371 protein-coding genes, 7 tRNA genes, 2 other RNA genes and 3 pseudogenes are annotated in these 387,154 nt (G+C 66.4%); 212 read left to right on the top strand and 171 right to left on the bottom strand.

The window, feature by feature from the left end; genetic code table 11:
• Window positions 1-124 precede the first annotated feature (124 nt).
• Complete coding sequence (locus NFE57_RS04015) at window positions 125-1,051, bottom strand: LysR family transcriptional regulator (RefSeq protein ID WP_252134271.1); 927 nt, start codon at window positions 1,049-1,051, stop codon at window positions 125-127.
• Between the two features lie 137 nt (window positions 1,052-1,188).
• Between NFE57_RS04015 and NFE57_RS04010 the strand changes: the two genes are divergently transcribed.
• Genes NFE57_RS04010 through NFE57_RS04000 form a run of 3 tightly spaced genes read left to right on the top strand, consistent with a single transcriptional unit; the run spans window position 1,189 to window position 5,355 of the window.
• Entirely contained in the window at window positions 1,189-2,355 is a 1,167-nt protein-coding gene (locus NFE57_RS04010) for an HlyD family secretion protein (protein WP_286207651.1), read from the top strand.
• A complete protein-coding gene (locus NFE57_RS04005; RefSeq protein ID WP_252134269.1) occupies window positions 2,352-3,884 on the top strand; it encodes a DHA2 family efflux MFS transporter permease subunit in 1,533 nt (510 codons plus the stop codon). Before NFE57_RS04010 ends, NFE57_RS04005 begins: the two co-directional genes overlap by 4 nt.
• A 13-nt stretch (window positions 3,885-3,897) precedes the next feature.
• Window positions 3,898-5,355, top strand: a complete 1,458-nt coding sequence (locus NFE57_RS04000) for an efflux transporter outer membrane subunit (protein WP_252134268.1) — start codon at window positions 3,898-3,900, stop codon at window positions 5,353-5,355.
• Window position 5,356: 1 nt separating this feature from the next.
• Here NFE57_RS04000 and alaS read toward each other — a convergent pair whose 3' ends face one another.
• The 8 genes from alaS to ffh form a co-directional block, all read right to left on the bottom strand.
• Complete coding sequence (gene alaS / locus NFE57_RS03995) at window positions 5,357-8,023, bottom strand: alanine--tRNA ligase (protein ID WP_252134267.1); 2,667 nt, start codon at window positions 8,021-8,023, stop codon at window positions 5,357-5,359.
• An 86-nt stretch (window positions 8,024-8,109) separates the two neighbouring features.
• The gene (locus tag NFE57_RS03990; protein ID WP_252134289.1) at window positions 8,110-9,381 is read right to left on the bottom strand and encodes a M24 family metallopeptidase; all 1,272 of its coding nucleotides are present in this window, start codon (window positions 9,379-9,381) and stop codon (window positions 8,110-8,112) included.
• Window positions 9,381-10,706 carry a dicarboxylate/amino acid:cation symporter gene (locus NFE57_RS03985; RefSeq protein WP_252134266.1) on the bottom strand — a complete coding sequence of 442 codons (1,326 nt, stop codon included), beginning with the start codon at window positions 10,704-10,706 and terminating at the stop codon, window positions 9,381-9,383. The genes NFE57_RS03990 and NFE57_RS03985 overlap by 1 nt, the downstream gene beginning before the upstream one ends.
• Before the next feature lie 103 nt (window positions 10,707-10,809).
• Window positions 10,810-11,445: a glutathione S-transferase family protein gene (locus NFE57_RS03980; protein ID WP_252134265.1), complete on the bottom strand. Its 636-nt coding sequence runs from the start codon at window positions 11,443-11,445 to the stop codon at window positions 10,810-10,812.
• A gap of 140 nt (window positions 11,446-11,585) precedes the next feature.
• The gene (recA, locus tag NFE57_RS03975; protein WP_286207623.1) at window positions 11,586-12,659 is read right to left on the bottom strand and encodes a recombinase RecA; all 1,074 of its coding nucleotides are present in this window, start codon (window positions 12,657-12,659) and stop codon (window positions 11,586-11,588) included.
• A 286-nt stretch (window positions 12,660-12,945) separates the two neighbouring features.
• Window positions 12,946-13,458 (bottom strand): ribosome maturation factor RimM, encoded by a 513-nt coding sequence (gene rimM, locus NFE57_RS03970; RefSeq protein WP_252134264.1) that lies wholly within the window; start codon window positions 13,456-13,458, stop codon window positions 12,946-12,948.
• A gap of 47 nt (window positions 13,459-13,505) precedes the next feature.
• Window positions 13,506-13,997 carry a 30S ribosomal protein S16 gene (gene rpsP / locus NFE57_RS03965; RefSeq protein WP_252134263.1) on the bottom strand — a complete coding sequence of 164 codons (492 nt, stop codon included), beginning with the start codon at window positions 13,995-13,997 and terminating at the stop codon, window positions 13,506-13,508.
• A gap of 97 nt (window positions 13,998-14,094) precedes the next feature.
• On the bottom strand, window positions 14,095-15,582 hold the full coding sequence (gene ffh, locus NFE57_RS03960) for a signal recognition particle protein (RefSeq protein ID WP_252134262.1): 1,488 nt from the start codon (window positions 15,580-15,582) through the stop codon (window positions 14,095-14,097).
• Window positions 15,583-15,820: 238 nt separating this feature from the next.
• Between ffh and NFE57_RS03955 the strand changes: the two genes are divergently transcribed.
• Entirely contained in the window at window positions 15,821-17,455 is a 1,635-nt protein-coding gene (locus tag NFE57_RS03955) for a putative bifunctional diguanylate cyclase/phosphodiesterase (RefSeq protein WP_252134261.1), read from the top strand.
• Here NFE57_RS03955 and NFE57_RS03950 read toward each other — a convergent pair.
• Window positions 17,430-18,008 (bottom strand): DUF924 family protein, encoded by a 579-nt coding sequence (locus NFE57_RS03950; RefSeq protein ID WP_252134260.1) that lies wholly within the window; start codon window positions 18,006-18,008, stop codon window positions 17,430-17,432. The two genes, NFE57_RS03955 and NFE57_RS03950, sit on opposite strands and share 26 nt — an antisense overlap.
• A 17-nt stretch (window positions 18,009-18,025) precedes the next feature.
• On the opposite strand from NFE57_RS03950, the gene mtaB reads away from it, so the two are divergent.
• The 3 genes from mtaB to NFE57_RS03935 all read left to right on the top strand — a co-directional run bounded on the left by mtaB (window position 18,026) and on the right by NFE57_RS03935 (window position 21,085).
• Entirely contained in the window at window positions 18,026-19,378 is a 1,353-nt protein-coding gene (gene mtaB / locus NFE57_RS03945) for a tRNA (N(6)-L-threonylcarbamoyladenosine(37)-C(2))-methylthiotransferase MtaB (RefSeq protein ID WP_252134259.1), read from the top strand.
• Window positions 19,375-20,310, top strand: a complete 936-nt coding sequence (gene ftsY, locus NFE57_RS03940; protein WP_252134258.1) for a signal recognition particle-docking protein FtsY — start codon at window positions 19,375-19,377, stop codon at window positions 20,308-20,310. The genes mtaB and ftsY overlap by 4 nt, the downstream gene beginning before the upstream one ends.
• Window positions 20,311-20,398: 88 nt before the next feature.
• The gene (locus NFE57_RS03935) at window positions 20,399-21,085 is read left to right on the top strand and encodes an inner membrane-spanning protein YciB (RefSeq protein ID WP_252134257.1); all 687 of its coding nucleotides are present in this window, start codon (window positions 20,399-20,401) and stop codon (window positions 21,083-21,085) included.
• Window positions 21,086-21,139: 54 nt separating this feature from the next.
• On the opposite strand, the gene NFE57_RS03930 is transcribed toward NFE57_RS03935, so the two are convergent.
• Together NFE57_RS03930 and pspF are read right to left on the bottom strand one after the other, a co-directional pair.
• A complete protein-coding gene (locus NFE57_RS03930) occupies window positions 21,140-21,745 on the bottom strand; it encodes a superoxide dismutase (protein WP_252134256.1) in 606 nt (201 codons plus the stop codon).
• A 125-nt stretch (window positions 21,746-21,870) separates the two neighbouring features.
• Window positions 21,871-22,905, bottom strand: a complete 1,035-nt coding sequence (gene pspF, locus NFE57_RS03925; RefSeq protein ID WP_252134255.1) for a phage shock protein operon transcriptional activator — start codon at window positions 22,903-22,905, stop codon at window positions 21,871-21,873.
• Between the two features lie 174 nt (window positions 22,906-23,079).
• Here pspF and NFE57_RS03920 point away from each other — a divergent pair, with 174 nt between their 5' ends.
• From NFE57_RS03920 to NFE57_RS03875, 10 genes are all read left to right on the top strand, one after another.
• Window positions 23,080-23,229, top strand: coding sequence for a hypothetical protein (locus NFE57_RS03920; RefSeq protein ID WP_252134254.1), 150 nt, complete (start codon window positions 23,080-23,082; stop codon window positions 23,227-23,229).
• Between the two features lie 68 nt (window positions 23,230-23,297).
• Window positions 23,298-23,966, top strand: a complete 669-nt coding sequence (gene pspA, locus NFE57_RS03915) for a phage shock protein PspA (RefSeq protein ID WP_252134253.1) — start codon at window positions 23,298-23,300, stop codon at window positions 23,964-23,966.
• A 4-nt stretch (window positions 23,967-23,970) separates the two neighbouring features.
• The gene (gene pspB / locus NFE57_RS03910; RefSeq protein WP_252134252.1) at window positions 23,971-24,246 is read left to right on the top strand and encodes an envelope stress response membrane protein PspB; all 276 of its coding nucleotides are present in this window, start codon (window positions 23,971-23,973) and stop codon (window positions 24,244-24,246) included.
• 1 nt (window position 24,247) lies between these two features.
• The gene (gene pspC, locus NFE57_RS03905) at window positions 24,248-24,625 is read left to right on the top strand and encodes an envelope stress response membrane protein PspC (RefSeq protein WP_252134251.1); all 378 of its coding nucleotides are present in this window, start codon (window positions 24,248-24,250) and stop codon (window positions 24,623-24,625) included.
• 30 nt (window positions 24,626-24,655) lie between these two features.
• Complete coding sequence (locus tag NFE57_RS03900; protein ID WP_252134287.1) at window positions 24,656-24,955, top strand: hypothetical protein; 300 nt, start codon at window positions 24,656-24,658, stop codon at window positions 24,953-24,955.
• 13 nt (window positions 24,956-24,968) lie between these two features.
• Window positions 24,969-25,289, top strand: a complete 321-nt coding sequence (locus tag NFE57_RS03895) for a hypothetical protein (RefSeq protein ID WP_252134250.1) — start codon at window positions 24,969-24,971, stop codon at window positions 25,287-25,289.
• Between the two features lie 12 nt (window positions 25,290-25,301).
• The gene (locus NFE57_RS03890) at window positions 25,302-25,583 is read left to right on the top strand and encodes a hypothetical protein (RefSeq protein WP_252134249.1); all 282 of its coding nucleotides are present in this window, start codon (window positions 25,302-25,304) and stop codon (window positions 25,581-25,583) included.
• Between the two features lie 30 nt (window positions 25,584-25,613).
• Window positions 25,614-25,880 (top strand): hypothetical protein, encoded by a 267-nt coding sequence (locus tag NFE57_RS03885; RefSeq protein WP_252134248.1) that lies wholly within the window; start codon window positions 25,614-25,616, stop codon window positions 25,878-25,880.
• The gene (locus NFE57_RS03880) at window positions 25,873-26,115 is read left to right on the top strand and encodes a hypothetical protein (protein ID WP_252134247.1); all 243 of its coding nucleotides are present in this window, start codon (window positions 25,873-25,875) and stop codon (window positions 26,113-26,115) included. The genes NFE57_RS03885 and NFE57_RS03880 overlap by 8 nt, the downstream gene beginning before the upstream one ends.
• 72 nt (window positions 26,116-26,187) lie before the next feature.
• A complete protein-coding gene (locus NFE57_RS03875; protein WP_252134246.1) occupies window positions 26,188-26,595 on the top strand; it encodes a SufE family protein in 408 nt (135 codons plus the stop codon).
• On the opposite strand, the gene NFE57_RS03870 is transcribed toward NFE57_RS03875, so the two are convergent.
• The 11 genes from NFE57_RS03870 to NFE57_RS03820 form a co-directional block, all read right to left on the bottom strand.
• Window positions 26,583-26,915, bottom strand: a complete 333-nt coding sequence (locus NFE57_RS03870; RefSeq protein WP_252134245.1) for a hypothetical protein — start codon at window positions 26,913-26,915, stop codon at window positions 26,583-26,585. The two genes, NFE57_RS03875 and NFE57_RS03870, sit on opposite strands and share 13 nt — an antisense overlap.
• Window positions 26,900-27,436 carry a J domain-containing protein gene (locus tag NFE57_RS03865; protein ID WP_252134244.1) on the bottom strand — a complete coding sequence of 179 codons (537 nt, stop codon included), beginning with the start codon at window positions 27,434-27,436 and terminating at the stop codon, window positions 26,900-26,902. The genes NFE57_RS03870 and NFE57_RS03865 overlap by 16 nt, the downstream gene beginning before the upstream one ends.
• A 53-nt stretch (window positions 27,437-27,489) precedes the next feature.
• An RNA gene (rnpB, locus tag NFE57_RS03860) (RNase P RNA component class A) lies at window positions 27,490-27,861 on the bottom strand.
• 72 nt (window positions 27,862-27,933) lie between these two features.
• Window positions 27,934-28,614: an N-acetylmuramoyl-L-alanine amidase gene (locus NFE57_RS03855; RefSeq protein ID WP_252134243.1), complete on the bottom strand. Its 681-nt coding sequence runs from the start codon at window positions 28,612-28,614 to the stop codon at window positions 27,934-27,936.
• 41 nt (window positions 28,615-28,655) lie between these two features.
• Window positions 28,656-29,528 carry a CheR family methyltransferase gene (locus NFE57_RS03850; RefSeq protein WP_252134242.1) on the bottom strand — a complete coding sequence of 291 codons (873 nt, stop codon included), beginning with the start codon at window positions 29,526-29,528 and terminating at the stop codon, window positions 28,656-28,658.
• Window positions 29,525-30,598, bottom strand: coding sequence for a chemotaxis-specific protein-glutamate methyltransferase CheB (gene cheB, locus NFE57_RS03845; RefSeq protein ID WP_252134241.1), 1,074 nt, complete (start codon window positions 30,596-30,598; stop codon window positions 29,525-29,527). The genes NFE57_RS03850 and cheB overlap by 4 nt, the downstream gene beginning before the upstream one ends.
• A gap of 13 nt (window positions 30,599-30,611) precedes the next feature.
• On the bottom strand, window positions 30,612-30,977 hold the full coding sequence (locus tag NFE57_RS03840; RefSeq protein ID WP_252134240.1) for a response regulator: 366 nt from the start codon (window positions 30,975-30,977) through the stop codon (window positions 30,612-30,614).
• A gap of 65 nt (window positions 30,978-31,042) precedes the next feature.
• Window positions 31,043-31,471 carry a chemotaxis protein CheW gene (locus NFE57_RS03835; protein ID WP_252134239.1) on the bottom strand — a complete coding sequence of 143 codons (429 nt, stop codon included), beginning with the start codon at window positions 31,469-31,471 and terminating at the stop codon, window positions 31,043-31,045.
• Window positions 31,468-33,804, bottom strand: coding sequence for a chemotaxis protein CheA (locus NFE57_RS03830; protein WP_252134238.1), 2,337 nt, complete (start codon window positions 33,802-33,804; stop codon window positions 31,468-31,470). The genes NFE57_RS03835 and NFE57_RS03830 overlap by 4 nt, the downstream gene beginning before the upstream one ends.
• Window positions 33,805-33,859: 55 nt before the next feature.
• Window positions 33,860-34,504, bottom strand: coding sequence for a histidine phosphotransferase family protein (locus NFE57_RS03825; RefSeq protein ID WP_252134237.1), 645 nt, complete (start codon window positions 34,502-34,504; stop codon window positions 33,860-33,862).
• On the bottom strand, window positions 34,501-34,968 hold the full coding sequence (locus NFE57_RS03820; protein WP_252134236.1) for a M67 family metallopeptidase: 468 nt from the start codon (window positions 34,966-34,968) through the stop codon (window positions 34,501-34,503). The genes NFE57_RS03825 and NFE57_RS03820 overlap by 4 nt, the downstream gene beginning before the upstream one ends.
• 17 nt (window positions 34,969-34,985) lie before the next feature.
• Here NFE57_RS03820 and NFE57_RS03815 point away from each other — a divergent pair, with 17 nt between their 5' ends.
• Genes NFE57_RS03815 through mtgA form a run of 3 tightly spaced genes read left to right on the top strand, consistent with a single transcriptional unit; the run spans window position 34,986 to window position 37,632 of the window.
• Window positions 34,986-35,936, top strand: a complete 951-nt coding sequence (locus NFE57_RS03815) for an RluA family pseudouridine synthase (RefSeq protein ID WP_252134235.1) — start codon at window positions 34,986-34,988, stop codon at window positions 35,934-35,936.
• A gap of 52 nt (window positions 35,937-35,988) precedes the next feature.
• Entirely contained in the window at window positions 35,989-36,891 is a 903-nt protein-coding gene (gene rpoH / locus NFE57_RS03810; RefSeq protein WP_252134234.1) for an RNA polymerase sigma factor RpoH, read from the top strand.
• 39 nt (window positions 36,892-36,930) lie between these two features.
• The gene (mtgA, locus tag NFE57_RS03805; RefSeq protein WP_252134233.1) at window positions 36,931-37,632 is read left to right on the top strand and encodes a monofunctional biosynthetic peptidoglycan transglycosylase; all 702 of its coding nucleotides are present in this window, start codon (window positions 36,931-36,933) and stop codon (window positions 37,630-37,632) included.
• A gap of 97 nt (window positions 37,633-37,729) precedes the next feature.
• On the opposite strand, the gene NFE57_RS03800 is transcribed toward mtgA, so the two are convergent.
• From NFE57_RS03800 to NFE57_RS03785, 4 genes are all read right to left on the bottom strand, one after another.
• Window positions 37,730-38,536 carry a transporter gene (locus tag NFE57_RS03800; protein WP_252134232.1) on the bottom strand — a complete coding sequence of 269 codons (807 nt, stop codon included), beginning with the start codon at window positions 38,534-38,536 and terminating at the stop codon, window positions 37,730-37,732.
• A 10-nt stretch (window positions 38,537-38,546) separates the two neighbouring features.
• Window positions 38,547-38,870 carry a YbaB/EbfC family nucleoid-associated protein gene (locus tag NFE57_RS03795; RefSeq protein ID WP_252134231.1) on the bottom strand — a complete coding sequence of 108 codons (324 nt, stop codon included), beginning with the start codon at window positions 38,868-38,870 and terminating at the stop codon, window positions 38,547-38,549.
• Window positions 38,870-40,534: a DNA polymerase III subunit gamma/tau gene (locus NFE57_RS03790; protein WP_252134230.1), complete on the bottom strand. Its 1,665-nt coding sequence runs from the start codon at window positions 40,532-40,534 to the stop codon at window positions 38,870-38,872. The genes NFE57_RS03795 and NFE57_RS03790 overlap by 1 nt, the downstream gene beginning before the upstream one ends.
• A gap of 270 nt (window positions 40,535-40,804) precedes the next feature.
• Window positions 40,805-41,449 (bottom strand): cation efflux transmembrane domain-containing protein, encoded by a 645-nt coding sequence (locus NFE57_RS03785; protein ID WP_252134229.1) that lies wholly within the window; start codon window positions 41,447-41,449, stop codon window positions 40,805-40,807.
• A gap of 68 nt (window positions 41,450-41,517) precedes the next feature.
• Here NFE57_RS03785 and NFE57_RS03780 point away from each other — a divergent pair, with 68 nt between their 5' ends.
• On the top strand, window positions 41,518-41,922 hold the full coding sequence (locus NFE57_RS03780; RefSeq protein ID WP_252134228.1) for a MerR family transcriptional regulator: 405 nt from the start codon (window positions 41,518-41,520) through the stop codon (window positions 41,920-41,922).
• A gap of 109 nt (window positions 41,923-42,031) precedes the next feature.
• On the opposite strand, the gene ffs is transcribed toward NFE57_RS03780, so the two are convergent.
• The 5 genes from ffs to NFE57_RS03755 form a co-directional block, all read right to left on the bottom strand.
• Window positions 42,032-42,127, bottom strand: an RNA gene (ffs, locus tag NFE57_RS03775) — signal recognition particle sRNA small type.
• Window positions 42,128-42,164: 37 nt separating this feature from the next.
• Window positions 42,165-43,037, bottom strand: coding sequence for a class A beta-lactamase (bla, locus tag NFE57_RS03770; protein WP_252134227.1), 873 nt, complete (start codon window positions 43,035-43,037; stop codon window positions 42,165-42,167).
• Window positions 43,037-43,372: a 2Fe-2S iron-sulfur cluster-binding protein gene (locus NFE57_RS03765; RefSeq protein WP_252134226.1), complete on the bottom strand. Its 336-nt coding sequence runs from the start codon at window positions 43,370-43,372 to the stop codon at window positions 43,037-43,039. Before NFE57_RS03765 ends, bla begins: the two co-directional genes overlap by 1 nt.
• Window positions 43,369-44,466: a cysteine desulfurase family protein gene (locus NFE57_RS03760; RefSeq protein WP_252134225.1), complete on the bottom strand. Its 1,098-nt coding sequence runs from the start codon at window positions 44,464-44,466 to the stop codon at window positions 43,369-43,371. Before NFE57_RS03760 ends, NFE57_RS03765 begins: the two co-directional genes overlap by 4 nt.
• On the bottom strand, window positions 44,463-45,536 hold the full coding sequence (locus NFE57_RS03755) for a cysteine desulfurase family protein (RefSeq protein WP_252134224.1): 1,074 nt from the start codon (window positions 45,534-45,536) through the stop codon (window positions 44,463-44,465). The genes NFE57_RS03760 and NFE57_RS03755 overlap by 4 nt, the downstream gene beginning before the upstream one ends.
• A gap of 89 nt (window positions 45,537-45,625) precedes the next feature.
• Here NFE57_RS03755 and NFE57_RS03750 point away from each other — a divergent pair, with 89 nt between their 5' ends.
• Window positions 45,626-46,282, top strand: a complete 657-nt coding sequence (locus NFE57_RS03750; RefSeq protein WP_252134223.1) for an alpha/beta hydrolase — start codon at window positions 45,626-45,628, stop codon at window positions 46,280-46,282.
• 327 nt (window positions 46,283-46,609) lie between these two features.
• Here the strand turns inward: NFE57_RS03750 and NFE57_RS03745 are convergent, their stop codons facing one another.
• Together NFE57_RS03745 and NFE57_RS03740 are read right to left on the bottom strand one after the other, a co-directional pair.
• Window positions 46,610-48,277 (bottom strand): FMN-binding glutamate synthase family protein, encoded by a 1,668-nt coding sequence (locus NFE57_RS03745; RefSeq protein WP_252134222.1) that lies wholly within the window; start codon window positions 48,275-48,277, stop codon window positions 46,610-46,612.
• 47 nt (window positions 48,278-48,324) lie between these two features.
• Window positions 48,325-48,939 (bottom strand): TetR/AcrR family transcriptional regulator, encoded by a 615-nt coding sequence (locus tag NFE57_RS03740; RefSeq protein WP_252134221.1) that lies wholly within the window; start codon window positions 48,937-48,939, stop codon window positions 48,325-48,327.
• A gap of 131 nt (window positions 48,940-49,070) precedes the next feature.
• Here NFE57_RS03740 and NFE57_RS03735 point away from each other — a divergent pair, with 131 nt between their 5' ends.
• Genes NFE57_RS03735 through NFE57_RS03725 form a run of 3 tightly spaced genes read left to right on the top strand, consistent with a single transcriptional unit; the run spans window position 49,071 to window position 54,849 of the window.
• A complete protein-coding gene (locus NFE57_RS03735; RefSeq protein ID WP_252134220.1) occupies window positions 49,071-50,249 on the top strand; it encodes an efflux RND transporter periplasmic adaptor subunit in 1,179 nt (392 codons plus the stop codon).
• A 12-nt stretch (window positions 50,250-50,261) separates the two neighbouring features.
• A complete protein-coding gene (locus NFE57_RS03730; protein WP_252134219.1) occupies window positions 50,262-53,438 on the top strand; it encodes a multidrug efflux RND transporter permease subunit in 3,177 nt (1,058 codons plus the stop codon).
• Complete coding sequence (locus NFE57_RS03725; RefSeq protein ID WP_252134218.1) at window positions 53,431-54,849, top strand: efflux transporter outer membrane subunit; 1,419 nt, start codon at window positions 53,431-53,433, stop codon at window positions 54,847-54,849. The genes NFE57_RS03730 and NFE57_RS03725 overlap by 8 nt, the downstream gene beginning before the upstream one ends.
• On the opposite strand, the gene NFE57_RS03720 is transcribed toward NFE57_RS03725, so the two are convergent.
• The 5 genes from NFE57_RS03720 to NFE57_RS03700 are packed head-to-tail and all read right to left on the bottom strand — an operon-like array spanning window position 54,846 to window position 59,127.
• Window positions 54,846-55,895, bottom strand: a complete 1,050-nt coding sequence (locus tag NFE57_RS03720; RefSeq protein WP_252134217.1) for an endonuclease/exonuclease/phosphatase family protein — start codon at window positions 55,893-55,895, stop codon at window positions 54,846-54,848. The genes NFE57_RS03725 and NFE57_RS03720 overlap by 4 nt on opposite strands.
• Window positions 55,896-55,928: 33 nt before the next feature.
• Window positions 55,929-57,161, bottom strand: a complete 1,233-nt coding sequence (locus NFE57_RS03715) for a glycosyltransferase family 4 protein (protein ID WP_252134216.1) — start codon at window positions 57,159-57,161, stop codon at window positions 55,929-55,931.
• Window positions 57,158-57,817 (bottom strand): DedA family protein, encoded by a 660-nt coding sequence (locus tag NFE57_RS03710; RefSeq protein ID WP_252134215.1) that lies wholly within the window; start codon window positions 57,815-57,817, stop codon window positions 57,158-57,160. The genes NFE57_RS03715 and NFE57_RS03710 overlap by 4 nt, the downstream gene beginning before the upstream one ends.
• A gap of 49 nt (window positions 57,818-57,866) precedes the next feature.
• Entirely contained in the window at window positions 57,867-58,601 is a 735-nt protein-coding gene (locus NFE57_RS03705) for an anti-sigma factor family protein (RefSeq protein ID WP_252134214.1), read from the bottom strand.
• On the bottom strand, window positions 58,591-59,127 hold the full coding sequence (locus tag NFE57_RS03700) for a sigma-70 family RNA polymerase sigma factor (RefSeq protein ID WP_252134213.1): 537 nt from the start codon (window positions 59,125-59,127) through the stop codon (window positions 58,591-58,593). The genes NFE57_RS03705 and NFE57_RS03700 overlap by 11 nt, the downstream gene beginning before the upstream one ends.
• Window positions 59,128-59,302: 175 nt before the next feature.
• Between NFE57_RS03700 and NFE57_RS03695 the strand changes: the two genes are divergently transcribed.
• The 9 genes from NFE57_RS03695 (at window position 59,303) to NFE57_RS03655 (ending at window position 70,077) form a co-directional block, all read left to right on the top strand.
• Window positions 59,303-59,608 carry a hypothetical protein gene (locus tag NFE57_RS03695; protein WP_252134212.1) on the top strand — a complete coding sequence of 102 codons (306 nt, stop codon included), beginning with the start codon at window positions 59,303-59,305 and terminating at the stop codon, window positions 59,606-59,608.
• Between the two features lie 88 nt (window positions 59,609-59,696).
• Window positions 59,697-59,786, top strand: coding sequence for a potassium-transporting ATPase subunit F (locus NFE57_RS03690; protein ID WP_252134211.1), 90 nt, complete (start codon window positions 59,697-59,699; stop codon window positions 59,784-59,786).
• Between the two features lie 11 nt (window positions 59,787-59,797).
• The gene (kdpA, locus tag NFE57_RS03685; RefSeq protein ID WP_252134210.1) at window positions 59,798-61,501 is read left to right on the top strand and encodes a potassium-transporting ATPase subunit KdpA; all 1,704 of its coding nucleotides are present in this window, start codon (window positions 59,798-59,800) and stop codon (window positions 61,499-61,501) included.
• Between the two features lie 10 nt (window positions 61,502-61,511).
• A complete protein-coding gene (kdpB, locus tag NFE57_RS03680; protein ID WP_252134209.1) occupies window positions 61,512-63,542 on the top strand; it encodes a potassium-transporting ATPase subunit KdpB in 2,031 nt (676 codons plus the stop codon).
• An 11-nt stretch (window positions 63,543-63,553) separates the two neighbouring features.
• A complete protein-coding gene (gene kdpC / locus NFE57_RS03675; protein WP_252134208.1) occupies window positions 63,554-64,150 on the top strand; it encodes a potassium-transporting ATPase subunit KdpC in 597 nt (198 codons plus the stop codon).
• The gene (locus NFE57_RS03670) at window positions 64,147-66,807 is read left to right on the top strand and encodes a DUF4118 domain-containing protein (RefSeq protein ID WP_252134207.1); all 2,661 of its coding nucleotides are present in this window, start codon (window positions 64,147-64,149) and stop codon (window positions 66,805-66,807) included. Before kdpC ends, NFE57_RS03670 begins: the two co-directional genes overlap by 4 nt.
• Window positions 66,804-67,487: a response regulator transcription factor gene (locus tag NFE57_RS03665; protein ID WP_252134206.1), complete on the top strand. Its 684-nt coding sequence runs from the start codon at window positions 66,804-66,806 to the stop codon at window positions 67,485-67,487. The genes NFE57_RS03670 and NFE57_RS03665 overlap by 4 nt, the downstream gene beginning before the upstream one ends.
• A gap of 122 nt (window positions 67,488-67,609) precedes the next feature.
• Window positions 67,610-68,158: a glycine zipper 2TM domain-containing protein gene (locus tag NFE57_RS03660; protein ID WP_252134205.1), complete on the top strand. Its 549-nt coding sequence runs from the start codon at window positions 67,610-67,612 to the stop codon at window positions 68,156-68,158.
• 134 nt (window positions 68,159-68,292) lie between these two features.
• Window positions 68,293-70,077: an SLC13 family permease gene (locus tag NFE57_RS03655; RefSeq protein WP_252134204.1), complete on the top strand. Its 1,785-nt coding sequence runs from the start codon at window positions 68,293-68,295 to the stop codon at window positions 70,075-70,077.
• Here NFE57_RS03655 and NFE57_RS03650 read toward each other — a convergent pair whose 3' ends face one another.
• Window positions 70,078-71,502, bottom strand: a complete 1,425-nt coding sequence (locus NFE57_RS03650; protein WP_252134286.1) for an aldehyde dehydrogenase family protein — start codon at window positions 71,500-71,502, stop codon at window positions 70,078-70,080.
• A 104-nt stretch (window positions 71,503-71,606) separates the two neighbouring features.
• Between NFE57_RS03650 and NFE57_RS03645 the strand changes: the two genes are divergently transcribed.
• Window positions 71,607-72,581, top strand: a complete 975-nt coding sequence (locus NFE57_RS03645; RefSeq protein ID WP_252134203.1) for a quinone oxidoreductase family protein — start codon at window positions 71,607-71,609, stop codon at window positions 72,579-72,581.
• 80 nt (window positions 72,582-72,661) lie between these two features.
• Window positions 72,662-74,020: a lipopolysaccharide biosynthesis protein gene (locus NFE57_RS03640; RefSeq protein ID WP_252134202.1), complete on the top strand. Its 1,359-nt coding sequence runs from the start codon at window positions 72,662-72,664 to the stop codon at window positions 74,018-74,020.
• On the opposite strand, the gene NFE57_RS03635 is transcribed toward NFE57_RS03640, so the two are convergent.
• From NFE57_RS03635 to NFE57_RS03605, 7 genes are all read right to left on the bottom strand, one after another.
• The gene (locus NFE57_RS03635) at window positions 73,999-74,781 is read right to left on the bottom strand and encodes a nucleotidyltransferase family protein (RefSeq protein WP_252134201.1); all 783 of its coding nucleotides are present in this window, start codon (window positions 74,779-74,781) and stop codon (window positions 73,999-74,001) included. The two genes, NFE57_RS03640 and NFE57_RS03635, sit on opposite strands and share 22 nt — an antisense overlap.
• Window positions 74,748-75,662 carry a hypothetical protein gene (locus NFE57_RS03630; protein WP_252134200.1) on the bottom strand — a complete coding sequence of 305 codons (915 nt, stop codon included), beginning with the start codon at window positions 75,660-75,662 and terminating at the stop codon, window positions 74,748-74,750. The genes NFE57_RS03635 and NFE57_RS03630 overlap by 34 nt, the downstream gene beginning before the upstream one ends.
• Entirely contained in the window at window positions 75,659-76,714 is a 1,056-nt protein-coding gene (locus NFE57_RS03625; protein ID WP_252134199.1) for a diacylglycerol/lipid kinase family protein, read from the bottom strand. Before NFE57_RS03625 ends, NFE57_RS03630 begins: the two co-directional genes overlap by 4 nt.
• Window positions 76,715-76,841: 127 nt before the next feature.
• Window positions 76,842-77,309 carry a DUF2141 domain-containing protein gene (locus NFE57_RS03620; protein ID WP_252134198.1) on the bottom strand — a complete coding sequence of 156 codons (468 nt, stop codon included), beginning with the start codon at window positions 77,307-77,309 and terminating at the stop codon, window positions 76,842-76,844.
• A gap of 207 nt (window positions 77,310-77,516) precedes the next feature.
• Window positions 77,517-78,647 carry a CDP-alcohol phosphatidyltransferase family protein gene (locus NFE57_RS03615; protein WP_252134197.1) on the bottom strand — a complete coding sequence of 377 codons (1,131 nt, stop codon included), beginning with the start codon at window positions 78,645-78,647 and terminating at the stop codon, window positions 77,517-77,519.
• The gene (locus tag NFE57_RS03610) at window positions 78,644-79,780 is read right to left on the bottom strand and encodes a CDP-glycerol glycerophosphotransferase family protein (RefSeq protein ID WP_252134196.1); all 1,137 of its coding nucleotides are present in this window, start codon (window positions 79,778-79,780) and stop codon (window positions 78,644-78,646) included. The genes NFE57_RS03615 and NFE57_RS03610 overlap by 4 nt, the downstream gene beginning before the upstream one ends.
• Window positions 79,777-80,502 (bottom strand): phosphocholine cytidylyltransferase family protein, encoded by a 726-nt coding sequence (locus NFE57_RS03605; protein WP_252134195.1) that lies wholly within the window; start codon window positions 80,500-80,502, stop codon window positions 79,777-79,779. The genes NFE57_RS03610 and NFE57_RS03605 overlap by 4 nt, the downstream gene beginning before the upstream one ends.
• Before the next feature lie 70 nt (window positions 80,503-80,572).
• Here NFE57_RS03605 and NFE57_RS03600 point away from each other — a divergent pair, with 70 nt between their 5' ends.
• From NFE57_RS03600 to NFE57_RS03550, 11 genes are all read left to right on the top strand, one after another.
• Window positions 80,573-81,277 (top strand): endonuclease/exonuclease/phosphatase family protein, encoded by a 705-nt coding sequence (locus NFE57_RS03600; RefSeq protein WP_252134194.1) that lies wholly within the window; start codon window positions 80,573-80,575, stop codon window positions 81,275-81,277.
• A 97-nt stretch (window positions 81,278-81,374) separates the two neighbouring features.
• Window positions 81,375-83,678, top strand: coding sequence for a patatin-like protein (locus NFE57_RS03595; RefSeq protein ID WP_252134193.1), 2,304 nt, complete (start codon window positions 81,375-81,377; stop codon window positions 83,676-83,678).
• Between the two features lie 86 nt (window positions 83,679-83,764).
• Window positions 83,765-84,121: a hypothetical protein gene (locus NFE57_RS03590; protein ID WP_252134192.1), complete on the top strand. Its 357-nt coding sequence runs from the start codon at window positions 83,765-83,767 to the stop codon at window positions 84,119-84,121.
• The gene (gene pyrF / locus NFE57_RS03585; RefSeq protein ID WP_252134191.1) at window positions 84,118-84,792 is read left to right on the top strand and encodes an orotidine-5'-phosphate decarboxylase; all 675 of its coding nucleotides are present in this window, start codon (window positions 84,118-84,120) and stop codon (window positions 84,790-84,792) included. Before NFE57_RS03590 ends, pyrF begins: the two co-directional genes overlap by 4 nt.
• A gap of 21 nt (window positions 84,793-84,813) precedes the next feature.
• Window positions 84,814-85,164 (top strand): GFA family protein, encoded by a 351-nt coding sequence (locus tag NFE57_RS03580; protein WP_252134190.1) that lies wholly within the window; start codon window positions 84,814-84,816, stop codon window positions 85,162-85,164.
• 55 nt (window positions 85,165-85,219) lie between these two features.
• Entirely contained in the window at window positions 85,220-85,849 is a 630-nt protein-coding gene (locus tag NFE57_RS03575) for a phosphoribosylanthranilate isomerase (RefSeq protein ID WP_252134189.1), read from the top strand.
• A 2-nt stretch (window positions 85,850-85,851) separates the two neighbouring features.
• Window positions 85,852-87,114, top strand: coding sequence for a tryptophan synthase subunit beta (gene trpB, locus NFE57_RS03570; RefSeq protein ID WP_252134188.1), 1,263 nt, complete (start codon window positions 85,852-85,854; stop codon window positions 87,112-87,114).
• Window positions 87,111-87,914, top strand: coding sequence for a tryptophan synthase subunit alpha (gene trpA, locus NFE57_RS03565; RefSeq protein ID WP_252134187.1), 804 nt, complete (start codon window positions 87,111-87,113; stop codon window positions 87,912-87,914). Before trpB ends, trpA begins: the two co-directional genes overlap by 4 nt.
• A 9-nt stretch (window positions 87,915-87,923) precedes the next feature.
• On the top strand, window positions 87,924-88,781 hold the full coding sequence (accD, locus tag NFE57_RS03560) for an acetyl-CoA carboxylase, carboxyltransferase subunit beta (protein WP_252134186.1): 858 nt from the start codon (window positions 87,924-87,926) through the stop codon (window positions 88,779-88,781).
• A 37-nt stretch (window positions 88,782-88,818) separates the two neighbouring features.
• Entirely contained in the window at window positions 88,819-90,141 is a 1,323-nt protein-coding gene (locus NFE57_RS03555; protein ID WP_252134185.1) for a bifunctional folylpolyglutamate synthase/dihydrofolate synthase, read from the top strand.
• A gap of 67 nt (window positions 90,142-90,208) precedes the next feature.
• Window positions 90,209-90,637 (top strand): DUF6628 family protein, encoded by a 429-nt coding sequence (locus NFE57_RS03550; protein WP_252134184.1) that lies wholly within the window; start codon window positions 90,209-90,211, stop codon window positions 90,635-90,637.
• Window positions 90,638-90,690: 53 nt separating this feature from the next.
• Here the strand turns inward: NFE57_RS03550 and NFE57_RS03545 are convergent, their stop codons facing one another.
• Entirely contained in the window at window positions 90,691-92,034 is a 1,344-nt protein-coding gene (locus NFE57_RS03545; protein ID WP_252134183.1) for an AmpG family muropeptide MFS transporter, read from the bottom strand.
• A 163-nt stretch (window positions 92,035-92,197) separates the two neighbouring features.
• On the bottom strand, window positions 92,198-92,632 hold the full coding sequence (locus NFE57_RS03540; protein WP_252134182.1) for a response regulator: 435 nt from the start codon (window positions 92,630-92,632) through the stop codon (window positions 92,198-92,200).
• 128 nt (window positions 92,633-92,760) lie between these two features.
• Here NFE57_RS03540 and NFE57_RS03535 point away from each other — a divergent pair, with 128 nt between their 5' ends.
• Complete coding sequence (locus tag NFE57_RS03535; RefSeq protein ID WP_252134181.1) at window positions 92,761-93,885, top strand: pseudouridine synthase; 1,125 nt, start codon at window positions 92,761-92,763, stop codon at window positions 93,883-93,885.
• Window positions 93,882-94,424, top strand: a complete 543-nt coding sequence (gene rsmD, locus NFE57_RS03530; RefSeq protein ID WP_252134180.1) for a 16S rRNA (guanine(966)-N(2))-methyltransferase RsmD — start codon at window positions 93,882-93,884, stop codon at window positions 94,422-94,424. The genes NFE57_RS03535 and rsmD overlap by 4 nt, the downstream gene beginning before the upstream one ends.
• Window positions 94,425-94,450: 26 nt before the next feature.
• Here rsmD and NFE57_RS03525 read toward each other — a convergent pair whose 3' ends face one another.
• The 5 genes from NFE57_RS03525 to NFE57_RS03505 all read right to left on the bottom strand — a co-directional run bounded on the left by NFE57_RS03525 (window position 94,451) and on the right by NFE57_RS03505 (window position 100,204).
• Window positions 94,451-95,014 (bottom strand): peptidylprolyl isomerase, encoded by a 564-nt coding sequence (locus tag NFE57_RS03525; protein WP_252134285.1) that lies wholly within the window; start codon window positions 95,012-95,014, stop codon window positions 94,451-94,453.
• Window positions 95,015-95,091: 77 nt separating this feature from the next.
• Window positions 95,092-96,549, bottom strand: a complete 1,458-nt coding sequence (gene gatB / locus NFE57_RS03520; RefSeq protein ID WP_252134179.1) for an Asp-tRNA(Asn)/Glu-tRNA(Gln) amidotransferase subunit GatB — start codon at window positions 96,547-96,549, stop codon at window positions 95,092-95,094.
• Between the two features lie 95 nt (window positions 96,550-96,644).
• A complete protein-coding gene (gene gatA / locus NFE57_RS03515) occupies window positions 96,645-98,129 on the bottom strand; it encodes an Asp-tRNA(Asn)/Glu-tRNA(Gln) amidotransferase subunit GatA (RefSeq protein ID WP_252134178.1) in 1,485 nt (494 codons plus the stop codon).
• Window positions 98,129-98,416: an Asp-tRNA(Asn)/Glu-tRNA(Gln) amidotransferase subunit GatC gene (gene gatC, locus NFE57_RS03510; protein ID WP_252134177.1), complete on the bottom strand. Its 288-nt coding sequence runs from the start codon at window positions 98,414-98,416 to the stop codon at window positions 98,129-98,131. Before gatC ends, gatA begins: the two co-directional genes overlap by 1 nt.
• Before the next feature lie 39 nt (window positions 98,417-98,455).
• Window positions 98,456-100,204: a DUF4153 domain-containing protein gene (locus tag NFE57_RS03505; protein WP_252134176.1), complete on the bottom strand. Its 1,749-nt coding sequence runs from the start codon at window positions 100,202-100,204 to the stop codon at window positions 98,456-98,458.
• A 124-nt stretch (window positions 100,205-100,328) separates the two neighbouring features.
• On the opposite strand from NFE57_RS03505, the gene NFE57_RS03500 reads away from it, so the two are divergent.
• From NFE57_RS03500 to NFE57_RS03475, 6 genes are all read left to right on the top strand, one after another.
• Complete coding sequence (locus NFE57_RS03500; RefSeq protein WP_252134175.1) at window positions 100,329-101,438, top strand: DUF3089 domain-containing protein; 1,110 nt, start codon at window positions 100,329-100,331, stop codon at window positions 101,436-101,438.
• Between the two features lie 151 nt (window positions 101,439-101,589).
• On the top strand, window positions 101,590-101,970 hold the full coding sequence (locus NFE57_RS03495) for a DUF4168 domain-containing protein (protein ID WP_252134174.1): 381 nt from the start codon (window positions 101,590-101,592) through the stop codon (window positions 101,968-101,970).
• Window positions 101,971-102,117: 147 nt separating this feature from the next.
• Window positions 102,118-102,594: a Holliday junction resolvase RuvX gene (gene ruvX / locus NFE57_RS03490; protein WP_252134173.1), complete on the top strand. Its 477-nt coding sequence runs from the start codon at window positions 102,118-102,120 to the stop codon at window positions 102,592-102,594.
• A 108-nt stretch (window positions 102,595-102,702) separates the two neighbouring features.
• On the top strand, window positions 102,703-103,383 hold the full coding sequence (locus NFE57_RS03485; RefSeq protein ID WP_252134172.1) for a L,D-transpeptidase family protein: 681 nt from the start codon (window positions 102,703-102,705) through the stop codon (window positions 103,381-103,383).
• A 184-nt stretch (window positions 103,384-103,567) separates the two neighbouring features.
• Window positions 103,568-104,557 carry an aspartate carbamoyltransferase catalytic subunit gene (locus NFE57_RS03480; protein ID WP_252134171.1) on the top strand — a complete coding sequence of 330 codons (990 nt, stop codon included), beginning with the start codon at window positions 103,568-103,570 and terminating at the stop codon, window positions 104,555-104,557.
• Window positions 104,554-105,780, top strand: a complete 1,227-nt coding sequence (locus NFE57_RS03475) for a dihydroorotase (protein ID WP_252134170.1) — start codon at window positions 104,554-104,556, stop codon at window positions 105,778-105,780. Before NFE57_RS03480 ends, NFE57_RS03475 begins: the two co-directional genes overlap by 4 nt.
• A 174-nt stretch (window positions 105,781-105,954) precedes the next feature.
• Here NFE57_RS03475 and NFE57_RS03470 read toward each other — a convergent pair whose 3' ends face one another.
• The 3 genes from NFE57_RS03470 to NFE57_RS03460 are packed head-to-tail and all read right to left on the bottom strand — an operon-like array spanning window position 105,955 to window position 108,628.
• Window positions 105,955-107,271 (bottom strand): SPOR domain-containing protein, encoded by a 1,317-nt coding sequence (locus NFE57_RS03470; protein WP_252134169.1) that lies wholly within the window; start codon window positions 107,269-107,271, stop codon window positions 105,955-105,957.
• Window positions 107,272-107,297: 26 nt separating this feature from the next.
• Window positions 107,298-107,912, bottom strand: coding sequence for a hypothetical protein (locus NFE57_RS03465; protein WP_252134168.1), 615 nt, complete (start codon window positions 107,910-107,912; stop codon window positions 107,298-107,300).
• 2 nt (window positions 107,913-107,914) lie between these two features.
• The gene (locus tag NFE57_RS03460) at window positions 107,915-108,628 is read right to left on the bottom strand and encodes an AAA family ATPase (protein ID WP_252134167.1); all 714 of its coding nucleotides are present in this window, start codon (window positions 108,626-108,628) and stop codon (window positions 107,915-107,917) included.
• Between the two features lie 516 nt (window positions 108,629-109,144).
• On the opposite strand from NFE57_RS03460, the gene NFE57_RS03455 reads away from it, so the two are divergent.
• Complete coding sequence (locus tag NFE57_RS03455; RefSeq protein ID WP_252134166.1) at window positions 109,145-110,218, top strand: SPOR domain-containing protein; 1,074 nt, start codon at window positions 109,145-109,147, stop codon at window positions 110,216-110,218.
• A 19-nt stretch (window positions 110,219-110,237) separates the two neighbouring features.
• On the opposite strand, the gene serB is transcribed toward NFE57_RS03455, so the two are convergent.
• Window positions 110,238-111,122, bottom strand: coding sequence for a phosphoserine phosphatase SerB (serB, locus tag NFE57_RS03450; RefSeq protein ID WP_382279479.1), 885 nt, complete (start codon window positions 111,120-111,122; stop codon window positions 110,238-110,240).
• Between serB and miaA the strand changes: the two genes are divergently transcribed.
• The 9 genes from miaA to NFE57_RS03405 all read left to right on the top strand — a co-directional run bounded on the left by miaA (window position 111,121) and on the right by NFE57_RS03405 (window position 122,182).
• Window positions 111,121-112,038, top strand: coding sequence for a tRNA (adenosine(37)-N6)-dimethylallyltransferase MiaA (miaA, locus tag NFE57_RS03445; RefSeq protein ID WP_252134164.1), 918 nt, complete (start codon window positions 111,121-111,123; stop codon window positions 112,036-112,038). The genes serB and miaA overlap by 2 nt on opposite strands.
• A 93-nt stretch (window positions 112,039-112,131) precedes the next feature.
• Window positions 112,132-113,880 carry a biosynthetic-type acetolactate synthase large subunit gene (gene ilvB, locus NFE57_RS03440; protein WP_252134163.1) on the top strand — a complete coding sequence of 583 codons (1,749 nt, stop codon included), beginning with the start codon at window positions 112,132-112,134 and terminating at the stop codon, window positions 113,878-113,880.
• An 86-nt stretch (window positions 113,881-113,966) separates the two neighbouring features.
• The gene (gene ilvN, locus NFE57_RS03435) at window positions 113,967-114,482 is read left to right on the top strand and encodes an acetolactate synthase small subunit (RefSeq protein WP_252134162.1); all 516 of its coding nucleotides are present in this window, start codon (window positions 113,967-113,969) and stop codon (window positions 114,480-114,482) included.
• 172 nt (window positions 114,483-114,654) lie between these two features.
• On the top strand, window positions 114,655-115,674 hold the full coding sequence (gene ilvC, locus NFE57_RS03430) for a ketol-acid reductoisomerase (RefSeq protein WP_252134161.1): 1,020 nt from the start codon (window positions 114,655-114,657) through the stop codon (window positions 115,672-115,674).
• A 166-nt stretch (window positions 115,675-115,840) separates the two neighbouring features.
• Window positions 115,841-116,455: a YceI family protein gene (locus NFE57_RS03425; protein WP_252134160.1), complete on the top strand. Its 615-nt coding sequence runs from the start codon at window positions 115,841-115,843 to the stop codon at window positions 116,453-116,455.
• Window positions 116,452-117,057, top strand: a complete 606-nt coding sequence (locus NFE57_RS03420) for a TMEM175 family protein (RefSeq protein WP_252134159.1) — start codon at window positions 116,452-116,454, stop codon at window positions 117,055-117,057. Before NFE57_RS03425 ends, NFE57_RS03420 begins: the two co-directional genes overlap by 4 nt.
• A gap of 205 nt (window positions 117,058-117,262) precedes the next feature.
• Complete coding sequence (leuA, locus tag NFE57_RS03415; protein ID WP_252134158.1) at window positions 117,263-118,921, top strand: 2-isopropylmalate synthase; 1,659 nt, start codon at window positions 117,263-117,265, stop codon at window positions 118,919-118,921.
• Window positions 118,922-119,060: 139 nt separating this feature from the next.
• The gene (gene gyrA, locus NFE57_RS03410) at window positions 119,061-121,841 is read left to right on the top strand and encodes a DNA gyrase subunit A (protein WP_252134157.1); all 2,781 of its coding nucleotides are present in this window, start codon (window positions 119,061-119,063) and stop codon (window positions 121,839-121,841) included.
• Window positions 121,838-122,182, top strand: a complete 345-nt coding sequence (locus NFE57_RS03405; protein ID WP_353653860.1) for a DUF952 domain-containing protein — start codon at window positions 121,838-121,840, stop codon at window positions 122,180-122,182. The genes gyrA and NFE57_RS03405 overlap by 4 nt, the downstream gene beginning before the upstream one ends.
• Here the strand turns inward: NFE57_RS03405 and NFE57_RS03400 are convergent.
• A complete protein-coding gene (locus NFE57_RS03400; protein ID WP_252134155.1) occupies window positions 122,165-122,809 on the bottom strand; it encodes a lysoplasmalogenase family protein in 645 nt (214 codons plus the stop codon). The two genes, NFE57_RS03405 and NFE57_RS03400, sit on opposite strands and share 18 nt — an antisense overlap.
• A 65-nt stretch (window positions 122,810-122,874) precedes the next feature.
• Between NFE57_RS03400 and trmFO the strand changes: the two genes are divergently transcribed.
• On the top strand, window positions 122,875-124,197 hold the full coding sequence (gene trmFO / locus NFE57_RS03395) for a methylenetetrahydrofolate--tRNA-(uracil(54)-C(5))-methyltransferase (FADH(2)-oxidizing) TrmFO (RefSeq protein WP_252134154.1): 1,323 nt from the start codon (window positions 122,875-122,877) through the stop codon (window positions 124,195-124,197).
• Here trmFO and NFE57_RS03390 read toward each other — a convergent pair whose 3' ends face one another.
• Together NFE57_RS03390 and NFE57_RS03385 are read right to left on the bottom strand one after the other, a co-directional pair.
• Window positions 124,198-124,641, bottom strand: a complete 444-nt coding sequence (locus NFE57_RS03390) for an EF-hand domain-containing protein (RefSeq protein ID WP_252134153.1) — start codon at window positions 124,639-124,641, stop codon at window positions 124,198-124,200.
• Between the two features lie 58 nt (window positions 124,642-124,699).
• Window positions 124,700-125,401, bottom strand: a complete 702-nt coding sequence (locus tag NFE57_RS03385; RefSeq protein WP_252134152.1) for a squalene/phytoene synthase family protein — start codon at window positions 125,399-125,401, stop codon at window positions 124,700-124,702.
• 122 nt (window positions 125,402-125,523) lie between these two features.
• Here NFE57_RS03385 and NFE57_RS03380 point away from each other — a divergent pair, with 122 nt between their 5' ends.
• From NFE57_RS03380 to NFE57_RS03370, 3 genes are read left to right on the top strand one after another with little or no spacing between them, the layout of a single operon-like run.
• Window positions 125,524-127,014 (top strand): TadE/TadG family type IV pilus assembly protein, encoded by a 1,491-nt coding sequence (locus tag NFE57_RS03380; protein ID WP_286207619.1) that lies wholly within the window; start codon window positions 125,524-125,526, stop codon window positions 127,012-127,014.
• Window positions 127,011-127,598 carry a TadE/TadG family type IV pilus assembly protein gene (locus tag NFE57_RS03375; protein ID WP_252134150.1) on the top strand — a complete coding sequence of 196 codons (588 nt, stop codon included), beginning with the start codon at window positions 127,011-127,013 and terminating at the stop codon, window positions 127,596-127,598. The genes NFE57_RS03380 and NFE57_RS03375 overlap by 4 nt, the downstream gene beginning before the upstream one ends.
• Entirely contained in the window at window positions 127,595-128,227 is a 633-nt protein-coding gene (locus tag NFE57_RS03370) for a TadE/TadG family type IV pilus assembly protein (protein ID WP_252134149.1), read from the top strand. The genes NFE57_RS03375 and NFE57_RS03370 overlap by 4 nt, the downstream gene beginning before the upstream one ends.
• Window positions 128,228-128,258: 31 nt before the next feature.
• Here NFE57_RS03370 and NFE57_RS03365 read toward each other — a convergent pair whose 3' ends face one another.
• The 4 genes from NFE57_RS03365 to eno all read right to left on the bottom strand — a co-directional run bounded on the left by NFE57_RS03365 (window position 128,259) and on the right by eno (window position 132,539).
• Entirely contained in the window at window positions 128,259-129,671 is a 1,413-nt protein-coding gene (locus NFE57_RS03365) for a pyruvate dehydrogenase complex E1 component subunit beta (RefSeq protein ID WP_252134148.1), read from the bottom strand.
• A gap of 1 nt (window position 129,672) precedes the next feature.
• Window positions 129,673-130,719 (bottom strand): pyruvate dehydrogenase (acetyl-transferring) E1 component subunit alpha, encoded by a 1,047-nt coding sequence (gene pdhA, locus NFE57_RS03360; protein WP_252134147.1) that lies wholly within the window; start codon window positions 130,717-130,719, stop codon window positions 129,673-129,675.
• A gap of 178 nt (window positions 130,720-130,897) precedes the next feature.
• Window positions 130,898-131,209 (bottom strand): FtsB family cell division protein, encoded by a 312-nt coding sequence (locus NFE57_RS03355; protein ID WP_252134146.1) that lies wholly within the window; start codon window positions 131,207-131,209, stop codon window positions 130,898-130,900.
• Between the two features lie 49 nt (window positions 131,210-131,258).
• Window positions 131,259-132,539 carry a phosphopyruvate hydratase gene (eno, locus tag NFE57_RS03350; protein WP_252134145.1) on the bottom strand — a complete coding sequence of 427 codons (1,281 nt, stop codon included), beginning with the start codon at window positions 132,537-132,539 and terminating at the stop codon, window positions 131,259-131,261.
• A gap of 146 nt (window positions 132,540-132,685) precedes the next feature.
• Between eno and NFE57_RS03345 the strand changes: the two genes are divergently transcribed.
• The 5 genes from NFE57_RS03345 to NFE57_RS03325 all read left to right on the top strand — a co-directional run bounded on the left by NFE57_RS03345 (window position 132,686) and on the right by NFE57_RS03325 (window position 134,636).
• Entirely contained in the window at window positions 132,686-133,180 is a 495-nt protein-coding gene (locus NFE57_RS03345; protein ID WP_252134144.1) for a hypothetical protein, read from the top strand.
• A gap of 2 nt (window positions 133,181-133,182) precedes the next feature.
• Window positions 133,183-133,563 carry a phage holin family protein gene (locus NFE57_RS03340; protein WP_252134143.1) on the top strand — a complete coding sequence of 127 codons (381 nt, stop codon included), beginning with the start codon at window positions 133,183-133,185 and terminating at the stop codon, window positions 133,561-133,563.
• A complete protein-coding gene (locus NFE57_RS03335; RefSeq protein WP_252134142.1) occupies window positions 133,563-133,862 on the top strand; it encodes a DUF3618 domain-containing protein in 300 nt (99 codons plus the stop codon). Before NFE57_RS03340 ends, NFE57_RS03335 begins: the two co-directional genes overlap by 1 nt.
• A gap of 42 nt (window positions 133,863-133,904) precedes the next feature.
• Window positions 133,905-134,348 carry a hypothetical protein gene (locus NFE57_RS03330; RefSeq protein WP_252134141.1) on the top strand — a complete coding sequence of 148 codons (444 nt, stop codon included), beginning with the start codon at window positions 133,905-133,907 and terminating at the stop codon, window positions 134,346-134,348.
• 69 nt (window positions 134,349-134,417) lie between these two features.
• The gene (locus NFE57_RS03325) at window positions 134,418-134,636 is read left to right on the top strand and encodes a DUF4170 domain-containing protein (RefSeq protein ID WP_252134140.1); all 219 of its coding nucleotides are present in this window, start codon (window positions 134,418-134,420) and stop codon (window positions 134,634-134,636) included.
• Window positions 134,637-134,759: 123 nt separating this feature from the next.
• On the opposite strand, the gene NFE57_RS03320 is transcribed toward NFE57_RS03325, so the two are convergent.
• From NFE57_RS03320 to carA, 4 genes are all read right to left on the bottom strand, one after another.
• Window positions 134,760-135,410: a rhomboid family intramembrane serine protease gene (locus NFE57_RS03320; protein WP_502802699.1), complete on the bottom strand. Its 651-nt coding sequence runs from the start codon at window positions 135,408-135,410 to the stop codon at window positions 134,760-134,762.
• Window positions 135,407-135,883 (bottom strand): transcription elongation factor GreA, encoded by a 477-nt coding sequence (gene greA / locus NFE57_RS03315; protein WP_252134138.1) that lies wholly within the window; start codon window positions 135,881-135,883, stop codon window positions 135,407-135,409. The genes NFE57_RS03320 and greA overlap by 4 nt, the downstream gene beginning before the upstream one ends.
• A gap of 83 nt (window positions 135,884-135,966) precedes the next feature.
• Window positions 135,967-139,299 carry a carbamoyl-phosphate synthase large subunit gene (gene carB, locus NFE57_RS03310; protein ID WP_252134137.1) on the bottom strand — a complete coding sequence of 1,111 codons (3,333 nt, stop codon included), beginning with the start codon at window positions 139,297-139,299 and terminating at the stop codon, window positions 135,967-135,969.
• A 68-nt stretch (window positions 139,300-139,367) separates the two neighbouring features.
• Window positions 139,368-140,540, bottom strand: coding sequence for a glutamine-hydrolyzing carbamoyl-phosphate synthase small subunit (carA, locus tag NFE57_RS03305; RefSeq protein ID WP_252134136.1), 1,173 nt, complete (start codon window positions 140,538-140,540; stop codon window positions 139,368-139,370).
• Between the two features lie 138 nt (window positions 140,541-140,678).
• Between carA and NFE57_RS03300 the strand changes: the two genes are divergently transcribed.
• From NFE57_RS03300 to NFE57_RS03250, 11 genes are all read left to right on the top strand, one after another.
• Window positions 140,679-141,131: a GatB/YqeY domain-containing protein gene (locus NFE57_RS03300; protein WP_252134135.1), complete on the top strand. Its 453-nt coding sequence runs from the start codon at window positions 140,679-140,681 to the stop codon at window positions 141,129-141,131.
• A gap of 91 nt (window positions 141,132-141,222) precedes the next feature.
• Window positions 141,223-141,594 (top strand): endonuclease domain-containing protein, encoded by a 372-nt coding sequence (locus NFE57_RS03295; RefSeq protein ID WP_252134134.1) that lies wholly within the window; start codon window positions 141,223-141,225, stop codon window positions 141,592-141,594.
• Window positions 141,591-143,459 (top strand): DNA primase, encoded by a 1,869-nt coding sequence (dnaG, locus tag NFE57_RS03290; RefSeq protein WP_252134133.1) that lies wholly within the window; start codon window positions 141,591-141,593, stop codon window positions 143,457-143,459. Before NFE57_RS03295 ends, dnaG begins: the two co-directional genes overlap by 4 nt.
• Before the next feature lie 9 nt (window positions 143,460-143,468).
• On the top strand, window positions 143,469-145,505 hold the full coding sequence (gene rpoD / locus NFE57_RS03285; protein WP_252134132.1) for an RNA polymerase sigma factor RpoD: 2,037 nt from the start codon (window positions 143,469-143,471) through the stop codon (window positions 145,503-145,505).
• A gap of 665 nt (window positions 145,506-146,170) precedes the next feature.
• On the top strand, window positions 146,171-147,103 hold the full coding sequence (locus tag NFE57_RS03280; protein WP_252134131.1) for a PAS domain-containing protein: 933 nt from the start codon (window positions 146,171-146,173) through the stop codon (window positions 147,101-147,103).
• Window positions 147,104-147,208: 105 nt separating this feature from the next.
• Window positions 147,209-147,874 carry a DUF6975 family protein gene (locus NFE57_RS03275; protein WP_252134130.1) on the top strand — a complete coding sequence of 222 codons (666 nt, stop codon included), beginning with the start codon at window positions 147,209-147,211 and terminating at the stop codon, window positions 147,872-147,874.
• Between the two features lie 91 nt (window positions 147,875-147,965).
• Window positions 147,966-148,817, top strand: a complete 852-nt coding sequence (locus NFE57_RS03270) for an AAA family ATPase (protein ID WP_252134129.1) — start codon at window positions 147,966-147,968, stop codon at window positions 148,815-148,817.
• Window positions 148,818-148,934: 117 nt separating this feature from the next.
• On the top strand, window positions 148,935-149,519 hold the full coding sequence (locus tag NFE57_RS03265) for a CHAP domain-containing protein (protein WP_252134128.1): 585 nt from the start codon (window positions 148,935-148,937) through the stop codon (window positions 149,517-149,519).
• A 386-nt stretch (window positions 149,520-149,905) separates the two neighbouring features.
• The gene (locus NFE57_RS03260) at window positions 149,906-150,418 is read left to right on the top strand and encodes a septal ring lytic transglycosylase RlpA family protein (RefSeq protein WP_252134127.1); all 513 of its coding nucleotides are present in this window, start codon (window positions 149,906-149,908) and stop codon (window positions 150,416-150,418) included.
• A gap of 126 nt (window positions 150,419-150,544) precedes the next feature.
• Window positions 150,545-151,723 carry a vWA domain-containing protein gene (locus tag NFE57_RS03255; RefSeq protein ID WP_252134126.1) on the top strand — a complete coding sequence of 393 codons (1,179 nt, stop codon included), beginning with the start codon at window positions 150,545-150,547 and terminating at the stop codon, window positions 151,721-151,723.
• 66 nt (window positions 151,724-151,789) lie between these two features.
• A complete protein-coding gene (locus NFE57_RS03250; protein WP_252134125.1) occupies window positions 151,790-152,152 on the top strand; it encodes a hypothetical protein in 363 nt (120 codons plus the stop codon).
• Between the two features lies 1 nt (window position 152,153).
• Here the strand turns inward: NFE57_RS03250 and NFE57_RS03245 are convergent, their stop codons facing one another.
• Both NFE57_RS03245 and NFE57_RS03240 read right to left on the bottom strand, forming a co-directional pair.
• Window positions 152,154-153,350, bottom strand: a complete 1,197-nt coding sequence (locus NFE57_RS03245) for an exo-beta-N-acetylmuramidase NamZ family protein (RefSeq protein ID WP_252134124.1) — start codon at window positions 153,348-153,350, stop codon at window positions 152,154-152,156.
• Window positions 153,347-153,874 (bottom strand): DOMON-like domain-containing protein, encoded by a 528-nt coding sequence (locus NFE57_RS03240; protein ID WP_252134123.1) that lies wholly within the window; start codon window positions 153,872-153,874, stop codon window positions 153,347-153,349. Before NFE57_RS03240 ends, NFE57_RS03245 begins: the two co-directional genes overlap by 4 nt.
• 52 nt (window positions 153,875-153,926) lie before the next feature.
• Between NFE57_RS03240 and rimO the strand changes: the two genes are divergently transcribed.
• From rimO to NFE57_RS03225, 3 genes are all read left to right on the top strand, one after another.
• A complete protein-coding gene (gene rimO / locus NFE57_RS03235) occupies window positions 153,927-155,270 on the top strand; it encodes a 30S ribosomal protein S12 methylthiotransferase RimO (protein ID WP_252134284.1) in 1,344 nt (447 codons plus the stop codon).
• 92 nt (window positions 155,271-155,362) lie between these two features.
• Window positions 155,363-156,157, top strand: coding sequence for an IclR family transcriptional regulator (locus tag NFE57_RS16730; protein ID WP_252134122.1), 795 nt, complete (start codon window positions 155,363-155,365; stop codon window positions 156,155-156,157).
• Between the two features lie 118 nt (window positions 156,158-156,275).
• Window positions 156,276-157,574, top strand: coding sequence for an L-fuconate dehydratase (locus tag NFE57_RS03225; protein ID WP_252134121.1), 1,299 nt, complete (start codon window positions 156,276-156,278; stop codon window positions 157,572-157,574).
• Between the two features lie 6 nt (window positions 157,575-157,580).
• Here the strand turns inward: NFE57_RS03225 and NFE57_RS03220 are convergent, their stop codons facing one another.
• Complete coding sequence (locus NFE57_RS03220) at window positions 157,581-159,179, bottom strand: tryptophan halogenase family protein (protein WP_252134120.1); 1,599 nt, start codon at window positions 159,177-159,179, stop codon at window positions 157,581-157,583.
• A gap of 234 nt (window positions 159,180-159,413) precedes the next feature.
• Between NFE57_RS03220 and NFE57_RS03215 the strand changes: the two genes are divergently transcribed.
• The 5 genes from NFE57_RS03215 to NFE57_RS03195 all read left to right on the top strand — a co-directional run bounded on the left by NFE57_RS03215 (window position 159,414) and on the right by NFE57_RS03195 (window position 166,974).
• Window positions 159,414-162,290, top strand: a complete 2,877-nt coding sequence (locus NFE57_RS03215) for a TonB-dependent receptor (protein ID WP_252134119.1) — start codon at window positions 159,414-159,416, stop codon at window positions 162,288-162,290.
• 156 nt (window positions 162,291-162,446) lie between these two features.
• The gene (locus NFE57_RS03210; RefSeq protein ID WP_252134118.1) at window positions 162,447-163,457 is read left to right on the top strand and encodes an aldo/keto reductase; all 1,011 of its coding nucleotides are present in this window, start codon (window positions 162,447-162,449) and stop codon (window positions 163,455-163,457) included.
• 141 nt (window positions 163,458-163,598) lie between these two features.
• Complete coding sequence (locus NFE57_RS03205; protein ID WP_252134117.1) at window positions 163,599-163,964, top strand: L-rhamnose mutarotase; 366 nt, start codon at window positions 163,599-163,601, stop codon at window positions 163,962-163,964.
• Window positions 163,965-164,095: 131 nt separating this feature from the next.
• Window positions 164,096-165,511 (top strand): glucuronate isomerase, encoded by a 1,416-nt coding sequence (uxaC, locus tag NFE57_RS03200; RefSeq protein ID WP_252134116.1) that lies wholly within the window; start codon window positions 164,096-164,098, stop codon window positions 165,509-165,511.
• A gap of 47 nt (window positions 165,512-165,558) precedes the next feature.
• Window positions 165,559-166,974, top strand: a complete 1,416-nt coding sequence (locus NFE57_RS03195) for a mannitol dehydrogenase family protein (RefSeq protein ID WP_252134283.1) — start codon at window positions 165,559-165,561, stop codon at window positions 166,972-166,974.
• 108 nt (window positions 166,975-167,082) lie between these two features.
• Here the strand turns inward: NFE57_RS03195 and manD are convergent, their stop codons facing one another.
• Complete coding sequence (manD, locus tag NFE57_RS03190) at window positions 167,083-168,312, bottom strand: D-mannonate dehydratase ManD (protein ID WP_252134115.1); 1,230 nt, start codon at window positions 168,310-168,312, stop codon at window positions 167,083-167,085.
• Window positions 168,313-168,491: 179 nt separating this feature from the next.
• Between manD and fucP the strand changes: the two genes are divergently transcribed.
• The gene (gene fucP / locus NFE57_RS03185) at window positions 168,492-169,826 is read left to right on the top strand and encodes an L-fucose:H+ symporter permease (protein WP_252134114.1); all 1,335 of its coding nucleotides are present in this window, start codon (window positions 168,492-168,494) and stop codon (window positions 169,824-169,826) included.
• A 109-nt stretch (window positions 169,827-169,935) separates the two neighbouring features.
• Here the strand turns inward: fucP and NFE57_RS03180 are convergent.
• A tRNA-Leu gene (locus NFE57_RS03180) sits at window positions 169,936-170,020 on the bottom strand.
• 45 nt (window positions 170,021-170,065) lie between these two features.
• A complete protein-coding gene (locus NFE57_RS03175; protein WP_252134113.1) occupies window positions 170,066-171,574 on the bottom strand; it encodes a YifB family Mg chelatase-like AAA ATPase in 1,509 nt (502 codons plus the stop codon).
• Window positions 171,575-171,701: 127 nt separating this feature from the next.
• On the opposite strand from NFE57_RS03175, the gene NFE57_RS03170 reads away from it, so the two are divergent.
• The 7 genes from NFE57_RS03170 to NFE57_RS03140 all read left to right on the top strand — a co-directional run bounded on the left by NFE57_RS03170 (window position 171,702) and on the right by NFE57_RS03140 (window position 175,938).
• Window positions 171,702-172,076, top strand: a complete 375-nt coding sequence (locus NFE57_RS03170; RefSeq protein WP_252134112.1) for a PGPGW domain-containing protein — start codon at window positions 171,702-171,704, stop codon at window positions 172,074-172,076.
• A gap of 87 nt (window positions 172,077-172,163) precedes the next feature.
• The gene (gene rpmH / locus NFE57_RS03165) at window positions 172,164-172,298 is read left to right on the top strand and encodes a 50S ribosomal protein L34 (RefSeq protein ID WP_252134111.1); all 135 of its coding nucleotides are present in this window, start codon (window positions 172,164-172,166) and stop codon (window positions 172,296-172,298) included.
• Window positions 172,299-172,303: 5 nt separating this feature from the next.
• A complete protein-coding gene (rnpA, locus tag NFE57_RS03160) occupies window positions 172,304-172,621 on the top strand; it encodes a ribonuclease P protein component (RefSeq protein WP_252134110.1) in 318 nt (105 codons plus the stop codon).
• Window positions 172,618-172,830, top strand: a complete 213-nt coding sequence (yidD, locus tag NFE57_RS03155) for a membrane protein insertion efficiency factor YidD (protein ID WP_252134109.1) — start codon at window positions 172,618-172,620, stop codon at window positions 172,828-172,830. The genes rnpA and yidD overlap by 4 nt, the downstream gene beginning before the upstream one ends.
• A 24-nt stretch (window positions 172,831-172,854) precedes the next feature.
• A complete protein-coding gene (gene yidC, locus NFE57_RS03150) occupies window positions 172,855-174,558 on the top strand; it encodes a membrane protein insertase YidC (protein WP_252134108.1) in 1,704 nt (567 codons plus the stop codon).
• On the top strand, window positions 174,558-175,196 hold the full coding sequence (yihA, locus tag NFE57_RS03145; RefSeq protein ID WP_252134107.1) for a ribosome biogenesis GTP-binding protein YihA/YsxC: 639 nt from the start codon (window positions 174,558-174,560) through the stop codon (window positions 175,194-175,196). The genes yidC and yihA overlap by 1 nt, the downstream gene beginning before the upstream one ends.
• A 76-nt stretch (window positions 175,197-175,272) precedes the next feature.
• The gene (locus tag NFE57_RS03140) at window positions 175,273-175,938 is read left to right on the top strand and encodes a glutathione S-transferase family protein (protein WP_252134282.1); all 666 of its coding nucleotides are present in this window, start codon (window positions 175,273-175,275) and stop codon (window positions 175,936-175,938) included.
• A gap of 90 nt (window positions 175,939-176,028) precedes the next feature.
• Here NFE57_RS03140 and NFE57_RS03135 read toward each other — a convergent pair whose 3' ends face one another.
• Window positions 176,029-176,475, bottom strand: a complete 447-nt coding sequence (locus NFE57_RS03135) for a cupin domain-containing protein (protein WP_252134106.1) — start codon at window positions 176,473-176,475, stop codon at window positions 176,029-176,031.
• A gap of 11 nt (window positions 176,476-176,486) precedes the next feature.
• Between NFE57_RS03135 and dapE the strand changes: the two genes are divergently transcribed.
• Window positions 176,487-177,629, top strand: coding sequence for a succinyl-diaminopimelate desuccinylase (gene dapE / locus NFE57_RS03130; protein ID WP_252134105.1), 1,143 nt, complete (start codon window positions 176,487-176,489; stop codon window positions 177,627-177,629).
• Here dapE and NFE57_RS03125 read toward each other — a convergent pair.
• The 4 genes from NFE57_RS03125 to NFE57_RS03110 all read right to left on the bottom strand — a co-directional run bounded on the left by NFE57_RS03125 (window position 177,616) and on the right by NFE57_RS03110 (window position 181,810).
• Window positions 177,616-179,268, bottom strand: a complete 1,653-nt coding sequence (locus NFE57_RS03125) for a putative bifunctional diguanylate cyclase/phosphodiesterase (protein WP_252134104.1) — start codon at window positions 179,266-179,268, stop codon at window positions 177,616-177,618. The genes dapE and NFE57_RS03125 overlap by 14 nt on opposite strands.
• A gap of 88 nt (window positions 179,269-179,356) precedes the next feature.
• Window positions 179,357-179,863 carry a Smr/MutS family protein gene (locus NFE57_RS03120; protein ID WP_252134281.1) on the bottom strand — a complete coding sequence of 169 codons (507 nt, stop codon included), beginning with the start codon at window positions 179,861-179,863 and terminating at the stop codon, window positions 179,357-179,359.
• Window positions 179,864-179,888: 25 nt separating this feature from the next.
• Entirely contained in the window at window positions 179,889-181,169 is a 1,281-nt protein-coding gene (gene mltA, locus NFE57_RS03115; protein WP_252134280.1) for a murein transglycosylase A, read from the bottom strand.
• Window positions 181,166-181,810 (bottom strand): Tim44/TimA family putative adaptor protein, encoded by a 645-nt coding sequence (locus NFE57_RS03110; protein ID WP_252134103.1) that lies wholly within the window; start codon window positions 181,808-181,810, stop codon window positions 181,166-181,168. Before NFE57_RS03110 ends, mltA begins: the two co-directional genes overlap by 4 nt.
• Before the next feature lie 171 nt (window positions 181,811-181,981).
• Between NFE57_RS03110 and secB the strand changes: the two genes are divergently transcribed.
• The 4 genes from secB to NFE57_RS03090 all read left to right on the top strand — a co-directional run bounded on the left by secB (window position 181,982) and on the right by NFE57_RS03090 (window position 185,878).
• Entirely contained in the window at window positions 181,982-182,509 is a 528-nt protein-coding gene (secB, locus tag NFE57_RS03105; RefSeq protein ID WP_252134102.1) for a protein-export chaperone SecB, read from the top strand.
• A gap of 33 nt (window positions 182,510-182,542) precedes the next feature.
• A complete protein-coding gene (murJ, locus tag NFE57_RS03100) occupies window positions 182,543-184,114 on the top strand; it encodes a murein biosynthesis integral membrane protein MurJ (RefSeq protein ID WP_252134101.1) in 1,572 nt (523 codons plus the stop codon).
• A gap of 19 nt (window positions 184,115-184,133) precedes the next feature.
• Entirely contained in the window at window positions 184,134-185,141 is a 1,008-nt protein-coding gene (trpS, locus tag NFE57_RS03095) for a tryptophan--tRNA ligase (protein WP_252134100.1), read from the top strand.
• Window positions 185,142-185,266: 125 nt separating this feature from the next.
• Window positions 185,267-185,878 carry a DUF4136 domain-containing protein gene (locus NFE57_RS03090; protein WP_252134099.1) on the top strand — a complete coding sequence of 204 codons (612 nt, stop codon included), beginning with the start codon at window positions 185,267-185,269 and terminating at the stop codon, window positions 185,876-185,878.
• Between the two features lie 90 nt (window positions 185,879-185,968).
• Here the strand turns inward: NFE57_RS03090 and dnaA are convergent, their stop codons facing one another.
• The 3 genes from dnaA to mutM all read right to left on the bottom strand — a co-directional run bounded on the left by dnaA (window position 185,969) and on the right by mutM (window position 189,072).
• Entirely contained in the window at window positions 185,969-187,333 is a 1,365-nt protein-coding gene (gene dnaA, locus NFE57_RS03085) for a chromosomal replication initiator protein DnaA (RefSeq protein ID WP_252134098.1), read from the bottom strand.
• Window positions 187,334-187,755: 422 nt separating this feature from the next.
• Window positions 187,756-188,019, bottom strand: a complete 264-nt coding sequence (rpsT, locus tag NFE57_RS03080) for a 30S ribosomal protein S20 (RefSeq protein ID WP_252134097.1) — start codon at window positions 188,017-188,019, stop codon at window positions 187,756-187,758.
• A gap of 240 nt (window positions 188,020-188,259) precedes the next feature.
• Window positions 188,260-189,072 carry a bifunctional DNA-formamidopyrimidine glycosylase/DNA-(apurinic or apyrimidinic site) lyase gene (gene mutM, locus NFE57_RS03075; protein ID WP_252134096.1) on the bottom strand — a complete coding sequence of 271 codons (813 nt, stop codon included), beginning with the start codon at window positions 189,070-189,072 and terminating at the stop codon, window positions 188,260-188,262.
• 164 nt (window positions 189,073-189,236) lie between these two features.
• Between mutM and NFE57_RS03070 the strand changes: the two genes are divergently transcribed.
• The 7 genes from NFE57_RS03070 to NFE57_RS03040 are packed head-to-tail and all read left to right on the top strand — an operon-like array spanning window position 189,237 to window position 195,449.
• Entirely contained in the window at window positions 189,237-189,968 is a 732-nt protein-coding gene (locus tag NFE57_RS03070) for a class I SAM-dependent methyltransferase (RefSeq protein WP_252134095.1), read from the top strand.
• Window positions 189,969-189,975: 7 nt separating this feature from the next.
• The gene (gene ubiB, locus NFE57_RS03065; RefSeq protein ID WP_252134094.1) at window positions 189,976-191,511 is read left to right on the top strand and encodes a 2-polyprenylphenol 6-hydroxylase; all 1,536 of its coding nucleotides are present in this window, start codon (window positions 189,976-189,978) and stop codon (window positions 191,509-191,511) included.
• Window positions 191,512-191,514: 3 nt separating this feature from the next.
• Window positions 191,515-192,624 carry a hypothetical protein gene (locus NFE57_RS03060; RefSeq protein WP_252134093.1) on the top strand — a complete coding sequence of 370 codons (1,110 nt, stop codon included), beginning with the start codon at window positions 191,515-191,517 and terminating at the stop codon, window positions 192,622-192,624.
• Window positions 192,621-193,826 (top strand): bifunctional phosphopantothenoylcysteine decarboxylase/phosphopantothenate--cysteine ligase CoaBC, encoded by a 1,206-nt coding sequence (coaBC, locus tag NFE57_RS03055; RefSeq protein ID WP_252134092.1) that lies wholly within the window; start codon window positions 192,621-192,623, stop codon window positions 193,824-193,826. Before NFE57_RS03060 ends, coaBC begins: the two co-directional genes overlap by 4 nt.
• A complete protein-coding gene (dut, locus tag NFE57_RS03050) occupies window positions 193,823-194,266 on the top strand; it encodes a dUTP diphosphatase (protein ID WP_252134091.1) in 444 nt (147 codons plus the stop codon). The genes coaBC and dut overlap by 4 nt, the downstream gene beginning before the upstream one ends.
• Window positions 194,263-194,697: a hypothetical protein gene (locus NFE57_RS03045; RefSeq protein WP_252134090.1), complete on the top strand. Its 435-nt coding sequence runs from the start codon at window positions 194,263-194,265 to the stop codon at window positions 194,695-194,697. The genes dut and NFE57_RS03045 overlap by 4 nt, the downstream gene beginning before the upstream one ends.
• Window positions 194,694-195,449 (top strand): HesA/MoeB/ThiF family protein, encoded by a 756-nt coding sequence (locus tag NFE57_RS03040; protein WP_252134089.1) that lies wholly within the window; start codon window positions 194,694-194,696, stop codon window positions 195,447-195,449. Before NFE57_RS03045 ends, NFE57_RS03040 begins: the two co-directional genes overlap by 4 nt.
• A gap of 17 nt (window positions 195,450-195,466) precedes the next feature.
• Here the strand turns inward: NFE57_RS03040 and NFE57_RS03035 are convergent, their stop codons facing one another.
• Both NFE57_RS03035 and galU read right to left on the bottom strand, forming a co-directional pair.
• Entirely contained in the window at window positions 195,467-196,456 is a 990-nt protein-coding gene (locus tag NFE57_RS03035; RefSeq protein ID WP_252134088.1) for a GDSL-type esterase/lipase family protein, read from the bottom strand.
• Window positions 196,345-197,220: a UTP--glucose-1-phosphate uridylyltransferase GalU gene (galU, locus tag NFE57_RS03030; RefSeq protein WP_252134087.1), complete on the bottom strand. Its 876-nt coding sequence runs from the start codon at window positions 197,218-197,220 to the stop codon at window positions 196,345-196,347. The genes NFE57_RS03035 and galU overlap by 112 nt, the downstream gene beginning before the upstream one ends.
• A 176-nt stretch (window positions 197,221-197,396) precedes the next feature.
• Between galU and wecB the strand changes: the two genes are divergently transcribed.
• From wecB to NFE57_RS03010, 4 genes are all read left to right on the top strand, one after another.
• Window positions 197,397-198,536, top strand: a complete 1,140-nt coding sequence (gene wecB, locus NFE57_RS03025; RefSeq protein WP_252134086.1) for a non-hydrolyzing UDP-N-acetylglucosamine 2-epimerase — start codon at window positions 197,397-197,399, stop codon at window positions 198,534-198,536.
• Complete coding sequence (gene wecC / locus NFE57_RS03020; protein ID WP_252134085.1) at window positions 198,520-199,818, top strand: UDP-N-acetyl-D-mannosamine dehydrogenase; 1,299 nt, start codon at window positions 198,520-198,522, stop codon at window positions 199,816-199,818. Before wecB ends, wecC begins: the two co-directional genes overlap by 17 nt.
• Before the next feature lie 73 nt (window positions 199,819-199,891).
• The gene (locus NFE57_RS03015; RefSeq protein ID WP_252134084.1) at window positions 199,892-200,665 is read left to right on the top strand and encodes a metallophosphoesterase family protein; all 774 of its coding nucleotides are present in this window, start codon (window positions 199,892-199,894) and stop codon (window positions 200,663-200,665) included.
• A 431-nt stretch (window positions 200,666-201,096) separates the two neighbouring features.
• The gene (locus NFE57_RS03010; RefSeq protein ID WP_252134083.1) at window positions 201,097-202,095 is read left to right on the top strand and encodes an NAD-dependent epimerase/dehydratase family protein; all 999 of its coding nucleotides are present in this window, start codon (window positions 201,097-201,099) and stop codon (window positions 202,093-202,095) included.
• Window positions 202,096-202,217: 122 nt separating this feature from the next.
• Here the strand turns inward: NFE57_RS03010 and rfbB (NFE57_RS03005) are convergent, their stop codons facing one another.
• On the bottom strand, window positions 202,218-203,285 hold the full coding sequence (rfbB, locus tag NFE57_RS03005; protein ID WP_252134082.1) for a dTDP-glucose 4,6-dehydratase: 1,068 nt from the start codon (window positions 203,283-203,285) through the stop codon (window positions 202,218-202,220).
• Window positions 203,285-204,160, bottom strand: a complete 876-nt coding sequence (gene rfbA, locus NFE57_RS03000; protein WP_252134081.1) for a glucose-1-phosphate thymidylyltransferase RfbA — start codon at window positions 204,158-204,160, stop codon at window positions 203,285-203,287. Before rfbA (NFE57_RS03000) ends, rfbB (NFE57_RS03005) begins: the two co-directional genes overlap by 1 nt.
• 73 nt (window positions 204,161-204,233) lie before the next feature.
• Here rfbA (NFE57_RS03000) and NFE57_RS02995 point away from each other — a divergent pair, with 73 nt between their 5' ends.
• From NFE57_RS02995 to purQ, 6 genes are all read left to right on the top strand, one after another.
• Entirely contained in the window at window positions 204,234-204,998 is a 765-nt protein-coding gene (locus NFE57_RS02995; protein ID WP_252134080.1) for a metallophosphoesterase family protein, read from the top strand.
• Between the two features lie 153 nt (window positions 204,999-205,151).
• Window positions 205,152-205,934: a phosphoribosylaminoimidazolesuccinocarboxamide synthase gene (gene purC / locus NFE57_RS02990; RefSeq protein ID WP_252134079.1), complete on the top strand. Its 783-nt coding sequence runs from the start codon at window positions 205,152-205,154 to the stop codon at window positions 205,932-205,934.
• Between the two features lie 80 nt (window positions 205,935-206,014).
• A complete protein-coding gene (locus NFE57_RS02985) occupies window positions 206,015-207,139 on the top strand; it encodes a transferrin-binding protein-like solute binding protein (protein WP_252134078.1) in 1,125 nt (374 codons plus the stop codon).
• Window positions 207,140-207,166: 27 nt separating this feature from the next.
• Window positions 207,167-208,525 (top strand): surface lipoprotein assembly modifier, encoded by a 1,359-nt coding sequence (locus tag NFE57_RS02980; protein WP_252134077.1) that lies wholly within the window; start codon window positions 207,167-207,169, stop codon window positions 208,523-208,525.
• Between the two features lie 122 nt (window positions 208,526-208,647).
• A complete protein-coding gene (gene purS, locus NFE57_RS02975) occupies window positions 208,648-208,878 on the top strand; it encodes a phosphoribosylformylglycinamidine synthase subunit PurS (RefSeq protein ID WP_252134076.1) in 231 nt (76 codons plus the stop codon).
• Window position 208,879: 1 nt separating this feature from the next.
• A complete protein-coding gene (gene purQ, locus NFE57_RS02970) occupies window positions 208,880-209,548 on the top strand; it encodes a phosphoribosylformylglycinamidine synthase subunit PurQ (RefSeq protein ID WP_252134075.1) in 669 nt (222 codons plus the stop codon).
• 64 nt (window positions 209,549-209,612) lie between these two features.
• On the opposite strand, the gene NFE57_RS02965 is transcribed toward purQ, so the two are convergent.
• Entirely contained in the window at window positions 209,613-210,359 is a 747-nt protein-coding gene (locus NFE57_RS02965; RefSeq protein ID WP_252134074.1) for a queuosine precursor transporter, read from the bottom strand.
• Window positions 210,360-210,417: 58 nt separating this feature from the next.
• Here NFE57_RS02965 and NFE57_RS02960 point away from each other — a divergent pair.
• The 3 genes from NFE57_RS02960 (at window position 210,418) to NFE57_RS02950 (ending at window position 213,467) form a co-directional block, all read left to right on the top strand.
• Window positions 210,418-210,494, top strand: a tRNA-Arg gene (locus tag NFE57_RS02960).
• Window positions 210,495-210,516: 22 nt separating this feature from the next.
• Complete coding sequence (locus NFE57_RS02955; protein ID WP_252134073.1) at window positions 210,517-212,001, top strand: glycerol-3-phosphate dehydrogenase; 1,485 nt, start codon at window positions 210,517-210,519, stop codon at window positions 211,999-212,001.
• Window positions 211,998-213,467 (top strand): glycerol kinase, encoded by a 1,470-nt coding sequence (locus NFE57_RS02950; protein ID WP_252134072.1) that lies wholly within the window; start codon window positions 211,998-212,000, stop codon window positions 213,465-213,467. The genes NFE57_RS02955 and NFE57_RS02950 overlap by 4 nt, the downstream gene beginning before the upstream one ends.
• 29 nt (window positions 213,468-213,496) lie before the next feature.
• On the opposite strand, the gene NFE57_RS02945 is transcribed toward NFE57_RS02950, so the two are convergent.
• Window positions 213,497-214,159, bottom strand: a complete 663-nt coding sequence (locus NFE57_RS02945; protein WP_252134071.1) for a spermidine synthase — start codon at window positions 214,157-214,159, stop codon at window positions 213,497-213,499.
• An 82-nt stretch (window positions 214,160-214,241) separates the two neighbouring features.
• Window positions 214,242-214,317 (bottom strand) — tRNA-Thr (locus tag NFE57_RS02940).
• Window positions 214,318-214,478: 161 nt separating this feature from the next.
• Here NFE57_RS02940 and NFE57_RS02935 point away from each other — a divergent pair.
• Both NFE57_RS02935 and NFE57_RS02930 read left to right on the top strand, forming a co-directional pair.
• The gene (locus NFE57_RS02935) at window positions 214,479-215,759 is read left to right on the top strand and encodes a PAS domain-containing protein (RefSeq protein WP_252134070.1); all 1,281 of its coding nucleotides are present in this window, start codon (window positions 214,479-214,481) and stop codon (window positions 215,757-215,759) included.
• A 102-nt stretch (window positions 215,760-215,861) separates the two neighbouring features.
• Window positions 215,862-220,502, top strand: coding sequence for an NAD-glutamate dehydrogenase (locus NFE57_RS02930; protein ID WP_252134069.1), 4,641 nt, complete (start codon window positions 215,862-215,864; stop codon window positions 220,500-220,502).
• Between the two features lie 42 nt (window positions 220,503-220,544).
• Here the strand turns inward: NFE57_RS02930 and NFE57_RS02925 are convergent, their stop codons facing one another.
• From NFE57_RS02925 to NFE57_RS02890, 8 genes are all read right to left on the bottom strand, one after another.
• Window positions 220,545-221,639, bottom strand: coding sequence for a PepSY-associated TM helix domain-containing protein (locus NFE57_RS02925; protein WP_252134068.1), 1,095 nt, complete (start codon window positions 221,637-221,639; stop codon window positions 220,545-220,547).
• A gap of 8 nt (window positions 221,640-221,647) precedes the next feature.
• A complete protein-coding gene (locus NFE57_RS02920) occupies window positions 221,648-222,331 on the bottom strand; it encodes a Fe2+-dependent dioxygenase (RefSeq protein WP_252134067.1) in 684 nt (227 codons plus the stop codon).
• Window positions 222,325-223,056, bottom strand: a complete 732-nt coding sequence (locus tag NFE57_RS02915; RefSeq protein WP_252134066.1) for a tetratricopeptide repeat protein — start codon at window positions 223,054-223,056, stop codon at window positions 222,325-222,327. The genes NFE57_RS02920 and NFE57_RS02915 overlap by 7 nt, the downstream gene beginning before the upstream one ends.
• An 11-nt stretch (window positions 223,057-223,067) precedes the next feature.
• A complete protein-coding gene (locus tag NFE57_RS02910) occupies window positions 223,068-225,536 on the bottom strand; it encodes a TonB-dependent receptor (RefSeq protein ID WP_252134065.1) in 2,469 nt (822 codons plus the stop codon).
• Window positions 225,537-225,605: 69 nt separating this feature from the next.
• A complete protein-coding gene (locus NFE57_RS02905; protein ID WP_252134064.1) occupies window positions 225,606-225,875 on the bottom strand; it encodes a ribbon-helix-helix domain-containing protein in 270 nt (89 codons plus the stop codon).
• A gap of 7 nt (window positions 225,876-225,882) precedes the next feature.
• Entirely contained in the window at window positions 225,883-227,709 is a 1,827-nt protein-coding gene (cobT, locus tag NFE57_RS02900) for a cobaltochelatase subunit CobT (protein WP_252134063.1), read from the bottom strand.
• Complete coding sequence (cobS, locus tag NFE57_RS02895; RefSeq protein WP_252134279.1) at window positions 227,710-228,714, bottom strand: cobaltochelatase subunit CobS; 1,005 nt, start codon at window positions 228,712-228,714, stop codon at window positions 227,710-227,712.
• 186 nt (window positions 228,715-228,900) lie between these two features.
• A complete protein-coding gene (locus NFE57_RS02890) occupies window positions 228,901-229,515 on the bottom strand; it encodes a winged helix-turn-helix transcriptional regulator (RefSeq protein ID WP_252134062.1) in 615 nt (204 codons plus the stop codon).
• 287 nt (window positions 229,516-229,802) lie between these two features.
• Between NFE57_RS02890 and NFE57_RS02885 the strand changes: the two genes are divergently transcribed.
• The 8 genes and pseudogenes from NFE57_RS02885 to NFE57_RS02850 all read left to right on the top strand — a co-directional run bounded on the left by NFE57_RS02885 (window position 229,803) and on the right by NFE57_RS02850 (window position 234,375).
• A complete protein-coding gene (locus NFE57_RS02885) occupies window positions 229,803-230,234 on the top strand; it encodes a VOC family protein (RefSeq protein WP_252134061.1) in 432 nt (143 codons plus the stop codon).
• Window positions 230,231-230,917: a glutathione S-transferase family protein gene (locus NFE57_RS02880; RefSeq protein WP_252134060.1), complete on the top strand. Its 687-nt coding sequence runs from the start codon at window positions 230,231-230,233 to the stop codon at window positions 230,915-230,917. The genes NFE57_RS02885 and NFE57_RS02880 overlap by 4 nt, the downstream gene beginning before the upstream one ends.
• Window positions 230,918-231,034: 117 nt before the next feature.
• A pseudogene (locus tag NFE57_RS16640) lies at window positions 231,035-231,334 on the top strand (DUF1428 domain-containing protein); the annotation flags it as partial.
• Window positions 231,335-231,352: 18 nt separating this feature from the next.
• Window positions 231,353-231,757 carry a DUF1428 domain-containing protein gene (locus tag NFE57_RS02870; RefSeq protein ID WP_252134278.1) on the top strand — a complete coding sequence of 135 codons (405 nt, stop codon included), beginning with the start codon at window positions 231,353-231,355 and terminating at the stop codon, window positions 231,755-231,757.
• A 13-nt stretch (window positions 231,758-231,770) separates the two neighbouring features.
• A complete protein-coding gene (locus NFE57_RS02865; RefSeq protein ID WP_252134059.1) occupies window positions 231,771-232,550 on the top strand; it encodes a VOC family protein in 780 nt (259 codons plus the stop codon).
• Window positions 232,551-232,563: 13 nt separating this feature from the next.
• The gene (locus NFE57_RS02860; protein ID WP_252134058.1) at window positions 232,564-233,064 is read left to right on the top strand and encodes a VOC family protein; all 501 of its coding nucleotides are present in this window, start codon (window positions 232,564-232,566) and stop codon (window positions 233,062-233,064) included.
• Complete coding sequence (locus tag NFE57_RS02855; protein ID WP_252134057.1) at window positions 233,057-233,719, top strand: dihydrofolate reductase family protein; 663 nt, start codon at window positions 233,057-233,059, stop codon at window positions 233,717-233,719. Before NFE57_RS02860 ends, NFE57_RS02855 begins: the two co-directional genes overlap by 8 nt.
• Window positions 233,719-234,375 (top strand): glutathione S-transferase family protein, encoded by a 657-nt coding sequence (locus NFE57_RS02850; protein WP_286207618.1) that lies wholly within the window; start codon window positions 233,719-233,721, stop codon window positions 234,373-234,375. Before NFE57_RS02855 ends, NFE57_RS02850 begins: the two co-directional genes overlap by 1 nt.
• 3 nt (window positions 234,376-234,378) lie before the next feature.
• Here NFE57_RS02850 and NFE57_RS02845 read toward each other — a convergent pair whose 3' ends face one another.
• The gene (locus tag NFE57_RS02845) at window positions 234,379-234,984 is read right to left on the bottom strand and encodes a J domain-containing protein (RefSeq protein WP_252134055.1); all 606 of its coding nucleotides are present in this window, start codon (window positions 234,982-234,984) and stop codon (window positions 234,379-234,381) included.
• Window positions 234,985-235,025: 41 nt separating this feature from the next.
• Between NFE57_RS02845 and NFE57_RS02840 the strand changes: the two genes are divergently transcribed.
• The 4 genes from NFE57_RS02840 to NFE57_RS02825 all read left to right on the top strand — a co-directional run bounded on the left by NFE57_RS02840 (window position 235,026) and on the right by NFE57_RS02825 (window position 237,936).
• The gene (locus NFE57_RS02840; RefSeq protein WP_252134054.1) at window positions 235,026-235,313 is read left to right on the top strand and encodes a BolA family protein; all 288 of its coding nucleotides are present in this window, start codon (window positions 235,026-235,028) and stop codon (window positions 235,311-235,313) included.
• On the top strand, window positions 235,314-236,021 hold the full coding sequence (locus NFE57_RS02835) for a glutathione S-transferase (RefSeq protein ID WP_252134053.1): 708 nt from the start codon (window positions 235,314-235,316) through the stop codon (window positions 236,019-236,021).
• 13 nt (window positions 236,022-236,034) lie between these two features.
• Window positions 236,035-236,937: a pirin family protein gene (locus NFE57_RS02830; RefSeq protein ID WP_252134052.1), complete on the top strand. Its 903-nt coding sequence runs from the start codon at window positions 236,035-236,037 to the stop codon at window positions 236,935-236,937.
• 102 nt (window positions 236,938-237,039) lie between these two features.
• Window positions 237,040-237,936, top strand: coding sequence for an alpha/beta fold hydrolase (locus NFE57_RS02825; RefSeq protein ID WP_252134051.1), 897 nt, complete (start codon window positions 237,040-237,042; stop codon window positions 237,934-237,936).
• Between the two features lie 130 nt (window positions 237,937-238,066).
• Here NFE57_RS02825 and NFE57_RS02820 read toward each other — a convergent pair whose 3' ends face one another.
• Window positions 238,067-238,468 carry an acyl-CoA thioesterase gene (locus tag NFE57_RS02820; RefSeq protein ID WP_252134050.1) on the bottom strand — a complete coding sequence of 134 codons (402 nt, stop codon included), beginning with the start codon at window positions 238,466-238,468 and terminating at the stop codon, window positions 238,067-238,069.
• An 89-nt stretch (window positions 238,469-238,557) separates the two neighbouring features.
• Complete coding sequence (locus NFE57_RS02815; protein WP_252134049.1) at window positions 238,558-239,661, bottom strand: DUF2332 domain-containing protein; 1,104 nt, start codon at window positions 239,659-239,661, stop codon at window positions 238,558-238,560.
• Between the two features lie 71 nt (window positions 239,662-239,732).
• On the opposite strand from NFE57_RS02815, the gene hisG reads away from it, so the two are divergent.
• The 6 genes from hisG to NFE57_RS02785 all read left to right on the top strand — a co-directional run bounded on the left by hisG (window position 239,733) and on the right by NFE57_RS02785 (window position 245,665).
• The gene (hisG, locus tag NFE57_RS02810) at window positions 239,733-240,392 is read left to right on the top strand and encodes an ATP phosphoribosyltransferase (RefSeq protein ID WP_252134048.1); all 660 of its coding nucleotides are present in this window, start codon (window positions 239,733-239,735) and stop codon (window positions 240,390-240,392) included.
• On the top strand, window positions 240,389-241,699 hold the full coding sequence (hisD, locus tag NFE57_RS02805; protein WP_252134047.1) for a histidinol dehydrogenase: 1,311 nt from the start codon (window positions 240,389-240,391) through the stop codon (window positions 241,697-241,699). Before hisG ends, hisD begins: the two co-directional genes overlap by 4 nt.
• Window positions 241,696-242,151 (top strand): transcription antitermination factor NusB, encoded by a 456-nt coding sequence (gene nusB, locus NFE57_RS02800; RefSeq protein WP_252134046.1) that lies wholly within the window; start codon window positions 241,696-241,698, stop codon window positions 242,149-242,151. The genes hisD and nusB overlap by 4 nt, the downstream gene beginning before the upstream one ends.
• Window positions 242,152-242,331, top strand: a complete 180-nt coding sequence (locus NFE57_RS02795) for a DUF4169 family protein (RefSeq protein ID WP_252134045.1) — start codon at window positions 242,152-242,154, stop codon at window positions 242,329-242,331. It abuts the gene before it with no gap.
• Between the two features lie 169 nt (window positions 242,332-242,500).
• On the top strand, window positions 242,501-243,394 hold the full coding sequence (gene thiL / locus NFE57_RS02790; RefSeq protein WP_252134044.1) for a thiamine-phosphate kinase: 894 nt from the start codon (window positions 242,501-242,503) through the stop codon (window positions 243,392-243,394).
• 114 nt (window positions 243,395-243,508) lie between these two features.
• Complete coding sequence (locus NFE57_RS02785) at window positions 243,509-245,665, top strand: sodium-translocating pyrophosphatase (protein WP_252134043.1); 2,157 nt, start codon at window positions 243,509-243,511, stop codon at window positions 245,663-245,665.
• A gap of 130 nt (window positions 245,666-245,795) precedes the next feature.
• Here NFE57_RS02785 and NFE57_RS02780 read toward each other — a convergent pair whose 3' ends face one another.
• Together NFE57_RS02780 and NFE57_RS02775 are read right to left on the bottom strand one after the other, a co-directional pair.
• A complete protein-coding gene (locus NFE57_RS02780; protein ID WP_252134042.1) occupies window positions 245,796-246,788 on the bottom strand; it encodes an inorganic phosphate transporter in 993 nt (330 codons plus the stop codon).
• 10 nt (window positions 246,789-246,798) lie between these two features.
• Window positions 246,799-247,914: a DUF47 family protein gene (locus tag NFE57_RS02775; protein WP_252134277.1), complete on the bottom strand. Its 1,116-nt coding sequence runs from the start codon at window positions 247,912-247,914 to the stop codon at window positions 246,799-246,801.
• 165 nt (window positions 247,915-248,079) lie between these two features.
• Between NFE57_RS02775 and infA the strand changes: the two genes are divergently transcribed.
• From infA to NFE57_RS02735, 8 genes are all read left to right on the top strand, one after another.
• The gene (infA, locus tag NFE57_RS02770) at window positions 248,080-248,298 is read left to right on the top strand and encodes a translation initiation factor IF-1 (protein ID WP_043152179.1); all 219 of its coding nucleotides are present in this window, start codon (window positions 248,080-248,082) and stop codon (window positions 248,296-248,298) included.
• Window positions 248,299-248,309: 11 nt separating this feature from the next.
• Window positions 248,310-248,879: a Maf family protein gene (locus tag NFE57_RS02765; RefSeq protein WP_252134041.1), complete on the top strand. Its 570-nt coding sequence runs from the start codon at window positions 248,310-248,312 to the stop codon at window positions 248,877-248,879.
• A complete protein-coding gene (locus NFE57_RS02760; RefSeq protein WP_252134040.1) occupies window positions 248,872-249,807 on the top strand; it encodes a ribonuclease in 936 nt (311 codons plus the stop codon). Before NFE57_RS02765 ends, NFE57_RS02760 begins: the two co-directional genes overlap by 8 nt.
• Window position 249,808: 1 nt before the next feature.
• Window positions 249,809-250,006: a DNA gyrase inhibitor YacG gene (locus NFE57_RS02755; RefSeq protein ID WP_252134039.1), complete on the top strand. Its 198-nt coding sequence runs from the start codon at window positions 249,809-249,811 to the stop codon at window positions 250,004-250,006.
• Window positions 250,007-250,037: 31 nt separating this feature from the next.
• A tRNA-Phe gene (locus tag NFE57_RS02750) sits at window positions 250,038-250,113 on the top strand.
• 316 nt (window positions 250,114-250,429) lie between these two features.
• Window positions 250,430-250,504 (top strand) — tRNA-Glu (locus NFE57_RS02745).
• Between the two features lie 258 nt (window positions 250,505-250,762).
• Window positions 250,763-251,623, top strand: a complete 861-nt coding sequence (locus NFE57_RS02740) for a UDP-2,3-diacylglucosamine diphosphatase (RefSeq protein ID WP_382279469.1) — start codon at window positions 250,763-250,765, stop codon at window positions 251,621-251,623.
• Window positions 251,623-252,669, top strand: a complete 1,047-nt coding sequence (locus tag NFE57_RS02735) for a glycosyltransferase family 4 protein (RefSeq protein ID WP_252134037.1) — start codon at window positions 251,623-251,625, stop codon at window positions 252,667-252,669. Before NFE57_RS02740 ends, NFE57_RS02735 begins: the two co-directional genes overlap by 1 nt.
• Window positions 252,670-252,775: 106 nt before the next feature.
• Here NFE57_RS02735 and NFE57_RS02730 read toward each other — a convergent pair whose 3' ends face one another.
• From NFE57_RS02730 to NFE57_RS02710, 5 genes are all read right to left on the bottom strand, one after another.
• The gene (locus tag NFE57_RS02730; protein WP_252134036.1) at window positions 252,776-254,149 is read right to left on the bottom strand and encodes a sensor histidine kinase; all 1,374 of its coding nucleotides are present in this window, start codon (window positions 254,147-254,149) and stop codon (window positions 252,776-252,778) included.
• Window positions 254,150-254,836: a winged helix-turn-helix domain-containing protein gene (locus tag NFE57_RS02725; protein WP_252134035.1), complete on the bottom strand. Its 687-nt coding sequence runs from the start codon at window positions 254,834-254,836 to the stop codon at window positions 254,150-254,152.
• Window positions 254,826-255,245: a PDZ domain-containing protein gene (locus NFE57_RS02720; RefSeq protein ID WP_252134034.1), complete on the bottom strand. Its 420-nt coding sequence runs from the start codon at window positions 255,243-255,245 to the stop codon at window positions 254,826-254,828. Before NFE57_RS02720 ends, NFE57_RS02725 begins: the two co-directional genes overlap by 11 nt.
• A complete protein-coding gene (locus NFE57_RS02715) occupies window positions 255,242-255,808 on the bottom strand; it encodes a DUF1003 domain-containing protein (RefSeq protein WP_252134033.1) in 567 nt (188 codons plus the stop codon). The genes NFE57_RS02720 and NFE57_RS02715 overlap by 4 nt, the downstream gene beginning before the upstream one ends.
• Window positions 255,809-255,889: 81 nt before the next feature.
• Entirely contained in the window at window positions 255,890-256,105 is a 216-nt protein-coding gene (locus NFE57_RS02710; RefSeq protein WP_252134032.1) for a hypothetical protein, read from the bottom strand.
• 241 nt (window positions 256,106-256,346) lie between these two features.
• Here NFE57_RS02710 and NFE57_RS02705 point away from each other — a divergent pair, with 241 nt between their 5' ends.
• From NFE57_RS02705 to NFE57_RS02680, 6 genes are all read left to right on the top strand, one after another.
• Window positions 256,347-257,813: an AcvB/VirJ family lysyl-phosphatidylglycerol hydrolase gene (locus NFE57_RS02705; protein ID WP_252134031.1), complete on the top strand. Its 1,467-nt coding sequence runs from the start codon at window positions 256,347-256,349 to the stop codon at window positions 257,811-257,813.
• Complete coding sequence (locus NFE57_RS02700) at window positions 257,810-258,565, top strand: AcvB/VirJ family lysyl-phosphatidylglycerol hydrolase (RefSeq protein WP_252134030.1); 756 nt, start codon at window positions 257,810-257,812, stop codon at window positions 258,563-258,565. Before NFE57_RS02705 ends, NFE57_RS02700 begins: the two co-directional genes overlap by 4 nt.
• Window positions 258,562-258,975 carry a DUF2147 domain-containing protein gene (locus NFE57_RS02695; RefSeq protein WP_252134029.1) on the top strand — a complete coding sequence of 138 codons (414 nt, stop codon included), beginning with the start codon at window positions 258,562-258,564 and terminating at the stop codon, window positions 258,973-258,975. The genes NFE57_RS02700 and NFE57_RS02695 overlap by 4 nt, the downstream gene beginning before the upstream one ends.
• A gap of 2 nt (window positions 258,976-258,977) precedes the next feature.
• Complete coding sequence (mprF, locus tag NFE57_RS02690) at window positions 258,978-261,581, top strand: bifunctional lysylphosphatidylglycerol flippase/synthetase MprF (protein ID WP_252134028.1); 2,604 nt, start codon at window positions 258,978-258,980, stop codon at window positions 261,579-261,581.
• A gap of 219 nt (window positions 261,582-261,800) precedes the next feature.
• Entirely contained in the window at window positions 261,801-263,570 is a 1,770-nt protein-coding gene (locus NFE57_RS02685; RefSeq protein WP_252134027.1) for a tetratricopeptide repeat protein, read from the top strand.
• Window positions 263,571-263,678: 108 nt separating this feature from the next.
• Window positions 263,679-264,347, top strand: a complete 669-nt coding sequence (locus tag NFE57_RS02680) for a 5'-methylthioadenosine/S-adenosylhomocysteine nucleosidase family protein (RefSeq protein ID WP_252134026.1) — start codon at window positions 263,679-263,681, stop codon at window positions 264,345-264,347.
• Window positions 264,348-264,496: 149 nt separating this feature from the next.
• Here the strand turns inward: NFE57_RS02680 and NFE57_RS02675 are convergent, their stop codons facing one another.
• From NFE57_RS02675 to NFE57_RS02660, 4 genes are all read right to left on the bottom strand, one after another.
• Window positions 264,497-265,063: a hypothetical protein gene (locus NFE57_RS02675; protein WP_252134025.1), complete on the bottom strand. Its 567-nt coding sequence runs from the start codon at window positions 265,061-265,063 to the stop codon at window positions 264,497-264,499.
• A 39-nt stretch (window positions 265,064-265,102) separates the two neighbouring features.
• On the bottom strand, window positions 265,103-265,393 hold the full coding sequence (locus tag NFE57_RS02670; RefSeq protein ID WP_252134024.1) for a hypothetical protein: 291 nt from the start codon (window positions 265,391-265,393) through the stop codon (window positions 265,103-265,105).
• A gap of 76 nt (window positions 265,394-265,469) precedes the next feature.
• A complete protein-coding gene (locus NFE57_RS02665; RefSeq protein WP_252134023.1) occupies window positions 265,470-266,426 on the bottom strand; it encodes a 2-hydroxyacid dehydrogenase in 957 nt (318 codons plus the stop codon).
• Window positions 266,427-266,500: 74 nt separating this feature from the next.
• A complete protein-coding gene (locus NFE57_RS02660; RefSeq protein WP_252134022.1) occupies window positions 266,501-267,373 on the bottom strand; it encodes a LysR substrate-binding domain-containing protein in 873 nt (290 codons plus the stop codon).
• Window positions 267,374-267,518: 145 nt separating this feature from the next.
• Between NFE57_RS02660 and NFE57_RS02655 the strand changes: the two genes are divergently transcribed.
• The 3 genes from NFE57_RS02655 to NFE57_RS02645 all read left to right on the top strand — a co-directional run bounded on the left by NFE57_RS02655 (window position 267,519) and on the right by NFE57_RS02645 (window position 271,862).
• The gene (locus NFE57_RS02655; protein WP_252134021.1) at window positions 267,519-268,991 is read left to right on the top strand and encodes a putative 2OG-Fe(II) oxygenase; all 1,473 of its coding nucleotides are present in this window, start codon (window positions 267,519-267,521) and stop codon (window positions 268,989-268,991) included.
• Window positions 268,992-269,087: 96 nt separating this feature from the next.
• On the top strand, window positions 269,088-270,269 hold the full coding sequence (locus NFE57_RS02650; protein WP_252134020.1) for an acyl-CoA dehydrogenase: 1,182 nt from the start codon (window positions 269,088-269,090) through the stop codon (window positions 270,267-270,269).
• A gap of 69 nt (window positions 270,270-270,338) precedes the next feature.
• Window positions 270,339-271,862, top strand: a complete 1,524-nt coding sequence (locus NFE57_RS02645; RefSeq protein WP_252134019.1) for a long-chain-fatty-acid--CoA ligase — start codon at window positions 270,339-270,341, stop codon at window positions 271,860-271,862.
• Here the strand turns inward: NFE57_RS02645 and NFE57_RS02640 are convergent.
• The 3 genes from NFE57_RS02640 to NFE57_RS02630 form a co-directional block, all read right to left on the bottom strand.
• On the bottom strand, window positions 271,817-273,403 hold the full coding sequence (locus NFE57_RS02640) for a spinster family MFS transporter (RefSeq protein WP_252134018.1): 1,587 nt from the start codon (window positions 273,401-273,403) through the stop codon (window positions 271,817-271,819). The two genes, NFE57_RS02645 and NFE57_RS02640, sit on opposite strands and share 46 nt — an antisense overlap.
• A 126-nt stretch (window positions 273,404-273,529) precedes the next feature.
• Window positions 273,530-274,702, bottom strand: a complete 1,173-nt coding sequence (locus tag NFE57_RS02635; RefSeq protein WP_252134017.1) for an acyl-CoA dehydrogenase family protein — start codon at window positions 274,700-274,702, stop codon at window positions 273,530-273,532.
• Window positions 274,703-275,024: 322 nt separating this feature from the next.
• A complete protein-coding gene (locus tag NFE57_RS02630) occupies window positions 275,025-277,817 on the bottom strand; it encodes a TonB-dependent receptor domain-containing protein (RefSeq protein WP_252134016.1) in 2,793 nt (930 codons plus the stop codon).
• Between the two features lie 292 nt (window positions 277,818-278,109).
• Here NFE57_RS02630 and NFE57_RS02625 point away from each other — a divergent pair, with 292 nt between their 5' ends.
• From NFE57_RS02625 to NFE57_RS02590, 8 genes are all read left to right on the top strand, one after another.
• The gene (locus tag NFE57_RS02625; protein WP_252134015.1) at window positions 278,110-279,309 is read left to right on the top strand and encodes a hypothetical protein; all 1,200 of its coding nucleotides are present in this window, start codon (window positions 278,110-278,112) and stop codon (window positions 279,307-279,309) included.
• On the top strand, window positions 279,246-279,998 hold the full coding sequence (locus NFE57_RS02620; RefSeq protein WP_353653859.1) for a nitroreductase: 753 nt from the start codon (window positions 279,246-279,248) through the stop codon (window positions 279,996-279,998). The genes NFE57_RS02625 and NFE57_RS02620 overlap by 64 nt, the downstream gene beginning before the upstream one ends.
• Window positions 279,999-280,197: 199 nt before the next feature.
• A complete protein-coding gene (locus tag NFE57_RS02615) occupies window positions 280,198-281,277 on the top strand; it encodes an ABC transporter ATP-binding protein (RefSeq protein ID WP_353653861.1) in 1,080 nt (359 codons plus the stop codon).
• A complete protein-coding gene (locus NFE57_RS02610; protein WP_252134012.1) occupies window positions 281,277-282,164 on the top strand; it encodes a carbohydrate ABC transporter permease in 888 nt (295 codons plus the stop codon). Before NFE57_RS02615 ends, NFE57_RS02610 begins: the two co-directional genes overlap by 1 nt.
• Window positions 282,164-282,988: a carbohydrate ABC transporter permease gene (locus NFE57_RS02605; protein WP_252134011.1), complete on the top strand. Its 825-nt coding sequence runs from the start codon at window positions 282,164-282,166 to the stop codon at window positions 282,986-282,988. The genes NFE57_RS02610 and NFE57_RS02605 overlap by 1 nt, the downstream gene beginning before the upstream one ends.
• On the top strand, window positions 282,985-284,295 hold the full coding sequence (locus tag NFE57_RS02600; RefSeq protein WP_252134010.1) for an extracellular solute-binding protein: 1,311 nt from the start codon (window positions 282,985-282,987) through the stop codon (window positions 284,293-284,295). Before NFE57_RS02605 ends, NFE57_RS02600 begins: the two co-directional genes overlap by 4 nt.
• Before the next feature lie 18 nt (window positions 284,296-284,313).
• On the top strand, window positions 284,314-285,822 hold the full coding sequence (gene arfA, locus NFE57_RS02595; protein WP_252134009.1) for an arabinosylfuranosidase ArfA: 1,509 nt from the start codon (window positions 284,314-284,316) through the stop codon (window positions 285,820-285,822).
• A 46-nt stretch (window positions 285,823-285,868) separates the two neighbouring features.
• Window positions 285,869-286,654, top strand: a complete 786-nt coding sequence (locus NFE57_RS02590; RefSeq protein WP_252134008.1) for a FadR/GntR family transcriptional regulator — start codon at window positions 285,869-285,871, stop codon at window positions 286,652-286,654.
• Between the two features lie 14 nt (window positions 286,655-286,668).
• Here the strand turns inward: NFE57_RS02590 and NFE57_RS02585 are convergent, their stop codons facing one another.
• Window positions 286,669-287,724: an arabinan endo-1,5-alpha-L-arabinosidase gene (locus tag NFE57_RS02585; RefSeq protein ID WP_252134007.1), complete on the bottom strand. Its 1,056-nt coding sequence runs from the start codon at window positions 287,722-287,724 to the stop codon at window positions 286,669-286,671.
• 10 nt (window positions 287,725-287,734) lie between these two features.
• Window positions 287,735-290,533: a TonB-dependent receptor gene (locus NFE57_RS02580; RefSeq protein ID WP_252134276.1), complete on the bottom strand. Its 2,799-nt coding sequence runs from the start codon at window positions 290,531-290,533 to the stop codon at window positions 287,735-287,737.
• Window positions 290,534-290,838: 305 nt separating this feature from the next.
• Here NFE57_RS02580 and NFE57_RS02575 point away from each other — a divergent pair, with 305 nt between their 5' ends.
• From NFE57_RS02575 to NFE57_RS02565, 3 genes are read left to right on the top strand one after another with little or no spacing between them, the layout of a single operon-like run.
• Window positions 290,839-292,386 carry an alpha-N-arabinofuranosidase gene (locus NFE57_RS02575; RefSeq protein WP_252134006.1) on the top strand — a complete coding sequence of 516 codons (1,548 nt, stop codon included), beginning with the start codon at window positions 290,839-290,841 and terminating at the stop codon, window positions 292,384-292,386.
• The gene (locus tag NFE57_RS02570) at window positions 292,386-294,716 is read left to right on the top strand and encodes a glycoside hydrolase family 127 protein (RefSeq protein ID WP_252134005.1); all 2,331 of its coding nucleotides are present in this window, start codon (window positions 292,386-292,388) and stop codon (window positions 294,714-294,716) included. Before NFE57_RS02575 ends, NFE57_RS02570 begins: the two co-directional genes overlap by 1 nt.
• Window positions 294,716-296,065 (top strand): glycoside hydrolase family 27 protein, encoded by a 1,350-nt coding sequence (locus NFE57_RS02565; protein ID WP_252134004.1) that lies wholly within the window; start codon window positions 294,716-294,718, stop codon window positions 296,063-296,065. The genes NFE57_RS02570 and NFE57_RS02565 overlap by 1 nt, the downstream gene beginning before the upstream one ends.
• A gap of 10 nt (window positions 296,066-296,075) precedes the next feature.
• On the opposite strand, the gene NFE57_RS02560 is transcribed toward NFE57_RS02565, so the two are convergent.
• The 6 genes from NFE57_RS02560 to NFE57_RS02535 all read right to left on the bottom strand — a co-directional run bounded on the left by NFE57_RS02560 (window position 296,076) and on the right by NFE57_RS02535 (window position 299,062).
• The gene (locus NFE57_RS02560) at window positions 296,076-296,609 is read right to left on the bottom strand and encodes a gamma carbonic anhydrase family protein (protein ID WP_252134003.1); all 534 of its coding nucleotides are present in this window, start codon (window positions 296,607-296,609) and stop codon (window positions 296,076-296,078) included.
• 83 nt (window positions 296,610-296,692) lie between these two features.
• A tRNA-Arg gene (locus tag NFE57_RS02555) sits at window positions 296,693-296,769 on the bottom strand.
• 34 nt (window positions 296,770-296,803) lie between these two features.
• Window positions 296,804-297,232: a DUF1178 family protein gene (locus NFE57_RS02550; protein ID WP_252134002.1), complete on the bottom strand. Its 429-nt coding sequence runs from the start codon at window positions 297,230-297,232 to the stop codon at window positions 296,804-296,806.
• Complete coding sequence (locus NFE57_RS02545; protein WP_252134001.1) at window positions 297,229-298,050, bottom strand: carbon-nitrogen hydrolase family protein; 822 nt, start codon at window positions 298,048-298,050, stop codon at window positions 297,229-297,231. Before NFE57_RS02545 ends, NFE57_RS02550 begins: the two co-directional genes overlap by 4 nt.
• A complete protein-coding gene (grxC, locus tag NFE57_RS02540) occupies window positions 298,047-298,304 on the bottom strand; it encodes a glutaredoxin 3 (protein ID WP_252134000.1) in 258 nt (85 codons plus the stop codon). The genes NFE57_RS02545 and grxC overlap by 4 nt, the downstream gene beginning before the upstream one ends.
• A 32-nt stretch (window positions 298,305-298,336) precedes the next feature.
• Window positions 298,337-299,062 (bottom strand): ComF family protein, encoded by a 726-nt coding sequence (locus tag NFE57_RS02535; RefSeq protein WP_252133999.1) that lies wholly within the window; start codon window positions 299,060-299,062, stop codon window positions 298,337-298,339.
• Window positions 299,063-299,086: 24 nt separating this feature from the next.
• Here NFE57_RS02535 and NFE57_RS02530 point away from each other — a divergent pair, with 24 nt between their 5' ends.
• Entirely contained in the window at window positions 299,087-299,959 is an 873-nt protein-coding gene (locus NFE57_RS02530; RefSeq protein ID WP_286207612.1) for a class I SAM-dependent methyltransferase, read from the top strand.
• 137 nt (window positions 299,960-300,096) lie between these two features.
• On the opposite strand, the gene NFE57_RS02525 is transcribed toward NFE57_RS02530, so the two are convergent.
• Window positions 300,097-300,513 carry a (deoxy)nucleoside triphosphate pyrophosphohydrolase gene (locus NFE57_RS02525; RefSeq protein WP_252133997.1) on the bottom strand — a complete coding sequence of 139 codons (417 nt, stop codon included), beginning with the start codon at window positions 300,511-300,513 and terminating at the stop codon, window positions 300,097-300,099.
• 23 nt (window positions 300,514-300,536) lie between these two features.
• Between NFE57_RS02525 and NFE57_RS02520 the strand changes: the two genes are divergently transcribed.
• Both NFE57_RS02520 and NFE57_RS02515 read left to right on the top strand, forming a co-directional pair.
• The gene (locus NFE57_RS02520) at window positions 300,537-300,749 is read left to right on the top strand and encodes a Flp family type IVb pilin (protein WP_252133996.1); all 213 of its coding nucleotides are present in this window, start codon (window positions 300,537-300,539) and stop codon (window positions 300,747-300,749) included.
• Window positions 300,750-300,866: 117 nt separating this feature from the next.
• Window positions 300,867-301,040 (top strand): Flp family type IVb pilin, encoded by a 174-nt coding sequence (locus NFE57_RS02515; RefSeq protein WP_252133995.1) that lies wholly within the window; start codon window positions 300,867-300,869, stop codon window positions 301,038-301,040.
• Window positions 301,041-301,110: 70 nt separating this feature from the next.
• On the opposite strand, the gene NFE57_RS02510 is transcribed toward NFE57_RS02515, so the two are convergent.
• From NFE57_RS02510 to NFE57_RS02495, 4 genes are read right to left on the bottom strand one after another with little or no spacing between them, the layout of a single operon-like run.
• A complete protein-coding gene (locus NFE57_RS02510; RefSeq protein ID WP_252133994.1) occupies window positions 301,111-302,058 on the bottom strand; it encodes an acetyl-CoA carboxylase carboxyltransferase subunit alpha in 948 nt (315 codons plus the stop codon).
• Between the two features lie 13 nt (window positions 302,059-302,071).
• The gene (locus tag NFE57_RS02505; RefSeq protein ID WP_353653858.1) at window positions 302,072-302,977 is read right to left on the bottom strand and encodes a tyrosine-type recombinase/integrase; all 906 of its coding nucleotides are present in this window, start codon (window positions 302,975-302,977) and stop codon (window positions 302,072-302,074) included.
• Window positions 302,974-304,791, bottom strand: coding sequence for a hypothetical protein (locus NFE57_RS02500; protein WP_252133993.1), 1,818 nt, complete (start codon window positions 304,789-304,791; stop codon window positions 302,974-302,976). The genes NFE57_RS02505 and NFE57_RS02500 overlap by 4 nt, the downstream gene beginning before the upstream one ends.
• Window positions 304,772-304,909 (bottom strand): hypothetical protein, encoded by a 138-nt coding sequence (locus NFE57_RS02495; RefSeq protein ID WP_252133992.1) that lies wholly within the window; start codon window positions 304,907-304,909, stop codon window positions 304,772-304,774. Before NFE57_RS02495 ends, NFE57_RS02500 begins: the two co-directional genes overlap by 20 nt.
• A gap of 97 nt (window positions 304,910-305,006) precedes the next feature.
• Between NFE57_RS02495 and NFE57_RS02490 the strand changes: the two genes are divergently transcribed.
• The 3 genes from NFE57_RS02490 to NFE57_RS16725 are packed head-to-tail and all read left to right on the top strand — an operon-like array spanning window position 305,007 to window position 308,312.
• On the top strand, window positions 305,007-305,546 hold the full coding sequence (locus NFE57_RS02490; protein WP_252133991.1) for a shikimate kinase: 540 nt from the start codon (window positions 305,007-305,009) through the stop codon (window positions 305,544-305,546).
• A complete protein-coding gene (aroB, locus tag NFE57_RS02485; RefSeq protein ID WP_252133990.1) occupies window positions 305,543-306,640 on the top strand; it encodes a 3-dehydroquinate synthase in 1,098 nt (365 codons plus the stop codon). The genes NFE57_RS02490 and aroB overlap by 4 nt, the downstream gene beginning before the upstream one ends.
• Window positions 306,633-308,312 carry a class I SAM-dependent methyltransferase gene (locus NFE57_RS16725; protein ID WP_252133989.1) on the top strand — a complete coding sequence of 560 codons (1,680 nt, stop codon included), beginning with the start codon at window positions 306,633-306,635 and terminating at the stop codon, window positions 308,310-308,312. Before aroB ends, NFE57_RS16725 begins: the two co-directional genes overlap by 8 nt.
• Here NFE57_RS16725 and NFE57_RS02475 read toward each other — a convergent pair.
• The 7 genes from NFE57_RS02475 to NFE57_RS02445 all read right to left on the bottom strand — a co-directional run bounded on the left by NFE57_RS02475 (window position 308,302) and on the right by NFE57_RS02445 (window position 315,738).
• The gene (locus NFE57_RS02475) at window positions 308,302-308,634 is read right to left on the bottom strand and encodes a DUF423 domain-containing protein (protein ID WP_252133988.1); all 333 of its coding nucleotides are present in this window, start codon (window positions 308,632-308,634) and stop codon (window positions 308,302-308,304) included. The genes NFE57_RS16725 and NFE57_RS02475 overlap by 11 nt on opposite strands.
• Entirely contained in the window at window positions 308,631-310,394 is a 1,764-nt protein-coding gene (locus tag NFE57_RS02470) for a cation:proton antiporter domain-containing protein (protein WP_252133987.1), read from the bottom strand. Before NFE57_RS02470 ends, NFE57_RS02475 begins: the two co-directional genes overlap by 4 nt.
• Complete coding sequence (locus NFE57_RS02465) at window positions 310,394-310,831, bottom strand: iron-sulfur cluster assembly scaffold protein (RefSeq protein WP_252133986.1); 438 nt, start codon at window positions 310,829-310,831, stop codon at window positions 310,394-310,396. Before NFE57_RS02465 ends, NFE57_RS02470 begins: the two co-directional genes overlap by 1 nt.
• 55 nt (window positions 310,832-310,886) lie before the next feature.
• The gene (locus NFE57_RS02460) at window positions 310,887-311,447 is read right to left on the bottom strand and encodes a CvpA family protein (RefSeq protein WP_252133985.1); all 561 of its coding nucleotides are present in this window, start codon (window positions 311,445-311,447) and stop codon (window positions 310,887-310,889) included.
• A 68-nt stretch (window positions 311,448-311,515) separates the two neighbouring features.
• A complete protein-coding gene (locus NFE57_RS02455; protein ID WP_252133984.1) occupies window positions 311,516-313,354 on the bottom strand; it encodes a hypothetical protein in 1,839 nt (612 codons plus the stop codon).
• An 89-nt stretch (window positions 313,355-313,443) separates the two neighbouring features.
• Complete coding sequence (gene radA, locus NFE57_RS02450; protein ID WP_252133983.1) at window positions 313,444-314,817, bottom strand: DNA repair protein RadA; 1,374 nt, start codon at window positions 314,815-314,817, stop codon at window positions 313,444-313,446.
• 207 nt (window positions 314,818-315,024) lie between these two features.
• Complete coding sequence (locus NFE57_RS02445; protein WP_286207611.1) at window positions 315,025-315,738, bottom strand: glutathione S-transferase N-terminal domain-containing protein; 714 nt, start codon at window positions 315,736-315,738, stop codon at window positions 315,025-315,027.
• Between the two features lie 171 nt (window positions 315,739-315,909).
• Here NFE57_RS02445 and NFE57_RS02440 point away from each other — a divergent pair, with 171 nt between their 5' ends.
• Entirely contained in the window at window positions 315,910-317,055 is a 1,146-nt protein-coding gene (locus NFE57_RS02440) for a glycosyltransferase family 4 protein (RefSeq protein ID WP_252134273.1), read from the top strand.
• 37 nt (window positions 317,056-317,092) lie between these two features.
• Here the strand turns inward: NFE57_RS02440 and NFE57_RS02435 are convergent, their stop codons facing one another.
• Window positions 317,093-317,377 (bottom strand): DUF2218 domain-containing protein, encoded by a 285-nt coding sequence (locus NFE57_RS02435; protein ID WP_252133982.1) that lies wholly within the window; start codon window positions 317,375-317,377, stop codon window positions 317,093-317,095.
• Window positions 317,374-317,958 carry a PadR family transcriptional regulator gene (locus NFE57_RS02430; RefSeq protein ID WP_382279304.1) on the bottom strand — a complete coding sequence of 195 codons (585 nt, stop codon included), beginning with the start codon at window positions 317,956-317,958 and terminating at the stop codon, window positions 317,374-317,376. Before NFE57_RS02430 ends, NFE57_RS02435 begins: the two co-directional genes overlap by 4 nt.
• Before the next feature lie 102 nt (window positions 317,959-318,060).
• Here NFE57_RS02430 and NFE57_RS02425 point away from each other — a divergent pair, with 102 nt between their 5' ends.
• The 4 genes from NFE57_RS02425 to NFE57_RS02410 all read left to right on the top strand — a co-directional run bounded on the left by NFE57_RS02425 (window position 318,061) and on the right by NFE57_RS02410 (window position 320,721).
• Window positions 318,061-319,377, top strand: a complete 1,317-nt coding sequence (locus NFE57_RS02425) for a replication-associated recombination protein A (RefSeq protein WP_252133980.1) — start codon at window positions 318,061-318,063, stop codon at window positions 319,375-319,377.
• The gene (locus tag NFE57_RS02420) at window positions 319,374-319,724 is read left to right on the top strand and encodes an MmcQ/YjbR family DNA-binding protein (RefSeq protein WP_252133979.1); all 351 of its coding nucleotides are present in this window, start codon (window positions 319,374-319,376) and stop codon (window positions 319,722-319,724) included. The genes NFE57_RS02425 and NFE57_RS02420 overlap by 4 nt, the downstream gene beginning before the upstream one ends.
• On the top strand, window positions 319,721-320,593 hold the full coding sequence (locus tag NFE57_RS02415; protein WP_252133978.1) for a hypothetical protein: 873 nt from the start codon (window positions 319,721-319,723) through the stop codon (window positions 320,591-320,593). The genes NFE57_RS02420 and NFE57_RS02415 overlap by 4 nt, the downstream gene beginning before the upstream one ends.
• A gap of 52 nt (window positions 320,594-320,645) precedes the next feature.
• Window positions 320,646-320,721 (top strand) — tRNA-Thr (locus NFE57_RS02410).
• Window positions 320,722-321,478: 757 nt separating this feature from the next.
• On the opposite strand, the gene NFE57_RS02405 is transcribed toward NFE57_RS02410, so the two are convergent.
• The 4 genes from NFE57_RS02405 to NFE57_RS02390 form a co-directional block, all read right to left on the bottom strand.
• On the bottom strand, window positions 321,479-322,912 hold the full coding sequence (locus tag NFE57_RS02405; protein WP_252133977.1) for an NAD-dependent succinate-semialdehyde dehydrogenase: 1,434 nt from the start codon (window positions 322,910-322,912) through the stop codon (window positions 321,479-321,481).
• An 81-nt stretch (window positions 322,913-322,993) separates the two neighbouring features.
• Window positions 322,994-325,849, bottom strand: coding sequence for a TonB-dependent receptor domain-containing protein (locus tag NFE57_RS02400; RefSeq protein ID WP_252133976.1), 2,856 nt, complete (start codon window positions 325,847-325,849; stop codon window positions 322,994-322,996).
• Between the two features lie 223 nt (window positions 325,850-326,072).
• Entirely contained in the window at window positions 326,073-327,362 is a 1,290-nt protein-coding gene (locus tag NFE57_RS02395) for an aspartate aminotransferase family protein (protein ID WP_252133975.1), read from the bottom strand.
• Window positions 327,359-328,357: a phosphotransferase gene (locus tag NFE57_RS02390; protein WP_252133974.1), complete on the bottom strand. Its 999-nt coding sequence runs from the start codon at window positions 328,355-328,357 to the stop codon at window positions 327,359-327,361. Before NFE57_RS02390 ends, NFE57_RS02395 begins: the two co-directional genes overlap by 4 nt.
• Before the next feature lie 312 nt (window positions 328,358-328,669).
• On the opposite strand from NFE57_RS02390, the gene NFE57_RS02385 reads away from it, so the two are divergent.
• The 3 genes and pseudogenes from NFE57_RS02385 to NFE57_RS02375 all read left to right on the top strand — a co-directional run.
• Entirely contained in the window at window positions 328,670-329,581 is a 912-nt protein-coding gene (locus tag NFE57_RS02385; RefSeq protein WP_252133973.1) for an ABC transporter permease, read from the top strand.
• The gene (locus NFE57_RS02380) at window positions 329,578-330,411 is read left to right on the top strand and encodes an ABC transporter permease (RefSeq protein WP_252133972.1); all 834 of its coding nucleotides are present in this window, start codon (window positions 329,578-329,580) and stop codon (window positions 330,409-330,411) included. Before NFE57_RS02385 ends, NFE57_RS02380 begins: the two co-directional genes overlap by 4 nt.
• A gap of 32 nt (window positions 330,412-330,443) precedes the next feature.
• Window positions 330,444-331,754, top strand: a pseudogene (locus NFE57_RS02375) (peptide ABC transporter substrate-binding protein); the annotation flags it as partial.
• A 262-nt stretch (window positions 331,755-332,016) separates the two neighbouring features.
• Here NFE57_RS02375 and NFE57_RS02370 read toward each other — a convergent pair.
• Window positions 332,017-333,660, bottom strand: coding sequence for a dipeptide ABC transporter ATP-binding protein (locus NFE57_RS02370; protein WP_252133970.1), 1,644 nt, complete (start codon window positions 333,658-333,660; stop codon window positions 332,017-332,019).
• A 184-nt stretch (window positions 333,661-333,844) separates the two neighbouring features.
• On the opposite strand from NFE57_RS02370, the gene NFE57_RS02365 reads away from it, so the two are divergent.
• A complete protein-coding gene (locus tag NFE57_RS02365; protein ID WP_252133969.1) occupies window positions 333,845-334,576 on the top strand; it encodes a GntR family transcriptional regulator in 732 nt (243 codons plus the stop codon).
• Between the two features lie 7 nt (window positions 334,577-334,583).
• Here the strand turns inward: NFE57_RS02365 and NFE57_RS02360 are convergent, their stop codons facing one another.
• From NFE57_RS02360 to NFE57_RS02305, 12 genes are all read right to left on the bottom strand, one after another.
• Entirely contained in the window at window positions 334,584-335,822 is a 1,239-nt protein-coding gene (locus tag NFE57_RS02360; protein WP_252133968.1) for a serine hydrolase domain-containing protein, read from the bottom strand.
• 131 nt (window positions 335,823-335,953) lie between these two features.
• Window positions 335,954-336,742 (bottom strand): enoyl-CoA hydratase/isomerase family protein, encoded by a 789-nt coding sequence (locus tag NFE57_RS02355; RefSeq protein WP_252133967.1) that lies wholly within the window; start codon window positions 336,740-336,742, stop codon window positions 335,954-335,956.
• Window positions 336,739-337,896, bottom strand: coding sequence for an acyl-CoA dehydrogenase family protein (locus NFE57_RS02350; protein WP_252133966.1), 1,158 nt, complete (start codon window positions 337,894-337,896; stop codon window positions 336,739-336,741). Before NFE57_RS02350 ends, NFE57_RS02355 begins: the two co-directional genes overlap by 4 nt.
• Window positions 337,893-339,035: an acyl-CoA dehydrogenase family protein gene (locus NFE57_RS02345; RefSeq protein ID WP_252133965.1), complete on the bottom strand. Its 1,143-nt coding sequence runs from the start codon at window positions 339,033-339,035 to the stop codon at window positions 337,893-337,895. The genes NFE57_RS02350 and NFE57_RS02345 overlap by 4 nt, the downstream gene beginning before the upstream one ends.
• Before the next feature lie 65 nt (window positions 339,036-339,100).
• The gene (locus NFE57_RS02340) at window positions 339,101-341,395 is read right to left on the bottom strand and encodes a TonB-dependent receptor (protein ID WP_252133964.1); all 2,295 of its coding nucleotides are present in this window, start codon (window positions 341,393-341,395) and stop codon (window positions 339,101-339,103) included.
• Between the two features lie 98 nt (window positions 341,396-341,493).
• A complete protein-coding gene (locus tag NFE57_RS02335; protein WP_252133963.1) occupies window positions 341,494-342,384 on the bottom strand; it encodes an enoyl-CoA hydratase in 891 nt (296 codons plus the stop codon).
• Window positions 342,381-342,803, bottom strand: coding sequence for a hypothetical protein (locus NFE57_RS02330; RefSeq protein WP_252133962.1), 423 nt, complete (start codon window positions 342,801-342,803; stop codon window positions 342,381-342,383). The genes NFE57_RS02335 and NFE57_RS02330 overlap by 4 nt, the downstream gene beginning before the upstream one ends.
• 11 nt (window positions 342,804-342,814) lie before the next feature.
• Complete coding sequence (locus NFE57_RS02325) at window positions 342,815-343,711, bottom strand: phytanoyl-CoA dioxygenase family protein (protein WP_252133961.1); 897 nt, start codon at window positions 343,709-343,711, stop codon at window positions 342,815-342,817.
• Window positions 343,712-343,760: 49 nt separating this feature from the next.
• Window positions 343,761-344,198 carry a nuclear transport factor 2 family protein gene (locus tag NFE57_RS02320; protein WP_252133960.1) on the bottom strand — a complete coding sequence of 146 codons (438 nt, stop codon included), beginning with the start codon at window positions 344,196-344,198 and terminating at the stop codon, window positions 343,761-343,763.
• An 11-nt stretch (window positions 344,199-344,209) separates the two neighbouring features.
• Window positions 344,210-345,832 carry a long-chain-fatty-acid--CoA ligase gene (locus NFE57_RS02315; RefSeq protein ID WP_252133959.1) on the bottom strand — a complete coding sequence of 541 codons (1,623 nt, stop codon included), beginning with the start codon at window positions 345,830-345,832 and terminating at the stop codon, window positions 344,210-344,212.
• Window positions 345,829-347,496, bottom strand: a complete 1,668-nt coding sequence (locus tag NFE57_RS02310; protein WP_252133958.1) for a long-chain-fatty-acid--CoA ligase — start codon at window positions 347,494-347,496, stop codon at window positions 345,829-345,831. Before NFE57_RS02310 ends, NFE57_RS02315 begins: the two co-directional genes overlap by 4 nt.
• Before the next feature lie 8 nt (window positions 347,497-347,504).
• Window positions 347,505-348,065: an RNA polymerase sigma factor gene (locus NFE57_RS02305; protein ID WP_252133957.1), complete on the bottom strand. Its 561-nt coding sequence runs from the start codon at window positions 348,063-348,065 to the stop codon at window positions 347,505-347,507.
• Window positions 348,066-348,227: 162 nt separating this feature from the next.
• Between NFE57_RS02305 and NFE57_RS02300 the strand changes: the two genes are divergently transcribed.
• Entirely contained in the window at window positions 348,228-348,863 is a 636-nt protein-coding gene (locus NFE57_RS02300) for a TetR/AcrR family transcriptional regulator (RefSeq protein WP_252133956.1), read from the top strand.
• On the opposite strand, the gene NFE57_RS02295 is transcribed toward NFE57_RS02300, so the two are convergent.
• Genes NFE57_RS02295 through NFE57_RS02285 form a run of 3 tightly spaced genes read right to left on the bottom strand, consistent with a single transcriptional unit; the run spans window position 348,817 to window position 352,825 of the window.
• A complete protein-coding gene (locus NFE57_RS02295; RefSeq protein ID WP_252133955.1) occupies window positions 348,817-349,962 on the bottom strand; it encodes a C45 family autoproteolytic acyltransferase/hydrolase in 1,146 nt (381 codons plus the stop codon). The two genes, NFE57_RS02300 and NFE57_RS02295, sit on opposite strands and share 47 nt — an antisense overlap.
• Window positions 349,959-351,392, bottom strand: coding sequence for an amidase (locus NFE57_RS02290; protein WP_252133954.1), 1,434 nt, complete (start codon window positions 351,390-351,392; stop codon window positions 349,959-349,961). Before NFE57_RS02290 ends, NFE57_RS02295 begins: the two co-directional genes overlap by 4 nt.
• On the bottom strand, window positions 351,389-352,825 hold the full coding sequence (locus NFE57_RS02285) for an MFS transporter (RefSeq protein ID WP_252133953.1): 1,437 nt from the start codon (window positions 352,823-352,825) through the stop codon (window positions 351,389-351,391). The genes NFE57_RS02290 and NFE57_RS02285 overlap by 4 nt, the downstream gene beginning before the upstream one ends.
• A gap of 394 nt (window positions 352,826-353,219) precedes the next feature.
• On the opposite strand from NFE57_RS02285, the gene NFE57_RS02280 reads away from it, so the two are divergent.
• The 9 genes and pseudogenes from NFE57_RS02280 to NFE57_RS02240 all read left to right on the top strand — a co-directional run bounded on the left by NFE57_RS02280 (window position 353,220) and on the right by NFE57_RS02240 (window position 361,471).
• Window positions 353,220-354,044 carry a GntR family transcriptional regulator gene (locus tag NFE57_RS02280; protein WP_252133952.1) on the top strand — a complete coding sequence of 275 codons (825 nt, stop codon included), beginning with the start codon at window positions 353,220-353,222 and terminating at the stop codon, window positions 354,042-354,044.
• Between the two features lie 29 nt (window positions 354,045-354,073).
• Window positions 354,074-355,261: a lipid-transfer protein gene (locus NFE57_RS02275; RefSeq protein ID WP_252133951.1), complete on the top strand. Its 1,188-nt coding sequence runs from the start codon at window positions 354,074-354,076 to the stop codon at window positions 355,259-355,261.
• A complete protein-coding gene (locus NFE57_RS02270) occupies window positions 355,258-355,740 on the top strand; it encodes an FAS1-like dehydratase domain-containing protein (protein ID WP_252133950.1) in 483 nt (160 codons plus the stop codon). Before NFE57_RS02275 ends, NFE57_RS02270 begins: the two co-directional genes overlap by 4 nt.
• Complete coding sequence (locus NFE57_RS02265) at window positions 355,724-356,104, top strand: MaoC/PaaZ C-terminal domain-containing protein (protein ID WP_252133949.1); 381 nt, start codon at window positions 355,724-355,726, stop codon at window positions 356,102-356,104. Before NFE57_RS02270 ends, NFE57_RS02265 begins: the two co-directional genes overlap by 17 nt.
• Complete coding sequence (locus NFE57_RS02260) at window positions 356,104-356,928, top strand: SDR family NAD(P)-dependent oxidoreductase (protein ID WP_252133948.1); 825 nt, start codon at window positions 356,104-356,106, stop codon at window positions 356,926-356,928. Before NFE57_RS02265 ends, NFE57_RS02260 begins: the two co-directional genes overlap by 1 nt.
• Window positions 356,929-356,957: 29 nt before the next feature.
• A complete protein-coding gene (locus NFE57_RS02255) occupies window positions 356,958-357,716 on the top strand; it encodes an enoyl-CoA hydratase/isomerase family protein (protein ID WP_252133947.1) in 759 nt (252 codons plus the stop codon).
• Window positions 357,713-359,350, top strand: a complete 1,638-nt coding sequence (locus NFE57_RS02250; RefSeq protein ID WP_252133946.1) for an AMP-binding protein — start codon at window positions 357,713-357,715, stop codon at window positions 359,348-359,350. The genes NFE57_RS02255 and NFE57_RS02250 overlap by 4 nt, the downstream gene beginning before the upstream one ends.
• Window positions 359,351-359,416: 66 nt before the next feature.
• Window positions 359,417-359,981 (top strand): annotated as a pseudogene (locus NFE57_RS02245) (transposase family protein); the annotation flags it as partial.
• 374 nt (window positions 359,982-360,355) lie between these two features.
• Entirely contained in the window at window positions 360,356-361,471 is a 1,116-nt protein-coding gene (locus NFE57_RS02240) for an MFS transporter (protein WP_252133945.1), read from the top strand.
• A 208-nt stretch (window positions 361,472-361,679) separates the two neighbouring features.
• Here the strand turns inward: NFE57_RS02240 and NFE57_RS02235 are convergent, their stop codons facing one another.
• Entirely contained in the window at window positions 361,680-363,026 is a 1,347-nt protein-coding gene (locus tag NFE57_RS02235; RefSeq protein ID WP_252133944.1) for an MFS transporter, read from the bottom strand.
• 390 nt (window positions 363,027-363,416) lie between these two features.
• Between NFE57_RS02235 and NFE57_RS02230 the strand changes: the two genes are divergently transcribed.
• Window positions 363,417-364,436 (top strand): tellurite resistance/C4-dicarboxylate transporter family protein, encoded by a 1,020-nt coding sequence (locus NFE57_RS02230; RefSeq protein ID WP_252133943.1) that lies wholly within the window; start codon window positions 363,417-363,419, stop codon window positions 364,434-364,436.
• Here the strand turns inward: NFE57_RS02230 and NFE57_RS02225 are convergent.
• Window positions 364,366-364,926, bottom strand: a complete 561-nt coding sequence (locus tag NFE57_RS02225; RefSeq protein WP_252133942.1) for an RrF2 family transcriptional regulator — start codon at window positions 364,924-364,926, stop codon at window positions 364,366-364,368. The genes NFE57_RS02230 and NFE57_RS02225 overlap by 71 nt on opposite strands.
• Before the next feature lie 238 nt (window positions 364,927-365,164).
• Between NFE57_RS02225 and NFE57_RS02220 the strand changes: the two genes are divergently transcribed.
• The 6 genes from NFE57_RS02220 (at window position 365,165) to NFE57_RS02195 (ending at window position 368,667) form a co-directional block, all read left to right on the top strand.
• Window positions 365,165-366,490: a hypothetical protein gene (locus NFE57_RS02220; protein ID WP_252133941.1), complete on the top strand. Its 1,326-nt coding sequence runs from the start codon at window positions 365,165-365,167 to the stop codon at window positions 366,488-366,490.
• 13 nt (window positions 366,491-366,503) lie between these two features.
• Window positions 366,504-367,040: a DUF2249 domain-containing protein gene (locus NFE57_RS02215; protein WP_252133940.1), complete on the top strand. Its 537-nt coding sequence runs from the start codon at window positions 366,504-366,506 to the stop codon at window positions 367,038-367,040.
• Window positions 367,037-367,363, top strand: a complete 327-nt coding sequence (locus tag NFE57_RS02210; RefSeq protein ID WP_252133939.1) for a metal-sulfur cluster assembly factor — start codon at window positions 367,037-367,039, stop codon at window positions 367,361-367,363. Before NFE57_RS02215 ends, NFE57_RS02210 begins: the two co-directional genes overlap by 4 nt.
• A gap of 183 nt (window positions 367,364-367,546) precedes the next feature.
• Complete coding sequence (locus NFE57_RS02205) at window positions 367,547-367,801, top strand: DUF2249 domain-containing protein (RefSeq protein WP_252133938.1); 255 nt, start codon at window positions 367,547-367,549, stop codon at window positions 367,799-367,801.
• 78 nt (window positions 367,802-367,879) lie between these two features.
• Window positions 367,880-368,128, top strand: a complete 249-nt coding sequence (locus NFE57_RS02200) for a hypothetical protein (protein ID WP_252133937.1) — start codon at window positions 367,880-367,882, stop codon at window positions 368,126-368,128.
• Between the two features lie 74 nt (window positions 368,129-368,202).
• Entirely contained in the window at window positions 368,203-368,667 is a 465-nt protein-coding gene (locus NFE57_RS02195; protein ID WP_252133936.1) for a c-type cytochrome, read from the top strand.
• A 229-nt stretch (window positions 368,668-368,896) separates the two neighbouring features.
• Here the strand turns inward: NFE57_RS02195 and NFE57_RS02190 are convergent, their stop codons facing one another.
• Window positions 368,897-369,376 carry a nucleoside deaminase gene (locus tag NFE57_RS02190; protein WP_252133935.1) on the bottom strand — a complete coding sequence of 160 codons (480 nt, stop codon included), beginning with the start codon at window positions 369,374-369,376 and terminating at the stop codon, window positions 368,897-368,899.
• A 106-nt stretch (window positions 369,377-369,482) separates the two neighbouring features.
• On the opposite strand from NFE57_RS02190, the gene NFE57_RS02185 reads away from it, so the two are divergent.
• Window positions 369,483-370,628, top strand: a complete 1,146-nt coding sequence (locus NFE57_RS02185) for an aminotransferase class I/II-fold pyridoxal phosphate-dependent enzyme (protein ID WP_252133934.1) — start codon at window positions 369,483-369,485, stop codon at window positions 370,626-370,628.
• A gap of 96 nt (window positions 370,629-370,724) precedes the next feature.
• On the opposite strand, the gene NFE57_RS02180 is transcribed toward NFE57_RS02185, so the two are convergent.
• On the bottom strand, window positions 370,725-371,501 hold the full coding sequence (locus NFE57_RS02180) for a 3-keto-disaccharide hydrolase (RefSeq protein ID WP_252133933.1): 777 nt from the start codon (window positions 371,499-371,501) through the stop codon (window positions 370,725-370,727).
• On the opposite strand from NFE57_RS02180, the gene NFE57_RS02175 reads away from it, so the two are divergent.
• From NFE57_RS02175 to NFE57_RS02165, 3 genes are all read left to right on the top strand, one after another.
• On the top strand, window positions 371,488-371,718 hold the full coding sequence (locus NFE57_RS02175; RefSeq protein WP_252133932.1) for a hypothetical protein: 231 nt from the start codon (window positions 371,488-371,490) through the stop codon (window positions 371,716-371,718). The genes NFE57_RS02180 and NFE57_RS02175 overlap by 14 nt on opposite strands.
• Window positions 371,719-371,742: 24 nt before the next feature.
• Complete coding sequence (locus tag NFE57_RS02170; RefSeq protein WP_252133931.1) at window positions 371,743-374,382, top strand: glycosyl hydrolase 115 family protein; 2,640 nt, start codon at window positions 371,743-371,745, stop codon at window positions 374,380-374,382.
• 172 nt (window positions 374,383-374,554) lie between these two features.
• Window positions 374,555-375,520, top strand: coding sequence for a phytanoyl-CoA dioxygenase family protein (locus tag NFE57_RS02165; protein ID WP_252133930.1), 966 nt, complete (start codon window positions 374,555-374,557; stop codon window positions 375,518-375,520).
• On the opposite strand, the gene rfbB (NFE57_RS02160) is transcribed toward NFE57_RS02165, so the two are convergent.
• The 9 genes from rfbB (NFE57_RS02160) to NFE57_RS02120 all read right to left on the bottom strand — a co-directional run bounded on the left by rfbB (NFE57_RS02160) (window position 375,459) and on the right by NFE57_RS02120 (window position 384,178).
• Window positions 375,459-376,598, bottom strand: a complete 1,140-nt coding sequence (gene rfbB, locus NFE57_RS02160; protein ID WP_252133929.1) for a dTDP-glucose 4,6-dehydratase — start codon at window positions 376,596-376,598, stop codon at window positions 375,459-375,461. The genes NFE57_RS02165 and rfbB (NFE57_RS02160) overlap by 62 nt on opposite strands.
• The gene (gene rfbD / locus NFE57_RS02155) at window positions 376,595-377,503 is read right to left on the bottom strand and encodes a dTDP-4-dehydrorhamnose reductase (protein ID WP_252133928.1); all 909 of its coding nucleotides are present in this window, start codon (window positions 377,501-377,503) and stop codon (window positions 376,595-376,597) included. Before rfbD ends, rfbB (NFE57_RS02160) begins: the two co-directional genes overlap by 4 nt.
• Window positions 377,493-378,629 carry a DegT/DnrJ/EryC1/StrS family aminotransferase gene (locus tag NFE57_RS02150; RefSeq protein WP_353653857.1) on the bottom strand — a complete coding sequence of 379 codons (1,137 nt, stop codon included), beginning with the start codon at window positions 378,627-378,629 and terminating at the stop codon, window positions 377,493-377,495. Before NFE57_RS02150 ends, rfbD begins: the two co-directional genes overlap by 11 nt.
• Window positions 378,626-379,171: a dTDP-4-dehydrorhamnose 3,5-epimerase gene (gene rfbC, locus NFE57_RS02145; protein WP_252133927.1), complete on the bottom strand. Its 546-nt coding sequence runs from the start codon at window positions 379,169-379,171 to the stop codon at window positions 378,626-378,628. Before rfbC ends, NFE57_RS02150 begins: the two co-directional genes overlap by 4 nt.
• On the bottom strand, window positions 379,168-380,085 hold the full coding sequence (gene rfbA / locus NFE57_RS02140; protein WP_252133926.1) for a glucose-1-phosphate thymidylyltransferase RfbA: 918 nt from the start codon (window positions 380,083-380,085) through the stop codon (window positions 379,168-379,170). Before rfbA (NFE57_RS02140) ends, rfbC begins: the two co-directional genes overlap by 4 nt.
• Window positions 380,082-380,858 carry a CpsD/CapB family tyrosine-protein kinase gene (locus NFE57_RS02135; RefSeq protein WP_252133925.1) on the bottom strand — a complete coding sequence of 259 codons (777 nt, stop codon included), beginning with the start codon at window positions 380,856-380,858 and terminating at the stop codon, window positions 380,082-380,084. The genes rfbA (NFE57_RS02140) and NFE57_RS02135 overlap by 4 nt, the downstream gene beginning before the upstream one ends.
• Window positions 380,855-382,336, bottom strand: coding sequence for a GumC family protein (locus NFE57_RS02130; protein ID WP_252133924.1), 1,482 nt, complete (start codon window positions 382,334-382,336; stop codon window positions 380,855-380,857). The genes NFE57_RS02135 and NFE57_RS02130 overlap by 4 nt, the downstream gene beginning before the upstream one ends.
• The gene (locus tag NFE57_RS02125) at window positions 382,333-383,481 is read right to left on the bottom strand and encodes a hypothetical protein (RefSeq protein WP_252133923.1); all 1,149 of its coding nucleotides are present in this window, start codon (window positions 383,479-383,481) and stop codon (window positions 382,333-382,335) included. Before NFE57_RS02125 ends, NFE57_RS02130 begins: the two co-directional genes overlap by 4 nt.
• 61 nt (window positions 383,482-383,542) lie before the next feature.
• Complete coding sequence (locus NFE57_RS02120; RefSeq protein ID WP_252133922.1) at window positions 383,543-384,178, bottom strand: polysaccharide biosynthesis/export family protein; 636 nt, start codon at window positions 384,176-384,178, stop codon at window positions 383,543-383,545.
• Between the two features lie 296 nt (window positions 384,179-384,474).
• Between NFE57_RS02120 and NFE57_RS02115 the strand changes: the two genes are divergently transcribed.
• Both NFE57_RS02115 and NFE57_RS02110 read left to right on the top strand, forming a co-directional pair.
• Window positions 384,475-385,290, top strand: a complete 816-nt coding sequence (locus NFE57_RS02115; protein ID WP_252133921.1) for a WecB/TagA/CpsF family glycosyltransferase — start codon at window positions 384,475-384,477, stop codon at window positions 385,288-385,290.
• Window positions 385,291-385,332: 42 nt separating this feature from the next.
• Window positions 385,333-386,517 (top strand): hypothetical protein, encoded by a 1,185-nt coding sequence (locus NFE57_RS02110; RefSeq protein ID WP_252133920.1) that lies wholly within the window; start codon window positions 385,333-385,335, stop codon window positions 386,515-386,517.
• A 164-nt stretch (window positions 386,518-386,681) separates the two neighbouring features.
• Here NFE57_RS02110 and NFE57_RS02105 read toward each other — a convergent pair.
• The coding region (locus tag NFE57_RS02105) for an IS630 family transposase (RefSeq protein ID WP_252133919.1) at window positions 386,682-387,154 on the bottom strand (473 nt) is incomplete at its 5' end.

Here is a 387,154-nt window from a genome sequence, read left to right as displayed (position 1 = left end):
CTCACGCAGGTCCATCGAATAAGGTCGCGCCATGCTCGCTGGCCTCCATGCCCAGCCAGCATCTTGAATCACATCTATACGCCCTCGTGAATCCCCTATCGATTCAATCCCACGTCATCCCGCTCTAGATAAGCGCCGAAATCGTCTCGCGCAGCCAGCGAACACCGGCATCCTCCTCGAACTTGCTGTGCCACAAGGTCGTCAGCCCGATTTCGTCGCCGCTATCGGGAACGTCGAGAATCGCGACGCCGAGCCGGGCCCCATCCTGCTGTGCGAAGCGTTTGGGCACCAGCGCGATACAATCGGTGCGACCGACCACTGCCAGCGCCGTCCTTGCGTCGTAAACCGATATCGGGGGCTCCGTCGTCGTGCCGTTCGGTGGATCGTTGGTATCGATGATCGTCCGACGTTCGAGCCCCCCTTCCGAGGTCAGCAATCGCAGCGCTTCGAACGGTTTTCCTGTCGCGATCACCACGCGCGGTTGCTCGGCAAGGTCGGCGGGGGTCAATCTGCGGCCCACCAATGCGTTTCGGCCCGCCGCGATCCAGACGAGTTCCTCCTGGAACAATGGTTCTACGCGTAACCTTTTTGGAATTTTGGTGAAAGCGCCCAGCGCCACGTCGACTGCCCCCTCGTCGAGATCGACGAGCAGGTCACCGCCAAGCGGCTGGACGCGAAACGAAACGTGCGGTGCGACCTGCCGGGCATGCGCCAGCAGACGAGGAATGAGCAATGCACAGAAATACGATCCCGCCGCGATCGTAAAGCGCCGATGGGCGGTGCCCGGATCGAACGCGCTCGGGGACAACGCCGTACGCAATTGCGAAAGTCCCATGCGGACCCCCGGTGCGATCTCGATGGCGCGCGCGGTCGGCTGCAAGCCCCCCGGCGCGCGCACAAACAGCGGATCGCCCACCGATTGCCGTAACCGGCCAAGCGCATGACTAACCGCCGATTGCGTCAGCCCCAGCCGCGCGCCCGCCTTGGTGACGTTGCCGAGTTCGAACAGCGTATCGAAGACGCGGAGCAGGTTCAGATCGATTTCGCTCATGCATCGCCTTCATAATTTATGGGACGAATAATCATTAGCGCCAATTGTGCGGCGCACTAGATACTGTGCCGCCGCATAACGTAGCGCAGCCCCTCCATCCTTCGCAAAGCCTCAAAAAAGGAAACGTCGTGACAGAGATGTCGCCTTCCTTCGATCCGCCGCCCGCTGGCGCCACCGACCCAGAGACGCGGGGACATGACGTTGCCGGCGACGCACTCATCGCCGGTCGCGAAGAGGCGGACCCCGAACCTTCCGGCGGACGTCGGCGGGTGCGTACCGCGTTGCTCTTGCTCGGGCCGATCGTGCTGCTGCTGGCCGGGATCGCCTATTACCTCCATGGCGGCCGCTACGAGACGACCGACAATGCCTATCTGCAATCGGGCCAAGGTGCCGTCAGCCCCAACATTGCCGGTCGCGTGATCGCGGTTGAGGTGCGCAACAACCAGCATGTCAAACAGGGCGACATATTGTTCCGGATCGACCCCGCGCCCTATCAGGCCGCTGCCGACGAGGCCGAGGCGGCGCTTGCCGGCGCGCGCACCGGCGTTGCCTCGCTGCGCGCCAATTACCGGCAGGGGCAGGCCGAACTGACCGCCGCGCAAGACAAGTTACGCTATGCAGAACGCGAGGCCGCGCGTCAAAAGGCCTTGCTCGCCGAGGGCATTTCGTCGCAAAATCAGTACGATCAGGCGGTACTTGCCGCGCAGAACGCCCGTAGTGCGATCGTCAATGCCCGCCAGGCGAATGAGAGCGTGGCCGCACAACTGACCGGCAGTGTCACCGCCCCCGTCGATCGCCAGCCGGCGGTCGCCAAGGCCCAGGCCGTGCTCGAGCGCGCGCGGCTCAACCTTGGTTATACCGTCGTACGCGCCGCGCAGGACGGGATCGTCACCAAGGTCGATCAACTCCAGGTCGGCAATTATGTGAACGCGGGCCAGCCGGTCTTCACGCTGGTCGGCGACCGGGTGTGGGTTGAAGCCAATTTCAAGGAAAGCCAGCTCCATTACATGCGGCTGGGCCAGCCCGCGACGATCGAGATCGACGCTTTCCCTGGCCTCAAACTCAAAGGCCATCTGTCGAGCTTCAGCCCCGGCACCGGTAACAGCTTCTCGGTGCTCCCGGCCGAAAACGCGACCGGCAATTGGGTCAAGGTTGTCCAACGGCTTGCCGTCGAAATCACGATCGATAATCCCCCTGCCGAGGTACCGCTCCATGCGGGGCTCTCGGTCGAGGCGACGGTCGATACCGGGCACAAACGCCGCCTGTTCGGCACCAGTAAAGCCCCCGCGACGCCCGCTCGATGACTACCGCCGCCGTCTATCCCGACACCATGACGCGGCGGTTCATCACCGCCTCGGTGATGGCGGCGACGGTGATGAACTCGCTCGATTCGACGATCGCCAACGTCGCGCTGCCGCACATGCGCGGCAGCGTCTCGGCGTCGCCCGATCAGATCACCTGGGTGTTGACCTCGTACATCGTCGCCGCCGCGATCATGACGCCACTGACGGGCTGGCTCGCCGGCCGGTTCGGACGCAAGCGGCTGATGCAGATCTCGATCGTCGGCTTCACGATCGCATCGGGATTGTGCGGTATCGCCACCAATCTGAGCGAACTGGTGGGGTTCCGGTTGCTTCAGGGCATCTTTGGTGCCGCCCTGGTACCGATGAGCCAGGCGATCCTGCTCGACATCAACCCGCCCGAACGTCACGGGCCCGCAATGGCGATCTGGGGCATGGGCGCGATCCTCGGGCCGATCATCGGCCCCGCGCTCGGCGGCTGGCTGACCGACAATTTCACGTGGCGCTGGGTGTTCTACATCAACTTGCCGGTGGGTGTGCTCGCCTTTTTCGGCCTGTCACTGTTTCTGCACGAGACCAGAAGCGCCACCCGCGTGCGGCTCGACGCGTTCGGCTTCGCGATGCTCGCGCTCGGGATCGGCGCGTTGCAGCTGATGCTCGATCGCGGGCAGCAGCTCGACTGGTTCTCCTCGACCGAGATCATCGTCGAATGCGCGCTGATGGTGCTGTTTTTCTATCTGTTCGTCGTCCACACGCTGACGGCGAAGAACCCATTCGTCGATCTGGCGCTGTTCAGGGACAGGAATTTCCTGTTCGGCTCGCTGTTCGGCTTTTTCCTCGGGGTGATGATCTTCGCGGTGCTCGCGCTGCTTCCGCCGATGCTTGAGGAACTAATGGGCTATCCGGTATTGTTGACCGGCCTCGTCACCGCACCGCGCGGCATGGGGGCGATGATCTCGATGGTTCTCGTCGGCCAACTCATCAAACGCGTCGATTCGCGCATCCTGATCGGCGTCGGCATGGTGCTCGTTGCCTGGTCGACCTACATGATGGCGGGCTTTTCGCTCGATATGGACGAACGCCTCGTCATCCAGTCGGGTTTCATCCAGGGGCTGGGCACGGGTCTGGTGTTCGTGCCGCTGTCGACGATTGCCTTTGCGACGCTCGCGCCCCAATATCGCAACGAAGGCACCGCGATGTTCACGCTGATCCGGAATATCGGATCGTCGATCGGGATTTCGGTGTTGCAGGCGATGACGGTCCGCAACGCCGCCACCGTCCATTCGCGGCTGGTCGAAACGGTGCGGCCCGACAATCCCAACCTAGCTCAGGCGATGCCGGGCGTCGACTTCTCATCCGTCACAAGCCTCGCACGGCTCAATGGCGAGATCACGCGGCAGGCGGCGATGGTCTCCTATATCGATGCGTTCTACGCATTGTTCATCGTCATCATCCTGATTTCGCCGCTCATTTTCCTGATGCGGCCGCCGCGCAAACAGGCGGGCGAGCAACCCATCATGCACATGGACTGAACCGATGACCCGGATGTCGTTTCGCCCTCTCTTTGCCGCGCTTGCAGCCGGTTCGGTGCTCGCCGGCTGCGTGTCGGGGCCGGATTTCGAACGCCCCGCCGCGCCATCGACCACCAGCTATCGCTCGCCTGCCGATCCGGTTGCCATCCCGGCGCCCGGCCCCCTGGCCGATGCGGGCCAGGGCCCGGTGCAAAGCTGGTGGACGGCGTTCGGCTCGACCGATCTCGACGCGCTGGTGGCGCGGGCAATCGCCAACAACCACAGCCTCGCGGCGAGCAACGCGACGCTTCAGGCTGCGATCGAGAACGTCAACGTCGCCGCCGGCAAGCGGTTGCCGCAGGTCGATGCCAATGCACGGATCGAACGCCAGCAGCCCAACCTCGCGGCGTTCGGCTTCCAATCCGGGACCGGCAACCCCGAATTCAACCTCTATTCGGTCGGCGGCGGCGTGTCGTACGATCTCGACCTGTTCGGCGGCCGCAAGCGCGCGATCGAACAGGCGGCCGCGCGCGCCGACGCGCAGCGCCGCCAGACCGAGGCCGCTCACCTGTCGATCGCGGGCCGCGTCGTCAATCAGGTGCTGACGATCGCGGCGATCCGCGACCGGATCGACACCGCCGACGCGCTGCTCCGCGAAGACCAGCGCAACGTCGACCTCACCGAAAAGCGCCGCCAGGCAGGCGAAGGCACGCTGGTCGAGGTGCTCAACGCGCAAAGCCAATATGAGGCCGATCGCGGCGAGATCCCGCAACTCGGTCAGCAGCTCGCCGAAGCGCGCCATTTACTCGCGATCCTGGTGGGGGTGATGCCCGCCGACCTGGGGCCGACCGATTTCAACCTCGCCGATTTCACGCTGCCCGCCGATGTACCGGTGACCTTGCCGTCCGAACTCGTCCACAAGCGCCCCGACATCCTTCAGGCCGAGGCCGAATGGCACGCGGCAACCGCCGCGATCGGCGTCGCCACCGCACGGCTCTATCCCGACATCACGCTCGGCGTAACAGGCACGCAGGGCGCACCCCATTTAGGCGACGTGTTCAGCGGCGCGTTCCGGGGCTTCGATATCTTCGCCGGGCTGACGGCCCCGATCTTCCACGGCGGCACGCTCAATGCCCAAAAACGTGCGGCGGTCGATGAGGCCGAGGCTGCACAAGCACAATATCGGCAGACCGTGCTCGAGGCGTTCGGGCAGGTCGCCGATCTGCTTCAGGCGCTCGACAGCGACGCGCGCTCGGTCGCCAACCAGCGCCAGGCGATCGACGTGGCGCAACGCTCGTTGCACCTGTCGCGGCGCAGCTTCGAAGTCGGCAATTCGGGCGTCCTCCAGATCCTCGAAAGCGAGCGGCTGTACCAGCGCGCGAGGTCGGCGATGGTCGATGCCGAGGCGCGCCAGTATCTGAACGTCGCGCGGCTCTATGTCGCAACGGCGGGCGGCTGGACCGGCCCCGTCGTCGAGACCGCGGCGCAATAGCTCAGGCCGCGATCGCGCTTTCTTCCAGCGCCGCGCGCACCGCCGCGACCGCATCGTCGGCCTTGCTCCCATCGGGGCCGCCGCCCTGCGCCATATCGGGCCGACCGCCGCCGCCCTTGCCGCCGAGCGTGGCGACGGCGCGCTGCACCAGTTCGACCGCACTGACCTTGCCCGCGAGATCGTCGGTGATCCCGACGGCGACCGAAGCGCGACCGTCGTTGACCGCGACCAGCATCGCGACCCCCGAATCGAGCCGCGCCTTCATCTCGTCGACCGCGCCGCGCAACCCCTTGGGATCGAGCCCGTCGACGACCTGCGCAAGGAAGCCCGTGCCACCAACCTGCTCGGGACCAGCCGCCTGCGCAGCGCCACCGCCAAGCGCGAGCGCCTTCTTCGCCTCGGCAAGTTCGCGTTCCAGCCGCTTGCGGTCCTCGACCAGCGCCGCGACGCGCGCGGGCACCTCATCGGGCGACGCCTTGAGGACCGCCGCGGTTTCGCGCAATTTCTCGTCGCGCGCCTCGAACCAGCGCCGCGCACCATCGCCCGTCAGCGCTTCGATCCGGCGGACGCCCGACGATACCGCGCCTTCGCTGATGACCTTGAACAGCCCGATGTCGCCGGTCGCCGCGACATGCGTGCCCCCGCACAATTCGAGGCTGTAGATCGGGGCATTGTCGCCACCAGTGCGCCCCATCGAGACGACGCGCACCTCGTCGCCATATTTTTCGCCGAACAACGCCATCGCACCCTCGGCGATTGCCTCGTCGGGGGTCATCAGCCGCGTCTCGACCGGGTCGTTCTGGCGGATATAGGCGTTCACATCGCTTTCGATGTCGGCCAGCGCGGCTGCCTCCAACGCGGTCGGCTGCGAGAAATCGAACCGCAGTCGATCGGGCGCGACAAGGCTGCCCTTTTGCGCGACATGCGTGCCCAGATGCGCCCGCAGCGCCGCGTGCAGCAGGTGCGTCGCCGAATGGTTGGCGCGGATCGCGGCACGACGACCCGAATCGACCTCCATGCGCACCGAATCGCCAACCGCAATCGCGCCACCCTCAATCGTCGCATGGTGCGCCCAGAGCCGACCGAGATATTTCCTTGTGTCGGTAACAACAGCGCGCAACCCGCTATCGTTGCTTAATATTCCGGCATCGCCGACCTGGCCGCCGCTCTCGCCATAAAAGGGCGTCTGGTTGGTGACGATGTCGACCGTATCGCCCACACCGGCGCGATCGACTCGCGCGCCATCGCGGACGATCGCGATGATCTCGCCCTCGCCCTGTTCGGCGGTATAGCCGATGAATTCGGTGCCGCCCTTTTCCTCGACGAGATCGAACCAGAGTTCGTCCGAGGCCTTGTCGCCCGATCCCTTCCACGCCGCCCGCGCGGCGCGGCGCTGCTCGGCCATCGCGGCGTCGAAGCCTTCGCGATCGACCTGGAACGAGTGCGCGCGCAACGCATCCTCGGTCAGGTCGTAGGGGAATCCATAGGTGTCGTAGAGCTTGAACGCGGTCTCGCCCGACAGCGTCTCACCGGGTTTCATCCCCGCGGTCGCCTCGTCGAGCAGTTTCAGCCCCTTGTCGAGCGTCTGACGGAAACGTGTTTCTTCGAGCTGCAACGTCGCCTCGATCAGCGGCTGGGCGCGGATCAATTCGGGATAAGCGACGCCCATTTCGGCGACCAGCGCCGGCACCAGCCGGTGCATCAGCGGCTCCTTGGCGCCGAGCAGATGTGCGTGGCGCATCGCGCGGCGCATGATGCGGCGGAGCACATAGCCCCTGCCCTCGTTCGCGGGCAGCACGCCATCCGCGACCAGAAAGCCCGAACAGCGCAGATGATCGGCGATCACGCGGTGGCTCGCCTGCGTCGCGCCCGTGGTCGCGGTCTGCGTGAGCGCCCCCGATTCGGCGATCAGCGCCTTGAACGTGTCGGTATCGTAATTGTCGGTAACGCCCTGCATCACCGCGGCGACGCGCTCGAGCCCCATGCCGGTATCGATCGACGGCTTGGGCAGATTGCCCGTGATCTCGCCCGCTTCCTGCTCATATTGCATGAAGACGAGGTTCCAGATCTCGACGAAGCGATCGCCATCCTCGTCCGGGCTGCCGGGAGGGCCGCCGGGGATGTGCTCGCCATGATCGTAGAAAACCTCGGAACACGGGCCGCACGGACCATCCTCACCCATCGCCCAGAAATTATCCTTGGTCGCGATGCGGATGATGCGGTGTTCGGGAAGCCCCGAAATCTTCTTCCAGAGCTCGAACGCTTCGTCATCGGTATGGTAGACGGTCGCGGTCAATTTGTCGGGCGACAGACCCCAATCCTTGGTCAGCAGCGTCCACGCATGCGTGATCGCCTGTTCCTTGAAATAAGCGCCGAACGAGAAATTGCCCATCATCTCGAAGAAGGTGTGATGCCGCGCGGTATAGCCGACATTGTCGAGATCGTTGTGCTTGCCGCCCGCGCGCACGCATTTCTGCGCCGAGGTCGCGGTCGAAAACGGGCGTGTTTCCAAACCCGTAAAGACGTTCTTGAACGGGACCATGCCCGCGTTGACGAACATCAGCGTGGGATCGTTCTGCGGCACGAGCGGCGCGGAGGCCACCCGGGTGTGGCCGGTGCCCGCGAAGTAATCGAGGAACGAGCGGCGGATGTCGTTGGTAGAGGTCATGATGAGCGATCTAGGCGGAGTGACGGACGCGGGCAAGACGACACAAAGCGGGCGGCGCGCATTAGGCGCTGCCCGCGCGGGACCGGCTATCCCATCGGCCGGTCGATCGACGACGGCGGCTGCGAGAACCAGCGTGGCCCCGCCTCGGTCATGTAGAAGCAATCTTCCAGCCGCACGCCGAATTTACCGGGGAGGTAGAGACCCGGCTCATCCGAAAAACACATCCCCGGCGCGAGCTTTGTCGTCTCACCCCGGACCAGATTGACCGGTTCGTGCCCATCGAGGCCGATGCCGTGGCCGGTGCGGTGCGACAGCCCCGGGAGTTTGTAGCCGGGGCCGTAGCCGAGGCGTTCGTAATATTGGCGGACCGCGTCATCGACACTGCCCGCCGGCGCGCCGAGCTTGGCCGCCTCGAACGCGATCTGCTGGCCGTGGCGGACGCGATCCCAGACCTGTCGCTGCTCGGCGCTCGCGTTGCCGCCGTGCACCCAGGTGCGTGACACATCGGACTGATAGCCGTGGACCGTGCAGCCGCAATCCATCAGCACGATACGGCCCGTGTCGACCGTCTGCGGTTGTTTGGAGCCATGTGGATAGGCGGCCGATTCGCCGATTAGAGACATCGAGAATTCGGGGCTGCCGCCGAGCGCGCGCGTCGCGGCGCTCATCAGCGCGGAGACGTCCTGCTGGCGCATCCCCGTTTCGACGCGTGGATGAAGCCAGCGATAGGCGGCGATCGTCACGTCGGTCGCAACCTGCATCAGCGCCAGTTCGGCCGCGGTCTTGACCATCCGGCACCCGCGCACGACCGGGTTGGCCGACACCAGCCGCGCCTCGGGCAGCACCTTGCGCAGCCCATCGAACGCGAAGAAGCGTACGCTCTCCTCGATGGCGATCGGCTGGGCGGTGAGTTGGCGATCCTTGAGGAAGCCCGCCACGATCGCGAGTGGATCCTGATCCTCCTGCCACACGCGGATTTCGGCCGGCACCGCCAGCGTTTCGTGGACCGAGGGTTCCTCGAAGAAGGGCGTGACAATGCACAATGTGCCTTCTGCCGGCAGCACCGCGGCGGTCAGCCGTTCGCTGCGCCACCATTGGACGCCGGTGAAATAGACCATTGACGCCCCCGGCTCGAGCACCACCGCGCCGATGCCATTGGCCTTCATCAACGCCTGCGCGCGGGTGAGCCGCGCCGCGCGCTCGGCCGCGTCGATCGGTCGCGCGTTGCCGGTGATCGCCCGCAGCGCGGACAGATCGGGTTCAGCCGCGCGGAGGACGGCGGCGCCAAGCCGGTCCGTATGTGCGAGAAAGGGCATGACGGCGGCGGCCGTGATCACCGTGCGGCGGGACACGCGCATCACGCGGCGTCCTCCAGCACCACGCCATGACGATCGGTCTCGGGCTCCGCCGCCGCGACGATCGTGGCAAGGACGAGATCGCCGATGACGTTGAGCGTGGTCCGGCACATGTCGAGAAAACGATCGACGCCGAGGACGAGCCCGATCCCTGCAGGCGGCACCCCGACCATCCCGAGGATCAGCGCGACGACGGGCAGCGACCCTGCCGGGACGCCCGCAGTGCCGATCCCACCGAGAATGCACACCAGCATCACCATGAGCTGCTGCGCTATCGTCAATTCGACCCCGAAGAACTGGGCGAGGAACAGGACGGTGATGCCCTCGAACATCGCGGTGCCGTTCTGATTGGCGGTGGCGCCGATGGTGAGGACGAACCGCGCGACCTTGCGCGGCAGCTTGAGCTCGGTATCCGCGACGCGCAGCGAGGTGGGCAGCGTCGCGTTCGACGAAGCGGTCGAAAACGCCATCACCGAGGCTTCCTGCGTATCGCGGAAGAAAGCGAGCGGCGAGCGACGCGCCAGCACGATGAGCAACAACGGGAAGACGACGAACATCTGCACGCCCAGCGCAGCGATCACCACGCCGACGAACGCCGACAGCCGCACCAGCAAATCCCAGCCGAACAGCGCGGCGAGGTTGAACATGAAACAGAACACCGCCAGCGGCGCGAGACGGATGACGATGTTGATGAGCCGCATCGCGACCTCGAACACGCCCTCGATCGCGCGCTTGAGCGTCTGCACTTCGGGGCGGTCCTGCGTCAGCACGATGCCGATGCCGAAGAACAGGGCGAAGAACATCACCGCGAGAATGTCGTTCCCCGCCATCGCGCCGACGACGTTCGAGGGCACGATCGCCAGCACCGCCTCGAGCCCCGACGGGGTCTCGCCGGTGCGGGCGAGGATGGCGCTCGCGCCGGGACCGGCATCGGCGAGCATCGCCTGGGCGAGCACGGGATCGACGCCGTCACCGGGCCGCAGCAGATTGACCATGAGGAGGCTGATCGCCACCGCAATCGTCGAGACCACGACGGTGAGCCCCAGCGTGCGCAAACCTACCCGACGAAGCGAGCGAATTTCGCCCATCTCCGCGATCCCGACCACCAGCGCCGAGAACAGCAGCGGGATGACCAGCATGAACAGCAAGCGCAGGAACACCTGACCGATCGGTGCGGTGACATAGGTGGTGAGCGCATCCACCCAAGGCGCGTCGGCGGCGCTGATATGCACCGCGAGCCCGGCCAGCAGGCCGACCACGAACCCGATCAACATCTGATATTGCAGCGAAAGCCCACGCCGCTCGGTTGCCTGTTCGGCAGCGTCCATGCCTTCTCCTTCGCTCAATCCGGCCGGGCGCCCCCGCGCTTAGCCCTGTTTACACCACCTGAAGCGCATCGCGCGACCGGTCCCCCTAGCAGGCTTGCCCCGGTTACGCATAGGCATAGGGGCCACCCGCGGCGAGCGCGGCCTGATAGGCGGGGCGTGCGTGGATCGTCTCCAACCAGCGCAGCGTCGCCGGACGGCTGGCATCGAGCCCGGCGCGGCTGCGCGCGGCCTCGAGCGGGAAACTCATCATGATATCGGCGGCGGTGATGGCGTCGCCCGCGAACCACGGACGCGATGCGAGTTCGGCTTCGACATAGTCGAGATGGACATCGATCATCGGTTGGAAGCGCTTCTGCGCCACTTTGCCCATCACCGGCACCCGGCCAAGCACGAGTTTGACGAGCAGCGGCGGCATCAGCGAGCCTTCGGCATAATGGAGGAAATGGCGGTAGCGCAGCGCCGACTCGCGATGCGCAGGGGGGCCGAGGCGGCCATCGCCCTTCTCGACCAGATATTCGATAATCGCGCCGGTTTCGGCGACGACGCGGTTCTCGGCGTCGCCATCGACGATCACCGGCGACTTGCCGAGCGGATGGATGCGGGCGAGCGCCGGCGGGGCAAGCATCGTCTTGCGATCGCGTGCATAACGCTCGACCTGATAGGGGAGCCCGAGTTCTTCAAGCATCCACAGCACGCGCTGCGAGCGTGAATTTTCGAGATGATGGACGATGATCGTCACGGCATCGCTCTCCCTAAGTTGACAAAGTTGACGCCCGGAGGGGTGTACCGCCATCCCCGAAACGCTGAAAGGCTCGCCGTTGCGGGCGAGCCTTTCCATGTGTGCGACGCCGATACGCCGCGTGAAGATTATCGCGCCGATCAGAGATCGTCGTCGGCATCGGGGCCGGTCATCATCTCCTCGGCGACCTTGTCGGTGCGGGTGCGGATCGCCTTTTCGAGGCGGTCGGCCATTTCCGCATTCTCCTTGAGGAAGGTCTTGGCGTTCTCTCGCCCCTGACCGATGCGGACGCTGTCGTAGCTGAACCACGAGCCCGATTTCTCAACCAGCCCCGCCTTGACGCCGAGATCAAGGATCTCGCCGATCTTGGAAATGCCCTCGCCGTACATGATATCGAATTCGACCTGCTTGAACGGCGGCGCGACCTTGTTCTTGACGACCTTCACGCGCGTCGCGTTGCCGACGATATCGTCGCGATCCTTGATCTGGCCGGTGCGGCGGATATCGAGGCGGACCGACGCATAGAATTTGAGCGCGTTGCCGCCGGTGGTCGTCTCCGGATTGCCGTACATCACGCCGATCTTCATGCGCAGCTGGTTGATGAAGATCACCATGCAGCGCGACCGGCTGATCGAGCCCGTCAGCTTGCGCAGGCTCTGCGACATCAGCCGCGCTTGCAGGCCGACATGGCTGTCGCCCATCTCGCCTTCGATTTCGGCGCGCGGCACCAGCGCCGCGACCGAATCGACCACGAGCACGTCGATCGCGTTCGAGCGGACCAGCGTATCGACAATCTCGAGCGCCTGTTCGCCGGTATCGGGCTGCGACACGATCAGTTCGTCGATGTCGACGCCGAGTTTCTTGGCGTAACCCGGATCGAGCGCATGTTCGGCGTCGACGAACGCGGCGGTGCCACCGTTCTTCTGCGCCTCGGCGATGACATGGAGCGCAAGCGTCGTCTTGCCCGAGCTTTCGGGGCCGTAAATCTCGATCACACGGCCGCGCGGCAGGCCGCCGACGCCGAGCGCGATATCGAGCCCAAGGCTGCCGGTCGAGATCGACTCGACCTGCATCGCCTCTTTCTGCCCGAGCTTCATCGCCGAGCCCTTGCCGAAGGCGCGATCGATCTGCGCCAATGCGGCGTCGAGCGCCTTCTGCCTGTCCGAATTCGCTATTGCCATGCCGCTATCGATGACCTTCAAGTTCGCTGCCATTGGAAAGGCTCCCGTCGCTAAAGCAATCACGTGACGCGTTCAATGTGGAGCAGTGTGTATCGCATTTGTTCCAGTAGAACAAGAGTGGAACATAAGTTTTTCGCGGGGGCGCTTGCGGCATGGGAAACGAGCCATCCTCCTTGCGGCGTCGGGAAGAACGACGGCCCTTCGACAAGCTCAGGGCGAACGGTGGAGCGGATGATCTTCCAGAACCGGGGCGCCTGCGCGCGCGGCACGTTGGACCCCGGAACACGTCCGGGGTGACGGAATATTGGAACAGCGCCGGTTATTCGAGGAAAGCGGCCGGGACGATCGCGGTGGCGCCGATCTCGGCGACGGCGACGGGTACGAGCACGCGGCGGCCCGCGGCATCCTCGACATCGATCAGGTCGCCGGCACCGAAATTCTCGACCGCGACGACGCGGCCGGCAGGAGTGCCCGCATCGGTGACGACCGGCAGGCCGACCAGGTCGACATGATAATATTCACCCTCGCCGAGCGGCGGGAGCTCGGCGCGCAGGACGGTGAGCGCGGTGCCGCGCAGTTTTTCCGCGGCGGTACGATCGGGGATTTCGGCGAAGCGCGCGATCGCCCCCTTGGGGCCGACGCGCACCGATTTGAGCGTCAGCGCCCCGCCATTGAAGGCCCGATAGGGCTTCAGATCATCGGTGAAGAGTTTGAGCCGGACCTCGCCCGTCACGCCGTGCGCGCCGATGATGGCGGCCAGCGTGATCGGACGATCGCCGTCCCCGCCGTCGGGAGGGGACAGAGGAGAGCTGGTTGAGTGATGCGACGGCATATCGACACGCCCTCCCTGCCCCTCCCGCACGCGGGAGGGGGCTGACATCAGGCCTCGGCGGGCTTTTCTTCGGCCGCCGCTTCAGCCGCCGGGGTTTCCTCGGCGGCAGTCTCGACGACGTCGGCCTCGGCTGCGGCGGGGGCTTCCTCAACCGGCGCCGGCGCGGGGGCTGCCTTGGCTTCGGCTTCGGCTTCCTGCTGCGCCTTCAGCTTCTCGGCCCGCTCCTCGGCGCGCTCCTTGGCCTTTTCGCCGGGCTCGGCCTTCTTGGGGTTGTTGCGCGCCGCGCGCTCACGCACGCCGGCGGCATCGAGGAAGCGCGCGACGCGATCGGTCGGCTGCGCGCCAACGCTGAGCCAATGCTTGGCGCGATCGCCGTCGATCTGGACGCGCTTCTCGTCATCCTTGGCGAGGAGCGGGTTGTAATTGCCGATCCGCTCGATGAAGCGGCCATCACGCGGGCTGCGCGCGTCGGCGACGACGATGCGGTAATAGGGACGCTTCTTGGAGCCGCCGCGCGACAGACGAATGCTGAGTGCCATTGTCGTTACTTCCTTCTTTCGATCTTCGCTCCGGCACGCGCCGGAGGTTTTTTGATGGATATTTTGCCCTGACCGCCGGGATGGCCGCCGGAGCGCGTCACTTCTTCTTCATGAAATTCTCAAAGCCGGGGGGCACGTTGGGCATGTTCTTGGGACCGTTGGGAAGCCCCGGAAGCCCGGCATCCATCCCCTTCATCATGTCGCCCATCTGCGCGCCGCCGAGCTGGTTGCCGAGGCCGCCCATGCCGCCCTTGCCGAGCATCCCGAGCAGCCCCTTCATCCCGCCCATCTTGCGGATCTTCTTCATCGCCGAGGACATTTCCTGGTGCATCTTGAGGAGCTTGTTGACCTCCTGCACCGTCGTGCCCGACCCCTTGGCGATGCGGATCTTGCGCTTGGCGTTGATCAGCGCCGGCTTGTCGCGCTCCTGCTGGGTCATCGAGCCGATCATCGCATCCATGTGGATCAGGATCTTGTCGTCGACCGCGCCCGAGGCCATCGCGGCCTGCGCCTTCTTCATCCCCGGGATCATCCCCGCGAGCGCGCCCAGCCCGCCCATCCGGCGCATCTGCGCCAGCTGGCCGCGCAGGTCGTTCATATCGAACTGACCCTTGGCGAGCTTGTTCGCCATCCGCTCGGCATCTTCGGCCTGGATCGATTCCGCGGCCTTCTCGACGAGGCTGACGACGTCGCCCATGCCGAGGATACGGCTGGCGACGCGTTGCGGGTGGAATGCCTCGATCGCGTCAAGCTTCTCGCCCGTCCCGGCGAACTTGATCGGCTTGCCGGTGACCGCGCGCATCGACAGCGCCGCACCGCCGCGCGCATCGCCATCCATGCGGGTCAGGACGACACCGGTGAGCGGCACCTGCTCCGAGAAATTCTGCGCGACGTTGACCGCGTCCTGCCCGGTCAGCGAATCGACCACGAGCAGGATTTCAGCGGGATTGGAGACGTCGGCGATCGCCTTCATCTCGTCCATCAGCGCCTGATCGACGTGGAGGCGCCCGGCGGTGTCGAGGATCAGGACGTCATAGCCCTGGAGCTTCGCCGCCTGCATCGCGCGCTGCGCGATCTCGACCGGGCGCTGGCCCGCGACGATCGGGAGCGTCGCGACCTCGGTCTGCGTGCCCAGCGTGGCAAGCTGTTCCTGCGCGGCAGGGCGATTGACGTCGAGCGACGCCATCAGGACCTTCTTGCGGTCCTTGTCCTTGAGCCGTTTGGCGATCTTGGCCGACGTGGTGGTCTTGCCCGAGCCTTGCAGCCCGACCATCATCACCACCGCGGGCGGGGTGACGTCGAGCAGCAGTTCGGACTGATCCGACCCGAGCATTTCGGTGAGCGCGTCGGAGACGATCTTGACGACCTGCTGCCCCGGCGTGACCGAGCGCAGCACATTGTGGCCGATCGCCTTTTCGGTGACGTCGTCGACGAACTGCCGCGCGACCGGCAGCGCGACATCGGCCTCGAGCAGCGCGACGCGCACCTCGCGCATCGCGGCGCGCACGTCGGCCTCGGTCAGCGCGCCGCGGCCGCGCAACCGATCGAAAACACCGCCAAGCCTGTCGCTCAAGCTATCGAACATAACCACTCCAATCCGTGCCGCGAGAAAACGATGGCCACCAACGCAAAATACGCCGGCGGACGAAACCTCGTCGGCCGGCGTCGCCCACGCGGGACGGGTGCCTTCGCTCCTGTGCGGAACGTTCGGGGCGCCCGATAACGCAAAGCGGCCCCGCGCGCAACCGACCGATACGCCTTAACCCCTTCTATACGCGTGATGGGGGACAAGGACCATCGGGCGACAAGGGGAATGTCGGAATATGGCGATCGAGACGGTGGAGATCGAGTCGCCGGTGCAGCGGCCCGATCGCGATATCGTGACGCCGATCGTTACCGGTGCGGCCATTCTGCTGTTTCTGGGGGTCGGCGGTGCGGCTTTATCACGGATCGTGGCGGTCTATATCCACGATGCCGCCCCACCCGAACGCGCGCTGACGATTGCGTTGCTCCTCAATATCGCGCTGATCCTGTTCGGCTGGCGCCGCCACGCGTCGCTGTCAAAGGCACTGGGCATGCGCACCGCCGCCGAGGAGAGAGCGCGCGCGCTGGCCGCGAGCGATCCGTTGACGGGCTTTCTCAACCGCCGCTCGCTGACCGAACAGGGCGCGATGCTGCTCACCCAGGCCCGGCGTCGCCAGAAGGCACTGGCGCTGCTGCTGCTCGATCTCGATCATTTCAAGACCGTCAACGACATGCACGGCCATGCCACCGGCGACGCGTTGCTGCGCTGCGTTGCCGCCTGCATCGGCGACCTGCTGCCGCCCGGCGCGCTTGCCGCGCGCTTCGGCGGCGACGAATTCGCCTGCGCGATGCTGTTCGATCCCGACCATCCCGACACCGTCGACCGGATGGCCGAACGACTCGTTTCAAGGCTCGCCGAGCCGGTGACGGCCGACGGTGTGCATTTCCACGTCAGCGCGTCGCTGGGGATCGCCCGATCCGATTTCGACTGCGCCTCGATCGACGGCCTGCTGCGCAGCGCCGATATCGCGATGTACGCCGCCAAGAAAGCCGGGCGGAATCGCTTTGCCTGGTTCGATGCGTCGATGGAGCGTGAACTGCACGCCCGCAACGCGCTTGAGACCGGCCTGCGCGCGGCGATCCCGCGCAACGAGATCGTCCCCTATTTCGAACAACAGATCGATCTCGCCACCGGCCATCTCCATGGCTTCGAGGTGCTCGCGCGCTGGGAGCATCCGCACCGCGGGCTGATCGCGCCCAAGGACTTCATCCCGATCGCCGAGGAAACCGGGATGATCGCCGATCTGTCGCTGTCGGTGATGCGACAGGCGTTGATGGCGGCGCGCGACTGGGATCCGTCGCTCAGCCTGTCGGTCAATATTTCACCATGGCAATTGCGCGATCCCTGGCTTGCCCAGAAGATCATCAAGCTGCTCACCGAGACGAATTATCCCGCCGCGCGGCTCGAGGTCGAGATCACCGAAAGCGCGCTGTTCGAGAATCTCGCGCTCGCGCAATCGATCGTCGGCAGCCTCAAGAATCAGGGCATCGGCATCGCGCTCGACGATTTCGGCACCGGCTACAGCTCGCTCGCCCATCTACGCGCGCTGCCGTTCGACCGGATCAAGATCGACCGCAGCTTCGTCACCTCGATCAACGACAATGCCGAAAGCGCCGCGATCATCGGGGCGATCGCCCGGCTGGGCGAGAGCCTCCATCTGCCGATCACCGCCGAGGGAATCGAGGACAAGGCAATCGCAGAGCGCGTGCTCGCGCTGGGCTGCGCACGCGGCCAGGGCTGGCTCTACGGCCGGCCGCTCAACCGCACCAATGTCCGCAAACTCCTCGCCGAGCGCCGGCTGATCACGCCCGCGCTCGCCGTGCCGCCGGGGCCCAGCGACCCCGATATCACCACCCGGCGCCGGGCTGGCTGAGATAATCCTCCTCCCCCGGGGTCGAGACGCGGCCGAGCGCGGCGTTGCGCGCGGGGAAACGGCCGAAGCGATCAATCACCTCGGCATGATCCTTCGCGAAACCGAAGATATGATCGTCGTTCAGCGTCGCGAAAAAGGCGAGGCTCTCCTGCTGGGTCGCGGCGTCTTCGGCGTGCATCATCGGCAGGTAGAGGAACTGGCGTTCGGTGGCGGTCATGCCCGTATCCCAGCCCTGCGCGATCGCGTGCCGGGTCAGCGATAGCGCGAGCGGATCGGCGGCGAAGGCCTGTGCTTGCCCGCGATGGATGTTGCGCGAGAATTGATCGAGCACGATGACGGCCGCGAGCAAGCTGCGCGGATCGCCGCGCCAGCCGCTGGCATCGGTACGGACCAGCGTTTCGAGAAGCCCGGCGAAGCGCGCCTTGATCGTTGCATCGAGTGCGGCGTCCTTGGCGAACCGCTTCGCCGCGGGCACCTCGTCGAACCAGAAGGCGAGCACCGCCTCCGTCAATCCGTAGACTTCGTTCGGCTGCACCCCTAGATCGTCCGCCATGAAGGCCCTCCCCTGCCATGTCTGAGCCAGAAATCATCACCCTCGGGTGTCGGCTGAACATCGCGGAAAGCGAAACGATCCGCCAGCTTCTTGGCGACGACGACCTGATCGTGGTCAATTCGTGCGCGGTGACCAACGCCGCGATCAAGCAGACTCGCGCCGCGATCCGCAGCGCGCACCGCCGCAGGCCCGAGGCGAAAATCGCGGTAACCGGCTGCGCGGCGCAGATCGACCCCGCCAGCTTCGCGGCGATGCCCGAGGTGACACGCGTGATCGGCAATGCCGAGAAACTGACGGCGGACACGTGGGCCGCGTCGACGCCGGTCGTCGTCGGCGATATCATGCGGGTGCGCGAGACCGCGCCGCACCTCGCCGCGAGCTTTGCCGACCAGACCCGCTCCTTCGTCGAGGTGCAGAACGGCTGCGACCATCGCTGCACCTTCTGCGCGATCCCCTTTGGCCGCGGCAACAGCCGATCGGTACCCGCGGGCGCGGTAATCGACAGAATCGCGGCATTGGTCGACGCGGGGCATCGCGAGGTGGTGCTGACCGGCGTCGACCTGACCAGCTACGGCCCCGATCTGCCCGGCGCGCCGAGCCTTGGCCAGCTCGTCGAGCGCATCCTGCACCATGTGCCGCGGCTCGACCGGCTGCGGCTGTCGTCGCTCGATTCGATCGAAATCGACGACCGGCTGTTCGCGCTGGTGACGCAGGAGCAGCGGATCATGCCGCACCTGCACCTGTCGTTGCAGGCCGGCGACGACATGATCCTCAAGCGGATGAAGCGCCGCCACAGCCGCGCGCAATCGGTGGCGATCGTCGCGCGATTGAAGGCAGCGCGCCCCGAACTGGCGATCGGTGCCGATCTGATCGCGGGTTTCCCGACCGAGACCGAAGCGATGGCCGCCAACAGCCGCGCGCTGATCGACGATTGCGACATCGTCCATGCGCATATTTTCCCTTATTCGCCGCGCGCGGGCACGCCCGCCGCGCGGATGCCGCAGGTCGCGCCCGAAATCCGCAAGGCACGCGCGGCCGCGCTGCGGGCGACGGCCGAGGTACGGCGGCAGCGCTGGCTTGCAGGGCTGATCGGGACGACGCAGGACGTGCTGGTCGAACGGCCCGGCGATCGCGGCCATGCCGGGAATTTCGCCGAGGTGCGGCTTCGCGCCCCGTTCGCCCCGAGCTTGTCGGCGCCTGTCCTGAACGCCTGTCTTTCGCAGGCCATCGCAGGGGACCGTCCTTCTTGCGGTGACGCGCAGGACAAGAACGGTGCTTCGACAGGCTCAGCACGAACGGAAGCAGGAATGATCGTCACGGCAAGAATAACCGGCGTCGCGGACAACGCCTTGATCGGAACCATCGAATGACCACCAAGACATCCTGGCACGACAAGCTGCTGGGCGGCTTCAAACGCACGTCCGACCGGCTGGTGGGCAACCTCGCCGGGCTCGGGCTGGCGCGGCTCGACGAGGAAACGCTCGACGAGATCGAGGAAGCGCTGATCGCGTCCGATCTCGGCCCCGAGACCGCCGCGCGCATCCGCGGCCGGCTCGCCGAGGGCAGCTATGAGCGCGACATGGAGGAACTGGGCATTCGCCTCGTCGTTGCCGAGGAGGTCGAAAACGCGCTCGCCAAGGTCGCCAAGCCGATCGAGATCGAGGCCTTTCCGCGGCCGCAGGTGATCCTTGTCATCGGCGTCAACGGATCGGGCAAGACGACGACGATCGCGAAGCTCGCGCATCTGCTGACCGAGCAGGATTATTCGGTGATGCTGGTCGCCGGCGACACCTTCCGCGCCGCCGCGATCGGGCAGTTGAAAATATGGGCCGATCGGATCGGGGTGCCGATCGTCGCCGGCGAACAGGGCGGCGACGCGGCGGGGCTGGTGTACGAAGGTGTCAAGCGCGGCACCGCCGAGGGGATCGACGTGCTGATCGTCGACACCGCGGGGCGGCTCCAGAACAAGCGCGAGCTGATGGACGAGCTCTCCAAGGTGCGGCGCGTGCTCGGGCGGTTGAACCCGGCCGCCCCGCACGACGTGGTGCTCGTGCTCGACGCGACCACCGGCCAGAACGCGCTCAGCCAGATCGAGGTGTTCAAGGAAACCGCGGGCGTGACCGGGCTGGTGATGACCAAGCTCGACGGCACCGCGCGCGGCGGTGTGCTCGTGGCAGCGGCCGAGAAATTCGCGCTGCCAATCCACGCGATCGGCGTGGGCGAGGGCGTAGAGGATTTCCGGCCGTTCGACGCGCATGAGGTCGCACGGATCATCGCGGGCGTCGAAAGCGTGCGAAAATAATCGACCTTGGCTGCAACCCGAACCCGCGCGCTGCATTCCTGTCACCCCGGACATGTACCGGGGCCTCCACGAAAAAAAGAAGTGATTGATGGCTAAACCGACCCAAAGTGACGATTCTTCCGGCATGCGCATGGCGGTGGATTATGCCCCGCTGGTGGTGTTTTTCGTGGTCAATTTCCTCGTTCCCGCGGAGGTTGCGATGCGCATCGTCGCCGGGGCGACGCCGTTTCTCGACGGGGTCGACAAGCTCGGCGCGGTGGTGATCGCGCGGATCATTCTTGCGACTGCCTCGTTCGTGCTGGCGACGATCGCGGCGCTGATCGTCTCGAGGATCAAGCTCGGGCGGATTTCGCCGATGCTGTGGATTTCGGGCGTGCTCGTGCTCGTTTTCGGCGGGCTGACGATCTATTTCCACGATCCCAGGTTCATCCAGCTCAAGCCCACCATCCTCTACGCGATGTTCGCGGGTGTGCTGGGGTTCGGGCTGATGACGGGGCGGCCGCTGCTCGAAGCGCTGCTCGGCGCGGCCTATCCGGGGCTCAACGCGCTCGGCTGGCGCAAGCTGACCCGCAACTGGGCGGTGTTCTTCGTGGCGATGGCGCTGCTCAACGAAATCGTCTGGCGATCGACGAGTTGGGATTTCTGGGTGGGCTTCAAATTGTGGGGCGCATTGCCGCTGACGCTGCTGTTCGCGGTCGCCAATGTGCCGATGCTGATGCGCCACGGGCTGACGATCGCCGAGAAAGCGGTGACCGAGCTACCGCCCGAGGGGTAACGAAAAAGGCCCCGGTTTCCCGGGGCCTTCGTCGGTTCGCGAAAATGCGTCGGCTCAGGCGAGCGCGGACGCGTAATTCTTGGCGGCCTGATCCCAGTTCACGACATCCCACCACGCCTTGAGATAGGCGCCGCGATCGTTGCGATAGGTGAGGTAATATGCGTGTTCCCACACGTCGTTGCCGAGGATCGGCGTGCCCTTTTCGGCCACCGCATCCATCAGCGGATTATCCTGATTGGGGGTCGAGGTGATCTTGAGCTTGCCGGCCTTGTCGGCGATCAGCCAGGCCCAGCCCGAGCCGAACTGACCCGCGCCCTTGGCGTTGAATTCTTCCTTGAGCTTGTCGAGCCCGCCGAATTCGGCGATCGCATCGGCGAGCTTGCCCGAGGGGCTGCCGCCGTTTGCGGCCATGATCTTCCAGAAGAAATCATGGTTCCAATAGCCGCCGCCATTGTTGCGGACCTTGGCCGATACCTTGGACGCCTGGCCGAGAATTTCCTCGATCGACTTGCCCTCAAGCCCGCCTTCGGTGACGCCGGCGTTGAGGTTCGCGGTATAGGCCGCGTGGTGCTTGCCGTGGTGGAGCTTCATCGTCTCCTCGTTGATCGTCGGCGCCAGCGCGCTGTAATCGTACGGAAGCGGCGGCAGTTCGAAAGCCATGGCTTTTCTCCTTGTTATGATCGGGGGGTTGCTATGGGCAACGCCGGGACCCCAAAATGGGTCCGCGAGGGTCGTTACGCAACCGGCCCGTTGCTTTCTTTTGGGGGTGATCCGAAATTCGCCGATCAGCTTGCCCCGCCGAGCAGATCATGGCGACGCAGCGCGTGGCGGAGCTGATCGTAGGTCAGTCCCAATGCTTCGGCAGTCGCGCGCTGGTTGAAGCGGTTGTCCGCAAGCGCGCGCCTGAGCAACTGATGTTCGAAGCGCGACACGCGCGATTTGAAGTCCGACGGGCCTTCCTCGCATGCGGTGACGGGGTCTTCGTCCTCCGTCGCGGCCGGCTCGGCAGCAGGCGGCGCGGCGCGATCCCCAGCGGGCGCGGCCGGGCGATAGGGCGACACGAACGGATCGAATTCGATCGCCTCGATCGGGCCTTCGCGTTCCCAGCGATAGACCGCGCGTTCGATGACGTTGCGCAGTTCGCGGACATTGCCGGGCCAGCCATATTCGATCAGCGCGTCGGTCGCTTCGGCGCCGAATCCGGGCCAGTCCGCCCAGCCGATTTCAGAGGCCATGCGGCGCCCGAAATATTCGGCGAGCACCATCACGTCGCTCTTGCGCGCGCGCAGCGGCGGCAATGTCACGACCTCGAACGACAGCCGATCGAGCAGATCGGCGCGAAACGCATTCGCCGCGACCTTGGCAGGCAAATGTTCGTTGGTCGCGGCGACGATCCGCACGTCGACCCGGATCGGGCGCGACGAGCCGATCCGGGTGATCTCTCCATATTCGACCGCGCGCAGCAGCCGATCCTGCGCCGCCATCGACAGCGTGCCGAGTTCGTCGAGGAACAGCGTGCCGCCGTGCGCCTCCTCGAACCGCCCGACGCGCGCCTTGGTGGCGCCGGTGAAGGCGCCCGCCTCATGCCCGAACAATTCGGCCTCGATCAGCGTTTCGGGGAGCGCGGCGCAATTCATGATGACGAGCGGCTGATCCCAGCGCGGCGACAGGCGATGGAGACGCTCGGCGACAAGCTCCTTGCCGGTGCCGCGCTCGCCGATCACGAGCACCGGCCGATCGAGTGCGGCGGCACGGCTGGCGCGTTCGAGCGCGTCGAGAAAGGCCCCTGACTGGCCGATGACCTGGGTGGTTCGCTCCATGGCCAAGCATTGGCGCAATTCACCAAGGGTTGGCAAGATACAAAGTGTATGATGCACCTAAAGCAGCGCCGAAAAGAGCGATTTTTTGCCTGCCACGCATTTGGCACGCCGCATGCAGAGCACCCGACATCTCCGCCCAAGCGACGGACCCGACCTCAAGATCAGGAATTCGCCATGTTCAAGTTCGAGACCATCGCCCGCACTACCGCCACGATCGCGTGCACCCTCGTCTTCAGCGCCGCCTGCGTGCTGGGCGCGGTCGCCCCCGCCCACGTGACGGCCGCCCCGTCATCCGATAGCGTCGCCGTCGGCCCCCTCGCCTGACCCGACGCGCCGGGGTGGGACGCCCCCTGCCCCGCCCCGGCAGCCCATTGACCAAGGAGCATTACCACATGGGTATCTTCTCACGGACCCGAGACATCATTGCCGCCAACTTCACCGACCTGCTCGACAAGGCCGAAGACCCGGCCAAGATGATCCGCATGATCATCCTCGAGATGGAGGAAACGCTGGTCGAGGTTCGCGCGTCGGCCGCGCGCACCATCGCCGACCAGAAGGAGATGCGCCGGCATATCGCCAAGCTCGACAAGCTCCAGGAAAACTGGACCGAAAAAGCCGAGTTGGCGCTGTCCAAGGATCGCGAGGATCTCGCCAAGGCCGCGCTGATCGAACGCCAGAAGGCCGGCGACATGGCCGAACAGCTTCAGGACGAGATCAAGGTGCTCGACGATGCGCTGCGCGGGTCGGAAGAGGATATCGCCAAGCTCCAGACCAAGCTGCGCGAGGCGCGCAACCGGCAGAATTCGATCCTGACCCGGCTGGAGAGCGCCACCAACCGCGTGCGGATGCGCGAGGTCTATGCCGGGCCCAAGGCGCAGGACGCCTTTTCGCGCTTCGACGTGCTCGAACGCCGCGTCGACATGGCGGAAGGCCGCGCCGATGCCTTGTCGCTGGGCGGTCCGCAGAAAACGCTCGACGAAGAGATCGCCGAACTGCGCACGAACGAAAAGGTCGAAGCCGATCTCGCCGCGCTCAAGGCGCGCCTGAACAAGGAGGATTGAGCCGATGGACGATCTTCTGATGTGGATGGGCATCCTCGGCATCGTCGTGGGTCTGCCCTGGCTCCTCCTCCACTATATCACCAAGTGGAAGCAGGCGCCGACGCTGACCGGTGAGGACGAGAAGCTGCTCGACGACCTGCACTACACCGCCCGCCGGCTCGAGGACCGGCTCGCGACGATCGAACGGATCATCGCCGCCGACCATCCCGACTGGAAACCGCTCGATCCGCCCGCGCAGGAACGCCGGCTCGAGGATTACGACCTGATGAGGAGGAACTGAGATGTCAGACCGCCGCACCCAATTCTATCTCGACAAGCATAACGGCAAATGGCTGGGCGTGTGCGCGGGGATCGCGGATTATACCGGGCTCGACGTGACGCTGGTGCGGGTCGGCATGGTGCTGCTGACGCTCGCGACAAGCGGCTGGGCCTTCCTTGGTTATATCGCCGCCGCCTGGTTCGCGCCCAAGAAGCCGATCGAGCATTACACGTCGCCCGAGGATACCAAATTCTGGCAGGGCGTGCGGACCAATCCGCGCCGTTCGACCGCCGAAGTGCGCTCCAAATTCCGCGACATCGACCGCCGGCTCGCCGACATCGAGCTGATGTACACCAGCCGCAACACGCGCCTTGCCGACGAGATCGAGCAACTGCGCTGACCGACGGGCCAAGGGAGGATTACAATGGATATGGGTTGGATGGTGCCGGTGGGGATCGTGGCCGCAATCAGCGCCTCGCACGCCTTTCGCACCTGGGTTCGCGCCAAGCACGGCTACCCGCTCGAGGACGAAAACCGCAAGCGTGGCCGGTCGTATCGCGGCGAAAGCCCCGACGCCGAACGCAAGATCGAACTGCTGTCGACCGAGAACGAACGCCTGACCGGGCAGATCGGCCGGCTCGAGGAGCGGCTGCGGGTGCTCGAGCGGATCGCCACCGACCCGGCCGAACGCACCGCGCGCGAGATCGATTCGCTGCGCGACGCGAGCTGAAGGAATCGCCGACATGGATATCGCCGACATCATCATGCGCATCGCGCCGCTCATCGTCACCGTGGTGATCGTCGGGGTGGCCGGGCTGGTGCTCAACACCTGGATGCGGATCAAGAACGGTTACCCGCTCGATGGCGCCTGGGGACAGGCGGTCTATCCCAAGACCACCAACGAGACGACCGAGCGCGTCAAGCTGATCGGGCAGGAGAATGCGCAGCTTCGCGCCGAACTCGCCTCGGTCAAGGATCGGCTGGCGACCGTCGAACGCATCGTTACCGATAGCGGCCATCTGCTCGATCAGGAGATCGAGCGGCTGCGCGGCCCCGCGAACTGAGGAGAAGGCCCGATGGACAGCAATATGATCGCCTTCTTTGTGATCGTCGTCGGCCTTCCCGTGGTGCTGGGCATCGGCAGCGACATGTTCAAGCGCTGGTTGAAGCTCAAGGAACGTCAGATGGACATCCAGGGGGTGCAGACCGCCGAAAAGGCCGCGCAATATGCCGCGCATACCGAGCGGCTCGAACAACGCGTGCGCGTGCTCGAACGGATCATCACCGATCGCGGTATCGCCCTTGCCGACGAGATCGATCGGCTGCGCGACGATCGCCCGGTCGATCCCTTGAACTGACGCATAACAAGAACCGCAGGGAGACCTGACATGAACCCCTTTGAAATGGTCCTCGGCATCATCATCGTGGTGACCATCGGGAAGATCTTGCAGGCGCGTTTCGCAGCCGGCGGGGCCCCGCGCGGCAACGACGACAGCCAGGAAGCACGCCAGCTCCGCGATGAAGTCCGCATGCTCAAGGAGCGCCTTGCGGTGCTCGAGCGGCTCGCCACCGACGACAATTCGAGCGCACGCCTCGACCGCGAGATCGAGGCGCTGCGCGACCGCACCAGCGAAAGGACGCGTCATGATGACTGACAGCATTCTTTACATGACCCTTGCCGGCGCCGGCCTCGCCGCAATCGCGATGCTGGCCTATGCCGGATTGACCGGCTGGCGCGGCTGGCTCGACCTCAAGCATGAGGAACTGGCCGTCCGGCACGAGGCCGACGGCGACCGGGCCTTGCCCAACGCGAGCGCGCGGATCGAGATCGCCGACCTCAAGGAACGCATCCGCAAACTGGAGGCGATCGCGGCCGGGGTGGACCTTTGATGTCCGCCCTGCCAGCGCAGGCCGGCGCTATCGGGATTGTGAAAGTGGCGCGAAGCGCCTAGCTCGCGCGGCATGAGTCATCTCACCGCGCTGCAAGACGAATATGAATTCCTCGACGGCGACGATCGCTATCGCCTGCTGATCGACCTCGGCCGAACGCTGGCGCCGATGCCCGAGCCGCTCAAGACCGACGCGACCCTGGTGCGGGGCTGTTCGGCCTCGGTATGGGTCTATCCCACCGTCCGCGACGACGGGGCGCTGCATTTCATGGCCGACAGCAATGCCGCGATCACCAAGGGGATCATCGCGCTGGTGCTGCTGACGGTGCAGGATCAGCCGCCCGCCGATATCCTCGCGGCCGATATCGAGGGCGCGCTGGCGCCGTTCGATCTCAAGAACCAACTCAGTTCGAACCGGACGCAAGGGATCCCCAACATGATCGCGCTGATCCGCGCGACCGCGCGGCGCTACGCGGGCTGAACCGCGCCGGCGGCCAGGCCCAACTCGGCCGCCACGTCATCCAGGTTGCTGCCAGCGGGCACGATCCGCCAGCGGCCGGGATCACGCGTATCCACCACCGTCACCGCGCCATCGGGGCAGACATCGAGACAGCCGACCTCGACGATTCCAATCGCGGCCTTGCGCCCCTTTTTGAGGCCGAGCCGCTTGCGCAATCCTTTGGCGAGCGATTGCTTGCCCTTGCGGCCGAAGCCGCCGTCGAGTTTCTTCGAGCATTTGCGGCAGACGAGGATCGCGCCCTGCCAGTCCGATCGAACGCCGGCTTTCAGTCCGGACGCCATTCGCGGTTTTCCTCGGCAACGCGCAGCACGTCATACGCCGCCTGAATCGCCTGGAACCGCGTCGCGGCCTCGGCATCGCCGGGCTTGACGTCGGGATGGCAATCCTTGGCGAGGCGCCGCCATGCCGTCCGCACATCGGCGAAGGTCGCATCGGCGTCGAGTTCGAGCATGTCGAGCGCGCGCATTTCATCCCGCGATCGGCTGCCGTCGCCGGGGCCGCCCCAGCCATAATGTTTGGATTCGGCAAAGCCGCCTGCGTCGCGCCGTTCGTCGGCCTCGCGCGCCTTGGCTTCCTCGTCGCTCAGGCCCTCGAAATAATTCCAGTTGCGATTGTATTCCGCGGCGTGCTGCTCGCAGAAATACCAGCGATCCCTGGTGCTCGGCGATTTTGGCGCGGGCCGGTCGCCCGGTTTCTCGCAGCCGTGGCGATCGCAGATGCGCACACGCACGGCCTCACGCTCGGAGCCGTAGCCCCGCCAGCGGGGAAAGCCCCAATCGGTCGAGCGTCGCGCGGTAGACATTCTCGCCGACATAGGCCGCCGGCCGCGAAGCGCAAGCAAGGATCGGTCGAAGCGGTGTCAGAGGGCCTGTAAGCCGGGTTTTGTCCTCCTGCCGAAGCAGGATGGGCGACCATTCCTCTAGCCCCGAACTTGCGTTCGGGATCAAGCAACCAACCCGGACGCCGGGCCGGAACATGCCCATGTGGCGCCCCTATTCGGTCTTGCTCCCGGTGGGGTTTGCCCTGCCGCTGCCGTTACCGGCCGCGCGGTGCGCTCTTACCGCACCCTTTCACCCTTACCTGCCCCGAGGGGCATTGGCGGTTTGCTCTCTGTGGCACTTTCCCTGGGGTCACCCCCGCCGGGCGTTACCCGGCACCGTCATTTCCGTGGAGCCCGGACTTTCCTCGGTGCGCGCAAGCGCGCAACGCGGCCGCCCGGCCCTCTGACGTTTGTGCCCATAGCGCCTGCGCGGCGCCATTGGAAGCGGGCCGGGGCCGCTACAAATCCCCTGAGGGGAATCAATCCCCCTGCGGCTGGGGCAGCAGCAGGGCGAGCAGGATCATCCGGCATTCGGCATCGACTTCGCCGTCGACCAGTTCGGGGCGGAAGCGGCGCTGGAACGCCATGATCGCGGCCATCGGCTCGCTGGTGTCATACCCAAACCGTTCGAGCGCGATCAGAAAGCCCCCGCCGGTCCAGTGCGGGTCCATCAGGTTGCGCGTCGGGCGCGGCAGCGCGAGCCGGCGTCGAGCGAGTTCGTGCCAGGGGAACAACTCACCCGGATCGCGCTTGCGCGCGGGCGCGATATCAGAATGGCCGACGACATTGCCGCGCGTGATCGCATGGCGATCCTTGATCGCGGCGACGAGGCGGACCACCGAGGCGATCTGCGCCTCGGGAAACGGGCGATAGCCGAATTCGTGCCCCGGATTGACGATCTCGATCCCGACCGACGCCGAATTGACGTCGCTGACCCCGCGCCACCACGATTTGCCCGCATGCCACGCGCGATCGGCCTCGTCGACGAGGCGCAGCACGATGCCATCCTCGGCCACGACATAATGCGACGAGACCTTGGCCGCGGGATCGCGCAAGCGCGCAATCGCGGCCTCGCCGGTCTCCATGCCCGTATAATGGAGCACGATCATCGACACGGGCAGGTCGCGCGCGTCGAAATTGGGGGACGGCGCCTCGATCATCGCCGACGCTTGGCGCGACCGGGCCTGCTTGTAAAGCGCGCTCAGCCTGCCTGGACCAGCCGCACCGGCGTGCCAGTGCAACCGGTTGCCTCATAGAGCCCGCGGAAGGCGGGGCTCGGCCGGAACGCGTCGGTCTGACCGATCACCGTTTCGCCCGCGCCGAGCACCAGCAACCCGCCGGGGCGGATCACCTGTGCAAAGGCATCGAGGATCTGCCGCCGCAGCTCCGCCGCGAGATAGAGCAGGACGTTGCGGCACAGCACGATATCGAAACGACCGACCGGCGGCGCGTCATTGACGAGATTCTGACGACGAAACTGGACCTGGCGCAGCAACTCGGGCCTCGCGACCCAATCAGCGCCGTCGCGTTCGAACCATTGCATCATCCGCCTGACGGGCAGTCCACGCTGGATTTCGAATTGCGAATAGCGGCCGTCGCGCGCGCGCGCCAACGCGGCATCGGACACATCGGTCGCGAGGATGTCGGGCACGGCAAGCCCTTCGTCTTCGGCCTGTTCGTTGAACAGCATCGCGAGCGACAGCGGCTCCTGCCCGGTCGAACAGCCCGCCGACCAGATCCGCACCCGTCGGCCAGGATGCTCGCGCGCAAAGCCGGCGGCGGCATCGGCCACCATCTCGATGACCTGTAGATCGCGGAAGAACGAGCTTTCCTGGTTGAGCAGGGCATCCACGACCTCCCCCGCCAGTTCGGGCGACCGGCCGTTCAACATTTGGGTCACCAGCATGTCGATATTCTCCAGCCCGCGGGCGCGCAGCACGGGCTTGAGCGCGGTTTCGATTCGCCACGCCCGGCTGGCGTCGATCTGCTGGCCGGTGCGCGATTCGAGCAGCGCCGTGATGACGGCCATCGCCCGGCTCGACCGGATCGGCCCGGACGGGATCACAGCAGTCATGGCACTCTCCGCCGCGCGACGACGACCTGCCCGATCACGTCGGGCGGCAATATTGCTGAGGCGATCCCGGCATTGGCGACCGCGCCCGGCATGCCCCACACCACCGAACTCGCCTGATCCTGCGCGATGACGCAGCCGCCGGCGTCGACCACGGCACGGGCGCCCTGAGCGCCGTCACGCCCCATCCCGCTCAACACCACCGCCAGCGCACGCGCGCCGTAAACCTGCGCCACCGACGCGAACATCGGATCGACCGAGGGCATACACCCGCTTTGCACGGGCTGCCGATCGAGCCGGACAGCCGCCCCCGTGCCCGAACGGACCACCCGGATATGCGCGTCGCCCGGCGCCAGCAGCACGCGGCCGGGGGTGAGCCGCATATGCTCGGCGGCGACCGCACACGGCCTTCCCGCAAGCATCGCGATCTGCGCGGCGAAATAGGGCATGAACGAGGCCGGCAAATGCTGGGTGATCAGGATCGGCAGCGAAAAATCGGGCGGGATCGCGCGCAGCAACCGGCTGAGCGCGTGAATACCCCCGGTCGAAGCGCCGATCGCGACGACATCGAAATCATCTCCTTGCGCGAGCGGTAATGGCGATGGCGTCGGCGAGCTGGAATCGTTGGGCCGCGTGTGCACGAGGCGGCCGAGCTTGGCGGCAAGCAGATCGGCGAACGGGCCGAGTTGCGCACCGCTCTCGGGCTTTTCGAGCGTGTCCGCCGCACCCAGCGCGAGCGCCTGGATCGCCGCCGCGCCGCCATCGTGAGCGCTGGACGAGACCACCAGAACCTTGGCGCCCTTCCCCGCAGCGAGGATGTCGGGCAGCGCCGACAGACCGTCGGTGCCGGGCAGTTCGATATCGAGCAGCACGATCTCGACCTGATGATCGGCAAGAAAGGCCAGTGCCGCCCGCGCATCCGATACCGCGCCGACGACCGTGAAATGATCGCCACTGTCGATCATGCGGCCGATCACCGCGCGCGCAACGACCGAATCGTCGACGATCAGGAGCCGTGCGGGTGCGCCGCTGGCCGGAGTGGGTCGGGGTGCCTCGCGCGGCGGGGGCGACATGAGCGCTCGTCGATCAGGCCATGCCGACGATCTGGAGTTTGCTCTCGAGCGTCTCGCGATCGAACGGCTTCATCACATATTCGTCGGCCCCCGCCTCGATCGCGGCGCGGATATACGCCATGCCGTTCTCGGTGGTGCAGAAGACGACCTTGGGCCGCTGCGCAAACGCGCGCTCACGCAAGGCCCGCAGGAAATCCATCCCGCTCATCACCGGCATGTTCCAATCGAGCAGGATGACGTCGGGCGCGCTGGCGATGCAGGCGTCGAGCGCCTCGCGGCCATCGCCGGCTTCGGTGACCTCGAAATCAAGCGTTTCGAGGATGTGGCGAGCGACCTTTCGAATGACTTTCGAATCGTCGACCACGAGACAAGTTTTCATCTAACCGCACCCTGTTATAACCCCGGGGATCGATCTGTGCCCGAATTCCGTAATCTTACCGTTAATTAGGCCGCCGCAGCGAGGCCGGGCACCAGCGCACGCAAATCGATCGCCAGCACAGGCTCGCCCTGGACTTCGATCAGCCCGGTGGCGATGCTGCGCCAGCCGGCTTCGAGCGCAATGCCGCCGGTGAGCGGCTGGAGATCGTACACGGCGACATCCTCAACCCCCTCGACCAGCATCGCATAGGGGTGGCCGTCGATATGCGTGATGACCGCGCGGCGCGCGGCATCGCCCGGACACGGCAGCCCGAGCGCGACGCACGAATTGATGACGGTGACGACACGGCTGCGCAGCGCGGCCAGACCGCGCACACGGGCATCGGCACGCGGCACCGGGGTGACGATGCCGATATCGACCACCGATTCGACCTGATCGGCGCCGATCGCGACCGCGCGGCCACCGATCTCGGCGATGAGGAACAGCCCGTTCATGCGCGTGCCTCCAGGCGATGGCTGGCGAGCGCGCCAAGCAACGCGGTTCGATCGTAGCGGTAGATGCTGCGCGCATCGGCGCCGTCACGGGTGCGGCTGAGCCGGACCAGCGGCGCGGCGGCGTGATCGCCGATCGCATCGTCGTCCATCGCGAGCACCACGGCGGCGGTTTCACCCGGCTTGAGCGTGGCGGTGACACGGTAGCCAGCGCGTTCGAGCACCGGCCGCAGGAAGGTCGCCATCCACGCTGCCTCGCGCCCGGCGATAAGGCAAAGCGGCGCATCGCTGACGCCATCACCATCGATCTGGTCGGCGAACAGCCAGTGGATGTCGAGCATCTCGATCTGGTCGTCGTCGAACGCGATCACCCCGGCAATCGGGCCGGGCTCGCGCGCGATCGCCATATCGAGCGGTAGATCGGTGATATCGAGCGCCTCGGCGATCGCATAGCCGATCTCATGCTCGCCATCCTTCATGCGGATGACGTGGATCTCGCCGCGCCCCTCGAACGCTCCCTGCGCGGCGAGCGGGATCATCCCGCCATCGATCGACAGCCGCAATCGCCCGCCTTTGTGCTGGATCGCATCGGTCGCAATCGGTTCGACCCGGTCGATCGCGGCCAGCGGCACCGCGCGGCGCACGCCATCGAGATCAACGAACAGCAACGCGGGTTGCATCGTCTCGCCGGCAGGCTCCGCGTCCTCGACATCGTCATTCGCCGCAAGATCACGGGTGAAGACGAACCCCGCCGCATCGGCCAGCCCCGCGCAATCGAGCAACAGCATCGGCGTGCCGCTGTCGGGCAGCGTCAGCCCGGCATAGACGCCCGACGCCATGATCGCGGGCGGCGCGGGCTTGATGACCAGTTCCTCGTTATCGAGCAGGCTATCGACGGCGATCGCATAGCTACCGCCCGAAACCCCGACGATCATCAGCGTTTCGGGATCGGCATCGTCGGCACCGCCAAGGCCGAGCAGGTCGCCCAGCGCAAGCATCGGCAACCGCCGATCGCGCACGGTGGCGATCGCGGCGCCGCCCACCCGATCGATCCGCACCGCGCCGCCGACGCGCACGGTGACGATCTCTTCGATCGCCTGACGTGGCACCGCAAAACGCTGCGTCCCCACGCCGACGACGATCGTCGGGATGATCGACAGCGTCAGGGGGACGTGGATCGCGATCCGCAAGCCACGGCCCGGATTGTTGGCGAGTTCGATCCGGCCGCCGATCTGCTCGATATTGGCGCGGACCACGTCCATGCCGACGCCGCGCCCCGAAATCGCGGTCACCTGCTCTTTGGTGGTGAGACCGGGCTCGAACACGAGATCGAGCCGTTGGCGTTCGGTCAGTTCGCGCAGCTCGCGTTCGCTGCGCACGCCATTCTCGACGAGGCGGCGGACCAGCTGATCGGTGTCGATGCCGCGCCCGTCGTCAAGAAACTCGATGATGATCTGGTTGCCCGACTGGCGTGCCGATACGGTGAGCCGGCCGGTTTCGCGCTTGCCGGCGGCGCGGCGTTCGGCGGGCGTTTCGATGCCGTGATCGAGCGCGTTGCGGACGATATGACCCAGCGGATCACGGATCATCTCGATCATTTCGCGATCGAGCTCGACATCGCCGCCTTCGATTGAGAGCGAGACCGACTTGCCGAGCCCGGCGGCGGTATCGCGGACCATCCGCGGCAGCGCCGAGAACAAGGCGTCGATCTTCTGCATCCGGGTGCGCGTGACGGTCTCGCGCATCTCGGCAACGGTGAGCGACAGTCGTTCGAGCGACGCCTCGACCAGCGGATCGGGATCGACGTCCTCGCGCAGGCGGCGGGCGAGCTCGTTGCGCGCCAGCACCATATCCGACATCCCGCTCATCATCCGGTCGAGCAGATCGACCGACAGGCGGACGCTGCGCGTCGCGGCGCGGCGGATCGTCTGGTGCGGGGCGCCATCGGCGCCTGCCGGCGTGGCCTCGATCGAGCCGTCGAGCGCGGCGATCAGCAGGTCTTCGCCCGAATCGCCCAGCGCCTGTCCGCTATCGATCGCCTCGACGATCTCGCCGATCCGATCGACAATCGCGAGCACCGCGTTGACCAGCGCCCGATCGGGAACGCGCGCCCCCGACCGCACCGCCGCCAGCACGTCCTCGGCCGCATGGCTGAGCCGTGCAAGCCGGGGCAGATCGAGAAAACCGCAGCTTCCCTTGACGGTGTGGACGAAGCGGAAAATGGCATCGAGCCGGTCGCGATTGGCGGGATCGGCCTCCCACGCGACGATCTCGCCCGAGAGCGCTTCGAGCGTCTCGCGCGTTTCGGCAATGAATTCCTGTAGCAGATCGTCCATGAGGCCCCGCGCTTTGGCGGGGATCAGCTATGGTGCCGAACGGTTAAAGAGCGGTTTACCCAGCCATCGAGACGCCGAAGAGGAGCATTTCAGCGTCCGGATCGGACACCTGGATCGTACCGCCCGCCGCCGCCGCAAGCGATGCGGCGAGATAGGCCGCCGCCGCGCGCGGGGCATCGACGGGATTATCGAGCGTACCGACAAGCGCGGCGCGCAATTCGGGATCGAGCACGATCCGTGGCCCCTGCCCGCGCACCACGATCTCGACCTGGCCGTCGTCGCGCAGCTCGGCGCCGATATCGAGCTGGCCACCGCGCACCAGCGCATCGCCCGCGATCAGCGCGAGGTTGAGCAACACCTTGATCGCGGGCTTGGGCAGCGCTGCTTCCTCGACCAGCCAGCCGATCTCGAGCCGCTTGGCGTCGCCGAACAGCCCTTCGATCGCGGTCCGCGCTTCACGCGTGTCGATCGTCTCGCCGAAGCCGCCCGCCGCACCGAAGGCGAGCCGGAAGAATTTGAGCTTGTTGGCCGATGCGCGCGCGCTCTCGGCGAGCAGGTCGAGGCAGCGTGCGCGCATATCGGGATCATGCTCGTCAGCCAGCAGTTCGAGCCCGTTGTTGAGCGCACCCACCGGGCTGAGCAAATCGTGGCAGAGGCGGGAACACAGCAGACTGGCAAAATCGACCGGACTGATCGTCATCGGGTAAATCGCTCCCGAACCAAGGGGTTTTCGTCGCGACCTTGTGGCGGAGCGGGGCTCGACGCGCAAGGCGCCACCGCCAGCTCGACCGGATCGAATCCCCGTCCGTCGCGCCGCGCGCGCCAGGCCCGCACCGCACCGCCGCCGACGATCACCCACAAGGCGCCATCGGGGGCCGCCGCGGCGGCATCGCGCGCCGAAGGTTCGGCCGGACCACCCGGATGCGAATGATAGCAGCCCGCGATCGCCGGGCCACCGGCTCGTGCGGCGCGGTGCGCGGCGAGCAGGGCAGCGGGATCGATCTCGAAACTGTCGACGGGGTCGGCGGCGACGTTGCGGCACGCTTGCACGGCGTCGATCGCCTGCGGGGACCCGAACAACAGCCCGCACACTTCCAGCTTCGGCGAGGCCGCCGCCTCATCGATGATGCGCTGCAACAGCGCTCTTGAAATCCGTACCTCCATCGCCATCTCCCTAGGACATGGACGGGGGCGTTTCCATCATCGACGTAGCGATCGCCGAGACGGCCCAGGGCTGGCGGCTCGACCGCGCCTTGACCGAGGCGATCCCCAATCTTTCACGCGAGCGCGTCAAGGCGCTGATCTCCAGCGGCCAGGTGCTGGGCGCCGATGGGGTCGCGATGCGCGATCCGTCGCGCAAGGCGACCGCCGGCCAACGCTTTTCGATCACCGTGCCCGACCCAAAGCCCGCGCATAACGTGGCGCAGGCGATCGCGCTCGACGTGGTTTTCGAGGACGAGCATCTGATCGTGGTCGACAAGCCCGCCGGGCTCGTCGTCCATCCCGCCGCCGGCAATCTCGACGGCACGCTGGTCAACGCGTTGCTCCACCATTGCGCGGGCCAGTTGAGCGGGATCGGCGGGGTCGCCCGGCCGGGGATCGTCCACCGCATCGACAAGGACACCTCGGGGCTGATCGTCGCCGCCAAGCACGATCGCGCGCATGTCGGACTGGCGAAGCAGTTCGCGGCGCATTCGATCGACCGGCGCTATCAGGCGATCGTCGCCGGCCGTCCCAACCCGATGACCGGCACGATCGACGCGCCGCTCGCGCGGTCGCCCGCCAACCGCAAGAAGATGGCGATCGTCGCGGGCGGCAAGCGCGCGGTGACGCATTATCGCACGCTCAAGCTGCTGCGCGAGGCGGCGCTGGTCGAGTGCCGGCTCGAAACCGGGCGCACCCACCAGGTCCGCGTCCACATGGCCTCGATCGGGAACCCCTTGCTGGGTGACCCGGTTTATGGTAGAACAAAACCAGCTCATCGGGTCATTCTGGAAACGATGGGTTTCCGACGGCAAGCCTTGCACGCGGCGCATCTGGGGTTCATTCACCCCGTCGAAAGCCACGCTTTGTCCTTCGATAGCGAATTACCTGCAGACATGCAGGAACTGTTCACGTCACTTCTCGTATAGTTTTCATGCGACAGCGCAGCAGCGTTGGCGCCGGTTCAGGGAGACAATGATCATGGCCAGCGGCAGCAACGTCCCCGCGACGATCCCCGCACTCGGCGGCGAGGCGAGCCTCAACCGCTATCTCGCCGAGATCAAGAAATTTCCCATCCTGCAACCCGAGCAGGAATATATGCTCGCCAAGCGCTTTCAGGAGCATGGCGACACCGAGGCGGCGGCCCAGCTCGTCACCTCGCACCTGCGGCTCGTGGCCAAGATCGCGATGGGCTATCGCGGCTATGGCCTGCCCGTTTCCGAGCTGATCTCGGAAGGGAATATAGGGCTGATGCAGGGCGTGAAGAAATTCGAGCCCGATCGGGGTTTTCGCCTCGCCACTTATGCGATGTGGTGGATTCGCGCCTCGATCCAGGAATTCATCCTGCGCTCGTGGAGCCTCGTCAAAATGGGCACCACCGCCGCGCAGAAGAAGCTGTTCTTCAACCTGCGCCGGATGAAGGCCAAGCTCGACGCATTCGAGGACGGCGACTTGAAGCCCGAGGACGTCGCCAAGATCGCGCGCGATCTCGGCGTCACCGAGGACGAGGTGACGAGCATGAACCGCCGCATGGCGATGGGCGGGGATACCTCGCTCAACGTCCCCATGCGCGAGGACGGCGAAGGCCAGTGGCAGGATTGGCTCGCCGACGACAGCCCGTTGCAGGACCAGATCGTCGCCGATGCGCAAGAGGCCGATGTCCGCCACGAGATGCTCGTCTCGGCGATGGACAATCTCAACGATCGCGAGAAACACATTCTCACCGAGCGGCGGCTGACCGACGATCCCAAGACGCTCGAGGAACTGAGCCAGGTTTATGGCGTCAGCCGCGAACGTGTCCGCCAGATCGAGGTGCGCGCGTTCGAGAAGCTGCAAAAGGCGATGATGCGGCTTGCGGGCGAAAAGCGTCTGATCACGGTCTGAATCGTTTCGTCGACGGATCGAACACGCTACAGCGCGGGGATGGCGACATCCCCGCGTTTTTCGTTTCGGCGACTCTGCTGGCTGATCCTCAAGGTCGTGCTCTGGTTCGTCGTGATCTCGGTGGCGTGGGTGGCGCTGTATCGTTTCGTGCCGCCGCCAGTCACCTTCACGATGCTGGGCAATGCGCTCGACGGACGCGGCATCCACAAGGACTGGATGCCGTTATCTCAAATCGACCCCGACATGGCGCGCGCGGCGATCGCGGGGGAGGATTCGAAATTCTGTTCACATAACGGCTTCGACTTCACGGCGATCGAAACCGCCTATCGGCGCAACGCGAAGGGCGGGCGGATCCGGGGCGGCTCGACGATCAGCCAGCAGACCGCCAAGAATGCCTTCCTGATCCAGGGCGGCGGCTATCCGCGCAAGGCGCTGGAGGCGTGGTTCACGGTGCTGATCGAGACGATCTGGGGCAAGCGCCGGATCATGGAAGTCTATCTCAATATCGCCGAGACCGGGATCGGCACCTATGGCGTCAATGCGGGCGCGCAGCGCTATTTCGGGCACGACGCCTCGCGGCTGAGCACCACCGAGGCCGCGCGGATCGCGGCGGTGCTGCCGCTGCCCAAGAAGCGCGCGGCGATCGCGCCGACCGGGTTCACGCGCCGCCACGGCAATGCGATCGCGCGGCGCAGCGGCGTGGTGCGGCGCGATGCGCTGGATGCCTGCCTGCGGCGTTAGGAGCGCCGCACCGGCCCGCTCCCCCGCCCGGCCACCCATCCAGTCTGATCCTGTGGGTGGCCGCGTGGGGGAGCGGGCCGGTGCGGAACTCAAAATCCTAGAATCTCCGGGATAGCCCGACGTAGAGTTGAACGTCGTTTGATGCGTTGTTGAGGCCGAGGTTGGTGCCCATATCGACCTGAAGGTCGGGCGATGCCATCCAGCCGAGCGAGACGCCGGCCAGCGCCTCGGTGCTGTGACCCGCCGGATCGTTGTCGCGCACGACCGCGGCTTCCAGCGATGCACCCACCGCATCGCTCAGGGAGAAACCCAGCCCGACGACCCCGCCGTAAGCGAGGTGACGGCCGTTGCGGTCCTCGTCCACCGCCGCGGCGACCGACGGGGTCAGCGCGAACGAGATCGCACCACCGGGATCGAACGCCATCGGCGCCAGCAGGCCTACCCCCACGTCCCCCGCACCGATCGCGTCGCCGCCGGTCGGGAGCGTGACATAGGGCATGACCGCGAGGCTGGTGCCCGAGCCGTCGGGGTTGCGCAGGTTGCGACGGACCGCAATCGTGACGTCGCCGACCGAGCTTTCGTCCGCCGACAGCCCGCCGCTGCGGACATTCACATGCCCGAAGGCGGTCCAGCCGAGCTGGATCTCGGTGTGGTCGCCGGCGCCCCAGCGCAGCAGAACGTCGCCCGCCGCGACCGTATCGGTGCGGCTGCCGGCATCGCGGTCGCGCGTCCAATCGCCCAGACCCAATTCGAGCTGGAACCGGCCGGGATCGAGCGTGCACGCGGGCGTGCCGAGCCCGGGGCGGTCCGAACAGAAAGCGCGCGCGGGCTCGTCACCGGCCCGGGCCGGCGTGGCGATGGCCCCGCACAGGGCGATGGCGGCGAGCGTGACGCGACCGCGCATCGCGATCCGATCAGAACGGGAGCTTGAAGCCCGGCGGCAGCGGAATGCCCGAGGTCATCTTGGACATTTCCGCATTGGCCGCGAGATCGGCCTTGGTACGCGCGTCGTTGATCGCGGCGGCGATCAGATCCTCCAGCATCTGCTTTTCGGACGGCTGCATCAGCGAATCGTCGATCTGGAGGCCGATGATCCGGCCTTTGGCCGACGCCTTGACCTTGACCAGCCCGCCCCCGGCGGCACCCTCGACCTCGATCGTATCAAGGCTGTCCTGCGCCTTTTGCAGCTCGGCCTGGACGTTCTGGGCCATCGCCATCATCTCTTCGAGGCTCTTCATCACGCTTCACTCCGTCTATTCGTTTCCCATGCCGTCACCTCGGCTTCGGGGAAAGCATCGAGCGCGGCCTTTACCACCGGCGTCGCTTTCACCCAATCAAGCTCGTCGGCCTTTTGTTTCGCCTCGGCCTCGCGCACCGAGGGCGCGCCCGGCGCATCGTTGGTCGTCACCTTCCAGCGCTGCCCGGTGGCGCGCAGCAGCCCGGCGGTAAGATCGGCGACGAGATCGGCGGGCAAGGGCTTGGCCGAGCTGAGCACGATATCGGGCGGTTCGTAGGCCACCACGCGCGCCGAAATCTTGAGCTTTTCGGACAGCGCAATCTGGCCGTCGCCGTCGAGCAACGCGATCACGCCATCGAAATCGGCGGGCGGCGCGGGTGGTTCCTCTTCTGCCGCCGCGCTGGGCTCGGCGCCGGACGCAGATGCGGCCGCGGGCGTCGAGGCGGCGGTCGGGGCCAGCGGCCCCTCCCCCTTTTCCATCCGGCGTGCCAGCTCGCCCGGATCGGGCAGGCTCGACGCATGGATCACGCGCAACAGCGCCATTTCGGCCGCCTCGATCGGCAGCGACGCGCGAGCGACCTCGTCATGCCCCTTGAGCAGCAATTGCCAGAGCCGGTGGAGCGCGGGGAACGAGAGCTTGCTCCCCCATTCCTCATAGCCGTGGCGTTCTTCGGCGGGTTGCGCAGGATCGGGCGGCGTGCCGAGCTTGACCAGAGTGATCCCATGGACGGTTTCGAGCAACGCACGCAGCACCGCTTGCGGATCGACGCCGTAATCATATTGGCGCCGGAGCGCCGCGAGCGCGCCCGGCGCATCGGCGGCGAGTACGAGGCCCATCAACTCACGCATCGCACCGCGATCGGACAGGCCGAGCATCTGGCGGACCGCCTCCGCGCTGACCCCGCCGCCTTCCATCCCGGCGTGGGCGATCGCCTGATCGAGGATCGACAGCCCGTCGCGTGCCGAGCCTTCGGCAGCCCGCGCGATCAGCGCCAGCGCCTCGGGTTCGGCCTCGACGCCTTCCTGTTCGGCCACCCAGGCGAAATGCGCGCCGAGCTTGTCGGTCGAAATACGGCGCAGATCGAAGCGCTGGCAGCGCGACAGCACCGTCACCGGCACCTTGTTGACCTCGGTGGTGGCAAACAGGAATTTGACGTGTTCGGGCGGCTCCTCAAGCGTCTTCAACAGCGCGTTGAAGGCGTTTTTTGAGAGCATGTGGACTTCGTCGATGATGTAGATCTTGTAGCGCGCCGACACTGCCGAATAGCGCGAGGCATCGATGATCTCGCGGACGTCGTCGACCCCGGTGTGGCTTGCGGCGTCCATTTCGATCACGTCGATATGGCGCCCTTCGGCGATCGCACGGCACGGCTCGCACACACCGCACGGATCGATCGTGGGACCACCCTCGCCATCGGGGCCGATGCAGTTGAGCGCCTTGGCGATCAGCCGCGCGGTCGAGGTCTTGCCCACCCCGCGCACCCCGGTGAGCAGAAAGGCGTGCGCCAGCCGCCCGCGCTTGATCGCGTTGGCCAGCGTGGTGACCATCGCATCCTGCCCGATCAGCTCGGAAAAGGTCTGCGGGCGATATTTGCGCGCGAGCACGCGATAGGCCTGCGCCTTGGCAGGCTGGGGCGGTTCGCCGAGATCGAGGGAATCGGTCATCGGTTGCTATCTAGGCATGGGAGCGACGGATGTCGAAAGGCGTCTGCACTGGAGGGGGTAATCTGTTTCGGTGATACCGAAACAGCGGCGGTACCGGCCCGCTCCCATGACAGGGGAGCCAGACTCTAAGTTGACAAAGTTGACGCGCGGGAGGGGGTAGCGCCAAGGCGTGACCGGGGTGGACGAAATCGGCGCGATGGTCATGGTTTGTTCTATATCAGAACGCGACCGTGTAGGACAACGCTGTTCACGATTGGCTATCAGCGGCGGCTAGTCGATCAACTGAAAGACTGTCGACCGGGGCTGGCGCAGGTCGCGGCGGGCGTGGGCGATGATCTGCCACCCGCCGCTGACGCCGAGCCCGGCGAGGATCACCGCGACGATGATGTCAGGCCACGCCGTGCCGGTGCCGAACACCCCGAACGCGGCAGCGACCACCGCGATATTGCCGATCGCATCGTTGCGCGAGCAGATCCACACCGAGCGGCGGTTGGCGTCGCCTTCCCGGTGGCGCCACAGCATCAGCGCACAGACGAAATTGGCGACCAGCGCGAGCGTGCCGATCGCCCCCATCGTGTCGGCCTCGGGCAGCCCGCCCGCCACTATCATCCAGAGCGTGCTGGCGAGCACCACCGAGCCGAGCGCTACCAGCGACGCACCCTTGAGCAATGCCGCGCGGGCGCGCCAGTGCAGCGCGAGCCCGGCGACGCCGAGGCTGATCGCATAATTGGCGCTGTCGCCCAGAAAATCGAGCGCGTCGGCCTTGAGCGCGGCCGAACCGGCGGTGACGCCGGCGACGATTTCGACCCCGAACATCGCGGCGTTGATGCCGAGCGCGATCCACAGCACGCGGCGCCACGCTTTATCCTGCGCCGGAGCCGGCTCCTCGCATCCTCCGCAACATCCGCCTGCCATGGCCACCGCCCGTTTTTTGTCCGCGATGATCGGGCTATACGGGCTGTAGCAACTACAGGGTCAAGCGCATGGCGTTGACGATCGGCGATCTCGGCAAGGCGACCAACACCAAGGTCGAGACCATCCGCTATTACGAGCGGATCGGGCTGTTGCCCAAGCCGCCGCGCACGGCGGGAAACTATCGCGATTATGGGGCCGCCGCGCTGGCGCGGCTGTCGTTCGTCCGGCGCGCGCGCGATCTGGGGTTTTCGCTCGATGAGGTGCGGGCGTTGCTCGATCTGGCCGATGACCGGCGGTGCGATTGTGCCGGAATCGATAGCATCGCGCGGGCGCATCTGCGCGAGGTCGAGCGCAAGCTGGCCGATCTCGCCGCGCTGCGCCGCGAGCTGAAGGCAGTGATCGATTCGTGCCAGGGGGGAATCGTGGCGGATTGCCGGATTATCGAGGCGTTGGGGCCGAATGGGGGGCGGTGATGGTGGGATGGTTCCGCCGAGGCAGAGCCGCGTCGTCGGTCGGCGCCGGGGCGCCGCCGGCCGGGCAAGCCCCTGTTCGCGATTTAGCTGTGCTAAATCTTGGCGGTGGGCGGTGGGAGCCGGAACGACCCGGGGCGAAATCGTTGCGGCTGCTTCCTTCCGGACCTGACCGGGTTGGCGATGACCTCGTCCGCCCGACTCCCGCGCGCCATATGGGCGAGGTCGCGCGGCGGATCAAGCCGTTACGCGAGCACCGCCGCCACGACGCGCGCGACATCGGCGTGGACCGCGTTCGCCTGATCGGCGGAAAGCTTGGGCGCGTAGAGATAGGAGGCGATCAGGATCGGCGCGCGGCCCGGCGGCCAGGCGATCGCAATGTCGTTGACCGCGCCCTCCCCGCTGCGCCCGGTCTTGTCGCCGACGCGCCAGGCGGGCGGCAGGCCCGCGCGGAGCAGCGCGCCGCCGGTCTGGCCCGCGACCAGCCAGGCGATGAGTTGCGCGCGCGACGGTGGCGTCAGGACATTGCCGAGCAGCAGCGCGTGCATCAGCCCGATCATCGCTGTCGGCGTGGTCGTATCGTGGACCTCACCGGGGCCGACCAGATTGAGCGCGGTCTCGTAGCGATCGAGCCGCGACACCGGATCGCCCGCCGCGCGCATGAAGTGCGTCAGCGCCTCGGGGCCACCGATCCTGCGCAGCAGCAGATTGGCGGCGCTGTTGTCCGACCGCTCGACCGCGCCCGCGCAGGCATCGCCCACCGCGATCGCGCGCTCGGCGAGGTGCTCGCGCACCGCCGGGGCGTGTTCGAGCAGATCGGCGTCGGTGAACGGCAACCTGTCATCGAGCGCGAGGGCGCCGGTATCGACGCGCGCGAGGACCGCGGCGGCGAGCGGCATCTTGAAGGTCGAACACAAAGCGTAGCGCGAATCGGGATCGTGGCCGAGGCGGCGGCCGCTGCCGGTATCGAGCGCGGCGACGCCGAGTCGCCCGCCGGTTTTGGTCGCGATCGCCGCGAGATCGGGTGACGCCGCGACATCCTGCGGGGCCGTCGCACGGTGGCAACCGGCTGCGCCCAGCGCCATCAGGCCGCCGACGACGACGCGTCGATCGAGCATCAGCGCCACCGCATGTCGTGCGCGCCCGGCGGCATCTTTACCGTCAGGCTGTCGATCGCGTCGGTGAGCACGATCTGGCAGGCGAGCCGGCTGGTGCGCGTCGCGCCGATCGCGAGATCGAGCATGTCCTCCTCCTCCTCGCTCGGCGGCGGCAGCTTGTCGGCGTCCTCGGCGGCGACGATGACGTGGCAGGTCGAACACGCCATCTGCCCCTCGCACGTCCCCTCGAGCGGCTGGCCGTACGCCTGCGCGAGATCGAGCAGGCAATCGCCGGGCGATCCGCGCGCTTCCTCGATCCGGGTGCCGTCGGCGCTGACGAAGCGGACGCGCGTCATGCCGCCACCCGTTGCGCGGCGGCGGCGGCGATAATCCGGGTGAGCGCGGCGACCAGTTCGTCCTCCGTGGTGGTGCGGCCGAAGCCGAGGCGGATGCTCGACCGCGCCTCGGCATCGCTGAGGCCGATCGCGCGCAGCACATGGCTGGGGCGGCCCGAGCCGCTCGCGCAGGCCGAGCCGGCGGAGAAAGCGACGTCGCGCAGATCGGACAGCAGCCGGTTCACGTCGAGCCCGGCGTGACGCAGGTTGAGATTACCGTGGTAGCGCGGGGTGGCGGCGCCGTTGAGCCGCCATTGTTGGGCTGCCTCGAATTGGGCTGACGCTACCTCCCACAATCGTTCGACGTGCGCCGTGTCTTGGTCGGTCCGTGCTTTCATCAGCGCGGCGGCAGCGCCGAAACCCGCGCAGAGCGCCGGTGAGAGCGTGCCCGAGCGGCCGGGGGCCTCCTGCCCGCCGCCGTGGAGCAAGGGCTCGATCGCGACGCCGTCGCGAAGCCACAGCGCACCGATGCCCTTGGGGCCGTGGACCTTGTGGCCCGAGATCGCGACCAGATCGCACGTCTCGGGGATCGGCACCCGGCCGTAACCTTGCACGGCGTCGCACAGCATGAGCGCGCCGGCTGCGTGCGCCAGCGCGGCGAGATCGGCGATCGGCTGGATCACGCCGATTTCGTTATTGACCAGCATCGCCGCGACGAGGCCGGTGCTGGGCACAATCGCGGCGCGCGCGGCATCGCGATCGACCAGCCCGTCACCGCCCACCGGCAGGATCGTGACCCTGCGGCCACGCGCCTGCTCGGCGGCCACGGTATCGAGCACCGCGGCATGTTCGGTCGCGAGCGTGACGATCGGGCCGGTGCTGCCCTTGATCGCCCAGTTGAGCGCCTCGGTGGCGCCGCTGGTGAAGGCGAGTTGCCCACCCGGCGGCAGCAGCGCGGCGACCTGATCGCGCGCATGTTCGACCGCCGCTTTGGCCGCACGGCCCGCGCTGTGGGGCGAATGCGGGTTGGCGTGCTGCGTCTCCAGCCAGGGCAGCATCGCGGCCAGCGCCTCGGGCGCGAGCGGCGTGGTTGCCTGATAATCGAGATAGGTCACGCCGCGAAACTCCGTGTCTCGCGCGCGACCTGCCGCCAGGCGGCGATCATGCGGGCGACGTCTTCCTCGCTGGTGGTACGACCGAAGCTGATCCGGATGACCTCGCGCAGCGCGGGTTCGCGCCAGCCCATCGCACCGAGGACATGGCTCGGCTTCATGCTGCCGCTCGAGCACGCACTCCCCGCCGACACCGCGATCCCGGCCATATCGAGCCGGATCAACTGCGCCGCCGCCGCGGTGCCGCGCATCCGGTATGAGCCGATCGCGGGATGGCGCGGGGCGTTCTCGGCCAGCACCTCGCCGCCCGAGCGCCGGATCGCGTCGTCGAGCGTCGCGCGCAGCGCCGCCATGCGGGCAATATCCTCGGGTTCCTCGACCGCCGCCGCGAAGCCGAGCGCGCCGGGCAGATTCTCGGTGCCCGCGCGATAGCCGCGTTCCTGCCCGCCGGTGGGCGACAGCGTGCCGAGATCGCGCACCAGCAGCGCGCCCACCCCCGGTGGGCCCCCACGCTTGTGCGCCGAGACGACGATGAAATCGGCATGATCGATGGGCGCGGGATCGGCGCCCGCGGGCATTTGCGCGGCATCGACAAGCAGCAGGCCGCCCGCCGCGTGGATGAGTCGCGCCAGCTCGGCGATCGGCTGGCGCACCCCGGTTTCGCTATTGGCCCATTGGATCGCGACGATCGCGCGCGTCCCTTCGAGCGCGGCTTCGAGCGCGTCGGGGCGGACGAGGCCATCGCCATCGACGCCGATCATCACCGCCTCGCCCGCCGCGCGGATCGCCGAATCGTGCTCGACCGACGAGATCAGCCGGCGCGGCGCCAGCGCCCGGCCGAGCGCGATCGCCAGCGCCTCGGTGGCGCCGCTCGTCAGGATCAGATCGTGGCGCCAGCCATAGGCCTTAGCGATGCGGCGGCGCGCCTCTTCCAGCGCGGCGCGCGCGGCGCGGCCTTCGGCGTGCGGCGACGACGGATTGGCCCAGCGGGCAAAGCCTTGCGCAACGGCGGCACCAGCGGCCTCGGTCATCGGGGTGGTGGCAGCGTGATCCAGATACAGGCGATCGGCCAATCGAACTTCCAGCAAGATTGCGAAACGGGGTCCGTCGCCTATATAGCGGCGACGATCTCCCGCGCCACTGCGCCAAGCCAACGAGTATTATGCCCGAAGTTATCTTTCCCGGCCCCGAGGGGCGCCTCGAAGGCCGCTTTTCCCCCGGACCGCGCCCGCGCGCGCCGGTGGCGATGATCCTGCACCCGCATCCCACCGCGGGCGGCACGATGAACAACCGGATGGTCATCGAACTGTACAAGACCTTCCAGCGGCGCGGTTTCGCGACGCTGCGGTTCAATTTCCGCGGCGTCGGCAAGAGCCAGGGCACGTTCGACAACGGCATCGGCGAATTGTCGGATGCCGCCAGCGCGCTCGATTGGGTGCAGAGCTTCCACCCCGAAGCGCAGACCACCTGGATCGCGGGCGTCAGCTTCGGCGCGTGGATCGGGATGCAGCTTTTGATGCGCCGGCCCGAAATCCGCGGCTTCATCTCGGTGGCGCCGCCCGCCAATATGTACGATTTCACCTTCCTCGCGCCGTGCCCGTCCTCGGGCATCATCATCCAGGGCGAAGGCGACGAAGTCGTCACGCCGAGCGCGGTGCAGAAGCTGGTCGACAAGCTGCGCACGCAAAAGCACATCACGATCCACCACGACGTGATCCCGCGCGCGAACCATTTCTTCGAGCATGAGATGACCGAGCTGATGAGCTCGGTCGACAATTATCTCGACATGCGGCTGGACCCCAACTCGCCGATCAAGTGAGGCGCCCCGCAGCGGATCAGCAGGTGCTGATCCGCGCTCAGCGGCGAGCCCGGCCGGCGGCGCCCCGGCGAGGCGTCGGCGTACGTGATGGACATATAGTGCGACCCGCGAACCAGGCCGCGCAATGAACCGGCCGCCGATCGTTGAGCGCCTGCCCTGACCCAATCGACCGCCGGCACCATCTTCGTTTTCGATGAGCATCGTCCCTGGATTATCTTTTGCTTGCCGTGACTTTCGAGTCGACAGATGATTCCATCCGGCTCGAAATCATACCAGCCCGAACTTCGTGCCCGGCAGTCGTCAAATCACCCGGTTACCGGTTGGGGATCAACGAAACCCTGCCCCACCGGTTGAGCCGCGCGATGGGAGACGCCCTGAAGCGCGGGCCTGAAGCGCGGGCGCGGCGTCGAAACTGTCGGCACGCGCCATGCGCCACGCATAGCTGTAGAAATCATGGTCGCCGGCACCGGTCAGGAGTTCGCCCGGCTCCAGCAGCACATGCAATTGCGAGAAGAGCCGGATCTCGGTCTGGTTGACGCGGCGCACCAGGTGATGCGGCCCGAGATCGCGCGGATGTTCCAACCCGGCGGCGGCGAGCATCTCCGAAAGCGCCGCCAGCGTGTTGCGATGGAAATTGCGGACCCGTTCCGCCTTGTCGGGCACGACCAGCGCGCGCTGGCGCGACGCATCCTGCGTCGCCACCCCCGTCGGACAGCGGTTGGTGTTGCAGCTTAGCGACTGGATGCAGCCGAGCGCGAACATGAAACCGCGCGCGGCATTGGCCCAATCGGCGCCGATCGCGAGCACGCTGGCGATGTCGAACGCGCTGACCAGCTTGCCCGCGGCACCGATCCTGATGCCCTGCCTGAGCCCGGCGCCGACCAGCGTATTGTGCACGAACAACAGCCCCTCGCGCATCGGCACACCGAGATGATCGGTAAATTCGAGCGGCGCCGCGCCGGTGCCGCCTTCGGCGCCATCGACCACGATGAAATCGGGGCGGATTCCGGTTTCGATCATCGCCTTGGCGATCCCCATGAATTCCCACGGGTGCCCGATGCACAGCTTGAACCCGACCGGCTTGCCGCCCGACAGGTGCCGCAATTGCGCGATGAAGTGCATCATCTCGATCGGGGTCGAAAAGGCGGTGTGGCGTGAGGGCGAAACACAATCCATGCCGATCGGAACCCCGCGTGTCGCAGCGATTTCGGCGGTCACCTTGGCGCCGGGCAGGATGCCGCCATGACCCGGCTTGGCGCCCTGGCTGAGCTTGATCTCAATCATCCGGACCTGCGGCGCGGCGGCCTGCGCGGCGAACCGTTCGGGGTCGAAATCACCGGTCGGCGTGCGGCATCCGAAATAGCCGCTGCCCAATTCCCAGATCAGGTCGCCGCCATGTTCGCGATGATAGGCGCTGATCCCGCCCTCACCGGTATCGTGGGCAAAACCGCCCATCCGGGCACCCCGATTCAGCGCGCGAACGGCGTTCGCGCTCAGCGAGCCGAAACTCATCGCGGAGATGTTCAGAATCGACGCCGAATAGGGCGCAGCGCATTGATCCCCACCGATCTCGATGCGAAAACTCTCCGGGTCAGCCGCCGCGAACGCCCGGATCGAGGGACTGATGAACTCATAACCGTTATCGTAGACGTCAAGCTGCGTCCCGAACGCGCGCTCGCTGCTCTCGTTCTTGGCGCGCGCATAAACGAGCGACCGCTGGCTGCGCGAAAAAGGGGTCCGGTCGTGATCGCTTTCAAGCAGATACTGGCGGATTTCCGGTCGAATCCATTCGATCAGCCAGCGAATGTTGCCGATGATGGGGTAATTGCGGCGAACCGAATGGCGACGCTGGATCAGGTCATGGACGCCCAGCAGCGATAGCGCCGTGGCGACCACGAACAGTGGCCAGAGCCCGGGACGGGTAACGAGCAACAGGCCCGATGCGACGGCAAGGACAACACACAGCGCGAGAACGGTAAAACGGCTGATCCGCAAAATTTCTCTCCCAGCGGCGGCTCGGCAGCCCACGCTCGCCGACCGCTTTACGCGGCAATATGATAATGTTCGAGAAACGGCGCGAGGCGCCAATTCAGGGCGTCGGCATTGGTGTCGTCGGGCGCGATGCCGAGCAACGCCCGTACCGGCGCATCGCACAGGACGATCGCGAAATAGAGGTCCGCGGCGTCCTGCGGGCGATCGATCCGGGCCTTGCCCGCCGCCGTCCAGCGGCGGAATGCCTCCGCCAGCCGCGCCACGAACCGCAAATGCACATCCTGGTTGAAGCGCCGGCCGAATTCGGGATCGCTCAGGCTCTGGGCGATCACCAGGCGCATGAGCGCGAGCGAGCGCGGGGTGGTGGCAAAAGCGTAATAACGCAGCGCCAGTTCACGCAGCACCGCCCCCGGACGCGTCTCCGCGGCGTAAATATCCTCCACGCCCTTCAGACCTTCATTGCGCGCCCGATCGACCACGGCGTACAAGAGGCCGTGCTTGTTTCCGAACAAATCGTACACCGTTGCCAACGAACCGCCCGATCGCTGCACGATGGCATTGACGCTGACCCGCTCAAAACCCTGCTCGAGGAACAGCGATTCGGCCGCGTCCAGGATGGCCTGCCGCCTGTCTTCTCGTCGTGTCGTATCGCGTCGGTCGTTCATTTCGGTCCCCACCCCTCTCTCGGTCCCCTCTTGGTTGTTGACGAGTAATGTACGTTACACTACTGGCGTCGCGCAAGCCAGAGCGCGGATCTCGATCAGGGCCGCTGCCGCTAACATGGGATAAGACAGATATGCGTCGTTTTGCCACATTGAGAAATGCGGCGTGCGCCCTGGCCGGTGCAGCAATGCTGACACTGGCGGGCTGCGCGGGCGAAGCGCCCCCACCCCCGCCGCCGCCCGAGGTCGGGATCGTGACGATTCGCGCGCAGCCGGTGACCAACGTCATCACGCTGCCCGGTCGCGTGCAGGCGGTGCGCACCGCCGAGGTCCGCGCGCGCGTCGACGGCATCGTCCAGCGCCGGCTCTACGAAGAAGGCACCGACGTTCGCGCGGGGCAAGCGCTGTTCGCGATCGATCCGCGCGAATTGCGCGCGAGCTTCAACGCCGTTCAGGCCTCGTTGGCGCGGGCGCAGGCCAATGCCGCCAACGCCCAGCAGGATGTCGACCGCTATCGCCCGCTGCTGGTCGATAACGCGATCAGCAAGCAGGAATATGATACCGCGGTTGCACGGCTGCGCTCGGCCCAGGCCGACGTCGCGCAGGCGCGGGCGCAGGTGGAAAGCGCGCGGCTGAGCCTTAGCTACACCACGGTGACGGCGCCGATTTCCGGCCGAGCCGGTCGCGCGCAGGTCACCGAAGGCGCGCTGGTGAGCGCTGCCGGCGGCACCTCGCTGACGACGATCGAGCAGATCGATCCGATCTACGTCAATTTCTCGCAATCGAGCTCGGACCTGATGGCGATCCGGCGCGACATCGCCAGCGGCCGTCTCGACCTTCCGGGGCTGAACCGGATCGCGGTTCAGCTCGAACTCGAAAACGGCGACAGTTACGGCATCGAAGGCCATATCGATTTCCTCGATCTCGCGATCGACGAAGCGACCGGCACCGCCGCACTGCGCGCCGAATTCCCCAATCCGGCGCGGCTGCTGCTGCCCGGCCAGTTCGTTCGTGCGCACCTTCAGGCCGGCATCAAGGCCGACGGCATCGTCGTGCCGCAGCGCGCGGTGACCGTGGGGCCGCAGGGCGGCACCGTGATGGTCGTCGGCGCCAAGGATATCGTCGAGGTGCGGCAGATCCGGCTTGGCGACCTGCAGGGCAGCAATTGGGTCGTGCTCGATGGGCTGCGGCCCGGCGACCGCGTGATCGTCTCGGGCCTGCAGAAAGTGCAGCCGGGCCAGCCGGTCCGCATCGCTGCCGCCGCCAAGGCGGCCCCCAAGGCCGCGCCCAAGCAACAGCCCGCCGCGCGCTGAGGACATCCGATCATGAGCCCCCGCTTCTTCATCGACCGGCCGATCTTCGCCTGGGTCGTTGCCTTGTGCATCTCGCTGGCCGGCGTGCTGACGCTGCAGGCGCTGCCGATCGAGCAATATCCGACCGTCGCGCCGCCGTCGCTCACCATCCGCGCCACCTATCCGGGCGCCGATGCCGCGACGCTCGAACAGAACGTCACGCAGGTCATCGAGCAGGAACTCAACGGCATCGAGGGCCTGCTCTACATGTCGTCGACGAGCAATTCGAACGGCTCGGCGGAAATCACGGTCACCTTCAAGACCGGCACCGATATCGACAAGGCCCAGATGGACGTCCAGAATCGGCTGACGCTGGTCGAACAGCGCCTGCCCGAAGAGGTGCGGCGTCAGGGCATTCCGGTGCAGGAGGCCAATGCCGGCTTCCTGATGCTCGTCGCGATCGGATCGAAATCCGGTGAAACCGGGCAGTTCGAGCTGGGCAATTTCGCCAACGCGCGGATCGTCGACGAATTGCGGCGCGTCGAAGGCGTCGGCAACGTGCAGGTCTTCGCCTCGCCTTACGCGATGCGCGTGTGGCTCGATCCGCAAAAACTCGCCAATTATCGCCTGTCCGCGGCCGAGGCCCTCGCCGCCGTGCAGGAACAGAACAGCCAGAGCCCCGGTGGTCAGCTCGGCGACCTGCCGGTGGCCGGCGGTACCGAACTCAACGCGACGATCCTGACGCAGAGCCGGTTCACCAACCCCGAGCAATTCGCCAAGATCATCCTGCGCGCCAACCCCGACGGCTCGGCGGTCACGCTGGGCGATGTCGCGCGGGTCGAACTCGGTGCGCAGACCTATCTGTTCGATTCGGAACTCAACGGAAAGCCCGTCGCCGGCGTCGCGATCCAGATGACGCCGGGCGCCAATGCGCTCGCCACCGCGGAAGGCGTCAAGGCGCGGCTGACGCAGCTCGCCACCACCTTCCCGCAGGACGTGAGCTGGTCGGTTCCCTACGACACCACGCTGTTCATCGACGCCTCGATCTCGGCGGTCGTCAAGACGCTGATCGAGGCGATGGTGCTCGTCTTCCTCGTCATGTTCCTGTTCCTCCAGAACTGGCGCGCGACGCTGATCCCGTCGATCGTCGTGCCGATCGCGCTCGCCGGCGCGTGTCTCGGCCTGTGGCTGTTTGGCTTTTCGATCAACGTGCTGACACTATTCGCGATGGTGCTCGCGATCGGCATTCTCGTCGACGATGCGATCGTCGTGATCGAGAATGTCGAACGGATCATGGTCGAGGAGGGACTCTCGCCCTATCACGCGACCGTGAAGGCGATGCGCCAGATCACCTCCGCCATCGTCGGCATCACGCTCGTTCTGATGGCGGTGTTTGTGCCGATGGCCTTCTTCCCCGGCTCGACCGGCGCCATCTACAAGCAATTCTCGGTCACGCTGATCGTGTCGATCGGCTTTTCGGCGCTGCTCGCGCTGACGCTGACCCCAGCGCTCTGCGCGACCTTCCTCAAGCCGCACGTTCCCGAGGATGAGCGCCAGCCGAACTGGTTCACCCGCCACACCGGGCGCTTCTTCGGCGGGTTCAACAACTGGTTCGGGCGGACGACCAACCGTTATCAGGGGCTGGTCGGCGGGATGCTCTCCACCCCGCTGCGCTGGCTCGGCGTGTTCGCGGCGATGCTCGTGCTGACGATGATCCTCTTCACCCGCCTGCCCGGCGGTTTCCTGCCCGTGGAAGATCAGGGCACCGTCATCACCGCGATCCAGGCCCCGCCGGGCGCGACGCGGGCGCGGACCGAGGAAGCCATCGCGCAAGTGAAGGCCTTCTACCGTGAGGAGAATGTCGTCGAGAATGTGTTCGTCGTGCGCGGCTTCAGCTTCTTCGGTCAGGGGCAGGCCAACGCGATCTCGTTCACCACGCTGACGCCCTGGAAGCAGCGCCCCGGCGCCGAGAACAGCTCAATCACTTTGGTCGGCAAGGCGATGGGGACGTTCAGCCAGATCAAGGAAGCGATGGTCTTCGCGCTCAATCCCCCCGCGATCCAAGAACTCGGCACCGCCAGCGGCTTCACCTTCAAGCTCGAGGATGTCGGCGGCAACGGCACGGCGGCGTTGCTCGCCGCGCGCAACCAGTTGCTCGGTGCCGCCAGCCAGAGCGCCTTGCTCGTCGGCGTTCGCCCCGAAGCGCAGGAAGATGCCCCGCAGCTTCGCGTGATGATCGATCGGATCAAGGCGCGCGCGCTCGGCCTGTCGATCGGCGACGTCAACGGCACGCTCGCGATCGCGTTCGGCAGCGCTTACGCCAACGACTTCACCCACGACGGCCGTGTGCTGCGTGTCATGCTCCAGGCCGACGCGCCGCATCGCATGACACCGGCGGACGTGCTCGCGCTCAAGGTCCGCAACGCGGCGGGCGAGATGGTGCCGTTCGGCTCGTTCACCCAGGTCGAATGGACCTCGGGCCCGCAACAGCTCCAGCGCTACAACGGCTATCCGGCCACCACCATTTCCGGCATGGCCGCCCCCGGCCGCTCGACCGGCGAGGCGATGGCCGAAATGGAACGGCTCGCCGCCGATCTGCCCGCGGGCTTCGCCTATGAATGGACCGGCATCTCGTTCGAGGAGAAGCAGTCGGGCGGCCAGATCGGCATGTTGCTCGGGCTGTCGTTCCTCGTCGTCTTCCTGCTGCTGGCGGCGCTGTACGAAAGCTGGGCGATCCCGGTATCGGTGCTGCTCGTCGTGCCATTGGGCGTGCTCGGGTCGATCCTGTTCACGATGATGCGCGGGCTATCGGCCGACGTCTATTTCAACGTCGGACTGATCACCATCATCGGGCTTGCCGCCAAGAACGCGATCCTGATCGTCGAATTCGCGATCGAACAGGAAGCCGAGGGCAAATCGCCGCTCGATGCAACGCTCGAGGCCGTGAAGCTGCGCCTGCGCCCGATCATCATGACGTCGCTCGCCTTCATCGGCGGCATGGTGCCGCTGTTCGTCGCCAGCGGCGCCGGGGCGGCCAGCCGGATCGCGGTCGGCACCGGCGTTGTCGGCGGCATGCTTGCCGCAACGTTGCTCGGCATCTTCTTCATCCCCGTTTTCTACCTCTCGGTGCGGCGCTGGCTCAGCAGCAAGCGTCCACCCGCGCCCGGTGAAGAACGGCACCACGACGACCCGGAGCCCGTCCATGCGTAAGGCGTTCGTTCTCACCCTCGCCGGCCTGCTCGCGGGCTGCCAGATGGCGCCGCCGCATGTGCGCCCCGATCTGCCCACCGCGACCGGCTATCCCGCCGCCTTTGCCGGCGACGTGACGCTCGGCCAGCGCGCGGTCGACATCGGCTGGCGCGATTTCTTCGCCGACCAGCAACTCCAGCAACTCGTCGCAACCGCGCTGGAGCATAACCGCGATCTCGCGATCGCCGTCGCCCGGATCGAGGAAGCGCGCGGGCTCAACCGTATCACCGACGCCGATCGCCTGCCGACATTGGGCGCATCCGGCGATGTCACGCGCAGCCGCACCCCCGGCGGCGCCACCGGCATCCCCGGCGCCGGCTCGGTCACCGACACGCGTTATGCGATCGGCGTCGGCGTTACCGGGTTCGAGCTCGATTTCTGGGGCCGGGTGAAGAACCTCTCGGACGCCGCGCGGGCGCGATATCTGGAGACGATCCAGGCCCAGCGCGCCTTCCGCCTCGTCCTGATCCGCGACGTCGCCTCGGCCTATTTCGCGGCGCGCGAGGCCGACGAACGCATCGCGCTGGCCGAAGCGACGGTGCGCAGCCGCCAGGAAGGCCTGCGCATCGCGCGGCGGCGGCTCGAAGCCGGCGTCACCTCGGCGCTCGATTTCCGTCAGTCGGAATCGCTGCTGACGCAGGCCGAGACCGAATTGGCGGGGCTCCGGCTCGCCAAGGCGCAGAACGAAAACAGCCTTGCGGTGTTGACCGGCGGGTCGCTGCCGGCCGCGCTGCCGCCCGCGCTGCCGCTGGCCGAACAGAAAAGCGGCGCGGTGATCGCCGCCGGCCTGCCGTCCGAACTGATGGTCACCCGGCCCGACATTCTCGCCGCCGAGGAACGGCTGCGCGCCGCGCGGGCCAATATCGGGGCAGCGCGCGCCGCCTTCTTCCCCAGCATTTCGCTGACCGGCAACCTCGGTTTCGCTTCCACCGCGCTGGACAATCTGGTCGGCAACGACGGCTTGAGCTGGGGCTTCGGCCCGACCATCAGCCTGCCGATCTTCGACGGCGGCCGCCGCACCGGCAATCTCACCGTCGCCGAAGCGCGCGAGGATATCGCGATCGCCGATTATGAAGGCACGCTGCAACAGGCGTTCCGCGACGTCGCCAATGCGCTCGCGGGGCGGCGCTGGCTCGCCAATCAGGTGGCGTCGCAGATGCGCGAGACCGAGGCCCAGCGCCAGATCGCCTTCCTCGCCCGCACGCGATACCGCGAGGGGGTCGTCAATTATCTCGAAGTGCTCGATGCCGAGCGCAACCTGTTCGCCGCCGAACAGGCGCTGATCCGGGTCCGCCGCAGCGAACTCGACAATCTCGTCTCGCTCTACGTCGCCCTGGGCGGCGGGGCGCTGGAGACCAGCGCGACCGGTTAATCCCAGCTCAGCCGGTAGGTGACCAGAAACCCGTCATGATCGGAAAGACGCGGGCTGCCCGGCGATCCGTCGAACCGCGATTCGACCTTCACCGGGGTGACCGTCACGCTCGCCCCCGAATCGAACAATTGCAGATCCTGCGTATCCATCCACGGTTCGTCGCCGTCCCATGACATCCGCACATCGCAGGTCGCGGGCCGGTCGACACAATATTGATGGACGAGCGCCAGCGGCTGGCTTGCGCGGAAACGCAGGAAACGCAGTTGGTCGTGGCGCATGTTGAAGTCGCCGCCGAGGATCAGCGGGGTATCGTTGAGCGCGACCCCGTCGATAAAATCGCTCAGCACGTCGGTCTGAAGCTGATGCGCCGCGCTATGGCGCTTGCGTGAAACCCCCGAGGCCGCTTGCGAATTCATATGCGTGTTGAACAGGTCGATCGCCTCGGGCACGCCGGGGATATGAATGCGGGCGTGCAGCACCCCCTTGTTGCTCAGGCAATCGATCCCGGCGCAGCGACGCCCGCCGAAAGCCTCCGAGCCGCTGGCCACGATCGGATAGCGGCTGAGGATGGCGAGGCCGCTCGACGCCAGGTGAATGCCGATTTCGCCTTTGCCCCAGACAAAGGGCCCTCTCATCCGGCCCGTGCTGGGCCGCGCCGGTTTCTGCGTCCGCGACGGGCCGAAAACGGCGTTGGCGTAAGGCATATTTTCCACCGCGCGGGTGGCGGCGGGGCTGAACATTTCCTGGATCAGGACGATATCGGGCGCATGGCCCTGTGCCGCCATATCGCGGAGTATCGCGCTGATCCGGTGCAGCGACGGCGCCCGCCCCCTGCGCGCCGGCCAGGCCAGCCCCTCGATATTGAAGGTCAGCACCGTGAGGGTGGTGCTATGCCCGCCACCGTTCGTAGCGACGATCCTCGGCCCCGTTGCGCGATCGACAGGTGTCAGGCGAGGCTGCGGCAGCGCCGCGCAACCGGCGAGCAACACCGACAGGCCGAGCGCCATCGTCTGGAAAGCCCGCCGCGGGAAGCCTGTCACCGTCATGCGGCGCGCCTTACCGCTTTGCCGGTTGCCGCGCTACGCCACGTGTTCGCCTGAACGGGGCGGCGCGCGCAGGCTGGCGCGATAGGCGCTCAGCACGTCGCGCGACACATCATCCCAGGAAAAACGGTTCGCGGCCTCGCTCGCCGCTCCACCCAGGGCGCGGCGACATTCCGGAGACAGGATCAGCCGCTCCACCGCCGCGACATAGCCATCGACGTCGATGGGCGGCACGAGCAGGCCATTCTCGCCCGGATCGATCAACGAGCAGGCGCTGGGCACATCCGCGGCGACGATCGCCAGCCCGGCCGCCATCGCTTCGAGCGTGACGTTGCCGAACGCCTCGGTGATGCTGGGGTTGATCAGGATGTCCGCGCTGGCGACCGCGCGTCCCAATGCGGCACCAGACAGGTGGCCGAGAAAATCGGCGTCGGGCAGCCAGTGCGCGAACAGGTCCCGCGCCGGGCCGTCGCCCACGATCATCGGCCGCAGCCTGTGCCCGCGCGCGCGCGCCGCCTCGACGATCTCGGCAAAGATATCGAGCCCCTTCTCGCGAACGAGGCGGCCGAAGAACAGCACGACAATATCGTCATCGGCATAGCCGCGCCGCCGCCGCCATTCGGGATCGCGATTGGACGGGTGAAACACCGCCCTGTCCACGCCCCGCCCCCATGGACTGACGTGATCCAGCCCCTGCGCGCGAAACTCCGCCGCAATCGCCTGATTGGGCACCAATATCCGGTCGCTGGCCGCGTAGAATCGGCGCAGATACGCCTCGGCATAGGGCTTCAGAAAGCCCAGCCGATAATGTTCGAAATAGGTCTCGAAGCGCGTGTGCAGGCTGGTCACCACCGGCACCGCCAGCGTCCGCGCAAAACGCTGTGCCGCTCGTCCGAGCAAATCAGGCGCCGAGAGATGGACGATATCGGGCTGGAACCGCCTGATGTCGTGGCGGATCGCCTTGGGCAACCCCAGTGCCAGGCGATATTCCGGGCGTCCCGGAATCGCGATCGACGGCACCGACACCAGCGTTCCGGTCGCCGTGAAAGCGGGATTGGCGATCGTCGGCGAATAGACCCTCACCTGCGCGCCCGCCGTATCGGTCAGATAGCCCACCAACCGGTTGAGCGCCTGGTTGGCGCCATCGCGCACACAATTGTAATTGCCCGAAAACAGCGCGACGCGCAGTGGCGCTTCCGGCGCGCGAAGGGGTTGCGAGGGAGCAGGATCATGCTCGGCTCGGGCCCGCGTGGCGGCAAACACCGTCATTGCGCTTCAACGCGCGCCGGCTTGCGCACCGGCCTTTCGAGGCGCGCGGTCAGCATCCGAATCCCCGCCAGCGGGCCGACCAGACACAACAACACGATCACGCCGGCCGCCAGCGTCCACTGCCAGCCGGACAATTGATCGAGCCCGTCAATCTTGCGCGCGGTAAAATAGCCGGGCGCCAGCATGACCGGTACCCAGACCAGCGCCGAGACGACATTGGCCAGTTGGAAAGGCCGCTGCGGCATCCGCATCACCCCCGCGACCAGCGGAATGGTCGACCGGATCGGCCCCAGAAACCGCCCGACCAGCACCGACCAGAAACCGTATTTGCGGAAGAACAGCCGCGCGCGGGCCACCATCGCCCGATGCTTGCGCAGCGGCGAACGGTAATAGAGCCGCCGGCCCGACCATCGGCCGAGCGCATAGGACATGGCATCGCCCAGCACCGATCCGGCGACCGACCACAGCAACACCGGCAGCGGATCGATCAGCCCGCTGCCGATCAGCCCGCCGATCATCAGCATCAGCGCCGTCGCGGGCACGAACAGCCCGACGATCGCCAGCGATTCGCCAAAGGCAATCAGCCCGAGCACCGGCCCGGCCCACATCCGGTGGTTCTCCACGAAAGCGGCAAGATGCTGGAAGATCAGGTCCATGACGAACCCACGGCGATGTCGCCGGAAAAGCGCAAAACCGGAACCATGATCAGGCCAGTATATTGTCGGCGAGATCGTCGGCGGCGCGGTCGATCTCGGCTGCCGGCTCGGCGCCGACCAACGCATAGCCCACGCCATCGCGGTTCCAATAGGCGACGGCATCGTCGCCGCGCTGGATCGCGACCGGTTCCGTCGCCTCGTCGCGCCCGCTGCGCTGCGCGAACATCGAGACGACCCGCGCGGCATCGGTTCGGATCATGATCTGGAGCGCCGGGCCGGAATCGGCGGGAAACAATTGCACGTCGGTAATCTGCCACCCGTCGGGCAGAACCGGCATCCGGATATTGGTCGAGCGCATCACCTCATGGGCATCGAAATGCGCATTCTCGACCTGCGACGGCATCGCCGCGCGCATCAGCCCGATCCGGTGCGACATCACCGCATCGCCGACATAAGCGGGCACGTCGTCCTGCAACACCGATGGAATCAGAAACGCGGCAACAGCCGCCGCGCTCGCCAGGCCGACGACACCCCGCCATCGCCACCGGCGCCGCGCGATGCGCTGGCGCAACCGCTCGGCGCTCGTCACCATCGTCGGCCCCAACGGGCGATCGTCGTGCAGTGCAAGCCCCAGGGCGCTGCGCAGCCGCAGATCCGCCATCACACGGGCAGCCGCCGCACCGTCGCGCGCCAGATACTCCTCGACTGCCATACGGCGCACGGGTTCGAGTTCGTCGTCGATATAGGCGTGGATTTCCAGTTCGGACACCGCGTCAGACGTCATCCTTGCCTCCCACCACACGCAATGCGCGAACCGCCCCGCCCTCGGCGTCCGATTCGAGCGACCGCAACGCGGCGCGCGCGCGGCTGAGGCGCGACATCACCGTTCCCACCGGCACGTCGAGCACCGCCGCCGCATCGCGATAACTGAGCCCTTCGACGCTGATCAGATGCAGCGTCTCGCGCTGGGTCTCGGGCAATGCCTCGAACCGCGCGAGCACCTGCGCGAGATAGGCCTGATGTTCCTGCGCTGCCCGTTCGTGATCCGCCGCCAGCAGCGCAAGCCGCTCATGCCGCTCGTGGTCGGCCTTCGCGCGCCGGGTCGCGTCGAGAAAGCGGTTGCGGACGATCGCCAGCAGCCAGCCCTTCAGCGAGCCATCGGTGCGAAACGTCTCGGCGCGATCATAGGCCGAAAGCAACGCATCCTGGACGATATCGTCCGCCGCATCCACATCGCGGCTGAGCGCGCGCGCATAGCGCCGCATCGCCGGGATATGCTCGATCGGATTATGCTTGGTGCGAAACGCCATGGTCCTAATACGATGCAGCCCCGGCTTTTATTCCATCGACGCGAAATTTAATCGCAATTCGCCCCGCGATCCCCATGATCTTTATGGAATCCTTATGGAACACGGGAGTTTTCCCGTGGAACCTTAATCCCCTGCCGCGCCACATAACCTCCGTTACCGGCATGGGACATCGACCGTGTATGCCGCCTTACAGCGTCTCCGATCGGGGCAGCGATGGCTTGCGGCCGATCTCGCGATCCGCACGCTTGGCTGCGGCTTGCTCGGGTTGTGTGCGGCCGCGGTCTGGTGGCTCTACACCGCCGTCCAGCACGCGCCGTCGCAGCCGGCCGACCTGCGCGACCTCGCTGCGGCAATGCTCGCGGTCTTGTGCTGGGCAGGTGGGTGGGTCGCGCTCGCCGAAGGGCAAAAGCTGTTCCAGCTCGTCGAAATACCTGGCCGCGACGGCCAGATCGACCCGATCAACAAGGGGATTTCATTGTGACCGATGTGCTGTGGCTTGGCGCGCTCGCCGGCCTGTTCGTGCTGACGCTCGGCTATCTCCACTTGTGCGACAAAGCCTGAGCGGGCGCATGACACTCCACCTCCTGCTCGCCGGGTTCACCGTGCTCGCGCTCCTCATCTATCTCGTGGCCGTGCTGGTGCGGCCCGAACGTTTCTAGAAGGCGCCGCCATGACCGTTCAGGGCTGGGCGACGATCGCCCTGTTCATCGCCATCGTGATCGCGCTCGCCAGGCCGATGGGGCTGTGGCTGTTCGCGCTGTACGAGGGGCGGCGGACGCCGCTGTACCGCCTGCTCGGCCCGGTCGAGCGCGGTTTCTACCGCCTCGCCGGGGTCGATCCCGATCGCGAGCAGAGCTGGCGCGTTTACGCCGCGCACATGCTCGTGTTCCAGCTTGCCGGGCTGCTGTTCACCTATGCCATCCTGCGACTGCAGGCGGTGCTGCCGCTCGATCCGCGCGGCCTGCCAGCGGTGAGGGCCGACGGCGCGTTCAACACCGCGATCAGCTTCACCACCAACACCAACTGGCAATGGTATGCGGGCGAGGCCACGCTTTCCAACCTCAGCCAGATGCTGGGGCTCACGATCCATAATTTTCTGTCGGCCGCGACCGGGATCGCGATCGCCTTCGCGCTGTTCCGCGGTTTCGCGCGACGCGAGGCTAGCGGGATCGGCAATTTCTGGGCCGATATCACGCGCGTGACGCTCTACCTGCTGGTGCCGCTCTGCCTCGTTTATGCGCTGTTCCTGATCGCCAGTGGCGTCCCCCAGACCTTCGCCGCCGCGATCGACGCGACGACGCTGGAGGGCGCGAAGCAGACGATCGTGCTCGGCCCCGTCGCCGGACAGGAAGCGATCAAGCTGCTCGGCACCAATGGCGGCGGCTTCTTCAACGCCAATTCGGCGCACCCGTTCGAGAACCCTGGCGCGCTCACCAATATCGTGCAGATGGTGTCGATCCTCGTGATCGGTGCGGGGCTCACCTGGACGTTCGGCAAGGCGGTCGGCAACACGCGGCAAGGCTGGGCGATCCTTGCGGCGATGACGACGCTGCTGATCGCGGGCATCACCATCGTCTATTGGCAGGAAGCCGCGGGCAACCCGGTCCTCCACGGCCTCGGCCTCGCCGGCGGCAATATGGAGGGCAAGGAGGTCCGCTTCGGCATTGTTGCCAGCGCGATCTTTGCGGTGGTAACGACGGCGGCATCGTGCGGCGCGGTCAATGCGATGCACGACAGCTTCACCGCATTGGGCGGGATGATCCCGCTGTTCAACATGCAACTCGGCGAGATCGTCATCGGCGGCGTCGGTGCCGGGATCTACGGCTTCCTGCTGTTCGCCATCCTCGCGGTGTTCGTCGCCGGGCTGATGGTCGGGCGCACCCCCGAATATGTCGGCAAGAAGATCGAGGCGCGCGAGGTCAAGCTCGCGGTGCTGGCGATCGCGGTGCTGCCCTTGTCCATCCTCGGGCTGACGGCGCTGGCGTCGGTGCTGCCGCAGGGGCTGGCGGGGCCATTGAACAAGGGGCCGCACGGCTTTTCCGAGATCCTCTATGCGTTCAGTTCGGCGACCGGCAATAACGGCTCCGCCTTTGCCGGGCTCAGCGCAAGCACACCCTTTTACAACGGCCTGCTGGGCGTCGCGATGTGGATCGGGCGGTTCTTCGTGATCGTGCCGGTGCTGGCCATCGCCGGCTCACTCGCCGCCAAGAAGGTCGTCCCCGAAACCGCGGGCTCGTTCCCCACCACCGGGCCGCTGTGGGTCGGGCTGCTGATCGGGATCATCCTGATCCTCGGCGGGCTGACCTTCCTTCCCAGCCTCGCGCTCGGCCCCGTCGCCGATCACCTCGCGATGCTCAACGGCCAGCTTTTCTAAGGGCGCCGCCATGACGACCACCCCCGCGATCTTCTCCACCGACCTCGTCCTGCTCGCGATCCGCGATGCGGTCGGCAAGCTCGATCCGCGCCTGCTGGTGACAAACCCGGTGCTGTTCACCACCGCCGTCGTCGCGTTGCTGCTCACGGTGCTGCTGGTGCTCGGCGACGAAGGCGTGGCGCTCGGGTTTCAGATCCAGCTCATTATCTGGCTGTGGCTGACGGTGCTGTTCGGCACCTTCGCCGAGGCGCTCGCCGAGGGCCGGGGCCGTGCGCAGGCGGCGGCATTGCGCGCCACCAAGACCGACCTCACCGCCAAATTGTTGGCACCCAGGGGTGATGGGTTCGAAGTGATCGCGGCCGCGCGCCTCCAGAAGAACGCGATGGTTCTGGTCGAAGCCGGCGATCTGATCCCGGCCGACGGCGAGGTGATCGAGGGCGTCGCCTCGGTCAACGAAGCCGCGATCACCGGCGAAAGCGCACCCGTCATCCGTGAAGCGGGCGGCGATCGCTCGGCGGTGACCGCGGGCACGCGCGTGCTTTCCGATCGCCTCACGATCCGCGTCACGCAGGAACCCGGTCAGGGCTTTCTCGATCGCATGATCGCGCTGGTCGAAGGCGCCGAACGGCAAAAGACCCCCAATGAGATCGCGCTCACCATCCTGCTCGTCGGGCTGACGATCATCTTCCTGATCGTGGTCGCGACGATCCCCGGCTTTGCCGCTTATGCCGGGGGGACGATCCCGGTCAGCGAACTCGCCGCACTGCTCGTCACGCTGATCCCGACGACGATCGCGGCCTTGCTGTCGGCAATCGGCATCGCGGGGATGGACCGGCTGGTGCGCTTCAACGTCATGGCCAAATCAGGTCGCGCGGTGGAGGCGGCGGGCGATGTCGACATGCTGCTGCTCGACAAGACCGGCACGATCACTGTCGGCGACCGGCAGGCGAGTGCGTTTCACCCGCTCGCAGGCGTCGATCGCGATCGTCTTGCCAACGCCGCGCTGCGCGCCAGCCTCGCCGACGACACCCCCGAAGGCCGCTCGATCGTCGTGCTTGCCCAGCAGGCGCACGGCATTATCCCCCACAAGCTGCCCGACGATGCCGAGATCATCGCCTTCACCGCGCAGACCCGGCTGTCGGGGGTTCGGATCGGCGCGACGCTGATCCAGAAGGGCGCGGTCGACGCGGTGCTGCGCGCAAACCCGGCCAGTGTCGAGACGGCGACGGCCACCGAACTCCGCCGGATCGCCGATCAGATCGCGCGATCGGGGATGACCCCGCTCGCGGTGGCGCGCGACGGCCGGTTGCTCGGCGTCATCGCGCTCAAGGACGTGGTCAAACCCGGCGTGCGCGAGCGCTTCGCCGAGCTGCGCCGGATGGGCATCCGCACGGTGATGATCACCGGCGACAACCCGCTGACCGCCGCGTCGATCGCCGCCGAGGCCGGGGTCGACGATTTCCTTGCCGAGGCGACGCCCGAGGACAAACTCGCGCTGATCCGCCGCGAACAGCAGGGCGGCAGGCTGATCGCGATGTGCGGCGACGGCACCAACGACGCGCCCGCGCTCGCCCAGGCCGATGTCGGCGTGGCGATGAACACCGGCACGCAGGCCGCGCGCGAGGCGGGCAACATGGTCGATCTCGACAGCGACCCCACCAAGCTGATCGAGATCGTCGGGCTCGGCAAGCAATTGCTGATGACCCGCGGCGCGCTCACCACTTTCTCGATCGCCAACGATATCGCCAAATATTTCGCGATCATCCCGGCGATTTTCGTCATCCTCTATCCGGGCCTCGGGGTGCTCAATGTGATGGGGCTCGCCAGCCCGCGCTCGGCGATCCTGTCGGCGATCATCTTCAACGCGCTGATCATACCCTGCCTCGTGCCGCTCGCGCTCAGGGGGGTGCGCTATCGCCCGGTCGGCGCGGGGCGGCTGCTCGCACGCAACCTCTCGATCTACGGCCTCGGCGGTATTCTCGCGCCGTTCGTCGGCATCAAGCTGATCGATCTCGCCATCACCGGCCTCCATCTCGCCTGAGGAGCATGTATATGGCCACGCATCTCACCACCGCGCTGCGCCCCGCGATCGTCATGACGCTGCTGTTCGCCGCGTTGCTCGGGCTGGCGTACCCGGCATTGTTGACCGCGATCGGCCAAATCGCTTTCCCGGCGCAGGCCAATGGCAGCCTGATCCGCGACGGCGATCGCGTGATCGGATCGGCGCTGATCGGGCAGGTCTTCGCCGCGCCGCGCTATTTCCACGGCCGGCCGTCGGCGGCGGGCCAAGGCTATGACGCCGCCGCGTCGTCGGGATCGAACCTTGGCCCGACCAGCAAGGCGCTCGCCGAGCGCGTCGCTGCCGATCTCGCAAATCTACCGCACTCACCGCAAGCATCGGTTCCCGCCGATCTGGTGACGACTTCCGCCTCGGGGCTCGATCCGCACATCAGCCCCGAGGCGGCCTTGTTTCAGGTGAACCGTGTCGCGATGGCGCGTGGCCTTCCGGCCGGGCAGCTACGCACGCTGGTCAACGATCATGTCGAGCGGCGGCTGTTCGGCCTGCTCGGCGAACCGCGCGTCAACGTGCTGCTGCTCAATCGCGCGCTCGACAGCATGGCCTCGAAAGAGGCAAAAGCAACCGAGTGAGCGCCGCATCCGATCCCGATCCCGACGCCCTGCTGCGGGCCGCCGCGCAAGAGCATCGCGGCCGCCTGAAACTGTTCCTCGGCGCCGCCCCCGGTGTCGGCAAAACCTATGAAATGCTGCGTCAGGGCGCCGCGCGCCGCGACGCCGGGATCGATGTGGTGATCGGCGTGGTCGAAACCCACGGCCGTGCCGAAACCGAGGCGCTGACGCATGGCTTCACGGTCATCCCGCGCGCGCGGATCGCCTATCAGGGCCGCGACCTGGCCGAGATGGATCTCGACGCGATCCTCGCGCGGCAACCGCAACTCGTGCTGGTCGACGAACTGGCGCACACCAATGCGCCCGGCAGCCGCCACGACAAACGCTATCAGGATGTCGAGGAACTGCTGGCGGCGGGCATCCACGTCTATTCGACCGTCAACATCCAGCACCTCGAAAGCCTGAACGATGTCGTCGAGTCGTTCACCAAGGTCCGCGTACGCGAGACGCTGCCCGATCGCGTGCTCGAAAATGCCGATATCGAGGTGGTCGATATCCCGCCCGACGAACTGATCGAGCGGCTGCGCGACGGCAAGGTCTATATCCCGCACGAGGCGAGCCGAGCGCTCACCCACTTCTTTTCCAAATCGAACCTGTCGGCGCTGCGCGAACTGGCGTTGCGGCGGGCGGCGCAGACCGTCGATGCGCAGATGCTGGATTATCTGCGCGCGCACGCGCTCGCGGGCACCTGGGCGGGGGGCGAGCGGATCGTCGTCGCGGTGAGCGAACTGGCGGGCGGCGCGACGCTGGTGCGCGCGGCCAAGCGGCTCGCCGATGCGCTGGGTGCGCCATGGACCGCGGTGCATATCGAGACCCCGCGCGCCTTGCGCTTCGGCGACACCGATCGCGCGCGCGTCACCGCCGCGCTGCACCTCGCCAGCCAGCTCGGCGGGCAGGTCGCCTCGGTCGCGGCCGAAACCGTGATCGAGGGGCTCAAGAATTTCACCGTCGACGCCCGCGCGACCCAGCTTATCGTCGGCAAATCGACCCGCTCGCGCTGGTTCGAGCTGCGCCACGGCTCGGTGGTCGACCGACTGGTGCGCGACGTGCCCGGCGTCGCCGTCCATGTCCTGCCGCTGACCGAGGAGGCGCGATCGCATGGCGCCGACGCCACGCGCGTCGGGCGCGGCTGGGGCAAGCCGACAGGGTATCTCGTCGCGCTCGCGCTCACGCTGGGCGTCACCGCGATCGGCGCCGCGCTGTTTTCGACCGGCAACATCACCAATATCGGGCTGCTTTACCTGCTGCCCGTGATGTTCGTCGCGACGCGCTATGGCCTGCGCACCGGCGTCGTCACCGGGCTGGTCTCGTCGCTCACCTATAATTTCTTCTTCATCCCCCCGACCCGCACCTTCACGATCCAGGACCCGCAGAACATCCTGACGGTGCTGGTGCTGCTCGTCGTCGCCGTGGTCAGCAGCCAGTTCGCCGCGCGCGTGCGCGATCAGGCGCTGCTCGCGCAACGCAGCGCGGCGCAGAACAGCTCGCTTGCCGGCTTCGCGCGGCTGCTGACCGGGGTCAGCAAGCGCGACGCGCTCGGGCAAGTGCTCTGCGCAGAGTTGGGCCGCCTGCTCGACGCCAATGCGGTGTTCCTGCTCCCCGAGCAAAGCGAGCTGGCGCTGGTGGCCGCCTTCCCGCCCGAAGACGCGCTCGAGGCGATCGATCAGGCTGCCGCGCGCTGGACGTTCGAGAACAACAAACCCGCCGGGCGCGGATCGGAAACGCTGGCGGCGTCGCAATGGCTGTTCCATCCGCTCGCGGCGGGCGGGCGCGTGCTCGGCGTCGTCGGGCTCGCGCGGCCCGATGCCGAGGTGATCCGATCCGATCGGCTGCCGCTGCTGCTCAGCCTGCTCGATCAGGCCGCGCTCGCGCTCGAACGGATCGAACTCGAGGCCGAGATGGCGACGATCGTCCAGCTCAAGCAGCGCGACCAGCTTCGCGCGGCCCTGCTGTCGTCGGTCAGCCACGATCTGCGGACCCCGCTGACGACGATCCTCGGGATGCTTGCCGAGATCGCGCCCGCCTCGGATCGTCAGGCCGAGCAATTGGCAGACGCGCGCGCCGAAGCCGAGCGGCTCCACCGCTTCGTCGCCAATCTGCTCGATATGGTGCGGGTCGAGACCGGGACGCTGCATCAGTCGCTCGAACCGGTCGATCTGGTCGAGGCGGTCGGGGCGGCGGCGCACGATCTGCGCCGCGTCATCGCCGGCCACCCGATCGAACTCGACATCGCCCCCGACCTGCCCTTCGTCATGGTCGATCCGCAACTGTTCCACCATTGCCTGATCAACCTGCTCGAAAACGCGGCGAAATACGGCGACCCCAAGGGGCCGATCCGGATCACCGCGCGGCGCCGCCACGACGGGCTGGTGCTGAGCGTGATCGATCAGGGCCCCGGCCTGCCCGCGCATGAAACCGAACGCATCTTCGGCACCTTCGCGCGGATCGAGGGCAGCGATCGCACCGGCGGCACCGGGCTCGGCCTCGCCATCGTCAAGGATTTCGCCGAGGCGATGGGATTGAGCGTGAGCGCGGCGAACCGCGGCGATCGATCGGGCGCGAGCTTTTCGATCCGCTTCCCCGAAGACCGCATCCGCAAAAGCAGCGACAGCGCATGACGAAGGAACCGCGCCTGCTGATCGTCGATGACGAGCCCGCGATCCGCAAGCTGCTCGCCACCGCGCTGACGCGGGCGGGCTATCGCGTGATCGCGGCAGGCAACGCGCGCGAAGCGCTGAACGCGATCCAGATCGACAAGCCCGATGCCGCGCTGCTCGATCTCGGCCTGCCCGATCGCGACGGGCTCGAACTCGTGCCGTTGATCGCGCGCGCGGGAATTGCGGTGATCGTCGTCTCGGCGCGCGACGCCACCGAGCAAAAGGTGACCGCGCTCGATCTTGGCGCCGACGATTATGTCACCAAGCCGTTCGATACCGAGGAAGTGCTCGCGCGCGTCCGCACCGCGCTGCGCCACCGGCTCTCGGCCGCCACCGACGCCCCGGTCGTCCAGATCGGCGACGTTACGATCGATCTCGACGCGCGGCTGGTGCGCAAGGACGGCGTAGAAATCCACCTGACACCAAAGGAATTCGCTTTTCTCGCCGCGCTCGCCAGCCATCCCGGCCGGGTCGTCACCCACAGCCATCTGCTGCGCACGATCTGGGGCGCGGGGCATGAAAAAGACGTCGATTATCTGCGCGTGGCGGCACGTGGCGTCCGCAAGAAGCTCGAGGAAACCGCCACTCATCTGTCGATCATCCGCAACGAACCCGGCGTCGGCTATCGCCTGCGCCTGTAGCCGCCGGCGCTGCGTTGCCTTGCGCCGGTCACGGCCCGCGTCGATCCCCATGTCGTTCAGCCTCCGTTGTTACAGCCACGCCTATTCCCCCGGCAATCCCGCCTGCAAAAAAGGATAGCCCGATGTTCAAGCCGCTCCTTCTCGCTGCCGCCGCGATCGCGGCCACCACCGCGCTGCCCGCCGCGGCGCAATCGATCGAGGAACAGGCGCGCTTCGCCGAGGCGCAGTCGCGCTTTCAGGCCGAACTCGCGCAATTCCAGGCCGCGTTCGATCGCTATCGCGCCGCGCAGGAGCGTGATCGCAGCAATGGCTATTACGATCGCGGCGGCGCGCGCGTCCCCTACCCGTCCTACGACGACAATCGCGCCGACGCATATGATCGCAACGAAAACGGCTACGATCCCTCGCGTTACTACCGTTCGGGGCCGCAATATGGTGAGCGCGTGCTCGCCCCCGACGACCGCGTCTATGCCGGTGAGGACGGGCGTTATTATTGCAAACGCAACGACGGCACGACCGGGTTGATCGTCGGCGGTGCGGCCGGCGGCCTGTTCGGCAACGTCATCGACGGCGGCCATTCACGGATCGTCGGCACGCTCCTGGGCGGCGCGGCGGGGGCGCTGGCAGGCCGCGCGATCGACCAGAATAACCGTCAGGTGGTGTGCCGCTGACCGGGTGACAGGCCGCGCGGCGACGGCACAGCAAATCGCCGCGCCGCATCAGTCCCCGCTTGCGCGACGCGCGCGATGGAAACAGGGTGGCAATCGTTGGTTACGCCAGCACCCTTCTCCATCCGCGAGGCCGAATGACGCTGCCCCAGATCCTTTCCGTCGCCACGCTTGCAGCGATGATGGCGATGTTCATCTGGGGCCGATTCCGGTACGATGTGGTTGCGATCCTGGCGCTTCTCGCGGCGCTCGCGCTCGGCATCGTCTCGCCTGAAGAGGCGTTCACGGGCTTTTCCGACGATCTGGTCATCATCGTCGGTTCGGCGCTGGTGCTCTCCGGCGCGGTGCAGCGCTCGGGGGTGGTCGAAACCGCGCAGGGCTTCATCTCGCGCCGCGTGAAGCGCGTGAGCACGCAACTCGTCGTGCTCACCGCCTCGGTCGGGTTCGCGTCCGCGCTGGTCAAGAATGTCGGCGCGCTGGCGATGCTGATGCCCGCCGCGTTCCAGATGGCGAAGAAGAACAAAACCCCGCCCTCGGCCTTTCTGATGCCGATGTCGTTCGCGGCGCTGCTTGGCGGGCTGATGACGCTGGTCGGCACCTCGCCCAACATCATCGTCAGCCGCGTGCGCGAGGATATGATCGGCAAGCCCTTCGGCATGTTCGATTACACCCCCGTCGGGCTGTGCCTGCTGCTGATGGGGCTCGTCTTTCTGCGCTTCGGCTACCATCTGCTGCCCAAGGATCGGCGTGCGGCCCCGACGATGGGCGAGGCGCTCGACGTCCATGCCTATGTCACCGAGGCGACGCTGGCCGAGGGCTCGCCCGCGATCGACGAGACGATCGCCGCGTTCGTCAAACGCCACGATCACGACATCACCGTAACGAGCATTCTGCGCGCCGGGATGCGCAGCGTGCCGCTGGCCGATACCGTGCTGCGCGCGCGCGACACGCTCATCCTCGGCGGCGACCCCGACGTGCTCGAACGTGTCATCTCGCGCGACAAGCTCGCGCTGACCGGCCAGAACCGCGACAAAAAGAAGAAGAAGGACGACAAGAAGAGCAGCGAGATCCGCGTGATCGAGGCGGTGATCAACACCGAATCCTCGCTGATCGGCCAGTCCGCCGGGCGGCTTCGGTTACAGGAGCGCTACGGGATCAATCTGATCGCGGTGTCGCGGCGCGGCGAGCGGCTGGTGAAAAGCCTCGGCAATATCGTGCTGCGCGCGGGCGATGTCGTCGTCCTTCAGGGCGCGCTTGACGAAATGCCGGAAAAGCTCCGCGATCTGGGCGCGCTACCGCTCGCCGAGCGCACGCTGCGGCTGGGCAGCAAGCGCAAGGGGTTGCTCGCGGTGGTCATCCTCGGCGCGGCGATGGCCGCCACTGCCACCGGGCTGGTGCCGGTGGCGGTTGCGTTCTTCGCCGCTGCCGGGCTGGTCATCGCCACCGGCGCGCTGCCGGTGCGCGAGGCTTATGAGCACGTCGAATGGCCGATCCTGATCATGCTCGGCGCGCTGATCCCGGTGAGCGAAAGCCTGCGCACCACCGGCGCTTCCGACGTGATCGCGATCTGGCTGTCGCAAACCGCATCTGGGCTGCCGCCCTGGGGGGCGGTGGCGATGATCCTGACCGCAGCGATGGCGGTGACGCCGTTCCTCAACAACGCCGCCACCGTGCTCGTGATGGCGCCGATCGCGGCGGTGTTCGCCCGCGATCTGGGCTATCACCCCGATGCCTTCCTGATGGCGACCGCGGTCGGCGCGGGGTGCGATTTCCTCACCCCGATCGGGCACCAGTGCAACACGCTCGTCTGGGGGCCGGGCGGCTACAAATTCCAGGATTACGCCCGGCTCGGCGCGCCGCTGTCGCTGCTCGTCATCGTCTTCGGCACGCCGCTGATCATGTTCTTCTGGCCGGTGGTCTGATTATCCCAGATCCCCGATCACCGATTTGACCTCCATGAATTCGGCCAGCCCGTATTTGCCGTATTCACGCCCGTTGCCCGATTGCTTGTAGCCGCCGAACGGCAGGCTGGGATCGGGATTGCCCGCGTTGACATAGACCATCCCCGCGCGCAGCCGCGGCACGAACGCCTTCGCCTTGGCCGGATCGCCCGACACCACCGCCGACAGCCCGTAATTGGTGTCGTTGGCGATGCGGATCGCATCTTCATCATCCTCATAGGGGATGATCGTGACCACCGGCCCGAAAATCTCCTCGCGCGCGATTTTCATGTCGTTGCGGACGTTCGAGAACAGCGTCGGCTTGACGAAATAGCCCGTCGCGACGCCATCGGGGCGGCCGGGCCCGCCCGCCTCCAGCGTCGCGCCTTCGTCGATGCCGTCGGCGATCAGCCCTTGCACCTTGTCCCACTGCGCCTTGTTGACGAGCGGGCCGATATGGCGGCCTTCGGTCATCGGGTCGCCGGTTTGGGTCGCCTCCATCACCTGTCTGGCGATCGCGACCGCCGCGTCATGCTGGCTCTTGTGGACGAGCATTCGTGTCGGCGCGATGCAGCTCTGGCCCGAATTGATCAGCACCCCCATCAACCCGGCGGGGATCGCCTTGTCGAGCGGCGCACCTTCGAGGATCACGTTCGGCGCCTTGCCGCCCAGTTCCTGATGGACGCGCTTGACGGTATCGGCGGCGTTCTTCGCCACCTGTATCCCGGCGCGGGTCGAGCCCGTAAAGCTCACCATATCGATGCCGGGATGCGTGCTGAGCGCGGTGCCGACGCCGGGCCCGTCGCCCTGAATCAGGTTGAACACCCCCGCCGGCACGCCCGCCTTCGCCATCACCTCAGCGAAGATCGCGGCCGATCCCGGCGCTTCTTCGGACGGCTTGAGGATCATCGTGTTGCCCGCCGCGAGCGCGGGGGCAACCTTGGCGAGCACCTGGTTCATCGGCCAGTTCCACGGCGTGATCAGCGCGACGACGCCGATCGGCTCGTGCACCACCCGGTTGGCGCCGATCCGTTCCTCGAACCGGAACGCCTTGAGCGCCGCGATCGCCGCCATCAGATGGCCGATCCCCGAGCCGACCTGCGCGGTTGCCGCCATCGAGATCGGGCAGCCCATCTCCATCGCAATCGCCTCCGCGATGTCCTGGCTGCGGTTCTTATATTCGGCGATGATCGCCTCGAGCAGCGCCACCCGCTCATCGACGCTGGTCTGCGAAAAGCGCTCGAAAGCACGCCGCGCGGCAGCAACCGCTTTGTCGACATCGGCCGCCGTGCCGAAGGTGATTTCGGTGCACGGCTGTTCGGTGGCGGGGTTGATGACCTGATGCCGGGTGCCGCCATCGCTTTCCACCCAGGCGCCATCGATATACTGGTTGAGGTAGCGCTTCATCCCGGCCTCCGAATGTTCGAACATCCGGTATGTTGCGGCGGATGCCGATTCGTTGCAACCCGCAACGCATGATGGAATGCCCGAAGCGGCGAACAGGAGGTTATGTGGCACGCGTCGTCCGTATCGAACAAACCGGCGGCCCCGAGGTGATGCAATGGGTCGATGTGGATCTGCCCGATCCGGCGCCGGGCGAGGTACGGTTGCGCACCACCGCCGTGGGGCTCAACTTCATCGACATCTATCACCGCCGCGGCGACTATAAACTGCCGCTGCCCGCCGAACTCGGCTCGGAAAGCGTGGGGGTGGTCGAAGCCTTGGGACCGGGTGTCACCGGGCTGGCCGTGGGCGACCGTGTCGCCACCTTCGGCCCCGAACGCGGTGCCTATGCCACCCATCGCAACCTGCCCGCCGAGCATCTCTCGCGGCTTCCCGACACGGTCGATGATGCGAGCGCGGCCGCGCTGATGCTCAAGGGATCGACCGTCGAATTCCTGATCGAACGCTGCGCGAAGGTCGAAGCCGGCCAGACCGTGCTCGTCCACGCCGCCGCCGGTGGCGTCGGGCAACTCCTCGTCGGCTGGCTCAAGGCGATCGGCGCGACCGTGATCGGCACCGTGGGCAGTGCCGCCAAGGCTGCGCGCGCGCGCGAAGCGGGCGCGGATCATGTCTTGGATCGCAGCCAGGCCGATGTCGCGGCGCGCGTGCGCGAGATCACCGGCGGCACGGGCTGCCCCGTGATTTTCGACGGCGTCGGCAAGGCGACCTGGGCGCAGTCGCTCGATTGCGCCGCGCGGCGCGGCCTCATCGTCAGCTTCGGCAGCGCGAGCGGCCCGGTCGAAGGCGTCGCGCTGGGTATGCTGGCCGCCAAGGGCTCGCTGTTCGTGACGCGGCCGACGCTGTTCGATTACGTCGTGACGCGCGACGAACGCCAGCAGGTGATCGACCGGGTGTTCGCAATGCTCGCCAGCGGCGCGATCTCAGCGGGGATCGGCCAGACGCTGGCCCTTACCGACGTCGCCGAGGCGCACCGCCGGCTCGAAGCTGGCGCGACCGAGGGGGCCACGGTGCTGCTCCCCTGATGCCGCGCCGCTCGTTTCACCCCGTGCAGCGCCCGGCTCCCTTGCCGGGCGCGCGATAGCCCTTTAGTCGGCGCTCGCGCATGGAGAACGATCACTTGCCCCGCGGCTTTGCCCGCCTGCCCAAAGGGGTACGCGCCGCGGCGCGTAACCTGGGCTGGTTGCTCGCAAGCCGTGGCGTCCTCGCGATCCTGTCGCTGGTCTATCTCGGGGTTGCGACGCGGACGCTCGGCGCCGCCGATTTCGGCCGCTTCGCGCTGATCACCGGCGCCTCGCAGGCAATCGCGCTGCTCGTCGGCTTTCAGACCTGGCAGATCGTGGTCCGTTACGGTGTCGATCACATCAACGCCAACGACGAGGTCGGGCTGGCCGCGCTGCTGCGTGCGTGCGTGCGACTTGACGTGCTGAGCGCGCTGGTCGGCATCGCGCTGGCGATCCTGATCCTCGCGGTCTGGGGCGGCGATTTCGGCATCACCCCCGATCTGATGCGCGCCACGCTGATCTTCGCGGTGGTCCAGCTCATCACGATCCGATCGACCCCGCTCGGCGTATTGCGGCTGCGCGACCGCTTTTCGCTATCGGCACTCGCCGACAGCCTCACACCGCTGACGCGCTTCGTCGGCGCGGGGCTCGCGCTGGCACTGCTGCCGACGGTCGAGGGCTTCCTGCTCGCCTGGGCGGCGGCCGAACTGGTGACGGCAGGCGCCTATTGGATCATCCTCGCACGCACCGGCGATCTGCGGCTGCTCGTCAGGCGCCCGCCGCCCGGCTATCGGCTGCTCGCCGCCAATCCGGGGCTGGTGCGCTTCACGCTCAGCACCAACGCCAGTTCGTCGCTTAGTCTTTCGACCAAGCATGTACCGCTGCTGCTCGTCGGCGGCTATGTCGGCCCGGCGGCGGCAGGGGCGTTCCGGCTCGCGTTCCAGATCGCGCAGGCGCTCGCCAAATTGTCGCAATTGCTTGCCCGCGCAGCCTTTCCCGAGATCGTGCGCGCGGTGCGCTCGCCCGCCGCCGCGCGACTGCCACGCATCCTCGCCCGCCTGTTCTGGGCGTCGTCGGCCGCGGCGATCCTGATCCTTGCCATCGTCGCGGTGGCAGGCAAACCGATCCTCGTGCTGGTCGGCGGCAACAGCTTTTCGGACGCCGGGCCGCTGCTGCTCTGGCTGGCCGCGGCGGGCTGCGTCGATCTCGCGACGGTGAGCTTCGAGCCGGTGCTGATGGCGGTCCACCGCGCCGGCACCGCGATGGTCGCGCGTACCGCCGCGGTCGCGGTGCTGCTGGTGACGACGGTGATGCTGCTGCCGCGCATGGGCGAAGTCGGCGCCGGGATCGGCGTGCTGGCCGGGTCGCTCGCCGGCGCGGTGTTGCTCGGCGCGGCGGTGATCCACTACGCGCAAAGCACGCGCGCCGCCGCTAAGGGTCAGCCACCCGCAACGAGTTGACGCACGAGATCGAGATCGGCGGGCTTGTCGACATCGATCGCCGCCCGGCCGTCATGCGCGGCAACGACCCGCGCCGTCACGCCCGCGCGCTTGCCGAGATGCGCGATGGCGTCGGCCAGCGTCAGCCGCCGCGTCAGATAGCGGAACAGCAAGCCCGGCCCCAGCCGCCGCACGATCCGCCACGGTCGCTTGCGATCGGCCTCGACCTGTTGCCACAGTTCGATCGCCGCCGCCGCGCGCGAGGTGGCGAAGTGGAACAGATTGCACCCCGACCAGTCGCCATCGGCAAAGCGCAGATAGGTGCGCTGCGTCGCGGGCGCCGCCGCCTCGATCGCGTCGCGCCGCGCAAGCAGCACCGCGACATCGGCGTCGCCGGGCACTTCATCCAGAAACGCCCGCACCCATTCGGGGCGCAGCAGCGCGTGATCGGCGGTGGTGAGCAGCAGCGGCGTACCGAGCGCCGCCAGCCCCGCCGCCGCGCTCTGGCTCGGGCCGGGTGCGGCGGGGACGATCTCGGCTCCCAGCGCATGCGCTGCCGCAGTCACCGCGGGTGTCGAGGCCGAAACGCCGATCCGCCCCGCCCCCGCCGCACGCAGCGCGCCCACGACATGCGCGAGCATGGTTTCGCCCTCAATCTCGATCAGCGCCTTGTCGGCGACACCGGCATAGGTCGCGACCGGATCGGGCCCGCCACGCGACCCGGCCAGTATCAGCGCGTTGAAGCCGCTCACCGTGACCCGGCCGTCCGCCACACGCGCCACAGCACGCCCGGCGCGGCAAGGATCGGGTGACGTTCACGCCACGGCGTCAGCGCGATCGCAAGCCCGGTATGCCGCTCGATCTTCCACAAGGCGTAGCGCGTGGCGCCGTCGAAGGTGAACGCGGCCTTGAGCAGCCGCGCGAAATTGAGCGGCTTGCCCATCCGTCGCCGCGCCTTCCACGCCCGCCGCAGCGCGCGCGCGCGATCCGGCGCGAGCCGGGGCTCCAGACCGTCCCCGGCCGTTGCAAAAGCGATTCCTCCAGCTTCCCATGCCGCAGGCAGTAACGCATCGAAGCGTTTGGGATCGAACGCAAGTATCTGATCCTCGCGACCTTTCTTCTCGACCCGGAATTCGGTGCGGTAGGTCTCGGCGAACAGCGCCTTCCAGAACGCGCGCGGTATGCCCTCGGCCGGCCCCAGCATCGCCGCGAACCCTGCGGCGGTCATCGCTGCGGCGCCCACGGCGGTGCGCACGCGCGTTGCAATCGCCTCGTCGCGGACCCAGACCAGCGCCGAGGGCTGGACGAACCGCGTCCAGATCGTCGTGTCGAGCGCCTCGCCGCCGGCCGCGCGCTCGAAAATATCGAGCGGCATCGTCGCCACCTTGGCGCGGATCGTGGCCTCGCCCACCGCGATCTCGTGATAGCTGACCTCGGGCCACAGCCAGCGGTTCGCCAGCCGGCGTACCCGGCCCCCGCCCGCCTTTTCGGTCAACACGTAGAAATCGATCACGCCCGAAAGGTCGCCGGTCCGCAGCACCGAGCCGTAGAACAGCACCGCGACGCCGCCCATCGCCTCGGCCAGGCTGGCCGCGGCGGTGGAGACGGCGGGCGGGGTGTCGACGCCGAGCTCGCGCGCGACGAGGGCGCCCAGCGCCGTCACGGCACCGCAAAGTCGATCGGTGCGCCCGCACGGACGGTGAGATCGCCGCCCCGGTACAGTTCGCCGTCGAGGATGAATCCGCCTTCGAGCGACAGATCGAACGCACGCAGATCGGCGCGACGATAGCCCGCGCGATCGAGCGACCCTGATTCCGAGCCCGCCAACAGCGGCGGCACCGTCAGCACCATCCGCTTGGGCGGTGCATCGACCGCGAGCAGCTTCAGCCCCGCGCGCCGGCGGCCGAACGGCTTGAGGTACAGCGGCAAGCGTTCGAGCGTCGAGGCGAACAGCAGGTAGAACGATCGATCGGCATCGCGCCCGTCATCGGTCGTCAACCGCATCCGTTCGCCGATACGCCACGGATTGCGCGCCGTGCCGAACAAGGTCTGCGCGATGCCCAGCGCCAGCGACAGCCCGACCGCAAGCCCGTTGAACGCGCCGAAGCGATGCGTGCGCTGCGCCACCTTGGTTGCGCGCACGAAGGCACCCGCCCCGAACAGGAACCCGCGTACATCGGGCTGATCGGCGCCGTCGCGATAGATTTCGATCGGTGCCCGGCGGACGAACCGGCCGCGCGCCGCCGCCTGCACGGCATCCACCACCGTCCAGTCGAGCGGCACGCCGAGATCGAGCGCGAGTGCGTTGGTCTTGCCCGACGGCAAGACCGCGAGGCGTGGCATCCGGTCGCCAAAGGCCGCAGGTGCCGCGCTGATCACATCGCGCACTGTGCCGTCACCGCCATCGACGATCAGCAGATCGACGCCTTCGGCAGCAAAGCGTTCGAGCGTTTCGTTGAGCGCCGCCCAGCTCGCCGGGGTTTCGAAGCGCACGTCGCCGGGCAATTCGAGCACGCGGCGCGCGCGCGCGCGATTGCGGTGGCTCTTGGGGTTGCTGACCACGCCGACACGCGGCAACGGATACGTCCCCGGCGCCAGCGTGACCGGTGACGGCCGCGCCAGCACGAGCGGGCGTACCACGCGATCATCATGGCGCGTGCGCGCGATCAGAGCGCCGCCATCAAATCGCGCATAAGCGTGAGGTCCGTTGCTCAAGAATCAACCGCCTGTATCGTGATTGTCATGGTTCCCACCTACGTTACTGCGGGGACCATTGTTCCTTGGCGCAACAAATGGGCGGGAATGCGGCCATTGACAAGACCGGGCGCGGCCACGCGCCCGATCAGCGCGCGTAACGCATCCTGATCCGCATCGTCATATCGCCCGCGGGCACCGCGAAGCGCACCTTGGCGAACGACGGCAGCCCGAGCGTGGTCGGCGCGTCGTTCGAAAAGCCGAACCCCTCCTTGGGGGTGGTCAGCGTGCGGTTGAACGTCCGGTCGCCATTCTCGTCATGATAGATCGCCACCGCATAATGGCCGGGCGTGACCCAGAAACACGCCGAGGTCCGTGGGGCGACCGAGGCCGTGCGGACGCGGCCGGCTTTGCCGCCCTTGGCGAGGAAACGACGCTGGTCATCGCCGTAAAGCGTGAAGGCGACTTCGCCCGCCGCGCTGCGCACGCCCTCGGCCGTGACCGTCAGCTTGACCTTGCCCGCGCCGGCCACGCCATCGCATGCCTCCGCTGCGTGCGCGGGCGGTGCCGACAGCGCCGCTGCCGCGAGGCTTCCCAACAGGATCGACCGAACCACGTGCGCCAACCTCCTCGTACCGATGGCGCCACGCCATCGGCGTCAGTGTTCGATCTGAAATGCCGCCAAAGGCGGATTTCACATCGTTCGGTGCCGGCCCGCTCCCCCACCCGGCCACCCATAGGATACTGGCGTTGGGTGGCCGGGTGGGGGAGCGGGCCGGTGCCGCCTCGGAAATCGCTCTTTCGCGATTTCCCAAGCAAACGCTCAGGCGAGCCAGCTTCTGATCTCGTGCCCGCTCGCCTTTTCTTCCATCGCCTGAAAGAGCCGGACGAGGTGGACGATCAGCGAGATCAACGTCCAGCCCGCAACCGCGATGATCCCCCAATCGGGCCGGCCGATCACCAGCAGCGCGAACAGAATCACCATATTGGGATTGCGCCGCGCGGTAATCAGCCGGAACCAGCTGTCGAATCGGCGCCATACATGGATGTGCATCCCGAAACGCACGATGAACGCGCCTTCGATCAGCCGCTGCGCGACGTAGCCGAACAGCATCGTGCCGATCACGATCCAGAACATCGTATCGCTCAACGGCAGGCCATAGGCCGCGCAGCCCACCGCCCAGGCCCACCACCAGATCGGCGGATGGACCAGATCGACCCCGTGATCCCAGGCATTGCCCAGCGCCGACGAGGTGATCGTGCACCGCGCCAGCTTGCCGTCGACGGTATCGAGCACCATGAATGCAAGCCCGGTGGCAAGCCCGGTCCAGAACCAGCCGATCCAGAACGCGATCGTGGCAATGATGCACAACAGCGATCCGATCGCGGTGACCTGATTGGGCGACATGCCGAACCGCGCGGCAACCCGCGTCAGGTGGAACGCCCAGGTCGGCCACAGATATTTGGTGAGCAGATCGGTGACGCCCTTATAGGCTCCGTCATAGCTTGCGCGCTCGATCGCGGGCACCTTTTCGGGCACCAGCCGCTCGGCAAAGGGTCGCTCGCGCTTGCGCAGCGCTTCGTTGAAAATGCCCGCCTCGGCCTCGGCGGGCAGCAGGATCAGCCCACCCGCGGGCCGCAGCCGCTTGCGCGTCTGCATGGCGGCAATCACCGCCCGGCCCTGCGCATCGGTCGCGATATGCGCGAGCACGGGCACGCCGTCGCGCGTCACCACGGTGCCGGGTTTGTCGACCAGATGCGCCACCCAGGCGGGATCGAACACATAATCGAGATTGGCGAGCAGCACATTGCCCGGCGCCGCGCTGTCGAAGGCGAGCTTGTGCGCCACGGCGATACGCCGCAGCCGTTCGCGCGCGGTCATGCCCCAGAGAAGCGTTTCATTATCGCCGATCGGCAGAATCGCCGCGGCCGTCTGTGTGATTGCTGTCGTCATTGCGCGGCCCGATAGGACGGTTGAGCGAGCGCGTCGAGGATGACTCGGGCAGCGCGTGCTGCTGCTGCGCCGCTCACATCGCCAAGCTGCGCCTCGGCAAATGCCCTTTGCGCGGGCTCGAACCCGCCATGAAGCGCCGGCGCCTGCGCGAGCGCGGCATCGAGCGTGGCAACATCGGTCACCACCTCGCCCGCCGCCCACATCGCATAGGAAGGATCGCCCTGCCACGCGACGCCGAGCGGATCGAGGAACACGCACGGCCGCGGTTGCATCAGGAATTCGACGACCTGGCTCGACGTATCGCCCAGATACAGGTCCGCCGCCGCCGTATAACTGCCATCGACCATCGCGAAGCTGTCGAGATCGCAATGGACGCCGGGCTGCCCGGCGATTCGACTGGCGACCTCGCGCAGGTCGGACGCCTTTTCGAGCAGTCGCTGGTGCGGCGCGAAAATCAGATTGTAGCGACCGCTCGCGCGCACGGCCTCGATCGCGCGCGGCCCCCATTGCCACCAAGACGAGCGATGCTGCTGCCAATGCGGCGCGTAAAGAACGATCGGCCGATCGTCGGCGAACCATGTGCGTGCCGCCGTGCGATGGCGGAACCCTGCCTTGACGTAGCCGATCGGGACGATCGCGCCCGGATCGACCCCGTGTGCGGCCAGCGCCGCGCATTCGCCCGCGCTCGGCACCAGCGTCTTCCACGCCGCTTGCCGCCGCTTGTCGCCGCGCGTCATCATCGTGCCCGCGCCGTGGAGCGTGTTGATGAACTTCGGCCGCATCGGCAGCACCCGCGGCAGCCACAGGCTGGTCTGCTCGGCGCACACCACGATCGCGGCGCGGTTGAGCCGGGGCGCAAGCCGGAACAGCATCGGCAGTTTGGCGGGAAGCGGCGGGTTGCGGCCGTCGTCATACCCACGGAGCGTCCGGAAGCCCGGCGCACGGCGAATCCGCGCCGAGGTTATGCCCGCCGCCGCGATCCAGCCGCCGATCAACTGTTCGTGGAGCGAGGTCGATACCCACAGGTCGATCGGCACATCGGGCGCCGCCTCGGCCAGCGCCTCGACGATCGGGTAAAGGTGCGGGATGAGCAGCGTTTCGCCGAGAAAAAGGAAAGCGACGGGACGTATCACGCGGGGCGGCGCTCGCGGGTCCAGCGGGCGATGTCGGCGGGCCGGTCGATCTCCTGCCATGTCCCCGGATGGCGGATGATCGCATTGACCCCGGCGGTACCCGCCAGCCAGTCGACGATATCGTGATGGTAGGATTGCGTTCCGTCGGGCGCTGCGATCACCTCGTCGAGCGCGCGGCGATAGGCCACCGCATCCTCGGGTCGCGGCGCCAGCACGACGCCGAGCGAGCGGTGCGTGGCGTGCTCCATCGACAGCGTCTTGGCGACCGCGCGGACCCGGCCGTCGCACGCCTCGACCAGCATATCGTCCTGCTCATGCCCCTTGAGCGGCTCGACAAGCAGCCCCAGCCCCGCGCCCGCATCGCGAATCGCGCCGACGATCACCGATGGCTCGAACACCGTATCGCCGTTCATCAGCACGAACGGCGCGTCGAGATGATCGCGCGCGGCCCAGACGCTGCCGATGCTGCTCGCGACCCGCCAGAACGGATTGTAGACGAGAGCCACGGGCATCGGCGGCGGCGCCACATCGAGATGCGCCTGCACCCGTCGCGCGCGATAGCCGACGACGACCACCGCCTGCGTCACCCCGGCCTCGGCCAGCGCCGCGATCTGCCGATCGAGGATCGTCCGCCCCTCGACGTCGACCAGGCATTTGGGCATATCGCGCGTCAACGGCAGCAGGCGTGAGCCGTTGCCGGCGCTCAGGATGATTCCCTTCATGCGGGTTTCCTAGGGTCTGCGTGAAACTTCGGCAATCGGCGCCGCGTTACCTCGTTAGAATGAACTCGGAATGATCAAGGTCGCCAGCTACAACATGCGCAAGGGGATCGGCACCGATCGCCGCCGCCGCCCCGATCGCACGCTCGAGGTGCTGCGCGAGATCGACGCCGATATCATCTGCCTGCAAGAGGCCGATCGCCGGTTCGGCGGGCGCGGTCAGGTCATCATGCCGCATCTGCTCGAAGAGCATAGCCCCTGGAAGGCCGTGCCGTTCGGCGCGCGCGCGGCCTCGATGGGGTGGCATGGCAACGCGATCCTCGTGCGCAAGCACGCCGAGATCATCGATTGCGAACCGATCCATCTGCCCGCGCTCGAACCGCGCGGCGCGGTGATGGCGGATATCGCGCTCAACGGCGCAACGGTGCGCGTGATCGGGATGCATCTCGATCTTTCGGGGCTGTGGCGCCGCCGCCAGGCCGCCGCGATCCTCGCGCATATCGAGGTCAGCACCGATCATTACCCGACGGTGCTGATGGGCGATCTCAACGAATGGAGCGCGATGGCGGGCTGCCTGCGCGATTTCGGCCGCACCTATCACGTCGCCGAAACCGGCCCCAGTTTCCACGCCCGCCGCCCGATCGCGCGGCTCGACCGGATCATGGTGTCCGACGAATTGACCGTCGCGGCGGCCGGCGTCCACCTGAGCCCCGCCGCGCGCAAGGCATCGGATCACCTGCCGATCTGGGCGACGCTCGAAATGAACCGTTCGCCCTGAGCTTGTCGAAGGGCCGCTCTTCTTTCTACACCACAGCCGAAGGAAACACGGTGCGTCGACACGCTCGGCACGAACGGACGGGGATGTAGGCCAGCCAATGCGCGAAAAGGAAATTCGTCTCGCCCTCGTCTGTTACGGCGGGATCAGCCTTGCCGTTTACATGCACGGCATCACCAAGGAGATCTGGCGGGTCGCGCGCGCCAGCCGGGCGTTCATCGCCGGCGACACGGCCGGCGACGGCAGCCAGGGCGTCTATCGCGCGTTGCTCGAGGAAATCGAGGTCGAGCAGAAGCTGCGGCTGCGCGTCCTGATCGATATCGTCGCGGGCGCGAGCGCGGGCGGCATCAACGGCGTGTTCCTCGCGCAGGCGATCGCGACCGGGCAGAGCCTCGAACCGCTCACCGACCTGTGGTTCGAGAAAGCCGATGTCGAAGCGCTGATCGATCCCGAAGCCGCGCCCTCGTCGCGTTATTCGAAGATGTGGGCGCTGCCGCTGGCGTGGATGGCGGCACGCCGGACCGATCAGGATATCGAGGAACTGGTCGAATCGGGCGCGCGCGACGAAGTCCGCGCCAAGCTTTCGCATTTCGTCCGGTCGCGCTGGTTCGAACCGCCGTTCGGGGGCGCACGCTTCACCGGCATGTTGCTCGATGCGCTCGCGGCGATGAAAGCGGCCCCGGCCGGGCCGCGCCTCCTCCCCGATGGCCAGCCGCTCGATCTGTTCGTCACCGTCACCGATTTTCGCGGCCACCCCGAGCGGCTGCGGCTCAACTCGCCGCCCGAAGTGATCGAGACCGAGCATCGCCTCGTCTTTCCGTTCAGCGATCACGGCGAAGGTGGCGACGCCTTGGGCCATGCCGCCGAGCTTGCCTTTGCCGCGCGCGCGACCTCGAGCTTTCCGGGCGCCTTCCCGCCCTTCACCGTCGGCGAACTCGATGGCGTGCTCGCCGATCGCAACCTCGCCTGGCCCGGCCGCGCCGCCTTCCTGCGCCGCATGCTGCCGCGTCAGGCCGCCGCCAATGCGATCGACGAGGCCGCGCTGATCGACGGATCGGTGCTCGCCAACGCACCGTTCAAACCCGCGATCGATGCGCTGCGCGAACGCCCCGCACGGCGCCCGGTCGATCGCCGTTTCGTCTATATCGATCCCTCGCCGGGAACCAAATTTCACCTCGGCGACGGCGCGCGCACCAGCACGCCGGGCTTTTTCCAGACGATCCTCGGCGCGATCTCCGAATTGCCGCGCAAGCAGCCGATCCGCGACAATCTCGACGCGATCGCCGAGCGCTCGCGCCGGATCGAACAGATGCGCCGCGTCATCTCGGACATCGCCCCCGAGGTCGAAGGCGAGATCGAGGCGGTGTTCGGCCACACCCTGTTCCTCGATCGCCCCACCGCGGCGCGGCTCGCGGGCTGGCGCCGCCGCGCGCAAATCGCCGCGGGCAAGAAGGCCGGCTACAGCTATGCCGGTTACGGCCAGCTCAAGATATCCCGCGTCGTCGATGCGGTCGCGATGCTGCTCTATCAGGTCGGCGGCGAGATCGGCCCCGATCGCTGGCACCGCATCCACAGCCTTACCGAACAGGCGGTACGCGACCGTGGCTTCGGTGAGGCCGGCCCGACTTTCGTTGGCGGCGCGAGCGACGCGACCGTCGCATTCCTGCGCGATTTCGATCTCGGCTTCCGGATACGCCGGTTGCGGCTGCTCACCCGGCGGCTGAGCGATATCGAGGAGGCGCATGAAGAGGCCGTCATCACGCCGTTCCGCGACGCGCTGTACGAATCGCTTGCGGGTTATCTCGAACGCAAGCGCACCGATTTCCATCTCCGATTGCGCGGCGATGCCCGGCGGCTGCGCACCGATGCCGGCCCGCTGCTCGAGCGCCTCGCCGAATCGCTCGATCTGCGCCATCTCGACGACGCCACCGACGAGCGCCTCGCCACCGCGCTCGCGGCACTCCCCAAAAACGTGCGGCGACCGCTGCTGCTCACCTATCTCGGCTTTTCCTATTACGACGTCGCGACGCTGCCGTTGCTGCAAGGCGAAGGGCTCGACGAATTCGATCCGATCCAGGTCGATCGCATCGCCCCCGACGATGCCCGCTCGATCCGCGAGGGCGGTGCGGAAGCGACACTGAAAGGCATTCAGTTCAACAGTTTCGGAGCATTCTTCAGCCGCGCCTATCGCGAGAACGACTATCTGTGGGGGCGGCTCCACGGCGCCGAGCGGATGATCGACATCATCGTCTCGACACTGCCCGCAACCGCGCGGATGAAACCCGGCCGGGTGGCGGCGATCAAGCGCGCCGCGTTTCACGCGATCCTCGACGAGGAACAGGATCGGCTCGGCGCGGTCGGCGGCCTGATCGATGTGATCCGTGCCGAAGTCGGCCTGCCCTGAACCCCGATCGTCCCGAAGCTCTGGCCAAAACGTGTGCGCCGTAATAGGCTCCCCCGTTGGTTTGATGGCATGGAGGCCCGCCCCCGATGCAGTTTCTGAAGGGCCTGTTCTGGTTCCTCATCGCCGTGCTGGTCGCGGCGTTCGTGTTCGGCAACTGGAACGAGATCACCCACGTCCACCTCTGGAACGATCTGGTTGCCGATGTGAAGGTGCCGATCCTCGTCACGGTCTGCTTCCTCGCCGGGTTGCTGCCGACGCTGGTGTATCAGCACGCGATCCGCTGGCGGCTGCGGCAGCGGCTGGCGGCGGCCGAGCGGTCGCTGGCCGTGGTGCGTGAAACCGTCGCGGTGGCCGAACCGGCGCCGGCGCCCGAACCCGCCGCGCCCACCCCGCGCAGCGACGAGAACGACGCCCCCCCGCTCCTGACGCCGGGTGCCGCATGACGACGCGGGTTTATGTCGCGATCGACACGCCGTCGCTCGACAAGGCAAAAGAAATCGCCGCCCGCGTCCGCCACCATGTCGGCGGGATCAAGCTGGGGCTCGAATTTTTCATGGCGAACGGGCGCGCGGGCGTCCACGAAATGCACGAGATCGGGTTGCCGATCTTCCTCGATCTCAAGTTCCACGACATTCCGAACACCGTCGGCAAGGCGATTCAGGCGCTGCGCCCGCTCGAACCGGCGATCCTGACGGTGCACGCCTCGGGCGGCCGCGCGATGCTCGAAGATGCCAAGGCCGCCGCGCCGCTCGGCACCAAGGTGGTCGCGGTGACGACGCTGACCAGCCTCGACGCGCGCGATCTCAAGGCGATCGGCGTCGATCGCTCCCCGCGCGACCAGGTGCTGCGTCTGACCGAGCTGGCGATGACCTCGGGCATCGACGGCATCGTCTGTTCGGGCGCCGAAGTCGCCGAGGCGTATCAGGCCTGGCCCAAGGGTTTTTTCGTCGTGCCCGGCGTCCGCCCCGCCAATGGCGCGGTCGGCGACCAGAAGCGCGTCGTGACCCCGCGCGCCGCCTTCGATGCGGGGGCGTCGATCATCGTCGTCGGCCGCCCGATCACGCTGGCGGCCGATCCCGACCTCGCCGCGCGCGAGATCGGCGCGACGCTCTGAGGCGAAGGAGGAGGAGCACCGATGGCCTTCGAGGGTAGCTGCCATTGCGGCGCGGTGGTCTTCACCGTCACCGCCGACGCGCCACAGACCGCGCTGAGCTGCAATTGCTCGCATTGCCGCCGCAAGGGCTTCCTGCTCGCCTTCCTGCCCGCCGATGTCTTCAGCTTGACCGCGGGCGATGCGGTGCTGACCGACTATCGGTTCAACAAACACGCGATCCGCCACCGTTTCTGCAGCATCTGCGGTGCGCAGCCTTTTGCCGAGGGCAAAGGCCCCGACGGCAGCGAGGTCCGGGCGGTCAACCTGCGCTGCGTGCCGGGCATCGATCTCGATACGCTGACGATCCAGACGGTCGACGGGGCCAGTTTCTAACGGCGATCACGACCACCCCTATCGCCTTGCCGCCTCGCGCGCTAAGCGACCGGCCATGACCAGCGTCAAGATTTGCGGGCTGTCGACGCCGGAAACGCTCGCCGCCGCGATGACGGGCGGGGCGAGCCATGTCGGCTTCGTTTTTTTCCCCCCTTCCCCGCGCAACGTGACGCCCGAGCGCGCCGCTGCGCTGGCCGCAAAGGTGCCGGGCGCATTGGTCAAGGTCGGCGTGTTCGTCGATCCCGACGATGCGCTGCTCGATGCCGCCATCGCCGCCGGCCGGCTCGACGCGATCCAGCTTCACAAGACCGGCCCCCAGCGCGCCGCCGCGATCCGCGCGCGCGTTCGTCGCGAGATATGGGCCGCGATTCCAGTCAAGACGCGCGCCGATCTCGACGCCGGACGGGATTATGTCGAGGCCGCCGATCGCCTGCTCTACGACGCCAAGACCCCTGACAATGCGCCCCTGCCCGGCGGCATGGGATTGCGTTTCGACTGGGCGTTGCTCGACGGCATCCGCCATCCCCTGCCCTGGGCGCTGTCGGGCGGCCTTTCGCCCGATAATGTCGCCGACGCGATCGCCCGCACGGGCGCCACGCTGGTCGACGTTTCCTCGGGCGTCGAATCCGCGCCCGGCACCAAGGATGTGGACAAGATCGCCGCATTCCTTAAAGCCGCCAGCTAGCCATGACCGCAAATTCCATCCCCACCCAGCCCCCCGCGCGGGCGAACAGCCTGCGCCAGCAACCCGATTCGCGCGGGCATTTCGGCGATTTCGGCGGCCGCTATGTCGCCGAGACGCTGATGCCGCTGATCCTCGATCTCGAACGCGAATATCGTGCCGCCAAGGCCGATCCGGCGTTCAAGGCGCAGTTCGACGATCTGCTCGAACATTATGTGGGTCGCCCGAGCCCGCTTTATTACGCCGAGCGGCTGACCGAGACGCTGCGCAAGGATGCGCCCGCGGGGATGGGCGCCAAAATCTATTTCAAGCGCGAGGAACTGAACCACACCGGCGCGCACAAGATCAACAATTGCATCGGCCAGATCCTGCTCGCGATCCGGATGGGCAAGACGCGGATCATCGCCGAGACGGGCGCGGGCCAGCACGGCGTCGCCACCGCCACCGTGGCCGCGCGCTTCGGGCTGCCGTGCACGATCTTCATGGGCGCCAAGGATGTCGAGCGGCAGAAGCCCAACGTCTTCCGCATGAAGCTGCTCGGCGCCGAGGTCCGTCCGGTGACGGCCGGGGCGGAGACGCTCAAGGATGCGATGAACGAGGCGCTGCGCGATTGGGTCGCCAACGTCCACGACACCTTTTACATCATCGGCACCGCCGCCGGCCCGCACCCCTATCCCGAACTGGTCCGCGACTTTCAGAGCGTGATCGGCACCGAAACCCGCGCGCAGATCCTGAAGGCCGAAGGGCGCCTGCCCGATCTGCTGATCGCCGCGGTCGGCGGCGGCTCGAATGCGATCGGGCTGTTCCATCCGTTCCTCGACGACCCACAAGTCGCGATGCTGGGCATCGAGGCGGCAGGCTACGGGATCGGCACCGGCAAGCATGCCGCAAGCCTCAACGGCGGCGTCCCCGGCATCCTCCACGGCAACAAGACCTATCTCCTCCAGGACGAGGACGGCCAGATCGCGGAGGCACATTCGATTTCGGCCGGGCTCGATTATCCCGGCATCGGCCCCGAACATAGCTGGCTCCACGAGAGCGGCCGCGTCGATTATATTCCGATCACCGATAGCCAGGCGCTCGACGCGTTCCAGCTCTGCTGCCGCACCGAAGGCATCATTCCGGCGCTCGAAAGTTCGCACGCGTTGGCAGCATTACCCGCCAAGGCGCGTGAATATCGCGAGGATCAGATCATCGTCGTCAACGTCTCGGGTCGCGGCGACAAGGACATCTTCACCGTTGCCGAAGCACTGGGGACGGCGATATGAGCGCGCGCCTCACCGCCGCCTTCGCCCGCGCGGCCGCCGAGCACCGCGCGGCGCTGATCACCTTTCTGACGATCGGCGATCCCGATCCGGCGACCACCCCGGCGATCCTCGACGCGCTGGTGGCCGGCGGCGCCGACGTGATCGAATTCGGGATGCCCTTCACCGATCCGATGGCCGATGGCCCCGCGATCCAGGCCGCGAACCTGCGCAGCCTCGGCGCGGGCACGCGAACCGCCGACATCCTCGCGATCGCCAAGGATTTCCGCGCGCGTCACCCGCACGTGCCGCTGGTGCTGATGGGCTATGCCAACCCGATCCTGCGGCGCGGCGCCGAATGGTTCGCCGCCGCCTGCACCGATGCCGGGATCGACGGCGTGATCTGTGTCGACGTGCCACCCGAGGAAGACGACGCGCTGGGGCCGCAATTGCGCGCGGCGGGGATCGCGCCGATCCGCCTCGCCACCCCCACCACCGATGCCGCGCGCCTGCCCGCGGTACTCGATGGCGCGGGCGGGTTCCTCTATTACGTCTCGGTCGCCGGGATCACCGGGCTGCAACAAGCCGCGCAGACCTCGATCGCCGAGGCGGTGGGCCGGTTCAAGGCCGCCACCGACCTGCCCGTCGCGGTCGGCTTCGGCGTCCGCACCCCCGCACAGGCCGCCGACATCGCGCGCGTTGCCGACGGGGTGATCGTCGGATCGGCGATTATCGACATCGTCGCGCAACACGGCACGGATGCACCCGAGCCCGTTCGCGCCTATATCGCCTCCCTCGCCTCGGCGATCCGTGAGGCTAGGTAAGGAACACGCATGAGCTGGCTCACCCGCGTCCGTAACGCGCTCCCCTTTGTCCCCAAGGCGCAGACGCCCGAGAATTTGTGGCACAAGTGCAAGGGCTGCGGGCAGATGGTGTTCACCAAGGAATTGGAGGACAATCTCTACGTCTGCCCCAAATGCGATCATCACGAACGGATCGGGCCGACGCATCGCTTCGCCTATCTGTTCGATGAGGGCAGTTACAGCGAATTGCCCGCGCTCAAGGTGACCGAAGACCCGCTCAAGTTCCGCGATTCAAAGCGCTATGTCGATCGCCTCAAGGCCGCGCGCACCAGCACCGGGCGGCAGGATGCGCTGCTCAACGCGCGCGGCACGATCGAGGGTCACAAGGCCGTCGTCGGGGTCCAGGATTTCGCCTTCATGGGCGGATCGATGGGGCTTGCGGTCGGCGAGGCGTTCGTCGCCGGGGTCGAGGCCGCGATCGAAGATCGCTGCCCCTATGTCATCTTCACCGCCTCGGGCGGCGCGCGGATGCAGGAGGGCATTCTCAGCCTGATGCAGATGCCGCGCTCGACGGTCGCGATCCAGATGCTCCACGACGCGGGGCTGCCCTATATCGTCGTCCTCACCGATCCCACCTCGGGTGGCGTGATGGCGGCCTATGCGATGCTGGGCGACGTCCAGATCGCCGAGCCCAAAGCGACGCTCGCCTTTACCGGCCGCCGCGTGATCGAAAGCACGATCCGCGAAAAGCTGCCCGAGGACTTCCAGACCAGCGAATATTATCTCGAGCACGGGCTGATCGACATGGTGGTCCACCGCAAGGAGCTGAAGCACAAACTCGCCGCGGTGATCGATTATCTCTCCACCGGCGCGCGGCAGGCGGCATAAGATGGCCCTCCCCTCCCGCGTGCGGGAGGAAAAATGAATGCCCGATCACGCCATCTCCTCCAACCCGGCCGTCCAGCGCCAACTCGATCGGCTGTGGTCGCTCTCGCCCGGCGCCGATGTCCTCGGGCTCGACCGCATCACCCGGCTGCTCGATCGGCTGGGCAACCCGCAGCACGATCTACCACCCGTGCTTCATGTCGCGGGGACCAACGGCAAGGGCTCGACCTGCGCGTTCCTGCGCGGCGCGATCGAGGCGGCGGGGCTCACCGCGCACGTCTATTCGAGCCCGCATCTGGTGCGCTTCAACGAGCGGATTCGTGTCGCCGGCACGCTGATCGCGGATGCAACGCTGGCGGCCCTGCTCGAAGAGGTGCTCGATCACGCCGGCGGGCTCGATGCGAGCTTTTTCGAGGTCACCACCGCGGTGGCGTTCCTCGCCTTCGCGCGCACGCCGGCCGACGCCTGCATCGTCGAGGTCGGGCTCGGCGGGCGGCTCGATGCGACCAACATCCTCACCAACCCGCTCGTCACCGGCATCGCCCAACTCGGGATCGACCATCAGGCCTTTCTCGGCGACAGCGCCGAGGGAATCGCCGCCGAGAAAGCCGGGATCGCCAAAGCGGGCGTGCCGCTGGTGACGATGCATTATGCCGAGAGCGTGGCGCGCCGTATCGCCGAGGTCGCGGCGGCGGCCGGCGCACCGGTCAAGGCGCTGGGCGTCGATTGGTCCTTCGCCCTGCACGGCGATCGCCTGCGCTATCGCGACGCGCACGGCGCGGTCGAGACGTCGCTCCCCAACCTCCCCGGCCCGCACCAGCCCGGCAACCTTGCGCTGGCGATCGCGATGCTGCGTCACCAGACACGGCTCGCGATCCCCACCGCTGCGTTCGACGCCACCGCGCGCCGCACGCGATGGCCGGCGCGGATGCAGCAGCTCGCCGATGGGCCGCTGACCCGCCTGCTGCCGCCCGGCAGCGCCATATGGCTCGATGGCGGGCACAATCAGGCCGCGGGCGCCGCGGTTGCGACCGCGATCGCCGATCTGCGCGGCGATCGGCCGCTCCATCTGATATGCGGGATGCTCGCCAACAAGGATGCGACCGGCTTCCTTGCGCCGCTCGCACGGCAGGCGGTGTCGCTGACGGCGGTGCCGATCGCCGGCCACGCCGCGCACGCCCCCGAGGCACTCGCCGGCACCGCGGCGGCGCTGGGGCTCGAAACCGGCATTGCCGATACGGTCAGCGATGCGCTGCGGCAGATCGCAGCGCGGCACGATGCCCCTGCCCCGGCGGTCCTGATCGTCGGCTCGCTCTATCTCGCGGGCGAGGTGTTGGCCGCCAACGACGAACTGCCGGTCTGATTCTTATTTGCGATTGACTTGCAATAGCAGCTTTGGGAGCATGCGCGTCCGCATCGAGGAGTCGCGCATGACCACCAGCCACAGCATCGTCCACGCCCTTCCCCACCCGCTCCCGGAAGGGAACGACGCCCGGCTCGTGCTGTTCGCGATCCGGCGGCTGGGCGCGCACGGGCTCAACGATGCGTGCGCTGCGCACGGCTTCCTCACCGCGTTCGGCCAGAGCTTCCGTCGCCCGCTGGTGCTGATGCGCGCGTTCATGCTCGATGTGGCCCGCACCGCGACGCAGCCGATCGCGATCGCGCCCTGCTGCTGCGCGCGCGCCACCGCCTCCGAAGCGGCGTTGCTCGAAATTCTCGCCCGCGCCGGGAGCAGCCCCGAATCGGCGCGACTATTGCTCGTCGATCAACTCGGCACCCGCGCGGTGGATAGCGTGCTCGCGAGCGCCGCTGCGGTCGGCGCAGCGTTTGCCGATGCAGGGCGACCGATCGGCGGATAAGGGAGCGGGCCGGTGCCGCCGCTGTTTCAGAGAACCCGAAACAGCGCAGAACTTCAACCGCCCTCGGTGCGCGCGTCGCCCCCCTCGCTCTCGCCTTCGCCTTCGGTTCCCGCGCTCCCCATCGAGCGATCGACGAGGCCGCTGCGGGCCATCCACCAGAACAACAATATTCCCGGCAAGGCGGCGGCGGTCGTCAACAGATAGAAATCGACATAGCCCAGCGCCTCGACCAGCGATCCGGCGGTCGTCCCGGTCAGCACGCGCCCGACGATGCTCGCTGCCGCCGAGATCAGCGCATATTGCGCGGCGGTGAAGCGCAGATCGCACAGCGCCGAGAAATAGGCGACCACCGTCACCCCGCCGATCCCGCTTGCGAAATTCTCGAATCCCACCGCGGCGGCCATGCCCAGGTTGGTATGCCCCGCCATCGCCAGCGCCGCGAAGCTGAAATTGGACACGCCCATCAGCACCAGGCTGAGCAGCACCGAGCGCTTGAGCCCCAATTTGGCGTAGAGCACCCCGCCCACGAAAATCCCGACGAGGAACGCCCAGAAACCGACGCCGATATCGAACACCGCAATCTGATCGTTGGTATAACCGAGATCGTCGAACAGCAGCCGCAGCGTGAGATTGGCAAGCGTGTCGCCGATCTTGTGGATCAGGATGAACAGCAGCACCACCAGCGCGCCGGCGCGCTGGAAGAATTCGACGAACGGCCCCCAGATCGCCCGCAACGCCGCGCGCGCGCCGCGTCTGGCGATCTGCTGGCGCCGCTCGGGCTCGCCATAGAGCAAGGCGGTGAGCATCGCCGGCAGCGCGAACCCCGCGCACGCCAGATAGGCGATCTGCCACCCCACGCGCGCCGCAAGCACCAGTGCCAGCCCGCCCGCGAGCGCCGAACCGATCCGCCAGCCATATTGCACCATCCCCGAGCCGACCCCGAGTTGGTAGGGCTTGAGGATCTCGATCCGATAGGCATCGATCACGATATCGAAACTGGCGCCCGCAAAGCCGACCAGGATCGCGGCGATCACCACTGATTCGAGACCGTGCGCCGGATCGACCAGCGCCAGATTGGCCACCGCGGCGATCACCAGCGCGCCGATGACGAGCATCCACGACACCCGCTGCCCCAGCCGCCCGATCACCGGCAGCCGCACGCCATCGATGATCCACGCCCACAGCGGCTTGGCATTATAGACCAGGAAAGCGAGCGCGAAGGCGGTGATCGTCGCCTTGTCGATATCGGCCTGCTTCAACCGCGTGGTCAGCGTCGCGCCGATCATCGCATAGGGAAAGCCCGACGAGATACCGAGGAAGAACGAGGCGAGCGGCGCCTTTTCGATATAGGGCTTGACGCCCTCCAACCAGCTTCGCTTCCCGACGATCGTGTCCACGCGTTGCTCCCGCCAATAACGGCGCAGACCCTAGAGTGATTTCGAGCCAGATGGAATCATCTGGCGACCCGGAAATCGCGGCAAGCAGAAGATAATTCAGAGTCGATCCGGTTCTATGAGAACCGGACCGACTCTAGCGCCAAAATGCGCGGAGGAAAGGCGTTCAGGCCGCGGTTTCGAGAAACAGGTTGAAGCTTGGGGGCAATCGCCGGGGCTTCCGGCCGCGCAGCACATCCTCGATCGCGCAGATCGCCTGCAACAGGTCGCGCTGGGCATAGGGTTTGGCGAGGCATCCCGCTGCCACGCCGCGCGCCGCCGACGGGCAGTCGCCGGTGACGAACAGCGCGTGGATGCCGCGCGCATGCGCTGCTTCGGCAACCGCGATTCCGCTACCGTCGGGGAGCATGACATCGACCAGCACCAGGTCGATCGCGGCACCGCTGTTCACATGCGCGATCGCCGCCGTCACCGTGTCCACCGTCGCGGCGATGCCAAAGCCTTCGTCCGCCAGATAACGCTCGGTATCGAACGCCACCAGCGGCTCGTCCTCGACGATCAGCAAGCGACTGATCCGACGATCTTTTTTTGCGAACATCATCCTTTTCGCCTCTTACGCCGGCCTGCTCGCATGGCGATCCCGTTACGGCTGCATTCTCTAACGCCCGAACCGCCGACGCGGCGCAAAGTTTTTGAACGCGGGGCTCAAAAAGGATGTATGGCCGCGGCGTGTCACGCTCTCCTGCCCCCAAAGACCCGCAGCGCATCGCCAAGCTGCTCGCCCGTGCCGGCATCGCCTCGCGGCGCGAGATCGAGCGGATGATCGCCGATGGCCGCATTGCGATCCACGGCAAAACGCTCGATACGCCCGCGACACTCGTCGTCTCCCTCCACGGCATCACCGTCGACGGCAACCCCGTCGAGGCACCGCAGCCGACGCGGCTGTTCGTCTTTCACAAGCCCGCAGGCGTGCTCACCGCCGAGCGCGACCCGAAAGGACGGCCGACGATCTACGATCGCCTGCCGCGTGATCTGCCGCGCCTGATCCCGGTCGGGCGGCTCGATTACAATACCGAAGGGCTGCTGCTGCTCACCACCGACGGCGGGCTCAAGCGGCAACTCGAACTGCCGTCGACCGGCGTCGAACGCGCCTATCGCGCGCGCGCCTATGGCAACGTCAGCCAGGCCCAGCTCGAAGATCTGATCGAGGGTGTCGAGATCGACGGCATCCGCTACGGCGCGATCGACGCCAATCTGGAGCGCCGCACCGGCGCCAATGTGTGGATCGAACTGATCCTCAAGGAGGGCAAGAACCGCGAAGTACGCCGCGTGCTCGAACATCTCGGGCTCGAAGTCTCGCGGCTGATTCGCGTTCGCTACGGCCCGTTCGTGCTCGGCGACCTGCCGGTGGGCGGCATTGGCGAAGTGCGCCAGCACGATCTGGTCGCGTTCCGGCAAACGCTCACCAGGGGCACCAAAAGCGACGCCCCGGTCGAGGTCGCGGCGCTGAAGGCGCGCCACGCGCCCGCGCAACCGCCAGCGGAACCCGAGAGGGGCGATACGCACGCCCCTCCCCCCCGCGCCCGGAAGCCGGGCGGGTCATCGCCCCGCACCGGACCCGCCGAGACGATACGAGCGCGGGTACCACGCGAGCGCGTCGCATCCAACGCGCGGGGCGCGCCGCCGCAGGGCCGCGACCGCCCGACACGCGACGCCGAGGATCGCGGGCGCGGCACCAAGGCTGGCGCCACCGCGGCTCCCACGCCCAAGCCAAAACCCAAGCGCGGTGCAGGCTGGGCCAAACCCAAGATCAAGCCCGGCCCCAAACCGCGCGGCCGGCCCAAGCGCCCATGAGGGTCATTGCCGGTCAATGGCGCGGGCGGCCACTGGTCGCGCCGAAGGGCGACGCGACGCGCCCGACCGCCGATCGCACGCGCGAGGCATTATTCTCGATGCTCGCGAGCCGCCTCGGCAGTTTCGACGATCTGGCGGTGGCGGATCTGTTCGCGGGATCGGGCGCGCTCGGGCTCGAGGCGCTGTCGCGCGGCGCCGCCTCATGCCTGTTCGTCGAGCAGGATCGCGCTGCGCTCGACGCGTTGCGCGTCAATGTCGCCAGGCTCGGCGCCACGGGGGCCGATATCCGCGCGCAATCGGTGCTTGCGCTCGGGCCGGCCCGCGCGCCGCTCGATCTGGTGATGATGGACCCGCCCTACGCCACGGGTGCGGGCGCGGTCGCACTCGACAAGCTCGCCCGGCTCGGCTGGACGGGCCCCGCCACCTGGGTGAGTATCGAGACCGCACGCGACGAGGAAATCTCGGTCGCGGGCTTCACGATCGACGTCAGCCGCGTCCACGGCAAGGCGCGCATCACGCTCCTGCAACAGGATAGCTGAACGCGGCGGAAATCAGCCGACAATAGTCAGGGTTTCAGCCGCGTCGCGCTGATGACCTTGACCGGCGTCGCGGGTACCTCCCCCTTGAATGCCCCGCGCACCGTGGCGGCGGGATCGACGGGCGCGTCCATGATCCTTTCGACCACGTCCATCCCCTCGACGACATGGCCGAACGCGGCATAGCCCAGTTTGTCGCCGGGGGCAGCCGGATCGGCATCGAAGCCGGGGCGCTGATCGCCGACCATGATCGTGAATTCGCCGCGCGCCGAGCCCGGTTCGAGCCGCGCGATCGAGAGCGTACCGCTGACATGGTGCACCCCGGTTTCGCTGGTCGGCTCGTGCCGGATCGGCGGCAGGCTCAAAACGGGATCGCCATTGACGCCGAACTGCACGAAACCGAAGCGATCCTGCACTTTGACGGTACGATAGAAGGTCACCCCATCGAGCTTGTGCTGATCGACATAAGCGAGAAAATTGTTCGCAGTGATCGGCGCGCGCTCGGTATCGAGCGCGACGACGATGGGGCCTGCGCTGGTCTGGATCGCAACGCGCGGCAGATCGGCATCGGGTTCGGCCGCTGCCTCGGTCATCGGCGCCCGGCCGGGCGCCTCCTGCGCAACCGCCGGCGCAACCGCGAACAGCGCGATCGAGGCCAGCGCGAGCGGCGTCACCCCAGCGTCTTCTTGAGCAGTTCATTGACGACCTGCGGGTTCGCCTTGCCCTGCATCGCCTTCATCGTCTGGCCGACGAAGAAGCCAAAGAGCTTGTCCTTGCCGCCGCGATAATCGGCGACCTTGTCCGGGTTGGCGGCCATCACCTTGGCGATCTCGGCCTCGATCGCGCCGGTGTCGCTGGTCTGCTTGAGCCCGCGCTCCTCGACGATCTTGCTCGGATCGTCGCGGGTTTCGAGCATGATCTCGAACACCTGTTTGGCGAGGCTCCCCGACAGCGTACCATCGGCCACCAGACCGAGCAGTTCCGCTGCCTGCGAAGGGCTTACCGGGCTTTGCTCGATATCCTTGCCAAGCCGATTGAGCGCGCCGAACAGTTCGGACGCGACCCAGTTCGAGGCCTGCACCGGTGCCGCTCCGGCTTCCAGCAGCGCATCGAACCAGCGCGCGGTTTCGACCTCGGCGGTCAACACCCCGGCATTGTACGGCGTGATGCCTTGGCTCAAGTAGCGCGCGCGCTTGGCGCCGGGCAGTTCGGGCAGGCTCGCGCGGCATTCGTCGAGAAAGGCATCGTCGAGTTCGAGCGGCAGCAGATCGGGATCGGGGAAATAGCGATAATCGTGCGCATCTTCCTTCGATCGCATCGACCGGGTCGTGCCGGTATCGGGATCGTAGAGCCGCGTTTCCTGAACGATCCGCCCGCCCGCTTCGAGCACGTCGATCTGGCGGTTCGCCTCATGCTCGATCGCCGCCATCACGAAGCGCACCGAATTGACGTTCTTGGTCTCGGTCCGCGTGCCCAGTTCGTCGCCGGGTTTGCGCACCGAGACGTTGACGTCGGCGCGCATCGAGCCTTCTTCCATATTGCCGTCGCAACTGCCGACATAACGCAGAATCGATCGCAGCTTCCGCAGGTAAGCCCCTGCTTCCGCAGGCGACCGCATATCCGGCCGGCTGACGATCTCCATCAGCGCGACGCCCGAACGGTTGAGATCGACATAAGAGCGCGTCGGGTGCTGATCGTGCATCAGCTTGCCTGCATCCTGCTCGACATGGATGCGCTCGACGCCGATCGTCTTGGTCGCGTCATCGACCTCGATATCGATCGAACCTTCACCGACAAGCGGATGATAAAGCTGCGAAATCTGATAGCCCTGCGGTAGATCGGCGTAGAAATAGTTCTTGCGATCGAACCGTGACCATTTGTTGATCTGCGCATCAATCGCCATGCCGGTGCGCACCGCCTGACGGATGCACTCGCGATTGAGCACCGGCAGCATCCCCGGCATCGCCGCGTCGACCAGGCTGACCTGCGTATTGGGCTCCGCCCCGAACGCGGTCGACGCGCCCGAGAACAATTTGGCGTTCGAGGTTACCTGCGCATGAACTTCGAGGCCGATCACGACCTCCCATTCGCCCGTTGCGCCCTGGATGCGGTAGGTTGATTCAGTCATTTCTTACACCGTCATCCCAGCGAAGGCTGGGATCTTTCTCCAAATACCGCTTCCGCTGCCCGAGATTCCAGCCTTCGCTGGAATGACGTAGCGTCTTACCACCAGGCCTCCGGCCGCGCGGTGAAGCCTGCACGTTGCTCGATCGCCAGCCCGGCGTTGAGCACGCTCTGTTCGTCGAGCGGCTTGCCGATGATCTGGAGACCCAGCGGCAGCCCCGCGGCGTCGAGCCCGCCCGGCACGCTCATCGCGGGCAGCCCCGCGAGGCTCGACGGCACGGTGAAGACATCGTTCAGATACATCGCCAGCGGATCGGCATTCTTTTCGCCGAGCGCGAACGCCGCCGACGGCGCGGTCGGCGTCAGCAGCACGTCGCAACGCGCCCACACCGCCTCGAAATCGCGGGCGATCAACGTGCGGACCTTCTGCGCCTGCGTGTAATAGGCATCGTAATAACCCGCCGACAGCACATAGGTGCCGATCATGATGCGGCGCTTGACCTCGTCGCCGAACCCGGCGGCGCGCGTCGCAGCATACATTTCCTGAAGGTTCGCGCCCTCGGGCAGATCGCGCAGGCCGTAGCGCACGCCGTCATAGCGCGCGAGGTTGGACGACGCCTCGGCGGGGGCAATGATGTAATAAGCCGGCAACGCGTAGCGCGTGTGCGGCAGCGAGACCTCGACGATCTCGGCGCCCGCATCCTTCAGCCAGTCCACGCCCTGCTGCCACAAAGCCTCGATCTCGGCGGGCATGTTCTCGACCCGATATTCCTTGGGAATACCGACCTTCTTACCCTTGAAATCGCTGGACAATCCGGCTTCCCATTGGGGCACCTCGAGATCGAGCGAGGTCGCGTCGCGCGGATCGAACCCCGCCATCGCCTCCAGCATGATCGCGCAGTCGCGCACGTCGCGCGCCATCGGCCCGGCCTGATCGAGCGACGAGGCGAACGCCACCACCCCCCAGCGCGAGCAGCGGCCGTAGGTGGGCTTGATCCCGGCAATACCCGTGAAAGCGGCGGGCTGGCGGATCGAGCCCCCAGTATCGGTGCCGGTCGCCGCCGGGCAAAGCCGCGCCGCAATCGCCGCCGACGAACCGCCCGACGAGCCACCCGGCGCAAGCGGCGCATTGCCGCCGTCATTCCGGCGCCAGGGCGAGATCACATTGCCGAAGGCGCTGGTCTCGTTGGACGAGCCCATCGCGAACTGATCCATGTTGAGCTTGCCCAACATCCCCGCACCGGCATCCCACAGCTTCTGCGAGACCGCCGATTCATACGGCGGGGTGAAGCCTTCGAGGATGTGGCTCGCCGCGGTCGAGGCGACGCCCTTGGTGCAGAACAGGTCCTTCATCCCGATCGGCACGCCCGCGAGCGGCTTGGGTGCCTCGCCGGCGGCGCGTGCCTTGTCGGCGGCATCGGCGGCGGCGAGCGCGTGATCGGGGGTCTGGACAAGAAAGGCGTTGAGCGCGGCCGCCCCGGCGACGCGCGCGGAAAAGGCCTCGGCGACCTCGCGCGCGGAGAAGGTGCCCGCACGGACGCCGTCGCGGATGGCGGCGACGCCAAGATCGGTGACGTGGGTCATTATTCGATCACCTTGGGCACGGCGAAAAAGCCATGTTCGGCCTGCGGCGCGTTGGCGAGCACGGCATCGCGCACATCGCCGTCGGTAACGACATCGTCGCGCAGCCGCAGCGTGTTGGGGATGACGGCGGTCATCGGCTCGACCGAGGCCGTATCGACCTCGCCCAATTGCTCGATCCAGCCGAGGATGTTGCCCAGTTCGGGCGCCAGGCGCTCGGCTTCGGCGTCGGTGATCGCAATGCGTGCAAGGCTCGCGATCCGCTTTACGGTTGCAGTGTCTACGGACATGCGCGAGCGGCTAGCACCGCCCGCGCAGCCAGTGCAATGCTATTCGAACGCATCGCCCACCGGAACCTCGCCGACGAACGCCTGGCGGCGCGCGACCGGGCGGATCGACACGTCCCCGCGCGCGAGCGCGGCAGCGACCCCCGCGCGGTTGCCATCCGAGAGATCGCCGATCGCGCCCGCCGATTCGACCTTCCACTGATCGCCCTGTTTGACGAGATGCGCGATCGCACAATCGCTGCGCGCCACGATCTTCTTGTCGCCCTGCCCCGCGTCGATCGCGCATGTGCCGGAAATCGAAACCGCCTCGGTGTCACCGGGGTGCCAGAGGACGGTGCAAACGCGATCGCCCGAACCGCACGCATTCCAATCGGCCAGCCCTTCCTGCAACGCCGGCGGCAGCGCGACCGCATCGGGCAGGATGCGGAGCCGCTTCGCCAGCGTGCTCGCGCGCTCGACCGTGTTTTGCCGTTCGGCAAGTGCCCAGCGATCCTTGGCCGCAAGCGCTTTTTTCGCGGCCGCGGCGACCTGCGGTGTCGTTGATTTGGCCAGCTTTTGCGTCGCGCGTTTGCCGGGTTCACCGAAATCGAACGCCAGCGCGGCCCAATCGAACCTGTCGGGTGTCACCTTGCCCGCGTCGAGCCGCGCGACCTGATCGTGAACCGAGAGCGCGTTGAAACTCAGGATCGGCGTGGCAAGGAACAAGGCAATCCCCGCGACCGCGAAAGCGATCCTGAGGTTTGCCGGGCGCGCGCCCTCGGCCCAGCGCAACCGCCGCCGCGCGAGTGCGATCCAATAGGCCAGCCCCATCACGATCGCGACGGCGACGAACACCACTGCCCACAGCCGCTCGGGGGTGAGCCCATATTGCTCGATCCGCAGCCCGGTCGCGATCGCCGCGATAACCGCCAGCGGCAGGATCACTGCGCCGAGCACTGCCGCGCCCCAGCGCAGCGCCGGGTTGGTCGCTTCGTCCTCGACCCCGTCGCCGATCGCGGTGTTGGCCAGCACCCATGCGCCGAACGCGCAGACAAGCAGGATCGGTGTGGTCGCCTTGGTCGCTTCCCATAGCGCCCCCAACCCTGTGAAGGGCAGCGCGAGCAGGAACAGCAGCAACCCCGCCCCAAGCACCGGCGCAAGCACCGAGAGCACCGCCGTGACCACGCGCCGGAGCGTCCGCACCACATGCTCGCGCTCGCGGAAAAGGCCGAGCGCGCTACCAAAAGCGCCGCCGATCAGCAGCGCCATGAACCATTCCTTCCTGAGCAGATCGCTCAGCAAGGCGATCCCGATCAGCTCGAACAGGGCCGAGAGCAGAAAGGCGAGCGCAAGCGTGACCCCCACGAACGCCCAGGAGGCGCACCACAACACGATATTGGTCCAGACGTGCGCATGGACCTCGTGATAGGGAAACGCCGCTTGCCCCTGATCGCGCGCGGTCTGGAACAAGGGCGCGGCGATCGCGATCGCGACGAACAGGCTGGCATCGCTCCAGCCGCCCGCCCACCACACCCCGCCGCCGGGCGTCCCGCTCCACCACAGCACCAGCCCGGTCACCGCCGCAACGATCGCAGCGAAGATCACCGCCCACGCCAGCCGCACCCGCTCGGCGGTGAAGCCGAAACCGAGCGCACCGGTCGCGATCGCCGCCATCAACGCACGCTGCGCCGCACCGCCGCCATCACCGTTGCCGATCTGCTGGATCGCGAGGCAGGCAAGCGCGCCGACGACCGCAAGCAAAATAGGCCGCACCGGCCAGCGATTGTCGTTTTCCATCGGTTCGTCGTGCATCGCGCCCTCCTGCTTGCTAGAATTCGGTCATGTCTTCGCGACGATTGCAAGCGCCGCCGTGGTCGTGCAGGGGTTTCGCCCCGCTTCTGCCACCCCCATGCTGCGCCGCAGCAAGGATACCACCTTGGCCCGTAAATTCCTCTATCTGATAGCGATCCTGATCATGCTCGCCATCGCCGCCGCGTTCGCTTACCGTCTGTTTGGTGTGCAGATCATGCGCACCGCGATGGTGCCGACCGCCAAGTTCGAGCCACAGGAAAAGGCGACAGCATCGGTCTATGCCGATCCGGCGATGTGGTTCTCGCGACCGGGCAAGGCGGACGATCCCGCGCGCTGGGTGCCCGCCGGCTATCAACCGGGCGCCGCGCCGAATGCGGCGGTGTTCTACGTCCACCCGACCTCCTACCTCAACCGCGCGCGCTGGAACGCACCGCTCGACGATGCCGAGGCCAATGGTCGCGCCACCTTGTTCCTGCGCGGTCAGGCGACCGCATTCAACGCGGTCGGCGAGATCTGGGCGCCGCGCTATCGCCAGGCGACGTTCGGCGCGTTCCTGACCAGCGAGGCCGCCGCCGGGCAGGCGCTCGACCTTGCCTATGGGGACGTGCTCACCGCGTTCGACCAGTTCCTGAACGAAATCGGCCCCGATCGGCCGATCATCCTCGCCGGGCACAGCCAGGGCGCGCTGCACCTGACGCGCTTGCTCAAGGATCGGGTGGCGGCCACCCCGCTCGCCGCGCGTATCGTCGCGGCCTATGTCGTCGGCTGGCCGGTCTCGAAAACCGCCGATCTGCCCGCGCTCGGGCTGCCGCAATGCGAGGCCGCCGATCAGGCCGGCTGTATCCTCTCATGGCAGACCTTCGCCGAGCCCGCCGATCCCGCGCTGATTTTCGACACGTTCGACAAGACCGACGGCTATACCGGCGCCCCGCGTGCCGGCACCGATATGGTCTGCACCAACCCGATCACCGGCACGCCCGACTCCACGGCCCCCGCGAGCGCCAATCTGGGCACGCTGTTTCCCTCGGCCGATCTGCTCAACGCCGACATCGAACCCGGCATGATCTCGGCGACCTGCGAAGGTCGCGGCATTCTCTCGGTGGGGCCGCCGCCAAGTCTGGTTGGAAATTATGTGCTTCCGGGCAACAATTACCATGTGTTCGACTATTCGTTGTTCTGGGCAAATATCCGCACCGATGCCCAACGCCGCTTCGATTCGTACCAGAACGACTGATCGCCGGGATCACTCGCCTCGTCATCACTTGATTCATTCTATCCGTCATCTCCCACGATTCGGCTGCATTCCTGTTGATCGCGTGCAACACGCCCGCGATGTGAGCGTCATCGTTCCCGACACCATCCCAACCCCCGAGGGAGACTTGACGATGAAGACGCTTCTCAAGACGACGATGCTGGCCGGTGCCTGCCTGATGGCGGCGCCCGCGCTGGCGCAGACGAGTCCGGCCGATCCAGCCGCGCCGCAAAGCGATCCGGCGGCGCAGGCTCCGCAGGCATCGGCGTCCGCCGGTGCGGTGAGCGATGCCGAGGTCGATCAGTTCGCAAGCGCCGCGGTTGCGGTGCAGAAGATCGGCAGCGATGCAACCGTCGCCGAGGATGCCAAACAGGCCAAGATGGCCGAGGCCGTTCAGAGTTCGGGCCTGAAGCCCGAGCGCTTCAACGAGATCGCGCAGGCCTCGCAGGCCGATCCCGCACTTCAGGCGCGCATCCAGACCGCCGCACAGAGCAAGATCAAACCCGGGAGCTAAGGCCCCATTTGGGAAATGCGCCTTTGGGCGCCTCTGAAATCGTCCTTTCGCGATTTCCCAAATAGCATCTGACGCGCCGGCCGCCTCCCCCTCGCGGCCGGCGCGTTTCGTATCGACCGCATCCGCTGGCGCGCTATAGCGTCGCGGATGATCAGCACCGACCGCACCGATTTCCATAACGCCCTGCCCGCCGGCGGGCGCCTGATCGGGCTCGATGTCGGCACCAGGACGATCGGCACTGCGCTGTGCGACGCGGGCTGGAGCTTCGCGAGCCCCGCCGAGCTGATCCGCCGCACCAAATTCCAGAAAGACAAGGCCGCGCTAGTCGCCTTGATCGCCGCGCAGCAGGTGCGCGGGATCGTGATCGGGCTGCCGCTCAACCTCGACGGCAGCGAAAGCCCGCGCAGCCAATCGACGCGGGCGTTCGCGCGCAACCTCGCCGATCTCGATCTTCCGATCCTGCTATGGGACGAACGCTGGTCGACGCAGGCGGTCACGCGCACGCTGATCGAACAAGATGCTAGCCGCGCCAGGCGCGCCGAGCTGGTCGACAAGATGGCCGCCGCCTACATCCTGCAAGGCGCGATCGACGCGCTGGCGATGATCCGCCCCGCCGAACCCTAACACCCGCCACAGGCGTCCCGCTCTGGAACAGGCCGAATCGCGGGGTGGTCCCACAGCGCCCGCACGTCTATTCCTGACGTGAGTTTTGTGACGCAGGGGTAAGTTTCGATGGCCACGCGCACCGCCGCACAGCGCGCCCGTTCCTGGATCAGGGCCGCGCTCTATCTCGCTGCCTTGGTGGCGCTGCCGCTGCTCGCCACCCCTGCCAGCGCGACGCGCGCGACCGCCAAATTCCCGGTCAAGAGCGTACTCGGCCTCGATGCCCCGCTCGAACCGGGCGATTATGTGTGGGATGACGAGGGGGTCGCGCCCGGCAAGACCACGATCGTCGTCGATCTCGAAACCGCGCTGATCCATGTCTATCGCGCGGGCAACGAGATCGGCCGCTCGTCGATCATCTATGGCTTCGACGCCAAGCCGACGCCGCTCGGCGTGTACCCGATCCTCCAAAAGAGCCGCGATCACGTCTCGAACATCTACAAAGGCGCGCCGATGCCCTGGATGCTGCGGCTGACCTGGACCGGGATCGCGATCCACGGCAGCCGCAGAATCGCCGACGACATCGCCACCCATGGCTGCGTCGGCCTGCCCCACGGCTTCGCCAAGATCCTGTTCGACAACGCCAAGGTCGGCGACACGGTGATGGTGACCAACAGCTGGAGCGGCAACGACGACGCGATCCGCATGGCCGAGGCCGCCCAGCCGACGCCGCAGCCTGCGCCGGTGCTCGATTATGCGTTCCCGATCGATACCCCCGCCGACGACGCCGCGATGCTCTCGCGCAGCTAGGCATCGCGCCCACAATCGGAATCGCCACCTAAAGCCCGTTCGTGCTGAGCTTGTCGAAGCACCGTTCTTCTTCGCCCCGATCGCAGCAGCAAGAACGGCCCTTCGACAAGCTCGGGGCGAACGGTAGGTGGTCTACCTCCCACGCCTTGCGCGCCCGCTCGCCGCGCGCTACGCGATCACCTCAATGCCAGCCTCAGATCATTCGCCCGCCGCCCAGCTTCCTGGTGGCGCCGTCTTCCCGCACGGGAACCTCACCGGCATTTCGGGGCTCGAGCCGCACGAGATCGTCTTTCTGCTCGATGAGGCGGAAAAATGGGTCGACTGGAACCGCAGCCACGCCAAAAGCCAGCATCCGCTCGAAGGGCTGACCCAGATCAACGCGTTCTTCGAGAATTCGACGCGCACATTGCTGTCGTTCGAGATCGCGGGCAAACGGCTGGGCGCCGATGTGGTCAACATGCACGCCGCGCAAAGCTCGATCAAAAAGGGCGAAACGCTGATCGACACCGCGATGACATTGAACGCGATGCGCGCCGATGTGATCGTGATCCGCCACGCCAGTTCGGGCGCGGTGCAATTGATCGCGGACAAGGTCGATTGCCCGGTGCTCAACGCAGGGGACGGCGCGCACGAGCATCCGACCCAGGCACTGCTCGACGCGCTGACGATCCGGCGGCGGCGTGGCGGCATTGCCGGGCGGCGCGTGGTGATCTGCGGCGATCTGCTCCACAGCCGGGTTGCGCGCTCGAATATCCTCGCCTTGACCGCGCTTGCCGCCGAGGTCCGGGTGTGCGCGCCGACGACGCTGATGCCGCCCGCGATCGAACGGATGGGAGTGGCCGCGTTCACCGATTTCGATGCCGCGATTCGAGACGCCGATGTCGTGATGATGCTCCGGCTCCAGAACGAGCGCATGTCGGGTGCCTACATCCCGTCGTCGCGCGAATATCACCTGCGGTACGGGCTGACGCTCGATCGGCTGGCGCGCGCCAGACCCGACGCGCTGGTGATGCATCCGGGGCCGATGAACCGCGGCGTCGAGATCGCCTCGAACGTCGCCGACCATCCTGACCGGTCGGCGATCACCGAACAGGTCGAAATGGGAGTCGCGGTCCGCATGGCCTGCCTCGACGTGCTGACGCGCCGCGCGCGCGGCGTGGAGGGCTGGGCATGAAGCGCGCCTTCACCAATGCCCGCCTCGTCTGCCCCAACAACGGCGTGGCGCAGGGTACGCTGATCACCGAGGGCGACCGCATCGTCGCACGCGGGCAGACCGGCCTGCCGAGCGATGCCGAGGTGATCGATTGCGCCGGGCTTTGCATTGCGCCCGCAATCGTCGATCTCGGCGTGTTCGCGGTCGATCCTGCGGCGTTCCACGCGGGCGGCATCGCGCGGATCGGGCTGATGCCCGATCAATCGCCGGTGCTCGATGAGCCCGGCGCTGTCCAGCGCGCGGCGCTGATCGGCAAGCCGGGCTTGTGGATTCACCCGATCGCGGCGGCGACCAAGGGGCTCGCGGGCACCGATCTCGCCGAAATGGCGATCAACCAGCAGGCAGGCGCGAAAGCGGTCGCGACCGGGCGGCGCTGGATCGCCGATTCGGGCGTGATGCGCAAAGTGCTCGGCTATGCGCGCGATCTCGGGCTGGCGGTGGTATCGCACGCCGAGGATGGCGGGATGACGGGCAATGCCGTCGCGACCGCCGGCGAAGCGGCGACCCGGCTCGGGCTCGCCTCGGCGCCGTCGCTCGCCGAACCGCTGGCGATCGCGCGCGATCTGATGCTTGCCGAGGAAACCGGCGCGCGGCTCCATGTCCGGCAGGTGACGACCGCCGCGGGGTTCGACCTGATCCGCGCCGCCAAACGCCGCGGGGTGTTGGTGACGTGCGGGATCACGCCCGCGCACCTGCTGCTTTCCGACATCGCGATGACCGATTTTCGCAGCTTCGCACATCTCTCGCCGCCGCTCAGGAGCGAGGACGACCGGCAGGCCGCGCTTGCCGCGATCGCCGACGGGACGATCGACGTGCTCGGCTCGGGCCACGATCCGCGCGGCCCCGAGGAAAAGCGCCTGCCCTTCGCCGATGCCGCGCCGGGCGCCGCCGATGCGGAGCATCTGCTCGCGCTCGCGCTGACGCTGGTCCGCGATGAGCGGATCACGATCGATCGGTTGTTCGCGCTGCTATCGGCCAACCCGGCCAAGGTGCTCGGCGTCGAAGGCGGCAGCCTCAACGAAGGCGCCCCCGCCGATCTGGTCGCGTTCGATGCCGGCGCGCCGTGGCAGATCGCCACCGAGACGATGCACGCGCGGACCGGCAATACGCCGTTTGACGGTCTGCCCGTGCAGGGCAAGGTGCGCCGTCTGTTCAAGGGCGGCGCAGAGGTGTTCCGGGCGTAGACTTTGATCCACTCACGTGGATACGGCACCGGCCCGCTCCCCCACGGGTTCCCCACAAAGTATTACTTTGTGGGGTTACCCCCACCCCGCCTCCCAAGTCATTATGCTGCATGGGAGACGGGGTGGGGGAGCGGGCCGGTGCCGCAATCGGATTCAGCCTGGCCGAATCCGAATCTACCGCGCCGCGAGGCGGGTGTTGGAATTGACCCATTTGGCGGTCTGGTCGCCGGCATCTTGCCGGACGAAGCACTGCCCGCCTTTGGCCTTGTAGCGACGGCACAGATTATCGGCGTCGACGCGGGCAAAGCCCCCGACCGACAGCCGATAGAATTCACCGCCATTGCCGCTGAAATGCATCCCCTGCGGCGTCTGGCCCTGGAATGCCGGCAGCACGCGGCGGATGCGGTTCCAGCCATCGCGCGCGACCGCGGCATTCTCATAGGCGCCAAGCTGGACGAACCAATTGCCTGCCGCGAGCGTGAGCGGCGCAGCGACGCGCGGCGCGGCCCCCACCGCCGGTTTGGTGACGGCAGGACGTGCCACGCGTGCGGGCAGTGCCTGGACGATTTCGGTGCGCGGACCAAACACCACCGAGGCGCGGGGCGCGACATAGGATGAAACGCTCGGCGCGGCCATCGCAACCGTCGCGGCGGGCGCCAGCGCTGGTCCGGGGACGGTGCTGTCTCCGGCGGCGATCGCAGCGACGGGCGCCGCAACGGCCATCGCGACCGGCGCGACATCGGCATTGAGTGCGAGCGCGACCGGCTGCCCCTGATCGGCGCGCGGTTTGACTCCGAGCAGCGCGGCGACCTGATCAGACGCGCGATGCGGCGTCGCGAATGCCGCCCATTGCTCGATCCGGCTATCGACCTCGGCGGGCGACAGATCGACCATCGCGATCGAGCGCGCGGCCTGCCAATTGCCCGCGAGCGCAAAGGCAAGCGCGAGATTCTGGCGGGTCTTGGGCGTCGCATCGCGTTGCCGCGCGGCGGGCACCAACACCTCGAGCGCGGCCCTGGGGTCGCCGGCAAGCGCGAGCGCGAGCCCGCGATCGGCGGCGGGGATCACCCCGGCATGATCGTCGAGCGTCGCACGCGCACCGCTCCAGTCGCCCTCGGCGGTCTGGGCCAGCGCGAGGCTGAGCGCGGCCTTGCCATCGTTCGAATCGAGCGTGAGCGCATCGGTGAACGCCTGCCGTGCCGAGGTGAAGCGGCCATCGGCGAGATACGATTGACCGAGCAACACGCGATAGCTGACATCGCGTGGGGCAAGCGCCACCGCCTTTTCAGCATAATCGACGGCATCGGCGGCCTTGTTCCGGGCCAGCGCGCGGCTGGCCTTGTCGACCAGCTTGGCGATCTGGCGCGCATCGGCATCGGCATCGCGCGTGCTCGCCGACGCAACCCCGGCCTGATACCCGGCACAGCTGACCATCGTGCCGCCGAACAGCAGCGCCGAAGCACCGATGGTCAGCAAGATTTTGGTCGTCATCCCCTATCCCCTATTCGCTCGAACCGTCAGTCGCGGTGCGGCAATTGGCGCACCAGATCCTCGACCTCGGGCAGCGTATCGAGCAGTTGATCAAGCGCCTCGGTGACAAGCACCTGCGCCGAACGGTTGCACAAGGCGGTCGCGAGCCGCAGCCGCAGATGACGATCGGCATCGAGGCGCAGCGTAAACGCCACCTTGCCCGTTGCGTTGCGCCGCTTGCGGCCCTTGCCCTTGCCCGAGGTTTCGCGCCCGATCCGGGTCGCGGTGGCGACCGATACCGATTTGCGCGGCGTGCGGGCCGGGGCCGCGCGTTGCGGTGCCTCGGCAATCTCGGCGGCAACCGGTTCGGCCGGCACCACCGGCGCGGGCACACGCGTCTCGATTTCCTCGCGCAGCGCCTCGCGCTGGCGAAGCACCGCGGGCGTCGCGGCGACGCTATCCATCGGCGTCAGTTCGGGCCGGGGGCCGTGATGCGCCAGCGGCTCGTCGACCGGGCCCATATCGTTCCAGCCGAGATCCTCGAGCTGGTCGGCCATCGTGCCGAAACCCGACAGGCCCTGCGGGCGCATCGCGGGGCGCGCTTGCCCCTTGCGCGCGAGCAGGCCCGACGACAACGATGCGGTAGGCTTGAGTTGTGCCATGGTCAGCTCACCACCCGGCGGCCGAAGCCGCTCGCTAGAGGCCGCGGCGCAACGAAACCGTTGGCGCTGGGCGCGCTGAACACCGTGCGGCGGAAATTCTTTTCAAGCCGGTCGGAAACATAGCTCCAGAGCTGGATGATCTCCTGCGCCGACCGGCACTTCTGATCGACCTCCATCACCGTGCGGCCGTCGATCATCGAGGCGGCGAAATCGGTGCGGTGGTGGACGGTGACCGGCGCGACCGTGCCATGCTGCGACAAGGCGACCGCGGCTTCGGAGGTGATCCGCGCCTTGGGCGTCGCGCCGTTGACGACGAACAGCAGCGGCTTGCCCGCGCGCTCGCACAGATCGACGGTGGCGCCCACGGCGCGCAGATCGTGCGGGCTGGGGCGCGTCGGGATCACGATCAATTCGGCCACCGCGATCACGCTCTGGATCGCCATCGTGATCGCCGGCGGGGTATCGATCATCGCCAGCTTGAAGCCCTGCTGGCGCAACACCTCCAGATCGGCGGCGAGCCGCGCCACCGTGGTCTGGGCGAAGGCGGGGTAATCGGTATCGCGCTCGTTCCACCAATCCGAAAGCGATCCCTGCGGATCGATGTCGATGAGCACGACGGGGCCGGCACCGGCCAATTGCGCCTGTACCGCCAGATGCCCCGAAAGCGTGGTCTTTCCAGACCCGCCCTTCTGCGATGCCATTGCGAGAACCCGCATCAGCGTCCCCTGAAAAACCTGCTGTTCCAGCGTCTGCGAATGCCATGGGGAACGATAAGAAGCCGTTAACGGCGTGATTACGGGGCATTTGCGCGGCGCGACCATCGCCACCGCGGCCACCCGCCCCATCGCTTCTGTCGTGTCCCACGACGGCACAGCACGCCCCGGCTGGGGAGGTGACAGGTCGATCAACCGGGCTAAGGTCGGCGCGGCAAGGGGGGAGCCTTCGGGGGCGGCGGGCATCTCAGCCGGGGTCTGCCGCCCCCCTCCGGCCGACAGCACTGATAGGGGGAATGCTGCCAGTTCCCCCCGCTCTCGCGTGAGGCGACGATTGAACACCCCCGAAACGATCCGGTTCCCGCCAATCGAGGTTAATGCCGATAATAATCGTAGGGGCGATCCCGATCGCGGCATCCCGCGCACCGCCAACAGCCAGGCCGGCCGCGAGGAATGCATTGCACCAGCGCGATTTCCCGCCAATACCGGCGTCGCACCACCGCCCCGACAGGAGCCGACATGATCCGCCTTCTCGCGCCCGCTCTCGCCGGCATCACTGGCCTCGCGCTCGCCGCCGCCGCAACCGCCACCCCGCAAACCGCGGCGAGCGACAATCCGGTCAAGGCCGGGGTCGATGCCTGGAGCAGGGGTGACGACGTCGCCGCGGTCAAGGCGTGGCGCGGTGCCGCCGAACGGGGCGATGCCGATGCGCAATTCAACCTCGGCCAAGCCTATAAGCTCGGCCGCGGGGTCGCCGCCAATCCGGCCGAGGCCGAGAAATGGTATCGCAAGGCCGCCGAGCAGGGCCATTATCAGGCCGAGGAGAATTACGGGCTCGCGCTGTTCCAGAACGGCAAGCGCACCGAAGCCGCGCCGTGGCTCGAAAAGGCGGCGATGCGCGGCGCACCGCGCGCGCAGCTCGTTTACGGCACGATGCTGTTCAACGGCGACGGCGGCCAGGCCAAGGATTGGGTCCGCGCCTATGCGTTGATGACGCGCGCATCGGGCTCGGGGCTGCCGCAGGCCAGCGAGACGCTTGCGAAAATGGACGAATTCATCCCGCAGGATCAGCGCCAGAAGGGGCTTGAGCTCGCGCGGGCCTATCAGGTGCAGGCGCAACGCTCTGCCCTGCCGCCCGAGGTATTGGCGTCGGCCAGCGGCGCCAAGCCACCGATCCGCACCGTAGCACTGCCCCCCTCGACCGCGACGGCAGCAACCCCGACGCATCAGCCCGGCGCGCCTTATGCAATCCCCGGCAGCACGCCGTCGACGCCAGTCGCCGCCCCGTCGACGCCGGCGCCCGTCGCCGCCACGCCCAGGCCCGCACCGCCGCGTCCCGCCACGGCCGCCCCGCAGCCCACGGGCAAGTGGCGCATCCAGCTTGGCGCGTTCGGCAACGAGGCCAATGCGCGCCGTCTGTGGGGCAGCATCCAGCCGCGCGTGAGCACGCTCGGCAACCGTCAGGCTTATTACGTCAAGGCGGGATCGGTGGTGCGGTTGCAGGCCGGCCCGTTCGCCTCGTCACGCGAGGCGGCGAGCGCCTGCGCCGCGGTCAAGGCGCGCGGCAGCGATTGCCTGCCGGTAGCGCCCTGATTCCGGTTCAGCTCGTGGGTCAGCCGCGCTCCCAATTCTCGCTCGGCACGCCCTGCGCATAGAGCAAGGCGGTGAGATCGGTATGGTCGAGTCGCGCGGCCGCTTCGGCGGCGACCACCGGCTTGGCGCGATAGGCAACGCCGAGCCCGGCCTTGCGGATCATCGGCAGGTCGTTGGCGCCGTCACCGACCGCGAGCGTCTGGGCGAGCGGGATGCCCAGCGCGGCGACGCTGTCGAGCAGCGCCTTTTCCTTCGCCGCCGAATCGACGATCGGTTTGGCGACGGTGCCGGTCAGCTTGCCGTCGGCGATCCCGAGGTCGTTCGCGAGCGCGCGATCGAAGCCGATCGCCGCGCCGACGCGATCGGCGAAGTGCGAGAAGCCGCCCGACACGAGCAGCGTGGTCGCGCCCAGCTGGCTTTTCATCGTGCGCACCAATGTCGCCGCCCCCGGCGTCGCGCGAATGCGCTCGGCGAGGCATTTGTCGATCACCGACGCATCGAGCCCCTTCAAGCGCGCCACCCGCTCATCGAGCGCCTGCGCGAAATCGAGTTCGCCGCGCATCGCGCGCTCGGTCACCGCCGCGATCTCGTCCTTGATCCCCGCATAATCGGCGAGTTCGTCGAGGCATTCGACGGTGATCATCGTCGAATCCATATCGGCGATCAGCAGCTTCTTTTCGCGGTTCGCCATCGGCTGGACGATCACGTCGGTGCGCGGCAGTGCGCCGTCGAGCGACTTGCGCGCGGTCGACGGCCCGCCTTGAAAAACGATGTCGGCGGCGCGCCCCTCATCGATGCGCAACGATAGCTGCGGGCCGCAACCCGCTTGCGCCAGACGGTCGCATAGGCTGGAAAGGTCGCCGGTGCTGATGTCACCGGCAGTGATCAACGTGGCGATGTAAATGACGGCCTCCTGTCCCCAATTTGTGGCGCTCATCGCAGGCCCGACGGCGAGCGGCAAGTCCGCGCTCGCGATCGCGCTGGCGGAGCGCCATCGCGGCACCGTGATCAACGCCGATTCGGCGCAGGTATACGCCGATCTGCGCGTGTTGACCGCCCGCCCCTCGCGCGCGGAAGAGGCGCGCGTGCCGCACCGTCTGTTCGGTTATATCGACGGTGCCGACGCCTGCTCGGCGGCACGCTGGGCGGCCGATGCGACCGCCGCGATCGCCGAGGCGCACGAGTCGGGCCGGCTGCCGATCCTCGTCGGCGGCACCGGGCTTTATCTGCGCACCTTGCTCGACGGCATCGCGCCGGTGCCCGAAATCGACCCGCAGGTCCGCGCCGAAGTCCGCGCGATGCCGGTCGCCGCCGCGCACGCCGCGCTCACCCGCGCCGATCCCGCCGCCGCCGCGCGGCTGGCGCCCGCCGATACGACTCGAGTCGCCCGTGCGCTCGAAGTGGTGCGCGCAACCGGCAGGCCGCTCGCCGACTGGCAAGCGACGCGCCACGGCGGGATCGGCGATCGGATCACGCTCCGGCCGCTGATCTTGTTGCCCGACCGCGACTGGCTGTTCGCGCGCTGCGATGCGCGGTTCGCGGCGATGCTCGACGACGGCGCGGGCGACGAGGTACGGCGGCTGCTCGCACGGACCGACCTGCCCGCCGCCGCGCCGATCCGTCGCGCGATCGGTGTGCCCGAGGTGACGGCATGGCTCACCGGCGCGTGCGACCGCGATGCAGCAATCGCCGCCGGCGCCATGGCCACACGGCGCTACGCCAAGCGGCAATATACCTGGTTTCGCAACCAGCCCCCCGCCGCCTGGCCCCGCACCGACGAGACAGAAACAGATCGTCGATTGGCCATTGTTGAAATATAATTATATAAACTACGGGTTGACGAGCATTTTTATAACGGTTAGCAGCCATCGCGTTCGCATGCTATTGCGGTGCGGCAAGAAAGGATTCTGACGATGGCTGGCAAAAGCGGTGCCGATATTCTGATCGAGGCGTTGTGCGATCTCGGCGTCGAGGTGGTGTTTGGCTATCCGGGCGGCGCGGTGCTGCCGATCTATGACGCGCTGTTCCAGCAGAACAGGATTCGCCACATCCTCGTGCGCCACGAACAGGCGGCGGCGCACGCGGCGGAAGGCTATGCGCGCTCGACGGGCAAGCCCGGCGTGGTGCTCGTCACTTCTGGCCCCGGCGCCACCAACACGATCACCGGCATCACCGATGCGCTGATGGATTCGATCCCGATGGTGGTCATCACCGGGCAGGTCCCAACCTCATTGATCGGCACCGATGCTTTCCAGGAAGCCGATACGGTCGGTCTCACGCGCCACTGCACCAAGCACAATTATCTGGTGAAGGATCCCGCGCGACTGGGCGAGGTGATCCACGAAGCGTTCCATATCGCAACCTCGGGTCGTCCCGGCCCAGTCGTGATCGACATTCCCAAGGACGTTCAGGTCGCGACCGCGCGCTACGCCGCACCGGGCCCGATCCGGCACAAGACGTATCTTCCCCCCAGCGCGCCCGAGCCGGCGCTGATCGACGCGGCGGTCGAAATGCTTGCGGCCGCCGAACGTCCGATCTTCTACACCGGCGGCGGGATCATCAATTCGGGCCCGGCGGCCAGCGCGCTGCTGCGCGAACTGGCTGCGCTCACCGGCGCGCCCGTCACCTCGACGCTGATGGGGCTCGGCGCGTTGCCCGCCTCGTCGGATCAGTGGCTGGGCATGCTCGGCATGCACGGCACCTACGAAGCCAATATGGCGATGAACAAGGCCGATCTGATCATCGCTTTGGGCTCGCGCTTCGACGATCGCGTGACCGGACGGCTCGATGCCTTCGCGCCGCATTCGAAGAAGATCCACGTCGATATCGATCGCTCGTCGATCAACAAGAACGTGCGCGTCGATCTCCCGATCGTCGCCGATGTCGGCCAGACGATCGAGGCGATGCTGCGCGTCTGGAAAGACCGTGGCCACGCCACGCCCGATCTCGGCGAATGGTGGCGCCGGATCGACGGCTGGCGCGCGACCAAAAGCCTCGATTTCCCCGAGACCGACCCCAAGGCGATCATGCCGCAGCGCGCGATCCGCGCGCTGTACGAGGCAACCAGGGCGGCCGCGCCGATCATCTCCACCGAGGTCGGCCAGCATCAGATGTGGGCGGCGCAGCATTTCGGCTTCGAGGCGCCCAACAAATGGCTGACCTCGGGCGGGCTCGGCACGATGGGCTATGGCCTGCCCGCCGCGATCGGCGCGCAGCTCGGCAATCCGGGCCGGCTGGTGATCGACATCGCGGGCGAAGCCTCGATCCAGATGAACATCCAGGAGATGGCCACCGCCACGCAATACCGCCTGCCGGTCAAGGTGTTCATCCTCAACAACCAATATATGGGGATGGTCCGCCAGTGGCAGGAACTGACCTATTCGAGCCGCTATGCCGAAAGCTACAGCGATTCGCTGCCCGATTTCATCAAGCTCGCCGAGGCCTATGGCTGGAAGGGTATCCGCATCGAGACGCGCGACCAGCTCGATCAGGGGATTGCCGATATGCTCGCCCATGACGGGCCGGTTATCGTCGATTGCATGGTGGCGCAGCTCGCCAATTGCTTCCCGATGATCCCATCGGGGGCCGCGCATACCGACATGATCCTGCAGGCGCACGAAGTGTCGGGAACGATGGACGACGAAGCCAAGGCACTGGTGTAACGCATCCCGGCGACGGGCCGGGATCGGGCGCGGCAAGCATGTGCTCAGAACAGGGAGACCTCGGCGGGCGCCGGGGTAACGAACGAATGCATATCAAGGAAGAAGCCATCGAGCGGCACACGCTGGCCGTGATCGTCGATAACGAGCCGGGGATTCTGGCGCGGATCGCCGGGCTGTTCACGGCGCGCGGCTACAATATCGAGAGCCTGACGGTGACCGATATCTCCGAGGACGATCTCGTCAGCCGGATCACGATCGTCACCTCGGCCTCGCCCAATGTGATGGAACAGATCATCGCCCAGCTCGAGCGGCTGGTCCCGGTCCACAAGGTTGCCGATCTGACCGCGCTGGGTCCGCACGTCGAGCGCGAGCTGGCGCTGGTCAAGGTCGCAGGCACGGGCGATCATCGCATCGAGGCGCTGCGCCTTGCCGATGTCTACCGGGCACGCGTCATCGACGCCACGATCGAGAGCTTTGTTTTCGAGGTCACCGGCAGTAGCGACAAGCTCGACACGTTCGTCAACCTGATGCGCGAGGTCGGCCTGGTCGACGTCGCGCGCACCGGCATCGTCGCGATCTCGCGCGGGCCGAAGGGGACGTAACCGAATCTCCTCTCCTTGTCCGGGAGAGGAAGGGCCCGTCGCGTCAGCGGCGGGAGGGCGAGCGTGAGACCCTCCCCGTCCCCGCCACCCTCACCAACACCGGCGGGCCGGCACCGGCTCGCCCTCGACATTTCTCCCCGGCGGGAGAAGCAAGCAAGAGAAGGGAAGGAATATGCGCGTTTATTACGATCGGGATGCCGATCTCAATCTGATTTCCGATAAGAAGATCGCGATCGTCGGCTATGGCAGCCAGGGCCATGCCCATGCGCAGAATCTGCGCGATTCGGGCGTCAAGCAGGTCGCGATCGCGCTGCGCGAAGGCTCGGCCAGCGCCGGTAAGGCCGAGGCCGCGGGCTTCAAGGTGATGACCAATGCCGAGGCCGCCAAATGGGCGGACATCGTCATGATCCTCGCGCCCGACGAACATCAGGCCGCGATCTGGGACGCCGACATCAAGGGCAACATCCGCTCGGGCGCCGCGATCGCGTTTGCCCACGGGCTCAATGTCCATTTCGGGCTGATCGATCCCCCCGCCGACATCGACGTCATCATGATCGCCCCCAAGGGCCCCGGCCACACCGTGCGCAGCGAATATGTGCGCGGCGGCGGCGTGCCCTGCCTGATCGCGGTCGATCAGGATGCCAGCGGCAACGCGCATGACATCGCCTTGGCCTATGCCAGCGGCGTCGGCGGCGGTCGGTCGGGGATCATCGAGACCAATTTCCGCGAGGAATGCGAAACCGACCTGTTCGGTGAGCAGGCCGTACTCTGCGGTGGCCTTACCCACCTCATCCAGGCCGGCTTCGAAACGCTGACCGAGGCCGGTTACGCCCCCGAAATGGCGTATTTCGAGTGCCTCCACGAAGTGAAGCTGATCGTCGATCTGATGTATGAGGGCGGGATCGCCAACATGCGCTATTCGATCTCGAACACCGCCGAATATGGTGACATCAAGACCGGCCCGCGGATCATCACCGACGAGACCAAGGCCGAGATGAAGCGCGTCCTCGCCGACATTCAGGCCGGCCGCTTCGTCAAGGATTTCGTGCTCGACAACCGCGCCGGCCAGCCCGAACTCAAGGCCAGCCGCAAGACCGCCGCCGCGCACCCGATCGAGAAGGTCGGTGCCGAGCTGCGCGCGATGATGCCCTGGATCGGCGCCAACCAGTTGGTCGACAAGGCCAAGAACTGATCGGATCGGCGGTCGCCGCCGTTCCCGTCACATCGTGCCGCGGGCCGCGCGCTCGCGGCACGAGGCGCCAGCCTGCGCTGGCATGACACGTCCTTTCGCCATCCCCGCTTTCGCGGGGGTGGCGATTTGGCGTATGACGCCCCCGCAACAATCGGGAGTCGTGCTCATGCGCTTGGTATTCGCTTCGCTTCTCGCCGTCGCCGCCGTCCCCGTCCTCGCGCAGAATATGCCGACCGAGGCGCCCGGCGCGCCCGATCCGGCGCGCGTCGTCGCGGGCACCTACGATGTCGATGCCGATCACACGCAAGTGCTGTTCACCGTCACGCATCTCGGCTTCAGCACCTATACCGGCATGTTCATCGCACCGACCGGCACGCTGACGATCGATCCCAGAAATCCTTCGGCCGCGACCGTCGACATCACCTTCCCGATCGCCAAGGTGCGCACCACCGCCGCCGGGCTCGACGAGCATCTCCAGAATGCCGATTTCTTCGACGCCGCCAAATTCCCGACCGGCCATTTCGTCTCGACCAAGGTGACGATCGCCAACGAGACCGCGCAGATCGACGGCAATCTGACGCTCAAGGGCGTCACCCGGCCGGTCACGCTCGACGCGCAATTCGTCGGCGCGGGCAAGAGCCCGATGGGGCCGCCCAAGGTCAATGTCGGCTTTGCCGCGACGACCACGATCAAGCGCAGCGATTTCGGGATCAGCTACGGCATTCCGCTCGTCTCCGACGAAGTGTTGCTGACGATCAACGCGGCGTTCGTCCAACGGTGAGCGAGGCCGGCGAAGGCGCGCGCAGCGTCGGCCGGGTCGAGGCGTTTTCAGACGGCGTGGTCGCGATCATCATCACGATCATGGTGCTCGAACTCCACCCGCCGGTCGCACCCGAATTCGGCCGGCTGTGGACGCTGTGGCCGGTGTTTCTCGCCTACGCGCTGAGCTACGCCTATGTCGCGATCTACTGGGTCAATCACCATCGGCTGTTCGGCCATGCGACGCGCGTCACCAACGCGCTCGTCTGGTCCAACATGGCGCTGCTGTTCACGCTGTCGCTGGTCCCCTTTTCGACCTCGTATCTCGGTGAGCATCATTTCAGCCGCGCAGCGACATGGCTCTATCTCGCGACGATGCTGCTCCCCGCCTTTGCCTATGTCTGGCTGCAAACCGTGATCCGCCGCACCGGCAGTCAAAGCGCCGAGGCGAGCGCCTATCACCGCCGGACGACGCGCAAGGGCATGGCGGCGGCGGCCATCTATGTCGCCGGGGGCGTGCTGACCTTCGCCTCCCCCTGGTTCGGGATCGTCGCGGCAGTGATCGTCGCGATCTTCTGGTTCCTGCCGTTCAGCCCCGTCGATCGCCTGTTTGGCCGCGCGTGAAACTACAAATACTGGACAAGCCGGCCCGGCTGCGTCATTGGTCGCGCGATATGACGCTGACCGCGCTTCTTCTTCCGCTGCGACTTACCCGCCCTTAGGCGGAACGATCCGGCGCGTGCGCGCTCCCGCCTAAGGGCTGTTTGCTTTCGATACCGATCCGCCATGCGGCCCGGCGGCCGCGGGCGTCACCGTGACAGGACATCCCATGCTGAGCGACCCGAGCGTCAAATACCGGCCCTTCCCCCAGATCGATCTGCCCGATCGACAATGGCCGAACAACACCATCACCAAGCCGCCGCGCTGGCTGTCGACCGACATGCGCGACGGCAATCAGGCGCTGATCGATCCGATGGACGCCGAGAAGAAGCGCCGCTTCTTCGATCTGCTGGTCAAGGTCGGGCTCAAGGAGATCGAAGTCGGCTTCCCGAGCGCGGGCGCGACCGAGTTCGATTTCATTTCGGGCCTCGTCCAGTCAGGCAGCGTCCCCGACGACGTTATCGTCCAGGTGCTCACCCAGTCGCGCCGCGACCTGATCGAAACGACCTTCCAGAGCCTGGTCGGCGCCCCGCGCGCGATCGTTCATCTCTACAATGCGGTATCGCCGGCGTGGCGCAAGATCGTGTTCGGGATGAGCCGCGAGGAAGTGAAGCGGATCGCCGTCGAGGGCGTCAAGGTGCTGCGCGACGAAGCCGCGAAACAGCCGAACACCGACTGGCATTTCGAATACAGCCCCGAGACCTTCTCGACCGCCGAGCTCGATTTCTCGGTCGAGGTCTGCGAGGCGGTGATGGACGTGCTCCTGCCCACCCCCGAGCGGCCGCTGATCCTCAACCTGCCGGCGACGGTCGAATGCGCGACCCCCAACATCTATGCCGATCAGATCGAATGGTTCTGCCGCAACATCCGCAACCGCGACAGCGTGGTGATCTCGCTCCACCCGCATAACGATCGCGGCACCGGCGTCGCGGCGGCCGAACTGGGGCTGATGGCGGGCGCCGATCGCGTCGAGGGCTGCCTGCTGGGCAATGGCGAGCGCACCGGCAATTGCGATCTCGTGACGGTCGCGCTCAACATGTACACGCAAGGGCTCCACCCCGGCCTCGATTTCTCGAACATCGACGAGGTCGTCAACACGGTCAATTATTGCACCAACCTGCCGGTCCACCCGCGCACGCCCTATGCCGGCGATCTGGTGTTCACCGCGTTTTCGGGCAGCCATCAGGACGCGATCAAAAAGGGCTTTGCCGCGCAGGAAGCGCGCAACGATGAGTTTTGGGAAGTCCCCTATCTGCCGATCGACCCCAAGGATCTGGGCCGCGATTACGAGGCGGTGATTCGTGTCAATTCGCAGTCGGGCAAGGGCGGCGTCGCCTGGGTGATCGAGCAGGACAAAGGGCTGAAGCTCCCCAAGCGGCTCCAGGCCGCGTTCAGCCGCCACGTCCAGCAGCTCGCCGACGAATCGAGCCGCGAGCTCAACGCCGACGATATCTGGCAGTTGTTCAAGCGCACCTATTTGCCCGGCGACAAGGATCGCTTCGTGCTGGTCGATTACGAGGAAAGCGGCCCCACCGGCCAGCGCGCCTTCGTCGGCCGGATCGCGATCGACGGCGAGGAACGCTCGGTGAGCGGGCGCGGCAACGGCCTGATCTCAAGCGTCGTCATCGCGCTGCGCGATGCCTGCGGGGTCGCGCTCGAGGTTGCCGATTACAATGAACATGCGATCGGTCAGGGCTCGGAGGTCGCCGCGGCGGCCTATCTCGAATGCACCACGCCCGATGGCCGCACGGTGTTCGGCGTCGGCCGCGATACCGATATCGCCACTGCCTCGGTGCGTGCGGTTCTGAGCGCCGCCAACGCGCTCTGATCCGGCCCCGTCACCCCGGACCCGTTCCGGGGTGACGGGCGCTTCCCGCACGCGCGCGCGCCCATGCGCGCGTGACATTGGGCCCGCGAACGGCTAGACCGGAGTCCAACCGAAACACCATTTCCGAAAGCACCAAAACTTGACCGACGAGACCGTCCTCGGCGACCCTTCGGACATTACCCCCATTTCCATCGTCGAGGAGATGAAGACCTCCTACCTCGACTACGCGATGAGCGTGATCGTGGCGCGCGCGCTGCCCGACGTGCGCGACGGGTTGAAGCCGGTGCACCGGCGCATTCTATATTCGGCGAGCGAAAGCGGCTTCTATTACAACCGCCCCTATCGCAAATCGGCGCGCATCGTCGGTGACGTGATCGGTAAATATCACCCGCATGGCGATACCGCGATCTACGACGCTCTGGCGCGTCTGACGCAGGATTGGTCGATGCGGCTGCCGCTGATCGACGGCCAGGGCAATTTCGGCTCGATGGACCCCGATCCGCCCGCGGCGATGCGCTACACCGAGGCGCGTCTCGCCAAGGTCGCGAACGCGCTGCTGACCGATCTCGACAAGGATACGGTCGATTTCCAGCCCAATTACGACGGCAGCGAGAGCGAGCCGCAGGTGCTTCCGGCGGCGTTCCCCAACCTGCTCGTCAACGGCGCCGGCGGCATCGCGGTCGGCATGGCGACCAATATCCCGCCGCACAATCTGGGCGAGGTCATCACCGCGTGCCTCGCCTATATCGATAACGGCGCGATCACCGTCGACGAGCTAATGGAGATCGTGCCCGCGCCCGATTTCCCCACCGGCGCGCTGATCCTCGGCCGCGCGGGCGCGCGCTCGGCCTATCACACCGGCCGCGGCTCGATCATCGTCCGCTCGCGCCATGTCATCGAGGAAGGCCGCGCGGCCCGCGGCGAGGCCCGCCGCTCGATCGTGCTCACCGAAATCCCGTACCAGCAGGGCAAGAACGCGCTGGTCGAAAAGATCGCCGAGGCCGCCAAGGACAAAAGGATCGAGGGCGTCAGCGACATTCGCGACGAATCGAACCGCGAAGGCGTGCGGATCGTCATCGACCTCAAGCGCGACGCGACCCCCGAGGTCGTGCTCAACCAATTGTGGCGGCACACCCCCGCGCAGGGGTCGTTTCCGGCCAACATGCTCGCGATCCGCGGCGGCCGTCCCGAAACGCTCAACCTGCGCGACATCATCGAATCGTTCGTCAAGTTCCGCGAAGAGGTCATCACCCGGCGCGCCAAATTCGAACTGCTCAAGGCCCGCGAGCGCGCCCATATCCTGCTCGGCCTCGTCATCGCGGTCACCAATCTCGACGAAGTCGTCCGCATCATCCGCGGCTCGTCGAGCCCGGCCGCGGCGCGCGCCGCCTTGCTCGCGCGCGAATGGCCGATCGCCGAGATCGCGCCCTATATCCGGCTGGTCGAGGCGGTCGAAACCGAAATTGCCGGCGACACCTACAGGCTCTCCGAAATCCAGGTCCGCGCGATCCTCGATCTGCGCCTGCACCGCCTCACCGCGCTGGGCCGCGACGAGATCGGCGACGAATTGCAGCAGCTTGCCGAATCGATCGCCGAACTGCTCGACATCCTGTCGAACCGCGAGAAGCTCTACGGCGTGATGCGGGGCGAACTGGCCGCGATCCGCGACGAATTCGCCACCCCGCGCCGCTCGGAAATCACCGGCGCTGCCGACGGGATCGAAGACGAAGACCTGATCGAGCGCGAGGACATGGTCGTCACCGTGACGATGGAAGGCTATATCAAGCGCACCCCGCTCGATACCTTCCGCGCCCAGCGCCGCGGCGGCAAGGGCCGCGCCGGCATGGCGACCAAGGACGAGGACGTCGTCACCGAACTGTTCGTTACCAGCACGCACACACCCGTTCTCTTCTTCTCGACGCTGGGCAAGGTCTATCGCCTCAAGGTCTGGCGCCTGCCCGAAGGCGGCCCGACCACGCGCGGGCGGCCGCTCGTCAACCTGCTGCCGCTCGGCGAGGGCGAGACGATCTCGACCGTGCTGCCGCTGCCCGAGGACGAGGCCGAATGGGGCGCGCTCCACGTCATGTTCGCGACCGCCAAGGGCTCGGTGCGCCGCAACTCGATGGATGCGTTCACCAACGTGCCGTCGAACGGCAAGATCGCGATGAAGTTCGAAGGCGAGGATGAGGATGATCGCCTGATCGGCGTTGCCTTGCTCGGCGAGATCGACGACGTGCTGCTCGCCACGCGCGCGGGCAAGGCGATCCGTTTCCGCGGCGACGACGTCCGCGCCTTCCAGAGCCGCAACTCGACCGGGGTGCGCGGTATCCGGCTGGCGAAGGGCGACGAGGTCATCTCGCTGTCGATCCTCCATCGCGGCGGAATGCACGATCAGGACGAGCGCGAGGATTATCTGCGCTTCGCCCCCTGGAAGGCCGATCGCGAGGGCGCCCCCGAAATGGCGCCCGAGCGCTTCGCCGAACTGGCCGAACGCGAACAGTTCATCCTCACGGTGTGCGCCAACGGCTATGGCAAGCTGAGCTCGGCCTATGAATATCGCCGCACCGGCCGCGGCGGCCAGGGCATCACCAATATCGACAATATCCCGCGCAACGGCCTCGTCGTCGCGAGCTTCCCGGCGACGCGCGCCAACCAGCTCATGCTTGTCACCAATCAGGCCAAGCTGATCCGGATGCCGCTCGATTCCTTGCGCGTCATCGGCCGCGGCTCGGCGGGCGTGCGGCTGTTCGACGTCGCCGACGACGAACACGTGGTCTCCGCCGCGCGGCTCGACGAGAGCGAGGACGAAGAGGTCGAGGGCGACGCCGAGGCGATACTCGCCGATGCCGATGCCGCTACCGATACACCCCCCGCAGCGGGCGACGCCGACGAGGATATCGGGCCAGAGCAGGACGCGTGACGCCGTCGGTCGCTTACAAGATATTGACCGAGCCCCAGATGAAGGCGCTGGAAACCGGCGCCTTCACCGGGGCGCCGGTCGATCTGGCCGACGGTTATATCCACCTCTCGACCGCCGATCAGCTCGCCGGGACGATCGCGAAGCATTTCGCCGGCCAGCCCGACCTGTGGCTCGCCACGGTCGATCTCGACGCGCAGGATGCCCCGGTAAAATGGGAACCCTCGCGCGGCGGCGCGCTGTTCCCACACCTTTACGGCACGCTGCTGCTTGAAACCGTCGTCGCCTACGGCCCGCTCGCCTACGAGCCCGACGGCACGATCCGCCTACCCGTCGCGGGCTGAGCGCACGCTGAGCGCCCCCACCACGCCAATCGCGATCAACGCCTGCCCCGCGAAATAAAACGGCCACACCAGCACGGTCGGCACGAACGAGCCAGCCAGCGGCCCGAAGCGCGCGAAGATCAGCAGGTCCGACGCCACAAACAGCATCGCGCCGAGGCCGGTGCGATAGCGCGGGAAGCGGCTGGTCCATGCCATCGCGGCCATCAGGCCGAGGATCGCAGCATAGATCCCCACCGTCACCGCATCGCTGCCCCCGCCAACCAGCGCGACCGAAATCACCACCGTCGCGGGCGCGATCAGCCAGCCGAGTGCGCGCTGGCTCGGGGTGAGCGCCGTGCGCCGATGCCGCAGGTAGAGCCCGATCGCGACCAGATGCCCGGCGAGGAACGCCGCCGCCCCCGCGATCATCCCGGTCGCCTCGAGCAGCACGTCGCCTGCCGCACCCAAGGCCAGCACGATCGCGATCAGCCAGCCATCGAGATCGCGCGCCTCGCTCGCCGCCCATGCCGCGAGCAGGGCGACTCCGGCCCCTTTCCACGCGATCGTTGCCGGCCCTTGCCAGCCGAACCACGCGACGAGGCAATAGGAGCCCCCCGCCACCAGCGCCGCCCACAGCAATCCCCGCATCGATCCCCTCCCCCTCGTTTCCGCACAGCTTGTCTTGTCACCGCGACAATGCCAAGCGCCAACCCATGACCAGCTACGACGTTCACATCATCGGCGGCGGCCTCGCCGGGTCCGAAGCCGCTTGGCAGTTGGCCGAAGCAGGCTGGAAGGTCCGCCTCTCCGAAATGCGCGGTTCGGGCGAGATGACCCCCGCGCACCAGACCGACGGCCTCGCCGAACTGGTCTGTTCGAACAGCTTCCGGTCGGACGATGCGACCAGCAACGCGGTCGGGCTGCTCCACGCCGAAATGCGCGACCTGGGCTCGCTCATCATGCGCGAGGGCAGCGCGCATAAGGTACCCGCGGGCTCCGCGCTCGCGGTCGACCGCGATGGTTTTTCGGCTGGCGTCACCGCCGCACTGGCGGCCCATCCCAACATCTCGATTCATCGCGAGAAGATCGATGACCTGCCCGCCGAAGGCCTCGCGATCGTCGCCACCGGCCCACTCACCGCGCCGGGCCTCGCCGCCAGCATCGGCACCGCGACGGGCGCCGACAGCCTCGCCTTTTTCGATGCGATCGCGCCGATCGTCTATCGCGACAGCATCGACTTCGACGTCGCGTGGTTCCAGTCGCGGTGGAACAAAGGCGACGGCAAGGATTACATCAACTGCCCGCTCGACAAGGCACAGTATCTCGCGTTCCACCAGGGCCTGCTTGACGGCGAGAAGACCGAATTCCGCGAGTGGGAGAAGGACACGCCCTATTTCGAGGGCTGCATGCCGATCGAGGTGGCGGCGACGCGCGGGCTGGATACGCTGCGCTACGGCCCGATGAAGCCGGTCGGGCTCGACGATCCGCGCACCGGGCGCTGGCCCTATGCCGTCGTCCAGCTGCGGCAGGACAATGCCAGCGCCACGCTGTGGAACATCGTCGGCTTCCAGACCAAGCTCAAGCACGCCGAGCAGGTGCGACTGTTCCGGACGATTCCGGGGCTCGAAAATGCCGAATTCGCGCGGCTCGGCGGGCTGCATCGCAACACCTTCATCCGCTCGCCCGAATTACTCGACCCGACACTGCGGCTCAAATCGCGCCCCAACATCCGGTTCGCGGGGCAGATCACCGGCTGCGAGGGCTATGTCGAAAGCGCGGCGATCGGGCTGCTTGCGGGGCGTTTCGCCGCCGCCGAACTGGCCGGCCGCACGCTGGCGCCGCCGCCGCCCGCCACGGCGTTCGGCGCGCTGCTCGGCCACATCACCGGCGCCGCCGAGGCCGAGACCTACCAGCCGATGAACGTCAATTTCGGGCTGTTTCCGCCGATCGAAGGCCGCACCAAAAAGGCCGACCGCAAGAAGCTCTACACCGCACGCGCGCGCGAGGCACTCGCCGGGTGGATCGCGAATTTCTAATCAGCCGTCGTCTTCCTTACAGACGCACTTCGGCTTCGGCTTGGTTTTGGGGCGCGTGGTCGCGAACTCTGCGCGGGTGAGCGTGCCCGATTTGTCGGCATCGGCCTTGGCGAATTTCCGGCTGGTTGCGATCGCCCACTCGTCGAAGCTCAACCGCCCATCATGGTTGGTATCGAGCTTGGCAAAGGCCTTGCGCCGTGAGGCGAGCAGTTCCTCGCGCGTGATGCTGTCGTCATGATCCTTGTCGTACCGGTCGAAGCGCTTTTCCTCACGCGTCCGTTCGCTCGCCTCGGGGGCTGACTCGGGCAAGGGCGCGGCCATGGCGCGCGGTGCGGGTGGTGGCGGCGGGGGCAAGACCGGCGCGGTCGCCTGGCTCCCGAACACGAACAGACCTGCCGCGCCCAGCAGCAACACCGCGCCGCCGCCCGCCAGAATGCGCCACATCGCCGATCTCCCCCTTGATCGAACGATAGCGTAGCGCAGCGCCCGCCTCAGATCAAAATCAGCGCCCGGTGAGCCGGTGCCACAACAATCGCGCAACCCGGCGCGGCGCGCCCTTGGCCGGGCGCTCCCCCACCGGCGTCGCCAGATCGAGCCGCGCGAGATGCACCAGCGCGCCCAGCGTGCGCACAGCGCGCGGCCAGTCGGCCTCGGCAGCACCATCGAGCCGCACCTGCGCCAGCGCCCGCGCGCGCTCGATCAGCGCCGGATCGCTGACATGGAATGCGAGATCGGCGAGCGCCCACCCCTCGCCCGCCGGCGCGATCGCGGGCCGATCGACCCCCGATATCGTTGCCGTGAGCGTGAACAGCCGCCCGCCGCGTTCGGCCGCGTAGCGCACCAGCCCTGCCTCATCGAGATCAGGCTCGAGCAATTCTTCCCATCCCGCCACCAGTTCGGCGAGATCGGCCCCTGACACCCCCTCGCACAGCACCGTCGCCGCCAGCGCCGACAGCACCGGTTCGGCCGGCGGCGGGGCGCTGTCGAGCCGCGTCAACGCGTCGTACCACCAGGTCAGACGCATCTGGCCGAGCATCGGTTCGCTGGTCGTGCGCAAGACATCGGCAAGCGTCGCATCGAGCGCGAACAACGCGGTCAGCGCCGCGCGATGCGGCCGCAGGGCATAAGTGATTGCAAGCGCCTGTTCGGGATCGGAGATGGGGCCAGGGTCCGGAGTCGTCATCAGGCGGGGTTGGCGTTTCATGGCGCCGCTCGCAAGCCCCGTCCTGCCCGCGGCATTCCATTAACCATACCGTTTGATGAGGATTTATTGTTTCACCATGTAGGAGGGCCGCTGGATGGAACCGTTTAGCGGGGCAAATACGCATGGCCGGCTCGTGGGGAAGTGTGCGCCGACAAGCGCTGACGTTCTTGCGCGCACTTGTCGGAAACAATCGGGGAAACACGCTCGTCTTCGTGGCGGCGGCAATGATTCCCCTGATGGCGATCATTGGTGGCGGCGTTGATACAGCGCGCGGCTATCTGGCGAAGGAACGCCTTCAGCAGGCGTGCGACGCGGGCTCGCTCGCCGGGCGTCGCGCGATGTCCAATGGCGAATTGACCGCGCTGGTCAGGTCCGAGACCGCGAAATTCATCGATTTCAACTTCCCCCAGGAATCGTACAAGACGGCTGCTTTTACGCCCAATCTCAGCACCCCCGATCCCAGCACGCTGGCGATCAGCATCGATACGTCGCTGCCGACGACGATCATGGCGCTGTTCGGCTATCACCGGATTCCGCTGCACGTCGAATGCGAGGCGTCGCAGAATTTCATCAATACCGATGTGATGCTGGTGCTCGATACGACCGGGTCGATGGACGACAAGGTCAACGGCGTGAAGAAAATCGTCGCGCTGCGCGAGGCGGTGATGGCGCTCTACAATCAGCTCAAGCCGATCCAGACCCAGCTCGAAAGCCACCAGATGCGGCTGCGCTACGGCATCGTGCCCTATTCGAGCACGGTCAATGTCGGGAAGCTGCTGCCGACGAGCTATATCCGCACCAGCACGCCCTATCTGGTCGAATCGTGCAAGGGGAAGAATTGCTCTTATACCAACACGGTGCGCGACGTGAGCGCCTATGTCACCGGTTCGAGCAAGAGCCTGTGGGGCGGCTGTATCGAGGAACGCGCGACCGTCAGCACGATCACGGGCAGCTCGAACTATAGTGTGCCGGCCAACGCGCTCGATCTCAATCTCTCGCTCGTCCCCTCGGGCAATGCGTCGAGCACGTCCAAATGGCCTCCCTATCTGCCCGACCTTCAGGCCGGGAAATCGCAATCCGCCTGCCCCACCGAAGCGACGCGGCTCAAGACGTTCGCGACGGCCTCGGACATGCAGACAGCGGTCAACAAGCTCACCCCCGACGGCGGCACCTATCATGATATCGGCATGATCTGGGGCGGGCGCTTCCTCGCGCGTGACGGCATCTTCGCCGCCGACAACCCCGCAACCTACAATGGCATGCGGGTCAACCGGCACGTCATCTTCATGACCGACGGCATCCTCGATACCGGCGCCACGCTCTACAGCGCTTATGGGGTCGAACAATATCAAGGGCGCGTCTCGGGCGGCTACTCGACCAAAGCCGATCTCAATGCGCGCCACCGCAAACGCTTCCAGATCATGTGCAATGAGCTGAAAGGCCAGCCCGACGTGACCATCTGGGTGATCGGGTTCGACACCACGATGTCGAGCGAGTTGACCGAATGCGCGTCAAGCCCCGACAAAGCCGTCAGCACCACCAATCGCGACGAATTGATCGATCAGTTCACGCTGATCGGCAAGAATATCGGTGCGCTGAGGCTCAGCCAATGATCGCGCGCGCCGTGTTCCGGCATCTGCACCGCGATCGTCGCGGCGCAACGATCGTCGAGTTCGCGCTCGTCCTGCTGCCGCTGATGATGGTGATCATCGGCGGGTTCGATCTCGGCTATCGCATGTATATCTCGGCCGTCGCCCAGGGCGCGGTGCGCGACGCGGCCCGGCTGGGGACGACCGGCGCCACCGCCGGCACCGCCATCGACGCCCATGTCAAAAGCGTGTTGTCGAGCGTCGTCTCCCCGTCGGCGGTCACGATCACCAAGAAAAGCTATCTCAACTTCGCCAACGTCCGACAGCCCGAGCGTATCACCAGTGATCGGGCGCCCTTCGGCCGCAACGACGGCGAGGATTGCTTCGAGGACGCCAACGGCAACGGCGTATGGGATAGCGATGGCGGCAAGGAAGGTCTGGGCGGGTCGGACGATATCGTCTCCTACCATGTCCAGGTCGCCTACAAGCCGTTCTTCCCGGTCGAAAAGCTGCTCCATTGGGCAGGGCTCGAGACGATCGACGTGTTCACGGTGATGCGCAACCAGCCCTTTGCCACCCAGGCGGGCGCGCAGACGGTGTGCCCATGATCCGCAACCCTCGGCTCCTCCGCACGCTCGGCCAAACCCTGCCGCGCGACGTCTCGGGCGTCGCGCTGATCGAATTTGCGATCGGCCTGCCGTTCATCCTGCTGATCGCGTGTACGGGGATGGAAACCGCGAATTACGTGCTGGCTCATCTGCGCGTCAGCCAGATCGCCCTGACCACCGCCGACAATGCGGCGCGCGTCCGCATCCAGGTCGACGAATCGGATGTGAACCAGATGTTCGCGGGGGATCGCGAGATCGGCAGCGCCATCGGATTCGCGAACCAGGGCCGCGTGATCCTGTCGAGCCTGAGTCCCAACCCGGCCGCAACCGGGCAATGGATCAATTGGCAGCGCTGCTTCGGCGCGCTCAATGTCGCGTCGCGTTACGGTGCTGAAGGCAAGGGCAAGAACGACGCGTCGCTCCCCGCGATGGGCACGGGCGCCCATCGCATCGCCGCAGCGCCGGGTACCGCGGTGATGTTCGTCGAAGTCAATTACCGCTATCGGTCACTGTTTCCGGGCTCGCCGATCGCAGGCAAGATCATCCACTTCGAATCGGCGATGAACGTGCGCGAGCGGACCAACCAGACGATCTCGAACAACGCCGCCTCGGTGCGCGCCACCTGCTGACCGCCGGCCCCTGCCGACGGTCAGCGCGGCATCACCCCTTGTAGCAGACCTTCCGCACCGCCTGCACGACCTTGTCGCTATCGACCAGCATCAGCTTTTCGAGGTTGGCAGCATAAGGCATCGGTACGTCCTCGTTGGTCACGCGCAGCACCGGCGCATCGAGGTCGTCGAAACCGTCTTCCATGCAGATCGCCGAGATTTCGGACGCGATCGAGCAGGTCGGCCAGCCTTCCTCGACCACCACGACGCGATTGGTCTTGGCGAGGCTCTTGAGCACCGTCTGTTTGTCGAGCGGGCGCAGCGTGCGCAGATCGACCACTTCGGCGTCGATCCCCTCGCCCGCCAGCTTGTCGGCCGCCTCGAGCGCGATGCCGACGCCGATCGAATAGCTGACCAGCGTCACGTCCTTGCCTGCCCGCATGATCCGCGCCTTGCCGATCGGCAGCACGAAATCGTCGATCTTGGGCACTTCGAACGTGCGGCCATAGAGCAGTTCGTTCTCAAGGAACACGACCGGGTCTTCGCTGCGGATCGCGGCCTTGAGCAGGCCCTTGCTGTCCTGCGCGTCGTAGGGCGCGATCACGACCAGGCCGGGAACGCTGGCGTACCACGGCCCGAAATTCTGCGAATGCTGCGCGGCGACGCGGCTCGCCGCGCCGTTGGGCCCGCGGAACACCATCGGGCAGCGCATCTGGCCGCCCGACATGTAATTGGTCTTGCCCGCCGAGTTGATGACGTGGTCGATCGCCTGCATCGCGAAGTTGAAGGTCATGAACTCGACGATCGGCCTGAGGCCGCCCATCGCCGCGCCGGTGCCCAGCCCGGCAAAGCCGTATTCGGTGATCGGCGTATCGACGACGCGCTTGTCGCCAAACTCTTCGAGCAGGCCCTGCGTCACTTTGTACGCGCCCTGATATTGCGCGACTTCCTCGCCCATCACGAACACGCGCGGGTCGGCGCGCATTTCCTCGGCCATCGCGTCGCGCAGCGCTTCGCGAAGCGTCATCTTGACCATCTCGGTGCCCGCCGGAATCTCGGGGCTGTCGACCTCGGCATCGTGGCTGGCGGCGTCGTACATCTTGCGCGCGCCGGTCTCCACCTTGTGCGGGGTCGGGCTTGCGGGCGCGGCCGGTGCCGCGACGGCGGGCGCAGCAGCGGCGACAGCGGTCGCGGCAGGTGCCGGCACCGCGGTCGCATCCTCACCGTCCTCCGCAAGCATCGCGATCACCGCGCCGACCTTCACGCCGTCGGTCCCCTCGGGCACCAGGATCTTCGCGATCACGCCTTCGTCGACCGCCTCGAATTCCATCGTCGCCTTGTCGGTTTCGATCTCGGCCATGATGTCGCCGGATTTGACGCTGTCGCCTTCCTTGACGAGCCATTTGGCCAGCGAGCCCTCTTCCATCGTCGGCGACAGCGCGGGCATCTTGATCTCGATCGCCATCTCAGTAGGTCCCCACCAGCACGTCGGTATACAGTTCGGACGCCTCGGGCTCGGGCGCCTGTTCGGCGAAATCGGCGGCCTCGTTCACGATTTTGCGGATCTCCTGTTCGATCGACTTGATCTCGTCCTCGGTCACGCCGATCGCCTCAAGCTCGCGCTTGGCGTGTTCGATCGGATCGGATTTGTCGCGCACTGCCTGCACTTCGTCGCGGCTGCGATACTTTGCCGGATCGGACATCGAGTGCCCGCGATAGCGATAGGTCTTCATCTCGAGGATGATCGGCCCCTTGCCCGCACGCACCCAGGCGAGCGCTTCCTCGGCGGCGCCGCGCGCCGCGAGCACGTCCATCCCGTCGACCTGGATCCCCGGAATGCGGAAGCTTTCGCCGCGCCGATAGAGCTGGTCCTCGGCGCTGCTGCGATTGACGCTGGTGCCCATCGCATATTGGTTGTTCTCGATGACGAACACCACCGGCAGCTTCCACAGCTCGGCCATGTTGAAGGCCTCATAGACCTGGCCCTGGTTGGCCGCGCCGTCGCCGAAATAGGCAAGGCACACGCCGCCATCGTCATTATATTTGTGCGCGAACGCCAGCCCTGCGCCAAGCGGCACCTGCGCGCCGACGATGCCGTGCCCGCCATAGAATTTGTGATCGACGCTGAACATGTGCATCGACCCGCCCTTGCCCTTGGAAATCCCGGCGGCGCGGCCGGTCAGTTCGGCCATCACGTCCTTGGGCGGAATCCGGCACAGCAGCATATGGCCGTGGTCGCGATAGCCGGTAATCACCGAATCCTTTTCGGAAAGCGCCGATTGCAGCCCCACGGCAACCGCCTCCTGCCCGATATACAGGTGGCAAAAGCCGCCGATCAGGCCGAGACCATAGAGCTGACCCGCTTTTTCTTCGAAGCGGCGGATCAACAGCATGTCCTTGTAGAATTCGAGTAGCTGCTCCTTCGACGCCTCGAACCGTTTCGGCTCGTTGGGGCGTTCGCGATTGGACTTGAGCGGTTCTGCTTTGCGCTGGCGCGCGGGGGCTTTGGCCACGGGTAGTCGACCTCGTTTCCGTAGGGGAGATGGGGGTGCCTATAGGCCGGTTACGGCGCCGGGTGCAATCACCCGGACGCCTCGCCAGCCGATCGGCTGTTGTTAGATAAAAACGTCGTTGCGCAACAAATCGATCCGCCCTCGGCACGCTCCCCGTGGGGAGAGGAAGCCGCCGACCTCAATTCAGCGGAACGATGATTTCATCGGGGTGCACGACGTTGAGCTTCTTGCGCGCCAGTTCGTCCACCAGGTCGGGGTTGGCGTGGCGCGCATCGAGCAGGTCGACACGGTTGCGCAATTCGGCGCGTTGATGATCGAGCGCCTCATACGTCACCTTCTTGGCCGCAAGCTGGTGCTTATATTCGCCATACGCGAGCACCCCATTGGGGCCGAGCACCGCATAGCCGCCGAAGAACGCCATCACGACGAGCGCCAGCGCCGGCAACCAGGTCCGACGGAGCAGCACAGCGAAGGTCGAGCGTTTCTTCATGCGGACGATTCTGATCTATCGCGACTCGCGGATCAAGCTGAATATCAGCTCACCCCCGACGCAAGACCGAACGCCCCGCGTAGCGCGCCGCATCGCCCAGTTCCTCCTCGATGCGGATCAGTTGGTTGTATTTCGCAAGCCGATCGGAACGCGCGAGGCTGCCGGTCTTGATCTGCCCGCAATTGGTGGCAACCGCGAGGTCGGCGATCGTCGCATCCTCGGTTTCGCCCGAGCGGTGCGACATCACCGCGGTATAGGCGGCGCGCTGCGCCATCGACACCGCCTCGAGCGTCTCGGTCAGCGTGCCGATCTGGTTGACCTTGACCAGCAGCGAATTGGCGATGCCGCGTTCGATCCCCTGCGCCAGCCGCTTGGGGTTGGTCACGAACAGATCGTCGCCGACCAGCTGGCAGCGATCGCCGACCAGATCGGTCAGCGCCTTCCAGCCATCCCAATCGTCCTCGCCCATGCCGTCCTCGATCGAAAAGATCGGATAGCGATCGACCAGATCGGCGAGATAGGTGGCCATCTCGTCCGAGCCGAGCGTCTTGCCCTCGCCCGCGATCACATATTTGCCGTTCTTGTAGAATTCGGTCGCGGCGCAATCGAGCGCGAGCATCACGTCGTCGCCCGCCTTGTACCCGGCCTTCTCGATCGAGGTCATGATGAAGTCGAGCGCGTCGGTGGTGCTCGCAAGGTTGGGCGCGAAGCCGCCCTCGTCGCCCACCGCGGTCGCCAGCCCCTTGTCGGCGAGGCCCTTCTTCAGCGTGTGGAAAATCTCCGCGCCGCAGCGTACCGCCTCGGCGATCGAATCGGCGCCCACCGGCACGATCATGAATTCCTGGAAGTCGATTCCGTTGTCGGCATGTTCGCCGCCGTTGATGATGTTCATCATCGGCACCGGCAGCAGATGCGCCGCAACCCCGCCGACATAGCGATAGAGCGGCAGCCCGCGCGCGTCGGCCGCCGCCTTCGCCGCGGCCAGGCTGACCCCGAGGATCGCGTTGGCGCCGAGCCGCCCCTTGTTCTCGGTGCCGTCGAGATCGATCATCGCATGGTCGAGATCGGCCTGATCCTCGGCGTCCATCCCCAGCACCGCCTCGGCGATATCGGCATTGACCGCATCGACCGCGGCTTGCACGCCCTTGCCCAGCCAGCGGCTGGTGTCGCCGTCCCGCTTCTCGACCGCCTCATGCGCGCCCGTCGAGGCGCCCGAAGGCACCGCGGCACGGCCGAAACTGCCGTCTTCGAGGAGGATGTCGACCTCGACCGTCGGATTGCCGCGGCTATCGAGGATCTGACGAGCATGGATGTCGATGATTGCGGTCACGAAATGATCCTCCTAAATCGGGCGCGAGTATATCGGTCGGCGGCGGCGCTCTACCCGCTCGGGCCGCGCACGGCAATTCGGCGATGCAGCATGGAACGCTCCAGCGGCCGGGTTGTTGTCGTTGGACACAGGAAAGGGCTTTGCACATGGCCAAGAACGATACCAGCACACCGGACACGGCGGCTGCAGACAAGACCCCGAAGACCAAGACGAAAGCCGCCGCCAAGACGGTGAAGAAGGAGGCCGCCAAGGTGAAAGACAGCGCCGCCAGGACATTCAAGGACAATGCGGGCAAACTTTCCGGGCAGGCCGGCGAGAAGGCCCGCGATTATGCCGCGCAGGGCAAGGCCAAGGCATCGGGCGCGCTCGAGGAATTCTCGAAGCTGATGACCAATGCCGCGGGCTCGGTCGATGAAAAACTGGGCGCGCAATATGGCGATTACGCCCGTTCGGCCGCGCAATCGCTCTCAAGCTTCTCGCAGTCGCTCGATTCGAAGGACATCGACCAATTGCTCGACGAGGCTCGCAATTTCGTGCGCAAGAGCCCTGCAATCGCGATCGGCACTGCCGCGGCGGTCGGCTTCGTGCTCGCGCGGCTCGTCAAATCCGGGTTCGATACCGACACGGCCGACGACGCCTGAATATGGTTGAGGGGGGCGAGGCGCACGAACCGGCAACCACCGAGACACCGCCCGGCGACGAATCGCTGCGCACGCTGTTCCGCCGGCTGATCGTCGACGCGCGCAATTTCCTGCGCGCGGAGGTCGAGCGGCGGCGGGCGCAGGTGCTGCGCCGCGCGGTCGAATCGCGTTATGCGGTGATCATCGCCGCGAGCAGCCTGTTGCTCGCACAGGCGGCGGTCATCGCGCTGATGGTCGGATTGCTGTTCGTCCTCGCCGCACGGGTGGGCTTCGGTTGGGCCACGGTGATCGTGACGCTCGGCGGCCTGATCGTCGCCGGCATCATGGCGCGCGTGGCGCTGACGCTGCTCAGGCGCGCGATTTCAAGGGATGACGACGACTGATGCCCAGCCTGACCCGAGCCAGATTGATGCGCGCCGAGGCCCGCGCCGATGCGGCCCGCGACCGGCTGTCGGCCACGGTCGACGAGATCAAGGCCCGGCTGCACCCGTCGGCGCTCGCCGCAACAGCGCAGAACGAGCTCCGCGCGACCGCGATCGCGGTGGCACGCCAGGGCGCGGCGGTTACCCGCCGCCACCCGGCCAAAGCGGTCAGCGGCGCGTTGCTCGTCCTCGGGCTCGCGCTCGCGGCACCGATCGCCCGGCGGCGCCGCAGGAAACCCGAATCCACCGAACGAGTTTGAGTGTAGGAAGGGCGCGCCCCCCGCGCCGATAAGGATGACATCATGACCGAGCCGACCGATACCAAAACCACCCGCGACACGCTCGAACGGACCTATGAGCAGGCCCGCGACGCCGCCGGCGAGGCGTTGACCAAAACCCGCGACAAGGCACGTGAGGTCGCGCGCAAGGCCGGCGACGACATCGGCGATTTCCCGATGGCGGTGCTCGCCGGCGGGGCGGCGATCGGCGCGCTGTTGGGCTCGCTCATCCCCGCTACCTTACGCGAGCGCGAAATGCTGGGCAAAACCGGCAAGCGCCTCAATGCCGCCGCCATCGCCGCGGCCAAAGCCGCGCGCGACACAGGCAAGCAGGAACTCGATTCGCTCGGACTCAACAAGGATACCGCCGGGCGCGAGGCCAACCGGCTGATCGAGGGCGTCGTCAAAGCGGTGAGCAATGTCGGTTCGGCCGCCGCCGAGGCCGCAAAGCAAAAAGCCAAGAAGTAACGCGCTGGTTCAATTCAGGCGCGGGCACCGCTAGAGCGCGCGCAACATTCTGTCCCCGAGGATTTTACGATGAGCAAGCTCCACCTCGTCTTCGGCGGCCGCGTGACCGATCCGCGAACGCTCGATTTCGACGTGTCGACGATCGAGATCGTCGGCATCTATCCCGATTATGCCGCCGCCGAAAAAGCGTGGCGCGCAGCGGCGCAGCGCACGGTCGACGATGCCGAGATGAAGTTCGTGGTCACCCACCTCCACCGCCTGCTCGAACTCGAATTACCCAAGACCTGATCAGGCTAGCTCCTCCCCGGCACGGGGAGGGGGACCGCGCGCGAAGCGCGTGGTGGAGGGGATCGCCACAGACGCCGCCAGCGATCAGTACGCACCACACCACGGCGCACTTGTCTTGGGCGCTCAGGCCCCGCGGTACCGCCACAACAGCAGCGGCCGGGTAAGCGCCAGCCCGGCAAGGAAGCCCGCGATATGCGCGGCGATCGCGATCTGCGGCCCCCCGCCCAGCCCCGCCAGCCCGATCAGCAACTGCACCCCGATCCACGCCGCGGCAAGCCAGACGACGCGCACCGCGCCGGCCGGGATCGGGCCGATGGCGCGCACTTTCTGCTCGCTGAACAGCAGCGCATAGGCCGCGATGACCGCCGAGATCGCGCCGCTCGCGCCCACCATCGGCACCAGCGCGTGCGGTGCCTGAAGCCACTGCCCGCCCGCCGACACATAGGCGCCGACGCCATAGAGGATGATCAGCCCCTTGGTCCCCAGCCCGCGCTCGACCATCCGCCCGCAATAGACGAACATCACCATGTTGAGCAGCAGATGCGCATAGCCGCCATGGATCAGCGTCGCGGTCAGCGGCGTGATCCAGGCGGGAAGCGGGGTGAAGCCGCCGGGCGCGACCTCGACGCCCGAGACGAGCAGCGGGATGAACCCGCCGATCAACGCCGCGGGGCCCTCCATCTGCGCAAAGCTGATCAGCAGCGAGCAGAGGATGGTCGCGGCGGTGATCGCCGCGGTCGCGGGCGTCTCGGCGAAGAAGCGCCCGAGGTTCAGATGAATTCGACCTTGGAGACGAGGTAATATTTGTCGCCCGCGGGCACCGTCACCTCGATCTCGTCATCGACCTCGCGCCCGATCAGCGCCCGGCCGAGCGGCGAATTGTACGAGATGCGCCCGGTCTTGGCATCGGCCTCGGTCTGGCCGACGATCTGATAGGTCACCGGCTTGTCGGCCTCATCGAGCAGCGTCACGGTCGCACCGAACACGATGCGGTCGCCCGAAAGCTCCTTGGGGTCGATGATCTGCGCGCGCGCCAGCCGATCCTCGATATCGGCGATCGCTGCCTCGACCTGGCCCTGACGCTCCTTGGCGGCATGATATTCGGCATTCTCCGAAAGATCGCCATGCGCGCGCGCTTCCTCGATCGCATCGACGATCTGGGGGCGTTCGTCCTTCAGCCGCCGCAGGTCGGCGACGAGCTTCGCGTGCCCTTCTGCGAGCATCGGCATCTTTTCGACCGTAGCCATAAACTTCGTCCCTCGTCCAAATATCCCCGATCCAAGCGAACTGTCGGGTTCGCCCGCACGTCTCTTGGCACTTTTGGGGGAGTTCAGCTGTGCGACCGCAAATAATAGGATTGCAGCGGGCGCACTTCAAGGTTTCGCGTCGCCAGTGTGACGATTGCCTTGGCCGCTTCGACGCTTGCTGCCGCGGTGGTGAAATACGGAATCTTCTGCGCGACGCCCGCCACGCGGATCGGCTGCGAATCCTTCAGGCTCTGCCACCCCTCGGTGGTGTTGAAGATCATCGCGATGCCGCCATCCTTGATCCGGTCGACGATGTGCGGCCGGCCTTGCGCCACCTTGTTGACGCGTTCGACCGTCACCCCGCGCTCGATCAGATAATCGGCGGTGCCCCCGGTCGCGACGATCTTGAAACCATGATCGGCGAGCATCTTCACTGCGGGCACGATCTGCGGCTTGTCGCTGTCCTTGACGCTGACGAACAACGTCCCCGTCTCGGGCAGCACCATGCCTGCGCCAAGCTGCGACTTGCCGAACGCGGCGGTGAAATCGCGATCGATCCCCATCACTTCGCCGGTGGATTTCATTTCGGGTGACAAGACCGGATCGACCCCGGCAAAGCGGCCCCAGGGGAATACCGCTTCCTTCACCGCGACATGATTGATCCGCCAGTCGATCGACGGCAGGTCGGCCAGCTTTTCGCCCGCCATCACCCGCGCCGCGATCTTGGCGATCGGCACCCCGATCGCCTTGGCGACGAACGGCACCGTGCGGCTGGCGCGCGGATTGACTTCGATCAGATAGACCTCGCCGGCCTTGACCGCGAACTGGATGTTCATCAGCCCTTTGACCGAGAGCGCGCGGGCCAGCGCGTGCGTCTGGCGCTCGATCTCCGCGATGATCGCATCGGACAGGCTGTACGGCGGGATCGAGCACGCGCTGTCACCCGAATGGACGCCGGCTTCCTCGATATGCTGGAGCACGCCGGCAACCACGACATCGGTGCCGTCGGCAAGCGCGTCGACATCGACCTCGATCGCGTCGCGCAGATATTGATCGATCAGAACCGGTGCGTCGCCAGACACTTGCACCGCTGTCTGGATATATTCCTCGAGCTGCGCGCGGCCGTCGACGATCTCCATCGCCCGCCCGCCGAGCACATAGCTCGGGCGCATCAGCACCGGATAGCCGATCCGCTCGGCGACCGCGATCGCCTCGTCGCGGCTGCGCGCGATGCCATTGGCGGGCTGCTTGAGCCCGAGCTTGTTGACCAGCGCCGCGAAATGCTCGCGGTCCTCGGCCAGATCGATCGCCTCGGGCGAGGTGCCGAGGATCGGAATCCCGGCCTGCTCCAGCGCGCGCGCGAGGTTGAGCGGGGTCTGCCCGCCGAACTGGACGATCACGCCGACCAGTTCGCCGCTCGATTGCTCGACATGAAGGATCTCGAGCACGTCCTCGGCGGTCAGCGGCTCGAAATAGAGCCGGTCGGACGTGTCATAATCGGTGCTCACCGTCTCCGGGTTGCAATTGACCATGATCGTCTCATAGCCCGCATCCTCGAGCGCGAAGCACGCGTGGCAGCAGCAATAATCGAACTCGATCCCCTGCCCGATCCGGTTCGGCCCGCCCCCCAGGATGACGATCTTCTTGCGGTCGGACGGCAGCGCCTCATTCTCGGGCACCCCGAAGCTCGGCGCCTCGTAGGTCGAATACATATAGGGCGTCTTGGCCTCGAATTCGGCCGCGCAGGTATCGATCCGCTTGAACACGGGGCGCACGCCGAGCCGATGGCGCAGCGCGCGCACTTCGGCCTCGGTGACGCCGCCGGTCATCGCCTTGACGGCGTCGTGGATCAGCCCGCTACCGCGCGCGATACCGCGTTCGTTGCCCACCAGATTGGCTGATTTGAGCGCGAGATAGGCGAGCCTTTTGTCGCTGAACCCCATCGATTTCAGGCGCCGCATGCCCTCCGCATCCTGCGGCAGGCCGTGGCGGCCCACCGCGTCCTCGGCAGCAACGATCTCGGCGATCCGATCGAGGAACCACGGATCGTATTTGGCGATCGCGTGGATCTCGGCGACGGTGAAGCCTTCGCGCAATGCCTGCGCAGCGACCAGCAACCGATCGGGCGTCGGCCGGCCCAGCGCCGCCTCGATCTGCTCGCGCGGCGCACCGACCAGCGCATCGACCTGGTTGAAGCCCGACAGGCCGGTCTCCAGCCCGCGCAGCGCCTTCTGCAACGATTCGTGGATGTTGCGCCCGATTGCCATCACCTCGCCGACCGATTTCATCGCGGTCGACAGCAGCGGTTCTGCGCCCTTGAACTTCTCGAACGCGAAGCGCGGGATCTTGGTGACGACATAATCGATCGTCGGCTCGAACGAGGCCGGGGTCACCCCGGTGATGTCGTTCTCGATCTCGTCGAGCGTATAGCCCACCGCCAGCTTGGCCGCGACCTTGGCGATCGGGAACCCGGTCGCCTTCGATGCCAGCGCCGACGACCGCGACACGCGCGGGTTCATCTCGATCACGACCAGCCGCCCGTCCGCCGGATTGACCGCGAACTGGACGTTGGAACCGCCGGTCTCGACGCCGATCTCGCGCAGGCACGCGATGCTCGCGTTGCGCATGACCTGATATTCCTTGTCGGTCAGCGTCAGCGCCGGGGCGACGGTGATCGAATCGCCGGTATGCACGCCCATCGGGTCGATATTCTCGATCGAGCAGATGATGATGCAATTGTCCGCGCGGTCGCGGACCACCTCCATCTCATATTCCTTCCAGCCGAGCAGCGATTCCTCGATCAGCACCTCGGTCGTCGGCGAGGCGTCGAGCCCGCTTTTCACGATCTCCTCGAACTCGGACCGGTTATAGGCGACGCCGCCCCCTGTACCGCCCAGCGTGAACGACGGCCGGATGATCGCGGGCAGCCCGGTATGCTCGAGCGCGGCCAGCGCCTCCTCGACCGTATGCGCGATCGCCGAGCGCGCGCTTTCGAGCCCGATCCTGCTCATCGCCTCGCGGAACTTCAGCCGGTCCTCGGCCTTGTCGATCGCCTCGGCATCGGCGCCGATCATCTGGACGCCGTATTGCGCCAGCGTGCCGTCCTCGAACAGCGCGAGCGCGGTGTTGAGCGCGGTCTGCCCGCCCATCGTCGGCAGGATCGCGTCGGGGCGCTCCTTGGCGATGATCTTGGCGACCACCTCGGGCGTGATCGGCTCGACATAGGTCGCGTCGGCCAGATCGGGATCGGTCATGATCGTCGCCGGGTTGGAATTGACGAGGATGACGCGATAGCCCTCCTCCTTCAACGCCTTGATCGCCTGCGTGCCCGAATAATCGAACTCGCACGCCTGCCCGATGATGATCGGCCCCGCGCCGATGACGAGAATGGACGAAATGTCGGTACGTTTGGGCATCAGTGTTTCTCGTAATCAGTCAACTGCGGGATCGCATAAAGGGCGCAGATGAAGCGCATCGGAACCGGTCAACGCAGCATCCCAACGAACCGCTCGAACAGATAGAGGCTGTCCTGCGGCCCCGGGCTGGCCTCGGGGTGATATTGCACGCTGAACGCTTTGCGGTCGGTGAGTTCGAGCCCCGCGTTGCTGCCGTCGAACAGCGACACATGCGTTTCGCGCGCGGTCGCGGGCAGGCTGTCGCGGGCGACCGCGAAGCCGTGGTTCATGCTCGTGATCTCGACCACGCCGTCCGACAAGCGCTTGACTGGATGGTTGGCGCCGCGATGGCCCTGGAACATCTTGATCGTCCGCGCGCCCACCGTCAGCCCCAGCAATTGGTGGCCCAGGCAGATCCCGAACAGCGGCAGATCGGCATCGAGCAGCTTGCGGATCACCGGCACCGCATACTCGGCGGTCGCGGCGGGATCACCGGGGCCGTTCGACAGGAAGATGCCGTCGGGCTTGAGCGCCATGATCGCCTCGAAGCTCGCCGTCGCGGGCACCACGGTCACCTTGGCGCCGGCCTTGACGAGATTGCGGAAGATATTGCGCTTGCTGCCGTAATCGACCGCAACCACGTGCGGGCGGGCAGCCCCCCCGGCACCGTCGGCTGCCGCCTCGTAACCGAAGCCCAGCCGCCAGACGCCGCCGTCCCAATCGTAATCCGTCGCGGTCGACACACTCTTGGCGAGGTCCATCCCCTCAAGCCCCGGCCAGTTGCTCGCCATCGCGCGCAACGCGTCGAGGTCGAACCGCCCGTCGGCGGCATGCGCGATCACGCCGTTGGGCGCGCCGATGGTGCGCATCCGCCGCGTCAGCGCGCGGGTATCGATCCCCGAAAGCCCGATCTGCCCGTGCGCCTTCATCCAGCTGTCGAGCGGTTGGACGCTGCGGAAGTTGGACGGGCCGGTCACGTCCTCGCGGACGATCATGCCCAGCGCGTGCGGGCTGTCCGCCTCGATATCCTCGGCATTGGTGCCGACGTTGCCGATATGCGGGAAGGTGAAGGTGACGATCTGCCCGGCATAAGAGGGATCGGTCATCACCTCCTGATAGCCGGTCATCGCGGTATTGTAGCACACCTCGCCGACGGCCTGGCCTTCGGCGCCGAAGCCGCGCCCCCAGATCACGGTGCCATCGGCCAGAACCAACACCCCCGTTGCTCCGGTGGGCACAGGGCTTGGCTTGGCGTCGGCCATGGTGGCGGGCACTCCGATTACGAGGTTTTACGATGTCGCTAAGGCTCACCCGCTAAGCTCGGGGGGCTCCCGCGTCAATCTGTTAAAAAGCAGACGATGCCGCTAATCGAGCACTTTAACCCCTTCGAGGACCGGAACATGATTCGCGACGACATCAAGGCTGCGCTGGTCACCGCCATGAAAGGCGGCGACAAGGCAGTAACGGGGACGCTGCGCCTCGTGCAATCCGCGATCAAGAACCGCGACATCGAGGCGCGCACGCAGGCCCCGGTCGGTGATGACGATCTGCTCGTCACCGAAGTGCTGCAAAAAATGGTCAAGCAGCGCCGCGAATCGATCGAGATGTACGAGAAGGGCGGCCGCCCCGAACTCGCCGAGGCAGAGGCACGCGAAGTCGCGGTCATCGAGCGCTTCCTGCCCGCACAATTGGGCGAGGTCGAAACCAGGGCCGCGATCGAGGCGATCAAGGCCGAACTGGGGGCCACCGGCATGAAGGACATGGGCCGCGTGATGGCCGAACTGAAGGCCCGCCACGCGATGCAACTCGACATGGCCAAAGCCAGCGGCCTGGTCAAAGCCGCACTGAGCTGAAATGGTCAGGCGGCGCGACCTTCCTCCCCTCCCGCTCGCGGGAGGGGATCGAGGGGTGGGTGCCCGCTTTCGTCTGGGTAGGCCGACCGCCTTGGCGCGCGAATTGCGCAACAACACCAACGAGATCGAACGTCTGCTTTGGTCGCGATTGCGCCGCTCGCAGCTCGGCGGCCTGAAATTCAGCCGCCAGATGCCGATTGCCGGCTTCGTGGTCGATTTCATCTGCCGCAGCGCCCACCTTGTCATTGAACTTGATGGAAGTCAGCATGCGGAGGCGGCAGCCTATGATTCTAGGCGAACGCAGACGATCGAGGCGCAGGGCTATCGAGTGATTCGCTTCTGGAACAGCGATGTGTTGACGAACATGGATGGAGTGTTGGAGACTATTCTCGACGCTGCGCCCAGTGGCGCGCGCGCGCCCACCCCCCTCCCCCCTCCCGCAAGCGGGAGGGGGAGCAAGTGAGTCTCTCCCCTCAATTTCTCGACGAGCTTCGGGCCCGGACGTTGCTGTCCGCGCTGGTCGCCAGGTCGGTCAAGCTCCAGAAAGCGGGCCGCGAGTTCAAGGGCTGCTGCCCGTTCCACAACGAAAAGACGCCAAGCTTCTATATCAACGACGACAAGGCGTTTTATCATTGCTTCGGCTGCGGCGCGCATGGCGATGCGATCCGCTGGATGACCGACCAGCGCGGCCTGCCCTTCATCGACGCGGTCAAGGAACTCGCCGCCGCCGCCGGGATGGACATGCCCGCCCCCGATCCCCGCGCCGCCGAGCGTGACGAGCGCGCCAAGGGGCTGCACGAGGCGATGCAGGCCGCCGGCGACTGGTTCGAAACCCAGCTCGGCGGGCTCGATGGCGGCGAGACGCGATCGCTGCTCCAGAAACGCGGCATCACCGACGCCACACGCCGCGCCTTCGGGCTCGGCTTCGCTCCCGATTCGCGGGGCAAGCTCAAGACGGCACTGCGTGATTTCGGCGATCCATTGCTGGTCGAAGCAGGCCTGCAGATCGAGGTCGAGGGCAAGGCGCCCTATGATCGCTTCCGCGGTCGGCTGATGATCCCGATCCGCGATCCGCGCGGCCGCGTCATCGCGTTCGGCGGCCGGATCGTCGGTGAAGGCGAGCCCAAATATCTCAACTCGCCCGAAACCCCGCTGTTCGACAAGGGCCGCACGCTCTACAATCTCGATCGCGCCGCCCCCGCTGCCCGCAAAGCGGGCCGTGTGCTCGTGGTCGAAGGCTATATGGATGTGATCGCGCTCGCCCAGACCGGGATCGACGAGGCGGTGGCCCCGCTGGGCACCGCGCTCACCGAGGGCCAGCTCGAACGGCTGTGGCGGCTCGCCGATGTGCCGATCCTGTGCTTCGACGGCGATGCGGCCGGCCAAAAAGCCGCGATCCGCGCCGCCACCCGCGCGCTGCCGATGCTCGCGCCGGGGCGCAGCCTCGCCTTTGTGACCCTGCCCGAAGGGCTCGACCCCGACGATCTGGTCCGCCAGCGCGGGCGGGCGGCGTTCGAGGCGCTGCTCGACACCGCCGAACCCTTGGTCACGCGGCTTTGGCAGCACGAGCTTGCCGCCGAAACGCTCGACACGCCCGAACAACGCGCGGGGCTTCGCCAGCGCCTCACCGACCGCGCCGATACGATCGGCGACCGCAACGTCCGTCACGAATATCTGGCCGATTTCCGCCGCCGGTTCGACGAACAATTCGCAGCCCCGCCGCGCCGGTTCGGCGGCAACCGCCCGTTCGTGCCCGGCCAGCGCAAGAACGGCCGCTGGGTACCGCCCCCGATGCCCGTCACCCGCCAGGCAAAGGGCGTCCACGCCCAGGGTATCGATCCGATCCTGGCGCGCGCGGTGCTGGTCGGGCTGATCCGCCATCCCGCCGAGATCGCGCGGCATGTCGAGGTGCTCGGGTCGCTCAGGCTCGCGGGCGGCGCTCTCGGGCGCCTGTTCGAAGCGGTGGTCGAACTGGCGCTCGAAGATCAGGCGCTTGATAGCGCGAATCTGCTTACCATATTGGCCAAGTCCGGATTTGACTCGGTGGCCGGCGATCTGCTGAGGGCCGACACCCTGCCTTTCTCGTTCACGCAGAAGACAGGCGATGCGCTGCGCGCGTCGGCTGACCTGAATGAGGCGATCGCGGTGCTGGCAGCGGGGCCGGAGGTGGATCAGGCGCTGGCCGATGCCACCGCGGCGCTGAAGGCGGAAGGGACCGAGGAAGCCTTTGCGCGACAAAATGCGTTGGTACGGGAGAAAGCAGCGCTCCGGGAGCGGCTTGCAAATCTCGTTCTGGCGGACGAAGACGACGAAACTCTTGATGCTTGAGGGCAATTGATGGCGAAGACGAACACGGCGGACGCGACCGAAACCAACGAATCGAGTGACGCGCCGCTGATCGATCTCAACGATGCGTCGATCAAGAAGCTCTTCGCGCGGGCGAAGAAGCGCGGGTATCTGACCTATGACGAATTGAACGAGGCGCTGCCGCAGGACCAGATGTCCTCGGATCAGCTCGAAGACGTCATGGCGGCGATCAACGAGATGGGCATCAACATCGTCGAGAACGAGGAAGCCGGCGAAGACGGCGACCAGGAAAAGGCCGACGACGACGAGGTCGAGGCCGTCGATGCCGGCGACGGCTCGCCCACCCCGCCCGAAGCGCCCAAGAAGAAGGAAACGGTCGATCGCACCGACGATCCGGTGCGCATGTACCTGCGCGAGATGGGCGCGGTCGAACTGCTCAGCCGCGAAGGCGAGATCGCGATCGCCAAGCGCATCGAGGCGGGGCGCGACACGATGATCTTCGGGCTGTGCGAAAGCCCGATCACCTTCACCGCGATCATCGAATGGTCGAACGCGCTCAACGAAGGCGCGATGCAGCTCCGCGAGATCCTCGATCTCGATGCGATGCTGACCAAGGACCCGGCCCCCGAGGCCCTGTCCGACGACGAGGACGGCGACGATAACGGCGAGATTTCGGAAAAGACCGCCGGCCCCTCCTACAAGGAGGAGGACGATGTCGAGGAAGAATCGTCGGACGACGAAGAGGATTCGATGACCGAGCGGCGCACCAAGCGCCCGTCCGACGATGACGATGAGGACAACACGCTCAGCCTCGCGCAGATGGAGGAGACGCTCAAGCCGCAAGCGCTCGAGAAATTCGCCAACATCACCGCGATCTACAAGAAATTCTCGAAGATGGAGGGCGCGCGCCTCGACGCGATGGCCGCGGGCAGCGAGCTGTCGGCGTCCGACGAGCGCAAATATCAGAAGCTGCGCGAGGATCTGACCGCCGAGGTCGAGAGCGTCCAGTTCCACAACACCAAGATCGAATATCTGGTCGACCAGCTCTATTCGTACAACCGCCGGCTGACCGCGCTGGGCGGCCAGATGCTGCGGCTTGCCGAGCGCCACAAGGTGCCGCGCAAGGATTTCCTTGAACGCTATATTGGCAACGAACTCGACGAGCATTGGCTCGCCTCGGTCGTCGGCCTCGACAAGAAGTGGAAGGCGTTCGTCGAGAATGAAGGCGATGCGGTCGATCGCATCCGCACCGAGATCGCCGAGATCGCGCAGCAGACCGGCATGGCGCTCACCGAGTTCCGCCGCATCGTCAACATGGTGCAGAAGGGCGAGCGCGAGGCGCGGATCGCCAAGAAGGAAATGGTCGAGGCCAATCTGCGCCTCGTCATCTCGATCGCCAAGAAATACACCAACCGCGGCCTGCAATTCCTGGATCTGATCCAGGAGGGCAATATCGGGCTGATGAAGGCGGTCGATAAGTTCGAATATCGCCGCGGCTACAAGTTCAGCACCTATGCGACCTGGTGGATTCGTCAGGCGATCACGCGCTCGATCGCCGATCAGGCGCGCACGATCCGCATCCCGGTGCATATGATCGAGACGATCAACAAGCTGGTGCGCACCAGCCGCCAGTTCCTCCACGAGCAGGGCCGCGAGCCCACGCCCGAGGAAATGGCCGAACGGCTGTCGATGCCGCTCGAAAAGGTGCGCAAGGTGATGAAGATCGCCAAGGAACCGATCAGCCTCGAAACGCCGATCGGCGACGAGGAGGATTCGCATCTCGGCGATTTCATCGAGGACAAGAACGCGGTGATCCCGGTCGATGCCGCGATCCAGGCCAATCTCAAGGAAACCGTCACTCGCGTCCTCGCCAGCCTCACCCCGCGCGAGGAACGCGTGCTCAGGATGCGCTTCGGGATCGGCATGAACACCGATCACACGCTTGAGGAAGTCGGCCAGCAATTCTCGGTCACGCGCGAACGCATCCGCCAGATCGAGGCCAAGGCATTGCGCAAGCTCAAGCACCCGAGCCGCAGCCGCAAGATGCGCAGCTTCCTGGATCAGTAAGTATTGGAATGCGCCTTTAGGCGCATTGCCGCACCGGCCCGCTCCCCCGCGGGGTCCCCACAAAGTATTACTTTGTGGGGTTGCACCCCCACCCCACCTCCCATGCAAGTATAATGACTTGGGAGGTGGGGTGGGGGAGCGGGCCGGTGCGGCCTCGGAAAATCGCTCTTTCGCGATTTTCCCAAAAACCACTAAGCCCCGGCAGGGGTTTGGAACCCTGCCGGGGCAATCGCCCTTTCCCGGGTGGATGAAGCCGGAAACGAGCGCCCTGCAAGGCGGCCCGCGGGGACGGATGCCGCCTGCATCGTGGTTCGTCGAACCGGACTTTGAGATCAGGGCGCTCGATCGTTCGGCCCGGCTCGACGATGCCTTGTTATGGGGCGCGACTGGTTACGCCCACGCCAACCATCTTCTCCAGCCGAACACGCAAAATGCGCGCCACGAACGCTGGGATCGCGTGGCCTTTTTCGCGCAATTAACCGAAAGCGGTCACCACCCTGCGCACTTGGCGCGCGATTTGGTCCATTGTGGAGCAAATAGCGCGCGCGATTGCGTACCGAACCTCGATCGCCGCCGAACCGGAGACGCCTCCGCGCGCCCATCGGCACCGCGCGCCTTACGCCTTGGATTGCGCCGCAACCGGCGCGTTCCCGGGGGAAATCATCATGTCGATCGAAACCATGCGCGTGCTGCGATCCGCGGATCGCGTCTCGGCCTCGCAACTCGTTCGCCGCTTCGGCCATTGGCAGAATATCGCGAACGAACGGCCGGTGTTCGTTCTCCATCACGGCAATCCGCGCTGGGCGCTGATGTCGATGCCGCTGCTGTCGAGCCTTACCGACGAGGCCGACCGCGACGCGCGCGCCGCGCGCCTCGCCGCACTCCATGACATCACGCTCGATCATATGCGCAACATGATGATCGTGCTCGATTCGGGTCTGGTCATCACCGCGATCAACGCCGCCGCGCGGGCCCATTTCAGCGTCTCGGAGCAGGACGCGGTCGGCGGCCCGCTCGATGCGATCATGCCCGAAACCCGGCGCGCGCTGCTGGCCGATGCCGCGGCTCGGGTGCGCGATACCGGCGTCGGCGAATCCTTCGATTTCGAATCGGGGCTGTTCGTCAACCGGCGCCTGCGGGCACGGTTCGCGCCGTTCGATCACGGGGTCGTGCTGTTCCTCGAGGATATGTCGCTGGCCGACGATCTCGCGGCCGTCCGGACCAGCGCCGATGGCCTCGCCGCGTTGTGCGCGGCAAGCGGCCGGGTCGCCACCGGGCGCCTCACCGCGCGCGGCCTGATCGACGACGCCCCCGATTCGCTGGCGAAGATGGTGGGCGTGGGCCACGATCAACTCCACGGCATGCGGCTGACCAGCATCGTCGATGTCGCCGATCGCCCGGTGGTGAATGCAGCGATCGATCTGGTGTTCGAACACGCGCGCCAGACACAGATCGCCACGACATTGCTGCGCCACGGCGCCGAGCCGGTACCGGTCACGCTTGCCCTCGCGCGGACGGATACCCCGCACGGATCGCTGTCGGCGCGGTACATGATCGTCGATGGATCGCCCCCCGCGAACGCCCAGCCGACAGGGTAAATGCAGCGCTAACCGTGTCTTTACGCTGTTCGGTATAGATGTCGGGGCGATGAAGGGCCGGTGCCGGCCAATCGCTGACGACGGCACCGCTTCAGGAAGGATTCGATGACGGTGGAAACCGCCCAGTTCGCACGACCCAGCGCCCCGTGGCAGGCCGTGCCCGCGCTCGTCATGGCGGACGGCACCGCCGCGCATCCGGCGTATCGCGCGCTGTTGGCGCCCGCGGCACCACTGCGCGACGTGATCGATGCAGTCCACGCGATCTGCATGCTGCACGGGCGCCACCCCGGCGTCGTCGATTTCGCGCTTGCCCGCGATACGGACAAATCGGCCGAGGCCTGGCTCGTTGAGGCAGCACGGGCCTTCGAGACCGAGCGCGCCTGTCTGGTTCGCCTCGTCGCCGCCGCGGGCCCCCTGCCCTCGACGCCAGGCCAGGCCGAATCGGAAGCCGCGATCGTCGCGCAGGCGCACGCGCTCGATACGCTCGCGCAATCGGATCGCACCGGCTGCGCGATCGGCGCAGCGGTGGCGCTCGTACTCGATTGGGCGCCGATCCGCGATCTGCTCAACCGCGCCGCCCGCCGGTTCGGGATCGATATCACCGCGGACACGCTGCCGGCCGCGGTCGACACCACGACCTTGCTTGCCACCGCCTTCACCTCGCCCGCGGTCGAGCGGGCGATCCTGTTCGGCACCGAGCAGGTGCTGGCGCAGCATCGCGGGCTGTGGAGCCTGCTCGAATCGCGCGCCGTCGCCCGCAACCGAAGCTGACGCGCGCGGCCTGTGAACCGGCTGCGCTTGCCTGCCCCCCGATCCGCCCTCTATGCCCGAAGCGATTAATCGCAACGATCGGGACGGCCTTATGCAGCGCTTCGAGGGTACCAGCAGTTACGTCGCCACCGACGATCTCAAGGTCGCGGTCAACGCCGCCGTCACGCTGCGGCGGCCGCTGCTCGTCAAGGGCGAACCCGGCACCGGCAAGACCGTGCTCGCGCAGGAAATCGCCGCTGCGGTCGGCGCGCCGCTGATCGAATGGGGCATCAAATCGACCACCAAGGCGCAGCAGGGGCTGTACGATTATGACGCGGTGGCGCGGCTGCGCGACGGGCAACTCGGCGATCCGCGCGTCCACGACATCGCGAATTACATCCGCAAGGGCAAATTGTGGGAGGCGTTCACCGCGCCCACCGTCCCCGTGCTGCTGATCGACGAGATCGACAAGGCCGATATCGAATTTCCCAACGATCTCCTGCTCGAACTCGATCGGATGGAATTCCACGTCTACGAAACCGGGGAGACGGTCCGCGCCACCGAACGCCCGATCGTCGTCATCACCTCGAACAACGAAAAGGAACTGCCCGACGCGTTCCTCCGCCGCTGTTTCTTCCATTATATCAAATTCCCCGATCGCGAGACGATGCAGGCGATCATCGACGTGCATTTCCCGGGCATCCAGAAGCTGCTGGTCGGCAAGGCGCTCGATATTTTCTACGACCTGCGCGACGTCCCCGGGCTCAAGAAAAAGCCCTCGACCAGCGAGCTGCTCGACTGGCTCAAATTGCTTCTCCACGAGGATATGCCGCTCGATGTGCTCCAGAATCGCGATCCCACCAAGGCGATCCCCCCGCTCCACGGCGCGTTGCTCAAGAACGAAGCCGATGTGATGCTGTTCGAACGCCTCGCTTTCATGGCCCGCGGGCAAGCGGGGCGTTAGAGGCTGATTGGAAAATCGCGAAAGAGCGATTTTCTGAGGCCGCACCCTACAGTTAACTTTTAATTAACTACTTCCGCTCACCACTTTCACATGTGGTTGAGTCAGTATGTGTTTTCTATGCGTTTCCCCCCGATCCGCCTTCCGCTTCTGATCGCGCTCGCCATGGCGATCCCGACCCGCCCGGCCGGCGCGCAGTCGCTGCTCGATTATGTCGGCGAATGCGTGCCGTTCGCGCGTGCCGCCTCGGGCATCCAGATCTACGGCGATGCGTGGACATGGTGGGGCCAGGCCGAGGGCCGCTATCAGCGCGGCCACACCCCGCGCGTCGGCTCGGTGATCGTGTTCCCCAAATCGCCCAAATTGCGGCTCGGCCATGTCGCGGTCATCAGCCGGATCGTCGATTCGCGGGTCGCGCTTGTCACCCACGCCAATTGGTCGCGCGTCGACGGCAAACGCGGGCACGCCGAACAGGATGTCACGCTTTACGACGTCTCGAAGAACAACGACTGGAGCGAGGTGCGCGTCTGGTATCGCGGCATTGACGGGCTCGGCGGTTCCATCTACCCGGTCGCCGGCTTTATCTACCCCGCGCCGGCACGCAACGCGCCGGCTAATGTTCACCAGGCACGCGCCGCAACCGAGCTTACCGGCCGCAACCCCGATTTCGTCGCGGCACTGATCGACGCCTACGCGCGCAACTGATCTTCTTCATTCGCTGGGCTGGTCGAAGTGCTGTCCGCCTCCACGGACAGCAACCCCGGCAGGCAGTGCTTCGACCAGCCCAGCGCCACCCCTCTCCCCGCAAACCGCTTGGCACCGCCACCGGCGCTGTGGCACCCACCCACCGGACACAGCACGGCGCGGAGGGTAAAGAGGCAAATGCGGGACACGGCACCAACGACCACACCAGCAATCCCGGCGTGACGATCACCGCCCCGGCATCCTCCCGTCACCCCGGACTGATCCCGGGGTCCGGCGTCGCGCAAACGCCACCCCCTCGATTCCCGCGGCACGGCGGGGGCCGGGGTCTGTTCGGCATCGCCGATACGCATCCCCTCCCCCGCCTGCTCGCCCTCCTCGCGCTTGCCATGCTCGCCGCGTGCGCGGGCGGCTACCGTCCCGTCAGCGACACGCCGGTCAAGGTCGGCCGCCCCTATACGGTGCGCGGCATCACCTACACGCCCGCGCCCGATCCTGCCTACGATATGCTCGGTTACGCGAGCTGGTACGGCAGCGAATCGGGCAACATGACCGCCAATGGCGAGAAATTCCGCCCCAAGGGTGTCACCGCCGCGCACCCGACGCTGCCGCTGCCCACCTATGTCGAGGTCACCTCGCTCCAGACCGGGCGCACGATCCTCGTCCGCATCAACGATCGCGGCCCGTTCGCGCGCGGGCGGATCATCGATCTGAGCAAGGGCGCGGCCGAACAGCTCGGCATCCGCGCTGCGGGCACCGCGCCGGTGCGCGTGCGCCGCGTCGATCCGCCCGAGCGCGACAAGCAGCGCCTGCGCGAGGGCAAGCCCGCCGCCCCGCGCGCCGACGCGCCCGCCAGTTCGCTCGCCTTCTGGCGCGACCAGCTTCGCCGGTCGGGCTACTGATCCTGGCCTGTCCTACACGGCGCCAAAAGTGTAGGCCGAGCCAATCGTCGAGCGCGGGGGACGTGCCGGCGCGTGCTTACCCCCTCCGGCGCGTCAACTTTGTCAACTTCGGGAGCAGAAAGCGCCGTGTTCCTCAACTTTCTCGATGAGCTGCGCACGGCGGGCATTCCCGCCAGCCTCAAGGAGCATCTGCTGCTGCTCGAAGCGCTCGACCGCGATGTCGTCGGCCAGTCGCCCGAAGAATTTTATTACCTCGCCCGCGCCACCTATGTGAAGGACGAAGGGCTGCTCGATCGCTTCGATCAGGTGTTCGCGAAGGTCTTCAAGGGCATCGCCACCAGCTACGGCAGCGACACGCCCGAAATCCCCGCCGAGTGGCTGCGCGCGGTCGCCGAGAAATATCTGACGCCCGAGGAAATGGCGGCGATCGAATCGCTCGGCTCGTGGGACGAGATCATGGAGACGCTCAAGAAGCGCCTCGAGGAGCAGCAGGGCCGCCATCAGGGCGGCAACAAATGGATCGGCACCAGCGGCACCTCGCCTTATGGCAATTCGGGCTACAATCCCGAAGGCGTCCGCATCGGCGGCGAGAGCACGCACAAGCGCGCGCTCAAGGTCTGGGACCAGCGCGCGTTCCGCAACCTCGACAACATGCGCGAACTGGGCACGCGCAACATCAAGGTCGCGCTGCGTCGTCTGCGTCGTTTCGCGCGCGAAGGCGCCGCCGACGAACTCGATCTCGACGCCACGATCCAGGGCACCGCGCGGCAGGGCTGGCTCGACATCCGGATGCGGCCCGAACGGCACAATGCGGTCAAGCTGCTGCTGTTCCTCGATGTCGGCGGCTCGATGGACCCCTTCATCAAGCTCTGCGAGGAACTGTTCTCGGCCGCGACGAGCGAGTTCAAGAACCTCGAATTCTTCTACTTCCACAATTGCCCCTACGAAGGCGTGTGGAAAGACAACAAGCGCCGCTTCACCGAGCGCACGCCGACCGCGCAATTGCTCCACAAATTCGGCCATGATTATAAGCTCGTGTTCGTCGGCGATGCCTCGATGAGCCCGTATGAGATCACCCATCCGGGCGGCTCGGTCGAACATATGAACGAGGAATCGGGCGCGGTGTGGCTGCGTCGGCTCACCAACACCTATCCCTCGGCGGTCTGGCTCAACCCGGTGCCGCAGGCGCAATGGGGCTATTCGCAAAGCGTGCGGATCATCCGCGAGTTGATGAACGACCGCATGTATCCGCTCACGCTCACCGGGCTCGATGCGGCGATGCGCCAATTGACCCGCAAGGCCTGAACCGCGCGGTGCGGGAACATTGCGGGCCCGTTCCGGTTGTATCGACTCAGGTAGGAGAATTCCCCCATGTCCAACACCACAGACACACTCGAATCGAAAATCCGCAAGGCCGCCGACAGCGCCGGCAAGTCCGCGAAGTCCGCCGCGAAGAAGGTTTCGGCGACCGCGAAATCGCTCGCCAAATCGGCTTCGAAGACCGCCAGATCGGCCGAGAGCAAGGCCAAGGCCAATCCGGGCAAGACCGCCGCGGCGGTGGGTGCCGCCGTGCTCGCCGGCGCGGCCGCGGTCGCGGCCTCGTCACCCAAGGTCCGCGCCAAGGTAGCGGGCAAGAAAGCGCCCGCGAAATCGGCGGTCGCCAAAGCCCCCGCCGCCAAAAAGGCGCCCGCGAAAAAGCCCGCTGCCCGCAAGACGGCAGCGAAGAAGGCGTGATTCAGTAGAGCAGATACGGACGGCGCGCCTCGGCCCAGGCGGTTTCATCCGCCCCTGCCGCGCCGTCCAGATCGCCCGGTTCGGCCGCCGCGTCATCAACCCAGGCGCGCAATCCCGGCCCGCCGTTGATGACGTCGATCGCCAGCCTGTCGAGCACATATTCGTACGGAAAATCGCGCCACAGCGGATAATCGGGATCGAGCGCCCGGATCGCCTTGAACCCCAGCGCCTGCACCCGCCACGGCTTGAACGCGTGGTGGTCGTAAGCCGGCCCCTCGGCATGGATCTGCACGCCGTTGCAGAGCGCGCCGACATGCTTGTGAAAGGTCGGCTGGAACCAGATGTCCCGCAACCGGCAGCCATCGAGCCAATCGGGCGCCAACCGCACCATCTCGTCGATCACAGCGCGCGCATCCACATCGGGCGCGCCAAACAATTCGAGCGGCCGCGTCGTCCCCCGCCCTTCGGAAAGCGTCGTCCCTTCGAGCATCACCGTGCCCGCATAATCGCGCGCCATATTGAGGTTGGGCGCATTGGGGCTGGGGTTGATCCAGATCCGGTCGCTCGGCCACCCGAACCCCGGCCCCGCCTCGGGCGCCCACCCCTCCATCGCCACCACGCGATACTCGACATCGAGCCCGAAGTAATCGACGAACCACTGCCCGAGTTCGCCCATCGTCAGCCCGTGCCGCATCGGCATCGGCCCCGCACCGACGAAGCTCTCCCAACCGGGCAGCAGCGTCAGCCCCTCGACCGGGCGGCCGGCAGGATTGGGCCGGTCGAGCACCCACACGCTCTTGCCATGTTTGGCGCCGGCTTCGAGCATGTAGAGCAGTGTCGTGATGAAGGTGTAGATGCGGCAGCCGAGATCCTGAAGATCGATCAGCACCACGTCGAAACCGTCCATCCATTCGGGCTTGGGCCGCCGCACCTCGCCATAAAGGCTGAACACCGGCATCCCGTAGGTAGGATCGACGAAATCGGGCGATTCCATCATATTGTCTTGCAGATCGCCGCGCACGCCGTGTTGGGGTCCGAACACCGCGGTGATGTTCACCCCCGCCGCCATCAGCGCGTCGAGCGAATGCGTCAGATCGTCGGTCACCGACGCGGGGTGGGCAAGCAACGCAACGCGCTTGCCGTCAAGCGCCGCAAGCAAAGCGGAGTCGGCGAGCAGCCGATCGATACCGAACATCATGTACGTTCAGGTGCAGCGAGCCGGGCGACAAAGCAATCGGGATCGTGGAAATCGGGTGGGCCGTCGGGATGCGCGAGCGCCCAATAGGATGTATGCCCGCCCTCTTCCTCGATCACCGCGGTCAGCCCCATCAGCAGCGGCCCCGATGCCACACCGCCAAGATCGCACGCGACATCAACGCCGTCCGCGAACCGATCGATCTTCGGCGCCGCTGCACGCTCCAAATCACGCATCCCATCCCGGTGCGCATCGAACCGATAGGCAGCCCAGCACGTCGACGGTGAGAAATTGAACTCGACATAGCCCGCCTCGTCCGCCGGCTTCAGGAACAGCTCGAAGCAGGTCGTCCGCCACAGCGCGTCGGCGCGCTCGGGCGCCGTCGCGGCAGGCACGACGAGTTGCCCGGCACCGTCGACGCGATAACGCAACGCGATCCCGCCCCTGGTGCTGCGCAGTTCGGCGCGCACGCCGCGCACCCGCAGCGGCGGATGATCGGAGTGCGGAACCAGATCGAACGCTGCCATGCCGCGCACTCTAGGAAAGTTGCATCGGAAACGCTATGTGCGCGCACCTCTCATGGCAACGCAACTTCCTCTTCCGCCCAAGGTGGGCATGGTGTCGCTCGGCTGTCCGAAGAATCTCGTCGATTCCGAACGCATCCTCACCAAGCTGCGCGCCGACGGCTATCAGATGTCGCCCGATTACGCGGGGGCCGACGTCGTGCTCGTCAACACCTGCGGTTTCCTCGATTCGGCGAAAGAAGAAAGCCTCGAGGCGATCGGCGAGGCGATCGCGGAGAATGGCCGCGTCATCGTCACCGGCTGCATGGGCAAGGAAGCCGAGACGATCCGCGCGCGCTTCCCGCGCGTGCTCGCGGTCACCGGCGCGCATCAATATGAGGAAGTGGTCGGCGCGGTCCACGATGCCGCCCCGATGCCGCCGCACGCCTTCCTCAACCTCGTCCCCGAGGCCGGGCTCAAGCTCACCCCGCGCCACTATAGCTATCTGAAGATCTCGGAAGGCTGCAACCACCGCTGCTCGTTCTGCATCATTCCCAGCCTGCGCGGCGATCTCGTCTCACGCCGCCCCGATGCGATCCTGCGCGAGGCCGAGAAGCTGGTCGAGGCTGGGACCAAGGAACTGCTGGTCATCAGCCAGGACACCTCGGCCTACGGCGTCGACATCAAGCATTTCCCGCGCCCCTGGCATGGCGAAGACGTCCGCGCGCACATGACCGATCTGTCGCGCGAACTGGGCAAGATCGCGGCGCCAGTGAACGGGTGGGTACGGCTCCACTATGTTTACCCTTACCCCCATGTCGATCAGGTCATCCCGCTGATGGCCGAAGGACTGGTGCTCCCCTATCTCGATATCCCCTTCCAGCACGCCAGCCGGTCGGTGCTCAAGGCGATGCGCCGCCCCGCCAACGAGGCCAAGGTGCTCGAGCGGATCAAGGGCTGGCGCGCGATCTGCCCGGACATCGCGGTGCGCTCGACCTTCGTCGTCGGCTTCCCCGGCGAGACTGAGGATGATTTCCGTTACCTGATGGACTGGCTCGAGGAAGCGCAACTCGATCGCGTCGGCGCGTTCCGCTTCGAGCCCGTCGAGGGCGCGGCGGCCAACGCGCTCCCCGATCCGGTGCCCGAAGAGATCAAGGAAGAACGCTACGCCCGGCTGATGGAACTGACCGCGCGGATTTCGGCGGCCAAGCTCGCCGCCAAGATCGGCCGCACGCTCGATGTCATCATCGACGCCGTCGACGCGGAGAGCGGCGGCGCGACCGGCCGCTCGCAGGCCGATGCCCCCGAGATCGACGGCGAGGTCCAACTGCGCGACGCGGGTCACCTTTCGGTCGGCGACATCGTGCCGGTCACAATCGAGGATGCCGATGCGCACGATCTGTTCGGCGTTCCTGCCTGATCGCGCCGGTGCCCGCGCTACGCTGACATATACATACGCCGCGCGGAGTTGCTAAAGCTCGACCATCGTGTTGAGCTTGGGAGGAGACGCAGGTGGCGAAGAAGGACGACGAGGCCCCTGCCGCCGGTGGCCAGCGCTATCGCGCGCCCGCGCTCGACAAGGGGCTCGACATCCTCGAACTGCTCGCCAGCGAACCGTTGCCGATGACGCTGACGGCGATCGTCAATCGGCTCGAACGCTCGCATGGCGAACTGTTCCGCATGGTCCAGGTGCTCGAATATCGCGGCTATATCGAGCAGGACCGCACCAGCGACGGCTATCGGCTCACCGACCAACTGTTCTCGCTCGGGATGCAGCAGCCGCGCATCCAGAACCTCGTCGAGATCGCGCTGCCGTTCATGCGGCAATTGACGATCGAGGTCGAACAATCGTGCCATCTCGCGGTCCACACACGTGGCCAGATGGTGGTGATCGCGCGGATGGAATCGAGCGAGCAGCTCGGCTTTTCGGTCCGGGTCGGCTACCGCCGCGCGCTCCACGAATCGGCATCGGGCGCGGTGCTTTACGCCTTCCAGCCCGCCGATATCCAGGAACGCTGGGAAAAGCTGCTCGATCCTGCGCTGTCCAAAGCCACGCTGGAGGCATTCCGCGCCCATTGCCGCGCGATCGCCAAACGCCAGGTCGAACTGACCCCGAGCCAATTCGTCACCGGGATCACCGACATCTCCGCGCCGGTGATGCGCGGCGGCGCGGCGGCGGCGGCGCTGACGGTGCCCTATATCAAAAAAGTGCTCCCCTCGGCGACACCCGATCAGACAGCAGCAGCAGTCCGGATCGCGGCAAGCCGCATTTCGACGCAATTGACCGAAGGCGACAACCGGATTTGACATTCCGACGCTTGCACTGGCAATGCTTTGCACATATGAAAATCTACTCCATTGACAAAAGGGGGCGCACCGTGGCCAACCCGACCCGCCATTCGCCCGCCGTGACCGGGTGCGTGCGATGAAAATCACCCGGCTGCGGGTTCTCGACATCCGCTTCCCGACCTCGATGCAGCTCGACGGTTCGGACGCGATGAACCCCGATCCCGATTATTCGGCCGCGTATTGCATCCTTGAAACCGATCAGCCGGGGCTCACGGGCCACGGCCTCACCTTCACGATCGGGCGCGGCAACGACATCTGCTGTGCGGCGATCACCGCGCTGGCGCCGCTGGTCGAGGGGCTCGAACTCGATTGGATCGCGGAAGACGGCGCACGGTTCTGGCGGCATGTCACCGGTGACAGCCAGTTACGCTGGATCGGCCCCGAAAAAGGGGTGATCCACCTTGCGGCCGGCGCGGTCGTCAACGCGGTGTGGGATCTGCTCGCCAAGCGCGCGGGCAAGCCGCTGTGGCGCTTGATCGGCGAGATGTCGCCGCAAGAACTCGTGCGGCTGATCGACTTCCGCTATATGACCGATTGCATCACCCCCGACGAAGCGGTCGCCCTGCTCACCGAGCGCGCGCGCGGCAAGCCAGCCCGCGTCGCCGATCTCGAGGCCAACGGCTATCCCTGCTACACCACGTCGGCTGGCTGGCTCGGCTATTCGGACGTCAAGCTCGCGCGGCTGTGCCGTGAGGCGGTCGAAGCGGGGTTCGATCACATCAAGCTCAAGGTCGGGCTGTCGCTCGACGACGACATCCGCCGTGTCCGCCTCGCGCGCGACGTGATCGGGCCGGATCGCAAGCTGCTGATCGACGCCAACCAGATCTGGGAAGTCGATCAGGCGATCGCGCATGTCAACGCACTCGCCTTCGCACGGCCATGGTTCATCGAGGAGCCGACCAGCCCCGACGACGTCGCGGGGCACCGCCGCATCCGCGAGGGCGTCGCGCCGATCAAGGTCGCGACCGGCGAAATGTGCCAGAACCGCATCGTCTTCAAACAATTCATGGCCGAAGGCGCGATCGACGTGGTGCAACTCGACGCGTGCCGGCTCGGCGGCGTCAACGAGGTGCTCGCGGTGCTGCTGATGGCCGCGAAATATGATCTGCCCGTCTGCCCGCACGCCGGCGGCGTGGGCTTGTGCGAATATGTCCAGCACCTCGCGATGATCGACTATCTGTGCTTCGCGGGCACGAAGGAAGGCCGCGTCGCCGAATATATCGACCACCTCCACGAACATTTCGTCGCACCCTGCGTGGTCGAAAACGCCGCCTATCAGGTGCCGACGGCGCCGGGCTATTCGATCGAGATGAAGCCCGAAACGCTCGCCCGCTATGCCTGGCCGCGCTCGTCCGCGGAAGCGACCGCCCGGTAGGGGGCGCTAACGCTGGACGGTCGCCGGGCCGATGCTGCCGGCGCGGGTGGTGACCAGCCCGGCGAGGGCGTTGGGAGGGACGGCACGCATCACCGGCGCGTTGCCCTGGGTATCCTGCCCGGCGATATAGGCCCCATGCTCGGGCATCGCCGCGACCCCGCGTTCGATCGCGGCGCGAATTGCCGGCAGCCGCGCGAGCGTCGCTTGCGGTAGCGCATCGGCGAGCGGATCGTAGCGCTCGGGTGACAACCCCTGCCCTTCGAGCACCGCGACCCAGCTCGGCTCGCCGAACAACTCGTCATCGACTCGGAATACCCGTCCATGCCGCCGCCACATCGCCAACTTCTCGGCAAGCGTATCGGGGATCGGCATCGCCCGGCATGCATCCCAGAACGGCTGACCGACGCGCTGATTGACGTGATAATGCATGATGATGAAATCGCGCAGGCGCTCATGCTCGATCGTCGCCTGCCGATTGTAGAAATCGATGTCGGGCTGGTGGAAATCACGATCGGGAAACAGCGTCAGCAATTTTGCCAACCCCGACTGGACGAGATGGATACTGGTCGATTCGAGCGGCTCGATAAACCCCGAGGCGAGCCCCAGTGCGAGCACGTTGCGGTTCCAGAACTGCCGCCGGCGTCCGGTGGTGAAGCGCAATCGATTGGGTTCGCCCAGCGGTGCACCGTCAAGATTAGCGCGCAGGATCGCCTCGGCCTCGTCATCGTCCATATGTGCGCTCGAATAGACATGCCCGTTGCCGATCCGATGCTGGAGCGGGATGCGCCATTGCCAGCCTGCGCGGTGCGCCGAGCAGCGCGTGTACGGCGTCGGCTCGCCCGCCGTCTCGCAGGGGAGCGCAATCGCGCGATCGCACGGCAGCCAGTGCGTCCATGATTCATAGCCAGTCTTGAGCGCGCCCTCGATCAGCAGCCCACAAAAGCCCGAGCAATCGATGAAGAAATCGGCCTCGATCACTTCGCCACGTTCGAGCCGCACACCGCGCACGAACCCATTTTCGCGCATCAGCACCTCGACGATGCGCCCCTCGTGCCGCACGGTGCCCGCAGCCTCGGCAATTTCGCGCAGCATGACGGCATAACGCGCCGCATCGAACTGATAGGCATAAGCGATGTTCGACAGCGTGTTTTTCGGATCGGGCGACGGGCGGCAGAACTTACCCGCGAGCGCCGCCTTGCTCGGCAGGCTGTAATCGGTGAGCGCCCCGGCGGCCGCGGGATCGGCGGCGCGCGCGCGCAACCAATATTGGTGGAAGGGCAGCGCCCCGATATCCGCGCCATAGCGCCCGAAGGGGTGGAAATAACGTTCGCCCGGCTTCCCCCAGCCGACCAGATCGAGCCCGAGCTTGAAGGTTGCGTTGGTGCGGCGGATGAACTCGTTCTCGTCGATTCCCAACAGTTGGTTGAGGTGAAGCAGCGGCGGGATCGTGGCTTCGCCCACGCCGACGGTGCCGATTGCCGCCGATTCGATCACGGTAACGCTCACGTCCTGATCGGCGAGCGCGCGGCCGATGGTCGCTGCCGCCATCCAGCCCGCCGTGCCGCCGCCCACGATCACGATGCTGCGTATTGCCCGACCACTCATCCTCATTCTCCCCGCCTCCGCGTGTAGCGCGCACGTTTCGCAATGCCAATTTTCATATATGCTCTGTTTTTTTGTAGACGATGGAGGGCTGAAGTGATACCGCTATCTTCACGCCGTCGATGCGCGCCCGATAGAGGCCGTTCGGTCGAGCGCGACGCGAGGGGCCGACAGACGGTGCCCTCAGGCGAAGCGGCTTGCGCAATCGCGAGTCGCGGGGAGGGGAAGCAGATGGCGATGATCGACACGCGAATGGACAAGGCGATCTCGGCCCGGCGCGCGAGCTGGCTGATCGGCGCTTCGGCGCTTGCGTTCGGCCTCGCGGCCCCGGCTTTGGCGCAGACCACCGCGCCGACGGACCAACAGGCACCCCCGCCGCAGGACACGACGGTGGCGCAAGACGATGCCGACGACGCGATCGTCGTCACCGGGCTGCGGGCCTCGCTCGCCTCGGCACAGGCGATCAAGCAGAACAGCGGCCAGTTCGTCGATTCGATCACCGCGATCGATATCGGCAAACTCCCCGACAAGAACGTCGCCGAGGCACTCCAGCGCATCTCGGGGATCCAGATCACCCGCAACCGCGGCGAGGGATCGAGCATCGCGATCCGCGGGCTCACCCAAGTCCGCACCGAGGTCAACGGTCGCGACAGTTTCGGCGCAAGCGGCGGCCGCTCGCTGAGCTTCGAGGACGTGCCGTCCGAATTGCTCGCCGGCATCGATGTCTACAAGAATCCATCGGCGATCATGATCGAGGGCGGTGTCGGCGGCCTCGTCAATCTGCGCACGCGGATGCCGTTCGACCAGGCCGATGACAGATTGCTCGTGTCGGGCACGGTCGGGCTCAATTATTACGACCTGATCGACGACAGCCGCTTCAACGCCTCATTACTCGCGAGCAAGCGCTGGAAGACCGGCATCGGCGATATCGGCATCCTCGTGGACGTCTCGACCTTCGAGGGCGCCTTCCGGTCGGACGACATCACGATCGAGCCTTATTTCGATCGCAGCGACATTCCCGGTTCGGTGGGCACCGTCCGCTCGGTGCCCGATGGCGCGGGGATCGGTATCACCTTCGGCGAACGCAAGCGGCGCGGCTTCTATGGCGCGGTGCAATGGGCGCCCGCCGACGATCTCGAAATCTATGGTCAGGTCTTCCGCTCCGATTATCGGATCGAGACGCCCAACTACACCTCGTTCGTGACCTGCGGCACCGACGTCAATTGCGCCACCAATCAGATGCAGCCGGCCGGGCCGTTCAAGTTCGACGCGGATGGCAAATTCATCAGCGGCAGCTTTACGGGCTTTGGCGCAACCGCCAACAATGCCCAATTCACCAGCAACCGATCGATCACCACCGATTATTCGGCCGGGTTCAAATGGCGCGCGACCGATCGCCTCAAGATCAACGGCGATTTCCAATATATCGACGCAACCGCCGAAAATCGTAGCTTCACGGCGTTCCCGCAACGCGATGGTGGGGCGCTCTCGATCGACCTTTCGGGCAAGCTGCCCCAGATCCAGTTCGGTCCGGCGGGCGTCGACGACCCGGCGAATTATTACATCATCGCGCTGATGGATCACCTCGAGGATAGCAACGCGCACGAATATGCGGGCCGGCTCGATCTCGAATGGGATTTCGACGAATCGAGCGTGCTTCAGGATTTCACCGCGGGCGTGCGCTACACCGATCGCTCGGCGATCAACCGCTCAACGCCGTACAACTGGCAATTCCTGTCGGCGCCCTGGGGCGGCAGTCCGATCGCACCCGATGGCCTGCGGCTCACCAAATACGCGATCTCCAACCCGTTCGATTCGAGCTTTTTCTACGGCGACGGCACCGGCATCGTCGGCGCCGTGCCCTTCTTCAATTGGCCGACATTGCGCAATGGTGGTGAAACGTTCCTCAATCTGTCCAAGGCCGCAGGCCCGTCGTGCTGCGGCCCCTACCCGCGCACGTTGATCGATTACACCGGCAACGACATCAACACCCAGCACGAAAAGACCTACGCCGCCTACGCCATGATGCGCTTCGATTTCGCGCGATCCGGCGGCCTGCCACTCGACGGCAATATCGGCGTGCGTGTTGTCAAGACATCGAACGACGCAATCGGCCAGTATGTCCTTACCTATCGCACGCCGGCCGCGCCGACGACCGACATCAACGTCACCTCGCCGTTCAGCGGCAGTCAGGATTATACCGAGGTCCTGCCCAGCCTTAACCTGCGCTATCACCTTACCGACAGGCTGCAAGCGCGCTTCGCGGCATCACGCGGGCTCTCGCGCCCGCCCTTCTACGACATGCGGGCGATCTTCAACCTGACCGAGAACTACCGAACCCCGACCGCCTGCCCCCCCGGTGGCGATCCGGCCGACCCGGGATGCGCGCCAGAATTCGTCAACAATACCGGCGATGGCGGCAATCCGAGCCTCAAGCCGTTGACAGTCAGCCAGGCGGATATCGCGCTCGAATGGTATCCGAATTCGACGACGATGCTTTACGGCACCTTATTCTACAAAAGGGTCAAGAATTTTCAGGGCACCGCAGTCTACGACCAGAGCTTCGAGGTGCCGGGCAAGGGCGAACAGACTTTTCAAGTCACCGCGCAGGTCAACGGCGATGCCGGCACGATCAAGGGCTTCGAGCTTGGCGGCAACACCTTTTTCGGCTTCCTGCCCGAGCCGTTCGACGGGTTCGGCGTGCAGGCCAACCTGACCTATGTCGATTCGAAAGCGCCAAGCCTCGTTTCGTTCGATGCCAATGGTCGTCCGCTCCAGACCCCGCTTCAAGGCCTGTCACGGTGGAGCTACAATGTCGTCGGCTTCTACGAGAAATACGGCTTTACCGCGCGCGCGGCATGGAACTGGCGCAACGACTATCTCGATACGGTCAACGGCAACGGCACCGGCGCGGTGCCGATCTTTCGGCGCCCCTATGGCCAGCTCGACGCCAGCATTTCGTATGATTTCACACCCTTCTTCTCGGTCAGCCTCGACGGCGTCAACCTGACTCGCGAGATGAAGCAGAGCTATCAGGCGATCCCCAGCCATCCGCGCGATTATTTGCAGGAAGATCGCCGGATCGGCATCTCGCTACGCCTGCGCACACCATAAGGGGGGCGGCGGCGCCGGGCGGCTCGCCGTCAGGTGTCGCCGCGATCGGCGCGATACAGGGGGGTTGATCCGCCGCCTTGCCGCGCGCATCGCACGATGCACCTTGGCGGTGGGAGAAGCGAGCGTGCAACCGAGGGGGCCGTGGCAACGAACGCGATGACGACATTCGATCGGGCCACGCTGGGCGCGCTCGGTTTCGGTGCCGCGCCGCTCGGCAACCTCTACCGACCGCTCGCTGACGCTGCCGCACGCGCGACAGTCCGTGCCGCCTGGGATTCGGGCATCCGCTATTTCGACACCGCGCCGCATTACGGCTTCGGGCTGAGCGAGAAGCGGCTCGGCGCAGCGCTTGCCCAACTCGATCCCGGCGAACACGCGATCGTATCGACCAAGGTCGGTCGGCGGCTCGATCCGGTGCCCGACGCCGATCTTTCGCAACCGCGCCAGGGCTTCGTGTCGCCCGAGCCGGTCGAAAGCGTGTTCGATTACAGCTATGACGCTGTGATGCGCGGCTATGAGGCGAGCCGCACCCGGCTAGGCCGCGATCGGATCGACATCCTCTACGCGCACGATCTCGGCCGCGCGACCCATGGCGATGCGCACCCCCACCATTTCCGCACCTTCATCGAGGGCGGCTACAAGGCGATGCGCGCGCTGCGCGATGCCGGCGCGGTGCGGGCAATCGGGGTCGGCGTCAACGAAGTCGCGATTTGCGAACAACTCCTCGCGACCATCGATCTCGATCTCGTGCTGCTTGCCGGGCGCTATACGCTGCTCGATCAGGCCGCGCTCGACAAGCTGTTGCCGCTATGTGCGGGCCAATCGGTCGGGGTCGTGATCGGCGGCCCCTACAATTCGGGCATTCTTGCGCAGGGCGTGGCGAACAATGCCCCGGTCCATTACGATTATGCGCCCCCGCCCGCCGCGATTCTCAGCCGCGTCGCCGGCATCGAGGCACTCTGCGCGACGCACCACGTACCGATGGCGGTCGCCGCGCTGCGGTTTCCACTGGCGCATCCGCAGGTGGTGTCGGTGATCCCCGGCGCGGTCTCGCCCGACGAAGTCGCAGCGGGGGTGGCAGCGATGACGACCCCGATTCCCGCCGCCTTGTGGGCCGATCTCAAACGTGCAGGGCTGCTTCACCCCGACGCCCCGGTCGCTGGATAGCAAGAGGGCGCGCGCTCGAAGGAAGGAGCGCGGCAATGGCCGCCGCGCGGAAACCATCGCACGCGCGCTCTATCTGGCGAGCGCTTTTTCGTCCTATACCATTCGGCACGATCAACATCATCGACGGGGTTGGGCCACCGCATGACACAACGATATTGCCTGGCGCTCGATCTGGTCGACGATGCCGATCTGATCGCCGAATACGAACGCTGGCACCGTGCGGGCCAGACCCCGCCAGCGATCGTGCGATCGATCCGGGCGGCGGGGATCGAGAATATGGAGCTGTTTCGCGCGGGCAATCGCATGGTGATGGTGATCGACGCCGCCGACGATTTCTCGTTCGCCCGCAAAGCGGCGATGGACCTCGCCGACCCCGCGGTGGTCGCCTGGGAGGAGCAGATGGCGCGTTTCCAGCAGCCTGTGCCCGCAGCGGGCAAGGGTGAAAAATGGACCGCGATGACGCGGATTTTCCGTCTCACCGATCATCCCGGCGACGGCGCCGGATAAGCCACTTGTTTTGAGTGCATGCCCCCTCTTCACCGGGGGTCGCGCTTCCAAACCCGCACCGATCATCGTAGAACGCCGCGGCGCGCCCCGCGCCACTTTGCCTTCATTCCAACCGAGGCTTCGCCGACCGCATGACCCGTCTTTCGCTTCACCCTGACCGTCTGTTTCCCGCCGACACGACCACGCGGGCGATCGCGCGACGGCTCTTTGCGGAGGTCGAGCATCTGCCGATCATCTCGCCGCATGGGCATACCGATCCTGCCTGGTTCGCAACCGACGCGCCGTTCGAGGATGCAGCGAGCCTGTTGATCGTGCCCGATCATTATGTGTTCCGGATGCTCTACAGCCAGGGCGTCGCGTTGGAGGAACTGGGGGTACCGCGCGCCGATGGCGGCCGAACCGAGGCCGACCCGCGCACGATCTGGCGGCGCTTCGCCGATCATTATCACCTGTTCCGCGGCACGCCGTCGCGGATGTGGCTCGACTGGGTGTTCGCCAACATCTTCGGCCTGGAAGAGGTGTTGGCGCCCGCCAATGCCGACGCCGCGTTCGACGCGATCAACGCCGCGCTCGCGACCGACGATTTCCGCCCGCGCGCCTTGTTCGAGCGGTTCAATATCGAGGCGCTGGCGACCACCGAAGGCCCGCTCGATCCGCTCGACCATCACCGCGCGATCCGCGCCAGCGGCTGGGGTGGCCGCGTCATCACCACCTACCGCCCCGATCCGGTGCTCGACCCCGAGTTCGAGGGGTTCGCCGCCAATGTCGAGCGGCTGGGTGAACTCGCCCGCGAGGATGTCTCGACCTGGGCGGGCTATCTCAAGGCGCACCAGAACCGCCGCGCCTATTTCCGCGAGGTCGGCGGCGCGACCGCGACCGATCACGGCCACCCCAGCGCCGCCACCGCCGATCTCGACCGCGCCGATGCCGAGCGGCTTTACGAGCGGGTCCGTTCGGGCCACGCCACCGCCGCCGATGCCGAGCTGTTCCGCGCCCAGATGCTCACCGAGATGGCGCGGATGAGCCTCGACGACGGGATGACGCTCCAGATCCACCCCGGCGTCTATCGCAACCACAACCCGCAGGTCATGCGCCGGTTCGGCCGCGACAAGGGCGCCGATATCCCGGTCGCGACCGATTATGTCCACGCGCTCGCGCCCTTGCTCGGGCGCTACGGATCGGAAGCGGGGCTCACGATCATCCTCTTCACGCTCGACGAAGACAGCTATACGCGCGAACTGGCGCCGCTCGCGGGGCATTATCCCGCGCTCCGGATCGGCCCGCCCTGGTGGTTCAACGACAGCCCCGAGGGGATGCGCCGCTTCCGCGAGCGCGTCACCGAGACCGCGGGCTTCTACAACACCGTCGGTTTCAACGACGATACGCGCGCGTTCCTGTCGATCCCCGCGCGCCATGATGTCGCGCGGCGGATGGATTGCGCGTTCCTCGCCCGGCTGGTCGCCGAGCACCGCCTGCCCGAGGACGAGGCGCACGAGGTCGCGCACGCGCTGACCTACGATCTCGTCAAGAAAGCCTATCGCCTGTGAGCCAGCGTCTGAACACGGCCACCCTGCCCGCGCTTCCCGCCGGGGTAATGCGGCCACCATACGACCGCGCGAGCGTCGCGACGGGCGTGGTGCACCTCGGCATCGGCGCCTTCCACCGCGCGCATCAGGCGGCGGTGTTCGATGCCGCGTTGGCGGCGGGCGACCTGCGCTGGGGGATTACCGGCGTGTCGCTGCGCTCAGCCAGCGTGCGCGATCAGATGGCACCGCAGGACGGGCTCTATGCGCTGGTCGTGCGTGATTGCCCGACCGAGACGGTGCGGATCATGGGCGCGGTCGGCACTGTGCTGGTCGCGCCCGACGACCCCGAGGCGGTGGTCGCCGCGCTCGCCAGCGCGGACGTCCACCTCGTGACGCTGACGATCACCGAAAAGGGCTACAAGCTCGATCCCGCCACCGGGCGGTTGCTCGATGGCGACGCCGACGTGGCCGCCGATCTGGCGAGTCTCGATGCCCCGCGCACCGCGCCGGGGCTGCTGGTCGCCGGACTGGCGCGGCGCCGCGCGGCGGGGTTGGCGCCGTTCACCGCGATCAGTTGCGACAATCTGCCGCATAACGGCGGACGGCTCGAACAGGCGGTGCTGACGATGGCGCGCGTGCACGATGCAAGCCTTGCCGACTGGATCGCGGCGGAAGGCGCCTTCCCGCAGACGATGGTCGATCGCATCGTGCCCGCAACGACGCCCGAGGACGTGGCAGCGCTGGGTCAAACGCTCGGCGTCGAGGACCGCGCAATGGTCAAGACCGAGCCGTTCACCCAATGGGTGATCGAGGATCGCTTCGCCGGCCCGCGCCCCGATTTTGCCGCGCTTGGCGTCCAGCTGACGCAGGATGTCGCGCCGTGGGAGGAGGCCAAGCTGCGGCTGCTCAACGGCGCGCATTCGGGGATCGCCTATCTTGGCGGGCTCGCCGGGATCGATTATGTCCATGAGGTGGTTGCGACCGAACCGGGCCGCCACTTCGTCGAGACGCTGTGGGACGAGGCCGCGGCAACGCTGTCCCCGCCACCCGAACTCGATGTCGCAGCCTATCGCCGCGATCTGATGGCGCGCTTCGCCAACCCCGCGCTGATGCACCGCACCCGCCAGATCGCGATGGACGGCTCGCAGAAACTGCCGCAGCGGCTGCTGGCAACGCTCGCCGCCCGGCGCGGCCGCCCGTCACCCGCGCTCACCCTTGCAGTCGCCGCGTGGATGCGCTGGCAGGCGAGCGTCGACGATGCCGGGGTGGCGCATACGGTCAACGATCCGCTCGCCGCGCGGACCGCCGCGGCACTCGAGGGCACGACCTGCCCCGCCCAGCGAGTCGCCAGCTTGCTCGCGCTCGACGCGATCTTTCCGGCCGAGCTGGCGGCAGACCAAGCGTTCGCGGATGCGCTGACCGAGTGGCTGCACATTCTCGAACAGGAAGGTGCCCGCGCAGCGCTGGCGCGGATCACGCGTTAAGCGACATACCCCTTCCCTGTTACATCATGCCGGACCTGTCCCGGGATCCACTCCTTCACGAGCACGGTGCGTCGGAACCCGGAACACATCCGGGGCGGCGGATCTATCTCACCAGTTCCACAGCGTGCCATCCGCAAGCCGTGCGACGGGCAATTGCTTGGGGTTGTAGGGGTATTTCGCCGCCAGCGTCTCGTCGATGGTGACGCCGTGGCCCGGCGTTTCGCCCGCGATCAGATAGCCGTCGTCGAACCGGTAATCGTGCGGGAATACCGCGTCGGTCTCAGGCGTGTGGCGCATATATTCCTGGATGCCGAAATTGGGCACCCAGGTATCGAAATGGAGCGCCGCGCCCATGCACACCGGCGACAGATCGGTCGCGCCGTGGCAACCGGTGCGGACCTGATAGAGGCTCGCGAGGTCGGCGATCCGACGCAAATGCGTGATGCCACCGGCATGAACGACAGTGGTGCGGATATAATCGATCAACTGGTTCTGGATCAACTCGCGGCAATCCCAGATCGAGTTGAAAATCTCGCCCACCGCCAGCGGCGTCACCGTATGCTGGCGGATCAGCCTGAACGCTTCCTGATTCTCGGCCGGGGTCGAATCCTCCATCCAGAACAGATGGTACGGCTCGAGCGCCTTGCCCAGCCGCCCCGCCTCGATCGGCGTCAGCCGATGGTGAACGTCGTGGAGCAATTCGATCGCGTCGCCATAGACATCCCGCAGCCGCCCGAACAATTGGGGCGCGTGGTTGAGATAGGCGGTGGTCGACCATAAGGTCTCGGTCGGCAGCGTGCCGTCGGCGGGCTCGTAATAGAGATCGCCCTTGCCAACGCCATACGCGCCCTTCACCCCGGGGATGCCGCTCTGCGCGCGGATCGCGCGATAGCCCATCTCGCGATAGACCCCGACCTGATCGACCGTCGCCTCGATATCGGCGCCGTTGGCATGGCCGTAAACCAGCACGCCCTCACGCGAGCGTCCGCCCAGCAATTGGTACAGCGGCATCCCCGCCGCCTTGGCCTTGATATCCCACAAGGCGGTATCGACCGCGGCGATCGCGGTCATCGTCACCGGTCCGCGCCGCCAATAGGCACCGCGATAGAGGAACTGCCACATATCCTCGATCCGGTGCGCGTCGCGCCCGATCAGATTGGGGATGACGTGATCGTTAAGGTAGCTCGCAACCGCCAGTTCGCGACCGTTGAGCGTCGCGTCGCCGATCCCGGTGATGCCCTGATTGGTCTCGATCACCAGCGTCACGAAATTGCGCCCCGGGCACGTGACAACCACCCGCGCGCTGCGGATCGTGAGTTTCTCGCCGTTGCCGCTCATGGCTGCTCCATTCATTTCAACACCCTCTTCCATTCGTTCGTCGCGTCGTTACGATCGCCATATCGCGGTAGCGCTAACAAATAAACCACCGTGATGAGACATCAGCCAAGGCGTTGCAGCCCGTCGCCGCATATGCAATGGCGTGTCATATACAAAACGCGATGGCGTGGAGAGGACATATGGGGACGACCGCTGTGCCGATCGGTGCCGCCGCTGCCGAGCAGCCACCTGCCGGCCGGTTCATCACGCCGGGTTTCAAGCTGGGCTTCGTGCTCGTCACCAGCCTGTTCTTCCTCTGGGCGATCGCCAACAATTTCAACGATATCCTGATCCGCCATTTTCAGAAGGCACTCGATCTCAACCGTGCAGAGGCCGGATTGATCCAATTCGTCTTCTATCTCGGTTATTTCCTGATGGCGCTGCCCGCGGGGATGCTAATGCGCCGCTTCGGCTATCGCGCAGGCATTTTGTGCGGGCTGGGGCTCTACGCGCTGGGAGCGGTGTTGTTCTATCCGGCCGCCGAAATCCGGGTCTACGGCGTGTTTCTCGCCGCGTTGTTCGTGATCGCCTCAGGTGCGGCGTTCCTCGAAACCGCGGCCAACCCCTATATCGTCGCGTTCGGCGATCCCGCGCGCGCCGCGCAGCGGCTCAACCTCGCGCAATCGTTCAACGGCTTCGGTGGGTTCGTCGCGCCGATCATCGGCGGGATCTTTATCTTCTCGGGCGTCGAGCACAGCGCCGCCGATCTCGCCGCAATGTCCCCCGCCGAACTCACCGCCTATCGCGTCTCCGAGGCACAGATGGTGCAGATGCCGTATCTGACGCTCGCCGCAATCGTGATCTGCCTCGGGCTCGCGATCGCGCTCGTCCGGTTGCCGCGGATCACCCACGAGCGCGCGCCGACGGGCACGCTGTCGGGGCTGCGATCGGTGCTGCGCGAACCCGCGCTCGCCGGCGCGGTGATCGCGCAATTCTTCTATGTCGGCGCGCAGGTCGGCGTGTGGAGCTTCTTCATCGATTTCGTGAAGGAGTTGAGCCCGGCCACGCCCGAGCGCACCGCCGCCTTCCTGCTCTCGCTCAGCCTGGTCCTGTTCATGGCGGGGCGCTTCATCGGCACCGCGCTGATGCAGCGGATATCGGCCACCCGCCTGCTGCTCGTTTTCGCGACGATCGATAGCGTGCTGATCGCGATCGCCGCGTTCGCCCCCGGCATCGTCGCGGTGGCCGCGCTGACGCTGACGAGCTTCTTCATGTCGATCATGTTCCCCACGATCTTCTCGCTGGGGGTGAAGGATCTGGGCAATCGCGCGATGCTGGGTGCGCCGCTGATCATCATGGCGATCATCGGCGGGGCGCTGTTTCCGCCACTGATGGGGCTCGTCTCACAGGCCGTCGGCGGCGCCATCCAGCACACCATGCTGCTGCCCGGCCTGTGCTTCGTCGTGATCGCGCTCTACGCCCGGCGCACGCACCACGCCGAACAGGCGGTGCCGACCATCACGCCGCGCCCGTGAAGACGCGGGCGGGGCGCCCGCTGCCGGGCTACCGCCGCGCACACAAGCATCAGGCGACGCGACCGCAGCGCGGCAGGCCGCGACGCGCGCGGTAAGGTCGTTCCGGGAATGGTGCCCCTGGCCGGAGTCGAACCAGCATGCCTTGCGGCACTCGATTTTGAGTCGAGCGCGTCTACCAATTTCGCCACAGGGGCAGCGCGCCGCTCGCTAGACGATGCGCGCCCGCGCCGCAAGCGGCGTCAATTGCGCGGCGCCTGACGACGATAACTGAGCGCCTCGGCGATATGGAGCCGCCCTACCCCCTCGCTGCCCGCCAGATCGGCGATCGTGCGCGCGACACGCAGCACCCGTGTATACCCACGCGCCGAGAGCCGCATCGCCGCCGCCGCCTGCCCCAGTAATGCGCGCGCCGGATCGTCGGGGGTTGCGACCGCCGCCAGCAGATCGCCGTCGATCCCGGCGTTGGTGCGTGTCTCGGTGCCCTCATAGCGCCGTGCCTGTATCGCGCGCGCCGCAGCAACGCGCGCTGCGACCTCGGCCGATCCTTCGGCGGGCGGCGGCAGCACGAGATCGGCCGCGGTCACCGCCTGCACCTCGACGTGCAGATCGATCCGATCGAGCAGCGGCCCCGACACCTTGGCCTGATAATCCGCCGCGCACCGCGGCGCGCGCGAACACGCGAGCGAGGCGTCGCCCAGATGCCCGCAACGGCACGGGTTCATCGCCGCGACCAACTGGACCCGTGCCGGAAAGGTGACATGCGCATTGGCGCGCGCAACGCTGACCACGCCCGTTTCCAGCGGCTGGCGGAGCGAATCGAGCGCGGCACGCTGGAATTCGGGCAATTCGTCGAGGAACAGCACCCCCAGATGCGCCAGGCTGACCTCACCCGGCTTGACCTTCAGCCCGCCGCCGACCAGCGCCGCCATCGACGCCGAATGGTGCGGGCTGCGAAAGGGGCGCGTCCGGGTCAACCGCCCGCCCGCCAGCGTCCCCGCCACCGATTGCACCATCGACACTTCGAGCGCCTCGGCGGCGTCGAGCGGCGGCAGAATGCCGGGCAGGCAGCTCGCCATCAACGATTTGCCCGCCCCCGGCGGCCCGATCATCAACAGATTATGACCGCCCGCCGCCGCGATCTCGAGCGCGCGCTTGGCGGTTTCCTGCCCCTTCACCTGCTTGAGATCGGGGCCCGTACCGGGCGCCTCGGCCTCGCCGGGTTGCGGCGGAGAAAGCAGGCCATGACCCTTGAAATGGTTGAGCAGCGCCAGCAGGTCGGGTGCGGCGATCACCTCGATCGTCCCCGCCCACGCCGCCTCGGCGCCCTGGTTTGCGGGGCAGACCAGCCCCTTGCCTTCGGCCGAGGCGTGCAGCGCGGCAAGCAGAACGCCCGGCGATGAGGCAATCCTGCCATCGAGCCCGAGTTCGCCGACGACGACATAATCGGCCAGCGTCTCGGCATCGACGACCCCCATCGCGCCGAGCAAGCCGAGCGCGATCGGCAGGTCGAAATGCGAACCCTCCTTGGGCAGATCGGCGGGCGACAGATTGACGACGATCCGCTTGGGCGGCAGCGCGAGCCCCAGCGCCGCCACCGCACCACGCACCCGCTCGCGGCTTTCGGCGACAGCCTTGTCGGCGAGGCCGACGACGTGAAACGCGGGCAATCCGGCGATGAGTTGCACCTGCACCTCGACCGCGCGTGCCTCGAGCCCGAGATACGCCACTGTCGATACGATCGCGACCATGCCCTGCCCCCCAATGTCTTATCCATACCCTCTTTTCCGCGCGCGCCAACCGGAGCGGAACACCGCTGCTCCATTTCGATTCGAAACGGTTGCAGACCTTTCAACGCAACCCCAGATGGGCGCCGAGATGTCCGACCAGCCCGACGCCCCCCGGCGCACCCCTCATCCTGCGATCCGCATCGCGCTGCTCGTGGCCGGCACGCTGCTGATTCTGTCGACCCCGATCATCGGCCCGCTGCCGGGGCCCGGCGGGATTTTCGTTTTCATCGGCGGGTTGACCCTGGTGTTGCGCAACTCGCGCTGGGCGCGGCATCGTTTTGCGCGGCTCAAGCGACGCTGGCCCAGGCTGAGCGAAATGGCCGATCACGGGTTGCGGCGGCGCAGCTTTCATCGCCGCCGCGCGCGCGATATCGAACTGGGGCTGCGGGAACCCGAGCCGTCACTACGCGAGCGAATCAAACGCCGGTTCGTGGTACGCCGCAACGACAAGCGTTCGCGTTGACTCGGGTACGGCCTTTGCCTATGGGCTCGGGCCGTAAGGCCGTCCACGTGGCGGCCATTTTCAATTCTGAATTCCAAGGAATGATTGATGAAGCGCACCTTTCAGCCGAGCAACCTGGTGCGGGCACGCCGTCACGGCTTCCGCACGCGGATGGCAACCCCGGGCGGCCGCAAGGTAATCCGTGCGCGTCGCGCGCGCGGTCGCAAGAAGCTGTCCGCCTGAAGACGATGACTGTACGCCGCGATTTTCTCGCGGCGAATGCGGGCAAGCGCGCGCCGATGCCTGGCTTTGTGCTGTTGGCACGGCCGCGCGGCGACGACGATCCGACGATGCGGATCGGAATCACCGTCACCAAGAAGATCGGCAACGCGGTGATCCGCAATCGCATGAAGCGCCGTTTTCGGGCGCTCGCGCGTGAGGTGTTGCCCGAATATGGGCTCGCCGGCGCGGATCATGTACTGATCGGCCGGATGGGCGGCGTCGAGCGCGATTACGGGCGGCTACGCGCCGAATTCGCGAAAGCGCTCGCCAAGGTACGGGCGTGATCGCGAAGCTTCTCATTCTCCTGTGCCGGGCATGGCAGCTCGGCCCGTCGGCGATCATGCCGCCGACCTGCCGCTACCAACCGAGCTGTTCGGCCTATGCAATCGAGGCGCTTCGCCGCTATGGGGCGCTCAAAGGGGGGTGGCTCGCCGCGCGACGGATCGCGCGCTGTCATCCATGGGGCGGGTACGGCCCTGACCCGGTGCCTTGAATTCAGACGTAAGGACCACGCCTGGTGAGCCAAGACAATCGTAACCTCATCGTCTTCGCGATCATCGCGGTCGTCCTGCTGTTCGGTTGGCCGGTGCTTCAGCATCGGTTCTTTCCGAGCGCCAATCCCCCGGCAGCCCAGGTCGCGGATCATCAAAGCGGCGTTCTCCCGCCGCCTGCGGCCGGCCCCGCCGCCGATGCCCCGGCCACGGTACGCGACCGCCAGCAGGTGCTCGCCGAAACCCCCCGCGTGGCGATCGACACGCCCTCGCTGTCGGGCTCGATCAACCTCAAGGGGCCGCGCATCGACGATCTGATCCTCAAGGATTACAACCAGACGATCGCCAAGGATTCGGCGCCGATCCGGCTGCTGTCGCCCTCCGGGGCGGCCGATGCCTATTTCGCCAGCTTCGGCTGGCAGGCGCACGGGCTCACGCCGCCCGGCCCCGACACGATCTGGCAGGCCAGCGGCACCAAGCTGACGCCATCGACGCCGGTGACGCTGAGCGCGGTCAACGACGAAGGCCAGCGGTTCGATATCAAGATCGCGGTCGACGCGGATTACATGTTCACGGTCGCGCAGACGGTCTCCAATCGCGGCGCCAAGCCCGTCGACGTCGCCACCTATGCGCTCGTCAATCGCAAGGATATCTCGCAGGATCCCGATAGCTGGACCATCCATATCGGCCCGATGGCGGTGTATGGCGGCAGCGCGGATTACGACATCAATTTCAAGGATCTCGACAAGGAAGCCAAGCGGTTCGAGACGACCGGCGGGTGGCTCGGCTTTTCGGACAAATATTGGCTGACCGCGCTCGTTCCCGATCAGGGCCAGCCGTTTGCCGGCCAGTTCCGCGCGGGTGCCAACAAGGCCTATCAGGCCGATTACGCGCTCCAGCCCAGGACGATTCAACCCGGCCAGGCGATCACGCAGACCTCGCGTTTCTTCGCCGGCGCGAAGGAAGTCCGGTTGCTTGACGGCTACACCGACAACGCCGGCGTCGCGATGCTCGATTATGCGATCGACTGGGGCTGGTTCCGCGTCGTCGAAAAGCCGATCTTCTATTATCTCGACTGGCTGTTCCGATTGGTCGGCAATTTCGGCGTCGCGATCATTCTGCTGACGGTGACGATCCGCGGCCTGCTGTTCCCGATCGCGCAGCGCCAGTTCGCCTCGATGGCAGCGATGCGCGCGCTCCAGCCCAAGATGAAAGCGATCCAGGAGCGCTACAAGGACGACAAGCAGCGCCAGCAGCAGGAGATCATGCAGCTCTACAAGACCGAGAAGGTCAATCCGGTTGCGGGCTGCCTGCCGACGCTGCTTCAGGTGCCGGTATTCTATGCACTCTACAAGGTGCTGATGCTGACGATCGAAATGCGCCACCAGCCGTTCGTGCTGTGGATCAAGGATTTGTCGGCGCCCGATCCGCTGACGCCGATCAACCTGTTCGGGCTGCTGGCGTTTACCCCGCCCTCGTTCATCGCGATCGGCATCATCCCGATCCTGCTGGGCATCTCGATGTACTTCCAGTTCCGCCTCAACCCGGCGCCGATGGATGCGACGCAAAAGCAGATCTTCGCGCTGATGCCATGGGTGCTGATGTTCGTGATGGCACCGTTCGCGGTCGGCCTTCAGGTCTATTGGATCACCTCGAACATCCTGACGATCGCGCAGCAGCAATGGCTCTATTCGAAGCATCCCGCGCTCAAGCAGGCCGCAGCGAAATAATGGCCGCGTTTGACGACGCGGCGATCGAGCACGCACGCAAGGTTTTCGCGGGGCCGATCGCGTTCCTCAAGTCGGCGCCGACGCTGGAGTTCCTGCCCGGTGCCGACGTGCCCGAAGTCGCGTTCGCGGGCCGCTCGAACGTCGGAAAATCGTCGCTGCTGAACGCGTTGACCGGGCGCAAGGCGCTTGCGCGCACCTCGGTCACGCCGGGGCGCACCCAGGAACTCAACTTCTTCGACATCGGCACGCCGCTGGCATTTCGGCTGGTCGACATGCCCGGTTACGGGTTCGCCAAGGCGCCCAAGGACGTCGTCAAAAAGTGGCGTTTCCTGGTCAATGATTTCCTGCGCGGCCGCGCGGTGCTCAAGCGCACACTGGTGCTGATCGATTCGCGCCACGGCATCAAGGATGTCGATCGCGACGTGATGAAGATGCTCGACGACGCCGCGGTCAGCTATCGCGTCGTCCTGACCAAGGTCGACAAGATCAAGCCGACCGAACTCGAAAAGGTCGCGCGCGCGACCACCGAGGAAACGCGCAAACGCCCCGCCGCGCATCCCGACATCATCGCGACATCGAGCGAGACCGGGCTCGGCATCGCCGAACTGCGCGCCGCGGTGATCGAGGCGCTCGGCTAGCGTTCATTTCCCGTTTTCCGAAGCGGCACCGAAACAGATTATGGACAGCCGCGTAACGCTTGCTTACCCCGCTGGCATGAAGCTCATCATCGGCAACAAGGCCTATTCATCCTGGTCGCTGCGCGGCTGGCTGGCATGCAGGCAATCCGGCCTCCCGTTCGAGGAGGTCGTCGTACCGCTCTACGACGCCGACTGGAACCAGCGCCGCGAAGGCGCCGAATTCGGCCCCTCCTCGGGCAAGGTGCCGATCCTGTGGGATGGCGATGCGGTGGTGTGGGATAGCCTCGCGATCGTCGACTATCTCGCCGATAAGGCCGGCCGCGACATCTTCTGGCCGGCGGACAACGCCGCGCGCGCGATGGCGCGATCGATGGCTGCCGAGATGCATTCGAGCTTCACCGCGCTGCGCCGCAAACATTCGATGAATATCCGCCAGATCTTCGAAGCCCAGACCCCGGACGACGATGTGCTCGCCGACCTCCATCGGATCATGCAGATCTGGGCCGAGGCGCGTGCCCGCTTCGGCGGCGATGGAGCCTTTCTGTTCGGCGCTTTCGGCGCCGTCGACATCATGTTCGCGCCCGTGGTGACGCGGATCGTGACCTACCAACTCCCCGTTCCCCGCTTCGCGCCGGCGTATATGCACGCGGTGCTCGAACATCCGTTCATGCAGGATTGGATCGCCGCCGCGCAGGAAGAAGAATGGGTGATCGAGCAATTCGAGCAGCCATCGGCGGGGTAGCGTGATTTCGACCCACATGGAATTATCTGGCGACTCGGAAATCACGGCTAACAAAAGTTAATCCAGAGACGATCGGCGCTGGGTTCCCGTTTAGAACGCCGTACCATCCTTGCGACGAAAGCCCCGGCCTGGAAACAGATGCATGTCGATGTCGGGATAATGGCAATCGGTGTCGCCCGGCCGTCCGACCGCGACGAACACGCAATCGCGATCGCTGCGATTCTGGAGCACATGGCCGTTGCCGTCGGCCTTGGGAAACGCCGCGCAATCGCCCGCGTGCAGCACCGTCTCGCCGGCATTGTCGACCAGCACCGCCTCGCCCGCCATCATCACCACGAATTCGTCCTCGCCCTGATGCCAATGGCGTTGCGATGACCAGGCACCGGGTTTGAGCGTGACATGGCTCACCCCGAAATCGTCGAGCCCGGCAAGCGGTCCCAAACGACGATACCAACGTCCTTCGACCGCACGCGCATATTCGGGCGGATAGCCGGTCGCATTGCTCTGCGGGATTGTATCGAGATCGAGCTTGGGCAATGGAACCTCCCATGTCTGCCGCCAGTTTGCCCGATCCGATTGCGCTCACCAAGGCGCTGATCGCCCAAGACAGCGTGACGCCCGCACGCGGTGCCGTTTTCGACGTGCTCGAAGCCGCGCTCGCGCCGCTCGGTTTCGCGATCGAGCGCTTTGCTGCGGGCGAGGCCCCCGACGGGCCGGTCGAAAACCTGCTCGCGGTGCGCGGACAAGGCGGCACCCATCTTGCCTTTGCGGGCCATCTCGATGTGGTTCCTCCCGGCGCAGGATGGGCAAGCGACCCGTTCGCGGGCGAGGAACGCGGCGGGCTGCTTTACGGGCGCGGCGCGGTCGATATGAAGGGCGCGGTCGCGGCCTTCGTTGCGGCGGCGGCACAAGTGCCCGCCGACACCGGCACGCTCAGCCTGATCATCACCGGCGACGAGGAAGGCCCCGCGATCCACGGCACCCGCGCGCTGATCGAGCGGATGGCCGTACGCGATCTACGGCCCGATTTTTGTCTTGTCGGCGAGCCCACCTCGGTGACGCGGCTCGGCGACACGATCAAGGTCGGGCGGCGCGGCTCGGTCAACATCTGGATCGATGTTCCCGGCCAACAAGGGCATGTCGCCTATCCCCATCTCGCCGATAATCCGATTTCCCCGCTGATCGCGATCCTCGCCGAGATCGAGGGCATCGTGCTCGATGAGGGCACCGACTGGTTCCAGCCCTCGAACATCGAAATCACCGATCTCCACGTCGGCAACCCGGCGCATAACGTGATCCCCGGCAGCGCACAGGCACGGCTGAGCATCCGCTTCAACGATCGCCACCGCGGCGCCGACCTGGCCGCCCGCATCGCGGACATCGCGCACCGCCATGCCCCCGGTGCGATCGTAACACCGCTGATTTCGGGCGAAGCGTTCCTCACCCAGCCCGGCGCGCTGTCGGATGCGATCGGCGATGCGATCGAGGCCGCCACCGGCGCGCGCCCCGAGTTGTCGACCTCGGGCGGCACGTCGGATGCGCGTTTCCTGTCCAGACTCTGCCCGACGGTGGAATTCGGGTTGCTTAACGCGACGATGCACAAGCTCGACGAGGCCGTCGCGGTCGCCGATCTCCATCGGCTGACGGCAATCTACGCCGACATTGCACGCCGGTTGCTCAGCCGACGCTGATCGCGCGCTCGCCCGCGTGCACCCAGGCGACGAACGCGGTTTCGGGCATCGGCGGCGCGACCGCATAACCCTGGACGACATCACATCCCAGCACGCGCAACAGGTTGATCTGCGCGTCGCTTTCGACCGCCTCGGCGACTGCCTGACAGCCGAGCCCGTGGATCAGCCCGATCACCGCCTGTGCGATCGCGCGTGCCTCGGCATGTTCGACGACATGCTGGACGATCGAGCGATCGAGCTTGACCCGATCGATCGGCAGCATTTTGAGCCGCGCGAGATTTGAATAGCCGGTGCCGAAATCGTCGATCGCGACCAGCGCACCATCGGCGCGCAGCGCAGCGATCGCGGCGAGCACGTCGTCGCTGCAATGCATCGCCAGCGTCTCGGTGATCTCGAGTTCGAGCAACCGTGCCGGCGCTCCCGCCGCCAGCATCGCCTCACGCAGCCCACGGAAAAAGCTCGCATGATCGAGTTGGCGGCGGCTGACATTGATCGCCAGCCGCTGTTCGATCCCCATCCGACTCCAGCGCGCGATTGTCATCGCAACGGTATCGATCACCCATTGGCCGATCTCGACGATCATCCCGGTTTCTTCGGCACGCTCGATGAAGCTGCCCGGCAGCCGGAGCCCGTCGCTGGGATGGTTCCAGCGTATCAGCGCCTCCGCCGCGACGATCGCGCCATCGCTGAGCCGGACCTGCGGCTGATAGACCAGTGCGAACTGGTCACGCTCGATCGCGCTGCGCAAATCGATTTCAAGCTGGGCGCGGTCCGCCAACTGGCTCGCCAGCGCTTCGCTGAACTGTTCAACGCGGCCGCGCCCGCTTGCCTTGGCCTGATACATCGCGGCATCGGCGGCGCGCATCAACTCGGTGAGCGACGTGCCGTGCCGTGGCCTGAGCGCCACCCCCACCGATGCGCCGATCTCGATTTCCTGCCCGCCGATCTCGAACGGCTCGCCAAGCGCGAACAACACCGCGCGCCCGACGCGAGCAACCTCGGCGGCCGAGCCGATATCGGGCAGGAAGATCGTGAATTCGTCGCCGGCCAGTCGCCCGACGATAGCATGGTTTCCGCGCCCGGCGCGCGCCGCGACCGCACGCAACCGGTTGGCCACCATCCCGAGCAGCGAATCGCCGATCGCATGGCCGAGCGAATCGTTGACGGTTTTGAAGCGATCGAGATCGATGAACAGCAATGCAGCCACGCTGCCGGGCGCGAGGCCCGCCAGCGCGCGTTCGCAGCTCCTGCGGAAATTGATCCGATTGGGAAGCGCCGTCACCGGGTCGAACATCGCAAGCCGCTGCGCGCTTTCGAGATTTTCGCCAAGCTGGCGGAACAGACCGTCCATCGCGACCGCGAGTTCGGGTAACGTTTGCTCGATCTCGGCCGGCACCTCCTCATCCAGGTCGCCATTGGCCGCACGCGACAGACGGGCGGTCGCAACATCGACCGCCGACGCGACTCCCGCCAGCGCTCGCTCGACGCACGCCCAGCTCATCACCGCACAGATCACCGCCGGAATCAACGCGATTCCAGCGCTTTGCGCGTCGATTCGGCCGTGCGATGTCGCCACCAGCGCGAGGATGAACACCACCGCCCCCGCCGACAGAGCGAAAGCGACGGCGCGGCTTTTCAACGAAACGCCCTCGGTCCTCGTGATTCCCTGTCCCCTGCATGCACCCGCGCCCGATCTCCGGCGCGTATGTCGTCATGCGGCAAACAGGTTAAAAATTGGATGAAGCAGCGCGCCCACTTCGCCGCAGGATCAGATATAGCGCGCCCACTCCACCGTGACGCGGATGCGCGACCCGAACCGCGGCAATCGCGCGTGCATGGCGCGATGCGGCGAGCCAATCACCCACCGCCGCACGGATCGCACCGCGCACATGGGGCCGCTCGCTGCCGGTGCGCGGCGGGCGTCCGGTCACCAGCAACAGCACCCGGTCACCGCGCGCGATCGCTGCGCCCAATTGCGTGTCGAGCAATTCATAGGCCGCCTGCAGGCCGAGCCCGTGCAGATCGACAATCGAATCGGGAGCGACGACACCGTGTGCAAGCTTGCGATCCCAGCTGCCATCGAGCGTTTCGCCAGGGCCGGGCCGCGGCGGCGGCGGCGTTCGCGGCTTGGCAGCCGCGCGTACCGCAATCGGTCGGGCAGCGGCCGGCGAGTCGATCGGCGTGGCCACAGGCACCGGCAGCGACGCCCCGTGGAGCGGTCGCACGCTCGCCATCACCCGCGCCCACAGCGCGCGCTCGTCAGCGTCGAGCCGGCGCTCCAAGCCGCCCCTCCGCGGTCAGGCGTGCGATCGTGTCACGAGGAAGCAAGACGAAGGCGGTGCCGCGCGCGGACATCCCGCCCGCGATCGCGCGAGCCTCGTCGCCGGCGCCCCAGAAGGTATCGAACCGATTGCTACCCTTGATCGCGCCGCCGGTATCCTGCGCAACCCAGATGCCATTGGCGTCCACACGGTCCATCGACAGCAATACGGGGGCGCCCATCGGTACGAATTTGGGATCGACCGCAACCGTCCCCCCACCGGTCACCGGCAGTCCCATCGCACCTTCGGGTGGTCCCGAAAGCTCGCGGAAAAAGACGAAGCTCTTATTCTCGCGCATGATCGCGCGGCCTTCCTCAGGGCGCGCGCGCAGCCAGGCCATGATGCCCTGCATCGACGCCTCGCCGGGGGCCAGCAGCCCGCGATCCATCATCAATTTGCCAATGCCGGTATAGTCGCGCCCGTTCTGATCCTCATAGCCAAGCCGCATGATGCCGCCATCGGGGAGGCGCAAATTGCCCGAGCCCTGGATTTGGAGGAAGAATATCTCTACCGGGTCCGCCGCCCAGGCAATCACCGGCGCCGCACCCACCAGCGCCCCCTGCTCGATCGCGGTACGATCGTAGAACGGCACCAGATTCTTGCCATCGACGCGACCGCGCACGCGTTTGCCTTTGAGCGCGTCGGAAAACTGGCCAAGATCGACGTCGACCAGATTGGTGGGCCGGCCGTAGATCGGCACCTCATAGCCGCGTCGCTTCTCGCGCGCGCCGTGGATTTCGGGGATGTAATAACCGGTCGCAAAGGCCTTGCCGTCGCCGACCTGCACCGGCGCGAACCAGCGCACGAAAAAATCGTCAGCTCCCCCCTGCGGCACCGAGCCTGCCGCAGCACATGCCGCCTGCCAGTCGGCGCCACTGGTCAACCCGCTCGCGTCGGTACGGCGGACCAGCGACGGACAGGAAATACGGAACGCCGCGAGCGCGCGATCGGCCTGCGCGCGGTCGATCGGCAGCATCGTGAGCGCGGGGCCCGTAACGAGGCCGGCGGTGATCGCATTGGTTGCGCCCGCCACGGCGGCAACGGCGACCGGGGCGATCGGGGTGGAAGGCGTCGGCTGGCGGACCGGCACGTTGATTTCGGCGCGCGGCGGCGGCGATCCGGCGCTCGTCGGGCCGGCACCCTGCGGCACGATTCCGCCCGAACACGCCGCGACCAGCGCAGCGAGTGCCAATCCCCCCGCGCCGCGCCTCACGCTCAGGCCTCGTCGGTGTCGGAGAGTTTCCAGTTCGGGTCGTCGCTCTTGAGCGTCCGCGCGAAGGTCCAGATGTCGTGCGTTTCAACCGCATCGGTCAGCGTACCCGCGACGACATTGCCCTCCGCATCGCGCGTGATCGCGGCGATATCGGCATCGAAGCGCACCGTAATCTGCGCGTTACGGCCCTGAAGCACGGCGTTGGTGATGACTGCGCGTTCGATCGAGACGAGCCGGTTTTCGAGCGTATGCCCTGCCGCCTCGCGGGCAGCGATCGCCTCGCCGAACGCATTGGCGACATCGGATTCGGTCAGCCAGCCGAGCGCGTCGCGATCGCCCTTCCAGAATGCCTCGAGGATCATCCGGTACGCCGCTTGCGCACCCTCAAGGAATTGGGTCACGTCGAAACCGCCCTCGGCGGAGACGATCGCACGCAGCCCTGCCTCGGCCGGCGGTTCGACGACGCGGCCGGCGCTGTCACGCGGTTCGGGTGTCGCATCGATGGTACGCGGGGTCGCCGCCAGCGGCACACGCTCCTCGGCCGCACGCACCAACGGCTGCTCGTGCCCGGTGCGCTTGCCCAGAACCATATAGACGCGCAGCGCCAGAAACGCCGCGACCATCGCAAGAAGAACTACGTAGAACACTCTGCCTCCGGCATGTCGTCTTCCCTACATAGGCATAAGCGGGCGGCGGTTCAAACGCTGTCCACACCGCTGTGCCGTTGAACTGCGCGGATCGCGCTGCTAGGCGCGCACGCACGGTTTTATGCTGCGGCCTTCCGCAGCCAACGCTTCAAGTCAAAGGAAAGCACCATCATGGCGGAAATCACGGGCGCTCCGAACGAAGGTCTTCAGGCAAATGGCGCGGATACCGCACCCGCGGCAGGCATGATCTCGCAATATGTGAAGGATCTGTCGTTCGAAAACCCCAACGCGCCGGGTATTTTTCAGCGCCCGTCGGGATCGCAGCCGCAGATCGACGTGCAGTTCAACATCGGCGCCAACCAGATCGGCGACGAAGTGCATGAGGTGCTGCTCAAGCTCGAAGTGCGCGCCGAAGCCGATGGCCAGGTCGCGTTCGTGGTCGATCTTACCTATGCTGGGCTGTTCGGCCTCCGCAACGTGCCGCAGGAGCATATCCAGCCCTTCCTGCTCGGTGAGGCCCCGCGCATCCTGTTTCCCTTCGCGCGTCGCGTGCTGGCCGATGCGGTGCGCGATGGCGGGTTCCAGCCGCTGCTGCTCGAGCCGATCGACTTTACCGCGCTTTATCTCCAGCAGGCCGAGGCGCAGCGCGACCAGCCGGAGGGCAGCGACCCCGCTGGCGAGGAAGTCGGGCACGCCTGATGCCGCCGGCCGGGGCGCGCGGGAACGCATGAGATGAGCCTCCTGCGATCGCTGGGATCGGTCGGCGGGCTTACGCTCGTCAGCCGTGTCCTGGCGCTCGGCCGCGACACGCTCCAGGCCGCGTATGTCGGCGCGGGGTTCGCCTCGGACGCGTTCTTCGTCGCCTTCCGCCTGCCCAACATGTTCCGCGCGCTGTTCGCCGAGGGCGCGTTCGCGGCCGCCTTCATCCCGATGTTCAACCGCAAGGTGGGCGAGGAAGGCGATATCGCTGCGGGGCTGCGCTTCGCCGAACAGGCGCTGGCGGTGCTGTTCCCGCTGCTCGTCATCTTCACGCTGGTGATGCTCGCCGCCGCCTGGCCGGTCACCGCGGCGCTATCGGGCGGGTTCGCCGAACAGCAACCGAGCCACGCGCAATTCGCCTTCGCGGTCACGCTGTCGCGCTTCACCATCCCCTATCTGATGCTGATCAGCCTTGCCTCGCTGCTGGGCGGAATCCTCAATTCGATCGACAAATTCTGGGCCAATGCCGCCGCGCCGATCCTGCTCAACATCGCGATGATCGTCGCCTTGCTCTTTTTTCACGGCGACAATCCATACCAGACCGCGCTCGCCCAGGCGGTGTCGGTCTCGGTCGGCGGGGTGTTCCAGCTCGGCTGGCTGATGCTGGTCTGCCGCGCTGCGGGGGTAAGCCTCAAGCTGCGACGGCCCCGGCTGACACCCGAAATCAGGCAGTTGATGACGCTGATCATCCCCGCCGCTGCGGGCGCAGGCGCGGCACAGATCAACCTCGCGGTCTCGACCGCGCTGGCGGGCGGCCTGCTCGACGAAGGCGCGATCTCGGCGCTTTATTACGCTGATCGGCTCAACCAGCTTCCGCTCGGGCTGATCGGGATCGGGCTTGGCACGATCCTGTTGCCCACCGTCTCGCGCCTGCTCGGCAGTGGCCGCGAGAGTGAGGCGATGGTGACACAGAATCGCGGCATCGAACTGGCGCTTTTCCTCACGCTGCCCGCCACCGCCGCCTTCATCGCCGCGTCGGGCCCGATCGTGAGCGGGCTGTTCGAGCGCGGCCATTTCGACGCCGCCGATACCGTGGTGACAAGCTGGGCGCTTGCCGCTTTCTCGATCGGCCTGCCCTCTTACGTCCTCATCAAGGTGCTGACGCCCGGCTTCTATGCGCGCGCCGACACTCGCACCCCGGTGCGCTACGCGATCATCTCGATCGGGGTGAACATCGTCGCCAATTTGATCCTGATCCCCACGATCGGCACCGTCGGCCCGCCCCTCGCCACCGCGCTGGCATCGACGATCAATGTCTACATGCTGTACCGCACGCTCGGCAGCCGCGGGCATTTCATCGCCGACCCGCAACTCCGGCGACGGCTGCCCCGGCTTGTGCTGGCCGCGGCGTTGATGGGGATCGCGCTCTATTTCGGGCAGGCGCTGGTCGAGCCGTTCGCGCATGGCAGCCTGCTCAAAACATTGCCCGCGCTCGGCGTTTTCGTTCTCGCCGGTATTGCGATCTACGCCCTCGCGTGCTTCGTGACCGGCGCCTTCCGGCCGGCCGATCTCAAGGCTGTCCTCCGCCGCCGCCCGGCGGCGTAACACCTGTCAGGGAAACATCATGCGCGTCGTCTCGGGCATCCAGCCCACCGGAAACCTTCACCTCGGCAATTATCTCGGTGCGATCAAGCAATGGGTCGCGATGCAGGACGATGTCGCGAAGGCCGGCGGTGACTGTCTGTTCTTCCTCGCCGATCTCCACGCGCTGACGGTGGCGATCGATCCGAAGGATCTCGCCGCCAACACGATCGAGATGGCCGCCGCGCTGCTCGCGGCCGGGATCGATCCCGGCAAGGCGATCCTGTTCAACCAGGCGCGCGTCGCCGCACATGCCGAATTGTGCTGGATTCTTCAGGGAACGGCGCGGATGGGCTGGCTCAACCGGATGACGCAGTGGAAGGACAAGGCCGGCAAGAATCGCGACGGCCAGAGCGTCGGGCTGTTCACCTATCCGGTGCTGATGGCCGCCGACGTGCTGGTCTACAAGACCACGCACGTGCCGGTGGGTGAGGACCAGAAGCAGCATCTCGAACTCGCGCGCGATGTCGCGACCAAGTTCAACACCGATTTCGGGGTCGATCTGTTTCCGCTGCCCGAACCGTTGGTGTCGACCGCCGCACCGCGCATCATGAGCTTGCGCGACGGCAGCGCGAAAATGTCCAAATCCGATCCGTCCGAGGCGTCGCGCATCCATTTGACCGACAGCGACGATGCGATCGCGCAGAAATTCCGCAAGGCGCGCACCGATGCCGAGCCGTTGCCCGATACCTTCGCCGGCCTCGCCGAGCGCCCCGAGGCGAAGAACCTCGTCACGATCTACGCCGCGCTTTCGGGCAAGACCCCCGATGCGGTGGTCGCCGAATTCGCGGGGCAGGGTTTCGGCAGTTTCAAGCCGGCGCTCGCCGATCTCGCGATCGCGGCGCTGGGGCCGATCCGTGACCGGATGACGCAGTTACTCGACGATCGCGGCGAGGTCGGGCGCATCCTGATGGCCGGCGCAGAGCGCGCCGCGGCGATCGCCGCGCCGACGCTTGCCGAGGCGCAGGCGGCGGTGGGGCTTCAGATCTGAGCACCATTGCGCCGCCCCCGCGCCGATGAAGCGTGCCATTGACGCGTTCAACCGCTATTCATAGCGTATCGACCAATGTGGTGCCCGAAAGACGGACACACGATGCCCGCCGGAAGGTTTTGTAGATGATGAAAAAATCGCTGTTTTTCGCCGCCGGCGCCGCACTTCTCGCTCTTTCGGCCTGCGCCACGCCGTTCAACGCGCGCGTCTCGCGCTTCTCGCAGATGGAGGCCCCCGCGGGGCAGACCTTCGTCGTCCAGTCGCGCGATCCGCGGCTTCAGGGCGGGCTGGAGTTCAACCATTATGCGGGCTTCGTCGCCGCCAACATGGTCCGCGAAGGCTATCGCCCCGCGACCAGTGCGGCGACCGCCGACCTGATCGTCAACATGGCCTATAATGTCGATACCGGCCGTGAGAAGGTCGTCAGCGATCCCTTCCGCGGGGGCTACGGCTACGGTTTCGGCTCGCCCTGGCAGCGGCGCAGCTATTTCTACGGCTTCCACGATCCGTTCTTCGACAATAATGTGTCGAGCTACACGCTCTACACCAGCGAACTCGATCTCGATATCGAACGCAGGCTGACGGGCGAGCGCCTGTTCGAAGGCACCGCGCGCGCGCAATCGCGTACCGACCGGCTCCAGCAGATCGTGCCCAATCTGGTCGAAGCGATGTTCACCGGCTTCCCCGGCAATTCGGGCGAAACGATCAAGATCACGATTGCCCCCGAGCCGCGCTGACACCGCACCGCCGCACGACAAGAAAAGGGCCGGACGCTAACGCGGACGGCCCTTTTCTTTTGCGTTGCCTGGAACGACTGTCGCTCGCCGTCAGCCTTCGAGTTGGTGCATCAAATGGCGCACCGCGCCGTCGACGTCACGATCGGTATCGCGCAATTCCTCGATCCGGCGGACCGCATGGATCACCGTCGAATGGTCGCGCCCGCCGAATTTGCGGCCGATCTCGGGCAGCGAGCGCGTCGTCAGCCGCTTGGCAAGGTACATCGCGATCTGGCGCGGCCGCGCCACCACGCGCGCGCGCCGGGCCGAAATCAGCTCGAGCGGCTTCAATTCGAAATGCGTCGATACCGCGCGCTGGATCTCGTCGATCGTGATCCGGCGCTGGCTGCCGCGCAGCACATCGCCAAGCGTCGCCACCGCGAAATCGACATCGATCGTATCGCCGGTCAATTGCGCATAAGCGGCCACGCGGTTGAGCGCACCTTCGAGTTCGCGAATATTGGCGGTGATCCGCGTTGCGAGCAGCGCCCGTACCTCTTCGGGCACCAAGAGATCGGCGAGTTCCCCGCAGCGCCGATCGAGAATCGCGCGCCGGAGCGCCGGTTCGGGCGTCTTGATGTCGGCAACCAGCCCGCCCGCGAGCCGCGACAGGATGCGCGGCTCCACCCCGTCGAGCGCCTGCGGGCACCGATCGGCGGTGATGACGATGCGTTTGCCCGCTGCCATGATCTCGTTGATCGTGTGGAAAAACTCTTCCTGCGTCGAATCCTTGCCGGCGATGAACTGGAGATCGTCGATCAACAGCAGATCGGCGGCACGCAGCCGCGCCTTGAAGCTGAACGTGTCGCGCGCGCGCAATGCCTGTACGAACTCGAACATGAAGCGCTCGGCCGACATGCAGATCACCACCGCCTCGGGCACCGCCGCGAGATAGGCGTGACCGATCGCGTGCATCAGGTGGGTCTTGCCCTGCCCGGTGCCGCTATGCAGGAACAGCGGGCTGAAACGCGGTGCTCCCGGTTCGGCCAGCGCCTTGGCGGCGTTGAAGGCGACGCGATTCGACGTGTCGACGACGAATCGATCGAAAGTCAGCCGCGGATCGAGCAGCGGCGTCGGCGCGGTGCGAACCGCTACGGGAGCAGGCGCAACCGGCGCGGCAAGCACGGCGGGCTCGGCCACCGCGCGCGCGGTCTCGATCGAGACCTGGCGCACACCGGGCACCTGCGCACGGAATTCCTGGAACAGACGCTCGGCGTAATGACTGCGCACCCAATTGGTCATGAACGGCGAGGGCAGCCCCAACCGGACGATATCGGGTTCCGTCGACTCGATCAGCGTCATCGGCTTGAGCCACTGGTCGAACAACCGGGCACCCGCCGATTCGCGGAGGTGATTGCGGACGGTCTGCCATGCCCTGACAATCTCGTCGCGCCTTTCCCCCGCTTGCTGAATCACGTTCCACCCTTCTCGCTGTTGCGCGCGCTACGCCCCCACGGCGCTGGAAATTCAGGCACAACCCGCCCGCAGCCAGAATCACCCTCCGGCTGTATCGCGACGCTGTCCCTTAACCCGCGGCAATGACCATCGCCGCGGACGACTGGTGTAGGGACAGCCGCATGAGTCGATCAAGGCCTGGAACCGTCTCGGAACTGAAATAATCCGATTGACTCGCCCCTAGCCTCGGAAACGCGTCAAAAATATACTCAACGCCTTGAATTTAGTCAGTTATCCCATGAATCGCACCAGGCCATCGGGCGCGAATCGTGGTCTATCCTCGGTTTGCTGCCCGGGGGGCGGCGCGCGCTTCTGAAAACACGAAAAAGGCCCGCCGGTGCGGGCGCACCAACGGGCCTGTTATCGCCGAATCGGAGGGCGCGTCAGGCGAGCGCGGACAAGCGCTTGGTCAGACGCGAGAACTTGCGCGACGCGGTGTTCTTGTGGAGCACGCCCTTGGCGACGCCACGCTGCAACTCAGGCTGCGCCTGCGCAAGCGCGGCGGTCGCCGCATCCTTGTCGCCTGCTGCCAGCGCCGCTTCGACCTTCTTGACGAAGGTACGGATACGACCGACGCGGTTGGTATTGATCTCCGCGCGACGGTTGTTCCGCCGGATGCGCTTCTTCGCCTGTGGCGTGTTCGCCATGCCTGTCCTCGAATATGCTCAATGAAAAAGGGCGCTAGGAACCGGTCCCGCCGCCCTCGGAAGGACTGGCCCCTTACCGATTTGGGTACAGTCGGTCAACCTGAAACCGGGATTCCGCCATGCTGAATCCGTTTGCGGCACCGGCCCGCGCCCCCACCCCACCTCCCATTCAGTATACTGCCGTTGGGAGGTGGGGTGGGGGCGCGGGCCGGTGCCGCATCCACCTTAGTGGATCAAACTCTAACGCTGGCAGACCGGGCACCAGAAGGTCGATCGACCACCCTCGGTCCGGCGGTGTACCGGCGCCCCGCACGCACAAGGCTCTCCCTCACGGCCATAGACGCGCCATTGCTTGGAAAAATAGCCGAGTTCGCCATCGGGGCGGACATAATCGCGCAGGCTCGATCCGCCCGCCTCGATTGCGGCCGCCAACACCGCGCGAATCGCCTCGACCAGCACCGTCAGGCGCGCCCTCGAAACGCGTCCGGCGGCGCGCGACGGCGCGATCCCCGCCATGTGCAGCGCCTCGCAGACGTAGATATTGCCCAGCCCCGCGACGATCCGCTGATCGAGCAGCATCGCCTTGATCGACGCACGCCGCCCGGCAAGCGCCGCGTGCAGCCCGGCGGCGGTGAAATCGGGCCCGAGCGGCTCGGGGCCCATCACCGCGAACGGCGGGTACGAATCGAGCGCGTCGCTGGCCACCAAATCGAGCGAGCCGAACCGACGCGGGTCGTTGAGCGCGAGGCGGTGCCCGGCGGCGGTGTCGATCAGCACATGATCGTGCGCCAGCAGCTCGGCCGGGTCGACCCGCCAGCGCCCCGACATGCCGAGATGGAAGATCAGCGTATCGCCACGATCGGTATCGATCAGCCCGTATTTGGCGCGCCGCCCGAGTCGCGTCACGACGGCACCCGTCAGCCGCTGCCCAAGATCGACCGGGATCGCGTGCCGCAGATCAGCCCGCCGCGCCTGGACGCGGGCGATCCGCTGCCCATCGAGCACGGGCCGCAAGCCGCAGACGGTGGTTTCAACTTCGGGAAGTTCGGGCATTGATAATCCGTCAGGTGCCGCACCGGCCCGCTCCCCCACCCGGCCTCCCACGTGCAGCATACCGAATGGGAGGCGGGGTGGAGGAGCGGGCCGGTGCCGCGATCGATGAATAATCCAGCTAGGATGCGTTTGCCCCGCCCACAAGGCTTGGCTACACGCCGCACATGACCGATACCGTGTCCTTCGGCTACGAACAGGTAGCCCCCGAGGAGAAGACCGCCCGCGTCGGCGGCGTCTTCACCAGCGTCGCCCGCAGCTATGATCTGATGAACGACGCCATGTCGGGGGGGATGCACCGGCTGTGGAAGGACCGCTTCGTCCGCCGCGTGAAGCCGCGCGCCGGTGAGCAGATTCTCGATATGGCGGGCGGGACCGGCGACATCGCCTTCCGGCTCGCCAAATCGGGCGCCGCCATCACCGTCGCGGACATCAATCCCGCAATGCTCGAGGTCGGCATCGATCGCGCGCAGCACCGCGGGATCGACGGGCTGGTGTGGACCGAAGCCAATGCCGAGACGCTCCAGTTTCCCGATCGCTTCTTCGACGCCTATACGATCGCCTTCGGGATCAGGAACGTCACCGACATCCCCAAAGCGCTGGGCGAAGCGCACCGCGTGCTCAAGCGCGGCGGGCGCTTTTTCTGCCTCGAATTCTCGACCACCTTGTGGCCGGGGTTCGCGCAGATTTACGACGTCTATTCGCACAAGATCGTGCCCAAGGTCGGCAAATTGCTCGCGCATGACGAGGACAGCTATCGCTATCTGATCGAATCGATCCGCCGCTTCCCCGACATGCCGACCTTTGAGCGCATGATTGCCGATGCGGGGTTCGTGAACACCAAGGTCGAGCCGATGCTCGGCGGGCTCGTCGCGATCCATTCGGGCTGGCGGATCTGACGCGCTCGTGACCGCCCCGATCATCCATCTCTGGCGCCTCCTCAAATGGGGCCGCACCCTCGCGCGGCATGGCGCGCTCACCGGAATCGAGCGCGATCCCAACACGCCTGCGCCGGTGCGGCGGCTGGCGCGGATCGCACGGTTCGGTGCGCGCGTGCCCCGGGTGCCGCGCTATGCCGATGCGTTTCAGGCGATCGGCCCGGCCGCGATCAAGCTCGGCCAGACGCTCGCGACGCGCCCTGATCTGGTCGGTGAAGCCGCCGCGGCCGATCTGTTGCGGCTTCAGGATGCGCTGCCCCCTGTCCCCTTCGAGACGATCCGCGAGGCGATGGCGGCCAGCTTCGGCAAGCCGCTCGACATGCTGTTCGCCGAGATCGATCCGGTGCCGATCGGTGCTGCCTCGATCGCGCAGGTCCACCGCGCGACGACCACCGATGGCCGGCTGGTCGCGATCAAGGTGCTGCGGCCGGGGATCGAAAAGGAATTCGCACGCGATATCGAAACCTACGAATGGGCCGCCGCGCAACTCGAAGCGCAGGGCCGCGAACCCGCGCGGCTCCGCCCCCGGCTGGTGATCGAAACCTTCAAACGCTGGACGGCGCGCGAACTCGATCTGCGCCGCGAGGCCGCCTCGGCCTCCGAACTCGCGCAGATGATGGAGGCCGAGCCCGATTATCACGTGCCGGCGATCGACTGGCAGCGCACCTCGGGGCGCGTGCTGACGCTCGAATGGATCGACGGGATCAAGCTTTCCAACCGCGACGCGCTGATCGTGGCAGGCTACGATCCATCGGCACTCGCGGCCACGCTGATCCACGCATTCCTGCGGCAGGCGATCTCGGAAGGCTTCTTCCACGCCGACATGCATCAGGGGAATCTGTTCGCGCTCCCCGGCAACCGCATCGGCGCGATCGATTTCGGGATCATGGGCCGGATCGACCGGCGCGCGCGTGTCTGGCTCGCCGAAATTCTCTACGGGCTCATCACCGGCAATTACAAGCGCGTCGCCGAAATCCATTTCGAGGCGGGCTACGTCCCCTCGCACCACAATGTCGCCGAATTCGCGACGGCGCTGCGTGCGGTGGGTGAGCCGATGCGCGGACTCCCGGTCAAGGATATGTCGATCGGGATGATGCTCGACGGGCTGTTCAACATCACCCGCGATTTCGACATGCAGACCCAGCCGCACCTGCTCTTGCTGCAAAAGACGATGGTGATGGTCGAAGGCGTCGCCACCGCGCTCGATCCCGACATCAACCTGTGGGACACCGCCGCCCCGTTCGTGCGCGAATGGATCAGGACCGAACTGGGGCCCGAGGCGGCGATCGCCGATCGAATCGTCACCGATCTGCGCACGATCGCGCGACTTCCCGATCTCATCCGCTCGATCGAGGCACGTTACCCGCCCCCCGGCGGCGCGCCCCCTGCCCCGCCGCTACGCGAGATAGAGATCGTGCGAATCGGCGGTGGCTGGCGCTATGTTGCGGTCGCGCTGGTGACGGCGGCAATGAGCGTTGCGGCGACCTGGCTGCTGGTCCACTGATCGATGGCGCGCGCGCGGCCTCCGCTGTTTAGCGCGCGTCCGAGCCGCTTCGCCGGGCTCGACCGCCACAGCGCGCGGCTGTTGCTCGCGATCGCCGCCATCGTCGCCGCGATCGCCCTCGCGCTCTCGACCAGTTCGTCGCTGCCCGCGCCCAAACATATCGATTCTGGCCACCGCCAGACCGACGCCGCGCTCTATCGCGCGATCGTCGAGGGGGTACGCAACGGCGGCAATTATTATGACGTCGCCGCCGAAGCGCTGCGTGCAGGCAATTACCCGCTGCGCCCGTTCGTCGCCTTCCGGCTGCCGACGCTTGCGGTGGTCGAAGCCGCCTTGCCGCGCTTCGGCGATCTGTTGCTGTTGTTCGTGCTTGCGGCGATCACCGCCGCGGCCTGGCTGGCGCGGCTCCGCATCGCGCTGCCGCGCCCCGGCCCGCTCGCCGCGGCGATGATATTGATCGCCGGCGGGCTGATCGCCTTCGTCCAGCCCCCGCTCGTCGTCTTTCATGAAATCTGGGCCGGGTTGCTGATCGCCCTGGCGCTCGGGCTGCGGCGGCCAGGGCGCTGGCTCGACGCGGTCGCATTCGGGCTGATCGCCATGCTGGTGCGCGAAACCGCGTTGTTATTCGTGTTGGTGATGGGGGCCATGGCCTTGATCGAAGGCCGGATACGCGAGGCGTTTGGCTGGGCCGCGACGGTGATCGTGTTCGCCGTCGTCGTCGCCGTCCATATCCATGCGGTGGGGCTGGTGGTCCATCCGGGTGACCTCACCTCGCCGGGCTGGCAGGGGATGATGGGATTGGGCTTCGTGCTCGAATCGATCTCGGTATCGACCGCGCTGGCGGTGCTGCCGATCTGGCTGTCGGGCGCGCTGCTGCTCGTCGCGCTGATCGGCTGGGCGGGATGGGACGATCCGCTCGCGACCCGAACGCTGGCGACGCTGCTCGTCTATGCGCTGCTGATCGGGCTGTTCGCGCGGGCCGACAATTTCTACTGGGGGCTGATGATCGCGCCGACGGCGCTGATCGGCCTCGCCTTCGCGCCGGACGCCATCCGTGACATTATCGTGGCGGCGCGCGACACCCGGCGCATTACCGTAACGAGGATTCGATGAAGCGCATCCTGTTGATCGTCGGTGGCGGCATCGCCGCTTACAAGGCGTGTGAACTGATCCGTCTCGCGCGCAAGGCAGGTATTGCGGTCCGCTGCGTCCTCACTGACAGCGGCGCGCACTTCGTGACACCGATGACGCTCGCCGCACTCTCGGAAAATCAGGTTTTCACCAGCCTGTGGGATCTGAAGGACGAGGCCGAGATGGGGCATATCCAACTCAGCCGCGAGGCCGATCTGGTGGTGATCGCCCCTGCCACCGCCGATCTGATGGCGAAGATGGCCGCCGGCATCGCCGACGATCTCGCGACGACGCTGCTGCTCGCCACCGACACGCCGGTGCTCGCGGCGCCCGCGATGAACGTGCGGATGTGGCAGCACGCCGCAACCCGGCGCAACGTCGCGCAATTGCGGGCCGATGGCGTGACCGTGCTCGATCCCGATGAAGGGCCGATGGCGTGCGGCGAATACGGCCCCGGCCGCCTGCCCGAGCCCGCTACCATCTTCGCGGCGATCCAGCGTCAACTTGCCAGTGCGCCGCAGAAAGCTCGCGGTGCACGGCGTCTCACAGGCCGCCATATCCTCGTCACCGCGGGGCCGACGCACGAGCCGATCGATCCGGTGCGCTACATCGCCAATCGCTCGTCGGGGCGGCAGGGCTTCGCGATCGCCGGGGCGCTGGCCGCCGAAGGCGCGACGGTGACGCTGGTCGCGGGCCCGGTGGCGCTTGCCACCCCTGCGGGCGTCGATCGCGTCGATGTCGAAACCGCGCAGGAGATGGCGAACGCGGTGGCCAAGGCACTGCCCGCCGATGCCGCAGTGCTCGTCGCCGCGGTCGCCGACTGGCGCACCGATTCCGCCGCATCGCAAAAGATCAAGAAGGCGGGCGCCGCGCCGACGCTCCAGCTTACCGAGAACCCCGACATCCTGATGATGCTCGCCGCCAGCCCGCACCGCCCGCGGCTGCTGATCGGCTTTGCCGCCGAGACCGAGCGCGTCATCGAACACGCCACCGCCAAGCGCGCGCGCAAGGGCGCGGACTGGATCGTCGCCAACGACGTGTCGGGCGACGTAATGGGCGGCGAGGCCAACACGGTCCACATCATCCGCGCACAAGGCGTTGAAAGCTGGGAAAAACTCCCCAAATCCCACGTCGCGACCCGGCTCGCGACCCGTATCGCCGATACGCTTCAGGAGACTGCATGACCCCGATCCGTATCGCTATCCGGCGCCTGCCCCATGGCGTCGGCCTGCCGCCCCCGGCTTATGCCACTGACGGCGCGGCGGGGATGGATGTCGTCGCCGCCGAGGAGTTGGTGCTCGCCCCCGGCGCGCGCCACGCGGTCGCGACCGGGTTCGCGATGGCGATTCCCGTGGGCTATGAGGTGCAGGTGCGACCGCGCTCGGGGCTGGCACTCAAGCACGGGATCACCTGCCTCAACACCCCCGGCACGATCGACAGCGATTATCGCGGCGAGGTGAAAATCATCCTCGCCAATCTGGGCGACGCGCCCTTCCCGATCCGGCGCGGCGATCGCGTCGCGCAGTTGGTCCCTGCCCCCGTCCAGCGCGCGACGCTCGACGAGGTCGACACGCTCGACGATACCGCACGCGGCACCGGCGGATTCGGATCGACCGGGCGGTGATTCCGCTGCTCCTCCTCGCGCTTCCGGCAATGCTCGCTCCGCTCGATGGCGGCGGCGCTGCGCCTTTACAGGCGGCGCATACCGAGACGCGCCCGATCACGATCGATTGGGATTTGCTGCCGCCGCTCGCCTATCGCAATCTTCCTACGCTGACGCCCGCGATCCGTCGCTTCGTCGACGGCGAAGTGGCGGCGGGCCATTGCGTCCCGCCGCGCGATACTGCGGGCCGCTACACGATCACGCTCGACGTCGCGGTGCTTGTCGATGGTCGGGGACGGATTTTGCGGACCCTGCCGCGCGCGATCGATTGCCCGACGGTCGAGCAGTTCGGCGCCGGGCTCGCGCTCAGCTTCGCGCGTGAGAATTTGCTGCCGCGCACGCACGACGATGCGCGCTGGTTCCGCGCCACCTTCGTCTTTCCGCAACCATGACGCTCCGCGACGATCAACTCGCGCGCTACGCCCGTCACATCATTCTCAAGGAAATCGGCGGCGCGGGCCAGATGCGGCTGCACGCGGCGAGCGTCGCGTTGATCGGTGCGGGCGGAATTGGCAGCCCCGCGATCCAGTATCTCGCCGGTGCAGGCGTCGGCACACTGATCGTGATCGACGACGATGTGGTCGATCTGTCCAACCTCCAGCGTCAGACGCTCTACGCGACCGCCGATCAGGGTATAGCCAAGGCCACCGCCGCCGCCGCCGCGGTCGCCCGGCTCAATCCCGATGTGACGGTGATCGAGCGCCGCATACGGCTCGATTCCTCCAACGTCGCCGATCTGATCGCGGGCGCCGATGTCGTCATCGACGGCTCGGACAATTTCGCGACCCGCCTTGCCGTCGCCGACGCCGCTCTGGCGGCGCGTATCCCGCTCGTATCGGCGGCGATCGGCCAGTTCGAGGGCCAACTCGCCGTGTTTCGAGGCTGGGAGGCCGGCAAGCCCTGCTATCGCTGCCTCGTCGGCGACGATCCCGACCGCGCGGAGGCAAGCTGCGCCGAGCAGGGCGTGATGGGCGCGATGACCGGCATGATGGGCAGCCTCGCCGCGCTCGAGGCGCTCCGCGCGATCGTGCCCTTCGGCACCGACCCGGCAGGGATGCTGCTGATCGCCGACACGCTCGATTTTCGCTTCAGGACACTGCGGTTGCCGAAGGATCCGGGGTGCGCGGCCTGCGGACAGACCTGATCCGGCGTACCGACGCGTCAACGCCCCACTGATACGGACGAACGCACCGTCCGGCTTTTCAAGGCCCGATCGATGGCGGCCCGTGCCAGCGGCGTCATTATCTCAAAGCCCGAGCGATTGGGATGAAGGCCGTCGTTGGACAAGCCGTCCTTTATCCCCAATTGCCCGTCCTCAAGCGCATGATGGTAATCGACGAAGATCAGATCGTTGTTTTCCGCATAATCGCGCAGCCAGCGGTTGAGCCAGACGATATGCGGGCCAGGCGCCATATCCGGCGCGCCCTGAAAAAACGATGAGGGCGTCACCGAGCCCAGGATTACCGTAATCCCCCGCGCCCGCGCCAATTCGACCATCGATTCGATATTCGATCGGGTCAGCGTGGTCCCCGTCGAACGGGCGATATCGTTGATGCCGCCCATGATGTGGACAACGGCGGGGTCGAGATCGATCACATCGGCGCGGAAGCGCGCCAGCATCTGCGTGGTCGTTTGCCCCGAAACGCCGCGATCGAGCACGTCGCCGGTGAAAAGCGAGGGGATCGACGGTTGCCACGATTCGGTGATCGAATCGCCGATAAATATGACGCGATGGTCCGTGGCAGCCGCCAGCAAGCGATTCTCCCCGCGGTAACGGCATACGCCTTCGGGATCGACCTTCGACCAATGCATGTAACTGGCGCGGTCGCTTTCACTCGCGGGAGGAGTCTCCGCAATATGCGGCTTGGGCTCGACAATCAGCGCCATGCGCGCCGGACTGACTACGGGCATCGGCGGACATGGCATATCCTCCAGCGTCCAAGGCTGCGTTTTCGGCGCATTGTCCCGAGCATCGACCGTCGACGCCGCCATCGTTGCGAGCAGCGCTACCGATACGAACGTTGCGATGGCGATCTCGATCACCCCTTCGCGAACAATTTCTCGCCGAACGCCCGCACCTTGTCGCCGATCTCGGGATGCGCCAGCGCGAGTTCGAGATTGGCCTGGATATAGCCTGCCTTGTCGCCGCAATCGTAGCGTTTACCCGCGAAGGTGAAGGCGTGGAACGGCTGGGTGCCAATCATCTGCGCCATCGCGTCGGTAAGCTGGATCTCGCCGCCCGCACCCTTTTCCTGCGTCTCGAGAATGCGCATCACCTCGGGCTGGAGGATGTAGCGGCCGGGGATCATGATATTGGAAGGTGCGGTGCCCGCTTTGGGCTTCTCGACCAGCCCCTTCACCTCGACCAGCGCACCGTTGCGCGCACCCGGATCGATAATCCCGTATTTGTCGGTTTCGTCGTCGGGCACTTCGAGCCCGCACACGACATTGCCGCCAACCCGATTATACGCCTCGACCATCGCCTTCATGCAGCCGGGCTCGCCGATCATCAGTTCGTCGGCAAGGAAGATCGCGAACGGCTCGTCGCCAACGATGTCGCGCGCGCACCACACCGCATGGCCCAGCCCAAGCGGCTCCTGCTGGCGTACATAAGCGCACGCACCGGGGCTGAGCCGCGTCTGGCGCAGCATTTCGAGCGACTTGCCGCGCTCGGCCATCGTCGTCTCAAGCTCGAACGCGATGTCGAAATGATCTTCGATCGCGGTCTTGTTGCGGCCGGTGACAAAGATGAGTTGCTCGATCCCCGCCTCGATCGCCTCGTCGACCGCATATTGGATCAGCGGCCGATCGACCACGGGCAGCATTTCCTTGGGCGTCGCCTTGGTGGCGGGCAGGAAGCGCGTGCCCAGTCCCGCAACGGGAAACACGGCCTTGCGCAGCGGCTTGATCGGCATGGACAGACGCTCCTCGTTCGATGACGGCGCCGTAGCAGGCTATCGCGCGCCTCTCTACTCTCGCGTTGCGGTTAGAATCGGTTCCGAAAAACCCCGAAAGCCGATTGGATCATCCCCGCCATGCTTTCCCGGCCGTCTCTTAGCCCCCGATTAAGCAACGCCCGATAGGAGGAGGCATGGCACTCACATCTTCCCGCAAGGTCATGGTCGTGTTCGGGACGCGGCCCGAGGCAATCAAGCTGTTTCCGGTGGTCCGCGCGCTGGCGGCGACCCCCGGCATCACCGTGCGTACCTGCGTTACCGCGCAGCATCGCGGGTTGCTCGATCAGGTGCTCGACATCGCCGGGCTCACCCCTGACGTGGATCTCGACCTGATGGAGCCGGGTCAGTCGCTCGACCGGCTGACCGCACGGCTCCTGACCGGAATCGGCGACGTGCTCGACGCCGAAAAACCCGATCGCGTCATCGTTCAGGGCGATACCGCCACCGTCATGGCGGCCGCGCTCGCCGCTTATTACCGCCGCATCCCGGTCGGCCATGTCGAGGCGGGACTGCGTTCGGGCGACATCTACGCGCCCTGGCCCGAGGAAGTGAACCGCCGCATCGTCGCCCCGATCGCCGATCTCCATTTCGCCCCGACCGACACCGCAGCCGAGGCGCTGAAGCGCGAGAATATCGATCCGGGCATGATCCACGTCACCGGCAACACCGTGATCGACGCGCTCCACACCACCACCGCGCGGATCGCCGCCGATCCCACGCTTGCCGCCGCGCTCGATCCCATCGCGACGCGGTTCGCCGGCAAGCAACTGATCCTCGTCACCACCCACCGGCGCGAGAATTTCGGCGACGGGATGGAAGCGATCGCCCGCGCGATCGCCCGTATCGCCGAGCGGCCCGATGTCGCGATCCTGTTTCCGATGCACCCCAACCCCAATGTCGTGTCGGTGATGGACGGAATCCTGGGACAGCGAACCAATGTGGCTCGTATCGATCCGATCGATTATCCAAACTTCATCCGCGCGCTCGGTCTGGCGCATATCGTGCTCACCGATTCGGGCGGCGTGCAGGAAGAAGCGCCCGCGCTGGGCAAGCCCGTGCTGGTGATGCGCGACACCACCGAGCGCCCCGAAGGGGTCGCCGCGGGCACCGCCAGGCTGATCGGCTCGAACGAAGACCGCATCGTTTCCGAAATCTTCACCCTCCTCGACGACAACCATGCCTGGTCCGCCATGGCCCGCGCCCACAATCCGTTCGGCGACGGCCATGCGGCCGAACGAATTGCAAGGATCGTCGCGCATGATTTCGGAAACTAAGCTCAAGGTCGTCGTCCTCGGCCTTGGTTATATCGGCCTGCCCACTGCCGCGGTGATCGCGCGTACTGGCGCCAGCGTGCTGGGGATCGATGTTTCCGAGCACGTCGTCGAGACGGTCAATTCGGGCAAGGTGCATATCGAGGAGGTCGATCTCGACGGCCTCGTCTCGGGCGTGGTGACGCGCGGGCATTTGCGCGCCGCGACGCAGATCGAGCCCGCCGATGTGTTCGTGATCGCCGTCCCCACCCCGTTCGTCGACAATCACGCGCCCGATATCGGCTACGTCCTTCAGGCCGCGACCGCCATCGCCACGGTGCTCGCGCCCGGCAATGCGGTGATCCTCGAATCGACCTCGCCCGTCGGCACCACCGAGAAAGTCCGCGACCTGCTCGCCGAGCTTCGTCCCGATCTGAAGATTCCCGGCCGCACGAGCGACACCGCCGATGTCGCGATCGCTTATTGCCCCGAACGCGTGCTGCCCGGCCGCATCCTTGTCGAACTGATCGACAATGATCGCGTCATCGGCGGCATCACCCCGCGGTGCGCGCGCAAGGCGCTGGCTTTCTACCGTCGCTTCGTGCGCGGGGCGTGCATCACCACCTCGGCTCGCGCAGCCGAGATGACCAAGCTCACCGAAAACGCATTTCGCGACGTCAACATCGCGTTTGCCAACGAACTCAGCCTCGTCGCCGATCAGATGGGGGTCGATGTGTGGGAGGTAATCCGCCTCGCCAACCGCCACCCGCGCGTCAACATCCTGTCGCCCGGCCCCGGCGTGGGCGGGCATTGCATCGCGGTCGATCCGTGGTTCCTCGTCAGCGCTGCGCCCGAGCAAACCCCGCTGATCCGCACCGCGCGCGAGGTCAACGACGGCAAGGTCGCGCACGTCATCGATCGCGCCGCCGCGCTGATCGAGGCGCATCCGAGGCAGCCGGTCGCGTGCCTCGGGCTGGCCTTCAAGGCCAATATCGACGATTTCCGGGAAAGCCCCGCGGTCAAGGTCGCCGCAACGCTGGCGCGACGCTTCGGCGATCGTGTGCGTATCGTCGAACCCTATGCCTCGGGCCTGCCCGCCGCCTTTGCCGGCACGGCGGCGCGGCTGATCGATCTCGACGATGCGATCGAACACTGCCCGCTGATGATCGTGCTGGTCGATCATGAACTGTTCAAATCGGTGCCGCTCGACGAACGCGCCGACAAGCAGGTCTACGACACACGCGGCATCTGGCCCGACCAACCCCCGGCAACGGTCATTCATCAGGACATCCGGCTCGCGAGTTGAACCCGAAGCGCCGTTATGGCATGGGCTCGGCGCGTTCCAGCCCATTGGCGTGTAAGGCGTTTCCACCTTTCCGATGCTCAATCTGTTCAGAAAGCGTGCTGCTCCGGCGCCGCCCCCGCCCCACGCAATTCCCACCGGTCGCCGTGTCTATGCGGTGGGCGACATCCACGGCCGCCGCGACCTGCTCGACGATCTGATTGCCCGGATCGAGGCCGATGACGCGGAGCGCCGTACCGCGCGGACCGATTGGGTGTTCCTTGGCGACCTGGTGGATCGCGGCCCTGATTCGGCAGGCGTGATCGAACGCGTCATCCGTTTGTCGAACGAGCACCCGCACGTCCGCATGCTGCTCGGCAACCACGAAGAAGTGTTGCTCAAGGTGCTCGACGGCGATCGCGAGGCATTGCGCCTGTTCACCCGCATCGGCGGGCGCGAGACGATCCTGAGCTACGGCATCAGCGAACACGATTTCGATCATCTCGATTCGCCGGCACTGCTGGCGCGTATCCGCGATGCCGTGCCCGAACACCATGTCGCCTTCCTGCGCCAGGCCGAGGACGTGATCGAGATCGGCGATTATGCCTTCGTCCATGCCGGCGTCCGCCCTGGGATCGATCTCGCCGACCAGCGCCCTGCCGATCTGCGCTGGATCCGCAGCAGCTTCCTTCGGCACGAAGGCGATTTCGGCAAGCTGATCGTCCACGGCCATACCATCACCGAGGCACCCGAACACCTGCCCAACCGGATCGGCATCGATACCGGCGCCTTTTCGAGTGGGTGCCTTACGGCGCTGGGGCTTGAAGGTGAGGCGCGCTGGTTTCTCGCCACGCTACCGGCGGCGGCATAGCGATCGATTCAGCGTTGATCGTGCGGCCCGGACTTCGGGGGTGAGTCGCCATCCGACAGATGCCAACCGTCGAATTCGCGATACATCGGCAGCTTGCAGCCGACGCAGGTCGACCGCCAGACATTGCCGTCAAACCACGCAGCCCGACGATCGCGCCGATGCTTGCCAAAGCTGCACCGAACCATTTGCAATACGTTGGCCATCTACAATACCCTCGGCAGGCCAATCAGGACGCCGTGCATAGCGGAAATGGCATAAAATAACCACGCGCGAGTGTCAGCCGGGCGTACTTCCGGCTCGCTCTATCCGGCATAAGTCGACGCGATGTGGCACCGCCTTTCCCTTAGGGCACCTCCGAAAGTCGCAATCATACTGGAGGACGGGGCGGCTTGCCCGTAAGGCGAGCGGACGCGCGATGGAGGGATACAATAATGACGGTGCTGGTAACGGGCGTGGCGGGTTTCATCGGCGCAGCGGTGGCGGAGCGGCTGCTCGCGCGCGGCGACGCGGTGATCGGCATCGACGATTTCAACGATTATTACGATCCTGCGCTGAAGCGCGCGCGGATCGCGCGTGTCGCCGCACAGCGAGGCGACTTCACGCTACTCGAACAGGATTTCGCCGATTGGGAACAGCTTGAGGTGGCGCTGACCGGGCGCCCGATCGACCGCATCGTCCATTTGGGCGCGCAGGCAGGCGTGCGCTATTCGCTCGTCAATCCGCACGCTTATGCCCGCACCAACCTCACCGGCCACCTCAACCTGCTCGAAATCGCGCGCGCGCGCAACGTCGCCCATATGGTCTATGCTTCCTCGTCATCGGTTTATGGCGGCAATGAGGATTTCCCCTTCCGCATCGAGGATCGCGTCGACCACCCCGTCTCGCTTTATGCCGCGACCAAGAAAGCCGATGAACTGATGAGCGAGAGCTATGCGCATCTCTATCGCATCCCGCTCACCGGCTTGCGCTTCTTCACCGTTTATGGCCCGTGGGGCCGCCCCGATATGGCGGCATGGATCTTCACCTCGAAGATCCTGCGCGGCGAGCCGATCCCGGTGTTCAACAACGGCGCGATGCGGCGCGATTTTACCTATATCGACGATATCGTGGCGGGGGTGCTCGCGGCGCTCGACCGGCCGCCAGTGGATGACGGCGCGGTCAAGCCCGGCGGCAGCGTCAAGCCGCATGCGGTCTACAATATCGGCAACAACCAGCCCGAGGAACTCGGCCGCTTCATCGACGTGATCGAGCAGGCGTGCGGCCGTGCCGCGGTGCGCGACTATCAGCCGATGCAGGCGGGCGACGTGACCGCGACCGGCGCTGACATCACCGCGACGACGCGCGATTTCGGCTTCCTGCCGACGATCGGCATCGAACAGGGCATCCCGCGCTTCGTCGACTGGTACCGGCACTATACCGGGCAACGATAAGCCCCTCCCGACCCGTCACCCCGGACTTGTTCCGCGGTCCAACGTGCCTCGACCGTCGACTCTGGTGGAGAGTTGGATGCCGGAACGAGCCCGGCATGACGATGAGGGAGGACGCTGCGCCCCTACCCCGCCGCCGCAATTCCCAGCCGACCACCGGCATAATGGCCGTTGCGGATCGGCTCCCACCACCAGGGGTTGGCGAGATACCAGTCGACCGTTGCAGCGAGACCGCTCGCGAAGCTTTCGCGGGGGCGCCAGCCAAGGTCCCGCTCGATCTTCGTGGCGTCGATCGCATAGCGCCGATCATGCCCCGGCCGATCGGCAACGAAGCGAATCAGGTCACGCCGCGAGGCACCACCCGCCAATGGCACACGATCATCGAGCAGGTCGCAGATCGCCTCGACCACCGCGAGGTTGGTGCGTTCCTCATTCCCGCCGATATTGTAGCTCTCGCCGACCACGCCTGCGCGCATCACCAGATCCAGTGCGCGCGCATGATCCTCGACATGAAGCCAGTCGCGCACATTGGCGCCGGCGCCGTAGACCGGCAGTTCCTTGCCCTCGAGTGCGTTCAGGATGACGAGCGGGATCAGTTTTTCGGGGAAATGGTACGGCCCGTAATTGTTTGAACAGTTCGAGAGCACCACCGGCAACCCATAGGTCGCGTACCAGGCGCGGACGAAATGATCCGACGCGGCCTTCGATGCCGAATAAGGCGAGGACGGTGCATAAGGCGTATCCTCGGTGAACAGCCCGCCATCGAACGGCAGGTCGCCGAATACCTCGTCGGTCGAGACGTGGTGAAACCGGAAGGCGGCCTTGCGCTTTGCGTCCAGCGTGCGCCAATAATCGAGCGCCGCCGACAGCAGCCGGACGGTGCCGACGACATTGGTCTCGACGAACGCCGCGGGGCCGTCGATCGAGCGATCGACATGGCTTTCGGCGGCAAGATGCATGATCGCGTGCGGGTGCATCGCGCGCAGCAGATCGGCCACCAGCGTCGCATTGCCGATATCGCCCTCGACGAAATGATAAAGCGGCGAGCCCGCGATCGCGGTCAGCGACGCCGGATTGCCCGCATAGGTCAGCTTGTCGAGGTTGATGACGCGTGTATCACCGCGCCCGATCAAATGCCGGCACACCGCCGAGCCGATGAAGCCCGCGCCTCCGGTAACAAGCACCGTCCGCATCAGCGTGCTCCCTCGACACAGCGGCGCAAATAGGCCGCGTAATCGGTCTTTCCCATCATCGCGGCACGCGCGAGCAGATGGTCGGCATCGACATAGCCATTGTCGAACGCGATCTCCTCGGGGCACGCGATCTTGAAGCCCTGGCGCTGTTCGATCGTGCGCACGAACGAGCCCGCATCGTGCAGGCTGGTATGGGTACCGGTATCGAGCCACGCATAGCCGCGCCCCAACCGGCTGACGCTCAGATCGCCGCGGGCGAGATACGCATTGACGACATCGGTAATCTCCAGTTCGCCGCGCGCCGACGGCTTCACCCCGCGTGCAATCTCCGTCACGTCGGCGTCGAAGAAATAGAGCCCGGTGATTGCCCAGTCCGATTTGGGGGCCGCCGGCTTTTCCTCGACGCTGGTGACGCGCATCGTCTCGGGCTCGAACGCAACCACGCCGTAGCGCTCGGGATCGTCGACCCGATAGGCGAAGATCGTGGCACCGGCGGTTTGTGCCGCGGCCTCGCGCGCCTTGGTCGACAGGCCATCGCCGTAAAAGATATTGTCGCCGAGGATCAACGCGGCGGGGCCTCCATCAAGGAAATCGGCCCCGATCAGAAACGCCTCGGCAAGGCCGTTGGGCGCCGTCTGCTCGGCATAGGAAATATCGAGCCCGAACGCCGATCCATCGCCCAGCAGCGCCTCGAACATCGGCAGATCGCGCGGGGTGGAAATGATCAGCACCTCGCGGATGCCGCCCAGCATCAGCGTCGATAGCGGGTAATAGATCATCGGCTTGTCGAACACCGGCAGCAACTGCTTCGAGATCGACAAGGTCGCCGGATAGAGCCGTGTCCCGCTCCCTCCCGCGAGAATGATACCCTTCATATGCTCCCCTTTCGGTGCCGCTCTATCGCCAGACCTTGACCAACGAGTTAACCGCACCGCATTGATCGCGGTGATGCTGTTCGGAAGATTTGCCCGCGGCGCACCCGCAACCTTCGCGCTGCCGCCCGGCGAGCGCGCCTATGCGATCGGCGACGTCCATGGGCGGCTCGATCTGCTCGAGGATTTGCTTGGCAAGATCGACGCCGATGATGCGGCGCGCGGGCCAGCCAAGACGCACCTGATCCTGCTCGGCGACCTCGTCGATCGCGGCCCCGATGCAGCCGGGGTCATCCGCCTCGTCATGCGGCTCGCAGCAGCGAGCGACCGCGTACGCGTCATCAAGGGCAATCATGAGGAAGTGCTCGTCAAGGCCGCGCAGGGCAACGCACGCGCGGCGCGCGGGCTGCTCGAAATGGGCGGCTACGAAACGCTCGCGAGCTTCGGCATCGACGCCGAGACCGCCGATCACGGCACGCTCGACGATCTGACGGCATTGATCGCGGCGCGCATTCCCGCCGAGGTGATCGATTTTCTCGATCGTGCCGAAAACCTGGTGTTGATCGGCGATTATCTGTTCGTCCATGCCGGCATCCGCCCCGGCAAGCCGCTCGATCAGCAGCTCGGGGCCGATCTGCGCTGGATTCGCGAACCCTTCCTGTCGGCACGGCGCCGCGATCCGTGGATGGTCATTCACGGCCACACGCCCAGCGAGCGCGTCGACCACGGGCCCCAGCGCATCGGCATCGATACCGGCGCCTTCGCCTCCGGCGTGCTGACCGCGATCGGGATCGAAGGCAGCGAGCAGTGGTTCCTTCAGACCGGCACCCCCGACGCCTGACCGGGCGGCGGCGTACCGGCCGGAGACTGGCGACGCGATTGTGCCGCCGCCGCATTGCGCGCTGCGGCGCCTTCCGATATAGCCCCGCGCATCCCGCCCCGGCGCGCGCCCCCGTATTCGCGCTGCCGGGGCCGCTCATTTCAGGGGTATAAGATGGCACGCCGCCGCCAGATCTATGAAGGCAAAGCCAAGATCCTTTACGAAGGGCCCGAGCCCGGCACGTTGATCCAGTATTTCAAGGACGACGCCACCGCGTTCAACGCCCAGAAAAAGGGCACGATCAGCGGCAAGGGCGTGCTCAACAACCGTATTTCCGAGCACATCTTCACGCTGCTCGGCCATATCGGCATCCCGACTCACTTCATCCGCCGCCTCAACATGCGCGAGCAGCTGATTCGCCAGGTCGAGATCGTCCCGATCGAGGTCGTGGTGCGCAACGTCGTCGCGGGTTCGCTGTCGAAGCGGCTCGGGATCGAGGAAGGCACCGCGCTACCGCGCACGATCATCGAATATTATTACAAGGACGATGCGCTCGGCGATCCGATGATCACCGACGAGCATATCGCCTGCTTCGGCTGGGCGAGCCAGGAGGAGATGCACGACATCGCCGATCTGGCGATCCGCACCAACGATTTCCTGTGCGGCCTGTTCGCGGGCGTCGGCATCCGGCTGGTCGATTTCAAACTCGAATTCGGCCGCATCTGGGACAATGATTACGGGCGGATCATCCTCGCCGACGAGATCAGCCCCGACGGCTGCCGGCTCTGGGACATCGAATCGAACGAGAAGCTCGATAAGGATCGCTTCCGCCGCGATCTCGGCGGTGAAGTCGAGGCGTATCAGGAAGTCGCCCGCCGGCTTGGGCTGCTCCCCGAAGGCGCCGATGCCGGCGCGGTGCTCGATCTCGAAAAGCATCGCAAGCGTCGCGGCAAGTAAGCGCGGGCTCTTTAGCCGGCATTAACCCCTTTTCGCTATCCCCCGGCTCTAGTTTGGGGGATCACGAAAAGGAACGGTCCATGCGCGCCACGCTCGCATTGCTTTCGCTACCGCTGTTGTCGCTCGCTGCGTGCGGCGGCGGCGATGGCGTCAATTCGCTTGGTACGATCGCCCCGCCGGGCGGCGGCAGCGGAATCGGCTTCGGCGATACGCCCGTGGGTAACGAGCCCGCCCATTTCCTTGATGTATCGACCGAAAAGACCTTCGACGCGCTGGGCAGCTTCCAGTCGCTGGTGATCGACCCGACCACTCATGCAGAACTCTATCGCGGCAATGCCAGCAGCACGGCCGCGCCCAGCGGCACGATCAGCTATAATCCGCGCGATGGCATCTTTACCGTCGCGATCAGCGACACGCGCGCCGGCGTCTCGCGCGAGGTTCGTTTTCAGGATCCTGCGCACCGCACCGATTACGACCCCAACCTGAAGCCCGTTCTCGAAGCACCCGATCTTGCAGGGTTCAATTATCTCGCCGCCGCCGATGGATCGACCTTCTTCTATCAGCGTCCCGGCACGACCACCAAGGCCGTCACGCTCGCCGGTTTCGTCCATCTCGAAGCCGACAAAACGACGGGCGCCGTCACCACCTTTGAACACGGTGCGACCGTATTCGGCGATCCCACCTCGTATCTTCAGGTGCCGATCAAGGGCACCGGCCATTATGAGGGCGATTTCCTCGCGACGATGATCAACCAGGCATCGTTTGATACCGGCGGCAGCGCATCCGTCTTCCAGTGGCTCGTCGGATCGAGTTCGGTCGATGTCGATTTCGCCAAATCGACCGTGGGGCTCGGGCTCAGCGGCACCGTCGGCAAGGGCTATGTCGGCGATGTCGAGGTCAACGATCTCGCGCTCAACGTGCCGTCGGGCACGGCATTCAACGCCACCGGCAGCGCGACGATCGACACGCTCGCCGCCGGTTTCGTCGGCAAATTCACCACCGCCAGCTTCGGCGCGGGTGGCACCGCCATCCCGATCGATTTCACCTCGGTCAATCCCGGATCGAACTCGGCGGGCGCCAGTTCGATCGACGGGCGCTTCTACGGCAAGAACGCGACCGAACTCGGCGGCAACTTCCGCATCGTCGGCGGCATTCCCGATCAACGCATCGACATCCACGGCGCCTTCACCGGCGCCGCCAAGTAACCGCCGAATCCCAAGGAGGTACGCACGATGTGGGGACAAGCGGTCGCCGTGGCGACGGCGCTGCTGGCGGCTGTCGTCGCCACACCCACGGCGGCACAGACAACGCCCGAATGCGAGGACGGCACCTGCCGCATCCAATTGACCCCGCAGCAGCTTCAGGCGGCTGCCGAACGGCTCGTGCGCGCCCGCAAATTCGAGGAAGCCAAACCGCTGGTCGCCGCACTCCGCCAGGCGCCGGGCTTCACGATGCAGAGTCGCTTCCTGACCGGCTATATCGCCGCCGAGACGGGGCACCCCGACGAAGCCGCCGAACATTATCGTGCGATCCTCAACGACGATCCGGGCCAAACCGGTGTGCGGCTCGCACTCGCCAAGGCGATGCTTGCGCTCCACAAGCCCGGTGACGCCGATCGGCAGTTCAAGATCGCCGAGCAGGATCAGGATCTACCGCCTGAGGTGCTGCGCACGATCCGCACCGTGCGCGACACGATTCGCGCCCAGCGGCCGTGGCAGATCGATATCAGCGTCGGCCTCGCGCCCGATACCAACATCAATAACGCAACCAGTCTCGATACGATCAGGGTCAATCTTGGAAACGATTCGATCCCGCTCACGCTTGACGACCGCGCGCGCGCCAAATCGGGGATTGGGCAGACCGCACAGATTTCCGGGCGGTTGCGGCTTCCCGCGGCGAACCGGCTCTCGATCCTCGCCGATCTCGACGCCAACGGCACCAATTATGCCGGCGCCGATTACGATGATTACGTCGCCCAGCTCGCCGCCGGCGTCGAATATGCGCTGACACCGCAAACCCACGCGTCGATCGAGGCGGTGGGCGCGCACCGCTGGTATGGCGGCGACGCCGTCAGCCGCCAGATCGGCACCCGTCTGGGCCTCCAGACGACGCTCTCCCCCAGCCGTCGCGTCGGCGTGCAGCTCGATCTTCGCCGCACCGAGGCGCTGTTCGACGATCGTTACAGCGGCTGGCAGGGCGGCGTGTATGCCACGTACGAACAGGCGCTGGCGCCGACCCTGCTCGTTTCGGCGGGGCCGTTCGTGCGCCGCGACTGGCTCAACGACCGCGCCTATTCGAACACCGAGACGGGTGCCAATATCGGGATCGGCGGGGCGATGCCGCTCGGGATCAATTTCGGTCTGCGCGTAGGCGCCTCACGCGCGGTTTATGATGCACCGGTGGTCTTTTTCGACGTCAACCCGCGCCGGGACTGGCGGCTGGTCGCACGTGCAACGCTGGGCAATCGCAAGATCCGGCTGTTGGGTCTGTCGCCGCAAATCGGCTTTTCGTGGACGCGGATCGATTCGACGATCGGCTTCTACGATGCGACGCGTGGCCGGTTCGAGATCACACTCGCTCGCTATTTTTGAACGGGCCGTGCCGTCGGCTACGTGCGCTTGCCCCCCGACAAGGCAATGATGCTTGCGGTCCAGCGGCGGCGACGCCATAGGAGACACACATCCCTCAGCCGCCAGAATCGTCAGGTACCTGCATGAAATTCCGCATTGTCGTCACCCTCAAGAACGGCGTGCTCGATCCGCAGGGCAAGGCCATCCATCACGCGCTGACCGGGCTCGGCTTTGACGGCGTCAACGATGTTCGCGCCGGCCGCCTGATCGAACTCGATGTCGCCGACGGCACGTCGGACGACGCGATCGACGAGATGTGTCGCAAGCTGCTCGCCAACACCGTGATCGAGAATTACCGCGTGGAGCGCGCCTGACATGAAAACCGCGGTCATCGTCTTTCCGGGCTCCAATTGCGATCGCGACATGGCGGTCGCGCTCGAAAGCGTTACCGGCACCAAGCCCATGATGGTGTGGCACGGCGACACCGAATTGCCGCAGGGCCTGGGTGTGATCGCGCTCCCCGGCGGATTTTCCTACGGCGATTATCTGCGCTGCGGCGCGATCGCGGCGCGATCGCCGATCGTCCGCGCGGTGGTTGAGGCGGCCGAACGCGGCACCCCGGTGCTCGGTGTCTGCAACGGTTTTCAGGTGCTCACCGAAACCGGGCTGCTTCCCGGCGCGCTGATGCGCAACGAACGGCTCGATTTCGTCTGCCGCGATACACCGCTGACGGTCGTCAACGCGCAATCGGCGTTTACCTCGCGCTATGACGCGGACGAGACGATCACGATTCCGGTCGCGCACCATGACGGCAATTATTTCGCCGATGCCGACACGCTCGACCGGCTCGAAGGCGAAGGCCGGGTGGCGTTCCGCTACGCCACCGACATCAACGGCTCGGCGCGGCAGATCGCCGGCGTGCTCAACGCGGGCGGCAATGTGCTCGGCATGATGCCGCACCCCGAACGCCGGATCGAAGCCGCGCACGGCGGCGCCGACGGCCGCCGTCTGTTTGAGGGCCTGCTGGAGACGGTCGGCGCCTGAGCCGTCGCGCTATCGGCCCCCGTTCTTCTAAACTGATTTCTGTCCTTCGGGACGCGCCCGCCGATCACACGCGCGCGCGGAACGGGGTGAAATTGGTGTCGCGATCGTACACGTCGATCCCCTCACGCCGCTTGAGCCAGCCGATGACCACATAGGTCACCGGCGTCAGCACCACTTCCCAACCCACTTTGAGCAGCCACTGCGTAATGATCAGCGTCACCACCAAGCCGGGGGTGAAACCAACCGCGCCCAGGAAGGCCACCGGGTAGAAGATCAGGCTGTCGACCCCCTCGCCCGCGATCGTCGAACCGATCGTGCGCATCCACAGATGCTTGCCCGCGGTCCAGATCTTCATCCGCGCGAGTACGTAGGAATTGACGAACTCGCCCGCCCAGAAGGCAAGCATCGACGCGAAGACGATCCGCGGCACCTGCCCGAAGATGACTTCATAGGCCTGCTGATTGCCCCAGCTTTCCGCCGCGGGCAGCTTCACCACCACCCATGACATCAGTGCCATGAACGCCACCGCCACGAACCCCGCCCAGATCACGCGCCGCGCGCGGGCATAGCCATAGACCTCGGTCAGCACGTCGCCGATGACGTAGGAGATGGGGAAGAACAGGATACCCGCGCCGAACGGCCGATCACCCAGCCAGGGCAGCGAGATCACCGCCACTTTCCCCGCGCCGAGCACGTTCGACAGCAGCAGGATCGCAACGAACGCCGCCATCACATAATCGTAATAGCGCAGATGCGTGGCCGTCAGCGCATGCGCGTCGACCTCTTTCAGGATGGCGTCCCCCTCGTTCATGGCCCGCGTGTATGATCGCGGTTTCGCAACCGCGCAATCCGCGCTACGCGAAAACCGGGCGCCCGTAGCTCAGTTGGATAGAGCACGAGCCTTCTAAGCTTGTGGCCGCTGGTTCGAATCCAGCCGGGCGCGCCATCCTTTGCGGGGGAGGAAATGGATGCACGACCTCGCGGTGATCGGCGGCGGCGTCAACGGGTGCGGGATCGCGCGCGATGCCGCCGGGCGCGGCGCGCGGGTGCTGCTGCTCGAACGCGGCGACCTTGCCGGGGGCACCTCATCGGCATCGACCAAGCTGATCCACGGCGGGCTGCGCTATCTCGAACATTATGAGGTCGCACTCGTGCGCGAATCGCTTCGCGAACGGGAGGTTTTGTGGGGAATAGCACCGCACATCATCCATCCGATGCGCTTCGTGCTCCCCTATCGCACCGGGCTCAGGCCGCGCTGGATGCTGCGGCTCGGGCTGTTCGTCTACGACCATCTCGGCGCGCGTAAGGCATTGCCGCCGACCACGACGCTCGACCTCCGCAATCACCCTGCCGGGGCGCCGCTCAAACCCGCTTTCCGCCACGGCTATGCCTATTCGGATTGTGCCGTCGACGATGCACGGCTGGTTGTCCTCAATGCGCTCGACGCCGCTGAACGCGGTGCTCAGATCGAAACGCATACCGAGGTGACCCAAGTGGCGCGTGACGGCGGCAGTTGGCGGATCGCCGCGCGCGCCGCCGATGGCGCACGTCGCACCTTTCACGCCCGTGCGCTGGTCAACGCCGCCGGGCCGTTCGTGCTCGATCTGCTCAACGACGCGCACCAGCCGACCGAGCGGCGGATGCGCTTCGTTCGCGGCTCGCACATCGTCGTGCCCAAATTGTTCGACCACGGCTTCGCTTATTTCTTCCAGCTTCCCGACGGCCGCATTTTCTTCGCGATCCCCTATGAGCGCGATTTCACGCTGATCGGCACCACCGATCGCGATCAGGACAGCCCCGAGCGCCCGCCCGCCGCCAGTGCCGAGGAAATCCGCTATCTGTGCGACGCCGCCAACCAGTATTTCGCGCGCACCATCAGCCCCGACGATGTGGTGTGGAGCTATGCCGGGGTGCGACCGCTGGTCGATGACGGATCGGGCAAGCCCGAGGCCGCAACGCGCGGCTATCGGCTCGAACTCGACGGTGGCGACGGCGAACCGGTGCTGCTGTCGGTGTTCGGCGGCAAGATCACGACCTATCGCCACCTTGCCGCCGAGGCGGTCGATCTACTCGCCGGGCATCTCGATGCGATCGAGGGTGCGTGCTGGACCGGGATCACGCCCCTCCCCGGCGGCGATTTCCCCATCGACGGGCTGGGGGCGCTGACCGCGGAACTCACGCGTGCCTATCCCTTCCTCGCCCCTGATTGGGTCGAGCGGATCGCCCGAACCTATGGCACGCGCGCGCGGCGCTGGCTGGGCGACGCGCGGTCGCTCGACGATCTGGGGGTGCATTTCGGGCACGGGCTGACCGCCGCCGAGGTCGATTATCTGATCGCCGTCGAATGGGCGCGTACCGCAGAGGATGTGCTGTGGCGCCGCACCAAATTGGGGTTGCGGCTCGACCCTGTGCAGCAAACGGCGCTCGCCGATTATATGGAGGCGACAGCGTGACCGGAAAGCTGATCCTCGTCCTTGACGAAGGTACCACCTCGACCCGCGCGATCCTCTACGCGCCCGACGGCACGACGCACGGCATCGCCCAGCGCGAATTGACGCAATATTATCCCCGCCCCGGCTGGGTCGAACACGATGCCGACGAGATCTGGCGCGCAACGCTCGCCTGCGCCACCGAGATGGTCACCCCGGCGGGCGGCGCGGACCGGATCGCCGCGATCGGCATCACCAACCAGCGCGAAACCGTCGTCGCCTGGGACAAGCGCACCGGCACGCCGATCACCCGCGCGATCGTATGGCAGGATCGCCGCACCGCCGACCATTGCCGCGCGCTGGTCCAGGCCGGACACGAACCGTTGGTGCAGACGCGCACCGGGCTCGTCATCGATCCCTATTTCTCCGCCACCAAGATGCGCTGGATTCTCGACAACGTGCCCGAGGCGCGGGCGCTTGGCGACGCGCTCGCCTTCGGTACGATCGAGAGCTGGCTGGTGTGGAAACTGACCGGCGGCGCGCACCTCACCGATGCCAGCAACGCCAGCCGGACGCAGTTGATGGCGCTCGACGGCCATGGCTGGGACGACGAATTGTGCGCACTGATGGAGGTGCCGCGCAAGCACCTGCCCGCCATCGTCGACATGGCGGGCGACGTCGGCCGCTGCGATCCCGCGCTGTTGGGCGGCGCGATCCCGATCTGCGGGCTGGCAGGCGATCAGCAATCGGCAACGATCGGCCAGGGCTGCCTCGCGGTCGGCGATACCAAGGGGACGTTCGGCACCGGCGCGTTCGTACTCACCAACCTGGGCGACCAATTGCCGCGATCGCAGCATCGCCTGCTCGGCACGGTGCTGCTTCAACTGGCGGGCACGCGGCACTATGCCCTCGAAGGATCGGTGTTCGTCGCGGGCAGCCTCGTCAAATGGCTGCGCGATCAATTAGGCTGGATCGACCGCGCCGCCGATACCGAAGCGATCGCGCGCAACACCCCCGACAACGGCGGGGTCTATTTGCTCCCCGCGCTCGCCGGACTGGGGGCGCCGCACTGGCGGCCCGATGCCACCGGCGCGATCGTCGGGCTCACGCTCGGCACCACGCGCGATCAGATCGTGCGCGCGGCGATGGAATCGCTCGCACACCAATGCCTCGATCTGATGGAGGCGTTCGCGGCCGACGGCGCGGCGTGGCGATCACTACGGATCGACGGCGGGATGAGCGCGAACGACTGGATCGCGCAAGACCTCGCCGACATCCTCGCCCTCCCCGTCGCGCGTCCGGCGGACGTCGAGACGACCGCGCTGGGAGCGGCGATGCTTGCGGGAGTCGGCGCCGGGCTGTTCGCCTCGCTCGATGAAGCCAAGGGGATGCGCGCCGCCTATCAGCATTTCGTCCCCGAAATCGCCACGGTGGATCGCGAACGACGGCTCGCCGGATGGCACACGATGCTGGCGCGCGAACTGGGTTAAATCCATCGCTGTCCGGCAGCGGACCGCGGTCAGATGCTGGCGATCCAGATGACGTGCCGAGCCCCCTTGCCGCTGGCGCGCGCGCGGATGGCGACTTCCTCCACCCTGAAGCCAGCGCGGACGAGCGCGCGGGCGAACGCGGGATCGGGCGCTGCCGACCAGATCGTGAGCAATCCGCCCGGCCGGAGCGCAGCCTTCGCCACCGCCAGCCCGCCCGCTGAATAGAGGCGATCGTTGTCCGCACGCGTCAAACCATCGGGGCCATTGTCGACATCGAGCAGGATCGCATCGTAGTGCCGAGGCGACGCCGCGATCACCGCGCCGACATCGTCGAGCACGATCTCGACCCGCGGATCGTCGAGGCAGCCCGCGGCAATCTCCGTCATCGGGCCCCTGGCCCAGGCGATCACCGCCGGCACCAGTTCGGCCACCGCCACGTGCGCTTTCGGGCCCAGTTGCGCCAGCGCCGCGCGCAGCGTGAACCCCATGCCATAGCCGCCGATCAGCAGCCGCGCATCGGCACCCACACGATCGCACGCGAGCGTCGCCAACGCTTCTTCGGAGCCGCTCATGCGGCTGCTCATCAATTCCTCGCGCCCGAGCATGATGAACCAGTCACGCCCCCGCTGCACCAGCCGCATCTCTGCCCCACCGGGCACAATGGCCGTGTCGATCACGAGACGGGGAAGCATTCGGCGATCCTCGATAGCGCGACCAGGGTCGCGAACGCGGCGTCGGCAACGGCCGGAACGTCGGAACTTTGCCGGGAGGTAATGGTGCCGCCTACAGGACTCGAACCTGTGACCCCCGCATTACGAATGCGATGCTCTACCAGCTGAGCTAAGGCGGCTCACCGCCCGTGACGGGGCGGTTGGAAGGCGGCGCGAGTAACAGGTCATCGCAACAGTGGCAAGCCGGTTCATAACCGCGGCATGGCTTTACGCTTCGTTTACCACATAAGGGGCACAAGTGCATCCGTACGGCGAATATCTCGTCGTTTGAGGATGGCGCATGGATACGCTTCGCGGCCTGGACGATGATCGGACCGAGATCGGTCACGACGAAGACGGGAACGCCTCGGTCAACGACGTCGGCCACGAAATCGGCACCGATGAGCGCCGCATGCACGTGCGCGCGTACAATCATTGGGTGTCGCTGCTGGGCGGCCGCCCCTACCCCGCGATCGACGATCTCGATCCGACCAACATCTCCGATTTCGGCCCCAACAGCGTGTTGCTCGATTTCTCCGGGGGAATCGAGAACCCGGCGATTCGCTTTCTTGGTCGCGCGCTGCGAGATGAATGCGGGCTCGATTCCTCGATCACCAGCATCAGCGACGTGCCGAGCCGCTCGCTGCTCTCGCGGCTCACCGATCATTATCTTCAGATCATCGCCAACCGCGCACCCATCGGTTTCGAGGCCGAATTCGTCGGTACGCGTGGCAATCCCACGCGCTATCGCGGCATCCTGATGCCGTTTTCGTCCGACGAGGACACGATCGATTTCATCTACGGCGTCATCAACTGGAAAGAACTGGTCGACGCCGCAACGCAGAAAAAGCTCGACATCGAGGTCGATACATCGCTGCGCGCCGCGCCGCGCGTCACCCCGACCGCCCCGGCCTGGGCGGATGGTCCCCGTGCCGAGGGGACGACCGACGTCGAGACTGACGACACACATATCGCGCCGGACGCACCGACCGCCGGGCTCGCCGACCAGTTGCTGCTGGCGCAACAGACTGCCGCCGCGGCGCGTGCCGCCGACACGCGCACCCGCGCCGCGCTGTATCGCGCGCTCGGCCGCGCGCATGATTTCGCGCTGGCCGCGGCCGAAGATGAAGCCGCTTATGCCGCGCTGCTCGCCGAGGCGGGGATCAAGCCGCAGGCGCGGGCGCCGATGACGGCGATCGCCAAACTCGTCTTCGGCAGCGATTACGACAAGACGCGGCTTACCGAATTCGCGACCGTGCTCGCTTATGCCCGGCGCAATGCGATCGGCGCGGGCGCGCTCATCGCGCGGCTCGATCAGGCCGAAGGCGGGATCAAGGGCATCGTCCAGGCCGAGCGCGCTTTCCGTCGCCCGGTCAACACCCCCGACGCCACCAAACGCGCCGTCGCCAGGCTTGCCAAGCGCGCACCGATCGCCTCGGTTACGCTCGCCACCGAGGCGGCCACCGGCGACTATGTTTTGCTCCTTGCCCGCGCGAGCGGCCATGGAACCCTCGATATCGTCGCCAGCGTCGATGGATCGGATGCGCTGACCGAACGCGTCATTCGTCGCGCCGCGCACTGAAAATGTCGCGGTTAGCGGCAACAATCGCCGCTTTGTTGCGAACCCGACACATCCCCCTGAACCCCTCTTGAGATCGGGATTCGCGGGGCGCATAGATTGGCGATGACCACGACCACGCTCTCGTCACTGGCGGATAAACTGACGCGTCACCTCACCGATGGTGCGCTTCCCGCCGAACTCATCGCTTTCGGGAAAATTCAGCAGAAGGAGGCTGCCGCGTTCGTCGCGGCAACCGCCGAAACGCGCAGGCAGGGCAAGCCCCGGCTCGCGCTCGAGACGCTGCCCGGCGATGGCGCCAGCACGCGCCGGATGCGGCTGGCGATCATCAACGACGACATGCCCTTCCTGCTCGATTCGATCGCCGCGACGATCAACGCGCACGACGTGGCGATCGATCGCGTCATTCATCCGGTGGTCCGCGTCGAGCGCGGCAGCGACGGCAAGCTGCGCGCGGTCGGAACCGGCGGCACGCCCGAATCGATGATCTATATCGAGCTGCGCCGCGTCGATGCGCGCGCGCGCCGCGATCTGCTGACCGCGATCGAGCACAACCTTGCCGATGTCCGCGTCGCCGTGGGCGACTGGGAGCCGATGCAGGAAGCGATGCGTGCCGACAACGCCCGTATCAGCAGCGCGGCAGGCGGTGCCGAGGGTGCCGCGCTGCTCGACTGGTTCCTCGACCGCAATTTCACCTTGCTCGGCCACGAGACCTGGATGCGCGATGGCACCACGCACAATGTGCTGGGCATCGCGCGCAACCCGCAAGCCGCACCGATCCTTGCCGACGCATCGCGCGTGCTGGCGCTCGCCTGGTTCGAACAAAGTGCAGAGCCACTGCTGCTGCTCAAATCCAACCTGATCTCGACCGTCCACCGCTCGGTGCCGCTCGATCTGGCGGTGGTGCCGGTGATCGAGAACGGCAAGGTCGCCGGGCTGTCGATCCACGCCGGGCTATGGACCAGTGCCGCGCTCAACGCACCGCCGCAGGCTGTGCCGGTGCTGCGCGCACGGGTCACGGCCCTCGAGGCCAAGTTCGGGTTCGACCCCAAGGGCCATACCGGCAAGGCGCTGACCCACGCGCTGACGCAATTGCCGCACGATCTGGTCACCGCCTTCGCACCCGACGCACTGGAAACGCTCGCGCTCACCTCGATGTCGCTCGCCGATCGGCCGCGGCCGCGGTTGGTGGTGATCCCATCGACATTGGGGCGGCATCTGTTCGGTTTCGTCTGGATTCCACGCGACGATTTATCGACCGATCGCCGGGTCGCGATCGGCGAGATGCTGTCGGAGGCGGCCAACGCCGCGCTACTGAGTTGGTCGATAGCAATGGAGGACGGCGTCGTCGCACTGCTCCGCTACACGCTTGATATGCGCGACGACGGGCGCATGCCCGATGCCGACGCGCTCGATGCGCGGCTCGAAAAAATGGTGCGCGGCTGGGTGCCCGCGGTCGAAGCGGCGCTGACGCGCCATGTCGAGCCGGCGCGTGCGGCACGGCTCGCGCTGCGCCATGCAGCAACCTTCCCCGCCTCGTATCGCGACATGAACGATCCCGACGAAGCGGCCGAGGATATCCTGCGGCTCGCGGCGCTGCCCTCGCCCGAGACGCGTTCGGTACGCGTCTATCGCAGCCATGATGGCGCGCCCCGGCTCAAGGTCTATCGTCTCGGCGGTCCCGTCGAACTGTCCGACGCGGTGCCGGTGCTCGAAAATTTCGGCTTTCGCGTGATCGAAGAAGTTCCCGCCGCGCTCACCGACGAGCATCGCGGTTTCGTCCATGATTTCAGGATTTCCTCGGCGAGCGTCGCCGATGCCGATCTGTGCGCGGGCGACACCAGCATCCTCGAAGGCGCGATGGCAGCGGTACTCGAAGGCCATGCCGAGGACGATGCGTTCAACCGGCTGATCGTCGAAAACGGGATGAAGCCCGCCTCGGTGGTGCTGTTCCGCGCCTGGTTCCGCTATTTGCGGCAGGCGGGGCTGAGCTATGGTCTTGCCACCGTGGTCGATGCGTTGCGCCGCGCGCCCAACGTGGCATCGGCGCTGATCGAACAGTTCGAGGCCGCGCACGATCCCGACCGGAAGACCGATCGCGGCGCCGCGATCGACGCCGCGCACAAGGCGATCGATCGCGGGCTCGATGCGGTGTCGGCGATCGACGACGATCGCATCCTGCGCGCGTTGCGCGGCGTCGTCGTCGCCATGCTGCGCACCAACGCGTTCGCGCCATCGGGGGAAGAAGCGCTCGCCTTCAAGCTCGATTCGTCGCTGGTGCCGGGGCTGCCCGCGCCGGTGCCGTGGCGCGAAATCTTCGTCTATTCGCCGCGCATCGAGGGCATCCATCTGCGTGCCGGCCCCGTCGCGCGCGGCGGGCTGCGCTGGTCCGATCGGCGCGACGATTTCCGGACCGAGATTCTCGGGCTGATGAAGGCGCAGCGCGTCAAGAACGCGGTGATCGTGCCGACCGGCGCGAAAGGCGGTTTCTACCCCAAGCGCCTCCCCGCCCCCAGCGATCGTGATGCCTGGTTGGCCGAGGGCACCGAAAGCTATCGGATCTTCATTCGCGCGCTGCTCTCGATCACCGACAATATCGTCGAGGGCGATGTCGTGCATCCCGCGCATGTCGTCATCCATGACGGGGACGATCCCTATTTCGTCGTCGCCGCCGACAAGGGCACCGCCAAATTCTCCGACATCGCCAATGCGATCGCCGCCGAGCACAATTTTTGGCTGGGCGATGCCTTCGCCAGCGGCGGCAGCCATGGTTATGACCACAAGGGCATGGCGATCACCGCACGCGGCGGCTGGATTTCGGTCCAGCGCCACTTCGCCGAACGCGGCGTCGATGTGCAGGTCGACCCGATCTCGGTCGTCGGTTGTGGCGACATGTCGGGCGACGTGTTCGGGAACGGCATGTTGCTGTCGAAAGCGATCCGCCTCAACGCCGCGTTCGATCATCGTCACATCTTCCTCGATCCCGATCCCGATCCGGCGACGAGTTGGGCCGAGCGCAAGCGGCTGTTCGATCTGCCGCGATCGAGCTGGGGCGATTATGACAAGTCGCTGATCTCGAAGGGCGGCGGGGTTTTCTCGCGGCAGGACAAGGTGATCAAACTGTCGCCGCAGGTCCGCGCCCTGCTTGCCATCGAGGCGACCGAGCTTGAGCCCACCGCGCTGATCTCGGCGATCCTCAAGGCACCGGTCGATCTGATCTGGTTCGGCGGGATCGGCACCTATGTGAAGGCCGCCGCCGAGCCGCACATCGATGTTGGCGACCCCGCCAATGATCGGCTGCGCGTCAACGGCGAAGACGTGCGCGCCGCGGTGATCGGCGAAGGCGCCAACCTGGGCGTGACGCAGGCGGGACGGATCGCGTTCGCCGAGCGCGGTGGCCGGATCAACACCGACTTCATCGACAATTCGGCCGGGGTCGATTGCTCGGACAACGAGGTCAACATCAAGATCGCGCTCAATCGCGAGGTGATCGAAGGGCGGCTCGCGCTTCCCAAGCGCAACCAACTCCTCGCCGACATGACCGACGACGTGGCCCGACTGGTACTCGAGGATAACCGCCTGCAAACGCTGGCGCTGTCGATCATGGAAAATGACGGTGCGCTGTCGTTGCCGAGCTACGTCCGCGCGATCGAAATCTTCGAAACCGCCGGGCGGCTCGACCGCACGGTCGAAGGGTTGGCGTCGAACGACGACCTGCTGCGCCGCGCACAAGAGGGGCGCGGGCTCACCCGGCCCGAACTGGCGGTGCTGATCGCGACGGCCAAGCTCGCGCTTCAGGACGCGATCGAACGCGGCGAACTCGCCCGGTCGGACGAGCTGAAGCGCGACCTGCACGCCGCCTTCCCTCCGGCGATGCGCAAGAAATTCGCGACCGCGATCAACGCGCACCGGCTGCGCGCCGAAATCGTCGCGACCAAGCTTGCCAACCGCATCGTCAATCGACTCGGCGTACTCCATCCGCTCGAACTCGCCGAGGAGGAAGGCGCCTCGACGCTCGACATCGCGGCGATGTTCGTCGCGGCCGAGCGGCTGTTCGACCTCCCCGCCTTGTGGGCCGAAATCGAAACCGCCGAGATGCCGGAACGCGCGCGGATCGCGTTGTTCGACGAAGTTGCGGTCGCGGTGCGCTCGCAAATCGCGGACTTGCTGCGCATCTGCCCGCCCGGCTCACTGCCGCAGCCGATCGTCGATCGGATCAAACCCGGCATTGCGCAGCTCGGCCGCCAGACCAAATCGCTGCTGCTCGACGAGGTGAAGGCACAATCGAACCGGATCGTCGAGACGCTCGAAGCCGAAGGCGCGCCGCGCAAGCTCGTGCTCAAGGTGGTGCGGCTCTACGAACTCGACGGCGCGGTCGGGCTGGCCGATCTCGGCGAACAACTCCGTATCGACGAGGTCGTGCTCACGCGCGCCTTCACCAGCCTCGGGCACGAACTCGGGCTCGATTGGGCGCAGGCCAACGCCACAAGGATCACCTCGGGCGATCCGTGGGAACGGTTGCTGCTCGCGGGGCTTGCCCGCGACTTCCAGCAGATACGGCTCGAATTTCTCGGCCGCACCGAGGGGCTCGATCCGCAGAAGCTGGTCGATGACTGGCTGGTTGAGAACCGGGCACGGATCGATCAGTTCAAGCGGCTCGTCGCGCGTGCGAGACGGGCACCCAGCCCCAATGCCGCAATGCTCGCGCAGATCGCGGGCCAGGCGCGGGTGCTGCTCAGTCGATAACGGGGTCGGCCGGTTCATTATCCGGCCGACCCGTCAACGGTATCAGGCGATCGCGTTACGCTTGGCAGCAAGCCGGGCACGCCACGTGCGGGCACGCCACCACATGATGATGCCGGTCACCGCCAGCCCGGCTGGCAGCAAGCCGCCGAGGAAGATGATCACCTGCCACACCATGCCGGTACCGGTGCCGTCATGGATGCGCCGCATCCACCCCGCAACGCCCGATCCGCCACGTGGTCGCGGGGTCGAAACCTTCGCCACCGCGCCGCTCGCATCGTCGACGGCGACTTCCTTCGTCCCGATCATCACCGTCCAGCGCGCCTCGGAGCCAGTCGGCCAGCGCACGTCTCGTACTGCGCCCGGCACGCGCGCGCCGGCAACCGCGATCGCTTCAGCAAGGCTGCTTTGCGGATCGATCGCCGCCGGCGCCGCCGCGCGTCCCGGCGGACCGCTGCGCGGCTCCGCCCCTGTCAGCGCGCCGAAGAAGGCCGGGAAGGAAATCCACGCACCGGTCAACGACAGCACGAACAAGGGTATCGAAATCCAGAAGCCCGCCATGTGATGCAGATTGGTGTCCAGATTGGCATGGCGCCGCCAGCGCAAGCCCTTGCTCCACCGCCCCACCATCGGCCACCACAGCCAGATGCCCGTGAAGGCCGAGACCATCATGATGACGCCCACCCAGCCGACCAGCTTGCGGCCGAACCCGGGCACCATCAACGTGCCGTGGAGGACGTGGAGCACGCGCAGCACGCCGGTGTCGCTGCGCGCGGTATCGAGCACGGTCGCGGTCGGTGGATCGAGATAGATCATCTTGCGTACCGGCCGGCCACGCGGCGGGCCCTTGCTCGCCAGCGATGCCGTGACCATCACCGGCCCACTGCCTTCGGGCATGGTGATGCCGGTGATGCGTTCGCCCTCCGCGAGTACGTCCTGCGCTGCCGTGGCATAGCGTTCGGCGGGCAACATGGTCGCGCCGCTGGTCGCATAGCGCTGCGGATTGGCGATCCGGTCGGTCGCGCCCTTCCAGACCAGCGCCGAGCCGGTGAGGCAGATCGGGATGATCAGGATCGCGAGGATCAGGCCGATCCATTTGTGCACCTGAAACCAGGTGCGGCGCCATGCTGGTTTTTTCATTGGTCCCCTCAACATTCCGCCCAGCGGCGGAGAAGGTTGTGATAAACGCCGGTCAGCCGGATTACCGCCGGATCGCCCTGCCCCATCGCGGCGGCGGCGGCCTGCACACCGGAATCGAGCTCGAACAGCGTGCGCCGCGCGCCATCGTCGCGCACCATCGACTGAATCCAGAAGAACGCCGCGGTACGGCAGCCCCGCGTCACCGGCTCGACATGGTGCAGGCTCGACGCGGGATAGAGCACCATATGCCCCGCCGGCAGCTTGACGCGCTGCTCGCCGAACAGATCGTCAATCACCAGTTCGCCGCCGTCATAAGCGTCGGGGTCTTCGAGAAAGAGCGTCGCGGACAGATCGCTGCGGATACGAAAATCGCTGCCGCGCTTGATCCGCACCGCCCCGTCGACATGCGTGCCGAATGCCTCGCCGCCTTCATAGCGGTTGAACAGCGGCGGGAAGACCTTGAGCGGCAGCGCGGCCGCGACGAACAACGGCGTCGCCGCCAGCGCATCGAGGATCGCCGAGCCCGCACGCACCGCCGCGTCCGACCCTTCGGGGAGCTGGCGATTGCGCTTGGCGAGCGCCGATTGCGTGCCCGACGTGGCGTTGCCGTCGATCCAGTCGGCGCCATCGATCAGCGTGCGTATCTCGCGCACCTGCCCGACGGTCAGGACATCTGGAACAGCGATCAACATGCGGCCTTCCCCCGTCGCAGCATCAGCGGGCCATGCTCGGCAAAACCCGGCACATCGGATCGACGCAGCCATGCCTCGGCCTTGTCGAGGAACGCGGCCGTCGCGGTTTCGCCCGCCCGCGCGAGCCACACCAACGCCTCGTCGACCTCGCCCGCGATCCCAAGCATCCGCGCATGGTTGAAACAACCGCGAAAATCGCCACCCTCGGCCGCCCGCGCGTAGCATTCGGCCGCCTTGGCCATATCGCGTGCGACCACCCAGCCGTCTTCGTGGAAGCTGCCGACGAAATTGACCGCCTTGGCATTGCCCATCGCGGCAGCCTTTTCGAGCCAGCCGAACGCCGCCGCCTTATCCTCATCGACGCCTTCGCCCAACGCGAGCGCGGTGGCATAATTATACATGCCCCAATCGAGCCCCATCTCGGCGGCAATCCGAAAGCACGCCGCGGCGCGATCCTTCATGACCGGGGTGCCCCAGCCGAGATCGTAGCAGCGCCCGACCATGTTGATCGCCATCGCGTGATGTTGCGCCGCGGCCTTCAGGAACCAGTCGAGCGCCGCCTGCTGATCGAGCGCGACCTCGACGCCGTCGAGCAGCATCTGGCCGTAGATCGCCTGCGCCTCGGCGACCCCGGCCTCGGCCGCCGAGCGGATGAAGGCCGTACGGCCCTCGGGCGAACCCGAGAGCCGTTCGGCAATCTCCTCAGCGGTCAACGCATCGATCATTGCTGCTCGCATCAATAACGCAGGTTGAGCGTCGCGAACGCCGACCGGCCCGGCGCGATGCTGGCATAATGCGCGGTGAACGCCTGATTGAAATAGGTCTTGTTAGTCAGATTCTGCACATTGACGCTCAGATCGACCCCGTCGGTGAGCCTGATCCCGGCGCGGGCATCGAAGCGGACATAACCGGGCACCGAGCGCAGGATCGTCTTGGTGGCGGGCACCACGGTGACGTTGCCGGCGGCATCCTGTGTCGCCGAACGGTTGTCCTGATAACCGCCGAACACGCGACTCGTGTAGAAAGCGCCGCCGCCGATGCTGAACCGCCCGAATTCGACATCGGTCCACAAGGTCGCCGAATGCCTGGCGACGTTCGATACCTGACGACCGGTGCTGGTCGAGGGTACCAGCACGGTCTGGGCCGCCTGACCGCCGACAGCCGCCGCGGTGAGCGCGGTGAAACCGCCATTGGTGATGGTCGGATCGAGATAGGTATAGCCGCCGAACACCGACCAGCCGGGCAGGATCGTACCGTTGGCGGTGAATTCCACCCCGCGGATCCTGGTTTCGCCGATATATTCGACGAAGCCATCGGGGCCCGTGGTACGCGCATTGTCGGTCTCGGTCTGGAACGCCGCCAGCGCCAGCGCGAGGCGTCCGTCGAACAGATTGGCCTTGGCGCCGACTTCATAGCTCTTGTTCTTGGTGACCTTGATCGCGTCGGGGCTCAGCAGCGTCTCGCCACGCCCCGGCGTCAGCCCGTTGCTTTCCGATCCCTCGCCCAACAGGCTGTTGGGCGGCGTCGCCGAGGTGGCGTAGCTCGCATACAGGCTGGTGCTCGCGCTCGGCTTGAAGACGAGGCCCGCCTGCCAGTTGAACAGATTATCCGAACGCTCGATCGGCACCACCACGGCGCCAGCGCCCTTCTGCGTGGTTTTGAAATGATCGTACCGCACCCCGAGGTTGAGGATCAGCGCCTCGGCCAGCGTGATCGAATCGAACGCATAGACAGCCTTGGTGCTGGCCTCGTTCTGGATCTCGGTGCTGGTCGCCCCCTTCTCGATCGGCGCCGTTGCCGTGGACGTATCGCTGGCATAATTGACCCAGGGATCGTTGGGGTTCGGGTTGAACAGGCTCGTGCAGTTGAAGCGATCGAGCGCGGCCGTGGTGCAGCGCGGCGAACTGGTTGAACCGGTCGCCAGCACATAGGTGCCGCGGCGCGCCTTCTCCCACGACATCTCGGCACCGACGGCAAAGCTGTGCTTCACCCCGCCGGTGTCGGCGGTGCCGAACAGATCGGTCTGGTTGACCAGCGCATCGGCATAGCCGTGGCGCGTGTTCGCGCGGCGCCACACCATGCCGCCCGCGGTCGCCGGCGCGGCCGGGTTGGTGCCGAAGACATTGCCCTGCTGATCGTCGGGCTGGGTGTAGATATAGGCTTGGGCGTTGTGCGTGTAGCGGGCGGTGTTGCGCAGCGTGACGCCGCCGAAATCATGCTCGACACGCAACGTCGCCTGATGCGTCGTGGTGTCGCGGAAGTCGCGCGATTTCAGGCCGTAAAAGGCGCTGCGATCGACATGGCCGGTCGTGCCCGCGATCGTGGTGACATCGCCGATCGCCGGTTCGACGAAATTCTCGCCCAGCGGCGCGTTGGCGAGGTTGTAGAGGTACGGAATGCCGGTGTCAGGCAGTTCGTGGGTCTCGAGATAATAATAGCTCGCGGTCAGCTTGGTCGGGGTACCGATACCGACCGTTACCGACGGTGCGACGCCCCAGCGGCGCTGATAGAGCGCGTCGCGCCCGGCAACGTCCTGATCGTGCCACATGCCCTGGAGGCGTGCGGCAACGGTGTCCGACAGCTTGCCGTTCACGTCCACCGTGATGCGTTTGTAATCGTCGCTGCCATAGCTGAGCGCGGCGCGCGCGACATTATCGTTGATCGGCAGCTTCGAGACGATGTTGATCGAGCCGCCGGCCGAACCGCGCCCGCCCAGCGTCGAATCCGAACCGCGCACGATCTGGACCTGATCGATCGCGAACACCTCGCGGCTCTGCGCCGAGAAATCGCGCACGCCGTCGACGAAGGTCGATCCCTGGCTGTCGAAACCCCGGATGAAGGGACGGTCGCCGATCGGATTGCCGCCCTCGGCCGCGCCGAAGGTGATGCCGGGCACCGTGCGCAATGCGTCCTGAAGCGTCGTCGAGCCGGTCTGCTGGATCACGTCGTCGCTCAGCACGACCACCGAGCGTGGGGTGTTGACCGGCGTGGCAACGTCCTTCGCGCCGCGCTGGCGTTCGCCATTGACGAGGATGTCGTCGCGCGTCTGGCTGTCGGTGCGCACCTGCGGTTCGGCATCGCCATAAGCGTCGGCCGCATGATCGGCGGCATAAGCCGGCCCGCACGCAAACGCGCCGACACAGCTCAAGGCAATGAAGGTCGGCGTGGCGGTGGAGCGTGCGCGGGCAGTTGCTGACGACGTCACTTTTGGTGTCCCCTTTTCGATATATGTGATCGAGGGGCCTGCTATTGCGAGTCGGTCGCAGTGTCAACGCTATTGAGAACAATTCTCAATATTGAGCGAAAATAGCCAGGTGCGTAAGGCGCTGGCGAGGTTGGGCGGATCGTCGGCAACGATGCGCTGCGCATCGATCTCGGCGATCAGCGCGTTGAGCGGCAGCGCCCGCGCCGCCGCGGCCTGTTCGAGCGCGGCCCAGAAAAGCGGTTCGAGGCTGATCGAGGTCTGGTGCCCCGCGATGGTCACCGACCGCTTGACGGGGCCGCGAAACCCGCCGGGGGGCACCGCGATCGCCCGCGCCGTCATTCCCCTGTCATTCCTTGTCGAACAAGGCGGCGAGTTGCTCGATGATCGTACCGCCGAGTTGCTCGGCGTCCATGATCGTCACCGCGCGCGCGTAATAGCGTGTCACGTCGTGGCCGATCCCGATCGCGGTCAGCTCGACCGGCGAGCGCGTTTCGATCCAGCCGATCACCTGCCGCAGATGCTTTTCGAGATAGCTTCCCGAATTGACCGACAGCGTCGAATCGTCGACCGGCGCGCCGTCCGAGATCACCATCAGGATCTTGCGCTCCTCGGGCCGGGCGATCAGGCGGCTGTGCGCCCACAGCAGCGCCTCGCCGTCGATATTCTCCTTGAGCAGCCCCTCGCGCATCATCAGCCCCAGGCTGGTGCGCGCGCGCCGCCACGGCTCGTCGGCCTGTTTGTAGACGATGTGGCGCAGGTCGTTGAGGCGGCCGGGATGCGGCGGCCGTCCCGCCGCGAGCCACGCCTCGCGGCTTTGCCCGCCCTTCCATGCCCGCGTTGTAAAGCCGAGAATCTCGGTCTTGACCCCGCAGCGTTCGAGCGTGCGCGCCAGAATGTCGGCCGAAATCGCGGCAATCCCGATCGGTCGCCCGCGCATCGACCCCGAATTGTCGATCAGCAACGTCACCACCGTATCGCGAAATTCGGTATCGCGCTCGATCTTGTAGCTCAGCGATTGCGTCGGGTTGACGACGACACGCGCCAGCCGCGCGGCATCGAGCAGGCCTTCTTCCTGATCGAAATCCCATGCCCGCGATTGCTGCGCCATCAGCCGCCGCTGGAGCCGGTTGGCGAGCTTCGACACCGCCGATTGGAGATGCGCGAGTTGCTGGTCGAGATAGGCGCGCAGCCGCTGCAATTCCTCGGCATCGCACAATTCCGACGCGGCGATCACCTCGTCGAACCGCGTCGTCCACATCTTGTAGTCGAAGCTCGGCGCGAGATCGGAGAACGGCCGGTTGGGACGAACCGGGAGCATCCCTTCGTCGCCATCGTCGCCGGCCTCACCCTCGGCATCGTCGAGCGATTCTTCGTCGAAGCTGCTCTCGCCGTCCTGATCGTCCGCATCCTGCGGTTCGCCGCGGGCCTCGACATCGCCGTCGCCTTGCTCGCCGGCATCCTCGCCCTCGTCGCCCTCGTCGGCGCCTTCGTCTTCCTCGCCTTCGTCGTCGCTGCCGCCGTCATCCTCCTGGTCGGGCAGCACCTCGCCGTCGGTGAGGTCGAGGTCGCGCAACAACTTCTTCGAGAGATTGGCGAACGCGAGCTGATCGTCGATCGCAAGCCCCAACGCGTCGAGATCGGCGCCAACCCTGTCCTCGATCCAGTCGCGGATCAGCGCCATGCCGGGTGCTACCGACGCGGGCGCAGGCTGGCCGGTCAGCCGCTCGCGCACCATCAGCCCGAGCGCGGTCGACAGCGGCACTTCGTCGCGGGTCCGCGCGCGCGCGATCGGGTCCGACCGCAGCTTCAGCGCGAGTGCCGTCTCCAGATTGTCGGCGATGCCCTGATAGCCGCGCGAGCCCAGCGCCTCGACACGCGCATTCTCCACGGCGTCATACACCGCGCGCGCCACCGCCTCGGTCGGCGCGCTGCGCAGGTGCATCGCGCTGTCGTGGAGCCGCATCCGAAGCGCGAACTGATCGGCAAAGCCGCGCGCCTCGGCAACCTGATCGGGCGGCAGCGCACGCGCGGGCATCGGCACCTTGACGTGATGCCCGTGCTGCGACGGCGCGTCGGCGGTGAAGGCAAGCTCCAGTTCGGGCTCACCCGACAGTGCCCGTGCCGTGCCGCCAAGCACCGCCTTGAACCGATCGAGGGGCGTTTCGACGGCCATTTACGCCTTGCCGACAACGCTCTCGGGCAGGTCCTTGCCGAACACGCGCTGATAATATTCGGCAACCAGCGCGCGCTCGGCCTCATCGCATTTGTTGAGGAACGACAGCCGGAACGCGAAGCCGATATCGTTGAAGATCAGCGCGTTCTGCGCCCAGGTGATCACCGTGCGCGGGCTCATCACCGTCGAAATGTCGCCGTTGATGAAGCCCTTGCGCGTCAGATCGGCGACGCGGATCATCTTCTCGACCACTTCCTTGCCCTCGGGCTGGTCATATTCGCCCGATTTGGCGAGCACGATCTGCGCCTCGACCGCCGCCGGCAGATAATTGAGCGTGACGACGATGTTCCAGCGATCCATCTGACCCTGATTGATCTGCTGGGTGCCGTGATAGAGCCCGCTGGTATCGCCCAATCCCACCGTGTTGGCGGTCGAGAACAGCCGGAAATACGGGTTCGGGCGGATCACGCGATTCTGGTCGAGCAGCGTCAATTTGCCCTCGGTCTCCAGCACGCGCTGGATCACGAACATCACGTCGGGGCGGCCGGCATCATATTCGTCGAACACCAGCGCGGTCGGGGTCTGCAAAGCCCAGGGCAGCAGGCCTTCGCGGAATTCGGTGATCTGCTGGCCGTCCTTGAGCACGATCGCATCGCGGCCGACCAGATCGATGCGGCTGATATGCGCGTCGAGGTTGATGCGGATGCACGGCCAGTTGAGGCGCGCCGCCACCTGTTCGATATGCGTCGATTTGCCGGTGCCGTGATAGCCCTGCACCATCACCCGGCGGTTATGCGCGAAGCCCGCGAGGATCGCGAGCGTGGTATCGGGATCGAACACATAAGCGGGATCGAGATCGGGGACGCGCTCGTCCGCCTCGCTGAACGCGGGGCATTCCATGTCGCTGTCGATCCCGAACAGGTCGCGCACCTTGACCATCCTGTCGGGCGCATCGAGCACCGTGGTTTCGCGGCTGTCGGGCTGGGTGTTGGGGATATCGCTCATCATCGGCCTTTTCTTCCCGGCAATGGGCCGGGTCCAGCGTCGGCAGGGTCACGACGGGCCTGGCCGATTCCGCGCCAGCCTTAAGCCGAAGCGGCCGTCGGACTCAACCACCGAGCAGCGGCAATCGTTCGAATCGATCGCGGGGCGCGGCCGCGTGATCGGCAACCGAGGGGCAGGACGCCGCCTTCAGCCGTTGACGAAACGCGGCAGGCGAAAGCAATCGACGAACGCCTGCGCGACGGCGCGATCGCCCGTCACCGCGACCAGCCCTGCGGCCTCCGCCTCGCTCAGCGATTGCGGCCCGTAAAAGGTCGCGGCGAGCGGCGTGGGCTCGCCGGTGAACACCACCCCTGCCCCTGCCGGATCGGCACGCGCGATCACCAGCCCGCCATCGACGATCCGCGCGCGGAACGGCTCGCCGCCGACGCGAAACCCCAGATCGGGATCGAGTGCGCGCGCCTTCCCCGCATCCATCATCGTCTTCAGCGACAGCATGAAGGCGGCATTGCTGAGCGGCAGCGTGACATCATGCGCGGGCGATCCCGCCGCCCAGCGGCTGAGCGCGAAGATCGCGTCTTCGGCGGCATAGCCCCAGCGCGTCAGCTCATAGACCTGCACATTGGCGGGCGACGGCAGCGTGCGTTTGCGGACGATGCCGGCCTGTTCGAGCCCGTCGAGCCGCTGCGTCAACACATTGGCGCTCAAACCCACCAGCGCGGCGCGAATCTCGCCGAAGCGACGCGCCCCAAGCAGCAGTTCGCGCATTATAAGCAGCGACCAGCGCTCGCCGACGAGATCCATCGCCAGCGCGGTCCCGCACGCATCGCGATACCAGCGCCGGGCCTTGGTCAGATTTACGTTGGTTATTTTATGTAACCTCCTAGTTGCTTTTTATAACTAGACTGTGCATTACCGTCAAATAGCGAGTCGCACCGGCGCGGGACCGGGGAGATCGATATGAGCGATACAGCGCCCCTGCCGCCACCCGGAGCGCGCCAGTTCGCCCGCGCGATGGCGGTACCGCCGCCGACGGATATCCCGGCCTCGATCATTCGGACAAAAACTGAGCAGAATTTCAGGAGAGAACGATGCCGAAGATGATCTTCGTGAACCTGCCCGTCGCCGACGTCGCCAAGGCGACGGCCTTTTACGAGGCGATCGGGATGACCAAGGACCCGCGTTTTTCGAACGAACAGGCGTCGTCGATGCAATGGTCCGACGGAATCGTGTTCATGCTGCTCGACAAGGGCTTCTACGCGACCTTCACCGCCAAGCAGATCGCCGACACGCACCGGACGAGCGCGGCCTTGCTCTGCCTGTCGCAGGATAGCCGCGCGGCAGTCGACGCGATCGTCGCCAGGGCCGAAGCCGCCGGCGGCAAGGCCGATCCGGGGCCGACGCAGGATATGGGCTTCATGTACGGGCGCAGCTTCGAGGATCTCGACGGGCACCATTTCGAGCCGATGTTCATGGACGTCGAGGCGGCGATGGCGGTGATGCAGCCCGAGGCCGCGGCATGAACACGCCCATCGTCACCGCGCTCGATTGGGTTCCCGATGGTGCCAGGGGATTGGTGCGCGACCTGCGCGTCCGCTGGGCGCTCGAGGAGGTGGGCCAGCCCTATGATGTGCGCCTGCTTCGCTTCGGCACGCACAAGGAGGGGGCACACCGTGCACACCAGCCGTTCGGGCAGGTGCCGACCTATGAGGAGGACGGGCTCGTCCTGTTCGAATCGGGCGCGATCGTGCTCCATATCGCCGAGCGCCACCCCGGTCTGCTGCCCGATGATCCCCACGGCCGCGCCCGCGCGATCGAGTGGCTGTTCGCGGCGCTCAATTCGGTCGAGACGCCGATTACCGAACGCTTCCATGCCGCCGTCATCGAGTGCAACGAGCGTTGGGCCGACGCGCGACTGCCGATCGTCGACGATCGCGTCCGCGGGCGGCTTGCCGACCTTTCGCAGCGACTGGGCGGCGCCGACTGGCTCGACGGCGGTTTCAGCATCGGCGATCTGATGATGGTTTCGGTGCTGCGGCCGTTGCGGCGCTCGGGGATCGTCGACGAGTTCGCGAACCTTGGCGCTTATGTCGAGCGCGGCGAGGCACGGCCCGCCTTTCAGCGCGCGCTCCGGGCGCAACTGGCGGACTTCACCGGCCAGCCGCCGGCGGGCTTCGTCGAACCCGGAAGAAAGGCGGCGCAATGACCCGCTTCTTCCGCACCGCGGGCGGCATCGTGCTCGCCTTGATCGGTTTCGCGACGACGATCGCCGCGATCGTGCTCAGCCGGGGGGCGCCCTTCACCTGATCGTTCGAGGAGAGAGATGATGACCTATGTTCAGGGGTTCGTGATCCCCGCCGGCCAGAACAATCGGCAAGCCTATCACGACATGGCCGCCAAGGCGGCCCCCGTCTTCGCCGATTACGGCGCGCAGCGCATCGTCGAGGCCTGGGGCGACGATGTCCCCGACGGCAAGCAGACCGACATGAAACGCGCCGTGCAGGCCGAGCCCGACGAGCAGATCGTCTATTCATGGGTGTTCTGGCCCGACAAGGCGACCTGCGATGCCGCGTCCGCAAAGATGATGACCGACGAGCGCATGAAGCCCGACGGCACGCCGATCCCGTTCGACATGCAGCGGATGATCTATGCCGGTTTCGATACCGTGCTGGACATCGGCAGCGGCGGCGGCTTCGGCTATGTCGACGGCATGGTCGCGCCGGTGCCGACCAGTGCCAAGGACGATTATATCGCCCATGCCCGCATGGCCGCCGGGATCTTCAAGGAACTGGGGGCGACGCGGCTGGTCGAGAATTGGGGCACCGACGTGCCCGACGGCAAGGTCACCGATTTCAAGCGCGCGGTTGCCGCCACGCCTGAAGAAACGGTCGTTTTCTCGTGGATCGAATGGCCCGACAAGCCGACGCGCGACGCCGGGATGGCCGCGATGATGGACGATCCGCGGATGCGCGACACGCCGATGCCGTTCGACGGCAAGCGGATGATCTTCGGTGGCTTCGTGCCGATCCTCGATACCGACGCCTGAAGGGAGAAGCGCGATGACCAACCCCCATGGCACGCCGATCTGGTACGAACTGGCGACCGCCGACCCCGATGCGTCGAAGGCGTTTTACGACCATGTCATCGGCTGGACGATCGACGCCGTCCCCGCGATGCCCGGCATGGACTATCGCATGATCGACACCGCAGGGGGTGGTCACGTCGGCGGCGTGATGCGGCTCACCGATGAGATGGTCAAAGGCGGCGCAAAGCCCGGCTGGTTCTTCTATATCGGCGTCGATGATGTCGATGCGACGGTCGACAGGCTCAAGGCCGCCGGTGGCGGCGTCATCATGCCGCCATGGACGATCGACGGCGTCGGCCGGATGGCGCTCGTCACCGATCCGCAGGGCAATCCCTTCTACGTGATGCGCGGCGCCAGCGACGAGAACAGCAATGCGTTCGAGCGCACCGGCATGGGCAAGTGCAACTGGAACGAACTGACCACGACCGATCAGCAAGGTGCGCATGCCTTCTACGCGGATGTGTTCGGCTGGACCTATCCCGACAAGATGCCGATGGGCGAAATGGGCGATTACGTGTTCGTCGAGGCCGCGGGCACCACGATCGGCGCGACGATGACCGCCACTGAAGCCGGCCAGCCGACCGGATGGCGATTCTACTTCCGCACCCCCGATATCGACGCCGCCGCCGCCAGCGTCGGCGAGCAGGGCGGCACCGTCCTCACCGGGCCGATGGCGGTGCCGGGCGGCGACCGGATCATCGTCGCCACCGACACGCACGGCGTCGTGTTCGGCGCGGTCGGCCCCGGCAATTAAGGAAGGCGAGACAATGACCAAACCAGCGATGACGACGTGCCTGTGGTTCGACCATGGCGAGGCGCGCAACGCGGCAAAATTCTATGCCGCAACCTTTCCCGACAGCCATGTCGGCGCGGGCCACGCGTCGGCGGCCGATAATCCGTCGACCAGGAAAGGCGAGGAACTGACCGTCGAGTTTACACTGCTCGGCCAATCCTTCGTCGGCATCAACGGCGGGCCGATCTTCAAGCCCAACGAAGCGGTCAGCTTCATGGTGCTGACCGACGATCAGGCAACGACCGATCGCTATTGGGACGCGATCGTCGGCAACGGCGGCGCGGAAAGCATGTGCGGCTGGTGCAAGGACCGTTGGGGCTTTTCGTGGCAGATCACCCCGCGCGCGCTGCTTGAGGCCACAACCGATCCCGATCGCGCCGCTGCCAGGCGTGCGATGGAAGCGATGATGACGATGAAGAAGATCGATATCGCCAGGATCGAGGCCGCGCGCGCGGGCACGCTCGCCGATGCGTAGGATCGTCGGGGGCGCGTTCGTCTCGCTCGATGGCGTGATGCAGGGGCCGGGCGGCCCGGAAGAAGATACGCAGGGCGGCTTCGCCAGCGGCGGATGGATGGCCGCGCTGTTCGAGGAGGCGGTCGGCCATCAGGTGGACACGCTGTTCGCGCCGCCCTTCGATCTCCTGCTCGGCCGACGGACGTACGATATCTTCGCCGCGCATTGGCCGTTCATGCCCGCCGACGATCCGATCGCGGCCAGCTTCGCGACGATCGACAAATACGTCCTGACGCGGTCGGACGAGCGGCTCGAATGGGAGGGCAGCCACCGCCTTGCGGACGTGGATGCGCTCGCCGCGCTGAAGGCCGGGGATGGGCCCACACTCGTCATCCAGGGCAGTTCGACGCTCTACCCGCAATTGCTCCAGCGCGGGTTGCTCGACCGGCTGGTGCTGATGGTCGCCCCGGTCACGCTGGGGGCAGGCAAACGGTTGTTCGGCGACGGCACCCCGCCGGGCGCGTTCAGGCTGGTCGAACAGCGGCTGACCCCGGGCGGGGTCCTGATGTCGACCTATGAGCCCGATGGCGCGCTGAAGACCGATTCGTTCGAGATGGAAACCCCGAGCGCGCGGGAAATGGCCCGACGCGACAAGATGGAAGCGGGGCGCTGGTGATGCTCGACCTCTTCGGCCACCCCTTCTCGTCCTACACCTGGAAGGCGCTGATCGCGCTGTACGAAAACGGCACGCGCTTCACCTTTCGGATGATCGACCCCGACCATCCCGAAAATAGCGCAGAACTCGAACGGCGCTGGCCGCTCAAGTTGTTCCCGCTGCTCGTCGATGGCGATCGCCAGATCTTCGAGGCGACAAGCGTGATCGAGTATCTCCACCTCCATCACCCCGGCCCCGTCCGGCTGATCCCCGACGATGGTGATGTCGCGCTGCGCGTGCGCTGGCTCGATCGGGTGTTCGACAATTATGTGATGGGGTCGATGCAGGCGCCCGTCGCCGATGCCTTGCGCCCCGAGGGCCAGCGCGACGCTTACGGTGTCGACAAGGCGCGGGCACGGCTCGACACGATCTACGCCTGGCTCGACCGCGAACTCGGCGGCCGCGACTGGGCGGCGGGAGACGCGTTCAGCCTCGCCGATTGCGCCGCGGCGCCCTCCCTTTTCTATGCCGATTGGGTGCAGCCGATCCCCGCGTCCTGCGCCACCCTCAACGCGTATCGAACGCGGCTGCTCGCGCGGCCATCGGTGGCGCGCTGCGTCGACGAGGCCCGGCCCTATCGCGCGTTCTTCCCGCTCGGCGCCCCCGATCGGGATTGAACCCTATGGCGCCGGCGCGAAGGCAGGCGCGTTGCGCAGCCGCTGATACGCCTCGATCACCTCGCGCAGCGCGTGTTCGTGGGTGCGGTCACCGCCGTTGCGATCGGGGTGGTAGCGCTGGAGAAGCTCGGCATAGCGTTTGCGAAGCGCGGCGCGATCGGCGTCCACCGCCAGCCCCATGATGCGCATCGCCTTGCGGTCGCCGTCGGACAGGGCTCGGCCGTCGCGGCGTTCGGGCGCGACCTTGCGCTGGAAGCGTGCGCCGATCGCATCGAGCGGATCGGAAAAATCCGCCCAGCGCGGCGGCACATCGCCGCCCGCGCTGGCGAACGCCCGCGTCTCGCGCTCCCACCCCGAAAACGGGCGCTGCGCATCACTGATCTCTTCGGGGGTCATGCCGCTGAAAAAATTGTAGCGCGCGTTGAACTCGCGAACATGATCGAGGCAGAACCAGCGATAGCCGCGCGGCTGATCGGCCGGCCGCGAAACCGCGCCGGGCGCGCGAAACTCGCCGGGCTCGGTGCATCCCGGCTGTTCGCATCGCCGCCCATTATCCTCGACGCGGCCATGAAATCGCGTGTTGGGCTTATCTTTGGCTGGCCGTCGCAACGTCGCTCCCCGCTTTGGACAAAGCGGCCTATATAGGGGCTATGACCCGTGCTGCCACCGGCCCCGTCGCCGCCGAAATCGCGACCCGCCTCACCCACGCGCTCACCCCGACCAGGCTCGAGGTGATCAACGATAGCGCCGGGCATCGCGGCCATGCCGGCGATGACGGCTCGGGCGAATCGCACTTCACCGTGATCGTCGAATCGGCGGCCTTCGAGGGGCAATCGCGCGTCGCGCGACAGCGTTTGGTGAACAAGGCGCTGGGCGATCTGATGGACGCGCGTATCCACGCGCTCGCAATCCGGGCGCGGGCGCCGGGAGAGGCCTGAATGATCTATAAATTATGGTATTGGCCATCGGTGCAGGGGCGAGGCGAATTCATCCGCCTCGCGCTGGAGGCCGGGGACATTGCCTATCGCGATTGCGCGCGCGAACGCGGCGAGGACGCGCTGGTCGAGCGGATGAACAAGATCTACAGCCGCCGCCCGTTCGCCCCGCCGTTCCTCGAACTCGACGGTTTCGCGATCGCGCAGGTCGCCAATATCCTGCTCTATCTGGCGCAACGCCACGATCTCGCGCCATCGGCGATGGCCGACCTGCTCTGGCTCAACCAGATCCAGCTTACCATCGCCGATATGCTCACCGAGGTGCACAATGTGCATCATCCGGTCTCGCCCGGCGCTTATTATTACGAACAGAAGCAGGAAGCCGCGCGCGCCGCCACGCAATTCCGCGAGCGGCGGATGCCCAAATATCTCCAGCATTTCGAGGCTGCCGCCGGGGCCAATGACGGCGCGTGGATGATCGACGACCGCTGGACCTTCGTCGACACCTCGCTGTTCCAGTTGATCGAGGGACTGCGCTATATGTTCCCCAAACGCATGGCGACGCTCGAACCCGATCTGCCCGGGCTGGTACGCATCCACGATCAGGTGGCCGCGCTCCCGCGCATCCAGGCCTATCTTGCCAGCGACCGCCGGATCGCCTTCAACGATGACGATCTTTTTCGCCGCTACGCCGAACTCGACGGCGCCTGACGAGGAACCTCCCATGACAAACGACGATCTCGTGCTCCAGACGATCACCCCCGTCACCCACGATCTGGGCGGGTTCAAGGTCCACCGCACCTTGCCCACCAAAGACCGCACGATGGTGGGGCCGTTCCTGTTCTTCGATCAGATGGGGCCGGCGCATCTTTCGGTCGGGCAGGGCATCGACGTGCGGCCGCACCCGCATATCAACCTTGCCACGGTCACCTATCTGTTCGCGGGCGCGATCGACCATCGCGATTCGATCGGCACCTTCGCGACGATCGCGCCGGGTGCGGTCAATCTGATGACCGCGGGTTCGGGCATCGTCCATTCCGAGCGCTCGCCCAGCGCCGAACGCGCGATCGGCCCCGAATTGTCTGGCATCCAGACGTGGATTGCGCTGCCCGACGATCGCGAGGAAATGGCGCCCGCCTTCGAGCATGTCGAACGCGCCCACCTGCCGGTGGTCGAGGACAATTGCGTCAAGGCCCGCGTGGTGATGGGCAGCCTGTGGGGACGGCGGGCGCCGACCACGACCTACGCCGATACGATCTATGCCGATATCGTGCTGGCCGGCGGCGGATCGATCCCGATCGACGCGGTGACCGACGAGCGCGCGGTTTATGTCGCGTCGGGCGAGGCCACGCTCGACGGCCTGCCCCTCGATCCGATGACGCTCTACGTCCTGCGCCCCGGCGTCGCTGCCACATTGCGCTCGGAGACCGGCGCGCGGGTGATGCTGTGCGGTGGCGAGGCCTTCACAACCCCGCGCCATGTGTGGTGGAATTTCGTCTCGTCCTCGCGCGAGCGCATCAACGAAGCCAAGCGCGCGTGGAAAGCGGGCGAGTTCGCCAAGGTACCCGGCGACGACAAGGAATGGATTCCGATCCCCGAAGTCCCGATGACGGTGAGCTATCCATAATCCTCCCCTCCCGCTTGCGGGAGGGGGCGGGGGAGGGCATGTTTGTCGCGCGGTGAGCAGGGATAGGCCCTCCCCTAACCCCTCCCGCAAGCGGGAGGGGAAATGACCTTCGACCAACAGCGGATCGCACTCTCGAGCGGCGTCGACCTCGACGTCGTCACGGCGGGCAACCCCACCGCACCGCCGATCATCCTGCTCCACGGTTTTCCCGAATCGCACCGCACCTGGCGGCACCAGATCCCCGCGCTCGCCGCCGACCATTTCGTCATCGCCCCCGATCAGCGCGGCTATGCGGGCTCCTCCAAGCCCGAGGGCGTCGAGAAGTACACGCCCGACCGGATCGTCGCCGACGTGCTCGCGCTCGCCGATCATTTCGGGATCGACCGCTTCACGCTGGTCGGCCACGATTGGGGCGGCGCGGTCGCGTGGATGGCGGCGCTCCAGCACCCGAACCGCATCGTGCGGCTGATCATCGCCAACGCGCCGCATCCGTTTCTCTTCCAGAAATCGCTGTTCGACGATCCCGCACAGCGCGCGGCGAGCCAGTATATCCGCGCCTTCCGCAACCCCGGCATCGAACAGCATATCGATCAGATCGGGCTATCCGCCTTTTTCGATGGCAGCTTCGCGCCGCATACCGACGCCGCGAAGGTCGCTGCCGAAAAGCCCGTTTATCTACAACAATGGGGCCAGCCAGGGGCGATGACGGCGATGCTCAACTGGTATCGCGCCAGCGCGATCGACGTGCCCGAAACGGATGCCGCGGCCGAACGCCCCGCTTTCCTCGACGCGCCCTTCCCGCCGGTTACCCAGCCGACGCTGGTGATCTGGGGGATGCGCGACAAAGCGCTGCTGCCGTGCCAGCTCGACGGGCTGGGCGCGCTGGTGCCCGACCTGAAAGTGGTCGAGATCGATGCCGGTCATTTCGTGCCGTGGGAAGCCCCCGACGCCGTTACCGCGGCGATCCAGGACTGGCTGGCCAAGCGGGAGAATTTTTGATCCACTAACGTGGATAGCGGCCCCGGCCCGCTCCCCCGCCCCACCTCCCAACGGCAGTATATTGTCTGGGAGGTGGGGTGGAGGAGCGGGCCGGGGCCGCCCCTGTTTCACGGAATCGTGAAACAGGCGATCAGCGCGGCGTGAAGAAGCGCTCGATCACGTCTCTGGCGACGCGCGCGGGGCGGCGCGTATCGGCATCGATGCAGCACCAGCTCGATTTGACCTCGGCGAGCACGTCCTCGCCGCGCCGGATGATCGTTTCGTAGAACGCCCGCGCGCCCTGCACCTTCTGGAGCAGCACCGTCGCGATCACGTCGTCATCGAGGAAGGTCGGCTTGCGATAGGTGATCTCGTGCTTGAGCGCGACCCACAGATGCCCGGCCACCGCATCCGGCGGCGCGATCTTGCGCCAGTGGCTGATCACCGCTTCCTGCACCCATTTCAGGTAGCTCGCATTATTGACGTGCCCCATGAAATCGATGTCCGCGGGGTCGATACCGATCCGGTAATGAAATGCGGGCGCCTGTTCCATGGACCCCATATAGGCGCACCAGTACGTAACCGCCATTGATCGCCAGCAACATCGCGTGACGGCGCCATTTCTACGAGGGTGGATCGCTCCTAGATCACCACTTTCGCACTCTCGGGCAGGGCGATTGGCTGGCCGCCGCCGGCATGGTGGGGCGTCCCGTTCACCCACGCGCCATGGGCATGGGCGGTCGCCAGCACGGTGCGGAGGCCCGCGCCGGGCCAGCACGCCACGCTCACCACCTGCTCGGCCAAGGCGCGATCGGGCTCCATCGACACCCAGGCCAGCGGGCGTTCCGGCGTCGCGCGCGCGCCGGCCGCGCGCATCGCGGCCCGGATGCGCGCGGCGCTTGCCTCGGGCAGATATTGCCACACCACCGAATGCATCAGCACGCGGGTAACGCCCGCTGCCTGCGGCTCGGCGAGTCGGATGTCGAGCCACTCCGCCGCATCAGCCCGATCGAGCCGCACCGGCTGTTCGCGCAGCATCGCGATCGCGCGCCGCAGGCGATCGAGCCGTGCCGGCGCCTCCGCCCAGACATAAGCAGCAAGCCGCGCCGCGACCGCCGGATCGGTCGCATCGATCGGCGCGATATCGCTGCCGCGCGTCGCGACGATCTCGATCGGCACCGCCTCGGGTGGCGGCCCCCGCCATTCGGGCACGATCGTCACCGGCGACGATGGCGGGCCCAGCAGCACGCCGCCGAGATCGAAGCGATAGCGATCGATCATCAGATTGAGCCCCGCGCTCGACCCGATCTCGAGAATCTCGAGCTTTGGCCCGAACCGCCGCGCAACCTCGATCAACCCCACGATCAACGCGCCCGACCGTCCCGGCTCGTTGGTCTGCGGCGGCCCGTCGAGCCACGGCAGCAGCGCGTCGTCATGCTCGACCAGCACGCGCGCCAGCTCTGCCTCGATCGTCGCGACATCGCTGATCTCGCCCGCGAAGATCGCCGCCAGTGCAGCGTCCCTGCCCGCCAGCACCAGCGCATGAAGCCCACCGACCAGCCGGAGCGGCAACGCATCGCGCGTCGGCTCGCCTGGCCAGTCGAGCGCGCGAGCGCCGGTCCGGCTCGCGCGCGTCAGCCCGCGCGCCAGCACCGCACACAGCCGCGCGTAGATCGGCGCGGCCATCGCTGCGCAATAATGCTGCTGGATCAGGAAGGCGCCCCGGTTGTTCTGCTCGCTTGCCATCGCTGCCTCCCGCTGCGGCGGAGAAAGGTCCATTGCCCCTGTGCGCCTGCGCAAGTAAAGCCCCCTCGCCCATGGCCGATCCGATCATCATCGCCGTCCCCAAGGGACGCATCCTCGACGAGGCGCTGCCGCTGCTTGCGGCGGTGGGCATTGTGCCCGAAGCCGCCTTTTCCGACGACGCCAGCCGCGCGCTGCGCTTCGCCACCAACGACGCGGGAATCGAGCTGATTCGCGTGCGCGCCTTCGATGTCGCGACCTTTGTCGCGCACGGTGCCGCGCAGCTCGGCATCGTCGGCTCCGACGTGCTGATGGAGTTCGATTATCCCGAGCTCTACGCGCCGGTCGATCTCAGGATCGGCCATTGCCGCCTGTCGGTCGCCGAACCCGCCGACATGGCCGAGAAGGACGACCCGCGCGGCTGGAGCCATGTCCGCGTCGCGACCAAATATCCGCACGCCACGCGCACCTTTTTCGAGGCGCGCGGCGTGCAGGCCGAATGCGTCAAGCTGAACGGCGCGATGGAATTGGCGCCGACGCTGGGGCTTGCGCCGCGCATCGTCGATCTCGTGTCGTCGGGGCGCACGCTCAAGGAAAACGGGCTGGTCGAGGTCGAGACGATCGCTCAGGTCAGCAGCCGGTTGGTCGTCAGCCGCGCCGCCTTCAAGACGCGCGCGCGCGTGGTGCCGCTGGTCGATGCGTTCCGCCGCGCCGTCGAGCACGCGCAGGCATGATCCGGCTTTTCACCTCCGATCCGGGCTTCGCGCGCGATTTCGACGCGCTGGTCAACGCGCGGCGCGAAACCGACGCCGATGTCGCGCGCGACGTGCGCACGATCGTCGCCAGCGTGCGCGACGAAGGCGACGCCGCGGTGCGCGCGTTCACCGAGAAATTCGACCACCACGACCTCGCCACGACCGGCTGGCGGATCGAGCGATCGGCCTGCGTCGCGGCGCTCGCCGGGCTGGAGCCCGAATTGCGCGCCGCGCTCGAACTCGCGGCCGAGCGCATTGCCACCTATCACGCGCAGCAACGCCCGACCGACAGCGACACCACCGACGCCGCGGGGGTGCGCACCGGCGCGCGCTGGAGCCCGGTCGATGCCGCAGGGGTCTATGTTCCCGGCGGCCGCGCGGCCTATCCCTCGTCGGTGCTGATGAACGCGATCCCCGCCAAGGTCGCAGGAGTCGCGCGGCTGGTGATGGTGACCCCGACCCCCAAGGGCGAGATCAATCCGCTCGTCCTCGCCGCGGCCGAACTCGGCGGGGTCGACGAAATATGGCGGATCGGCGGCGCACAGGCGATCGCCGCGCTCGCGTACGGCACCGATCGGATCAAGCCGGTCGATGTCGTCACCGGCCCCGGCAACGCCTGGGTCGCCGAGGCCAAGCGCCAGCTTTACGGCGTGGTCGGGATCGATATGGTCGCCGGGCCGAGCGAGATCGTGGTCGTCGCCGACGGCAGGAACGATCCCGACTGGATCGCCGCCGATCTGCTCAGCCAGTCCGAGCACGACCCCACCAGCCAGTCGATCCTGTTCACCGACGATGCCGCGTTCGCGGCTGCCGTGGCCGAAGCGGTCGACCTCCAGATCGGCACGCTCGCCACCGCGCAGGTCGCGCGCGCGGCGTGGGACGCCAATGGCGCGATCATCGTGACGGCGAGCCTCGAAGAAGCGCTGCCGCTGGTCAACCGGCTCGCCCCCGAGCATCTCGAGCTCGCGGTCGACGATCCGCACGGCCTGTTCGATCGCGTCCGCCACGCGGGCTCGGTGTTCCTCGGCCGCCACACCCCCGAGGCGATCGGCGATTATGTCGCGGGGCCCAACCACGTTCTGCCCACAGGGCGACGCGCGCGTTTCTCGTCGGGGCTGTCGGTACTCGATTTCATGAAGCGGACGAGTTTCCTCGCGCTTGACCCGGCCTCGCTGGCTCGCGTAGGCCCCGCGGCGATCGCACTCGCGACCGCCGAGGGGTTGCCCGCGCATGCCCGTTCGGTGTCGATCCGCCTTTCGGGCGACGAACCGGAATTGAAACGATGAACCGTACCGCCGCCCGTTCGCGGGCCCGTGCCGCCGCGCGCCTCGCCGCTGTCCAGGCGCTCTACCAGCACGAGATGGAAGGCACCGCGGTCACCGTGCTGCTCCACGAATTCCATCATCACCGGCTCGGCGCCACGGTCGACGATGCCGAATATGTCGATGCCGACGTGCCCTTTTTCGACGACGTTGTCGGCGGCGTTGCCGCGCGCATGGGCGAGATCGACCGCCGCATCGCCGAGAAACTGGCCACCGGCTGGACGCTCGACCGGCTCGACAAGCCGATGAAGGCGATCCTGCGCGCCGGCGCCTACGAACTGATCGCGCGGCCCGACGTACCGACCAAGGCGGTGATCAGCGAATATCTCGACGTCGCCGATGCCTTTTACGACAAGCGCGAAAAGGGCTTCGTCAACGGCCTGCTCGACGCGCTCGCCAAAGACGTCCGCGCCTGAATGACGGCGGAGGTCATCAACCTGCGGCTGGCGCGCAAGGCCAGGACGCGGGCCGACCGCGAAGCCACCGCCGCCGCCAACCGCGCCGCCTTCGGCCGCACCAAGGCGGAAAAGGCCGCGGCACGGGCCGAGATCGATCGCCGCAACCGCGACCTCGAGGGCGCCAGGCGCGAGCCGTGAGCCCTCCCCGTCATGCCGGACTTGTTCCGGCATCCAATGCGCCGCAAGAACCGTCCGCTCAGGAGTCGCGGCACCTTGGAGCGTGGCACAAGTCCGGGGTAATGGTCGAACCAATTGAAGCGCGGCGCCGCCATGGCGTGCGGTTGGTCGAGCGGCTAGCCTTGGCGCAATGACCGAAGCCGACTTCCTCGCCGCCCTGCGCACCCTTCCGCTCCATCCCGGCGCGCTGGGGCTGCGCGACGATGTCGCGCGGCTGGGCGATCTCATCCTCACCACCGACACGATCGTCGAGGGCGTGCATTATCTCGCCGGCGACGCGCCCGCCGATGTGGCGTGGAAGCTGGTTGCGGTGAACCTCTCCGATCTCGCCGCCAAGGGCGCGGTGCCCGAAGGCGTGCTGCTCAATTACCCGCTGGGCGATGGCGGCTGGGACCGCGCCTTCCTCGCTGGGCTTGGCAACGCGCTCACGCATTTCGCTTCCCCGCTTCTCGGCGGCGACACTGTCTCGCGCCCCGCCGATGCCCCCCGCGTCATCACCCTGACCGCAATCGGGCGCGCGCAGACGCCCCCCGCACGCACCGACGCGCGGGAAGGCGACGCACTCTACGTCACCGGCACGATCGGCGATGCGGGTGCGGGGCTGCGGATCGCGCGCGGCGAACCCGGCCCGGCCGAACTCGCCAACCGATACCATCGCCCCACCCCCCGCCTCGCCGAGGGCAAGGCGCTGGCGCCACTGGTTCATGCGATGATGGATATCTCCGACGGTCTGTTGATCGATGCCGCGCGCATGGCCAATGCGAGCGGTCTCGGCATCACGATTGATCTCGGCGCGATCCCGCTGTCGGACGCCTATCGCGCCTTCGCGGGGGAGGATCGCGCCGCCCGCCTTGCTGCCGCAACAAGCGGGGATGATTACGAACTTCTGTTCGCCGCCCCCACCGACACCCGACTGACAGCCCCCGCAACCCGTATCGGCACGGTCACCGCGGGGGCGGGGCTGGCGCTCACCGATGGCGGTTTGCCCATTCCGCTGCCCACCACGCTTGGCTTCCAGCACTGAGGTGTAGCCGCCATCCGCGGCTTGCGCTCGACCGCTTGGCGCCTATACCTTCGCGTCGTCACGGGGGCAGCAAAATGCTTCCGGGCTTTTAGGAGCAGGGGAAAGGGTCAGCCAATGACGTTTGTCTATGCCGCCATTGCGTGCGGCTTGCTTGCCGTCGTCTACGGTTTCATCACAAGCCAGCAGGTGTTGCGCGCGTCCGCGGGCAACGAGAAGATGCAGGACATCGCCGCCGCCATCCAGGAAGGCGCCAAGGCCTATCTGGGCCGCCAATATACCACCATCGCCATCGTCGGAATCGTGGTCGCGATCATCATCGCGGTGACGCTCGGGCTCACCTCGACCGTCGGCTTCGTGATCGGCGCGGTGCTATCGGGCGTCGCGGGGTTTGTCGGCATGAACATCTCGGTGCGCGCCAACGTCCGTACCGCAGAAGCCGCGCGGACCAGCCTGCAAGGCGGGCTCACGCTTGCGTTCCGCTCGGGCGCCGTCACGGGGATGCTGGTGGCCGGGCTCGGCCTGCTCGCGATTGCGGGCTTTTTCTGGTATCTGACCGGCCCCGCCGGCCATGCCCCCAACGACCGGATCATCATCGAATCGCTGACCGCGCTCGCGTTCGGCGCCTCGCTCATTTCGATCTTCGCGCGCCTCGGCGGCGGTATCTTCACCAAGGCCGCCGATGTCGGCGCCGATCTGGTCGGCAAGGTCGAGGCGGGGATTCCCGAGGACGATCCCCGCAACCCCGCGGTGATTGCCGACAATGTCGGCGATAACGTCGGCGACTGCGCCGGCATGGCCGCCGATCTGTTCGAAACCTATGTGGTGACGCTGGGCGTCACGATGATCTCGATCGCGCTGCTCGTCCGCGCATCGGGCGCCGAGCTGCTCGGGCTGATGACGCTGCCGCTGGTCGTCGGCGGGGTGTGCATCATCGCCTCGGTCATCGGCACCTATGTGGTGCGGCTGGGCGGCGGCTCGATCATGGGCGCGCTCTACAAGGGCTTCTTCACCTCGGCGATCCTCTCGGCCGGGGCAATCTACGCCGCCACCAAATGGGTGCTCGGCGATCTGAACGCCGTCATCGGCGGCGAGGGCTTTCTCGATGGCCCGGCCGACGTGCTGACCGGCAGCGTCGCCACCGCCGCTTCCGTCTCGTCCGGCTTCACCGGCATGGATCTGTTCTGGTGCATGATGATCGGGCTGGTCGTGACCGGGCTGATCGTGTGGATCACCGAATATTACACCGGCACCAATTACCGCCCGGTGCGCAGCATCGCCAGGGCGTCGGAGACGGGCCACGGCACCAACGTCATCCAGGGTCTCGCGGTCAGCCTCGAATCGACCGCGCTGCCGACGCTGGTGATCGTCGTCGCGGTGATCGCGACCTATCAGTTCGCCGGCGTGATCGGCATCGCCTTCGCGGCGACCTCGATGCTCGCGCTGGCGGGCATGGTCGTGGCGCTCGACGCCTACGGCCCGGTCACCGACAATGCCGGCGGCATCGCCGAAATGGCGGGGCTGCCCGATGACGTGCGCGAGCGGACCGACGCGCTCGACGCGGTCGGCAACACCACCAAGGCGGTCACCAAGGGCTATGCGATCGGCTCCGCCGCGCTCGCCGCGCTGGTGCTGTTCGGCGCCTATACGAGCGACCTCGCGGTCCACTTCCCGGATCTTGCGGTCGATTTCTCGCTCAGCAATCCCTATGTCATCGTCGGGCTGCTGCTCGGCGCGATGCTGCCCTTCATCTTCGGGGCGTTCGGGATGACCGCGGTCGGCCGTGCGGCGGGCGCGGTGGTCGAGGAAGTGCGCGGGCAGTTCCGCGACAATCCCGGCATCATGCAGGGGACCAGCCGGCCCAATTACGGCCGCACCGTCGATCTCGTCACCAAGGCGGCGATCCGCGAGATGATCGTGCCCAGCCTGCTGCCGGTGCTGAGCCCGATCGTCGTCTATTTCCTCATCAATGTCGTGGCCGGCCAGGCCGCGGCGTTTGCGGCGGTGGGCGCGATGCTCCTCGGCGTGATCGTCTCGGGGCTGTTCGTCGCGATCTCGATGACCTCGGGCGGCGGCGCGTGGGACAATGCCAAGAAATATATCGAGGACGGCCATCACGGCGGCAAGGGCTCCGAAGCCCATAAGGCCGCGGTGACGGGCGATACCGTCGGCGATCCCTACAAGGATACCGCGGGGCCCGCGGTCAATCCGATGATCAAGATCACCAACATCGTCGCGCTGCTGCTGCTCGCGGCGCTCGCCGGCGGCGCCTGACCTAATCTTCCCCTCCCTGCAAGGGAGGGGATCGAGGGGTGGGTTTGCAAGGGCGAGGCTCGATGCCTCGTCCTTGCATCGCTCGCACCCACCCCCGGCCCCTCCCTTGCAGGGAGGGGAGAATTTTTTGTCAGAACAGCGATACGATCCAATAGGTCGCCGCCGAAATGGCCGCGGCGGCGGGCAGCGTCACCACCCAGGCGACGACGATGTTGCTCGCGACATTCCACCGCACCGCCGACAGCCGCCGCGAGGCGCCGACGCCGATGATCGCGCCGGTGATCGTGTGCGTGGTCGACACCGGCACCCCGAGCCAGGTTGCGCCGAACAGGGTGATCGCGCCCCCGGTTTCGGCACAGAAGCCCTGCGCGGGCGTCAGCCGCGTGATCTTCGATCCCATCGTGTGGACGATCCGCCACCCGCCCGCGAGCGTGCCGAGCGCCATCGCCGCCTGACAGGTAAGCACCACCCAAAGCGGAATATGGAATTCGTTGCCGAGCATCCCTTGCGAATAAAGCAGCACGGCGATGATCCCCATCGTCTTCTGCGCGTCGTTGCCGCCGTGCCCCAGCGAATAGAGCGCGGCCGAGACGAGCTGGAGCTTGCGATAGCGCTTGTCGACGCCGAGCGGGCTGAGCCTGAGGCTGGTCCACGCCACGCCCAGCACCAGCAGCATCGCCAGCACGAGGCCGAGCGCCGGCGAGCCGACGATCGCGAGCACCGTCTTGGTGACGCCGCCCCATTCGATCGTCGCCAGCCCCGCCTTGGACAGGCCCGCGCCCAGCAAGCCACCGATCAGCGCATGGCTCGACGACGACGGGATGCCGAGCAGCCAGGTGATGACGTTCCAGACGATCGCGCCCATCAGCGCGCTGAACACCACCTGCGCATTGACGATATCGGGATTGATGATCCCCGCGCCGATCGTGTTAGCGACGTGGAGCCCGAACACCAGAAAGGCGATGAAGTTGAAGAACGCTGCCCAGGCGACCGCCCAATGCGGCTGGAGCACGCGCGTCGCCACCACGGTCGCGATCGAATTGGCGGCGTCGTGCAGCCCGTTGAGAAAGTCAAACAGCAGCGCAACCGCGATCAGCGCGACCAGCAACGAAAAGGAAATCATCCCCCCGGCCTCAGGCGTGATCGATCACGAGGCCCTGGACCTCGTTGGCGATATCCTCGAACTTGTCGACGACCTTTTCCAGATGCCCGTAAATCTCACGCCCGACGATGAACGCCATCGGGTTGGTCTCGCCATGCGCCTTGAACAGCGCCTTCAGCCCCGCTTCGTGGATCTCGTCGGCATGGCCCTCGAGCTGGATCAACCGCGAGGTCAGTTCATCGAGCCGCTGTGCATTGGGGCTCAGCCGGCGCAGCAGCGGGATCGCCTCGGAGGTCACGCGCGCGGCCTCGACGATGATCCCCACCATGTCGCGCATCGGCGGCTCGAACCGGTCGAGCCCGTAGAGCGCGATCGATTTGGCGGTGCCGTTCATCTGGTCGATCGCATCGTCCATCGCGCCGATCAAGTCGATGATCGCGCTGCGATCGAACGGCGTCACGAACACGCGCCGCACATCGCCCAGCACTTCGCGCGTGATGTCGTCGGCCTGATGCTCGCGGCGGATGATCTCGGCGATCGAGCTGGGAATATCGCCACCATCGGCGAACAGTTCGGCCAGCGCCTCGCTGCCCGCGACCAATGTCACGGTATGCGCCTCGAACAGCTCGAAGAAGCGCCCTTGCTTGGGCATCATCGCGTGGAACCAGCGCAGCACCGGAATCTTCGCCCATACCTTGTCGGGAACCGCGGGCAGCACGCGCTCGCCGAGCGGCACGGGAGCGGGCGGCGCCTGGAAATTGAGGATCAGTTCCTTCAATTCGGGCTCGTCGACCGCGGCGGCCGCATCGGCCAGGTCGAACCAACTCGTCTCGCGCTCATCCTGCTCGGGCCATTCGGCGGCCTGTTCGCGGAACAGCAGCGGAAACACCGCGACGTTCATGCCCCGCGTCGTGCCGTCGGGGCGGCGCTTGGCGTAGCGATATTCGCCGAGCGCGGTCGGGCACGCGATGCCGGTGACCCCGGCTTCCTCGAACGCTTCGTGCGCCGCGGATTCGTGGAGCGCGATCCCCTTCACCGGGTTGCCCTTGGGCACGACCCAGCGACGCGTCTCGCGTGAGGTGATCAGCATCACGCGCGCGTCACCCGCGGCGTCGATCTGGTACGGCAGTGCAGCGACCTGGCGGATGAGGACTTTCTTTCGTTTTTATGACATGGAGTCTGAACGCGCTCGATAATGCGTCGCGGCGTCCAAGCCAACAGCCGAGATGATGCGCGCGCCGCTTTCCTTTTCGCTGCGCGCGCGCTATGGCGCCGCGTCTCCGGAATACACGCTCCAAATCAGAGGTTTTGTTTGGCCAAGGAAGAACTTCTCGAAATGCGCGGCCATGTGGTCGAGCTGCTGCCCAACGCGATGTTTCGCGTGCGGTTGGAAAATGACCATGAGATTCTGGGTCATACCGCCGGCAAGATGCGCAAGAACCGTATCCGCGTGCTCGTCGGCGACGAAGTGCTGGTCGAACTGACGCCCTACGACCTCACCAAGGGTCGCATCACCTACCGCTTCAAATAAGGCCCGGGCCCATGCGGCTCGTCCTCGCCTCCTCATCGCCGCGCCGCCGCGATCTGCTCGCGCGGCTCGGAATCGTGCCCGACGCGATTGTCGCTCCCGATATCGACGAAAGTCCGCGCGCGGGCGAATTGCCCCGCGCCTATGCGCTGCGACTCGCCATCGACAAAGCGCAGGCCGTGCCGCGCGCGCCGGGCGACGTGGTCCTTGGCGGCGACACCACGATCGCGCTCGGCCGCCGCATCCTGCCGCCGGCCGACGACGAGACGGTCCAGCGCCGCTTGCTCGGGCTGCTCTCGGGGCGGCGCCATCATTGTCTGTCGGCGGTCTGCGTGATCGATGCCGACGGCATCGTGCGCACCCGGCTGGTCGATACCGTGGTCGCGTTCAAACGCCTCTCCGATGCCGAGATCACGCGCTACGTCGCGTGCGGCGAAGGGCTGGGCAAAGCAGGCGGCTATGCGATCCAGGGCCGCGCCGAGGCGTTCGTGCGCTTCCTCTCGGGCAGCCATTCGGGCGTGATCGGGTTGCCGCTGTTCGAAACGCGCGCCTTGCTCGAAACCGCCGGCGTGCCGCTTGGCTGAGTGGCTCTACGAGGCCGGGATCGGCGAGGCGCGCGCCGCGCTCGTCGAAAATGGCGTGATCGTCGAAGCGCGGCTCGAACTCGAGGGCAATCTCCCGCTCGGCACGATCGCCGAGGCACGGCGGCGCGGCGATCATGTCGTGCTTGACGATGGCCGCGAAGCGATGCTCGATCGCGTGCCGCCACGGCTCAGCGAAGGGGCGGCGCTGCTGGTCGAGATCGTCCGCGAGGCGATCCCCGAACCCGGTCGCGCCAAACGCCCGCGCGCCATCCCCGCGGCGCCCGATGCGCGCCCTGCCCCCGGCCCCGATCTGCTCGCGCGCATCACCGCGACGAATATCCCGATCCGCCTTTTGCGCGCGCATGAAAGCGATGCGCTCGAGGCGGCGGGCTGGTCCGAACTGCTCGACGAAGCCGAGACCGGCGAGATCGGCTTCGGGCGCGGCGCGCTGCGCCTGTCGCCGACCCCGGCGATGACGCTGTTCGACGTCGATGGCGCGGCGCCACTGCTCGATCTGGCGATTGCCGGGGCGATCGCCAGCGCCAGGACGATTCGCCGCCTCGATATCGGCGGTTCGATCGGGATCGACCTGCCCACGCTCGGCGGCAAGGCCGAACGCCAGCGCGTCGCCGAAGCGATCGATGCCACGCTGCCCCAGCCGTTCGAGCGGACCGCGATGAACGGGTTCGGTTTCCTGCAGATCGTCCGCCCGCGACCGCGCGCCTCGCTGGTCGAGTTGCTCCGCGCCGATCCCGCCGGGGCGATTGCCCGCGCGGCGCTGCGCACGATCGAGCGGACACCACCGCCGGTGCCGCCCCGCCACATATTGCCCGCGCCGGCGCTTGCGTGGCTCGACGCGCGGCCCCATCTCGTGGCCGAGCTGGCGCGTCGCACCGGCGTGCCGATTCAATTCGCTTCCGGAAGCTGACATGGCATTGGCCGAAACCTGCCCCCTCTGCGGCAAACCCGCTGCCCCCGACCACAAACCGTTCTGCAGCCGTGGCTGCCGCGACCGCGACTTGCTGAAATGGCTTGGCGAAGGGTATCGCGTGCCCGGCGAGCCCGTCGATTTGGGCAGTATCGCAAATGCGCAACCGGGGCTGGACAGCGACGATAGCCCCGACTAAAGCCCGCTTTCCTCCGGCGCCCGTCGGATGTGCCCAGGTAGCTCAGTTGGTAGAGCATGCGACTGAAAATCGCAGTGTCGGCGGTTCGATCCCGTCCCTGGGCACCACTCTTCGCCACGATCACCCGCCAACGATGATGCGTCCCCGGTGCAGGGGCCAGCGCTGCGCCATGGGCCCAATGTCGCGATGGACCGAGACCCCGTCCGTGACCGGGTGCCGCCCGCATGATCGCCCGGCCCGGTCTGCTCATCTCGGCCGGCACGCCCGCGCCGAACACGTCATTTTACGCCGCGCCAGCGCCCTGATCGGGCGCGCGCGCCGCAACAATTATATGGCGCGCCAGACGGCTGATAGACAATTCCGGCACCAGAGACGCTTGACCGCCCGCTCCGCATTCCCTAACCGGCTGCCTTCGCCAGGCATGGCCCCTTCGTCTAGCGGTTAGGACGCGGCCCTTTCACGGCTGAAACACGGGTTCGATTCCCGTAGGGGTCACCAGGCGGCAGCTCTCTGCGGCGCATGACGAAGCCTATAGGCGCGTCGTGCTCCGGCAGAGCAGCAATTCCCTCCCAATCATCTGTTCGTCCGGGCCGCAGGCCACCATGGGAGCGGCCGGCACGAACGGCGCTCGCCCCCGGAACCGATGATTCGGCGGCGTCACCGATCTTCGCGGCGTCGAACTGTCATATTCCTCCTGTATCCGGCGGCAAACGGAGGGCTGAGGGCATGAGTTCGTTCCGACGCACACCCAACGGGATGGCCGACCGCCGGTTCAACGGCATTTCCAGACTACGCACATCCGCCAGCCCGTCGGGGCATCCGAGGCGGCGGTATCGCACGATCTGGATTTCCGACGTCCATCTGGGCACGCGGGGTTGCAACGACGCGCTCCTGATCGACTTCCTCGATCATGTCGACAGCGACACCATCTATCTGGTCGGCGACATCATCGACGGATGGCGGCTCAAGAAACGTTTCTACTGGCCCGAGCGGCACAATGCGATCGTCCGCCGGGTGCTGAAGCGCGCCAAGCGCGGCAGCCGGGTCGTCTACATTCCCGGCAATCACGACGAGATGTTCCGGCAGTTCGCAGGGATGAATTTCGGCGGCGTCGAAATCAGCAAAAATGCGATCCACATCACCGCCGACGGGCGGCGGCTGCTGGTGCTGCACGGCGACGAATTCGACGCGATCGTGCTGGGGCATCGCTGGCTCGCGCTGTTCGGCGACCTCGCTTATGCAGCATTGCTGCGGCTTAACGGCGTGGTCGCGGTTGTGCGGCGACGGCTCGGTTTGCCCTATTGGTCGCTGTCGAAACACGCCAAGAAGAAGGTGAAGAACGCCGTCGCCTTCATTTCGCGGTTCGAGGATGCGGTCGCGCATGAGGCGATGCGTCTCGGCAGCGACGGGGTCGTCTGCGGCCATATCCACACCGCCGAGGAACGCCGGTTCGGCGACATCGTCTATTATAACGACGGCGACTGGGTCGAAAGCTGCACCGCGCTGGTCGAGCATTTCGACGGCCGCATGGAAATCCTGCATTGGGCGGAGGAAGTGGCGGCGCGCACAGCCCCGCCCACGGCGCCCAACGCAATGCGCGTGCGCGAGGCGGCGTGATGAAGATCCTGATCGTCACCGACGCCTGGCTGCCGCAGGTCAACGGCGTGGTGCGCACGCTGAAGGCGCTGCGCGACGTGCTCGAAGCGCGCGGGCACGAGGTGCTGGTGGTGTCGCCCGATCGCTTTGCCTCGATCCCCTGCCCCAGCTACCCCGAAATCCGCCTTGCGTTGACCTCACCCGGCGCGATGGGCCGCCTGATGACGGCGTTCGACCCGCACGCGATCCACATCGCGACCGAAGGCCCGCTTGGCGTCGCCGCGCGGCGCTGGTGCGTGCGGCACGGCTTGCCCTTCACCTCTGCCTATCACACCCGGTTCCCCGAATATCTCACCCAGCGGACCAGATTGCCTCCGTCGCTATTCTGGCGCTACATCCGCTGGTTCCATCACCCCGCCAGCGCCGTACTGGCGAGCACGCCGACCGTCGCGCACCTGCTCCGCACGCAAGGGCTGCACCGGGTGCACCTTTGGGGGCGCGGCGTCGATGGCGATTGTTTTCACCCCGGCGCCGGCCCGTGCCCAGCCTTCGACGCGCTTCCCCGCCCGATCCAGCTCTATGTCGGACGCGTCGCGGTCGAGAAGAATATCGACGCCTTTCTGGACAGCACGCATCCCGGATCGAAGGTCGTGGTCGGCGATGGCCCGGCACGCGCATGGCTGATGCAGCATTATCCGACGGTCCATTTTCCGGGTGTCTTGCACGGGGCCGCGCTGGCCGCCGCTTATGCCGCGGCCGACGTCCTGGTTTTCCCGAGCATGACCGACACCTATGGCCTCGTCATGATCGAGGCGCTTGCATGCGGCACGCCCGTCGCTGCTTTTCCGGTGGCCGGGCCGCTCGACATCCTCGACGACAAGGTCGGCGCGACCGATCGCGACCTCACCCGTGCCATCGCGATCGCGCTCGGCCGGGATCGGCGCGTCTGTGCCGCTTATGGGCGCCGCTTCAGTTGGCAACGCAGCGCCGATCAGTTCGAAAACGGCTTGACCCTGCTGCGCCCCTGCCATCGGTCGGCCCAATATGGCATCGCCACCGCGGCCTGATATCCGCGCCTTCCGATCAACAACGACACCCGAAGCCGATCCCACCGCCTTCATCGCCGCTCACAGCGAAAATCCCACGCCCTGCAACTAGGGCCAGGCCTCATGTTCATGCCGCCTGCCCCAGCCTGATCACGACGCGCAACCCGGGCATATTGTCTTCCAATGCCACCGATCCCCCATGAAGCCGGGCGACCGCGGCGACCAGCGGGAGGCCCAGGCCCGAGCCGCTTTTCCGCCGCGCGGGATCGAGGCGGCCGAACCGCCGCAATGCCTCGGCGCGTTGGGCGATGGCGATGCCGGGGCCATCGTCGGCGACCACAAGCACCAGACCGCCGCCACCCTGCTCGGCGCGCAGCGCGATACGATGGCCGCCGGTCGCATATTTGAGCGCATTTTCGACCAGATTGCCGATCGCCTGGCTCATCAATTCGCGGTGGAGAACGGCGTGCAGCCCCGCGGGGGTATCGGTCGTGATCGTGAAGCCGTCATCCTCGGCCAGCGGGCCGTAAATCTCCGCAATGTCCGCCAGCAGCGCGCCAACATCGACAGTCGTCAGCCCTTCGCGCCCAACCCCGGCCTCGGTCCCGCTGATCAGCAGCGCCCGCGACAGCATCGACAGCAAGGTTTCGGCTTCGACGGCGACTTTCTCCAGGGCCGACAGCGCGGTGGCGTCGTCGGTACGTGCCATTGCCTGCTCGATTGCCGATTTGAGCCGCGTCACCGGCGACTTGAGGTCATGCGCCAGCCCGTCGGTGGTGATCCGCAATTCGAGGACGAGGGCATCGATTCGCTCAAGCATCGCATTGATCGCGCCGCCGAGCGCGTCGAACGCATCCCCACTGCCGTTGACGGGCACGCGGCGGGCCAGCGCGCCCTCGCCCACCGCCCTTGTGGTCGAAACGATCCGCTCGATATGGCGGGACAGCATCCGGCCGAGGATCAGGGCGCTGGCGAGCGCGAGCGACAGCCCGACCAGCAAGGCAATGATCATCGCCCGATTGTTGACCCGCGCCAGCCGGACGCTCGCGTTGATGGCGTGGCCGGTCAGCAGGCGCGTGCCATCGGGCAGGACGGTCGTCACCACGCCGACCCGTTCGGGGCGGTCGCTCCCCAGCCGGTAGAGATCGATCGTGCGCCATCGCGTCCGATCGGGGATGACCGGCGGCCAGGCGCCAAGATTGCCGGCGATCGGCGTGCCGTCGCGCCGCGCGAGCAGGATGACCGGTACATTCCCGTGGGCGGGCTGGACCCGGACATTGATGAGTTCGACGAGTTCCGCCCGTCCGTCGGCGTGGAACGCATCGAGCAGTTCGTCGCGAAGCTCGTCGGCAAGCGCCTTTTCTTCCCCGATCAGCGCGCGCTCGGTCGCCTGCTGAACGAACAGCAACACACCGCCCATCGCCGCCATCTGGAACAGGAAGGCCGCCAGAACGAAGCGGGCGATGTTGGAGCGCAGCGGTGTCAGCCAGCCGGCCGGCATTCAGGCGACGGTCCCGAGCCGATATCCGGCGCCCCGCACGGTGTGCAGCAAGGGCCGGTCGAGGCCGTTCTCAAGCTTTCGCCGCAGCCGGCTCACATGGACATCGATCACATTGGTGCCGGGATCGAAATGATAATCCCAGACCCCTTCCAGCAACATCGTCCGCGTCACCACTTCGTCGACGTGGCGCAGGAAATATTCGAGCAACCGGAATTCGCGCGGCTGCAACTCGACGGCTTTGTCGCCGCGCCGCACGGTGCGCGACAAGAGATCCATCGTCAGATCCGCGCAGGAAAGCGTGGTGACGACAGGGGCGCCCGCCCCGCGCTTGCGCAGTAGCAGACGGACACGCGCCAACAGTTCGGCGAAGGCGAACGGCTTGGCCAGATAATCGTCCGCGCCCCCGGTGAGACCGCCGACTCGGTCGTCAGGCGAACCAAGCGCCGACAGGATGATGACGGGCGTCTCGATATCGGCCGCGCGCAGCGCCTTGAGCACCGACATGCCGTCCATACCCGGCAGCATCCGATCGAGGATGACCGCATCATAGCCACCATCGCTCGCCAGAAACAGGCCGTCGCGGCCGTTTTCGGCACGATCGACCGTAAAGCCCGCCTCGGTCATGCCCTTGGCGATATAGGCCGCGGTCACCTCATCGTCTTCGACCAGAAGAAGCTTATGCCCCATGACGGGTTTTCCTGTCCCGGCGCAGTTGCACGCGATGCACATCGTGATGCCGCACCAGCCCGAGAACGACAGTCCGGCGCTCATCCTTATGCATATAACCAAGCGTCTGCGCCATCGTCCCCACCGGATGATCGTCGATGGCGACGATCCGGTCGCCCACCATGATCCCCGAGGTCATTGCTTCGCCGCCCGACCGCAGGCTCGTGACGACGAGGCCGTGGCCCCGCGCTGGCGTGGCTTCAACGGTCAAGCCGGGCAAGAGCGCCCTGGTCTCGATCGGCCCCGCCCAGGGCCCGAGCACCGAGCGCCCCGCCGGCGTCGCAACAAGCACGGCGCCAACGGCAAGCGGGGCGATTCCGATCAGCGCCAACAGCCCGGCACGGATGCGCTTCTTGCGCTTATTGTTCATGAGGACGGCGTGGCGCCGGGCGAGGCGGATCGTTCGAGCATTCCGACGATCCGCGACTGCCCTTGCAGTACCGCTTCCAGCCGTGCGGACACCGCCTGATCGAGTTTGTCGTGAAGGCGCAGCACCTCCAGTTCGGAGCGCAGATTGACCTCGTAATCGAGGCTCGCCGACAGCCTGTCCTTCGCCGCCTGGCGGTTCTGGCTCATCATGATGATCGGGGCCTGGATGGCGGCGAGCATCGAGAGCATCAGGTTGAGAAAAATGTAGGGATAGGCATCGAACGCCAGCCCCCAATGGCCGAGAACGTCGGTGTTGAGGACCATCCAGCCGAGCAGCACCAGCCCGAAGACGATGATGAAACCCCATGAACCGCCGACGGCGGCAACCTTGTCGGCCAGCCGTTCGCCGATCGACGCCTGCGCGTCGGCAACGTCGGCGGCATCCCGGCTGAGCGGGCTGTGGTTGCGGATGCTGGCCAGGACATTGCGTTCTTCGGGATCGAGCGCCAGCGCGTCCTTACCGAGCAGTCGGACGGCGAGATCCTGCATATCGCGATTGGCCATCGCCGTTACTCCCAGGCAAGATCCCAGTTTCCGGCGAAGTGCGGGGGCTCATGATCGTGAACCCCCGCAAGACGCGCGTCTTTATTTGGTGGCAGGCGCCTTGGTGGCGGGTGCCGCCTGTGTCGCTGCCGCATGATGGCGCATCCGGTGCGTCGTATGTTTGGCGGCCGGCGTGCAGTTCTTGGTCACCGTCTTGGAGCATTGCGGCAGCTTGCTGGCATGGGCCACCACGGGGGTGGCCTGCGCCATGGTCGCGCCGCCGAGCGCCAGAGCTGCCACGAGCAGAAGTGTCTTCATCGTCTTTCCTCCAGGAACGGGTGGATCGTCGGGTTTGGCAACCCACCGCGCACCGGAATCATGCGCCCGGCGATGGCGCGCGTCATGTTAAGCTTTGGTCATAAAGCGGTCATGCGCGGCGTGCGGCGTTCCCCCTATAAGTGCCGTCCGAATGAACGGATTTTAATCGAGGCGCCACCACACGGTGCCTCGCCGGGCGGTACAACAGGAGCCGGATGAAGACGCCGTCGGGGAGTTCGACATGCGGAGACTGACCCTGGGGTTGGGGACGATGGCGGCGACCGCCGCGCTGCTCGGCCTGGTCTGCAACCTCCAAACCCCCGCTTGCTCTGCTGCGCCCCACCCCATCGCACCTGCAAGCGTCGCGGGCCGCGTCACCCAAACGCCCCTCGGGCCTGCAACGACCTATCTGCCGAAGGGGCCGGTGCGCGGCGTCGCGGTCTTTCTGTCGGGCGACGGCGGCTGGAACCTCGGGGTCATCGACATGGCCAAAGCCCTGACGCAGCAGGGCGTGGTGGTGACGGGCCTGTCGACCCCCAAGCTCCTGAAGGCACTTGAGGCGGACAAGGCATCCTGCATCGATCCCAACGTCGCACTGACATCCCTCGCGCTCACCGTCGAACACGATCTCGGCCTGGCTCATTATCTCAAGCCGATCCTGGTCGGTTATTCCTCGGGGGCAACCGTGGCTTATGCCGCGCTGGTCCAGGCGCCGGGGGGAACCTATCGCGCCGCCGTCTCGCTGGGCTTCGGGTCCGACATCGGCGGAACCAAGCCGTGGTGCCGAGGGACTGCTCTCGCTGCGGCGCGCATCGACAAGCCCGAACGCGGCTGGAACTTCGCGCCCACCCCGCATCTCGGCGCGCCATGGATCGTCCTGCAGGGCACCGCCGATCAGGTCGTCAGCCCGGCGGCGACGCGCGCCTTCACCGCCGGCATTGCCGAGGCACGCCTGATCGAATTGCCCAAGGTCGGCCACGGCTTTTCGGTCGAGGCGCATTGGATGCCGCAATTCGTGGCGGCGTTCACGCCGTTGCTCGAGACACCGCCGCCGGCCGCCGCGTCCGAGCCCCCTCATACCGCGAGCGTCGGCGACCTGCCGTTGACCCTCGTTGCCGATCCGAAAGCGCCGCGCACCGATCTGATGGCGGTGCTCTATTCAGGAGACGGCGGCTGGGCAGGGCTCGATCGCGACGTCGCCGCGCACCTCGCGGCAGCGGGCGTTCCCGTGGTCGGCGTCGACAGCCTCGCCTATTTCTGGAACGCCCGGAACCCACTTGCCGCAGGCCAGGATCTCGGCAGGGTCGTCGAACATTTCAGCCGGCAATGGCAGCGCCCAAGGGTGCTGCTGCTTGGTTATTCCTTCGGCGCGGACACCCTGCCCTTCATCGTCGGCGCCTTGCCGCCCGCCTTGCGGCCGATGATCGCGCGCGTCAGCCTGCTGGGGCTGAGCCCGAGCGCCGATTTCCAGTTCCATCTCTACTCCTGGCTCGACGTCAAGGGTCAGAATGCCCTGCCGACCGTCCCCGCAGTCATTCGCCTCGCCGGCCTGCCCATCCAATGTATCCGCGGTGCGCAGGAACAGGACAGCGCGTGCCCGATCATTCCGCCGGGGATCGCATCCACGGCCGTCCTGCCCGGCGGCCATCATTTCGACGGCAACGCCGGCCTCGTCGTGGCCACCATCCTGCATGGGGTGAAGGCTTGAACCGGCTCAAAAAATGGCTGGTCGGCGGGATCGGTGCGGTCGCGCTCGCCTTGGGTTTTCTCGCCTATATCGGCTATCTCGGCGGTTCACCCTTCGTCACCATCCCCGCCACCGCGCAACCGGAACCAGCGATGGCCGGGCTGACGGCGGTCGTCCTTTCGGGCGACATGGGATTTCGAATCGGCATGGCGCCCCGGATCGCGCGGAAGCTCGCTGCCGATGGTATCCCGGTCGTCGGCGTCAATTCGCTCACCTTTTTCCGGCACAAGCGGACACCGCGCGAGGTCAGCGCCTTGATCGAGACCGCCGTGCGGCGCGCGCTGGCCCACCCGCATACCGACAAGATCGTCCTCATCGGCCAATCGTTCGGCGCCGACATGCTGCATGTCGGGCTGGCCGACATGCCCGCCTCCCTCCGCGCCAGGGTCCAGATGATCGCGCTGGTCGTACCGGGCGATACCGTGACGTGGCGCGCCTCACCTGCCGACCTGTTCAACTGGGGAGCGACCACGCCCGCCTTGCCGACGGCGCGAATGCTACACTGGGCGCCCGTCATCTGCATTTACGGCGCCGAGGAGAGCACCAGCCTTTGCCCGCGCCTCCACTTGCCCAACAGCCGTAGCATCACGCTGCCCGGCGGCCATCCGCTCCACCGCGATGTCGATACGCTCGCGCGCGTCATCGTGAAGGCGATCAAGGCGACGAGCGTATCGGGGCCCACCGATGGCGCCATCGCGAAAGTCGTTCGATGATCTGTTCGATGCGGCTGGTGTGGTCGATCGCACTTGCGGCGATGTCGCCCGTGGCCGCCAGTCGGCCGCCGGTTCCCGATCCACCGACCGGTCTGTGGATCAATCCGCACGGCAGCGTGAAGGTGATGACAGCCCCCTGCGCCGGGAAGCTATGCGGCTGGATCGTCTGGGCCAGTCCGCAGGCCACGATGGACGCGGCGGCCGTGGGCGCGCCGAAGTTGATTGGCCTGGAATTGCTGCGCGACTATCATCCGGCGGGTCCACATTTGTGGCGAGGAACGGTCTATGTCCCCGATATGGCGCGCAGCTTTGCCTCACGGATCACCCAGCTCGACGCAAACCGGATGAAGATCGACGGCTGCATCCTGGCCGGTCTCGTCTGCAAATCGCAGATCTGGCGGCGGGCATAGACATGGCAAACCAACGTCTCGCGCTTTTGAAGGCCGCCCAGCGCCATCCGGTCGCCATCAAGGTCACCGTTGCCGCGGTTCTGGCCACACTGGGCTTCCTCGCCTTGCATCGGCTGCTGATCGACGTCCATCCCCGCGCCGTCGCCGCCGCCTTTCACGCGCTCGGCGGGTTCCAGATCGCGGCGGCGACGCTGTTCACGGCGCTCAGCTACGCCCTCCTGACGCTCTATGACGTGATCGCGCTGCGCATCATCGGCAAGCCGCTCCCGTACCGCACCGCCGCGCTGGCCTCGTTCACCAGCTACACGCTCAGCCACAATTTCGGACTCGCGCTGCTGACGGGCGGGTCGGCGCGGTACCGGCTCTACAGCGCGGCGGGACTCGAGGCGGGCGACATCATGCGCATCATCACCGCCACGGGGATCGCTTTCTGGGCGGGCGTAACGGTGACAACCGCCGCGGCCCTCCTGCTCTACCCCGAGCCCTTCACGATCGGCGCGTTCACCCCGTCGCTGACGATGCAGCGCGCGGTGGGCGCCGTGATCGTGCTGCTGGTGGTGGCAGCAATTATGGCGCTGCGCGGCAAAACGCGCTCGTTCACGCTGTTCCGGTGGCGCTTGCCCCGCCCCACGCCTGGACAGGCGATCGCACAGATCGGGATTGCCACGCTCGATCTGGCGGCTGCCAGCGCGGCGCTCTTTGTCCTCGTGCCCGGCGTGAGCCTCCACGATTTCCCGCTTTTCTACCTCACCTATGCGCTTGCCATCATCGCTGCGTTGCTCAGCCATGTGCCGGGCGGTATCGGCGTGTTCGAAGCGGTGATCCTCGCCTCGCTGGCGCGTGGCGATCCGCCGGCCCTCGTCGCCGCGCTCATCATGTACCGGATCCTCTATTATCTGCTGCCGCTCGCGGTCGCGGCCGTCTTGCTGGTCATTCACGAACGCCGCCAACAGCGCCAGCCGCTCGCCAAGGCAGTGGATGCGGCGCAATTCGTCCTCCGGGGAGTCGCCCCCACCTTGCTGGCGGCGCTGGTGTTCGTCGGCGGCATCGTTCTTCTCGTGTCAGGCTCCCTACCCGCGATCCGGGCGCGCCTCCACATCCTACGCGATATCGTCCCACTACCCTTCGTCGAGGCATCGCATATCGCGGCGAGCCTCGTCGGCACCGCGCTGCTGCTGCTCGCGCCTGCCCTGTATCGCCGCCTGGACGGCGGTTTCATCCTGTGCCGCGCGCTCCTGCTCGCGGGCGCGATCTTCTCGCTCACCAAAGGCGTCGATGTCGAAGAGGCGATGGTCTTGCTGGGGATCGCCGCGCTCCTCCAACTCGCGCGGCCCGCTTTCTACCGGCGAACGGCGCTGACCTCGGGCATAGTAACCCCGCGATCGATCGTCATCGTCGCGCTTGCCGTCGCGCTGTCGATCTGGATCGGCTTTTTCGCCTTCAAGCATGTCGCCTATCAAAGCGATCTCTGGTGGCAATTCGCATGGAAAGGCGATGCCTCACGCTTCCTGAGGGCCAGTTTCGCCATCTCGGTCCTGCTGATCGCGGCGACGATCCTGCATCTGTTCGGCCACGCCAAACAACCGCCCGGCGATGCCGCCACGGATGACGAGGGCCCCGAGACGGCCCTGTCCTACAGCGTCAGGACCGATGCGATGCTCGCGCTGACAGGCGACAAACGATTTCTGCGCTCGGCCAACGACAAGGCCGTGCTGATGTATCAGGTACAGGGGCGAAGCTGGATCGTGATGGGCGACCCGATCGGGCCCGCCAGCGAATGGCCCGATCTGTTGTGGCAGATCAGGGAGCGCGCAGACGCCGCGCAGGGCCGGCTGCTGCTGTACCAGATTTCGATCAACGCCGTGCCGGTCGCGATCGATCTTGGCCTGCACCTCGTCAAATATGGCGAGGAAGCCCGCGTTCGTCTGGAAGATTTCACGATCGATGGCCCGGCGATGCGATCGCTGCGCCACGCCGCGCGGCGCGCAATCCGCGATGGCGCCACCTTCGAGATCGTCGCCGCCGCCAACGTGCCCGCCGTAACCGACGACCTGCGCGCGGTCTCGGATATCTGGCTACGGATGAAGGGCCATAGCGAGAAAGCCTTCAGCGTCGGGCGCTTCGATCCAGCCTATCTCGCGCGCTTCGATTGCGCACTGGTTCGGCAGCACGGCCGGCTGGTCGCCTTCGCCAATATCTGGGCGACCGCCAATCGTGAGGAGATTTCGGTCGATCTGATGCGGCACGGTGCCAATATTCCCTATGGGACGATGGACTTCCTGTTCGTCCATCTCATGCAATGGGCCAGGGAACAGGGCTATCGCTGGTTCAATCTCGGCCTCGCGCCACTCTCGGGCCTCGACGCGCGCCATCTGGCGCCGATGTGGGCGCGGGCTGGCACGGCGCTCTATCGCCACGGCGACGCCTTTTACGGTTTCGAGGGGCTGCGCGCCTATAAGGAGAAATTCGGCCCGGTCTGGGAACCGCGTTATATCGCCGGCCCCTATGGCGTCGGGCTCGCACGCGGTCTCATCGACCTGCAAACGCTGATCGGCGGCGGGGCGAACAGCGCAGCCAGGCGGGTTCGCCTCAAACTGGTGGCGTGAGCCGCCGGTCGAGCGCCTGCTCCCCCCATCGGCGTCGTTTTGGCCGTTTACGGCAAGCCGGCGGTCGTGATAATTTTCGGTCGGGTCGCTTAGAGTGATTTCGAGCCAGATGGAATCATCTGGCGACGCGGAAATCACGGCAAAAAAAGATCATCCAGAGTCGATCCGATTCGATTCGAACCGGATCGACTCTAAGCCTTTTGGGGGAGGGGATAGCGCATGGTGGCCGTAGTGAAATCCGCTGCGCTGGTCGGAATCGGCCTGTCGCTCGCAAGCGTTTCGATCGAGCCGCGCTTTTCGGCGGCCGCGCTGGCGGCGCTCGATCCCGGCCGTCTTGCACAAACGCTCTGTGCCGGCGGGCGCGCCGGATCGGCGCTGGCGTCGGCGCTGCTGATGGCCGCCACCGTCGCCGCCCCCACCAGCGATGCCGCGCCGATCCCGCTCTATCCCGACCTGACGCAATCGCCCTTTCCGGTGACGGCCGCCAATGCCGAAGCGCGCCGCTATTTCAGCCAGGGCCTGTTGTTTGCCTATGGCTTCAATCACGCCGGCGCGGTGCGATCGTTCCGCGAGGGCCAGCGGCGCGATCCGGAATGCGCGATGTGCTGGTGGGGCGAGGCGGTGGCGCTTGGCCCCAATATCAACGCGCCGATGGAGGAACGCGATCGCGACGCGGCGCTCGCCGCGATGGAGCAAGCGGTGGCGTTACGCGACCGGGCGTCGCCGATGGAACGCGCGTTGATCGACGCCGTGGCGCGGCGCTATTCGCGCGATCCGGCGGCCGACCGCGCCGCGCTCGATGCCGCTTATGCCGATGCGATGTTGGCGGCGGCGCGGCGCTTTCCGGCCGATGACGATGTGGCGGTGCTCGCGGCCGAGGCCGCGATGGACACGACTCCGTGGAATTATTGGGAGGCCGACAAGAAGACCCCGATCGGCCGCAGCGGCGACGCGATACGACTGGTCGAGGCGGTCCTCGCCCGCAATCCAGCGCATGTTCAGGCTGCGCATCTCGCCATTCATTTGCTCGAGGCGAGCGATCCGCAACGTGCCGAAGCCGCAGCGGATCGTCTGGCGACCCCGCTCGCGCCCAGCGCCGCGCATCTGGTCCATATGCCCGCGCATATCTTCTACGTCCGCGGTCGCTATGCCGATGCGATCCGCGTCAATGTGGCGGCGGCGCGCGCCGACGAGGCCTATATCCGCAGCGCGGGCGACAACGGCCTCGTCCGCTACGGCTATTATCCGCACAATATCCATCTGATCGTCACCTCGGCACAGATGGCGGGCGACATGAAGACGGCCATTCGGGAAGCGCAGCGCCTGCGCACCGTGCTCGATCCCGATACCTCCGCCAGAATCGCGTGGATCCAGGCAATCGACGCGGCGCCCTATCTGGCGATGGCGCAATTCGCCGCCCCCGATGCCATCCTTGCCCTGCCGCCGCCCGACGCGCGGCTGCCCTATGCCAGGGCAATGCGGCATTATGCGCGGGCGGTCGCTTATGCCGAGCGGCGGAACCGCGCGGCATTCGATGGCGAAATGGCGGCGATCGACACGCTCGCCAAATCCGACGCGTTTGCCGCGATGATCGACCAGGGCGTGCCGGCCCTCGATCTGCTCGCGCTTGCCCAAGCGGTTGCGCGCGGGCGCCTTGCCGCTGTGTCGGGGCGCCCCGAGGAAGCGATCGCTTTCTATCGCACCGCGATCGGGCTTGAGGACAAACTTCCGTATCAGGAGCCGCCCTATTGGTATTATCCGGTACGCCAATCGCTGGGGGCGGCGCTGTTTATGGCCGGGCGCCATGCCGAGGCCAGCCAGGCGTTCCGCGAGGCGCTGGTCCAATCGCCGCACAATGGCTGGGTGCTCTATGGCCTGGCCGAAAGCGAGGCAGCGCAGGGGCACCGGCTGGAAGCGGCAGCAGCGCGGCAGGCCTTCGCCAAAGCATGGGCCGGCGACAAGAGCTGGCTGCGCATGGAACGACTTTGAATACCGGCAGGCGATCGCCCGAAGCCGCAGGTCGCCGGTTGAAGACCGCTGCATAACGCTGCATCGACCTTGCCGCCCCACACGCAGCGGGCGGACAAGGAGGCAGGCATGAAACGGATCGGGATTGTGACGGGCGTGCAGGCAGAACTCGCCGCTCTGCTACCGGCGGTGCCGCGCACGATCATCGCCGGGCCGCCGCTTCCCATTGAGCGGGTCGAGCAGGGCGAGCGCACGCTCTTTCTTGCCTGTGCCGGCATCGGCAAGGTCGCCGCGGCGACGGCGGCGGCCACGCTCGTCCTCGGCCATGGTGTCGAGTTGCTGCTGGTGATCGGCACCGCCGGGAGCCTGGGTGCCGCGGGACGCGGCCCCTTCCTCATCACCGAGGCGGTGCAAGCCGATTTCGGGGCGATGCGCGATGAACGCCTGACCCACTATACCGCTGGCGATTGGCCCATTGGCCCCGCCAGCGTCGAGGCATTCCGTGCCGCTGACGTCCCCGACACGGGGATGGCGCGCGCGCGGATCGCCACCAGCGACCTGTTTGTCGAATGCGGCGCCCATGCCGCGCGGGTCCGCGATGCGCTCGGCGCGACGCTGGTCGACATGGAAACGGCCGCGGTGGCGCAAGCGGCGATGCTGCTCGGCGTGCCCTGGGCCGCGATCAAAGCCACGACGGACGAGGCCGACGGCGCCAGCGCCGGCGATTTCGCCGCCAATCTCGCGGCCAGCGCGCGCGCGGCCGCCCAGGCGACCGAGCGGCTGATCGCCTCGCTCTGATCCGGGCAACGCGCCCAGAGCGGGCGCGGTGATGGATCAGCGGCAAGCGATGCTGATCGACCCGCGCTTCGATCAGGAACCGAAAACCACGCGGAAAGCGCGCACCGGCACTCCCGTCTATTCCTATAGAATCGCGAGCGGACGGCCGCTCAGCGAGCCGGTCCGCAATCGGCCTCGAAGCTTGCATCCTGATCGAACGGCGCGCCCTGGTCGGTCGCCAGCGCGATGTTCGAGACACGGACATTCTGGCCGGAAACGACGACCGTGAACGGGCGGGTCACGTGCTGACCGCCGATGAGCTTGTGCTCAGCGGTTGCGAACGCCCGATCGACGCCAAGCCCGATGGCGAGTGCATTACCGGTCGAACTCAGCTCGACATAGACGGGCTTGCCGTCGGGGTCGGTTCCCGGGCCGGCAATTTCCACATCAGCCACCCCATCTGCAACATGGATGCCGCAGGTCGACGGCGTGAAGTCGTAGCGACCGGCCGCGGTGGTGACGACCCCGCTACGGCCTGCGCCGACCGATGCGGCGGTCACGGCAGCCGTTTCGATCGCCGCTGCGCTCGGGCTGTCGCCAGCGCCAGAACCGGCCGTGGTCGACGAACTGTCCCCGCAAGCAGACACGCTGAAAGCCATCAGCGCCAGACAGGCGCCGGTGGCGGCAATCTTGAAAACGGTAACGGCATTTCTCCCCGCAAGGGACCAGGCGGCCACGATGCTGCGGACAGCATAAGCAAAGGAAGACGGATAGGGCTAGCCCTGTTGGTCTTCGGGCGCCTCACCGTCATCGTCCATTTCACGGTCGGCGGCGTCCATGAAGTCGCGCGCGGCCTCGCGATCTTCGGGATCCTCGAAGGCATCCTCAAGATCCGGAGCGACGCCGAGCATGAACATCAAGCACCACAAGGCGAAGCGGCGGCCAGAATCCTTCTCGAGGCCGAATTGCGTCCGTAAGCGGTCGACACCGCTTGCGATTTGCTCGGGCGGGAGCGTGGCGATGTCATCGGTGCCGAAGAAGCCGGCGAGCAGTTGATCAAAATCCATGCCGCCCTGCTAGAGCAGGGAGACGACAACTACCATCCTCTCGGCCGCCGCCGCGCAAGTGACAGAGCGTCGGCCGTTAAAACCGCGTCTCGGCGACCGGGGTCAGAGCATCCCCCTGCTCGAACCACGCAACGAGATTATCGGCAACCAGCCCGCCCATCGCCGCCCGCGTGTGCTCGGAAGCCGATCCGATATGCGGCAGCAACACAACATTGGGCAGATCGAGCAGCGCCGGCGGCACGTGCGGTTCGTCATCATAGACGTCGAGCCCCGCGGCGAGGATCGTGCCATCGGCCAGCGCCGCGATCAGCGCCTGATCGTCCACCACGCTGCCGCGCGCAACGTTCACGAACACGCCATCGGGGCCAAGCGCCTTGAGCACCGCCGCATCGACAATGTGCCGTGTCGCGGCCCCGCCCGGCAGGATCGCGATCAGCGTGTCGCACGCCCCGGCGAGCGCCACTGGCGTCGGATACCACGGATAGGCGACACCCTCCTGCCGCGTGCGCCCATGATAGGCGATCGCCACCCCAAAGCCGTCGAGCCGCCGCGCAATCGCCTTGCCGATCCCGCCGAGCCCGAGAATGCCAATGCGCCGCCCGCGCAGCGTCGGCGAGAGCGCGAACGGGCCTTGAAGCCATCGCCCGTCGCGCAGGAACCGTTCGGCCTGCGGCATCTGCCGGATCGTGGCGAGCAACAGCCCGATCGTGAAATCGGCCACCTCCTCGTCGAGCACGCCCGGCGTATTGGTGACGACGATCCCGCGCGCCGCCGCGGCCGCCGCATCGACATTGTCATAGCCGACGCCGAAACTCGCCACGATCTCGAGCGCGGGGAGCCGCGCGAACAGGCTGTCATCGACCCGTCCGTAGAGCGTGCTGGTGGCGATGCCGCGGATCGTGGGGCCGTCCGATGCCAGAAACGCGTCGGGATCGGGCTGTTCCCACAGCCGATGGAGGTCGAAATGCGCGTCCAGCCCCGCGGTCACGGCGGGGTGCATCGGCGTCGTCATCAGGATAGCAGGGCGAATCATCGCCTATCGATAGACGGCCATCCGCCGCCACTCCACCCGCCACGGCACGGCACGGCCGCTGCACGCCCTATCCGTCACAAGGGGCCGGCATGGCTGAGCAGCCAATTGGTGAATTCCTGAACCTTGGGGTTGCTCTCGGATTCGCTCGGAAAGGTCAGCCAATAACTGCGCCCGCTCAGGATCGGTGCGCCGAACGGTGAAATCAGCCTTTTGCTCGCCAGTTCCTTGGCGATGTACAACGTCGGCAACACCGCGACCCCAAGCCCGAGCGAGGCGGCCTCGATCATCATGCTGTAATTTTCAAACCGCAGCCCCGCTTGCCCCACGGGCGCGCCATAATCCTCGAGCCATTTACTCCATAGCTCGGGCCGCGACGGCATGTAGAGCTTGTTGAACACCGCGCCCAACGCGGTGACCTCGTCATAGTGATCCTGCGTCACGACGGCGACGATCTCCTCGGTCACCAGCCGGTGCGCCCGCAGGTCCGACGGCCCGTCGGCCGAACATTCGATCGCCGCATCCACCCCCAGCCGCGCGAAATCGGATCGGCTCAGCCCGCGCACCAGATGCAGTTCGATGTCGTCATATTCGTGCGTGAAGCTGGCCAGCCGCGGCATCAGCCACCGCGATCCGAAGGTCGGCAACACGCCCAGCCGAAGCACCCGATCCATCGAACCGAAGGTGAGCAGCCGCGCGGTTTCGATCTCGAGTTCGTTGAGCACGCGCGAGACGGCTTCAAAGAAGAAATCGCCCGCTTCGTTGAGGATCAGTCGCTTCTTGTCGCGCACGAACAGCGGGCGCCGGGCAAAGCTTTCGAGATTGGCGATCTGGCGGCTGACCGCGCTCTGCGTGCGTCCCAATTCGTCGGCCGCCTTGGTGACATGGCCCAGGCGGGCGACGGCTTCAAATGCCTCGAGCGCGGGCAAGGTCGGTAGAATACGGCGCATGCCTCGAACTCCCGAAATCAGGAAGCCAGCTTATGATCTTGCTGAATAGGTACGCTATTGCACCGATCGTTCCGCTAACGCAAACCTGCGGCCCGCCCCGGCCATCGCGCCGTGGGTGATGGCATGAAGCGCATGTCGGGAGGCAATGATCCTTAATCTGGCGCTGGTGGAAAAGGCCGAAACGGCACTCGCAAAGGGCGATTTTGCTATGTTGCGCACCGCTGCCCAGGCGCTGATCGACGCCGCGCCCGATGCGCCGCGCGGGTGGCACTTGCTCGGGATCGCGCTGCGCCAGATGCACGAACTCGGCCCTGCAGCGGACGCGATCGACCGCGCCACTGCGCTGGCGCCGACCAGCGCCCCCTTGCTCCATTTGCGGGCGCTGCTCGAAGCCGAGCGCGGCGGCCCGTCCCTCCCTTTCTACACATTGGCCCGCGCGGCTGCGCCCGACGATCCCGAGATTGCACTGGGCGAAGCCGTCGCTTTGTGTGAGGCCGGCAATATCGACCAGGGCCTCGATACGCTCGACGCGATCAGCGCGACCCATCCGGCCTGGGTCAAAGCCCATGCCACGCTCGCCAAATTGCTGTGGGAAAGCGGTCGCGGCGCGGATCTCGCCGCACCGTTCCACCGGGCAATCCGTCACCGGCCCGACAACCCCGATCTCCACACCACATTGATCGCATTGTTGATGCAAGCCGGCCGCTACGGCGACGCCCTCAATGAAATCCACGCCGCCCGGCAGGCGTTCGGCGCCGCCGCATGGTTCGACGAGGCCGAAGCCGTCTGCGCGAGCGAAACCGGGCAGATCGCACGGGCAGATCGCGCGTTCGGGATCGCGGGCGATACACCGGGGGTCAACGCCGCCCGCGCGCGCCATGCGTTGCGCGCCGGCCGGTTCGACGAAGCGGCCGTGGCGGCGGAACAGGCCGTGGCGCACCCGCAAGGCAAAGCGGCATGGCCCTATCTGGCCGCGGCATGGCGGCTGCTCGATGACCCGCGATGGGCATGGCTCGAAGGCGATTCCCGGCTGTTCGGCGCGATCGATCTGGGGATCGCCCCGCGCGATCTCGAGGCCATCGCCGCGCTCGTCCGCTCGCTCCACACCGCCCGGCAGGCGCCGCTCGACCAGAGCCTCCGGCTGGGCACCCAGACCCCCGGCTCGATCCTCGATCGGCCCGAGCCCGAACTGCGCCTCCTCAGGGAAGCCGCGCGAGACGCGGTGCACGCCCATCTCGCGCAACTCCCGTCACCCGACCCACGCCACCCCGTGTTGCGCGAAGCCCGCGATGGCTTCCGCTTCGCCGGCTCATGGTCGTCGCTGCTCGAACCCCATGGCTATCACACCAGCCACATCCACCCCGCGGGCTGGTTCAGCTCGGCGCTCTACCTCGCGCTGCCGCCATCGACCGGAGACGGCGCGACCGGCTTCGACGGCTGGCTGCAATTCGGCGCGCCGCCCGCCGAACTGAATGTCGACCTGCCACCCTTCCGACGCGTGGAACCGCGTCCGGGGCTGCTCGCGCTGTTTCCCTCGATCACCTGGCACGGTACCGTGCCGTTCGCCACCGGCGAGCGGCTGACGATCGCGTTCGATGTCGTCTCCGCCGCGTCATGATCGCGGCGCATGATCTCCCGACCCAATACTCATGCGACGCAGGCCTGACGACGCCCTACCAATGAACCACTTTCTGGCAATTCTGGGCGTATTTCTGTGTCACATTCCGGCCTGTCATTCGATTGGAACGATCCGCTTCACCTCAGCGAACAGTTGAGCGAGGACGAACAGTCCATCGCCCGTTCGACGCGGGCTTATGCGCAAAACGACTTGATGCCGCGTATCCTGATGGCCAATCGCGAGGAACGGTTCGATCGCGAGATCATGACGGAAATGGGCGCCCTGGGACTACTCGGCGCGATGGTGCCCGAACGGTTCGGCGGCGCGGCGCTCGGCCATGTCGCTTATGGGTTGATCGCCCGCGAGATCGAGCGCGTCGATTCGGGCTATCGCTCGGCGATGAGTGTCCAGTCGTCACTGGTCATCCACCCGATCCTCGCTTTCGGCAGCGAGGCGCAAAAGCAGGCCTATGTTCCGAAACTGGCCAGCGGCGAACTGGTCGGCTGCTTCGGGCTCACCGAGCCCGACGGCGGGTCCGACCCCGGTGCGATGCGCACGCGCGCCGAGCGTGTCGCGAGCGGGTACGCCCTGAACGGCGGCAAGACCTGGATCACCAACGCCCCGATCGCCGATCTCGCGATCATCTGGGCCAAGCTCGACGGCGATATCCGCGGCTTCATCGTCGAACGCGGCACGCCCGGCTTCGACACGCCAAGGATCGAGGGCAAGATGAGCCTGCGCGCCTCGACCACAGGGATGATCGCGCTCACCGATTGCGTCGTCCCCGAAGACGCGATCCTGCCGGACGTGAAGGGCCTGAAGGGGCCGTTCTCGTGCCTCAACAAGGCACGCTACGGGATCGCGTGGGGATCGATGGGCGCGGCGGAATTCTGCTGGGAAGCCTCGCGGACCTACGCGCTCGACCGCAATATTTTCGGCAAGCCGCTCGCCGCGATGCAACTCGTCCAGAAGAAGCTCGCCGACATGCAGACCGAGATCGCGTTGGGTTTGCAGGCCACCCTGCGTCTCGGCCGTCTGCTCGATGAGGGCGCCTGGCTGCCCGAGGCGATCAGCATGTTGAAACGCAACAATTGCGGCAAGGCGCTCGACATCGCGCGGCTGGCACGCGACATTCACGGCGGCAACGGGATCGCCGACGACTATCACGTCATCCGGCACATGATGAACCTCGAAACGGTCAACACCTACGAAGGCACGCACGATATCCACGCCCTCATTCTGGGCCGCGCGCAGACCGGTCTGGCGGCCTTTGCCTAAGCCGGCGATGATCCCGGGGCCGAAACCGTGAACGAGGATGGGGCCACATCGAACCAAACGCTCGCGGCCATGGTGCGTGCGCAGGCGCGGGCGTGCGGCGACAAGATCGCGATCGTCCAGGACGCGCGACGGACCAGCTATGCCGGGCTCGACGCCCGTGCCGATGCGGTCGCGGCCGCCCTCGCCGCTGCCGGGATCGCCCCCGGCGAGCGCGTGGCGGTGCTCAGCCGCAATTGCGATCGTTTCTACGAACTGCTTGCTGGCGCCGCGAAAGCCGGCGTCTGCCTGCTGCCGCTCAACATCCGCCTTGCCGCCGACGAACTCGCCTACATCATCGGTGATGCCGAGCCGCGCTTGCTGTTCGTCGGCAGCGGGCTGGAGGCGCTGGCGGCGCGCGCGGTGCAAGGCTGCGCGACACCGCCGATACTGGTGTCGCTCGATGAGGATTATCCACGCTGGCACCAGCACACCGCGTCAGCCCCCACCCGCGTCGCGCAGCCCGATGATGATGTTTTGCAGCTCTACACCAGCGGCACCACCGGCCGCCCCAAAGGCGTCGTGCTCAGCAACCACAACCTCGCCGCGGTGTGGCGGATGAGCGCGGCGGTGCCGGGGTTCGATTATCAGGCCGACGATGTCGTCATGACGGTGATGCCGCAATTCCATGTCGCGGGAATCAACACCGGTCTCCTCACGCTCTATCACGGCGGCGAGATGGTGATCGCCTCGGATTTCGAGCCCGCCGCCTTGCTCGCGCTGATCGAGCGCCATCGCTGCACGCAGGCATTTCTGGTGCCGTCGATGATCACCATGCTGCTCGACCACGGTGGGCTGCGCGCCGAGCACGTCGCGAGCTTGCGCCAGATCGCTTATGGCGGCTCGGCGATCACCGGCGCGCTGCTCGACCGCGCCCGCGCGACGCTGGGCTGCGATGTCGCGCAACTATACGGGATGACCGAAACCACCGGCGCCGGCACCGTGCTCTCCCCCACCGAACACGATCGCGCGGAGAAAGCAGGCTCGTGCGGCCGCGCCTGGCCGGGGCTCAAGATCGTCGCGATCGACGACGCCGGGAATATATTGCCGCCGGGGCAGCGCGGCGAACTCGTCATCGCCGGGGAGACGGTGATGGAGCGCTATTGGCGCCAGCCGCAGGCCACCGCCGAGGCGTTGCACCCGACCGGCCTTTTGACCGGCGACGGCGGCTATATCGACGCCGAGGGCTTCGTCTTCATCGCCGACCGGATCAAGGACATGATTATCAGCGGCGGCGAGAATATCGCCCCATCGCAGGTCGAGGACGTGCTCGCGGGCTATCCCGGCGTGCGTGACGTCGCGGTGGTCGGGGTGCCGTCCGAGCGCTGGGGCGAAGCGGTCAAGGCCTTCATCGTGCCCGACCGCGATGCCGTGCTCGAACCCGCCGAAATGATCGCCTGGGCCCGCGCGCGCCTCGCCGCCTACAAACTCCCCAAGACGATCGAAATGATCGACGCGATCCCGCGCAACGCCTCGGGCAAGGTGCTGCGCCGACAGCTACGCGACCGGGATCAAGCGGCGGCCGATGCTTCGGGCCTTGGCTCGCCCGCCGCATAAGCGCGCTCGAACTTGGTCGCCTCGGCCTCTCCGGTACGGCGCGCGACGATCCACAGCAGCACCAGTGATACCGGCGAGATGATGAACAGGCTGTACATGCCTGTCGCCAGCGATCCGGTGACGGTCGCCACCTTGCCGACGAAATACGGCCCGAGCGCCAACCCGAGCATCGTCGCCCCCAGCAGATAGGTCGCGCCGATCGTGCCGCGCATCCTTGGCAGCACGAAATCCTGATAAGCGGTGATCGCCGACCCAAGCCATAGGCTGTTGAGCAGATACACGATCGCGCTCAGCACGCCGTAAAGCGCGAAACTATCGACCGCGAACATGATCGCCGCGAACGGCGCGGGCAGCACAACCGCGAGCATGCAGACATAAACCCGCCCGCGCACGTCGCGCGCTTTCCAGATGTCGGAAAGCCGCCCGCCGATAATCACCCCCGCCGCCGATGCGGCCGCCGCCGGAAGCCCGATGTAGAGCCCGGCGACATCCTTGGCCACGTCGAACGTCCGGATGCCGTAAGGGGCGACCCAGAACATATAGCCATAGGTGAAGAACGACAGGCTGCCGAAGCCCAGGATCGCGAGCAACACGGTCTTGCTGCCCCAGATCAGGCGATAGGTCGGCAGATCGGTGAATTTGAGCATCTGAATCCACGAGAACACCGCATAGATACCCACGCCATAGCCAACCCATTGCGCGATATCGCCGGTGCCTGCCGCCAACGCGTAGACCGCCAGCGCGACCATGCCGAGCACGATCAGGTTGATCCGCAACGCGCCGGGGAAACGCGCCACGCTCCACAAGGTGAGCGGCGGCAACACGGCCGCCATTTCAAGCGCAAACCGCCGCCACGCCCCCGGCCGTGCGGGATGCGTCGGCGTGCCGTCGCTCGCGCCGCGCATCGGCTCGCGGATCGTGAACATCCACACCGCCATCAACAGCCCCGGCAGGCCGACCGCGAGGAACGCGACCTGCCAGCCGGCGAAGCCGAACGGCGCCCCGCCGCCGGCATAGGCCTTGTTCCAGCTATCGGCGATCCACCCGCCCAGCGGCAGGCTGAGCCCCATCCCCAGATAGAGCCCCGCCGAATAGATCGAGATCGCCAGCGCCCGCCGGCGCTTCGAGAAATAATCGGCGAGCATCGAGAAGGCGGCCGGCGACGCCGCGGCCTCGCCGATGCCGACGCCGACGCGCGCAATCGCAAGCTGCGCGAAATTCCCCGCGAGCCCCGACAATGCCGTCATGCTCGACCAGGCCAGCAGCCCCAAAGCGATCAGCCGCCCGCGATACCAATCGTCGGCCAACCGCCCGAGCGGGATACCGAACAGCGCATAGAAGATCGCGAACGCAGTCCCGTAGAGAAAGCCGAGTTGCGCGTCGGTCAGCGCGAGGTCGGCCTTGATGTCCTCGGCGAGGATCGAGATGATCTGCCGGTCGATGAAATTGAGCGCGTAAACGAGAACGAGGACGCTCAGCGCATACCAGGCATAAGGCTGATCGGTTTGCGCGGCGTCGCCGGGCTCATGCTCATGCGCCAATCGTCATCCCCTCCAATGGCCGTTCGGTCGGCAAGGTCGCAAACCCCGCCCGAGAAATCTCACAAAAAGTTGGACTGGGTTCATGATCCTGCCGAATGGATCGATCGATGAGCCTCGCCCGCGCGCTCACCCGCGCAGATGGCGGCGTGCGATCACCACTTTCTGCACTTCGGACGCGCCCTCATAGATCCGCAGCGCGCGGATTTCGCGGTACAGGCTTTCCACCGGCTCGCCCTTGACCACGCCGAGCCCGCCAAACATCTGCACGGCCTTGTCGATCACCCCCTGCGCGGCCTCGGTCGCATGGAGTTTGGCGATCGCCGCCTCGCGACTGTTCTCGCGCCGCGCCACATCATGCGTCCATGCCGCGCGGTAGATGAGCAGCGCCGACGCATCGACCTCCGCCACCATTTCCGCCAGCCGCGACTGGGTGATCGGGTTCGACGCCAGCGACGCGCCGAACAGATGGCGCGATTGCGCCCGCCCGGTCGCCTCGTGCAGCGCCCGGCGCGAAAAGCCCAAGGCGGCGGCCCCCACCGTCGATCGGAAGATATCGAGTGTCGTCATCGCATTGGCGAAGCCACGCCCCGCCTCGCCGATCAGCGCATCTTGTTCGAGGACACAATCCTGAAAGCCGATCCGCGCCAGCGGATGCGGCGCAATCACCTCGATCCGCTCGACGATCTCGAGCCCCGGCGCGTCGGCATCGATGACGAAGGCCGAGACGCCCTTCGCCCCCGGCGCCTCTCCGGTGCGCGCGAACAGGACGTAGAAATCGGCGATGCCCCCGTTCGAGATGAAGGTCTTTTCGCCGTTGATGCGATACCGCCCCTCGCGCAGTTCGGCGCGGGTTTCCATATTGGCGACATCGGAGCCGCTATGCGCCTCGGTCATCGCGAAGGCGGCGATCTTGTCGCCGCGCACCACGGCGGGCAGATAAGCCTGCTTCTGGGCATCGCTGCCCGCAAGGCTGATCGTGCCCGAACCCAGCCCCTGCATCGCGAAGGCGAAATCCGCCAGTCCCGAATGGAAGGCGAGAATCTGGCGGATGATGCACAGCGAGCGGACGTCGAGTTCATCGAAGATACCGCCATAAGCGGCGGGCGCGACGTAACGAAGCCATCCTCCGGCCGCGAGCGCTGCCACCAGCCTGCGACACGCACCGTCGATATCGCGTTCGTCAGGCGAATGCGCCGCCAGTTCGGTGCGGCACCATTCCTCCAGTTCGACGGCGAGCCGGCGGTGGTGATCCTCGAAGAACGGCCATTCGAGATATGTCTGATCGACAAACCGCGCCACAGGGCCGGCCCTGGTCTCACGTCGGTCGGCGTCGTCTGGTTGACGGCCGCCGCGCCGCCGGTCCGACGGACCGGCATTCGAATTTTCATGCATCACTGATTGTACTCAAGAAGTGCCCGGCGCGCCCGTGAAGGGCGCGCCGCAGCCGAAACTTCACCGGGCCGGCAAGGCCGTGGTGCGATCGCGGGACGCGATCATGCGACTGGGATGGCCCGGACAAAGACCTTGCTCGCGACACGAATGCGCTGGAAAAGCAGCCGATGAACCCGGTGCTTCGGTCATAAATTTCCCTTTCCTCCACACCGGATACGCAAGGCGACGATCAGAACCGGAAGCGGAAGCCCGCGGTGGCATAGCGACCGATCGCGTCGTAAACCGAATAGTTGGACCAGCTCAGATGCGTGCCCGACACGCGTGGTGAGAGCGGCGGATCGCGATTGAACAGGTTGTTCACGGTCAGGAAGAATTCGTGCTGCTCGTCCGCCCCCACCCGGAAGCGCGCGGCAAGATCGGAATACCAGACCGCCGGGATGCTATTGTCGTTGATGTCGACGCCCTCGACGAAGGTGACGTCATATTTGCCCTTGTGGATGTAGCGTTGCTTCCAGCTCAACTCGAACGGGCCGGTCTTGTAACTCGCGGTGAGCGTCCCCTTCCACTCGGGGTTGTCCGAAAGGCCGACCTCCCCCGCCCGGTTGATCGAGATCGATCCCGGTGTCGTACGCGCGAACTGCCACTGGTAATTGGCCAGCGCCGACAGGCCGAGTTGCCCGCCTAGGAACGGAACGCGATAATCGATCTCGAAATCGATCCCGCTCAGCTTGAGCGCATCGAGGTTGAGGTTGGGAAGATCGATCCGGTAATTTGTCCCCGCAACGATGGTAATGTTGTCGCACGCGGTCTGATTGTTCCGCAGATAGCATTCGTCCATCGTTTCCTGCCGGCCAAGGCTGGCGATCGCGCCCTTGATATCGATATTGTAATAATCGACCGAGGCGCGGAAACCGCGGATGAAAGCGGGCTCCACCACCACACCCGCCGTCAGCGTATCGGCCTTTTCAGGGCTGAGGTTGGGATTGCCGCGCGTCAGCGTGACGACGTCGACCGTATCACCGGTGATCGGATGCCGGGCGGTGCCGATCCCCTGGCTGCCGCCGGTAAACAGTTCGGCGACGTTCGGCCCGCGAATGTCGCGTGACCGGGTGGCGCGGAAACGCAGGCCGGAGATCGGCATGTAATTGGCGCCGAGCTTCCACGTCACCACCGTGCCGCTGGTGCTGTAATCGGCAACGCGCACCGCGGCGTTGAGTTCGAGCAATTCGACCATCGGCGCGTGCCGGGCGATCGGCGCGGCGATTTCGAGGAAGCCCTCCTTGATATCGAACGATCCCGCCAGCGGCTGCGGATTGCCGACGATGAACGGGCCTACGCGCCCCACGAGTCCCGCAGGGCCCCCACGAATGCCGGTATAATCGACGATTTCCGCGGTATTGGCCGAGGTCGTCTGGCGGGCCGATTCGGAACGATATTCGACGCCCGCAGCCAGCGTGATCGGATCGGACCATAAGGCGAAAAGCGGGCGTTGGACGGTCAGCGCGACGACATCCTGCCGCAGGCTCAGGTTCCGCCATTCGTCGCCGACGATATAGGCCAGCGCCTCTGCCGAAGGGGCGCCCGCGCCAAATGGATTGAACGGCACGCAGCCGGGATCATAGCCCGACAAGGTCGAGCGGCAGACGATCTTGCCGCTGGTTGGATCTTCGACCGCGTCGATCGCCGCATAAAAGCGGCGATTATGGAGCACGTCGAAATTGGTGATCCGGATCTCGTTCTCGCCATGGGTATAATAACCGTCGATCGTCCAGGCGCCCGGCGTCGCGGTGAAGCCCGTCGCCACGCGCCACATTTCCTTCTCATTCTCGGCCCGGATCATGCTTTCGGAATGGATGCGGCCAAGCCGGAACGAGGCGATGCCGTCATTCACCATCCGATCGCGGATGACATCGGGCAGGAAGGCGTTGTTGGCGTAGATCGTGGGCGCGGCGGTGGCGTAGGTATAATTGTAATATTGGTCCCAATTGGACTTCGCCTTGCCGTAATTGCCCTCGATGAAGACGTTGAGATCGTCGTTCAGGTCGTAATCACTGCGCAGGAACGCGGTGAAACGCTCGGTGCCCGCCGAGATGTTGCGATCGTTGCGGATGCCGTCGCCCCCCAGCATGAAGCTCGCCGAACGGACGGTGCCGAATGCAAACGGTGCCGGCGTTCCATCGGGCAGGAACTGGGTGCCGGCGAGCGGCCCCGCGGTGATCAGGCCACCGAAGGTCGAATTGGACACCACCGCGCCGTCAGCGACGATCAGCCGCGCCGGACCGGGGCCGGAATTGGGCAGGATTCCCGATCCGCGCGCATTCCAGCGACGATCGCTTTCGTACGGGCCAATCCCCGAATTGGTATAATATTCGACGCTCGCGAGGATATGCCCGCGCCCCAGGCTCTTGCCTGCTGTCAGCGACGCCTTTTGCGATCCGGCATCGCCATATTGCGAAATGCCCGCCTGAATCGCCCCCTTCAGCCCTTCGAAGTCGGTATCGAGGACGAAGTTCACTACCCCTGCGACGGCATCGGACCCGTAAGCGGCGGAGGCGCCGCCGGTCACCACCTCGACCCGCGAGACAAGGCTCTGCGGCAAGGTGTTGATGTCGGTCGCGCCCTGATCGGTGCCCGCAACCACGCGCCGCCCGTTGAGCAACACGAGGTTCCGTTCAGCTCCAAGGTTACGCAGGTTGAGCAGGTTCGCGCCCGCCGCCCCGTTGGCGGAGACCCCGCCGGCCTGGGGAACGTCCGAACCACGGAATTGCGGAAGCTGGTTGAGCCCGTCGGCGAGCGTGCCGGGCGCGGCGGTGAGCAATTCGTCGGTGCTCTGGACCGTGACCGGGGTCGGCGCCGTGAAACCCGAGGTGATACGCGTGCCGGTGACCACGATCGCGTCGGCCCCGGTTGAACTGAGTTGCTCGGCCTGATCGGCATCCTGCGCGAACGCCGGCCCCGCGCTCAGCATCAGAGCAAGCGCGATCGCCGAGGGGCCCTCGTAAAAATTATGCTTCCGCCTCATGACATCCTCTCCCTCACCGCATTTTTTTTGAACCTTAGGGTCAGGTTTGGACGAAGCCTCACGATTAATCTGTATGAAATGATGACCTCGATGAATGATGATCCCCCGCCGTACGCGATCGGATCGCCGCGTTTCGGGCGGCACCTACGGTGACTCCGCTGCATGGGGCGTCCAGCCTGACGCTACGGCGAGGATCATTCGCTATCCGCATGGGTCGATGAGCATTATTCCTGAGGCGCCCGCCATTCCGGTGCTAGTCTTGAGGGAACGACACCAGGGAGAGGGCAACTTCATGACTTTCAAACATGGATTGGATCAGGCGGGATCGCGCGACATCGATCATGGCATCGGGCGGCGCGAATTCTTCAGGAATAGCGGCGCGGTCGGCCTTGCCGGCGCGACGCTCGGTGCCGGACTGATCCTGCCGATGGGCGCCGCGATCGCCCAGACGGGCACCGACTTTCCAAAACCCAAGGGCCTGCTCCCCGGCGGCCAATCCGATTCGCGTTTCCCGGTTTCGTTCGCCGCACCGGTGACCGAAGGGCTTCGGCTCGTGATGGAATATTTCACCGCGCTCAACCAGCGCGATGTCGCCGGGATCGCCAAGACGCTGCACTTCCCGTTCGCGATTTACGAACAGATCGAACCGCTCGTCTATCAGAGCGAAGCCGAGTTCTTGCGCACTCCGCCACCGACGCTGAACGCGACCGGCCGCGGCCCGACACAGATCTCCCCGAACTCATACGATCTGCTCGAATCGATCAACGTCCACCTCTACTGCCCGGTCGGCGGCGTGTTCTCGCTCGGGTTCACGCGCTACAAGCCCGAGGGCGACAAACTGTTCGATTGCGAGGGGATCTACACCGTCACCAACAACGACGGCCGCTGGGCGATCGAGATGGTATCGACGATCATTCACGAACGCGGCTACGAAGGCGATCCCCATCCCGATGCCGAAACCACCGCGCGGCTGGCCAGCGAAGGCTATCTCGCGGCGTTCGGCTATCGCGACGAAACGCTGCTCGACGATCGCAGCAAGGGCCGCGGGTCGTTCGAACAACGCTTGCCGGTGGGCACCCGCACGGCGAGCGTGGACTTCGGTTACGGGCCGCGCGACAGGACGCGCAATGCGCGCAACAATGAACCGATGAAGGGGTGGAAAACCGCGGGCGTCAAAAGCCGCCTGCGCGTGTCGAACGTGACGGCCGAGGTCGGCGAACAGGAAACCAACCTCAAGGAATTCGTCGCGCTCGCGGGCGGCACCGTCGGCGATTACGGCTATACGCGCATCAACGAGCACCGTCCGCTCGTGCTCCACGCAACGCATGACAAGGCACATGTGCTCGGCGGCTATACCCGCTTCACCACCGACAGCCGCTTCATCTCCGAAACGCGCAGCATCGGCATTCGCGTGCGCAAGGGCGGCCATTGGGGATCGTCGGGCGGCATCGGACAGGTGACGCACCACGACGCATCGAACTCCAAAGCCTGACGGCAGCATTGGACGAGCTCGATCTCTTTGAGGCGATCGCCCGGCGCAGGCGCGCGGTGCGGGGATTTCTCCCGCACCGCGCGGACCGCGCGCTGATCGAACGCGTCGTGGCGATCGCGACCACCACACCATCGAGTTGCAACACCCAGCCCTGGACGCTGCATATCGCATCCGGCGCGCCGCTCGACCGGCTTCGCGTGACGCTGACCGACGCCGTGGCGTCGGGCACCGCACCCGATTACGAGGTCACCGCCGCCGCCCGCTACGAAGGGCAATTCCGCGAGCGCCAGATCGATGCGGCGATCCGCCTGTTCGACACGCAAGGCGTCGATCGTCACGACAAGGCGGCCCGCTCGGCCTCGATGCTGCAAAACTTCAGCTTCTTCGGCGCGCCCCACGCCGCCTTCCTGTTCATGCCCGCCGACGGCGGCGTGCGCGAGGCGGCCGATTGCAGCAAATTCGCACAGACCTTCATGCTCGCGCTCGCCGCCGCGGGGCTCGGTTCGTGCCCTCAGGCCTCGCTCAGCGGTTACCCGTCGATCATTCGCAAAACGCTGAAGATCGAGGACGAGCCGGGCAAGCTCTTGCTCGGCATCTCGTTCGGCTATCCCGACGAGCAGGACCCCACGGCCCAGGCCCGTCCACCACGCGCCGCCCCCGGCGACGTGGCGCGCTTCCACACCGACTGAGCCCGTAAGCCGCAAAAACGCCGCCCTTCGTCTTTCCGGGCGCCCGCCCGCGCGGCGACGAAGCGGCGCCCCGCCGCCGCCCGATCCTCGACGTACCGGCCGAATTCGGCGTCGCCGCAAATCTGGCGGTTGACGTCCTTGCGCTCTGGCTTCATTACTCAGACAAATAAGCGCGGGGAGGATCGGTTTGTCAGGCGTCGTGCTGGACGGAGTGAGCAAGCGTTACGGCGCGACGACCGTGATCGATCGGCTGTCGCTGACGATCGGCGCGGGCGAGTTCGTCGTGTTTCTCGGCCCCTCGGGGTGCGGCAAATCCACCTTGCTCAGGATGATCGCGGGGCTCGAAAGCGTCGATGGCGGCGAGATCCGCATCGGCGAGCGCCGCGTCGATCGCCTGCCGCCGGGGGATCGCGGCGTCGCGATGGTGTTCCAGAATTACGCACTCTACCCGCATATGAGCGTGCGCGAGAATATGGCGTTCGGCCTCCGCAACGCGCGCGTGCCCGCCGACGAGATCGAGCGCCGCGTGGCAGCAGCCGCCGACGCGCTCGAAATCGCGACCCTGCTCGATCGCAAATCAACCCAGCTTTCGGGTGGCCAGCAGCAGCGCGTCGCGATCGCGCGCGCGATCGTCAAGCAGCCCGAACTATTCCTGCTCGACGAGCCGCTGTCGAACCTCGACGCCGCGCTTCGGATGCGCACCCGGCTCGAGATCGCACAGCTCCACCAGCGGCTCGGCACGACGATGATCTTCGTCACCCACGATCAGGTCGAGGCGATGACGCTCGCCGACCGGATCGTCGTGCTCAATCAGGGCGGGATCGAACAGGTCGGCAGCCCGATGGACATCTATCTGACCCCACGCACCGAATTCGTCGCGAGCTTCGTCGGATCGCCCAGGATCAACCTGCTGCCGGTTACGGTCGAGCCCGCCGGCGCCCGCGCCCGCGCGCGGCTGGCGAACGGCGCGACCGTCGACACCGCCGTCGCCACCGCCGACCTGCCCACGGGCACGATGACGCTGGGCCTGCGCCCCGAATGTATCCGTCCCGCCGCGCTCGACGGCGCCCCGCTCGCCGCGCGCGTCCAGGTGGTCGAGCGGCTCGGCGAGCGCACGCTGCTCCACGTCGCGCTCGATGACGGCACCCCGATCGTCGCCGAGGATGGCGGCTTGTCGGCGGTGCGACCGGGCGATCGGATCGGCCTCGCGGTCCAGCCCGATCGCGCGCATCTGTTCGATGCCGATGGCATCGGCCACCATCCGGCGCCGCGCGGCTGATGGCATCCTCCACGTCTCGGCCCCGCCGCACGACGGAGTGGACGAACCCGCTGTTCGTGCTGCCCTATCTGATCGTGTTCGTGGCGATGATCGTCGTGCCGCTGGCGTGGGGGATGTGGCTGTCGACCACCAAAAGCGATCTGTTCGGCACCGAAAGCTGGGTCGGGCTCACCAATTTCGTGCGGCTGTTCGGCGATCCGATCTTCCTCCAAACCGTCTGGAATACCTTCTATTTCGTGCTGCTGACGGTGCCGCTGCTCGCGGTGCTGGGGCTCGCGCTGGCGCTGGTCCTCAACCGGCAGGCACGCTGGGCGGCGGTGCTGCGGACGATCTTCTTCGCCTCGACGGTGCTGTCGGTAACGGTGGTGACGCTGGTGTGGCGGCTGGTGTTCCTGCCCGACAGCGGGCTGCTCTCGGTCATCACCCGTGCGCTGGGCGGCACGCCGATCGCGTTCCTCAACGACGAGACGCTGGCGATGCCCGCGATCGCGATCACCACGATCTGGTGGTGCATCGGCCTGCCGATGGTGCTGTTCCTCGCCGCGCTCCAGCAGGTGCCGAGGTCGCTGTACGAGGCCGCCGCGCTCGATAACGCCTCGCGCTGGACGACGCTGACGCGGATCACGCTGCCCGCGATCCGGCGCACCTTCGCGCTCGTCATCATCATCGAGGTGATCCTTCAGTTCCAGCTTTTCGGCCAGCCGCAATTGATGACGCTCGGCGGCCCCAACAACGCGACGCGCCCGATCGTGCTGTTCATCTACGAAACCGGCTGGCGGCAATGGGAACTGGGCTATGCCTCGGCCGCAGCCCAGGTGCTGTTCGCGATGATCCTGATCGCGGCGATGGTGCAATATTGGCTGTCCTCGCGGCGGGAGGCCCGCTGATGCGCTTCGGCCGCACCCACCCGCTCGCGCTCACGCTGATCGTCATCGCCGCGGTGCTGATGATGGTGCCGCTGTTCTGGGTACTCGCGCTGTCGTTCAAGGCCAATGCGGCGCTGATGATGGATACCAATTCGGTGTTCAGCCTGCCCTATACGCTCGCCAATTACCGCACGTTGTTCGGCGACGGGCAGGTGTTCCGCTGGATCGGCAACAGCCTGATCGTGTCGCTGGGCATGACGGCAGGCGTGCTGATCCTGTCGAGCCTCGCCGGCTATGGCTTCGCGCGGCTCGACTTTCCCGGGCGATCGGTGCTGTTCGTGATCGTGCTGCTCGGCCTCGCGGTGCCAGAGCAGGCGGTCATCATCGCGCGGCATCAGATGCTCAGCCTCGTCTCGATGCACAACACCTATGGCGCGCTGATCCTGCCCGGCCTGTCGGCGCCGTTCGGCGTGTTCCTGATGACGCAATATTTCCGCGCGATTCCCCGCGACATCGACGAGGCGGCGCTGCTCGACGGCGCCTCGCGCTTCAAGATATTCTGGAAAGTGCTGCTGCCGCTCACCATCCCCGCGCAGGCGACGCTCGGCATCTTCACCTTCCTGTCGGCGTGGAACGATTATTGGTGGCCGCTGATCTCGGCGACCAACAAGCAGATGTTCACGCTGACGGTGGGCATCGCCTCCACCCAGATGAATTTCGCGCAGACCGAAGGGCTCGGCTTCCTGATGGCGCAGGCGGTGCTGGCAGGCCTGCCGATCCTGATCGTCTATCTGTTCTTCCAGAAATATATCGTCCAGGCGGTCGCCGGAGCCGCGGGGCGATGAGGAGGTTCGCGCTCCTTGCGCTCGCACTGCTCGTCGCTGCGTGCGGTGGCGCGGCGCATGACGATCGCACCACACTCGTCATCCAGCGCTTCTTCGGTGCGTGCGAGGCCGACTATGGCCGCAATACCGACATCGCCGCCGCCGAGGGCGAATGCGGGATCATGACCTCGATCATCAACAAATTCGAGGCCGACAATCCCGATATCCGCGTGGTCGAGAATATCGTGTTCTGGCCGGGCTACGACCAGCTTACCGCGCAGCTCGCCGCCAATGACGCGCCCGATCTGGTGACGATGCACGGCTCGGTGATCGCCGATTATCAGGCGCGCGGCCTGCTCGATCCGGTGGGGGGCGATCTCGCATCGGTCGGGATCACGCCCGATCGCTTCACCGATGCCGCGCGCCGTGCGGTAACGATCGACGGCAAGGTCTGGGGACTGCCGCTCGATAGCTGGACGATGCTGTGGCACGTCAACACCAACCTGTTCCGCGAGACCGGGCTGATGCGGAACGGCCAACCGATACTGCCGCGCTCGCCCGAAGAACTGCTGGCGCAGGCCGAGCAGTTCAAGCGTCGCACCGGCAAGCCCTATCTGGTGCAGGCGACCGCCAACGAATATGCGAGCTATACGCGCAATTTCTACACCTTCGCGCTGCAACAGGGCGTGCCGCTGTTCACCGACGCGCGCCACGCCAATTTCCGCACCCCCGCCGCGCACCGCGCGCTCGAATTGTTCAAGCAAATCCGCAGCCGCGATCTCACCACGCAGAATCAGGATTACAGCGCGGCGGTGGCGAGCTTCCTGGGCGGCGGCGGCGGCGTGTTCCTCGTCGGCACGTGGATGGTGCAGGATTTCGACGCCGCGTCGCGCAACCCGGACAGCGCGCTCCACAACGGCTATGCGGTCTTTCCCTACCCCCAACTCTTCCAGCGCGACGTGACCTTCGCCGACGGCCATAATTGGGTGATGCCGCATAACCCGGCGCGCACCCCCGCCGAGCACGACGCCGCGCTGCGCTTCCTCAAATTCTTCGCCGCGCACGACCAGGATTGGGCGCGCACCGGCCATATGCCCGCGTTCGAGGCGGTGATCGAGAACCCCGCCTGGCGCGCGCTGCCGCACCGGGCGGCGCTGGCCGAGATCGCGCGCACCGCGACACCGCTCCCGAAGCAAATCCGCCGCCAGTTCCCGATCGAGACCGTCATCGGCCAGGAAGCCGCCGCCGCGATCGCGGGGAACAAGTCGATCGATCAGGCGCTCGCCGACATGGAGCGGCGCGTGAACGACATTCTCCAGCACATCTAACCCAGGGACGATCTCGCCATGCTCTCTTCTCATGTCATCGCCGACGCTGATTTCGTGATCGCGCCGGTCGCACGGCACGTTTTCGGCAGCTTCGTCGAGCATCTCGGCCGCTGCGTCTATGGCGGCATCTACGAGCCCGGCCATGCCACCGCCGACGCCAACGGCTTCCGCGGCGACGTGCTCGCGCTGATCCGCGAACTGGGCCCCACGATCGTGCGCTATCCGGGCGGCAATTTCCTCTCGGGCTATGATTGGGAGGATGGCGTCGGCCCCAAGGACCAGCGCCCCGTCCGCCTCGATCTCGCCTGGGGCTCGACCGAGACCAACCAGTTCGGCACCAACGAATTCATGGACTGGTGCAAGGCGGCCGACATCGAGCCGATGTTCGCGGTCAACCTCGGCACGCGCGGGGCCGCCGAGGCGCAGAACTTCCTCGAATATTGCAACCATCCCGGCGGCACGCATTACGCCGATCTGCGGCGGAGCCACGGCTATGAGGCACCGCACGACATCAAATTCTGGTGCCTCGGCAACGAGATGGACGGGCCCTGGCAAACCGGCGCCAAGACGGCGGAGGAATATGGCCGCATCGCCACCGAGACCGCCAAGATGATGCGCTGGACCTCGGACGGGCTCCAGCTCGCCGCGTGCGGTTCCTCGGCGCGCACGATGCCCACTTTCGGCGCGTGGGAATATGAGGTGCTCGATCATTGTTTCGAGCAGGTCGATTACATCTCGCTCCACCAATATTTCGAGAATCACGAACATGAGGTCGATCGCTTCCTGACCGCGATCGACGATCTCGAACATTTCATCACCGAGGTGACCGCCATCGCCGACGCGGTGGCCGCCAAGCGGCGATCCCCCAAACGGATCATGCTCTCGCTCGATGAATGGAACGTCTGGTATCGTGCGCGTTCGGGTGAGCAATTGCGCGGCGTGGGCTGGCCCGAGGCGCCGCCGCTGCTCGAGGAAATCTACAATATGGAGGATGCGCTTGTCGTCGGCGGCGCGCTGCTGACGATGATCAACCACGCCGATCGCGTGAAGGCGGCGTGCCTCGCGCAGCTCGTCAACGTGATCGCGCCGATCATGACCGAGACCGGCGGCCCGGCGTGGCGGCAGACGATCTTCCATCCCTTCGCGCAAGCCTCGCGCCACGCGCGCGGCAACGCGCTGCGCTTGAAGGTCGATACCGGCACCTTCGCCGCCGGCAACCAGCAGGCCGCCCCCTTGCTCGTCACCGCGGTGGTCCACGATCCCGACACCGGCGCCGCGACGCTGTTCGCGCTCAACCGCAGCGTCGACGAGGAAATGACCCTCACCGCCGAATTGCGCAACATGGGCACGCGGCGGCTTGCCAGCGCCGAAGAACTGCACCATCGCGATCTGGAGGCGACCAATACGAAGGACGCGCCCGATCGCGTCACCCCCGTCGCCCATCCCAAGGCCGCGCTCGCAGATGGCGTGTTAACGGCCACGCTCAAGCCGCTGTCATGGAACGTCTTTACGACAATCCCGGCATGACGCGGCCACTTTGTCTCCGGGGCCGTCCACGCTAAGAGGGAGTAATATGCCGTCGCGCCGCCGCACCACCACGATCATCGACACCCCCGAGGGGCGCAAGCTGTTGCGCATCCACGGCACGATCGCGCGCGACATCGGCATCCGCATCGTCTCGGGCCGGTTCCAGCCCGGCGAGGTGCTCGACGGCGAGGTCGAGGCGAGCGACCGGTTGCGCGTCTCGCGCACCGCTTATCGTGAGGCGGTGCGCATCCTCGCCGCCAAAGGCCTCGTCGAATCGCGCCCCAAGACGGGCACGCGCGTCAGCCCGCAGGCGAAATGGCATCTGCTCGATCCCGACGTGCTGTCCTGGATCTTCGAATTCGAGCCCGGCGACGATCTGCTCGCCAGCCTGTTCGAACTGCGCAAGATCGTCGAGCCCGAGGCCGCCGCGCTCGCCGCGCAGCGCCGTACCGAGGCGCAGGTCGCGACGATGGCCGAGTCGCTCGCGGGGATGACCGAACACACGCTCGCCTCGCCCGAAGGCCGCGCCGCCGACCAGCATTTCCACGCCGCGCTGCTCGAAGCGTCGGGCAACCCCTTTCTCGTCTCGCTCACCAGCGGCGTCGGCGCGGCGGTCGCGTGGACGACGGTGTTCAAGCAGCGCCACATGCCGCTCAGCCGCGATCCGATCCCCGATCACCGCCGCGTGTTCGACGCCGTCGCCGCGGGCAATCCCAAGGCCGCGCACAAGGCGATGGCGAACCTCGTCGATATGGCGTTCCTCGATACGACGCGCGCGCTGCCGGGCGCACAAGGCGAAAAGACGTTGCCACCGCCCTCCGGCTCGTCCTGAGCCGGTAACGCCGCTCACGCCACGCTGGGCCAGCCGGCGGCGTCCCAGTCAAGCGGATTGATCCGCAGCGTCGGCACACCGTCGTGCTGCGTATCGTAGGCGTGATAGACGATGTAATCACGTTCGCCGTCCTGCAGCACCGCGCAATGGCCGGGGCCGACGAACCGGTCGCCCGCGCTGCGATCGGCGCGCAGGATCACCGTGCCGCCGCCCTTGAGCATCGATCGCCCCTCGCGATCGACATAGGGGCCGGCAACCGCCTTGGAGCGCCCGACCACGGTATAGTAAGTGCTGTTCGCGCCCCGGCAGCAGAAATCGAACGATGCGAACAGATAATAGAAATCGCCGCGGCGGATGATGAAGGGCGCCTCGATCGCATCGGGCATCGGCCGCCGGGCGATCGTGCGGGGGGTGGCGCCGCGCGGCGGTTTGCCGGTCGCCGGGTCGAGCGGCACGATCTGGAGCCCGCCCCAGAAGCTGCCGAAGGAGAGCCACGCCCGCCCCTCGGCATCGACGATATGGTTGCCGTCGATCGCGTTGTAATCGTCGCCCGGCGCCGATCGCACCACCACGCCGTCGTCGCGCCACCCGAAGGCGGGATCGGCCCGATCGAGCGTCGGGGTGGATACCAGCGCGATCGCCGAGCGGTTCTTCCCGAAGGTCGAGAGCGAATAATAAAGGTGATAGCGCCCGTCGCTGTACGAGATGTCGGGCGCCCAGATGCCGCGCGTCCCCGGCACCTCGTCCTGCGCCCAGCCGGGCAAGTCGTCGAACACGCTGCCGTGCCCGGTCCAATTGACAAGATCGGTCGAGACGCGCCACGGCAGCACCCCCGTCTCCTGCCCCAGATGCCCGGTACAGAACAGGTGATAGGTATCGCCTTCGCGGATGATGCACGGATCGTGGACCGGGCTGATCGCCCCGGTCAGCCGGTCGGCAAAACCGCCGCCGCCCACCGAACCGCCCTTCCCATCATCCGGCCGCACGCCCGCCGCCGCGCATGCCCCGGCGGCGAGCGAGCCGAGGACGAAGCCCCGCCGCCCGATCGCCGCCGGATCGATTCCCGTCACGCCCACGCCCCTAGTTGAAGCTGTACCGGACGCCGAGCGCGAAGGTCCGCGACAGCAGGGTCGAGCCGAGATTGTCGGTCGCAAACCCACCCGCGTCGCCGAACCGGTAATAGCTCTGCTGCACCTCGTTGGTCAGGTTGGTGGCGTCGAAGGTGATGCCCAGCCGTTTGGTGAGATCGAGCGTCACCTGAAGGTCGAGGCTCTTTTCGGGCACGCGCCATACGCCGATCGGGTTGGCGAACAGCCGCGCCTCGTTGTTCGACAGGAAGTTCTTGCGCCACACGTAGGAAAGCCGCACCCCCACCGGCTTGCGATCATAGGCCAGCGTGACGTTGTACGACAGATCGGACACGCCGAAGAAGGGCGACACGTCCTGCCCGATCACATTGCCGTTGATATCGACCTGCGGGATGTTCTGGGTCGAATCGAGGATGGTCATGCTGCCCTGCACGCCCAGGCCGCGCAGGATGCCCGGCAGATAATCGGGGAAATAGAGCGCCCCCAGTTCGATCCCCTTGAGCACGCCGTTCGAGGCGTTCTGCGGTCGCGTGACGAGGAAGGTATCGGTGTTGAGTCCCGTCCCCGGCACCTGCACCAGCGAGGTGATCGGCACCACCAGCCCGTCGACCTCGCGCCGGAAGAAGGTGGTATAGATCGCGCTGTCGCGATCGAAATACCATTCGAGCGAGAGATCGTAATTGGTCGATTCGGTCGAGCGCAGATTGGGGTTGCCCGCCGAGCCCGAACCGTAGCCGACCTGCGTCAGATCGCCGGTCAGGTTGAAGTTGGAATTGAGATCGCCGAACGCCGGGCGCCTGAGCGTCTTGCCGTAATTGAACCGCAGCCGCAGCTTGTCGGTGACGTCGAAGATCGCGGTCGCGCTCGGCAGGAATTTCCAGGTGCCCGACGATCCCCTTGTCGTGACCAGCGAATAGCGATCGGTAAAGGTCACGTCGGTATCGACATCGGTATAGCGCAGCCCGGCCTGCAACCGCAGCGGCCGCCCGAAGATCGTCAGCTCGCCATCGGCCTGGATATAGGCCGACATCGTGATCTCGTTGATGTCGAACACCCGCGTCATCGTGAGCTGGTCGCTGAGCAGGATGCCGGGATCGACCGTCGAGCGATAGAGTTCGCGAATCTCGTCGGCATGGGCAAGGTTGTAATAGCCGTTCGCGACCACCCACGACGTCGGAACATCGGCGCGGCCGTTGAAGAACCCATGGCTCAAATATTGTGCGCCTTCGGGCAGCGAAGTGAACGGCACATTGAGCGCGGGCGCATCCTGCCCGCGCACCGAGGACGCAGCCTTGCGATTGTCGTAGCGGATGCCCGCCTTGACCTGCCGCAGGAAGCCGCCGTCGAAATCCTTCTTGCCGTCGAGCCGGAAGGTCCAGGCCGATCCGCTCGATTTGTCGGCATTGTCGTAAAGCTCGCCGACCGTCCACACGCTCGGATCGGCAAGCAGCGAATTATCCGAGAAATTGTATGACGGGTAACCGTTGCCGGTGTTGAAATCGACCATGATCTGCGGCGCGACGCGGGTGGTGCGCATCGCGAAGAATTGCGACTGGTTCTTGCTGTCCTGATACGAAAGATCGGCGGTGATCTGCGCGCTGTCGCCCACCTCCCATTGGCCGTTGAGCGCATAGACGAAACTGTCGGTCTTGCTCTTGGTGATGTCGCCGCTGTTGAACCCGAACACATCGCCGACGGTGCGCGTCTTGATGATGTTGGTGCCGGGATAAAGCGAAATCGTATCGGCCGGGTTGGGGCCGAGGCTGCCCCACCAGTCGACGAAGCTGAAGAACAGGTTGTTGAAGGTCGTCTGGCGGAACCCGGTCCAGAAGAATTCAGCCGTATAGACCGAACTCGAATTGGGCGACCATTGCAGCGCCGCGTTGACCGAGGGCCGCTTGCGATCGCCGCGCACGTCGGGACTGAACACCGCGTCGCGGGCGAGATAATAAGGCGTATCGATACCGTTGAGGACGAAGGTCGACCCTTCGGCGGTCGGAAGGCCGCGATCGAGCCCCGGCTGCCAGGCCCCGGTATCGGGAAAAACGCGCTGAAGCGGGGTAAAGCCCGTGCCCGCCGGTGGATTCTCGGTCACGAACGGCACCAGCGCGCCTGCGGTGATGCTCATGTCGCGATATTTGGTGCGGGCGTAGCTGCCGTTCACCATCAGGCCGATATCGCCGATCCCGGTTTCCCACCGGTCGCTGACGAGCAGGCTGACGTTCGGGTTCAGCGTATCCGATGTCTCGTTATAGATCCCGCGCGCGGAGGCGGAGAGCGCGAAGCCGTCGAAATCGAGCGGGCGGCGCGTCTGCACGTCGATCTGCCCGGCAAGCCCGGTCTCGATCTGGTCGGCCGCGCGCGTCTTGTAGACATCGATCCGCTTGACGAGCGTCGCGGCGATATCCTGAAGCGCGAACGAGCGCCCCGCCGCGGTGAAAATCTCACGGCCGTTCATCGTCGTCAGTGGATCGGGCAGGCCGCGGATCGACAGCGTTCCGGTTTCGCCGCCGCCACGGTTGGTCACCTGAACCCCGGACAGCCGCTGGAGCGCCTCGACGACGTTATTGTCGGGCAGCTTGCCGACGTCCTCGGCAACCACCGATTCGACCACTTGGGTCGAATCGCGTTTGACCTCGAGTGCCTGGATCATGCTGGCACGAACACCGGTGACGACGATCTCCCCGTCGTCATCTTGTCCGTTGTCGACGGCGGTCTGCGCGAACGCCGGGCTGGCAGCAGCCAGACCGATCAACGACGCCGAACACAGAATTGCGAGCTTCGCGGCCATTTTCACGTCCCCTCTCCCCCAATCCGAGCGGTTCGCCGGCCTCGTGCCGGTCTCCCGCCCGATTATTAACTCAGACAATTCATTAGGCTGATGACCGGTAGCGCGCAAGCGCCAGAACATATTTCTCAGACAAAAACCGACAGGTGTTGCCGGAAATCCACGACAGCGCTCCATACCGACGATTCCGGGAGCGCTATCATGGCCGGCACGAAGCGATTGACGTATCGTGCCAGCATTATATGTCTGAGTTAATAGAGCCGCTCGACACACGGGTGGACGAAAACCTTGTTTAGGGGAGCAGATCGATGAAGATGTGGACACGCGCCGCGCTGTTGGCCGCCGCGACAATGGTGGCGATGCCGGCGATGGCGCAGCAACCCGCGCAGGTTTCGGTCGCGATCGACCTCGATTCGCCCGGCGCCAGGATCGAGCCCGCGATCCAGGGCCAGTTCGCCGAGGATCTCGGCCGCGGACTTTACGACGGCATCTGGGTCGGCGTTGGTTCGAAAATCCCCAACACCAACGGCTATCGCAGCGACGTGATGGCCGCGCTCGAAAAGCTGCGTATCCCGGTCATCCGCTGGCCCGGCGGCTGCTTCGCCGATCAATATGACTGGCGCGACGGCATCGGCCCGCGCGAGAAGCGCCCGGTGCGGATCAACTATACCTGGGGCGGCGTCACCTACGACAACAGCTTCGGCACCAACGAATTCATGAACTATACCGAGCAGCTCGGCGCCGACGCGTATATCGCGGGCAACATGGGCTCGATGCCGCCGCGCGCCACCCAGCAGTGGATCGAATATATGACCGCCAGCGGCAATTCGACGATCGCGCAGGAACGGCGCGCCAACGGGCGCGACAAGCCGTGGACCAATCTCAAATATTTCGGCGTCGGCAACGAAACCTGGGGCTGCGGCGGCAACATGACGGCCGAACACGCCGCCAACGAGCATCGTCGCTATGCGACCTTCGTCTGGAAGCCGGTGGAAGCCAAGCCGATCATCAAGGTCGCCTCGGGCGCGAATGTCGACGATTACCACTGGACCGAGGTGTTCATGCGCGATGCCGGGCGCATGATGGATGCGCTCAGCCTGCATTATTACACTTTCCCCGGATCATGGGAGAACAAGGGCCCCGCCACCGGCTTCAACAAGGATGCCTGGGCGTCGACACTCGTCAACGCGCTACGGATGGACGAACTGGTCACCAAACATTCGGCGATCATGGACAAATACGATCCCGACAAGCGCGTCGCGCTCTATGTCGACGAATGGGGCACCTGGTACGATCAGGAACCCGGCTCGCACCCCGGCTTCCTCTACCAGCAGAACAGCCTGCGCGATGCCGAGGTCGCGGCGCTGACGCTCAACATCTTCCACCGCCATACCGATCGGGTGAAGCTCGCCGCGATCGCGCAGATGGTGAACGTCCTCCAGGCGATGATCCTGACCGAGGGCGATCGGATGCTGCTGACGCCGACCTATCATGTGTTCGACATGTACGTGCCGTTCCAGGGCGCGACACCCTACCCCGCCACGGTCGAAGGCCCGCGCTACAAGCAGGGCGACCATGATCTGCCGATGGTCGACGTCTCCGCCGCCAAGGGCACCGACGGCAAGCTGTATCTGTCGCTCGTCAACCTCGATCCCGATCGTCCCGCCCGCGTGACGACCCGACTCACCGGCACCGCCACGGGGCGCATCCTCACCGGTCCTGCGATCGACACGCACAACACGTTCGATGCGCCGAACACGATCCATCCGGTCGCCTATTCGGGCAAGAGCGCGGGCGGCAAGCTGGTGTTCGACCTGCCGGCCAAGTCGGTCGCGGTGGTCGCGGTCACCAAGTGATGCTGTCGCGGCGCGCTTTCCTGGCGTCGGCGAGCGTGATCGCGCTCGCCGGCCCGGTGGCGGCGCGCGCGGCGGTGGCGGGCCCGCGCATCCGCGTCGAGCCCGTCCCGCTCGACGCGGTGCGGCTCGGCCCCTCGCCGTTCCGCGACGCGGTCGAGAAGAATCACGACTTCCTGCTGTCGCTCGACCCCGACCGGCTGCTCCACAACTTCCGGGCAAGCGCCGGGCTGCCCACCAAGGCGCCGGTCTATGGCGGCTGGGAAGCGCGCGGCATCGCGGGCCATTCGCTCGGCCATTATCTCTCGGCCTGCTCGCTGATGCACGCCCAGACCGGCGATGCGGCGGTGCGCGATCGCATCACGTACATCGTCGCCGATCTCGCCGAATGCCAGCGCGCGCATGGCGACGGCTATATCGGCGGCACCACGGTCGAGCGCGACGGCAAGGTGGCCGACGGCAAGATCGTGTTCGAGGAAATCCGCCGCCACATCATCCGCACCGGCGGGTTCGACATCAACGGCGGCTGGGTGCCGCTCTACACCTGGCACAAGGTCCATGCCGGGCTGATCGACGCGTATCGGATCGGCCACGTCGAGGCGGCGCTGCCGGTGATGCTCGGCATGGCGGGCTATCTCGCGACGATCCTCGAGGGCCTCGACGATGCCGAGATGCAGAAATTGCTCGCGGCCGAATATGGCGGCTTGAACGAAAGCTACGCCGATACCTTCGCGATCACCGGCGATCCGCGCTGGCTCCGGCTCGCCGAGCGCCTCCACGATCGCAAGATCCTCGATCCGCTCGCCGCCGGGCGCGACCAGCTCGCCGGGCTCCACGCCAACACGCAGATTCCCAAGCTGATCGGCCTTGCCCGGCTCTACGAACTGACCGGCAATCGCGACCACCAGACCGCCGCGCGCTTCTTTCGCGATAGCGTAGTCCGCCACCACAGCTACGTCATCGGCGGTAATTCGGAGCGCGAGCATTTTGGCCCGCCCAACAAGATCGCCCCTTTCATCACCGAACGCACCTGTGAAGCGTGCAACAGCTACAACATGCTCAAGCTGACGCGGCATGTGTACGGCTGGAGCCCCGACGCCGCGCTGTTCGATTATTACGAGCGCGTCCACCTCAACCACATCCTTGCGCACCAGCACCCGGTCACCGGCATGTTCGCTTATTTCATGCCGCTCTCGGCGGGCGCGCGGCGTACCTGGTCGACCCGCGACGACAGTTTCTGGTGCTGCGTCGGCTCGGGGATGGAGAGCCATGCCAAGCACGGCGATTCGATCTACTGGCACGATGCGCGCACGCTCTACGTCAATTTGTTCATCGCCTCGACGCTCGATTGGGACGGCTGGAAACTCGATCTCGCGACGCGCTTCCCGTTCGAGGACAGGGTAACGCTCACCGTGGTGGCGCCCGGCAAGACCCGCGATCTCGCGCTCCGCCTCCCCGGCTGGGCCGCCTCCCCGAGCATCGCGATCAACGATACGCCCGTCGCAATCACGCGCCGCGATGGTTACGCTTTGCTCCGCCGCCGCTGGCGCGCGGGCGATCGGATCACGCTGACGCTGCCGATGACGCTCAAGGCCGAGCCGACCCCCGACGATCCCAACCTGGTCGCCTATACCCACGGCCCCGTCGTGCTCGCCGCCGATCTCGGCCCCGTCGACCAGCCTTTCGATCAGCTCCCGCCCACGCTCGTCGCTGCCGATGCGGGGGCCGCGCTGACGCCGGTGGACGCCGCCGCCCATCGGTTCCGCATGGCAGCCGCCCGGCCTCAAGCCACCACGCTCGTCCCCTTCTTCGCGCAATATGATCGCCGCACCGCGGTCTATTTCCCGATCTTCACCGCCGAGCGCTGGGCGACCGAGGAAGCCGCGTTCGTCGCCGCGCAGCGCGACGCCGCGGCGCTGGCGACGCGCACCGTCGATGTCATCCAGTTGGGCGAACAGCAGCCCGAACAGGATCACGGCTTCGCCACCAACCAGAGCGACCTGCTCTCATGGGGCGGCCGTGCCGGGCGGCAGGCATGGTGGGGCGTCGGCAATTATCTCGAATTCGATCTCGCCGTGCGCCCCGGCGCGATGGCGTTGCAGGCGCTCTATTGGGGCGAGGAAACCAACAAGGATTTCGTGATCCTGATCGACGGCATCAGAATCGCCGAAGAACGCCGCGCCGGGCCGCCGTCAAAGGCATTCGTCTCGCGCGATTACCCGATTCCGGCCGATCTCACGCGCGGCAAGGCCAGAGTCCGCGTCCGGTTCGAGACCCGCGGCACCGACGCGCCCGTCTATGAGGTCCGCATGATCGACACGGAAACACGCTGATGCCCGGCTGGACACGGCGCGCCACGCTCGCGGGGCTTGCCGCCGCCAGCGCGCTGCCACCCGCCTTCGCCCGCGCCGCCGCCGCGCGCGATTTCCACGACCTCGCGCCGCGCCCGCCGATGGGCTGGAACAGCTGGGACAGCTTCGCCGCGACGATCACCGAAGCACAGGCGCGCGCCAATGCCGCGATCATGGCGCAAAAGCTGCTGCCGGCGGGCTACGACATCTTCACGGTCGACATCCAATGGTACGAACCCGGCGCGACCGGGTTCGACTATCGGGTCGGCGTCGAACTGGCGATGGACGGCCACGGCCGCCTGCTCCCCGCCCCCAACCGCTTTCCGTCGGCAGCCGACGGCGCGGGTTTCCGCCCGCTTGCCGATATGGCGCACGCGCTGGGGCTGCGCTTCGGCATCCACCTGATGCGCGGCGTGCCCCGGCTCGCGGCCGACCGCGACCTGCCGATCGAGGGCACGGCCTATCGCTGCGGCGCCATCGCCGATCGCGTCAACATCTGCCCTTGGAATTCGGACATGTACGGCGTCGACATGAGCAAACCCGGCGCGCAGGATTATTACGACAGCGTGTTCAGGCTGATCGCGTCATGGGGCGTCGATTTCGTCAAGGTCGACGATATCAGCCGCCCCTATCACCGCAACCAGCCCGAGATCGAGGCCGTGCGCCGCGCGATCGACGCGTCGGGCCGCCCGATGGTGCTCAGCCTGTCGCCGGGCGAAACGCCGCTCTCGGCCGCCGATCATGTCGCGGGCCACGCCAATATGTGGCGGATCAGCGACGATTTCTGGGACGAATGGCCGCTGCTCCTCGCCCAGTTCGCGCGGCTCGCCAATTGGGCGCCGCACCGCCGCCCAGGTGCGTGGCCCGACGCCGATATGCTCCCGCTCGGGCTGCTCGCCCTGGGGGAGCGCCACACGCGCTTTTCGCCCGACGAACAGCGCACGATGATGACCCTGTGGGCGATCGCCCGCTCACCGCTGATCATGGGCGGCGATCTGCGCGCGCTCGATCCCGCCACGCTGGCGCTGCTCACCAACTCTGAGGTGATCGCGGTCAATCAGGCCAGCGACGGCGGCCGCCAGTTGTTCCGCGACGGCGATCGCGTCGGCTGGGCCGCGCGCGATCCCGGACCAGGCGACACCTATCTCGCGCTGTTCAACCTCGGCGATTCCCCTACGCAGGTTTCGACGCCACTCGCCGCGCTCGGGCTGGACGACGGCGCGGCGGTACGCGACCTGTGGGCCAGAGCGCCGCTCGGAGCGGCCCGGCACCAATTCGGCGCCACGCTGCCGCCCCATGGCGCGGGGCTTTACCGTCTCAGCGCCGCGTAAACCGCGTGGCTCAGGTATCGACCCGCCGCAGATTCTGCGCGAAATGCCGTTGGCGCGTCACATAATGCTGTGCCGAGGCCTTGAGCCCGGCGATCATCTCGGGCTTCAACTGGCGCACCGCGCGCGCGGGCGCGCCGACGATCAGGCTGCCGGCGGGGAAGCTCTTGCCCTCGGTCACCAGCGCGCCCGCGCCGATCAGGCAATCGTCGCCGATCGTCGCGCCGTTGAGAATCGTCGCGCCCATCCCCACCAGCACGCGATCGCCGATCGTGCAGCCGTGCAGGATCGCATGGTGGCCGATCGTGCAATCCTCGCCCAAAGTCAGCGGAAAGCCGGGGTCCGAATGGAGCATCGCCCCTTCCTGCACATTGGTGCGATCGCCGAGCACGATCGCGGTATTGTCCGCGCGAATGACCGCCCCGAACCAGATCCCGACCTCGCGCCCCACCTGCACATCGCCGATCAGATCCGCCGACGGCGCGACCCATCCCGACCTATCGGCGGGAAGCTGCGGCGCCTTGGCATCGATTTCATAAAGCGGCATCGGGACCCTCCTCGTGCGAGGCAATCGCGTATAGACGGCAAGTGACGCCGCAACCAATCGCCGACGCGCTTATTCCCGAAAACTGGTGCCCCCGAGAGGACTCGAACCTCTGGCCTGCGGTTTAGGAAACCGTCGCTCTATCCTGCTGAGCTACGGGGGCGCGGCGGGTTTGGTAGTCGCGCGCGCAGATGGGGTCAATTGCGCGCGCGCGGCGGCACGATCGGGAAAGGCAACGGCGCGACGGCGACCCCGTCCTCCGCCAGCGCCTTGGCCTCGGCCAGCGTCGCCTGGCCGTGGATCGTCGTCGTTTCTTCCTCGCCATCGTGCATCGCACGGGCGCGATTGGCGAACGACCGCCCCACCCATTCCGAGCCCTCGAGCGCCTTTTCCTGCGCGGCTGCCAGCGCGGCCAGCGCGGCCTTGACCGCGGCGGGCGGGGCGCCGCTATCGCGATTGCCCTTGGCGCCGACATTGGGCGCCATCACGGCCTTTTCCACGCCGTCATCGCCGCAGATCGGGCACGCCACCAGATCGCGCGCGCGCTGATCGTCATAATCGGCGGACGAGCCGAACCATGCCTCGAAAACGTGCCCGGCCGTACAGCGGAGATCATAAACGATCATGCCCGTGCCACCTCGGGAATCGCGCGACGGTGTGCCAGCACCGGGATGCGCGCCCGCACCGCCTCGATCGCACCCGGATCGACCTCGACCATGCCGAGCCCCGCCGCCTCGCCCATATCGAGCAGCACCTCGCCCCACGGATCGATCACCAGCGAATGGCCATAGGTCGCGCGACCGTCCGCATGGATGCCGGTCTGCGCGGCGGCGACGACATAGGCCGCCGATTCGATCGCCCGCGCGCGCAGCAGGATATGCCAATGCGCCGCCCCGGTCGGACGCGTGAACGCCGCCGGCACCGCGAGCACGCGCGCGCCGGCCGCGCTGAGCGCCTGAAACAGCGCGGGGAACCGCAGATCATAGCAAATCGACAGCCCGAGCGGCCCGGCCGGCGTATCGGCCACCACCGCCGTCTCGCCGCCCGCAAACGCCGCCGATTCGCGCCAGCTCTCGCCGGTCGGAAGGTCAACATCGAACAGATGGAGTTTGTCGTACCGCGCGCGGATCACGCCGCTGTCATCGATCACGAAGCCGCGATTGGCGAGCCGCCCGTCGTCGCGCCGGAGCGCGAGCGAGCCCAGATGCACCCACAGTCCGTGCCGCGCCGCCGCCTCACGCACCGCCGCGAGCACGCGATCGTCCGCTTCGGTCGCGATCTGCGCCGCGCCGCGCGCGCGATCGCGATCGAGCAGCCCCGACATTTCGGGGGTGAACAGCATCGCCGCGCCCGCGCCCGCCGCTTCCGCGATCGCCGCGACGATCGTCCGGGCATTGGCGGCGGGATCGATCCCGCTCGTCATCTGGAGCAGCGCGAGCTTCATCGGCCGAGCAATGCGTCAAGCCGCCCGGCACGCTCGGCCTCGGCGAGATCGTCCGAACCGCCGATATGCGCACCGTCGATGAAAATCTGCGGCACGGTCATCCGGCCACCCGCGCGCTCGATCATTTCGGCGCGCTTCGGCCCACCCATCGTGATGTCGGTTTCCTCATAGGCGACGCCCTTGTCGCCGAGCAGCCGCTTGGCGCGCGCGCAATAGCCGCAGAATGCCTTGGTGTAGATTTCGACCTTTGCCATAGCGTCCGAGGTGTGGCGCCGCCCGCCACTTGTCAATCGTGCGGCTCGCCAGCGAGCACGCGCGCCCAGCATAAAACCGTGATCCGCGCCGCCCCTGCCCTGCGCAGCACGCGCGTGCAGGCATCGGCAGTCGCACCGCTGGTATGCACATCGTCGATCAGGACGACACGCTTGCCGCGCAGCACCGCGGCTCCGCGTCGGCTGATCGCGAACGCCCCCGCCACCGTCCGCGCGCGATCGCGTGGCCCGAGCCCGCGCAGCGGCGGGGTCCGGCGACGGCGTACGAGCACGGTCGGATCGTGCGCGATCCCGCTCGATTTCGACAGCGCCGCGGCGATCAACGCCGCCTGATTGAAGCCGCGCGACCATATTCGCCAACGATGGAGCGGCACCGGCACGAGCAGATCGGCGTCGACCGGCAACAGCCGCGTCATCGGCCGCGCGACCGTCTCGGCAAGCGCGGCACGCCCGCCATATTTGAGCCGCAGCACAACCCGGCGCGCGATCGCACCATAAGCGACCGCGGCACGCGCCCCGTCATGCCGTGGCGGGCGCTCAAGGCACGGGCCGCAGCGCGCCTCCTCGCCGCGATCGAACGCGAACGGCTCGCCACACGAGGCGCACCACGGCGGACCGAGGAACCGGAGCTTGCCCCAGCAGGCCCCGCAAAAGCGGTGATCGGCCTCGGTAACCGCGCCGCAACCGGGGCATCGCGAGGGCAAGGCCCAGCGCATCCCCCCGCCGATTGCAGCTCTCATTGCCTTCACGAACCCCATACCCCCTTGTCGCCAAAGCCTTGCAGCGGCACAAGCGCCACCGTGGATGACCAATCCGACATTTTCGACCGTCACCGCCGCCGCCTGCGGCGCGATCGGGCCGCCCCGCATTTCGCCGCTTATGATTTCGTGCGCGCGCAGATGCTCGACGGCATTGCCGAGCGGCTCGCCTCGGTGAAGCGGCATTTCGACGATGTGCTGGAGATCGGCTGTTTCGATGGCGGCTTCACGCCCGCTCATGCCCGGCGGATCGTCCGCATCGATGCCGGCCACCGCTTCGCCGCCGCCGCCGGCGGTGTCCAGGCCGATGAGGATCATCTGCCGATCGCCGATGCGAGCGTCGATCTGGTGATCTCGGCGGGGGTGTTCGACACCGTCAACGACGTGCCCGGCGCGCTTACGCTGGCCCGGCGCGCGCTCCGGCCGGATGGCCTGTTCCTCGGCGCGTTTCTCGGCGGCGATAGCCTCTCGACACTGCGCGGCGTGTTGCTCGAGGCCGAAGCGGCCCGCCCGGCGGCGCGAACGCATCCACGCATCGACGTGCGCTCGGCGGGCGACCTGCTGGTCCGCGCAGGTTTCGCGCTCCCGGTGGCCGACACCGAGACGCTGACGGTGCGCTACCGCGACCTGTTCGGGCTGCTGCGCGACCTGCGCGGCATGGCGGCGACCAGCCTGCTGCCCGATCCGACCGCGCTCAGCCGTGACACGCTCGCGCGCGCCGCCGCGCTGTTTGCCGAGCGCGCCGATGCCGACGGCCGCACCGCCGAACGATTCGAGATCATCGCGCTGACCGGCTGGGCGCCCGCGCCGTCGCAACCCAAGCCCGCGCGGCGCGGCAGCGCCACCGCCTCGCTCGCCGCCGCGCTCAAGCCGCGCTGACCGGAGACCCCGTTTTGTCCGTTCGCCCTGAGCTCGTCGAAGGGTCGCGCTTTCTTTCGACGCCGGAGCAGAAGAAGAACGGTGCTTCGACAGGCTCAGCACGAACGGTTTGGGGGCTTGGGTTCAGGGGCGGCGCTCTACGCTCTGCGCGCCAGCGGATCGATCAGCGCCACGTCGACGGGCGGCATCGGCAAGGCGCGCAGTGCGTCGATCCCGCACCACCGCAGCGCGACCGCGTCGAGCGGCCGAGGCTCACCCGTCCACACCCGGCCCGCGAACAACAGCAGCACCAGCGATCGTCCAACCGCCTCGCCCGTCGCGAACGAAACCGGCGCCAGCGCCGCGGGGTCGAGCCCGATCCCCAGCTCCTCGCCAAGTTCGCGCGCCAGCGCCGCTTCGGGGCGCTCCCCCGGCTCGACCTTGCCCCCCGGAAACTCCCACAGCCCGGCGTGAGATTTGCCCGGCGGGCGCTGCTGCACCAGAACGCGCCCCTCCGCATCGATCAGCGCCGCGGCGACGACGAGCAGCGGCGGACCCAGCCCGGCTTTGTTCATTTGTTAACCCTCCCGTTCTAGGCATGGCGCTCGACGTCCTAGAGAACGGGGCCGCGATGCTGCGTTTCGCCTGCAAGCTCTACCGGAACCGCAAGGGCGGCGCCGCCATCGAATATGGCTTCATGTGCGCGCTCATCGTCCTGGCAATGATGGTCGCGCTCACCCAGTTGGCCGATGTCACCACGAATTTGTGGAACACGGTGGACAAGAACGTGGCGACCCACGGCAAGAGTTGATCGCCCCGGCCCGCGTTTAGAAATTGTCAATAACCTCCTCCTAAACCCTTCTGTGCTGGTCCGGATTTTCCGGTTCGGCCGGGTGACTGAACGTTTGGAACCATTGGAGATCGGATCATGAAGACGATTCGCAAGTTTTTCTCGGACAAGAAGGGCGCAACCGCCATCGAATACGGCCTGATCGCCGCGCTGATCGCGGTTGCCGCGATTGCTGCGATGACCGGCCTGGGCAAGCAGCTCGGCAACACCTTCAACGAAGTGCAGACCGCGATGGTCACGAACAACTCGTAACCGATCGCGTCGTCATTCGACACGTCCGGGGCGGCGGAGCGAAAGCTTTGCCGCCCTTTTCGTTGTGCTTTTAGAGTCGGCCGATCGCGAGGAATTTGGCGCGGCGATCGTCACGCAGCCCGCGCGCGTCCATCCCGACCAAGTCGCCCAGCGCGCCGTCGATCGCATCGCCCAGCGCACCGATCGCCGCCTGCGGCTCGCGATGCGCGCCCCCCAGCGGTTCGGGGACGATCGTATCGATCACGCCCAGGCTTTTGAGATCCTGCGCGGTCACCTTCATCGCCTCGGCCGCTTCGGCCGCCTTGTCGCTCGTCCGCCACAGGATCGAGGCGCAGCCTTCGGGCGAGATCACCGAATAGACCGCGTGTTCGAACATCAGCACGCGATTGCCCGTCGCCAGCGCGACCGCACCGCCCGATCCGCCCTCGCCAAGGATCGACGCGACCATCGGCACGCCCAGCGCGAGGCATTGCTCGGTCGCGCGCGCAATTGCCTCGGCCTGCCCGCGCTCCTCGGCCTGCACGCCGGGAAACGCGCCCGAGGTATCGACCAGCGTCACCACCGGCAGCCCGAACCGGTCGGCAAGCTGCATCAGGCGGATCGCCTTGCGATAGCCCTCGGGCTTGCCCATGCCGAAATTGTGCCGGAGCCGGCTCGCGGTATCGGCGCCCTTCTCATGGCCGATCACCATCACCTTGCGCCCGCGGAAGGTCGCGAAGCCGCCGAGGATCGCCTGATCGTCGCCAAATGCGCGGTCGCCCGCCAGCGGCAGGAAATCGTCGAACAGCCCTTCGATATAATGCCCGAAATGCGGCCGTTCGGGGTGCCGCGCGACCTGCGTCTTCTGCCACGGCGTCAGCCGGGCATAGGTGTCGCGCAACAGCTTGTCCGATTTGGTCTGGAGCCGCGCCACGTCGGCGCTGATATCCAGCGTACCGTCCTTGGCGGTCTCACGCAGTTCATCGATCCGGCCCTGAAGCTCGGCGATCGGTTTTTCGAAGTCGAGAAAGCTTGCCATCAGGAGGGCTCGGTTAAGCGTGCCAGCGGCTCGCGTCAACGAGCGGGTGGCGTTGGTTGACGAGGTCGACCAGCCGCCGGGCGTCGACATGCGTGTAGATTTCGGTGGTCGCGATGTCGGCATGGCCCAGCATCGCCTGCAACGCGCGCAGATCCGCGCCGCCTTCGAGCAGGTGCGTGGCGAAGGCGTGGCGCAGCACGTGCGGGCTGACGCGATCGGGCGGCACGCCGGCCTCGGCGGCAAGCGCCTTCATCAACTGATGCAGCCGGATGCGCGACAAATGTCCCTTGCCCGAGGGAAACAGCCACGGCCGGCCGGGTGCCACATGCTCGCGCCATGCCCCTACGGCAGCGCGTGCGCGATCGGAGATCGGCACCATCCGCTCGCGCTCGCCCTTGCCCTTGAGGATCAGGAACGGGCGATCGGGCGCGATCGCGTTGCGCGGCAGCGACACCAGTTCGGTCGCGCGCAGCCCCGAGCCATAGAGCAGTTCGACCAGCGCAGCGAGCCGGAGATCGTTCGCCCCCGGCCGATCGCACGCCAGCCGCGCCGCGATCCACGCGAACAGCCGATCGACATCGGCGTGCGACAGCGTCTTGGGGAGCGCCCGCGCGGTCCCCGGTCGCGGCAAGGCGCCCCCCGGATCGTCGCCGCGCATCCCTTCATCGGCCAGAAAGGCATAGAACCGCCTGAGCGCCGCCGATTTGCGCGCCACCGTCGAGCGCGCGAGCGGCGCCCAGCTATCGCCAAGCCGCGCGAGATCGGCGTCGCCCGCCGTGGCGAGCGCGCCGCCAAGCGCGATCGACGCCAGATCGAGATCGCTGCGATACGCCGCGAGCGTGTTGGCGGCCGCCCCGGCTTCGGCGGCCATCATCTCAAGGAAGCGCTCGATCAGCGCGCGGTCCCCGCCGCCGGTCACACCCGGCCGACCGCCTCGGCCGCGATCATCCGCGCATAGCCTTCGAGCCCCGTGGCGCGCAGCGATGCGACGATGTGATAAAGGTTTTCGGGCGGCACCCCGCGCCAGTCGCGGGCCTGCATCCCGATCGCCGCGAGCAGCATCACCGTCGCGGGCTGGTTTTGCGCCGCGGCGGCGTCGATCGCCCGGGTCCACGCATTGATCGCCCCGATCCGCAGATCGAGCGCCTTGGCCGCGCGCTCCGCATCATTGGCCGACATCCGCCCGAGCCCGGCGGCCCCGGCCAGAAACAGCCGCGCGCGGGTGTGCGACGGATCGTCGCGGTCGCGCACCGCATCGACATCGCCATAATCGATCCGCCCACCCGGCGCTGGATTGGCAAGCGCCAACATCGCCCAGCCGGCCGTGCCGCGCGCGACGTGCGGCTGCCAGCGCATTGCCGCGCGATCGAGCCCGGCGGTCAGCATCGAGGCGATGATCGTATCGGCCTCCGCGGTGTCGTTGGCGGGCGTCACATAACCCGCCGCGCGCGCGGTCATCACCAGCCGCCCATAGCGATCGAGCGGATTGTCGCCCGCATTCCAGAGCGCGCGCAACGCCGACAGGCGATCGGCGCGATCCTGATCGACATAAGCGCCGCGCAGGTCGCTCGCGACCGCCGTCGCGGCCGATCCGCTATCCTCGCCCGCGGCGATCGCGCCGAACAGATCGACCAATGCGACGTTCGACAGCACGCCGCGCGCCGCCGCCTGCTGCGCGGGCAGCGCCCGCGCGCTCGGGGCCAGCATCGGCGCGGTCGCGCGCCAGCCGGTCACCCACGGCGCGACCGTGGCGTACAGCGCGTCGGGAATCTCCTCCCCGGTCGCCATCGCCAGCCCATAGCGCCACGCGGTAAGCTGGTTGACCCCGGTCCACTCGATCGTCACCGCCCCCTGCCGCGAGGCGGCGCCGAGCACTTTCTGCGCGAGATGAAGGTCGATTCCCGTAGCGATGCGATTGCGCCGGATCGTCGCCATCGCCGCGTCGGCCTGCTCGGTCTGGCCACCGAGCGCGGCACACATCGCCCGCGCCAGCGCCCAGCCCGCCGTCCGATCGTCATAGCGATCGATCACCTCGCCGAGCGGACACAGCCCCGCCGGATCGCCCGTCGCCAGCGCGACCTGCATCGCCACCTGAAGCAGCTTGGGGGTATAATTTTCGGTGTCGACGTCCTGGATCAGCGACCGTGCGACCACGGGTTCCCCCAGCCGCAGCAACAGCCAGGCACGCTCGGCGGCAAAATCGGCACCGTTGACGTGCACGGGCGTATCGAGCCCCGAGGCGAGCGTGCGCCGCAACCCGATGTGCAGCCAACGCGACGGCAGCGGCGTATCGAGCCGCCGCATCAATTTCTGGAGGACGCGTCCATCGGCCTTGCCGAACGCATCGACGCGCAGCCCCCCGCCGGTGCTCGCCCCAACCCGCGCCAGCGAATGGCGCGCGAACGCGGGCAATGTGTAACGCGCGAGCACCGACGCCTGATCGGGGGTTTCGGTGGGGCTCGGCGATGGCGATGGCGATGGCGATGGCGCGGGCGTGGCCGTCGTGCCGGGGCGCTCGAGATCGGGCAGCACGAGCCGCGGCGAGGCGCTGGCGGCGGGCCGGGGCGTCGCGCGCGGGGTTGGTGTCGGGGTCGGGGCCGGCGCGGGCGTGGGGTCGCCAAAGCCCGGCGGCAGGATCGATTCGGGCTTGTCCTGGCTCAACGCCGGGATCGACGCTCCTGCCAGCAACAGCGCGATCGCGCCAAGCGCGACGTCAGCTCGACAGATTCTCAAGCGCCACGGCCTTTTCGACTTGAACCGGGGTCTGCTCGGTATCGCGACCGGCCAGAAAGAACAGCCCGCCAACGACGACGACCAGGATGAGCAGGAGAATCACTAGCGAACGAGACATGGCAACCCTTGTACGAAGCGAAAGATCGACGGCCAACGCGATTGAGCCGAACCGTCTTTTGCCCGAGCGAGGGGCACGCTGTATAGCCCCGGCCGCGATGATGCAAAGCCGGTCCCCCAAACACGCCTGGAAGGGCAAGCCCATCGTGCTCGTCGGTTTGATGGGCGCGGGCAAATCGACCGTGGGGCGTCGGCTCGCCGCGCGGCTTCACCTGCCCTTCGTCGATTCGGATACCGAAATCGAAACCGCCGCGGGGATGACGATTTCCGACATTTTCGAGCGATTCGACGAATCCTATTTCCGCGATGGCGAGCGGCGCGTGATCGCGCGGCTGGTCGATGGCACCCCCAAGGTGATCGCGACCGGCGGCGGCGCCTTCATCAATGACGAGACGCGCGCGCTGATCCTCGAATCGGCGCTGGCGATCTGGCTCGACGCCGATGTCGAGGTGCTGGTCGATCGCGTGGCACGCCGCGACACCCGCCCGCTGCTGCGCGGGTCCGATCCGCGCGCGGTGCTCGAAACGCTCGCGGCGACACGCAATCCGATCTATGCGCAGGCACATCTCCGCGTGCCCAGCCATCACGCGCCGCACGAAACCACCGTCAACGCGATTCTGGAAGCGCTCGGCCAATGACCATCAATGTCGCGCTCGGTGCGCGCAGTTACCCGATCCATATCGACCGCGGGCTGATCGGGCGCGCTGCCGATTACCTCGCCCCGCTCGCGCGCGGCCGGACGATGGCGATCGTTACCGACGAGCATGTCCGGCCGCACCTCGCGACGCTCCAGGCATCGCTGACCGCGGCCGGCGTGGCGAGCGAAGCGATCGTGCTCGCGCCGGGCGAAGCCACCAAGAGCTGGGGCCAGCTCGAGGCGCTGACCGATCGGCTGCTCGACCTCGGGGTCGAGCGCAACGATCATGTCGTCGCGCTCGGCGGTGGCGTGATCGGCGATCTGGTGGGCTTCACCTGCGCGATCCTCAAGCGCGGCTGCCATTTCGTCCAGATACCGACGACGCTGCTCGCGCAGGTCGATTCGTCGGTCGGCGGCAAGACCGCGATCAACGCGGCCGCGGGCAAGAATCTGATCGGCGCGTTCCACCAGCCCGCGATGGTGCTGATCGACCCCGACACGCTCGATACGCTGCCCCCGCGCGAAGCCCGCGCGGGCTATGCCGAGATCGTCAAATACGGGCTGATCGACGATGCCGCCTTCTTCGGCTGGTGCGAGACGAACGGCGCCCGGTTGCTCGCGGGCGATGCCGCAGCGCGCCAGCACGCGATCACGCATTCGGTGACCGCCAAGGCGCGAATCGTCGGCGAGGACGAGCATGAGACGCGCGGCCGCCGCGCGCTGCTCAACCTCGGCCACACCTTCGGCCACGCGCTCGAGGCCGAAACCGGCTATTCGAGCCGCCTGCTCCACGGCGAGGCGGTTGCCGCCGGCATGGCGCTCGCTTTCGCCTTCTCGGCCCAACAAGGGCTGTGTGCGCCCGAAGACGCCGCCCGCGTCGCCGCGCATCTGCGCAGCGTCGGCCTGCCCGACGGCCTCGCGGCCGCCGGTGTCGATGCGAGCGGCGCAACGCTGGTCGCGCATATGCTCCACGACAAGAAGATGGACGCGGGCACGCTGCCCTTCCTGCTCGCGCGCGGGATCGGGCAGACCTATCTCGACCATTCGGTCGATCTCGGCGCGGTCGCCGCCTTTCTTGATTCGGCGCGTGGCTGAGCCGCCGGGCGGCCGCACCGCGCCGCCCGAGTTCGCCGAAGCGCGCGCGCTCGCCCGCGCCGGCCACGCCGATGCGGCCGGGCGCTACCGCGCGTGCATCGCGCGCCATCCCGGCTTCCTACCCGCTTATGTCGAGCTTGCGGGCCTGCTCGCGCGCGACGATCCGGCGGCCGCGCGGCGCCTGCTGATGTCGGCTCTGGGGTTGGCGCGCGATGCCCCGGCCGCGCGACCGACGATCGCACGGATGCTCGCCACGCTGATCACGCCGCTATCGCCGGGCAGCTATGACGCGGACCTGGAGGCACATCTTCTCGCCTGCCTCGACGACCTCGCGCTCGATCCGCAGCCGCTCGCCAAAACCGCCGCCGAACTGCTCCTGCTCAAATATCCCACTGTCGATGCCGAGGCGGCCGCGCGCGATCCGCTGTGGCGCGCGTTCCTCGCGCGCTGCCGCAACACGCTGCCCGCGATGGAACCCCGGATCGCCGCGTTGCGCCGCCACGTCGTCGCGCAAAGCGATCCGGCGCTCGATCCCCTTGCCGCCGCGCTCGCCCTCCAGGGGTTCGCGACCGGCTATCTGCTGTCCGCCCTGGCAACGGCGGAGGCAGCGGCGCCGCAAAGCACGCGCGCAACGCTCCGCCGGGCGATGGATGCGCCGCTGATCGATCTCGATGCGCCGCCGCTTGCTGCCACGTCCCCGCTCGTCGCGACGCTCGTCAAGCGGACGCTGACCGATCTCGCCGAGGAACGCGCGCTTGCTGCGGCGATGCCGAGCCTCGGCGCCACCGCCCGCCCCGCTTCGCAGCAGGTGCGCACGCAATATGAATCGCATCCCTATCCGCGCTGGCACGCGCCGCCGCCGCCGCGCCCCACCGATGTCCGCGCGCACCTCGCCGGCTTGCCGGGGATCGACCGCGCTGCGCTGCCGCCCGCCCCGTTCGCGACGCTCGTCGCCGGATGCGGGACGGGATATGAGGCGATCGATCTGGCGCGGACGGACCCGTCGCTCGTCATCACGGGCGTCGACCTCAGCCGCGCCAGCCTCGCTTTCGCGCAGCGCAACGCGGCCAGCCTCGGCCTTGCCGCGATCACCTTCGCTCAGGGTGACCTGCTCGATCTGAGCCCCGAGAACGGCCGCTTCGATTTCATCACCGCGACCGGGGTGCTCCATCATCTCGCTGATCCGCTCGAAGGGGTACGGGCGCTCGCAGGCGTGCTTGCCCCCGGCGGCGTGATGCGGATCGCGCTCTACAGCCGCCGCGCCCGCGCGCTGGTCCGCGACGCGCACGCGCTGATCGAGGCGCAAGGCTGGCAGGGCGATGACGGCATCCGGGCCTTGCGCGCCCACATCCTGGCGCTGCCGCCCGAAGCACCGCTCGCACGCCTCACCGAAAGCGACGATTTCTGGAGCCTGAGCGGATGCCGCGATCTGCTGTTCCACGTCCTCGAACACCAGTTCGACCTGCCCGAGATCGCTTGGATGCTCGATGCAGCGGGCCTGAATCTGGCAGGAATCGACGCATCCCCCGAGGCGCGGCGCCTGTTCCACGAGCGATTCGGCGACCACGCCTCCCCCCTCGATCCGCAACGATGGGACACGCTCGAAGCCGATCACCCCGCGCTGTTCGCGGGCATGATCCCGCTATGGTGTCAGAAACCGCTCAGCCCCTGATCCCGACATAAGCGAGCCACAACCAGCCCGCGATCAGCAGCACACCGCCGATCGGCGTCACCGCCCCCAGCCAGCGCGGCAATCCGAACGCCATCGAATAGAGCGTCCCTGCGAAGATCAATCCCCCGGCAAGAAACAGCCACGCCGGTCCGCGCGCACCGAAATGGAGCGCGACCAGTGCCGCCACCGCATGGATCACCTGATACTCCCCACCGGTCTTGAGCCACGCCGCCGCCTCGCCGCTCGCGCCATGCGCGCCGAACGCGCCCGCCCCCACGGCAAGCGCCCCCGACAGCGCCGCCAGCACCACAATCGCGTTCATCCACAATCTCCATCGGCTATCGTTCGGTGCGTCGCCATCCGGTCGGCGGCGGCATGCATGTCGCCGGTCTCGACCTGACGCGTCAACCGGTCGCCGTCGCGCGCACGATAATCGGTTTCGCCATTGGCGATCGCTTCCTCGTCGAGCCCAAGCTCCTGAAGCGCGAGCCGCCCCATGCTGATCGCCGATTCGAACACCTCGCGCACCACGGCAGCCACCGGCGCCCCCTTGAGCTTGAGGAACGCGCGGCGATCATAAGCCCGGATCAGGATCCGCGCCTCGGGAAACGCCTTGTGGATCGCGTGCACCTGACCGGCATCGAGGCCATCGCCGTCGAGGCAGAAGGCAAGCAGTTCCGCATCCGCCGCGCCAGCCTGCCGCAACAGATCGATCCGCGTCCCATCGCCATAATAGACCTTGGCGCCGAACGACCCTGCCACTTCGATCATCTCGACATCCTGATCGATCAGCGTCACCGCGATATTCTGCCCGATCAGCATCTGCGCGACGGTCTGGCCGAAGCGGCCGTACCCGATCACGATCGCATTGGCGCCGTCCTGATTGGGGGTGTCGAACCCGTCGCCGCTGCGTTTCGGCTCGGCGCGCAACCGCGCGGTCGCCATCATCAGGAACGGTGTCGTCGCCATCGACAGCGTCACCACCGCCCCGAACAGGCTCGCCGCCTCCGGGGCGATCAGATACGCGCCCTGCGCCTGCGCGAACAGCACGAAGCCGAATTCGCCGCCCTGGCTCAGCAGCAGCCCGAACGCGAGCGCCTGCCGCCATCCCAGCCGGATGAGCATCCCGAGCCCGAAGATGATCGCCGCCTTGGTCGCGATCAGCGCCGCTGCCATCATCATGACGAACACCGGCCGCTCAGCGATCGCGGTGAGGTTGAGCATCATCCCGATCGACAGGAAGAACAGCCCGAGCAGGATCGATCGGAACGGCTCGACATCGGCCTCAAGCTCGTGCCGATACGGGCTGTCGGCGAGCATCACGCCCGCGACGAATGCACCGAGCGCGGTCGACAGCCCCAGCGCCTCCATCACCGCCGCGCTCGCGATCACCGTGAACAGCGCGGCGAAGATGAACATCTCGCGCTCGCCGAGATTGCCGATCAATCTGAACAGCGGCCGCAGCAGGAAACGCCCCGCGAGCACCAGGCCGGTGACCGCGAACACGGTATAGAGCGCGAGTTGCCAGCCCGGCGGCCCCAGTTGATCGGCGGGGTTACGCGACAGCGCGGCGATGATCGTGATCAGCGGCACGATCGACAGATCCTGGAACAGCAGGATCGAGAAGGCGCGCTCGCCGAACGGGGTGCGCAGCCTTCCAGCCGATTGCAGCATCGGCAGCACCTGCGCGGTCGACGACAGCGCCAGCGGCAGCCCGAGCGCGATCGACGCGGCAAGCGAGAAGCCGGTGAAGAAGAACACCACCCCTGTCAGCGCGAGCCCGCACAGCACCACCTGCAGCGTGCCGAGGCCGAAAATGTCGCGCCGCATCCGCCACAGCCGCGACGGGCTGAGTTCGAGCCCGACGATGAACAGCAGCAAGGTGATGCCGAGTTCGGCGATCCCCATCTTCGATTCGGCGCCGCCCACCAGCCCCAGCACTTGCGGCCCGACGACCGCACCCGCGATCAGAAAACCCAGCGTCGCGCCCAGCCCGAGCTTGCGGAACAGGAGCACGAAACCAAGCGCGAAACCGAGCAGCAACACCCCGTCTCGAAGGAGCGAGGTGGCGTGCTCCTCCATCAGCCGACCGCCGCTTGGGCGCGTGCTTCGGCCGCCGCATCGGCCACGGCTTCAAAGGCGAGCCGGATCGAAGGATGCCGCGCACTGTGCGCGAGCGCAGGTGCAAGAACGTCGAGCCCGGGCCAGTCGGGCACCGCGCCCTCGCCACGCAGCCACGCCGCCAGTTGATCGCGTGCGGCGGCGAGTTCCTCAGGGCTGCGACCGATCGCATGCGCCGCCATCAGCGCGGACGACGCCTGGCCCAGCGCGCAGGCCCGTACGAGCATCCCGATCGCCGTGACCCGGCCGTCCTCGCCCATGTCGACATCGACGGTCACCCGGCTGCCGCAGATCGGCGAGCGCTTTTCGGCCGATCCCATCGGCGCGGCGAGCCGCTCCTGATAAGGAATCGACACCGCAAGACGCAGGATATCCGTGTTGTAGAGCGGGGCGGTCATGACAGTGGATGTAAGCCCGAACAGTGCCGAACGCACCCCCTGTCACCCGCCATTGTCACCCCGCATTGTTCGCCGGCGTGCGATCATCCTGGTTATGCGAATCGAACACCGGCTCGCCATGCCGCCGGCGGTCGACGAAATCGGCGATGCTCGCACTCGTCACATTGAGCAGCGGATAGCTACGCGATTGCGTCAGCCAAATGGGCCGTTCAGCGGGGCCACCGCCGGTCGTATCGAGGACGAGCACCGCAAGCAGGAACAGCAGGCTCGCGAAGATCAACCCCTTGAGCGCGCCGAACCCGAAGCCCAGCGCGCGATCGACCGGCCCGATAATCGAATTGCGCGTCCGCCGCCCGATCGCATTGGCAACCATCCGGCCACCGAAATAGGTCGCCCCGGCGAGCAGCACGAAGGCGAGCAACGCCGCGCCGCCCACCGTCCCGATAACGGGCGCCAACAGCGCTGCCACCGGCGTATGGAACAGTTTCAGCACAAACACGATCGCGACCCAGGCGAACAGCGACAGCACTTCGGTGACGAAGCCGCGCATAAGCCCAAGCGCCGCGCTACCGCCGACGATCAGGAGCACAAGGATGTCGAGCGTGGTCAGGCCCATTCCGCGCTATCTCGCCGCAAAGCACGCCGCTGTCGAGTGGCATCTCGCGTCATCGCGGCCGCCGGGCCTCAGGACGCCGCTTCCGGCGTCGGGGCGAGCCGGATCGTCAGCCGGTCCATCACCGCGGCGAGCCCGCGTTCGAGAGACGCGATCCGCTCGGCCTGGTCGCGCTCGCGCCGCGCCCGCACGCTGACGATCTGCACCGCGCGGGCCACCGGGTCGGCGATCTCGGCGAGCGACTCGCGTTCGTCCTTGCCGTAGAAACTGCCGTCGGGCCGCGGCCCGAGCAGCAGCCAGCCGACACGGCCGTGGCCGTCCGCCGCCAGCGGAACACGCATCGGAAAGACGGGGTCGGCGCGCGCGCAGTCGAGCCCGTCATGCGCGGCGGGCACCCAGTCCGCGCGCCACGTTTCGACCTCGTCCGGCCCGATCCCCCGCGCCTCGATCAGGTCGCCGCCGACCAGCAATGCCGCCCGGCTCGCGCGGACGCCATGCGTGACGCCGTCGAGCACCGCCGCCGCGATCCGATCGAGCCCCGCCGTCTCGCGCAGGTCGCCGACCAGCAGCGGCAGATCGTGGCGAAGGTGGATCAGGTTCTTCTGGAACCGCTTCTCCGCCCAATGCTCGATCCGGTGGTGGAGCGGCACGATCATCACCGCCGCGAACGCCGCGCCGATCCCACCCGCGAGGGCGCCGAGGCTCTCGCCAAAATATTCTTCGCCCATCAACTCTATCACCCGCTCCGATCCCGCAAAGATCGCGAGCAGCGCGATCGTCAACGCGCCATATGCCACCGACCGGCTGATCGTCGCATCGGCATCGTAGAGCCGATAGCGGAGCAACGAGAACAGCAACCCGCCGCTCATCGCGATATTGCCGAGGCCGAAGACCAGCGCTTCGCCCAATATCCACCACGCCCGTACGCCCTCGTTGGCCGCGCCGCTTTCCATCGTGACACAGACGAGCGCCGCCAGAAGAAGAAGCAGGCCGACGACGAATCCGAAAATGGCGATCTTGATCTGCTGGCGCGTCGGGCCCGGCGGCGTCGCACGGTAGCGAACGAGTATCGCCGCGATAACGGCGACCAGTATTGCGCCGTACAGGGCCGGCCAGAGCAGGGCGCTGAATTGGGAAACCGAAAAAGCGCCCAACCAGGCGCCGGCGAGAAAAGCCGGCAGCGTCAGAATGGCGACGCTCCGGCTCCAGCGCGGGCGAAAGCGCCCGTCGGGAAAGGCCAGAAGACCGATGCACAAAAGGGCGTTGGCGAGGGAGGTCCGCAAGACATCCGCGAAAACCGGCGTTGCGGACCACAGGAAATAGAAATTGATGTCGCCAAGGGCGGCGCTCATCGCGATCAGCGCCGCAACGGGATCGCGTGGGCGGCGGAGAAAGAGAAGCAGGCTCGTGATAAGCCAGAACAGGTTTCCCAGCGTCAACAGGCCGAAATTGATCCAGCGGCGCGCCGCCCAGGTTATTCCGGTGCCGGCATAGGCCTCGGCCAGATAGCTGCCGCTGCGCGTCAGCGTGATGCGGTGCTGCGATCCATCCGCGCGCATCAACCCGACGCTGACCGGGACACCATCGGGCCCGGAGAGCGTCCGCGTCCTGCCCTCCATATCGGCAGGGAGCGCGCGGCCGTCGACCGCGAGCAACGTTTCCCGATCGTTGAACAGGCGCTTGGCCCGTGGGCTGAACGGCTGCACGAGCGGCCCGGCGCTGCTTCTGCCGATCTGGCTCAGGCCCAGATCGTAGAACGCGCGGGCGTTGCGCTGATCCGCGACTTCGGCGCGGTAGCTGAACGCCATCGACGCCGCGGCCAGCACCGCCGCCGCGCACCACAGCACGCGATAGGCGACGGCCCCCCAACCGGAGAGCAGCGGCAGAGCATCCGGTAATCGCAGCCGCATTGCGTATCCCCCCGGAACGCCGACCCGTGCCGACTATCGGCGGACGAATGGCAAGAGTCCAGCCGCGCTTTGGGCGACGTGAACGCCGATCACCCCCGGCCAAGCATGTGATCGACCAGCCCGCCCAGCGTCTTGAATCCTGACAGGCGCAAACCACTCTTCTCGCCCGCCATGCCCGCGGGAACCAGGGCGCGCTCGAAGCCCAGCTTGCCCGCTTCCTTGAGCCGCAACGGACCGTGTGCGACCGGCCGAACCTCGCCCGACAGTGAAACCTCGCCAAACGCCACCGCATCGGCGGGCACCGGCCGCTCGCTCAGCGCCGAGACGAGCGCGGCGGCCACCGCGAGATCGGCCGCCGGATCGGACACACGGTAGCCTCCGGCAATGTTGAGATAGACTTCCGCCGACGAAAAGCTGAGCCCGCAACGCGCCTCAAGCACCGCGAGAATCATCGCCAGCCGCCCCGAATCCCAGCCCACCACCGCGCGCCGCGGCGTCGCGCCCGACGCCAGCCGCACCACCAGGGCCTGGATTTCGACCAGCACCGGGCGCGTCCCTTCAAGCGCGGGAAACACCGTGGCGCCGGTCACATTCTCGTCACGATGCGTAAGGAACAATGCCGAAGGATTTGAAACCTCAGTCAATCCTTCGGCCTGCATCGAGAACACACCGATCTCGTCGGTACCGCCGAACCGGTTCTTGAGCGCGCGCAGGATACGATATTGGTGGCTGCGCTCGCCCTCGAACGACAACACGGTATCGACCATATGTTCGAGCACGCGCGGCCCGGCGATCGTCCCGTCCTTGGTGACGTGCCCCACCAGCACCACCGCGGTGCCGCGCTCCTTGGCGAAGCGGATCAGTTCCTGCGCGCTGGCGCGGACCTGGCTCACCGTGCCGGGCGCACCCTCGATCAAGTCGGAATGCATCGTCTGGATCGAATCGATCACCAGCAACGCGGGCGGCGCGCCCTGCCCGAAGGTGGTGAGGATATCGCGCGTCGAGGTCGCCGCCGCTAGCTTGATCGGCGCGGTGCCCAGCCCGAGCCGCCGCGCGCGCAACCGCACCTGATCGGCGGCTTCTTCGCCAGATACATAGGCGACGTTGTTTCCAGCCAGCGCGAGCCGTGCGGCGGCCTGCAACAGCAAGGTCGATTTGCCGATCCCCGGATCGCCGCCGATCAGCGTCGCCGACCCTTCGACCAGCCCGCCCCCCAGCGCTCGATCGAGTTCGGCGATCCCGGTCGCAAGGCGCTCGGGCAACGTAACCTCGGAATTGAGGCTGACCACTTCCAGCGCGCGCCCACCCGATTGGAGATTATGTTTGGCCTGAAACGGCGTCACCACCGCGCCCGCTTCCTCGACCAGCGTATTCCATTCGCCGCAATCGGCGCATTGCCCCTGCCACCGATGACTCACCGATCCGCACGATTGGCAGACATAACGTTTCTGGGGTTTGGCCATGCGCGAGGGTGTAGCAGAGCGAGAACGAGAGGGGAACATCTGAAATAGGATAGTGCCCGGCGCCACGCCGATGAGGTGACACGCCCCCAAGGCCCAACGTCCTAAACGTTCCGAGTTATCGGCTCGGCCGCCTCGGTGGCGCGTCACCGACAACACTATCCGTGCTACACGCCACTTTCAACGGCAGCCGCCGAACCTCAGGTTCGTCTAACCCTTCGAGGGAATCACCAACCCCCGCTGCACCGCCGGCCGGTCGAGCCCGCGCTTCAGCCATGCGGCCACGTGGGCGAAATCGTCGAACTCCACGATCTCGCGCGCTTCGTAGAAGGTAATCAGGTTGCGCACCCAGCCGAGCATCGAGATATCGGCGATCGTATAATCGTCGCCCAGAAACCAGGCCCGGCCCGCGAGCCTATCGTCCATCACGCCGAGCAACCGCTTCGATTCGGCCACGTATCGCCCCAACGGCCGCTTGTCCTCCCACGCCTTGCCCGCGAATTTGTTGAAGAATCCGAGCTGGCCGAACATCGGCCCGACGCCTCCCATCTGGAACATCACCCATTGGATCGCATGCCAGCGACCCGCCGGATCGTGGGGCACGAACTTGCCCGTCTTGTCGGCGAGATAGAGCAGGATCGCCCCCGATTCGAACAACGCCAGCGGCTTACCCCCCGGCCCGGCGGGGTCGAGGATCGCGGGGATCTTGCCATTGGGGTTGAGCGACAGGAATTCGGGCGTCTTCTGGTCGTCGGTCCCGAAATCGACGAGATGCGCCTCATACGGCAGCCCCGTCTCTTCGAGCATGATCGACACTTTCACCCCATTGGGCGTGTTGAGCGAATAGAGCTGCAACCGATCAGGATGCGCGGCTGGCCAGCGGCGGGTGATCGGGAAATCGGCGAGTTCGTCCACGCGCTGCATCCTCGGTCCTGAAAGCGTCTTCAACTTCTCGCGAGTTTGGCGCCATGGTCAACACCTTTACCGGGTCGATCGCGGCGGATCGTGCCAGATGCCGCCCCGCGACGATAAAAACCGGCAAAGAACGTCGTTGTTACGGTGGCGTTTGTCGTCGGCTGCCGCTATCGGCGCGGAATGAAGCCGAGCGATCTCCGCGTGGCGCTGTTCAGCGGCAACTATAATTATGTGCGCGACGGCGCCAATCAGGCGCTCAACCTGCTCGTCGGGCATTTGCTCGAGCGCGGGGTGCACGTGCGCGTCTATTCACCGACCGTCGCCGAACCCGCCTTCGCGCCGACCGGCGATCTGGTCGACGTGCCCGCGATGCCGCTGATCGGCGGGCGCGGTGAATATCGCGTAGCGGGCGGGATCACCAAACGCGTGCGGCGCGATCTGGAGGCGTTCGCGCCCAATCTCGTCCATGTCTCGGCACCCGATTGGCTCGGCCATCGCGCGGTCTGCTTCGCGCGCCGGCGCGGGCTCGCGACGCTGGCCTCGCTCCATACACGGTTCGAAACCTACCCGCGTTATTACGGCCTGCCGCTGCTCGAGCCCATCTTCGTACGGATGCTCAAGCGCTTCTATGGTCGGGTCGATCAGGTTATGGTCCCCACCCCCAGCATCGCCCAACTACTCGAACAATGGGGCGTCAAAACCCCGATCGGCATCTGGTCGCGCGGGATCAACCACGATCGCTTCTCGCCGGCGCGCCGCGATCTCGCCTGGCGTCGCGCGCGCGGCATCGCCGACGATCAGATGGCGATCGGCTTCCTCGGGCGGCTGGTGAAGGAAAAGGGGCTCGATATCTTCGCCGAGGTCGTGGGCGATCTCGCGCGGCGCGGCGTACCGCACAAGGTGCTCGTCGTCGGCGAGGGGCCCGCGCGCGGCTGGTTTGAAAGCCAGGTGCCCGAGGCGGTGTTCGCCGGCTTTCAGACCGGCAACGATCTGGGCCGCGCGGTCGCCTCGATGGACGTGTTCTTCAACCCCAGTATCACCGAGACGTTCGGCAACGTCACGCTCGAGGCAATGGCGGCGGGCGTCCCTGTCGTCGCCGCGCGCGCGACCGGCGCGGTCGATCTGATCGACGAAGGCGTTACCGGCTTCCTCGTGCCGCCGCGCGAGGTTGGCGGCTATTCGCAAGCGATCGAACGCATCGTCGGCGATCCCGTGCTGCGCCAGAAAATGGGCGCCGCCGGCACCGCACGCGCAGCGGGCTATGAATGGGAAACCGCCAATCAGGCGGTGCTCGACGCCTATCTCGACGTGATGGCACGGCGCTAGCCGCCGCCCCGCGCGAGCGGGGCAGCGACGGGCAGGCTCATTTCCAATCGTAGATCAGCGGCCCCTCCCGAAACGCGAAGCGGTCGAGATGCTTTTCGACTACCTCGCGCATCCTCGCCACATCCTCGCTCCCGGGCACGGCGAGTTCGAGGTCGAGGCTCGCGCTGGCGGCGCGCATCGCGAGCCGACTGCCATCGGGAAAGTCGATCGTGCCCTCCTCCGGGGTGAACACCACCGTCAGCTTGTGGCTCCAATGCTTGGCGAGCTGCTGGAGATAGCGGCTCGCCGATGCCGTCGGCACGCGGGCGACCGAGACGCTCATTTGAGCCGCTCGATCTTCTGCGCCGCCTCGTCGATGATCGCGGCGACATCGAGCAAGGTGTCAGCGCCCGCATCGTCGCGCGCCAGCCGATACTGGAGCACCTGCCGCAGATTGCCCATCGCGCGGCGGATCGGCGCGCCATCGGTGCGCTCGCGCATCTCGCCGACCTGCGCCAGCCGGGCCATCAGGCGCGCGACCTCATCGGCATTCTCGTCGAGATGCGCGCGCCCCGCCTCGGTGATCGCGAACTTCTTGCGCGTGCCGTCCGCCGCCTGTTCCTCGATCAGCCCCATGTCACCGAGCAACGTCAGCGTCGGGTAAACGATTCCCGGACTGGGAGCATAAGCGCCACCGGTCAGGTCCTCGATCTCGCGGATCAGATCATAGCCGTGGCGCGGCGCATCCGCGATCAGCTTCAACAGCACGAGCCTCAGCTCGCCGCCGTCGAACATCCGGCGTCGCCCGCGACCACCACCACCGCCATGCTCGCGCGCCCAGCCTTCGTGCCCGCCTGGTCGGCCGCGCCACCCGCGCGGCCCCATGTGCATGCCGCCGCAGCGGCCATGTCCGTGTCCCATCATCATATACTCCATGTTCACAGATGGCGCTAAGATATATCTTAGATACGGCACGACAAGAGCCCGCTGCAAAATTTTCCGCGCGCGCCTATCTACAGCAGCACGATGGCAGACCTTTTCACCGACCAGGACCTCGCACCGGCCGATGCGCCGCTGTCCGACACCGCGCCGCTGGCTGATCGGTTGCGCCCCCGCGCGCTCGCCGACGTCGTCGGGCAGGAACATCTGACCGGGCCCGAGGGCGCGATCGGCCGCATGGTCGGGGTCGGCAAGCTCTCGTCGATGATCCTGTGGGGGCCGCCCGGCACCGGCAAGACGACGATTGCGCGGCTGCTCGCCGATGCCGTGGACCTGCGCTTCGTGGCAATCTCGGCGGTGTTCTCAGGCGTCGCCGATCTCAAAAAAGCGTTCGCCGAAGCGAAGGAACACGCCCGGATCGGCAAGCGCACGCTGCTGTTCGTCGACGAGATCCACCGCTTCAATCGCGCGCAGCAGGATGGCTTCCTGCCTTATGTCGAAAACGGCACCGTCACGCTGATCGGCGCGACCACCGAGAATCCGAGCTTCGAATTGAACGCCGCGCTGCTCAGCCGCGCCCAGGTGCTGATCCTGCAACGGCTGGGGCATGAAGCGCTGGCGACCTTGCTCGACCGCGCCGAGGCGGTCGAGGGCCGCCCCCTGCCCCTTACCCCGCCCACGCGCGAGGCGCTGATCGCCAGCGCCGATGGCGACGGTCGCTTCCTGCTCAACCAGGCCGAGACATTGTTCTCGGTCGACCTCGACGCGCCGCTTGATCCCGCGGGGCTGTCGGCGTTTCTCCAGCGCCGCGTCGCGGTCTACGACAAGGATCGCGAGGGGCATTACAATCTCATTTCGGCGCTCCACAAATCGATCCGCGGCAGCGATCCGCAGGCCGCACTTTATTATCTCGCGCGGATGCTCGTGGCGGGTGAGGAACCGCTCTACGTCCTGCGCCGCCTGACGCGGATGGCGTCCGAGGATATTGGGCTGGCCGACTCGAACGCGCTCGTCCAATGCCTCGCCGCCAAGGAGGCCTACGATTTCCTCGGCTCCCCCGAAGGCGAACTCGCGATCGTGCAGGCGTGCCTCTATCTCGCGACCGCGCCCAAATCGAACGCGGCGTACAAGGCCGCGGGCGCGGCGTGGCGATCCGCCAAGGAAACCGGCTCGCTGATGCCACCGCAGAACATCCTCAACGCCCCCACCAGGCTGATGAAGGACATCGGCTACGGCAAGGGGTATGCTTACGACCACGATCAGCCCGAGGGCTATTCGGGGGCGAATTACTGGCCCGAGGACATGGCGCCGCAGACCTTCTACACCCCCACCGAGCGCGGCATGGAAAAACGCATCGCCGAACGGATGGCATGGTGGCGCGACCTCAAGGAGCGTGGCGGATGATCACTTTCGACGATGCCGTCGCTTATGCGCTGACGCTGCCCGATACCGAATTGTCGACCAGCTACGGCCGCCCCGCAGTCAAGGTCGCGTCGAATGGGCGCGCGTTTCTCTATACCGGCCATGAGGAGACAAGCTCATTCGGGATCGCGATCGATCTCGATACGGTCGAGATGCTCATGGAAACCGATCCCGACACTTTCTGGCAGAGCCCGCATTACGAAGGCTGGCCCGCGGTGCTGGTGCGCTACGACAGCCCGGATCCGATGCGCGTCCGCGCTATGATCGAACGCTCGCGCGCCTGGACTGCCGCCAAGCCCAAAACGCGCCCCCGCAACCGCAAGGCGTGACCCATTTCACCCATTTCGCCGCGATCGACTGGTCGGGCGCGGTCGGGCCACGGCAAAAGGGGCTCGCCATCGCTTTGTGCGCCACCGGCAACGAAGCGCCGATGCGCGTGCGGCCCGGCCATATCTGGTCGCGCGGTGAGGTGCTCGGCTGGCTCGACCGCGAGATGCCGCGTGACACGCTGGTCGGGCTCGATCTCGGCCCCTCGCTTCCCTTTATCGATGCGCACGCCTTCTTCCCCGGCTGGCACGAGAGCCCCGCCGATGCCCGCGATCTCTGGGCGCTGGTCGACCGGCTCTGCGCCGACGATCCCTATCTCGCGGCCTCGTCGTTCGTCGATCATCCGCAAGCCGCACGCCATTTCCGCCGCCACGGCGGCCGCACCGGCGACCGCTTCGGCAGCGGGGGCGGCCGGCTGCGCGTCACCGAACTGGCGCAGCGCGCGCAGGGGCTCAATCCGTACAGCAACCTCAACCTCGTCGGCGCGGCGCAGGTCGGGAAATCGAGCCTCACGGGGATGCGCGTGCTCCACCGCCTCGCCGGTCGCGTGCCCATCTGGCCGTTCGATTCCGTGCCCCGACGCGGATCGCTGATCGTCGAAATCTACACCAGCCTTGCCGCCCGCGACGCCGGCCGGCCCAAGGGCCGCAGCAAGATGACCACGATCGAGGCGCTCAACGCCGCGCTGACGCACCCGGCGATCCACAGCGCGCCCGTCCCCGGCCATGGCGCGATCGACGATCACGGCGCCGATGCGCTGCTCACCGCCGCCTGGCTACGCGCCAACGCGCATCGCCCGGCGCTGTGGCATCCGGGCAACCTCACCCCCGACATCGCACAAACCGAGGGCTGGACCTTCGGCGTCGTCTGACGCATGGGGCGTTGACGAGGCGGTATCCAGCCAGTGCCGCCCGAACAGGAATGCCGGTTTAGCTCAGCTGGTAGAGCAGCGGTTTTGTAAACCGAAGGTCGCGGGTTCGATTCCTGCAACCGGCACCATTCCCGAATCCTCGAGATTCGGCCTACAAGCCATTGAAACACCTACCACCCATGTAACGCCGTAAGTTCGGCAGGGTTCGACCCATTTGGACCGGTCTTGTGCGGTGATTTTTCTGACGCGTGGGGCTGGCCTGGTGTCGGAACGTGGCGACAAGAAAGAATTTCACGCCAATTACAAAGACGGCCAAAGTCTATTTCTTTTCCTCAACAGAATCCGGTGCGAAGCGACTACGGCTCATCGTCGCCCGTGCCAGTCAACGCGAGAAATGGCAGTACCTATCCAATAATTTTCTCCAATCGCTATGGACAACCTGTGCCGCTGATAGCATGAACTGTAAATAGTTGCATGAACGACTCTCGGGCTATTTTGGATTGACTGACGACGGACACGATCTTCTATATGCTTTAAGCGATAGCTCTACACTTTTACGATTGATTAAGATGCGATGACCGAAATAGATATCCGATCACTATAAAATATTACCACAATGCCCTGCAAGATTATCTCATTGAAACATTTTTGATTTCTCTTATATCTACCTTAGAGGCATCGAATTTGTTGCTTTCATCAACGGAAAATTCATAGTGTCGTACCAAGTAAATTTGGACAACAGCCTGCCTATAATGTGGTGAGGCAATCGGATTGGAGCCGCTCGACATGTGCCGAGATCGCGCTCCTGCAGCAAACAATGGCGCGGCGTTTTGTAGCCTCCCGCGGTCCAGTACAACTCGCACGGAGCGGCTCGGCTCCGCCGAGCTACGCTTGATGCACAGCTTTCACGACGGTGTAGCTATCAAAGCCTTCGGTGCCGCCCTCACTGCCAAAACCCGAGAGTTTGACCCCGCCAAACGGCGCGTCGGCGACCGACACAGCGAAGGTATTGATACCCACCATCCCCGCCTCGATCGCGTCACTCAGGATATTGGCGCGCCGGCCGTTCTCGGTGAAGACGAACGCTGCGAGACCATAAGGCAGCCGGTTCGCTTGTTCGATAGCCTCATCAACCGTCGCAAAGGGGGCCGCCACGGCGACCGGACCGAAGGGTTCGCTGGTCATGACCTCGGCCGCAAGCGGCACGTCGGCAAGCAATGTCGGGCGATAGAAGAACCCGCTTCGATCGAGCCGTTCGCCCCCGGCGAGCAACCGCGCTCCCTTGGCGGTGGCATCGCTCACCAGCTTTTCGACCGCAACCGGCCGACGCACATTGGCGAGTGGCCCCATCAGGCTTGCCGGATCGAGCCCGTCACCGACTCGAAGCGCGGTCGTCCGCGCCGCAAATCCGGCGAGAAATTTATCGTAGATCGCTTCCTCGACATAGAAGCGCGTCGGGCTGACGCACACCTGTCCGGCGTTGCGGAATTTCTGCGCCACCACCTGATCGAGCGTCTTGTCGAGGTCGCAATCCGCAAAGATCAGGACCGGCGCGTGCCCGCCCAGTTCAAGCGTGATGCGCTTCACCCCGTCGGCGGAGAGACGCATCAGATGCTGCCCCACCGGAACCGATCCCGTGAAGCTCACCTTACGAACGATATCGGAGGCGATGAGGCGACGGCTGATGTCATCGGGCACGCCAAAGACCATCTGCAGCACGCCGCTCGGCAACCCCGCATCGACCAGACAGCGGACGAGCGCGCTGGCCGAGGCGGGTGCTTCCTCGGGCGGCTTGGCGATGACCGTGCAGCCCGCCGCGATCGCGGGGGCAAGCTTCTTCGCCAGCAGATAGACGGGGAAATTCCAGGGGCTGAGCGCCGCGACGACGCCCACCGGCTGCCGGATCACGATCGCGCGTTCGCCGCTGGGGCGCACCAGCACGCGCCCGTAATTGCGCAGCGCCTCCTCGGCATACCAATCGAACATCAGCGCCGCGGCGATCACCTCGCTCCGCGCCTCGGCCAGCGGCTTGCCCTGTTCGCGCGTCAGCAGCGTGGCGATAAGGTCGAGCCGCGTCCGTATCAGCACGGCCGCCTCGTGCAGGATCGCGGCGCGCGCCGCCGCATCGGTCGAGCGCCAGCGGGCAAAAGCTCGATCCGCGGCACCCAGCGCGGTGTCGACATCGGCGGCGGTCGCCACCACCAGGTCGGCGATCGTCTCGCCGGTTGCCGGGTTCACAACCGGCCGCGTGTCTCTCCCGCCGCCGGTCTGCCAGACGCCATCGAGTAAAAGGCCAAGAACTTTGTCCTCGGTGGGCATATCGCAACTCCTGTGGGATCGAGACGGGCGCGGGGTGGCGCCGCCGCCACCCCTCCCCTGCGCGCGCCTGCGCGTCGTCGATCAGAACGTGTAGGTCAGCACCGCCGAAAATGTCGTCCCGAGATTGGGATAGAGGGCCCCGCCGTCGCGCCCCTGCGACACCAAATTCCGCCGCGGCGGCTTGCTATCGAAGATGTTGTTGACGTTGAAACGCAGGTTCGCGTGTTGGGTCACGTCATAGGCGATCGATAGATCATGGAACATCTTGCTGCCGGTATAAGGCAGATCATACATGAAATCGGGCAGTGGTGACGCCACCAATTCCGACGCGGCCAGCGAGACGCTGGAAATGTAGCGGGCGTGCCAGGTAACGGCTAGCCGCTCGGTCGAGTAGGTCGCCGAACCGGTCATCTCCCATTCGGGCGTGCCGCCAAGCCCACCAGGCTGGCCCGGACGAAAGCCTTCCAGCTTCCGCTCGGTGCCCGGCGCCGCAGCATCGGCGAAGTAGCGCAGCTTATCGACCCAGGTTCCGCCGACGTTGAGGTTGATGCGGCCGGGCAGCGGCGCCGATAGCGCCGACAGCCGGAAGGCATAATCGATATTGAAATCGATCCCGCTCGTCTTGAGCAGGCCAACGTTGAGGAAGCCCGAACGGACCGCGCTGATATTGTTATCCGCGCCCCGCGTGATCGCCGAGCAGGCCGGGCTACCCGAGGGATTGACTGGATTGTCCACGCAGGTGTTGAGGATGGTCTGCGCGTCGAGCGGCGCGATCGCCCCCGTCAGGCGGATGTCATAATAATCGATCGCAATGCGCAGGCCGGGAATGACACGTGGGGTGACCGTCATCCCCGCCGTCCAGGTATCGCCCTTCTCGACATCGAGATTGGGGTTGCCGCCGAAATAAACGGGTTTGGACGAACTGTTGGCGGTGAAGCTCGCCGGGATGCCAAGCGCGGCGCAATTGCCGGCACGGCTCGACGTGCCCTGATTGAGATTGGGCGCGCTGCACGGATCCTTGAGGAACAGGAAGCTCTGGCTCTGCGACGAGAACAAGGCGTCGGGGCTCGGCGACCGCACCGCACGGCTCCGCATGACGCGGAAACGCACGTCCGGAATGGGGGCGTAAGTGCCGCCCAGATTCCAGGTCCAGTCGGTGCCGGTCGTATCGTAATCCGAAAGGCGCGCGGCGCCCTGGAAGCTCAGTTCGTCAATCGCCGTCATATTGGCGAGGATCGGCACACGCAGCTCGCCAAAGGCCTCTCTGACGCTGACCGATCCCTTGGCGGGATCCTGACACAGCATCTGAATACGGCAGCCGCGCGTCGCATGCGACGGCATGATATTGATCGCGTTGCGCCGCGCCTCAACGCCGAGCACCGCGCTGACCGGGCCGGCAGGAAGCGTAAAGAGATCGCCCGCGATGTTGGCCCCCGCCATCGCCAGCGTCTGCCGCGCGGCATAATTGTCGTCGACCAGGCTGTACGCGATGCCCGCCGGGGTTGCCGCCGGATTGAAGACGTTGAGCGGCTGGCACCCGCGCGCGCGCGCATCGGCGCTGGCGCAAGCCGGCTGGCCGTTCATCAGCACGACGTCGATCGATTCAAGAAACCGGTCCTGATCGCGGCCGCCTACCAAATGGCTCGCGAGCGTGTTGCGGCCATATCCGGCAAAAACTTCGTATTTCAGCCCGAGCGTTTCGCCGCGAATGCCGCCGGTATATTGCTGGCTGATGCGCTCGTTATCCGCGCCGCGGCGCCCGAAATCCTCGTAGATGCGGCCGAAGGGGAAGGCCGGCAGCCCATAGGTCGCTTGCACCATGGCGCCGAAACCGGCCGGTACGAAGGGGTTGTCCACCGAAATCGGGACGTAACCATATTCCCAATCGGCGATCGGCTGCCAGCGCGTGCTGGTCGCGCTGTTGGTATAGCGACCTTCGAAAAACAACTCTGCGCCCGACGCAATTTCGTAGCGCAGGTTGGCCGCCATCGAAATGCGTTCAACCGGCAGCGAGAGATTGTCATATTGCTGGTACGTGCCGCCGTCGCCGCCGATCTGGGTGCCGAACACATCGATTCCCAGCACGCCATAATCATACGGCCGGATGCTCTGCCCGCCCGGCGCGACCGAATAGACGCCGGGCATGCCGAACGCCGCGAAATTGATGATCCCGAGCTGCGTCGGCCCGAGATAACTGACGTTGGTGTGATGGGTGAGGTACGGATAGCCCGCGCCGTGGCTGTTGCCGCCGATATAGATATCGGGGTTGTCGAACGCATAGAAATTGTCGGACGCGTAGCTGCGCGCGGTCGCTTTGACGCCCTTCACGTCGTCGTAAAGCGCGGTGAAGGTGATATTGCCGCGCCCGCCATCGAAATCGGTGCCCGCGAGCATCGACAGGCCGTATGACCCACCGTCGCCGCGCGCCGTCATGCCACCGCGGCCGCGCAGTTCGAGCCCCTTGTAATCGTTCTTGAGAACGACATTGATGACGCCCGACACAGCATCGGCGCCATAGACCGCCGAGGTGCCGCCGGTCACGATTTCGACGCGTTCGATCAGCGGTGCCGGAATGGCGTTGAGATCGACCGCGTTGGTGCCGATCGCGCCGGGCACCTGTCGCCGCCCGTTCACGAGCACGAGCGTGCGATCATAACCGAGCTTGCGCAGATCGACGAGATTACTACCCGCCGCTGCGTAGAAATTCTGCGAGTTATTCTCGTTCAGGCCAACCGAAACCGGGCCGAGATCGGTCAGGATGTCGGCAAGATTGTCGGTCCCCGATTGCGCCAGTTCCTCGTCGGATACCTGCAGCACGGCATAGGGCACCTTGTCGACCGAGGTCGACAGGCGGGTACCGGTCACGACGATCGCATCGCCGCTCCCCGCGCGCTCGGCCTCCGGCGCCTCCTGGGCAGAGGAAAGGGCCGGCATCATGCCGACAAGCGCCATCGCGGACGCAGCAAGTAATTTGGTTCGCATCGGGCGCCCCCCCAAGAAAGTTATTATGACTAGTATTTGTGATCACAAATACAGGCGATAGCCGGTCCGGTGTCAAGCGTATTGTGATCACATTTTCGGACTGACCGTGCGGAGCAATGCACCTTCCCAGCGCTTCACCACACGTTTGGCAGCGTCGTCATGATCCTCGTCGGGCCGATCAGCCGGCGTGCTGCCCGTCGATATCCCGGAGCGATGCGGCGAAGGCGGCAACCAGAATGTCGCTATGCTCGGCACCGAACACCAACGGCGGACGGATTTTGAGCACCGCACCGTCGCGGCCAGTCGCGCTGATCAGAACGCCGCGCTCGCGCATGGCGTTGACCAGCTGGTGCGCGAGATCACCATTGGCAAGCCGGACGGCGATGGCGAGACCCACACCGCGAACCTCGAGCACGCGTGGGTCGCCGACCGCGGCCAGCGCTTCGACCAGATCGGCACCGACCCGTTCCGCCGACGCGGCGAGACCGTCGCGCTCGATGATGTCGAGCACCGCGAGCCCGGCTGCCGCCGAAACGGCGTTGCCGCCAAAGGTGTTGAAATAACGCACGGTGCCGAACGCCGCGAACAGCGCGCTGCGACCGGCAACCATCGCGACGGGGTGACCATTGCCCATCGGCTTGCCGCACGTCACGAGGTCCGGCTCGAACCCCTGCCACCTGAATCCCCAAAAATCGGGCCCGACGCGGCCAAGCCCCGCCTGCACCTCGTCGGCGATGACGACCCCGCCGCGCTCGCGGATCGCCGCGACCGCCGGGGCAAGCACACGCGTCGTCCCGAGAACGCCATCGCTCGACAGCACGGTATCGACCAGCAAGGTGGCCGGCCCGAATCCGGCCGCGGCAAGCACGTCGGCCGCCTCGGCAACGCGGGCGGCAAAGCCTGCCGCCGGATCGGCAGCGGCGAGATCGGGCGGCGCCACCGCGCGAACGAAACGGTGCAGGCCGACCGAATCGCCGAGCGACGGCGACATTCCCGCAAGCAGCGCCGTCACGCCGTGATAGGCATTGGCGGTGACGATGACGCCGCGCCCGCCGGTGGCGGCACGCGCGATGCGCAGCGCAAGATCGTTCGCCTCCGACCCGGTGCAGGTGAACATGACATGCGCGATGTCTCCCCCCAGCGTCGTCAGCATCCGCTCGGCATAATCGACCACGCGATCGCCAAGATAGCGCGTGTGCGTATTGAGCGTGGCCGCCTGCGTCGCGATCGCCTCGACCACCGCCGGATGGCAATGCCCCACGGGCACGACGTTGTTATACGCGTCGAGCAAACGCGTGCCGTCGGCTTGATACAACCACACGCCCTCTCCGCGCACCGGATGCACCGGGCGATCGTAGAACAGGCGATAGGCGGGGCCGAGCGCGCGAACCCGGCGATCGAGCAGCGCCTCATCATCCGCGTCGAGCCGATCGCCGGCAGTGCCGGAAAATGCATTGATCATCGTCATGGCAAAAACGCCTCCCCTCGCGGCAATCCGCCGCCACCTTCCGCGTAAAGCCGGGCAAGCCCGCCGACCGCCGCCCACGCGTTGCGGCGCAGATAGCCTGCCTCTGCGGGTCGGCGCGCGGCGCTGTCGGCGGTGATCGCAATCGTCATCGCAAGCCGCGCGGCCATGAACAGCGGCAGCACCTCGACTTCGGTCGGATCAAGCGCACATTCCGAAACGTAGCCCGCAACCACGGCGCGCGCGCCGGCGAATCCCTCGACCAATTGATAACTGGCAGCAATCGCGAGATCGGCCACCCGAGGGCCGTAATGCATGTCGCCGAGATCGATGATGCCCGTGATCGCACGCCCCGAACGATCGACGATGACATTGTAGGGGTTGAGATCGCCATGGATCACTTGCGTGGGCAAGGCGCTCCAATCGCCGGCAGCTGCCTCCGCGAATTGATCGAGGCCCCGCATGGCGAGCGCGCGCGCATTCGCATCGGGCTCGGCCGCGATCAGCGCGCGCGCGGCCGGGCTGCGGCGGACATCCCAATCGATCGCGCGGACGGCAGCGGGATGATCGAACGTCGCCAGCGCGGTGACCAAGCGCGCGGTGATCGCGCCGAGATCGTTGCGCAACCCGGTGTCCACGCCGACCTCGCGCATCAGCGCGCCTTCGCAATAATTGACCATCCACGCCAGTTGCGCGCCGTGTTCGACCAAGGGCGCGCCATCGATCGTCGGCACCGCCCGCGGCACCGGCAAGCCGGGATCGGCGCGCGCGATATGATCGAGCGCCGCGATCTGCAGCGGCACCGCGACCTCGGCCTCCTGGCGCTCGACCAGCTTGAGCACGTAATGCGCATCGTCAGTCGCGGTGATCAGCAGATTACGGTCGCGCTCCCCGCCCAGCGGACGCACGCTCGCAGCCGCCACGAAACGGCGCGCGAGCGCGAGATTGGCGGCCGCCTCGTGCTGGCTCGCGATGGCCGGGGCGATAAAACCGCTCAACGTCGCGTACCAAGTGCGCGCACCTGGGTTTGCGCGTTCCCCTTGCCGCAGCGACGATGCAGTTGGACGAATCGCATCCGATCTGACCTCTATTTTGTGATCACATATTTGATGTCGGGTTAAACGATGACGTCGGCCAACGCAACTGGAACCCGACCGAATCCCCCCTGCCGACGCCATTTTGTGATCACATATTGCCCCCTCAACCACGATATGCAAAGCTGCGGGCATGACGATATTCAGCGAGCGTGGGAGGAAGGCGGACCGCGCGCCATCCACCATCCCGACAGACACCGATGGAAAGTGTGACGCATGTGGCGACTGATGGTTCGCCGGACCTTGGTCGCCGTCCCGATCCTGCTGGTGATCGCGTCGATGACCTTCGCGATGCTGCACGCGGCCCCCGGATCGCCGTTCACGGGCGCGAAGGTGTCGCCGGCAGTCGAGGCGCAGACGCGCGCGCGGTTCGCCCTTGATCGGCCGCTACCCGAACAGTTCGTGCGCTATCTGGGCAACGCGGTGACCGGCGATTTCGGGCCGTCGCTCAAATATCCCGGCCGCACGGTTGGCGGGATCATTGCCGAGGGGCTGCCGACCAGCGCCATCATCGGCGGCCTCGCCTTGCTGTTCGGCACGGCGTTCGGCGTCACGCTCGGCATCGGCGCGGCGCTCCGGCGCGGCGGCGCGATCGACCGCATCGTCGGCACGGTAATTCTGGGCGGGATCGCCGTCCCCACCTTCGTGATGGGGCCGATCCTGATCTTCGTCTTTTCCTCCCGGCTCAAACTGCTCCCCAATGGCGGGCTCGTGGGCGCCTCCGCTTACGTGCTGCCGGTGGTGGTCCTCACCATTCCTCTGATCGCCGCGATCGCGCGGATCGTGCGGACCGAGATGATCGCGAGCCTGCGTTCGAACGCGGTGCGCAGCGCACGCGGACGCGGGCTGTCGCGCCGCCGCGTGGTGCTCGGTTATGCCCTGCCACCGGCGCTGATGCCGCTGATCAGTTTCCTGGCGCCCGCCGCCGCGGGGCTCATGACCGGCTCGTTCGTCGTCGAACTGATCTTCGGCATTCCCGGGCTTGGGCGCGCCTTTGTGCTGGGCGCCCTCCAGCGCGACTATTCGCTCGTGATGGGGGTGATCCTGCTTTACGCCACGCTGATCGTGATCATGAACCTGATCGCGGATATCGCCTATGCCGCCATCGATCCTCGGGTGCGGCTGTGATCAACCTACTCGTCCGATTGGGCCGCGACCGGACCGGTCGCCTCGCTGCCGCCGCGCTGGTGCTCCTGTTGCTGGCCGCGCTGGTGGGGCCGTTGCTGACGTCGTTCGGCTTTGACGAGATCAACAAGCCCGACCGGTGGGTGGCGCCACTGAGCGCGGGCCATCTGCTCGGCGCCGACTGGCTGGGACGCGACCTGCTCGCGCGGCTGTTGACCGGGTTGCGCGTGTCGCTGATCGTCGGACTAGCCGGCACGTCGGCCGCGCTGGTGATCGGGGTCGTGGTCGGCGTCGTCGCGGGCTATTTCGGCGGCTGGGTGGACGCGCTGCTGATGCGCGCGGTCGACATCCTTTATGCCCTGCCGTTCATCATCTTCGTCATCCTGCTGACGGTCACCTTCGGCAACAGCCTCGCGATCATTCTCGTCGCGATCGCCAGCGTCGAATGGCTGACGATCGCCCGCGTCGTGCGCGGCCAGACGCTCAGTCTCAAGCAGCGCGAATATATCGAGGCGGCACAGGTGATCGGCGTCTCCACCCCGGCGATCATGGTGCGTCATATCATTCCCAACATGGTCGGCCCGGTGGCCGCCTTCATGACGCTGAGCATCCCCAACGTGATCCTGGCCGAGAGCTTTCTCAGCTTCTTCGGGCTCGGCATCCAGGAACCGCTCGCGTCGCTGGGCACGTTGATGAGCCAGGGCACCAATCAGATGGAAATCGCCCCGTGGATGCTGATCTTTCCCGCCCTGACGATGGTGCTGGTGCTCGGCACCTTCAACCTGCTCGGCGAGGCGATGCGCCGCGCGGCCGGAACGGAAGCAACGCGGTGAAGAGATACGCCCCCCTCCTGGCGCTGGGCCTCATGCTGGCGGGCTGCGGCGAACAGGCGCAGCCCTCGGCGTGTCCCGCCGGGCAGAAGTGCCTGCGCGCCGGCATCATGTCGGACCCCGGATCGCTTGATCCCGCACGGTCGTTCGTCAAGCAGGACCAGACGATCCTGGTCGACCTGCTGACCGGGCTGACGACCTTCGACGCACAAGGCCGCATCGTCCCCGGGCTGGCAACGCATTGGGAGACGAGCCCCGACGGGCTGGTCTGGACCTTCCACATGCGCGAGGCGCAATGGTCCGACGGGGCGCCGATCACCGCGGCAGATGTCGTCTTTTCGATGCGCCGGATCGTCGATCCAGTCACTGCGGGCTCCTACGCCAGCCTGTTATATCCGGTGCTCAACGCCGAGCCGATCAACATCGGCAAGGCGCCCGTCGACAGTTTGGGCGTCACCGCGCCCGATCCGCATACTTTGGTGATCCGGCTCGTCCACCCGGCCCCATATCTGCCTTCGCTCCTCACTCATTACGGGCTCCTGCCGGTGCCGGAACATGCGGTGCGGCGCTGGGGGGATGACTGGACCCGGCCCGGCAGGTTTGTTTCCAGCGGCGCCTATCGCCTCGCCGAATGGCGGCTTGGCGACCATCTGACGCTGGTCCGCAATCCGCGCTTCTACGCGGCCGACGACGTCTGTCTCGATCGGGTGGATTATTATCCGAGCCCCAATGCGACCCTCGCCGAGCGCCGCGTGCGACGCGGCGAACTCGATTGGCATCCGACCTTCGACGCAACGCGCACCGCCTATCTGCGCGGGCCCGGCGGCATTCCCGATTATGTGCGAACGCACGCGTTCGGCCATATCATCTATATGGCGTTCAATCTGCGCGATCCCGCCTTCGCCGACATCCGGGTGCGGCGGGCGATCGCGATGGCGATCGATCGGGACTTCATCGCCGGAAAGGTGCTGACGGCTGGGCAACGCCCGACCTATAGCTTCGTCCCCACCTCGCTCGGCGCGCTGCCGGCAGACCCGCCCTGGGCCGATCTCGATTTCGATTCCCGACGCGCGCTCGCGACGCGGTTGATGGCGGACGCCGGCTATACGCGCGACCATCCGCTGAAGATCGAGATCAAGTCGATCATCGGGATCGGCACACCCGCCGCCATCGCCGCCGATCTACGCGCGATCGGTGTCGATGCGCGATTGTCGGTCGCCGATATCGCGGTTTTCTTCAGCGATCTGCAACTGGGCGGCTTTCAACTCGCCTACACCGACTGGATCGCCGATTATCCCGATCCGACCAATTTCCTGAACCTGCTGCGGACCGGGAATTCCGCCAATTACGGCGGCTATGCGAACCCCGCTTATGACGCCCTGATCGCGCGCGCCGAAGCCGAGGCCGATCTCGACCGTCGTGCGACCTTGCTCCAGACCGCCGAGCGGCAGATGCTGCTCGACGCGCCCGTCGCGCCGGTCTTCGTCAACGCGGCCGGCAATCTGGTCAACCCGCGCGTAACCGGCTGGCACGACAATCGCGACGACGTTCACCTGATGCGTTATGCCTGCGTGAGCTAGACCGCCTTGAGCGCGCAACCCCGGCGCTTCAGCCGCGCACCCAATGATCGGGCGCGACGGCGACAAGGTCGCCCCCCTGCCCGGTCGGCTGATAGCGATCGGGCCGCGCCGACGATGCCCCCGGATCGGGCGACAGCACCGCCCCGAGCAGGGAGCGCGTATAGGGGTGCCCCGGATCAGCGAACAGCCGGTCCGCTGATGCCAACTCCATCACCCGGCCGTGGTGCAGCACAAGCACATGGTGAGCAATGGCGCGCACCACCGACAGATCGTGCGTGATGAACAGCATCGCGAGCCCGGTGTCGCGCTGGAGGGCGATCAACAGATCGATGATCTGTCCCCGGATCGAAACGTCGAGCGCGGACACGGCTTCGTCGCATACCAGCACCCTGGGCTTGAGGATCATCGCGCGGGCGATCCCCACGCGCTGCGCCTGCCCCCCCGACAGTTCGGACGGATACCGCTCGGCCAGCGCGGGATCGAGCTCGACCCGGCGCAACGCCGCGATCACCGCCTCGCGCCGCGCCGCGGCGGTCAACGCCGGATGGTGCACGCGCAGCGGCTCTTCGACCGAGCGCCAGATCGGCATCGCAGGATCAAGGCTGCCTTGCGGATCCTGAAAAACAATCTGAACGTCGCGCCGCACCGGCAAGTCCCACCGGCGTTTGCCCAGGGTCAGCGGCGATCCAAGCAACGCGGCCGATTCCGCCTCGGCGGCGATCAAACCGGTCACCGCACGGGCCAGGCTCGATTTGCCCGATCCGCTCTCGCCGACGATCGCCAGCGTCTCGCCGGCGCGCAGGACGACATCGACCCCATCGACCGCAAGATGATGACGGCGTGGCGCAAACGCCCGCCGTGCAAGCGGATAGCGGACGCTCAGCCGCTCGACCGCGAGCACCGGCGCGCCAGCCTCCGGGGGAAGCACGACCCGGCTCGGCGCATCGATCCGGCTGATCGCCCCCAACAATGTTTGCGTGTAGCGGCGCTGGGGTGCAGTGAGGATCGCGGTGCTGCTGCCGGCCTCGACGATCTCCCCATCGCGCATCACACACACGTCATCCGCCATGCGCGCCACGACGCCCATATCGTGCGTGATCATGATCAGGCTCGTCCCCTGCGCGCGCACCAGATCGGCGAGCAGATCGAGCAGTTCGGCCTGGATCGTCACGTCGAGCGCGGTGGTCGGCTCGTCGGCGATCAGGAGGCTCGGGCGGGGCGCCAGTGCGGCGGCGATCATCACGCGCTGCCGCATCCCGCCGGACAATTCGTGAGGATATTGCCGCAAGCACCGCGCCGCATCGGGGATGCGCACGCGATCGAGCCATGCTTTCGCCTCGGCAAGCGCGGCGCTGCGCGTCATGCCGTGATGCCGGCACAGCCCGTCCGCGATCTGATCGCCGATCCGTAGATGCGGTGCGAGCGCGCTCAGCGGGTCCTGAAAGACGACGCCGATCTTCGACCCGCGAATGCCGTTGAACTCGCGCTCGCGAAGCCCGACCAGTTCGCGCCCCTCGAACCGGGCCGATCCCGAAACCTCGCCATTGGCCGCGAGCAGGCCCAGCAAGGCGAGACAGGTCTGGCTCTTGCCCGAGCCACTTTCGCCGACCATCGCCAGGCATCGGCCCGCCGCAACATCGAACGATACGCCGCGCACCGCCTCGGTTGTCACACCGTTTCCGCCGCGAAACCGTACGCGCAGATCGCGGACGACCAACAACGGCTCCGTGGTTCTCCCGCTATCTGGCGTGTTGCGCGTCATCAATTGATTGTCTTGCACGATGTGATCACCAATTACGTCCCAACGCTTGCGCCATTGGCGCTCTCAAGCCAAAGTCGCTGGCGAAAGGCCCTTCATGACAGCTCTCGACGTCGATCACATTCCCGCTGCCGACGACGGCGCGACCATTCAGGAACGCGTTTACGATCATTTGCGGGGCCTCCTCATGCGGGGCGAGATCCAGCCGGGACAGAAGATAACGCTGCGTGGCGCCGCCGAGGCGCTCGATGTCAGTATGATGCCCGTGCGCGGCGCGCTCCAGCGGCTCGAAGCCGAAGGGGCCCTGATCGCGCGCGGCGGCAAGCGCGTGCTCGGCGTGCCCGACCTCGATCCCGACAGCTATCGTGAAATCCGCGACATCAGGGTGGTGCTCGAAGGGCTCGCCGCCGAACGCGCTGTCGACCATATCCGCGACGCCGAGATCGCGACGACGCGACGCCACTGCGCGGCAATGCAATCGGCTGCCGATGCGGGCGATGTCGGCGCGTATGTGCTGGCCAATTGGGCGTTTCACCGATCGGTCTACAAAGCGTGCCGGATGCCGACGCTGACCACGCTGATCGAAGCGATGTGGCTGCGGGTCGGCCCGTACGTTCCCAGGATGATGCCTGACCGGGCGAGCCTGGTCGATTCGATGGCGACGCATTGGGCGATCGTCGACGCGCTCGCACGGCGCGACGGCAAGGCCGCGCGGCGGGGCATTGTCGACGACATCAGCGCGTCGGCGGTGGCGTTGATCCATGCGCTGGAAACGACCCCCACCGCCGTGACCGGCCCCGGCAAACGCAAGCGTGGCAAGCAAGGCTGACGCGCGCTTACGGCGCCGTCGCCGCACGGTTCGCCGGCTTCAGGACCGGAGCAAAATCGGGCGCCGCCGCGTCGTGCACCGCGCCGTAGAAGAGCGACAAGGCGGCGAACAGGTCATCGCCGATCGGCGCCGGCCACGCCGAGTTGACCGCAATGACAAGGCGCTCCTTCGGATACACCAGGATCGACTGGCCAAAGATGCCCGATGCCTCGAACGCGCGCGCGCCGATCCACCATTGGTAGCCGTAACCCGACGGCGCCGGCTGATCGTTGGCGATCCTCACCGAGGTCGCGTCGGCAAGATATTGTGCCTCCATGACCGGCGCGCCGTCCACGATTCCGCCATCGAGCACGAACTGCCCAAGCCGCGCATAATCACGCAGTGTCATCGACAGGCAGCAGCCCGCCGATTCACGGCCCTTGCCATCGATCAGCCACGCGGCATCCTGCTCCATGCCATAGGGTTTCCAAATCTTTTCTGACAGATAGTCGGACAGCGTCATCCCAACGGCACGCGACACCACCATGCCGAGCAGATGGCTTTCGGCGGTATTGTAATGCCAGGTCGTGCCGGGTTCGTGCGCCCGCTCGAGCTTGGCAAGATGCTCGACGACGAAATCCCCGCCGCGCGCGCTGATCGCGTGGGTCAGCGCGAGATCCGATACGCCGTCGACATAATCCTCGTACCAGCGAACCCCGGAACTCATCGTCAGTATGTTTTCGACGGTGACGCCATCATAAGCCGACCCCACGAGTTCAGGCATGAAGCGCGTCACCTGATCGCCGAGCGCGAGCTTGCCGTCGCGGATCGCGGCGCCAGCCAGCAGACCCGCCACCGATTTCGCCACCGAGAACGACGTCCAGCGCTCGTCGGGCTTCCGGCCGAGGGCATAACGTTCGTAGACGATCTTGCCGTCGCGCAGGATGATGACCCCCGACGACCTGTATTCGTCCATCCATTTCTCGATCGTCAGTTCGCGCTCGCCCTGTCGCCAGCGCGGCGCGATCGGCGTCCCGTTCGCCAGCGCGTGCACCGTTTCGCCGCGCTTCACAACGCGCGAGGGGAGCTGGTCCTCCATCGCCTTGAACATCCGCACCTGCTCATCGAGCGTCCACGGCAGCGCCGGGCGCTCCGTCTCGGCGGCGGGCACGGCCGGGGTCGATGACGCCGGCGCCGGGGCGTCGGTCGTAGCAGCGGGCACCATCGTCGCGGCAACCAGCCATAGCGCACCGGTCCATAGCATCATCGCTCTCCCTCAATTATGTGATCACATAATACACGGCTCTTCGGGTGTGGCAACCGCATTTGTGGCGCGGGCAAGCGTCGTCATGCGCCGGCAACGGTGCGGCCGGCGGCGGCAGCTGGCCGGGACGGCGATCACGCTCCGGTAAAGACTGGTGGGCGCTTGGCGATGAAGGCGGCGACGGCCTCGCGATGATCGGCAGTGTTGATCAGCAACACCTGCTGGCGGTCCTCGATCGCCATCGCGGTTTCGAGCGTCGGCGCGGCCGCCGCGAGCGCGGATTTGGTCATCCGCACGCCGAGCGGCGCATTGCGCGCGATATCGGAAGCCGCGCGCAGCCCCCTGTCGTGGAGATCTCGGTCGGCGACGATATCGCCCAACAGGCCGATCGCCATGGCTTCTTCCGCGCCAATCACCCGCCCCGTCAGCATCAGGTCGGCGGCCCGCCCCTCCCCCACGATGCGCGGGAGGAGAAAGCTGATGCCGACGTCCGCGCCGCTCAACCCGATACGGACCGAGGCCACGTTCATCGCGAGCCCGACGGCGCCAATGCGCAGATCGCAGGCCAGCAGCAGCGCGAACCCGAGGCCCGCTGCGACGCCGTGCGCGAGCCCGACGATCGGCGGCGGCGCGGCCCGCATCGCACGGATGAGGCCCGCCGCGCGGGTCTGGACCCCAACCATGGCCGCAGGCGTCGCGTGCGCGAGCATATCGTGCCAATCGGCCAGATCGAGGCCCGCGCAGAAACCGCGTCCGGCGCCCCTGAGCAGCACACATCGCACCTCGGGACGAGCGAGAAGCCCCTTGAAATACGCGGTCAGCGCATCGATCGTCGCCAGATCGAGCGCGTTGAGGCGCCCGACGCGATCAAGGGTCACCGTCTCGATCGCACCGTCGCGGGTGACGGCGAATCCCGGCGTCATAGCGACCGTCCGATGACTTCCTTCATGATCTCGTTGGTGCCCGCGTAGATGCGCGTGATCCGGCTATCCAGCCACAGGCGCGCGATCGGATATTCGAGCATATAGCCGTAACCGCCATGCAACTGTAGGCAATCGTCGATCACCCGGTTTTGCAGGTCGGTCGTCCAGTATTTCGCCATCGCCGCCTGCGCCTCGTCGAGCGAAGCGTCGGCGAAGCGGAGAATGCATTCCTCCACGAAGATGCGCGCAACATCGACATCGGTCCGTGCCTCGGCCAGCTTGAAGCGCGAGTTCTGGAAATCCAGAATCGAGCGGCCGAACGCCTTGCGATCCCGCGTATATGCGAGCGTGTGCTCGATCGCCTGCTCGGCCATCGCGACCGCGCTGACGGCGGTGAGCAGACGCTCCTCGATCAGCCGTTCACGCAACATCGCAAACCCGCCGCCCTCCGCACCGAGCAAGGCGTCGGCGGGAAGCCGCACGTCGTCGAAAAACAATTCGGCGGTATCGGCGGCCCATTGCCCGACCTTTTCAAGCGGCGCGCTGCGGCGCAAGCCGTCGAGACCGTCGGCTTCGACCGCGAACAGGCTGATCCCCGCGTCGGTCTGCGCGGCAAGCACGATCAGGTTCGCGCAGCAGCCGTGCGAGATGAAGGTCTTGGCCCCGTTGACCACCCAATCCGTCCCATCGCGGCGTGCCCGCGTCCGCATCCCCCGAAGGTCGCTGCCCGCGCCCGGTTCGGTCATCGCGATGGCCGCAATCCAGTCCCCCGAGGCAAGCCGGGGGAGCAGACGCGCTTGCTGCGCTGCCGTCCCATAATGCGCGATGTAGGGCGCAACGATATCCGAATGGAGAGAAAACATCGGCGCGACGACATCAGCCCGCACCTGTTCCTCGATCAGCGCGATCGAGCACAGGATGTCACCGCCGGACCCGCCGAGTTCGACCGGGAGACGCGGACACAATAGCCCAAGCTCACCGGCGCGGCGCCAGATCGCGGCAGGCACCATGCCATCGCTCTCCCATGCCTCGCGATGGGGCTGGCATTCGTCGATAAAGAAGCGGCGGGCGGTGGCGCGCAGCATCTCATGCTCGGGCAGCCAGTCGAGGCGCGAGGCACTGGCGAGCCCGTCACAGGTTGTCGCGTGGGTCATAATGCCCGTCCGATCAGGTCTTTCATCACCTCGGTTGCACCACCGGCGATGCGGCCGAGGCGCGCATCCGCCCAGCGATCGGCGATCGGCATGTCCTTCATATAGCCGTAGCCGCCGTACAATTGCAGGCAGGCGTCAGTCACCTCGCAGCACCGTTCGGTCGTCCAGTATTTGACCATCGCGCCGTGTCGTGCATCGAACCGCCCCTCAACGAACAGATCAAGCGCACGCAGGAGATAGGTGCGCGCGAGCGTGGCCAGCGTCCGGCAGCGTGCCAGTTCGAAGCGGATATGCTGGTGCTCGATCAGCTTCTTGCCGAACGTCTCACGTTGCTTCGCATAGGCCACCGCCTCGTCGACCGCACATTCCATCGTCGCGACCGCCGACATCGCCATGATCAATCGCTCCTCCGGAAGGCGATCCATCAACTGATAGAAGCCCTGCCCTTCGACCCCGCCCAGCAGCTGCCCGCCGCCGAGCCGTACGCCGTCGAAGAACAGCTCCGACGTGTCCTGCGCCTTGACGCCGATCTTGCGGAGATTGCGGCCCAGGGCGAAACCGGTCGCATCGGCCGTGTCGAGCAGGAACAGGCTGATGCCGCGCGCGCGCGCGGCAGGATCGGTCTTCGCGGCGACCACGATCAGATCGGCGTTCTGCGCGTTGCTGATGAAGGTCTTGCGTCCGTCGAGGATATAGTCGTCGCCGTCGCGCCTGGCGCGCGTGGTGATCGCCTGGAGATCGCTGCCGGCGCCCGGTTCGGTCATCGCGATCGCCGCGACGATCGCCCCCGTCGCCATCCCCGGCAGATAGCGCCGGCGCTGCGCCGGGGTACCGTAGCGTTCGATATAGGGCGCGATGATGTCACTGTGCAGGTAAAAGGCGAGTTCGCCGAAATTGGCGCGCGTCTGTTCTTCCATCACCACCAGGCAATGATAGATGTCGCCCCCCGCCCCCCCGTATTCGGGGCTTACCTTGGTGCAGAGGATCCCGGCCTCACCGGCGCGCTCCCAAAGCGCGCGCGACGTCTTGAGCGCCGCGCGCCACGCGGCGCGGTGCGGCAGGCACTCGCGCACGATGAAACGGCGAACGCTCTCACGAAAGGCCTCGTGCTCGGGCGTATAATGGACTGAATCGATCATGCAGGACCCGCTGGCTCACGCGCGGCGGCGAGCGGGAGGCCGGGCCCCACGCTCGCCGCCGGTCGTTAGAAGTTGACGCGCAACTCGGCGCCGAACGTCCGGCCGAACCCGGCATTGCGCGTCGTGATCGTCGCGTTCGGGAATGGGAAGCTGGACCCGATCCCCAGCCGCTTGACGTCAGCAAGGTTGCGTCCCCACAGATAGACGCCCCATTGGCCGTCGGCCCGCTGCACGCCAAGCCGGCTGTTGATCGTGGTCAACCCCTCGCTGATCACGAACACATTGGTGTTCGGCTGGTTGTACGTCTCGCCGCGATGGTTGACGTCGCCCCGCACCGTCAGCTCGAAATCGCTCGAGACGGCAGCGGTATATTGCGCGCCCGTGCTCCACGTCCATTTGGGCAGGTTCGGGAAATGGCGCCCCTCGAGCGAATTGCCCGGAAAATCGGTGTAGCGCGTGTCGAGATACCCCAGATTGGCGTCGAGCGAGAGCCCGGCCACCGGCTGCGCGCTGATCTCAACCTCCATCCCCTTGCTGCGCGCATTGGCGGCGTTGCGGATCAGGAACGACAGCCCGGTGAAAATCTGCTCCTGCTTGTCACGCCAGTCCATGAGGAAAGCCGCGATGTTGAAGCGCACCTTATGGCCGAACAGATAAGATTTGAATCCGGCCTCGTAATTGTCGACGGTTTCGGGGTCGAACCCCAGCCGATCGGTCGCCCCGAACGGCGGCGAGATCACGTCGGTCTGGAAACCGCCCGCCTTGAACCCCCGGCTGAACCGCAGATAGCCGACATGGTCGGGCGAGAAGGCGTAGCTCAGGCTCGCGTCGCCGGTCAGCCGGTTATCGGTATAGCGTTCGCGCCGCTCGGGGATCGCGACCGCGAAATTCGGAATGATCGATCCGCCCAGCCCGCCGCTATAGACCTGCGTATGGCGCTGTTCGTAAGTGAGATCCTTGCGCTCGTGCGTGTAGCGCAGCCCGGCCGTCAGGCTCAGCCGATCGGTGAGCTTGTACGTCGTCGATCCGAACAGCGCCCAACTCGACCCGTCGATCCGCGAATCGGTGCGCGCCTGCTCGCCGCCATAACCGGGGAACACCACGCCCGCGAGGTCACCCACGAGCAATAGCGGCATATCGTCACCCAGGGCGATACGACGATGGTTCCGGGTGTCTTCGGCATAATAATAGAAGCCGGTGATCCAGCTGAGCGCGCCCGACCCGGTCGAGGTAAGCCGCAGTTCCTGGCTGAAATTGGTGCCGTTCTCCTGCCGGCCGACCTCGAACGCGTCGATCGGCAGGCCGTCCGAATCGTCGTTGAAATCGGACGTATAGCGGCGCCATGCGGTGATCGAGGTCAGCATCGCCGGGCCCATGTCGATGTCGAACCGGCCGGAGAACCCATAAAGCTCCCGCCGCGCGAATTCGGGGGCATTGAGCTGGACGATATTGTCGCTCGCGTCCTGGGGCGGGATGCCCGCGAACGCGGGCAAAGCGGCGAGCGTCACCGGCCCCGTCTCGAGCGCCGTCGTCCCTTCTTCGCCGAAATAATCGGCGCTCAACCGCAAGGTCACCGCCGGGCTGATGTTGGCGACCACGACCGCGCGTGCGCCGTCGGAATTGAGATCGTTGAGCTTCTCGCCGGTCGTCGTATTGCGAATGAAGCCATCGCGCTGGCGGTGGACGCCCGAAAGCCGGATCAGCAGCTTGTCCTCGACGATCGCGCCGCCCAGGCTTCCGCGCGCCTGGACGAAATTGTAGTTTCCGTAATTCAGGTCGCCCGAAAAGCCGAACGCGTTGGTCGGATCACGCGTGACGATATTGATCGCGCCGCCGATCGTGTTCTTGCCGTAGAGCGTGCCCTGCGGCCCCCGCAGCACTTCCACCCGCTCGATATCGTTCAGGATCGTGTTGAACGTGGGATCGCGCCCCTGATAGACTTCGTCGACATACACGCCGATCGCCGGCGGGAAGCCGGCATTGATGTTCGACTGCGAACTGACGCCGCGGATCGCGATCCCCGGCGAGTTGGTGCCGGGCGTGAACTGCACGTTGGGAACCTTCGTACCGACGTCGATCAGGAACGACGCGCTGAGATTCTCCACCATCCGGGCATCGAACGCGGTCACCGACAGCGGTACGTCGATGTCGCGTTCGGCCCGGCGCTGGGCGGTGACGATGATGGCGCCGACCGTATCCTGGCGGGCCGCATCAACCTGATCGGACGGCGTCGGCGCGTCGTCCTGCGCCGGGGTCGTTTGTGCCCCTGCCGGCGCGGCGGCGAACGCCAGTGCCGAAGTTCCACCGAGCAACGCAAGGCACGCCCAGCGGCGCGTCGCGGCGATCATATCGGAAACCATCTTCCCCTCCCCATAGCATCGCGGTTTTTTCTCCGCCTTCCCGTAGAGACACGTACCGCGCGCAAACCCACCAGCGCCGGCCCGCCCGATCGCCGCGGTTATTTCTCGTCGGCCTCCGGCGCCCGAAACGGTTCCTCGCCGGGCGCGTATTTCTTCGCCACGCTGGCATGGATCCCGGCCGGATCGACCGGCAGGCCGTGGACCTCCATCGCATGGCTGTGCGCCAGATGGTGGAGCGCGAAGGCGATCTGGTTGGCCGCGTGGCGCCCCTGCGCGTCGATCGCGCCGTTGACCGCCTGCTTGACCATCTTGGTCGCGAAACTGGGCTGGCGCGCGATCTGGCGCGCGAGCGCGAGGGTCTCCTCAGCCAGCGCGGCGGCCGGCACGACGCGGTTGACGAACCCGAGCGCCCGCGCCTCCTCGGCGGCAATCGGATCGCCGGTCAGCAGCATCTCCTTGGCCTTGCGCGCGGGCATTTCCCAGGGATGCGCGAACCATTCGACCCCTGCGATTCCCATCGCGACGGTCACATCCTGGAATTGCGCATCCTGCGCCGCCACGATCAGATCGCACGGCCAGCACAGCAGGAGCCCGCCCGACACGCATTTGCCCTGCACCGCCGCGATCGTGATCTTGGGCAGGTTGCGCCAGCGTTCGCAGAAACCGGTGTAGATCTCCTCTTCGCGCGACATCCGTCCTTCGGCCCCCGGCCGGTGATGCTGCTGAAACGGCGTGACCGGCGCGAACCCATCCTGATTGGCGAGATGATCGCGCTCGCGAATGTCGTGCCCGGCAGAGAAATGCTTGCCGTTGGCGGCGAGAATGATGACGCGAACGTCGTCCTCCGCCGCCGCCCGGTCGAACGCGGCGTTCAACTCGTACAGGAAGCGTGTGTCCTGCGCATTGGCCCGCTCACCGCGATCCATAACGATCCGCGCCACGCCCGCGTCGGGCCGTTCGTACCGGATATGGACAGGCTCCGTCGTCACGCCGTGATCTCCGCGAGGTCGTTGTGCATGCCGTGGAACACCGCCGGCACCAGCGCTGGATCACCCGTCGACACGAGCTTGCCGGACGCCGCGCCTTCGGCCTGAAGCGCGCGATAATCGGCGAGCGTCGCTTCCTCGATCTTCATCCGCGCAAGGCGCAGGACGAAATCGTAATCGGCGATGGTCTTGAGATCGGCGGTCGGGATCTCGCCATCATGGAACGCGACCGTGCCGTCCGCGATGCGACAATGCCAGGCGATCCGGCCGGTGCCGTCCGCGTCGAGATGCGGCGGCACAGCGGTGAACACCTCGCAGATCGACAGACGGAGACCGGGATCGGCCAGTGTCGTGTAGCGTTCGAGCAGCGCCTTGAGCCGCGCGTGCCATTCGGGGCCCGCAAATTCGATCTTGTCGCGCATCGCGCCTCTCCTCATCCGTGCTGCGATTGATAGGCTGGCCGCACCGCGAGCAGCCGTTCGAGCTTGGGCCCTTCGGCGCGATAGCCCTGCCAGGCCTCGCGGCCGATGATCCGGGCAAATTCGGGCCCGTATCGCGCCACTTCATCGTCGGGCATGTCGTCGTAGCGCTCCGCCGGAAAAACGTAGTTGCGGCAGAAGGCGACGACGACATGCGCGCGGGCGGCATCGGTCGTCTTGGGATAGGTGCAATGCCAGGTATTGCCCGTGAACACGATCAGCGACCCCGGCTCGGCACACACCGGCACACACAGCCCCTCCTCAAGCGCGCCGCCGATGAAGCCGGGTTGCTCGGTCGCCACGGGATGGCGGCACCAGCGATGGCTGCCCGGCACCATCCCGAAGGTGCCGTTCTCGACGGTGTAATCGGACAGCACCCAGCTGATGTTGCAGATCGAGCTGTACGCGGGGAGCGGCGTCGGCACGCCGACGCTGTCGGTATGCATCGGCGTCGACCGCGCCGGCCCCGGCTTGTAGAATGCGACCATACTCGACAGGCGGAAGCTCTGGCCCATCATATAGGCGCCCATGATCCTCGTGACCGGGTTCATCATCGTCTCGACGAACAGCGGATCACGACGCAACAGGTTGAAGAGCTGGCGCCCGTCGGCGGGCTTGGTGGCGTTGTGTTTTTCGAGTTCCACGGCCCCCGCATTCTCATCCGCGGCAATCTCGACCACGCGATCGAGCAGGCGTGCCGCGAAGTCGCGCGGGGCGCCGGTCTTGTCCGGCGGGATCACCGTAAAACCGAACGCCTCGAGCTCGGCAAGGTTGGTTTCGAGCCCGTATTCACGCGCCTGGCGATAGGTCTCGTCCATCCCCGCCATCGATTTCCAGGTACCGATCTCCATCATCTGCTCCTCTCGAATGACATGGCGGCATGTGGCCGTGGCACCGCCATCACGCGGCCGACCTGAAGACACGCGTCAGCCGCCGTTCCCGGAACCGCCACCCGGCAGCGGTCAAAGCGAAACGATCGGCATACTCACCGACGGTCGCGGGCGGCCGGGTTTCGTGCACGCCGTCGGCACCGGCCGGATTGGGATCGTTGTAGACGACCAGATAGCAGCCGCCCTCGGCGGTATCGGCCCCGGTTAGCGTGATATATTGGTTGGTGATCACATGGCGCATCGTGACGCCGCTCGCCGCAAGGGCGACCAGCGATGCGTGGATCGCTTCCTGCCCCGCGAACGGCGGATATTCGGGAATGTGGATCGACGCATCCGCGGTGAACAGCGCGGTAAAGCCCTCGGCATCGCCCAGATCGGCGGTGCGTGCATAAGCGATCTGCAATTTCGCGCATTCGTGCTCGGCCACCAATCGTTCCAGCGACACCATCGTGCTGCTCCTCAATTCACGTTGCGGTCGCGGCCCGCCCAATAGCGGTCACGCAGCGAATTTTTTGTCACCTTGCCGGTGGCGTTGCGCGGCAGCGCATCGATGAAATCGATCGATTTTGGCAGTTTGTAGCCGGCGATCCGTGCGCGTACCCAGGCGATCAGATCGGCGGGATCGGGCGTGGCACCACCGATTGGGACGACAATGGCCTTCACCGCCTCGCCCCATTTGGGATCCGGAACGCCGATCACCGCGACCTCGCGAACCTGCGGGTGCAACGCCAGCGCCGCCTCGACCTCGGCGGGGTACACATTCTCCCCGCCGGTGACGATCATGTCCTTGATGCGATCGGTAATGAACAGATAGCCGTCAGCGTCGAGATAGCCGGCGTCGCCGCTGCGGAACCACCCGTCGGCATCGAGGATACGCGCCGTCTCGGCGGCCTGCTGCCAGTAACCACACATGATCGCGGGCGTCTTGAGGCAGATCTCGCCCACCGCGCCGGGTCCCAACACGCGCGCGCTTTCAGGATCGAGGATCTTGACCGAGACCCCCGGCAACGGCTTGCCCGCCGAGCGCATCCGCGGGCTCCCCACCACATGATCAGCCGGCGGAAGACAGCTCACCCCGCCGCAGGTCTCGGTCAGACCATACATCTGGACGAAGGCACACCCGAACGCGGCCACCGCGCGCTCGAGCAGTTCGGCGGAAATGGGGGCCGCGCCGTACATGAAATAGCGCATCGAGGCGAAGTCTTCCCGGCGGAGACCGGGATAATCGGTGATGGCCTGGATCGTCGCGGGGACGAGGACCGTTTTCGAGACGCGAAACTGCCGGATCGCGTCGATCACGCCCTCATTCGTGAATTCGTCGAGCACCACGGTATGGGCACCGGCATATGCCGCGATCATTCCCCAGCCCGATCCACTGATGTGGAAGATCGGCAACGCCACCAGCGCGATGTCGTCCGCCGACCAGCTGATCCACGCGAAGTCCTCGCCAAATTGATCGGGATACGCGGCCGCGTGTTCGTTGAACGCGTACAGCGCCCGGTGCGGCAGCACGACTCCCTTCGGCCGCGCGGTCGTCCCGCTGGTATAAAGCTGGATGCACGGATCGTCGGCGGCGACCGGCACCACGACCTCGATCTCCGACCCGGCATCGCGCCATCCCTCGTAATCGGCCACCCCCTCGACCGGCGCGATTGCGTAGACCGGCCGATCGTCCGTCAGGTCCGCCAGGGCCGCGCCCGTTTCGTCGACGAACAGGATCTTTGCCGCCGAATCGGCCAGGATCTCGACGATTTCGGGCGCAGCCAGCCGCCAGTTGATCGGCACCATCACCGCACCGACCCGAAACGCACCGAACAGGAGTTCGAAATAGCGATCGGAGTTCTTGCCAAGATAGGCGATGCGGTGCCCCTTGCCGACGCCGCTGGCCGCGAGCGCCCCGGCAACGCGCGCGGTATGGCGATCAAATTCGGCCCAGTTCGTCTGGCGCCCCTCGAAGGAGAAAGCTGGCTGATCGCCGCGTAGGCGCCCGTGAAGGCGGGGCGCATCCCCCAGCGAGACGATCTCCGGGAAATGGATGAGCGGGGAGTGTCCCGCCCGCGTCGCTTGTCCTGCCGCGGTCATAACCCTTCCTCCCCACCCGCCCCGTGCGCCGGCATCGCGTCGCGCCGGTCATGCGCGCGGCGCAGCGCCTTCTTGTCGATCTTGCCCGTCGCCGTCTGCGGCAGCGCCTCGACGATCAGGATATCGTCGGGATGCTGCCAGCGCGGCAGCGCCGTGTCGAACGCCACGGCAAAAGCGGCACGATCGATCGTCGCGCCGGGCTGCGCCACAACCAGCAGCAACGGCCGCTCCTGCCATCGCGAATGCGCAACGGCGATGGCGGCGGCCTGTGAGACACCAGGTACCATGAGCGCCGCGCGTTCGATCGCGGCCGAACTGATCCATTCGCCGCCCGATTTGATGAGATCCTTCGATCGGTCGACGATCGCGATCGCCCCATGCGCGTCGATCGTGCCGACATCCCCGGTCGGGAGCCATCCTGCGGCGTCGCGCACCGCACCGCCCTCGTCGCCATAATAACCGGCGGCGACGCACGGGCCGCGCACCCAGATTTCGCCCGGCGTCTCGCCATCGGCCACCACCTCGCCCCCGCCCTCGCCGCGCACACTGACCTCGAGCGGATAGAGCAGCCGCCCCGCGCGCGCGGCGCTCAACCGCTCGCGCTCGGCTTCGGGCAAGGCGTCCAGCGCAGGCGTTGTCCCCGAGAACGACCCCAGCGGGCTCAGTTCGGTCATCCCCCAACCGGTGACCGCCATCACACCATGATCGTCGCGGAGCCGTTGCGCGATCCGCGCGGGCATCGCGGACCCGCCGATCAAGGCGCGGCGCAGCGGCCGGAGCGACCCATGCGCGGCCGCGAGATGGTCGAGAATATCGGTCCAGACCGTCGGCACGCCCATTGCCAGCGTCGCCCGCTCGGCCGCGATCAGGCGCACATGCGCGGCGGCATCCGGCGATGGTCCGGGCAGCAGCAGCTTGGCCCCGGCCAGCGCCGCGACATAGGGAATACCCCAGCCAAAGGCGTGGTACATCGGCACGATGAGGAGCACGCATTCTTGCGGCGTCAGCGCGAAGGCGCAGGCCGATTGGGCCGCCAGCGCGTGGATAACGGTGGAGCGGTGCGAGGTGAGCACGCCCTTGGGATGCCCGGTGGTGCCGCTGGTATAGCATAGCAACGCCGCGGCGCGCTCGTCGAGATCGGGCCACTCATAATCCTCGTCGGCGAGCAACGCTTCATAGCCGATCAACGGCAGGCTCGACTCGATCGGCAGGTCACCGAGCACAACGAAATGCTCGACCGTTTCGAGCCGCGGGGCGATCCGCTCGACCAGCACGCGCAGATCCGGGTCAAAGGCCAATACCCGGTCGGCGGCATGGTTGAGGATATAGACGATCTGGTCGTCGCCGAAGCGCGGGTTGACGGTGTGCAACACCGCACCGGAACCCGGGACGCCGTAGAACAATTCGAGATGGCGATAGCTGTTGCTCGCGAGACTCGCGACGCGATCGCCTTCGCTGATACCAAGACGTGCCAAGCCATGCGCCAGACGCCGCGCCCGCACCTCGACGCGCGCATAAGTGGTCCGCTCCAACGCCCCCGACGGTTCGCGAGAGACGATTTCATGCCGCGCGCTGATCCTGGCCGCGTGGCGCACCATCCCGGCGATCAGCAGGGGCTCTTCCTGCATCAAGCCCGGGAGCACCGGCGAGGGGGGCGGCGACATCGCGGCGCCTATGCGGCCAGCGGCCGCACGTCGGCATGCCAGGCCGTCAGCGCCTCGATGCACGCCTTCTTCCCTTTGACGACGTGCTTTTCGAGCGTGCTCACCGAAAGGTCGAGCCGACGCGCCATTTCCTTGTACGACAACCCCTCCACGGCGCGCAGTTCGATCACTTCGCGACAACGCGGCGGCAACGCCTTGATGGCCTCGTTATAGGCGTCCTCACGCTCGCGATCGAGCAGATAATCCTCCGCCGTCCCGGCATCGCAGGCAAAGCGGTCACCGTCGGCAAGCGGCACGTCGGCCCGGTCGAGCGGGTTGGTCGAGCGGGATCGGATGCGGTTCAGGGCCAGCCGCCAACCCGTCCGGAACAACACCGCGCACGGATCGTGATACCGGGTGAGGTCGCTGCGGTAGAGCCGCACGAAGGCATCGTTGGCGATCTCGTCGGCATCGGCAACCGAGCCCAGCACGCGCGCGATATAGCTGCGCAGCCGATGGATATGATCGCGGTAAAGCGCCTCGATCAGGGCGTCATGGGCGGCACCGGCGCCGTTCGGACGGCGCGCCACGCCTCGCTTGCTCCGCTCTCGCATGCCTCTCCACCCCCACCATCCATATACTTGGTCGATATTTTTACCGACTAGTCGAATGATAATCCCATTGGTTGATCGATTGTCAAGTGCTAGGGGGTCAAAATCGGCGCACCCAACGTCCGCCAATCGGAGTATCGGATGACGAAGGTGAAAAAACGTGCGTGGGGAGAGCAAGTACCGAACCGGGATGAGCGGTTCGAGCTCAAGCGACAGGTGGTATTGCGTACCGCGGCCCGAACCTACAGCCAGAATGGATTCCACGAAACCACCCTGGCCGACATCGCGGACGAGCTCAATGTTTCCAAGCCGGCACTTTATTATTACTTCCGGAGCAAGGACGACATCCTCTTCGAATGTCATCGATTGGCAATCGAAGCGATCACCAATAGCGACGATCCGATGCCAGGCCGCACCGATGCCGACGGCCGAAGCCGCCTCGAAGAGTTCCTGAAACGCTATGTTCGGATGGTCGTCGACGATTTCGGAACCTGCCTGGTGATGACGGGCGTCAATACGCTCGAGCCGCAAAACCGGGCATCGGTAGTCGAAGGGCACCGCCAGATCGACGCCATGCTCCGCGACATCCTGGAGCATGGTAATGACGACCGCACGCTGCTGTGCCCCGATCCCAAAATCAGCGCCATGTTCATCTTCGGCGCGATGAACTGGATCCCGCGCTGGTTCCACGCCGAGGGCTCGATGACCCTCGACGCCGTCACCGCGAAACTCATCGACTTCGTTCTCCGGGCGATCGGTCCGCAGCCGACGGGCTGAGTTCGAACACCCGCATCGCGGTACAATGGCCGGGGCCACTGGCGAGGTGCCAGCGCGGGCGATCGCGCGCGAGTTCGAAGACGCTGCAGGCGAGCGTAAAGCCGATCGCCCGATCGTCGCCGTTGCTGCCGCCGCGCGATACCGGATAATCGGGATCGTCGCGGGCGCTGAGAACCGCCTTGAGATCGTCCACCCCCAACATCGCCGCGTCGGCGTTGTGGAGCCGCTGATGGAGCGAAGCGAGGCGGAGATACGAACTGCGCGACGGTTGCGGCCGCGCATCTGCCGCCCGCGCCCGCGCCGCGAGATCGGTGCAGGTCACCGGATGATTGGTGTGATAGACCGGGGTCGATCCGCCCGGGCTGGTCACCATGGCGTGTCCCGACCGTTCGATCATCACCACGCCGTCTGGATCGCCCATCACCCAGTTGATTCCGGTCGCCGGCGGCGTACGCTCGACGAGCGCACACGCCTCCGCCAGAGTCTTCGATTCGAGCAGCAGGCGATAGAGCGCATAGATCGGCAGCCCCTCGGGGTTGGGCCGAAGCTGATTGACCGTGTTGTCGCACACCGCGAAACCGTGGCTGTTCATGCCGTTCAGCGACAGCATGCCCGGCACGGACAGAGCCATGATCTCCCCGGTGCCGTCGGCAGTCGGGCAGCGCAGCAAGATCTGGTAGCCGTCGAGATATTGGGCGAGATCGAGATTCTGCGCGATCAGCGCGGGGCGGGACGTGGACGGCGGCAGGATGATCGTGCTGCACGCCTCGGCGGCAAATGCCGGGCCCAGCTCGAATTCCTCGTTGACATGCTGGAACGCCAACAGATCATCGACCGGCACGCCGGCGCCCTCCGCGATTCCGCGGACCTCGGCGATCAGATCGGGCGCGAGCAGCTCGGTTGTCGCGACATAATGTGTGGTGGCGTGGAAACGCTCCACATAGCGCTCCCGGCTGACGCCATAGGTCGATTCCAGCCCGTCCCCCCAGCGGTCGAGCAACGCGACGATTTGGCTCCGCAACGTCTCGCCGTGGACGTGCCCGCGGCGGCGCGGATCGCCGCCGGGGAGATCGAGGATTGTCAGCTCGTCGGTGTTCATGATGCAAAGGGCTCCGTCGGGGTACGATCAAACCAGGGTTGGGCGGCTTCGAGTTGAGCGGCCAGCCGAAGCAGCACGGCTTCGTGCCCCGCCGGCGCGGCGAATTGCACGCCCACCGGCAGGCCGCCCGCGCTCCAGTGCAGCGGCACGCTCATCGCCGGCATTCCCGCCACGTTGAACGGCTGGGTATTGGGGATGAAGCGATACAGCCGTTCGCCATAATCGCTGAGATCGCCGGCATTCGTGTCGATGCTCCCCACGGCGACGGGCGGGCTGCCGTTGTTCGCCAGAAGCAGGACATCGTATCGCGCCATCGCTGCCGCAAAGCGCCGGACGATCGTGTTGATCGTCTGTTGCGCAAGCACATATTCGCTCGCCGACTTACCCTTATATTCCTCGTAGATGCTCCAGGTCAGTCGCTCGACTTCATCCTCATCGATCGGCCGCCCGCGCGCCGCCGCTTCGGCCTCGAGCGTCGCGGCGACCGACGTGCAGACGGTGGTGTTCGCAGCGACCGCCAGGCCGACGAAATCGACATCGAGAACCGCTTCCTCGACCTCGTGGCCAAGCGTCTCGCACAATCTGGCGGCATGCATCACCCCGGCGACGCATTCGGGATCAAGCGTGCCGTGGATCAGCGCGCGTGTCGTATAGCCGATCCGCAGCGTGCCGGGATCGCGACCGACCTCGGAGAAGAACGGGCGTTCGGGCTCGGCCGCCGCATAAAGGTCGCCGGGGCGCGGGCCGCTGCACAGGTCGAGCAGCAGCGCGCTGTCGCGGACCGAGCGCGTGAGCGCGTGCTGAACCGCGAGCCCGCCCCACCCGTCCGCATCGGGGGCGATCGATATCCGGCCGCGCGACGGCTTGAGCCCGAACAAGGCGCAACACGATGCCGGGGTGCGGATCGAGCCGCCGCCGTCGCTTGCGTGCGCTGCAGGAACGATCCCCGCCGCCACTGCCGCCGCCGCACCGCCCGACGAGCCGCCGCAGGTGTGGCCGAGCGACCAGGGATTGCGGGTGATCCCCCTCGCCACGGGTTCGGTGACGGTCGCGAGTCCGAATTCGGGCGTATTGGTCTTGGCGAATAGCGTGAGCCCGGCGCGGCGATACGATGCGATCAACTCGCTGTCGTAATCGTACGCTCGCCCCCGGAAGAGGCGCGATCCGGCGCCGGTCGCGATCCCCTTCATCTTGACGGTGATGTCCTTGATCGGAAACGGCACCCCGCGCAGCGCGCCGTCGGGCAAGCCATCGGCGATCGCCGCGCGCGCGTCTGCCTCCAGATCCTCGATCAAGGCGTTGAGCGTCGGATTGACCGCGGCGGCGCGGGCCAACGCGGCATCGAGCAACTCGTCGGGAGACACCTGCCGCGTCCGCACCAGCGCGGCGAGGCCCACCGCATCATATTGGCGATAGTCGTCGAAATTCATGCTGGAAGTTCCTCAAGCCGTTGCTGGGACAAAGGGGGGGACTGGTCGCCCGGCGCCTGGCGTTCGGCACGCGCGCGGCGCGTGTCGAGGCGGGCGCGGATGATCCGATGGCGGCGTGCATCGATCGGAAACCGCAGCAACAGCAGGGCGCCGATCAGATAAAAAGGCAGCGGCCCGAAACAATATACGTAACGGAGCGCCTGAAGCGCCTCGGGCGAATTGGGGCCGCCGGGCGTGAAACCCAGCCACTCGATCAGCGGCAGCGTGGCGGCAAGGCCGATCGCGGGCGATATCTGCTGCGCGAACGCCCAAACCCCGAAAAAAAGCCCCCCGCGCTGCTCGCCGTTCTTCATCGTATCATAATCGATGACGTCGCCCATGATCCCGACCGGCAACGTCAGGAACGCCGCGCTCGCCGCTCCGAGCACCGCCATCAGCGCCAGGAACCAATAGCCGTCGCCGGGGCGCAGCATGAAGGCGAACACCGCCGAACCGAGCACCGCGATCATGAGCGAGATCCCCGCCGCGCGATGTTTCCCGATACGGCCGCTGATGCGCACCCAGACCGGTACAAACAGCAAGACGCAGAGGAACGACAGACCGAGCACCGGGCCCACCAGCGCGGGCTGGCCAAGATAATGCGAGATGAAGAACACCAGCAGCGTGTTGGTAATCGACACGCCGATCGTTAGCACGGTGAAGGCGATACACAGCAAACGGAACGGCAGGTTGGCATATACCTGCGCCAGCATCGTGCGAAGCGGTTGCGGCGCCGCGGTCGAGATCGGCATAGGCGAATCGGGAACCGAGCGAATGGCGATCCAGACCGCCGGCGGGGTCAACAGCAAGACGCCCCAGCCGATGATCGACATCGTGAAACGATCGATGCCGTGCCCCCAGATCGCGGTGATCGACGGCACCCCCGCGGCGATCAACGTACCGATCAGCGTCGCGGTCTCGCGGAACCCCGCGAGGCGTGCGCGACCGTGATAGCTCCGCACGACTTCGGCGCCCCAGGCCGAATACGCCACGCCCAGCATCGACGCCCCGAGGTAGATCGTCACCATCGCGACCATCAGGTACCAGCCGGTGACACTCGACGGCGGCAGGAACACCATGGCCGCGCCACCCATCATCAGGGGGGCGCCCGCCATCATCCAAGGGCGACGGCGGCCCCAGCGCGTCCGCGTCCTGTCGGACCACCGTCCGAGCAGGGGATCGATCACGAAATCGAAAATCCGCGCCGCGAACAGAAACAGCGCCATCGAGGTCAGGCTCAGCCCGAGGTGCTGCGCATAAAAGGGCGGCACCAGGATCGGCAGCGGCAGATAGAGAAACGCGACCGGAATCGCCGGCAGGGCATAAGCCGCCATCCGCCATGGCGACAATTCCGCCGCGTCCATGTCGGGTCCCGGCCTAGCGCGGCGAAACATGGCCACCCATCCTGGCCGAGCCCACACGGCCTCGTGATGCGGCGGGATGCGCGCATCCTGCGCCGCGCGGGCGCTCTATCGGCCCAATCAAGGCACCGGGCCGATCAGCACCGGGCATCGGCAGCCTGCCCGCAAATCGAACGCAGCCCCCACGCATATCCCTTTCGCGCCACGCTCCCCCACCTTTTTCCCTCACCATCGCCATCGTCGGCACAATTTGCGCCCCAGCAGTCGATGGTATCTCGCAAGCGATCTGGTATACCAGATATCGACACCGGTCGAGCCGATCAAAAAATATCGTGCCTCATCGACACGAGATCGCGGGATTTCCGCTATCACCGCGCCCACGGGGCCCGTACTTGTACGCGCTGGGGCAATCTGACATAGCAGGTCGGTGATCAGCATCGCTCCCGATTCCGACCGCGCTAAGCAAGGCGATGCACGTCTGCGCGCGCGTGCGTATGCGCGGCTGTGTGAGGCGCTGATGCAAGGCGAGTTCGCGCCCGGACAGCAATTGGCGTTCCGTTCGCTCGCCGAGACGCTGGGGGTCAGCGTGACCCCCGTCCGCGAAGCGGTCGCGACGCTCACCGAACTCGGCGCGCTGCGGGTCTTGCCCAAACGCTATATCGAAGTGCCGCGACTTTCGGCCGAAGCCTATATCGAATTGCTCGAGCTGCGCCGATTGCTCGAGGGCCACGCCGCGAGGCGCGCGGCGCAGCGGATCACCCCCGTCGAACTCGACGACATCAAGCGCACCAACGCCGCGCTTCTCCAGCACACGCGCGACGGGCGCCACCGCGAGGCAATGAAGGAGAATTACGCCTTCCACTTCGCCGTCTATCGCGCGTCGGGCGCACGCTACCTGGTCGAGAGCATCACCCGGATCTGGCTGTTGATCGGCCCTTCGCTCAATCTCCATCTGGCTGAGGAATACGGGCGCGACCTCCAGATATTACGCAGCGGCTTCGAGAATCACGACCATCTCATCGCCGCACTCGTCGCCCGCGATTCCGACGCGGCGATGCGGGCAATCCTGAGTGATATGAGCGTCTCGTCGGCGCACATGCTCAGTGGCTTGCTGCGCGCGTCGCAGCTTACCGACGACGCGCTGATCGACCTCAGCGCGCTCTCGGCGAACCGCCCGCCGACGACAAACCAACCCCCTCGACGCCCTGCCATCAAAGCTCCCTTGCCCAAAATTAGACCCATCAGTAAGTAAAATGACTTAACAGTCGAATCGAGGGGGCGATGGGCGAGAGCACATGGGTAGCCGGCGTGGGGATGACACCCTTTGTGAAGCCGGGAACGTCCGCGCCGTATACCCGGCTGGGTGCCGACGCGACCCGCGATGCGCTGGCCGATGCGGGCATCGATTACCGCGCCATCGAGCAGGCTTACGTCGGATATGTCTACGGCGATTCCACGAGCGGCCAGGCCGCGCTCTACGAGGTCGGGCTGACGGGTATCCCGATCCTGAACGTCAACAACAATTGCGCAACGGGTTCCAGCGCGCTGTATCTCGCCCGCCAGGCGATTGCCTCGGGCGCGGCGGATTGCGTCCTTGCACTGGGCTTCGAACAAATGGCGCCGGGCGCCATCGCGGAGAGCTATACCGATCGTCCGACGCCGCTCGCACGCTTCACGCAGATCGTCGATACGCTGCCGGGCGCGGCGGATCTGCCACTGGCGATCAAGCTGTTCGGTGGCGCGGCGATCGAATATCAACAGCAGTACGGCGCATCGGACGACACGTTCGCGCGCGTTGCGGTGAAAGCCCGACAGCATGCCCGGCACAATCAGCGCGCGATTTTCCGATCGCCGGTAACGGTCGAGGAGGTGTTGCACGCGCCCGCCATGTTCGGGCCGATCACGCGGTTGCAATGCTGCCCACCCACCTGCGGCGGGGCGGCGGCGGTGCTTGTTTCGGAGCGGTTCGCGCGCAGACATGGGATCGCCTCGCCCGTCACGATCCGCGCTCAGGCCATGACCACCGATTTCGCCTCCTCTTTCGATCGAAACAGCCCGATCAAGGCCGTGGGCTACGATCTGACACGCACCGCGGCGGACCGGGTCTATGCCGCCGCAAGTGTCGGCCCGGGCGATATCGATCTGGCCGAATTGCATGACTGCTTCACGGTGAACGAAATGCTCACCTACGAAGCAATGCACTTCACCGACGAGGGCACCGCCGAGCGCTTCATCGCCGACGGCGACAACAGTTACGGCGGTGCGGTGGTGACCAACCCATCGGGCGGACTACTCTCCAAGGGGCACCCGCTCGGCGCGACGGGGCTTGCCCAATGCGCCGAGTTGACCTGGCAGTTGCGCGGTCAGGCCGGGGCTCGCCAGGTTCCGGATGCCCGGCTCGCGCTCCAGCACAATCTGGGTCTCGGCGGGGCCTGCGTGGTCACGCTCTACGAACGCGCGCGCGCATGACGATCGACGATCGCAAGGGCCACGCCTTCGCCCCCACCACCGCCATCGTCGAACCGGGCCGGTTACGCTTTTTCAACACAGCGATCGGTGCGCTCGGTACGTCCACAGCGGCGCCCGATATACCCGATCGTGTGCCCATCCCCCCGACCTATCTTTTCTGCCTCGAAATGCTCGATGCGGCAAACCCATTCGCGTTCGTCGAGGATCTGGGCCTGAAGATCACCGACATCCTGCATGCGGAACAGGCTTTCGTCTATCACACGCCGGCCTATGCCGGGGATGTGCTCCTATTCCGGGGGCGGCTGGAGGACGTGTACCACAAAAAGAGCGGACAATTAACCTTTCTGGTTCAAAAGATCGATGTCTCCAACCAGGATGGCGTGCAGGTGGCGGAAATCGGCCGTACGATTGTCGTCCCCAACAAGGCGCACACTGATGGACAGGGCGCAAGGGGAGAACATGGTGACGGCGCTCCATAAACAATTTCCGCCGATCACCCGGACGACGCTGGCGCTCTATGCCGGCGCTTCGGGTGACCACAATCCGGTGCATATCGATAGCGACGTGGCGCGGTCGTCCGGCTTTCCCGACGTGTTCGCACCGGGGATGCTGGGCATGGCCTATCTCGGCCGGCTGTTGACCGACATCGCGCCCGCCGACCGCATCCGCAGTTTCACCACGCGTTTCCATGCAATAACGAAGCTGGGCGACATTCTCACCGGCACGGGGACAATCGAGGAGCGGATTATCCAGAATGGTGAGGAGCGCACGCGCATCCGGCTCGAACTGACCGACCAATCCGGCGAGGTGAAGCTCGCGGGTCACGCGATGGTGGCGCTGTAATGGCAAAACTGGAAGGCAAGGTAGCGCTCGTCACCGGGTCGGGACGCGGCATCGGGCGTGCGGTCGCCCTGAAGCTCGCCACCGAAGGCGCCCGGCTCGTGGTCAACGATCTGGACGATGATGTCGGCCATGCGGTCGCCGACGAAATCCGCGCCCTCGGCGGCGACGCGATCGCCGTCAACGGGAGCGTCGCCGATGCGGCCTTCGCGGCGCGCTTCGTCGCCGCCGCACAAACGCTCGGCGGCATCGACATCATCGTCAACAATGCCGGCTACACATGGGATTCGACGATACAGAACACGAGCGATGCCCAGTTCCAGGCAATGCTCGACGTCCATCTGGTCGCGCCGTTTCGCATCCTGCGCGCGGCGGCCGGCCCGATCCGGGAAGCCGCCCGAGCCGAGGCCGCGGCCGGGCGCCGCGTGCAGCGCAAGATCGTCAACATCTCATCGATCGCGGGCCTGTTCGGCAATGCCGGCCAGGCGGGCTACTCTTCCGCCAAGGCGGCGATCACCGGGCTCACCCGCACGCTCGCCAAGGAATGGGGGCGATATGCGGTCAACGTCAACGCCGTCGCATTCGGCTTGATCGAGACGCGCTTGACCCAACCGATCGCGGCGCAGCAGGCGACGATCGCGATCGGCGACAACGAGGTAAAGGTGGGGATTCAACCCGCCATGCTCGATGCCTGGGCGCGGATGATCCCCCTTGGCCGCGCCGGGACGACCGAAGAGGCAGCCGGCGCCGTCTATCTGTTGTGCACGCCCGAGGCCGATTACATCAGTGGTCAGGTCATCGTGTGCGGCGGGGGGCTGCTCATCTGATGATCCAAGATTCGATAACGACCCGGCCAGTGCTGCTGGAACGCGACGGCGCGGTGGCAATCGTGACGCTGAACCGGCCCGATTCGCTCAACGCGATCGACCAGGCGATGGCGGATGAGCTTGCGCGCATCGGCGCGCTGCTTGCCCATGACGAGTCGCTCGCGGTCGTCGTGCTGCGCGGCGCGGGCGACGGCTTTTGCGCGGGCGGCGACATCACCACCTTCGCCGAAAATCTCGACGCGATCGATCGGGCGATCCGGCCGCTGCTCGGCCAGCTTCACGATTTCCTGCGATGCCTGCGCGCGATGCCCAAGCTGGTTCTCACGAGCGTTCATGGCGCCGTCGCGGGCGCGGGTTTTTCGATCGCCTTCATGGGTGACCTCTGTATCGCCGCCGACAATGCGCGACTGCGTCCGGCCTATGCGCCGCTCGGCGTCTCCCCGGACGGCGGCGGGACGATCGGCGTCGTCGATGCCGTCGGCGCGCGCTGGGCGATGCGCGTCTTTCTCGCCGACGAGGAACTGTCGCACGCCGACGCGCTGGCGCTTGGCCTGGTGACACGGATCGTGCCGGCAGCCGATCTGGAAAAAGAGACGCTGGCGCTGGCCCGTCGGCTGGCGCAAACCGATGCGGCGGCGATCGCCGCCACCAAGGCACTGATCTACAAGCGTGCCGGGGGCGATATCTCCAATCAACTCGAGGCGGAGATGGAGCATCTGATCGGGTGCATGAACAGCGCGTCGTTTCGCGATCGCGTCGACGCATTCGTCGCGAGCACGTCGCGATGACGCCGTTCGACACCCGGCGCGCCCTCCCCGCGCACCTCGCGCGCTACAAACAGGCTGGCGCCTGGCGCGAAAAAACGCTGGCCGATCTGGCGCGCGCTTATGCCGATGCGGCGCCCGATAATGAGGTTCTCGCCGGGTGCACATTGGCGATGACGGCCGCCCGCGCGGTGAGCGAGGCCGAAGCGCTGGCGGTGGCGCTCGCCGAACTGGGTCTGCGGCCGGGCGACCGCGTGGCGTTCCAGCTGCCCAATTGGGACGAAACGATCGTCATCGCGCTCGCGCTGGCGATGGGCGGGTTCGTCGCGGTTCCGATCGTTCCGATCTATCGCGATGCCGAGATGCTCCAGATGCTCGCCGATTGCGGTTGCAGCGCGCTCTTCCTCACACCGCGCTTCCGCGAGGTCGATTTCGCCGCGATGGCGGAACGGATCGCCTCTGCTCTCCCTGCGTTGCGGCACGTGATCTTCGTGCGCGGGCAGCATCACGATCTCGATTATTCAGACCTGATCGCCGGCGCGCGCGGCCGTGTCCCCCACGGCCGGGGAGCGCCGCCCGACGCGGCAAAATTGCTGCTCTACACATCGGGGACGACCGGGCGCCCGAAAGGCGTGCTGCACAGCCAGAACACGCTCAACGCCGTGCTCGACATGTGCATGCGCCATTGGGGTATCGGCACGGGGGACACGATGCTGATGCCGTCGCCGGTCACGCACCTCACCGGATACGGTTTTCTCGAACTGCCGTTCCTGACCGGCAGCCGCACCCTTCTGATGGAGCGCTGGGATGCCGAACAAGCGGTCGCGCTGATCGACGCGCACAACGTGGTCGGGACCGTCTCCGCGACGCCGTTTCTGGTCGAACTGACCAACGCCGCCCGCGCGGCCGGGACGCGCCTGCCTTCGCTGCGCTTCTTCGCCTGCGGCGGCGCGGCGGTTCCGCCCGACGTCATCCGCGACGCCAACACCACCTTTGCGCACCCGGCGGCGTTCCGGATCTTCGGCTGCACCGAAGCGCCGCTGATTTCGATGGGATTTCTGGGCGCGGGCGAACAGGAACTCGCCGCGACCACCGACGGCCGCGTGGCCGATTACGACGTGCAGATTCTCGATGAGCATGGCCACCCGCTCGGGCGCGGCGAGGAAGGGGAGATTGCCGCCCGGGGGCCCGCGATGATGCTCGGCTATCTGGACACGGACCAGACCCGCGCTGCGCTGACCGAGGACGGCTTTTACCGCACCGGTGATCTTGGCTTGCTCACCGCAGACGATGCGGTGGTCGTTACCGGGCGCAAGAAGGATCTGATCATCCGCGGCGGCGAGAATATCAGCGCCAAGGAAATCGAGGACGTACTGCACCAATACCCGGGCGTCGCCGAGGCAGCCGTCGTGGCGATGCCCCACCCCCGGCTGGGCGAGACCGTCTGTGCTTTCATCGTCGCCGCGCCGGAGGTCGATGTCGATGCACAAGCGCTCATGGCGTTTGTCCTACGCGCCGGGCTCGCGAAACAGAAGATTCCCGAGCGGATCGAATGCCGGACACATCTCACCAAAACCGCGAGCGGCAAGGTCCGTAAGGATCTCTTACGCCTTGAAATAAAAGAATCTCTCACACCTTCTGCCAATCAACTGACCTAGCTGTTTGGTCCTGGTTTTTGATGGTGCATTATCCAGTCAGGAATGGAAGGATGCGCTGTGGGATAGATTCTACACGGGAGCGCCCGAACGACAGAGGCGGTCCGTCGAGCGATACAGCATAGTCAAGAGAGCCTGAGGGTTCTGGCGAAGCGCTACGGGATCAACCAGAAGACCGCCGCCAAGTGGAAGAAGTGCACGGCGGTCACGGATCTGCCGACCGGGCCGAAGGATGCTCATTCGACGGTGCTGAGCATCGAGGAGGATACGATCATCGTCGCCTTCCGCAAGCACACGCTGCTGCCGCTGGACGACTGTCTCTACGCCCTACAGGCGACGATCCCGCACCTGACCCGCTCGTCTCTGCATCGCTGCCTGCAACGACACGGGAAGCCGATTGCCCGAGGTGACGGGTGACAAGGAGCCCAAGCGCAAGTTCAAGACCTACCCGATCGGCTACTTCCACATCGACATCGCCGAGGTGCAGACGGCCGAGGGCAAGCTGCGCCTGTTCGTCGTCATCGACCGCACCTCGAAGTTGGTCTTCGCCCGTATCTACCGTAAGGCCACCAAGTTCGCTGCCGCCGGCTTCCTCAAATCTTTGGTGCGAACTGTGCCAAATGTTCTGGCGACGGACATCCAGCGACGATGCCGCAGCGGAGATTCGGTGCACTCGCGGAACATCTCGGCTTCGCGCCGGTCAAGCTCGGGGGATTGTCGGGGGGCGGCCTGCTCGTGCACGGGCAGGGCGACGGATGGGGCCAATTGATCTTTCAGGATCTGGCCAAGTTCGACCGATAAGCACGATGTCGCCAGCGCACCGTGGATACGCGGGACTAGCCATATCACCCCTACCTGCCTAACGCCCGTCGGGACTGCAAAATGGTAACGTAAGTGAGTAGCGTGGCGCGAGGTGGTCGGAATCAGATCAAGCGGGATACCGCGCCTGCTCCGCCGAGCCACGAAAGCGCCGAGCGCCTCCCACTGTTGGGACTGCTCGCGCTGGCCATGGCTGCATTCATCACCCTGCTGACGGAGATTATGCCCGCCGGGCTGCTGTCCTCGATCTCGACCGGGATGCAGGTGTCGGAGAGCGTAGCCGGCCAGTTCATCACCGCGTTCGCGGTTGGCGCCGTCATCGCCGCGATCCCGGTCACGGCCATGACCCGGGGTCTGCGCCGCAAGCCCCTGCTGCTTTTCCTCATCGGCGCATTCGCGGCGGTCAATCTGGTGACAGCGCTGTCGGGGAACATCTACGTCATCCTCGTCGCACGGTTTGTGGCGGGGCTCCTTGGCGGAACGGTCTGGTCGATGCTGGCGAGTTACGCGGTGCGAATGGCGCCGGCGGGCATGGGTGGCCGCGCGATCGCGATCTCGGGGGCAGGAGCGACGGCTGCGCTGGTCCTCGGCGTGCCGCTGGGAGCAGCGTTCGGACGTGTGTTCGGCTGGCAGGGGGCGTTTGGAATCGTGTCCGGAATGGCCTTTGTGCTGATGATCTGGATCCAGCGCATCATCCCGGACTTCCCGGGCGATCGTGGCGACAACCGGGAAAAACTGCTGACGGTGCTGCTGCGGCCAGGGGTTGCGGCGACGACCGCGGTGATCCTCACCTATATCGTCGGCCACAACATCATCTACATTTACGTCGAGCCGTTCCTGCGTTCGATCGGACAGGTGGAGAGCCTCGACCTCATCCTTCTCCTGTTCGGCATCGGATCGATCGGCGGACTCGCATTGGTCGGGGCCCTGGTCGATCGACATCTCATGCTGTTGGGCCCGCTCCAGATCGGGTTTTTCCTTGCCGCACTCGCGGTATGGCTGCTTGGCTGGACGACAACCCTCCCGATCTATGCGTCGGCCATTGCCTGGGGCGTGTCGTTCGGCGGCTTCGGCGCGGTAACGCAGACGGCGATCGCGAGACTGGCTCCGGACTCGATGGATGTTGCCCAGTCGATGTGCACCACGGCCTGGAATGGCGCGGTGGCGCTCGGCGGGGTCTCGGGAGGTTTTCTGCTGGATCGCGCCGGGGCAGCCTCCTTCCCTGTCGCGACTGCGGCAATCCTCGGTCTGTCCACAATCATCCTCGTCGTGGGTGTCAACCGTCCCCTGTCACGATGGAAATGAACTGGCGCACATCCGAGGGTGTTGTCTGCGATTTTCAAAAATGGAGAGAACCGACCACGATCTGCCAACCTGGGGCTTTTCAGAACTCATGCGGCAGGGCCATATCGAAAATATCGGCCGCACGGCACGGGTGCCTGCGGCATAGCCGACCGGACAAGGCAAGCATCGCCAACAGCGCGGCGGTCGTGCGCGAGGGGAGGCAAGCGCCTTATGTCGTCGATGCTTCGGCCAATTGGCGCCCGTCCGCTTCATCGATTGCCAGTAACGACGTGCCCTTGCTTTCGCGCATGAAAAGCGCCGCAACCAGGCTGACAGCACCGGCGAACAGGATGTAGAACGCGATCGGCACCCAGGAATCATATGCGCGCAGCAACGCGGCGCCGATCAGCGGCGCCCATGAGCCGGCGATGATCGCCGTTGCCTGATAGCCCAGCGACACGCCCGAATAGCGCATGCGTGTCGGAAACATCTCAGTCATGATCGCCGGCTGCGGCGCGTACATGAAGGCGTGGATGGCAAGGCCCAGCATGATGGCACCGAGGATCATGGCCGTGCCATTGGTATCGAACATCGGAAAGGCGAAGAACGGCCACGCCATCGTCAGTGCCGCGCCGACGATATAGACCGGCTTGCGGCCCAGCCGGTCGGCCAGCATGCCGACCAGCGGAATAACGATCACATGCAGGATGTGCGCCGCGAACAGCAGCGCCAGAATCCGCGTGGTATCAACCGCGCGATGATGCAGATAGGTGATCGAGAAGGTAACGATCATATAATAGACGATGTTCTCGCCGAAGCGCAGCCCCATCGCCGTGAACACCCCGCGCGGGTAGCGTTTGAGCACCTCGATCAAGCCGTAACCGGCGCTCGCCGCCTGCTCCGCCTTGGCTTTTGCGGCTTCGAAAATCGGCGCATCGCTGACCTGGGTGCGGATGTAATAGCCGATGACGACAATCACCGCCGACAACCAGAAGCCGATCCGCCACCCCCAGGCGACAAAGGCGTCGGGCGACTGCGTGGCGGCGAGGATCAACAGCACGACCGTCGCCAGCAAATTGCCCAGCGGCACCCCGGCCTGGGGGAAACTGCCCCAGAACCCGCGACTGTCGTCGGGGCAATGTTCGGTGACCAGCAGCACTGCGCCACCCCATTCGCCGCCGAGTGCGAACCCCTGGACGAAGCGGAGCAACACCAGCATCAGCGGTGCCCAATAGCCGATGGCGTCGAAGCTCGGCAGGCATCCCATCAGGAAGGTCGATACCCCGATCAGCACGAGGCTGAATTGCAGCAGCGCCTTGCGGCCGATCCGATCACCGATGTGACCGAAGACCGCGCCGCCCAGCGGCCGCGCGAGAAAGCCGACGGCATAGGTCGCGAAGGCAGCGATGATGCCATCCAGATCGTTGCCGGTATCGGGGAAGAACAACTCGCCGAACACGAGCGTAGCGGCCGTTCCATAGAGGAAGAATTCATACCATTCGACAACCGTGCCGGCCATCGAGGCGCCAACGACTTTGCGCAGATAGGGCAGATCGGTCGTCGCTTCGTGCTTCATGCTTTGCGCCCCTCCCAATCGCACCGGTCTGCCCTCCATGAATTTTATGGCGGCATGCCGTGTGAGAACTCGTTCCAGGTCGCTCCTTTCTTTCGCAGATCGGGGCGCAGCCTGCTTCCTTGTTATCCGCGCTCGACCGGCTCAGCAGCCGAGCGGCTGCCGGAAAGCGCGACCATGCACTCCAGCCTATGATAGCTGGCGGGGAAAGGAGCAATCTTTCAAGCGACGTGCTTGTCGTGGAACCGACTTGGCCCGATGTTTACCGATATACTCTGGTGGAAGAGGGATGAGGCAGACGCAGAATTTTCGACAGTCTTGGGTTCGGGGGCGATGGTTATGACAGGGGTGGACCGCGCACGGTCCGGAAGGCGGCGGCTGGATCTTGCCGATATGTCTCCAGCCTATTTCTCGCTGGTGATGGCCACCGGCATTGTCTCGCTGGCCGCTTTCCTGATGGATCGGCGCGGGCTTGCCGTGAGCCTGTTTTATCTCAACATCGCGCAATATGCCGTTCTTTGCGTGCTGTATGGCATACGCGCCGTGCGCCACCCGCGACGGTTCTTCGGCGATATGATCGCTCATGCGTCGGGGCCGGGCTATTTCACCGCCGTGGCGGGCACTGGCATTCTCGCCAGTCAGTTCATGGCGATCGGCGCGAATGTCGCCATTGGCACAGGGCTATGGCTGCTGGCCGGTCTGTTGTGGGTGTGCCTGACGTATACGATTTTCCCCGCGCTGACGGTCCGGCGCGAAAAACCGACGCTCGATACCGGCATCAACGGCGGTTGGCTGCTGGCGGTCGTGGCCACGCAGGCCATGGCGGTTTCCAGCGCGCTGCTCGCGAGCCTCGAGCCGCCCCATCATCCCGCACTCAACCTGCTTGCCCTGTCGATGTGGCTGTGGGGCGGCATGCTCTACATCTGGATGATGTCGCTGATTTTCTACCGCTACACCTTCTTTCCACTCTCGCCCGGAGACCTGGCACCCTCTTACTGGATCAACATGGGGGCGATGGCGATCTCTACGCTGGCCGGCTGCCAACTCATCCTGAACGCGCCGCAGGCGCCCTATCTGGCGTCGCTCCTCCCTTTCTTGAAGGGATTCACCATTCTGTACTGGTCGGTCGGGACGTGGTGGATTCCGATGCTGCTGGTGCTTGGCCTATGGCGTTATGGGTATAAGCGCTTTCCGCTCCGTTACGACCCGATTTACTGGAGCGTTGTGTTCCCGCTGGGCATGTATGCCGCCTGCACCTGGCAGATCGAGCGCGCCATGGCTTTCGGCTTTCTCGATCCCGTATCACACGTCTTGCTCTATATCGCCCTGGCGGCATGGGCGATCACCTTTCTTGGCATGATCCACGCTCTGGTTTGTGGTCATGGCCGCCAGAAAATGGACCGAACCTTTTGATGTGATCGGCTTGATCCGATTCGGGCTGCCCGGTCTCCGCCGAACGCGCTTCGTCCCCGATCCGCTCCATCAGCGGAAGCCCGAACATGTCCGAATCGAGGACAAGGTCGGCGATCGTATATTGTTCCAGCGCACCAATGAACGCCCCCAGCGCTTCGTCGAGCGCGCGACGCAACCGGCAATGTGGGGTAAGGATACATTGATTTCCCGCCCCGAAACATTCCGCGAGCGTGAAGTCGGGCTCCACCGCGGCAAGCACCTCGCTCAGCTTCATCGTCTCGGGCGGCTTGCCGAGCATGAGCCCGCCCGAGCGACCGCGCACGGCCTTGAGGAAGCCGGCGCGGGTGAGTTCGTTGGCCACTTTCATGAGGTGCCCGCGCGACACCGCAAAGCGCCGCGCCGTTTCCTCGATGGTGATCAGCCGGCCGTCGTTGCTGGCCGCGAACATCAGCAACCGCAGGGCATAATCGGAGAAGGTGGTCAGGCGCATGATAGATACCGAATAAGCGCGGCGGCGACTGGCGCCAACCCTGATGAGCCCCCAACGAATGGACGCTGCCTTCACGGCCACTGTCGCCGCGATAGCGATCGGGGCCGCAGCGTTCATTGGCTTGCATAGCCATCCGATAATATATACTCAACATATATCTTTACCGATCAAGACTCGGGCCGCGCGGCTCGAGAGAAAGCCTGCCGCCATGCCCGGCGTTGCCTTGTCCCGATGGACGATGTTGTACATTGCGATCGCGTTGCTGTGTCTGCTGGGCGCGCTGGGGTTGATGATGCTTGGCGTCGGCTATCCCATGGCGGCGATCGTGGCGCCCGAAACGCTGATGGTCGTTCACCTCGTCGCGATTGGCTGGCTCAGCCTGCTGCTGTGCGGCGCGCTTTTCCAGTTCGTGCCGGTGCTCGTCGCGCGGCGGCTCCACAGCACTGCCCTGCCCTTGCCGACGCTGCTCTGTCTGGTTGTGGGGCTCAGCCTGCTTTTGGGCGGCTTCCGCCAACTGGCCGTGCCGACAGGGCCGCCGTGGAGTCTGCTGCCGTGGGGCGGCGCCTTGTTGGTGCTGGGATTCGCGCTGGCATTGTACAATCTGGGCCGCACTTTATGGGCCGCGCGGCCGCTGACATGGCCGGCCCGTTTCGTCACCATCGGCCTCGCCAGCCTCGTCGTCGCGGCACTGCTCGGCCTGATCTTCACGCTGATCTTCGGCGGTGCCAGTGCGTCGCCCGCGTTCGCGGCGCTGACCGCGCAGGGCCTGCCGCTGCACGTGATCGCCGGTCTCGGCGGGTGGCTGACCTTCACGGCGATGGGGGTGAGCTATCGCCTGCTCGCGATGTTCATGCTCGCACCCGAACTGAACGGCGCCAGCACCCGCTGGGCGTTCCTGCTCGGCGTGGCGGCGCTGGCCGTAGCGCTCGCCGGCGGTACAGTTGCGATCTGGAGCGGCATCGCGCCGGGTTGGGCGCTGCTTGCCGCCGCGCTGCTCGCGCTGGGGGCATTCGGCTGTTACGGCGATGACATCATCCGACTGTACCGGCAGCGCAAACGGCGCGTGATCGAACTCAACAGCCGCATGGCGGGCGTCGCGCTCGTCCATCTCGCCGCGGCCGTGCTGCTGGCGATCGTGCTGGTCGCGACGGACATGCTCGGCCACCACATCGGCGCGCTGCTCTTTCTCATCGCGTTCGGCTGGCTCACCGGGTTGGGGCTCGCCAAGCTGTACAAAATCGTCGCTTTCCTGACCTGGCTCGAATGTTACGGCCCGGTGCTCGGCAAGGTCATCACACCGCGCGTGCAGGATCTGGTGATCGAGCCGCGGGCAATACGATGGTTCTGGGTCTATTTCGCTGCGGTCGATGCCACCGTGCTGGCGCTGTTCGCCGCGGCGCCGGCAGTTGCCCGATCGGGCGTCGCGGCGATGCTGGTCGCCACCGGCGCGATCGTCGCCGAACTGGTGCGCATCCGCCGCCTTGCCGACGTGCCGCGCGAAACCCGCCTGCCCACGGGCACGCGCCAGCCCCGACTGCTCGTTTCCACGGTCAAAGACGCTTGAAAAGGAGCCCAAAATGACAGCGACATTCATGGATGTGGACGTGCGCCCGATCCTGCGTGAAGGCGGCGAGCCGTTCGGCGAAATCATGGCCGCGATGAACGCGCTGGCGCCGGGCCAGGGGTTGCGGCTGCTTGCCACCTTCGAGCCGGTCCCCCTGTTCCATGTGCTCGGGTCGAAAGGCTTCACGCACGAGGCGCGCCAGATCGGCGATGGCGACTGGGAAGTGCTGTTCTCACCGGCCGGCACCGCGACCGAAGCCACGCCCCCCACCGCTGTCGCACCGGCGCACGACGCGCACGCTTGGCCCCAACCGGCACGCGAGATGGACAATCGCGATCTCGATCCGCCCGAACCCATGGTTCGCATCCTCGCCGCCACCGAAGAGATGCAGTCCGGCGAGGTGTTGTGCGCATTGCTGTGCCGCGAGCCGATGTTCCTGCTGCCCGAACTGGCCAAGCGCGGCCACAGCTGGCGCGGCGCCTTTGAGCCCGACGGCACGACCTACAAGATATTGGTACATATCGACGGTGCGAAGGATGTGCAGCCATGAGTACCATCAGCGATGACGATCTGACCGAGAACGTGATGGCGGCGTTGCGACGCGTCATCGACCCCGAACTGGGATATAATATCGTCGATCTGGGGCTGGTGTACGGCGTCGATGTCGACAAGGGCGCCGTCCATATCGTCATGACGACCACGACCCGCGGTTGCCCGGCGACCGATTATCTGCGTGGCGGCGCCAATCACGCGGCGGAATCCGCGCTCGGCGTCGACTCTGTCGATGTCGAATTGACCTACGATCCGCCATGGATGCCCGACAAGATGTCCCCCCAAGCCAAAGCGCATCTCGGGATTGGCCGTGGCGGGTAACGGCAGCGGCACCGATCGGGCCATGTTTGCGACGCCATTTTCAATGGCACCACACATAAAGATGAATTGACAATATATCTTTTATCAGCAACATTTCCGGCGGTCGCCCCCCCATTTCCGAACGGCGCGACGCCGGAATGAGCTGCGCGGCCTGAAACATCTCTCGAACCAAGGAGAAGGGCTATGGTGGACGCCTCCACTGACGCCAATGTCGTCGATGTCCGCAGTCTCGTACCGGCACAGCGGCACGCGAAAATTTTCGAACTCGTCAACGCGCTGGAGCCGAACGCATCGTTCGTTCTGGTCAACGATCACGATCCCAAGCCGCTCTATTATCAACTCGAGGCCGAATATCCGGGGCAATTCTCCTGGACCTATGTCGAATCCGGTCCCGACGTGTGGCGGGTCGCGATCGGCAAACACGCCAAAGCGGCCTGAACTGGGCTCCGTGGCGCAGGCCGCCCGCGCCACGGAGCCCCACCGGGGCAAGCGCGCCCGCACCGGGACTCGAGGAGCATGGTGACGACTGGCCAGAATGACAGAACCGAACGAGACGCCGGGCCGATCGCGCCGGCATTGTGCGACGTGCTCCTGGTCAGCCTGCGGGCATTGGGGGACGCCGGCGATACCGATCTGGCCTGTCGGCTGGCAGGCCGTGCCTGCGCTGCCTTGCGAGGACGCGACAGCGTACAATGGCGCCGTTTCAACGTGCTGCTGCATCGTCTCGCCCCCCGCACCGGCGCGGTCGGCACGCCACAATCATGACCGCCGCCAGGGCATCACCGCCCGGATAGGTGGATATCCGGATTCAAGATTCTCTTTCCTGCAAGGATGATACGATGCGCAACTTCATGAAACTCACCGCGAGCGGCATCCTCGCTGCCGCGCTTTCGGCCTGCGGCGGCGCGACGACGCCCGAACCGGCCACCAGCAATACTGCGGCAGATGCCAATGTGCCCGCCGCCGAGGTCACGGCACCCACGCCGACCCCGGTGGCGGCGACGGACACCCCCGCCCCTCCACCAGCCTTCGCGCAATGCGCAAGCTGCCATTCGGCACGGCCTGGCCAGAACGGCGTCGGCCCATCGCTGGCGGGGGTTTTCGGAACCAAGGCCGCCGAGGTCGCCGGGTATAATTTCAGCAGCGCGATGCAGGGATCGGGGCTGACGTGGGACGAAGCAACGCTCGATCGCTATCTCAAATCGCCGCGGCAGGTTGTGCCGGGCACCAAGATGACCTTCGTCGGCATCGCCGACGATACCAAGCGCGCCGCCGTGATCGCCTACCTCAAGGCAATCGGATAACGAACGGCTCTTTTCGAAACATCCAAGCCGCTTGCACCCAAACGACAGGGCAACGCAGCCCATCGAAGGAACGTCCGACGAGACCGTTTCGCTTACCGCTGTCAACATCGATCCTCGTTACCCATTCGGTCTCGATATCGTTGTTATCAACGGCGGTACGCGCGGCCGTCCAACCGCCGATGGTCGCGGCACGGTCATCGCCAGGCGTATGAACCGTCACGGGACCGGATCATCGGTGGGAATGTTGCCTGCGCTGCCAGTCCGCATAGATTTCGGGCACGGCCGCCCCGGTTGACGGCAGATGACGGATCAGCATCGATTGTTCAGCGCGCGGCAGCGCCAGTTCCGCATGGATTGCAGCGGTGGAAAGGCCGAACGGCGCCGCATCCTCGTTCGAATAGGCATAGGCCACCGCCTCGATCCCCGCCATCCGCATCGCCGCCATGCACATCGGGCAGGGATGGCCGCTGGCATAGACCCGGCATCCGGACAGGTCGGACGAGGCCAGTTTTTGGCTCGCCGCGCGAAGCGCGTTGATTTCGGCATGGGCGGTGGGATCGTTGGTCGCGACAACCGCATTGACGCCGGAGGCCACGATCGCACCGTCCTTTACGATCACGGCGCCGAACGGCCTGCCGCCGCGCGCGACGTTTTCCCGCGCCAGGTCAATCGCAGCCTTCAGAAAAACCTGCTCATTCGCCACGTTCATTGTATCCGTTCCCCCTTCCAGAACAGGAGAGCCGACCGCCCGAACCGATCGGCGATCGCGGCGCGACAGCTTGCACGGGCGCGTTCGTCTTCCTAAGCGCCGCAAGATGATAGCCGACGTCCAGCCATTCCAGGCGATTGCGATCAGTCGCCTTGCCCATGACCTCGCGGCGCAAGGGCGCGATATCGTTCACATGGAATTCGGCCAACCGTCGACCGGCGCCCCAGCCGGCGCGATCGCCGCTGCCCATCACATCCTCGATACCGATCCGATGGGCTATTGGGAGAATGTCCGGCTGCTGGAACGCATCGCGCGCCATTATGCCGAGACCCATGGCGTTGATGTCCGGCCCGAGCAGATCATCCTCACGTGCGGCGCATCGCCGGCTTTTGTGCTCGCGCTTTCGTGCCTGTTCGCGCCCGGCGCGCGCGTCGCGATCGCCCGCCCCGGCTATGTCGCCTATCGCAACACGCTGAAGGCGCTCTATCTCGAACCCGTCGAGCTGGCATGTGGTGTCGCCGAACGCTTTCAGATCACCGCGGCGGCGCTGGCAGCGCTCGATCCGGCGCCCGACGGCGTGATTATCGCCAGCCCCGCCAATCCCACCGGCACGATCATCACTCCCGATGAGCTCGCGGCCATCGTCGAGGTTTGCCGCATCCGGAATATTCGGATTATCTCGGACGAAATCTATCACGGTCTCAGCTTCGGCGCGCCTGCCCAATCCATGGTGCAGCACGAGCCGACCGCCTTGATCGTCAACAGCTTCTCCAAATATTTCAGCATGGCCGGCTGGCGGCTGGGCTGGCTGGTCGTGCCGCCGGATCTGATCGCCGCGGCGCGGGCGCGGATGGGCAATCTGTTCCTGACGCCGCCGGTCCTTGCCCAGCATGCGGGGCTGGTCGCCTTCGACTGCCGGGAGGAGCTTGAGGGACATGTGCGGACCTATGCGCGAAACCGCACGCTGATGCTCGACGCGTTGCCCGCGATGGGCCTGACGCGCATGGCGCCGCCCGACGGTGCCTTCTACATCTATGCCGACATCGGCCATCTCACCAACGACAGCCTTGCCTTTTGCGAACGCCTGTTGCGCGATACCGGCGTCGCCACCGCGCCCGGCGTGGATTTCGATCCGGTCGACGGGCATCGCTTCATCCGGTTCAGCTTCGCCGTATCGACGCCCCTGGTCGAGGAAGCCATCCAACGAATGACGCCGTGGTTTCAAGCGCGGCAGGATGACCCGCGCCGTTGAACGATCGCAACCGCTGCACGCGGCCTACAAGATCACAGCGCCAATCCACACCGCGTCCGATTTCATATAGCCGGCATGTCGGCGATGATCGCGCGATCAATCGAGCGACTGCACCTCGATGTTGCGGAACTCGACCTGATTGCCCTCGCTTTGCAGCGCGATATAGCCTTGGCGCAGGGCGATCCTGCCCCCCGCCGCGGCGATCAGCGGTTGCGCATCCTTGTCGTTGGGGTCGAGCTCGGCGGCCGAATAATGCAGCACCGGCTTGCCGTCGATGAAATGGGTGATCTCGCCGTTGGGCAGCACTTCCAGCTCGGCCCTGGTCCAGCGCCCCAGCGGCAGCAGCGGCGAGGAGGACTGGATGCAGTGGCGCGGATCGCGCTTGCCCTCGAATACCACGGTGGTGCCCGGCGTGCAGACATTGCCGGTCGGCTCCTCCTTCGGACGCGGCACGGCGAGCAATTGCATCTCAAGGCTCACCGGGAACGCCTGATCGCGTGCCATGGTCTCGGGCGCCTGCGCGTGGAACATCAGCCCGGAATTGCTCGCCTGCCAAATCTGGATGCCCGGCAACGGCTCGCCGAACAGCCGATAATCGAAGCGGATGCGATACGCCTTGAGCGGCGTTTTCCAGAACAGATGCCCGAACTCACCCTCGAATTTGGTGTAATTGGCATAAGACACGCGGATCGCACCATCGTGGACGGTGAACATTTTCAGCGGGTCCTCCCCCACCGCGCGACCGGTGATCTTGGGCGTCCACCCCGTCAGCGTCTTCCCATCGAAAATACGCTGCCACGGCGCCTCGGGTGCAGGCTCGGGCGCGGGCGCAGCGCCGATCAGCGCCAATATGGGGAGGATGAAGAGTTTCATGGCAGTTCCGATGCTGATGTTTCGGCTGATTCGGGGCAGTCGAACCATCCATTCGCCGCGCAGCTTGCCCGCCGCCACGCCTATCTGCAACCGCGCGTTTGCTGTCGATCGGTTTGTGGAGCGGCTGACAACGATCGCAGCGACATCCGATCGTCGCCGCCGGCGGCTGCGCCCCATGAAGACCGGTTGCCTTCTTCGCCTCGCGCAGCAATGGTAGCGCTAGCATAAAGGGAGAGCATCGGTGGCCGAATCGGGCAAGAACGGTATCACGCGCAGGATTCTGCTCGGCAGCGCGACCTCGGTCGGCGCCTTGGCGGCGCTACGAATACCCAGCGCCGCCCAAACGCTATCGGCGAATGGCACGACGGGGCACGACTTTCCCCTGATCCAGAACGGCACCCCCGCCGCCATCCTGATCGACCCCGACGCGGATTCCGCCGTCGCGCATGTCGCGACCGGTTTCGCCGCCGACCTTGCCGCCGTGAGCGGCCGGCGCCCGCAACGCTTGACGACCATCACCAGACTTCGTGGCCCCGTCGTCGTGATCGGCGTCCTCGGCCAGAGCGCTACCATCGACAATCTCATCCAGGCTGGGAAAATCGACGCCACCGATCTTCATGGCGCATGGGAAGCCTTCCGCCAGATCGTGGTCGACGATCCCTTCCCCGGCGTCGCACAGGCGCTGGTGATCGTCGGCGCCGATCGGCGCGGCGCAGTATTCGGCACCTATGACATCTCCGAACGCCTGGGGGTGTCGCCCTGGTATTGGTTCGCCGACGTTCCGATTCCCAGAAAATGGGACGTCTCGATTCCGGCAGGATCGCGGCGCGATCAGCCCAGCGTCCGCTACCGCGGCTTCTTCATCAACGATGAAGATCCATGTTTCAGCGGCTGGGCGAAGAAGAAATTCGGCGGCATCAATTCGGCCCTGTACGCGCGCGTGTTCGAATTGCTGCTGCGGATGAAGGGGAATTATCTCTGGCCCGCGATGTGGGCGCCCAAGGCGTTTGCCGACGACGATCCGAACAATATGGTTCTGGCGGATGCGATGGGCGTCATCATGGGCAGTTCGCATCACGAAGTGATGATGCGTGCGCAGGACGAATGGCACCGCAACACCGACAAGGGCGTGACGGGCGGCCCTTGGGATTACACCCGGAACCGCGACAATCTGCGCGCCTTCTGGCGCGGCGGGATCGCGCGGATGATGTCGAAAGGCGACGGTAAAGGCTATGAGGCCGTCGTCACGATCGGGATGCGCGGCGACGGCGACGAAGCGATGGGCGAAGGCACCGCCATTCCGCTGCTCGAACAGATCGTGGCCGACCAGCGCCGGATCATCGCCGAGGTGACCCGAAAGCCCGCGAGCGATACCCCGCAGATCTGGGCGCTCTACAAGGAAGTGCAGGACTATTACGATCACGGCATGGCGGTGCCCGACGATGTCACCTTGCTGTTCGCCGACGATAATTGGGGCCAGATCCGGCGGCTGCCCGAACCCGGCGCCCCGCCCCGCCGCGGCGGCTATGGCATCTATTATCATTTCGATTATGTCGGCGGGCCGCGCAATTACAAATGGCTCAATACCAACCAGATCGAGAAGGTCTGGCAGCAGATGGATCTCGCCTATACGCGCGGCGCGCGGGCGATGTGGATCGTCAATGTCGGCGACATCAAGCCGATGGAATATCCGCTCAGCTTCTTCCTCGCGATGGCGTGGAACCCCGAGGCGGTGACCCCCGACACGCTCGCCACCTACCCGCAGCGCTGGGCGCGGGCGACCTTCGGCGCAGAGCACGCCGCGGCGATCGGTGAGATGATGACCGCGTACAGCCAATATGCCGCGCGCCGTAAGCCCGAACTGATCGATCAGGACAGTTTTCCGCTCGGCGGCATCACCCCGCAGGGCCTCGACGGCGGCGAGTTCGGGACGATGGTCGCCGAATGGGATGCGCTCGAGGCGCGGATGCTCGCGGTCCGCGCGCAATTGCGCCCCGACCAGCGCGACGCCTATTTTCAGCTGCTCGAATTCCCGATCGCGGCGCTGGCGAACCTCTACCGGCTTTATTACGCCGCGGCGTGGAACAAGCTGCTCGCGGCGCGCAACGATCCGCGCGCCAATGTCTTCGCCGATCAGGTGGAAGCGACCTTCGCGCGCGATGCCGCGCTCACCGATCGCTACCACGGCATCAACGGCGGCAAATGGGACGGCATGATGCAGCAGGTCCACATGAGCTATGTGATCTGGAACGACCCCACCCAGCAGACGATGCCGAGCATCACCCGCGTCGGCGCCGACACCCCTACCGACCAGCGCGGCCGGCAGCCCGCCTTTGCCGCGCGCGCGCCCTTGGCACCGGGGATCATCGCGCTGGAGGCACCCGCCTTCAGCCGCGCGCACGATGGCGCGGGGCTGCGCTGGACGCCGGTCGCCCATCTGAGCCGTACCGACGGCGCCATGCTGGCGCTGCCACAGGGGCGCCCCGCAACCTCGGCGGCGGACGGCGTTCGCCTCGACTATGATGTGCTGGTCGAGCACGCCGGCCCGGCGACGCTGACGCTCGATCTGGCGCCGACGCTCGATACCAACGCCAGCGGCGGCATCCGCATCGGCGTGTCGATCGACGATGGCCCCGTGCAGGTGCTCAAGGCCCATCTGGAAGCGACCGGCGGCGCGCACGACACGCTGGCCCGCCAGCGCTGGGCCGATGCCGTCTCCGACAATATCCTGCGCCTTTCGGCCGACCTGGGTAGCATCACCACCGGCAAGCACGTGGTGAAGGTCTGGCGGATCGACGACAATGTCGTCTTGCAGAAACTCGTCCTGAGTACGGTGCCGCTGCCGCCGCTTTACCTTGGGCCGCCCTCGAAAAGCGCGTGACGCCAACGACCATCTCCCCTTAAGCGACGGGCCGCATCGGCCGGGTTCGCCCGGCATGCGCAATTTTTCCTCCGCATAAGCGCGCATTGCCGCCGATCGGGACCGTTGGCAGATAAAGCGCCCCGGAAACGCACGCCCCCGCGCGCACGCCCGACCGGTCGGAGGAATCGCCATGAACGCTGCCGCAACGCAGGACTGGGCGCATCGTCTCAAGAATTTCCCCGCCCGTTCGGCGTTACGGCTGGCCAACGCGCCACCCGTCAGCCGGGTTCTCGCCAACCGCTATCGTCGCGCGCTTGCCGCGCACCGGGCCGCGCTGCCCGTGCTGAGCGGGCTCGACCGCGAGATCGTCACGGGGCTCGAGCGCGACGGTATTTTCGTCACCTCGCTCGACGTGCTGGGCCTGCCCGGTTCGCAGGAGGCGCTACGCGCCGGCCAGCGGCTGGCGGACGCGTTCGCCGAGGAGGCGAGGCAGCAGGTCGCAGCGGGCAAGACCTTCACCATCGTGCCCCCCGGCAACATCGCGAATACGCCCGAAATCGTCATGTGGGGGCTGCACGATCGGCTGCTCGATATCGTCGAGGCCTATATCGGGCTGCCGGTCGCCTATGACGGCGTCAACATCATCTACACCGTCGCCGACGGGCGCGAGGCGGGTACCAGGCAGTGGCACCGCGACTGGGAAGATCGCAAGACGATCAAGGTCGCGATCTATTGCAACGACGTCGGCAAGCAGGATGGCCCGTTTCAGGCGATCGCGCGGGCCGATCCAGCGCAGGACGACGCCAGGGGCTATCATTACACCACCGCGACCAGCGCCGAACTGGCGACTGTGCTGGGGGCCGATTTCGAGCGCGACATCGTGACCTGCGATGGCCCGGCGGGGACGGTGATCTTCGTCGATACCGCCAAATGTTTTCACCGCGGCCAGCCCGCCTTCGCAACCGACCGTCGCGCGATCTTCCACAGCTATTTCGCGCGCACGCCGCGCCACCCGTTCCTGTGCGAGCGATCGGGGATGACGCGCGGCCAGTTGTCGCGGCTCGCGCGTGGTCTCAATCCCCGCCAACAATCAACTATCCTGTGGCGGCGATCGCTGCCGGCGCTGGTCCGCCTGATCCCGCCGGCGACGCTATAGCGTTTGAACCGCGCGCGGCGGCGCCCCGATCCGCAACCGCGCGCCACCAATCCACGTTGGCAAGATACCAGGCGACGGTCTTTGCAAACCCCTGCTGAAAATCGTGCCGCGCGCGATAGCCCAGCTCCGCCCGGATTCGGCGATCGTCGATGGCATAACGCCGATCATGCCCCGGCCGGTCGATCACGAAATGTTTGAGCGATGCCGACGCACGCCCCATGGCCGCCGGCGCATCGGGAAAGCACGCCGCCAACCCCGGGGAGCGGGCAAAATGCCGATCGACCAGCGCGCACAGCGTATCGATCACGGCCATATTGGTCAGTTCGGCACCGCCACCGATATTATATTGCGTCCCCGCCCCCCCGCGCTGGAGGATCAGGTCGATCCCCCGGCAATGATCCTCGACGAACAGCCAGTCGCGGACGTTCATGCCGTCGCCGTAAATCGGCAGCGGGCGGCCTTCGAGCAGGTTGATGAGGAATAACGGAATCAGCTTTTCGGGAAATTGATAGGGGCCGTAATTGTTCGAGCAATGCGACACGCTGGTCGCGAGCCCGAAACTGTGATGATAGGCGCGCACCAGATGATCCGCCGCCGCCTTGCTCGCCGAATAAGGCGAATTGGGCGCGAACGGCGTGGCTTCGTGAAACGCCGGATCGGCGGGGCCGAGGCTGCCGAACACCTCGTCGGTCGAGACCTGATGAAAGCGATGATGCGGCCGCACCGCCCCCGACAGCCAGACCGTCCGGGCAGCTTCGAGCAGGCGCTGCGTCCCGACGATGTTGGTCCGCAGAAAGGCATCGGGGCCGCTGATCGAGCGATCGACATGCGATTCGGCGGCGAAATTGACGATCGTGTCGATGTCGTGCTCGCGCAGCAATGCAGTGACGCGCCGCTGGTCGCAGATATCGCCGACCACCAGCGACACGCGCGCCACCCCATCGAGATTGGCGCGATTGCCGGCATAGGTCAGCAGATCGAGCACGACGATCCGGTCGTCGGGATAGCGATCGCGCCAATAACGCACGAAGCACGAACCGATAAAACCGGCCCCGCCGGTGACGAGCAGGCTTTTCATGGCGCGGATTCCTTCACCTCGGCCAGCATCGCGCGAAGCTCGTGCCGCCAGTGCGGCGGCGGCAGGTCAACCGCGCCCCACAGATCCTCGGGATCGAGGATGCTGAACAGCGGCCGCGGCGCCGCGGTCGGATAATCGGCGGTCGCAATCGGCCGGATCGCTGCGGCGTGCGCGAGCAGCCCGGCGCCCCGCGCCTCCTCCGCGATCGCGACCGCGAAATCGTACCATGAGGCAGCACCGGCATCGGTCGCGTGCCAGATCCCGCGCACGTCACGCCCCACCAGCCGCCACAGCACGCGCGCCAGGCTGCGCGCATGGGTGGGCGAGCCGAACTGATCGGCAACCACGCCCACCTCGTCGCGCTCGGCGAGCAGACGCAGCATCGTCGCGACGAAATTGGTCCCCGCCGCGCCGTACAGCCAGGCGGTGCGGACGATCAGCGCGTCGGGCAGTGCCATGCGCACCGCCGCCTCCCCGGCCGCCTTGGAGGCGCCATAGACGTTGCACGGCCGTACCGGATCATTGCTGCGGCGGCGGACGGTGCTGGTGCCGTCGAACACATAATCGGTCGATATCTGGACGAAGCGCGCGCCCGTCCTCGCCGCCGCCGCCGCAAGCGTCGCGGGGCCCTGCGCATTGACCGCGAAAGCGCGCTCGGCATCGTGCTCGGCGCGATCGACGGCGGTATAAGCCGCGGCGTTGATGAGGACATCGGGGGCCAGCGACGCCATCATCCGCGCCACCTGCGCGGCATCGGTGATGTCGAGTTCACCGTGCGACAGCGCGATCACCTGCACGCCGGGCGGCGCCGTCGCAACCAGCGCGCGCGCGAGTTGCCCACCCTTGCCCGTCACCACAATGCGGGGGCCCTCCCGATCGGATTCGGGGGCGTGGCTAATCGCCAAGGACGATCCCGATCGTCTGCTCGATCGCCGCGTCAGGCAGATCGGGATGGAGCGGAAGGCACAGGATCTCCGCCGCCATCCGCCGCGCCACCGGCAAGGGCGCGCGCGCCGAGGGCAGATGACGATAGCCCGGCATGTCCGCGATCAGCGGGTGGAAATAGCGCCGCGCCAGAATGCCGGCATCCTGAAGCCGCTGCCACACGCCGTCGCGCCCGCCGGGATAGGATGCGGCGACACGGATCGGGAAATAGGCGTGATTGGGCGCCCATGACGCGCCCGACGCGAACAGGCCGATCCCCGGCACCCCGGCCAGCGCCGCGCGATATTGCGCGCCGATCCGCGCGCGCCGCGCGATCGCACGATCGATATGGCGCAATTGCAGCAGCCCGAACGCCGCCTGAAGCTCGTTCATCTTGCCGTTGATCGACGGGGTGGCGACAATCGTCTCGCCGACGAAGCCGAAATTGCGCAACTGGTCGATCCGGTCTTTCGTGGCCTTGTCCGGCGCGACGATCGCGCCGCCCTCGAAGGTGTTGAATACCTTGGTGGCGTGGAAGCTGAGCACCGAGAGGTCACCGTGCGCCAGGATGCTGCGGCCATGGTCGCGCACCGCGAACGCGTGCGCCGCATCGTAGACCAGGCGCACATCGTGCGCTTCGGCGATCGCCTGCAACGCCGCCACATCGCAGGGAAAACCGTAGCAATGAACCGGCAGGATCGCCGTCGTGCGCTCCGTGATCGCGGCGTCCACCTTGGCGGGGTCAAGGTTGCAGGTTTCGGGATCGATATCGACGAACACCGGGGTGGCGCCCACCAGCCGCAGCGCATGCGCGGTGGCGACGAACGAGAAAGGCGTGGTGATGACTTCGCCCTCGACGCGCAGCGCCTGCAACGCCAGCCACAAGGCGATCGTGCCGTTCGACACCAGCGACACCTGCGGCACATCGAGATACGCGACCAGCGCGCTTTCCAACTCCTCGTGGAACGGCCCGCAATTGGTCAGCCAGCGATTTTCCCAGATGCGTTCGAGATAGGGAATATACTCGGCCAGCGGCGGCAGCAGCGGCTGCGTCACATGCGTCACCCCCGGTGCCGGCAGCGCGCGTACAAGATCGACGGTGCTCACGCGTAAACCTCGCACGCGGCAAGGCGTGGCGCGTCGGCATCCTTGGCCGACAGCAGCGCGCGCCGGCCACCCAACGGCCAGTCGATCGCGAGCATCGGATCGTCCCACGCGATCGTGCGCTCGCCTTCGGGCGCGTAATAATCGGTGCATTTGTACAGCAGGTCGGTGCCGTCCTCGAGGCACAGGAAGCCGTGCGCGAAGCCCGGCGGAATCCACATCATCGCCGCATTGTCGGCCGACAGGACATGCCCGGTCCATCGGCCGAAGCCCGCGCTGCCCGGACGCAGATCGACCGCGACGTCGAACACCGCCCCGGCGCTGACGCGGACCAGCTTTCCCTGCGGCCGGCCGACCTGGTAATGGAGCCCGCGCACCACGTCGCGCCGCGACCGGCTGTGATTGTCCTGCACGAACGTGGCGTTGATGCCGTGCTCGGCGAACACCCGCTCGCTCCAGCTTTCCATGAAGAAGCCGCGCGCATCCGCGATCCTGCGCGGCTCGATCAGCAGCACGCCGGGCAGCGTGGTCGGGTGCACTCTCATGCCGCGCGCCGCGCGCTCGAGCGGCCCAGCGCGAGCTGCCGCAGCAGATAATCGCCATAGCCGCTCTTGCGCAGCGGCAGCGCGAGCCGTTCGAGCGCGGCATCCGAGATATAGCCGTTGCGCCAGGCGATCTCCTCGGGACAGCAGATTTTGAGCCCCTGCCGCTCCTCGAGCACATGGACGTACATCGCGGCGTCGAGCAGCGAGGCATGGGTACCGGTATCGAGCCAGGCGAAGCCGCGCCCGAGCAATTCGACGTGGAGCGCACCGCGCTCGAGATACATCCGGTTGAGATCGGTGATCTCCAGTTCGCCGCGCGCCGAAGGCACGATATCGGCGGCGAAATCGGCGGCGCGGCCATCGTAGAAATAGAGGCCCGTCACCGCATAACTCGATCCCGGCCGCGCCGGCTTCTCGTCGATCGCGATCACCGTGCCGTCGGCAGCGAAGGTGACGACGCCATATTGCGAGGGATCGCGCACGGCATAACCGAACACCGTCGCGCCGTCGGTGCGCGCGTGCGCGGCGCCCAGCACCTTGATCAGCCCGTGTCCCGAAAAGACGTTGTCGCCGAGGATCAGCGCCGACGGTCGGCGATCGACGAATTGGGCGCCGATCCGATACGCCTGCGCCAGCCCCTCGGGCTCGCGCTGGAGCGCATAGGCGATGCTCAGGCCCCATTGCGTGCCGTCGCCCAGCAGCCGCACGAAGGCCGACTGGTCCTCGGGCGTGGAAATCAGCAGGATCTCGCGGATGCCCGCCATCATCAGCACCGACAGCGGATAATAGATCATCGGCTTGTCGTAGATCGGCATCAATTGCTTGCTGACCGGCAGCGTCAGCGGATGCAGGCGGGTGCCCGCCCCACCCGCCAGAATGATGCCGGGTCGCGGCTCGGGTTGCGATCGTATCATGCCGTTCGTCCCTGATAATAAGGATCGAGATCGCCCTCGCGCCGGGTCATCGATTTGTTGAGGACCGAGCCGAAGATCGCATCCTCGCCCAGCAGCCGCACCGCCTCGGCGATCTCGCGGCCCGTCGTGCGGCCTTCTTCGATGACCAGCAGCACCGCATCGGCGCTGCGCGAAATCAGCATGATGTCGTCGAGCGCGAGCACCGGCGGCGTATCGACCAGGCAGATCGGCGCGCCCGGCAGCGTGCGGATCGTCGCGAACAACGCGCCGAGCCGCGACGATGCGAGCAGCGATGACGAATTCTCCCGCGTCGCGCGCACCGGAAAGACCGTAAGATCGGTGGTGTCGAGACATTGGCCGATCCCGCTCAGCGACGCCTCGCCGCTCAGATAATCGTCGATACCGGGGCCGTCGGCGACCCCGAACCGCTCGCCGATCGAGGGCCGGCGCAGATCGAGATCGATCAGCACGGTGCGATGAATCCGGCTGAGCGCGGCGGCGAGGTTTGCGGCGATATAGCTCTTGCCGTTGCCGGTCTGCATCGACGTCACCGCCAGGATGCGGCCGCCCGGAAAATAGAAATCGCTCAACACCTGCGCGCGCAGCAGGATGAAACCATGCGCGCGGGGATCGAGGTGCTCGAACCCGAAAATGCCGTTGCGCATCAGCCGGTCGCGATCGATCGGCAGCGACGCGGCGCGCACCGGCTCAATCCGGTTGATCGGCGCGCGCGCCCAATCGGGCAGTTCCATGCCGGATGCGTTGCTGCTCATGCGCTGCCCCCCGCATGGCCGATCGCGCCGCGCCACTGCGGCAGCGCGCGTTGCAAACCGAGACGGCGCTGCGGCGCGGTGCCCGATGGGAGCATCGGGATCACCGCGAGCGGGGCAACCCCGGTATAGCGTCGGACGCCGGTGGCGCCGTGCACCGTGCCCGCCAGAAATTCCCGCGCCACGACCAGAAACAGCCCGAACCCCAGCCCGCCGAGCGCCCCCAGCACCAGCGTCTGCACCCGCGCCAACCCACCCGAGCCGATCGGGAAGCTGGGCGCATCGACCACCGAGAAGCGCTCGCCCTTGCCCTCTTTTTGCAGATTGGCGGCGATCTGTGCCTCGAGCTGCTTTTCGCGGATGTCGCGATATTGCCGCTGGAGATTGTCCGAATCGCGTTCGAGATTGTTGAGTTCATACGCCGCCTGCGGCGCCAGCGCGGCGAGCCGGTCCATATTGGCGACCTCGCTCACCAGTTGCGCCCGGCGCTGCGCCAACATGCCGACCTGCCCTCGGCCCGCGGCGATCTCGGCGTGGATAATGCCCGCACCCGGCCGTGGTGCGGGCGAGCGCTGCGCGGTTGCGCGCTGCCGGTCGAGCGCGGCTTGCGCGGCCACGACCCCGGGATATTCGTCCGAATAGACCGCACGGAGCTGGTTGAGATGTTCCTCGGCCCGGCGCACCGCCTCGGCACCCGGATCGGGCGCTGCCATCGCCTCCTGGCTACGCGCGGCGAGCAGGCCATTTTGTTGCAATATGCCTTGCGATTCGGAATCGATCCGCGAGATTTCAGCCCGAAGCGCCGCGCCCGATTGCGCGGTGATTGCGATCTGATCGGGCAATGCGCCGAAATAATGCGCCTCGATCTCGCGGCGCTTGGTTTCCAGTTCGACCAGCCGGTCGCGCAGTTCATCGCCCCGACGCAGCAGGAACGATGCCGTGCCCGATGCCTGTTCGGTGCGCAGCCGCTGGTCCTCGGCGATGAACAACTCGACCAATTGCTCGTCGACGGCCTGCGCGATCGCCGGATCGGTATAAGCGAACGACAAGGTCAGCGCGATCGTCTGCCCCGGCGTCGCCCGGCCCGGCCCGGTCGCCCCGACCAGATCGACGCCGATCGCCGATCGCATCACCCCCAGCACTTCATCAAACGGCCGCCGGTTGCGCAATTTTGGATAGAGGTTGTTGGCCTCGACGATTTTGGTGAGCTGTTCGCGGCTCGTCACCTGCTGGCGAATCTTGGCGATCCGCTCATCGGCCATGTTGGTCAGCGGCGAGGCGACGAGCGTCGTCGGCACCTGTTGCGAATCGATCAGCAAGGTGGCGGACGAGCGATATTGCGGTTCGTACAGCACCACCGCTGCGATCGCCGCGACCAGACCAACCAGCATCGGGATCAGCAACCAGAGCCGCCGCCGATACAGGATTGCGAGGATTTCGATCGGCCGAACGACCGTCGCGGGGACGATATCGTTGGTCATTGCAGCCTCGGCGTGAAGCGCAGCGCCGCGCCGACGAAGAACGAATCGACCGCCCGGCCAAGTGGCAGGCCACGGCGGATATATTCAAGCGTGCCGCCCAGCGTGAGCGTCGGCACCAGCGTCCGTTCGAGCGTCACGGCGGCGCGATAGGCGTCGGTCGCGGCAGCCAGATCGCCCTCGCCCGCCCCGGCATGCTGATATTCGCCGAGCAGCCGCAGCGACATGCGCTGCCCGATCGCCTCGCGCCACGACGCGTTGGCAAAGGTGCGGCGCTGCAATCCGCCGATCCCGCTCGCCTCCGAAAACAGCCCGGCGCGAAAGCAGATCTCGCGGCGTTCGCCATTTCGGCACAGCGCACCGCGTCCGTTGAGCAACACCGGCCCCGACCCGCGCGCCGGGGCGCCGGGAGCGCCGGCGTCGAAGCGATTGCGCTCGACCCCGAGTTCGGCGGTCAGCGTCCAATCGCGCGCAACGCGGGTTTCGAGCGTCGCATTGACGAACCATGTCGTCGCATCGAGCGGCCCGCCGCGGCTGAAGCGCCCGCCGCCACGCACGCCGATCGTCGTCGTCGGCCCGGTGCGGTGGCTGACGGCAAGCGCGGTGCGCAGCACGCGCGTCGTCTCGAGCAGCCCGCTACGATCGTAACTGGTCCGCTCGGCCTCGACCTCGGGCAGGATCATCGTGTGTGCATCGGGGGTCCATTGCACCGCGAGTCGCCCGTAGATCGCATTGCTCACCGCGCGCGGATCGACCCCGGCATCGACGCTTGTCGTCAGCCGATCGATCAGCGGCGCCCGCCGGAATTGCCCGGTGCCGAGCAGCGAGAGATATTCGTTCGCGCGGTAGCTCGCGTCGAGCCGCGCCTCGCCGAACACCACATTGCCATAGCGCCGGCTGTAGCCACGATCGCGCAGCGACCCCGCGAACGCCAGTTTGGACTGTACCGAGGGGAGCAGCGTATATCTGGCATCGATCCGGGCTTCGGCCGCGATCGCCCCGCGATCGTCGCCGGGCAGCAGGAACGGGTTCGGCGAATAGGTCACCTCGGTGCCGACCGATAACTCAGGTGCGGCCTCGCCGCCCGTGGTGGCCGCGGGCACGGTCTGCGCGCCGACCGGCGGCGCCGTCGCCGCGGCGAACGTCATCGCCAGCCCCGACACGGTGCGCGCCAGCCGCCGTCTCGGCCTGCCGGGGGCTGGCGGGCGGTCATGGCACGACCAGAACATCGCCACCCTTCAGCAACGGCAGCGCGCCGGCCAGATCGCCGCTCTCCAGATTGCGCCCGCCTTTGAGGATGTCGGCGATGTGGAGATGCTCGACGACCTGCCCGCCGGGGGTCTGGCGCAGGATCACGGCCTTCTTGACGTTGGCGAAATCGGCGAGCCCACCCGCCATGCTCAGCGCCTGAAGGACGTTGATCGGACGCACCGAGGTATAGCCCCCCGGCGTCCTCACCTTGCCGATGACATAGAAGCTCATCCCCGCGGTCGCGCGGACCGCCACCGTGACATCGGGCGGCGCATCGCGATAATTCCTGGCGAGACGTTCGCGCAGCTCGGCGGAGAGCTCGCTCGCGGTGCGATTGGCGGCGGCGATCGTGCCCGCCAGCGGAAATGCGAACGTGCCGTCGGGCAATACCCGAACGGTGCGCTGCATCTGCTGCTCACCCCAGACGAACACGTCGAGTTCGTCCCCGGCATTGATGCGATATTCGGTATCGGGACCGGCCTTGGTTTCGGCTGCCAGCGACACCGCCGGCGGCAGAAGTACGGCGACACCCAGCCCCAGCACCGCCGTCACCAGCAGAACGCCGTTCCCGCTTCGAAATGTGTCGCGCGCCATACCCCCTCCAATGATGCCGGGAGCGCAGCCTAGCCCCGCCCCCGCGCACCAGACATTCCGACATTCACGTGCAGGATTTTTCGCACCGACAATTATCGAATGGATTGTTTTTATTTTATATCAATATGATACTGATAAATTTTGATATCATGATCGAGGCTGCCGCCCTCCGCGAATACCCCCCAGGGTGTGCACCCTAGGCAAGTCCCGTCGGGCAATTTTCACCACGGCTTTGGGGCGAAGCGGCGGCTTCCGGCAGCCGCTATCCTCGCGCGACATCTTGGTGGGAGGCGCTTGTGGCGACGCAATATCTGGCAGGGCCGGCAATGCCGATGGCAGCCATCCCGGCAATGGCGAACGATCCGGCAACCGATTGCACCGAATTCCTCGATTTCCGGTTCAGCCGCTGCCCGCGCACCGACGTGATCCGGCAGATCGAGGCGCGGCCCGGCGACGCGCACTTCGCCTATGTCGTCACCCCCAATGTCGATCACGTCGTGCGCATCCAGCGCAACCGTTCCGATCTGTGGCCGGTCTATCGCCACGCCTGGATGACGCTGTGCGACAGCAGGATTCTGGGCTGGCTGGCGATCATCAACGGCCTGTCGCTGTCGATCCTGAGCGGCAGCGACCTGACCGCCGCGCTGTTCCGCGAGATCGTCAAGCCCGACGACCGCATCGCCGTGCTGGGCGGCGCGCCTGCATCGGTCCGCAAATTGTCCGACCGCTTCGGGCTCGCCAACGTCGCGCATTACAACCCGCCGATGGGGTTCATCCACGATCCCGCCGAGGTGGCCAAGGCCGTCGCCTTCATCGTCGAAAGCCATGCGCGCTTCACCTTCATCGCGGTCGGATCGCCGCAGCAGGAATGCATCGCCCGCGCGGTCGAAAACCACGCAAGCGCCACCGGCATCGGGCTGTGCATCGGCGCGAGCCTTGATTTCCTGACCGGCGATCAGACCCGCGCCCCGCGGCTGGTGCAGAAGCTGTCGCTCGAATGGATGTTCCGCTTGCTGTCCAACCCGGCGCGGATGTGGCGGCGGTATCTGGTCGAAGGCCCGCAAATCCTGCTCGTCGTCCAATATTGGCGCCGCGCAAGGGCGCACGGGTGACCGATCGCGCCGCATCGCCGGACGGGCCCGAGGACGGGGCCGATGGAGCGCATTCGGGCCGCAACCCTCGCGATGCTGCTCACCTTGCCGCTGATCGCGGCCGCGATCATGCTTGACGGGCAAGCGCCTGCCCCCCGCGAGGATAGCACCACGCCGAGCATGACGCCCCCCACCTATGCGCCGGTCAAACGCGTCTTCATTTCAGGCCACAGTCTGACCGATCAGCCCTTTCCCGATTATCTCGCGAGATTATCCGCGGGCGCCCGCATCCCGATCGCGTGGAACCGCCAGTATCTGCCCGGCTCATCGATCAAGATGCGGACGCGCGGCGCAGGCATCGACGGGTGGAACGGCTATGCCGCGGGGGTCGATCGCCACGGCCAGCCGATCGATACGCTCCGCGAAATCTGGCGACCCAGCGTTCCCGGCGGCGCCTACGACACGCTCATCGTCACCGAACAGCATTCGCTGCTCGAGACGATCGTCTGGAGCGACACGATCCGCTATTTGCGCGACATGCACGAACGCATCGTCGGGCTCGATGCCGGTGCGCAGACCTTCCTCTACGAATCGTGGCTGACGGTATCGGATCGCGCCGATCCGCAACGTTGGATCGCCTATGAACGCGCCGCCGAGCCGGTCTGGGCGTGCGTCGCCGAGCGGATCAACGTCTCGCTCGCCGCCGAGGGCCGCAGCGACCGTATCCGCCCGCTCCCGGTCGCGCTCGCGCTGGCGACGCTGGTCGAGGCGGCGACGCAAAACGATCCGGTTCCCGGGATCAGCATGGACACCATATCGGCGACGATGGCGCGGCTGTTCCGCGACGATGTCCACCTGACCGATGCCGGGGCTTTCTATGTCGCGCTGGCGAGCTTCGCGTTGATCCACGGCACGCCGGCGCCGGGCATGTGGGCGCCGCTGGGCATGGCAAGCCGCACCGCCGAGGCACTGCGCCGCCACGCGTGGCACTTCGCCACACGCCATCAGGCAGCCGCTCCGATGGCGCTGTCACGGTGCCGCGATTATGTCAGCACGACCTTCGTGCCGATCTATCTCGCCTATCAGCGCGACACCAATTGGCGCACCGGCGGCACGGCCCACGCATGGGCCAGTTGGGCGCGCTACAGCGTCGCATGGCCACGGCTGTTCCGCCGCGAGGATGCAACTAACCCCTTCTATTTCGATCCCCAAACCGACCAGAATTACTGGTTCCACCGCCAGCGGTAGCGCCGTGCCTGAAATCTGTTGCTGCTTTGCTGAAACAGAGGCGGCACCGGCCCGCTCCCCCCTCCCAGTCGGCATAATGTCTTGGGTGGTGGGGAGCGGGCCGGTGCCGCTTCCACGTAAGCGCAAAAAATCCAGAATCGGCGCGGTTCTAGAGTCAGATGACCTCATGCTGACCCGTATCCTGCGTTGAGCAGATAGTTGCGGCATTCTGCTGGCGGGAAGGCGTCGAGCAAGGTGCCGATGCGTCGCCATGTTGTTTCGTGGGATCGTTCGGCGGCCTTGCGCAGGAGGTGCTTGAGCTTGGCGAAGACCTGTTCGATCGGGTTGAGATCGGGCGAGTATGGCGGCAGGAACAGCAGCCTGGCTCCGGCGCTGCGGATCGCCTTGCGGACCTCGGGCCGTTTGTGACTGCTGAGGTTGTCCATGATGACGATGTCGCCCGGCGAGAGCGTCGGCACGAGGCACTGCTCGACATAATCGGTGAAGCTCTGGCCGTTGACGGGTTGGTCGAGCACGCATGGGGCGTCGATCCGGTCGCAGCGAAGCGCCGCCAGGAAGGTCATCGTGCGCCAATGGCCATAAGGCACCTTGGCATGGAGCCGCCGGCCGCGGGGTGCCCAGCCGCGTAACGGGGCCA

It is taken from the genome of Hephaestia sp. MAHUQ-44 (genome assembly GCF_023806085.1).
In the GTDB taxonomy this organism is placed as follows: Bacteria; Pseudomonadota; Alphaproteobacteria; order Sphingomonadales; family Sphingomonadaceae; genus Sphingomonas.
The sequence above is the reverse complement of the archived record's forward strand: the minus strand, read 5'-3'. Positions and strand labels throughout refer to the sequence as shown.

Bases quoted from the DNA above. Each gene is read 5' to 3' on its own strand.
- ilvB (WP_252134163.1), top strand. From the start codon at position 112,132: ATGGCTGGCAAAAGCGGTGCCGATATTCTGATCGAGGCGTTGTGCGAT.
- NFE57_RS03780 (WP_252134228.1), top strand. From the start codon at position 41,518: ATGGCGTTGACGATCGGCGATCTCGGCAAGGCGACCAACACCAAGGTC.
- NFE57_RS03920 (WP_252134254.1), top strand. From the start codon at position 23,080: ATGTTCAAGTTCGAGACCATCGCCCGCACTACCGCCACGATCGCGTGC.
- NFE57_RS03265 (WP_252134128.1), top strand. From the start codon at position 148,935: ATGCGTTTCCCCCCGATCCGCCTTCCGCTTCTGATCGCGCTCGCCATG.
- NFE57_RS02870 (WP_252134278.1), top strand. From the start codon at position 231,353: ATGATCTATGCCGGTTTCGATACCGTGCTGGACATCGGCAGCGGCGGC.
- NFE57_RS02705 (WP_252134031.1), top strand. From the start codon at position 256,347: ATGCGGAGACTGACCCTGGGGTTGGGGACGATGGCGGCGACCGCCGCG.
- NFE57_RS02820 (WP_252134050.1), bottom strand. From the start codon at position 238,468: ATGGAACAGGCGCCCGCATTTCATTACCGGATCGGTATCGACCCCGCG.
- NFE57_RS03170 (WP_252134112.1), top strand. From the start codon at position 171,702: ATGTCCGACCAGCCCGACGCCCCCCGGCGCACCCCTCATCCTGCGATC.
- rpoD (WP_252134132.1), top strand. From the start codon at position 143,469: ATGGCGAAGACGAACACGGCGGACGCGACCGAAACCAACGAATCGAGT.
- NFE57_RS03840 (WP_252134240.1), bottom strand. From the start codon at position 30,977: ATGAAAACTTGTCTCGTGGTCGACGATTCGAAAGTCATTCGAAAGGTC.
- NFE57_RS03040 (WP_252134089.1), top strand. From the start codon at position 194,694: ATGACGCTCCGCGACGATCAACTCGCGCGCTACGCCCGTCACATCATT.
- mtgA (WP_252134233.1), top strand. From the start codon at position 36,931: ATGGCGACATCCCCGCGTTTTTCGTTTCGGCGACTCTGCTGGCTGATC.
- NFE57_RS02885 (WP_252134061.1), top strand. From the start codon at position 229,803: ATGCCGAAGATGATCTTCGTGAACCTGCCCGTCGCCGACGTCGCCAAG.
- NFE57_RS03485 (WP_252134172.1), top strand. From the start codon at position 102,703: ATGGCCACGCGCACCGCCGCACAGCGCGCCCGTTCCTGGATCAGGGCC.
- NFE57_RS03210 (WP_252134118.1), top strand. From the start codon at position 162,447: ATGACGACATTCGATCGGGCCACGCTGGGCGCGCTCGGTTTCGGTGCC.
- NFE57_RS03250 (WP_252134125.1), top strand. From the start codon at position 151,790: ATGTCCAACACCACAGACACACTCGAATCGAAAATCCGCAAGGCCGCC.
- NFE57_RS02360 (WP_252133968.1), bottom strand. From the start codon at position 335,822: ATGATGCTATGGACCGGTGCGCTATGGCTGGTTGCCGCGACGATGGTG.
- NFE57_RS03215 (WP_252134119.1), top strand. From the start codon at position 159,414: ATGATCGACACGCGAATGGACAAGGCGATCTCGGCCCGGCGCGCGAGC.
- secB (WP_252134102.1), top strand. From the start codon at position 181,982: ATGGCGGAAATCACGGGCGCTCCGAACGAAGGTCTTCAGGCAAATGGC.
- NFE57_RS03335 (WP_252134142.1), top strand. From the start codon at position 133,563: ATGCCCAGCCTGACCCGAGCCAGATTGATGCGCGCCGAGGCCCGCGCC.
- NFE57_RS02355 (WP_252133967.1), bottom strand. From the start codon at position 336,742: ATGACGCCGGGATTCGCCGTCACCCGCGACGGTGCGATCGAGACGGTG.
- NFE57_RS03425 (WP_252134160.1), top strand. From the start codon at position 115,841: ATGCGCTTGGTATTCGCTTCGCTTCTCGCCGTCGCCGCCGTCCCCGTC.
- NFE57_RS03370 (WP_252134149.1), top strand. From the start codon at position 127,595: ATGATCCGCAACCCTCGGCTCCTCCGCACGCTCGGCCAAACCCTGCCG.
- NFE57_RS02720 (WP_252134034.1), bottom strand. From the start codon at position 255,245: ATGAACAATAAGCGCAAGAAGCGCATCCGTGCCGGGCTGTTGGCGCTG.
- pspC (WP_252134251.1), top strand. From the start codon at position 24,248: ATGTCAGACCGCCGCACCCAATTCTATCTCGACAAGCATAACGGCAAA.
- NFE57_RS02935 (WP_252134070.1), top strand. From the start codon at position 214,479: ATGGATACGCTTCGCGGCCTGGACGATGATCGGACCGAGATCGGTCAC.
- NFE57_RS02325 (WP_252133961.1), bottom strand. From the start codon at position 343,711: ATGGAGATCGGTACCTGGAAATCGATGGCGGGGATGGACGAGACCTAT.
- NFE57_RS02465 (WP_252133986.1), bottom strand. From the start codon at position 310,831: ATGACCGCCCCGCTCTACAACACGGATATCCTGCGTCTTGCGGTGTCG.
- NFE57_RS03615 (WP_252134197.1), bottom strand. From the start codon at position 78,647: ATGACGACAGCAATCACACAGACGGCCGCGGCGATTCTGCCGATCGGC.
- NFE57_RS02475 (WP_252133988.1), bottom strand. From the start codon at position 308,634: ATGAACGCGATTGTGGTGCTGGCGGCGCTGTCGGGGGCGCTTGCCGTG.
- NFE57_RS03895 (WP_252134250.1), top strand. From the start codon at position 24,969: ATGGATATCGCCGACATCATCATGCGCATCGCGCCGCTCATCGTCACC.
- NFE57_RS03880 (WP_252134247.1), top strand. From the start codon at position 25,873: ATGACTGACAGCATTCTTTACATGACCCTTGCCGGCGCCGGCCTCGCC.
- NFE57_RS02835 (WP_252134053.1), top strand. From the start codon at position 235,314: ATGATCTATAAATTATGGTATTGGCCATCGGTGCAGGGGCGAGGCGAA.
- bla (WP_252134227.1), bottom strand. From the start codon at position 43,037: ATGCTCGATCGACGCGTCGTCGTCGGCGGCCTGATGGCGCTGGGCGCA.
- NFE57_RS02520 (WP_252133996.1), top strand. From the start codon at position 300,537: ATGGCGCTCGACGTCCTAGAGAACGGGGCCGCGATGCTGCGTTTCGCC.
- NFE57_RS04000 (WP_252134268.1), top strand. From the start codon at position 3,898: ATGTCGTTTCGCCCTCTCTTTGCCGCGCTTGCAGCCGGTTCGGTGCTC.
- NFE57_RS03605 (WP_252134195.1), bottom strand. From the start codon at position 80,502: ATGAAGGGAATCATCCTGAGCGCCGGCAACGGCTCACGCCTGCTGCCG.
- NFE57_RS03815 (WP_252134235.1), top strand. From the start codon at position 34,986: ATGGACGGGGGCGTTTCCATCATCGACGTAGCGATCGCCGAGACGGCC.
- yihA (WP_252134107.1), top strand. From the start codon at position 174,558: ATGGCCGCGTTTGACGACGCGGCGATCGAGCACGCACGCAAGGTTTTC.
- NFE57_RS03275 (WP_252134130.1), top strand. From the start codon at position 147,209: ATGACGGTGGAAACCGCCCAGTTCGCACGACCCAGCGCCCCGTGGCAG.
- NFE57_RS02250 (WP_252133946.1), top strand. From the start codon at position 357,713: ATGACGCCGTTCGACACCCGGCGCGCCCTCCCCGCGCACCTCGCGCGC.
- NFE57_RS02330 (WP_252133962.1), bottom strand. From the start codon at position 342,803: ATGCGCGACAAGATCGAATTTGCGGGCCCCGAATGGCACGCGCGGCTC.
- NFE57_RS03825 (WP_252134237.1), bottom strand. From the start codon at position 34,504: ATGACGATCAGTCCGGTCGATTTTGCCAGTCTGCTGTGTTCCCGCCTC.
- NFE57_RS03700 (WP_252134213.1), bottom strand. From the start codon at position 59,127: ATGGCGTTTCGCACCAAGCATAATCCGATCGAGCATATCCCGGCGATG.
- NFE57_RS03060 (WP_252134093.1), top strand. From the start codon at position 191,515: ATGGCGCGCGCGCGGCCTCCGCTGTTTAGCGCGCGTCCGAGCCGCTTC.
- rpmH (WP_252134111.1), top strand. From the start codon at position 172,164: ATGAAGCGCACCTTTCAGCCGAGCAACCTGGTGCGGGCACGCCGTCAC.
- NFE57_RS02470 (WP_252133987.1), bottom strand. From the start codon at position 310,394: ATGGAGGAGCACGCCACCTCGCTCCTTCGAGACGGGGTGTTGCTGCTC.
- NFE57_RS02525 (WP_252133997.1), bottom strand. From the start codon at position 300,513: ATGAACAAAGCCGGGCTGGGTCCGCCGCTGCTCGTCGTCGCCGCGGCG.
- NFE57_RS03495 (WP_252134174.1), top strand. From the start codon at position 101,590: ATGAAGACGCTTCTCAAGACGACGATGCTGGCCGGTGCCTGCCTGATG.
- NFE57_RS03225 (WP_252134121.1), top strand. From the start codon at position 156,276: ATGAAAATCACCCGGCTGCGGGTTCTCGACATCCGCTTCCCGACCTCG.
- NFE57_RS03270 (WP_252134129.1), top strand. From the start codon at position 147,966: ATGCAGCGCTTCGAGGGTACCAGCAGTTACGTCGCCACCGACGATCTC.
- murJ (WP_252134101.1), top strand. From the start codon at position 182,543: ATGAGCCTCCTGCGATCGCTGGGATCGGTCGGCGGGCTTACGCTCGTC.
- NFE57_RS02590 (WP_252134008.1), top strand. From the start codon at position 285,869: ATGCCGTCGCGCCGCCGCACCACCACGATCATCGACACCCCCGAGGGG.
- NFE57_RS03175 (WP_252134113.1), bottom strand. From the start codon at position 171,574: ATGGTCGCGATCGTATCGACAGTGGCGTATCTCGGGCTCGAGGCACGC.
- NFE57_RS03205 (WP_252134117.1), top strand. From the start codon at position 163,599: ATGACACAACGATATTGCCTGGCGCTCGATCTGGTCGACGATGCCGAT.
- NFE57_RS02275 (WP_252133951.1), top strand. From the start codon at position 354,074: ATGGGCGAGAGCACATGGGTAGCCGGCGTGGGGATGACACCCTTTGTG.
- greA (WP_252134138.1), bottom strand. From the start codon at position 135,883: ATGGCTACGGTCGAAAAGATGCCGATGCTCGCAGAAGGGCACGCGAAG.
- gatC (WP_252134177.1), bottom strand. From the start codon at position 98,416: ATGTCCGTAGACACTGCAACCGTAAAGCGGATCGCGAGCCTTGCACGC.
- NFE57_RS03090 (WP_252134099.1), top strand. From the start codon at position 185,267: ATGATGAAAAAATCGCTGTTTTTCGCCGCCGGCGCCGCACTTCTCGCT.
- carB (WP_252134137.1), bottom strand. From the start codon at position 139,299: ATGCCCAAACGTACCGACATTTCGTCCATTCTCGTCATCGGCGCGGGG.
- NFE57_RS03850 (WP_252134242.1), bottom strand. From the start codon at position 29,528: ATGACTGCTGTGATCCCGTCCGGGCCGATCCGGTCGAGCCGGGCGATG.
- NFE57_RS02515 (WP_252133995.1), top strand. From the start codon at position 300,867: ATGAAGACGATTCGCAAGTTTTTCTCGGACAAGAAGGGCGCAACCGCC.
- NFE57_RS03705 (WP_252134214.1), bottom strand. From the start codon at position 58,601: ATGACGTCTGACGCGGTGTCCGAACTGGAAATCCACGCCTATATCGAC.
- NFE57_RS03195 (WP_252134283.1), top strand. From the start codon at position 165,559: ATGCGGCCACCATACGACCGCGCGAGCGTCGCGACGGGCGTGGTGCAC.
- NFE57_RS02445 (WP_286207611.1), bottom strand. From the start codon at position 315,738: ATGCAGCGCGTGGACGAACTCGCCGATTTCCCGATCACCCGCCGCTGG.
- NFE57_RS02755 (WP_252134039.1), top strand. From the start codon at position 249,809: ATGGCATTGGCCGAAACCTGCCCCCTCTGCGGCAAACCCGCTGCCCCC.
- NFE57_RS03660 (WP_252134205.1), top strand. From the start codon at position 67,610: ATGTTCAAGCCGCTCCTTCTCGCTGCCGCCGCGATCGCGGCCACCACC.
- rfbB (WP_252134082.1), bottom strand. From the start codon at position 203,285: ATGCGGACGGTGCTTGTTACCGGAGGCGCGGGCTTCATCGGCTCGGCG.
- NFE57_RS03465 (WP_252134168.1), bottom strand. From the start codon at position 107,912: ATGGCACAACTCAAGCCTACCGCATCGTTGTCGTCGGGCCTGCTCGCG.
- NFE57_RS02545 (WP_252134001.1), bottom strand. From the start codon at position 298,050: ATGAAGCTCGCGCTGCTCCAGATGACGAGCGGGATCGATCCCGCCGCC.
- NFE57_RS02740 (WP_382279469.1), top strand. From the start codon at position 250,763: ATGGCCGACCGCCGGTTCAACGGCATTTCCAGACTACGCACATCCGCC.
- NFE57_RS02235 (WP_252133944.1), bottom strand. From the start codon at position 363,026: ATGAAGCACGAAGCGACGACCGATCTGCCCTATCTGCGCAAAGTCGTT.
- pyrF (WP_252134191.1), top strand. From the start codon at position 84,118: ATGACGACGCGGGTTTATGTCGCGATCGACACGCCGTCGCTCGACAAG.
- galU (WP_252134087.1), bottom strand. From the start codon at position 197,220: ATGCCGATCAAGCCGCTGCGCAAGGCCGTGTTTCCCGTTGCGGGACTG.
- NFE57_RS02860 (WP_252134058.1), top strand. From the start codon at position 232,564: ATGACCAAACCAGCGATGACGACGTGCCTGTGGTTCGACCATGGCGAG.
- NFE57_RS03575 (WP_252134189.1), top strand. From the start codon at position 85,220: ATGACCAGCGTCAAGATTTGCGGGCTGTCGACGCCGGAAACGCTCGCC.
- NFE57_RS02965 (WP_252134074.1), bottom strand. From the start codon at position 210,359: ATGAACGAGGGGGACGCCATCCTGAAAGAGGTCGACGCGCATGCGCTG.
- NFE57_RS02435 (WP_252133982.1), bottom strand. From the start codon at position 317,377: ATGAGCGTCTCGGTCGCCCGCGTGCCGACGGCATCGGCGAGCCGCTAT.
- NFE57_RS02850 (WP_286207618.1), top strand. From the start codon at position 233,719: ATGCTCGACCTCTTCGGCCACCCCTTCTCGTCCTACACCTGGAAGGCG.
- NFE57_RS02180 (WP_252133933.1), bottom strand. From the start codon at position 371,501: ATGAAACTCTTCATCCTCCCCATATTGGCGCTGATCGGCGCTGCGCCC.
- NFE57_RS03900 (WP_252134287.1), top strand. From the start codon at position 24,656: ATGGGTTGGATGGTGCCGGTGGGGATCGTGGCCGCAATCAGCGCCTCG.
- NFE57_RS02730 (WP_252134036.1), bottom strand. From the start codon at position 254,149: ATGCCGGCCGGCTGGCTGACACCGCTGCGCTCCAACATCGCCCGCTTC.
- NFE57_RS03890 (WP_252134249.1), top strand. From the start codon at position 25,302: ATGGACAGCAATATGATCGCCTTCTTTGTGATCGTCGTCGGCCTTCCC.
- NFE57_RS03875 (WP_252134246.1), top strand. From the start codon at position 26,188: ATGAGTCATCTCACCGCGCTGCAAGACGAATATGAATTCCTCGACGGC.
- NFE57_RS03710 (WP_252134215.1), bottom strand. From the start codon at position 57,817: ATGGACCTGATCTTCCAGCATCTTGCCGCTTTCGTGGAGAACCACCGG.
- nusB (WP_252134046.1), top strand. From the start codon at position 241,696: ATGAACCGTACCGCCGCCCGTTCGCGGGCCCGTGCCGCCGCGCGCCTC.
- NFE57_RS03015 (WP_252134084.1), top strand. From the start codon at position 199,892: ATGCTCAATCTGTTCAGAAAGCGTGCTGCTCCGGCGCCGCCCCCGCCC.
- gatB (WP_252134179.1), bottom strand. From the start codon at position 96,549: ATGACTGAATCAACCTACCGCATCCAGGGCGCAACGGGCGAATGGGAG.
- NFE57_RS03765 (WP_252134226.1), bottom strand. From the start codon at position 43,372: ATGACGCGCGTCCGCTTCGTCAGCGCCGACGGCACCCGGATCGAGGAA.
- NFE57_RS03790 (WP_252134230.1), bottom strand. From the start codon at position 40,534: ATGACCGATTCCCTCGATCTCGGCGAACCGCCCCAGCCTGCCAAGGCG.
- NFE57_RS03655 (WP_252134204.1), top strand. From the start codon at position 68,293: ATGACGCTGCCCCAGATCCTTTCCGTCGCCACGCTTGCAGCGATGATG.
- NFE57_RS02340 (WP_252133964.1), bottom strand. From the start codon at position 341,395: ATGGTTTCCGATATGATCGCCGCGACGCGCCGCTGGGCGTGCCTTGCG.
- NFE57_RS03870 (WP_252134245.1), bottom strand. From the start codon at position 26,915: ATGGCGTCCGGACTGAAAGCCGGCGTTCGATCGGACTGGCAGGGCGCG.
- NFE57_RS04005 (WP_252134269.1), top strand. From the start codon at position 2,352: ATGACTACCGCCGCCGTCTATCCCGACACCATGACGCGGCGGTTCATC.
- NFE57_RS03375 (WP_252134150.1), top strand. From the start codon at position 127,011: ATGATCGCGCGCGCCGTGTTCCGGCATCTGCACCGCGATCGTCGCGGC.
- NFE57_RS02905 (WP_252134064.1), bottom strand. From the start codon at position 225,875: ATGACGGCGCGGGCGATCGCGGTGCCCCCCGGCGGGTTTCGCGGCCCC.
- NFE57_RS02295 (WP_252133955.1), bottom strand. From the start codon at position 349,962: ATGAACACCGACGAGCTGACAATCCTCGATCTCCCCGGCGGCGATCCG.
- NFE57_RS03460 (WP_252134167.1), bottom strand. From the start codon at position 108,628: ATGCGGGTTCTCGCAATGGCATCGCAGAAGGGCGGGTCTGGAAAGACC.
- NFE57_RS03120 (WP_252134281.1), bottom strand. From the start codon at position 179,863: ATGGCGAGCGTGCGACCGCTCCACGGGGCGTCGCTGCCGGTGCCTGTG.
- NFE57_RS02660 (WP_252134022.1), bottom strand. From the start codon at position 267,373: ATGCGCCGTATTCTACCGACCTTGCCCGCGCTCGAGGCATTTGAAGCC.
- grxC (WP_252134000.1), bottom strand. From the start codon at position 298,304: ATGGCAAAGGTCGAAATCTACACCAAGGCATTCTGCGGCTATTGCGCG.
- NFE57_RS02385 (WP_252133973.1), top strand. From the start codon at position 328,670: ATGTGGCGACTGATGGTTCGCCGGACCTTGGTCGCCGTCCCGATCCTG.
- NFE57_RS04010 (WP_286207651.1), top strand. From the start codon at position 1,189: ATGTCGCCTTCCTTCGATCCGCCGCCCGCTGGCGCCACCGACCCAGAG.
- NFE57_RS02260 (WP_252133948.1), top strand. From the start codon at position 356,104: ATGGCAAAACTGGAAGGCAAGGTAGCGCTCGTCACCGGGTCGGGACGC.
- NFE57_RS02825 (WP_252134051.1), top strand. From the start codon at position 237,040: ATGACCTTCGACCAACAGCGGATCGCACTCTCGAGCGGCGTCGACCTC.
- NFE57_RS03590 (WP_252134192.1), top strand. From the start codon at position 83,765: ATGCAGTTTCTGAAGGGCCTGTTCTGGTTCCTCATCGCCGTGCTGGTC.
- NFE57_RS03735 (WP_252134220.1), top strand. From the start codon at position 49,071: ATGCGTCGTTTTGCCACATTGAGAAATGCGGCGTGCGCCCTGGCCGGT.
- NFE57_RS02175 (WP_252133932.1), top strand. From the start codon at position 371,488: ATGAAGAGTTTCATGGCAGTTCCGATGCTGATGTTTCGGCTGATTCGG.
- NFE57_RS03930 (WP_252134256.1), bottom strand. From the start codon at position 21,745: ATGGCTTTCGAACTGCCGCCGCTTCCGTACGATTACAGCGCGCTGGCG.
- ftsY (WP_252134258.1), top strand. From the start codon at position 19,375: ATGACCACCAAGACATCCTGGCACGACAAGCTGCTGGGCGGCTTCAAA.
- NFE57_RS02455 (WP_252133984.1), bottom strand. From the start codon at position 313,354: ATGCGGCTGCGATTACCGGATGCTCTGCCGCTGCTCTCCGGTTGGGGG.
- hisG (WP_252134048.1), top strand. From the start codon at position 239,733: ATGGCCGATCCGATCATCATCGCCGTCCCCAAGGGACGCATCCTCGAC.
- NFE57_RS02985 (WP_252134078.1), top strand. From the start codon at position 206,015: ATGCGCGCCACGCTCGCATTGCTTTCGCTACCGCTGTTGTCGCTCGCT.
- NFE57_RS02200 (WP_252133937.1), top strand. From the start codon at position 367,880: ATGGTGACGACTGGCCAGAATGACAGAACCGAACGAGACGCCGGGCCG.
- NFE57_RS02290 (WP_252133954.1), bottom strand. From the start codon at position 351,392: ATGAATTTCGACGACTATCGCCAATATGATGCGGTGGGCCTCGCCGCG.
- rfbB (WP_252133929.1), bottom strand. From the start codon at position 376,598: ATGAAAAGCCTGCTCGTCACCGGCGGGGCCGGTTTTATCGGTTCGTGC.
- NFE57_RS02570 (WP_252134005.1), top strand. From the start codon at position 292,386: ATGCTGTCGCGGCGCGCTTTCCTGGCGTCGGCGAGCGTGATCGCGCTC.
- fucP (WP_252134114.1), top strand. From the start codon at position 168,492: ATGGGGACGACCGCTGTGCCGATCGGTGCCGCCGCTGCCGAGCAGCCA.
- NFE57_RS02840 (WP_252134054.1), top strand. From the start codon at position 235,026: ATGACCCGTGCTGCCACCGGCCCCGTCGCCGCCGAAATCGCGACCCGC.
- NFE57_RS02510 (WP_252133994.1), bottom strand. From the start codon at position 302,058: ATGGCAAGCTTTCTCGACTTCGAAAAACCGATCGCCGAGCTTCAGGGC.
- NFE57_RS03750 (WP_252134223.1), top strand. From the start codon at position 45,626: ATGCCCGAAGTTATCTTTCCCGGCCCCGAGGGGCGCCTCGAAGGCCGC.
- NFE57_RS03505 (WP_252134176.1), bottom strand. From the start codon at position 100,204: ATGCACGACGAACCGATGGAAAACGACAATCGCTGGCCGGTGCGGCCT.
- NFE57_RS03010 (WP_252134083.1), top strand. From the start codon at position 201,097: ATGACGGTGCTGGTAACGGGCGTGGCGGGTTTCATCGGCGCAGCGGTG.
- NFE57_RS02110 (WP_252133920.1), top strand. From the start codon at position 385,333: ATGGAGCGCATTCGGGCCGCAACCCTCGCGATGCTGCTCACCTTGCCG.
- NFE57_RS03220 (WP_252134120.1), bottom strand. From the start codon at position 159,179: ATGAGTGGTCGGGCAATACGCAGCATCGTGATCGTGGGCGGCGGCACG.
- NFE57_RS03950 (WP_252134260.1), bottom strand. From the start codon at position 18,008: ATGGCGGACGATCTAGGGGTGCAGCCGAACGAAGTCTACGGATTGACG.
- ruvX (WP_252134173.1), top strand. From the start codon at position 102,118: ATGATCAGCACCGACCGCACCGATTTCCATAACGCCCTGCCCGCCGGC.
- NFE57_RS02130 (WP_252133924.1), bottom strand. From the start codon at position 382,336: ATGACCAACGATATCGTCCCCGCGACGGTCGTTCGGCCGATCGAAATC.
- cobT (WP_252134063.1), bottom strand. From the start codon at position 227,709: ATGGCCGTCGAAACGCCCCTCGATCGGTTCAAGGCGGTGCTTGGCGGC.
- NFE57_RS03240 (WP_252134123.1), bottom strand. From the start codon at position 153,874: ATGGCAGCGTTCGATCTGGTTCCGCACTCCGATCATCCGCCGCTGCGG.
- purS (WP_252134076.1), top strand. From the start codon at position 208,648: ATGAAATTCCGCATTGTCGTCACCCTCAAGAACGGCGTGCTCGATCCG.
- NFE57_RS02785 (WP_252134043.1), top strand. From the start codon at position 243,509: ATGACGTTTGTCTATGCCGCCATTGCGTGCGGCTTGCTTGCCGTCGTC.
- NFE57_RS02655 (WP_252134021.1), top strand. From the start codon at position 267,519: ATGATCCTTAATCTGGCGCTGGTGGAAAAGGCCGAAACGGCACTCGCA.
- NFE57_RS02890 (WP_252134062.1), bottom strand. From the start codon at position 229,515: ATGGATCTCGTCGGCGAGCGCTGGTCGCTGCTTATAATGCGCGAACTG.
- NFE57_RS03380 (WP_286207619.1), top strand. From the start codon at position 125,524: ATGGCCGGCTCGTGGGGAAGTGTGCGCCGACAAGCGCTGACGTTCTTG.
- hisD (WP_252134047.1), top strand. From the start codon at position 240,389: ATGATCCGGCTTTTCACCTCCGATCCGGGCTTCGCGCGCGATTTCGAC.
- NFE57_RS02400 (WP_252133976.1), bottom strand. From the start codon at position 325,849: ATGATGCCGGCCCTTTCCTCTGCCCAGGAGGCGCCGGAGGCCGAGCGC.
- NFE57_RS02560 (WP_252134003.1), bottom strand. From the start codon at position 296,609: ATGCCGCTTTATGAAATCGATGCCAAGGCGCCGCAGCTTCCCGCCGAT.
- NFE57_RS02210 (WP_252133939.1), top strand. From the start codon at position 367,037: ATGAGTACCATCAGCGATGACGATCTGACCGAGAACGTGATGGCGGCG.
- NFE57_RS03470 (WP_252134169.1), bottom strand. From the start codon at position 107,271: ATGACGACCAAAATCTTGCTGACCATCGGTGCTTCGGCGCTGCTGTTC.
- NFE57_RS02855 (WP_252134057.1), top strand. From the start codon at position 233,057: ATGCGTAGGATCGTCGGGGGCGCGTTCGTCTCGCTCGATGGCGTGATG.
- miaA (WP_252134164.1), top strand. From the start codon at position 111,121: ATGACGGCCTCCTGTCCCCAATTTGTGGCGCTCATCGCAGGCCCGACG.
- NFE57_RS02165 (WP_252133930.1), top strand. From the start codon at position 374,555: ATGAACGCTGCCGCAACGCAGGACTGGGCGCATCGTCTCAAGAATTTC.
- NFE57_RS02725 (WP_252134035.1), bottom strand. From the start codon at position 254,836: ATGGGGCATAAGCTTCTTCTGGTCGAAGACGATGAGGTGACCGCGGCC.
- NFE57_RS03740 (WP_252134221.1), bottom strand. From the start codon at position 48,939: ATGAACGACCGACGCGATACGACACGACGAGAAGACAGGCGGCAGGCC.
- NFE57_RS03885 (WP_252134248.1), top strand. From the start codon at position 25,614: ATGAACCCCTTTGAAATGGTCCTCGGCATCATCATCGTGGTGACCATC.
- coaBC (WP_252134092.1), top strand. From the start codon at position 192,621: ATGAAGCGCATCCTGTTGATCGTCGGTGGCGGCATCGCCGCTTACAAG.
- NFE57_RS02215 (WP_252133940.1), top strand. From the start codon at position 366,504: ATGACAGCGACATTCATGGATGTGGACGTGCGCCCGATCCTGCGTGAA.
- NFE57_RS03865 (WP_252134244.1), bottom strand. From the start codon at position 27,436: ATGTCTACCGCGCGACGCTCGACCGATTGGGGCTTTCCCCGCTGGCGG.
- NFE57_RS03550 (WP_252134184.1), top strand. From the start codon at position 90,209: ATGACCACCAGCCACAGCATCGTCCACGCCCTTCCCCACCCGCTCCCG.
- NFE57_RS03665 (WP_252134206.1), top strand. From the start codon at position 66,804: ATGACGAAGGAACCGCGCCTGCTGATCGTCGATGACGAGCCCGCGATC.
- NFE57_RS02220 (WP_252133941.1), top strand. From the start codon at position 365,165: ATGTTGTACATTGCGATCGCGTTGCTGTGTCTGCTGGGCGCGCTGGGG.
- pspF (WP_252134255.1), bottom strand. From the start codon at position 22,905: ATGGAGCGAACCACCCAGGTCATCGGCCAGTCAGGGGCCTTTCTCGAC.
- radA (WP_252133983.1), bottom strand. From the start codon at position 314,817: ATGGCCAAACCCCAGAAACGTTATGTCTGCCAATCGTGCGGATCGGTG.
- NFE57_RS02125 (WP_252133923.1), bottom strand. From the start codon at position 383,481: ATGACGTTCGCCGCGGCGACGGCGCCGCCGGTCGGCGCGCAGACCGTG.
- NFE57_RS03690 (WP_252134211.1), top strand. From the start codon at position 59,697: ATGACACTCCACCTCCTGCTCGCCGGGTTCACCGTGCTCGCGCTCCTC.
- NFE57_RS02315 (WP_252133959.1), bottom strand. From the start codon at position 345,832: ATGACCGCGGCAGGACAAGCGACGCGGGCGGGACACTCCCCGCTCATC.
- NFE57_RS03300 (WP_252134135.1), top strand. From the start codon at position 140,679: ATGATTCGCGACGACATCAAGGCTGCGCTGGTCACCGCCATGAAAGGC.
- NFE57_RS03730 (WP_252134219.1), top strand. From the start codon at position 50,262: ATGAGCCCCCGCTTCTTCATCGACCGGCCGATCTTCGCCTGGGTCGTT.
- wecB (WP_252134086.1), top strand. From the start codon at position 197,397: ATGGCACTCACATCTTCCCGCAAGGTCATGGTCGTGTTCGGGACGCGG.
- accD (WP_252134186.1), top strand. From the start codon at position 87,924: ATGAGCTGGCTCACCCGCGTCCGTAACGCGCTCCCCTTTGTCCCCAAG.
- alaS (WP_252134267.1), bottom strand. From the start codon at position 8,023: ATGACCTCTACCAACGACATCCGCCGCTCGTTCCTCGATTACTTCGCG.
- NFE57_RS03640 (WP_252134202.1), top strand. From the start codon at position 72,662: ATGGAGAACGATCACTTGCCCCGCGGCTTTGCCCGCCTGCCCAAAGGG.
- NFE57_RS02345 (WP_252133965.1), bottom strand. From the start codon at position 339,035: ATGATCGATTCAGTCCATTATACGCCCGAGCACGAGGCCTTTCGTGAG.
- NFE57_RS02780 (WP_252134042.1), bottom strand. From the start codon at position 246,788: ATGATTTCCTTTTCGTTGCTGGTCGCGCTGATCGCGGTTGCGCTGCTG.
- NFE57_RS02815 (WP_252134049.1), bottom strand. From the start codon at position 239,661: ATGGCAAGCGAGCAGAACAACCGGGGCGCCTTCCTGATCCAGCAGCAT.
- rimO (WP_252134284.1), top strand. From the start codon at position 153,927: ATGGCAACGCAACTTCCTCTTCCGCCCAAGGTGGGCATGGTGTCGCTC.
- trpA (WP_252134187.1), top strand. From the start codon at position 87,111: ATGAGCGCGCGCCTCACCGCCGCCTTCGCCCGCGCGGCCGCCGAGCAC.
- NFE57_RS02945 (WP_252134071.1), bottom strand. From the start codon at position 214,159: ATGCTTCCCCGTCTCGTGATCGACACGGCCATTGTGCCCGGTGGGGCA.
- NFE57_RS02310 (WP_252133958.1), bottom strand. From the start codon at position 347,496: ATGTCGCCGCCCCCCTCGCCGGTGCTCCCGGGCTTGATGCAGGAAGAG.
- NFE57_RS02120 (WP_252133922.1), bottom strand. From the start codon at position 384,178: ATGGCGCGCGACACATTTCGAAGCGGGAACGGCGTTCTGCTGGTGACG.
- NFE57_RS02565 (WP_252134004.1), top strand. From the start codon at position 294,716: ATGCCCGGCTGGACACGGCGCGCCACGCTCGCGGGGCTTGCCGCCGCC.
- NFE57_RS03260 (WP_252134127.1), top strand. From the start codon at position 149,906: ATGCTCGCCGCGTGCGCGGGCGGCTACCGTCCCGTCAGCGACACGCCG.
- NFE57_RS03480 (WP_252134171.1), top strand. From the start codon at position 103,568: ATGCCAGCCTCAGATCATTCGCCCGCCGCCCAGCTTCCTGGTGGCGCC.
- rsmD (WP_252134180.1), top strand. From the start codon at position 93,882: ATGAGGGTCATTGCCGGTCAATGGCGCGGGCGGCCACTGGTCGCGCCG.
- NFE57_RS02205 (WP_252133938.1), top strand. From the start codon at position 367,547: ATGGTGGACGCCTCCACTGACGCCAATGTCGTCGATGTCCGCAGTCTC.
- rpsP (WP_252134263.1), bottom strand. From the start codon at position 13,997: ATGGCACTCAGCATTCGTCTGTCGCGCGGCGGCTCCAAGAAGCGTCCC.
- NFE57_RS02495 (WP_252133992.1), bottom strand. From the start codon at position 304,909: ATGTCTCGTTCGCTAGTGATTCTCCTGCTCATCCTGGTCGTCGTCGTT.
- rpsT (WP_252134097.1), bottom strand. From the start codon at position 188,019: ATGGCGAACACGCCACAGGCGAAGAAGCGCATCCGGCGGAACAACCGT.
- NFE57_RS02600 (WP_252134010.1), top strand. From the start codon at position 282,985: ATGAGGAGGTTCGCGCTCCTTGCGCTCGCACTGCTCGTCGCTGCGTGC.
- NFE57_RS02225 (WP_252133942.1), bottom strand. From the start codon at position 364,926: ATGCGCCTGACCACCTTCTCCGATTATGCCCTGCGGTTGCTGATGTTC.
- NFE57_RS02405 (WP_252133977.1), bottom strand. From the start codon at position 322,912: ATGCCCACCGAGGACAAAGTTCTTGGCCTTTTACTCGATGGCGTCTGG.
- NFE57_RS02710 (WP_252134032.1), bottom strand. From the start codon at position 256,105: ATGAAGACACTTCTGCTCGTGGCAGCTCTGGCGCTCGGCGGCGCGACC.
- NFE57_RS03400 (WP_252134155.1), bottom strand. From the start codon at position 122,809: ATGCGGGGATTGCTGTGGGCGGCGCTGGTGGCGGGGGGCTCCTATTGC.
- NFE57_RS02460 (WP_252133985.1), bottom strand. From the start codon at position 311,447: ATGGGCCTGACCACGCTCGACATCCTTGTGCTCCTGATCGTCGGCGGT.
- thiL (WP_252134044.1), top strand. From the start codon at position 242,501: ATGACCGAAGCCGACTTCCTCGCCGCCCTGCGCACCCTTCCGCTCCAT.
- NFE57_RS02765 (WP_252134041.1), top strand. From the start codon at position 248,310: ATGCGGCTCGTCCTCGCCTCCTCATCGCCGCGCCGCCGCGATCTGCTC.
- NFE57_RS02230 (WP_252133943.1), top strand. From the start codon at position 363,417: ATGTCTCCAGCCTATTTCTCGCTGGTGATGGCCACCGGCATTGTCTCG.
- NFE57_RS02685 (WP_252134027.1), top strand. From the start codon at position 261,801: ATGGTGGCCGTAGTGAAATCCGCTGCGCTGGTCGGAATCGGCCTGTCG.
- NFE57_RS02190 (WP_252133935.1), bottom strand. From the start codon at position 369,376: ATGAACGTGGCGAATGAGCAGGTTTTTCTGAAGGCTGCGATTGACCTG.
- ffh (WP_252134262.1), bottom strand. From the start codon at position 15,582: ATGTTCGATAGCTTGAGCGACAGGCTTGGCGGTGTTTTCGATCGGTTG.
- NFE57_RS02625 (WP_252134015.1), top strand. From the start codon at position 278,110: ATGACTTTCAAACATGGATTGGATCAGGCGGGATCGCGCGACATCGAT.
- NFE57_RS03475 (WP_252134170.1), top strand. From the start codon at position 104,554: ATGAAGCGCGCCTTCACCAATGCCCGCCTCGTCTGCCCCAACAACGGC.
- kdpC (WP_252134208.1), top strand. From the start codon at position 63,554: ATGGCCACGCATCTCACCACCGCGCTGCGCCCCGCGATCGTCATGACG.
- NFE57_RS03835 (WP_252134239.1), bottom strand. From the start codon at position 31,471: ATGAACGGGCTGTTCCTCATCGCCGAGATCGGTGGCCGCGCGGTCGCG.
- NFE57_RS02665 (WP_252134023.1), bottom strand. From the start codon at position 266,426: ATGATTCGCCCTGCTATCCTGATGACGACGCCGATGCACCCCGCCGTG.
- leuA (WP_252134158.1), top strand. From the start codon at position 117,263: ATGCTGAGCGACCCGAGCGTCAAATACCGGCCCTTCCCCCAGATCGAT.
- NFE57_RS02865 (WP_252134059.1), top strand. From the start codon at position 231,771: ATGACCAACCCCCATGGCACGCCGATCTGGTACGAACTGGCGACCGCC.
- NFE57_RS03325 (WP_252134140.1), top strand. From the start codon at position 134,418: ATGAGCAAGCTCCACCTCGTCTTCGGCGGCCGCGTGACCGATCCGCGA.
- NFE57_RS02830 (WP_252134052.1), top strand. From the start codon at position 236,035: ATGACAAACGACGATCTCGTGCTCCAGACGATCACCCCCGTCACCCAC.
- NFE57_RS02580 (WP_252134276.1), bottom strand. From the start codon at position 290,533: ATGGCCGCGAAGCTCGCAATTCTGTGTTCGGCGTCGTTGATCGGTCTG.
- ilvN (WP_252134162.1), top strand. From the start codon at position 113,967: ATGCATATCAAGGAAGAAGCCATCGAGCGGCACACGCTGGCCGTGATC.
- NFE57_RS03795 (WP_252134231.1), bottom strand. From the start codon at position 38,870: ATGAAGAGCCTCGAAGAGATGATGGCGATGGCCCAGAACGTCCAGGCC.
- NFE57_RS02795 (WP_252134045.1), top strand. From the start codon at position 242,152: ATGACGGCGGAGGTCATCAACCTGCGGCTGGCGCGCAAGGCCAGGACG.
- NFE57_RS02430 (WP_382279304.1), bottom strand. From the start codon at position 317,958: ATGATGGGACACGGACATGGCCGCTGCGGCGGCATGCACATGGGGCCG.
- NFE57_RS03455 (WP_252134166.1), top strand. From the start codon at position 109,145: ATGATCCGCCTTCTCGCGCCCGCTCTCGCCGGCATCACTGGCCTCGCG.
- pspB (WP_252134252.1), top strand. From the start codon at position 23,971: ATGGACGATCTTCTGATGTGGATGGGCATCCTCGGCATCGTCGTGGGT.
- NFE57_RS02645 (WP_252134019.1), top strand. From the start codon at position 270,339: ATGGTGCGTGCGCAGGCGCGGGCGTGCGGCGACAAGATCGCGATCGTC.
- ilvC (WP_252134161.1), top strand. From the start codon at position 114,655: ATGCGCGTTTATTACGATCGGGATGCCGATCTCAATCTGATTTCCGAT.
- NFE57_RS03340 (WP_252134143.1), top strand. From the start codon at position 133,183: ATGGTTGAGGGGGGCGAGGCGCACGAACCGGCAACCACCGAGACACCG.
- NFE57_RS03990 (WP_252134289.1), bottom strand. From the start codon at position 9,381: ATGCGCGTGTCCCGCCGCACGGTGATCACGGCCGCCGCCGTCATGCCC.
- NFE57_RS03280 (WP_252134131.1), top strand. From the start codon at position 146,171: ATGTCGATCGAAACCATGCGCGTGCTGCGATCCGCGGATCGCGTCTCG.
- NFE57_RS02695 (WP_252134029.1), top strand. From the start codon at position 258,562: ATGATCTGTTCGATGCGGCTGGTGTGGTCGATCGCACTTGCGGCGATG.
- NFE57_RS02670 (WP_252134024.1), bottom strand. From the start codon at position 265,393: ATGGATTTTGATCAACTGCTCGCCGGCTTCTTCGGCACCGATGACATC.
- NFE57_RS03715 (WP_252134216.1), bottom strand. From the start codon at position 57,161: ATGACGGTGTTTGCCGCCACGCGGGCCCGAGCCGAGCATGATCCTGCT.
- NFE57_RS02680 (WP_252134026.1), top strand. From the start codon at position 263,679: ATGAAACGGATCGGGATTGTGACGGGCGTGCAGGCAGAACTCGCCGCT.
- trmFO (WP_252134154.1), top strand. From the start codon at position 122,875: ATGACCAGCTACGACGTTCACATCATCGGCGGCGGCCTCGCCGGGTCC.
- NFE57_RS03555 (WP_252134185.1), top strand. From the start codon at position 88,819: ATGCCCGATCACGCCATCTCCTCCAACCCGGCCGTCCAGCGCCAACTC.
- NFE57_RS03245 (WP_252134124.1), bottom strand. From the start codon at position 153,350: ATGATGTTCGGTATCGATCGGCTGCTCGCCGACTCCGCTTTGCTTGCG.
- rpoH (WP_252134234.1), top strand. From the start codon at position 35,989: ATGGCCAGCGGCAGCAACGTCCCCGCGACGATCCCCGCACTCGGCGGC.
- NFE57_RS03650 (WP_252134286.1), bottom strand. From the start codon at position 71,502: ATGAAGCGCTACCTCAACCAGTATATCGATGGCGCCTGGGTGGAAAGC.
- dapE (WP_252134105.1), top strand. From the start codon at position 176,487: ATGTCTGCCGCCAGTTTGCCCGATCCGATTGCGCTCACCAAGGCGCTG.
- NFE57_RS03855 (WP_252134243.1), bottom strand. From the start codon at position 28,614: ATGATCGAGGCGCCGTCCCCCAATTTCGACGCGCGCGACCTGCCCGTG.
- NFE57_RS03345 (WP_252134144.1), top strand. From the start codon at position 132,686: ATGGCCAAGAACGATACCAGCACACCGGACACGGCGGCTGCAGACAAG.
- NFE57_RS02925 (WP_252134068.1), bottom strand. From the start codon at position 221,639: ATGAAAAAACCAGCATGGCGCCGCACCTGGTTTCAGGTGCACAAATGG.
- NFE57_RS02350 (WP_252133966.1), bottom strand. From the start codon at position 337,896: ATGACCCACGCGACAACCTGTGACGGGCTCGCCAGTGCCTCGCGCCTC.
- dut (WP_252134091.1), top strand. From the start codon at position 193,823: ATGACCCCGATCCGTATCGCTATCCGGCGCCTGCCCCATGGCGTCGGC.
- NFE57_RS02270 (WP_252133950.1), top strand. From the start codon at position 355,258: ATGACGATCGACGATCGCAAGGGCCACGCCTTCGCCCCCACCACCGCC.
- NFE57_RS02300 (WP_252133956.1), top strand. From the start codon at position 348,228: ATGACGAAGGTGAAAAAACGTGCGTGGGGAGAGCAAGTACCGAACCGG.
- kdpA (WP_252134210.1), top strand. From the start codon at position 59,798: ATGACCGTTCAGGGCTGGGCGACGATCGCCCTGTTCATCGCCATCGTG.
- rnpA (WP_252134110.1), top strand. From the start codon at position 172,304: ATGACTGTACGCCGCGATTTTCTCGCGGCGAATGCGGGCAAGCGCGCG.
- NFE57_RS03390 (WP_252134153.1), bottom strand. From the start codon at position 124,641: ATGTGGCGCATTCTGGCGGGCGGCGGCGCGGTGTTGCTGCTGGGCGCG.
- NFE57_RS02980 (WP_252134077.1), top strand. From the start codon at position 207,167: ATGTGGGGACAAGCGGTCGCCGTGGCGACGGCGCTGCTGGCGGCTGTC.
- NFE57_RS04015 (WP_252134271.1), bottom strand. From the start codon at position 1,051: ATGAGCGAAATCGATCTGAACCTGCTCCGCGTCTTCGATACGCTGTTC.
- NFE57_RS03140 (WP_252134282.1), top strand. From the start codon at position 175,273: ATGAAGCTCATCATCGGCAACAAGGCCTATTCATCCTGGTCGCTGCGC.
- NFE57_RS02425 (WP_252133980.1), top strand. From the start codon at position 318,061: ATGGCAGACCTTTTCACCGACCAGGACCTCGCACCGGCCGATGCGCCG.
- NFE57_RS02490 (WP_252133991.1), top strand. From the start codon at position 305,007: ATGATGCAAAGCCGGTCCCCCAAACACGCCTGGAAGGGCAAGCCCATC.
- rfbC (WP_252133927.1), bottom strand. From the start codon at position 379,171: ATGAGAGTGCACCCGACCACGCTGCCCGGCGTGCTGCTGATCGAGCCG.
- NFE57_RS02915 (WP_252134066.1), bottom strand. From the start codon at position 223,056: ATGATCGATGCGTTGACCGCTGAGGAGATTGCCGAACGGCTCTCGGGT.
- rimM (WP_252134264.1), bottom strand. From the start codon at position 13,458: ATGCCGTCGCATCACTCAACCAGCTCTCCTCTGTCCCCTCCCGACGGC.
- NFE57_RS03385 (WP_252134152.1), bottom strand. From the start codon at position 125,401: ATGAAACGCCAACCCCGCCTGATGACGACTCCGGACCCTGGCCCCATC.
- NFE57_RS03935 (WP_252134257.1), top strand. From the start codon at position 20,399: ATGGCTAAACCGACCCAAAGTGACGATTCTTCCGGCATGCGCATGGCG.
- NFE57_RS02185 (WP_252133934.1), top strand. From the start codon at position 369,483: ATGATAGCCGACGTCCAGCCATTCCAGGCGATTGCGATCAGTCGCCTT.
- NFE57_RS03330 (WP_252134141.1), top strand. From the start codon at position 133,905: ATGACCGAGCCGACCGATACCAAAACCACCCGCGACACGCTCGAACGG.
- pspA (WP_252134253.1), top strand. From the start codon at position 23,298: ATGGGTATCTTCTCACGGACCCGAGACATCATTGCCGCCAACTTCACC.
- NFE57_RS03985 (WP_252134266.1), bottom strand. From the start codon at position 10,706: ATGGACGCTGCCGAACAGGCAACCGAGCGGCGTGGGCTTTCGCTGCAA.
- cobS (WP_252134279.1), bottom strand. From the start codon at position 228,714: ATGAGCGATATCCCCAACACCCAGCCCGACAGCCGCGAAACCACGGTG.
- mprF (WP_252134028.1), top strand. From the start codon at position 258,978: ATGGCAAACCAACGTCTCGCGCTTTTGAAGGCCGCCCAGCGCCATCCG.
- NFE57_RS02365 (WP_252133969.1), top strand. From the start codon at position 333,845: ATGACAGCTCTCGACGTCGATCACATTCCCGCTGCCGACGACGGCGCG.
- gatA (WP_252134178.1), bottom strand. From the start codon at position 98,129: ATGACCCACGTCACCGATCTTGGCGTCGCCGCCATCCGCGACGGCGTC.
- NFE57_RS02550 (WP_252134002.1), bottom strand. From the start codon at position 297,232: ATGATCGTTTATGATCTCCGCTGTACGGCCGGGCACGTTTTCGAGGCA.
- NFE57_RS03800 (WP_252134232.1), bottom strand. From the start codon at position 38,536: ATGCGCGGTCGCGTCACGCTCGCCGCCATCGCCCTGTGCGGGGCCATC.
- NFE57_RS03600 (WP_252134194.1), top strand. From the start codon at position 80,573: ATGATCAAGGTCGCCAGCTACAACATGCGCAAGGGGATCGGCACCGAT.
- NFE57_RS02420 (WP_252133979.1), top strand. From the start codon at position 319,374: ATGATCACTTTCGACGATGCCGTCGCTTATGCGCTGACGCTGCCCGAT.
- cheB (WP_252134241.1), bottom strand. From the start codon at position 30,598: ATGTCGCCCCCGCCGCGCGAGGCACCCCGACCCACTCCGGCCAGCGGC.
- aroB (WP_252133990.1), top strand. From the start codon at position 305,543: ATGACCATCAATGTCGCGCTCGGTGCGCGCAGTTACCCGATCCATATC.
- carA (WP_252134136.1), bottom strand. From the start codon at position 140,540: ATGGCCGACGCCAAGCCAAGCCCTGTGCCCACCGGAGCAACGGGGGTG.
- NFE57_RS02610 (WP_252134012.1), top strand. From the start codon at position 281,277: ATGGCATCCTCCACGTCTCGGCCCCGCCGCACGACGGAGTGGACGAAC.
- rfbA (WP_252133926.1), bottom strand. From the start codon at position 380,085: ATGATACGATCGCAACCCGAGCCGCGACCCGGCATCATTCTGGCGGGT.
- NFE57_RS03365 (WP_252134148.1), bottom strand. From the start codon at position 129,671: ATGGCGATCGAGATCAAGATGCCCGCGCTGTCGCCGACGATGGAAGAG.
- NFE57_RS03595 (WP_252134193.1), top strand. From the start codon at position 81,375: ATGCGCGAAAAGGAAATTCGTCTCGCCCTCGTCTGTTACGGCGGGATC.
- NFE57_RS03830 (WP_252134238.1), bottom strand. From the start codon at position 33,804: ATGGACGATCTGCTACAGGAATTCATTGCCGAAACGCGCGAGACGCTC.
- NFE57_RS03525 (WP_252134285.1), bottom strand. From the start codon at position 95,014: ATGACCGAGGCAGCGGCCGAACCCGATGCCGATCTGCCGCGCGTTGCG.
- NFE57_RS02240 (WP_252133945.1), top strand. From the start codon at position 360,356: ATGGCTGCATTCATCACCCTGCTGACGGAGATTATGCCCGCCGGGCTG.
- NFE57_RS02440 (WP_252134273.1), top strand. From the start codon at position 315,910: ATGAAGCCGAGCGATCTCCGCGTGGCGCTGTTCAGCGGCAACTATAAT.
- kdpB (WP_252134209.1), top strand. From the start codon at position 61,512: ATGACGACCACCCCCGCGATCTTCTCCACCGACCTCGTCCTGCTCGCG.
- NFE57_RS02995 (WP_252134080.1), top strand. From the start codon at position 204,234: ATGCTGTTCGGAAGATTTGCCCGCGGCGCACCCGCAACCTTCGCGCTG.
- NFE57_RS03720 (WP_252134217.1), bottom strand. From the start codon at position 55,895: ATGACGGTGACAGGCTTCCCGCGGCGGGCTTTCCAGACGATGGCGCTC.
- arfA (WP_252134009.1), top strand. From the start codon at position 284,314: ATGCTCTCTTCTCATGTCATCGCCGACGCTGATTTCGTGATCGCGCCG.
- recA (WP_286207623.1), bottom strand. From the start codon at position 12,659: ATGGCAGCGAACTTGAAGGTCATCGATAGCGGCATGGCAATAGCGAAT.
- NFE57_RS03785 (WP_252134229.1), bottom strand. From the start codon at position 41,449: ATGGCAGGCGGATGTTGCGGAGGATGCGAGGAGCCGGCTCCGGCGCAG.
- NFE57_RS02930 (WP_252134069.1), top strand. From the start codon at position 215,862: ATGACCACGACCACGCTCTCGTCACTGGCGGATAAACTGACGCGTCAC.
- NFE57_RS02575 (WP_252134006.1), top strand. From the start codon at position 290,839: ATGAAGATGTGGACACGCGCCGCGCTGTTGGCCGCCGCGACAATGGTG.
- NFE57_RS02395 (WP_252133975.1), bottom strand. From the start codon at position 327,362: ATGACGATGATCAATGCATTTTCCGGCACTGCCGGCGATCGGCTCGAC.
- NFE57_RS02715 (WP_252134033.1), bottom strand. From the start codon at position 255,808: ATGGCCAATCGCGATATGCAGGATCTCGCCGTCCGACTGCTCGGTAAG.
- mutM (WP_252134096.1), bottom strand. From the start codon at position 189,072: ATGCCCGAACTTCCCGAAGTTGAAACCACCGTCTGCGGCTTGCGGCCC.
- NFE57_RS03355 (WP_252134146.1), bottom strand. From the start codon at position 131,209: ATGAAGAAACGCTCGACCTTCGCTGTGCTGCTCCGTCGGACCTGGTTG.
- NFE57_RS02535 (WP_252133999.1), bottom strand. From the start codon at position 299,062: ATGAGAGCTGCAATCGGCGGGGGGATGCGCTGGGCCTTGCCCTCGCGA.
- trpS (WP_252134100.1), top strand. From the start codon at position 184,134: ATGCGCGTCGTCTCGGGCATCCAGCCCACCGGAAACCTTCACCTCGGC.
- NFE57_RS03955 (WP_252134261.1), top strand. From the start codon at position 15,821: ATGGCGATCGAGACGGTGGAGATCGAGTCGCCGGTGCAGCGGCCCGAT.
- NFE57_RS02735 (WP_252134037.1), top strand. From the start codon at position 251,623: ATGAAGATCCTGATCGTCACCGACGCCTGGCTGCCGCAGGTCAACGGC.
- purQ (WP_252134075.1), top strand. From the start codon at position 208,880: ATGAAAACCGCGGTCATCGTCTTTCCGGGCTCCAATTGCGATCGCGAC.
- mtaB (WP_252134259.1), top strand. From the start codon at position 18,026: ATGTCTGAGCCAGAAATCATCACCCTCGGGTGTCGGCTGAACATCGCG.
- rfbA (WP_252134081.1), bottom strand. From the start codon at position 204,160: ATGAAGGGTATCATTCTCGCGGGAGGGAGCGGGACACGGCTCTATCCG.
- NFE57_RS03580 (WP_252134190.1), top strand. From the start codon at position 84,814: ATGGCCTTCGAGGGTAGCTGCCATTGCGGCGCGGTGGTCTTCACCGTC.
- NFE57_RS02880 (WP_252134060.1), top strand. From the start codon at position 230,231: ATGAACACGCCCATCGTCACCGCGCTCGATTGGGTTCCCGATGGTGCC.
- NFE57_RS03070 (WP_252134095.1), top strand. From the start codon at position 189,237: ATGACCGATACCGTGTCCTTCGGCTACGAACAGGTAGCCCCCGAGGAG.
- NFE57_RS03820 (WP_252134236.1), bottom strand. From the start codon at position 34,968: ATGGAGGTACGGATTTCAAGAGCGCTGTTGCAGCGCATCATCGATGAG.
- NFE57_RS02920 (WP_252134067.1), bottom strand. From the start codon at position 222,331: ATGTTGATCGCTGTTCCAGATGTCCTGACCGTCGGGCAGGTGCGCGAG.
- purC (WP_252134079.1), top strand. From the start codon at position 205,152: ATGGCACGCCGCCGCCAGATCTATGAAGGCAAAGCCAAGATCCTTTAC.
- NFE57_RS02320 (WP_252133960.1), bottom strand. From the start codon at position 344,198: ATGGTGTCGCTGGAACGATTGGTGGCCGAGCACGAATGCGCGAAATTG.
- NFE57_RS02135 (WP_252133925.1), bottom strand. From the start codon at position 380,858: ATGAGCAGCAACGCATCCGGCATGGAACTGCCCGATTGGGCGCGCGCG.
- NFE57_RS02195 (WP_252133936.1), top strand. From the start codon at position 368,203: ATGCGCAACTTCATGAAACTCACCGCGAGCGGCATCCTCGCTGCCGCG.
- wecC (WP_252134085.1), top strand. From the start codon at position 198,520: ATGATTTCGGAAACTAAGCTCAAGGTCGTCGTCCTCGGCCTTGGTTAT.
- uxaC (WP_252134116.1), top strand. From the start codon at position 164,096: ATGACCCGTCTTTCGCTTCACCCTGACCGTCTGTTTCCCGCCGACACG.
- NFE57_RS02605 (WP_252134011.1), top strand. From the start codon at position 282,164: ATGCGCTTCGGCCGCACCCACCCGCTCGCGCTCACGCTGATCGTCATC.
- NFE57_RS02955 (WP_252134073.1), top strand. From the start codon at position 210,517: ATGCACGACCTCGCGGTGATCGGCGGCGGCGTCAACGGGTGCGGGATC.
- trpB (WP_252134188.1), top strand. From the start codon at position 85,852: ATGACCGCAAATTCCATCCCCACCCAGCCCCCCGCGCGGGCGAACAGC.
- NFE57_RS03725 (WP_252134218.1), top strand. From the start codon at position 53,431: ATGCGTAAGGCGTTCGTTCTCACCCTCGCCGGCCTGCTCGCGGGCTGC.
- NFE57_RS02285 (WP_252133953.1), bottom strand. From the start codon at position 352,825: ATGTTTCGCCGCGCTAGGCCGGGACCCGACATGGACGCGGCGGAATTG.
- manD (WP_252134115.1), bottom strand. From the start codon at position 168,312: ATGAGCGGCAACGGCGAGAAACTCACGATCCGCAGCGCGCGGGTGGTT.
- NFE57_RS02630 (WP_252134016.1), bottom strand. From the start codon at position 277,817: ATGAGGCGGAAGCATAATTTTTACGAGGGCCCCTCGGCGATCGCGCTT.
- NFE57_RS03540 (WP_252134182.1), bottom strand. From the start codon at position 92,632: ATGATGTTCGCAAAAAAAGATCGTCGGATCAGTCGCTTGCTGATCGTC.